Annotated in this window: 444 protein-coding genes, 2 tRNA genes, 15 pseudogenes and 1 riboswitch (2 of these 462 cut by a window edge); of the genes and pseudogenes, 219 read left to right on the top strand and 242 right to left on the bottom strand. The window is 58.1% G+C overall.

The window, feature by feature from the left end; all coding sequences use genetic code 11:
- From BST95_RS06910 to BST95_RS06845, 14 genes and pseudogenes are all read right to left on the bottom strand, one after another.
- On the bottom strand, positions 1 to 934 hold the 5' portion of the coding sequence (locus BST95_RS06910) for a D-alanyl-D-alanine carboxypeptidase family protein (RefSeq protein WP_084198659.1). It extends 227 nt beyond the left edge of the window; 934 of the gene's 1,161 nt are visible here — the first part of the coding sequence; the start codon lies at positions 932 to 934; its stop codon lies off the left edge, out of view.
- A gap of 79 nt (positions 935 to 1,013) precedes the next feature.
- Positions 1,014 to 1,847 (bottom strand): septal ring lytic transglycosylase RlpA family protein, encoded by an 834-nt coding sequence (locus BST95_RS06905; protein WP_205737340.1) that lies wholly within the window; start codon positions 1,845 to 1,847, stop codon positions 1,014 to 1,016.
- Positions 1,844 to 2,836, bottom strand: coding sequence for a lytic murein transglycosylase B (gene mltB / locus BST95_RS06900; protein WP_084201078.1), 993 nt, complete (start codon positions 2,834 to 2,836; stop codon positions 1,844 to 1,846). Before mltB ends, BST95_RS06905 begins: the two co-directional genes overlap by 4 nt.
- A 29-nt stretch (positions 2,837 to 2,865) precedes the next feature.
- A pseudogene (gene rodA / locus BST95_RS06895) lies at positions 2,866 to 4,007 on the bottom strand (rod shape-determining protein RodA).
- Positions 4,007 to 5,863 (bottom strand): penicillin-binding protein 2, encoded by a 1,857-nt coding sequence (gene mrdA / locus BST95_RS06890; RefSeq protein WP_084198658.1) that lies wholly within the window; start codon positions 5,861 to 5,863, stop codon positions 4,007 to 4,009. The pseudogene rodA and the gene mrdA overlap by 1 nt, the downstream one beginning before the upstream one ends.
- A 39-nt stretch (positions 5,864 to 5,902) precedes the next feature.
- Positions 5,903 to 6,373, bottom strand: a complete 471-nt coding sequence (gene rlmH, locus BST95_RS06885; RefSeq protein ID WP_084198657.1) for a 23S rRNA (pseudouridine(1915)-N(3))-methyltransferase RlmH — start codon at positions 6,371 to 6,373, stop codon at positions 5,903 to 5,905.
- Positions 6,373 to 6,714, bottom strand: a complete 342-nt coding sequence (gene rsfS, locus BST95_RS06880; RefSeq protein ID WP_084198656.1) for a ribosome silencing factor — start codon at positions 6,712 to 6,714, stop codon at positions 6,373 to 6,375. The genes rlmH and rsfS overlap by 1 nt, the downstream gene beginning before the upstream one ends.
- A 36-nt stretch (positions 6,715 to 6,750) precedes the next feature.
- Positions 6,751 to 7,407, bottom strand: a complete 657-nt coding sequence (gene nadD / locus BST95_RS06875; RefSeq protein WP_084198655.1) for a nicotinate-nucleotide adenylyltransferase — start codon at positions 7,405 to 7,407, stop codon at positions 6,751 to 6,753.
- Positions 7,404 to 8,660, bottom strand: coding sequence for a glutamate-5-semialdehyde dehydrogenase (locus tag BST95_RS06870; protein ID WP_084201077.1), 1,257 nt, complete (start codon positions 8,658 to 8,660; stop codon positions 7,404 to 7,406). Before BST95_RS06870 ends, nadD begins: the two co-directional genes overlap by 4 nt.
- A 103-nt stretch (positions 8,661 to 8,763) precedes the next feature.
- A complete protein-coding gene (locus BST95_RS19925) occupies positions 8,764 to 9,105 on the bottom strand; it encodes a CUB domain-containing protein (protein ID WP_169843870.1) in 342 nt (113 codons plus the stop codon).
- A gap of 92 nt (positions 9,106 to 9,197) precedes the next feature.
- A complete protein-coding gene (locus BST95_RS06860) occupies positions 9,198 to 10,322 on the bottom strand; it encodes a S8 family serine peptidase (RefSeq protein WP_084198653.1) in 1,125 nt (374 codons plus the stop codon).
- A 192-nt stretch (positions 10,323 to 10,514) separates the two neighbouring features.
- Positions 10,515 to 11,306 carry a phage tail protein gene (locus BST95_RS20080; protein WP_205737339.1) on the bottom strand — a complete coding sequence of 264 codons (792 nt, stop codon included), beginning with the start codon at positions 11,304 to 11,306 and terminating at the stop codon, positions 10,515 to 10,517.
- A gap of 60 nt (positions 11,307 to 11,366) precedes the next feature.
- Positions 11,367 to 11,600, bottom strand: a complete 234-nt coding sequence (locus BST95_RS06850) for a hypothetical protein (protein WP_084198652.1) — start codon at positions 11,598 to 11,600, stop codon at positions 11,367 to 11,369.
- A 242-nt stretch (positions 11,601 to 11,842) separates the two neighbouring features.
- The gene (locus tag BST95_RS06845) at positions 11,843 to 12,445 is read right to left on the bottom strand and encodes a peroxiredoxin (RefSeq protein WP_084198651.1); all 603 of its coding nucleotides are present in this window, start codon (positions 12,443 to 12,445) and stop codon (positions 11,843 to 11,845) included.
- A 296-nt stretch (positions 12,446 to 12,741) separates the two neighbouring features.
- Here BST95_RS06845 and BST95_RS06840 point away from each other — a divergent pair, with 296 nt between their 5' ends.
- Complete coding sequence (locus BST95_RS06840) at positions 12,742 to 12,948, top strand: bacterioferritin-associated ferredoxin (protein ID WP_066055119.1); 207 nt, start codon at positions 12,742 to 12,744, stop codon at positions 12,946 to 12,948.
- A gap of 211 nt (positions 12,949 to 13,159) precedes the next feature.
- On the opposite strand, the gene BST95_RS06835 is transcribed toward BST95_RS06840, so the two are convergent.
- The 4 genes from BST95_RS06835 to grxD form a co-directional block, all read right to left on the bottom strand.
- Positions 13,160 to 13,915: an acyl-CoA desaturase gene (locus BST95_RS06835; RefSeq protein ID WP_268244998.1), complete on the bottom strand. Its 756-nt coding sequence runs from the start codon at positions 13,913 to 13,915 to the stop codon at positions 13,160 to 13,162.
- Between the two features lie 285 nt (positions 13,916 to 14,200).
- The gene (locus BST95_RS06830) at positions 14,201 to 14,839 is read right to left on the bottom strand and encodes a hypothetical protein (RefSeq protein ID WP_146004171.1); all 639 of its coding nucleotides are present in this window, start codon (positions 14,837 to 14,839) and stop codon (positions 14,201 to 14,203) included.
- 90 nt (positions 14,840 to 14,929) lie between these two features.
- A complete protein-coding gene (locus tag BST95_RS06825; RefSeq protein ID WP_157114465.1) occupies positions 14,930 to 16,735 on the bottom strand; it encodes an IS1/IS1595 family N-terminal zinc-binding domain-containing protein in 1,806 nt (601 codons plus the stop codon).
- Between the two features lie 190 nt (positions 16,736 to 16,925).
- A complete protein-coding gene (gene grxD, locus BST95_RS06820) occupies positions 16,926 to 17,255 on the bottom strand; it encodes a Grx4 family monothiol glutaredoxin (protein ID WP_066055122.1) in 330 nt (109 codons plus the stop codon).
- Between the two features lie 218 nt (positions 17,256 to 17,473).
- Between grxD and BST95_RS06815 the strand changes: the two genes are divergently transcribed.
- The 13 genes from BST95_RS06815 to fadA all read left to right on the top strand — a co-directional run bounded on the left by BST95_RS06815 (position 17,474) and on the right by fadA (position 33,634).
- On the top strand, positions 17,474 to 18,637 hold the full coding sequence (locus BST95_RS06815) for an aspartate aminotransferase family protein (protein ID WP_084198647.1): 1,164 nt from the start codon (positions 17,474 to 17,476) through the stop codon (positions 18,635 to 18,637).
- Positions 18,638 to 18,667: 30 nt separating this feature from the next.
- On the top strand, positions 18,668 to 19,582 hold the full coding sequence (gene argF, locus BST95_RS06810; RefSeq protein ID WP_084198646.1) for an ornithine carbamoyltransferase: 915 nt from the start codon (positions 18,668 to 18,670) through the stop codon (positions 19,580 to 19,582).
- 559 nt (positions 19,583 to 20,141) lie between these two features.
- Positions 20,142 to 23,015, top strand: coding sequence for a ribonucleoside-diphosphate reductase subunit alpha (locus BST95_RS06805; RefSeq protein WP_084198645.1), 2,874 nt, complete (start codon positions 20,142 to 20,144; stop codon positions 23,013 to 23,015).
- A gap of 58 nt (positions 23,016 to 23,073) precedes the next feature.
- The gene (locus BST95_RS06800; protein ID WP_084198644.1) at positions 23,074 to 24,345 is read left to right on the top strand and encodes a ribonucleotide-diphosphate reductase subunit beta; all 1,272 of its coding nucleotides are present in this window, start codon (positions 23,074 to 23,076) and stop codon (positions 24,343 to 24,345) included.
- Between the two features lie 113 nt (positions 24,346 to 24,458).
- On the top strand, positions 24,459 to 24,647 hold the full coding sequence (locus BST95_RS06795; protein ID WP_084198643.1) for a hypothetical protein: 189 nt from the start codon (positions 24,459 to 24,461) through the stop codon (positions 24,645 to 24,647).
- Between the two features lie 101 nt (positions 24,648 to 24,748).
- On the top strand, positions 24,749 to 24,943 hold the full coding sequence (locus tag BST95_RS06790; RefSeq protein ID WP_084198642.1) for a hypothetical protein: 195 nt from the start codon (positions 24,749 to 24,751) through the stop codon (positions 24,941 to 24,943).
- 61 nt (positions 24,944 to 25,004) lie between these two features.
- A complete protein-coding gene (locus BST95_RS06785) occupies positions 25,005 to 25,667 on the top strand; it encodes a VOC family protein (protein WP_084198641.1) in 663 nt (220 codons plus the stop codon).
- A gap of 79 nt (positions 25,668 to 25,746) precedes the next feature.
- Positions 25,747 to 26,316 carry a heme-binding beta-barrel domain-containing protein gene (locus BST95_RS06780; RefSeq protein WP_229801935.1) on the top strand — a complete coding sequence of 190 codons (570 nt, stop codon included), beginning with the start codon at positions 25,747 to 25,749 and terminating at the stop codon, positions 26,314 to 26,316.
- Between the two features lie 223 nt (positions 26,317 to 26,539).
- Positions 26,540 to 27,562, top strand: a complete 1,023-nt coding sequence (locus tag BST95_RS06775; protein WP_084198640.1) for a Fe(3+) ABC transporter substrate-binding protein — start codon at positions 26,540 to 26,542, stop codon at positions 27,560 to 27,562.
- Positions 27,553 to 29,205 (top strand): ABC transporter permease, encoded by a 1,653-nt coding sequence (locus tag BST95_RS06770; RefSeq protein WP_084198639.1) that lies wholly within the window; start codon positions 27,553 to 27,555, stop codon positions 29,203 to 29,205. The genes BST95_RS06775 and BST95_RS06770 overlap by 10 nt, the downstream gene beginning before the upstream one ends.
- Positions 29,195 to 30,097, top strand: a complete 903-nt coding sequence (locus tag BST95_RS06765) for an ABC transporter ATP-binding protein (protein WP_084198638.1) — start codon at positions 29,195 to 29,197, stop codon at positions 30,095 to 30,097. Before BST95_RS06770 ends, BST95_RS06765 begins: the two co-directional genes overlap by 11 nt.
- 177 nt (positions 30,098 to 30,274) lie before the next feature.
- A complete protein-coding gene (gene fadB / locus BST95_RS06760) occupies positions 30,275 to 32,422 on the top strand; it encodes a fatty acid oxidation complex subunit alpha FadB (protein WP_084198637.1) in 2,148 nt (715 codons plus the stop codon).
- Positions 32,423 to 32,452: 30 nt separating this feature from the next.
- On the top strand, positions 32,453 to 33,634 hold the full coding sequence (gene fadA, locus BST95_RS06755) for an acetyl-CoA C-acyltransferase FadA (protein WP_066055151.1): 1,182 nt from the start codon (positions 32,453 to 32,455) through the stop codon (positions 33,632 to 33,634).
- Positions 33,635 to 33,681: 47 nt separating this feature from the next.
- Here the strand turns inward: fadA and BST95_RS06750 are convergent, their stop codons facing one another.
- The gene (locus tag BST95_RS06750; RefSeq protein ID WP_084198636.1) at positions 33,682 to 33,999 is read right to left on the bottom strand and encodes a YqcC family protein; all 318 of its coding nucleotides are present in this window, start codon (positions 33,997 to 33,999) and stop codon (positions 33,682 to 33,684) included.
- A 207-nt stretch (positions 34,000 to 34,206) separates the two neighbouring features.
- On the opposite strand from BST95_RS06750, the gene BST95_RS06745 reads away from it, so the two are divergent.
- Positions 34,207 to 34,797: an HdeD family acid-resistance protein gene (locus tag BST95_RS06745; protein ID WP_084198635.1), complete on the top strand. Its 591-nt coding sequence runs from the start codon at positions 34,207 to 34,209 to the stop codon at positions 34,795 to 34,797.
- Here the strand turns inward: BST95_RS06745 and dinG are convergent.
- The 3 genes from dinG to BST95_RS06735 are packed head-to-tail and all read right to left on the bottom strand — an operon-like array spanning position 34,794 to position 38,094.
- Positions 34,794 to 36,749, bottom strand: a complete 1,956-nt coding sequence (dinG, locus tag BST95_RS06740; RefSeq protein ID WP_477190175.1) for an ATP-dependent DNA helicase DinG — start codon at positions 36,747 to 36,749, stop codon at positions 34,794 to 34,796. The genes BST95_RS06745 and dinG overlap by 4 nt on opposite strands.
- Positions 36,746 to 36,919: a hypothetical protein gene (locus BST95_RS21490; RefSeq protein WP_477190174.1), complete on the bottom strand. Its 174-nt coding sequence runs from the start codon at positions 36,917 to 36,919 to the stop codon at positions 36,746 to 36,748. The genes dinG and BST95_RS21490 overlap by 4 nt, the downstream gene beginning before the upstream one ends.
- A complete protein-coding gene (locus tag BST95_RS06735) occupies positions 36,913 to 38,094 on the bottom strand; it encodes a 1-acyl-sn-glycerol-3-phosphate acyltransferase (RefSeq protein WP_084198634.1) in 1,182 nt (393 codons plus the stop codon). The genes BST95_RS21490 and BST95_RS06735 overlap by 7 nt, the downstream gene beginning before the upstream one ends.
- A 138-nt stretch (positions 38,095 to 38,232) precedes the next feature.
- On the opposite strand from BST95_RS06735, the gene BST95_RS06730 reads away from it, so the two are divergent.
- Both BST95_RS06730 and BST95_RS06725 read left to right on the top strand, forming a co-directional pair.
- A complete protein-coding gene (locus tag BST95_RS06730; RefSeq protein ID WP_084198633.1) occupies positions 38,233 to 38,460 on the top strand; it encodes a hypothetical protein in 228 nt (75 codons plus the stop codon).
- A gap of 274 nt (positions 38,461 to 38,734) precedes the next feature.
- Positions 38,735 to 39,007: a hypothetical protein gene (locus tag BST95_RS06725; RefSeq protein ID WP_066055168.1), complete on the top strand. Its 273-nt coding sequence runs from the start codon at positions 38,735 to 38,737 to the stop codon at positions 39,005 to 39,007.
- Between the two features lie 54 nt (positions 39,008 to 39,061).
- On the opposite strand, the gene BST95_RS06720 is transcribed toward BST95_RS06725, so the two are convergent.
- Complete coding sequence (locus BST95_RS06720) at positions 39,062 to 40,066, bottom strand: tyrosine-protein phosphatase (protein WP_084198632.1); 1,005 nt, start codon at positions 40,064 to 40,066, stop codon at positions 39,062 to 39,064.
- Positions 40,067 to 40,102: 36 nt separating this feature from the next.
- Complete coding sequence (locus BST95_RS20900) at positions 40,103 to 40,711, bottom strand: TetR/AcrR family transcriptional regulator (protein WP_084198631.1); 609 nt, start codon at positions 40,709 to 40,711, stop codon at positions 40,103 to 40,105.
- Between the two features lie 103 nt (positions 40,712 to 40,814).
- Here BST95_RS20900 and BST95_RS06710 point away from each other — a divergent pair, with 103 nt between their 5' ends.
- From BST95_RS06710 to BST95_RS06650, 9 genes are all read left to right on the top strand, one after another.
- Positions 40,815 to 41,252 (top strand): diacylglycerol kinase, encoded by a 438-nt coding sequence (locus tag BST95_RS06710; protein ID WP_229801936.1) that lies wholly within the window; start codon positions 40,815 to 40,817, stop codon positions 41,250 to 41,252.
- Positions 41,253 to 41,324: 72 nt separating this feature from the next.
- Entirely contained in the window at positions 41,325 to 41,591 is a 267-nt protein-coding gene (gene rpsT / locus BST95_RS06705) for a 30S ribosomal protein S20 (protein WP_066055177.1), read from the top strand.
- A 123-nt stretch (positions 41,592 to 41,714) separates the two neighbouring features.
- Positions 41,715 to 43,520 (top strand): IS1/IS1595 family N-terminal zinc-binding domain-containing protein, encoded by a 1,806-nt coding sequence (locus BST95_RS06700; RefSeq protein ID WP_157114464.1) that lies wholly within the window; start codon positions 41,715 to 41,717, stop codon positions 43,518 to 43,520.
- 531 nt (positions 43,521 to 44,051) lie between these two features.
- Positions 44,052 to 44,402 carry a hypothetical protein gene (locus BST95_RS06690; RefSeq protein ID WP_084198628.1) on the top strand — a complete coding sequence of 117 codons (351 nt, stop codon included), beginning with the start codon at positions 44,052 to 44,054 and terminating at the stop codon, positions 44,400 to 44,402.
- Positions 44,403 to 44,881: 479 nt separating this feature from the next.
- The gene (locus BST95_RS06680; RefSeq protein WP_146004275.1) at positions 44,882 to 45,526 is read left to right on the top strand and encodes a hypothetical protein; all 645 of its coding nucleotides are present in this window, start codon (positions 44,882 to 44,884) and stop codon (positions 45,524 to 45,526) included.
- A gap of 56 nt (positions 45,527 to 45,582) precedes the next feature.
- A complete protein-coding gene (locus BST95_RS06675) occupies positions 45,583 to 45,897 on the top strand; it encodes a hypothetical protein (protein WP_084198625.1) in 315 nt (104 codons plus the stop codon).
- 886 nt (positions 45,898 to 46,783) lie between these two features.
- A complete protein-coding gene (locus BST95_RS06670; protein ID WP_146004276.1) occupies positions 46,784 to 47,113 on the top strand; it encodes a hypothetical protein in 330 nt (109 codons plus the stop codon).
- A gap of 930 nt (positions 47,114 to 48,043) precedes the next feature.
- On the top strand, positions 48,044 to 48,514 hold the full coding sequence (locus tag BST95_RS06655; protein ID WP_169843869.1) for a metallophosphoesterase: 471 nt from the start codon (positions 48,044 to 48,046) through the stop codon (positions 48,512 to 48,514).
- 303 nt (positions 48,515 to 48,817) lie between these two features.
- Positions 48,818 to 49,573: a metallophosphoesterase gene (locus tag BST95_RS06650; RefSeq protein WP_084198052.1), complete on the top strand. Its 756-nt coding sequence runs from the start codon at positions 48,818 to 48,820 to the stop codon at positions 49,571 to 49,573.
- Positions 49,574 to 49,962: 389 nt separating this feature from the next.
- Here BST95_RS06650 and BST95_RS06645 read toward each other — a convergent pair whose 3' ends face one another.
- On the bottom strand, positions 49,963 to 50,142 hold the full coding sequence (locus BST95_RS06645) for a hypothetical protein (protein WP_084198053.1): 180 nt from the start codon (positions 50,140 to 50,142) through the stop codon (positions 49,963 to 49,965).
- A 193-nt stretch (positions 50,143 to 50,335) separates the two neighbouring features.
- On the opposite strand from BST95_RS06645, the gene BST95_RS06640 reads away from it, so the two are divergent.
- Positions 50,336 to 50,695, top strand: coding sequence for a hypothetical protein (locus BST95_RS06640; RefSeq protein WP_084198054.1), 360 nt, complete (start codon positions 50,336 to 50,338; stop codon positions 50,693 to 50,695).
- Positions 50,696 to 51,010: 315 nt separating this feature from the next.
- Here BST95_RS06640 and BST95_RS06635 read toward each other — a convergent pair whose 3' ends face one another.
- Positions 51,011 to 52,198 carry a ferritin-like domain-containing protein gene (locus BST95_RS06635; protein WP_084198620.1) on the bottom strand — a complete coding sequence of 396 codons (1,188 nt, stop codon included), beginning with the start codon at positions 52,196 to 52,198 and terminating at the stop codon, positions 51,011 to 51,013.
- A gap of 110 nt (positions 52,199 to 52,308) precedes the next feature.
- Here BST95_RS06635 and BST95_RS06630 point away from each other — a divergent pair, with 110 nt between their 5' ends.
- Together BST95_RS06630 and BST95_RS06625 are read left to right on the top strand one after the other, a co-directional pair.
- Positions 52,309 to 53,307 carry an AraC family transcriptional regulator gene (locus BST95_RS06630; protein ID WP_084198619.1) on the top strand — a complete coding sequence of 333 codons (999 nt, stop codon included), beginning with the start codon at positions 52,309 to 52,311 and terminating at the stop codon, positions 53,305 to 53,307.
- On the top strand, positions 53,297 to 54,367 hold the full coding sequence (locus BST95_RS06625) for a patatin-like phospholipase family protein (protein WP_102106382.1): 1,071 nt from the start codon (positions 53,297 to 53,299) through the stop codon (positions 54,365 to 54,367). Before BST95_RS06630 ends, BST95_RS06625 begins: the two co-directional genes overlap by 11 nt.
- On the opposite strand, the gene BST95_RS06620 is transcribed toward BST95_RS06625, so the two are convergent.
- From BST95_RS06620 to BST95_RS06610, 3 genes are read right to left on the bottom strand one after another with little or no spacing between them, the layout of a single operon-like run.
- Complete coding sequence (locus tag BST95_RS06620; protein WP_082850099.1) at positions 54,364 to 54,639, bottom strand: polyhydroxyalkanoic acid system family protein; 276 nt, start codon at positions 54,637 to 54,639, stop codon at positions 54,364 to 54,366. The two genes, BST95_RS06625 and BST95_RS06620, sit on opposite strands and share 4 nt — an antisense overlap.
- A 57-nt stretch (positions 54,640 to 54,696) precedes the next feature.
- The gene (locus tag BST95_RS06615) at positions 54,697 to 56,157 is read right to left on the bottom strand and encodes a hypothetical protein (RefSeq protein ID WP_084198618.1); all 1,461 of its coding nucleotides are present in this window, start codon (positions 56,155 to 56,157) and stop codon (positions 54,697 to 54,699) included.
- Position 56,158: 1 nt separating this feature from the next.
- Positions 56,159 to 57,025 carry an LLM class flavin-dependent oxidoreductase gene (locus BST95_RS06610; protein ID WP_084198617.1) on the bottom strand — a complete coding sequence of 289 codons (867 nt, stop codon included), beginning with the start codon at positions 57,023 to 57,025 and terminating at the stop codon, positions 56,159 to 56,161.
- Between the two features lie 179 nt (positions 57,026 to 57,204).
- Here BST95_RS06610 and hslO point away from each other — a divergent pair, with 179 nt between their 5' ends.
- From hslO to BST95_RS06585, 5 genes are all read left to right on the top strand, one after another.
- Positions 57,205 to 58,086, top strand: a complete 882-nt coding sequence (hslO, locus tag BST95_RS06605; RefSeq protein WP_084198616.1) for an Hsp33 family molecular chaperone HslO — start codon at positions 57,205 to 57,207, stop codon at positions 58,084 to 58,086.
- A 136-nt stretch (positions 58,087 to 58,222) separates the two neighbouring features.
- Positions 58,223 to 59,788, top strand: coding sequence for a phosphoenolpyruvate carboxykinase (locus tag BST95_RS06600; protein ID WP_066055197.1), 1,566 nt, complete (start codon positions 58,223 to 58,225; stop codon positions 59,786 to 59,788).
- A gap of 249 nt (positions 59,789 to 60,037) precedes the next feature.
- Positions 60,038 to 60,589 carry a hypothetical protein gene (locus tag BST95_RS06595; protein ID WP_084198615.1) on the top strand — a complete coding sequence of 184 codons (552 nt, stop codon included), beginning with the start codon at positions 60,038 to 60,040 and terminating at the stop codon, positions 60,587 to 60,589.
- Positions 60,590 to 60,776: 187 nt separating this feature from the next.
- On the top strand, positions 60,777 to 61,265 hold the full coding sequence (locus BST95_RS06590; RefSeq protein ID WP_084198614.1) for a phasin family protein: 489 nt from the start codon (positions 60,777 to 60,779) through the stop codon (positions 61,263 to 61,265).
- 13 nt (positions 61,266 to 61,278) lie between these two features.
- On the top strand, positions 61,279 to 61,935 hold the full coding sequence (locus BST95_RS06585) for a TetR/AcrR family transcriptional regulator (protein WP_084198613.1): 657 nt from the start codon (positions 61,279 to 61,281) through the stop codon (positions 61,933 to 61,935).
- On the opposite strand, the gene BST95_RS06580 is transcribed toward BST95_RS06585, so the two are convergent.
- Positions 61,932 to 62,579: a class I SAM-dependent methyltransferase gene (locus tag BST95_RS06580; protein WP_205737337.1), complete on the bottom strand. Its 648-nt coding sequence runs from the start codon at positions 62,577 to 62,579 to the stop codon at positions 61,932 to 61,934. The two genes, BST95_RS06585 and BST95_RS06580, sit on opposite strands and share 4 nt — an antisense overlap.
- 52 nt (positions 62,580 to 62,631) lie before the next feature.
- Between BST95_RS06580 and BST95_RS06575 the strand changes: the two genes are divergently transcribed.
- Positions 62,632 to 63,111 (top strand): peroxiredoxin, encoded by a 480-nt coding sequence (locus tag BST95_RS06575; RefSeq protein ID WP_066055212.1) that lies wholly within the window; start codon positions 62,632 to 62,634, stop codon positions 63,109 to 63,111.
- 1 nt (position 63,112) lies between these two features.
- On the opposite strand, the gene BST95_RS06570 is transcribed toward BST95_RS06575, so the two are convergent.
- From BST95_RS06570 to BST95_RS06560, 3 genes and pseudogenes are all read right to left on the bottom strand, one after another.
- Entirely contained in the window at positions 63,113 to 63,649 is a 537-nt protein-coding gene (locus tag BST95_RS06570) for an SRPBCC family protein (RefSeq protein WP_169843868.1), read from the bottom strand.
- Complete coding sequence (locus BST95_RS06565) at positions 63,639 to 64,274, bottom strand: paraquat-inducible protein A (protein WP_084198611.1); 636 nt, start codon at positions 64,272 to 64,274, stop codon at positions 63,639 to 63,641. Before BST95_RS06565 ends, BST95_RS06570 begins: the two co-directional genes overlap by 11 nt.
- Positions 64,275 to 64,324: 50 nt before the next feature.
- Positions 64,325 to 65,601, bottom strand: a pseudogene (locus tag BST95_RS06560) (SLC13 family permease); the annotation flags it as partial.
- A 280-nt stretch (positions 65,602 to 65,881) separates the two neighbouring features.
- Between BST95_RS06560 and moaA the strand changes: the two are divergent.
- The 6 genes from moaA to BST95_RS06530 all read left to right on the top strand — a co-directional run bounded on the left by moaA (position 65,882) and on the right by BST95_RS06530 (position 71,561).
- Positions 65,882 to 66,892, top strand: coding sequence for a GTP 3',8-cyclase MoaA (moaA, locus tag BST95_RS06555; RefSeq protein ID WP_084198610.1), 1,011 nt, complete (start codon positions 65,882 to 65,884; stop codon positions 66,890 to 66,892).
- Positions 66,893 to 66,972: 80 nt separating this feature from the next.
- On the top strand, positions 66,973 to 67,911 hold the full coding sequence (locus BST95_RS06550; RefSeq protein ID WP_229801800.1) for an AAA family ATPase: 939 nt from the start codon (positions 66,973 to 66,975) through the stop codon (positions 67,909 to 67,911).
- Between the two features lie 6 nt (positions 67,912 to 67,917).
- On the top strand, positions 67,918 to 69,339 hold the full coding sequence (locus BST95_RS06545) for a vWA domain-containing protein (RefSeq protein ID WP_084198608.1): 1,422 nt from the start codon (positions 67,918 to 67,920) through the stop codon (positions 69,337 to 69,339).
- A 255-nt stretch (positions 69,340 to 69,594) separates the two neighbouring features.
- The gene (locus BST95_RS06540) at positions 69,595 to 70,629 is read left to right on the top strand and encodes a DUF1631 family protein (protein WP_157114462.1); all 1,035 of its coding nucleotides are present in this window, start codon (positions 69,595 to 69,597) and stop codon (positions 70,627 to 70,629) included.
- Complete coding sequence (locus BST95_RS06535) at positions 70,595 to 71,179, top strand: DUF1631 family protein (protein ID WP_157114461.1); 585 nt, start codon at positions 70,595 to 70,597, stop codon at positions 71,177 to 71,179. Before BST95_RS06540 ends, BST95_RS06535 begins: the two co-directional genes overlap by 35 nt.
- A 7-nt stretch (positions 71,180 to 71,186) precedes the next feature.
- Positions 71,187 to 71,561, top strand: coding sequence for a PilZ domain-containing protein (locus tag BST95_RS06530; RefSeq protein WP_084198605.1), 375 nt, complete (start codon positions 71,187 to 71,189; stop codon positions 71,559 to 71,561).
- On the opposite strand, the gene BST95_RS06525 is transcribed toward BST95_RS06530, so the two are convergent.
- Positions 71,558 to 72,970 (bottom strand): PilT/PilU family type 4a pilus ATPase, encoded by a 1,413-nt coding sequence (locus tag BST95_RS06525; protein ID WP_373295106.1) that lies wholly within the window; start codon positions 72,968 to 72,970, stop codon positions 71,558 to 71,560. The two genes, BST95_RS06530 and BST95_RS06525, sit on opposite strands and share 4 nt — an antisense overlap.
- 119 nt (positions 72,971 to 73,089) lie before the next feature.
- On the opposite strand from BST95_RS06525, the gene BST95_RS06520 reads away from it, so the two are divergent.
- The 4 genes from BST95_RS06520 (at position 73,090) to BST95_RS06505 (ending at position 76,997) form a co-directional block, all read left to right on the top strand.
- Positions 73,090 to 74,157, top strand: coding sequence for a phosphotransferase family protein (locus BST95_RS06520; RefSeq protein ID WP_084198604.1), 1,068 nt, complete (start codon positions 73,090 to 73,092; stop codon positions 74,155 to 74,157).
- A gap of 121 nt (positions 74,158 to 74,278) precedes the next feature.
- Positions 74,279 to 75,859 carry a glutamate--cysteine ligase gene (gshA, locus tag BST95_RS06515; protein ID WP_229801798.1) on the top strand — a complete coding sequence of 527 codons (1,581 nt, stop codon included), beginning with the start codon at positions 74,279 to 74,281 and terminating at the stop codon, positions 75,857 to 75,859.
- 4 nt (positions 75,860 to 75,863) lie between these two features.
- Entirely contained in the window at positions 75,864 to 76,460 is a 597-nt protein-coding gene (locus BST95_RS06510) for an acyl carrier protein phosphodiesterase (protein WP_169843867.1), read from the top strand.
- 69 nt (positions 76,461 to 76,529) lie between these two features.
- Positions 76,530 to 76,997, top strand: a complete 468-nt coding sequence (locus tag BST95_RS06505) for an Rsd/AlgQ family anti-sigma factor (RefSeq protein ID WP_169843866.1) — start codon at positions 76,530 to 76,532, stop codon at positions 76,995 to 76,997.
- Positions 76,998 to 77,012: 15 nt separating this feature from the next.
- Here the strand turns inward: BST95_RS06505 and BST95_RS06500 are convergent, their stop codons facing one another.
- Positions 77,013 to 77,762, bottom strand: coding sequence for a BamJ family beta-barrel-assembly machinery protein (locus tag BST95_RS06500; RefSeq protein WP_084198600.1), 750 nt, complete (start codon positions 77,760 to 77,762; stop codon positions 77,013 to 77,015).
- Positions 77,763 to 77,890: 128 nt separating this feature from the next.
- Between BST95_RS06500 and BST95_RS06495 the strand changes: the two genes are divergently transcribed.
- On the top strand, positions 77,891 to 79,783 hold the full coding sequence (locus BST95_RS06495; protein ID WP_084198599.1) for an ABC-F family ATP-binding cassette domain-containing protein: 1,893 nt from the start codon (positions 77,891 to 77,893) through the stop codon (positions 79,781 to 79,783).
- A gap of 31 nt (positions 79,784 to 79,814) precedes the next feature.
- On the opposite strand, the gene BST95_RS06490 is transcribed toward BST95_RS06495, so the two are convergent.
- The 5 genes from BST95_RS06490 to BST95_RS20370 are packed head-to-tail and all read right to left on the bottom strand — an operon-like array spanning position 79,815 to position 83,249.
- Entirely contained in the window at positions 79,815 to 80,195 is a 381-nt protein-coding gene (locus tag BST95_RS06490) for a ribosome small subunit-dependent GTPase A (RefSeq protein ID WP_084198598.1), read from the bottom strand.
- Positions 80,192 to 80,440, bottom strand: a complete 249-nt coding sequence (locus BST95_RS06485; protein ID WP_229801792.1) for a GIY-YIG nuclease family protein — start codon at positions 80,438 to 80,440, stop codon at positions 80,192 to 80,194. Before BST95_RS06485 ends, BST95_RS06490 begins: the two co-directional genes overlap by 4 nt.
- The gene (gene elbB, locus BST95_RS06480) at positions 80,437 to 81,090 is read right to left on the bottom strand and encodes an isoprenoid biosynthesis glyoxalase ElbB (RefSeq protein ID WP_084198597.1); all 654 of its coding nucleotides are present in this window, start codon (positions 81,088 to 81,090) and stop codon (positions 80,437 to 80,439) included. The genes BST95_RS06485 and elbB overlap by 4 nt, the downstream gene beginning before the upstream one ends.
- Before the next feature lie 45 nt (positions 81,091 to 81,135).
- Entirely contained in the window at positions 81,136 to 82,413 is a 1,278-nt protein-coding gene (locus BST95_RS20375) for a dihydrolipoyl dehydrogenase family protein (protein WP_240500270.1), read from the bottom strand.
- Between the two features lie 11 nt (positions 82,414 to 82,424).
- On the bottom strand, positions 82,425 to 83,249 hold the full coding sequence (locus BST95_RS20370; RefSeq protein WP_240500269.1) for a TVP38/TMEM64 family protein: 825 nt from the start codon (positions 83,247 to 83,249) through the stop codon (positions 82,425 to 82,427).
- 172 nt (positions 83,250 to 83,421) lie between these two features.
- Here BST95_RS20370 and trxA point away from each other — a divergent pair, with 172 nt between their 5' ends.
- The 4 genes and pseudogenes from trxA (at position 83,422) to ubiD (ending at position 87,757) form a co-directional block, all read left to right on the top strand.
- The gene (gene trxA, locus BST95_RS06470) at positions 83,422 to 83,748 is read left to right on the top strand and encodes a thioredoxin TrxA (protein ID WP_066055268.1); all 327 of its coding nucleotides are present in this window, start codon (positions 83,422 to 83,424) and stop codon (positions 83,746 to 83,748) included.
- A 6-nt stretch (positions 83,749 to 83,754) separates the two neighbouring features.
- The gene (gene ppk2 / locus BST95_RS06465) at positions 83,755 to 84,654 is read left to right on the top strand and encodes a polyphosphate kinase 2 (protein WP_084198596.1); all 900 of its coding nucleotides are present in this window, start codon (positions 83,755 to 83,757) and stop codon (positions 84,652 to 84,654) included.
- A gap of 179 nt (positions 84,655 to 84,833) precedes the next feature.
- The gene (rho, locus tag BST95_RS06460; RefSeq protein ID WP_084198595.1) at positions 84,834 to 86,102 is read left to right on the top strand and encodes a transcription termination factor Rho; all 1,269 of its coding nucleotides are present in this window, start codon (positions 84,834 to 84,836) and stop codon (positions 86,100 to 86,102) included.
- 174 nt (positions 86,103 to 86,276) lie between these two features.
- Positions 86,277 to 87,757, top strand: a pseudogene (gene ubiD / locus BST95_RS06455) (4-hydroxy-3-polyprenylbenzoate decarboxylase).
- Positions 87,758 to 87,777: 20 nt separating this feature from the next.
- Here ubiD and BST95_RS06450 read toward each other — a convergent pair.
- From BST95_RS06450 to BST95_RS06430, 5 genes and pseudogenes are all read right to left on the bottom strand, one after another.
- Positions 87,778 to 88,974: a molybdopterin molybdotransferase MoeA gene (locus tag BST95_RS06450; protein ID WP_084198594.1), complete on the bottom strand. Its 1,197-nt coding sequence runs from the start codon at positions 88,972 to 88,974 to the stop codon at positions 87,778 to 87,780.
- A complete protein-coding gene (moaB, locus tag BST95_RS06445; RefSeq protein ID WP_084198593.1) occupies positions 88,971 to 89,501 on the bottom strand; it encodes a molybdenum cofactor biosynthesis protein B in 531 nt (176 codons plus the stop codon). Before moaB ends, BST95_RS06450 begins: the two co-directional genes overlap by 4 nt.
- Positions 89,502 to 89,513: 12 nt before the next feature.
- A pseudogene (locus tag BST95_RS06440) lies at positions 89,514 to 90,376 on the bottom strand (SDR family oxidoreductase).
- A 159-nt stretch (positions 90,377 to 90,535) separates the two neighbouring features.
- Positions 90,536 to 91,054, bottom strand: coding sequence for a single-stranded DNA-binding protein (ssb, locus tag BST95_RS06435; protein ID WP_084198591.1), 519 nt, complete (start codon positions 91,052 to 91,054; stop codon positions 90,536 to 90,538).
- Between the two features lie 108 nt (positions 91,055 to 91,162).
- On the bottom strand, positions 91,163 to 92,374 hold the full coding sequence (locus BST95_RS06430; RefSeq protein ID WP_102106377.1) for an MFS transporter: 1,212 nt from the start codon (positions 92,372 to 92,374) through the stop codon (positions 91,163 to 91,165).
- 119 nt (positions 92,375 to 92,493) lie between these two features.
- Between BST95_RS06430 and uvrA the strand changes: the two genes are divergently transcribed.
- A complete protein-coding gene (gene uvrA, locus BST95_RS06425) occupies positions 92,494 to 95,340 on the top strand; it encodes an excinuclease ABC subunit UvrA (protein ID WP_066055293.1) in 2,847 nt (948 codons plus the stop codon).
- A 4-nt stretch (positions 95,341 to 95,344) separates the two neighbouring features.
- Positions 95,345 to 96,076 carry a LytR/AlgR family response regulator transcription factor gene (locus tag BST95_RS06420; RefSeq protein WP_084198589.1) on the top strand — a complete coding sequence of 244 codons (732 nt, stop codon included), beginning with the start codon at positions 95,345 to 95,347 and terminating at the stop codon, positions 96,074 to 96,076.
- A 3-nt stretch (positions 96,077 to 96,079) separates the two neighbouring features.
- Here the strand turns inward: BST95_RS06420 and BST95_RS06415 are convergent, their stop codons facing one another.
- Positions 96,080 to 96,334 carry a DUF6316 family protein gene (locus BST95_RS06415; protein ID WP_084198588.1) on the bottom strand — a complete coding sequence of 85 codons (255 nt, stop codon included), beginning with the start codon at positions 96,332 to 96,334 and terminating at the stop codon, positions 96,080 to 96,082.
- A gap of 169 nt (positions 96,335 to 96,503) precedes the next feature.
- Between BST95_RS06415 and BST95_RS06410 the strand changes: the two genes are divergently transcribed.
- The 8 genes from BST95_RS06410 to BST95_RS06375 all read left to right on the top strand — a co-directional run bounded on the left by BST95_RS06410 (position 96,504) and on the right by BST95_RS06375 (position 105,210).
- The gene (locus BST95_RS06410; protein ID WP_084198587.1) at positions 96,504 to 97,571 is read left to right on the top strand and encodes a sensor histidine kinase; all 1,068 of its coding nucleotides are present in this window, start codon (positions 96,504 to 96,506) and stop codon (positions 97,569 to 97,571) included.
- Positions 97,572 to 97,695: 124 nt separating this feature from the next.
- Complete coding sequence (locus tag BST95_RS06405) at positions 97,696 to 98,292, top strand: GspH/FimT family pseudopilin (protein ID WP_169843864.1); 597 nt, start codon at positions 97,696 to 97,698, stop codon at positions 98,290 to 98,292.
- A 1-nt stretch (position 98,293) separates the two neighbouring features.
- Positions 98,294 to 98,896 (top strand): type IV pilus modification protein PilV, encoded by a 603-nt coding sequence (gene pilV / locus BST95_RS06400; RefSeq protein ID WP_169843863.1) that lies wholly within the window; start codon positions 98,294 to 98,296, stop codon positions 98,894 to 98,896.
- Positions 98,896 to 99,909, top strand: a complete 1,014-nt coding sequence (locus tag BST95_RS06395) for a PilW family protein (RefSeq protein ID WP_084198584.1) — start codon at positions 98,896 to 98,898, stop codon at positions 99,907 to 99,909. The genes pilV and BST95_RS06395 overlap by 1 nt, the downstream gene beginning before the upstream one ends.
- Positions 99,909 to 100,412 carry a pilus assembly PilX family protein gene (locus BST95_RS06390; RefSeq protein ID WP_084198583.1) on the top strand — a complete coding sequence of 168 codons (504 nt, stop codon included), beginning with the start codon at positions 99,909 to 99,911 and terminating at the stop codon, positions 100,410 to 100,412. The genes BST95_RS06395 and BST95_RS06390 overlap by 1 nt, the downstream gene beginning before the upstream one ends.
- A 63-nt stretch (positions 100,413 to 100,475) precedes the next feature.
- Complete coding sequence (locus tag BST95_RS06385; protein WP_169843862.1) at positions 100,476 to 104,435, top strand: pilus assembly protein; 3,960 nt, start codon at positions 100,476 to 100,478, stop codon at positions 104,433 to 104,435.
- 3 nt (positions 104,436 to 104,438) lie between these two features.
- On the top strand, positions 104,439 to 104,885 hold the full coding sequence (locus BST95_RS06380) for a type IV pilin protein (protein ID WP_157114460.1): 447 nt from the start codon (positions 104,439 to 104,441) through the stop codon (positions 104,883 to 104,885).
- 16 nt (positions 104,886 to 104,901) lie between these two features.
- Positions 104,902 to 105,210: a hypothetical protein gene (locus tag BST95_RS06375; RefSeq protein WP_084198581.1), complete on the top strand. Its 309-nt coding sequence runs from the start codon at positions 104,902 to 104,904 to the stop codon at positions 105,208 to 105,210.
- Between the two features lie 85 nt (positions 105,211 to 105,295).
- On the opposite strand, the gene rplQ is transcribed toward BST95_RS06375, so the two are convergent.
- The 30 genes from rplQ to BST95_RS06225 all read right to left on the bottom strand — a co-directional run bounded on the left by rplQ (position 105,296) and on the right by BST95_RS06225 (position 119,956).
- A complete protein-coding gene (rplQ, locus tag BST95_RS06370; RefSeq protein WP_066055320.1) occupies positions 105,296 to 105,682 on the bottom strand; it encodes a 50S ribosomal protein L17 in 387 nt (128 codons plus the stop codon).
- Between the two features lie 61 nt (positions 105,683 to 105,743).
- On the bottom strand, positions 105,744 to 106,748 hold the full coding sequence (locus BST95_RS06365) for a DNA-directed RNA polymerase subunit alpha (RefSeq protein ID WP_066055323.1): 1,005 nt from the start codon (positions 106,746 to 106,748) through the stop codon (positions 105,744 to 105,746).
- Between the two features lie 35 nt (positions 106,749 to 106,783).
- Positions 106,784 to 107,404 (bottom strand): 30S ribosomal protein S4, encoded by a 621-nt coding sequence (rpsD, locus tag BST95_RS06360; protein ID WP_066055326.1) that lies wholly within the window; start codon positions 107,402 to 107,404, stop codon positions 106,784 to 106,786.
- A 24-nt stretch (positions 107,405 to 107,428) separates the two neighbouring features.
- Positions 107,429 to 107,821 (bottom strand): 30S ribosomal protein S11, encoded by a 393-nt coding sequence (rpsK, locus tag BST95_RS06355; RefSeq protein ID WP_066055329.1) that lies wholly within the window; start codon positions 107,819 to 107,821, stop codon positions 107,429 to 107,431.
- Between the two features lie 100 nt (positions 107,822 to 107,921).
- Positions 107,922 to 108,278 carry a 30S ribosomal protein S13 gene (rpsM, locus tag BST95_RS06350; RefSeq protein ID WP_066055332.1) on the bottom strand — a complete coding sequence of 119 codons (357 nt, stop codon included), beginning with the start codon at positions 108,276 to 108,278 and terminating at the stop codon, positions 107,922 to 107,924.
- Between the two features lie 149 nt (positions 108,279 to 108,427).
- Positions 108,428 to 108,544: a 50S ribosomal protein L36 gene (gene rpmJ, locus BST95_RS06345; RefSeq protein ID WP_066055334.1), complete on the bottom strand. Its 117-nt coding sequence runs from the start codon at positions 108,542 to 108,544 to the stop codon at positions 108,428 to 108,430.
- Positions 108,545 to 108,570: 26 nt separating this feature from the next.
- Positions 108,571 to 109,896: a preprotein translocase subunit SecY gene (secY, locus tag BST95_RS06340; RefSeq protein ID WP_066055336.1), complete on the bottom strand. Its 1,326-nt coding sequence runs from the start codon at positions 109,894 to 109,896 to the stop codon at positions 108,571 to 108,573.
- Positions 109,897 to 110,331: a 50S ribosomal protein L15 gene (rplO, locus tag BST95_RS06335; protein ID WP_084201069.1), complete on the bottom strand. Its 435-nt coding sequence runs from the start codon at positions 110,329 to 110,331 to the stop codon at positions 109,897 to 109,899. It abuts the gene before it with no gap.
- A 15-nt stretch (positions 110,332 to 110,346) separates the two neighbouring features.
- Entirely contained in the window at positions 110,347 to 110,529 is a 183-nt protein-coding gene (gene rpmD, locus BST95_RS06330; protein ID WP_066055339.1) for a 50S ribosomal protein L30, read from the bottom strand.
- An 18-nt stretch (positions 110,530 to 110,547) separates the two neighbouring features.
- Positions 110,548 to 111,063, bottom strand: a complete 516-nt coding sequence (gene rpsE, locus BST95_RS06325; RefSeq protein ID WP_066055341.1) for a 30S ribosomal protein S5 — start codon at positions 111,061 to 111,063, stop codon at positions 110,548 to 110,550.
- 12 nt (positions 111,064 to 111,075) lie between these two features.
- A complete protein-coding gene (gene rplR, locus BST95_RS06320) occupies positions 111,076 to 111,426 on the bottom strand; it encodes a 50S ribosomal protein L18 (RefSeq protein WP_066055344.1) in 351 nt (116 codons plus the stop codon).
- 10 nt (positions 111,427 to 111,436) lie between these two features.
- Positions 111,437 to 111,961: a 50S ribosomal protein L6 gene (gene rplF, locus BST95_RS06315; RefSeq protein WP_084198580.1), complete on the bottom strand. Its 525-nt coding sequence runs from the start codon at positions 111,959 to 111,961 to the stop codon at positions 111,437 to 111,439.
- A 32-nt stretch (positions 111,962 to 111,993) separates the two neighbouring features.
- Positions 111,994 to 112,389 carry a 30S ribosomal protein S8 gene (gene rpsH, locus BST95_RS06310; RefSeq protein ID WP_066055349.1) on the bottom strand — a complete coding sequence of 132 codons (396 nt, stop codon included), beginning with the start codon at positions 112,387 to 112,389 and terminating at the stop codon, positions 111,994 to 111,996.
- A 15-nt stretch (positions 112,390 to 112,404) separates the two neighbouring features.
- Positions 112,405 to 112,710, bottom strand: coding sequence for a 30S ribosomal protein S14 (gene rpsN / locus BST95_RS06305; protein ID WP_066055352.1), 306 nt, complete (start codon positions 112,708 to 112,710; stop codon positions 112,405 to 112,407).
- A gap of 12 nt (positions 112,711 to 112,722) precedes the next feature.
- Positions 112,723 to 113,262 carry a 50S ribosomal protein L5 gene (gene rplE / locus BST95_RS06300; RefSeq protein WP_066055355.1) on the bottom strand — a complete coding sequence of 180 codons (540 nt, stop codon included), beginning with the start codon at positions 113,260 to 113,262 and terminating at the stop codon, positions 112,723 to 112,725.
- Between the two features lie 25 nt (positions 113,263 to 113,287).
- Entirely contained in the window at positions 113,288 to 113,599 is a 312-nt protein-coding gene (rplX, locus tag BST95_RS06295; RefSeq protein ID WP_066055358.1) for a 50S ribosomal protein L24, read from the bottom strand.
- Positions 113,600 to 113,620: 21 nt separating this feature from the next.
- On the bottom strand, positions 113,621 to 113,989 hold the full coding sequence (gene rplN, locus BST95_RS06290; protein WP_066055362.1) for a 50S ribosomal protein L14: 369 nt from the start codon (positions 113,987 to 113,989) through the stop codon (positions 113,621 to 113,623).
- Positions 113,990 to 114,041: 52 nt separating this feature from the next.
- A complete protein-coding gene (gene rpsQ / locus BST95_RS06285; RefSeq protein WP_066055365.1) occupies positions 114,042 to 114,308 on the bottom strand; it encodes a 30S ribosomal protein S17 in 267 nt (88 codons plus the stop codon).
- A 2-nt stretch (positions 114,309 to 114,310) separates the two neighbouring features.
- On the bottom strand, positions 114,311 to 114,502 hold the full coding sequence (gene rpmC, locus BST95_RS06280) for a 50S ribosomal protein L29 (protein WP_066055367.1): 192 nt from the start codon (positions 114,500 to 114,502) through the stop codon (positions 114,311 to 114,313).
- A complete protein-coding gene (gene rplP, locus BST95_RS06275; protein ID WP_066055370.1) occupies positions 114,502 to 114,915 on the bottom strand; it encodes a 50S ribosomal protein L16 in 414 nt (137 codons plus the stop codon). Before rplP ends, rpmC begins: the two co-directional genes overlap by 1 nt.
- An 11-nt stretch (positions 114,916 to 114,926) precedes the next feature.
- Positions 114,927 to 115,592 carry a 30S ribosomal protein S3 gene (gene rpsC / locus BST95_RS06270; protein WP_066055372.1) on the bottom strand — a complete coding sequence of 222 codons (666 nt, stop codon included), beginning with the start codon at positions 115,590 to 115,592 and terminating at the stop codon, positions 114,927 to 114,929.
- 12 nt (positions 115,593 to 115,604) lie between these two features.
- The gene (gene rplV, locus BST95_RS06265) at positions 115,605 to 115,943 is read right to left on the bottom strand and encodes a 50S ribosomal protein L22 (protein WP_066055375.1); all 339 of its coding nucleotides are present in this window, start codon (positions 115,941 to 115,943) and stop codon (positions 115,605 to 115,607) included.
- A 24-nt stretch (positions 115,944 to 115,967) separates the two neighbouring features.
- A complete protein-coding gene (gene rpsS / locus BST95_RS06260; RefSeq protein WP_066055377.1) occupies positions 115,968 to 116,243 on the bottom strand; it encodes a 30S ribosomal protein S19 in 276 nt (91 codons plus the stop codon).
- Positions 116,244 to 116,272: 29 nt separating this feature from the next.
- Positions 116,273 to 117,100, bottom strand: a complete 828-nt coding sequence (rplB, locus tag BST95_RS06255) for a 50S ribosomal protein L2 (RefSeq protein ID WP_066055380.1) — start codon at positions 117,098 to 117,100, stop codon at positions 116,273 to 116,275.
- 14 nt (positions 117,101 to 117,114) lie between these two features.
- Complete coding sequence (gene rplW / locus BST95_RS06250) at positions 117,115 to 117,411, bottom strand: 50S ribosomal protein L23 (RefSeq protein WP_066055383.1); 297 nt, start codon at positions 117,409 to 117,411, stop codon at positions 117,115 to 117,117.
- Positions 117,408 to 118,025 carry a 50S ribosomal protein L4 gene (gene rplD, locus BST95_RS06245; RefSeq protein WP_066055386.1) on the bottom strand — a complete coding sequence of 206 codons (618 nt, stop codon included), beginning with the start codon at positions 118,023 to 118,025 and terminating at the stop codon, positions 117,408 to 117,410. Before rplD ends, rplW begins: the two co-directional genes overlap by 4 nt.
- An 18-nt stretch (positions 118,026 to 118,043) precedes the next feature.
- The gene (gene rplC, locus BST95_RS06240; protein ID WP_066055389.1) at positions 118,044 to 118,679 is read right to left on the bottom strand and encodes a 50S ribosomal protein L3; all 636 of its coding nucleotides are present in this window, start codon (positions 118,677 to 118,679) and stop codon (positions 118,044 to 118,046) included.
- 135 nt (positions 118,680 to 118,814) lie between these two features.
- Positions 118,815 to 119,126: a 30S ribosomal protein S10 gene (rpsJ, locus tag BST95_RS06235; RefSeq protein ID WP_066055391.1), complete on the bottom strand. Its 312-nt coding sequence runs from the start codon at positions 119,124 to 119,126 to the stop codon at positions 118,815 to 118,817.
- Positions 119,127 to 119,399: 273 nt separating this feature from the next.
- Positions 119,400 to 119,714 carry a TraR/DksA family transcriptional regulator gene (locus BST95_RS06230; protein ID WP_229801787.1) on the bottom strand — a complete coding sequence of 105 codons (315 nt, stop codon included), beginning with the start codon at positions 119,712 to 119,714 and terminating at the stop codon, positions 119,400 to 119,402.
- Positions 119,715 to 119,716: 2 nt separating this feature from the next.
- A complete protein-coding gene (locus BST95_RS06225; RefSeq protein ID WP_084198579.1) occupies positions 119,717 to 119,956 on the bottom strand; it encodes an HP1242/YdcH family protein in 240 nt (79 codons plus the stop codon).
- Positions 119,957 to 120,154: 198 nt separating this feature from the next.
- On the opposite strand from BST95_RS06225, the gene BST95_RS06220 reads away from it, so the two are divergent.
- Positions 120,155 to 120,520 carry a TM2 domain-containing protein gene (locus tag BST95_RS06220; RefSeq protein ID WP_180962045.1) on the top strand — a complete coding sequence of 122 codons (366 nt, stop codon included), beginning with the start codon at positions 120,155 to 120,157 and terminating at the stop codon, positions 120,518 to 120,520.
- Between the two features lie 32 nt (positions 120,521 to 120,552).
- Here the strand turns inward: BST95_RS06220 and lon are convergent, their stop codons facing one another.
- Positions 120,553 to 122,976, bottom strand: coding sequence for an endopeptidase La (gene lon / locus BST95_RS06215; RefSeq protein WP_084198577.1), 2,424 nt, complete (start codon positions 122,974 to 122,976; stop codon positions 120,553 to 120,555).
- 145 nt (positions 122,977 to 123,121) lie between these two features.
- Between lon and BST95_RS06210 the strand changes: the two genes are divergently transcribed.
- Positions 123,122 to 124,396 carry an aspartate aminotransferase type Ic gene (locus BST95_RS06210; protein ID WP_373295105.1) on the top strand — a complete coding sequence of 425 codons (1,275 nt, stop codon included), beginning with the start codon at positions 123,122 to 123,124 and terminating at the stop codon, positions 124,394 to 124,396.
- Between the two features lie 11 nt (positions 124,397 to 124,407).
- Here the strand turns inward: BST95_RS06210 and BST95_RS06205 are convergent, their stop codons facing one another.
- The 3 genes from BST95_RS06205 to rpsB form a co-directional block, all read right to left on the bottom strand.
- Positions 124,408 to 125,178 (bottom strand): hypothetical protein, encoded by a 771-nt coding sequence (locus BST95_RS06205; RefSeq protein ID WP_229801786.1) that lies wholly within the window; start codon positions 125,176 to 125,178, stop codon positions 124,408 to 124,410.
- Between the two features lie 171 nt (positions 125,179 to 125,349).
- A complete protein-coding gene (gene tsf / locus BST95_RS06200) occupies positions 125,350 to 126,207 on the bottom strand; it encodes a translation elongation factor Ts (protein WP_066055407.1) in 858 nt (285 codons plus the stop codon).
- Between the two features lie 120 nt (positions 126,208 to 126,327).
- A complete protein-coding gene (gene rpsB / locus BST95_RS06195) occupies positions 126,328 to 127,077 on the bottom strand; it encodes a 30S ribosomal protein S2 (protein ID WP_066055410.1) in 750 nt (249 codons plus the stop codon).
- Positions 127,078 to 127,397: 320 nt separating this feature from the next.
- On the opposite strand from rpsB, the gene map reads away from it, so the two are divergent.
- The 5 genes from map to nth are packed head-to-tail and all read left to right on the top strand — an operon-like array spanning position 127,398 to position 132,729.
- Positions 127,398 to 128,168, top strand: coding sequence for a type I methionyl aminopeptidase (gene map, locus BST95_RS06190; protein WP_084198576.1), 771 nt, complete (start codon positions 127,398 to 127,400; stop codon positions 128,166 to 128,168).
- A gap of 8 nt (positions 128,169 to 128,176) precedes the next feature.
- Positions 128,177 to 128,341 (top strand): hypothetical protein, encoded by a 165-nt coding sequence (locus BST95_RS20360; protein ID WP_240500268.1) that lies wholly within the window; start codon positions 128,177 to 128,179, stop codon positions 128,339 to 128,341.
- Positions 128,342 to 128,370: 29 nt separating this feature from the next.
- Positions 128,371 to 130,842 (top strand): [protein-PII] uridylyltransferase, encoded by a 2,472-nt coding sequence (gene glnD, locus BST95_RS06185; RefSeq protein ID WP_240500267.1) that lies wholly within the window; start codon positions 128,371 to 128,373, stop codon positions 130,840 to 130,842.
- Positions 130,843 to 130,876: 34 nt separating this feature from the next.
- Entirely contained in the window at positions 130,877 to 132,067 is a 1,191-nt protein-coding gene (gene dapC / locus BST95_RS06180; protein WP_084198575.1) for a succinyldiaminopimelate transaminase, read from the top strand.
- Between the two features lie 8 nt (positions 132,068 to 132,075).
- Complete coding sequence (gene nth, locus BST95_RS06175) at positions 132,076 to 132,729, top strand: endonuclease III (protein WP_084201065.1); 654 nt, start codon at positions 132,076 to 132,078, stop codon at positions 132,727 to 132,729.
- A 277-nt stretch (positions 132,730 to 133,006) separates the two neighbouring features.
- Here nth and murJ read toward each other — a convergent pair whose 3' ends face one another.
- From murJ to BST95_RS06145, 6 genes and pseudogenes are all read right to left on the bottom strand, one after another.
- Positions 133,007 to 134,590, bottom strand: coding sequence for a murein biosynthesis integral membrane protein MurJ (gene murJ, locus BST95_RS06170; protein WP_084198574.1), 1,584 nt, complete (start codon positions 134,588 to 134,590; stop codon positions 133,007 to 133,009).
- Positions 134,591 to 134,605: 15 nt separating this feature from the next.
- The gene (locus tag BST95_RS06165) at positions 134,606 to 135,220 is read right to left on the bottom strand and encodes an NUDIX domain-containing protein (protein ID WP_066055420.1); all 615 of its coding nucleotides are present in this window, start codon (positions 135,218 to 135,220) and stop codon (positions 134,606 to 134,608) included.
- Positions 135,221 to 136,234, bottom strand: coding sequence for an aspartate carbamoyltransferase (locus BST95_RS06160; RefSeq protein WP_084201064.1), 1,014 nt, complete (start codon positions 136,232 to 136,234; stop codon positions 135,221 to 135,223).
- An 87-nt stretch (positions 136,235 to 136,321) separates the two neighbouring features.
- A complete protein-coding gene (sbcB, locus tag BST95_RS06155; protein ID WP_084198573.1) occupies positions 136,322 to 137,767 on the bottom strand; it encodes an exodeoxyribonuclease I in 1,446 nt (481 codons plus the stop codon).
- Positions 137,760 to 139,282 (bottom strand): annotated as a pseudogene (locus tag BST95_RS06150) (fumarate hydratase). The gene sbcB and the pseudogene BST95_RS06150 overlap by 8 nt, the downstream one beginning before the upstream one ends.
- Positions 139,283 to 139,423: 141 nt before the next feature.
- The gene (locus BST95_RS06145; protein WP_066056196.1) at positions 139,424 to 139,768 is read right to left on the bottom strand and encodes a DUF1820 family protein; all 345 of its coding nucleotides are present in this window, start codon (positions 139,766 to 139,768) and stop codon (positions 139,424 to 139,426) included.
- A 215-nt stretch (positions 139,769 to 139,983) separates the two neighbouring features.
- Between BST95_RS06145 and miaB the strand changes: the two genes are divergently transcribed.
- The 14 genes from miaB to BST95_RS06075 all read left to right on the top strand — a co-directional run bounded on the left by miaB (position 139,984) and on the right by BST95_RS06075 (position 154,100).
- Entirely contained in the window at positions 139,984 to 141,327 is a 1,344-nt protein-coding gene (miaB, locus tag BST95_RS06140; protein ID WP_084198572.1) for a tRNA (N6-isopentenyl adenosine(37)-C2)-methylthiotransferase MiaB, read from the top strand.
- 57 nt (positions 141,328 to 141,384) lie between these two features.
- The gene (locus tag BST95_RS06135) at positions 141,385 to 142,431 is read left to right on the top strand and encodes a PhoH family protein (RefSeq protein WP_084198571.1); all 1,047 of its coding nucleotides are present in this window, start codon (positions 141,385 to 141,387) and stop codon (positions 142,429 to 142,431) included.
- Positions 142,428 to 142,907 carry an rRNA maturation RNase YbeY gene (gene ybeY / locus BST95_RS06130; RefSeq protein WP_084198570.1) on the top strand — a complete coding sequence of 160 codons (480 nt, stop codon included), beginning with the start codon at positions 142,428 to 142,430 and terminating at the stop codon, positions 142,905 to 142,907. Before BST95_RS06135 ends, ybeY begins: the two co-directional genes overlap by 4 nt.
- On the top strand, positions 142,904 to 143,749 hold the full coding sequence (locus tag BST95_RS06125) for an HlyC/CorC family transporter (protein ID WP_084198569.1): 846 nt from the start codon (positions 142,904 to 142,906) through the stop codon (positions 143,747 to 143,749). Before ybeY ends, BST95_RS06125 begins: the two co-directional genes overlap by 4 nt.
- Positions 143,750 to 143,758: 9 nt before the next feature.
- Positions 143,759 to 145,273 carry an apolipoprotein N-acyltransferase gene (lnt, locus tag BST95_RS06120; protein ID WP_084198568.1) on the top strand — a complete coding sequence of 505 codons (1,515 nt, stop codon included), beginning with the start codon at positions 143,759 to 143,761 and terminating at the stop codon, positions 145,271 to 145,273.
- A 123-nt stretch (positions 145,274 to 145,396) separates the two neighbouring features.
- A complete protein-coding gene (gene leuS, locus BST95_RS06115) occupies positions 145,397 to 147,850 on the top strand; it encodes a leucine--tRNA ligase (RefSeq protein WP_084198567.1) in 2,454 nt (817 codons plus the stop codon).
- A gap of 18 nt (positions 147,851 to 147,868) precedes the next feature.
- The gene (locus BST95_RS06110; RefSeq protein ID WP_066055446.1) at positions 147,869 to 148,393 is read left to right on the top strand and encodes an LPS-assembly lipoprotein LptE; all 525 of its coding nucleotides are present in this window, start codon (positions 147,869 to 147,871) and stop codon (positions 148,391 to 148,393) included.
- A 9-nt stretch (positions 148,394 to 148,402) separates the two neighbouring features.
- Positions 148,403 to 149,413, top strand: a complete 1,011-nt coding sequence (gene holA / locus BST95_RS06105) for a DNA polymerase III subunit delta (protein ID WP_084198566.1) — start codon at positions 148,403 to 148,405, stop codon at positions 149,411 to 149,413.
- 153 nt (positions 149,414 to 149,566) lie between these two features.
- Positions 149,567 to 150,304, top strand: coding sequence for a translesion DNA synthesis-associated protein ImuA (gene imuA / locus BST95_RS06100; protein ID WP_066055452.1), 738 nt, complete (start codon positions 149,567 to 149,569; stop codon positions 150,302 to 150,304).
- 141 nt (positions 150,305 to 150,445) lie between these two features.
- Positions 150,446 to 150,883 (top strand): OsmC family protein, encoded by a 438-nt coding sequence (locus BST95_RS06095; protein WP_084198565.1) that lies wholly within the window; start codon positions 150,446 to 150,448, stop codon positions 150,881 to 150,883.
- Positions 150,884 to 150,912: 29 nt separating this feature from the next.
- Positions 150,913 to 151,125 (top strand): DUF2788 domain-containing protein, encoded by a 213-nt coding sequence (locus BST95_RS06090; RefSeq protein WP_066055458.1) that lies wholly within the window; start codon positions 150,913 to 150,915, stop codon positions 151,123 to 151,125.
- On the top strand, positions 151,122 to 151,637 hold the full coding sequence (locus tag BST95_RS06085; RefSeq protein WP_146004236.1) for an O-acetyl-ADP-ribose deacetylase: 516 nt from the start codon (positions 151,122 to 151,124) through the stop codon (positions 151,635 to 151,637). The genes BST95_RS06090 and BST95_RS06085 overlap by 4 nt, the downstream gene beginning before the upstream one ends.
- A gap of 137 nt (positions 151,638 to 151,774) precedes the next feature.
- Positions 151,775 to 153,199 carry a Y-family DNA polymerase gene (locus BST95_RS06080; protein WP_084198564.1) on the top strand — a complete coding sequence of 475 codons (1,425 nt, stop codon included), beginning with the start codon at positions 151,775 to 151,777 and terminating at the stop codon, positions 153,197 to 153,199.
- A gap of 88 nt (positions 153,200 to 153,287) precedes the next feature.
- Positions 153,288 to 154,100 carry a universal stress protein gene (locus BST95_RS06075; RefSeq protein WP_084198563.1) on the top strand — a complete coding sequence of 271 codons (813 nt, stop codon included), beginning with the start codon at positions 153,288 to 153,290 and terminating at the stop codon, positions 154,098 to 154,100.
- Here BST95_RS06075 and BST95_RS06070 read toward each other — a convergent pair.
- The 18 genes from BST95_RS06070 to BST95_RS05985 form a co-directional block, all read right to left on the bottom strand.
- Positions 154,097 to 154,435, bottom strand: a complete 339-nt coding sequence (locus BST95_RS06070) for a zinc ribbon domain-containing protein YjdM (protein WP_084198562.1) — start codon at positions 154,433 to 154,435, stop codon at positions 154,097 to 154,099. The genes BST95_RS06075 and BST95_RS06070 overlap by 4 nt on opposite strands.
- A 6-nt stretch (positions 154,436 to 154,441) precedes the next feature.
- Positions 154,442 to 154,870 (bottom strand): GNAT family acetyltransferase, encoded by a 429-nt coding sequence (locus BST95_RS06065; protein WP_066055470.1) that lies wholly within the window; start codon positions 154,868 to 154,870, stop codon positions 154,442 to 154,444.
- 1 nt (position 154,871) lies between these two features.
- Entirely contained in the window at positions 154,872 to 155,189 is a 318-nt protein-coding gene (locus BST95_RS06060; protein ID WP_205737336.1) for a cupin domain-containing protein, read from the bottom strand.
- Positions 155,186 to 155,521 carry an iron chaperone gene (locus BST95_RS06055; protein ID WP_205737335.1) on the bottom strand — a complete coding sequence of 112 codons (336 nt, stop codon included), beginning with the start codon at positions 155,519 to 155,521 and terminating at the stop codon, positions 155,186 to 155,188. Before BST95_RS06055 ends, BST95_RS06060 begins: the two co-directional genes overlap by 4 nt.
- Complete coding sequence (locus BST95_RS06050) at positions 155,511 to 155,825, bottom strand: putative signal transducing protein (protein WP_066055478.1); 315 nt, start codon at positions 155,823 to 155,825, stop codon at positions 155,511 to 155,513. Before BST95_RS06050 ends, BST95_RS06055 begins: the two co-directional genes overlap by 11 nt.
- Positions 155,803 to 156,108 carry an antibiotic biosynthesis monooxygenase family protein gene (locus BST95_RS06045; protein WP_240500266.1) on the bottom strand — a complete coding sequence of 102 codons (306 nt, stop codon included), beginning with the start codon at positions 156,106 to 156,108 and terminating at the stop codon, positions 155,803 to 155,805. Before BST95_RS06045 ends, BST95_RS06050 begins: the two co-directional genes overlap by 23 nt.
- Positions 156,105 to 156,584: a cupin domain-containing protein gene (locus BST95_RS06040; protein ID WP_084198559.1), complete on the bottom strand. Its 480-nt coding sequence runs from the start codon at positions 156,582 to 156,584 to the stop codon at positions 156,105 to 156,107. The genes BST95_RS06045 and BST95_RS06040 overlap by 4 nt, the downstream gene beginning before the upstream one ends.
- Before the next feature lie 26 nt (positions 156,585 to 156,610).
- Positions 156,611 to 157,048, bottom strand: a complete 438-nt coding sequence (locus BST95_RS06035; protein ID WP_084198558.1) for a PaaI family thioesterase — start codon at positions 157,046 to 157,048, stop codon at positions 156,611 to 156,613.
- Positions 157,038 to 157,703 carry a subclass B1 metallo-beta-lactamase gene (gene bla, locus BST95_RS06030; RefSeq protein WP_084198557.1) on the bottom strand — a complete coding sequence of 222 codons (666 nt, stop codon included), beginning with the start codon at positions 157,701 to 157,703 and terminating at the stop codon, positions 157,038 to 157,040. Before bla ends, BST95_RS06035 begins: the two co-directional genes overlap by 11 nt.
- Positions 157,704 to 157,773: 70 nt before the next feature.
- Entirely contained in the window at positions 157,774 to 158,325 is a 552-nt protein-coding gene (locus BST95_RS06025) for an MOSC domain-containing protein (protein WP_084198556.1), read from the bottom strand.
- Positions 158,315 to 158,584 (bottom strand): YidH family protein, encoded by a 270-nt coding sequence (locus BST95_RS06020; protein WP_084198555.1) that lies wholly within the window; start codon positions 158,582 to 158,584, stop codon positions 158,315 to 158,317. The genes BST95_RS06025 and BST95_RS06020 overlap by 11 nt, the downstream gene beginning before the upstream one ends.
- Positions 158,585 to 158,595: 11 nt before the next feature.
- Positions 158,596 to 159,330: a class I SAM-dependent methyltransferase gene (locus BST95_RS06015; RefSeq protein WP_084198554.1), complete on the bottom strand. Its 735-nt coding sequence runs from the start codon at positions 159,328 to 159,330 to the stop codon at positions 158,596 to 158,598.
- Positions 159,331 to 159,341: 11 nt separating this feature from the next.
- Positions 159,342 to 159,617: a TMEM165/GDT1 family protein gene (locus BST95_RS06010; RefSeq protein ID WP_066055498.1), complete on the bottom strand. Its 276-nt coding sequence runs from the start codon at positions 159,615 to 159,617 to the stop codon at positions 159,342 to 159,344.
- Positions 159,618 to 159,662: 45 nt separating this feature from the next.
- The gene (locus BST95_RS06005; protein ID WP_084198553.1) at positions 159,663 to 160,055 is read right to left on the bottom strand and encodes a VOC family protein; all 393 of its coding nucleotides are present in this window, start codon (positions 160,053 to 160,055) and stop codon (positions 159,663 to 159,665) included.
- 45 nt (positions 160,056 to 160,100) lie between these two features.
- Positions 160,101 to 160,349, bottom strand: coding sequence for a DUF6868 family protein (locus BST95_RS06000; protein WP_084198552.1), 249 nt, complete (start codon positions 160,347 to 160,349; stop codon positions 160,101 to 160,103).
- Positions 160,350 to 160,442: 93 nt separating this feature from the next.
- Positions 160,443 to 160,574, bottom strand: a complete 132-nt coding sequence (locus tag BST95_RS20895) for a hypothetical protein (RefSeq protein WP_268245002.1) — start codon at positions 160,572 to 160,574, stop codon at positions 160,443 to 160,445.
- Positions 160,575 to 160,723: 149 nt separating this feature from the next.
- Entirely contained in the window at positions 160,724 to 160,981 is a 258-nt protein-coding gene (locus BST95_RS05990) for a hypothetical protein (RefSeq protein WP_084198551.1), read from the bottom strand.
- A gap of 176 nt (positions 160,982 to 161,157) precedes the next feature.
- Positions 161,158 to 161,604 (bottom strand): GNAT family N-acetyltransferase, encoded by a 447-nt coding sequence (locus tag BST95_RS05985; protein ID WP_268245006.1) that lies wholly within the window; start codon positions 161,602 to 161,604, stop codon positions 161,158 to 161,160.
- 268 nt (positions 161,605 to 161,872) lie between these two features.
- Between BST95_RS05985 and BST95_RS05980 the strand changes: the two genes are divergently transcribed.
- Positions 161,873 to 162,538 carry a cupin domain-containing protein gene (locus BST95_RS05980; RefSeq protein WP_084198550.1) on the top strand — a complete coding sequence of 222 codons (666 nt, stop codon included), beginning with the start codon at positions 161,873 to 161,875 and terminating at the stop codon, positions 162,536 to 162,538.
- Positions 162,539 to 162,602: 64 nt separating this feature from the next.
- Here BST95_RS05980 and BST95_RS05975 read toward each other — a convergent pair whose 3' ends face one another.
- From BST95_RS05975 to BST95_RS05955, 5 genes are all read right to left on the bottom strand, one after another.
- Complete coding sequence (locus BST95_RS05975) at positions 162,603 to 163,226, bottom strand: MSMEG_1061 family FMN-dependent PPOX-type flavoprotein (protein WP_084198549.1); 624 nt, start codon at positions 163,224 to 163,226, stop codon at positions 162,603 to 162,605.
- Between the two features lie 72 nt (positions 163,227 to 163,298).
- The gene (locus tag BST95_RS05970) at positions 163,299 to 163,625 is read right to left on the bottom strand and encodes a DUF6482 family protein (protein WP_066055515.1); all 327 of its coding nucleotides are present in this window, start codon (positions 163,623 to 163,625) and stop codon (positions 163,299 to 163,301) included.
- A 99-nt stretch (positions 163,626 to 163,724) separates the two neighbouring features.
- The gene (locus BST95_RS05965; RefSeq protein WP_084198548.1) at positions 163,725 to 164,255 is read right to left on the bottom strand and encodes a chorismate mutase; all 531 of its coding nucleotides are present in this window, start codon (positions 164,253 to 164,255) and stop codon (positions 163,725 to 163,727) included.
- Between the two features lie 66 nt (positions 164,256 to 164,321).
- Positions 164,322 to 164,810 carry an AAA family ATPase gene (locus tag BST95_RS05960; RefSeq protein ID WP_084198547.1) on the bottom strand — a complete coding sequence of 163 codons (489 nt, stop codon included), beginning with the start codon at positions 164,808 to 164,810 and terminating at the stop codon, positions 164,322 to 164,324.
- A 69-nt stretch (positions 164,811 to 164,879) separates the two neighbouring features.
- Complete coding sequence (locus BST95_RS05955; protein ID WP_084198546.1) at positions 164,880 to 165,281, bottom strand: ACT domain-containing protein; 402 nt, start codon at positions 165,279 to 165,281, stop codon at positions 164,880 to 164,882.
- A gap of 325 nt (positions 165,282 to 165,606) precedes the next feature.
- On the opposite strand from BST95_RS05955, the pseudogene BST95_RS05950 reads away from it, so the two are divergent.
- Positions 165,607 to 168,692 (top strand): annotated as a pseudogene (locus BST95_RS05950) (error-prone DNA polymerase).
- Between the two features lie 7 nt (positions 168,693 to 168,699).
- Here the strand turns inward: BST95_RS05950 and BST95_RS05945 are convergent.
- From BST95_RS05945 to BST95_RS05935, 3 genes are all read right to left on the bottom strand, one after another.
- The gene (locus BST95_RS05945; protein WP_276205919.1) at positions 168,700 to 169,119 is read right to left on the bottom strand and encodes a NapC/NirT family cytochrome c; all 420 of its coding nucleotides are present in this window, start codon (positions 169,117 to 169,119) and stop codon (positions 168,700 to 168,702) included.
- Between the two features lies 1 nt (position 169,120).
- Positions 169,121 to 169,207 (bottom strand): hypothetical protein, encoded by an 87-nt coding sequence (locus tag BST95_RS20890; RefSeq protein WP_276205932.1) that lies wholly within the window; start codon positions 169,205 to 169,207, stop codon positions 169,121 to 169,123.
- Between the two features lie 251 nt (positions 169,208 to 169,458).
- Positions 169,459 to 169,824, bottom strand: a complete 366-nt coding sequence (locus tag BST95_RS05935; protein ID WP_066055532.1) for a VOC family protein — start codon at positions 169,822 to 169,824, stop codon at positions 169,459 to 169,461.
- Positions 169,825 to 169,929: 105 nt separating this feature from the next.
- On the opposite strand from BST95_RS05935, the gene BST95_RS05930 reads away from it, so the two are divergent.
- Complete coding sequence (locus tag BST95_RS05930) at positions 169,930 to 170,502, top strand: helix-turn-helix domain-containing protein (RefSeq protein WP_169843861.1); 573 nt, start codon at positions 169,930 to 169,932, stop codon at positions 170,500 to 170,502.
- 76 nt (positions 170,503 to 170,578) lie between these two features.
- On the opposite strand, the gene BST95_RS05925 is transcribed toward BST95_RS05930, so the two are convergent.
- The gene (locus BST95_RS05925; protein WP_084198542.1) at positions 170,579 to 171,565 is read right to left on the bottom strand and encodes a CE1 family esterase; all 987 of its coding nucleotides are present in this window, start codon (positions 171,563 to 171,565) and stop codon (positions 170,579 to 170,581) included.
- 3 nt (positions 171,566 to 171,568) lie between these two features.
- A complete protein-coding gene (locus tag BST95_RS05920; protein WP_084198541.1) occupies positions 171,569 to 172,789 on the bottom strand; it encodes an argininosuccinate synthase in 1,221 nt (406 codons plus the stop codon).
- Positions 172,790 to 172,954: 165 nt separating this feature from the next.
- On the opposite strand from BST95_RS05920, the gene pyrC reads away from it, so the two are divergent.
- Both pyrC and rnt read left to right on the top strand, forming a co-directional pair.
- The gene (pyrC, locus tag BST95_RS05915; RefSeq protein ID WP_205737334.1) at positions 172,955 to 173,989 is read left to right on the top strand and encodes a dihydroorotase; all 1,035 of its coding nucleotides are present in this window, start codon (positions 172,955 to 172,957) and stop codon (positions 173,987 to 173,989) included.
- A gap of 5 nt (positions 173,990 to 173,994) precedes the next feature.
- Positions 173,995 to 174,633, top strand: coding sequence for a ribonuclease T (gene rnt, locus BST95_RS05910; protein WP_373295104.1), 639 nt, complete (start codon positions 173,995 to 173,997; stop codon positions 174,631 to 174,633).
- 15 nt (positions 174,634 to 174,648) lie between these two features.
- On the opposite strand, the gene BST95_RS05905 is transcribed toward rnt, so the two are convergent.
- Positions 174,649 to 175,950, bottom strand: a complete 1,302-nt coding sequence (locus BST95_RS05905; RefSeq protein WP_084198538.1) for an energy transducer TonB — start codon at positions 175,948 to 175,950, stop codon at positions 174,649 to 174,651.
- 296 nt (positions 175,951 to 176,246) lie between these two features.
- Between BST95_RS05905 and BST95_RS05900 the strand changes: the two genes are divergently transcribed.
- The 5 genes from BST95_RS05900 to BST95_RS05880 are packed head-to-tail and all read left to right on the top strand — an operon-like array spanning position 176,247 to position 185,249.
- Positions 176,247 to 176,651 carry a response regulator gene (locus tag BST95_RS05900; RefSeq protein ID WP_066055551.1) on the top strand — a complete coding sequence of 135 codons (405 nt, stop codon included), beginning with the start codon at positions 176,247 to 176,249 and terminating at the stop codon, positions 176,649 to 176,651.
- Entirely contained in the window at positions 176,651 to 177,190 is a 540-nt protein-coding gene (locus BST95_RS05895) for a chemotaxis protein CheW (RefSeq protein WP_084198536.1), read from the top strand. Before BST95_RS05900 ends, BST95_RS05895 begins: the two co-directional genes overlap by 1 nt.
- Before the next feature lie 15 nt (positions 177,191 to 177,205).
- Positions 177,206 to 179,326, top strand: a complete 2,121-nt coding sequence (locus tag BST95_RS05890; protein ID WP_084198535.1) for a methyl-accepting chemotaxis protein — start codon at positions 177,206 to 177,208, stop codon at positions 179,324 to 179,326.
- A gap of 59 nt (positions 179,327 to 179,385) precedes the next feature.
- Positions 179,386 to 184,794, top strand: a complete 5,409-nt coding sequence (locus tag BST95_RS05885) for a hybrid sensor histidine kinase/response regulator (protein ID WP_084198534.1) — start codon at positions 179,386 to 179,388, stop codon at positions 184,792 to 184,794.
- A gap of 11 nt (positions 184,795 to 184,805) precedes the next feature.
- Positions 184,806 to 185,249 (top strand): chemotaxis protein CheW, encoded by a 444-nt coding sequence (locus tag BST95_RS05880; protein WP_084198533.1) that lies wholly within the window; start codon positions 184,806 to 184,808, stop codon positions 185,247 to 185,249.
- On the opposite strand, the gene BST95_RS05875 is transcribed toward BST95_RS05880, so the two are convergent.
- From BST95_RS05875 to mpl, 4 genes are all read right to left on the bottom strand, one after another.
- The gene (locus BST95_RS05875; protein WP_066055568.1) at positions 185,246 to 185,680 is read right to left on the bottom strand and encodes a hypothetical protein; all 435 of its coding nucleotides are present in this window, start codon (positions 185,678 to 185,680) and stop codon (positions 185,246 to 185,248) included. The two genes, BST95_RS05880 and BST95_RS05875, sit on opposite strands and share 4 nt — an antisense overlap.
- Positions 185,681 to 185,838: 158 nt before the next feature.
- Entirely contained in the window at positions 185,839 to 186,444 is a 606-nt protein-coding gene (locus BST95_RS05870) for an LON peptidase substrate-binding domain-containing protein (protein ID WP_180962042.1), read from the bottom strand.
- On the bottom strand, positions 186,441 to 189,059 hold the full coding sequence (locus BST95_RS05865; protein ID WP_084198532.1) for an efflux RND transporter permease subunit: 2,619 nt from the start codon (positions 189,057 to 189,059) through the stop codon (positions 186,441 to 186,443). The genes BST95_RS05870 and BST95_RS05865 overlap by 4 nt, the downstream gene beginning before the upstream one ends.
- Positions 189,056 to 190,423 carry a UDP-N-acetylmuramate:L-alanyl-gamma-D-glutamyl-meso-diaminopimelate ligase gene (gene mpl, locus BST95_RS05860; protein WP_084198531.1) on the bottom strand — a complete coding sequence of 456 codons (1,368 nt, stop codon included), beginning with the start codon at positions 190,421 to 190,423 and terminating at the stop codon, positions 189,056 to 189,058. The genes BST95_RS05865 and mpl overlap by 4 nt, the downstream gene beginning before the upstream one ends.
- Positions 190,424 to 190,583: 160 nt before the next feature.
- Here mpl and BST95_RS05855 point away from each other — a divergent pair, with 160 nt between their 5' ends.
- Together BST95_RS05855 and BST95_RS05850 are read left to right on the top strand one after the other, a co-directional pair.
- Positions 190,584 to 191,846 carry a 6-phosphofructokinase gene (locus BST95_RS05855; RefSeq protein ID WP_084198530.1) on the top strand — a complete coding sequence of 421 codons (1,263 nt, stop codon included), beginning with the start codon at positions 190,584 to 190,586 and terminating at the stop codon, positions 191,844 to 191,846.
- A gap of 480 nt (positions 191,847 to 192,326) precedes the next feature.
- Positions 192,327 to 192,977, top strand: a complete 651-nt coding sequence (locus BST95_RS05850; protein ID WP_066055580.1) for an inorganic pyrophosphatase — start codon at positions 192,327 to 192,329, stop codon at positions 192,975 to 192,977.
- A 52-nt stretch (positions 192,978 to 193,029) separates the two neighbouring features.
- Here BST95_RS05850 and BST95_RS05845 read toward each other — a convergent pair whose 3' ends face one another.
- The 3 genes from BST95_RS05845 to BST95_RS05835 are packed head-to-tail and all read right to left on the bottom strand — an operon-like array spanning position 193,030 to position 195,592.
- Complete coding sequence (locus BST95_RS05845) at positions 193,030 to 193,725, bottom strand: M15 family metallopeptidase (RefSeq protein WP_084198529.1); 696 nt, start codon at positions 193,723 to 193,725, stop codon at positions 193,030 to 193,032.
- On the bottom strand, positions 193,722 to 194,420 hold the full coding sequence (sfsA, locus tag BST95_RS05840) for a DNA/RNA nuclease SfsA (RefSeq protein ID WP_084198528.1): 699 nt from the start codon (positions 194,418 to 194,420) through the stop codon (positions 193,722 to 193,724). Before sfsA ends, BST95_RS05845 begins: the two co-directional genes overlap by 4 nt.
- Positions 194,417 to 195,592: a pyridoxal phosphate-dependent aminotransferase gene (locus tag BST95_RS05835; RefSeq protein ID WP_084198527.1), complete on the bottom strand. Its 1,176-nt coding sequence runs from the start codon at positions 195,590 to 195,592 to the stop codon at positions 194,417 to 194,419. Before BST95_RS05835 ends, sfsA begins: the two co-directional genes overlap by 4 nt.
- Before the next feature lie 161 nt (positions 195,593 to 195,753).
- On the opposite strand from BST95_RS05835, the gene dksA reads away from it, so the two are divergent.
- The 10 genes and pseudogenes from dksA to panC form a co-directional block, all read left to right on the top strand.
- Entirely contained in the window at positions 195,754 to 196,212 is a 459-nt protein-coding gene (gene dksA, locus BST95_RS05830; RefSeq protein WP_066055592.1) for an RNA polymerase-binding protein DksA, read from the top strand.
- Positions 196,213 to 196,216: 4 nt separating this feature from the next.
- The gene (gene gluQRS / locus BST95_RS05825; protein ID WP_229801782.1) at positions 196,217 to 197,116 is read left to right on the top strand and encodes a tRNA glutamyl-Q(34) synthetase GluQRS; all 900 of its coding nucleotides are present in this window, start codon (positions 196,217 to 196,219) and stop codon (positions 197,114 to 197,116) included.
- A 79-nt stretch (positions 197,117 to 197,195) separates the two neighbouring features.
- Complete coding sequence (locus BST95_RS19640) at positions 197,196 to 197,372, top strand: hypothetical protein (protein WP_157114459.1); 177 nt, start codon at positions 197,196 to 197,198, stop codon at positions 197,370 to 197,372.
- Positions 197,362 to 200,316, top strand: a complete 2,955-nt coding sequence (locus tag BST95_RS05820) for an ATP-binding protein (protein WP_084198525.1) — start codon at positions 197,362 to 197,364, stop codon at positions 200,314 to 200,316. The genes BST95_RS19640 and BST95_RS05820 overlap by 11 nt, the downstream gene beginning before the upstream one ends.
- Before the next feature lie 89 nt (positions 200,317 to 200,405).
- Complete coding sequence (locus BST95_RS05815; RefSeq protein ID WP_084198524.1) at positions 200,406 to 201,839, top strand: sigma-54-dependent transcriptional regulator; 1,434 nt, start codon at positions 200,406 to 200,408, stop codon at positions 201,837 to 201,839.
- 537 nt (positions 201,840 to 202,376) lie between these two features.
- Positions 202,377 to 203,669 (top strand): polynucleotide adenylyltransferase PcnB, encoded by a 1,293-nt coding sequence (gene pcnB / locus BST95_RS05810; RefSeq protein ID WP_084198523.1) that lies wholly within the window; start codon positions 202,377 to 202,379, stop codon positions 203,667 to 203,669.
- Entirely contained in the window at positions 203,666 to 204,208 is a 543-nt protein-coding gene (folK, locus tag BST95_RS05805) for a 2-amino-4-hydroxy-6-hydroxymethyldihydropteridine diphosphokinase (RefSeq protein WP_084198522.1), read from the top strand. The genes pcnB and folK overlap by 4 nt, the downstream gene beginning before the upstream one ends.
- Positions 204,199 to 204,855, top strand: coding sequence for a deoxynucleoside kinase (locus BST95_RS05800; protein ID WP_066056210.1), 657 nt, complete (start codon positions 204,199 to 204,201; stop codon positions 204,853 to 204,855). Before folK ends, BST95_RS05800 begins: the two co-directional genes overlap by 10 nt.
- A gap of 8 nt (positions 204,856 to 204,863) precedes the next feature.
- A complete protein-coding gene (panB, locus tag BST95_RS05795; RefSeq protein ID WP_084198521.1) occupies positions 204,864 to 205,655 on the top strand; it encodes a 3-methyl-2-oxobutanoate hydroxymethyltransferase in 792 nt (263 codons plus the stop codon).
- Positions 205,656 to 205,906: 251 nt separating this feature from the next.
- Positions 205,907 to 206,679 (top strand): annotated as a pseudogene (gene panC, locus BST95_RS21320) (pantoate--beta-alanine ligase); the annotation flags it as partial.
- A 125-nt stretch (positions 206,680 to 206,804) separates the two neighbouring features.
- On the opposite strand, the gene proB reads toward panC, so the two are convergent.
- The 4 genes from proB to rplU form a co-directional block, all read right to left on the bottom strand.
- Positions 206,805 to 207,926: a glutamate 5-kinase gene (gene proB, locus BST95_RS05785; protein WP_084198520.1), complete on the bottom strand. Its 1,122-nt coding sequence runs from the start codon at positions 207,924 to 207,926 to the stop codon at positions 206,805 to 206,807.
- A complete protein-coding gene (gene cgtA / locus BST95_RS05780) occupies positions 207,927 to 209,135 on the bottom strand; it encodes an Obg family GTPase CgtA (protein WP_084198519.1) in 1,209 nt (402 codons plus the stop codon).
- A gap of 288 nt (positions 209,136 to 209,423) precedes the next feature.
- Complete coding sequence (rpmA, locus tag BST95_RS05775) at positions 209,424 to 209,681, bottom strand: 50S ribosomal protein L27 (RefSeq protein ID WP_066055624.1); 258 nt, start codon at positions 209,679 to 209,681, stop codon at positions 209,424 to 209,426.
- Positions 209,682 to 209,698: 17 nt separating this feature from the next.
- Positions 209,699 to 210,010 (bottom strand): 50S ribosomal protein L21, encoded by a 312-nt coding sequence (rplU, locus tag BST95_RS05770; protein WP_066055627.1) that lies wholly within the window; start codon positions 210,008 to 210,010, stop codon positions 209,699 to 209,701.
- A 281-nt stretch (positions 210,011 to 210,291) separates the two neighbouring features.
- Between rplU and BST95_RS05765 the strand changes: the two genes are divergently transcribed.
- Together BST95_RS05765 and pgi are read left to right on the top strand one after the other, a co-directional pair.
- A complete protein-coding gene (locus BST95_RS05765; RefSeq protein ID WP_084198518.1) occupies positions 210,292 to 211,254 on the top strand; it encodes a polyprenyl synthetase family protein in 963 nt (320 codons plus the stop codon).
- 113 nt (positions 211,255 to 211,367) lie between these two features.
- On the top strand, positions 211,368 to 213,002 hold the full coding sequence (gene pgi / locus BST95_RS05760) for a glucose-6-phosphate isomerase (protein WP_084198517.1): 1,635 nt from the start codon (positions 211,368 to 211,370) through the stop codon (positions 213,000 to 213,002).
- Between the two features lie 625 nt (positions 213,003 to 213,627).
- On the opposite strand, the pseudogene BST95_RS05755 reads toward pgi, so the two are convergent.
- From BST95_RS05755 to BST95_RS05745, 3 genes and pseudogenes are all read right to left on the bottom strand, one after another.
- A pseudogene (locus BST95_RS05755) lies at positions 213,628 to 214,973 on the bottom strand (phosphohexomutase domain-containing protein).
- Positions 214,974 to 214,983: 10 nt separating this feature from the next.
- A pseudogene (galU, locus tag BST95_RS05750) lies at positions 214,984 to 215,813 on the bottom strand (UTP--glucose-1-phosphate uridylyltransferase GalU).
- Positions 215,814 to 215,834: 21 nt separating this feature from the next.
- On the bottom strand, positions 215,835 to 217,244 hold the full coding sequence (locus BST95_RS05745) for a mannose-1-phosphate guanylyltransferase/mannose-6-phosphate isomerase (protein ID WP_084198516.1): 1,410 nt from the start codon (positions 217,242 to 217,244) through the stop codon (positions 215,835 to 215,837).
- A gap of 212 nt (positions 217,245 to 217,456) precedes the next feature.
- Between BST95_RS05745 and fabA the strand changes: the two genes are divergently transcribed.
- Both fabA and fabB read left to right on the top strand, forming a co-directional pair.
- Positions 217,457 to 217,972, top strand: coding sequence for a 3-hydroxyacyl-[acyl-carrier-protein] dehydratase FabA (gene fabA, locus BST95_RS05740; RefSeq protein ID WP_066055645.1), 516 nt, complete (start codon positions 217,457 to 217,459; stop codon positions 217,970 to 217,972).
- 4 nt (positions 217,973 to 217,976) lie between these two features.
- Positions 217,977 to 219,203, top strand: a complete 1,227-nt coding sequence (fabB, locus tag BST95_RS05735) for a beta-ketoacyl-ACP synthase I (RefSeq protein ID WP_084198515.1) — start codon at positions 217,977 to 217,979, stop codon at positions 219,201 to 219,203.
- Here fabB and BST95_RS05730 read toward each other — a convergent pair whose 3' ends face one another.
- The 5 genes from BST95_RS05730 to hemC are packed head-to-tail and all read right to left on the bottom strand — an operon-like array spanning position 219,204 to position 223,334.
- Positions 219,204 to 220,451 (bottom strand): heme biosynthesis HemY N-terminal domain-containing protein, encoded by a 1,248-nt coding sequence (locus BST95_RS05730; RefSeq protein ID WP_102106372.1) that lies wholly within the window; start codon positions 220,449 to 220,451, stop codon positions 219,204 to 219,206. It lies immediately after the preceding gene.
- 3 nt (positions 220,452 to 220,454) lie between these two features.
- On the bottom strand, positions 220,455 to 221,477 hold the full coding sequence (locus tag BST95_RS05725; protein ID WP_169843860.1) for a uroporphyrinogen-III C-methyltransferase: 1,023 nt from the start codon (positions 221,475 to 221,477) through the stop codon (positions 220,455 to 220,457).
- A complete protein-coding gene (locus tag BST95_RS19635; RefSeq protein ID WP_157114458.1) occupies positions 221,474 to 221,644 on the bottom strand; it encodes a hypothetical protein in 171 nt (56 codons plus the stop codon). The genes BST95_RS05725 and BST95_RS19635 overlap by 4 nt, the downstream gene beginning before the upstream one ends.
- A 15-nt stretch (positions 221,645 to 221,659) precedes the next feature.
- Positions 221,660 to 222,418, bottom strand: a complete 759-nt coding sequence (locus tag BST95_RS05720; RefSeq protein WP_084198513.1) for a uroporphyrinogen-III synthase — start codon at positions 222,416 to 222,418, stop codon at positions 221,660 to 221,662.
- Positions 222,408 to 223,334 (bottom strand): hydroxymethylbilane synthase, encoded by a 927-nt coding sequence (gene hemC, locus BST95_RS05715; protein WP_084198512.1) that lies wholly within the window; start codon positions 223,332 to 223,334, stop codon positions 222,408 to 222,410. Before hemC ends, BST95_RS05720 begins: the two co-directional genes overlap by 11 nt.
- A gap of 124 nt (positions 223,335 to 223,458) precedes the next feature.
- Here hemC and argH point away from each other — a divergent pair, with 124 nt between their 5' ends.
- Positions 223,459 to 224,856 (top strand): argininosuccinate lyase, encoded by a 1,398-nt coding sequence (gene argH, locus BST95_RS05710; protein WP_084201060.1) that lies wholly within the window; start codon positions 223,459 to 223,461, stop codon positions 224,854 to 224,856.
- A 104-nt stretch (positions 224,857 to 224,960) separates the two neighbouring features.
- Here the strand turns inward: argH and BST95_RS05705 are convergent, their stop codons facing one another.
- Entirely contained in the window at positions 224,961 to 225,944 is a 984-nt protein-coding gene (locus tag BST95_RS05705) for a DUF3187 family protein (RefSeq protein ID WP_084198511.1), read from the bottom strand.
- Complete coding sequence (gene cyaY / locus BST95_RS05700; RefSeq protein WP_102106395.1) at positions 225,935 to 226,258, bottom strand: iron donor protein CyaY; 324 nt, start codon at positions 226,256 to 226,258, stop codon at positions 225,935 to 225,937. Before cyaY ends, BST95_RS05705 begins: the two co-directional genes overlap by 10 nt.
- 102 nt (positions 226,259 to 226,360) lie before the next feature.
- On the opposite strand from cyaY, the gene lptM reads away from it, so the two are divergent.
- Genes lptM through BST95_RS05670 form a run of 6 tightly spaced genes read left to right on the top strand, consistent with a single transcriptional unit; the run spans position 226,361 to position 230,992 of the window.
- Positions 226,361 to 226,525: an LPS translocon maturation chaperone LptM gene (gene lptM / locus BST95_RS21315; protein ID WP_102106370.1), complete on the top strand. Its 165-nt coding sequence runs from the start codon at positions 226,361 to 226,363 to the stop codon at positions 226,523 to 226,525.
- A gap of 3 nt (positions 226,526 to 226,528) precedes the next feature.
- Positions 226,529 to 227,779: a diaminopimelate decarboxylase gene (gene lysA, locus BST95_RS05690; protein ID WP_084198510.1), complete on the top strand. Its 1,251-nt coding sequence runs from the start codon at positions 226,529 to 226,531 to the stop codon at positions 227,777 to 227,779.
- Between the two features lie 16 nt (positions 227,780 to 227,795).
- Positions 227,796 to 228,626: a diaminopimelate epimerase gene (dapF, locus tag BST95_RS05685; protein WP_084198509.1), complete on the top strand. Its 831-nt coding sequence runs from the start codon at positions 227,796 to 227,798 to the stop codon at positions 228,624 to 228,626.
- A 35-nt stretch (positions 228,627 to 228,661) separates the two neighbouring features.
- Entirely contained in the window at positions 228,662 to 229,363 is a 702-nt protein-coding gene (locus BST95_RS05680) for a DUF484 family protein (RefSeq protein ID WP_084198508.1), read from the top strand.
- 1 nt (position 229,364) lies between these two features.
- Entirely contained in the window at positions 229,365 to 230,282 is a 918-nt protein-coding gene (gene xerC, locus BST95_RS05675; RefSeq protein WP_084198507.1) for a tyrosine recombinase XerC, read from the top strand.
- A complete protein-coding gene (locus BST95_RS05670; RefSeq protein WP_084198506.1) occupies positions 230,279 to 230,992 on the top strand; it encodes an HAD family hydrolase in 714 nt (237 codons plus the stop codon). The genes xerC and BST95_RS05670 overlap by 4 nt, the downstream gene beginning before the upstream one ends.
- Before the next feature lie 6 nt (positions 230,993 to 230,998).
- On the opposite strand, the gene BST95_RS05665 is transcribed toward BST95_RS05670, so the two are convergent.
- The 4 genes from BST95_RS05665 to BST95_RS05650 all read right to left on the bottom strand — a co-directional run bounded on the left by BST95_RS05665 (position 230,999) and on the right by BST95_RS05650 (position 234,068).
- Positions 230,999 to 231,337 (bottom strand): P-II family nitrogen regulator, encoded by a 339-nt coding sequence (locus BST95_RS05665; protein ID WP_084198505.1) that lies wholly within the window; start codon positions 231,335 to 231,337, stop codon positions 230,999 to 231,001.
- Positions 231,338 to 231,645: 308 nt separating this feature from the next.
- Positions 231,646 to 232,914, bottom strand: a complete 1,269-nt coding sequence (locus BST95_RS05660; protein WP_084198504.1) for an ammonium transporter family protein — start codon at positions 232,912 to 232,914, stop codon at positions 231,646 to 231,648.
- A 29-nt stretch (positions 232,915 to 232,943) separates the two neighbouring features.
- Positions 232,944 to 233,282 (bottom strand): P-II family nitrogen regulator, encoded by a 339-nt coding sequence (glnK, locus tag BST95_RS05655; RefSeq protein ID WP_066055687.1) that lies wholly within the window; start codon positions 233,280 to 233,282, stop codon positions 232,944 to 232,946.
- Positions 233,283 to 233,348: 66 nt separating this feature from the next.
- A complete protein-coding gene (locus BST95_RS05650) occupies positions 233,349 to 234,068 on the bottom strand; it encodes a TorF family putative porin (RefSeq protein WP_066055691.1) in 720 nt (239 codons plus the stop codon).
- A 355-nt stretch (positions 234,069 to 234,423) separates the two neighbouring features.
- Between BST95_RS05650 and BST95_RS05645 the strand changes: the two genes are divergently transcribed.
- The 4 genes from BST95_RS05645 (at position 234,424) to BST95_RS05630 (ending at position 239,147) form a co-directional block, all read left to right on the top strand.
- Complete coding sequence (locus BST95_RS05645; protein ID WP_084198503.1) at positions 234,424 to 234,687, top strand: accessory factor UbiK family protein; 264 nt, start codon at positions 234,424 to 234,426, stop codon at positions 234,685 to 234,687.
- Positions 234,688 to 234,731: 44 nt separating this feature from the next.
- Positions 234,732 to 236,222, top strand: a complete 1,491-nt coding sequence (locus BST95_RS05640; RefSeq protein WP_084198502.1) for a YifB family Mg chelatase-like AAA ATPase — start codon at positions 234,732 to 234,734, stop codon at positions 236,220 to 236,222.
- A 132-nt stretch (positions 236,223 to 236,354) separates the two neighbouring features.
- Positions 236,355 to 237,605, top strand: coding sequence for a cytochrome P450 (locus BST95_RS05635; RefSeq protein ID WP_084198501.1), 1,251 nt, complete (start codon positions 236,355 to 236,357; stop codon positions 237,603 to 237,605).
- A gap of 48 nt (positions 237,606 to 237,653) precedes the next feature.
- Positions 237,654 to 239,147, top strand: a complete 1,494-nt coding sequence (locus BST95_RS05630; RefSeq protein WP_084198500.1) for a carboxypeptidase M32 — start codon at positions 237,654 to 237,656, stop codon at positions 239,145 to 239,147.
- 42 nt (positions 239,148 to 239,189) lie between these two features.
- On the opposite strand, the gene BST95_RS05625 is transcribed toward BST95_RS05630, so the two are convergent.
- Together BST95_RS05625 and BST95_RS05620 are read right to left on the bottom strand one after the other, a co-directional pair.
- On the bottom strand, positions 239,190 to 241,346 hold the full coding sequence (locus BST95_RS05625) for a 3-hydroxyacyl-CoA dehydrogenase NAD-binding domain-containing protein (protein ID WP_084198499.1): 2,157 nt from the start codon (positions 241,344 to 241,346) through the stop codon (positions 239,190 to 239,192).
- A gap of 12 nt (positions 241,347 to 241,358) precedes the next feature.
- Positions 241,359 to 242,561 carry an acetyl-CoA C-acetyltransferase gene (locus BST95_RS05620; protein WP_084198498.1) on the bottom strand — a complete coding sequence of 401 codons (1,203 nt, stop codon included), beginning with the start codon at positions 242,559 to 242,561 and terminating at the stop codon, positions 241,359 to 241,361.
- Between the two features lie 272 nt (positions 242,562 to 242,833).
- Here BST95_RS05620 and rep point away from each other — a divergent pair, with 272 nt between their 5' ends.
- Positions 242,834 to 244,831, top strand: a complete 1,998-nt coding sequence (gene rep / locus BST95_RS05615) for a DNA helicase Rep (RefSeq protein WP_084198497.1) — start codon at positions 242,834 to 242,836, stop codon at positions 244,829 to 244,831.
- Here the strand turns inward: rep and BST95_RS05610 are convergent.
- The 6 genes from BST95_RS05610 to BST95_RS05585 form a co-directional block, all read right to left on the bottom strand.
- Positions 244,821 to 245,351, bottom strand: a complete 531-nt coding sequence (locus tag BST95_RS05610; RefSeq protein WP_146004235.1) for a hypothetical protein — start codon at positions 245,349 to 245,351, stop codon at positions 244,821 to 244,823. The genes rep and BST95_RS05610 overlap by 11 nt on opposite strands.
- A 26-nt stretch (positions 245,352 to 245,377) precedes the next feature.
- Positions 245,378 to 245,731, bottom strand: a complete 354-nt coding sequence (locus BST95_RS05605) for a hypothetical protein (RefSeq protein WP_146004234.1) — start codon at positions 245,729 to 245,731, stop codon at positions 245,378 to 245,380.
- Positions 245,732 to 245,760: 29 nt separating this feature from the next.
- Entirely contained in the window at positions 245,761 to 246,219 is a 459-nt protein-coding gene (locus BST95_RS05600) for a hypothetical protein (protein ID WP_084198494.1), read from the bottom strand.
- Between the two features lie 60 nt (positions 246,220 to 246,279).
- Positions 246,280 to 249,405 (bottom strand): efflux RND transporter permease subunit, encoded by a 3,126-nt coding sequence (locus BST95_RS05595; RefSeq protein WP_084198493.1) that lies wholly within the window; start codon positions 249,403 to 249,405, stop codon positions 246,280 to 246,282.
- 13 nt (positions 249,406 to 249,418) lie between these two features.
- Entirely contained in the window at positions 249,419 to 250,561 is a 1,143-nt protein-coding gene (locus tag BST95_RS05590) for an efflux RND transporter periplasmic adaptor subunit (protein WP_169843859.1), read from the bottom strand.
- An 88-nt stretch (positions 250,562 to 250,649) separates the two neighbouring features.
- Positions 250,650 to 251,072, bottom strand: a complete 423-nt coding sequence (locus tag BST95_RS05585) for a c-type cytochrome (RefSeq protein ID WP_229801781.1) — start codon at positions 251,070 to 251,072, stop codon at positions 250,650 to 250,652.
- Positions 251,073 to 251,267: 195 nt separating this feature from the next.
- Here BST95_RS05585 and BST95_RS05580 point away from each other — a divergent pair, with 195 nt between their 5' ends.
- The gene (locus BST95_RS05580; protein ID WP_169843858.1) at positions 251,268 to 251,843 is read left to right on the top strand and encodes a glutathione S-transferase family protein; all 576 of its coding nucleotides are present in this window, start codon (positions 251,268 to 251,270) and stop codon (positions 251,841 to 251,843) included.
- Positions 251,844 to 251,857: 14 nt separating this feature from the next.
- On the opposite strand, the gene BST95_RS05575 is transcribed toward BST95_RS05580, so the two are convergent.
- The 5 genes from BST95_RS05575 to BST95_RS05555 are packed head-to-tail and all read right to left on the bottom strand — an operon-like array spanning position 251,858 to position 257,011.
- Positions 251,858 to 253,105 carry a hypothetical protein gene (locus BST95_RS05575; protein WP_084198490.1) on the bottom strand — a complete coding sequence of 416 codons (1,248 nt, stop codon included), beginning with the start codon at positions 253,103 to 253,105 and terminating at the stop codon, positions 251,858 to 251,860.
- Positions 253,105 to 253,794 carry an ABC transporter ATP-binding protein gene (locus BST95_RS05570; RefSeq protein WP_084198489.1) on the bottom strand — a complete coding sequence of 230 codons (690 nt, stop codon included), beginning with the start codon at positions 253,792 to 253,794 and terminating at the stop codon, positions 253,105 to 253,107. The genes BST95_RS05575 and BST95_RS05570 overlap by 1 nt, the downstream gene beginning before the upstream one ends.
- Before the next feature lie 12 nt (positions 253,795 to 253,806).
- On the bottom strand, positions 253,807 to 255,039 hold the full coding sequence (locus BST95_RS05565) for an ABC transporter permease (RefSeq protein ID WP_229801780.1): 1,233 nt from the start codon (positions 255,037 to 255,039) through the stop codon (positions 253,807 to 253,809).
- Entirely contained in the window at positions 255,039 to 256,268 is a 1,230-nt protein-coding gene (locus BST95_RS05560; RefSeq protein ID WP_084198488.1) for an ABC transporter permease, read from the bottom strand. Before BST95_RS05560 ends, BST95_RS05565 begins: the two co-directional genes overlap by 1 nt.
- A complete protein-coding gene (locus BST95_RS05555; protein WP_066055744.1) occupies positions 256,265 to 257,011 on the bottom strand; it encodes an outer membrane lipoprotein-sorting protein in 747 nt (248 codons plus the stop codon). The genes BST95_RS05560 and BST95_RS05555 overlap by 4 nt, the downstream gene beginning before the upstream one ends.
- 73 nt (positions 257,012 to 257,084) lie before the next feature.
- On the opposite strand from BST95_RS05555, the gene BST95_RS05550 reads away from it, so the two are divergent.
- Complete coding sequence (locus BST95_RS05550) at positions 257,085 to 258,125, top strand: DUF3080 family protein (protein ID WP_229801779.1); 1,041 nt, start codon at positions 257,085 to 257,087, stop codon at positions 258,123 to 258,125.
- Positions 258,126 to 258,192: 67 nt separating this feature from the next.
- Positions 258,193 to 258,798 (top strand): DUF4136 domain-containing protein, encoded by a 606-nt coding sequence (locus BST95_RS05545; RefSeq protein ID WP_066055747.1) that lies wholly within the window; start codon positions 258,193 to 258,195, stop codon positions 258,796 to 258,798.
- Positions 258,799 to 258,843: 45 nt separating this feature from the next.
- Here the strand turns inward: BST95_RS05545 and BST95_RS05540 are convergent, their stop codons facing one another.
- On the bottom strand, positions 258,844 to 260,523 hold the full coding sequence (locus BST95_RS05540; RefSeq protein ID WP_084198487.1) for a glycoside hydrolase family 3 protein: 1,680 nt from the start codon (positions 260,521 to 260,523) through the stop codon (positions 258,844 to 258,846).
- 170 nt (positions 260,524 to 260,693) lie between these two features.
- Between BST95_RS05540 and murA the strand changes: the two genes are divergently transcribed.
- A complete protein-coding gene (gene murA / locus BST95_RS05535) occupies positions 260,694 to 261,959 on the top strand; it encodes a UDP-N-acetylglucosamine 1-carboxyvinyltransferase (protein ID WP_084198486.1) in 1,266 nt (421 codons plus the stop codon).
- 128 nt (positions 261,960 to 262,087) lie between these two features.
- Positions 262,088 to 262,498 carry a hypothetical protein gene (locus tag BST95_RS05530; protein ID WP_146004232.1) on the top strand — a complete coding sequence of 137 codons (411 nt, stop codon included), beginning with the start codon at positions 262,088 to 262,090 and terminating at the stop codon, positions 262,496 to 262,498.
- A gap of 6 nt (positions 262,499 to 262,504) precedes the next feature.
- On the opposite strand, the gene BST95_RS05525 is transcribed toward BST95_RS05530, so the two are convergent.
- Complete coding sequence (locus BST95_RS05525) at positions 262,505 to 263,395, bottom strand: phytanoyl-CoA dioxygenase family protein (RefSeq protein ID WP_084198484.1); 891 nt, start codon at positions 263,393 to 263,395, stop codon at positions 262,505 to 262,507.
- Between the two features lie 99 nt (positions 263,396 to 263,494).
- On the opposite strand from BST95_RS05525, the gene BST95_RS05520 reads away from it, so the two are divergent.
- The 3 genes from BST95_RS05520 to BST95_RS05510 all read left to right on the top strand — a co-directional run bounded on the left by BST95_RS05520 (position 263,495) and on the right by BST95_RS05510 (position 266,270).
- Entirely contained in the window at positions 263,495 to 264,073 is a 579-nt protein-coding gene (locus BST95_RS05520; RefSeq protein WP_084198483.1) for an SOUL family heme-binding protein, read from the top strand.
- A 115-nt stretch (positions 264,074 to 264,188) separates the two neighbouring features.
- Positions 264,189 to 265,562: a Na+/H+ antiporter NhaC family protein gene (locus BST95_RS05515; RefSeq protein ID WP_084198482.1), complete on the top strand. Its 1,374-nt coding sequence runs from the start codon at positions 264,189 to 264,191 to the stop codon at positions 265,560 to 265,562.
- Between the two features lie 42 nt (positions 265,563 to 265,604).
- Complete coding sequence (locus BST95_RS05510; protein ID WP_205737333.1) at positions 265,605 to 266,270, top strand: M15 family metallopeptidase; 666 nt, start codon at positions 265,605 to 265,607, stop codon at positions 266,268 to 266,270.
- A 26-nt stretch (positions 266,271 to 266,296) separates the two neighbouring features.
- Here BST95_RS05510 and BST95_RS05505 read toward each other — a convergent pair whose 3' ends face one another.
- The 3 genes from BST95_RS05505 to BST95_RS05495 form a co-directional block, all read right to left on the bottom strand.
- Entirely contained in the window at positions 266,297 to 266,491 is a 195-nt protein-coding gene (locus BST95_RS05505) for an MFS transporter (RefSeq protein WP_084198481.1), read from the bottom strand.
- A 313-nt stretch (positions 266,492 to 266,804) separates the two neighbouring features.
- Positions 266,805 to 267,347, bottom strand: coding sequence for a nuclear transport factor 2 family protein (locus tag BST95_RS05500; RefSeq protein ID WP_084198480.1), 543 nt, complete (start codon positions 267,345 to 267,347; stop codon positions 266,805 to 266,807).
- A 138-nt stretch (positions 267,348 to 267,485) separates the two neighbouring features.
- Positions 267,486 to 268,157, bottom strand: coding sequence for a type 1 glutamine amidotransferase domain-containing protein (locus BST95_RS05495; protein ID WP_229801778.1), 672 nt, complete (start codon positions 268,155 to 268,157; stop codon positions 267,486 to 267,488).
- Between the two features lie 175 nt (positions 268,158 to 268,332).
- On the opposite strand from BST95_RS05495, the gene BST95_RS05490 reads away from it, so the two are divergent.
- The 4 genes from BST95_RS05490 to BST95_RS05475 all read left to right on the top strand — a co-directional run bounded on the left by BST95_RS05490 (position 268,333) and on the right by BST95_RS05475 (position 273,667).
- The gene (locus BST95_RS05490; protein ID WP_066055768.1) at positions 268,333 to 269,007 is read left to right on the top strand and encodes a response regulator transcription factor; all 675 of its coding nucleotides are present in this window, start codon (positions 268,333 to 268,335) and stop codon (positions 269,005 to 269,007) included.
- A 4-nt stretch (positions 269,008 to 269,011) separates the two neighbouring features.
- The gene (locus tag BST95_RS05485; protein WP_084198478.1) at positions 269,012 to 270,391 is read left to right on the top strand and encodes a sensor histidine kinase; all 1,380 of its coding nucleotides are present in this window, start codon (positions 269,012 to 269,014) and stop codon (positions 270,389 to 270,391) included.
- Between the two features lie 141 nt (positions 270,392 to 270,532).
- The gene (locus BST95_RS05480; protein ID WP_084198477.1) at positions 270,533 to 272,275 is read left to right on the top strand and encodes a DUF1800 domain-containing protein; all 1,743 of its coding nucleotides are present in this window, start codon (positions 270,533 to 270,535) and stop codon (positions 272,273 to 272,275) included.
- A 9-nt stretch (positions 272,276 to 272,284) separates the two neighbouring features.
- Positions 272,285 to 273,667: a DUF1501 domain-containing protein gene (locus BST95_RS05475; protein ID WP_084198476.1), complete on the top strand. Its 1,383-nt coding sequence runs from the start codon at positions 272,285 to 272,287 to the stop codon at positions 273,665 to 273,667.
- 21 nt (positions 273,668 to 273,688) lie between these two features.
- Here the strand turns inward: BST95_RS05475 and BST95_RS05470 are convergent, their stop codons facing one another.
- From BST95_RS05470 to BST95_RS05450, 5 genes are all read right to left on the bottom strand, one after another.
- A complete protein-coding gene (locus BST95_RS05470) occupies positions 273,689 to 274,531 on the bottom strand; it encodes a DUF72 domain-containing protein (RefSeq protein ID WP_084198475.1) in 843 nt (280 codons plus the stop codon).
- Complete coding sequence (locus BST95_RS05465) at positions 274,528 to 274,923, bottom strand: DUF2237 family protein (protein ID WP_084198474.1); 396 nt, start codon at positions 274,921 to 274,923, stop codon at positions 274,528 to 274,530. Before BST95_RS05465 ends, BST95_RS05470 begins: the two co-directional genes overlap by 4 nt.
- 217 nt (positions 274,924 to 275,140) lie before the next feature.
- Complete coding sequence (locus BST95_RS05460; protein WP_229801777.1) at positions 275,141 to 276,625, bottom strand: flavin-containing monooxygenase; 1,485 nt, start codon at positions 276,623 to 276,625, stop codon at positions 275,141 to 275,143.
- The gene (locus tag BST95_RS05455) at positions 276,622 to 276,969 is read right to left on the bottom strand and encodes a hypothetical protein (RefSeq protein WP_084198472.1); all 348 of its coding nucleotides are present in this window, start codon (positions 276,967 to 276,969) and stop codon (positions 276,622 to 276,624) included. Before BST95_RS05455 ends, BST95_RS05460 begins: the two co-directional genes overlap by 4 nt.
- A gap of 92 nt (positions 276,970 to 277,061) precedes the next feature.
- A complete protein-coding gene (locus BST95_RS05450) occupies positions 277,062 to 277,517 on the bottom strand; it encodes a hypothetical protein (protein WP_084198471.1) in 456 nt (151 codons plus the stop codon).
- A 90-nt stretch (positions 277,518 to 277,607) separates the two neighbouring features.
- Here BST95_RS05450 and BST95_RS05445 point away from each other — a divergent pair, with 90 nt between their 5' ends.
- Positions 277,608 to 278,507 (top strand): LysR family transcriptional regulator, encoded by a 900-nt coding sequence (locus BST95_RS05445; protein WP_084198470.1) that lies wholly within the window; start codon positions 277,608 to 277,610, stop codon positions 278,505 to 278,507.
- Between the two features lie 80 nt (positions 278,508 to 278,587).
- Here BST95_RS05445 and BST95_RS05440 read toward each other — a convergent pair whose 3' ends face one another.
- Positions 278,588 to 278,773, bottom strand: a complete 186-nt coding sequence (locus BST95_RS05440) for a hypothetical protein (RefSeq protein ID WP_084198469.1) — start codon at positions 278,771 to 278,773, stop codon at positions 278,588 to 278,590.
- A gap of 190 nt (positions 278,774 to 278,963) precedes the next feature.
- Positions 278,964 to 281,423 carry a TonB-dependent receptor gene (locus tag BST95_RS05435; RefSeq protein WP_084198468.1) on the bottom strand — a complete coding sequence of 820 codons (2,460 nt, stop codon included), beginning with the start codon at positions 281,421 to 281,423 and terminating at the stop codon, positions 278,964 to 278,966.
- Between the two features lie 127 nt (positions 281,424 to 281,550).
- Between BST95_RS05435 and BST95_RS05430 the strand changes: the two genes are divergently transcribed.
- The 5 genes and pseudogenes from BST95_RS05430 to BST95_RS05410 all read left to right on the top strand — a co-directional run bounded on the left by BST95_RS05430 (position 281,551) and on the right by BST95_RS05410 (position 284,439).
- Positions 281,551 to 282,189 (top strand): TetR/AcrR family transcriptional regulator, encoded by a 639-nt coding sequence (locus BST95_RS05430; RefSeq protein ID WP_084198467.1) that lies wholly within the window; start codon positions 281,551 to 281,553, stop codon positions 282,187 to 282,189.
- Entirely contained in the window at positions 282,186 to 283,049 is an 864-nt protein-coding gene (locus tag BST95_RS05425; RefSeq protein ID WP_084198466.1) for a sterol desaturase family protein, read from the top strand. Before BST95_RS05430 ends, BST95_RS05425 begins: the two co-directional genes overlap by 4 nt.
- 121 nt (positions 283,050 to 283,170) lie before the next feature.
- Positions 283,171 to 283,425, top strand: a pseudogene (locus tag BST95_RS21310) (helix-turn-helix domain-containing protein); the annotation flags it as partial.
- Positions 283,418 to 283,855: a hypothetical protein gene (locus BST95_RS05415; RefSeq protein ID WP_084198465.1), complete on the top strand. Its 438-nt coding sequence runs from the start codon at positions 283,418 to 283,420 to the stop codon at positions 283,853 to 283,855. The pseudogene BST95_RS21310 and the gene BST95_RS05415, both read left to right, overlap by 8 nt.
- A gap of 116 nt (positions 283,856 to 283,971) precedes the next feature.
- Positions 283,972 to 284,439, top strand: a complete 468-nt coding sequence (locus BST95_RS05410; RefSeq protein WP_084198464.1) for a hypothetical protein — start codon at positions 283,972 to 283,974, stop codon at positions 284,437 to 284,439.
- A gap of 3 nt (positions 284,440 to 284,442) precedes the next feature.
- Here the strand turns inward: BST95_RS05410 and BST95_RS05405 are convergent, their stop codons facing one another.
- Positions 284,443 to 286,977 (bottom strand): glycosyltransferase, encoded by a 2,535-nt coding sequence (locus tag BST95_RS05405; RefSeq protein ID WP_146004231.1) that lies wholly within the window; start codon positions 286,975 to 286,977, stop codon positions 284,443 to 284,445.
- Between the two features lie 42 nt (positions 286,978 to 287,019).
- Between BST95_RS05405 and BST95_RS05400 the strand changes: the two genes are divergently transcribed.
- Positions 287,020 to 287,625, top strand: a complete 606-nt coding sequence (locus tag BST95_RS05400) for a sulfotransferase family 2 domain-containing protein (RefSeq protein WP_229801775.1) — start codon at positions 287,020 to 287,022, stop codon at positions 287,623 to 287,625.
- Here the strand turns inward: BST95_RS05400 and BST95_RS05395 are convergent.
- The 3 genes from BST95_RS05395 to BST95_RS05390 all read right to left on the bottom strand — a co-directional run bounded on the left by BST95_RS05395 (position 287,611) and on the right by BST95_RS05390 (position 289,121).
- Complete coding sequence (locus BST95_RS05395) at positions 287,611 to 288,276, bottom strand: sulfotransferase family 2 domain-containing protein (RefSeq protein ID WP_084198461.1); 666 nt, start codon at positions 288,274 to 288,276, stop codon at positions 287,611 to 287,613. The genes BST95_RS05400 and BST95_RS05395 overlap by 15 nt on opposite strands.
- Before the next feature lie 165 nt (positions 288,277 to 288,441).
- On the bottom strand, positions 288,442 to 288,612 hold the full coding sequence (locus BST95_RS21305) for a hypothetical protein (protein WP_240500265.1): 171 nt from the start codon (positions 288,610 to 288,612) through the stop codon (positions 288,442 to 288,444).
- An 11-nt stretch (positions 288,613 to 288,623) separates the two neighbouring features.
- Complete coding sequence (locus BST95_RS05390; protein ID WP_240500264.1) at positions 288,624 to 289,121, bottom strand: type 1 glutamine amidotransferase domain-containing protein; 498 nt, start codon at positions 289,119 to 289,121, stop codon at positions 288,624 to 288,626.
- Between the two features lie 148 nt (positions 289,122 to 289,269).
- On the opposite strand from BST95_RS05390, the gene BST95_RS05385 reads away from it, so the two are divergent.
- Together BST95_RS05385 and BST95_RS05380 are read left to right on the top strand one after the other, a co-directional pair.
- Positions 289,270 to 289,346: transfer RNA gene (locus tag BST95_RS05385), tRNA-Arg, on the top strand.
- A 68-nt stretch (positions 289,347 to 289,414) separates the two neighbouring features.
- The gene (locus BST95_RS05380; protein WP_084198460.1) at positions 289,415 to 290,104 is read left to right on the top strand and encodes a hypothetical protein; all 690 of its coding nucleotides are present in this window, start codon (positions 289,415 to 289,417) and stop codon (positions 290,102 to 290,104) included.
- A gap of 1,246 nt (positions 290,105 to 291,350) precedes the next feature.
- On the opposite strand, the gene BST95_RS05370 is transcribed toward BST95_RS05380, so the two are convergent.
- From BST95_RS05370 to BST95_RS05360, 3 genes are read right to left on the bottom strand one after another with little or no spacing between them, the layout of a single operon-like run.
- Complete coding sequence (locus tag BST95_RS05370; RefSeq protein WP_084198458.1) at positions 291,351 to 291,740, bottom strand: DUF3604 domain-containing protein; 390 nt, start codon at positions 291,738 to 291,740, stop codon at positions 291,351 to 291,353.
- A 37-nt stretch (positions 291,741 to 291,777) separates the two neighbouring features.
- Positions 291,778 to 293,343 (bottom strand): DUF1254 domain-containing protein, encoded by a 1,566-nt coding sequence (locus BST95_RS05365; RefSeq protein WP_229801774.1) that lies wholly within the window; start codon positions 293,341 to 293,343, stop codon positions 291,778 to 291,780.
- Positions 293,344 to 293,364: 21 nt separating this feature from the next.
- Positions 293,365 to 294,189 (bottom strand): transporter, encoded by an 825-nt coding sequence (locus tag BST95_RS05360; protein WP_146004230.1) that lies wholly within the window; start codon positions 294,187 to 294,189, stop codon positions 293,365 to 293,367.
- A 992-nt stretch (positions 294,190 to 295,181) separates the two neighbouring features.
- Here BST95_RS05360 and BST95_RS05355 point away from each other — a divergent pair.
- Positions 295,182 to 295,478, top strand: coding sequence for a GNAT family N-acetyltransferase (locus tag BST95_RS05355; RefSeq protein WP_205737332.1), 297 nt, complete (start codon positions 295,182 to 295,184; stop codon positions 295,476 to 295,478).
- Positions 295,479 to 295,675: 197 nt separating this feature from the next.
- Here the strand turns inward: BST95_RS05355 and BST95_RS05350 are convergent, their stop codons facing one another.
- The 3 genes from BST95_RS05350 to BST95_RS05340 form a co-directional block, all read right to left on the bottom strand.
- Positions 295,676 to 296,710, bottom strand: coding sequence for a lipase secretion chaperone (locus tag BST95_RS05350; RefSeq protein WP_169843857.1), 1,035 nt, complete (start codon positions 296,708 to 296,710; stop codon positions 295,676 to 295,678).
- A 73-nt stretch (positions 296,711 to 296,783) separates the two neighbouring features.
- Entirely contained in the window at positions 296,784 to 297,797 is a 1,014-nt protein-coding gene (locus BST95_RS05345; protein WP_229801771.1) for an esterase/lipase family protein, read from the bottom strand.
- A 213-nt stretch (positions 297,798 to 298,010) separates the two neighbouring features.
- Entirely contained in the window at positions 298,011 to 298,295 is a 285-nt protein-coding gene (locus BST95_RS05340; protein WP_102106362.1) for a hypothetical protein, read from the bottom strand.
- Positions 298,296 to 298,421: 126 nt separating this feature from the next.
- Between BST95_RS05340 and BST95_RS05335 the strand changes: the two genes are divergently transcribed.
- From BST95_RS05335 to BST95_RS05320, 4 genes are all read left to right on the top strand, one after another.
- A complete protein-coding gene (locus tag BST95_RS05335) occupies positions 298,422 to 299,225 on the top strand; it encodes a hypothetical protein (protein ID WP_157114456.1) in 804 nt (267 codons plus the stop codon).
- The gene (locus BST95_RS05330; protein WP_157114455.1) at positions 299,129 to 304,726 is read left to right on the top strand and encodes a DUF11 domain-containing protein; all 5,598 of its coding nucleotides are present in this window, start codon (positions 299,129 to 299,131) and stop codon (positions 304,724 to 304,726) included. The genes BST95_RS05335 and BST95_RS05330 overlap by 97 nt, the downstream gene beginning before the upstream one ends.
- Positions 304,672 to 306,378 carry a DUF11 domain-containing protein gene (locus BST95_RS05325; RefSeq protein ID WP_084198452.1) on the top strand — a complete coding sequence of 569 codons (1,707 nt, stop codon included), beginning with the start codon at positions 304,672 to 304,674 and terminating at the stop codon, positions 306,376 to 306,378. The genes BST95_RS05330 and BST95_RS05325 overlap by 55 nt, the downstream gene beginning before the upstream one ends.
- A gap of 225 nt (positions 306,379 to 306,603) precedes the next feature.
- Positions 306,604 to 308,442, top strand: coding sequence for a glycerophosphodiester phosphodiesterase family protein (locus BST95_RS05320; protein WP_084198451.1), 1,839 nt, complete (start codon positions 306,604 to 306,606; stop codon positions 308,440 to 308,442).
- Between the two features lies 1 nt (position 308,443).
- On the opposite strand, the gene BST95_RS05315 is transcribed toward BST95_RS05320, so the two are convergent.
- From BST95_RS05315 to BST95_RS05295, 7 genes and pseudogenes are all read right to left on the bottom strand, one after another.
- On the bottom strand, positions 308,444 to 310,915 hold the full coding sequence (locus BST95_RS05315) for a penicillin acylase family protein (protein ID WP_084198450.1): 2,472 nt from the start codon (positions 310,913 to 310,915) through the stop codon (positions 308,444 to 308,446).
- A gap of 77 nt (positions 310,916 to 310,992) precedes the next feature.
- Positions 310,993 to 311,754, bottom strand: a complete 762-nt coding sequence (locus BST95_RS05310) for an SDR family oxidoreductase (protein ID WP_084198449.1) — start codon at positions 311,752 to 311,754, stop codon at positions 310,993 to 310,995.
- Positions 311,755 to 311,901: 147 nt separating this feature from the next.
- Positions 311,902 to 312,885, bottom strand: coding sequence for an HAD family hydrolase (locus BST95_RS05305; RefSeq protein WP_240500263.1), 984 nt, complete (start codon positions 312,883 to 312,885; stop codon positions 311,902 to 311,904).
- A gap of 194 nt (positions 312,886 to 313,079) precedes the next feature.
- On the bottom strand, positions 313,080 to 313,274 hold the full coding sequence (locus BST95_RS20885; protein ID WP_268245005.1) for a glutamate synthase-related protein: 195 nt from the start codon (positions 313,272 to 313,274) through the stop codon (positions 313,080 to 313,082).
- 44 nt (positions 313,275 to 313,318) lie between these two features.
- On the bottom strand, positions 313,319 to 313,501 hold the full coding sequence (locus tag BST95_RS20880; RefSeq protein ID WP_268245001.1) for a glutamate synthase-related protein: 183 nt from the start codon (positions 313,499 to 313,501) through the stop codon (positions 313,319 to 313,321).
- Between the two features lie 55 nt (positions 313,502 to 313,556).
- Positions 313,557 to 313,667, bottom strand: a pseudogene (locus BST95_RS20875) (hypothetical protein); the annotation flags it as partial.
- Positions 313,668 to 313,727: 60 nt separating this feature from the next.
- On the bottom strand, positions 313,728 to 314,567 hold the full coding sequence (locus BST95_RS05295) for a pirin family protein (protein WP_084198448.1): 840 nt from the start codon (positions 314,565 to 314,567) through the stop codon (positions 313,728 to 313,730).
- A gap of 94 nt (positions 314,568 to 314,661) precedes the next feature.
- Here BST95_RS05295 and BST95_RS05290 point away from each other — a divergent pair, with 94 nt between their 5' ends.
- Positions 314,662 to 315,549, top strand: coding sequence for a LysR family transcriptional regulator (locus tag BST95_RS05290; RefSeq protein WP_084198447.1), 888 nt, complete (start codon positions 314,662 to 314,664; stop codon positions 315,547 to 315,549).
- Positions 315,550 to 315,579: 30 nt separating this feature from the next.
- Here the strand turns inward: BST95_RS05290 and glsA are convergent, their stop codons facing one another.
- Entirely contained in the window at positions 315,580 to 316,602 is a 1,023-nt protein-coding gene (gene glsA / locus BST95_RS05285; protein WP_084198446.1) for a glutaminase A, read from the bottom strand.
- Between the two features lie 22 nt (positions 316,603 to 316,624).
- Positions 316,625 to 318,007: a DcaP family trimeric outer membrane transporter gene (locus BST95_RS05280; RefSeq protein WP_084198445.1), complete on the bottom strand. Its 1,383-nt coding sequence runs from the start codon at positions 318,005 to 318,007 to the stop codon at positions 316,625 to 316,627.
- A 136-nt stretch (positions 318,008 to 318,143) separates the two neighbouring features.
- Here BST95_RS05280 and BST95_RS05275 point away from each other — a divergent pair, with 136 nt between their 5' ends.
- From BST95_RS05275 to BST95_RS21300, 8 genes and pseudogenes are all read left to right on the top strand, one after another.
- On the top strand, positions 318,144 to 319,208 hold the full coding sequence (locus BST95_RS05275; RefSeq protein WP_084201054.1) for a type II asparaginase: 1,065 nt from the start codon (positions 318,144 to 318,146) through the stop codon (positions 319,206 to 319,208).
- Positions 319,209 to 319,301: 93 nt separating this feature from the next.
- Positions 319,302 to 319,405, top strand: a riboswitch (TPP riboswitch).
- Between the two features lie 50 nt (positions 319,406 to 319,455).
- Entirely contained in the window at positions 319,456 to 321,327 is a 1,872-nt protein-coding gene (gene thiC / locus BST95_RS05270) for a phosphomethylpyrimidine synthase ThiC (protein WP_084198444.1), read from the top strand.
- Positions 321,328 to 321,336: 9 nt separating this feature from the next.
- Positions 321,337 to 322,404 (top strand): glycine oxidase ThiO, encoded by a 1,068-nt coding sequence (gene thiO, locus BST95_RS05265; protein ID WP_084198443.1) that lies wholly within the window; start codon positions 321,337 to 321,339, stop codon positions 322,402 to 322,404.
- Positions 322,401 to 322,610 (top strand): sulfur carrier protein ThiS, encoded by a 210-nt coding sequence (gene thiS / locus BST95_RS05260; protein WP_084198442.1) that lies wholly within the window; start codon positions 322,401 to 322,403, stop codon positions 322,608 to 322,610. Before thiO ends, thiS begins: the two co-directional genes overlap by 4 nt.
- 5 nt (positions 322,611 to 322,615) lie before the next feature.
- Positions 322,616 to 323,398 (top strand): thiazole synthase, encoded by a 783-nt coding sequence (locus BST95_RS05255; RefSeq protein ID WP_084198441.1) that lies wholly within the window; start codon positions 322,616 to 322,618, stop codon positions 323,396 to 323,398.
- Complete coding sequence (thiE, locus tag BST95_RS20075; protein ID WP_205737331.1) at positions 323,391 to 324,899, top strand: thiamine phosphate synthase; 1,509 nt, start codon at positions 323,391 to 323,393, stop codon at positions 324,897 to 324,899. The genes BST95_RS05255 and thiE overlap by 8 nt, the downstream gene beginning before the upstream one ends.
- Positions 324,874 to 325,587: pseudogene (locus BST95_RS05245) on the top strand (HesA/MoeB/ThiF family protein); the annotation flags it as partial. The gene thiE and the pseudogene BST95_RS05245, both read left to right, overlap by 26 nt.
- A gap of 71 nt (positions 325,588 to 325,658) precedes the next feature.
- A complete protein-coding gene (locus BST95_RS21300) occupies positions 325,659 to 325,964 on the top strand; it encodes a rhodanese-like domain-containing protein (RefSeq protein WP_420866358.1) in 306 nt (101 codons plus the stop codon).
- A gap of 7 nt (positions 325,965 to 325,971) precedes the next feature.
- Here the strand turns inward: BST95_RS21300 and BST95_RS05240 are convergent, their stop codons facing one another.
- The 3 genes from BST95_RS05240 to BST95_RS05230 all read right to left on the bottom strand — a co-directional run bounded on the left by BST95_RS05240 (position 325,972) and on the right by BST95_RS05230 (position 330,227).
- The gene (locus BST95_RS05240) at positions 325,972 to 327,513 is read right to left on the bottom strand and encodes a phospholipase D family protein (protein ID WP_229801803.1); all 1,542 of its coding nucleotides are present in this window, start codon (positions 327,511 to 327,513) and stop codon (positions 325,972 to 325,974) included.
- A gap of 70 nt (positions 327,514 to 327,583) precedes the next feature.
- The gene (locus BST95_RS05235) at positions 327,584 to 329,617 is read right to left on the bottom strand and encodes a S9 family peptidase (RefSeq protein WP_084198438.1); all 2,034 of its coding nucleotides are present in this window, start codon (positions 329,615 to 329,617) and stop codon (positions 327,584 to 327,586) included.
- Positions 329,618 to 329,690: 73 nt separating this feature from the next.
- A complete protein-coding gene (locus BST95_RS05230; protein WP_205737330.1) occupies positions 329,691 to 330,227 on the bottom strand; it encodes a nuclear transport factor 2 family protein in 537 nt (178 codons plus the stop codon).
- Positions 330,228 to 330,270: 43 nt separating this feature from the next.
- Here BST95_RS05230 and BST95_RS05225 point away from each other — a divergent pair, with 43 nt between their 5' ends.
- Positions 330,271 to 331,836, top strand: coding sequence for a phospholipase D family protein (locus BST95_RS05225; RefSeq protein ID WP_084198436.1), 1,566 nt, complete (start codon positions 330,271 to 330,273; stop codon positions 331,834 to 331,836).
- Between the two features lie 123 nt (positions 331,837 to 331,959).
- Here the strand turns inward: BST95_RS05225 and BST95_RS20870 are convergent, their stop codons facing one another.
- The 8 genes from BST95_RS20870 to BST95_RS05195 all read right to left on the bottom strand — a co-directional run bounded on the left by BST95_RS20870 (position 331,960) and on the right by BST95_RS05195 (position 338,160).
- Complete coding sequence (locus BST95_RS20870; protein WP_268245000.1) at positions 331,960 to 332,091, bottom strand: hypothetical protein; 132 nt, start codon at positions 332,089 to 332,091, stop codon at positions 331,960 to 331,962.
- Positions 332,092 to 332,230: 139 nt separating this feature from the next.
- On the bottom strand, positions 332,231 to 332,359 hold the full coding sequence (locus BST95_RS19630; RefSeq protein ID WP_146004228.1) for an SDR family NAD(P)-dependent oxidoreductase: 129 nt from the start codon (positions 332,357 to 332,359) through the stop codon (positions 332,231 to 332,233).
- 17 nt (positions 332,360 to 332,376) lie between these two features.
- Positions 332,377 to 333,309: a 5'/3'-nucleotidase SurE gene (locus BST95_RS05220; protein WP_084198435.1), complete on the bottom strand. Its 933-nt coding sequence runs from the start codon at positions 333,307 to 333,309 to the stop codon at positions 332,377 to 332,379.
- Positions 333,310 to 333,466: 157 nt separating this feature from the next.
- Entirely contained in the window at positions 333,467 to 334,135 is a 669-nt protein-coding gene (locus BST95_RS05215; protein ID WP_066055894.1) for a TSCPD domain-containing protein, read from the bottom strand.
- Positions 334,136 to 334,161: 26 nt separating this feature from the next.
- Positions 334,162 to 336,312: an adenosylcobalamin-dependent ribonucleoside-diphosphate reductase gene (locus tag BST95_RS05210; protein ID WP_084198434.1), complete on the bottom strand. Its 2,151-nt coding sequence runs from the start codon at positions 336,310 to 336,312 to the stop codon at positions 334,162 to 334,164.
- 174 nt (positions 336,313 to 336,486) lie between these two features.
- On the bottom strand, positions 336,487 to 336,846 hold the full coding sequence (locus tag BST95_RS05205; protein WP_146004227.1) for a hypothetical protein: 360 nt from the start codon (positions 336,844 to 336,846) through the stop codon (positions 336,487 to 336,489).
- Positions 336,847 to 336,954: 108 nt separating this feature from the next.
- Complete coding sequence (locus BST95_RS05200) at positions 336,955 to 337,209, bottom strand: hypothetical protein (protein WP_084198432.1); 255 nt, start codon at positions 337,207 to 337,209, stop codon at positions 336,955 to 336,957.
- A 63-nt stretch (positions 337,210 to 337,272) separates the two neighbouring features.
- The gene (locus BST95_RS05195) at positions 337,273 to 338,160 is read right to left on the bottom strand and encodes a DUF3667 domain-containing protein (protein WP_084198431.1); all 888 of its coding nucleotides are present in this window, start codon (positions 338,158 to 338,160) and stop codon (positions 337,273 to 337,275) included.
- Positions 338,161 to 338,251: 91 nt separating this feature from the next.
- Between BST95_RS05195 and BST95_RS05190 the strand changes: the two genes are divergently transcribed.
- Together BST95_RS05190 and BST95_RS05185 are read left to right on the top strand one after the other, a co-directional pair.
- Positions 338,252 to 339,508 (top strand): valine--pyruvate transaminase, encoded by a 1,257-nt coding sequence (locus tag BST95_RS05190; protein WP_084201052.1) that lies wholly within the window; start codon positions 338,252 to 338,254, stop codon positions 339,506 to 339,508.
- 70 nt (positions 339,509 to 339,578) lie between these two features.
- Positions 339,579 to 341,444 carry an AsmA family protein gene (locus BST95_RS05185; RefSeq protein WP_084198430.1) on the top strand — a complete coding sequence of 622 codons (1,866 nt, stop codon included), beginning with the start codon at positions 339,579 to 339,581 and terminating at the stop codon, positions 341,442 to 341,444.
- A 2-nt stretch (positions 341,445 to 341,446) separates the two neighbouring features.
- Here the strand turns inward: BST95_RS05185 and BST95_RS05180 are convergent, their stop codons facing one another.
- The 4 genes from BST95_RS05180 to BST95_RS05165 all read right to left on the bottom strand — a co-directional run bounded on the left by BST95_RS05180 (position 341,447) and on the right by BST95_RS05165 (position 344,921).
- On the bottom strand, positions 341,447 to 341,821 hold the full coding sequence (locus BST95_RS05180) for a YMGG-like glycine zipper-containing protein (RefSeq protein WP_205737329.1): 375 nt from the start codon (positions 341,819 to 341,821) through the stop codon (positions 341,447 to 341,449).
- A gap of 74 nt (positions 341,822 to 341,895) precedes the next feature.
- Positions 341,896 to 342,789, bottom strand: coding sequence for an isopenicillin N synthase family dioxygenase (locus tag BST95_RS05175; RefSeq protein WP_084198428.1), 894 nt, complete (start codon positions 342,787 to 342,789; stop codon positions 341,896 to 341,898).
- Positions 342,790 to 342,891: 102 nt separating this feature from the next.
- Complete coding sequence (locus BST95_RS05170; protein WP_219722777.1) at positions 342,892 to 343,566, bottom strand: TetR/AcrR family transcriptional regulator; 675 nt, start codon at positions 343,564 to 343,566, stop codon at positions 342,892 to 342,894.
- Positions 343,563 to 344,921, bottom strand: a complete 1,359-nt coding sequence (locus tag BST95_RS05165) for a uracil-xanthine permease family protein (protein WP_084198427.1) — start codon at positions 344,919 to 344,921, stop codon at positions 343,563 to 343,565. Before BST95_RS05165 ends, BST95_RS05170 begins: the two co-directional genes overlap by 4 nt.
- Positions 344,922 to 345,337: 416 nt before the next feature.
- Here BST95_RS05165 and BST95_RS05160 point away from each other — a divergent pair, with 416 nt between their 5' ends.
- The 13 genes from BST95_RS05160 (at position 345,338) to BST95_RS05105 (ending at position 360,544) form a co-directional block, all read left to right on the top strand.
- Complete coding sequence (locus tag BST95_RS05160; RefSeq protein ID WP_084198426.1) at positions 345,338 to 347,890, top strand: TonB-dependent siderophore receptor; 2,553 nt, start codon at positions 345,338 to 345,340, stop codon at positions 347,888 to 347,890.
- Between the two features lie 120 nt (positions 347,891 to 348,010).
- Complete coding sequence (locus BST95_RS05155; protein ID WP_084198425.1) at positions 348,011 to 349,375, top strand: 8-oxoguanine deaminase; 1,365 nt, start codon at positions 348,011 to 348,013, stop codon at positions 349,373 to 349,375.
- Positions 349,376 to 349,398: 23 nt separating this feature from the next.
- A complete protein-coding gene (locus BST95_RS05150; protein ID WP_084198424.1) occupies positions 349,399 to 350,697 on the top strand; it encodes an NCS2 family permease in 1,299 nt (432 codons plus the stop codon).
- 231 nt (positions 350,698 to 350,928) lie between these two features.
- Positions 350,929 to 351,489, top strand: a complete 561-nt coding sequence (locus tag BST95_RS20070; RefSeq protein ID WP_205737328.1) for a 2Fe-2S iron-sulfur cluster-binding protein — start codon at positions 350,929 to 350,931, stop codon at positions 351,487 to 351,489.
- Positions 351,465 to 352,367: an FAD binding domain-containing protein gene (locus BST95_RS20065; protein WP_205737327.1), complete on the top strand. Its 903-nt coding sequence runs from the start codon at positions 351,465 to 351,467 to the stop codon at positions 352,365 to 352,367. The genes BST95_RS20070 and BST95_RS20065 overlap by 25 nt, the downstream gene beginning before the upstream one ends.
- Positions 352,360 to 354,705: a xanthine dehydrogenase molybdopterin binding subunit gene (xdhB, locus tag BST95_RS05140; protein ID WP_084198423.1), complete on the top strand. Its 2,346-nt coding sequence runs from the start codon at positions 352,360 to 352,362 to the stop codon at positions 354,703 to 354,705. Before BST95_RS20065 ends, xdhB begins: the two co-directional genes overlap by 8 nt.
- Positions 354,702 to 355,568 carry a xanthine dehydrogenase accessory protein XdhC gene (gene xdhC, locus BST95_RS05135; RefSeq protein ID WP_084198422.1) on the top strand — a complete coding sequence of 289 codons (867 nt, stop codon included), beginning with the start codon at positions 354,702 to 354,704 and terminating at the stop codon, positions 355,566 to 355,568. The genes xdhB and xdhC overlap by 4 nt, the downstream gene beginning before the upstream one ends.
- Positions 355,569 to 355,663: 95 nt before the next feature.
- Positions 355,664 to 356,683 carry an allantoicase gene (alc, locus tag BST95_RS05130; protein WP_084198421.1) on the top strand — a complete coding sequence of 340 codons (1,020 nt, stop codon included), beginning with the start codon at positions 355,664 to 355,666 and terminating at the stop codon, positions 356,681 to 356,683.
- Positions 356,680 to 357,180 carry a 2-oxo-4-hydroxy-4-carboxy-5-ureidoimidazoline decarboxylase gene (gene uraD, locus BST95_RS05125; RefSeq protein ID WP_066055948.1) on the top strand — a complete coding sequence of 167 codons (501 nt, stop codon included), beginning with the start codon at positions 356,680 to 356,682 and terminating at the stop codon, positions 357,178 to 357,180. The genes alc and uraD overlap by 4 nt, the downstream gene beginning before the upstream one ends.
- Positions 357,177 to 357,518: a hydroxyisourate hydrolase gene (uraH, locus tag BST95_RS05120; RefSeq protein WP_066055950.1), complete on the top strand. Its 342-nt coding sequence runs from the start codon at positions 357,177 to 357,179 to the stop codon at positions 357,516 to 357,518. The genes uraD and uraH overlap by 4 nt, the downstream gene beginning before the upstream one ends.
- The gene (locus BST95_RS05115) at positions 357,518 to 358,027 is read left to right on the top strand and encodes an ureidoglycolate lyase (RefSeq protein ID WP_084198420.1); all 510 of its coding nucleotides are present in this window, start codon (positions 357,518 to 357,520) and stop codon (positions 358,025 to 358,027) included. Before uraH ends, BST95_RS05115 begins: the two co-directional genes overlap by 1 nt.
- Complete coding sequence (guaD, locus tag BST95_RS05110) at positions 358,024 to 359,340, top strand: guanine deaminase (protein ID WP_066055956.1); 1,317 nt, start codon at positions 358,024 to 358,026, stop codon at positions 359,338 to 359,340. The genes BST95_RS05115 and guaD overlap by 4 nt, the downstream gene beginning before the upstream one ends.
- 1 nt (position 359,341) lies before the next feature.
- Entirely contained in the window at positions 359,342 to 360,544 is a 1,203-nt protein-coding gene (locus BST95_RS05105; protein ID WP_084198419.1) for a urate hydroxylase PuuD, read from the top strand.
- 11 nt (positions 360,545 to 360,555) lie between these two features.
- Here BST95_RS05105 and BST95_RS05100 read toward each other — a convergent pair whose 3' ends face one another.
- Positions 360,556 to 361,128, bottom strand: coding sequence for a phosphoribosyltransferase (locus tag BST95_RS05100; protein WP_066055961.1), 573 nt, complete (start codon positions 361,126 to 361,128; stop codon positions 360,556 to 360,558).
- Positions 361,129 to 361,194: 66 nt separating this feature from the next.
- On the opposite strand from BST95_RS05100, the gene BST95_RS05095 reads away from it, so the two are divergent.
- The 11 genes from BST95_RS05095 to puuE are packed head-to-tail and all read left to right on the top strand — an operon-like array spanning position 361,195 to position 367,967.
- Positions 361,195 to 361,776 carry a phosphoribosyltransferase gene (locus BST95_RS05095; RefSeq protein ID WP_229801769.1) on the top strand — a complete coding sequence of 194 codons (582 nt, stop codon included), beginning with the start codon at positions 361,195 to 361,197 and terminating at the stop codon, positions 361,774 to 361,776.
- Positions 361,773 to 362,003: a hypothetical protein gene (locus tag BST95_RS05090; RefSeq protein ID WP_084198418.1), complete on the top strand. Its 231-nt coding sequence runs from the start codon at positions 361,773 to 361,775 to the stop codon at positions 362,001 to 362,003. The genes BST95_RS05095 and BST95_RS05090 overlap by 4 nt, the downstream gene beginning before the upstream one ends.
- A complete protein-coding gene (locus tag BST95_RS19625) occupies positions 362,000 to 362,254 on the top strand; it encodes an urease accessory UreD/UreH family protein (RefSeq protein WP_157114454.1) in 255 nt (84 codons plus the stop codon). Before BST95_RS05090 ends, BST95_RS19625 begins: the two co-directional genes overlap by 4 nt.
- Positions 362,230 to 362,865, top strand: a complete 636-nt coding sequence (locus BST95_RS05085) for an urease accessory protein UreD (RefSeq protein WP_240500262.1) — start codon at positions 362,230 to 362,232, stop codon at positions 362,863 to 362,865. Before BST95_RS19625 ends, BST95_RS05085 begins: the two co-directional genes overlap by 25 nt.
- A gap of 19 nt (positions 362,866 to 362,884) precedes the next feature.
- On the top strand, positions 362,885 to 363,187 hold the full coding sequence (locus BST95_RS05080) for an urease subunit gamma (RefSeq protein ID WP_066055977.1): 303 nt from the start codon (positions 362,885 to 362,887) through the stop codon (positions 363,185 to 363,187).
- A 10-nt stretch (positions 363,188 to 363,197) separates the two neighbouring features.
- On the top strand, positions 363,198 to 363,524 hold the full coding sequence (locus BST95_RS05075) for an urease subunit beta (protein ID WP_084201051.1): 327 nt from the start codon (positions 363,198 to 363,200) through the stop codon (positions 363,522 to 363,524).
- Entirely contained in the window at positions 363,521 to 365,224 is a 1,704-nt protein-coding gene (gene ureC, locus BST95_RS05070) for an urease subunit alpha (protein ID WP_084198416.1), read from the top strand. Before BST95_RS05075 ends, ureC begins: the two co-directional genes overlap by 4 nt.
- Before the next feature lie 7 nt (positions 365,225 to 365,231).
- Positions 365,232 to 365,681, top strand: coding sequence for an urease accessory protein UreE (ureE, locus tag BST95_RS05065; RefSeq protein WP_066055986.1), 450 nt, complete (start codon positions 365,232 to 365,234; stop codon positions 365,679 to 365,681).
- The gene (locus BST95_RS05060; RefSeq protein ID WP_084198415.1) at positions 365,665 to 366,336 is read left to right on the top strand and encodes an urease accessory protein UreF; all 672 of its coding nucleotides are present in this window, start codon (positions 365,665 to 365,667) and stop codon (positions 366,334 to 366,336) included. The genes ureE and BST95_RS05060 overlap by 17 nt, the downstream gene beginning before the upstream one ends.
- Before the next feature lie 11 nt (positions 366,337 to 366,347).
- On the top strand, positions 366,348 to 366,995 hold the full coding sequence (ureG, locus tag BST95_RS05055) for an urease accessory protein UreG (RefSeq protein ID WP_084198414.1): 648 nt from the start codon (positions 366,348 to 366,350) through the stop codon (positions 366,993 to 366,995).
- Positions 366,996 to 367,052: 57 nt separating this feature from the next.
- Positions 367,053 to 367,967, top strand: coding sequence for an allantoinase PuuE (gene puuE, locus BST95_RS05050; protein ID WP_084198413.1), 915 nt, complete (start codon positions 367,053 to 367,055; stop codon positions 367,965 to 367,967).
- Positions 367,968 to 367,998: 31 nt separating this feature from the next.
- On the opposite strand, the gene BST95_RS05045 is transcribed toward puuE, so the two are convergent.
- A complete protein-coding gene (locus BST95_RS05045; protein ID WP_084198412.1) occupies positions 367,999 to 369,873 on the bottom strand; it encodes an N-acyl-D-amino-acid deacylase family protein in 1,875 nt (624 codons plus the stop codon).
- Positions 369,874 to 369,963: 90 nt separating this feature from the next.
- On the opposite strand from BST95_RS05045, the gene BST95_RS05040 reads away from it, so the two are divergent.
- Complete coding sequence (locus BST95_RS05040; RefSeq protein WP_084198411.1) at positions 369,964 to 371,433, top strand: protein adenylyltransferase SelO; 1,470 nt, start codon at positions 369,964 to 369,966, stop codon at positions 371,431 to 371,433.
- An 80-nt stretch (positions 371,434 to 371,513) separates the two neighbouring features.
- On the top strand, positions 371,514 to 371,852 hold the full coding sequence (locus BST95_RS05035) for a YegP family protein (RefSeq protein ID WP_205737326.1): 339 nt from the start codon (positions 371,514 to 371,516) through the stop codon (positions 371,850 to 371,852).
- Between the two features lie 3 nt (positions 371,853 to 371,855).
- Here BST95_RS05035 and BST95_RS05030 read toward each other — a convergent pair whose 3' ends face one another.
- Complete coding sequence (locus BST95_RS05030; RefSeq protein ID WP_084198409.1) at positions 371,856 to 372,077, bottom strand: hypothetical protein; 222 nt, start codon at positions 372,075 to 372,077, stop codon at positions 371,856 to 371,858.
- A 186-nt stretch (positions 372,078 to 372,263) separates the two neighbouring features.
- Here BST95_RS05030 and BST95_RS05025 point away from each other — a divergent pair, with 186 nt between their 5' ends.
- Entirely contained in the window at positions 372,264 to 373,901 is a 1,638-nt protein-coding gene (locus BST95_RS05025; RefSeq protein ID WP_084198408.1) for a tRNA-dihydrouridine synthase, read from the top strand.
- Here BST95_RS05025 and BST95_RS05020 read toward each other — a convergent pair.
- Positions 373,898 to 374,248, bottom strand: coding sequence for a rhodanese-like domain-containing protein (locus tag BST95_RS05020; RefSeq protein ID WP_084198407.1), 351 nt, complete (start codon positions 374,246 to 374,248; stop codon positions 373,898 to 373,900). The two genes, BST95_RS05025 and BST95_RS05020, sit on opposite strands and share 4 nt — an antisense overlap.
- Before the next feature lie 182 nt (positions 374,249 to 374,430).
- On the opposite strand from BST95_RS05020, the gene nhaA reads away from it, so the two are divergent.
- The 3 genes from nhaA (at position 374,431) to BST95_RS05005 (ending at position 378,499) form a co-directional block, all read left to right on the top strand.
- Positions 374,431 to 375,780, top strand: a complete 1,350-nt coding sequence (nhaA, locus tag BST95_RS05015) for a Na+/H+ antiporter NhaA (protein WP_084198406.1) — start codon at positions 374,431 to 374,433, stop codon at positions 375,778 to 375,780.
- 68 nt (positions 375,781 to 375,848) lie between these two features.
- Positions 375,849 to 376,340 carry a (2Fe-2S)-binding protein gene (locus BST95_RS05010; protein WP_276205918.1) on the top strand — a complete coding sequence of 164 codons (492 nt, stop codon included), beginning with the start codon at positions 375,849 to 375,851 and terminating at the stop codon, positions 376,338 to 376,340.
- Positions 376,337 to 378,499, top strand: a complete 2,163-nt coding sequence (locus BST95_RS05005) for a xanthine dehydrogenase family protein molybdopterin-binding subunit (RefSeq protein WP_084198405.1) — start codon at positions 376,337 to 376,339, stop codon at positions 378,497 to 378,499. The genes BST95_RS05010 and BST95_RS05005 overlap by 4 nt, the downstream gene beginning before the upstream one ends.
- On the opposite strand, the gene BST95_RS05000 is transcribed toward BST95_RS05005, so the two are convergent.
- The 5 genes from BST95_RS05000 to BST95_RS04980 all read right to left on the bottom strand — a co-directional run bounded on the left by BST95_RS05000 (position 378,496) and on the right by BST95_RS04980 (position 385,055).
- A complete protein-coding gene (locus BST95_RS05000; protein ID WP_084198404.1) occupies positions 378,496 to 378,936 on the bottom strand; it encodes a nuclear transport factor 2 family protein in 441 nt (146 codons plus the stop codon). The genes BST95_RS05005 and BST95_RS05000 overlap by 4 nt on opposite strands.
- 11 nt (positions 378,937 to 378,947) lie before the next feature.
- Positions 378,948 to 380,498 carry an alanine/glycine:cation symporter family protein gene (locus BST95_RS04995; RefSeq protein WP_084198403.1) on the bottom strand — a complete coding sequence of 517 codons (1,551 nt, stop codon included), beginning with the start codon at positions 380,496 to 380,498 and terminating at the stop codon, positions 378,948 to 378,950.
- Positions 380,499 to 380,503: 5 nt separating this feature from the next.
- Positions 380,504 to 382,180 (bottom strand): M28 family peptidase, encoded by a 1,677-nt coding sequence (locus BST95_RS04990; protein ID WP_084198402.1) that lies wholly within the window; start codon positions 382,178 to 382,180, stop codon positions 380,504 to 380,506.
- Between the two features lie 108 nt (positions 382,181 to 382,288).
- Entirely contained in the window at positions 382,289 to 383,995 is a 1,707-nt protein-coding gene (locus BST95_RS04985; protein WP_229801766.1) for an amidohydrolase, read from the bottom strand.
- A 43-nt stretch (positions 383,996 to 384,038) separates the two neighbouring features.
- Entirely contained in the window at positions 384,039 to 385,055 is a 1,017-nt protein-coding gene (locus BST95_RS04980) for an aldo/keto reductase (protein WP_084198401.1), read from the bottom strand.
- 97 nt (positions 385,056 to 385,152) lie between these two features.
- On the opposite strand from BST95_RS04980, the gene BST95_RS04975 reads away from it, so the two are divergent.
- On the top strand, positions 385,153 to 386,241 hold the full coding sequence (locus BST95_RS04975; protein ID WP_084198400.1) for an alpha/beta hydrolase: 1,089 nt from the start codon (positions 385,153 to 385,155) through the stop codon (positions 386,239 to 386,241).
- A 30-nt stretch (positions 386,242 to 386,271) separates the two neighbouring features.
- Here the strand turns inward: BST95_RS04975 and BST95_RS04970 are convergent, their stop codons facing one another.
- Positions 386,272 to 387,117: a class I SAM-dependent methyltransferase gene (locus tag BST95_RS04970; protein WP_084198399.1), complete on the bottom strand. Its 846-nt coding sequence runs from the start codon at positions 387,115 to 387,117 to the stop codon at positions 386,272 to 386,274.
- Positions 387,118 to 387,308: 191 nt separating this feature from the next.
- On the opposite strand from BST95_RS04970, the gene BST95_RS04965 reads away from it, so the two are divergent.
- Positions 387,309 to 388,205 (top strand): enoyl-CoA hydratase-related protein, encoded by an 897-nt coding sequence (locus BST95_RS04965; RefSeq protein WP_084198398.1) that lies wholly within the window; start codon positions 387,309 to 387,311, stop codon positions 388,203 to 388,205.
- A 33-nt stretch (positions 388,206 to 388,238) separates the two neighbouring features.
- Here the strand turns inward: BST95_RS04965 and BST95_RS04960 are convergent, their stop codons facing one another.
- Genes BST95_RS04960 through BST95_RS04950 form a run of 3 tightly spaced genes read right to left on the bottom strand, consistent with a single transcriptional unit; the run spans position 388,239 to position 392,210 of the window.
- Positions 388,239 to 389,813: an arylsulfatase gene (locus BST95_RS04960; protein WP_084198397.1), complete on the bottom strand. Its 1,575-nt coding sequence runs from the start codon at positions 389,811 to 389,813 to the stop codon at positions 388,239 to 388,241.
- 28 nt (positions 389,814 to 389,841) lie between these two features.
- Positions 389,842 to 390,999 (bottom strand): acyl-CoA dehydrogenase family protein, encoded by a 1,158-nt coding sequence (locus BST95_RS04955; protein ID WP_084198396.1) that lies wholly within the window; start codon positions 390,997 to 390,999, stop codon positions 389,842 to 389,844.
- A gap of 11 nt (positions 391,000 to 391,010) precedes the next feature.
- On the bottom strand, positions 391,011 to 392,210 hold the full coding sequence (locus tag BST95_RS04950) for an iron-containing alcohol dehydrogenase (protein ID WP_084198395.1): 1,200 nt from the start codon (positions 392,208 to 392,210) through the stop codon (positions 391,011 to 391,013).
- Positions 392,211 to 392,359: 149 nt separating this feature from the next.
- On the opposite strand from BST95_RS04950, the gene BST95_RS04945 reads away from it, so the two are divergent.
- Positions 392,360 to 393,370: an AraC family transcriptional regulator gene (locus BST95_RS04945; protein WP_084198394.1), complete on the top strand. Its 1,011-nt coding sequence runs from the start codon at positions 392,360 to 392,362 to the stop codon at positions 393,368 to 393,370.
- On the opposite strand, the gene BST95_RS04940 is transcribed toward BST95_RS04945, so the two are convergent.
- Positions 393,367 to 394,107, bottom strand: a complete 741-nt coding sequence (locus BST95_RS04940; RefSeq protein ID WP_146004226.1) for an enoyl-CoA hydratase/isomerase family protein — start codon at positions 394,105 to 394,107, stop codon at positions 393,367 to 393,369. The genes BST95_RS04945 and BST95_RS04940 overlap by 4 nt on opposite strands.
- A gap of 16 nt (positions 394,108 to 394,123) precedes the next feature.
- The gene (locus tag BST95_RS04935; protein ID WP_084198392.1) at positions 394,124 to 395,296 is read right to left on the bottom strand and encodes an acyl-CoA dehydrogenase family protein; all 1,173 of its coding nucleotides are present in this window, start codon (positions 395,294 to 395,296) and stop codon (positions 394,124 to 394,126) included.
- 207 nt (positions 395,297 to 395,503) lie between these two features.
- On the opposite strand from BST95_RS04935, the gene BST95_RS04930 reads away from it, so the two are divergent.
- On the top strand, positions 395,504 to 397,009 hold the full coding sequence (locus tag BST95_RS04930; protein ID WP_084198391.1) for a hypothetical protein: 1,506 nt from the start codon (positions 395,504 to 395,506) through the stop codon (positions 397,007 to 397,009).
- Between the two features lie 93 nt (positions 397,010 to 397,102).
- Positions 397,103 to 398,779: an AMP-binding protein gene (locus tag BST95_RS04925; protein WP_102106354.1), complete on the top strand. Its 1,677-nt coding sequence runs from the start codon at positions 397,103 to 397,105 to the stop codon at positions 398,777 to 398,779.
- Between the two features lie 52 nt (positions 398,780 to 398,831).
- On the opposite strand, the gene BST95_RS04920 is transcribed toward BST95_RS04925, so the two are convergent.
- Positions 398,832 to 399,110, bottom strand: a complete 279-nt coding sequence (locus BST95_RS04920) for a DUF3604 domain-containing protein (protein ID WP_084198390.1) — start codon at positions 399,108 to 399,110, stop codon at positions 398,832 to 398,834.
- Positions 399,111 to 399,401: 291 nt separating this feature from the next.
- Positions 399,402 to 399,478: transfer RNA gene (locus tag BST95_RS04915), tRNA-Val, on the bottom strand.
- Between the two features lie 74 nt (positions 399,479 to 399,552).
- Between BST95_RS04915 and BST95_RS04910 the strand changes: the two genes are divergently transcribed.
- Genes BST95_RS04910 through BST95_RS04895 form a run of 4 tightly spaced genes read left to right on the top strand, consistent with a single transcriptional unit; the run spans position 399,553 to position 403,804 of the window.
- The gene (locus BST95_RS04910; RefSeq protein WP_084198389.1) at positions 399,553 to 400,434 is read left to right on the top strand and encodes a fructosamine kinase family protein; all 882 of its coding nucleotides are present in this window, start codon (positions 399,553 to 399,555) and stop codon (positions 400,432 to 400,434) included.
- A gap of 12 nt (positions 400,435 to 400,446) precedes the next feature.
- Entirely contained in the window at positions 400,447 to 401,463 is a 1,017-nt protein-coding gene (locus BST95_RS04905) for a TIGR03617 family F420-dependent LLM class oxidoreductase (RefSeq protein ID WP_157114453.1), read from the top strand.
- Positions 401,464 to 401,485: 22 nt separating this feature from the next.
- On the top strand, positions 401,486 to 402,667 hold the full coding sequence (locus BST95_RS04900) for an acyl-CoA dehydrogenase family protein (RefSeq protein WP_084198388.1): 1,182 nt from the start codon (positions 401,486 to 401,488) through the stop codon (positions 402,665 to 402,667).
- Positions 402,668 to 402,676: 9 nt separating this feature from the next.
- A complete protein-coding gene (locus BST95_RS04895; protein ID WP_084198387.1) occupies positions 402,677 to 403,804 on the top strand; it encodes an acyl-CoA dehydrogenase family protein in 1,128 nt (375 codons plus the stop codon).
- Here the strand turns inward: BST95_RS04895 and BST95_RS04890 are convergent.
- From BST95_RS04890 to BST95_RS04870, 5 genes are all read right to left on the bottom strand, one after another.
- The gene (locus tag BST95_RS04890) at positions 403,801 to 405,504 is read right to left on the bottom strand and encodes a hypothetical protein (RefSeq protein ID WP_084198386.1); all 1,704 of its coding nucleotides are present in this window, start codon (positions 405,502 to 405,504) and stop codon (positions 403,801 to 403,803) included. The two genes, BST95_RS04895 and BST95_RS04890, sit on opposite strands and share 4 nt — an antisense overlap.
- Positions 405,497 to 406,429 (bottom strand): glycosyltransferase family 2 protein, encoded by a 933-nt coding sequence (locus BST95_RS04885; RefSeq protein ID WP_102106353.1) that lies wholly within the window; start codon positions 406,427 to 406,429, stop codon positions 405,497 to 405,499. The genes BST95_RS04890 and BST95_RS04885 overlap by 8 nt, the downstream gene beginning before the upstream one ends.
- Positions 406,430 to 406,470: 41 nt before the next feature.
- On the bottom strand, positions 406,471 to 408,153 hold the full coding sequence (locus BST95_RS04880; RefSeq protein ID WP_084198384.1) for a class-II aminoacyl-tRNA synthetase family protein: 1,683 nt from the start codon (positions 408,151 to 408,153) through the stop codon (positions 406,471 to 406,473).
- A gap of 78 nt (positions 408,154 to 408,231) precedes the next feature.
- Positions 408,232 to 409,227, bottom strand: coding sequence for an SDR family oxidoreductase (locus tag BST95_RS04875; protein WP_084198383.1), 996 nt, complete (start codon positions 409,225 to 409,227; stop codon positions 408,232 to 408,234).
- A 93-nt stretch (positions 409,228 to 409,320) separates the two neighbouring features.
- Complete coding sequence (locus tag BST95_RS04870; RefSeq protein ID WP_146004225.1) at positions 409,321 to 410,379, bottom strand: glycosyltransferase family 9 protein; 1,059 nt, start codon at positions 410,377 to 410,379, stop codon at positions 409,321 to 409,323.
- Positions 410,380 to 410,613: 234 nt separating this feature from the next.
- Here BST95_RS04870 and BST95_RS04865 point away from each other — a divergent pair, with 234 nt between their 5' ends.
- The 6 genes from BST95_RS04865 (at position 410,614) to BST95_RS04840 (ending at position 418,403) form a co-directional block, all read left to right on the top strand.
- On the top strand, positions 410,614 to 411,468 hold the full coding sequence (locus BST95_RS04865; RefSeq protein ID WP_066056080.1) for a class I SAM-dependent methyltransferase: 855 nt from the start codon (positions 410,614 to 410,616) through the stop codon (positions 411,466 to 411,468).
- 392 nt (positions 411,469 to 411,860) lie between these two features.
- The gene (locus BST95_RS04860) at positions 411,861 to 413,438 is read left to right on the top strand and encodes an HAD-IB family hydrolase (RefSeq protein ID WP_084198381.1); all 1,578 of its coding nucleotides are present in this window, start codon (positions 411,861 to 411,863) and stop codon (positions 413,436 to 413,438) included.
- Between the two features lie 5 nt (positions 413,439 to 413,443).
- Complete coding sequence (locus BST95_RS04855; RefSeq protein WP_084198380.1) at positions 413,444 to 415,771, top strand: glycerol-3-phosphate 1-O-acyltransferase; 2,328 nt, start codon at positions 413,444 to 413,446, stop codon at positions 415,769 to 415,771.
- A 10-nt stretch (positions 415,772 to 415,781) separates the two neighbouring features.
- Positions 415,782 to 416,786 carry an NAD(P)H-dependent glycerol-3-phosphate dehydrogenase gene (locus BST95_RS04850; protein ID WP_084198379.1) on the top strand — a complete coding sequence of 335 codons (1,005 nt, stop codon included), beginning with the start codon at positions 415,782 to 415,784 and terminating at the stop codon, positions 416,784 to 416,786.
- A gap of 73 nt (positions 416,787 to 416,859) precedes the next feature.
- Entirely contained in the window at positions 416,860 to 417,699 is an 840-nt protein-coding gene (gene pbpG, locus BST95_RS04845) for a D-alanyl-D-alanine endopeptidase (protein ID WP_084201046.1), read from the top strand.
- Entirely contained in the window at positions 417,699 to 418,403 is a 705-nt protein-coding gene (locus tag BST95_RS04840) for a hypothetical protein (protein WP_146004224.1), read from the top strand. Before pbpG ends, BST95_RS04840 begins: the two co-directional genes overlap by 1 nt.
- Before the next feature lie 55 nt (positions 418,404 to 418,458).
- On the opposite strand, the gene BST95_RS04835 is transcribed toward BST95_RS04840, so the two are convergent.
- Complete coding sequence (locus BST95_RS04835) at positions 418,459 to 419,271, bottom strand: DUF481 domain-containing protein (RefSeq protein ID WP_146004223.1); 813 nt, start codon at positions 419,269 to 419,271, stop codon at positions 418,459 to 418,461.
- A 370-nt stretch (positions 419,272 to 419,641) separates the two neighbouring features.
- On the opposite strand from BST95_RS04835, the gene BST95_RS04825 reads away from it, so the two are divergent.
- Both BST95_RS04825 and BST95_RS04820 read left to right on the top strand, forming a co-directional pair.
- Positions 419,642 to 420,838: a TAXI family TRAP transporter solute-binding subunit gene (locus BST95_RS04825; RefSeq protein ID WP_084198375.1), complete on the top strand. Its 1,197-nt coding sequence runs from the start codon at positions 419,642 to 419,644 to the stop codon at positions 420,836 to 420,838.
- Between the two features lie 28 nt (positions 420,839 to 420,866).
- Positions 420,867 to 424,145, top strand: coding sequence for a mechanosensitive ion channel domain-containing protein (locus BST95_RS04820; RefSeq protein WP_084198374.1), 3,279 nt, complete (start codon positions 420,867 to 420,869; stop codon positions 424,143 to 424,145).
- Between the two features lie 49 nt (positions 424,146 to 424,194).
- On the opposite strand, the gene BST95_RS04815 is transcribed toward BST95_RS04820, so the two are convergent.
- From BST95_RS04815 to BST95_RS04805, 3 genes are read right to left on the bottom strand one after another with little or no spacing between them, the layout of a single operon-like run.
- Complete coding sequence (locus BST95_RS04815; protein WP_066056104.1) at positions 424,195 to 425,379, bottom strand: cation:proton antiporter; 1,185 nt, start codon at positions 425,377 to 425,379, stop codon at positions 424,195 to 424,197.
- A 15-nt stretch (positions 425,380 to 425,394) separates the two neighbouring features.
- A complete protein-coding gene (locus tag BST95_RS04810; protein WP_084198373.1) occupies positions 425,395 to 426,387 on the bottom strand; it encodes an efflux RND transporter periplasmic adaptor subunit in 993 nt (330 codons plus the stop codon).
- Positions 426,384 to 426,668 carry a DUF3302 domain-containing protein gene (locus BST95_RS04805; RefSeq protein ID WP_084198372.1) on the bottom strand — a complete coding sequence of 95 codons (285 nt, stop codon included), beginning with the start codon at positions 426,666 to 426,668 and terminating at the stop codon, positions 426,384 to 426,386. Before BST95_RS04805 ends, BST95_RS04810 begins: the two co-directional genes overlap by 4 nt.
- A gap of 436 nt (positions 426,669 to 427,104) precedes the next feature.
- Between BST95_RS04805 and BST95_RS04800 the strand changes: the two genes are divergently transcribed.
- The 5 genes from BST95_RS04800 to BST95_RS04775 all read left to right on the top strand — a co-directional run bounded on the left by BST95_RS04800 (position 427,105) and on the right by BST95_RS04775 (position 432,496).
- Complete coding sequence (locus tag BST95_RS04800) at positions 427,105 to 427,884, top strand: aldo/keto reductase (RefSeq protein ID WP_169843856.1); 780 nt, start codon at positions 427,105 to 427,107, stop codon at positions 427,882 to 427,884.
- Positions 427,884 to 429,209 (top strand): NTP/NDP exchange transporter, encoded by a 1,326-nt coding sequence (locus tag BST95_RS04795; RefSeq protein WP_169843855.1) that lies wholly within the window; start codon positions 427,884 to 427,886, stop codon positions 429,207 to 429,209. The genes BST95_RS04800 and BST95_RS04795 overlap by 1 nt, the downstream gene beginning before the upstream one ends.
- A 302-nt stretch (positions 429,210 to 429,511) precedes the next feature.
- Positions 429,512 to 430,039 carry a type 1 glutamine amidotransferase family protein gene (locus tag BST95_RS04785; protein WP_084198371.1) on the top strand — a complete coding sequence of 176 codons (528 nt, stop codon included), beginning with the start codon at positions 429,512 to 429,514 and terminating at the stop codon, positions 430,037 to 430,039.
- Between the two features lie 55 nt (positions 430,040 to 430,094).
- Positions 430,095 to 431,186, top strand: coding sequence for a Rieske 2Fe-2S domain-containing protein (locus BST95_RS04780; protein WP_084198370.1), 1,092 nt, complete (start codon positions 430,095 to 430,097; stop codon positions 431,184 to 431,186).
- 497 nt (positions 431,187 to 431,683) lie between these two features.
- Positions 431,684 to 432,496, top strand: coding sequence for a M48 family metallopeptidase (locus BST95_RS04775; protein ID WP_084198369.1), 813 nt, complete (start codon positions 431,684 to 431,686; stop codon positions 432,494 to 432,496).
- A gap of 38 nt (positions 432,497 to 432,534) precedes the next feature.
- Here the strand turns inward: BST95_RS04775 and BST95_RS04770 are convergent, their stop codons facing one another.
- From BST95_RS04770 to BST95_RS04745, 7 genes and pseudogenes are all read right to left on the bottom strand, one after another.
- Positions 432,535 to 434,268 (bottom strand): DUF885 domain-containing protein, encoded by a 1,734-nt coding sequence (locus tag BST95_RS04770; RefSeq protein ID WP_084198368.1) that lies wholly within the window; start codon positions 434,266 to 434,268, stop codon positions 432,535 to 432,537.
- Positions 434,269 to 434,377: 109 nt separating this feature from the next.
- Entirely contained in the window at positions 434,378 to 436,039 is a 1,662-nt protein-coding gene (paaN, locus tag BST95_RS04765) for a phenylacetic acid degradation protein PaaN (protein ID WP_084198367.1), read from the bottom strand.
- A gap of 11 nt (positions 436,040 to 436,050) precedes the next feature.
- Complete coding sequence (locus BST95_RS04760; RefSeq protein WP_084198366.1) at positions 436,051 to 437,523, bottom strand: carotenoid oxygenase family protein; 1,473 nt, start codon at positions 437,521 to 437,523, stop codon at positions 436,051 to 436,053.
- A gap of 94 nt (positions 437,524 to 437,617) precedes the next feature.
- Positions 437,618 to 438,817, bottom strand: a complete 1,200-nt coding sequence (locus BST95_RS04755) for an acetyl-CoA C-acyltransferase (RefSeq protein ID WP_084198365.1) — start codon at positions 438,815 to 438,817, stop codon at positions 437,618 to 437,620.
- Entirely contained in the window at positions 438,814 to 440,052 is a 1,239-nt protein-coding gene (locus BST95_RS04750; RefSeq protein ID WP_084198364.1) for an acetyl-CoA acetyltransferase, read from the bottom strand. Before BST95_RS04750 ends, BST95_RS04755 begins: the two co-directional genes overlap by 4 nt.
- On the bottom strand, positions 440,049 to 440,336 hold the full coding sequence (locus BST95_RS20340) for an AMP-binding enzyme (protein ID WP_240500290.1): 288 nt from the start codon (positions 440,334 to 440,336) through the stop codon (positions 440,049 to 440,051). The genes BST95_RS04750 and BST95_RS20340 overlap by 4 nt, the downstream gene beginning before the upstream one ends.
- Before the next feature lie 189 nt (positions 440,337 to 440,525).
- A pseudogene (locus tag BST95_RS04745) lies at positions 440,526 to 441,487 on the bottom strand (class I adenylate-forming enzyme family protein); the annotation flags it as partial.
- Between the two features lie 255 nt (positions 441,488 to 441,742).
- Here BST95_RS04745 and BST95_RS04740 point away from each other — a divergent pair.
- Positions 441,743 to 442,699, top strand: a complete 957-nt coding sequence (locus BST95_RS04740; protein WP_084198363.1) for an LLM class F420-dependent oxidoreductase — start codon at positions 441,743 to 441,745, stop codon at positions 442,697 to 442,699.
- Positions 442,700 to 442,788: 89 nt separating this feature from the next.
- Positions 442,789 to 443,904, top strand: a complete 1,116-nt coding sequence (ald, locus tag BST95_RS04735) for an alanine dehydrogenase (protein WP_066054002.1) — start codon at positions 442,789 to 442,791, stop codon at positions 443,902 to 443,904.
- Positions 443,905 to 443,937: 33 nt separating this feature from the next.
- Here ald and BST95_RS04730 read toward each other — a convergent pair.
- Together BST95_RS04730 and BST95_RS04725 are read right to left on the bottom strand one after the other, a co-directional pair.
- Positions 443,938 to 445,027: pseudogene (locus BST95_RS04730) on the bottom strand (CaiB/BaiF CoA transferase family protein).
- Positions 445,028 to 445,095: 68 nt separating this feature from the next.
- The gene (locus tag BST95_RS04725) at positions 445,096 to 446,277 is read right to left on the bottom strand and encodes an acyl-CoA dehydrogenase (protein WP_084198362.1); all 1,182 of its coding nucleotides are present in this window, start codon (positions 446,275 to 446,277) and stop codon (positions 445,096 to 445,098) included.
- A gap of 190 nt (positions 446,278 to 446,467) precedes the next feature.
- On the opposite strand from BST95_RS04725, the gene BST95_RS04720 reads away from it, so the two are divergent.
- From BST95_RS04720 to BST95_RS04705, 5 genes are all read left to right on the top strand, one after another.
- Positions 446,468 to 447,334, top strand: coding sequence for a LysR family transcriptional regulator (locus BST95_RS04720; RefSeq protein ID WP_084198361.1), 867 nt, complete (start codon positions 446,468 to 446,470; stop codon positions 447,332 to 447,334).
- Positions 447,335 to 447,363: 29 nt separating this feature from the next.
- Positions 447,364 to 448,212, top strand: coding sequence for a response regulator transcription factor (locus tag BST95_RS04715; protein ID WP_084198360.1), 849 nt, complete (start codon positions 447,364 to 447,366; stop codon positions 448,210 to 448,212).
- Positions 448,209 to 449,345, top strand: a complete 1,137-nt coding sequence (locus BST95_RS04710) for a tetratricopeptide repeat protein (protein ID WP_276205916.1) — start codon at positions 448,209 to 448,211, stop codon at positions 449,343 to 449,345. The genes BST95_RS04715 and BST95_RS04710 overlap by 4 nt, the downstream gene beginning before the upstream one ends.
- Complete coding sequence (locus tag BST95_RS20865) at positions 449,327 to 449,803, top strand: sulfotransferase family protein (RefSeq protein WP_276205931.1); 477 nt, start codon at positions 449,327 to 449,329, stop codon at positions 449,801 to 449,803. The genes BST95_RS04710 and BST95_RS20865 overlap by 19 nt, the downstream gene beginning before the upstream one ends.
- A 146-nt stretch (positions 449,804 to 449,949) precedes the next feature.
- On the top strand, positions 449,950 to 452,316 hold the full coding sequence (locus tag BST95_RS04705) for a TonB-dependent receptor (protein WP_229801760.1): 2,367 nt from the start codon (positions 449,950 to 449,952) through the stop codon (positions 452,314 to 452,316).
- A gap of 335 nt (positions 452,317 to 452,651) precedes the next feature.
- On the opposite strand, the gene BST95_RS04700 is transcribed toward BST95_RS04705, so the two are convergent.
- Positions 452,652 to 454,001: a glutamine synthetase family protein gene (locus BST95_RS04700; protein ID WP_084198358.1), complete on the bottom strand. Its 1,350-nt coding sequence runs from the start codon at positions 453,999 to 454,001 to the stop codon at positions 452,652 to 452,654.
- A gap of 165 nt (positions 454,002 to 454,166) precedes the next feature.
- Here BST95_RS04700 and BST95_RS21295 point away from each other — a divergent pair.
- Both BST95_RS21295 and BST95_RS04690 read left to right on the top strand, forming a co-directional pair.
- A pseudogene (locus BST95_RS21295) lies at positions 454,167 to 455,530 on the top strand (aminotransferase).
- 100 nt (positions 455,531 to 455,630) lie between these two features.
- Positions 455,631 to 457,004, top strand: coding sequence for an APC family permease (locus tag BST95_RS04690; protein WP_084198357.1), 1,374 nt, complete (start codon positions 455,631 to 455,633; stop codon positions 457,002 to 457,004).
- Between the two features lie 50 nt (positions 457,005 to 457,054).
- Here the strand turns inward: BST95_RS04690 and BST95_RS04685 are convergent, their stop codons facing one another.
- Together BST95_RS04685 and BST95_RS04680 are read right to left on the bottom strand one after the other, a co-directional pair.
- Positions 457,055 to 457,384, bottom strand: coding sequence for a hypothetical protein (locus BST95_RS04685; RefSeq protein WP_229801759.1), 330 nt, complete (start codon positions 457,382 to 457,384; stop codon positions 457,055 to 457,057).
- A gap of 48 nt (positions 457,385 to 457,432) precedes the next feature.
- The gene (locus BST95_RS04680; RefSeq protein WP_084198356.1) at positions 457,433 to 458,317 is read right to left on the bottom strand and encodes a LysR substrate-binding domain-containing protein; all 885 of its coding nucleotides are present in this window, start codon (positions 458,315 to 458,317) and stop codon (positions 457,433 to 457,435) included.
- 132 nt (positions 458,318 to 458,449) lie between these two features.
- On the opposite strand from BST95_RS04680, the gene BST95_RS04675 reads away from it, so the two are divergent.
- Positions 458,450 to 459,223 (top strand): ferredoxin--NADP reductase, encoded by a 774-nt coding sequence (locus BST95_RS04675; protein ID WP_084198355.1) that lies wholly within the window; start codon positions 458,450 to 458,452, stop codon positions 459,221 to 459,223.
- Between the two features lie 19 nt (positions 459,224 to 459,242).
- Here BST95_RS04675 and BST95_RS19620 read toward each other — a convergent pair whose 3' ends face one another.
- The 5 genes from BST95_RS19620 to BST95_RS04655 form a co-directional block, all read right to left on the bottom strand.
- Positions 459,243 to 459,401: a hypothetical protein gene (locus BST95_RS19620; protein ID WP_156507662.1), complete on the bottom strand. Its 159-nt coding sequence runs from the start codon at positions 459,399 to 459,401 to the stop codon at positions 459,243 to 459,245.
- A 138-nt stretch (positions 459,402 to 459,539) separates the two neighbouring features.
- Positions 459,540 to 460,010 (bottom strand): bacterioferritin, encoded by a 471-nt coding sequence (gene bfr, locus BST95_RS04670; RefSeq protein ID WP_084198354.1) that lies wholly within the window; start codon positions 460,008 to 460,010, stop codon positions 459,540 to 459,542.
- Between the two features lie 13 nt (positions 460,011 to 460,023).
- Positions 460,024 to 460,497 carry a bacterioferritin gene (gene bfr / locus BST95_RS04665; RefSeq protein ID WP_084198353.1) on the bottom strand — a complete coding sequence of 158 codons (474 nt, stop codon included), beginning with the start codon at positions 460,495 to 460,497 and terminating at the stop codon, positions 460,024 to 460,026.
- Between the two features lie 151 nt (positions 460,498 to 460,648).
- On the bottom strand, positions 460,649 to 461,194 hold the full coding sequence (locus BST95_RS04660; RefSeq protein WP_084198352.1) for a lipid-binding SYLF domain-containing protein: 546 nt from the start codon (positions 461,192 to 461,194) through the stop codon (positions 460,649 to 460,651).
- Positions 461,191 to 461,373, bottom strand: partial view of a MipA/OmpV family protein gene (locus BST95_RS04655; RefSeq protein ID WP_084198351.1) — the end only. 1,230 nt of this gene lie beyond the right edge of the window; 183 of the gene's 1,413 nt are visible here — the last part of the coding sequence; its start codon lies off the right edge, out of view; its stop codon occupies positions 461,191 to 461,193. The genes BST95_RS04660 and BST95_RS04655 overlap by 4 nt, the downstream gene beginning before the upstream one ends.

The raw sequence follows: 461,373 nt of genomic DNA, 5'->3' as shown, positions 1-461,373 counted from the left end.
AGGTCACCACCGCCTCATCGAGAATACCGACCGGGACATAGTCTTCCTGGCCCTTCCATATACGCGGCTGGTCGAGTTCCTGCCCGGATTCGAACAGTGTGGTGGTCTCAAAGAAGCGGAAGCCATAGTTGAGCAAAGAGCGGGTTTCGTTCTTACGTGAACGCGGGCTGGAAGCACCCATCACCACAGAAATAAGGCGCATACCGCGTCGCTCGGCGGACGCCACCAGGCAGTACCCTGCTTCCTTGGTGTAGCCGGTTTTCATACCGTCAACGGTGGGATCCTCTCCCAGCAGAGAATTGCGGTTGTACTGCTTGATGTCGTTGTAGGTGAACTCGCGCTCTTTGTAGATCGCATACTGCTCGGGATACTCCTTGATCATGGCGTTTGCCAGGGTGGCCAGGTCGCGCGCCGTGGTCAGGTGCTCCGGATGAGGCAGACCGTGCGTATTCACATAGAAGGTGTCCACCATACCCAGCCTTTCAGCGTGGCTGTTCATCATCTGGGCGAACACTTCCTCGCTGCCCGCCAGGTGCTCGGCGACCGCCACCGTGGAGTCGTTGCCGCTGGAAATGATAATGCCGCGTTGCAGGTCGCCGATGGACACGTCCTTGCCTGGCTCGATCCACATCAGCGAGGAACCGGCGAAGCGCGGGTTTTGTGACCACGCGTTTTCACTGATCGCCACCATATCGGTCTCTGCGACATTACCCTCGGCGATTTCAGCAGCGAGCACATAGCTGGTCATCATCTTGGTCAGGCTGGCCGGGGGCAGTGGCAGGTCAGCATTATGCTCGGCCAGCACCTCACCACTGTCGGCATCGACGAGCAGCCAGGCCTTGGCGGCAATTTGCGGCGGGGCCGGGATAATCGTGGCGGCCTGCGCAGCAAAACTGAAAAAAGCCAGAAACAGGACCTGAGAGAGTCGCATCATAGTGATTGAACCGTGGGAATGAGTGTTGCTATGCGGGCATGGTAACGCATGCGTCGGGCCAGCGGAAGAAAGCGGGCCCTCAGGGCAGCGGCTGGCCTTCGGCGTAACCGCCATCACGCAGCTGTTGCTGCACCAGGGCCAGATCAGCACTACTGTCGACCGGCCCGATCCGCACCCGGTACAGTGTTCTGCCACCGGCTTCCACCGGGGCGATAAACACCGGCGCCTGAACAAACCCCTGCAGTTCGCTCTGTAATTGCCGCGCCGACGCCTCGACGCCAAAGGCCCCCATCTGCAGGAAGCGATAGTGGGTGCCAGGGGCGCCGCGATGATCATCGGTGCCGGTAACGCTGACAACTTCAACTTCCACGGGAGCTGTACCCTGCTCCATATAGCCGAGCTTGACTGCGGCGGCATAGGACAGGTCGATCAGCCGATCACCGTGGAAGGGGCCTCGGTCGTTTACCCTGACGACGACACTGCGCCCGTTATTCAGATTGGTGACTCGCGCATAGCTCGGCAACGGTAGGGTTTTGTGCGCCGCTGTGGGGGCGTAGAGGTCGAAAATTTCACCATTGGATGTCTTGTGGCCATGGAACTTACTGCCGTACCAGGACGCCGTGCCCCGCTCCCGGTAGCCCTGGTAGTCCTCGATAATCGTGTAGGTGACGCCATTGACGGTGTAAGGGCTCTTGTTACCGGCAGCCAGAATCGGGTCTGCGCGAGGGACCGCATCCTGGACATCGTCGGGACCGATATGTCGAAGCGGCGCCGCATCCTGCTGCTGGCTATAGCGCGTGGCCTGATAGCGGTCGCTGGCACTGGGCTCGTATGTCGTACGTGAGTCATTGCCCGAGCAGGCCTGAAGTAAAGCTGCGGTCATCAACGCCGCAGCGAGTGGGACCAGCCTCATTCGCGCATGCCAGAGCCTATGGCCATGCTCAGCTGATACACCGCCATAGCGTACATCGCACTGTGGTTGTAGCGCGTAATCACGTAGAAGTTCTCCAGGCCCAACCAGTACTCGAGGCTGGCCGGCTGCTCGAATTCAATGGCAATCGCCATGGCCTTGTCATCGTTCTGGGGCTTGAACTCAAAGCCCGCCGCGGCAAACTCTGAGAGCGTGTAGCGCGGTTTGAGCTTGCGGCCCCGGCTGAGCATCTCTTCGGGCACTTCGGCCGGAGGTTCGGCAGACAACACCACCTTCTGGCCCGGCTGCCATCCGTGCTCCACGAAATAATTAGCCACAGAACCGATCGCATCGGTTTTGTTTTCCCAGATATCTGCCTTGCCGTCGCCATCGAAGTCGATGGCGTAGTTGCGATAGCTGCTGGGCATGAATTGACCATAGCCCATGGCGCCGGCGTATGAGCCGACCGGGGTCAGCGGATCCATGCCCTGGTCGCGGGTCAGAATAAGGTAGTGCTTGAGCTCACTGGTGAAAAACTCCGAGCGCCTGGGGTAGTCAAATGCTAGCGTCGACAATGCATCGATAACCCGATAGCTGCCGCGAATTTTCCCGTACAGGGTTTCCACGCCAATGATGGCGACGATGATTTCAGCAGGTACGCCGGTCTCCGCCTCGGCGCGTTTCAGGGCCTCGCGATTGTCGCGGTAAAACTGCTGGCCGTCGCGAATACGCTGATCATTGAGGAATATCTTGCGGTACTCGTGCCAGGCTTTGATCTTCTCTGCCGGCCGGTTCATGGCATTGATAATGCTCTCCTGGCGCTCGGCGTCACTCATAATCGCCACCAGGGCGTCGCGATCAAACCCCTCCTCTTCGACCAGCTGATCAATGACCGCCAGGGCTGCGGGATTGTCACCGTAATGGGGTTGTGCCAGCGCGAGCGGCGCAACCATTAGGGCCGCCGCCAGGGCGCTTTTCAGGAGGGTATGCATAATCATGTTCTCACTTATTAGTACGCGGGCTAGCGGGTCACCAGTTTTCGTTCGGTACTCACCGCCATCAGGATACCGAAACCGGCCATCAGGGTAACTACCGAGGTGCCTCCGGCACTCACCAGGGGCAACGGCACCCCACTACCGGCAGCAACCCAGCCACCATGCCCATGTTGACAAAGATGTATACGAAGAAGGTCAGGGTCAGGCTGCCCGCCATCATCCGGCCGAAACTGGTCTGGGCATTCACCCCAATCCAGAAACCGCGCAACAAAATCAGTACGTAAATCGCCAGCAGCACGGCGACACCGCGAAGGCCGTGCTCTTCGGCCAGCACAGCGATAATAAAGTCGGTGTGACTCTCGGGCAGGAAATCGAGTTGCGACTGAGTGCCTTCGAGCCAGCCCTTTCCGGTCCAGCCACCGGAGCCAATGGCGGTTTTGGACTGAATAATATTCCAGCCGGCTCCGAGCTTGTCGCTCTCCGGGTTCAGCAGCGTGAGAATGCGCTGTTTCTGATAATCCTTGAGCACAAACATCCAGGCGGGCCAGGCTGACGCCAGGGCAAGCACCACCGCCCCGAAAATATAACGCCAGCCAATCCCGGCGACGAACAATACGAACAGGCCCGAGGAGGCAATCAGTAACGAGGTCCCCAGATCCGGCTGCTGCAGGATTAACAGGAACGGGATGGCCACCAGCACCAGCGCCACCAGAATATCCCTGAAGCGCGGCGGCAGCGGGCGATCAGCCAGGTACCAGGCCACCGCCATGGGCACCACCAGCTTCATCACCTCCGAGGGCTGAAAGCGGAAACCGCCAATCTGCAGCCAGCGCTGCGCCCCTTTGGCGCCCACCCCGAAAAACATCACCCCCACCAACATGGCTACACCGCCGAGATACAGCCAGGGCGCCCAACGCGTATAGCGCTGCAGGCTGAACTGCGCGCCGACAATCATGATGACATAGGCCACCGCAAAATAGCGGCCCTGGCGAATCACCGCCCCCATGCTCTGCCCTGAGGCGCTGTAAAGCACGAACAGCCCGTAGCCAGTCAGAATCAGCAGCAGCACCAACAGCGGCAGATCGATATGAAAGCGGGCAAAGGCGCTGGGCCGGCGCGCGAGATCGGCGCTGCCGTGGTGGGGCATCTGGCGGACGTAATCGCCCATCAGGCCGGGTCCTCGAAATCAGTGCTGCCAAACAGCCAGGTATCAATCACCTTGCGAGCAATCGGCGAGGCGGCGGAGCTGCCGCCGCCATTCTCGACAATAATCGCCACGGCAATGGTCGGCGCTTCGGCGGGCGCAAAGGCAATGAACAGGCCATGATGGCGATGCCGCTCATCCACTTCATCTTCGTTGTACACGGCGCCCTGGGCGATCCCGATCACCTGGGCTGTGCCGGTCTTGCCGGCCATCTGGTAGCGAATACCCTCGGCGAGGGCCTTGGCAGTGCCCTTCTTGCCATGCACCACCTCGAGCATGCCGTCGTATACCGCCGCCCAGTTGTCCTCGCTGGCCTGCATGGGCGCAAGTTCCGTGGCCGCCTGGGGCTCGCCGTTAATCGACTGCAGGAAGCGGGGAATACGGCGCTCGCCCTTACTGGCCACCACGGCCGTGGCCACTGCCAGCTGCATCGGTGTGGCCAGCATGTAACCCTGGCCAATACTGGCACTAATGGTCTCACCCGGATACCACGGCTGGCCGAGCGCATCGCGTTTCCAGCGCCGAGACGGCAACACGCCCTTGCGCTCATTGGTGGTATCAACACCGGTACGATCGCCCAACCCATAGGGCGCCAGGTACTCGTACATGGTATCGATGGTGAGCCTGCGCCCCAGGTCATAGAAATACGTGTCGCAGGACTCCGCGATCGCCATCTTCAGATCGACCTCCGGCGCATGGCCGGTGCCGCGAATCCGCAGAATCCAGTCGCGGTAGCGATGCCGATCACCGGGCAGGCTATACCAGCCAGGATCGGGCACTGTGGTCTCGGGCGTCACCAGCCCTGACTCCAGTCCGGCCATGCCCATCATGGGCTTGATCGTAGACCCCGGGGGATATTGTCCCTGCACGGCGCGATTGAACAGCGGGACGTCGGGTGAGTCGCGCAACGCGCTGTAGTTCTTGCTGCTAATACCGTTGACGAACAGGTTGGTGTCATAACCGGGTGTGGAGACCAGCGCGAGAATGCCGCCGGTTTTCGGATCCATGGCCACCACCGCCCCGCGGCGATCGCCCAGGGCGTCAAAAGCCGCCTGCTGTAATCGGATATCCAGGTGCAACTTGATATCCGCACCCGGCTTGGGTGAATTGCGCTCCAGAACTCTCAGCACTCTGCCGTGGGCATTGGTTTCCACGTTCTGGTAACCCACGTCACCGTGCAGCATTTCTTCATAGTATTTTTCGATACCCACCTTGCCGACGTGATCGGTGCCGGCATAGTCGCTCTCGTCCAGCTCCAGGGCCTCGCGCTCGTTGATGCGCCCCACATAGCCGAGCGCGTGGGAGAACAACTCACCATGGGGGTAATGACGCAACAGCTGGGCCTCTACGACCACCCCGGGGAGCCGGTAACGATTGACCGCCAGGGCCGCCTGCTCTTCCTCGGTGAGCCGGAAACGCAGGGCCACGGGTTCATAGGGACGGCGCCGCTTGAGACGGGTCTGGAAACGTTCAAATTCGCTGTCACTAATGGGCACCAGCTCGCCCAGTACCGAGAGCGTATCCTCCAGGTCACCCACCCGCTCCTTGATGACCGACAGGGTGAAGCTGGGGCGGTTGTCCGCCAGCAGAATGCCGTTGCGGTCGTAGATCAGGCCTCTTTTGGGCGGCAGTGGCTGCAGCTGAACCCGATTGCGGTCCGACTGGGTGACATATTGTTGGTAATCGGTGATCTGGAGACTGTAGTAGCGTGCAAAAATGACGCCCAGCATACCCAGCACCACGATTATCGCGGCCACCGTTCTCGCGCTGTAAATGCGGGACTCCCGGTGAGGATCCTTCAGGGCGATGGGCTGGGGCATGAAACAGCGTGGCCTGGAACGTACTTTGGTGAGTGGCTATTACTCGCGATGATACGGGTGATTGACGGTAATTGTCCAAGCCCGATACAACTGCTCGGCTAATAAAATTCTCACCAGCGGATGTGGCAGGGTCAGATCCGACAGTGACCAGCGCCGCTCGGCCCGCTCGAGACAGGCCTGGGAGAGCCCATCGGGCCCACCGATAAGCAAGCTGTAGTTCACGCCAGACATCTGCCAGTTAGACAACTGCTCTGCGAGTTGCTCTGTGGACAGGCTCTTGCCCCGCACATCCAGGGCAATCACCCGATCACCCGCGGGAATGGCCTTGAGAATCTGCTCGGCTTCCTTGTCGCGCAACTTGGCAGCACTGGTCCCCTTGCCGCGCTGGGCCAGGGGCAGCTCCTTCCATTCCACCTTGAGTTCGCGCGGCATGCGCTTGCTGTATTCCTCAACCCCCTGGCTGACCCAGGCGGGCATCTTGGTGCCGATCGTGATGATGCTGATGCGCATCAGTCGGCTTCAGGCTTGGGCTGCTCAGCCCACAGACGCTCCAAATCATAAAAATCACGAGTGGCGGGCAACATAACGTGTACGACCACATCACCAAAGTCCACCAACACCCATTCGCCGGCATCTTCGCCTTCCACACCCAGGGCGCGCTCGCCCTGCTTCTTCGCTTCCAGACAGACATTGTCTGCCAGCGACTTCACGTGGCGGTTGGAGGTGCCACTGGCGATCACCAGATAATCCATAACATCGGTGAGCCCGGTCACATCCATGGTCACCGTATTGACGGCTTTGAGGTCATCGAGGGCTTCGATGACGATTTCTTTCAGTTGCTCAGCTTGCATTGCGCAATTGGCTGTTCATAGTGTTGCCATTCCTGTTCATAGATAAAGTTGTCTCTCCTGAATATAGTCCAATACCGGCTCGGGGAGCAGATATCGCGGCGAGTGTCCGCCAGCCAACAGCGAGCGGATTTCCGTCGAGGAGATGGCCAATGGGCGTAGCTCTTCGATCAGCACACCCCCACAGGCTTGTTCGTTTAGTGCCGCGGCACTATCCAGCTGATGGGTGGCAAGCCATTGCGCCACCTCACCCTCGCGGGGAAATTCCCAGCCCGGCCGTGCCAGCACGACCACGTGGGCCACATCCAGCAGTTCACGCCAGCGGTGCCAGGTGTTGATGCGTTGCACCGCATCGGCCCCCAGCACCATGCTCAGGCTGTGGCCTTCGCCAAGCTCGCCGCGCAAGCCCACCAGGCTGTCGTAGGTATAAGAGAGCCCTTCCCGGTCCAGCTCACGCCGGTCACAGCGCAACCGCTGTTCACCGGCAACGGCCAGCTCAACCATGGCCAGGCGGTCCTGGGCACTACAACTGGGTGCTTCCCGGTGCGGCGGGACTGCACAGGGCATTAGCCGCAAATGATCCAGCCCCAGCCGCTCCACCAGTTCCAGCGCAGAACGCAGGTGGCCGTAATGAATCGGACTAAACGTGCCGCCAAAGACACCGACAGCGGTCAGATGGCGGGGATCAGCACTCAAGTGCGAACCTGACCCTCGCCCATCACCACATATTTCTGGGAGGTGAGCCCCTCCAGCCCTACCGGACCGCGGGCATGAAGCTTATCGGTAGAAATGCCGATCTCGGCACCCAAGCCATATTCAAAGCCATCCGCAAAGCGGGTGGAGGCATTGACCATCACCGAGCTGGAATCCACCTCTCGCAGGAAGCGCATGGCCCGGCCGTGATCGGTCGTGACAATACTCTCAGTGTGCTGCGAGCTGTACTGGTCGATGTGCGCCATGGCCTGTTCCATGTCGTCGACCACCCGCACCGCCAGAATCGGCCCCAGGTACTCGGCGTACCAGTCTTCCTCGGTCGCCGCATTGGCACTGTCAACAATCGCTCGCGTGCGCTCACACCCACGCAGCTCCACGCCAGCCTGACCGTAGGCAGCCGCCAGGCGTGGCAGTATGGCCTGCGCCTCTGCGGCGTGTACCAGCAGCGTCTCCATGGTGTTGCAGGTGCCGTAACGCTGGGTTTTGGCATTGACGACAATCGCCTCCGCCATATCCAGGTCGGCGCCGGCATCGATATAAACGTGGCACACACCATCGAGATGCTTGATCACGGGCACCTTGGCATCGTTGCTAATGCGCTCGATCAGCCCTTTGCCACCGCGCGGCACAATCACGTCCACATATTCAGGCATGGCAATCAGACGGCCCACGGCAGCGCGATCTGCGGTTTCCACCACCTGCACAGCCGCCGCCGGCAAACCGGCCTGCTCCAGTCCCGCGGCCAGGCAACGGGCAATGGCCAGGTTGGAGGCAATCGCCTCGGAGCCACCGCGCAAAATAGTGGCATTGCCAGACTTGAGGCACAGACTGGCGGCCTCGACGGTCACGTTCGGGCGCGACTCATAAATAATGCCAATCACACCGAGCGGCACGCGCATGCGCCCCACTTTGATGCCACTGGGCATGGTATTCATATCGGAGATGGCACCCACGGGATCGGGCAGCGACGCTACCTGCACCAGCCCTTCGAGCATGGTGTCGATACGCGCAGGCGTGAGTTCCAGGCGATCCATCAACGGACCGTCCAGACCATTGGCAGCGCCACGCTCGAGGTCCTCGGCATTGGCTTTGGCGAGCTCCGGTCGTGCGGCATCCAGCAAATCACGCGCGGCCAGCAAGGCGTTATTGCGCGCGGCGGTACTGGAAGCAGCCACTTGGCGCGCTGCGGCGCGGGCCTGGCTGCCTAACTGCTGCATGTACTGCTCTACATTCATCTCGGTCATTTCTGGTCGTAAAAATGGCCCGCAATTATACCTGACCTTTTGCCGATCTCCAGCGCTTGGAAGGAACGAACCCATTGGCCGGAGTGAGCAGGGCCTACTGCCTGGCGGCAGGAATCGCCGAAGCCTCCAGCTTGAAACCGCTGTTTTCATTTTGCGCGTCACTGGCGAACCAAAGTAATACCGAACTGCCTTCTACCAGTATATTGTGGGGCAATTGTTGGCCAGATATACGCATTAGCAGATTCCTCTGCTGAGTGCCCTCGCCGCGAAAAAGGTACAGCGAGTCCACGTTCAGTTCGGTATCGAGCTCGAGAAACTTCAACATCACATGCTCTCCAGCACCTGGCACAAAGTGCCACTTACAATCGCTGTTGAAGGCGTAATTCTCAGCGCCACTGCCATCCTCGATAACAATACCCGGAGAGTCTGCGCTCAACGGTACTTTTGTGGTTCCCGTACAGAAACGCGTGGATTGATCAATGTTCCTTGTTGCATACGGCAATTGAAAGTCGAATGCCTTATTTGATTTCACCTCCAGCTCAATGCTGATGGCAGCGTGCTCGGTCTTGATTTCATAGGGAAGCGCTGAAAGCTGCCCCGCCAAATCGTATCTCCTGAATGGCTGTCGACGATACTCAGCGCAGAACCTTTGGGCTCTCCCTGAACGAATGGCGTGAGGGTGAGGCCCGCGTAGTCCCTTTGAGGCGATATCGTCCAGTGGCGTATTTTAGCTCCCGCACCGCGCCTGTTTGCGTAGCCAATCGCCCCTTCAGGTGATTCGAGCCTGTCAAACGCGTACCACCCCCTGGTCTTGGCGCAGTTGATCGCAGCCTGACTGTCGAGCGCACCCGCGCCGAGAAGGCCCGGATAGTTTGGGTTTCTGGAATCCAGCGGTGAGGCCGTTGCTTTAAGGCACAACTGGATCTGTCGGTTACTCAATGATGGGTTGGTGTACTTCATCAAAGCTACCGTCGCTGTCACCAGCGCGGTAGCGTTGGAAACTCCATCGATATCCCCGGGGGAATTTTCAGCTAACAGAGCTTCAGGGTAGCCGGCCGAGGGAGCGGCAATATCCACTTCATCTCCATAGTTGCTGCGATAGAGGTGTCCGTTTGAATCTATACCGGCGACCGCAAAAACCGCCGGGTGTGAGGCCGGAAAAGCTGGATCCGACTGGGGGAAATTGCCCACAGCACCGACTACAAAGATATCCTCAGTTCTGGCCTGGACCAGGGCGTCCCTGGCCTCTCGGCTTGCAATGCCACCACTCCAGCTAAGGTTGACGACGTCAGGCTTATAGCTCACGGCCGTTTCTAGACCCAGATAACCATCCGCCATATTCAGGTTTGTAGCTGTATCAGCGATAGACTTGATAAACAGTAGTTTAATCGGGTAATCGTCCATCTCCCCGAAGTGGGCCCGAATCCTCTGGGCAATGTGCGCAGCCATATAGGTGCCATGAGGATAATCCGCCAGTCGCTGTACTGGAGGCCGGACATCTTCATCCTGATCAGAGATATCCCAACCTATAACATCATCTACCCGACCGTTGTGATCATCATCGAGTCCGTTATTGGGTACCTCCAGGGTATTGCTCCATAGCATGCCCCGAAACAAGTCCAGGTCCGTCACCAGTGCATCATCGACAATCACTAACAACAGGCCTGCTTCGAGGCTCCGCTGCAGTGGAAATAGACACCACCATGCCAACAATTATAAGCATGAGTACCGAAGCAGTACTGACAAACGAGTGCGGGCTGAAAACGTTGAGCATTTGAAGACGTAGGCGGTGATGACAGTCTCGATGAGACGAGTATGCCGCTATTTACAGCAGAATCACTGAACTTATAAGGCTTCTCTGACTAGCTCTGAGCCCAATTTTACCCCCAACTGCCGAGAGGTAAGACCAGCCCCCGCACCCTCACCCACCACGGTACGACCGCGCATATCGGGTAATCCAAAAGCTGTTCTACCGTCGCCACCGTAAGTGGTGCCGTAAAGTGCAAACAGCGCGCCGTATGAGGCGATGGACAAGAGCTGACCATCACAGGCAGCGTATCCACGTGGGTCAAAGTTATACCCGTGGAAGAAGATCCCGCCTATAAAAACTTCGTTGCCAAAGGAGCGGCTGGGAAATAGACCCTGCAAGGCGACAGAGCAGCTCAGCACCAGGGAGGGCTGCATATTATCAAGGGAGGGAAGAGCGGTTGAAGGAATCGAAGTAAAACGTATGGTTTTTACGTCTGGATTGCCTGGATCAAGCGATGCTATCTCCAGACCGACATCCGCCACCAGAGTAATGCCCGCGGGACCTTGCGGACCTGCGGCGCCCTGAGGACCGGGAGGGCCCGCTGGGCCAGCAGGACCTTGGGCACCGGCGGGTCCTTCTGGGCCGGCTGGCAACGCGTTGATGGCATCACTCAGTGACTGAAAATTCTCATTAACCTGATCAGCGTCTGCGACGGTGCCATTGCTAAAAGTGTTAGGAACACTTACACCGGAAGCATAAGTCGTACTCGTCAGGCCTACAGAGGAGATTGCGAGGGATTTCACAAGGCTACTCATTATTGCTAGCGAATATCGTCTGCCGGCTTGGACAGTTGAGCTTATTTCCTTCAAGGATAAGTGAATTCTCATGTGGGTTCCTGTGTTTATAGCGATTGTAGGGAAGTGAACATGATATTAGTGATTTATCAGCTAGCGCTTTTTCCGCTTTCCAACCAACCGATAGAGCAGCGGTAGCGCCGCAACGATAACAATGAGGGCGATAACGCCCTCTTCAGGTAGTGAGGGGATAGCTTGTGCTTCAGTCGCAGAACCCACACCCCAGGCACTGGCACCCCACGTGCCGGCGCCCCAGATCAGCCCCTCCTGAGCACTGGCCTGAAGAGTCGACGATAAAAATACGACGAACAACGATACTCGCTTCATTTATTTTTCCTATAGCAAGAAAAGCACTGAGGCGGTTGAGTTATGCATAGAACTCGAGAGCGCAGCACCATCGGCCCAATACGGCTCCCCTAAACTCACAAGCATCAGTTAGTGTCGACGATAGTCAAACTATCAACTTCATGTCTAGCATTTCATGGGTTCCACCCATTCTCGTAAAAACAAAACGACACAAAAAAGCCCGGGACATGCCCGGGCTTTTTTGTCTGAGGGTGTAAGCGAACTTACAGCTCTTCGGAGTTCTCAGACAGGTAGGCAGCAACGCCATCGGGAGAGGCGTCCATACCCTTGTCGCCTTTGCTCCAGCCAGCCGGGCACACTTCACCGTGCTCTTCGTGGAACTGCAGTGCTTCAACCAGACGAATCAGTTCGTCGACGTTACGGCCCAGAGGCAGGTCGTTCACCAGCTGGGAGCGGACAGTGCCTTCCTTGTCGATCAGGAATGCGCCACGGAAGGCAACACCGCCCTCGGCTTCAACGTCGTAGGCACGGCAGATGTCGTGACGAACGTCGGCAGCCATGGTGTAGGTGACCGCGCCAATACCACCGGCGTTGATGTCGGTGTTACGCCATGCGTTGTGGGTGAACTGTGAGTCGATGGACACAGCAACCACTTCAACGCCCAGCTCGCGGAATTTCTCCATGCGGTGTTCCAGAGCGATCAGCTCAGAGGGGCATACAAAGGTGAAGTCCAGGGGGTAGAAGAATACCAGGCCGTACTTGCCAGCCATGGCCTCGGAACGCTTGTAGGAATCAACGATCTCGCCATTGCCCAGAACCGCGGCTACATCAAAATCAGGTGCAGGTTTGCCAACTAGTACGCCCATTTGCTCTTACTCCAATATTGGGGGTCACAGATAACGCGAGGCTCTGCCTCGCAGGTCGGGTGTGAATAATACACAGGCTGAGGGGCGGCGCAATTTGATTATACGCATCAGACATATAGAAAATAACTATTGCCAACGTCCACCCCATTGTTAAACCCTTGTTCTTACTGGGGTATTCGCCGGATGCTGCGGCTGACTGGCGATAGAGGCGAGAATGTTGTTGACAATCATTCTCGTTATTATTAACGTAAGCATCATCTTAGCCACACCAAGCCAGTACGAGTTAATTCAGCACCATGTACGTCTGCCTCTGTAAAGGAATCACCGACACCCAGATCCGCGCTGCGGTTCAAGACGGCGCCAGTTCACTGCGTGAAGTCAATCGCAACCTCGGCGTAGCCAGCCAGTGCGGCAAGTGCGGCATCATGGCCAAGGAGATCGTCCAGGAATCACTGAACGACCTGGCAGAACGCGAAGAGCAGCTGTTCTACGCCGTGAGCTGAAAACAGCAACACCAGATAGCAAAAAGCCCGGGCATTGCCCTAGGCATTAAATATCTCTGGATATGGCGTGCCTAAGCTTAGTCGGACAAACAAGGCCCAGCATCGGAAATGATGCTGGGCCTTTTTTATATCATGAAATAATTTATAGGCAAAGAATCTAGCTGTATCACCGGCAGCTTTGGGGCCAAAAGCGGACACGGACCATCATCGCCTATTTGATGAAATCTACGAGTAAAAGATCTTCCCGCGACTTCTCTCCTCTTGGTAAACCAATGTTCCAAACGAGCCCGAGAGATTTGAGTAGTCTAATGACTTCCCATCCGGGGTCATATTCATTTGGCTGCAAGCCGATTCTCGCCGATTCAGGAAAAGCGTGGTGATTGTTGTGCCAGCATTCACCAAACGTGATCAATCCATAACCAGTCAGATTAGAAGCTTGCACCCCAGCATCGGGCACCAGGTAATTTCCCGGTCCTGGATTATGTGTAAGGTAGGTGACTATCCAGTGTCCAGATACGCTGACGAAGACCCGGCCGAAAACGCCCCAGACCACCCATGGCCAACCGCCCACAAGAAAAAGTAATAGGGCAACTGGCACTTGCTGTAAGATCCAGGTGCTCTCAAGAAACTGGTACCACCTGTCCTCTAAAATCTCTGCCTCTATTTGGATCTCGGGAGTGTTCTGGAATTCAAACCTGCAATTTAGTTGCCAAAGTGCGTCCAGCCAAAGCGGGCTGCGATGAGAGAAGAATGGATGACAATGAGGCATCCGTTGTGCCCAGTCGCGAGTATCATGAATTAGAACTAGACCGATAGGGCCGGCCATCCCAACCAGCACGCCCAAGTAAACCAGCAATCTCTCAAGCCACTTAGGACAATCAAATGAGCGGTGTATGAGCTTTCGATGCATTCCAACTGAATGTCCAATGAGAAGGGTGGCATAAGTCGAAACAAGAAAGACAAGCACTGCCCCATACGTGGTAGCTAATGGAGCGGCCACTAGAAACGAAACCAAACAAGAATTAATCCAGAGTGACTTCAAAGGCGACCAAACTATCCTCCCCCTTACCGGATCGCCCGAGTCATCAGTTATTCGAAAAACTTCAGGTCTCACAGTGTCATTAATCCCGATCTTTCTATGGGCCTTAAATGCAACGCTAACTGCATCTGACGTTCGTTAGTGGTCGATATCCGTTCTTTCGCAGATCAAACTTTCGAATGGCAGCTATGGGGCCAGGAGCTGCCGTTCTAACTACTCCACACCATCTTGGGGAAGTGTATCAATCATCGCAGGCGTTACTCGATGAACTGGAAGGCCAGCAATGCTGGGATTCATCTTCTCGGCCGTTGCTCGATCTCGATCCCACAAGTCTTCGATGGTTACGTTTTCATTAGATAGTGGTTCTCCTGTTAGAAGAATCTCACCAAGGTAGTTTATTGCGCCGCCTTTAATTTCGACTTCCATCAGAATATCGGTTTCTGCGTTACTGCTGTAGCTGTAAACATAGACTGGACCAGCAGGCACGAGCGAATCGTACCCTCTACCTCTTCGACCAATCAGGTAGTATTTCCCTTCTTTAAGCTCAAACATGTGCAGGAAACCATATTTTCCTGTCCCCATATCTCCCGTTGCCCCGGCTAAGCGAACATCTTCGGCCTTCAAAAATTCGTCAGAGACAAGCCCATGAACAGGATCAATGTGCGCCACTTCATAACTTACAAACGGCAAATTATCGAATAGGCTGGTATCAACACGCCCGTGTGTCGTGATAACAATAGCCACATCTTCAGGCAGAGTACCTTGTGAGCTGAGTACAGGTGTGTTGACAGTCGTAGCACATCCAACAAGCAGGCTAAGTGCAGCAAGAATAAAGGGAAGAAGTGGTTTCACGGGTGTTTTTTCTCTGAATTGACTGAGGGGAGCGGATGTCAGCTTTGTGGACGAAAGCGGACATTGACATGATACTCCCATTCTTGTTTGTCATGGCAATAAAATCTTGCGCAGATCAACCGGCCCATCAGCCAATCCAATTTTCATCGCTGGTGTTTCCCTCTTATTATTATTGTTGATCGGGGAGTAGTTGAAGTAGGTTCGCAGAATTTCCAGCAACTGTACTGGTCGATAGGGATTATATGGAGACTTCCCATACCACTTTCTACCTGCACCTGCTGGGGATGAAATTGGTCGTTCCAGCATTGATGATCGTCTTCTTGCAAACTGCATGAAGTTGTCCACCTTGAGCATCGAACAATGCGCGGCGACTCTAGCTTTCTCGTGTATGTCTTCATCCTCCATTGACGTCATGTGAGAAAACCTTTTCTGCACCTCTCCCCGGGTAGGCACTGGATAAAGCGCCCATCGATCCTTCCACTTTCCTTCTCCTCGAAGGTGGGCGTTCATCGTCTGTTCCACAAGATACCAAGTGGCCTCGAGCTCAGTTACTCGGCCAAGCTGCCCCTGAGCTGATCTTATTGCACGACGGCCAATTCGTGTCGCTTCTTCCCTCTCATCTCTAGTGGCGCCATCTTTAATTGCCACATAGAAGAGATCACTGTCCCCATTTCGTACCATATCGCCAAAGGAAGACATGTAGGCGGCTCGTATCCCAGACTCCTGTTCAGTAAAGAAGTGGACCTTTTCAGACTCACTCAGCAGAGAGCGAATGATCTGAAAGTGTGCGTACAGGACATAGTCTTCCCTGAACTGCATGCCTTTGCGGGGCAGCATGCTCTCAAGTGACAACTGATCACTTGGGAGTTCGACATCGTCCCTCTGATCAGCATCTTCATATCTTGCCCGTAACCTTTGCAGGGCGTCCGGAGAATATGCCTCAAGAGGTGACCGAGCGTTTGTATCATGTGATTGATAGTCATCATCCAGCCAATATTGAGAATATCTACGCAATGCCATTGTGTAGTCTTGATCACCCCGCTTCCATGACTCGATATGAATAAAGTCTCGATCAGCGCGGGGGTCATAGGATAGATGGATTGGGAAGACGTAACCGCTACTACAGTCGGCACTAATCGTTGAACGAAATGCTATGTTACGTTTGTCTTCTCGCTTGTCCCAGTTGATCAAATAGGCTTGTCGATCAGTACAAAGAAATAGTTCCTCATGGCGACCAGATCGTTGCTTGAAATTGGCTTCCCGTTCTCTGTTAAAGCGAAGGCAGGCTTTGTACGCCCGCTCCATATTGTGATAAATGACGGGAGGGGATAATTCTGTAGTCTCTTGAATGCGATTAATCTCAAGACCATTCAATAGGTGGAGAATTGATTCCACATATTTGTGGGATTTCCGCCCATGAGTTGCAGGGTAGCGGGCTCGCTGCACAACGAAAGTTTTGCCACAGCCTTTGCACTTCCATCGCTGAGAGCCTGTTTCTGTACGGCCCCGCTTTACATACGCACCAGTGCTGCCATTCAAGCCGACCTTAGAGATATTGTTGCTGCACTCAATATTTGGGCAGTAGTGATTGTCAGGCGACCATGATAGTGAATGTATAGTTTCGACAATTGCCTGATTGTTTTTTAGGGGAATAGATTCATTGCAGGATTTGCAGATAATGACCCTTGCCGACTTTGCTGAACCCGCTCCGGTTAGCTCGAAATTCTCACGAACCGGGCGTTTGCTCCCACTTACGCGATAGTTAGGATCAGATCTTGAGTTTTCTGCTGGTACACCAAAGTTCTTGCACCTGGGATTCTTGCAGGAGTTTACCTGTATGCCATCGTATTCAGGCGGGATTCTGTCCCTTTTCTGATCAGATTTGTGATCGGGCATTAAAAAACTCACTCCTGATAGGATTGCTTCCCTATAGGAGTGAGTTTAGGTACACATTTCTGTTATATCCAGAAACATTTAATGCCTAGGGCATTGCCCGGGCTTTTTTTGTGCCGAAGTCCTTCGCACAGACCATTCACGCCAGTGTCACATGGCTGAATAAGCCTCGGCGGCTAAGGTCGAAGCCAGATTACTCCGCCGGCTGCGCCGCTGCAGTTTCCTTGACCAGGGTCTGCAGTTCGCCTGATTCAAACATCTCGGTAACGATATCGCAGCCGCCGATCAGCTCACCACCTACCCACAGCTGCGGAAACGTCGGCCAGTTGGCGTACTTGGGCAGTTCGGCGCGCACCTCAGGGTTGGACAGCACGTCAACGTAAGCAAAGCGCTCACCGCACTGCATCAACGCCTGCACAGTGCGCGCAGAGAAACCACACTGGGGCTGGTTCGGGGAGCCCTTCATGTAAAGCAGAATGGGGTTGTTGCCGATCTGTTCTTTGATAGTTTCGATAGTATCCATGTCAAATCCTGTAGCTGGGGTCGGTGGGGCCGACGATATCAAGGCCGCGCATTCTACCCTATTCCACGCTCAAAATATCCACGCGCTTTGCGGGTGATTTACAAGCGCAGTGACGGCGTCTATAGTGCTCGGTCCCCAAGGCAGCCCAAGCTGCCTTTTTTGTTTGGGCCACCGCATGAAATGGGGACGGGGTCCGCGAATTACAAGGAGAGCACACCATGTCGGCGTTGATGCCCACTTATGCCAGGTTACCAGTCACTTTCAGTCACGGAGAGGGTGTTTATCTCTTCGACACTGAAGGGCGACGATACCTGGACGGCATCTCCGGTATTGCGGTCAACGGCCTGGGTCACAATCACCCGGGCGTGACGGCCGCCATCCAGGATCAGGCCGGCAAACTGGTCCACACATCCAACCTCTATGGGGTCGGACCACAGGAGGCACTGGCAGAGCGGCTGACAGAGATCTCCGGCATGGAGCGCTGCTTCTTTGGCAACTCAGGCGCCGAGGCCAATGAGGCGGCGATCAAGATAGCCCGCCTGCACGGCCACAACCGCGATGTGGAAAAGCCCACCATCATCGTACTGGAAGGCGCCTTTCACGGCCGCACCCTGGCCACACTGAGCGCCACCGGTAACCGCCAGATCCAGGCCGGCTTCGAGCCTTTGGTCAGCGGCTTTGTGCGCGCTCCGCGCAATGACCTTGAGGCCATTCGCCAGATCGCGGCCAACAACCCAGATGTGGTGGCGTTTCTAGCTGAGCCGATTCAGGGCGAAGGCGGCGTCAACCCTCTGGACGAGGACTATTTGCGCGGCGTGCGCGAAATCTGCGACGCCCAGGGCTGGCTGATGATGCTCGACGAAGTGCAGACAGGTAACGGCCGCACCGGCACCTGGTTTGCCTATCAGGGTATGGGGTTCATCCCGGATGTCGTGACCACGGCCAAGGGCCTGGGTAACGGCGTCCCCATTGGCGCCTGCCTGGCCCGCGGTGAGGCGGCAAACACATTCGGTCCGGGCCACCACGGTTCCACCTACGGCGGCAATCCGCTGGTATGCGCTGCAGCCCTGGCGGTGGTTGAAGCCGTTAACGGCGAAGACATTCTCACCAACGTCGAGCGCATGAGCGCCCTCATTCGCGACACGATTAGCGCCGATCCGGCAGCGGCACCGCGTATCAAGGACATCCGTGGACGCGGCCTTATGCTGGGCTTCCAACTCGACCGCGACTGCCCGGAGCTGGTGAAGGCAGCGCTCGATGCTGGCCTGCTGATCAACGTCACTGCCGGCAATACCGTGCGCCTGCTACCCCCCCTGATCATCAGCGAAGACGAAGCGCGCGAGCTGGCCCAGGGCGTCGCCAATCTGATCGCCGGCCTGTAGCCAACACCGCGAATTTTTAAGGAAAGAACTATGGCTTCAACACAGCACTTCCTGACCCTTCTGGATTTCAGCCCTGCGGAATTGAACACCATCATTGCCCGGGCGTCCGAGATGAAACAGGCCCACCGCAACGGCGAGGACCAACGCGCCTTCCCCGGCCACGTCCTGGGCATGATTTTCGCCAAGTCATCCACACGCACTCGCGTCTCTTTCGAGGCGGGCATGGCCCAGCTCGGCGGACACGCGATGTTCCTGTCGCCCACCGACACCCAGTTGGGGCGCGGCGAACCCATTGAAGACTCCGGGCGCGTCATCTCATCGATGGTCGACATCGTCATGATCCGCACCTTCGGCCACGACATTGTCGAGACCTTTGCCGCCAACTCATCGGTGCCTGTTATCAATGCCCTGACAGATGACTTCCACCCCTGCCAGCTGTTGGCGGACATCCAAACATACGTTGAACACCGCGGCAGCATTGCGGGCAAAACCGTGACCTGGGTGGGCGACGGCAACAACATGGCCCAGAGCTATATAAACGCCGCGCGCCAATTCGATTTCGAACTGCGCCTGGCCTGCCCCGAGGGCTATGACCCGCGCAGCGACCTGCTCGAGGCCAACAGTGACCGCGTACGCCTGGTTCGCGATCCCAAGGCCGCCGCCGAAGGCGCCGACCTGGTGGTGACGGACGTATGGGCCTCCATGGGCCAGGAAGAAGAGCAAAAGCAGCGCGAAGCTGCCTTTGCCGGCTACCAGGTCAATGCCGAGCTGATGTCGCGTGCCGCCAGTGACGCGCTCTACATGCACTGCCTGCCCGCACACCGCGGCGAAGAAATCAGCGCTGAGCTGATGGACGCAGCGGATACTGTCATCTGGGACGAGGCGGAAAACCGCCTGCACGCGCAGAAAGCGCTCATGGAAACCCTGCTACTGGCAAATCGCTAAGCCCCCCGCACGGGCCCTGCCCCACAGGGCCCGCTGCTTAATAACAAATCTGTATATTCCTGCCTGTTTATAGAAGAAAAAAATTCATCACCCGCTGCATTGGCCGCCAGCCCCCCATCGGCTTGGGTTTTAGCGTTAGCACTCACCCACCTGGCCATCTATCAACAAGTTGTCCACAGCATAAACCCAGGCTGATGCCTTGCAATAGCGGACACTGCGCACTATCTTGTACTCATTCCAGCGAGACACCCCAATATATGGGATAACCGGTGACCAAAAAACAAACAAAAAGTATCGGGATGTAACTGAATTGTTACCCTTTTGCACAGTTTGGAGCCACCGCTACACACCGCTGAACAGAATTAGGAGATCGCAACCGTGCTCACCCACTGACCGGGGTAGGCATATCCAGCGGCTGCGAAACATGTAGGGGAACTTCCCGCCACCCGACCGGGGGCCGTCTCAACAGGCCCTCCCAGGGCGGCCACCCCCCATATCCGAAACGCTGTACCTGACATCAGAACTATAAGGCGCAAGCCACTCAAGGAATCGGAGAGATATGCAGACAGAGACCAATCCCAGCGGCACCAGCACCGGCGCTACTCCCACCGACCAGGACACCCCCGTCAGCGGCGGCATCGCGGCGACAGCGCCCGGCCAGCTGCGCGTCATCAAGCGCAATGGCACGGTGGTTCCCTTCGAGGGCAGTAAAATTGCCGTTGCGATCACCAAGGCCTTCCTCGCAGTGGAAGGCGGCACTGCTGCGGCGTCCAGTCGCATTCACGAAACCGTCGCCAAGCTGACCGATCAGGTCGCCGCGACATTCAAACGGCGCATGCCCTCCGGCGGCACCATTCATATCGAAGACATCCAGGACCAGGTAGAACTGTCGCTGATGCGCGCCGGCGAGCACAAGATCGCCCGCGACTATGTAATCTACCGCGAAGAGCAGGCCCGCAAGCGCGCGGCCAAGGCATCCCTGTCCCAGGAAACACAGGAAGCGGCCAATGCCATCAGCGTGGTACAGGCCGACGGCAGCCGCATCCCTCTGGACCTCGATCGCCTGCATACAATTGTCAGCGAAGCCTGTGAGGGCCTGAGCGATGTCAGCGAAGCGGACATCCTTGATGAGGCGCTGAAAAACTTGTACGACGGTGTGACTGCCGACGAACTATCGACATCGCTGGTGATTACCGCCCGGACCATGATCGAGCAGGACCCGAACTACAGCTATGTGGCCGCCCGCCTGCTCGAAGACAGCCTGCGCGCGGAAGCACTGGCCTTTATGGGGCTCGCCGACAGCGCCACCCACGCAGACATGGCGCGCCTGTATCCGGCAGCGCTGCCTGCGTATATCGCAAAGGGTGTAGAGCTCGAGTTACTTGCCCCGAACCTGCTCGACTTTGATCTCGAGCTATTGGGCCAGGCCATTCTGCCCGAGCGTGATAAACAGTTTACTTATCTCGGTCTGCAGACACTGTACGACCGCTACTTTATTCACAGCGACGAAGTACGCTTCGAATTGCCACAGGTATTCTTCATGCGCGTGGCCATGGGCCTGGCGACCGAAGAAGCGGACAAGAACGCTCGCGCTATCGAGTTCTACGAGCTGCTGTCATCCTTTGACTACATGAGCTCCACCCCGACCCTGTTCAACGCGGGTACGCTGCGCCCGCAGCTGTCGTCCTGCTACCTGACCACGGTGCCGGATGACCTGCACGGCATTTATGGCGCCATCCAGGACAACGCCATGCTGTCCAAATTTGCCGGCGGCCTGGGTAACGACTGGACTCCGGTGCGCTCACTGGGTGCCTACATCAAGGGCACCAATGGCAAGAGCCAGGGCATTGTGCCCTTCCTCAAGGTGGTGAATGACACCGCAGTGGCAGTAAACCAGGGCGGCAAGCGCAAGGGCGCAGTGTGCGCCTACCTTGAAACCTGGCACATGGACATTGAGGAATTCGTCGAGCTGCGCAAGAACACCGGCGACGATCGCCGCCGCACCCACGACATGAATACCGCCAACTGGATTCCTGACCTGTTTATGAAGCGGGTGTTCAACGACGAGGACTGGACCCTGTTCTCACCCAGCGATGTACCCGACCTGCACGACCTGTACGGCAAGGCCTTCGAAGAGCGCTACTCCCAGTACGAAGCCATGGCCGCCGCGGGCGAGATCAAACTGCACAAGACCGTCAAAGCCGAGAACCTGTGGCGCAAGATGCTGGGCATGCTGTTTGAAACAGGCCACCCGTGGATGACTTTCAAGGATCCCTGCAACATCCGCTCGCCACAGCAACATGTGGGCGTGGTGCACTCATCCAACCTGTGCACCGAGATCACCCTCAACACCAACGCCGACGAGATCGCCGTGTGCAACCTCGGAAGCGTTAACCTGCCCCAGCATATTGGCGACAACGGCCTCGACCAGGCCAAGCTGCGCAAGACCATTCGCACCGCCGTGCGCATGCTCGATAACGTCATCGACATCAACTACTACTCGGTAGATACGGCGCGTAATTCCAATATGAAACACCGCCCAGTGGGCATGGGTGTTATGGGTTTCCAGGATGCCCTGTACAAGCAGCACCTCGCCTATGGCTCGGAGCAGGCCGTGGAATTTGCCGACCGCTCTATGGAAGCGATCAGCTACTACGCCATTGAGGCGTCCAGTGAACTGGCAGCCGAGCGCGGCACCTACTCTTCCTACGAGGGCTCACTATGGAGCCAGGGTATTTTCCCCATCGACTCCCTCGACAAGCTGGTGGAAGAGCGTGGCGAGCAATATATCCAGGTGAATCGTGACCAGACTCTGGACTGGCCCACACTGCGCGCCCTGGTGGCGCAGAACGGCATGCGCAACTCCAATGTCATGGCAATTGCACCCACCGCGACCATTGCCAACATCACCGGTGTCTCCCAGTCCATCGAACCCACTTATCAAAACCTGTACGTGAAATCGAACCTGTCAGGTGAGTTCACCGTGGTTAACCCCTATCTGGTCAACGACCTGAAAGCCCGGGGTCTGTGGGATGGAGTGATGGTCAACGACCTCAAGTACTACGACGGTTCCGTACAGGCCATCGACCGCATTCCGGCAGACCTGAAGGCAATTTACTCAACCGCCTTTGAAGTGGACCCACGCTGGCTGGTTGACTCTGCCTCCCGTCGCCAGAAGTGGATTGACCAGGCCCAGTCACTCAACCTGTACATCAATAACGCCAACGGTAAGAAGCTGGATATCACCTATCGCATGGCCTGGTATTCCGGTCTCAAAACGACTTACTACCTGCGTTCGCTGGCGGCCACCGGCACCGAGAAATCCACAATTGATACCGGGGCACTGAACGCGGTGTCCAATGAAGCGGCAGCACCGGCACCTGTACCGGCAGCCTGCTCACTGGATGACCCGGACTGCGAGGCCTGCCAGTAAGCAGGTCGGCAGCGTGATACAGACAACAACAGAAACCAAAGCCAGGGGACAACAATAGATGCTGAGTTGGGATGACTACCACAAAGACGAAACTGTACCACAGCCTGTCAAAGAGCAGACGGCGACGCAGCCGGCGGCCGAGACTGCGGCCCCCAAACCACTGGTAGCCGAAATGGAAATGCCACCCGGGGCGGTGGCAGCACCGAAGCGCGAGGAACCCAAGGCGGCGCCGGCCGATCCCGTGGCACGCGCAGCTGAGGCGGTGGCCAATATCGATGTGGCACCTGGTCTGGAAGAGCTGGAAATGGGCGCCTCCCGTGTTTCCGTGGACGAAAAAGCCATGATTAACTGCCGCGCTGATCTCAATCAGTTGGTGCCCTTCAAGTACGACTGGGCCTGGCAGAAATACCTGGATGGCTGCGCCAATCACTGGATGCCCCAGGAAATTAACATGACGGCGGATGTCGCCACCTGGAAGAGTGCCGATGGCCTCACCGAGGATGAGCGCCGCATCGTGATGCGCTCACTGGGCTACTTCTCAACCGCAGACTCGCTGGTGGCCAACAATCTGGTGCTGGCCATTTATCGCCTGATCACCAACCCCGAATGCCGCCAGTACCTGCTGCGCCAGGCCTTTGAGGAAGCCATTCACACTCACGCCTACCAGTACTGTATTGAGTCACTGGGTATGGACGAAGGTGAAATCTTCAATATGTATCGCGAGGTTCCGTCCGTTGCCGCCAAGGCCTCCTGGAGCCTGAGCCACACGCACAGCCTTAGCGATCCAACATTTACTACCGGCACCCTGGATACTGATCAGGAATTACTGCGCAACCTGATTGGCTTCTATGCGGTAACTGAAGGCATCTTCTTCTACTGTGGCTTTACCCAGATTCTGTCCATGGGCCGCCGCAATAAGATGACCGGCGTCGCCGAGCAGTTCCAGTACATCCTGCGCGACGAATCCATGCACCTGAACTTCGGCATTGATGTGATTAACCAGATCAAGCTGGAGAACCCACAGTTGTGGAGCGAGTCTTTCCAGGACGAAGTCGTACAGATGATTCTCGAGGGCACCGAAATCGAAATTCAATACGCCCGCGATACCATGCCGCGCGGCGTACTGGGCATGAACGCAGCGATTATGGAGGAGTACCTCCACTTCATCGCCAACCGGCGCCTGTCGCAGCTCGGCCTGCCCGAGCAGTTTGTCGGCGCCCAGAATCCGTTCCCCTGGATGAGCGAAATTATGGACTTGCGCAAGGAGAAGAATTTCTTCGAGACACGAGTGATCGAATATCAGACCGGCGGCGCGCTAAGCTGGGATTAATCCCGGCTGATATTGGCGAGTTACCGATGAACCAAGCCCAGCCGGCTGCCCCTGTTGTACCTGGGGCGGCTGGATGGCACCAACAGTGGTACGGCGAAAAGCGAGGACTTTCCATGTCAGATAACGACAGGCCAACGGAAACCGAGACCATACTGATGGCACTGGACCAGATCAGCCAGACCATCGACGTGATGACCAGCGTGGTGAACAGGTTGCGCAACTACGTCCATCAGCAGGAGGCTGCCGCAGAGCAGTCCCAGGAACTCGCGGCTGATATGCAAGGCGACCGTATTATCCACTGAGCGCGCTGTCGTCTGAAGCCATGTGCATGGCGCCCAGCGCCATTCGCCAATAGCGCTCGCTCCCTCAGACTGTCACTGTGAGCAAAAACAGGAGTGCAGTCATGAAACCCGAGAAGAAACACCACGCCGACGAGGCCGTGCTGATTGCCCTGGAGCAAATCGGCAAAACCCTGCAGCTGATGGAGAGTCTGTTCCAACACCTGGAACAGCACGTCCACTCGCGCCTGAGCGAAGAACAGGAAGCAGAACAAATCCGCCTGGATTTCGATATCCCTTCCGAGCGCACAGTGCACTAACCCTTGGCAGCGGCAGTCATCCGCGTATCATCCCTGCTGTTGATATTGCCTGGAGACTGCCGTGTTCGCCGCTTTTGACCGAGCCTACCTCGATATACCCTCACCTGACACCGCCCTTAACGAATACACATCACTGCTAGGCATTGCCCCACAGGGGAACTGCCTGTCACTGGCCAATCTCGACATTTGCCTGAGAGAGACTGCGGGCGAACCCGGCATTGCCGGGCTCAACCTGCTGGATGACGACCTGGCGGTAGGTACCGAGCAGGCGCTGGATACAGCCGCCCTGTCTATAGCCATGGCGGCGTCTCATCACCGTGACCCCGAGTATCGCCAGATCAACTCTGCCACCGGCATCTACGCCGTCGATCATCTGGTCCTGCAAACACGCGATGCCGATGCCTGTATCGCACTCTTTGGCGAGCAACTGGGTCTGCGCCTGGCGCTGGACCAGGAAGTCCCCGAATGGGGCGGCCGCATGCTGTTCTTCCGGCACGGCAAAATGACCCTGGAGGTCATACAGAACCTGAAAGAGCCCCCGGTGCACGATTTCTTCTGGGGCATTACCTACCTGTGTCACGACATTGATCAGACCATCGCCGCGCTAGACGAGCGCACAGTGGCACACTCACCAATACGCTCCGGTCGCAAACCGGGCACGCGGGTCGCCACGATCAAGAGTCACACGCTGGGCATCCCGACCCTGATTATCGGACCGGCCTGAAGTGCCGCCCAGACCCGGCAACTCGACACGACTGTACTAAGCTTGAAAACACGAAAGACGTCCAGATAAGGAGACACCATTGAGCACTATTATTGACGGCGTAGATTATGGCCCGCTACACCAACTGATCGGCACCTGGTGGGGTGACCGCGGTTTGGACGTGGCACCGGAACCCGATGGCGAAGACAAACACGCCTATTACGACCAGATCGTATTCACGCCTGCGGGCGCAGCAGAGAACGCCGAGGAACAAAACCTCGTGTGCGTGAAGTACCACCAGGTGGTGCGCAAGCGTAACAAGGGCACGATTTTCCACGACCAGATCGGCCACTGGATGTACGAACCCGGCAGCGGCATGATCATGCACTCCCTGACTATTCCCCGGGCGGTTTGCGTACTGGCGGGCGGCGAGCTGCAGCAGGCGGGAGAAGAGACCATTTTTGACGTGACAGCAACCCAGGGCAGCGAAACCTTCGGCGTTGTGCAATCACCGTTTATGCTCGAGAAGGCAAAGACTACGGCATTCAAGATGACCATGAAGGTCAGCGGCGACGAGCTGGTCTACGAGGAAATCACTTCCCTGGATATTTACGGCCGCCAGTTCGAACACACTGACGGCGCCACGTTACACCGTATCGTCTACGACTGACGCCCTCCCCCTGCCTGTCCGACGCGAGAGTCGGGCAGGGAGCACCCCTGCTTTTCGATATCGAGAATCATTCCTGTTTACTAGCCCACAAGTCATCCAGTAAACTCGCATGCAATCGCCCCACCGAGCCCTGGCTCAGCGCCGCTGTGCTATCGCCGGCGCCCGAGGGCGACAACCATAAACTGGCGGCCACCCTATTCGCCGCGACCACTGGATGGAAACTATGAATGTGTACAGCAACACCCGCCGCCTGCTGGCCGGGGCCCTACTCTTTGCCGTCAGCGCCACCACGCTTGCCGATGTCAACGTCTACTCGGCGCGCAAGGAAGCGCTGATCAAGCCGCTGCTGGACCAGTTCAGCGAATCCAGCGGCATTAAGGTCAATCTCGTTACCGGCAAGGGTGACGCGCTACTGACCCGCCTCAAGAACGAGGGGCGCAATACACCGGCGGATGTGCTGATCACTACCGATGCGGGCAGGCTTTACCGCGCCGAGGAGGCTGGTGTTCTGCAAGCCATCAGCTCCGAAAATCTCGATGCCGCTATTCCCGAGCACCTGCGCAGTGATGATGGTTACTGGTATGGCCTGTCGGTGCGCGCCCGCGCCATCGTCTACGCCAAAGATCGCGTCCAGCCCTCCGAGCTGAGCACCTACGAAGCACTGGCCACCCCCGAATGGAAGGGCCGTGTGTGTATCCGCTCCTCCGGCAACATTTACAACCAGTCACTGGTCGCAGGCATGCTCGCCACCCAGGGCGCAGACAAAACTGCCGCCTGGCTGGAAAACTTCGTCCCCAACTTTGCCCGCCCACCCCAGGGCGGTGATCGCGATCAGATCGCAGCCGTCGCCGCCGGTCAGTGTGATGTCGCTGTCGTGAACAGCTATTACTTCGGCGGTATGATTAACGGCTCTGATACCGCCCAGCGCGAGGCAGCCGCCAAGGTGGCGATTTTCTGGCCCAACCAGAACGACCGCGGCACACACATCAATGTCAGTGGTGCCGGTGTGACCGCCGCCAGCGACAACGTGGCACAGGCGATAGCCCTGATTGAGTTTTTGACGACAGAAGACAGCCAGTCCTGGTATGCACAAACCAACAATGAATTCCCCGCTCGCGAAGGTGTGCAAGCCAGTGAACTGCTGGAATCCTGGGGTGAGTTCAAAGCCGACCAGGTGGATGTGACCGAACTCGGTGAGCGCAATGCCACAGCAGTCATGGCCATGGATCGCGCTGGTTGGAAATAAGTCCGCCCAAATCACACCTCACCGGCGCCGTTGTCGGCTGGCGCCTGGTGCTGGTGAGCCTGGCACTGGTGCTGTCGCTGCCGGTGCTGGTCATTGTTGCCAGCCTCGCGCAACCCTATAGCGATGTCTGGCAACATCTGCGCGACACCGTACTCAGCGACTATGTCAGCAATTCCTTTCTACTCATGGCCGGCGTGGGACTGGGCACCTTCGTACTCGGGGTGTCTGGCGCCTGGTTAACGGCCATGTGCGAATTCCCCGGTCGACGCTTCTTCAATTGGGCACTGCTGCTACCCATGGCCATGCCGGCCTACATCATCGCCTACACCTATACCGGCATGCTGGATTTCGCCGGCCCGGTCCAGACAGCACTGCGCGACGTTTTTGGCTGGCGCTATGGCGACTACTGGTTCCCCGAAATTCGCTCTTTGGGCGGCGCCATCTGCATGCTGTCGCTGGTACTTTACCCTTACGTTTACCTGATGACCCGGGTCGCCTTCCGCGAACAGTCCACAGCCGTTCTGGAAGCGAGCCGCAGCCTCGGCAGGGGCCCCTGGGGAACCCTGTTCACCGTTGCCCTGCCGTTGGCCAGGCCGGCAATTGCGGCGGGCATAAGCCTGGCCCTGATGGAAACCCTGGCTGATTTCGGCACGGTGGATTATTTCGGTGTCAGCGCGTTCACCACCGGCATTTTTCGCACCTGGTACGGGCTGGGCGAACTCACTACCGCGGCCCAGTTGGCGTCCTTTCTGTTGCTGTTTGTGTTCGCGCTGTTTGCCCTCGAGCGCTTGTCGCGTTCACGACTGCGCTACCACCAGCGGACAGCACAACGTGCCCCCAGGCGTATTGTGCTCACCGGTTGGCGCGGCGTGGGCTGCACGGTTTTTGCCGCATCAGTAGTGGTGCTGGGATTTGCCCTGCCGGCAGGGCGTCTGCTGGGCTGGGTCGTCAACACCTGGCGCGACACTCTGGACAGCAAGTTCCTAAGCCTCGCGTTGAGCAGTGTGGCCGTGGCAGTTGCTGCCAGTTTGTTATGCCTGATCACGGCGTTGGTGCTGGGGTACGGCAAGCGCCGCTTTCCCGGCCCGGTGGAAACTGTCGCCGTGCGCACCGCCGCCATTGGCTACGCCGTTCCAGGCACGGTAATCGCCGTTGGTGTGATGATCCCGCTGGCCTGGTTCGATAATCGCCTCGACACGTTTATGCGCGCCACCTTCGATATCTCAACCGGGCTACTGTTCAGCGGCACACTGGCGGCTCTAATGTTTGCCTACGTGGTGCGCTTCCTCTCCGTGTCGCTGCAGAGCGTGGAATCCGGCCTCAGCCGGATCAGCCCCAGCCTGGATGAATCAGCCCGTTCCCTGGGCCACAATGGCGCCGGCGTACTGCGCCGGGTGCATTTGCCGGTGTTGCGTGGCAGCATGCTGGCCGCGCTATTGTTGGTATTTGTAGACGTCATGAAAGAGCTGCCAGCCACCTTGATTCTGCGCCCCTTTAACTTCAACACCCTGGCGGTGCGCACCTACGAACTGGCCTCCGACGAGCGCCTTGCCGATGCGGCCACCCCCGCACTGGCGATTGTCCTGCTAGGCTTACTACCCGTTATCCTGCTCAATCGAGGAATGCAACGCGATGGCGACTGAACAACTCCAGATTGACGCCGTCGATGTGCACTACGGCCAGTTTCAGGCCGTGAAAGGGGCCTCTCTCACGCTGGCCCGAGGTGAGCTTGGCTGTTTGCTGGGGGCATCAGGCTGCGGCAAAACCTCACTGCTTCGAGCCATCGCTGGATTTGAGCCTGTCAGTGCCGGCTCGGTTGTGCTCCACCAGCGCCAAATCAGTTCCGCGCAGGCCACGACCCTGCCGGAGCACCGCCAGGTCGGCATGGTCTTCCAGGATTTTGCACTGTTCCCCCACCTGAGCGTGCGCCGCAACGTCGGCTTCGGCCTGACCGGGCTGGACCGCAAGGCGCAAGCGGCGCGGGTTCAGGAACTGCTCGAACTGGTAGAGATGGGTGACTTTGCCCGCGCCTATCCCCATGAACTCTCCGGGGGCCAACAGCAACGTGTCGCCCTGGCCCGCGCGCTCGCCCCTGCTCCGGAGCTGTTACTACTCGACGAACCATTCTCCAGCCTGGATACCGAGCTGCGCGAACAATTGGCCGGCCAAGTACGGCGCCTGTTGAAACAGACCGGCACCACAGCACTCATGGTGACCCACGATCGGCGCGAGGCCTTTGCCATGGCCGATAGAATTGCGGTGATGGAGCAGGGCCACATCGTTCAATACGACACGCCACTAAATCTGTTCCGCGCGCCCGCGACGCCATTTGTCGCGAACGCCATTACCCGCGGCGCCCTGCTGCCGCTGGAAATCGTGAACCGCACCGATGGCCGCGATCATATTCTCTATGAACTGGCACTGAGTGCAGATCAACGCGTTCCCTGCCGCACCGGTCCGGACATCGATCTGGCGGTGGGCGAGCTGCTCAGCGTTCATATCGACCTCGATAACGCCGTGGCCTTCAGCCCCTGAGCCGGGGCTTTACCCGGGCAATGTAATCGCTGTAAACTTCATCTCCCGAACCGGTGGCCCCTGTGCCAGTCGCCCCACTTATGTCGGGCATCGACTACACTTATGGCCCCTTCACACGGCAGCGGCTACACTCCCTGCCCCGAATAACATCCCACCAACCTGAGACAGGACACTGACATGATCTACCAGAGTGACCAGCTCACGATTAAACGCCTCGAGGGCGACATCGCCGAGCTGAACTTCGACCTGCAGGGCGAATCCGTCAACAAATTCGACCAGGCCACCGTGGCCAGCCTGACCGCCGGCCTCGATGCCCTGGAAGCGGAAAGCGGCATCAAAGGCCTGCTCGTGACTTCCGGCAAGCCGGTCTTCATCGTCGGCGCCGACATTACTGAATTCGTTCAGCTGTTCGGCTCCAGCAAAGAAGAGATCAAACCGTTTACCGGGATTAACAACGCCAACTTCAACCGCCTCGCTGCCCTGCCCTACCCCTCAGCTGTGGCCATTAATGGCTTCGCCATGGGCGGTGGTCTGGAAATCTGCCTGGCCTGTGACTTCCGCATCATGAGCACTGCGGCCAAGGTCGGCCTGCCGGAAACCAAGCTGGGCATTCTGCCAGGCTGGGGCGGTACCGTGCGCCTGCCGCGCATCATCGGTGTCGACGAGGCTGTTATGTGGATGGCCACCGGTGCCGACAAGCGCCCCGACGCCGCGCTCAAAGCAGGGGCCGTAGACGCAGTCGCTGCACCTGAACAGCTGCGTGAGGTGGCGCTGACTACCCTGAATAACGCCATCGAAGGCGGCCTGGACTACAAGGGCCGCCGCGCCCAGAAGCACGGCCCACTGCCCCTGAATGACATCGAAGCCATGATGAGTTTCTTCACCATCAAGTCCATGGTGGGCCAGCAGGCGGGCAAGAACTACCCCGCGCCGCTGAAAGTGGTCGACGTCATCGAACAGGCCCGCAGCATGAGCCTGGAAGACGCGCTGGACGTAGAGGCGGAAGGCTTTGCCGAACTGGCGACCACCCCGGTCGCCGCTGCGCTGGTCGGTGTATTCCTGAATGACCAGCTGCTGGGCAAAGTAGCCAAGGGTTGGGAGAAGCAAGCCGACAAAAAGATCGAGAACGCCGCCGTACTGGGCGCGGGCATCATGGGTGGCGGCATCGCCTACCAGAGTGCCCTGAAAGGTACCCCGATCAAGATGAAGGACATCAATCAGGACGGCCTCGACCTGGGCCTGTCTGAAGCTAACAAACTGCTGGCCAAGCGCGTGGCCAAAGGCCGCATGACCGCGGACACGATGGGCGACATCCTCAACAGCATCGACCCCACCCTGACTTACGCAGGCTTTGATGGCGTAGACATCGTGGTTGAAGCGGTTGTCGAGAACGAAAAAGTCAAAGGCATTGTGCTGGCCGAAACCGAGAAGGAAATCGACAAAGACGCCGTGCTCGCGTCCAACACGTCGACCATTTCCATTACTCGCCTGGCAGAAAACCTGGAGCGTCCGGAAAACTTCTGTGGCATGCACTTCTTCAACCCCGTTCACGCCATGCCCCTGGTAGAGGTGATTCGCGGTGAGAAGACCTCCGACAACGCGATCGCCCGCACCGTGGCTTACGCCAACAAGATGGGTAAAAAAGCGGTTGTGGTGAACGACTGCCCAGGATTCCTGGTCAATCGCGTGCTGTTCCCCTACTTCGGCGGCTTCAATGCGCTGCTGCGTGACGGCGCCGACTTCCAGGCCATCGACAAGGTCATGGAACGCTGGGGCTGGCCCATGGGCCCGGCCTACCTGATGGATGTCGTTGGCATCGACACTGGTGTTCATGCAGCCAATGTAATGGCAGAAGGTTTCCCCGACCGCATGCAGCCCGACTTCAAGAGCGCCACCGAGGTACTGTTCGAGAACGACCGCTACGGCCAGAAGAATGGCAAGGGCATGTACGAATACGTCACCGATAAACGCGGCAAGCCGAAGAAAGTGGTCAACGAAGAAGTCTACGACCTGATCGCGCCGGTGTGCGGCGAGCGCGCTGAATTCGACAAGGACGACATCATCATGCGCATGATGCTGCCCATGGCCATCGAAATGGCCCGCTGTGTGGAAGAAGGCATTGTCGGCACGCCCTCTGAGGCCGATCTGGCACTGCTCTACGGCGTAGGTTTCCCGCCCTTCCGCGGCGGCATCTTCCGCTGGATGGACACTGTTGGCATGCAGGCAATTGCCGATGCTTCCGCGAAGTTCGCTCACCTGGGCAAAGCCTACGAGCTGACCGACAACATGAAAGACATGCTGGCTAACGGCAAGACCTACTACTGAGTTAGGCGCGAGAATTAAAGGAGAAATACTGTGAGTTTGAATCCGAAAGACGCAGTGATTGTAGATTACGCCCGCTCAGCCATGGGGCGTTCCAAGAACGGTTGCTTCCGCAACGTACGTGCAGACGATCTGTCGGCCGCGGTCATTAACGGCATGCTGGCCCGCCACGAGGGACTGGACCCCGCCGAGATCGACGACCTGATCTGGGGCAGCGTAATCCAGCGCGGCGAACAGGGCATGAACCTGGCGCGTTTTGTGGCCCTGAATGCAGGTCTGCCACACACCGTTCCCGGCCAGACCGTCAATCGTCTGTGTGGCTCTTCCATGAGCGCACTGCATACCGCAGCGGCCAATGTCATGGCCGGTATCGGCGATGTCTACCTGGTCGGTGGTGTCGAGCATCTGGGCCACCTGCCCATGATGGACCCCGCCAACGTCGATCCCAATCCGCGCATGGGCCGCTCTGTGGCCAAGGCGGCGGGCATGATGGGTATGACCGCTGAGATGCTGGCGATCATGCACGGCATCAGCCGCGAAGATCAGGACAAGCTGGGCCTGCGTTCGCACCAGCTGGCCCATAAGGCCACCGTAGAAGGCAAGTTTGATCGCGAAATCATCGCCATCGATGGCCACGATGAAAACGGCGCTCTGGTCTCGGTCACCGCTGACGAAACCATTCGCCCGGAGACCACCCTGGAAGGTCTGGCGCAGCTCAAGCCCAGCTTCAACCCACAGGGCGGTACCGTCACTCCCGGCCAGTCTTCGCAGATCTCCGATGGCGCTTCCGCCATGCTGGTCATGTCTGCGGAGAAAGCCCAGGCGCTGGGCCTGAAGCCGATCGCCAAGATCCGCGCTATGACCCTCGCCGGTGTCGACCCCTCCATCATGGGTTACGGCCCTGTGCCCTCTACCCAGAAAGCGCTCAAGCAACTGGGCCTGACCATCGACGATATCGATATGGTTGAGCTCAACGAAGCCTTTGCCGCCCAGGCTCTGCCTGTACTGAAAGACCTCGACCTGCTCGACAAGATGGACGAGAAAGTGAACGTTCACGGCGGCGCCATTGCCCTGGGCCACCCCTTCGGTTGCTCCGGTACCCGCATCACTGGCTCGCTGCTGAATGTGATGGAAGACCGGGACCTGACCCTGGGTATCTCCACCATGTGTATCGGCCTCGGCCAGGGTATTACCACCGTGGTTGAACGCGTCTAACGCTGTTTCAGTGACAACGAAAAAGGCCCGCATTTGCGGGCCTTTTTTTATGCGTCACAAATAAGTTGATCAACCCGCTGTAGCGCAGCGATCAGCTCGTCGATTGACAGCTCCGTACCGCGAAAGAATTCCTCTGCCATGGGGGCAATACTGCATTTATCAGGTAGCGGCGACTGTGCTTCGAGCATGCCGTAAATCGTTGGAATAAAAATAAACTGCAGCCACTGCGGCAATGTCAGCGTATCGACACAGAACGGTTCCGTAGAAGCCAGTGCCTCTGAAGACGGGGGAATCTTGTCCCACAACCCAAGCTGCCTGAGATTGGCTTCGATATCGATCAGAACTTCAGCAATGTCAGTGTGCATGTGGTCTCTCATTGTCATCAGGGCAGCATTCTACACACATGCCCCTCGGTTCGTCCCGGGCCGCACACACGGTCATGCGATATTGGCGCTCCCTGTCACCCTTGTGGCGCCCACAGCCATGCTTGCAAGCCGAAGCTCCCCCTAGACTGGACGCACTCGTTGAGCCCCTATCGACGAGAGTTCTTTTTTACCCTGGGAAGTGAGCACATGCACTCTGCAGCAACCGGAAAATCCGCCTTTGACGCTATTGGCCGCCAGTGGGCCTGGACCATGGGCATGGGTGTGACACTGATGATTCTAGGCATGCTAGGCCTGGGCATGAGTGTCACCGCGACCATGTCCGGAATAATGCTGCTGGGAGCACTGCTGTGCATGGCAGGCGCAGCCCAATTTACAGAGCTGTTCCAATCCGAGGGCTGGAAAATACGGGTCTGGAACGTGGTAGTGGCGTTTCTCTACGTCTATATCGGCGTTATCACGATGCTTAACCCGGCGCTGTCCTCTGCCGGCCTGATACTGTTGATCGCGGCTGCCTTAATCGTCATCGGCGGGCTGCGTATTGCCGCCGCGGTGCAATTGAGAGGTGCGCGCAGCTGGGGCTGGGGCGTATTCGGCGGTGGCTTGACGATTATGTCGGGGACAGTGATTGCTACCCAGTGGCCTGTTCAGGGCCTGAATGTCATCGGTACCCTGATTGCACTGGAAATGATGATCGCTGGCTGGACCGGTGTCATCATCGCCCTGAGTGCACGCCAGGCAACTGCGCCGGCTGATGCATTGAGCACTGAGGCCGACTAGCCCAGTTCGCGACGAAAAGGCGGCAGGGAATCCAGAATTGCCTGACCGTAGCGGCGGGTTCTAACCCGCCGGTCCAGCAGGGTGACCCGGCCGGTATCGGTTTCGGTGCGCAGTAACCGCCCGGCCGCCTGCACCAAACGCAGAGCTGCATCCGGCACACTGATTTCCATAAAGGGGTTTTTACCCTGGGCTTCCATCCACTCCGCCAGGGCCGCCTCCAACGGGCTGTCCGGTACCGCAAAGGGTATCTTAGCAATCACCACATGTCGGCAGTAGTCGCCGGGCAGGTCGACCCCCTCCGCAAAGCTCGCTAAGCCAAAAATGACACTGCCAAACCCGCCGTCAATCTCTTCCCGGTGACGCCTGAGAATCTCCTGCTTGGAGTAGTCACCCTGCATCAGGATTCGATCGCCGAGCAGGCCTGTCACCCCGGCGTGCACGTCGAGCATCTGGCGCCGGGATGAGAACAACACCAGCGACCCTTCGTTCAGGTCCAACAGCTGTGGCAGCATGTCGATAATGGCCTCGGTGTGAGCCTGGGCATCACCCGGGTCGCAATCCATGGCCGGCACGCTGAACACCGCGTTGCCGTAATCAAAGGGGCTCATGACCTGCTTGTAGCGCCCCTCGCGCGGCGCACCGGAGTGGAGAATAAAACGTTCAAAGGAGTTGAGTGCGGTAATTGTTGCCGAGGTAATGACGACACCCGAGGCGCGCGACCAGAGGTTGTCGCTCAATATGTCTGAGGCCAACACCGGACTGCAGCGCAGATCAAAGGCGTACTGGCCACCACTGGTCACCATGGTAACCCAGCGGGCGACCGGCGGCTGACTGGGCTGGCTGCCCTCGGCGAAGGCGCGCCACAGTGCCAACACACCCTCGGCCCGGCCCAGCATGCCACCAAGATTAATATGCCAGGTTTCCAACTCCGACTGATCCATACCTGAAAAATCGTCCTCGAGGGCGTCTTCGAGCACCTTCTCTATACGCCCCAGCACTCCTACAAAGCGGTCGAAACGCTCCGCCAGTGACACTGACAGTTGACGCAATTCCTCGGGCACCACCCCGTGATCAAAGCGCACCTGCGGATCCTCGCGGCTGGCCTCGGGATCGACATCCTCGAACAACTGGGCCACCTGTTGCTCCGCGCCCTGCAGTCCCAGCACCATCTCGTCCACATCCGCCGGCAATGCGTTCAGCAGGCGCTCGAGATTATCCAGCGGGGCCAGTACCGGCGCCGCCTGGGCGAAGGCCTTCTTGCAGTCCTGCAGCCAGCTCATCGTGGTATGCAGCCGGCAGAAGCTCGCAAAATGCGAAAGTGCCTTATCCGGCAGGTGATGCCCTTCGTCAAAGACATAAATACAATCGTCAGGGTCGGGCAAAATCGCGCCGCCACCCAGGGCCAGATCCGACAGAGCGAGGTCGTGGTTAGTAACGATTATGTCGGCATTCTGCAGCTGCTCCCGGGCCTTGAAGAAACTGCACTGGGAAATATTCGGACAGCGTCGCCCGGTGCACTGGGCGTGGTCCGTCGTTACTCCCCACCAGACTTCCTCAGCAATGGTATCCGGCCAATTGTCCCGGTCGCCATCCCACTGGCCGCGTCCGAGTGCGTCGATCATGGCGCTATAGACTGGCATAGCATCGGCGCTGGCTGGTGACGCCATTTCATCCGGGTACAGCGCCAACATGCCGGTTTCGCCCTGCCCTTCTATCAATTGGCGGTCAAGCTTGGATAGGCAGACATAGCGGCGGCGCCCCTTGGCCAGGGCAAAGCTGAAGGCGAGACCGCTGTGATGGCGAATATCCGGCAAGTCCTTATTGATGAACTGTTCCTGCAGGGCGATGGTGGCGGTGGCGACGACCAACCGCTTGCCCCGGGCTTGTGCCATGGGAATCGCAGAGACTGCATAAGCAATGGTTTTGCCGGTACCGGTACCGGCTTCGATCACGCAGACCGCCGGCTCAGTAGAAGGCGCTTCGCCGGGGCAGGAATCCTGCCCAGGGCATTGGCGATTTCGGCGATCATCTGGCGCTGGCCCCAGCGCGGGGTGAGCTGTTTACTGTCCATCAGCGCCGTGTAAGCGACGCGGATATCGTCCTTGAGCTGGTCGGTCAGCAAGGGTATTGAATGGGCTCAGCCTGTTGCTGCTCCACCAGGTCCAGTTTGTTCATGACCACATTGGCGTAGATCGCCAGGGCAAAGGGACGGTGCGCCTCGGGCATGGCATTAATCCGGGCCTCAAACTCCGCGCGGGTACAGTCGCCGTCTTCGGAATAAAAGTCCTCGGGAATTGCCGGGGCGAATTCGCCGTACAACATTTCGTAGGCATAGCGATTGGTGGGATGCAAACAGTACAGGTCGAAGACCTGGCGATCGATTTCCTGGGCAACATGATCGGCGTCTTCAAACTGTGAACCCAGAGGGGTGCCGAAGGACACGTGCACCCGGCCTTTCTGGCCGGCAATGCCCTGGCCGATGGAGGCGACATCTTCCTGCTCGCCTTTTTCATAACTGCCATGCTCGGACAACTGGTGGAGTTCATTGGCCTTGAGCGCATCGCAAGGGTCCAGCTCATAGGATATCGCCACAGGCACGATACCCAGACCGGCAATGTGCTCACCGAAGCTCTGGTTGGCCTTGTCGCGGCTCATGCTCAGCATTTTAATCACCGCCGGTTCGGTGCGGTCGTGGCCGTCTTTGGCCCGCCCCTCACGCTGCGCCAGCCACACAGGGTTACCGTCGGCCCGGATGGAGTGGCGGATGTAGTTGGCCAGATTGCGCGACGCAGCCAGCAGTTCGCGCGGGCCACCGAGGTTGCGCTTGACGATAAAGCTTTTGTTCAAGCGCATCAGGTCGGATACCCAGGGCTTGGTCAGTAAATTGTCACCAATGGCGATGCGCACCGTCTGGTGCCCGCCCTGGTGCAGCGCGTAGTTGGTAAACGCCGGGTCCATGGCAATATCGCGGTGATTACTGATGAACAGGTAGGCGCGCGAGGGATCCAGGTTCTCCAGGCCGGACACCGTGAAACCGCCGGTGGTTTCAGCAATCATCTGCTCCACGTGAGTCTTGATCACCATCTGCATGTCGTGGATGTCCGCCACGCCCTTGAGCTGCTTTTTCAGCGCCATGCGCACCAGTGGACGGCGCAGTATTGCGGGCAGACTCGCCGCAAATCCACCGGCGCGCTCGCCAAGCAGATCGAGCAATTCGGGCTCTTTCAGCAGCCCTGCAAGTACGTCGGCAACTTCGTCGTCCTGGTAGGGGCGAATCTCTGCAAAGGGATCAGACAAAACCGGCTCCTCAGCCTGAAAAATAGCCGTAGACAATAACTAAAATTACCGCATGAGTCATGCTCGGGACTGACTTAAATACACCTTTCTGCTAACCTGCCGCGCGTATAGCAATAACTAACCCTTTGTGGAGGAAATATGGACGCGGCAACCGCCTCACTGACCACCCTCGGCGTAGCATCCCTGCTGGTGAGCTACATTCTGATGATGATTGCTTCCTGGAAGGAAGATTACGCCTGGGGCCTGTGCACCCTGTTCCTGCCACCGCTCTCCTACCTCTACGGGCTGGCCCGTCTCGACAAGGCTGGCGACGCCTGGCTGGTCGCTGTACTGGGCATGGTCCTGATCTGGTTCGGCCTCGGCTAGGCCCACCCTGTTACTTTCGGGAAGCATTAACGATACGTAATGTTTCCCGAAAAAACGCATCATAAGTAATATTTATGTCAATAAAATCAAAGATATAACCCAAAATTGCCTGAACAGCAGCCAATCCGCGTTACCTCAATACCCAAAAAATTACCTTTTAGTAACACTCCAATTCGACCCCCTGGGCGTATAATCCGAACACTTGCGACGGGTTCGTATTGTGCATAGCACCACCCATTCCAGGTTCCATAGTGAAATATTGAGGTTATCAACGATGAAATTCATCAAAGTCGCGGCATTTGCCGCCCTGGCAGCTGCTTCTGCCAGCAGCTTCGCTGCAAAACCCACCAGCATTGTTTTCGACGCCAACAACGAGACTGCTGACGGCACTACGTTCGCCAGTTACTACGTGAAGTGCTCCAACGGCAAGAAGAAAGAACTGACTGCCTGGGACGGCCGCAAGAAGTGGTGTGTCGGCGATGCAGCCAGCGAAACTTGCGAGAAAAAGCAGATCAAGGCCGCCAAGAAAGCCTGTAAAGCTGCCTGATCAGCGTTCTGCTTTCCTGAAACGGGCCCTTCTGGGCCCGTTTTCATTTCTACCTCAGAGTAAATAGCGCCGCCGCAGTTCGGCGATCTCAGAGCTCCCCACGCCCAGCGCACTCAGCAGATAATGCTCCACTGAGTCATATTGCTCATCAATGCTGGCCAGCGCCATGGCCAGATAGTCCTCGTGCACCTCCAGCATGGGCCGCACCGCAGCCGCCTCCATGTGCTCCATGTCATACTTGGCTTGCAGACGGGCGATCTCACGATCCGGCAGGAAGAACCGTGAGGTCAGCATATAGTCGCGCATCACCACCTCTCTGGGGACATCGAGTGCCAGCAACATCATCGCCGCGGCGAACCCAGTCCGGTCCTTCCCTGCGGCGCAGTGCACCAGGAATCTTGCCTCATCGATAGCGAGAATCTCCCGGAACATGCGGGCATAGGTTTCCTGCTGCCCCTCGACAAAATCGCGGTTGATCTCGCGCATGAACTCGAACATCGCATCCCGGCCAAATGCCAGCTGACCATCGCCGCGCTGCTGCGCCTCTTCGATAAACCGCGAGTTACTGCCGGGTACAATCGGCAGACTGGCGATTTTCGGAGCCCGCTCTGGAGGCAGCCGGCTGGGATCACTGGCTTGCTCTTCTTCACGCCGGAAGTCACACACCAGATCAAGCTCAAGGGTGGCCAGCAGATCAATATCACGGTCAGTCAGGGCAGATAGCTGTCCCGAGCGGTACAGGTAGCCCCACTTCACCTGGCGCCCGTCGCCGGTGCGATAACCGCCGAAATCCCGGAAGTTGGGCGTACCTTCCATACCTAGCTTGCGCTCAGTCGCCAAAACTTCGTTGCCATGCTCATCGCGCAGGCGGAAAAAATGGCGGCGACCATGGGGCAGGCCAGAAACACGGGCCCGCTGCTGCGAGTGGACATCTATGTCGTGGGGCACTTCGGCCAGCGGCTCAATCATCACCGCGGCATCCGTGGATTCGGTGTCCCACTCCAGGTGGTAGTCGCCGTCGGCATCGCGCCAGACATGCACTGCATCGGGTATCAACATATTGCTACAACTCTTAATAAGGGGAATGTGCCTGCGCTAGTGATCGCGATAGGCAAATACAGCTTTCAGCAAGGTGCGCACCAGGGTTAACTGATTGTCCAGCGCCGCTTCACTGAACGGGTCCTGACCCAGCAAATCCCGGTACATCGGCGCCATAGTGACATAGGACATCACCAGATTGTTAAACCCCATCACCGCCCAGGGCTGCAGGCCCAGATGGTGCAACTGGCCAAACTGGTCGCCGACGTCTGGGCGAGCGTCCATGGGCTGAAACATCGGGCGGAACAATCGCTCGATGATTTCATTGGTGTGAGGGCCTCCGGAGAGTGCCGCATGCTGGAGCAGGCGGGCCAGATTGGGGTTGGCGTGGTGCTGGCGAACAATCATCTCCAACCACTGCATGACCCGCTCCTGGTCCGGCACCTCCTGGGACTCCAGTGCGGCCAGGGGTTGGCTGAATTCCGTAATCAGCCGCTCCAGCACCGCCTGATACAGCGCTTCTTTGTTGCGGAAATGGTTATACAGACTGGGCGACCGGATACCTACGCGGTCCGCCACGTCGCCCAGCGATGTGGCCCGATAGCCCTTTTCGGCAAACAGGTCTTCGGCCGCGTCCAGAATACGCTCTGCGGTCGTGGGGGGCACTTGTGGGGGGCTGCTTCAATTGACATGGCGGCGATGTATACTCGGCTTGTCCGGCGCTCAGATAACAACTAATAGCCATTAGTATACTCATAGGACCGAACGGATGACACAGCAGCCACCCCAGCAACCTGCCAACGGCTCCGAGAAAAGCACTGACGGTATGATGTCCAAGCCCGGGCGCAAGGGCTTTGCGCGGCTGATAGCGGCCACTCGCTACTCCTGGCGGGGCTTTAAAGCCGCCTGGCTGAACGAGGAGGCCTTCCGTATCGAGGCCTCTCTGGCGCTCGCATTCATCCCCCTGGCTTTTGTCCTGGGCCAGAACATCGCCCACCAGATCGCCCTCATTATCACCTGTGGCCTGGTCATTCTGGCCGAGGTCATCAACACGGCCATCGAGTCGATTGTCGATCGCATAGGCCCCGAACACGATCCACTGTCGGGCCAGGCCAAGGACCTCGGCTCCGCCGCTGTTTTTGTGACCTTGAGCCTGTTTTTATTCGTCTGGTTGATGAGTACTTGGCATTATTTCCGGGGGGGCTGAATCCGGTTGACAAGCGCCACCCTAATGTGAATAATCGCGCCTCTTGAATTTTGACCCCCAGAGGACATCAAAGTGGCCAATTCTCCACAAGCTAAGAAGCGCGCTCGCCAGGCAGAAAAGCGTCGCGTCCACAACGCCAGCCTGCGCTCGCTGGTTCGCACCAACATCAAGAAGGTTATCGCCGCTATCGACACTGGCGACGCTGACCAGGCCAAGGCTGCTTACGCCGCGGCTGTGCCCGTGATCGACCGCATGGCCGACAAGGGCATTATCCACAAGAACAAGGCCGCTCGTCACAAGAGCCGTCTGAATGCGCAGGTGAAAGCACTGTCTGCGTAATTCTTGCGAGTTACAAAAAAGCCGGCCCTTGGGCCTAGGCATTAAATATTTCTGGATATAGCAGAAATGTGTACCTAAACTCACTCCTATAGGGAAGCAATCCTATCAGGAGTGAGTTTTTTAATGCCCGATCACAAATCTGATCAGAAAAGGGACAGAATCCCGCCTGAATACGATGGCATACAGGTAAACTCCTGCAAGAATCCCAGGTGCAAGAACTTTGGTGTACCAGCAGAAAACTCAAGATCTGATCCTAACTATCGCGTAAGTGGGAGCAAACGCCCGGTTCGTGAGAATTTCGAGCTAACCGGAGCAGGTTCAGCAAAGTCGGCAAGGGTCATTATCTGCAAATCCTGCAATGAATCTATTCCCCTAAAAAACAATCAGGCAATTGTCGAAACTATACATTCACTATCATGGTCGCCTGACAATCACTACTGCCCAAATATTGAGTGCAGCAACAATATCTCTAAGGTCGGCTTGAATGGCAGCACTGGTGCGTATGTAAAGCGGGGCCGTACAGAAACAGGCTCTCAGCGATGGAAGTGCAAAGGCTGTGGCAAAACTTTCGTTGTGCAGCGAGCCCGCTACCCTGCAACTCATGGGCGGAAATCCCACAAATATGTGGAATCAATTCTCCACCTATTGAATGGTCTTGAGATTAATCGCATTCAAGAGACTACAGAATTATCCCCTCCCGTCATTTATCACAATATGGAGCGGGCGTACAAAGCCTGCCTTCGCTTTAACAGAGAACGGGAAGCCAATTTCAAGCAACGATCTGGTCGCCATGAGGAACTATTTCTTTGTACTGATCGACAAGCCTATTTGATCAACTGGGACAAGCGAAAAGACAAACGTAACATAGCATTTCGTTCAACGATTAGTGCCGACTGTAGTAGCGGTTACGTCTTCCCAATCCATCTATCCTATGACCCCCGCGCTGATCGAGACTTTATTCATATCGAGTCATGGAAGCGGGGTGATCAAGACTACACAATGGCATTGCGTAGATATTCTCAATATTGGCTGGATGATGACTATCAATCACATGATACAAACGCTCGGTCACCTCTTGAGGCATATTCTCCGGACGCCCTGCAAAGGTTACGGGCAAGATATGAAGATGCTGATCAGAGGGACGATGTCGAACTCCCAAGTGATCAGTTGTCACTTGAGAGCATGCTGCCCCGCAAAGGCATGCAGTTCAGGGAAGACTATGTCCTGTACGCACACTTTCAGATCATTCGCTCTCTGCTGAGTGAGTCTGAAAAGGTCCACTTCTTTACTGAACAGGAGTCTGGGATACGAGCCGCCTACATGTCTTCCTTTGGCGATATGGTACGAAATGGGGACAGTGATCTCTTCTATGTGGCAATTAAAGATGGCGCCACTAGAGATGAGAGGGAAGAAGCGACACGAATTGGCCGTCGTGCAATAAGATCAGCTCAGAGGCAGCTTGGCCGAGTAACTGAGCTCGAGGCCACTTGGTATCTTGTGGAACAGACGATGAACGCCCACCTTCGAGGAGAAGGAAAGTGGAAGGATCGATGGGCGCTTTATCCAGTGCCTACCCGGGGAGAGGTGCAGAAAAGGTTTTCTCACATGACGTCAATGGAGGATGAAGACATACACGAGAAAGCTAGAGTCGCCGCGCATTGTTCGATGCTCAAGGTGGACAACTTCATGCAGTTTGCAAGAAGACGATCATCAATGCTGGAACGACCAATTTCATCCCCAGCAGGTGCAGGTAGAAAGTGGTATGGGAAGTCTCCATATAATCCCTATCGACCAGTACAGTTGCTGGAAATTCTGCGAACCTACTTCAACTACTCCCCGATCAACAATAATAAGAAGAGGGAAACACCAGCGATGAAAATTGGATTGGCTGATGGGCCGGTTGATCTGCGCAAGATTTTATTGCCATGACCAACAAGAATGGGAGTATCATGTCAATGTCCGCTTTCGTCCACAAAGCTGCCGCTCGCACTAGCCAAGGAAACTCGAAATTGCGCTGTACATATCATGGATAGTCTATCGGTTCCGCCAGTTATGAATGACGCATGGCACGTCATGCTCACTCTGTTCATACCCATGTTTGGATATCGATTCGCGCCAACAGAAATATATTTGAGCATTCCAATAACTGGGCTGACCTTAGCGATTGCCTTCTACATCGCAACTACCAAGGTTCTGCATGAATACACAGCCGCAAAAAATGTCTTTGGCAAAGCTGGATACGTCTTATTGGCAGTGTTCACAATTGGACTCACTCGGTGGATATGGACACAGAACTCAATGGAGGCACCTTGGGTAGGAATCGTGTTTACAGTATTAATGTTGGGTGCAATCCACCTTTACCTGTCGATTCTGGGTTTGTTCGGTGTTGTACGACCAGAGCAGGATTGATGACAGCTCTTGGCCCCATAGCCGCCTCGGGTAAGATATGGTCAACTTCTAATGGGTAAATACGTCTTTATCGCCGCGCTCGTCATAATTGCGTCCTATTTTCGACACAAGTTCAACGCTATTGAAATGCCTTGGCGTGAAAGAATGCTAAGGGGTGCGGTAGCAGGATTTGCTGTTGGTATTGTTTTAGTGACTTTTGTATATGGGCAGCAGGTGGCCGTCGCTCGCGAAGAAGTCGACGTTGCCCGGCTTGGATGGACATTTTTGCTCGCTATTTGCGTGGGCGCTATCTCGCTTTTACGAGGGGGTCCATTAGATAGTCCTGAATCATTCGACTTTGATGATCCCGAGAATGTTACTCCTGGTGAGCGTGTTCGAAAGGCTCGCCAACACAAAGAGTAGACGTCCGCTTTTGGCCCCAAAGCCGACATGGTGCTGCCCGCATTTGTCATCAATCGAACCCAGTGAAAATCATGCCTGCCTGCAACGACCCTCGCTTGAAACTTGCCTTGAAATACGTAGCTCTTGAAAGTCCAGAGTGGGCCAATGCAGGAGGGCACTTCCTGTATATCTCTGATGCTGGGGACTATAGCTCTGACCAGAACTATAGGTCTGTTGAAGAATGGGCTGAATCTGAGCCACTACGAACTCGGCCACCTGTGATGCTAATCCATGGCTATGCCGCTCCTCACCAAATTGTAGTATCTACGATCACCTCCATACGGGAGCTAGGGTTTGAGAAATTAGGAATCAAGCAGATTGATGATTACGATCAACGGCAATGACAGTAGTCCGCTTTTGGCCCCATACCCGTATTCCGATGATTTTGAATGACGCCCGAGAACGAAACGCAACGTACTTAGACGCTTTGGACTGAGCTATTGAATAATTTGTATCCGGTCGTCATGGTTCTTACTTCGTTTTTGCTTCTATCGTGTGGAGACCAGGCCTCTGATGATTACCTCCACGTCAAAGTGGATGAGGTGAACACAGATGATTTTGACCTGTCCCTTCAAAGCTGGGCGTATTACTGGGAAGGCGGTGGAGGAACCTATAGGGTTGGTTACGTTGGCAGCCCATTGAAAGCAGGCGCTAGGCTCATATCGCGCTTCTCTACACAGTCGGGTTTAGATTCTGAAAAAATTAGTTGGTATCAGGAGAACAGCTCGCTTATGTGTTGTGATGCGCCTTGGAGCAAGGATGCATTCTTCAAGTTGAGATTCGGAGAAGCCGCTTACACTGAACTCTCAGAAGCGATTCTCCATACACTTTCGACTCATGAGTATCTTTCCAAATATTCTCGGTATCTTCGTGGCGTTGATTTGGCAAATGAGAAGATAACAATTACATACCGAGCAACCACACCGGAATCGATGCGAGCCGAATTGAACGCACTGATACTCTCCACAGGTAGTCATGAGTCTCTTGTGAAACTAGCAATTAACGATAAGTGGGAAACAATGGGCGAGTTGTATGAGTGGACTGAGCATTTAACATCCAAGCTAGTATTGTCGTACGACGGGTGAGCGGCAGCTCCTGGCCCCAAAGCTGCCCTCGGCAATAGACTAACCTTCTGGAATTCATGATTTCTGCTGTCGTTGACGTTCTCTTGTTTTGCATCATCGCCTATGGTCTTTTTCAATGGTGCCTGGTCTTCTATCACATGGTTGCTCTCACTAAGCATTACAAAGACGATATTGATCCATGGAGCTGGCGTACAGGCTTCAATCCATTCAATGGGTTAGTCTTATTCGGTTGGCTGAAGCCAGAAGGGAGGATACATGCGAAGAAGTGCTGGTTTGCGATTGGAAAATTCGTTCTTATAGTTAGTGTTCCTTTGCTGTTAGCCCTACTCTTGAGAGCATTGACCGGTATTGATCTGTTGGAAATGGCGTAATTCTAATGCCCGCTCTTGGCCCCTTAGCTGCCCCTCTAGTTGATATGAATTTCCCATCTACATTTAGTAAGCACATTCACTTGGCTATAGAAAATCGGCATGAAGAAGTGCTGCGGTAGATTTTTAGCTCCCGAAATTCGCTATAGAGCTAGCCTCCTAGATTCACTAGGACTTTGTGTTTTACTGGGGTTTTTCTTGAGTATAGCGGGGCTAGCAGCTTGGGTGGCTTCAGCGACACTTGTTTCTAGTTTTGTTGATGGAAGTATAAATGACAGAGGCTTGTTTGGTCGGAGAGTGCTACCCGGCGGACTGATGGTTTTAGTGTTTCTATACTACTTTTTACCTAAGTTCATAAATGCATCGAGCTATCTAGTGAATTACAAGCTCAACATCACTTCCTCATGTAAGCATTGTGGCAAGGAGTATACACTTGCAGACTACCCTAAGTCGGTCGATCCTTTTTGAGGATTTTTGCAGCTTGAGTGCGCAGCGTAGAGGCGCCTAACGCCCCCAAGGGAGATCTTAATTGAGTCGCACAGTTCTTGAACTATGTTGGGCAATAACATGGAGGTGGACACTCGTGAGTTTTGTGCTCCTACTTCCCATGTTCTACTTGCGAGCAATTCCGCATTCACTAGAGATATCCGAGCTATATAGTTGGGTGGAAATACTTCTTACATTCGTCGGGTTTTATTTGACGATGTTCTGGCTGCTCAAGAAAGGGTACGGGCGAAATCAAATTTTCGTCAGTGATAAGTCGGCGTAATGCGCTATTTTGATCGGCTGAGACAAACGTCAGCTCTTGGCCCCAGAGCTGCCGTTCAAGATTTGAGCTAATTCCTGAGGAAACAGACTCAGCCCATACACCTTTGCTCTCGAAGTTACTGTGAACTCCTTATCCATCAAAAATCCGAAGATATTCTTTTTCCTAGTGCCATTTGTGGCAATTGTCGCCTTTTTGGCTAACGCAGATCGTGCGTCACCGCTCGACTTTCAAGCTGAAGGTAAAGTGTGGATTATGAGTTGGGAGGGCAAAAATCATGGGATGCCGCTGCTATTAATCAAAGAGTATGGCGAATCTGGCACTACCAAAAAGTTAGAAAGCCATGACTTGCTCCTGAAGCCCGACCAAATTAGCGAGGGCGATGATTTTTACAAAGAGAAGGGCTCCAAAAACTGTATTATCAACAAAGTTGAAGTCCAATGTATCAAATAGTGCCCCTTAGATTAGGGTCAGCTATTGGCCCCACAGTTGTCTACTAGACCTAATTAAGTGAGTTTTTACGAAAAATTCGTGCTCTGGAGAGAAAATCATCCTCTCGTGCTGCCATTCACGATGCTTGGCGTATTACTTTTGATTGGGCTTATGTGGGTTTTTACGAACGAATCACGCGCCTCTTATTCGGATTATAAAGGGACAGTCTGTTGCCTATCTGACTCATATTTCGTGGAGGATGGGCAAGCTTCGCCGCTTAGGATGATGTATGTAGACCTGGATAACGGCCAGCGCGTGGAAGTTCCGATTCGATATCGGCAGTTCTTCGTGCACTACGAGCAGCACGGCAGGATCTTGGTTCGTCGGTCTGCCAAGAAAGAAGGCTCGCATCCACGCTATATGGCCGTCAGGTACTTGGATGCAGATAATCGGTAATGCGAGGGTCCGGTTTTGGCCCCTAAGCTGACATTCTAATTGAACAGGGCTTCAATGGATTCTATATCCCTGCACACGCAGCCAAGTGATCTCGCCTACTACCAATGATACTAGCTGCATTGATTCTTCATATGACCAGTTTCGTGTGGATGTATGAGATATACACTAAGTATTGGCGCGAAGCTGTCGGAGAAAGCGCGGGCATTGGTGAGGGGGCCTCACTCCATTTTTACGCGCCAAAGTGGCTCATGATCGGATACATAGCTATTTTGCTAGGCAGTATTTCTTTTGTCATACCGTTCAACGCTCAGGCATACGGTTCTACAGTCTTAAGAGCAAGTTATATATCGGTGACCTCCTGGCTATTACTGACGATTCTCTATGTGCAACTATTCGCCTAGATAACCATGCATTGATTTCATGGTTTTAGTATACAGTATGTAAACCCCTATATTTATGGGCTTAGATAGTCATCGTAAATTACTAAATGGAGATTTGGATATTAAGATTGGGCTAGTCCCTGATCTGCACACAGAGTTTTTCGACGACCTGACAGATGAGGAGCTTCGTTCTTGGTTTCCTGATGTCGATGTGGTCGTTCTGGCTGGCGACTGCGCAAAGGGAGATTCCCTGTACGATATCAGTGGGCGGGTTACCACTCTTACTGATAGCGAGGTGGTTGTGGTGGCTGGCAATCACGAGTTTTATCATCCCGATATATATGCTCAGAACAAGCGCTATAGAGAGCTCTTTCAAGGCCATCCTCGCCTACACTATACCGAGAAAGATCGGGTTGATATCGCGAGAGTGACATTCCTTGGCACAACACTATGGAGCAATTTTGACGCTCAAGGCAGCGCAGAGTACCTTTCTCTCAGGGCAGTTAGCGGCTCAGCTAAACGATTTCTGGCTTACTCGGATTCGAGGGTCAGAGCTTACGCCCATGGCAATGAGAGGGCTTTTTGAAGATGCTCATAGATGGCTTGATCGAGAGCTTGCCTCGGCAGGAGATCGTACAGTGGTCATTACACACTGGCCTCCCTCAGTGCATGCGATTCACAGGCGCATCCAGCGTGATCTCTTGACTCCGTACTTTGTTGGATCATGCGACGATCTGATAACAAAGTACCATCCTCCGCTATGGCTGTACGGCCACAACCACTACAGTGACGTCCTGATGATTGGCAGCACTAGGCTCGTGTCTAATCAAATAGGATATCCGAGCGAGGGTGGTGGCTGTGGCTTTAATTCACGCCTGGTAATCGAGATATGAAGGTAGGACTCGTCTCAGATCTACATCTAGAGACTCACGAAGATATTGTGACTGATAGCAACCTTCTGGAGATGCTCCCAAGTGGGGCAGACGTGATCGTGCTGGCCGGCGACTGCACGACTGGCAATGAGCTGCCTGCACTTGTAAAGCGCGTGAGAGAGCTCGCAGGAGCCCAGGTGGTGGCGATAGCTGGCAATCACGAAGCGTACTATCAAGACTTGCTCGAGCTCTATCCGTATCTCAGATCTGAGATAACGGCAGATGGCATGCACTTCCTGGAGCAAGATTCTGTGATCATCGATGGTGTTACCTTCGTGGGTGCGACGATGTGGACTGACTTCGAAAGCGATGGACCGGACGGCACGGCCGTCGCGCCACTGATAAGTGATTTCTACAAGGTCCGCCTAGGAAGCGACAAGCCCATCACGCCGCAAGACATGATCGACCTACATACCGAATCCTGGGAATGGCTCGACAGGGCCCTCTATGAAGCCTCAGGTCCCGTCGTCGTCGTGAGCCACTTCTGTCCCACCACAAGACACAATCTCGGCGAGAGAGAGCCTGCCCGGCCATACTACATCTTCGAGGGCGAGGAGCTGATAGAAGCGTATCAACCAGACCTATGGGTCTTCGGTCACACCCATAACGATGAAGATGCGCAGATGGGAAAAACGCGGGTTATCTCAAATCCGAGGGGATATCATGGGCGAGAAGTACCGGGTTTCAGGAAAAACCTTGTGATCGAAATCTAACCCTTTCACCGAAAGCTCAGTTTGCTTTTGTGAAAGCGCAGTATGCTTATCGGCATTGCACAGTATGCTTATCAAGCGAAACTGTACAAATAATGACCTGAATTGGTGTGTGTCAGGCCATGTTTGATCAAAAAACATACGAAAAGGTTTGATCGATCCAAGATTACTTTAGATTAACGGACCTTTTGAGGCGCAAAGGTTTCCTCTTGAGGAAGAAAAACTAAACTTTGGGAATTTAGGAAGCGCAAAGCCCGACTAGCGGAAGCTTTTAGAGATGACAAGAACGATGGCTGCATTGACGTATGGCGAGGCTGATGATTCATCTTTGAGTGGCAGTCTCCAACTAATTCCGCTGGCACTCGAAACCGGACCGTTATATGGCCTGGGCGTTATCCATGCTCCCGCTTATCCCAGCGCCTGCGTGCCTCATGGAGCGCGGCGGCCCAGTATTTATCACCGGTCTTAAAGTCAATGCGATGTGGGTCCTTCCCGCTGCGCACCTGGCCCATGATTTCCTTAAGTGCCGCTTTATAGTGATCTGTTGACCGGAAATTCTTGGCTATGGTCATTAAGACTCCAAATCCATTTCAGTTCGCGATTTACGATATCAAATTGTCTCTTGCTAGGCGAAAGCGGACGTTGAGGGGCTGAATCGGCCCAGGAAAGCAGAAAGGTCCGCTATCACCTCAGAGGGGAAATTGATTGCGATTAGCCCAATGTCCGCTTTTGGCCCCAGAGTAGAATTTAGACGGTGAAATCAGGATGGCCAAGTCTTCTGTCGCACTAGTTGTTGGTTTATTGATCGGTGGCGCGGTAACGTATTACTCATCATTAGAGAGGGACGTGCAGTATCGGATCCAATTGCTCCATCATCAGCTCGATTTTCTAGGTGCTCAGAATCTCTTGCTTGCTGAGTTTGCGGGATCTTGCGAGACTGATGACTTCGAACTCTTTATGAGAGTGCAGACCCACGAACTCGAGAATTTCAGAATTGGCTTTACCCAGTTAAAGAAGAATATATTGGTAGATTCAGATCGAATCGAGCGAGACATTTCCAACCATTACCAGACGCTGTCCAACAACCTAGCTGTTAATCAGAAAACTATTGAGCAGTGTAATTGAGAATCCGTTGGGCGCGAAAATCAGTGTCCGCTTTTGGTCCCAAAGCTGCCGGTGATACAGCTAGATTCTTTGCCTATAAATTATTTCATGATATAAAAAAGGCCCAGCATCATTTCCGATGCTGGGCCTTTTTTGTCCGACTAAGCTTAGGCACGCCATATCCAGAGATATTTAATGCCTAGCCCTTGGGCCGGCTTTTTTTTTGCTCTACTATAATTGTGGACAGACCACGTTTTTTTGCCCTGAACTGGGGCATGGTCACGCTCTTGTAAAAAACGTGGTCTGTCCCCAATTAGTGACTTGCCCCCCCTTTAGCTAGGCGGCGGTCTCGGCCTCGTGTGAGGCGTGCTCGTCCTTAAACTGCTCCACCATACTCTGCTCATAGGCCTGGGCTTCGCCGGTGTCCAGCGGGCGTTCCAGTGACGCCCAGTCAATGTCGCCATCGGTGGCCAGGTTCTCGTACTCGAGAATACCCAGCTCCTCGAACTTGGGCCGAATCTCGTCAGTGAGCAATCCGATTCGCGCCAGGTTGGGCACCACGCGCTGGAACAGCAGGTTGCGGAATGTCGACATGACAAAACCATCCAGCACCCGGCGGCGCGCGTCTTCCACATCCCAGCCAAAGTGAGCGAATACATCGGTCATGATGAGGCGCTCACGGCTGATGACACAGGCCTCATAGGCGAACTGGGCGCGCTCATTGCGCTCCTCCTCGGACAGGGTCTTAACGAACTCCTCCAGATAGTTCACGCCGAAGGTGACGTGGCGGGCCTCATCGCGTACTACCAGGTAGACCACGTCCTTGAGCACCGGATCCGGCGTGGTTTCCCGGGTGGTGTTAAAGGCCGACAGGGCCAGGCCTTCGATGACAATCTGCATGCCGATGAACTTCATGTCCCAGCGCTCATCGGTGAGAATCTTGTCGATGATGCTCTTCAGGTGCGTATTAATTGGGTACATCATGCCCAGGCGCTGCTGCAGGTACTTATTAAACACCTCGACGTGGCGGGCCTCATCGAAGGTTTGAGAACCCGCGTACAGCTTGGCATTCAATGTCGGGGCACAGGAGCACAGCTGGGAGGCCACCAACAGCGCACCCTGCTCGCCGTGCAGGAACTGCGACAGGCTCCAGGCGCTGGTGTGCAGCCAGAACTCTTCTTTCTGCTCATCTGACAGCGCCATATAGGGCGGATAGTCGGTGAGATTCATCAGATCTGCCTGCTGGGCAGCATCAAATTCCGGCCAGGGGCGATCCCAGTCAATATCGATCTCGGGATCCCAATTCAGCTGCTTGCCCAGATCGTAGAGTTTCTTGATCCGATCGTCCTGCACGGTGTAATTCCAGTTGTAGGCACCGGTCAGGGGAGTCTGGAAAATCTCGGCAATATGCTCGACGTCTGCTGAGGTCAGCACTTCTTCCATATCCGGCGTGATATCCGGATTATCGGCACCGGCAAAGGTCTGAATTTTGCGTGGCGCATTGTCGGTCCATTTTATCTGCATTTGGAATCACCCTCGTTATCGTTAAACTCGCGACCAAATATCGATCAAAGTCCCCATTCCAACAAGGTGAAGTATTGTCAAATTGAGGTCATATATGGCCAAATAGGGCCATGCCCAAACACACAACACCCGCCCAATACGCTCTCATCCTCATCGACATGGTCGAGGACAGCACGGGCGAACGCCAGCGATTACTCCACGGGACCAGCATGGCTGAGGGCGACTTCGCCAGCATCGGTGCCCGGGTGGAAGACCGTGATTTCATCACCTTGGCCAATAACGCCCTTGCACTCACCGGCGATCCGGCGCTAGGGCTGCGCCTGGGCATGAGCCTCAACCTCGGGGCTCACGCCATTCTGGGGCAGGCCTTTATGACCTGCCGCGATCTGGGCGAAGCCGTCAACCTGTTCCTCAAATACCACCATCTGCTCTCCTCGAACCTCAGCCTGGCCTACTCGGTCAACGAGGGCTGGTGCTCACTGGTCAGCGTGGACCGCCCCCAGGACCTGCCAGAACAGTTCTCTTACGAGATGCTGTTTGCCGCGATGCTCAATACGCTGCGCGGCCTGATCAACGACCCGCAGATGCAGGCAGAGGTGGACTTCCCGTACCCGGAACCTGCCCACGCCGAGCATTACTATCGGGTATTTGGCGACGGCGTGCGCTTCAATTGCGCGCAGCCCGCCCTGCGCTTTCGGACCCAACTACTGAACCGACCACTACCCGCTTCCAACCCGGCACTGCGCAATCTCTACGAGCAGGAGTGCGCCCGCCTGCTGGCGGATCTAGAGGGTGAGGAATCGATTGAGGAACAAACCCTGCGGCTACTGCGCAAGCTGGAAGGCCAATATCCACAAATGCCCCAGGTAGCGCACATGCTGAACCTCAGCCCGCGCACCTATCGGCGGCGCCTGCAGCAGGAACAGCAGTCGTACCAGACCCTGCTGGATCAGGTTCGAGCCGAGCACGCCACCCACTACCTGCGCAATTCCCGCCTGCCGATGTCAACCATTGCCTACATGGTCGGGTTTAACGATTCTTCCAATTTTCGCCGCGCCTATGCCAAGTGGACCGGACGCGCACCGGGCGAGGTAAGACGTGGCGAGTAAAGCCCTGGCTGTACACATGGGCGCCGAAGCGGCGGCGCAGATTGAACAGCAGAGCTGGACACCCGAGCTCTTTTCCCTGCTGCTGGGTGCTTCGGGTGGTCCCAAGTGTTTTATTCTGAGCCAACTGGATAAGTTTCTGTTCAGCGATTTCCTGCAGCACACCGATCGGCCACTGAGCACGTTGGGCTCCTCGATAGGTTCCTGGCGCCACGCCTGCCTGGCCCAGGACGACCCTGCTGCTGCGGTGGATCGCATGATTCACCACTACACCTACCAGCGCTACCAATCCGCCAAACCCGGGCCGGCAGAAATCAGCGCCGGCAGCCTGGAAATCCTTGAGGCGGTGTTGGGTGATAATGGCGCCAGTGCCATTGCAGAGCACCCGCGTATTCGCAGCCACATTGTCACCGCCCGCGGCCGAGGTGCCACCGGCAGCCGCTCCGGCGCGCTGCTGGCTACCGGCATGGGTGCTGCAGCACTGGGCAATACTGTCAGTCGCCAGCTGTTGCGCCACGCCTTCCAGCGCGTGGTCTTTCACAGCGGGGCCAGCCCTGCAGCCGGTTTCACGTTCTCGGATTTTGACACCCAATACACCGCGCTGGAGGCCGCCAACGTCGCACCGGCACTGCACGCCAGTGGCTCCATTCCATTCGTGCTGACAGGTGAACGAGACATTACCGGCGCTCCACCGGGGCAGTACTGGGATGGCGGCATCATCGACTACCACTTCGACCTCGATCAATACTGTGGCGACGGGTTGATTCTCTACCCCCACTTCAGTGCCAGCGTGGTGCCCGGCTGGTTCGACAAGTTCCTGCCCTGGCGCAAAGCGCCCCTGGAGAAATCCAGGCGGCTGGTCTTACTTTGCCCGGACGAGACGTTTGTGGCAGGACTGCCACACGGCAAAATACCCGATCGTTCGGACTTCAAGAACTTCAGCGAGGAGAAGCGCATCACGTACTGGCAGGCGTGCGTCGAAGCCGCACGGGCCATGGCAGAGGAATTTGCTGAATTGGTTCAGGGCAGCGACCCCCTGGCAGGGGTGCGCGTTTATCGCTAGCTGACGTGCTCGTCGAGGTAGCGCTGCACTTCCTTGCGCAGCGTGGATTCAAACATGGAGGTGAGCAGCCCCAGTTTGACCGACACATCGATCAAGTCGTCGTGAAATGACAGCTGGCCATCGACGCCCGCGCCTTTAATACGGACCTGGTCGCCATCCCATCGCGAGCGCACGCCGTGCTCACGAGCGAGGCTTTCGACCAACCCCTCAGCGGCAGCGCGTACGTCTTCCTTGGGCATGGTATAAGGTTTGGTTATGCGGAAACCGGCCATTGATCACCTCGTTTTCGTCCCAGTATAGATCAACCGCCTAAACGGGGCATCCGTTACCTAGGCCCGAAACTGGCCATGCTCCAGAGTATAAGTCAGGCCGACATTTTCCTTGGCCTCCAGCACGGCAATCAATTGCGCGTCTTCGGTATAGGCAACGGTGCGTTTGCCACCCGGCAGATCAAATACAGCAATACCGCGCCAGGGGTCGCTCCCCTGATAAAGCACCGTGTATCCCGCCACGCTGCCCTCTCCACTGGCGTCTGCCACCAGTTCACGGATATCAGAGGCGGCGCGCACGGCATCGGTAACATCATCGAAGCCCCAGGCCTGCTCGCCGGGCGTGGCAGACCACAACGCCACCCCCTGCTTGGTCAGCATGCCGCTCACCGTTGTCACCAAGCCAATTTCATCAGGCTGCTCGCGCAACAACTGCGCCATGCGCACCGTCGCCTGGTAAACAAAATTATTCAGTGGTCCACCGCCAAATGGCATGGCGCCCGTGACGCTGAGATCACCTTCACCGGACATGCCAAACTCGTGGAGTTGGGAACGCACAGCCATGGGAAAGCAGGAATACAGTTCGCGCAGCTCAATATCGTCGAAGTTCACCCCGGAGCGCTGTGCCGCCGCCTCACCCGCCAGGTGCAAGCCAGGACTGCCGCCCAGGTCACCGCGACTGGCCACCACCGACATAAAGTTTGCCTCGGCAAAGGCCCGCGGGAAGATCCACTGCGAACGCGGAATACCCAGCGCTTCTGCCCGGGCAACACTGCACAGGATGAGGCCCGCGGCCTGATCGACATTCCACTGGCTATTGTGCAGCTTGCTGTAAGGAAAGCCGAGCATCCGATTGGCCGGGCTTGGCTGCGCAATGTCGTCGGCGGCGACCGGCGTCTCGCTCCAGGCATCGGGGTTACTTGCCGCAATTTCACTGAAGCGCTGGTACATGTCTCCCATTTGAGCGCGGTGTTCATCGGGAGTCAGCCCCTGCTTGAAGCGCAGGGCGCTGTCCATGATTGCGTAGTAACCCACCGGCATGCCAAGTCCGGCGGCCGACTCCACCTCCGACCAGATCTCTGAATCGGGCTCGAGTACCACATCCGGTGTCGCCTGTTGCGCCGTTTCACTGACCTCGGCACCGGCCTTGGCGGCACACAGGGCGCGATATTTGGCTTCGCCACCGGTGACCATTGCCACCGAGATTTCGCCGCTGGCAATGCGCTGGCAGGCACGCGTGATCAGGGTTTGCTGTGATACACCTATTTTTGCCAACACCGTGGTGGCCCGGTCTACCCCCAACCCTTGGGCCAGCAAACGCCCGGGGTCGGTATATCCCCAAATCCCCTCGGTAACAGCAATTTCATCGACCTCGGTCAACAACGCGTTACCGCCAGCGTCTGCTGCAGCATCGCGCAGGGCGCGCTCCATCAGCGCTATGGCTTCATCAGCTTTCTCGTAATCAGCTTCTTTCTGCTGAACGGCAGCTACGCCAACCAGTACCGGGGTATTTGGATTCATCTCAGTCCTTAATAAACGTGGATGCGTACCATTGCAGCATGGCAATTTTCTCGTCGAGCGTCTTGTCGGGCTCCATCTCATAGACGTTGCGGAAACCGATGACGACATCGGTCACCCCAATCGATTCGAGGCGCGCGATGCCTTCGTCGGTAAAGGCATCCTGCCCGGTGGTATAGAACCGGAAGGGCTTGTCTGCGGTGCCGTACTCCTCGCGCAACTGGTTGATGCGGCGGATGTAGGACTCCACCTGTTCAGTATCGGCCCCGGCACACATCCAGCCGTCGCCGACGCGCGCTGCCCGCTTCAGCGCGACCTCTGCGTGTCCGCCAATCATCAGCGGCGTCGGGGTGCCCGTCACGGGGCACATTTTATTGGCTGGCATCTGAATCATCTCACCGTCATAGCCGAAGAACTCACCGCTCTCCAGGCCACGCAGGATATCGATTTGCTCATCGAAACGCTTACCGCGCTTTTCCCAGAGCACATCGCACACCGCAAAGTCCTCTTCCCAGGGGCTGATGCCAATACCAAAATCAAAACGGTTACCTGACAGTGCCTGGATGCTCTGTACCTGCTTGGCCACCGGCGCAACCTGGCGCACTGCAAGCTTGTAGACAAACGTCGCAAAGCGGATGCGCTCGGTCACCGCTGCCATACCGGCTACAGCAATCAATGATTCCAAAAAGGGCACGCTCTCCAGGAATTCCCGCGAACCATCCTTGTTGTAAGGGTACTTGGAGCTGGCCTCTTGCGGATAACAGATACTGTCGGGTATCACGATACCGTCATAGCCTACTGCTTCTGCAGCCTGCGCCATGGGGAAGTAGTGATCGGGGTCGCACATGCCTACCTGAAGGCTGAATCTCATGGTATTACTCCTGTGATTAATTCGCTGCGCCCTACTCTATCCCGGTTGCGGTTAGCGGTCAGTGACGCCTTGAAATTTCCGGGCTTCGGCCTCAAATACTGAACCCAACCCCCGCTACCTGTTTACGCCCCAGGCCAGGTTTCGGGTTCACTTATCGCCAGAGCGACTAAACTAGACCCATGAACGACAAAACCCTGCCAAGCCGGGACCGCGCCCAGCGCTTCCTGTTCGAAGAAACCGATATCCGCGGAGAAATCGTCCAATTGGACGCCACTTACCGCGACATTCTGGCCATTCATCAGTACCCGCCGGGGGTCAGCAGCCTGCTCGGTGAATTCATGGCCGCAGCGGTATTACTGGCCACGACACTGAAGTTTGAAGGCAAGCTCATCCTCCAGGCGCGTTCAGAGCGGCAGATTCCGCTGCTGATGGTGGAGTGCGATAGCCAGCTGCAGGTACGCGGGATTGCCCGCGGCGCCCAGGAAGCCACCGCCGACAATTTCGAACAGTTGCTCGGAGAGGGCCAGCTCGCAATTACCATCGACCCGTTCTCCGGCCAGCGTTACCAGGGCATCGTACCCCTGCAGCACTCTCTGGCAGCCAGCCTCGAGAATTATTTTGAGCAATCGGAGCAGTTGGGCACCCAATTCTGGCTCAGCGCCAGCGAAGACAGCGCAGCGGGCATGCTGCTGCAGCAGTTGCCCGCCCAACTGGTCACCGACGCGGCGGAACGCCGAGCCCACTGGGAGCACGCGACCACGCTGGCCAACACCTTGAAAGACGAGGAATTACTGACCCTGGCAGCCCCGGAAATCGCCCATCGCCTCTACCACGAAGACCCGCTGCGATTGTTCGAGCCGCTGCCAGTCACTTTCCACTGCAGCTGCTCCCGCGAGCGCACCCTGAATGCCCTGGCAAGCATTCAAACCGCGGAAATTGAATCCCTGCTGGAGGAGCTTGGCACCATTACCATGGATTGCGAATTCTGCAACCAGCAATATAAATTCGTTCGGGAGGATCTGGACGGTTTTCTTGGGGATAGCGACCCTGTCGTACATTGATCTTCTTTATGGCGACAATCAGCTATTTCATACCGTCTGGATTTCGCAAATGGGGACGATTCTGACATAATTAGCGCCCCAAAATAGCCGCAACGAAGGCCGAAACACTGATTTCGGCCCGTAAACAGGATACACAATGACCGCCACAACCGAGACTCCGCAAGAGTTCACCGACCTTGCGCCAGCCCTGCTGATTGAACAAGCGCTTCAGCGCGGCGAAGGCACCCTCACCGACACCGGCGCCCTGCTGGTCACCACCGGCAAACGCACTGGCCGCTCTCCGGCTGACCGCTTCACCGTACGTGAGCCCAGCACCGAGGAAAGCATCGACTGGGGGAGCGTTAACCGCCCCTTCGACGCCGACAGATTCGACGCTCTATGGGACCGCGTTGAAGCCTACCTCGCCGAGCGCGACCGCTTCGTCTCCCACCTCCATGTGGGTGCCCACGACGACCACTACATCCCGGTAAAAGTCACCACCGAGACCGCCTGGCAGAATCTGTTCGGCCGCAATATGTTTATCCGTCCTGAAGCAGGCAGCTACAACGCTGGCCGCAAAGAGGAGTGGAGCATTCTTAATGTCGCCAGCTTCGTCTGTGAGCCCGAGCGCGACGGCACCAATTCCGATGGCGTTGTCATCGTCAATTTCGCCCAGCGCAAAGTCCTGCTGGCAGGCATGCGCTACGCAGGCGAAATGAAGAAGTCCATGTTCGCGGTGCAGAACTTCCTGCTGCCCGAAAAAGACGTCATGCCCATGCACTGCTCCGCCAATGTCAGCGAAGACGGCGACACCACGCTGTTCTTCGGCCTGTCCGGCACAGGTAAAACCACCCTGTCTGCCGACCCTGACATGTACCTGATCGGCGACGACGAGCACGGCTGGGCCAAAGGCTCTGTCTTCAACTTGGAAGGCGGCTGCTACGCCAAGACCATCAATCTGTCACAGAAGAACGAGCCGATCATCTGGGATGCGATCCGCTTTGGCGCCATCGTCGAGAACGTAGTCGTCGACGGTGGACGTCACGCCGATTACGATGACACCTCCCTGACCGAAAACGGCCGCTGCTGCTATCCGCTGGAACACGTGGAAAAGCGCACTGACACCAACGCCGGCGGCGAACCTAAGTGCGTCATCTTCCTGACCTGTGACGTCTCTGGCGTACTGCCTCCTGTATCGATCCTGTCCAAGGAAGCAGCTGCATACCACTTCCTGAGTGGCTACACCGCTCGCGTGGGCTCTACCGAGCTGGGTGCTGAAGCGGGTATCAACCCGACCTTCTCCACCTGTTTCGGTGCGCCCTTCATGCCTCGTCCGGCCGGCGACTACGCCGAGCTGCTGATGAAACGTGTGGAAGATTTCGATTCACAGGTCTACCTCGTAAACACTGGCTGGACCGGTGGCTCAGGCGCACCCGGCGGCAGCGGTTCACGCTTCCCAATCCCGGTCACCCGCGCTGTTGTACACGCCTGCCAGAGCGGCGCTCTGCTGGGCGCTGACACCACTCACATCGACACCCTTAACCTGGATTTCCCCAAGGAAATTCCTGGCGTCGATGCTAAGTACGTCGACCCGAAAGCGTCCTGGGGCGACGATGCAGCCTACGAAGAACAGGCTGCCAAGCTGGCCGGCCTGTTCAGCGAGAACATCAAGAACTTTGATGTCTCCGATGCAATTATCGCCGCGGGCCCCACAGCTAGCTAAGCGAGAATTCACAACCATCGTTGAAAGGCCCGCACTTGCGGGCCTTTTTATTTTTAGCCAATTGAGCTCCGATTCAAAGAGCAAGTGCCTGGGCAGGAAAGGCCTCCCGACGATTTCGCAGACCGCTACCTGCCCCTACCCCTCAGCCGGTGCCTGAACCCCGATTAGTATGTTTATTCTAATTTTTCGCCGTAACCTGTGATTGTTTAGGCGGATAATCCGCCCATACCACTATGAAGGAGTGACACCATGGCTGAACAGATCACCATCGAAGATGCAGTTGAAACTGTAAAGACCGCTGCCAAGAAAGCTGCCCCCAAGCGCAAGGCTCCCGCCAAGCGTAAAGCGACCGCTAAAAAGGCACCTGCCAAGAAGAAGCCTGCAGTAAAGCGCAAGCCTGCTGCCAAAAAGCCTGCTGCCAAGAAAGCAGCGGCCAAGAAGTCTGCACCGAAGAAGGCCACTCCCGATTTTGCAGCGCGCGCCAAAGAATCTGGCCGCAACGCATTCCTGGCTAGCCTGGGCTTCTACGGCAAGGCTTTCGATCAGGTTCAAGAGCAGTTCGACAACCTGCAGAAGCAGCTGGAAGAGCGTCGCAAGAATGCAGAAAAGACCTACAAAGAGCTGGTAAAGCGCGGTGAGAAGGTCGAGAAGGAAGCCAAGAAAGCAGCCAGCGACATTGAGCTGCCCAAGTTTGAGCTGGAAAGCCTGACCGATCGCAAGAAGCTGGACGCTCAGCTGGACAAAGCCAAAGCGCGTTTCGAAGAACTGAAAGAAACCGTTAACTTCAAATCCGCTGCCTGATTTCAGGTAGCGGTTCCATCCAGGACCACTCATCCCTGGTCTTCCAGGGTGTTTTTTCGGGGCTGCAATTGCAGCCCTTTTTTTATGCCTGATTCCTGGCCTTTTCCACCCCGTGCGCTCGAAGAGAAAAACCATCGCCACGAGGGTATACTTGGCGACCCAACCTCTCTATTGCGGGACACAAGCCATGAGCGATGACAAAAGCAAAGTGACCGACAAGGCGGGTGAAATCGCCAAAAACATCTGGCTGGCCGGCGTAGGCGCCTACGGCAAGGCCGTGGACGAAGCCCAGGACAGCCTGAAGAAGGCCACCCCTACCCCGCCCAAACTGTTCCGCGATCTGGTCAAGGCCGGTGCGGAACTCGAAGAGGAGGCCCGCGAAGCCCGGGCCAACGCCCGTAGCTCTGTGGAGGAGCGTATTGCCAGGGTCCGCGACAACTTTGCCATGGCCCGCCCCGCAAAGGCCGAGGATATCGAAGACCTGCATCGCAAAGTCGATCAGCTCAGCCGCAAAGTCGACGCCTTAACCAAGCTGGTCAAGGCCCAGGCCGAGCCGGCCAAAAAAGCGCCGGCAAGAAAGAAAAAGGCAGCGGCCAAAAAGCCCGCCGCAAAGAAAGCGCCGGCCAAGAAGACAGCCGCGCGCAAGAAAGCACCTGCCAGGCGCAGCAAAGGTTGATCTTTCTTCGTAGATGAAAACCCGCGATCGCATCCTGCACACCAGCCTGAAGCTATTTAACGAAGAGGGAGAAGAGCACACCACCACGATTGATATCGCCAACGAAATGGATATCAGTCCGGGCAATCTCTATTACCACTTCAAAGGCAAAGATGAACTCATCGCGGAGCTGTTCAACCAGTACGAGCTGGCCCTCTCGAGCACGCTCACAGCACCCATTGAAAGCCCACTGAGCGCTGGCCAGGGCAACATCGAGGACAACTGGTACTACCTGTATGTGGTGATGGAGGAGATGTACCAATACCGTTTCCTGTACCACAATCTCGACAATCTACTGCAGCGTTATCAAGACATCCGACGTCGCTTCAAGCGACTCATTCAGCTAAAAAGAGCCGCCCTCTACGCGATTTGCCAGGCACTTATCGAGGAATCGGTCATCGAGGCGAGCGAGCAACAGGTACTGGGACTGGTGGACAACATGACCCTCAACCTGACGTTCTGGTTCAGCTATGACAGCCTGCTCCAGGAGGGCCGGGAGCCTGCCATCACCATCCATCAGGGCGTGCTGCAGTTGCTCACCATGGTTGCCCCTTATCTGGGCAACGACCAGTTGGGCTTTTATCGCGACTGTGAGGCCATCTACCACACGATGTTGGAGCAGGAAGCCTAGCGCCGCTTCTCCAGCAGAATGACGTCGTCACCCTGAAATTCCAGACTGGCGTCGCACCGGGCAGCCCACCACTGCCAGGTGGTAACACTGAAAAAAGCGACGTGGGTGGGGTCATTCTTGTAATGCCACCCGGCAAAGGCATCGACATCGCGTACCAGCTTGGTCATCACCCCCAGCACCCCTCCTGGGCGCAGACACTGCCATAATCGGGCCAACTCATCCCCCGGGACGGCAAGATGCTCCACCACTTCAGTCGCACAGATGAAGTCATACTGTTCGCTGAATACACTCTGGTCAGGGTAGTAGTAGAGATCATAGAGGCTCATGCTGTGCCCGGCTTCGCTGAGAATGGCGGCTAGTGCCGGCCCGGGACCACAGCCAAAATCCAAGCCATTAGATGATACTGCCAGACGCTGCAGCAATGGATCGGCAAGGCGTGCCAAAAAACGTCGGTAGCCCGGATCATCGACAGCGTTTTCGTGCAGGTCATACTCCGCTTTCTCTGCGCTGGCGTCGAGGTGATACTGCAGTGGCACAAACACCAGTTCACAGGTATTGCACTGCAGATAGTCGCGGCGCCGATCGCGGTAATAGTCACGCGGCGCAGCATCGCCACAGAGCGGGCAATGCATCTGGGCCTTCATCTGCTATATTCCCTCTGCAACATTGCAAACACCCCATTACCAGGAGTTATAAATGACCGTTCAAACAGGTGACAAAATCCCCGCCGGCACACTGAAAACCATGGGCGCCGAAGGGCCCCAGGATCTCAGCACCGACGACATCTTTGCCGGCAAGAAGGTGCTGATGTTCGCCGTACCCGGTGCCTTCACTCCAGGCTGCACACTCACCCACCTCCCCGGCTACGTGGTCAACGCCGACAAAATCAAAGCGGCCGGCATCGACACTATTGCCTGCATGGCCGTCAACGACGTATTCGTTATGGACGCCTGGGGCAAGTCTCAAAATGCTGAGCACCTGCTGATGCTGGCCGACGGCATGGGGGAGTTCACTGCCGCCCTGGGCCTGGAACTTGATGGCAGCGCGTTCGGCCTGGGCACCCGCAGCCAGCGTTTTGCCCTGATAGCTGAAGACGGCGTCATCACTCACCTGAACGTCGAACCGGGTCCCGGTGTCGATGTCAGCAGCGCCGAAACCATGCTGGCACTGCTGTAAATCAATCGTCCGCGGGCGCCGTGCTCACGGTGCCCGCGAGCCGTTTGCGATCGGCATCCGTGGCCAGCTCACCCGTCTCATAGTAGTGCTTCATACCTGCGGCAACTTGCACGAGCTGCTTCTCCATGGGGGACTTGATGAGGTTCGCGCCCAGCCAGCGACCCACACCGCCCAGAGGCATTAGAAACTGTAGCGCTAGATTGACTCGGGTCTGCTCAGGCCCTTCCTCACTGAGCGCATAGACAAAGCGGGCATCGCGAAACGGCGGCATGGGCTTGCTGCCCTTGTGCAGACGAATCACAAAGCCACTCCCCTCATTCCATTCAATAATGGTTTCTTCGAGATAGGTTTTGCCGCTGTATACACGGCGGTGTGCACCCAGGCCACTGCTTTGGGCAGAGACAATTTCGGTAGCTGTGAGGCGAGGCACATAGTAGTGGGCCGCCGAAAAGTCCTCGAGTCGGGCCCAGGCCGCACTCAGCGGCACGTCAATAACCGTGGTCACCAAAGCTTGTTGCAGTGGAGCATCAGGCTGCATGCGTCGCCTCCTCCAAATCAGCATTTCTGACCAGGGCACCTGCGGCAATAGAGAACAGGCAATAACCGACAAAGAACCAGAATCCCGATTCCAGTTTCGCGTCCATGGTCAACAGATCACCCATCTCGCCCGACGCGCTGCCGGCCATATAGGCAACCAGTAATCCCAGCACAAAGACGTCCGCCATCGACCATTTGGACAGCGTCGCATTCAGCCACAACAGCGGCCCGCGCCACTCTGCACGGGGCAGGACCAGGGCGCCCGCCTGCAGGCACAACTTGAATACGGGAATGACCACACTGAACAGGACAATCAGCAGGGCGACAGCGAGATTACCCGTGGCGGCGAGCTCCTCCACCGTACTCCAGATCGAGCGAGTTGTCGCATAGGCCTGGAGCTGGCCCTCAATGCGATCGAAACCAAGAAAGCTGGAAAACATGGCCAGCATCTGGCGCGATTGGGGGTCGGCGTCCTCGCCGGCAATCAGATCTATGCCCAGTTCAGCAATCATGGACTTCTCGATCGTCCCGGTGAGCGTCAGCACGGGCTGAGTGACGCCTGGATATAACAGGGCGATGGAGATGACGATGGCGGCCAGCGCCAACAGGCGACGAGAGAGTGGCATGTATTTGTCCTGAGCGTTATCTAAGCGCGCATCATACCGCAATGCGCCTAAGTGAGCCGCAGGTAGCAGACAGTAGTTATGACCACCGCGCCGAGCAGGTTCAGGGCAAACCCTTCCCGCGCCATACGGGCGGTGGTGATCATCCCACTGCCGAACACCACCGAGTTGGGCGCCGTAGCCACCGGTAACATAAATGCGCAACTGGCGCTCATAGCCGCCGGCACCATCATGATTTCCGGCGCCAGGCCAACCCCCACCGCGCCCGCGGCAAGCACCGGCATCAACAGCGTCGTGCTCGCGGTGTTCGAGGTTGTCTCGGTCATAAAAGTCACGACCAGCGCGATCAACAGTATCAGCAGGAACAGCGGAATCGCGTGCACATCGCTGAACAACCCACCCATCAGCTCGCTGAGGCCAGAATTCACAAAGCCCTTGGCCAGACAGATACCCCCGCCAAACAACAGCAACACACCCCAGGGGATTCTGACCGCGCGCTCCCAGGTAAGCAGCGCACCGCCCTTGCCGTTGGGCACAATAAACATGGCCACCACCGCCAATAGGGCCACAGAGGCGTCATTGGCCTGCGGCAGATCCAACCAGGTACGCCAACCGCCAAAGGGCTCGCTGCGGGTAATCCAGGCCAGCGCAGTCAGACCAAACACCAGCAACACGCGCTTTTCTTCCGTGCGCCAGCGACCAACCTCAGGAAGATTCACCTGTAATTCACCGCGCAGATTGCGGGTGAGATACAGAGCCATGAGCGGCACCATCAGCAGCACCACCGGCACCCCCAGCTCATCCAGGTCGTAAAGCTGATAGGGTCGCCACCCGTCTCTTCGTAGACCTGCATAAAAATCAGGTTGGGCGGGGTACCAATAGGGGTGCCAATACCGCCGACACTGGCCGCATAGGCAACGCCGAGCAACAACGGCACGGACAGTTTGTCCTTGTCCGGTGCCGCGTCCAGGACGGCCAGCACCACCGGCAACAACATGAGCGTCGTCGCCGTATTCGAAATCCACATGCTGAGCAACGCGGCAGCGGCCATAAACCCAAGCACCAGTCGAGTGCCACTGTCAGCACCGACCAGCGTGACCATACCGAGCGCAATACGCCGATGAGCCCCGGCATGCTCCATCGCCTGGGAGAGCAGGAATCCGCCCAGCAGCAGCAGAATAATCGGCGAGCCATAGGATTGACCGACCTCCGCTGGCGTCAGTACCCCCAACAGCGGCAGTACGGCCAGTGGCAACAGCGAAGTGACGGGTATAGGAATGGGCTCAAACACCCACCAGGCGATACACAGGATCGCCACAAAACTGACCACAGCAATATCGCGATCATAGCCCGCTGCGTTCAACGACAGCGCCGCTACCAGCGCCACCAGAGGCCCTACCCAGAGCGCCCAGTTACGCATGTTGAATTCCCCGCCCATGCTCAGCCGATGGCCGCATGTCTGTCCCCATAGTGTCTTATACTGTGTGGCTGGTGACGCCAGATCTTCACGTCCTAGCAGGCCCAAACCTCTGTCTGCGCCTATCCTGTCGTAACCGCTTTGCACTGTAAAGCGCTGGCTCACCCCAACCAAAGTCCCTACACTGGAGGCCATGGAAAATTCGACCCCCAGCCGCCTGATAGACACCTTTGGCCGCAGCGTAGACTACGTGAGACTGTCGGTGACCGACCGCTGTGACTTCCGCTGTGTGTACTGCATGGCAGAGGACATGACCTTTGCCCCCAAGTCCGAAGTCCTCAATCTGGAGGAGCTGCACAGTATTGCCAAGGCGATGACCGACATGGGGGTGCGCAAAATTCGGCTCACCGGCGGTGAACCGCTAATCCGTCCCAATATCATGTCGCTCATCGAGCGGCTGGGTGCACTGGAAGGCCTCGATGAACTGGCACTGACAACCAATGGTTCGCAGTTACAGCGGCTGGCCCCTGCCTTGAAATCGGCCGGGGTAAAGCGGATTAACATCAGCCTGGACAGTCTCAGCCCGCGTAAATTTCGCCATCTCACCCGCCACGGCAACCTCGACCAGGTCATTGCCGGCATTGATGCGGCCGTTGCCACGGGATTCGACGGAATTAAGCTGAACGCGGTTATCCTCAAGGGCCGCAATGAAGATGAAGTGCTGGACCTGGTCGCATTCGCCCGTGAGCGCGACATTGATATAGCCTTTATTGAAGAGATGCCCCTGGGCCGCATTGTCGAGCACGATCGCGAACTCACACTCTGTAGCAGCGATGAGATCCGGCAACAGATTGAGGCGCACTATGCGCTGACCTCGCTGGGCGATCCAACCGGTACAGAAGGGCCTGCCCGTTACTACCAGCTTGGCGACAGCCCCAGCCGGGTGGGCTTCATCTCGCCGCACAGTAATAATTTTTGCCACCTGTGTAATCGGGTTCGCGTCACCGTTGAGGGGCGCCTGTTACTCTGCCTGGGCAACGAATACTCGGTCGATCTGCGCGAAGTACTGCGAGCGGATCACTACAAGGCTGACCACCTCAAGCGGGCTATTGTTGACGCCATGGCGCTCAAACCAGAGAAGCACCACTTCGACAACGCAGGCGAACCGCAGATACTGCGTTTTATGAATGTCACCGGCGGCTGACCGCAGCGCCCCACGAGCACAACTACCGAGTCGGCCACTGCCTCGCTACAATGGCCGACCGCAACCAGGAATCGACAAGCGTGCACACTCAAGACTTCCCCCAACTTGCCTCCGTAGAAAAAATACAGGAGGGCTTTGAATCCTTCGGCTATATCTGTTCCGACAAAATCGCCACAGCCGTATTCCTGGCCTTCCAGCTGCGCAAACCTATTCTGGTCGAAGGCCCGCCCGGCGTCGGCAAGACCGAGCTCGCCAAGACCACCGCGCAGTTGCTGGAAACACCACTCATCCGGCTGCAGTGCTACGAGGGCCTGGATGAAGCGAAAGCCTTGTACGAATGGAAGTATGGCAAGCAACTGCTGTACACGCAGGTTCTCAAAGAAAAACTGGGCGACCTTCTCCAGGGTGCTCAGGGGCTGGCGGAATCTGTAGAACGTCTGCACCAATTCGGCGACATCTTTTACTCGGAAGAATTTCTCGAGCCCCGTCCGCTACTCAAAGCCATGCAGCAAGAGCGCGGGGCCATCCTGCTTATCGATGAGGTGGACAAATCCGACTACGAATTTGAATCATTACTGCTGGAAATACTGTCCGATTACCAGATATCCATTCCGGAAATCGGCACCGTCAAGGCGCGCACCTCGCCCATGGTGTTCCTGACCAGTAACAACACGCGGGACATCTCTGACGCCCTGAAACGACGCTGCCTGCACCTGTACATTCCCTTTCCTACCGTCGAACTCGAAGAGCGTATTGTGCGCAGCCGGGTACCCGATGTGGAGGAACACCTGCGTCACCAGCTCGTAGAGTTTGTCCACTCTCTACGCCAGCTCGACCTCAAGAAGATTCCCGCTATTTCCGAAACTATCGACTGGGCCCGCAGTCTGCTGCTACTGCACGCCGATCAATTGGAAGAAGAGTTGGTGCGCGCCACGCTTAACGTACTGCTCAAATTCGAAGACGACATAGAATCCACCGACGGCGAGCTGGGTAAACTGGTGCGCGAGGCCAGGGAGTAGTCCCAGATGCCGGCCAATCTGGTTAACTTCATCCAGGTGCTGCGCAGCCACGATGTCAGGGTATCGCCGGCCGAAACTCTGGATGCCATGCATGTCGCCACCACGCTGGGTTACCGTGATCGCGTGCGTCTGCGCGATGGTCTTGGTATGGCACTGGCCAAAACCCCGGCGGAAGAAACCGTCTTCAACCGCTGCTTTGACTCCTACTTTAACCGCGGACTGGCCGACTTCAGTCTCGACCCCGAGGACAACCCGGGCGAAGAGCAGGCAGAAGCCGGTGAACAGGAGCCCGGCGATGCTGCCGAGGCAGATCCATCGACCTCTGACGCCGCGGCACTGGAGGCAGCTGCGCTAAACAATCCCGAGCTCGCAGCGGTGATGAACTCAGACTTGATGCAGGCGCTGCTCAATAACGATCGCAACGTCCTGACCATGGCCATGACCCAGGCGGGTGAAGGGGCAGGTCTGCAACAAATTCAGATGTTTACACAAAAGGGCCAGTACACCCGCAAGATGCTGGACGCCATGGGCGAGCAGCAGCTGCGCGGCGCAATTATCGAACTTGAGCGCGCCGCTGACCCGGCGCTTGCCAGCCTGCAACGCTATCGGGACCTGTTGCGCGAACAGGTGCGCGACTTTGTGGACCGCGAATACCTGCTGCATGCAGAAGGTCGTAACCAGCAGTTCATGGAAGACGTCCTCAGCAAAACCCGCCTGAGCAATATCGAACACAGCTACCTGCATCGAGTACACGAGCTGGTGCGCAAAATGGCCCGCAAACTGGCGGCCAGACACGCGCGCAAACGGCGACAGTACCGCCGCGGTCATCTGGACATGCCACGCACTATGCGCAGGGGCATCGCCAACGATGGAGTCATGTTCAACACCTACTGGCGCCAGGTAAAACGCGAGAAACCACAACTTCTCGCCATTTGCGACGTCAGTGGTTCCGTGGCGGCGTATGCCAAGTTTCTGCTGTTATTCCTGTATAGCCTGCAGGATGTGCTGCCCAAGGTGCGCAGCTTTGCCTTCTCAGGGCAGCTGGGAGAAGTCAGTGATTTGTTTGATGAGCACCCCGTGGAAAAAGCCATCGAGATCGTGAACTGGAAATACGGTGGCGCCACCGACTACGGCAAGAGCCTAGAAGATTTTGCCCGGCTGGCCCTGGATGACATCAACAACAACACCACGGTGCTTATTCTCGGCGACGCTCGCAACAACAATGGCGACCCCCGGATCGATATCATGCGATCTGTGTATCAGCGCGCCAAGCAGGTCATCTGGTTAAACCCTGAGTCACGTCGCGCCTGGGGAACTGGAGATTCCGAGATGTTTCGCTACTTAAGTGCTTGTCATTTCTCGGCCGAGTGCAATAATCTCAAGCAATTGGAACGTGTCGTAGACCAGCTGCTTAAGAGCACCCGATAACGCTATGGCTTTCATCTGCAAGGAGTGCAGCTTCCGCGGAGTGAGAAGTGGTCACGGGGGCCAGTGCCCTGCCTGCGGTTCTTTCAATATCCAGAAGCAACAACCACGCACCAAGACACAGAAGCCGCGACCTCGTTGGCGAGTGTATTTGCTCGTGGTGCTGTGGGCCGTTTTACTGGTCATGATTGCCGGGAAGCTAGTCAACTGAAACTGAGCGAGAACAAGATACCGCTGCAAGTGTCGCTGCAAAAGGCCGTGACCCGTAGTTTTGCTGTACCCGAACCGCCGGGCCAGAGCGCCCCCGCGCTGGAGTGGGATGAATTGCTTGGCTACCTGCGCGCCATAGACGACTTCAATCTGCCTCCGCTGGATGCCCTGCTGGCACAAACCGACGTTGTCGGCGACCCGGCCATGCCCAAACCGGCAGAGTGTGCCGTACTGCGCTGGATTGAGCGCGTGTTCCAGGAGTGGGAGCAGTCTTTCCCACTGGAATGGGAGCTAACCCACAAGCTGCGCGCTTTCAAACCGGCAGTGGCAATGGCCTCCCTCAGTGAAGAAACGTTTTTCCGCCCCGGACAGCACCCGCTGCACCAGATGCTGGACGCGATCCACAGTGCCGCGATTGGCTGGCAGGGCGACCTGGGGCGCATAGGTCAACCCGTCACCAACCTGATCGACAAGGCCATTGCCGACGTGCGCGGCTGCCTTGACCAGGGCGGCGACATGGCGGCCATTGCCAGCCAGATTGTCGCGGAAGCGCAGCGCATGCGTGCCCGCGCCGAAAAACTAACCGAGCGCACCATCGCTGCAGAGCACGGCCGCTTGCGCGCTGCCATGGCCAAGACCATTGCCGCCGACCTGATTAACGGACAGCTACTGAAATACACTGCGCCCAGCGAGCTGAACGCGTTTATCAGGGGACCCTGGTACGACAGCGCCCAGCTCACCTACCTGAAATTTGGCGACCAGTCTCAACAGTGGCGCGATTTCGAGGCCACCACAGGCCAGCTCCTGCTTGCCATGCATCCGCTGGCCCCGCCGGGGACGATGCCCGCGAGGAACGGCTTCGACTGGCACGCATTCTGCCCGCAGAACTGCGTCGACTACTGCTCAGCATTCAGCATGAGGACGATCTACTGCAGCGCGAAATGGCAGCCTACGAGTACCTGCTGCAGCGCGTCGCCCAGGATCGTCCCCGGAACTTTCCCACCTACTGACAGTAGACTCGGGCCAGCCCGCCGCAGCCATTCCCAAAATGACAGCGGGCGTCGCAGTCGGCCAATGGTATGAGGTCTGCAGTGACACGGATGTATTCCGCCTCAGATTGGCCATGATCGAAAGTGGCGAAGGACTCCTATGTAATCTCAGTGGTGCAAAAGCACTGTCTATGCCCATGGCTGACTTCAACGCCAAGGTGGGCTCAGGCGACGCCCAGCCACTGGCAACCGGTGCCGCCTTCAGTCGCGCGGTAGCCGCCGCTGCCGGCATTGACTCGGACGCCGCCCTGGACCGCCTCCTGAACCCTGACGCCGCTCCGACCCCAAGCGAGACCGATACCTCCACTACCACCACTAACAGCGGTGTCCCCGATCTCCCCATCGGCACATGGCTTGGCTTTCACGACACCGATACGCCGCTCCTGGCCAAGCTGGCACTCCACGACAAGGTGCGGGGCATACTCATCTTTGTAAATCGCCAGGGCATTGAATTGCGCCGGCTTGAGGAGCGCGAATACCTGGCGCTCATTGAGGCCGGCCAGATTGATATCCTGGAAGCCAGAAACAACTTCCGCGAGCAAGTTGAAAGAACGCGCGCGCAATTGCAGCAAGGTCAGGGGTGAGTGAGCTATGGGCTGGACTGAACGAAAGCATCAACGCCTGCCCATGCAGAGCAGAGTGTTTATCGAACTCGAGGCAGCGCCAGTTGGCAGCGACGAAGATGCCACCATTGCCATATGTAAAACCCTGAATGTGTCCAGTGGCGGCCTGATGGTGGCACTGCAGCAAGAGGTCCCGGTAGAAGCCTTTCTCCAAATTGGCGTCGAACCACCCCCAAGCGCGACCGGCAGCGACGCATTCTACCTGCTGGGGCAAGTTCGCTGGTGCAAACCAAGCGACGACCCCGACTACCCCTGGCTGGCGGGTTTCTCTTTACAGCAGGCGGAAAAGTCAGACATTCAGAGCTGGATAAGCCTGATTACCGCCATGGAACCGGATCACTAGAACAGTCTCCCCGGCCCCCGGTTATCTGCTTCGGCGTCTTCCGGTTCACTGGTGACACTGCGGGTCACCGCCACCTCCTCCATTGAGGTTGACGTTTCAAACACCGGCGGTGGCTTTGCCTCGCCCGTTGATGCAGGGGCAGGCGGGGGTATGAGTGGCTCTTCCAGCGATGGCTCAATCACCAGATCTGTCCCGGCAAACGACTCCGTCTCAAACACCAACTCCTCGCCGCCGTCGTTGGCGTCGGCAGCAACATCCAGGCTCAATGACTGGGCCTCTTGCTGAACAGTGCCAAGCGGTCCACCGGGCAGGGGTGCCCTACCCTCTTCCTGGACAAATTTGATTTTCAATCGCAGATTATTCGGTGAATCAGCGTTGCGCAGCGCTTCTTCTTCAGTAATTCGGCCCTGCTGGTAGAGCTCCAGCAATGCGGCATCAAACGTCTTCATGCCAACGTTGGCTGACTTTTCCATCGCCTCTTTGAGGCTCTCCAGCTCGCCGCGTAAAATCAGGTCAGCGACCAGTGGCGTACCCAGCAGGACTTCAACCGCTGCGCAACGACCTCCCTCTACCGTGGGAATCAGGCGCTGCGACACAAAGGCCTGCAGGTTAAGAGACAGGTCCAGCAGCAACTGGGAACGACGCTCTTCAGGGAAAAAGTTGATAATGCGCTCCAGTGCCTGGTTGGCATTATTCGCATGCAGCGTAGACAGACAGAGGTGCCCGGTCTCGGCAAATGCTATAGCGTGCTCCATTGTCTCGCGATCGCGGATTTCTCCTATCAGGATGACATCCGGGGCCTGGCGCAGGGTATTCTTCAGGGCATTGTGCCAGGAGCGCGTATCCACCCCCACCTCGCGCTGGTTTACCAGGCTCTTTTTATGGGTGTGCACAAACTCCACGGGATCTTCGATGGTGACAATATGGCCCGCGCTATTGGCATTGCGGTAATCGATGAGCGCGGCCAGCGATGTGGATTTCCCCGAACCCGTCGCGCCCACAAACAGCACCAGGCCACGCTTGCGCATCACAACCTCAGGAAGAATCGCCGGCAGCCCCAGGTCCTGCCACTGGGGGATATCGGCAACAATATTCCTACACACCATGGCCACTTCATTGCGTTGCACAAATATATTCACCCGGAACCGGCCAAAGCCCGGGATCGACGTCGCCAGGTTCATCTCCAGCTCGCGCTCGAACTCTTCACGCTGAGTGGCGTCCATCACCTCGTAGGCGATGTCCTTGATTTCACCCGGCTGCAGAATGCCGCTGGCAATCGGCCGCAACTGGCCTTCAAATTTTCCACAGGGAGGCGCCCCGGTACTCAGATAGAGATCGGATCCATTCTCCTGGGAAAGGATTTTGAGCCACTCGACAATTCGCATTTCAATCCCTGATTGCGCACTCACTGCCATTACTCTAGCAGTTTGCCCGCCCGCCTCCTACCGTCCCATAGGGGGTAGTTGGCGAGGATCGCTGCCTGGGATTAGACTATACAAGCGTATAGTTAATAACGGGAAGACACTCAATGGACAGCGAACGCCCCACGCCACTGGTGGACGACATCGGCGGCACCCGTCGCAAACTGGAAGCCTGGTTCAGTGAACGCCGCGGCACCGACATTACGATTGGCGACCTGAACATCCCCGAAGGCACCGGCATGTCCAACGTAACCCTGTTGTTCGATATTGAGTGGCAAGAACACGGCGAGCGGCACACCATGGCCTGTGTCGGTCGCCTGCAGCCCGAAATTGAACGCCCGGTGTTTCCCGACTACGACCTCACGTTGCAGTATCAGGTGATGGAAAGCGTTGGCAGGCTCAGTGATGTGCCCGTACCGACACTACTAGGCCTGGAGACCGACCTCACTGTACTGGGCGTACAATTCTACGTCATGGCCCACACACCGGGACGTATTCCGCCCGACATGCCACCCTACAATATGGACGGCTGGCTCATGCACGAAGCCAACCAAGAGCAGCGCCAAACCGCGTGGTTCGCCGCCGTCGACGCCATGGCAAAATTCCACCAACTCGACTATCAAGCGTTGGGCTTCGAACACCTTGGCCAGCCAGGCGTGACCCCAATGCAGCAACAGTTAACGTACTGGCAGAACTACCACGACTGGGGCCTGGAGGGGGCACAACATGAGATTGGCCAGCGGGCGCTCAATTGGCTGCAGGCGAATCAGCCCGCGCAGGAACCCACGGTGCTGTGCTGGGGCGATGCGCGCATTGGCAACGTCATTTTCACTGAGTCCCTGGACGGCGTTGCGGCCCTGCTCGACTGGGAAATGGCCGTACTCGGCAACCCTGTGCAGGACATCGCCTGGTACAACTTCCTCGATGCCGCCTTCGCCGAAGGGCTGGGATTGCCGCGGCTGGAGGGACTGCCATCCTACGAGGAAACCGTCAGACGCTGGGAGCAGGCATCGGGCTTCAGTGCTGAACACTACGACTACTACCTGATTTTCGCCGGCGCCCGTTTTGCGCTTATCCTCTCGCGTATCATGCTGGCGACCGGTCAGGATGGCGAGGTCCAGGGCAACTTTGTCTGCCAGCTACTGGCGCGCCATCTCGACCAAATCGGCGCCTGAGCCGAGAAAGCAGCCTTGCGCGGGGTTCTGTACTACCCTGGCAATGAGGGCTAGAATTGGCCCACTCGAAGATCGGCGCCACCCGATAGCACCGCTCTCTTCCCCGCACAAGGAGTTCCCGTTGTCCTCATTTTTGCAAGCGCAAGTCACTCAACTGGCGCAACCCGAGCGCAAGCAGCTACTCGGCCAGATCGGCAGGGGCATTGAGAAGGAAAGCCTGAGAGTCAGCACCTCCGGCAAGCTCTCCCAACAACCCCATCCGCAGGCACTGGGCTCGGCGCTGACCCACGGCTCGATTACCACCGACTACTCGGAAGCACTCCTGGAATTTATTACGCCAGTTAGTGCAGATATCGATCAGAGCCTTGCGCAACTGTCGGACATCCACGCCTTTACCTACCGCAATATCGACGAGGAGTTGCTCTGGTCGACGTCCATGCCTTGCGTGGTTGGCGGTGACGACAGCATTCCGGTCGCCCGCTATGGCAGCTCCAACGTCGCCCAGATGAAAACAGCCTATCGCTATGGGCTGGGGCATCGCTACGGTCGGGCCATGCAGACCATTGCCGGTATCCACTACAACTTTTCCATGCCCCATCGCTACTGGGAGCTGGAATGGGAAGCCACGGGCAGCCCCGGCAAGCTCAAGCATTTCATTACCGAGCGCTATCTTGATCTGATACGAAATTTTCGTCGCCACGCCTGGCTATTGGTGTACCTGTACGGTGCATCACCAGCCCTTTGCCCCAGCTTCCTGCAAGGGCGCGAGCACACCCTCGAGAAAAGCGACGACGGCAACAGCCTGTATCTGCCCTATGCCACGTCGCTGCGCATGGGCGATCTCGGCTACACCAGCAACGCCCAGTCCGGCCTCAGTATTTGCTACAACTCGCTCGACAACTACGTCGAAACGCTGCGCACGGCCATTACCACTCCGCATGCGGAGTACGCCGACATTGCCCACGGTGAGAACGGCGACTATCAGCAGCTGAATGACAGCCTGCTGCAGATCGAGAACGAATTCTACAGCCCCATCCGCCCCAAGCGTGTGGCCAACTCGGGAGAAACGCCCCTGTCAGCGCTGCGCCGTGGGGGCATCCAGTACATCGAAGTGCGATGCGTCGACGTTAGCCCCTTCGCACCTCTGGGCCTGGACGCTGAACAAATCCGCTTCATGGATATTTTCCTGTTGCACTGCCTGCTGGCCCCCAGCGATGCCTGCAATGAGAATGTCCAGAGAATACAGACGGCGAACCTCACTGCCGTCGTCAATCGCGGCCGTGACCCTGAACTCATGCTCGAGTGTGATGACGGCCCCCGCGCCCTCAGTGACTGGGCCCAGGCCCTGCTGGAAGAGATGCAGCCAATTGCTGCCCTGCTCGACGACGTCCACGAGACCGTCGACTACAGCGAGTCCATGGCCACCCAACAGGCTAAGGTCGAGGACCCTGAGCTCACCCCGTCGGCACGGGTGCTGCGGGAGATGCGCGAGAAGAACCTGCCCTTCTTCCGTCTCGCCATGGCGTACAGTCAACATTGGGCCCAGTACTTCCGGGAGCTGGAACTGGACGAAGATGCAGTGGCGCGCCTGCAGCAGGAGGCCGACGCTTCCCTGGTTCGCCAGGCGGAGATTGAGGCGACTGACGACATCAGCTTCGAACAGTACCTGCGCAACTTCTACGCCCAGTACCAACTCCTGTAGCGCCTTGAATCACCTGGCGCACTTCCACCTCGCCTGGCCTGACCGGGCGCTCGTGGTCGGCGGCCTGGAAGGGGATTACCTCAAAGGGCCATTGCCGGATGACATTGATGCAGGGCTACGCCGCGGCGTTCGCCTGCATCGCCTTGTCGACGCCTATACGGATCATCACCCCACGCTTGCGGCGCTGCGCGCAAAGTTTCCGCCGGAGTTGCGTCGCTTTGCCGGAATTCTCACGGATCTTGCCTTCGACCACTACCTGACAAGACACTGGGAGACATACTCAGACTTAAGGCTCGAGGACTTCACCCAAATGACTTACCTGAGCCTGCAGGAGCACCGCTCACTGCTCAGCCCGCCAGCCCGGCGCATGGCACAGCGCATGCAGGACTACGACATTCTGAGCGCCTATGGCGACTGGCATGCAGTACCGGCCAGCGCCAGCCGCGTTGGTGAAAGGCTGCGTCGCGGCAATCCGCTGACGGCCACCGCCCCGGCCCTGGAAAAGCTCAGACCCGAGCTCGAATCTGCCTTTCTGGACTTCTACCCCAAGCTACTGGCCTATGCCGGCCAACAGCGCAGCGATTTAGCCGCCGACAACTGACCCACCTCACCGTAGTCACAGCCCCGTGGCTGTGGCAGACTTTCACTGAACATGCAAAGGATAAGTGCCATGCCCAATGCCAGCCCGGACCCCCAAGTACAATTTGCCGCAGTGGAGGAACTCCTCACCCGATGGCTGAAAGAACGCCGCGAAGTCCTGGGCAAATACACAGAGATCGCGGTCGCGATCGATGGCGTACTTGGCCCCGATGGTGTCGCCACCCGCCAGGCAGCGCTTTGCCAGATTCTGGTGGACTACGTGTCCGTCGGGCACTTCGAAGTCTTTCACGAATTGCTGGCCGAGGCCGAAAGCTTTGGCGATGGCACCAGCTCACTGGCTCAGAATGTTATGCCGGCCATTGCTGACACCACTGAGGTGATCATGGCCTACGATGAAAAATATGGGGAGGGTGTGGGTACGGAGAAGAAGCTGAAGCGCGACCTCTCCGCCCTGGGTGAAGCACTGGAAGCGCGCTTCGCCCTGGAAGACCAGCTCATTGCCGGCCTACACAACAGCCACCGGCGTCAGGCAGGCTGACGCCGGAACAACCGTTTACTCCGCAGCCGCCTGGCTGGGAATAGAGATCAGCTCAACTTCAAATACCAGCGCTGCGTTGGGACCAATCATCTGGCCTGCACCACCTGCGCCATAGCCAAGCTCTGGCGGAATGTACAGCTTGTACTTGGAGCCAACAGGCATCAACTGCAGGGCCTCAGTCCAGCCGGCAATGACCTGGCCAACACCAAAGGTTACCGTCTCGCCACGCTTGTGTGAGGAATCGAACTCAGTGCCATCCACCAGAGTACCGGTGTAGTGCACTTCAACGGTGTCCTCAGCACCAGGCATCTCGCCTTCGCCGGCTTCAATCACTTCGTACTGCAGACCAGACTCTGTCACTACCACGCCTTCACGGGCCTTGTTTTCGTCAAGGAAAGCGACCGCTGCAGCCAGGTTGGCGTCAGCCAGTGACGCCTGGGCAGCCTGCTGCTCGGCCATCATTTTTTCCTGGAAAGCCTGCATTTCGGCGGCGATTTCTTCTTCGCTCATGCGACCTTCAGCACCGCTAATACCGTCGCGGAAGCCCGCAACAAACGCATCGACATCCAGGGGCATAGCGTCCATGGACATGCGCTTACCCAGGCCAAAGGCCATGCCGTAGCTCAGGCGGGACTCAGCACCTTCGAGGGTGACTTCCGCAGCGGGCGCAGCTGCAGCGGCACCTTCGACGGCGGGTTCTTGTTGATTACACGCTTGCAGGCTGACCACGCCGGCCAGCGCAAGAGGCAGTGCATACTTCTTCATAGAATCATTCCGTTATTTATTGAAAAACCGCGATCGCGATGGCGGAACACTATACTACCCGCCCCCAGCCAGTACCAGCCCCTGTGGGCTGGCAGGTAAGCGGGCACCCGCGTAGAATTCGCGGCCTTATGATCATCCTCAAAGACATCGAATTACGCCGGGGTAGCAAACTGCTCCTCGGTGACGCCTGTGCGACTATCCAGCCTGGCCAGCGCCTGGCATTAATCGGCGCCAATGGCAGCGGCAAATCCAGCTTGTTCGCCATGTTGCTGGGTAAATTGCACCAGGACCAGGGCGACATTGAAGGCCTGTCCACTCTTCGCCTGGCTCATATGGCTCAGGAGGTGCACGCTACCGACCTGCCCGCCGGCGAATACGTCTGGCGCGGCGACCAACAATTGGCCGACCTGCTCGACCGCCTGGCAGCCTGCGAGGCACGCGAGGACTACACCGCAGCGGCCCGTATCCACAGCGAACTTGAGGCTATGGACGGCTACAGTGCGGAGCGTCACACGCGGCTGCTGCTGCAAGGGCTGGGCTTTGCTGACGAGGCCTATGAGCGCCCGGTCAGCGACTTTTCCGGCGGCTGGCGTATTCGGCTGAATCTCGCCCGCGCACTGATGACACCTTCAGACCTGCTATTGCTCGACGAACCAACCAACCATCTGGATCTCGACGCCACTATCTGGCTACAGCAGTGGCTGCAGCAGTATCCGGGCACCCTGCTGATGATTTCTCACGACCGCGATTTCATCGACGCCACCTGCGAACGCATTCTGCATATCGAGCAACAACAGTTGCAGAGCTACAAGGGCAATTACTCGCAGTTCGAGGCCCAGCGCGCAGAGCGACTGGCCAATCAACAGGCCATCTTCGAGAAACAGCAGCGCCGGATTGCCGAAATTGATGCGTTTGTCGCCCGTTTCCGCTACAAGGCGACCAAGGCCAAGCAGGCCCAGAGCCGACTCAAGGAACTGGAGCGCATGCAAACAGTCGCCCCGGCCCACGCGGACTCACCCTTTGACTTCAGCTTCCCGGTGCCCGACAAGTTCAGCGATCCCCTATTGCGGCTGGACGAGGCCAGCCTGGGCTACGGTGACACGCGCATTCTCAACCAGGTCGAGCTGCAATTGCGCCCGGGTAGCCGCTACGGCCTGCTGGGACGCAACGGCGCGGGTAAATCCACTCTGCTCAAATCGCTGGTCGGCGAGCTTCCGCTGCTCGCGGGTGAGCGCAGCGCGGGCGAACACCTGCGCATTGGCTACTTCGATCAGCAGCAGCTCGAGGCCCTCGACATGGAGGCCAGCCCCACCCAGCATATCCAGCGACTCAGCCCGGACGTGCGCGAGCAGGAGATTCTCAACTTTCTCGGCGGTTTCAATTTCCGCGGCGACGCTGCCACCAGTACCGTCGCTCCTTTCTCCGGAGGCGAAAAAGCCCGTCTGGCGCTGGCCATGGTCGTGTGGCAGAAACCCAACCTGCTGGTGCTCGACGAACCCACCAACCACCTGGACCTGGAGATGCGCCACGCTATGGAAGTAGCGCTGCAGGCCTACGAGGGTGCGCTGGTTCTGGTGAGCCACGACCGCCACATGCTGCGCAACACCGTGGAAGAACTGCTGCTGGTTCACGACGGCTGTGTAGAGGAATACCGGGACGATCTGGAAGGCTACGAGAAGTGGATTCTCAAGCAGCTGCGAGAAGACAAACCCGCAACCCAGGCCAGTAGCGCCAATGAGCCTAGCGCCAAAGAGAAGCGCCAGCAGGCCGCCGCCCAGCGAGAGCGACTGCGGCCTCTCAAAAAGCGACTCGACACGGTGGAGAAGGACATGGCCCGGGTTGAACGCGAACTCGAATCGATCCAGCAAAAGCTCGCGGATACCAGTCTGTATGAGGTGGCGCGCAAAAACGATTTGGCTGCACTACTGGCGCAGGAGGCCGATCTGAAACCACAGGCTGAGGCACTGGAGATGGAATGGCTGGAGCTACAGGAAGAACTGGAGCAACTTGAAGCCAGCTGAGCTCGCCTGGAGGCTGGTCTGGCGCGGCGATTCAGCTATCGCGCCCTTTCAATTTTCCCGCCTCGCTCTGGGTGCGCTTATAGTCTTTGCCCAGCGCGGTATCGACATTGGCAGCGATTAATTGACTGCGCATTTCGGTGCCCGCCGCCCGGCGCTGAAACAGGGTTTTTCTGTCCAACAGACGCACAAAACGCTGCTCGGCATCCAGCAGCACCCAATCTCCGACCACCATCTTTGGCATATCCTTGTGCAGCGGCACGGTCAGTTGGAGATCCTCGGTGGCCACCTGCATCTCGCTGCGGTGAAAGGCGACTACCCGTGCAGGTACTGCATCCTCCCACTCATCGAGGCTCAATTGCTGTTGAAAGCAGGGCTGCCAGCCCAAACCTGCCAGAGTATCCTGCCCATTCATTGTGCTATGAGCCTCAGTTTTTCCTCCCGGGAAAGCTGTTTGATCGCCGCTTCGCGCTGTGACGCAGCGCTCCGATCAACCGCTTCGGCTGACCACACTAATCGCACCGGCCTGCGTCCCCGGGTATATTTCGGCCCGCCAGCAAGCTCACCATTGTGTTGTCGCAGGCGCCGCTCCAGGTCGCGGGCAATGCCGGTATACAGCGTGCCGTCACTACAGGCGAGAATGTAAACCTGCCAGCTCAAGCCAGGGCGAGCACTTCTTTGACACAATCAGCGATGCCGGCATACGCCTCCGACACCTGGCCGGCCAGCATATAGGCCGGCGTCGTTACCATTTTCTTGGCGGCATCAACACGAGCCTCTGTGACCGGACAATCCAGATGCACGCCGCCCATCGCCGCAATCGCCGCCGCGGTATCGGCATCATTACCAATGGTGCACTCAGTGCCTGCACCGCAAATAGCCGCCGCCATGACCGGCGCAATGCAGATCAGCCCGATCGGCTTGTCAGCCTGGTGAAATCCCCGCGCAACGGCCAAAAAATCCTCCTGAACTGACATCTGCGCGCCTTCCACCGCAAAGTCACACAGGTTCTTGGCAGCACCAAACCCGCCCGGAACCACCAGCGCATCGTAGTCAGTCACATTCAGTTCGGTCAGCGGTTTGATATTGCCACGGGCAATGCGTGCCGCCTCCACCAACACATTGCGTGTCACTCCCTCCACCACTTCACCGGTGAGGTGATTAATCACATGCAACTGCTCGCGGTCGGGCGCGAAACACTGGTAGCTCGCGCCCTGCTGCTCCAGACTGAGCAGGGTCAACACTGCCTCGTTAATCTCGGCGCCGTCGTACACGCCACAGCCGGCGAGAATAACCGCTACATTTGCCATTGTTGTTTCTCCAATAGTTACCGCTCAAAAACCTTACTTTAGCAGCTAAGCACCGCGATTAAAGCGGTGATAGCGCTCCACGATATCGAGCAGTTTCTCCGGCTTGCGCGCCTTGCGCCACTCACCGGCGAGGAATTTGTTGCCCTCGGACAGCGTGGGATAAATATGAATAGTGCCGAGAATTTTGTTGAGTCCCAGGCCGTGTTTCATCGCCAGCACAAACTCGTTGATCAATTCAGCCGCATGATAGCCAACGATAGTGGCACCCAGAATACGGTCACTGCCCGGCTTGGTCAGCACTTTCACAAAGCCTTTTGCCTCGCCGTCGGCGATGGCGCGGTCGAGATCATCCAGATCGTAGCGGCTGACCTCGTAGGCAATACCCTGAGCCTGAGCATCGGCCTCATTCAGGCCCACCCGGGCAACCTCGGGGTCGATAAACGTCGCCCAGGGCACCACCGAGTAGTCGACCCGGAATTTGCGAAAGCGCCCAAACAACGCATTGACCGAGGCATACCAGGCCTGGTGGCTGGCCATATGGGTAAACAGGTAGGGGCCCGCAACATCGCCCGCAGCATAAATGGAGGGCACTCGAGTGCGCAGAAAGTCATCCACATCAAGATGACCGGCCGGATTCAGCTCAACGCCAAGCGCTTCGAGACCCAGGCCCTCGACATTGGGACTGCGGCCCACCGCCAGCAATACGGCATCGAAGGCGATGCTCTCGCCGCCTTCGAGCCGGCACACGCCTGGCGCAAACGCCTCGGGCTGTTTGCCCAGGTGAAGTGAAATACCCTCTGCGGTGAACGCAGCTTCGACCACGTCAGAGACCTCGCTGTCCTCGCGCGGCAGCAGGCGAGAGCCGCGGGTGGCGATACTCACTGATGCGCCGAGGCGGGCAAAGGCCTGAGCCAACTCACAGCCGATGGGGCCACCGCCCAGCACCAGCAGGCGTTCGGGCAACTGTTCCAGCTCCCAGACGGTATCTGAGGTCAGGTACCCCACGTCCTCAAGCCCGGGAATATCCGGCACCCGGGGCCTGCCACCGGTGGCGACGACAATGTTTCGCGCGGCAATGCGGTCGCCGTTCACCTCCACTTCCCACGGAGATACAAGCTGGGCCTCGCCCTGAACACAGTCGACACCAAGACCGGTGAAACGCTCTACCGAGTCGTGTGGTTCGATAGTCGCTATCACCGAGCGCACTCGGCTCATGACGTCTGCAAAGCGCACCTGAACGTCCATCGGCACCAGACCAAACTCGCTGGCGCGCTGGGCGTAATGGGCCATGCGCGCCGAGCGAATCAGCGCTTTGCTGGGCACGCACCCGGTGTTCAGACAATCGCCCCCATGCGGTCGCGCTCGACCAGGGTCACCTTCGCCCGCACAGTAGCAGCAATCAGGGCCGAGACGAGCCCCGCGGACCCGGCGCCAATCACCACCATATTGGTATCGAACGACTTCGGTTTATCCCACTTGGCAAGCGCCCGGCGATTCTGCAGTGCATTGAGCGTCCGCCGCGCGAGCAGTGGGAACACGCCCAACAGGGCAAAGGAAATCAGCAGCGGCGCAGACACAATGCCGGCCAGCGAATCCAGTTGCCCCAACTGGGTTCCCGCGTTCACGTAGACCGCCGTGGCCGGCAACATGCCCAGCTGCGATACCCAGTAATAACGCCAGGTGCCAATGGGTAGTAAGCCCATGGCAAGATTGATCACGAAAAACGGAAACAGCGGCACCAGGCGCAGGCCAAACAGGTAGAAGGCACCGTCTTTGGCAAACCCCTCATTCACCGGCCGTAACTGCTGCCCAAAGCGCTGCTGCACCCAGTCGCGCAGTAGCGTACGGGAGATCAGGAAGGCAATGGTGGCACCGATGCTGCTGCCAAAAGACACCAGCACCAAGGCGTACCAGAAGCCGAACAGCGCGCCGCCCGCCAGGGTCATGACCGCAGCCCCGGGTATCGACAAGCCCGTCACGGCCACATAGAGGCCGAAGTATAGGGCGCCCGCGAGGAGCGGATTGGCCGCGTACCAGCTCCGCAGTTCACCCATTTTGCCCTGCACCCAGGACAGCTGCAGGTACTGCCCCAGATCCAGGCCGAACCAGGCTATGAATGCCGCGACAATAATGCCCAGCAACAGTTGTTTTTTATTCAAGACGCCCCCATAAAGATCGCAAGAGTATAGCCAGCTGTGTTTATAACATAGGGCAATTAGAGCATTACGAAAAACTCTGGATGCGCTGCTTGTGCCGCTACGGGTGGCTGGCTATGATGACCGACGTCAAAACTACGCGGGGCCAGGCCTCGCAGATCAACCGGAGAACACAATGTCAGACCAGATCGTACACGTTACCGACGCATCATTTGATGCCGAAGTCCTCAATTCCGATATCCCCGTGCTGGTGGATTTCTGGGCCGAATGGTGCGGTCCCTGCAAAATGATTGCGCCCGTGCTGGACGAAATCGCGGCCGAGTACGAAGGCAAGCTGAAGATTGCCAAAGTGGACGTGGACGCCAACCCGGAAATTCCGCCCAAGTTCGGCATCCGCGGCATCCCCACGCTGATCGTCTTCAAAGGCGGTAACGCTGAAGCCACCAAAGTGGGTGCCCTGTCCAAGTCACAGCTCACCGAGTTCATCCAGGAAGTGGTATAGCCCGGGATGACCTCTCGCACGGCGCCTTCATCCAGACCCGCGCGCCGTGCGATCAATCCCCAGGCCATAGCGCGCGACGCGCTGCACCCCGGCCTCGCTGAGCAGATGCTCAGCAGCAAAGACATCATCGCCCACTTTGCCAGCGACCAGCACCCCTACGCTGACCGACTCCGCAAGAAGGCCTACGAATCGCATCTCCAGTTGCTGCAGATCGAATTGCTCAAGGCGCAGCGCTGGGCCATCGCCACAGAGCAGAAAATCGTTATCCTGTTTGAGGGCCGCGATGCCGCCGGCAAAGGTGGCACCATCAAGCGCTTTGTCGAGCATCTCAATCCGCGTCACACCCACGTGGTCGCCCTGAACAAGCCCACCCCCGAGGAACAGGGCCAGTGGTATTTCCAGCGCTACATCCGCCACTTTCCCAGCAACGGTCATATCGCGCTGTTTGATCGCAGCTGGTACAACCGCGCCGGGGTCGAGCGGGTAATGGATTTTTGCACTCAGGAGCAGTATCAGGAATTTATGCTGCAGGCGCCTGCACTGGAACTCATGATGGTTCGCAGCGACATCCACCTGTTCAAGTTCTGGCTGACCGTTGGCCAGGAAGAGCAGCAAGCGCGGTTCAATAAACGTCGCCAGGATCCGCTGAAGCAGTGGAAGCTGTCTCCTATCGACGAGGCGGCCCAAAGCCGCTGGGATGACTATACCCAGGCAAAAGAAGATATGTTTTTTTATACCGATACGGCCCACGCGCCCTGGACGATTGTGAAATCCTCAGACAAAAAACGCGCCCGCATCGCCTGCCTGCAACACTTTCTGAGCTCACTGGAATACCCGGAAAAGCGTGACGATTTGCTCCATATGGACCCGCTTATCGTCGGTCAGAGCGAATACGCCATCGGCTAAAAAACGATCTAAAATAGCTATAGACGCCCTTACCGACCCGTGCTACATTTTGGTCTGTCGCACACTTCTGTGCAGCAATAAAAACTCTGCTACTCAACTTTTTAGCTTCACCCGGCCGGCAGCAGCCGCGCGCATGTATCTAATTCTTTTTCCTTTCACGCCTCTATTGCATCGCATTTATGAATCTTACTGATCTGAAGAACAAACCCACCCAGGAACTCATCGATATTGCCAAGGAGATGGGCATTGAAAACATGGCCCGCTCACGGAAGCAGGACATCATCTTTGCCATTCTCAAGCGACACGCCAAAAGCGGTGAAGATATCTACGGTGACGGTGTATTGGAAATTCTCCAGGACGGCTTCGGCTTCCTGCGCAGCGCTGACAGCTCTTACCTGGCTGGCCCCGACGACATTTATGTCTCGCCGAGCCAGATCCGCCGCTTCAACTTGCGCACCGGCGACACCATTTCCGGCAAGATTCGCCCGCCGAAAGATTCCGAGCGCTACTTCGCATTGCTCAAGGTTGGCGAGGTTAACTTCAGTAAACCTGAACAATCCAAGAACAAGATCCTGTTCGAAAACCTGACGCCGCTGTTCCCGGATGAGCGCCTGACTCTTGAAAAGGGCAACGGCAGCTCCGAGGACCTCACCGGCCGCATCATCGACCTGGTGGCCCCGATTGGTAAAGGCCAGCGTGGCCTGTTAGTAGCACCGCCCAAGGCCGGTAAAACCATCATGATGCAGAACATCGCCCAGGCGATTATCAGCAACAACCCTGAGTGCTACATCATCGTACTGCTGATCGACGAGCGTCCCGAAGAAGTGACAGAGATGCAGCGCTCTGTCGGTGCCCGCGGTGCCGAGGTCGTTGCGTCGACCTTCGATGAGCCACCCTCGCGCCACGTGCAGGTGGCGGATATGGTTATCGAAAAGGCCAAGCGCCTGGTGGAGCACAAGCGTGACGTTGTGATCCTGCTCGACTCCATCACCCGTCTGGCACGTGCGTACAACACGGTTATCCCCTCGTCCGGCAAGGTACTTACCGGTGGTGTAGACGCCCACGCTCTGGAACGCCCCAAGCGCTTCTTTGGCGCCGCGCGGAACATCGAGGAAGGCGGCAGCCTGTCCATCATCGCTACCGCCCTGATCAATACCGGCTCCAAAATGGACGAGGTGATTTACGAGGAGTTCAAGGGCACCGGTAACATGGAACTGCATCTGGATCGCAAGGTGGCTGAAAAGCGCGTGTATCCCGCAATCAACATCCGCTCTTCCGGCACTCGCCGCGAAGAACTGCTGACCGGCGATGAAGAACTGCAGCGCATGTGGATCCTGCGCAAGCTGCTGCACGGCATGGAAGATCTGCCCGCGGTGGAATTCCTGATCGACAAGCTCAAGGACACCAAGACCAACGACGAGTTCTTCCTGTCCATGAAGCGCAAGTGACGTTGCCCTCGGCAATGTCATCCCTGCGAAGGCAGGGATCCAGGGGTTCTGCAGTCATAGATCATCTCGAACCAGACAATTAATCAAAGAGCCGGTTCAATTCCCGATGAATACTTGTTCTTTGTCCAAAAGGCCAGTGAATTCCCGCCTGCGCGGGAATGACGGGGAGCAGAAATGAAATACAAAGACCTCCGCGACTTTATTGCCGAGCTTGAACAGCGCGGCGAGCTGGTGCGCATTACCGCGGAGGTCGACCCTAATCTTGAGATGACGGAAATCGCCGACCGCACCCTGCGGGCCGGCGGTCCGGCGCTGCTGTTCGAAAATCCCAAGGGGTTCGACACACCGGTGCTGGCCAACCTGTTCGGCACCGAGCAGCGGGTGGCACTGGGCATGGGTGGAGAGAATGTCACCGCCCTGCGCGAGATCGGGGAGCTACTGGCCTATCTACGCCAACCGGACCCCCCAAAGGCTTTCGCGACCTGGCCGACAAGGCCCCGGTACTCAAAAAAGTCCTCAACATGGGCCCGAAGATGGTCCGCAACCCACCCTGCCAGTATCACGCCAAGCAGGGCGACGAAGTCGATCTGTATCAACTGCCGATCCAGACCTGCTGGCCCGGCGATGCGGGCCCGCTGGTCACCTGGCCGCTGGTGATTACCCGCGGTCCCGATAAGGAACGCCAGAATCTCGGCATTTACCGCATGCAGTTGATCGGCAAAAACAAGCTGATCATGCGCTGGCTCTCGCACCGCGGTGGCGCTCTGGACTATCGCGAATGGCAATTGAAGCACCCGGGCAAACGCTACCCTGTGGCGATTGCCCTGGGCGCAGATCCGGCCACGACGCTGGGAGCGGTAACGCCTATTCCTGACCCGGTGTCTGAGTACGCTTTCGCCGGCCTGCTGCGGGGTTCCAAAACCGAGCTAGCAGAGTGCTTCACACCACTATGCAGGGAACACGGCCTGCAGGTACCCGCCAGCGCAGAGTACATACTCGAAGGCTATCTGGAACCCGGAGAAGAGGCCGACGAGGGCCCCTTTGGCGATCACACCGGCTACTATAACGAAGTCGAGCGCTTCCCGGTATTTACCGTTGAGGCGATTACGCACCGCGAAGATCCCATATACCACAGTACCTACACTGGCAGACCGCCCGATGAACCGGCCGTACTCGGCGTCGCCCTGAACGAAGTCTTCGTGCCGCTGCTGCAGAAGCAGTTTCCCGAGATCGTGGACTTCTACCTGCCGCCCGAGGGCTGCTCCTATCGGATGGCCGTCGTCACCATGCGCAAGGAATATCCCGGCCACGCCAAACGGATCATGCTCGGCGTGTGGTCATTCCTGCGCCAGTTCATGTACACCAAGTTTGTCATCGTCACCGATGAAGACGTGAATGCCCGCGACTGGAAAGACGTGATCTGGGCCATGACCACGCGCATGGACCCGCAGCGCGACAGCGTATTCATCGAGAACACCCCCATCGACTATCTGGATTTCGCGTCACCTGTGGCTGGCCTTGGCTCCAAGGTGGGCTTTGATGCGACCAACAAGTGGCCAGGAGAAACCGACCGCGAATGGGGTGAGCCGATTGCCATGGACCAGGCCGTAAAAGACCGGGTCGACGAGCTATGGGACGAGCTGGGCATCTCCTGACCGCCCCAGCTCGACAGACCTCACAAATCCAACAACAAGACCTCGACCTCATCACCAGGGGCAACCGTTGTCCCCACAGGAATGACCGCCAGGGCATTGCTGTAACTGACAGAACTCAACACGCCTGAACTCTGGTTGGAGAGGCGCTTTGCAACCAGGCCAGTGCTGTCTCGCTCGACAATCACCCGCAGGTAATCCTGCCTGCTACCGGCACGCTTGACGGCAAAGTCGGCCCGCGCCACCAGCGAGGGTGCGGGCGCTTCCGCCAGGCCCTGCATACGCTGCAGAAAAGGTCTTGCCACCAGTTGAAAGGTGACAAATACCGATGTGGGGTTGCCGGGCAGCCCAATAAACGGCGTGTCACCGATGCGGCCAAAGGCCAGGGGCTTGCCGGGCTTAATGGCGAGTTTCCACAGCGACAGTGCACCAAGGCGCTCTACCTGTCCTTTCACGTGGTCTTCTTCGCCAACGGAAACGCCGCCAGAGGTGATAACCACATCGGCGCGCTGTGCCGCAGCCTCCAGGGCATCTCCGGTAGCCTCAGGGGTATCCGCCACCATGCCACCGTCGACAAACTCCATACCCAGCGAACGCACCAGGCCCGCCAACGTATAGCGATTGGAATTGTAGAGCTGACCCGGAGCGAGTTCGCCCTGCCCAGGCTCAACCAGCTCATCGCCCGTCGACAGCACGGTCACGCGCAGCGGCCGGTACACCGCCACCTGCGCACGCCCGACCGAGGCCAGCAGGCCAAGGTCCTGCGGCCTGAGACGGCGGCCGCGCACCAACACGGTTGCGCCGCGGGCAATATCCTGGCCGCGAGGGCGGACATTGGCCCCCGCCTCGAGGGGATGATGAATACGCAGCTGGCCTTCTTCCTCAGTACAGTTTTCCTGCATGGCCACAGCATCAGCGCCGGGAGGGATCTCAGCACCGGTAAATATTCTGGCTGCCGTACCCGGCTCAAGTTGTTCACCTACCTGACCCGCCGCGATACGCTGCGCGACCGGCAATAATTGTCCCGCATCAGCAGCGCGCAGGGCATAACCGTCCATGGCAGAGTTGTCATTGAGCGGCACATCTATCGGCGAAGCGACATCTTCCGCCAGGGTCAGCCCCAGGGCATCCATAACGCAGACATACTGAGGTTCGGGCGGCACAGGTGCCTGGCTGACTACCTGGGCCAGCGCATCAGCCAGCGGAGTCAGGCCGCTCAAGCGTGCTGGCTCCTGACGCGCAATACACCGACAAAATTACAGGGGCGGTAAGTCGAATCGAGTTGGTCGCGGATCAGGCCGCCCCAGGCAGTGCGACAGGCACCGGTGGAGCCCGGCATACAGAAGATCACCGTGTTATTGGCCAGGCCCGCGAGTGCCCGAGACTGGACTGTGGAGGAACCGATTTCCTCATAAGACAGGGCGCGAAACACTTCGCCAAATCCGTCGATGGACTTATCGAACAGCGGCGCAACCGCTTCCGGAGTCGAATCACGCCCTGAAAAGCCGGTACCGCCGGTCACCAGCACCGCCTCAATCGCATCATCGGCAATCCAGGCCGAGAGTACCGCTCGAATCTGGTAAATATCGTCGATCACTATCTGCTTGTCCCGCAGCGCGTGGCCGGCGTCGCCCAATGCCTCCACCAGAAATTGTCCGGAGGTGTCATTTTCATCGGTACGGGTGTCCGAAACTGTCAGCACAGCCACACCCAGGGACTGGGGGCTGTCGTCGGTGGCCTTGGCCATGGAGAGAACTCCTTATGCTTGCTGTTCGTAGTATTGCTTGACCATATCGCCGATCGTATTGCGCCAGGGCAACTGCTTGATCGCGAAGGTATTGCGGATTTTGCTGCACTCCAGAGAGCGGTTGAGACTGGGAGCATCTTCCGACAATTGCTGCAGTTCCACCGGCTCAGGGCTGACGTCGCTAAACTGCGTAGCCGCGGCCAGCACGGATTCGGCGAATTCGTAGTAGGTCGCCGTCTCGGAGCTGCAGTAGTGGAAAAAGCCCCACAGTTCAGCCCCCTGCTGAGCTGGTCGATAATCGCCGAGACCACCCGGGCGCCGTCATCCGAAGACACCGGGCAACCGCGCAGGTTGTTATCCAGCACCAGCTGCTTGCCGCGGCGCATATCGCCCAGCATCTGCGTCACCAGGTTGGGTCCATCACTGGCGAAGACCGGCCCCAGCCGCAGAATAAGGTGACGGTCACAATTCTCTCGCACGACCTGTTCAGCGGCAGCCAGTAACGGACCCACCCCCTCCTCGCTATCGGGAATATCGTCTTCGTTGTACATGCGGTCGAGCTTCCCGGAGAACACCCGGGCACTGGACACAAACAAATGGGCGGCGCCATCACGCTGACAGCACTTTGCCACCCAGTGACTGCGTTTCAGATCGAGATCGCCAATCTCCTGACCACTGTCAGCCACCGCTTCAATGCGAATATCCACTACCAATTCTGCATCAACGCGGCGAATAGCCTTCTTGGCCTGGCGCTCACTTTTCCAACGCGATGCCGCCCACGTCACACTGGTGACCTCGTGCCGCCCCTTGTCAGCGAGAAATTCGCCGAGGGCACGCCCCAGCGGGCTGTCAGAACCGAGAAGAAGAACGCGCAAAATGTAACAACTGTCGTGAGTATGGATGCCAGAAAGGTAACATATTTGCCGGCCAGTGGGCGTCGCGGCCGGTAAATTCGGAAAAAGTACCGGTGGGAGCCCCCAAAACCCAGAAAGGCCGCTAAATGCGGCCTTTCAAGGGAGCGAAACACGGTTTCGTCAGAACGGAATATCGTCGTCGAAATCGCCGAAATCCTGAGGGGCAGGTTGTGCCGCGGAAGCCGGCGCGCTCTGCGGCACTGCCGCGGCGCCACCGGATTGTCCTTGCGGTGCCTGGCTGAAGCCACTGTCACCGCCGTAACCACCCTGTTGACCACCGCCAGCACCGCGGGGGTCGAGCATCTGCATTTCGTTGACGAGGATTTCGGTGGTGTAACGGTCCTGGCCGGACTGATCCTGCCATTTCCTGGTTTGCAGAGAACCCTCCACATACACCTTGGAGCCCTTTTTCAGGTACTCACCGGCAATTTGGCCCAGGCGATAGTTGCCCCGATCGCGGAACACGACCCGGTGCCACTCGGTGCGCTCTTTCTGTTCGCCGGTCTGGCGATCCTTCCAGGTCTCACTGGTAGCGATGCTGGCGTTGGTCACTGCCCCACCGTCCGGGAAGAAGCGGGTCTCCGGGTCGTTACCCAGATTGCCGACGATGATCACTTTATTGACTCCGCGTGACGCCATGGAGGTTCCTCTCAATACTGGTAATAAGATTATTTTTGCGAACGCAGGACTATAACAATCCCCTGCCGTGAAAGCGACCGCCGCCTGTCATCAAAAGGCGGCGTGCGCCTAGTCTCTCGCGGGCGCAGAAGCCGCCAGGTTCACGCTCGCGAACCCGGGCAGTGACAGCAGCCACCAAAGCCCGCCCAGCGCCACGCAGGCGGCAAACAAGGCCGACTGGCCACCGGTTTGCAGCAGCCAGCCACCGGCCGCGCCACCGGCAAAAGCACCGAGAAACTGGCAGGTGGAGAACACGCCCAACGCGGTTCCCTTGCCGCCGGGGAATACAGCCTTGCTCACCAGAGATGGCAGCGTGGCTTCGAGGTAGTTGAAGCCGATGAAAAACACCCACAGGCCAAGGTAGATCGCGAGCGGAGCTGGGGTGCTCGCCATCAGGCCCAGTGCGCCTACCACCAGCGTAATTGCCACCAGAAAGACCTCGCGGAGCCTACCCTTGCGCTCGGCGAGTATCATCAATGGCACCATACCCAGCAGCGACAGGGCGAGAGCCGGTAGATACACCTGCCAATGACTGTCTCGCCCCAGACCCGCCACATCACGGAGCAGCTGGGGCACCACCAGAAAGCAGGCCATCAAGACGAAATGCAGGCAGAACACCCCAAAATTCAGCCGCAGCAGATGGGTATTGGCCAGGCTGCGTGCCAACAAGGCGCCGCGCAGGCCAACCTCATCGTGCTGCATGCCCCGCGGCGGCGTGGGTACCAGTGCTACCACAATCAAGATACCGCCAAGCGCCAGTACCGCGGTGAACCAGAACACCAGCGACAAACCACCGGCCGTGGCCAGTACAGGCCCCAGGATCAGCGCCAGCGCGAACGACATGCCAATACTCATCCCTATCACCGCCATAGCCTTGGTGCGCTGCTCATTGCGGGTCAGATCTGCGGCCAGAGCCATGACAGTGCTGGCAATGGCACCGGCTCCCTGGAGCGCGCGCCCGGCGATAATGCCGTAAATATCATCGGCCATCGCGGCCAGACCGCTGCCCAGGGCAAACACCAGCAGGCCACCGATAATCACCGGTTTGCGACCAATGCGGTCGGATAACCAGCCCAGGGGGATCTGCAACAGCGCCTGACTCAAGCCATATATACCCAGTGCCAGGCCAATGGCAGTGGGCGACACTCCCTCCAACCCCTCGGCATAGAGCGCAAGCAGTGGCAGGACCATAAAGAGGCCGAGCATACGGAAACTGTAAAGCAGCGCCAGGGAGCTGACGGTGCGCCGCTCCTGTTGGCTCATGGGGTGTTCAGTGATCATGGGTTAGTGGCCAAAATACAGAGCTCAATAATAACAGTTCCCAACTACTCTTTGCATGCCCAGTACCGGTAGCAGTACACTGATCCGTTTCGGTTTCACAGCGGTATCAAGGCCCAGACATGGACACTATTCACGTTCGCGGCGCACGCACGCACAACCTCAAGAACATTGACCTGGACATCCCCCGCGACAAGCTGGTGGTGATTACGGGTCTGTCCGGCTCGGGCAAGTCATCACTGGCCTTCGATACTCTGTACGCGGAAGGGCAGCGACGTTACGTGGAAAGCCTGTCCACCTATGCCAGGCAGTTCCTGTCAATGATGGAAAAGCCCGATATGGACCACATCGAAGGCCTGTCGCCAGCGATTTCGATCGAGCAGAAGTCGACCTCGCACAACCCAAGGTCCACCGTGGGCACCATCACCGAGATCTATGATTACCTGCGTCTGCTGTTTGCACGGGTGGGAGAGCCCCGCTGCCCTGAGCACGGGCTCAGCCTGCAGGCGCAGACGGTGAGCCAAATGGTGGACAGCGTGCTGGCACTGCCAGAGGGCAGTAAACTGATGCTGCTGGCGCCCGTTGTCCGCGACCGCAAGGGTGAGCATCTGCACGTTTTTGAAGAACTTCGCGCATCGGGCTTTGTGCGCGCGCGCATCGACGGCATCGTCACCGACCTGGACGACGTGCCAGAGCTGGAGAAGAATAAGAAGCACCGCATTGAGGTGGTGGTAGACCGATTCAAGGTCCGCGCTGACCTAGGCCTGCGCCTGGCCGAGTCCTTCGAGACCGCACTCGGCCTCACTGACGGCCTGGCCTCCGTCTCGTGGATGGACGGCGAAGGCGACGATATCGCCTTTTCGGCTCGCTTTGCCTGCCCCACCTGTGGCCATAGCATCGACGAGTTGGAACCACGCCTGTTCTCATTCAACAACCCAGCAGGGGCCTGCCCGAGCTGTGACGGCCTGGGTGTCAAACAGTACTTCGACCCCGAGCGTATTGTCCTGCACCCCGAGGCGAGCCTCGCCGAGGGCGCAATTCGCGGCTGGGACCGGCGTAACGTCTACTACTTCCACATGCTCACGTCGCTGGCTGAGCACTACGGATTTGACATCGATGCGCCATTTGAATCACTGAGCAAGAAACATCGCCAGGTAATCCTGCACGGGTCGGGCAAGACTGAGATCGCCTTCGCTTATGTGAACGATCGCGGCGACGTGTTCAAGCGCACCCATCCCTTCGAGGGCATTATCCCCAACATGGAGCGGCGCTATCGCGACACCGATTCGAACTCTGTGCGCGAGGACCTGGCCAAGTTCCTGACCACAGCCCCCTGCCCCGACTGTGGCGGCACGCGCCTACGCGAGGATGCCCGCCACGTATTCGTGGATGAGCGAAATTTGCCGGCCATTACCGATATGTCTGTGGGTGAAGCTGAGGACTACTTCAATGCACTGGAACTGGAGGGTCGCGAAGGCGAAATTGCCGACAAGATTCTAAAGGAGTTACGCGCCCGATATCGCTTCCTGGTCGACGTAGGCCTCAACTACCTGACCCTGAACCGTAGCGCAGAGACGCTGTCAGGCGGCGAAGCCCAGCGTATCCGTCTGGCGTCACAGATTGGCGCCGGGCTTGTCGGCGTCATGTATATCCTCGACGAACCCTCTATTGGCCTACACCAGCGCGACAACGAACGCCTGCTCAACACCCTGACGCACCTGCGTGACCTCGGCAACACCGTGCTGGTGGTCGAGCACGATGAGGACGCGATTCGCACCGCCGACCACATTATCGATATTGGCCCCGGCGCCGGTGTGCACGGTGGGCAGGTAGTCGCGGAAGGCCCGATGAAAGCCATTGTGGCCAATAAAGCGTCCCTCACCGGTGACTACCTCTCCGGGCGACGCAAAATTGAGGTACCGAAAAAGCGGACCGAAGCAGACCCGAAGAAACAACTGGTCCTGTCCGGTGCGCGCGGCAACAACCTGCAGGACGTCACTCTGGAGGTGCCGGTGGGATTGCTCACCTGTGTCACCGGCGTCTCAGGTTCAGGGAAATCCACGCTGATTAACAGCACGCTCTACCCACTGGCGGCCACCGAGCTCAACGGCGCCACGACCCTTACCCCGGCGGCCTACAACAGTATCGAGGGCATGGACCATATCGATAAATGTATCGACATCGACCAGAGCCCGATCGGCCGCACACCGCGCTCCAACCCGGCCACGTATACCGGCATTTTCACGCCCGTGCGCGAGCTGTTCGCCGGCACCCAGGAAGCGCGCTCACGCGGCTACAAGCCGGGACGTTTCAGTTTCAACGTGAAAGGTGGACGCTGCGAGGCCTGTCAGGGCGACGGCGTGACCAAGGTGGAGATGCACTTCCTGCCGGACATCTATGTACCCTGCGACGTGTGCAAGGGGAAACGCTACAACCGTGAGACCCTGGAAATCCGCTACAAGGGCAAGAACATCAACGAAGTGCTCGAGATGACCGTGGAAGACGCGCTGGAGTTTTTTGAAGCCGTGCCCGCCATCAACCGCAAGCTACAGACACTAATGGATGTTGGCCTGTCCTATATTCGCCTGGGCCAGGCGGCGACCACGCTTTCCGGCGGTGAAGCCCAGCGAGTCAAGCTATCCCGCGAGCTCTCCAAGCGCGACACAGGCAAAACCCTGTATATTCTTGATGAACCCACTACCGGCCTGCACTTCGAGGACATCAAGCAATTGCTGGAGGTGCTTCACCGCCTGCGTGACCACGGCAACACCATGGTCATCATTGAACACAACCTTGACGTGATTAAAACCGCCGACTGGATTATCGACCTCGGCCCCGAGGGTGGCTCCGGCGGCGGCCAGATTATCGCCACTGGTACGCCCGAAGAGGTCGCCAAGACCAAGGGCTCCTTCACCGGCCAGTTCCTCGCCCCCATGCTCAAACCCAAACGGGGCAAAAAGGCCGCCTGAAGCCATGAAAATCTTGGTCGTCGACGACGAGCCCCTGGCGCGCGAGCGGTTACTGAGACTGGTGGCGCGCCTACGCCCCGACGCAGACTGCCTGGAGGCCAGTGACGGGGAGGCCGCACTGCAACTGGCCAGGCAACACCTGCCCGAACTGATTTTGCTCGACATTCGCATGCCCGGACTGGGCGGTATCGAGGTTGCTGCGGCACTGGCAGAACTGGAAGCCCCGCCAGCTATCGTGTTCTGCACCGCCTACGACGAATACGCACTACAGGCCTTCCAGCAGCAGGCCGTGGCCTACCTGCTAAAACCGGTGCGCGAGGCCGACCTGGAAAAAGCGCTGCTAACCGCAGGCAAGGTCAACCGCCTGCAACTGGCGGAGCTGAATAGCCTTGGCAGCGGCGATATCGAGCTGATTTCCAGCCAGACTCACCGGGGTGTCGCCACCCTGCCACTCAAGGATATTCGCTGTTTCGTCGCGGAGCACAAATACGTAACCGCGCACACACCCGCTTCACAGCTGGTGCTTCAACAGAGCCTGCGGGATCTTGAAGAGAGTTACGGTGACCGCTTTTTACGCGTCCACCGCAATACACTGGTAGCAACTGCCCATATTCAACGCCTGGAAAAAAGCGATGAAGGCAGCTGGTGCGTGGTACTGGGTGGCATGGACGACAAACCGATTATCAGCCGCCGCCATTTGAGTGAAGTCAAAGCGAGAGTGGCGAACCCCGAGTAGGGTTTACTTGGGCTTCAGCGACCAGTCACTGTGCCCCGGTGCGGCCGCGTGGTCATCCGTGGCACCATCGCCGAGAATCCCCGAATTAGCGACTTTGATATAGGCCTCAAGGCGGGCCTGAGCCTGCATTCGGTCGCCAAAAGGTCCCTCCATCGTACCCTCGCGGGTCGCGAAAAACCACTGTCCATTGTGCTCGAAAAAGCGATCTGAGCGAAAAAAGCTCTTCTCTTCCTGGTCGCTTTTGCGTCGTTCTGTCATGGCCGTTTGTCTGTCGCTGAGAGAGTCAGTGAATACACCTCAAACTGTAGCACAAGCACCCGCTAACCCCCGGTCAAAAAACGTGACCCAGCGCACGTTTTGAACCGCACTGGACGACTGGAGCAAGCCCGGTCATGATGATGCCAAACCCCCGAACGAAGGAATTGGCATGTCCGCAGGCCTGCCCTCGCAAACAGACCCCACTGGCAGTGACGCCAGCGAGGGCGGCGCACTCTTTATTCCCAATCTGTGCAGCCCCCATGCGGTGCTGTTTATGGTACTGCTCACCGAGCTCATTGTGATGGTCCATGTACTGGCGAGCAGCAGCCTGCGGGGCTTCGACTGGCCCCTGCTGGCCGGCGGTTCAATGCTGGCGCAGTGGATTGTACTGCTCAGCGGTGCCTTGCTGTGCTGGCTGCGTGAACCCCTCTCCGGCTTCTCGCTCCCCATAGCCACCATCCTGTGCCTGATCATCATCAGTCTGGTCACTGCGTTGAGCAGCTATCTCGGCCAGACCCTGCTGGCGCCGCTGACAGAGGTGCCCCAGCAGGTCAGCTGGATTGTGCGCAACGTGGTCATCGCCAACGTGCTAGGCGGTATCGTGTTGCGGTACTTCTCCCTGCAACAGCAATTACAGATCCAACAACGCGCCGAGTTGCAGGCCCGCCTGGACTCGCTGCGCGCCAGAATCCACCCGCATTTCCTGTTCAATACACTGAACAGCATTGCCAGCCTCATCGAAACCCGCCCAGAGCGGGCCGAACAGGCTGTGGAGGACCTGGCCGAGCTGTTTCGGGCAAGCCTCAAGGACAGCAACAACCGCACGACCGTGGCAGACGAGTTGCATCTGGTCGACCTCTATCTGGCGATTGAAAAGCTGCGCCTGGGGGACAGACTGGCGGTAACCCGGGACGTACAGCCTGACTGCCTCCCGGTCGCCATGCCTTCCCTGCTGCTGCAACCGCTGGTGGAAAATGCGGTATATCACGGCGTGGCGGCGATTCCAGCGGGCGGCGAGATAGTCATACGCATCTGGCGCGAAGAACACTGTCTTCACGCCCGCATTGAAAACCCTACCCCTGCTAAAGCCCCCCCTTCTGAGGGAAATCAGGTGGGCCTGGCCAATGTGGAGCTGCGCCTGAAGGCCATGTTCGGCGCCAGCGCCACCCTGGTCGCCAGCCACGCCGCCGGAAGGTTTATTGTCGAACTCCGCTATCCCGACCAAAAAAGTGATTAAAATCACATTTTTCCTTTGATTCCCGCCGCTTATCGCGGTTTCTTACCGTTTATCAATAAGCATATTGCTTGTCCCAAGTGAGTTTCTAAACTACGTATGGGGATGAGTACTTTTGGAGTGCAAATTGCTCGAAACAACGAAACAAAAAAATTCGCTCACCGGCTCACTGCAGCAAGGGTTTACCCTCGTGGAGCTGATGGTGGTGATCACCGTTCTGCTGGTGTTACTCGTGGTCGCGGTGCCTGGACTATCCAGCCTGATTCGCAACAATCAGATGGTCACTGACACCTATGCACTGAGAGCCACTTTGAATAACGCTCGCTCAGAGGCAATCACGCGTCGCGCGCGTGTCGTTGTATGCCCAACGACCGATGGCAGCGCCTGTGTTTCATCCTCTGATTGGAGTACCGGCTACATGACGTTCGTGGATACTGATCAAAACACCGTTCCGGACCCCAATGACCCAGCTGAAGAACTCATTCAGTGGGAGCCTCGCAGTCGCGCCATGGAAGTGCTCTTTGATAGTGTATCGGGCGCTCAGACCGTGGCCTTCAGCTCGCGCGGCATTGCACTCGGTTCGGAAGGCACCTTCCTGTTCTGCGATGAACGCGGCGCAGCCGAAGCACGCGGTCTGCAGCTTACTCCTGTCGGCTCGGTCAGGTCTGCAATTGGCGCTGAGGTATCTGCCGCCGCCGCCAATTTCTCCAGTGAGTGCCCCTGACATGAACACCACAACAAAACAGCAGGGAATGACCCTGATTGAAGCACTGATCGCTGCAGTGATTTTGGCCATCGGCATTCTCGGTATCGTTAGCCTATTAGGCGTATCGAAGGTGGCTCAACACGACACCGTGCAGCGAACTCGCGCTGTGTCACTGGCCGATGATTTGCTGGAACGCATCCGTCGCAACCCTGAGGGCGTTGCCGAATACACAGCTCACAACCCGCTGAACGGCTCGAGCGGTCCGGCCATGGTCACCAACTGTGCCACCACAAGTTGCACAGCTGAAGATCTCGCAAAATTCGATCTGGACAATTGGGAAAGTCTCCTTGCAGGCTCAGCCGTCACCGCCCCCGATCCGAACGGCGATGCCAGCAGCACCGCAGTGCTGCGTGACGTTGCTGCCTGCGTGAACTTCACCGCGGACACGGGTAAGACCAACACCGGGATTATCGACATTGTCATCCAGTGGCGCGGCATTAGTGAAACCTTTGACGCAGCCACCGGCGACACGATTTGCGGCACGGATTTTGCCAACGAGGATAAACCCTACCGGCGGCAAGTCGTGATCAGCAGCTTCATCTTTGACGAGGGCGATATGTAATGAAAATTCGGCAAAGACACTATGCAAGAACAACACATCACGGCGGCTTTTCACTCATTGAGTTTATGGTGGCAATGGTGCTCGGCATCATCGTCATCGCGGGCGCTGTATCAGTCTATCTGGCATCCACTCGCTCACTCACAGAGGTCGACCAGGTAGCGGGCATCTCCGAGAACGGCCAGTTTGCACTTCAACTGATCAGCTATTCCGCCAAACATGTGGGATTCTTCGGTGGGGTTTATCACGAGGATATTGTTAAGGACGGTTCTCTAAACACATCAATCACCAACGACTGCACCGGTGATGCGGCTGCCTACAACACCGGCGAATCGCTGATGGCGATGACCGTAGGCGCAGACAATCTAGCGTACGGCTGCATTACCGACGCACGGGAAAACACCGACGTGCTCGTGATCAAGAACGTCATCCCAGCTCCCATCGCCGCTGACCCGAATGACAGCACGGGCAACACCTTCCCGTCAGGTGAGATCGACGTTAAGACCACCTATCTGGTGGCCAACTCCGAAGCGGGCATGCTGGTTGATGGCGCCGACTCAATGCCGTCCATCGGCACCGGGACGTCATACGCCCTGGCCAACGCCTGGCCCTACAACGTCGAGGTTTACTATATCCGCGATTCGGCCATTCCGACATTAAGCCGGATGGTGCTGACCTGGGATGGTTCGGGAATGGCCATGCAACGCCAGGACCTGGTACAGGGCGTTGAAGACATGCGCTTTTTGTTTGGCTTTGACACTGGCGTGGATGGCACCGCCGATGCGGTCGCCGCTGACCCTAACGACGTGGGGAGCAGCGGCTGGGACCAGGCAACGTCAATGCAAGCCTACATCCTGATGCGCGCGGAAAACGACGACTACGACTACACCAACGAGAAGACCTACACGCTCGGGGATCGCACCGTTACCCCAAATGACACGTTCCGCCGCGTTCTATTACATGCCGATATCACCCTGCGTAATCCCAGAATCGTGCTCCGCGGAGGTGCTTCCTAATGCTGAAGAGCTATAAACATCAATCGGGCATCGCACTCGCGACAGCGCTGCTGTTCCTGCTGGTGGTGACCATCATCGCAGTCACCGCCGCCAACAACAGTGCGCTGGGCTTAAAGATGTCCACCAATATGCAGGACTCCTACAAGTCCTTTCAGGCGGCCGAGGCAGGCATTTACGGGACTATGGCGCTGGCAGGCACAGCCCAGGATCCCTTTAACCGGCAACCGATAGTCAACGACCCGTTCACAGGCTTAAGTGGCGCCCACCCGCTCAGGAATGTCGCCGACGACCCCAACAACCCCGACGCGAGCAATGTTGACGTCGACGTGATACTCATCGGTATTGATCGCACTTGCCCCAGACCACCAGGTGGCAGAGGCGGCAGCAGCGTTGGTGTTTTTGATTGCGACTACTACCACATTCAGTCCGAACACAGGCTGCCGGGCCGTGCCCGCACGCAGGTTGAGCTCGGCGTCGTCAAAACTGTGATTGGCAGTGGCTGATCCATGCGCATATTTCACTTTCAGAAAGGTCAGCACCTCAGCAATCCACCGGAGGATAGCTCAATGAACACTGAGAAACTCACCACCCTCGGGCACTGGGCCCGCGGCGCCGCCCTGGCGCTGCTCGCAGCCAGCCTGGGCACAAGTGCCGACGACACAGAGATTTACAAATCTGAGTTTGACGCCTCCTCCGGCGCCCGCCCCAAGGTCCTTATTGTTTTCGATGACTCGGGCAGTATGGCCACTCAGGTCACTGAGGAGCGCCCACCCTATGACCCCACCGAGTCCTATGACGGCGGCGCCCCGGATGGACGCGTCTACTGGGCACGACGCAATGATGACGGCACGGTCACCGCGCCGGCGCCCGACAGCAGCCAATACTTTTCAGCCAGTGCCAACCGCTGTGATGCCTCATACACCCCACTGACCAACAACGGCCGCTTTACCCCGGAACGCGCACTGCGCTGGGTTGATTCATCGATTGAAGAGGGCCAGTGCGAGTATGTGTGCCCGGATGGTCAGACCTATCGCAACCCCCCTGGCCCCAACAACGCCGGTTGTTATACCTATGAGACCGGTACGGTACCGCTGAATGTATTGGTCTGGGTCCAGGATGACTCCGGCAATGACTGCCCTGGTTCTTTGTACTATGTGGACCCAGAAGGCCCCAACAATGACGCCTGCTATCAGGAGGTAGTCAGCAGCAACAGCACTTCCGGATGGGTCTACCGTGACAATGACAGCGGAAACGACTGTAGCGGAGGGCTCACCTATCTCGATATCGAGATTCCCGGCCCCGATAATGACTACGACGCTTGTTTCGAATGGGTGAGCGGCCCGGCCTATAGCGATGGCTGGGTATTCCAGGGCGATCGGGTTCAGGTGTGTGAAGACGACACCCTCATTCCCGGCACATGGGAAGACCTGAGCGAAAGTTCCTCCTCACGCAATACCACCCATGTTGAGTGCCGCGACGACCTTACTGGAGAGACGCCCAATCCCAGCAACGGCAGCGGCCAGGCAGACGGCTTCCCTCAGGACAACGTCGCCACCGGCAATGAGTACGGTCCGGACATCGATAATTCCATCGACTGGGGCAGCGAGGCGCTGACCTTCTTCACGTCGCACTACATCGACTACCTAAACGATGACAGCCTCATTGTTACCCGGTCGCGCCTGGAGATTGCCCAGGATGTCATCGGCACCATGATCGAAACCAATACCAGCATTGATTTCGGCCTGATGGAATTCAACCGCAACGCGCAAAACAGTGTGGGTGACGAGGATGTCTACGATGGCGGCCGCATCATTCAGGGCATTGTAAGCGACATGAACACAACCCAACGTGAAAACATGGTAACGCTGGTGGAAAGTATTCAGGCATCGGGCAGTACCCCGCTTTGCGAATCGTTCTATGAGGCCTATCGCTACATTGCGGGTAAGGATGTGCTGTGGGGCAACGACGCTGCCCCGACCAGTAGCTATTCCACCTCCGACATCGCCCCCAAGGATACCGCGGCGGAATCTGGCGGCACCTATATCCAGCCCAACTCCAGCTGTGCCTACACCTACATCATTCTGATGACAGACGGTGAACCGCAGAACGACAGCTCGGCCAACTCGTATATCAAGACCCTGACTGGCGCTACCAGTTGCGGTTCCTATCCGTTCTCGAACCAGGGCAACCGCGAGAGCTGTATGCCGGAACTGGCCGAGTACATGGCCAAAACCGACCTGGACAATGACTCAACCAACGGCGACCAGTACGGCATTACGTACACGATTGGTTTTGCCACCAATCAGCAGCTGCTGGAAGACACCGCGGACAAGGGCAAGGGCGATTACTACACTGCCACCAACTCCCAGGAACTCGCCGACGCGTTCCAGGGCGCCCTAGTGGGCATTCTCTCTCGAGAAACCACCTTCACCTCACCGGCGGTAGCGGTTGATACCTTCACCCGCACACGCAGCCGGGACGAGGTGTTCTACGCGATGTTTGAACCCAGTTTGACGGTCGACTGGATCGGCAATATCAAGAAGCTCAAGGTCAAAATTGACGGTGATTCCGCCGTCATCGTCCAGGCCGACGGCACCACGCCGGCCATCGATTCAGCCTCTGGCGACATCCTCGAGACCGCAACCACCTTCTGGAGCACTAGTGCAGACGGTGGCCGGGTCGGCGAAGGTGGCGTAGGCGCGCTGCTCGCCGCCCGAGATCCGGCGACACGCAATGTGTTGACCAATACCGGCAACGCCGGTGCTCTGCAGGCCTTCAATTCAACCAATATCAACGCCACCAGTATGGGCACAATAGACGACCTGGCACTGTGGAACCTGTTCGGGGCATCAACCAGTGACGCTTTCAACAAGCAGCTGAACTGGGCGCTGGGCTACGATACCTATGACGAGGACGATGAACCCAGCACCACGGTCAGAAGCTGGATCATGGGCGATATTCTCCACAGCCAGCCTCTGGTGGTGAACTACGGTGCACGCACCAATGCCTTTACCAATGACAACCCGGATATGCGGATCATCTCGGGCACCAACCACGGCTTCGTGCACATGTTCGGTAACGGCGACGGCCAGGAAGACTGGGCCTTCTTCCCGAAAGAACTGGCCGAGATTCTGCCAGTGCGACGCCGCGACCAATCGTCCAACGACAACGTGTACGGCATGGACCTAACCCCCGTCTCGTACACTTTCGATAGCAACAGCGATGGTACGCTCAAGTCGAGCGATGGCGACAAAGTATGGGTTTTCCTTGGCATGCGCCGGGGCGGCGAATCCTACTACGCGCTGGATATCTCGACTCCGGATACACCTTCGTTCCTGTGGCGCATCGGTTCGGATATGACGGCCTTTGCCGAGCTTGGCCAGACCTGGTCGGAACCAGTGGTAACCCAGATCCCGGGGCATGTGGATGCAAACGGTGTTCCCAAGCCTGCCCTCATTTTCGGTGCAGGTTACGACACCAACAAGGATCTGACCGGGCTTGGCACTGCCGACTCCCAGGGTCGTGGCGTGTTTATCGTCGATGCCGCCACTGGCTCCTTGATCTACAGCTTCACGCCCGGTGCAAACAGCGCCACCAATCTTCAGGAAACCGGCCTGACTCACTCAGTACCCGGTCAGGTGAAAGCATTCGACAGCAACGCCGACGGTCTGACCGACCGGATCTACTTCGGTGACACCGGTGGCAACATATGGCGCATTGATCTGGCGGGGAACGCCATTCCCGACGCCAGTAACAAGCCATGGCGCATTGTTCAGTTCGCGGCACTCAATGGCAATGATGAAGACAACGACAGACGCTTCTTCAATGCACCTGATGTTGTTCGCATCCGCGAAGAAGGCATCGCCATCGATGCAGTTATTATCGGATCTGGTGACCGAACCAACCCGATTGCGCTAGATGTTCAAAATCGCCTGTACATGCTAAGGGACGAGGCCATCGGCATTTACAGCACGAACCGCCCGAGCGACGCTACATGCTCTGGTGGAAGTGCCCCCGATGACTTCCGTTGCGTGCTGCCGCTGCGTGAAAACCTCCTGTATGACATCACGGCTGATCTCATTAACACGGGGGACGAAACTGAGCAGGCTACTGCGCAAGGCGCGCTTGACGCAGCCAGCGGCTGGATGATGGGTCTCGAAGCGCCAGGCGAAAAGAGCCTCGCAGAAACGCTCACTATTAACGGGCGTGTCTTTGCAAGTACATTTACCCCGTCAAATATAGTGAGCGACATCAATATCTGTGAACCTCAGGCGGGTACTGGTCAGATGTATGTTATCGACCTCTATACCGGTGATCGGGATACCATCATTCTCGGTTCGATCATTCCCGACGCGCCATCGCTGCACTTCTCCGAAGATGGCTCGATCCGCGTACTACTGCCCCCTGGTGCACCCCCGAACAGTCTAGACGAGCCTGGCACGGTCGATTGCACCAGCGGCGTCTGCGACCTGGGCGAGAGCCTGCGTCCACCCTACGGCAACTACTGGTACCAGGAGGACTACTAATAAATGGATATGCCAACACAGAAACGCCGGGCAGAGCAGGGTTTCACCCTTATCGAAGTCATGATTGTGGTGGTGATTGTCGGCATCCTGCTGGCAGTCGCCCTACCCTCTTATCAAGAGGCGCTGCAGAAAGGTCGAAGGGCTGACGGCAAAGCTTTCCTGACGGAAGCCGCTAACCGCCAGGAACAATACATGCTCGACAGAAGCACATACACGACAACACTAAGCGAACTGGGCCTGGGAACACAGTCTGATGAAGGGCATTACACGGTGACTGCCTCTGCGTGCGCAAGTGGCGATTTGACCCGTTGTTATGTCCTCACTGCCACACCAACTGGGACTTCTCCCCAAGATGGCGATGAAGATTGTTTCACCTTCTCACTCGATTCATCAGGCAGCAAGCGGGCATTGAAGAAAGATGGCACCGCCGCAACTGCCCTTTGTTGGTAAGCATAGGAGATTCACCATGCAAGTATCCAAGCTGACTGCACTGGCACTGGGATTACTATTAGTCCAGAGCGCCTCTCACGCACAGGAGCGCGTATACCCAAAGCACAGTGTCGACTGTCAGGTCATCACTGAAAAAGGCACACGAGGCCTTGTCACGCTTCAGGCGAACTCACTTGATATTGCCGAAGCGAACGCTGCAGGGCAGATCGCCCGCACCATGACCGGCACACGTGAAGCTGCTGTCGATGTTACCGAGTGTGTCATGGATGGCCAGTCCTTCAGCGACAGCAGCTTCGAGTCCTGGCGAAAGTCACTTCCACGTTAAGCCTATTTAAATGAGGCACAAAAAAGCCGGGCATAGCCCGGCTTTTTTATTGTCTGTCAGACTGACGCTGACAACGGCCGAGGAATCAATCCTCGTCGTCGTAAGCCTCAACCTGGGGGCGATCCACCAGCTCAACGTAGGCCATGGGAGCCTTGTCGCCAGCGCGGTAGCCGCACTTCAGGATGCGAATGTACCCGCCGGGACGAGACTCGTAGCGCGGGCCCAGCTCATTGAAGAGCTTGCCGACGGTCGCCTTGTCGCGGGTGCGGTCGAAAGCCAGGCGGCGGTTAGCCACGCTGTCTTCCTTGGCCAGGGTGATCAGCGGCTCAGCATAGCTGCGCAGCTCTTTCGCCTTGGGCAGGGTGGTTTTGATCAGCTCGTGCTCCACCAGTGAGTTGGTCATGTTACGGAACATGGCCTTGCGGTGGGAGGAGTTGCGATTCAGTTGACGTCCACTGTGACGATGACGCATTTTTCCAATCTCTCTATTAAGGTGCTATCTCAGCACACTGCTATTCAGTTGACCGGGGAGCTTAAACGCTCAGTACCCGGTCGTCGTTTTTCAGGCTGGCGGGCGGCCAGTTGTCCAGGCGCATACCCAGGGACAGACCACGTGAAGCCAGTACATCCTTGATCTCGGTGAGCGACTTCTTACCCAGGTTCGGGGTTTTCAGCAGCTCAACCTCAGTGCGCTGCACCAGGTCGCCGATGTAGTAAATGTTTTCTGCCTTGAGACAGTTGGCGGAGCGAACGGTCAGTTCCAGATCGTCCACAGGGCGCAGCAGAATAGGATCTACTTCGTCCTCTTCCTCAACAGACTCAGACTCAGATTCGCTCTCCAGGTCAACAAACACGGCCAGCTGTTGCTGCAGGATGGTCGCGGCGCGACGGATCGCCTCTTCCGGGTCGATAGTGCCGTTGGTCTCCAGGTCCAGAATCAGCTTGTCCAGGTCGGTGCGCTGCTCTACACGAGCCGCGTCAACCACGTAGGACACGCGATGTACTGGCGAGAAGGTGGCGTCCAGCTGCAGGCGACCAATCGAGCGGGTCTCCTCTTCCGGATTCTCACGAGAATCGGCGGGAGAGTAGCCGCGGCCACGGGCCACAGTCAGCTTCATGTTGATTTCGCTGTCGCCATTCAGGTGGCAGATCACGTGATCCGGGTTGCGGATCTCGATGTCGTGGTCCACCTGGATGTCGCCGGCAGTTACTGCACCCGGGCCTTTCTTGGTCAGGGTCAGCTCTGCTTCATCCTTGCCGTTCATCACCAGGGCAACGCCCTTGAGGTTCAGCAGGATTTCGATAACGTCTTCGTTAACACCTTCGATTGCACTGTACTCGTGCAATACGCCGTCGATCTCCACCTCGGTGATTGCACAACCGGGCATGGAAGACAGCAGGATACGGCGCAGGGCGTTACCCAGAGTGTGGCCAAAGCCGCGCTCCAGGGGTTCCAGGGTTACCTGGGCGCGAGTAGCGTTCTTTTCATCAACGTTGATTACTCGCGGGGTCAAAAATTCAGTCACTGCACTCTGCATACGGGGCACCTTTGTAGGTTAATTCCTAACGTGGATTACTTGGAGTAAAGCTCGACGATCAGGTTTTCGTTGATCTCGCTGGAGAGATCTGCACGATCGGGTACAGACTTGAAAGTACCTTCCAGCTTGTCAGAGTTAACTTCGATCCACTCGGGTTCGCCGCGCTGGGCAGCCAGGGCCAGGGCAGACTGGACGCGCAGCTGCTTCTTGGCCTTTTCACGCAGGGACACAACATCACCTGCTTTTACCTGGTAGGAAGCAATGTTCACTACCTGGCCGTTTACCAGGATCGCTTTGTGCGCTACCAGCTGGCGCGCTTCAGAGCGGGTAGAGCCGAAGCCCATGCGGTAAACAACATTATCCAAACGAGATTCCAGCAGCTGCAGCAGGTTTTCGCCGGTGGCGCCTTTCAGGCGGGCGGCTTCCTTGTAGTAGTTGCGGAATTGCTTTTCCAGAACACCGTAGATACGACGTACTTTCTGCTTTTCACGCAGCTGTACACCGTAGTCAGACAGGCGGCCGCGACGGGCGCCGTGCTGGCCGGGCTGGGTTTCTGCTTTACACTTGCTTTCGAGTGCGCGCACACCGCTTTTCAGGAACAGGTCAGTTCCTTCACGACGGGAGAGCTTGCACTTGGGTCCAATATATCGAGCCATGTCTAGTTCTTCCTCTGAGCGCTGTTATACGCGACGTTTCTTGGGCGGACGGCAGCCGTTGTGGGGGATCGGTGTAACATCGGTGATGTTGCTGATCTTGTAACCACAGGCATTCAGTGCACGTACGGCAGACTCACGACCAGGGCCGGGGCCTTTAACTTGCACGTCCAGATTCTTCAGACCGTATTCCTTGGCCGCTTCACCGGCGCGCTCAGCTGCAACCTGGGCAGCGAACGGGGTGCTTTTGCGAGAACCACGGAAACCGGAGCCACCAGCGGTAGCCCAGCTCAGGGTGTTGCCCTGACGGTCAGTGATAGTGATGATGGTGTTGTTGAAGGACGCGTGTACGTGCGCGATACCGTCGACAACAGTCTTGGTGATTTTCTTACGAGTGCCTTTGGCACCTGGCTTCGCCATGTCGTTTTCCTACTTTAATATCAACACTGCACTCGGTGCAGCTACACTAAAAAGGATTCGCTGTGAGTGGGCCGAGGCCCGAACCCGTTAGGGTCGCTCCTTACTTGCGAATCGGCTTACGCGGGCCCTTACGGGTACGCGCATTGGTCTTGGTGCGTTGCCCGCGCAGCGGCAGGCTGCGACGGTGACGCAGGCCGCGGTTGCAGCCCAGGTCCATCAAACGCTTGATGTTCATGGAGACTTCCCGACGCAGGTCACCCTCGACGGTCATCTCAGCTACTTTGCCACGCAGTGCATCCATGTCTTCCTCGGACAGATCGCCGATCTTGGCGTTCTCTGCAACACCAGTAGCGGCGCACAGTTCCTTGGCAGTGGTGCGACCTACACCGTAGATGTAAGTCAGTGAGATAACAGCGTGCTTGTTATCAGGTATGTTGACACCGGCAATACGAGCCATCCAACTTTCTCCAATTACTCTCTTTTTCGCTTAACTGCGGTTTACGCAAACCACTGATTTTCTTCGGTTTTCCGAAAATCAGCCAGTGGAGCGCGCGAAAGGCGCAGCATTCTAGCGATATCGTTACTAAAAATCAACTACGCCGGGAATTAACCCTGGCGCTGCTTGTGACGCGGATCGGTGTTGCAGATTACCCGCACCACACCGTTGCGGCGCACAACCTTACAGTTGCGGCAGATCTTCTTTACTGATGCACGTACTTTCATCGTTACTTCTCCGTATCATCCGGCGCTTAGCGAACGCGACCGGAACTACCAATATTTTTCAGGTTGGCCTTTTTCATCACCGAATCGTACTGGTGAGACATCAGGTGACTCTGCACCTGGGCCATAAAGTCCATTACAACGACAACCACAATCAACAGTGAGGTGCCGCCAAGGTAGAACGGCACGTTGGCTGTTACTACCAGGAACTGAGGAATCAGACACACAATGGCGATATACGCCGAGCCAAATACCGTCAGTCGAGTCAGCACGCCGTCAATGTAATTGGCGGTCTGCTGACCGGGGCGAATACCAGGTACGAATGCACCGGACCGCTTCAGGTTGTCAGCTACTTCTGACGGGTTAAACATCAACGCCGTATAGAAGAAGCAGAAGAACACAATAAACACCGTGAACAACAAAATGTTCAGCGGCTGGCCGGGGCCAATCGCCACGGCAAGGTCTTGCAGCCAGTCTGCGCCATCACCCGAGCCAAACCACTGGGCAATAGACGCCGGGAACAGCAGGATGCTGCTGGCGAAAATAGCCGGGATAACACCCGCCATGTTCACCTTCAGGGGCAGATGCGAGCTCTGCGCCTGGTACATCTTGCGGCCTTGCTGGCGCTTGGCGTAGTTCACCGTGATGCGACGCTGGCCACGCTCGATGAAGATAATCGCAAAGATCATCACAATCGCGAATGCCAGAATGCCCAGCAGCAGCAGAATGTTCAGCTCGCCCTGGCGCGCTTGCTCCAGAGACTGGCCGATCGCCGCGGGCAGGCCCGCTACGATACCGGCGAAGATCAACAGTGAGATACCGTTACCTACGCCCTTTTCTGTAATCTGCTCACCGAGCCACATCATGAAGACTGCGCCGGTTACCAGAGAAGTGATTGCGATCACATAGAACAACATCGATGTGTCGTAGCTCATTCCCTGATTGGCCATACCCACGGTCATACCAGTGGCCTGGATAATAGCCAGCACTACTGTCAGGTAGCGCGTGTACTGGCTGATTTTACGGCGGCCAGACTCGCCTTCTTTCTTCAGCTGCTCCAGTTGGGGCGTGACTGCCGCCATCAATTGCATAATGATCGATGCAGAGATGTAAGGCATGATGCCCAGCGCCAGGATCGACATACGTTCCAGGGCGCCACCGGAGAACATGTTGGCCAGACCAAGGATGGTTCCCTGGTTCTGGTTGAACAGTGCCTGCAGCTGGTTGGGGTCAATTCCCGGAACGGGAATATGAGTCCCGATCCGATAAACGATAATTGCCAGTAAGACAAAACGAAGGCGAGCAAAAAGCTCGCCCATGCCTGCCTTATTTACTGAGGGCGCCTGTCCCGCCATTTAGTCCTCGATCTTTCCGCCAGCTTTTTCGATAGCTTCGCGGGCACCTTTGGTGACCGCAAGGCCTTTGACCGTAACGGCCTTGCTCAGTTCACCTGACAGGAAAACACGAGCGCGGGTTACGTTCTGCTTGACCAGGTCGGCAGCCTTCAGGGCTTCCAGATCGATCACTTCAGCTTCTACTGCATTCAGCTCACCCAGACGGATCTGCGCAGTAGTGCGCGCGATGCGTGAGGTGAAACCGTACTTGGGCAGGCGCTTCTGCAGGGGCATCTGGCCACCCTCGAAACCGGGGCGAACACTGCCGCCGGAACGAGACTTCTGACCTTTGTGACCACGGCCGGCAGTTTTGCCGTAACCGGAGCCAATGCCGCGGCCAACGCGCTTGCTGTCTTTCCGAGCACCCGGGGCGGGGCTCAGGGTATTCAGTCGCATTACTTCTGACATGATTTAGTCCTCAACCCGTACCAGGTAGTTAACTTTGTTGATCATGCCGCGAACGGAAGGAGTGTCTTCCACTTCTACGGTATGACCAATACGACGCAGGCCGAGGCCAGCAACGCACGCCTTGTGGTTCTTCAGGCGACCGTTGGTGCTCTTAACCTGGGTAACTTTGATCATTGCTTTTGCCATGACGAATCAACCCAATACTTAGTTCAAAATTTCTTCGACAGACTTGCCGCGCTTGGCAGCAACGTCTTCGGGAGCAGCCATATCACGCAGGCCATTAAAGGTTGCGCGAACCACGTTCACCGGATTGGTGGAGCCGTAGGCCTTGGCCAGTACGTTGTGTACACCCGCGATTTCCAGCACGGCGCGCATCGCACCACCGGCGATAACACCGGTACCTTCAGATGCAGGCTGCATGTAAACCTTGGAAGCGCCGTGGGTGGCGGTTACAGGGTACTGGATAGTGCCGTTGTTCAGCTCTACCTGGATCATGTTGCGACGGGCAGCTTCCATTGCTTTCTGGATCGCAACAGGCACTTCGCGCGCCTTGCCACGGCCGAAGCCAACTTTGCCGTTGCCATCGCCTACTACAGTCAGTGCGGTGAAACCGAAGATACGGCCACCTTTAACTACTTTAGCTACGCGGTTGACCTGTACCAGCTTCTCCTGGAGATCGCCTTCGGTCTGCTGCTGCTTTTTCTGGTCGTTAAAAGCCATTTACTCGTACCCTTAGAATTCCAGTCCACTTTCACGTGCGGCGTCGGCGAGAGCCTTGACGCGGCCGTGATACTTGTAACCTGCGCGATCGAAGGCAACCTGCTCGATGCCTGCAGCCTTGGCACGCTCTGCAACCAGCTTGCCTACGGCGGCAGCGGCGTCAGTATTGCCAGTGGCGTTCTTACGCAGTTCAGCGTCCAGGGTAGAAGCGCTGGCCAGTACCTTGTCACCTTCCGGTGCAATCACCTGGGCATAGATATGCCGAGGAGTACGGTGCACGCTCAGGCGGTTAACACCCAGGGTACGCATACGGGCGCGAGCGCGACGTGCGCGACGCAACCTTGAATCATTCTTTGCACTCATCTCAACTTACCTACTTTTTCTTGGCTTCTTTACGACGGACATACTCGTCGGCGTAGCGAATACCTTTACCCTTGTAAGGCTCCGGCGGACGGTAGCTGCGGATCTCGGCAGCTGCCTGGCCTACGGCCTGCTTGTCGATGCCCTTGACCACGATCTCGGTCTGGCTGGGAGTTTCCGCAGAAACGCCTTCGGGCAGTTGATAATCTACAGGGTGGGACAGGCCCACGGTCAGGTTGACTGACTTGCCGGAAGCTTTGGCACGGTAACCAACACCGTTGAGTACCAGCTTCTTCTCCCAGCCTTCGCTGACGCCCTTGACCATGTTGTTTACCAGCGCGCGAGTAGTGCCAGCCATAGCTTTGTTCTTCTCGTCGTAGGCAATGGTCAAGACGTTGTCATCCTGAGATACCTGTACACCTTCGACCAGTGAAATGGCCAGGGTACCTTTACTGCCCTTAACGGAGAGGTCGCGACCATCGATCTTGACCTCTACGCCGCTCGGCAGTGATACCGGATTATTTGCGACTCTAGACATTGTGAATGCTCTTTAAATCTAACGTTAATAAATCAGAATACTGTGCACAGCACTTCACCGCCGACACCGGCAGCGCGCGCAGCGCGATCAGTCATCACACCCTTGGAGGTGGACACGATTGCAACGCCCAGGCCACCGCGAACGGAGGGCATTTCATCCTTGCCTGCGTAGTTGCGCAGACCGGGACGGCTGATGCGATCGATTTCAGCGATAACAGGCTTGCCCTGGTAGTACTTCAGCTCAATGGCCAGGCGGGGCTTGCCGGAATCGTTGGTTGCGTTGAAGTCAGCGATGTAACCCTCTTCCTTCAGCACGTTTGCAACAGCAGCCTTCAGCTTGGAACCGGGCATTTCTACACCAGTCTTGCCAGCCATCTGGGCGTTGCGAATACGGGTCAGCATATCTGACAGCGGATCTTGCATGCTCATTTCAATATCTCTCCGTTACCAGCTGGCTTTAACCAGGCCAGGCACATCACCGCGCATCGCTGCTTCACGCAGCTTGTTACGGCTCAGGCCAAACTTACGATATACCGCGTGGGGACGGCCGGTGAGCTGGCAGCGACGCTGCTGGCGAACCGGGCTGGCGTCACGGGGCAGCTTCTGCAGGGCGATCTGGGCGTCCCACTTCTCTTCGTCAGAGGCGTTCACATCAGCGATGATCGCTTTCAGAGTGGCGCGCTTCTGAGCGTACTTAGCTACCAGACGTGCACGCTTGTTTTCACGCGCAATCATAGATTTCTTAGCCATGAATAAAGCCTCTTAACCTTTCAGGGGGAAGTTGAAAGCACGCAGCAGAGCGCGGCCTTCATCGTCCGTACGAGCAGTGGTAGTGATAGTGATATCCATGCCGCGCAGGGCATCTACCTTGTCGTAATCAATTTCAGGGAAGATGATCTGTTCAGTCACACCCATTGCGAAATTACCGCGGCCGTCAAACGACTTCGGGCTGATGCCACGGAAGTCACGGATACGGGGAATCGCGATGCTGATCAGACGATCCAGGAACTCATACATACGCTCAGAGCGCAGAGTTACCTTACAACCGATGGGCCAACCTTCACGAACTTTAAAGCCCGCGATTGATTTACGCGCCTTGGTCACTACTGCTTTCTGACCGGAGATCTTCTCCATGTCAGCAACAGCGGCTTCCAGAACCTTCTTGTCGCCCAGTGCTTCACCAACACCCATGTTCAGGGTGATCTTGGTGATGCGGGGAACTTCCATCACGTTATCCAGACCCAGCTCTTCTTTCAGCTGAGCTGCGATCTCGTTCTTGTACTTGTCTTGCAAAGTTGCCATTTCTATTACCTGTTAACCCTTGCGCTTAGCTGATCGCTTCGCCGCTGGATTTAAAGATACGAGTCTTGGTGTCGCCTTCGACCTTGAAGCCAACACGATCAGCCTTGCCGGTCGCAGGGTTGAAGATCGCCACGTTAGAAACCTGGATGGGCGCTTCTTTTTCCACGATACCGCCGGCAACTCCCGCCTGGGGGTTGGGCTTGGTGTGCTTCTTAATCATGTTGATACCAGCGACAATCAGCTTGTCGTTATCCAGTACCTTGCGAACCTTGCCGCGCTTACCCTTGTCCTTGCCGGCCAGGATAATCACTTCGTCATCGCGCTTGATCTTCAACATTTCTCTTTCCTCTCCTCGGCCTTAAATTACTTCAGGGGCCAGGGAAATAATCTTCATGAACTTTTCGCCGCGCAGTTCGCGAGTTACCGGGCCGAAGATACGGGTACCGATAGGCGCTTCCTGGGTGTTCAGCAGTACTGCGGCGTTATCGTCAAACTTGATCAGGGAGCCATCGTTGCGACGAACACCTTTCTTGGTGCGTACAACTACAGCAGTCATTACCTGACCCTTCTTGACCTTACCGCGGGGGATAGCTTCCTTAACGGTAACCTTGATCAGGTCGCCGACGCGCGCGTAACGACGCTTGGAACCACCCAGCACCTTGATGCACATCACACGACGTGCGCCGCTGTTGTCTGCGACTTCCAAATACGACTGTGTCTGAATCATCTCTTACTCCAAACTGCGGCTTCCGCCGCAAAATCTCTACCCTGTGCCGGGATTAAACCGCGGCGGCGCTCTCTACTACTTCTACCAGCTTCCAGGTCTTGCTCTTGGAAATCGGGCGAGACTCGGCAACAGTTACTGTGTCACCGATGCCGCACTGGTTGTTTTCATCGTGCGCATGGATTTTGGACGAACGAGTGATGTACTTGCCGTATACCGGGTGCTTAACCCGACGCTCGACCAGTACAACAATGGTCTTGTCCATCTTGTTGCTGACAACTCGACCAGTTGCCGTCCGTGTACGTTTTTCTGCAGCTGACATACTTAGTTACCTGCCTTCTGTGTAAGTACAGTCTTAACGCGTGCGATGTCGCGCTGGTTCTGCTTGAGCAGGTGAGTCTGCCCCAGCTGACCAGTGGACGACTGCATACGCAGTTTGAACTGCTCTTCACGCAGGTCGAGCAGCTGCTTGTTCAGGTCCTCTACGGACTTTTCACGCAATTCGCTAGCTTTCATCACATCACCGACCGTTTAACAAATGTTGTGGCAACCGGAATCTTGGCAGCAGCCAGCTCGAACGCTTCACGCGCCAGCTCTTCAGATACGCCCTGCACTTCGTAAAGTACTTTGCCGGGCTGAACCTGGGCTACCCAGTATTCAACGTTACCTTTACCTTTACCCTGACGTACTTCCAGAGGCTTACCTGTAATAGGCTTGTCCGGGAAGACACGAATCCAGATTTTACCGCCACGCTTAATGTGACGAGTCATGGCACGACGAGCCGCTTCGATCTGACGCGCAGTAATGCGGCCGCGACCTGTCGCTTTCAAACCGTATTCGCCAAAGCTCACTTTGCTGCCGCGATGGGCCAGGCCGCGGTTACGACCCTTCTGAGTTTTGCGAAATTTTGTACGCTTTGGTTGAAGCATCTGCGTAACCCTTAATTAGTTGCTGACTTCTTCTCAGCGGCTTCTTCGCCACCGATCACTTCGCCTTTAAAGATCCAAACCTTCACACCGATGATGCCGTAGGTAGTGGAGGCTTCGTAGGTTGCGTAGTCGATATCGGCACGCAGAGTGTGCAGAGGCACACGACCTTCGCGGTACCATTCAGTACGCGCGATTTCTGCACCGCCCAGACGACCACCGACCTGGATCTTGATACCTTCGGCGCCCTGACGCATGGCGTTCTGTACGACGCGCTTCATAGCGCGACGGAACATAACGCGACGCTCCAGCTGCTGGGCTACGTTCTGAGCTACCAGCTTGGCGTCCAGATCCGGCTTGCGAATCTCTTCGATGTTGATGTGCACGGGCACACCCATCTTCTTGGTGAGTTCCTTGCGCAGAGCGTCGACATCTTCACCCTTCTTACCAATCACGATACCGGGACGGGCAGTGTGGATGGTAATGCGAGCAGTCTGTGCGGGGCGCTCGATAACAACACGGCTCACGGAAGCGTGCTCCAGTGCCTTCTCGATGTACTCACGCACCTCCAGATCAGTAATCAACTGCTTGGAGTAGTTCTTGCTGTCGGCGTACCAGATAGAGTTATGGTCTTTAACAATACCCAGGCGGATACCGACGGGATGTACTTTCTGACCCATGTCTTGGTCTCCTTAGCCTTCGCCGTCTGCAACTTTCACAGTAATGTGACAGCTACGCTTCAAAATTCGGTCTGCGCGGCCCTTAGCACGGGGACGCAGGCGCTTCATAGTCATACCTTCGTCAACGAAGACAGTAGAGACTTTCAGTTCGTCTACATCTGCACCTTCGTTGTTTTCAGCATTGGCGATCGCAGAGTCAAGAACCTTCTTGACAATGTGAGCTGCCTTTTTATTGCTGAATTCCAGCAGGTTAAGCGCTTCTTCCACAGGCTTGCCGCGGACCTGGTCAGCGACCAGACGGGCTTTCTGCGCAGAAATTCGCGCGCCTTTCAGTCTTGCTGCAACTTCCATTTCCTAAACCTCGTTACGCGGCGCTTAGCGCTTCGCCTTCTTGTCTACGATATGGCCCTTGAAGGTACGAGTTACTGCGAACTCGCCCAGCTTGTGGCCAACCATGTCTTCGTTAATCAGTACAGGTACGTGCTGACGGCCGTTGTGTACGGCGATAGTCAGACCAACCATGTCCGGAGAAACCATTGAACGGCGCGACCAGGTCTTGATCGGACGACGATCGTTGCTTTCAAGCGCAGTTTCTACCTTCTTCATCAGGTGCAGGTCGATAAAAGGACCTTTTTTAAGTGAACGCGGCACAATCTCTTCCTCTAATCTCTAGTCAACCGTTACTTCTTACCGCGACGACGCACGATAAGCTTGTCGGTACGCTTGTTCTTACGAGTCTTGTAACCCTTGGTAGGCGTACCCCAGGGGCTGACCGGATGACGGCCACCGGAGGTGCGGCCTTCACCACCACCATGGGGGTGATCAACCGGGTTCATCGCAACACCGCGAACAGTCGGGCGAACACCGCGCCAGCGAGCGGCACCAGCTTTACCCAGTTTGCGCAGGCTGTGCTCTGAGTTGGACACTTCACCCAGGGTAGCGCGACAGTCAGCCAGTACCTTGCGCATCTCGCCGGAGCGCAGACGCAGGGTGGCGTATTGACCTTCGCGGGCAACCAGCTGAACGGAAGCACCAGCGGAGCGAGCCATTTGAGCACCCTTACCGGGCTTCAGCTCAATCGCGTGCACAACAGAACCCACAGGGATGTTGCGCAGCGGCAGACAGTTACCTGTCTTGATCGGAGCAGCGGAACCGGACTGCAGAACGTCACCCGCTTTCACACCCTTAGGGGCAATGATATAGCGACGCTCACCGTCGGCGAACAACAGCAGCGCAATGTGCGCAGTGCGGTTCGGATCGTATTCCAGGCGCTCTACCTTGGCGGGGATACCGTCCTTGGTGCGCTTGAAATCGATGATACGGTAGTGCTGCTTGTGACCACCGCCAACGTGGCGAGTGGTGATACGACCGTTGTTGTTACGACCACCGTTGCGGCTCTGCTTTTCCAGCAGGGGCTTGTGCGGTGCTCCTTTGTGCAGATCCTCACTGACAACGCGGACGACGTGACGACGACCGGGTGAAGTGGGCTTACTCTTCAAAACTGCCATTGTGATCCGACTCCTTACTCAACAGTCGCAAAGTCGATGTCTTGACCCTGCTCCAGTCGTACATATGCTTTTTTCCAGGTCGGCTTGGTGCTATAACCGAAACGGTTACGCTTAACCTTACCCTTCACCTTCAGGGTGGAGACCTTGTCGACCTTAACCTTGAACAGCTGCTCAACAGACTTCTTGATCTCTGCCTTGGTTGCATCAACGGCAACCTTGAAAACAAACTGGTTGTTTTCGTCAGCTACGATGGCGGCCTTCTCGGAAACGTGCGGGCCTACCAGCACTTGGAATACGCGCTCCTGGTTCATCCCAGCATCTCCTCAAACTTCTTGACCGCGTCAACAGTGACGATCACTTTGTCGTGAGCGATCAGGCTGACAGGGTCGACACCGTCTACGTCGCGAACGTCAACCTTGTGCAGGTTGCGAGACGCCAGGTAGAGGTTCTCACCAACTTCAGTGGACACGATCAACGCGTTATCCACACCGTACTCGCCCAGCTGCTGAACCAGCATTTTGGTCTTGGGCTGCTCCAGATCCATGCTCTCTACAACAACCAGGCGATCCTGGCGAGCGAGCTCGGACATAATGGTGCGCAGCGCTGCACGATACATTTTACGATTCACTTTCTGAGAGTGATCCTGCGGCTGAGCCGCGAAGGTCACACCACCGGAGCGCCAGATCGGAGAACGGATAGTTCCCGCACGAGCGCGACCGGTACCCTTTTGACGCCAAGGCTTCTTGCCACCGCCGGAAACCGCTGAGCGGTTCTTCTGGGCACGAGTGCCCTGGCGTGCGCCTGCCAGAAAGGCAGTTACAACCTGGTGAACCAGGTCTTCGTTGTACTCTTTAGCAAAGGCAACATCGGAGACAGACAACTTGCCTGCATCACTGTTACCCGGCTTAACTACATTCAGTTCCACGTTAGAGCCCCCCTAACCTTATGCCTTGATGGTGGGGCGCACTACGACGTCACCACCGGGGGCACCAGGTACGGCACCCTTAATGAGCAGCAAATTGCGCTCGGCATCAACACGGACGATTTCCAGACCCTGGGTAGTTACCTGCTCGGCACCCATGTGGCCCGCCATCTTCTTGCCCTTGAAAACACGGCCGGGTGTTTGACACTGACCGATAGAACCAGGAGCGCGGTGTGAAATAGAGTTACCGTGCGTGGCGTCCTGCATGGCGAAATTCCAGCGCTTAACACCGCCCTGGAAACCTTTACCCTTGGACTTACCAGTAACGTCCACGATCTGGCCCGCTTCAAAACGCTCAACAGTCAGCTCAGAGCCAACTTCAGGCGCTTCGTCTGCTTCTTCCAGACGGAACTCCGACAGGCTTGCGCCTGCTTCGACACCCGCTTTCGCGAAGTGTCCCGCTTCGGATTTACTCACTTTAGAGGCCTTGCGGCTGCCCGCAGTGACCTGAATTGCACGATACCCATCGGTATCGAGCTCTTTGATTTGAGTAACGCGGTTTGGAGAAACCTCCACTACGGTTACTGGAATGGATGCGCCGTCTTCGGTAAAAACACGAGTCATACCGGACTTACGGCCGACTAAGCCAATAGCCATTTTGCTAACCTCTCAGTGTACGGGGCTACATACCCTCTATGGCCGCTTAAATTGGAACCTGTTCCCAACTTAAGCAATTACACACCCGGGACAGTTATTTGCCTGCCCCGAGCAGGTCTTGCTTACGATTTGTCGTTAGCCAAGACTGATCTGTACTTCTACACCTGCTGCCAGGTCTAGTTTCATCAGGGCGTCTACAGTTTTTTCTGTAGGCTCCACGATGTCCAACAGACGCTTGTGCGTACGAATTTCGTACTGGTCACGTGCGTCCTTGTTTACGTGCGGGGAAACCAGCACGGTGTACTTTTCCTTCCGGGTAGGAAGGGGGATAGGACCTTTGACCTGGGCACCGGTACGGCGCGCAGTTTCCACAATTTCCTGAGTCGACGTGTCGATCAGCTTGTGGTCAAAAGCCTTGAGACGGATACGAATACGTTGATTCTGCACCTGACCTAACTCCAATCAAATAAAAAACCAGAGGCCCGCAAAGGGACCCCCCGAAAAAGGAAGGCGAATTCTAAGGACCAGCCCCGGCAGTGTCAAGGCGGGTTTGGGATTATTTTAGGGGGAATTCGAGAAGGGGGACTTTTACCATTTCCCGGGCCCCAGAAAGGCCACTACCGGCCACCACCAGCGCCTTCGAGTCGCGGATCATGCATGAAAAACGAGGCTCAAGCCCCCTTTATTCCATACAGCTATAAAAACCACCCACATAAGTGCTTAGTCAGCACAACCCACACACCGCGTGGCCTCAGGGATTGCCCGCAGGCGCACCTCCGCGATGTTTTCGCCGCAGTGCTCGCACTCGCCGTAGGTACCAGCTTCAATCTTGTCCAGCGCCATCCGGATATCGCGCAGGGATTGACGGGTTTCGTTGCCAATGGGGTCCACCACCTCGTCGTTCTCACGTTCCTGGGCCTGCTCCGCGGAGTCACCTGAGTATTCGTGCGTGACGTCAGCCTTAATGCTGGCCAGGCGCCGCTGCATGGTCGCCAGGCGTTGCTCCAGTTCGGCGCGAAGCGTTTCGTTCGCCACGGTCAGGCCGCCGTGAGCATGCGGTAGAGCTCATCCTTGAGGTGCAAACGCCGGATCTTGGCCTCCTCCTCGGTGCGGGTCGCTACCGGGGTCACTTCATCTTCCATCTTTTTGATACTGGTAATCAGCTCGTGGCACTCATCGAACAGGCGCCGAAAATGGGCATCATTCATCTTGAGTTCGTGGATGCGGTCATGCAGTTCAGGAAATTCGTGGTGCAGATCGCGGTGCTCAACAGACATTCGAGGTCCTCTGGGGTGACCTACAGGGTTGCTTACCAGCGTACCGCTTTACCGGCGCGGGGCCATGAACCAGATCATTATAGTCACTCTGACGCGGGCGCCAGCCTCTTGACGCGGCCCACCAGAGCCAACACCATGGCAATACACACTTGCGGGAGCAGCGACTTGGAACGCCAGGAAGGTACGCATTCGGTCTTTATGGGATATTTGCTATGGATCTTCGGATTCATTGGGGCCCACAGGTTTTACTACGGCAGGCAGATATCGGGCGTTATCTGGTTTTTCACCCTGGGCCTGTTCTTTATCGGCTGGATTATCGATCTACTGCTTATCCCGGGCATGTCCCGCGATGCGGATCGCCGGTTTGTCCCCGGGCCCAAGGATTATGACCTGACCTGGATTCTGCTCACGTTCCTGGGCATCTTCGGTATCCACCGCATGTACATGGGCAAGTGGATTACCGGTGTCATCTACCTGTGCACCGGTGGCTTCTTCCTGCTCGGCGTACTGTGGGACTTCCTGACGCTCAACGAGCAACTCTCGGACGCAAACAACCAGTACTGATCCGGTTACGGCGCGGCCTCAGGCCGCGCTGATCAATGCAGCGACTTATCCTTGCGGTGCTCATGGAACACGAACTCAAACACCTCGCGATAATTGCGCGCAAAGTGCACATTGATACCTTCACGCAGGTACTCGGGCAGCTCCTCAAAATCGCGCCGGTTGGCATGGGGTAGAATCAACTCCATGATTTTGCTGCGTCGGGCGGCGATCACCTTTTCACGAATCCCCCCAACGGGCAGCACCTGGCCGGTCAACGTCAGCTCGCCTGTCATGGCCAGAGGGCGCTTGATACGCTCCTTGCGGGCCAATGAGACCAGCGCCGTCGCCATCGTAATGCCGGCACTGGGACCATCCTTGGGCGTGGCCCCCTCCGGGACATGCAGATGCACCATCGACATATCAAAGAAGTCGCGATCGCAACCATAGTCTTTCAAATGGGCAATCACATAGCTGTAGGCGATTTCCGCGGATTCACGCATGGTCTCGCCCAGACGCCCGGTTAATTTGAAGCCGCGGTTCAAGGTATGGATTTGCGATGACTCAATGGCCAGGGTCGCGCCGCCCATGGCGGTCCAGGCCAGGCCTGTGGCAACACCAAGGCCTCGCACAGGCTTGTCCGGCATGAAATGCGGCTTGCCCAACAGGTCGTCGATATCCTTTTTGCCAACCCGCAGCTTTTCCTCGCCCGTGTCGAGCATGCGCACAATCGACTTGCGCATAATCCGTGACAGCTGCTTTTCCAAGTTGCGCACGCCGGCCTCGCGACAGTAGGAATCAATCACATACTTGAGCCCGGCATCGTTGATCTTGAGCTGATCCTCGCCCAGTCCGTGACGCTCCAACTGCCGCGGCCACAGATGGTTGCGCGCAATTGCCAGCTTTTCTTCGGCCACATAACCGGACAGGCGGGTCACCTCCATCCGGTCGAGCAAAGGCCCGGGGATAGTATCCAGCTGATTTGCCGTACATATAAACAACACCTTGGACAGATCCACCCGCAGGTCGAGGTAGTGATCGAGAAACTCGCTGTTTTGCTCCGGGTCCAGCACCTCAAGCAAAGCCGACGCCGGATCACCCTGATAGGAAGCCCCGATCTTGTCGATCTCATCGAGCATGATAACGGGGTTAGATACCTTCACCTCTTTCAGGGCCTGCACGAATTTACCGGGCATGGCGCCGACATAGGTGCGCCGGTGGCCTTTAATCTCGGCCTCGTCACGCATGCCGCCCAGACTGAAACGATAAAACTCGCGCCCCAAGGCATCTGCCACAGAGCGGCCGATACTGGTCTTGCCTACTCCGGGTGGCCCGACCAGCAACATGATGGAGCCGGCGATTTCACCCTTGAATGAGCCTACCGCCAAGAATTCGAGAATGCGCTCTTTTACATCTTCCAGGCCATCGTGATGCTCCGCCAGCACACCGCGGGCGTGTTTGAGATCGAGATTGTCCTCGGAGTGCACACCCCAGGGCACGGAAGTGGCCCAGTCCAGGTAATTGCGCGTCACGCCGTACTCGGGTGAACCGGTCTCCAGCACCGAGAGCTTTTGCAGCTCGTCATCGATACGCTTTGCCACCACCTCAGGCAGCTCCAGCCCGGCAATACGCTCCTCAAACATGTCGGCATCGGAGGTGCGATCGTCCTTCGAGATACCCAGCTCTTTCTGGATGATCTTTAACTGCTCACGCAGAAAGAACTCCCGCTGCTGATCGCTGACCTTGTCATTTACCTGACTGGTGATCTGCCCCTGCAACTCCGCTACCTCGCGCTCCTTGCGCAACAGCGTGAGGACCTTCTCCATGCGTGACCGCAATGGCAAGGTATCCAATATTTCCTGGAGCTGCTCGCCCGAAGCCGTGGTCAGGGCAGCCGAGAAATCGGCCAGCAAGCTGGGCTGGTTGGGGCTGAAGTTGGACAGGTACTGCTTCAATTCCTCGCTGTACAAGGGGTTGAGAGGCAGCAGTTCCTTAATGGCCTTGATCAACGCCATGGCGTAGGCCTTGATCTCGTCCGAGTCTTTTTCACCCTGGCTGCGTGGATACTCTACCTGCACCAGGAAGGGCGGCTTGTCATTCAACCAGCGAACAATTCGAAAACGCCGCAGGCCCTGGGCCATAAACTGGCCGGGCTGGTCCGCCCCACCCGGGGGACGATGCAGGCGCACCGCGCAGCCGATTTCCGGGAAACGACGAATATCAATCTCGCCGTTCTCGCCCGGCGGCACATAGGACAGCCCGATCAAACGCGTGCCGGAATCGGCCACCGCTTTAAGCGTGGTCGCCCACTCCTGCGGGTTCATGCCAACCGGCTGCACCTGCCCAGGAAAAAACGGACGATTCGGCACCGGCATCAGGTACAGGGTATCCGGGAGCACGTCGTCGGCTACCGCCGGTGCACCGGCGGCCTGTTCCGGTTCCAGTACTTCGGGTTCCAGCGCTTCTTCGTGCTCGTTCATGCTTATCCTCAAGGCAATGTCTGTGACACAGATATGCGGGCACCAGTGCTGAATTCAAGCTTGTGACATTGGTCACCTGTTCGCGCAGGCGCACCGCGGCTATACTCCCCTGCCCTGAATTCTAGACCACCACAAGGAAGCCACCGTGCATATCGAGCAAATGTCGGCCGACCAATTACGCGCCCAACTCGACACCCTGGAAGCACAGTACCGGGCCCTGGCAGAGCGCCAGTTATCACTGGACCTGACCCGTGGCAAACCCGGCACCGAGCAGGTGTCACTGTCCGACGCCCTCGACGGTATTCTCGAAGGCGACTATCGCGCCAGCAACGGCACCGACGTGCGCAACTATGGCGGCCTCGATGGCCTGCCAGAGGCCAAGGCATTGTTCAGCAAGGTGATGGGTGTGCCTGAGTCAGACATTGTGATCGGCGGTAACTCGTCACTGACCCTGATGTACAGCGTGATCGACTTCGCCCTCAATGTCGGCCTGCGCGGTGCTGAATCGGCCTGGGGGAACTCTGATGAACTGAAATTCCTGTGCCCGGTGCCCGGCTACGATCGTCACTTCGCCATCTGCGAACATCTCGGCATTGAAATGATCCCGGTGGCGATGGATGCAAACGGCCCGGATATGGACGAAGTCGAACGCCTGGTTAGCTCCGATCCTGCCATTAAAGGCATCTGGTGCGTGCCGCGCTTCTCCAACCCCACTGGCTGTGTATACAGCGAAGAGACAGTGGAGCGCCTGGCCAGGCTGGGCACTATCGCCAGCGATGACTTTATCGTGATGTATGACAACGCTTACGCAGTGCACACCATCGACGCGGATGCCCCCGAGCTTGCCAATATCAGGGACTACAGCGTCAAGCATGGCACTGAGTCGAGCGTGTTCCAGTTCGGGTCTACCTCCAAGGTCACCTTTGCCGGCGCGGGCGTAGCCTTCCTGTCCAGTAGTCCGGCCAACCTCGCGGCCTTCAAGCAACACCTGGGGTTTCAGAGCATCGGTCCGGACAAGGTCAACCAGCTGCGCCACGTTAAACTGTTGCAGTCACCGGCCGGCATCGCGGCCCATATGGAAAAGCACGCCGCACTACTGCGGCCTAGATTCGCCGCCGTACTGGCAACGCTGGAAAATGAACTGGGCGACACAGGCATGGGCGAGTGGCTGTCGCCACAGGGCGGTTACTTTATTTCCTTCAATACCCGTCCGGGACTGGCCCAAACCGTGGTGAAACTTGCGGCGGATATTGGCGTGGCGCTCACCCCTGCCGGTGCCACCTACCCCTACGGAAACGACCCCGAGGACAGCAATATCCGCCTGGCGCCCAGCTACCCCTCACTGAAGGACGTGCAGGCAACGGCGGAGGCCTTTGTGATCTGCGTGAAACTCGCCAGCATTCGTCAGGCGCTGGCCTGACCGCGGCGCCATCAAGGCGCCGCCTGTAGAATTCGCACCGAGCTCTCAAGTTCTGCGATAGACGCGTTCACCTGGCGCCGGAACGCGTCGGTGGAGCGCACCGCTTCCTCGTTGGCCTTCACCAGGCGATTGAGCTTGGCCATATCCAGATTGATGCGATTCAGAGTATCGGCCACCCGCTCGACTTCCGCCTGATTGGTCTTGGCGCTGTTCATCAAGCGGCTCAGGTCACCCGACACACTCTTAAGCTTGGCGAGGTCGGCCGCTGCACTGTTCACCTTTGACGACGTCGAGGAAATCGACTTTTCGTTCGCCGCAATCTGGGTGCCCTGCTTCTTGGTCGTCGCCTCCAGCTTACCCAGGCGCTCCTTGGACTTTTTCCACACATTGTCCCAGAGTTTGCGAACCTCTGAATCCAGTTCGCGCAGCTTGGCCGCCTGCACCGCCGCGTTCTGGCTCATGCCCTCGTCCGTATCAGACAGGCGAGCCTCCAAATCGGCAATACGCGTTTCGTGCCCCTGCAGGGCGTACTCGCTCTGCCGGAGCTGCTCCTGCAATTGCCAGGCCCAGGCACAGGCCACGGCCGCAACCACCAGCGCCACAACGGCAACCAGCTTGCCGAACACGCCACCGCCAGACGACGCTTTGGCTGGCGGGCGACTGCCACCGCCCGAGCCTCCGGGCTTGCCGCGCGTGGCGCCCGGCGTGGGGCGGACCATGGTGTGTTCGTTATCGCGCGATGGCACAATAGAGGGAATGTGGTCGATATCGTCTCTGGACATTGGGAATTACTAACACGTCGGTCTTTGCTGGAATTATACATAGGACCTGTTCGAGCAACAGGAATTCCATGCAATTGGCCCCGACTTTTAGTCGAATCAGGGCCAGAAAAAGAAAAAGGGAGCCGAAGCTCCCTTTCCCATCCACGCGGTGGATATCTGCGTGATTGCGCCTTAGCCGTTGAGCTGGGCCGCAACCTCATCAGCGAAGTCAACTTTCTCGACTTCAATGCCTTCGCCCACTTCGAAGCGGACAAATGAAGCCACTTCTGCGCCAGCGGCAGAAACCAGCTTGCCAACGGTTACGTCGGGATCTTTAACGAACGCCTGCTCCAGCAGAGAGTTCTCGGCCAGGAACTTCTTCACACGACCGCCAATCATCTTCTCGATAATCTCGGCGGGCTTGCCGGATTCAGCGGCCTGTGCGGTGTAGATTTCCTTCTCCTTGGCGACAACCTCTTCGGGCATATCCGCGGGGGATACAACCTGGGGGTTAACCGCTGCAACGTGCATAGCCACATCTTTGGCCAGATCCTGGTCGCCGCCCTTGAGCTCAACCAGTACCGCGATGCGGTTGTTGCCGTGTACGTAGGCACCAACTACACCGGCGTCAGCGTTAACCAGCTCAATGCGGCGTACACCGATGTTCTCACCGATTTTCTGTACCAGCGCTTCACGTGCTGCTTCCAGGTCGCCGTCCATCAGGGCGGCAACGTCAGTCTGCTTGGCAGCGAAAGCCGCATCGGCAACGCTGTTTACGAAAGCCAGGAAGTTATCGTCGCGAGCAACGAAGTCGGTTTCAGAGTTAACTTCAACCAGCATGCCGTAGCTGCCGTCTTCAGCCAGACGAGTCACAACAACGCCGTCGGCGGCGGTGCGGCCAGCTTTCTTGGCAGCTTTCATGCCGCTGGACTTACGCAGTTCTTCAATTGCCTTGTCGACGTCGCCGTCGGCAGCGGCCAGTGCCTTCTTGCACTCGAGCAGGCCCAGGCCTGTACGATCACGCAGTTCTTTAACCAGTTTTGCTGACATTGATTGTCCTCCTATGCAATCCCGGGTGATTGGATCTGAAAATAAAAACCCCGGCAGCGATGCGCCGGGGGAGATTCTAGGTGCCCGGCGTTACAGTTTCTGCAGCGCCGGGGCTTGAACTTACTCGGCGGCTTCTTCAGCAGCGGCTTCTTCGACGAACTCATCCTTGGTAGGAATCGCTTCGCCAGATTCAGCCTTGCCAGCCAGGCACGCATCAGCCACGGCAGTGACGTACAGCTTGATCGCACGGATCGCGTCGTCGTTACCGGGGATAACGTAGTCAACACCGTCAGGGTTGGAGTTGGTGTCGACGATGCCGATCACGGGGATACCCAGCTTGTTGGCTTCAGTGATCGCGATGCGCTCGTGATCAACGTCAACGACAAACAGCGCGTCGGGCAGACCGCCCATTTCCTTGATACCACCGATGGAGCGCTCAAGCTTCTCCATGTCGCGGGTGCGCATCAGGGCTTCTTTCTTGGTCAGGCGATCGAAAGTGCCGTCGGCCTGCTGGGCTTCCAGGTCACGCAGACGCTTGATGGACGCGCGAATGGTTTTGTAGTTGGTGAGCATGCCGCCCAGCCAGCGGTGGCTGACGTAGGGCTGGCCGGCGCGTTCCGCCTGCTCTTTGATGATTTTGCCGGCGGCGCGCTTGGTGCCAACGAACAGAATCTTATTCTTGTTACCCGCGAGGCCTTTCACCAGGTTCAACGCTTCGTTGAACGCAGGAACGGTGTGCTCGAGGTTGATGATGTGGATCTTGTTGCGGGCACCGAAGATGTACTGGTCCATTTTGGGGTTCCAGTAGCGGGTCTGGTGACCGAAGTGGGCGCCTGCCTGCAGCAGGTCGCGCATGCTTACTTGCGACATAATAAATACCTTGTATTTGGGTTAGTCCTCCACATATCCCCGATTCCAAACCGCAGGCCAAGCCGTTGGCACCCTGGAACAGGTGTCGATATGTGTGTGTCAATTAGTGCCCGATCCCCTCTGGGCGACCAAAAATCAGCCACGCCAGGGCAACGAGGCGCGCTTTATACCACAGAGCGATGGGTGGATAAAGCGCTAAATCATCGCAAATTCACGCCGCGTTACCTTTTGCCACCCTGATTCATGTAGAATGTGCCTCCTCCGGCCCTCGCCAAGCGCAGGCCGGACCCATATTTCTTATATATTTCAATAGGTTGCAAATGGCAGTAAGTATCAAGACTGCGGACGAGCTGGAAAAGATGCGCGCCGCCGGCGCCCTGGCCGCCGAAGTACTGGAGATGATCCAACCCCACGTACAAGTGGGCGTCACCACCGGTGACCTGGATCGCATCTGTCACGACTATATTATCGCCGCAGGAGCGATACCAGCGCCCCTGAATTACCACGGCTTCCCGAAGTCGATCTGCACGTCGGTGAATGACGTGGTGTGTCACGGCATTCCGTCGGACAACAAGAAGCTCAAGAACGGCGATATCGTTAACATCGATGTCACCGTGATTAAAGATGAGTACCACGGCGACACCAGTATTATGGTGGAAGTCGGCGACGTCGCTCCCCATGCAACCCGCCTGATCCAGATTACTCAGGAATGCCTGTACAAAGCTCTGGATATTGTCCGCCCCGGCACCACACTGGGCGATATCGGCGCCATCATCCAGGCCCACGCTGAGAAAAACTATTACTCAGTGGTGCGCGAGTACTGCGGCCACGGCATCGGCAAGGTATTCCACGAAGATCCACAGGTACTGCATTATGGCCGCAAAGGTGCTGGCCTCACGCTCGAAGAAGGCATGACCTTTACCATAGAGCCCATGGTTAACGCAGGTAAACGTCACACTCGCCTGAACCAGAAAGATGGCTGGACCGTAACCACCAAGGACGGCCGCCTGTCGGCACAGTGGGAACACACCATTGGCGTCACCGCAGACGGCTGCGAAATCTTTACCCGTCGCAGTAACGAGACTTTCTAAGGAATCCAGTGCCCTCATCCCTCGCCCCTCTGCCCACAGAACTATTTGACTCCACCGCTCTGCGCGACCGCCTGGGCGGCACCGATGCCATCGCCGCCTGCAAAGGCGCCATTGTTCAGGCCACAGAATACCTGCACCAGCAATTTCGCGAAGGCGCCCCGTTGAATCACTGATCCGCCAACGCGCCGCTTTCGTCGACGCTTTGCTGGGCCAGCTGTGGGAGCAAAACATCGGCGCGGACAGCGAGCACTGTCTGGTGGCTGTGGGCGGCTACGGGCGCGGCGAACTTCACCCCTGCTCTGACATCGACATTCTGTTACTGCTGGATGAGAACGCTGGCGACGCTGAGGCAAAGCTGGAGGGTTTCCTGACCCTGCTGTGGGACATCGGCCTGGACATCGGTCACAGCGTGCGCACGGTAGCGCAGTGTATTGAGAATGCCGCCGGCGATATCACCATCCTCACCAACCTGATGGAGGCAAGGGTGATTCGCGGGCCTCAGCGGCTGATGGAGGAAGTCCAACAGGGCACCTCAACCGAGAAGATGTGGCCAAGCCCGGCATTCTTCCGCGCCAAGGTCGAAGAGCAACGCAATCGCCACACCAAGTTTGCCGACACCGAATACAACCTCGAACCCAATGTGAAGTCCTCACCAGGCGGCCTCCGCGACATGCAGATTATTGGCTGGATTGCCGAGCGCCACTTTGGGGTGGAGTCGCTGGATCGCCTTACCGCCGCCGAGTTCCTCGAGCCGGTAGAGGCCCAAATCCTGCGCGATGGCCGCGATTTCATGTGGCGAGTGCGCTACGCCCTACACATGATTACCGGTCGCGAGGAAGATCGTCTGCTGTTCGACCATCAGCGCGAGCTGGCCCAGATGTGGGGTTTCGAAGATGGCGAGAAGCTCGCCGTCGAACAGTTCATGCAGGTTTACTACCGCTGGGCCCAGGCCCTGGGCATGCTCAACGAGGTTCTTATCCAGAACTTCGACCAAGACATACTCACGGCAGAAGGCGACCACAACATTCTCGAGCTGAACGGCCGCTTCCAGATGCGCAACGGTTATATCGAGGCGCGCAACGACAACGTGTTCTCGATCGACCCCTCGGCGATACTCGAGGTGTTCCTGCTCAGCGCACGCAACGATGCGATAAACGGTATTGCCGCGCCCACGATCCGCCAGCTGCGCAGATCACTCGACCTCATCGACGACAGTTTCCGCGCCAGTGAAATCAACCAGAAGATGTTCATGGACCTGCTGCGCTCGCCCTACAAGCTGACCCGCCAGCTCAAACGCATGGTTCGCTACGGCGTTATGGGGCGCTATATTCCCGAATTCGGCCAGATTATCGGCCAGATGCAGCACGACCTGTTCCACACCTACACCGTGGATGCACATACCCTGGAAGTGATTGAAAACATGCGTCGCTTCCAGATTCCCGAGTTCGCCGAGCGCTTCCCCGTGACCAGCCGGGTGACCGCGCGTCTGCCCAAGATCGAACTGCTATACCTCGCAGGCCTGTTCCACGACATCGGCAAGGGCCGCGGCGGCGACCATTCAGAACTCGGCGCGGTAGACGCCCAGGCGTTCTGCGAACTGCACAAACTGAGCAAGCGCGACACCAACCTGGTCGTATGGCTGGTGGAAAACCACCTGACCATGTCTGCCGTCTCCCAGCGTCGCGACATTTCCGATCCCGACGTCATCCAGCAGTTCGCTAGGCATGTGGGCGACCAGCATCGCCTGGACTACCTGTTTGCTCTGACAGTAGCCGACATTAATGGCACCAACCCAACTCTCTGGAACGCCTGGCGCGGCAGCCTGCTCCGTCAGCTGTACACCGAGACCAAGCGTGCCCTGCGGCGCGGCCTGGAAAATCCCATCGACAAGCAGGTGTGGGTTGACGAAACCCGCGACGCAGCCATCGACACACTCGAGTACCGCGGCTTCACCATCGAGGAAATTGAAGACGTGTGGAAAGAGCGCGGCGAAGACTACTTCCTGCGCGAGAAAGCCGAGGACATTGCCTGGCACACCGAAGCCATTGCCGGTCACCATGACAAAAGCAAGCCGCTGGTGCTGGCCCGCAGCAGTCTCGATTCCAATGTCGCCAATACCACCCAGATCTTTATTCACGCCCGCTCTTCCGCTGCCCTGTTTTCGCGTATTTGTGCTCAGCTGGAACAGCTGGATCTGTCGATTCACGATGCGCGCATTTACAACGCCAACGACGGCATGACACTGGACACGTTCTTCGTGCTCGGATCTGACGGCCAGGCGATCGCCGAGGACCAGGCGCGAATCAACGACATCCGCGAAGCTCTCTCCCACGCCCTGAGCCAGGACGCGAGCGCCCAGGTAGTGAATCGCCGCACGCCGCGGGCCAAGAAATCATTCTCCATCCCCACCGAAACCAGCATGTCCGTGGATGAGGTAAAAAATTACTCGGTACTGGAGATTGCCACCCCCGATCGCCCCGGCCTACTCGCTCGTATTGGTAAGATTTTTGTCGACTTCGACATCGATTTACAGGCCGCCAAGATTCAAACCCTCGGTGAACGGGTAGAAGACGTGTTCTTTATTACTGACGCTGACCAGCAGCCCATTACCGACCCGGAGCGCTGTGAGGCATTACAGCGGGCCATTCGAGAAGAGCTGAACGAAACAGCCTGAGCATTCCCCCACTGAATTTTCACGACGGTACACGATGAACCCCGACCTGCAACGCCTGCAACCCTATCCCTTCGAGAAGCTGCGGGCGCTGTTCGCCGATCTCGAAGCACCGGCTGACACCAATCCCATTGCCCTGTCTATCGGCGAGCCCAAACACCCCTCGCCCGCATTCGTACTGCAGGCCGTCGCTGACAATCTCGACAAACTCGCCAGCTACCCCCTGACCCGGGGCAGCGACGCTCTGCGTGAAGCCATTGGCGATTGGCTGCAGCGCCGTTTCAAGCTGCAGGGCATCGACGCAGAGCGCCATATTCTGCCGGTGAACGGCACTCGCGAAGCCCTGTTTGCCTTCGCCCAGACAATCGTCGATCGCGACAAAGCACCCCTGGTGCTAAGCCCCAATCCCTTTTACCAGATTTACGAGGGCGCGGCCCTACTTGCCGGCGCAACCCCCGTCTTCCTGGATTGCGGCCCCGACACCGGCTACCTGCCCGACTTTGCCGCCGTCACCGAAGACCAATGGCAGCAATGCCAACTGCTCTACATCTGCAGCCCCGGCAACCCCACCGGCGCAGTCATGTCACTGACGCAATTACAGGACCTGATCAAGCTCGCCAGCGAACACGACTTTGTGATCGCCTCTGACGAATGCTATTCCGAGATCTACGGCGACGAATCCAACCCGCCCGCCGGCTTACTGCAGGCCTGTGCCGCCATGGGCGATGGCAGCTACCGCAACTGCGTGGTGTTCCACAGCTTGTCCAAACGCTCCAACCTGCCCGGCCTGCGCTCCGGCTTCGTGGCCGGCGACGCCGACATCATCGGCAAGTTTCTGCAGTACCGCACCTATCACGGCTGCGCCATGCCTGCCCATCACCAGATTGCAAGCATCGCCGCCTGGAATGACGAGCAACACGTCATCGAAAACCGCGCCCGCTACCGCGCCAAGTTCGACGCCGTACTGGACATTCTCGGCGACAAATTGAACGTGACTCGCCCCGACGCCGGCTTTTACCTGTGGCCCGAAACACCGATTGGCGAAACAGAGTTCGCCCGTGGCCTGTTCGCCCAGCAGCACGTTACCGTGCTCCCCGGCAGCTTCCTCGCCAGAGAAGTGGACGGCCACAACCCCGGCGCCAACCGCATACGCATGGCCCTGGTCGCCGAAATGGCCCAGTGTGTAGAAGCCGCCGAGCGCATCGCGGCGTACCTGGAGACCCTATAATGGCCAATATGCTCAAGTCCGATCGCGTCGCCTACATACTCAAGCGACTACAGGAGCTCTACCCGGAAACGCCCGTCCCGCTGGACCACAAGGACCCATACACCCTGCTGGTCGCGGTGCTTCTCAGCGCCCAGTGCACCGACGAGCGCGTCAACCAGATTACGCCTGAGCTATTCGCCCTGGCCGACAACGCCCACGACATGGCCCCCCAGGACGTAGGCGAAATCCAGGACATCATCCGCCCCTGCGGCCTGTCGCCACAGAAGTCCAAGGCGATTAAGCGCCTCTCGGAAATTCTGGTGGAAGAGTACGATGGCGAAGTGCCCCAGGACATGGAGGCACTCGAAAAACTCCCCGGCGTAGGCCACAAAACTGCCTCGGTTGTGATGTCCCAGGCCTTCGGCGTGCCCGCCTTTCCCGTGGACACCCACATTCACCGCCTGGCCCAGCGCTGGGGCCTGACCTCAGGCAAGAGCGTGGTCCAGACCGAGCGCGACCTGAAGCGCCTGTTTCCCGAGGAATACTGGAACAAACTCCACCTGCAGATCATCTTCTACGGCCGCGAGTACTGCACCGCCCGCGGCTGCGACGGCCGTGTCTGCGAGATCTGCACCACCTGCTACCCCGATAGAAAACATCCCAAGAAAACACTCAAGGCGTGACGACCTACCGTCCCGCCTGCAACACAGGCGCCAGTCTCAACAACGATACTCTTTAGTCTGCTCGATAAAGGTTCAGAGGCGGGACACCCCTCTCAGAATCGTCGGGAGCCAGGGATGGCGGACGCCGAAACGACCCATGGACGGGCTTGCAGTGGTTCTGAGAGGGGTTTCTCGTCTCTGGACCGCCAACCAGAGAACGACCAAAACCGCACAGCAGTGGGCTTGAAGTGGTTCCGAGCAGATTATCCCGTCTCTGAACCGACACCCAGAGAGCGATCTAAACCGCCCCCGGCGCCCGCAAATGCCGCAACCGAGTCCCGAGCACAAAATGCACCGCTAGATACGCCACTACACCAGCACCACAAACCATGCCCATCTGCAGCGCCCGCTCCCGCCACCCCCAGGCCAACCACTGCTCCGTCGGCGCCGCCAGCAACATCACCGCCGCCGACATCGCCACGGTCGCCGCGATCAGACGGCCCGCATACATGCCCCAGCCCGGCTGGAACACAAACACACCGTCACGGCGCAGACCGCGCAGAAGCAGCCCCGCATTCAGCCAGGCCGAACAGGAGGTGGCCAGCGCCAGCCCCACGTGGCCAATATTGAGGTACCACAACAAGGGCAGCACAAAGGCCAGGTTCATCACCATGTTGGCCGCCATCGCAATAATGCCGATTTTGACCGGGGTAGCCGTGTCCTGACGGGCGTAAAAACCCGGCGCCAGAATCTTGATCAACATAAAGGCGATCAGGCCCAGGCTGTAGGCCCGCAGTGACAGCGAGGCCATATGGATATCGCCTGGGGTGAGTTCTCCGTACTGGAACAGAGTCACCAGAATCGGCTCCGCCAGCAGAATCAGGGCCACCGCCGCCGGCATGCCGATGAGCAGTACCGAGCGGGTCGCCCAGTCCAGGGTCACCGCGAATTCCTGCTCCCGCGCTGCGGCGCGATGAGCCGACAGGTTGGGTAAAATCACCGTGGCAATGGCGATGCCAAACACACCTAGCGGCAGTTCCGCCAACCGGTCCGAGTAGTACAACCAGGAGACACTGCCCGTGGGCAGAAACGAGGCCAATACCGTATCCAACAGGAGGTTGATCTGGCTGACAGAGACACCAAACAGCGCCGGCACCATCAACTTCATGATGCGCCGAACGCCTTCGTGCTGGGTATCCACCACCGGGCGCGGCACCAGATCGAGCCGGTATAGTGATGGCAGCTGGAACAACAGTTGTATTACGCCCGCGAAGAACACGCCCCAGGCCAGCGCAAACACCGGTTCAGCAAACCAGGGCGACGCTACCACGGCGGCGAAGATCAGCGACAGGTTGAGAAACACCGGGGTGAACGCAGGCACCGCAAAGCGCCCGTAACTATTGAGAATGGCGCCGCAAAACCCCGTCATCGATATCAGCAACAGATACGGGAAGGTAATCCGGATCATGTCACTGGTAAGTTGGTATTTGTAGGGCTGGCTGACAAATCCCGGGGCAAACAGCGCCGCCACCAGTGGTGCCGCCAGCACAGCCAGCGCCGTAACCAGCAGCAGCGTGCCTCCGAGCACCCCCGCCACCCGATTGATCAGTTCCTTGACCGCCTGGTGGGCACCCTGTTCCTTATAGTCCGCCAGCACCGGTACAAAGGCCTGTGAGAACGCCCCCTCGGCAAACAGGCGGCGCAGGAAATTGGGGATTTTAAAGGCCACGAAAAAGGCATCGGCATTGGCGCTGGCACCCACAAAAGCCGCCACCACGATATCCCGCACCAGACCCAACACGCGCGACATCATGGTCATCGCGCCGACCAGCGCAGAAGAGCGCAATAGACCCGGGCGTTTTTTAGTGGTGGCCTCGCTCATAGTGTCCGCGGGCGGCTAGGCCCAGCGCTCCCGCAGCGATTCGATGTGATTGCGCAACCACAGCAGGGCAATAAGCGTGTGGCCATTGGGCATGGCATTGCGATCGAGCAGGTCAAAGGCTTCGGCGACCGGCACCGAGTGCACCAGAATATCCTCACCCTCTTCCGGCAGGCCGTGCACCCCGCCGACCGCTGCGGTGGTCATGCGACCGCAGAACAGGCGCACCTCCTCCGTGCAGGCTCCGGCGCTGGGCAGCACCGTGGCAATCGGCTCGAGCAGGCTCAGCTCACAACCAGCCTCTTCCATGGCCTCGCGGTGTGCGACTTCCGCATCCGCCTCGCCAGGTTCGACAATGCCGGCAATGAGTTCCAGCATCCAAGGGCTGTTGGCGCCGCGCATGGCGCCCGGACGGAATTGTTCGATGAGGACAACGGAGTCGGTGACAGGATCGTAGGGCAACACACCCACCGCGTCGCCGCGCTCAAAAATCTCTCGTACCTGCGGTTCCACCCAGCCACCGCCAAAGGCGCGGTATTGCAAGGTCACCCGGCGCACCTGGAAATAGCCCTGGAAAGCCGTTTCCTCAGCCAGTATGCGAACGTCGTCGGCCCCGAAGGTCAGCTCGGGCATTTAAAAGCGGCCCGCGGTATACCAGGTCACATCGCTGGCGTGGGCATCGACCTGGTCAACCACATCCAGCACCAGGGCAAACAGGGCCATGCGCACCAGCACCCCGTTGTCGGTCTGGCGGAAGATCGCCAGGTTCGGGTTGTCGTTGAGGTCATCGTCCAGCTCCCGGGCCATTTCACGGGAGTCCCGGGGCAGCGGGTGCATGATGACTGTATTCGGTTCGCAGTTGGCGGTGTACACGCTCTGGTTGAGGCGGAAGCGACCACGGTACAGGTCGGCCTCTTCCTGGGTGCTGAAGCGCTCTTCCTGGATGCGGGTGGAATAGACGATGTCGACCGCAGCAATACTCGACTCCAGCTGATCCGATTCCAGCACGTCCACACCGGCACTGCGCATGCGCTCGACGATCTCGCCGGGCATACCCAGTTCCTGGGGCGACACCAGAGTCACATGCACGTTGTCGAACAGGCACAGCAGCTTGCACAGGGAATGCACCGTACGCCCGAAGCGCAGGTCGCCGACCATGGCGATGCGCAGGTTATCGATGCCCCGACCGCGACCAGCCATTTCGCTTTTAATCGTGTACAGGTCAAGCAGCGCCTGGCTGGGGTGCTCGTTGGCACCGTCGCCGCCGTTCAGCACCGGCACCCGGCTCGCCGCGGCAAACTCCGCCACAGAACCTTCCGCCGGATGGCGCATGACGATGACATCCGAGTAACCGCTGAGCACCCGGGCCGTGTCGTAGAGGGATTCGCCCTTGGCCAGCGCGGAGGATTCAAACCCCGTGGTTTCGCGCACCTCGCCACCGAGCAGGTTAAAGGCACTGCCAAAGCTGACCCGGGTACGGGTACTGGGTTCGAAGAACATGTTGCCGAGAATGGCGCCGTCGAGCACTTTGGTGCGCCTGCGGCGATGGGCATAGGGCTCCATCATGTCAGCGACCGAGAATACGCGCTCGACATCGGCGCGCTCGAATTGCTGGATCGACAGTATGTTGCTTCCGGCGAATTCCACCATTCCCCTCCCAGGAGACCCAAACTATTGGCCGGAATTATAAGTGGTGGGCGCGGTTCAAGTCGCGCTACTTTTCACAGGATTGGCTCAGGCCAACAGGCTGTCGCTGTACTCCAGCAGTTGCTCCATCAACTCACACTGGGGCAAGGTCAGCTCACCGGACTCAACCAGAGCCTCAATGGTCTCCTGGTATTGCTCCATACAAATACTGGCGCCCGCCTCGGGCTCGGTGAGACGTGAGAAGCGATACTCTTCCCAGTGAGCGCGCTCATCGGGGCTGAGTGATTCAGGGTAATTGCGGGCCCGGTAGCGGAACAACATGTCCGGCAGGCGGGCGTCTTCGAAGGGAAAACTGGTGCCGGCGAGGTCTTCAGGGCTGCTGTTGCGAATCTGATCCATAAGGCGCTTGTCGGCCTCGCCGAAAAAGCCGCCGCTATAGAGCATGCGATCCGGGTCGGTGATTTCATCAAACACCCGGCCGCTGTAAACACCCTGTAGATTACTGGTGAAACCACGCGGATTAGCGGCCTGCATTTCGCGCAGTGCAGCGAGGTGGGCGCGACAGCGAGCGCCGTCAATGCCCAGCCGCTGCGCCGTGGCAGGGTCCGCCATTTTGGCCGTCACCAGAATCGGGCACTTGTTCAGGTGCACCGATTTTAACCCGGAGCGCTCAACACCCTCAGGCAACTCATCTTTGCGCGCAAACAGCAGCGCAGCAATTTCTTCTGAATTCTGGCGCAGGGCAGCAGGGTCGGCCATCAGGTCAAAACAAATCACTTCGTTCTTGTTACTCGGGTGCATGGCCAGCGGCACAATCAGGGCAATATTGTGCCGCTCAGCGCCGAACATACCAGAGACATGCAGCACCGGTTTCATGGCTTCCATTTGCAACAGGGCACCCGCCGATCGCTTGTCGCGATTCTGCATCACATAGTCAAACAGGCGCGGCTGCTTTTCCTTGATGAGACGGGCCATGGCAATGGTGGCATGCACATCCGACAGGGCGTCGTGTGCGTCTTCGTGGGCAATCCCATTAGCGGCAGTCAGATCTTCCAGACGGAAGCTGGGCAGGCCATCCTCGCGGGTCGGCCAATTAATGCCCTCGGGGCGCAACGCGTAACAGGCGCGCACCATATCGATAATGTCCCAGCGGGAATTGCCGTTCTGCCATTCCCGGGCATAGGGGTCGTAAAAATTACGGTACAGCGTGTAACGCGAAACCTCGTCGTCGAAGCGAATGCTGTTGTAACCCACACCACAGGTGCCTGGCTGGGCGAGCTCCTCGTGAATCAGGCGAATAAACTCCGCCTCGGGCATGCCTTCCGCCAGCGCTTGTTGCGGGGTAATTCCGGTGACCAGACAGGCCTGCGGGTGAGGGAGAAAGTCGTTGGCGGGCCGGCTGAAAATCACCAGCGGCTCGCCAATGGGGTTGAGGTCGGCGTCGGTGCGCAGCCCGGCAAACTGCACCGGACGATCGCGGGAAGGGTCCGCGCCGAAAGTCTCGTAGTCGTGCCAGTAAAAGGTGTTAGACAACCTCGATGGCCTCTTCCTCGATCTTTGCCTGCCAGATCTTGGGGCCTACCTCGTGGACTGACGTACCTTCCATGTCGACTGCGACACTCACCGGCATATCCTTCACTTCAAACTCGTAGATAGCTTCCATACCCAATTCCGGGAAGGCAACCACTTTGGCAGAGGTAATCGCCTTGGAGACCAGATAGGCGGCACCGCCGACTGCCATCAGGTAGACGGCCTTGTGCTTCTTGATAGCCTCAACACCAGCGGGGCCGCGCTCGGCCTTGCCGATCATGCCCAGCAGGCCGGTGTGCTCGAGCACAAAGTCAGTGAACTTATCCATGCGGGTGGAGGTGGTGGGGCCGGCGGGGCCTACAACCTCATCGCGCACCGGGTCTACAGGGCCCACGTAGTAGATAAAGCGGCCCTTGAGGTCTACCTCAGAAGGCAGGCCTTCACCGGACTCAATCAGTTCCTTCATCTTCTTGTGAGCTGCATCGCGGCCGGTGAGCATCTTGCCCGACAGCAGCAGAACGTCGCCCGGCTTCCACTGGCTGGCGTCTTCCCGGGTAATCGTGTCCAGGTTGACCTTGTGAACGTTGTCGCCGGTTTCCTGGGAAACAATCGGCCAGTCGTCGAGGCTGGGCGGTGTTTGCAGGGCCGGCCCGAGCCATCCAGCTCAAAGTGCGCGTGACGGGTGGCCGCACAGTTGGGAATCATGCACACAGGCAGTGACGCCGCGTGTGTCGGGTAGTCGTTGATCTTGACGTCCATAACCGTGGTCAGGCCGCCCAGGCCCTGGGCACCAATACCCAGCTTGTTCACCTTCTCCATGATTTCCAGGCGCAGCTCTTCGGCACGGTTGGAAGGCCCGCGCTCGCGCAGTTCATGAATATCAATCGGCTCCATCAGCGCTTCCTTGGCCATAACTGCGGCCTTTTCAGCGGTGCCGCCAATACCAATGCCCAGCATGCCGGGCGGGCACCAGCCGGCGCCCATCGTGGGTACGGTCTTCACCACCCAGTCGACGATGGAATCGGAGGGGTTGAGCATGGCCATCTTGGACTTGTTCTCAGAACCGCCACCCTTGGCAGCCACTTGCACATCAACCGTGTCGCCTTCGACAACTTCCATGTGGATGACGGCAGGGGTGTTGTCCTTGGTGTTCTTCCGGGCACCGGCCGGGTCCTCGAGAATAGAGGCGCGCAGCACGTTATCGGGATTCAGGTAGGCGCGACGCACGCCTTCGTTGACCATATCCGCCACAGACATCTGGGCATCCCACTGCACGTTCATACCAATCTTCAGGAAGACCGTGACAATACCGGTGTCCTGACAAATGGGGCGCTTGCCCTCGGCACACATGCGTGAATTGATCAGGATCTGGGCCATGGCATCTTTGGCGGCCGGGTTCTGTTCTTTCTGCCACGCCTCGTAGACACCGTCGATGAAGTCTTTCGGGTGGTAGTAAGAGATGAACTGCAGCGCATCGGCGACGCTGTCGATGAAATCGTCCTGACGAATCACGGTCATGGCGGGGTCCTTGGGTGTGGAGTGTGTATCGAGCGGTCGCCATTGTACACCTATACACCGGGCTAGAAAGCCCTGCCACGGGCTACCGCGCCAATAGCGGGGCGCTATTGAACCAGGCTCACCATACTGGGTGCAGCAAGTTTATTCGTCTGAGATCTGGGGCGGTCCGGAACCGGCAAAGGGGAAGCTCGCCACATTGCCGCCTTCGGCAGGTTTGACGTCCGATACCTTGACCGCGCCTTCCTTGTCGACCTCGTCAATACGCAGGATAGCCTGCATGGGAATGTAGCTGCGGGTCACGCCGGCAAACTCGTTTTTGAGCTTTTCTTCAGACGGGTCAACCACGATCTGGGAGCGCTCGCCAAACACAAACTCTTCAACCTCGATAAAGCCCCACATATCGCTCTGGTAAATCTGCCGGGCAAACACTTCGTAGACCTGGGTGCCGTTCTGGAAGATGACTTTGTAAACGGGTTGAGCTGGCATGCTTTTCTCGTGGTGAAACGGGTTGATGATACCCCCTGCGGCGGGCCATGGCCGGGCCATATTTGCAGGGGGCGGCAATATTACCACCATGGCGACGAATTACCAGCCTGCAGCCCCCGTCAGTACTAGGTTTCGGGGACATCCCTCTGTATAATCCGCTGCCCTTTTTGCGATCGAATAGACCCGCGGCGGCGCGCCGCAGGAACCGAGGAACTGTGAACAAGAAACTGTACATCAAGACCCACGGCTGTCAGATGAACGAGTACGACTCCGCGCGTATGCGTGACCTGCTCGAGGAAAGCCATGACCTGGTGCCCACAGACAACCCTGAGGAGGCCGACGTGCTCCTTCTAAATACTTGTTCTATAAGGGAAAAGGCTCAGGAGAAGGTGTTCCACCAGCTGGGCCGCTGGAAACACCTGAAGCAGAAAAACCCGGACCTTATAATCGGCGTCGGCGGCTGCGTGGCCAGCCAGGAAGGCGAGGAAATCGGCAAGCGCGCCCCCTATGTGGACCTGGTGTTCGGCCCCCAGACCCTGCACCGCCTGCCGGACATGATGGACCAGCGCGAGGCAGAACAAGGCCCCGGCGGCACCCTGGTGGTAGACGTCAGCTTCCCGGAAATTGAGAAATTCGACCGCCTGCCCGAGCCCAAGGTGGATGGCCCCACCGCGTTTGTCTCCATCATGGAAGGCTGCTCCAAGTACTGCACCTTCTGCGTGGTGCCCTATACCCGCGGCGAAGAGGTGTCGCGCCCGCTGGACGATGTGATCGCTGAAATCGCCCACCTCGCCGGCGAGGGAGTCCGCGAGGTCAACCTGCTCGGCCAGAACGTGAACGCCTACCGCGGCGAGAGCCATGAGGGCGACATTGTCGATTTCGCCGAGTTGCTGCACTACGTGGCAAAGATTCCCGGTATCGAGCGTATTCGCTACACCACCTCTCACCCGGTCGAATTCTCAGATGCCCTGATTGAGGCCTATGCGGACATTCCACAGCTGGTCGATCACCTGCACCTGCCGGTACAAAGCGGCTCGGACAAGATCCTCAACGCCATGAAGCGCGGCCACACGGCCCTGGAATACAAGTCCAAGATCCGCCGCCTGCGCAAAATCCGCCCGAACATCAGCATCTCCTCGGACTTTATTATCGGTTTCCCGGGCGAATCCGAGGCCGATTTCGCCGATACCATGAAGCTGATCGAAGACATCGGCTTCGATGTGTCCTTCAGCTTTGTTTACAGCGCCCGCCCGGGCACCCCGGCCTCTGACTTACCGGACGATACCTCGGAAGATGTGAAGAAGCAGCGCCTGCAAATTCTCCAGAACCGGATTAACCAGCATGCCCAGGAAATCAGCCGTCGCATGGTCGGCACTACCCAGCGCATTCTGGTCACCGGCGTATCGAAAAAAGACCCGGGGCAGCTCCAGGGGCGTACTGAGAACAATCGCGCCGTTAACTTCAGCTGCACTGACCACAGCCTGATTGGCGAATTCGCCGACGTAGAGGTGTTTGAGGCCCTGCCCAACTCCCTGCGTGGCGTGCTCGTGGCGAGTTGACGCCGCGCCAATCCTGTATATCCTTTAACCAATCGATGACAGCCCCGCAGTGGGCCAATGACGAACTTGAACAGCGAAACCCTAGCACCTGACCCGGCACCCCAGCCGGTGACGCAACTAAGCCTCACCCTCGAACCCAATGACGCCCGTCATCTGGCCATGCTCTGCGGCCAGCTGGACGGCCACCTGCGCCAGATCGAACAGCGCCTGGGCATCCGCATTGGCAATCGCGGCAACCAGTTCCAGCTGTCCGGCCCGTCGGTCAATGTGGCCGCAGCCCGTGAGCTGCTCATTCACCTGTACGCCGAGGTCTGTCAGGGCGTGGGCCTGAGCCCTGAGTCCCTGCACCTGCAGCTGCAACAGGCCGGCCTCGAAAGCCTGGCCGAGGCGGCCCAGAGCGACGAGCCGGTGGAGGCAATTCAGGTCATTCGCACCAAGCGTGCCTCCATTAAGCCCCGCGGCAAAAACCAGCAGGGCTATGTGCGCACCATTAAGCAGAGCGATATCAACTTCGGCATTGGTCCCGCCGGCACCGGCAAGACCTACCTGGCGGTAGCCTGTGCCGTCGAGGCGCTGCTGGAAGAGCGTGTACGCCGCATCCTGCTGGTACGCCCGGCGGTTGAGGCCGGTGAAAAGCTGGGTTTCCTGCCCGGTGACCTGTCCCAGAAGATTGATCCGTACCTGCGCCCGCTCTACGACGCACTGTACGAAATGCTCGGTTTTGAGACCGTTAACAAGTACATCGAACGCAACATCATCGAAGTGGCGCCGCTGGCCTTTATGCGCGGCCGCACCCTGAACAATGCATTTATCATTCTCGATGAAGCCCAGAACACCACCCGCGAACAAATGAAGATGTTTCTGACACGGATCGGATTTGGCTCCACCGCTGTCATCACTGGCGACGCCACCCAGATCGACCTGCCCCGGGGCGCACAGTCGGGCCTGACCCATGCCAGCAATATTCTCGATGGTGTCGAGGGCATTGGCTTTACCTATTTCGCCAACAAAGATGTAGTACGCCACCCGCTGGTACAGCGCATTGTCCAGGCCTATGACTCGCACGAGGACAAGGCCAAGCCCATGGATTCCAACCAGCTGTGAACCTGGAGATCGACATTCAGCGCGAGACCAGTGATCCCGCGCCTGATGAGGACGACATAAGACGCTGGATTCAGGCAGCGCTGGCCACTCAGCGCAAAACTGATACAGAAGTTAGCGTGCGGCTCGTCGACGAAGACGAGATGGCTGAGCTCAATCACACCTGGCGCGGCAAGTCCGGCCCCACCAACGTTTTGTCATTCCCCAGCGACTTGCCTCCCGAACTGGAACTGCCGCTGCTGGGCGATATCGTGGTGTGCACCCAGGTCGTGATCCGCGAAGCATCCGAACAACACAAGACCCTGGAGGCGCACTGGGCCCACATGCTGGTTCACGGCACCCTGCACCTGCTCGGTTACGACCATATCGAAGACGAGGAAGCCCAGGCCATGGAGGTACTGGAAACCCGCATCCTCACTGAACTCAACTACCCCTGCCCCTATCGGGGCGACCAGCTCGAGGAGCACCAGAGCGCATGAGCACCGATCCATCCAGCCCCGATCATGGCGAGAAATCCTGGCTGGAGAAAATAGGCCAACTGTTCTCCGGCGAGCCAAGTACCCGCAAGGATCTGGAAGCCATACTCGCCGTGGCAGCCGAGAATGAGGTCATCGACGAGGACGCGCGCAGCATCATGGAAGGGGCCATGCAGGTCAGCGACATGCAGGCCCGCGACATTATGATTCCGCGCGCCCAGATGGTGTTGATCAAAGCCGAATCCACCCTGGAAGAAATCCTGCCGCAGATTACCCGCTCGGCACACTCACGTTACCCGGTGATCGGCGAAAGCCCCGATGACATTCTCGGCATTCTGCTGGCCAAGGATTTGCTGCCCATGGTGTTGAGTAAAGACCACAGTGACTTCCGGCTGGAAAACCTGCTGCGCCCCACCGTGGTCGTCCCCGAGAGCAAGCGCCTCAATGTTTTATTGCGGGAGTTCCGCGAAAATCGTAACCACATGGCCATCGTCATCGACGAATATGGCGGCGTCGCCGGCCTGGTAACGATCGAGGACGTACTCGAAGAGATTGTCGGTGAAATTGAAGACGAAACCGACGCCCTAGCGGATCGCTTCATCCGCAAGATCAGTGACGATGACTACTTCATCAAGGCCCTCACCCCGATCGAGGACTTCAACGAACACTTCGGCACCGGTTTCAGCGATGAAGAGTTCGATACCATAGGCGGGCTGGTCATTCAGGCTCTGGGCCATATGCCCACCCGCAATGAAGTGGCGGTTATCGACAACTTTGAGTTCCAGGTGATTAACGCCGACCAACGCAAAATCCACAGCCTGCGCATGCGGCCAGGCAAGAGCTGACACCGCCACATGCGCAGCGAGAAGCCCGGCCTGCACCCCCTGATCGTGCTCCTGCTGAGCCCACTGGCAGGCGCGCTGATCACCCTGTCACTGGCGCCCTACAATATATGGCCGGCGGGCATTCTCAGCTGCGCCCTGTTCGCCTACCTGCTGAGCACCTGCAACCCACCGCGCGGCTTCTGGCGCGGCTGGCTGTTCGGACTGGGCCTATTCGGCACCGGGGCTTCCTGGGTGTATGTCAGCATCCACGAACACGGCAATGCCAGCGTGCCCCTGGCACTGGTGCTGACGGGCTTGTTCTGCGCCGGCCTGGCGCTACTGCACGGCACGTTCGCCTGGCTTTATATCCGCTTTATACGCCCCCTGCCCGGCGGTATGCTTATCGGGTTTCCGGTGCTGTGGGTGCTGTTCGAATGGCTGCGCAGCTGGTTTCTCACCGGCTTCCCCTGGCTTTACCTGGGCTACGCCCATGTCGATACCGCCATCGCCGGCTGGGCGCCGATTCTCGGCATTTACGGCCTGTCGATGATTTGCGCCCTGACCGGCAGCTGCCTGTTTCTGGCCTGGCGCAGCCGCCAGGCCATTGCGCTTGTCACCTACGCCGTCATTGTCGCCACCCTGTGGATCGGCGGCGGCGTACTCAAGCCCATCCAATGGGTAGCGCGCGCCAGCGAAGAACCGCTCTCGGTCGCAATTTACCAGCCCAATATCCCGCAGCAGAACAAATGGAATCGCGAGTACTACCTGCCCATTCTGCACCAGATGCGCGGCGCCACCATGCCCCTGCTCGGCCACGATATTATCGTGTGGCCCGAGGCCGCCATCCCCAATCTATACGAGCGCGCGCGACCGTTTCTCGATCCCATCGCCGCCCGGGCACGCAAGGCCGATACCACGTTAATTACCGGCATACCGAACCGTCCCGAAGGCGACGAACGCTACTACAACAGCATTACCGCCCTGGGCCAGGGCCAGGGCAGCTACTTCAAGCAACGGCTAGTGCCCTTTGGCGAATATGTGCCGCTGGAGGACTACCTGCGCGGTGTGATCGAATTCTTTAATCTGCCCATGTCGTTCCAGAGCCGCGGCCCGGCCGATCAGCCACCGCTGGCAGCGGGTACCTTTCGGGTATCGCCCTCGATCTGCTACGAAGTGGTCTACCCGGACCTGGTGGCCGCCGGCGCCCGCGAGGCCGACCTGCTGATTACCATTAGCAACGACAGCTGGTTCGGAGATTCCATCGGCCCGCTGCAGCACCTGCAAATGGCGCAGATGCGCGCCCTGGAAAATGGCCGCTATATGATTCGGGGCACCAATAACGGTGTCTCCGCCCTGATCGATCACCGCGGCCAGGTCATTGCCGAGTCCGAGCAGTTCGTGGAAACCGTGCTGACCGGCGAGGTCCAGGCCATGCTGGGCAAGACGCCTTTCGCCAGTTTTGGTTCGGTGCCGATTCTGTCGGCCTGCGCCATCAGCCTGGCGCTGATGATCCTCATGTACCTGGGATTCTGGCGAGAGCCCTGATCCCGGCATCGTCTCGGCGCCAGCCGCCGAAGGCCTGCCTGCAGGCCAGCAGATTCACACTCCTACAGCGCCCTGAATACTGGTAGAATTCGCCCTCTTTTTTTACCGGAATCAAGCAAGGCAATGGAGCAGCAATACAAGCCCGACATCCTGGAGCGCGAAGCCCAGGCCCACTGGCTGGCGAACAACAGTTTCGCGGCGATTAAGGATGAGCGCGAGAAGTACTACTGTCTCGCCATGTTCCCCTATCCCAGTGGCAAGCTACACATGGGACATGTGCGCAATTACACCATCGCCGATGTGATCGCCCGCTATCAGCGCATGCTGGGTAAAAACGTGCTGCAGCCCATGGGCTGGGACGCATTTGGCCTACCTGCAGAAAATGCAGCCATTGCCAATAATGTCGCCCCCGCCAGCTGGACCGTACAGAATATCGATCACATGCGCTCCCAACTGCGTCAGCTGGGCTTCGCCTACGATTGGGACCGCGAAATCGCCACCTGCAAGCCAGAGTACTATCGCTGGGAGCAATGGTTCTTTACCCGTCTTTATGAAAAGGGACTGGTTTACAAGAAAATGGCGACCGTAAACTGGGACCCGGTAGATCAAACGGTTCTTGCCAACGAGCAGGTCATCGAAGGCCGTGGCTGGCGTTCCGGCGCGCTGATCGAACGCCGTGAGATTCCTCAGTGGTTTATCCGCATTACCGCCTACGCTGAAGAATTGCTTGCGGGGCTGGACAATCTCGATGGCTGGCCAGAAGCCGTGCGCACCATGCAGCGCAACTGGATTGGCAAAAGTCGTGGCGTGGAACTGGCCTTTGGGCTGGATAGCCCAGTGGCGGACCTCGACCGCATCGAGGTGTATACCACCCGGCCCGACACCCTTTACGGTGTCACTTACGTAAGCCTGGCTGCGGAGCACCCAATCAGCCTTGCGCTGGCCGCAGACAACCCGGCACTGGCCAGCTTTATCGGCGAATGCAAGCGCAGTTCAGTCGCTGAAGCGGACATGGCTCAGGCCGAGAAACTCGGCATGGACACCGGCCTGCGCGCTCGCCACCCCCTCACCGGTGAAGAAGTACCTGTGTGGGTCGCAAACTACGTGCTCATGGACTATGGCTCAGGTGCGGTAATGGCTGTGCCGGCCCACGATGAGCGTGACTGGGAATTCGCCCAGAAATACCAATTGCCGGTGAAAACCGTTATATGCGACACCGAGGGCCAACCAGCGGACACCAGTGCGGCTGCCTACACCGAGCACGGTGCCTTGACTGCCTCTGGTGAATTCGACGGCAGCAGTTTCGATGCGGCCTTCGAAGGTATTGCCGCCCGACTGGAAGCCTCGGGCATGGGCAAGATCACAACCCAGTTCCGACTGCGTGATTGGGGCGTTTCGCGCCAGCGCTACTGGGGCACACCCATTCCCATGCTCAATCTCGACGACGGCAGCGACATTCCCATTCCGTCAGACCGCCTGCCCTCGCTGCTGCCTGAAGATGTTGTTATGGACGGTGTTGCCTCACCGATTAAAGCGGACCCTGAATGGCGTAAATTCACCCTGGACGGTGCTGACTGCGTACGGGAAACCGATACGTTCGACACCTTTGTGCAATCCTCTTGGTACTACGCCCGTTTCACATGCCCCGATTACACGGACGGCATGCTCGACAGCGACGAGGCCAACTACTGGCTACCTGTGGATCAATATGTCGGTGGCATCGAACATGCGATCCTTCACCTGCTTTATGCCCGCTTTTTCCACAAGCTAATGCGCGACGAAGGTCTTGTGAACTCCGACGAACCCTTCACTCGCCTGCTCACCCAGGGCATGGTGCTGAAGGACGGCGCCAAAATGTCCAAATCCAAGGGCAATACTGTTGACCCCCAAGCCCTGATCGATCAATACGGTGCGGATACTGTACGCCTGTTCTCGATGTTTGCAGCCCCGCCAGAGCAATCCCTGGAGTGGGCCGACTCTGGTGTTGAAGGCGCTCACCGGTTCCTCAAGCGTCTGTGGAAACTGGTTAACGGCCACGTAGCCGCAGGTCCGGCCCCGGCACTGGATACCAGCGCCCTGACCGAACAGCAGAAAAATGCCCGCCGCAAAGCGCACGAGACCATTGCCAAGGTCAGCGACGACTACGGCCGCCGCCAGACCTTTAACACCGCCATCGCCGCGGTCATGGAGTTGTGCAACGAGCTGGGCAAACTGGACGACAGCGACCAGAGCCGCGCGGTACTGGACGAAGCGTTGCGCGCCATCGTGCTAATGCTCAACCCCATCACGCCGCACATCTGCCACGAGTTATGGCCGGCGCTCGGCGGCACAGGCGACGTGCTCAATGCGCCCTGGCCCAGTGTCGACGAAGACGCACTCACCCGCGACAGCATTGAAATGGTGGTTCAGGTGAACGGCAAGGTCCGCGCCAAGATGAACATTGCCGCCAATGCCGACAAGGATGCTGCCGAAGCGGCGGCCCTGGCTCAGGACAATGTGCAGCGTTTCCTGGAAGGCGTGACCGTGCGCAAGGTGATTGTAGTACCGGGCAAATTGGTTAATATTGTTGCCAACTGATTAAGGCCGGAACCCATTATGCAGCGGCGCCTCGCCACCCTTGTTATCGCTCTTTGCGCCACAGCCATGGTATCCGGCTGTGGCTTCCACCTGCGCGGCAGCGGCGGCGCCAGTGTTCCAGAGGAATGGCGCTCGCTGTTTCTGGTCACCAGTAATCCCAACAGCGAATTCAGTCGCGAGGTGAAGCTGCGCTTCGCCAATGCCGGCATTGAATGGGCCGACGACCGCGCCGACGCCAACTATCTGCTGGTACTCGGACCGGAGCGTTTCAGCCAGCGAAACCTGTCACTGGATGCCGACACCCGAGCGGCGGAATTCGAACTGACCATGCGTTCGACATTCTCGATCAACAACGCCAGAGGCAAGGGCGTCATGCCCGACACCACCGGCACGGTGATCAAGCAGATGGAAAACGACCCCCAGAACGTCGTGGGCAAGGCCGAGGAGATCCGCATCCTCAAGGCGGAGATGCGCAGTGAACTGTCGCAGCAGATTCTGCGCCGCATCGCCTTCTTCGCCGCCAGCCAGACGCCCGAGGCCTGACACCTCGCGATGCGCCTGTACCCCGAGAAACTCGCCGGCCATCTCAAGCAGCAACTTCTCCCCGTTTACCTGATTAGTGGCGACGAGCCTCTGCTGGTACAGGAGTGCTGTGATTTGGTGCGCAAGGCCGCACGCGACGCCGGCTGCACCGACCGCGAAATTATCGATGTGGTGCCGCGCTTCAAGTGGGATGAAATTCTGCACAGTGCGTCCAGCATGTCACTGTTCGCCGAGCGCAAACTGGTGGAAATACGCATGCCCTCGGGCAAGCCCGGCGCCGATGGCAGCAAGGCCCTGTGCGAGTATCTCGATATGGCTGCCGGCAGCGACGACATCCTGCTGATTGTGTCCGGCAAGATCGATAAGCAGTCCACCAATAGCAAATGGTACAAGGCCCTGGACAAGGCCGCCGCCACGGTGCAGATCTGGCCCATTGAAGCCCGTGACCTGCCGCGCTGGTTGCAGCAACGCTGCAGCGCCGCCGGCCTCAGCATCGATAACGACGCTCTGCAGTTGCTGTGTGAGCAGGTGGAGGGCAATCTGCTGGCAGCGGTACAAGAAGTGGAGAAACTCAAGTTGCTGGCCAGCGATGGCCAGATCAACGCCGAGACCATTACCGCCTCGGTGTCCAATAACGCCCGCTACAACCTGTTTGATATGACCGACCATGCCCTCAAGGGCAATGCCGGCACCAGCCTGAAAATGCTCCACGGCCTGCGCGGCGAAGGCACCGAGCCGGCCGTAGCCCTGTGGGCTCTGCTCCGGGAAGTACGCACCCTGCACCAGGCCCGCCAGCAGGTCGATGCGGGGCAGTCACCCCAGCAGGTACTGGGCGGTTTGCGGGTGTGGAAAAACCGCATGCCCCTCATGCAGGGTGCACTGTCACGGCACAACAGCGTGACACTTACCGCATTGCTTGAACAGGCATCGGCCGTCGATGGCACCATCAAGGGCTTTGCCGCCGGCAAACCCTGGGACCAACTGGAAAACCTCGTTCTGCAGCTCGCCGCGAGCCGCTAACCCCCACCTGTCGCCTTTCAGGGCACGTCTCATTTTTGCCAACTAATACCCCTGCCCAGGGCCTTGCACTCTGCCTGCCACTCAACTACTGTTTATACATACAGTGTACAAACATACAGTAAACACAAAGCAGAACAACAAGAGAGGCCCGACATGAACCAGGCTCTGCAGCAAGTCATCAATCGCAACGACACCTGGCGCGGCAACTTCACCGCCCTGTCCGCCGATGGCGATCGCCACTGGCATGCCGGTAACAACCGGAACGACAACACCCTGGGCACCGGTTACAGCACCCTCGACAAAGAGTTGCGCGATGGCGGCTGGTCGCTGGGAAACACTGTGGAAGTGCTCAGTGATGGCTGTGGCATGGGCGCCATGGGCCTGTTTCTGCCTGCCATGGAAACCCTGAGCGCCGAGGGCCGCTGGCAGGTCTTCATCGCCCCACCTTTTACGCCCTACGCGCCGCTGCTCAAGGCCCGCGGTATTAACACCGAGCAAATCCTGCTGGTGCACCCGAAAAGCCGCGAAGATTTGCTGTGGGCCACCGAACAGGCCCTGCGCAGCAGCACCAGCAGCGCCGTGTTCAGCTGGTTGGGTGCCCACGAATACAGCTACGGTGAACTGCGTAAATTACAGCTGGCCGCCGCCGACAGCGACAGCCTGGCCGTGTTATTCCGCCCCCACAGTGCCGCCCGTAACCATGCGCCGGCAGGCCTGCGTCTGCAAATACGTGAATACCGTAAGGTACATATTCTCAAGCAGCGCGGCGGCAACCAGTATCTCGATGTAGCCCTGCCACCGGCCGAGGATATCCCGGAACAACCCCAGCTGTGGGAAGTACCCACCTGGCAGGACAGCCCCCAGCAGCAGCCGGCGTTCTCCTTCGCATAGTGCCACCTGCCGGCCTGGACAGACCCGGCCTGGCCAGGCCCGGCCGGGCGGGTAAGTTCACAATGGTTGCGTCATCACCATCAGCCGTGGCACCAAGAGTGCTACACTGCCTGCCGCCATACATAATAAGGAGCAGGCAGCATGCAAGATTTCCCCCACCACTATCACGTCAACGCCACCGCCCAGGTGACTGGTAATGTCGCTATCAATAGCGGCGCTATGCCACCGCTGGCCTCCGCACCACCGGCGGAATTCGGCGGCCCTGGCGACCAGTGGTCGCCAGAACATTTACTCATGGCCTCGGTGGCGGACTGCTTTGCACTCACCTTCCGAGCCATTGCCGCCGCCTCCAAGCTGGAATGGAGCGACCTGGCCGCCGACGCCGAGGGCGTGCTTGACCGGGTAGAGCGGGTCACCCAATTTACCGCAATTGCCGTCAAGGCCACGCTGACCGTGCCCGCCGGTGTCGACGAGGCCAAGGCCCAGCGCATACTGCACAAGGCCGAAGATGCCTGCCTGATCACCAACTCACTCAGTGCCGACACCCATCTGGAAACTGCTATAATCGCCGCCTCCTGAACAGGGCCGCACCGGCCCGGGAGTAGCATGTGGATGAGTGGCTGACAGAGTACGGCGTCACCATCGGGGTGTCCGCCCTTATTCTCTTTATGATGTTCATTGTGTGGGACCTGGCCAAGCGCAGTAACGCGGGCAGGTTCGGCACCATCATTCTGTATATTGGCCTGGCCATGGGTATGTTCGGCTTTGCCATCAAGTTTGTGATTTCCTACCTGCTGGAAAATGCCGGAGGCGTTGGGTGACTGTGCACCTGGCTTTGGGTGATATTACCCGGGCCGAAGTGGATGCTGTGGTGAATGCGGCCAATGAGGGCATGCTCGGTGGCGGGGGTGTCGACGGCGCCATCCACAGGGCCGCAGGCCCTGCCCTGCTCCAGGCCTGTCGCGATGTCCCCGCCACCAATGGCGTCCGCTGCCCCACCGGTGAAGCCCGCATTACCGATGCCGGGGCACTCACCGCACGCTATGTCATCCACACGGTGGGGCCGGTTTACGCCAGCGCCACCAACCCACCAGCCCTGCTGAGCGCAGCGTATCGCAACAGCTACCAGCTCGCCCTGCAACACGATTGCCACTCCCTGGCCGTACCGGCGATCTCCTGTGGGGTGTACGGCTACCCGCTGGAAGAAGCGGCAGCCATCGCCGTGGCGGTAAGCACCGATGCCGCCTTTGCTGACCTGGACATTCATTTCTACCTCTTCAGCCAGCCGGTATACGACGCCTGGCGCTCAGCCCTGGCCCACCATCAGGGCTAGCTGACCTGCCTGCCCGAGCGACAGGTCGCAGACCTGTCCGTGGACAACAATGCCCTCTTGATTAATACTGTATATATGTACAGTATTAATCAAATTAACATGGCCGAGCTATCCCCCATCGTTTGGCAACGCCAGTTATGAGCCTGTGGTTGTGCCTGCGCTTTCACCTGCTGCCCCTGAAATGCCTTGAGCGCACAGAGGAGCGCGCCGTGGTGGTACTGGAGAAACAACGCGTGCTCCGGGCCAATGATTGTGCCGCAGCCGCGGGGGTGCGCGAAGGCATGAAACCGGCCACCGTGCGAGCCCTGGTCGGTGATGACCCACTCCAGCTACTGGAGCGCGATACAGCCGCTGAGGCCCGCTGCCTGCAGCAACTGTGTTGCTGGGCCTATAGCATCACCCCCAGCCTGCACAGCTGGCACGGCGACTGCCTGCAACTTGAAATCGGCAGCTGCCTGGCGCTGTACCGCGGCCTGCCACCCCTGCTGGAAGAGGTGCGACGCGGTTTGGCCAGCCGGGGATTCAGCGCCTGCTTCGCTCTCGCACCCACTCCCAAGGCAGCCTGGTTGCTCTCCTTTGCCGATGAAGCCGACGCTCTGGCGGCAGAGACACCCCTGGAGCAACGCCTGGCCAGCCTGCCCCTGACCCTGTTGCAGGAGCACACCGGCCCGGTGGATTCCCTGCGACGGGCCGGCCTGCACACTCTGGGCGACATACTCGCCCTCCCTCAGGCAGCCCTCGGCAGACGCTGCGGTAAAGCCTTCATAACATTCCTGCAACAGGTACTGGGCAAACAGGAAGAACTGCACCCGGATTACCAGCCTCCCTCGCGCTTCGACGACGAGTACTGGTTTGGTTACGAGGTAAAAGCCAATGACGAACTGCAGCCGGCCATGCAGTTACTGCTGCAATCGCTGTGCAAGTTCCTGCGCAATACCCAGCTGCAAACCGCAGAAATCTGCTGGCAGCTGATCGGCATTGATCACTCCCTGCGCAAGCTTCAGGTGCGCAGCACCAGCAGTCACAGCGACTGGAAAAGCTGGTTCAGCCTGACCCTGATTCACTTGGACCGACTGGAACTGCAAACCGGCGTGGAGGGCATTGCCCTGGAGTGCAGCGAATTACGCACCGGCGACCTGGACAACCTCGATTTGTTTAACCCGCGCAAACAGAAAGAACCCCTGGCCAGCCTGCTTGACCGCTTGCGCAGCCGCCTCGGGCTACAGGCCGTGGAACAGGTCGGCTGCCGCGATGAACACCTGCCTGAACACGCCCTGCACACCTGCAGTGAACGCCCTGCTGGCGGCAACGCCGGTGCCACCAGCCTGCAGCGACCGTTCTGGCTAATGCCCCAGCCACAAGAGCTCGAGCGCCGCCAGAACGCCCTGCACTGGCAGGGCAGACTGGAACTGATTTACGGCCCGGAACGTATCGAGGATAACTGGTGGCAGCAGCCTGTAAGTCGCGACTACTACATTGCCCGCGGGCATCACGGCGAACACTACTGGGTGTTTCGCGATCGCCTGGCGCGGGCCTGGTTTATGCACGGTATCTTCGCCTGAACGTGTCCGGCCGCGGCAATTAGAGGGTGCCAATTCACGTCGATTGCGCCAAAATGGCGCCAACACCGTGCACAGAGGCAATTACACGATGGACTTAAACCGGTTTCTGGTCGTCTACGACCCCACCGGGGAAGAGCAACCCGCGCTGGAGCGTGCAGCGGCCATCGCCGCTGAAATCGACGCCAGCCTGCACCTGTTCGCCTGCATCCACGGCGACAAGGCAGGCATTGAGCGCGACACGGAGGAAGCACAGCAACAAATGGCTGCCCTGCAGGCCACGCTCGACACACACCTGGCTCCCATTGCCGCTGCCGGCACCGCCACCAGCAGCGAAGTGGAATGGGGCAAAGACTGGTACCACGCCGTGGTTAACGCAGCCGCACGCATCAATGCTGACATGGTGTTCAAATCATCCTTCAAGCACTCGACCAGCCACAGACTGCTGACATCAACCTCAGACTGGACGCTGATCCGGGAGTGCATGAGCCCGGTATTGCTGGTGAAGAAAGCCACGCCGCCACCGGTGCCCCGCATCCTCGCCGGTATCGATATCAATGTGCGCACCGAGAGCTACGAAAAACTGAATGAGCACATTCTCGACCTGAGCCTCCGTCTGGTCGCCAGCGACATGGCCGAAGTACACGTGGTAAATGCCTTTCCCGACTTTCGCCTGAAGCCGGATCGGAGGAAACTGATGGAAGTCGCCGGCGTCGACAGCGAGCACGTTCACATCAAGCTGGGTGAGCCGGACAAGGTCATTGTCGATGTAGCCAGAAGTATCGATGCGAGTATGGTCATCGTCGGCAACTCACACCGCTCGGGCATTGCTGCACTGATGAACGGCAATACCGCCGAGAAGATCCTCGACAAGCTCGACTGCAACGTGCTGGCGATGCCCTAGGCTTTTTTCACAAACTGCGACTTCAGCTTCATGGCGCCAATGCCGTCGATCTTGCAGTCGATATCATGATCGCCATCTACAAGCCGGATATTCTTTACCTTGGTGCCTACTTTGACCACCGAGGACGAGCCTTTCACTTTGAGATCCTTGATCACGGCAACCGTGTCGCCGTCAGTCAGGGGATTGCCGTTGGCGTCCTTGATGACCCTGGCGTCGTTCTCTTCGGCCGCTGCCACCTGCGGCCACTCGTGGGCACACTCTGGACACACGAACTGGTCGCGGTCTTCGTAGGTATAGGTAGAGCCGCACGCGGGGCAAGGGGGTAGTCCACTCATACTAGATCACTCTGCCGATTTGTCGGGAATCAGGCGTTTGCCGAGGCTGACCACCTCATCTTCGCCATAGCCCATGGCATGATAAAAGGCGAGCACCGCCTCGTTGGTGCGCCGCACCTGGAGGTTAAGTTTGGGGCAACCGCGCTCGAGTAGCAGTGCCTCTATCTGGCGCATTAACACCACACCGTAGCCCTTGCGCCGGTGCTCGTTGCTCACCGCAAGGTAATTCACCCAACCGCGATGACCTTCGTAGCCGCCCATAACTGAGGCGACAATCTGACCGTCAATCTCACCCACCAGAAACAGCTCACGACCAACCTGCAGCTTGCGGGCAATATCCCGCTGCGGATTGTTCTGCGGCGCCAGCAGGCCACAATCCCGCCACAGCTCAATCACCGCCGCTTCGTCAGCCTCTGCAAATTGTCGAATATCCATATCAGTAGTGTATCGCCAACCACACGGTGTCTTCATCCGGTATTGTCCAGTCCACACGATGGCGTTCGTGTGCAGTCAGCAGGAGATAATCCCCTGGCACCAAGGTGACGGAGGGCTTGTCAGGATAGGCAATCACGGCCTTACCCTTGAGCAGGGCGACCCACTCGTGGGTGTCCTGGTCGTACCATTCGTCCGCTGGGGAACAGTGGCCTCGACTGACAATGCGTTCGATCTTAAGGCCCTCCTGCTCAACCAGCACGCTGAACAGTTCCTCGGGGAGAGACGCGGGGATATCGCCGAACAGATTATTCAATGTCACTGCTCCATAGCCGAGCGCACCACCTGCTTGAGATCGTCCAGGGCAATATCGTCACGATCGCGAAAGTTGAGACGGCCCTTGCCACCTTTGACGCCTGGGTGCAGCTCGCGAAAGGCTGCAAGATGCTCTGCAGAACAGGCATACAGGGAAACATAGTGCTTCTGACTGCCCACTGAGACCCAACCATCGCCCTGACTGAACGCCGGCATCCGGTATTTCAAATCAAGCAACGCATCTGGATACAGGGCCGCAATCATATCGATCAGACCGGTGATGCGTGCTCGCCGGTTGTCGGGCAATGCCTGCAAATAAGCGTTCACTTCAGGTGTCACTGGCCGGGGCCTCCGCCTGACAGTTCCAACAAAATTCGAAGGCAGGGTCATTCTCTTCCCGACACTGAGGGCAGAGCCATGGGGTAGCATCGACGGGACTCAGGGCCTGCTCGACAATATACTGCGCGCGCTCAAAGTCGCGCTCTTCGACCCACAGCTCGGGCCAGGCATCAAACACCGGTACTTCGCCTGTCGCACTGGAGACATGCTCATTGCGCAAGTCGCTGGCAATACCCTGGGCTTCAAGGAGATTGCGGATATTCCCGACATAGAAGCGATTTTCACTGGTATAGACTTTTTTCATACCTGCGCACGACCTCCACAACTTCAACGGAGTAACTGCTGTACCAGCGTGCGGCACCCGCTGCCTGGGCACGCTGATGCATGGCGTCCTGCTTCCATGCCAGAATATCCGCTTCACTTTTCCAGTAAGAGATCGCCACCTCGCTATCACCTTCTGTCCAGGCCTTGAACTCGACGCAACCGAACTCACTCAGGGCGCGCTGGCGTAGCGTCTCAGCGGTATCGACATATTCCTGATCCAACGCCTTGATGGTCGCCCTGAAAATCACCGCGAACACATTCACGCTCCCTCATAATAGTCGACCTGGCTGTCCTCATGGGCAATAAAGGACTTCCAGGAACCATCCGGCTGCTGCGCGTAAGCCGCGTACTTGCCAGAGTCAGGGTAGTAACACATTGCCGGATCCGCATGCATACTCAGGGCGAGGTATCGCAGCGGCCCATCCGAGGTATTGATAATCTGGTGCGCTGTGCCATCACCCGGCGGAGTAAACAATACGTCCCCCGGCCCGATCGCATGCTCACCGTCGTCATAGCGCATGGTCCGACTGCCCTCGACAACGATGAACAACTCTTCCTCGCCATAATGCAGGTGAAACGGCCAGCCACGTTCGCCCGGCGCCAGTTCAACAATACCGCAGCCCATTCGCTGCATCCCCAGCAGTTCGCCCAAGCGCGCCGCTGACGCAGAAAAGCCCTCGCCATTGCCCACCTTCTTCAGGGCTATGGTATTGAAATTCGCCCGGGGTAAATCGCTCATCGATCCTCTCCTGTTAGCGGCAGCGCTTAGCCTGCATAACCGGCCATATCAGCCAACTTCATTTTACTGCGCACGAAAATGCCGTTACCGCGCCCGACTTCTCGTCCCTCTGAATCATAGACCACCGCCTCCGCGATAAACTGGCTGCGGTTGTAGTTCACCACCTTGCCAACCGCACGCATATTGCCGGGTGACATGGGTCTCGTCGTATAAGTGGTAAACGACGTTGTCAGGACAAACACCTCCGGCTCGAGAGAATTGGCGGCGAAGAAAGCGGCATCGTCGAGCATCTTGAAATACACGGAGCCGTGCACGCCACCCGCGGCGTGGCAGTGCTGTAGACCCGCTTCAATAATAATTTCCGCTTCGCCTTCGCTTACGGTCATCACCGGATGATAAAAGTCGTTAACCGGTGCTGTGGCGTAAAGGCTCTCCAGCGCGCGGTAATGGTCACTATTCGTCATCTACTATCTCTCTATTGACGGCCTCTGCAAGATCGGCCGTATGCATCAATAATTCCGGGCCGCCGACATCGCCGTGCCCCGGCACAACGAACTGCGCGTCCTCAAACCTGTCCAATACCCGCAGGGCAGAATCGCCCCACTCAGACATCACCGCATCGCGGGTATTGCCCATGCTCTGGGTCTGCATAGCACGCACCAGACAACCTCCCATCAAGACTTTCGCTTGGGGCAGCCACACCACAATATTGTCCGCCGTGTGACCACCACCGGGGTACCAGGCGTAGGCCTGCTCACTCCACAGCCACTGCCCCTCTCCAGAAAATGTGTGTTTGGCCAGCGCGTCGCCCTGCGAGGCCAACAACTCGTTAGTCTGCGCAGAGGCCCAGGTGTCTACACCCTGTGCGTTTAACCAGGCGATGCCCGAGGCGCGGTCATCGTGATAATGCGTGGAGATGCTGGCCTTCAACGTCCAGCCCTGATCCGCTATCCACTGCGCCAGCTTCCTGGTATCGGCCACCTGCCAAGGGGTATCGATAATATAAGCACTCGCATCATGAACCAGCACTAGGCCATTGGAGGGGTAATAACCGATGTTCGGCAGCCTGCCATAAGAGACGTGACGATATATTCCCGGGGCGATTGCGCTGACTTCCATAACGCCATCGTCGCGCCCAGCCTTAACTAACAGAGGCGACAAAAAAAGCAGTAGCGCCAATAGTATGCGTTTAGCGTTTGCCAATGCGATCGCCTATATGCACCCAGCCGGGCTGCACTACCTTTGCGTTAATGCCGCGCAGATTCAGCGCCTTACCCGCCTCAGAATTAACAAAGGCCACCGCATCGCGACCAAAACGCTGTTGGAACTTGGCGCAGCCCAGGTGGGGTTCTGCCGTCACTTCAATGACGGCTTCGCCAAGAGTGAGCTGGGTTCCCGAAGGCAGGTTTTCGTCACTCAGGTTGAAGTCCACATAAAACTGGTCACCGGCCAGCGGCCAGCGCGCCGGGTCCGGTTCGATGGCGGCCAGGGCACGCATATTCATAAGGTTCAATTGCATATCCGGATGGGCGGCCTTGTTGCGCTTGCCCCTCGCCTTCCAGTTGTCGCCCACCAGGCCCAACTCGAGGCTTAGCTCACCCGCATCCAGCTCGCGTCGCTCGCCCACCGCCGGACGGCAGACAATCAACTCAACACTTCCCTCATCACGCGGCGCCGCCGCAATATGTGCGAGTTGCTCATCTAGCTCTGCCAGTGCCCGGAACCGAATTTCACTCGTCATGATCACTCTCCTTGATCTTGTCCTGCATCAAGGATGCGCGCACCGCATAAAAGCGATAAATACCCATCACAAAAACACACACGCCGAAAATCAACAGCAACCAGGCCATCACCACATGGGTGTGCTGCTCCGGAAAGAACTGGAATAACACTGCAGCGCCGGCAATCAACGACAGTGCCGTACGCACATACGCCAAGAACGTCCGCTCATTGGCCAATCGCGTGCGCTCCAGCGCCAAAGAATCACGTATGGTTTCCATAGATTGCCTCCCTACAGCCGGGCTACCAACAACCGGTAACCCGCGTCGATATGCTCCCGTGACATCAGGGCTTTATTCTGCCGCGCCCATGCGCCCGAAGCCAGATCCGCACGCAACTTCTCCAGCCCCGAGGCGGTATCCGGGTAACGCGAGAACGAAGATATAGACTGCTGCACATCGGCATCCAGGTAGGCCTCGGGGCGACACCAATAGGCTGCCAGAAAACCATCCATACAATCAGCGGGAATCATTAAGGGCGCCACTTCAACCTCCTTAAAATGGGCACCGATCTGCGTCATAGAGGGGAACACGCCACAGTCCTGCTCATAGAATGCAGGGAAATAATCACGCGTAAGCCAGAAAGGCTGGGCCTCCGGATCCCAGGTGAGCACCACAAAAGCATCACGGGCCACACGGCAGATTTCCCGCAGCCCTGCATCCACATCCTGCCAGTGATGCATCGACAATACCGTCATTACGTGGCTGAAGCTGTTATCAGTAAATGGCAACCGCTCTGCCGCCCCCTGTACTACAGGCGCAGCGCCAGATGAGCGCTGCGAGATCATCTCGAAGGATGGCTCGAGCGCAACCAGCGGCAGGTGTCGAGGTTCATAGGAGCCTGTACCGGCGCCGATATTGAGCACACTGGTAGCGTCGCCCAGGCGTGCGACCAGCTGGGATTCAATGCGCGGATCTGGCACTCTGCGCCGGCTGTACCCTTTCCCTATCCGGTCGTAAATTGCCATCGCCCCGCCCCTCAGTGGGCGTGATAGAGCGTGTAAACACCAATGCCAATAAAGCCGATACCTGCGGCGTAGTGCAGGTACTTTTCATTGATGTATTCAGCGAGCAGCGCGCCTGCCAGCACGCCAAGCGCTGAGGCAACAATAAGTGCTGCAGAGGCTGCGAAAAACACCGTGTACTTGCTCACCTCTTTGTCGGTGGCAAATAACATCGTCGCCAGCTGCGTCTTATCACCCAGCTCTGCGATAAAAACCGCCGCGAAGACAGTTAGGAAAACTTTCCAGTCCATAGGCGCTCTTCCAATCCTCGGTGCTTAGCCTGCTACCGGTTAACGTCAGGCAGGCTGATGGAATTCGATGACGTTGTTATCCGGATCGCGGATGAAGAAAAAATATGCGCCTTCAAAACGCACTTCTTCAGTAATGGTAATACCCATATCACGCACCCTGGCCGCAACAGCCTGGCCATCAGTCACTTCCAATGCAATGTGGGTATAACCCGGATATTTCACCGGCTCCTCCATTAACACATTGCCCTGAGGAGCATCGGCGGCGGCATTGAGAATCAGGTTGAAGTTCACCCCACTGGGGTGCTCGATAATCGCTACCGGCTCAGGCCCCACCGGTCCGACAATAAACTCAAACCCCAGTTGTTCGTAGAATGTCCGTGACACCTGCATATCTCGCACCCGCAGGCCAACATGATTAATTCCGGTAATCTCTTTCATTGAGTCAGTCACCCCCCAGATTGGCGAATTTGATACTGCGCATACTCAGCCCTGCATCAGCCTGAGCGCGACATAGGGCACAAGATTAAGCATGATAAACGCCAGCTTGAAGTTGGCGAGAAACGTGAAGTACATCTCGTCAAGTTTTTCCGCAGGCACGCTGGCCATTCTCGAGTGCAACGTCTTTACCGGCTCTCCGCAGATCAGCAGCACAATAGCGCTGAACAGATACAGGCCGATACTGATCACGGTACACCAACCTACAAATGTCGTTAGTGTTGTCAGATCTTCCATCTCTTTCCTCTCAGGTTTTACGCATTGAGCTCACATGGAGGCCGATGCAATCGAGTTTTTGCCAAGCGCAGCCCTGGCAGACAGTGGTGGTGCCTATGGTTCCGGGTCATTGACGCTGCCGGCCTTCTCCTGGCCTTCGCGACGGGCGATTTTTTGCTGTAGTAGCGCCAACTGCCGTGCCTGGTGTTTACGCTCACCACGGCGAACGGCCCACCACAACGCCATAACACACGCGAGCCCGACTATGGCGCCCAGTATCATACGAAGCCCCGCTGCAACATTGATCTAGCGGGGCTCCCACAGTTCGATCGGGTTGCCCTCAGGGTCATACAGCCTGGCGAAACGCCCGTTCGGGTACTCCTCGGGATCCACTGTCACCTCAATGCCGGCCGAGCTGAGCTGAGCTGAGCAACCATTTTATAATGGTAGCCTGTATCAAAGCTTACCGAAGGGCGGGCCGTTTTAATTTCCCGATAAGATGAACCGGCGGCAATGCCGTATTCATCTATCGCTTTCCTTGTGTAGATCATGTCGAGAAGATCCCGCCTCTCGTCCTGCGCCTTGAACATCGCGATGAGATCGCCACCCTTCGACACCCTGTAACCACCGTGGTGGGCCCATCCTGCTGCCATGCGATTTCTTCCACCTGATATCCGGGAAATGCCGCGGTCAGGATATCAACACTGATCAACATATCCTGCTGCAGTGCCAGCTCACCCATGCGCCACTCACTCAATGCGATTCTGGAGTCGCCGTGCATACAGGCGCCCAGCAAAAGCGTGACCTGCAGTAAGACAACTTTCATCTGCTATAGCCTCATCACATGGGGTCGGACGAACAAGCCCACGATACGCCCAAACAAGTGCCGGTACATGGCCTCGATTTCCTCCTCACAAATAGCTCCGCCGCGAACCAGCATCTCCAGTTTCTCGGCCGGCTCCTTGACCAGGAAGCCAGAGGCGGCAAAGCCGTTCCTCGTATAGAACGCCTTCCGCCGCACTCGCTGACTATAGTTTTCCGTGCTCTCATCGAGCACTTCAATATTCAACGCAAGCCTCTTGCCCGGGTGTAATTCAGCCAGATGGCTCAGAACCTGGCCCCCGTATCCAGATGAACGACAGTGCTCAGCTATCGCCAGGAACTGGATAAACACAATATCTCGATAGTCATTGGCATACATCAGGCCAATCCACTGCGCATCGTCATAGATTGCGTAGAATCCTGGCTTACCATGCCGTAGTTTGAATTTTAGCAGCCAGGTGGGTATTCGCTCCGCGCCGGCAAAGGCTTGCTTTTACAGCGAAATAATGGACAGCTAATGGGGATCTTGCCTGGAAGCTGGCCGAAATTCGATACTCATCACAGATATCCCTGGGTAGTCTGGATACTGACACTACCACACTCTGTGAACATGCCATGGATATTGAACTCACCTGTTACCGGCGTGACAGCCGAAGCGTGGCGTTGACGCGGTATGCGAAACCAGCAGACACTAGACCAATCACTCTGCGCGGCACCCAACCATGACCACATTGATCAACGCCGATTTTGAACAACGCGTTGTTGTTCTCCCCGAAGATTATCGGTGGGTGGATTCACCCATGCCCGGCGTCGAGCGCATGATGCTCGACCGCGTTGGCGACGAAGTTGCCCGCGCGACATCGATTGTGCGTTACGCGCCCAACAGCAGTTTCTCCCCTCACACGCATGGTGGCGGTGAAGAGTTTATCGTTCTCGAAGGTGTTTTCTCCGACGAGCATCAGGATTACGCCCAAGGCAGTTATGTGCGCAATCCCATTGGCACATCACATACCCCCAGCATCGGCGATGAGGGGGCCACGATCTTCGTCAAGCTCCAACAGTTTGATGCCGGCGACACCGAGCAGAAGGCCATCGATACCCGCACCGAAGCCTGGCGGCCGGGGTTGGTAGAGGGTCTCTCGGTAATGCCCTTGCATGAGTACGAAGGCGAACATGTGGCGCTGGTGAAATGGGCGCCACACACCCAGTTCCAGCCCCATCAACACTGGGGCGGGGAAGAAATCCTGGTATTGGTGGGAACATTTCATGACGAGTACGGCAGCTATCCAAAAGGATCTTGGCTGCGCAGCCCACACCTGAGTAAACACACACCTTTTACGAAGGAAGATGGCGCGCTGATCTATGTAAAGGTAGGCCATTTAAGCTAATGGCGCACCACGCAGCCGGCTTAAAACCAGGTGCTGGCGCTAACTTCAAGAGCCAACAAGCAGTCTAATACAGCTCATTCTTGTAGTTCTTCTCAATCTCTTCTTCGAGAACCTTCTCCAACTGTGCATCGCCACCCATGGCAGCGCTGATCTGACGCACCATCAGCGATTCTCCCCGCTCGCCCCATTTCTCGGGTTTCCACAGGTTTGAACGAATCATCGCCTTGCCGCAGTGGAAGAAACACTCCTCCACCTCCACATAGGTGTACATCAGCGCCGGCTTGTTGTTTACCTGGAACTGCTCGAGCATGTCGGGGTCTTTACGCAACGTGGCAGTGCCTTTTACGCGCAAGGTCTCGCGCATACCGGGCACCACGAATATCAGACCGATACGATTGTCTCTGAGGATATTACGAAAGCCGAAGGTCAGTTTATTGCCGGGCCGCTCCGGAATAATCAGGTTGCCCTTGTCGTCAATCCAGGTAAAGCCTGCCGGGTCGCCCTTGGGTGAAATATCTGCCCTGCCCTGCGCATCGATAGTAGACACGAACGCCAGTGGCGAGGAGGCCACAAACTTCCGCATAGGATCATCAAGCGCCGAGACAACTTTGGCCTTCACAATATCTAGGGGCGCACCGATAAGTGCTTCCAGCTTGGCCTCGTAGTCGATGAGGTGCTCGTCGCTCATGATTCACCTTGTTTCTAAAACCCGTGGTGTTCAAGCCGCCTCTATATTGCCAACAACAGTAACACGCAGGCGCTAATGATCTCGCCTGGATGTGGGATCGACATAAGCAGGCGCGCCCAGCGGCACCTCCATGCGATTGCTCGCTTGTTTGGAGGGGGCACCGATCATTTCATCGTATGCGCTCTCCTGGCGTAGCACGACCTCGTTAATCCCAAGGTGCCCGAAACACTCGCGCAGACTGGTGAGATTACGGCTGCGCAGGCACTGCTTGTTGTCCTTCCAGACCACGTGCTCTTCATCATCGATAACCACAACAGCCTGGTAAAGCGCCTGCTCCAGAGAGCATATCACCAGTTTCTGGATGTCATGGTGCACTAGTTCGCTATGTAATATCTTCATACTTCCTACTCGATGAATCAGTGTGCTTGCGCAGTATTTCCGTCTCAAAGTGACGGTCAGACGTTATGATTTGCCGCAACTCAATATCGCCAGACTCACTCACAAAGGCTCTACTTCTTTCAAGGCTTCAAACAAGCGCTGCTTCTCTGCAGCGGTGACATATCTGACCGTGATTATCGCCTCAAACTCGGTGAAAGGAACCTGATCAAACGAACCATGCCGCGTCAGATAGTCAGAAATCCGCGACACAATCTCGTCACCAAGTCGGAGTAACTCCGGCCGAATTACGTCATTAAGGTCCACAGGCTCTTTAGGGACTGGCTCGGAGAGCAGGTCTGCGCGATATCTGAACTGAATCGCCTTGGCGATACCGATCTGCACCCGGAAGAAGCTCTCTATGGACTGTGGATTCAGTCCTCTCTCAAAAGCTGCACGTTTGGATTGCTCAATCACCACCTCTTCTCGCTGCACATTTTCAATAGGCAGATAATTCACCGCCTTGAACAAGGCGACGTCTTCCATATAGTGAAGACGCTCATTAATCGACTCGAACAGGTTACGCGGGAGCTCATCGGCACTTGCATGCAGTGGCAGCAACAGTGAAAAGACAATAATAGATAGGAGCTTCATATCAAATTACATACTCCACACAGCCAACAGGGGCGCCATCGACGGATGCGGCACTCGACACCAGTGCTACAGCGTGTCGCCATTGCTGGTCACCACTCGCTTTGTACCCGTGAATTCCTCATAGAGAGCCTTGTGAGCTGCAGCCGAAAAGGTATCTGTTCGATCCGAGTACTGGGAGATCCATTCGATGAGCATGTCGAGATTCTCGTCCTGCGCTTCTTTGGACGGATACTTGTGTGGCTCCCAGGGGCGGCTACGGGCATTCTCTACACAGTCATTCACCGGGAGGTTCATATAAATCATTTCACTGGCCTCCGGCACCGCCATCTCCAGCAAATCTGAATAACAGCCCTCAATCACCCACCCAGGGTTCGCACCGATAAAATCGACGATCTTGTCCTGCGACGCCGCCAGCGGCATTCGCTCTGGCGGCATTGTGGGCAGCCAAGCCAATGTATCCAGATCAAGGTGTGCAAGACCGTGGTCTTTACTGAGCCTGCTGGCCAGGGTTGATTTACCTGAGCCTGAATTTCCGAAAATAAGGATTCTTTGCACTAACCTCGCTCCTTTGTGTCGCCTCGCCTGAGGCATGACCAGCGATCGACGACAGCGTCGCGCTGATACTCACGCACCGGACAACTCCCCAAGTGCGGCCATCGCAGGGACGGCGTCTCCGGCCGGTATAAAGATATGGTCATGGTAGTACCCGGCAACCACATTGGCACTCAGACCGTGCTCGGCCAACTTGCTCGAAAATGCGGCGGTAAGACCTACTGCCTCAAGGCTGGAATGCACACGCAAACTGATATGGCGAAACACCGCGTCGTAATCAAGTTTGGCACGCTCTGCGCTGGCCCTGGGAACAACCAGGGTCAGTCCCTCTGACTCATGCATTGCCGCGATGGGCTGTAACGCTACATGATCACCGTAGTGAGCGTTCTCGAACGTGCAAAACACATACTCCTCGTCCGACAGTTCGGGGGACATTGCCGCAATCAGTTTTGCCAGATGGGTTTCGCCAGACATGTTTTTTCTCCTGCTCAATACCCTATTCCGAACTATCCGCATAGCCATCGCGGCGGATAAAACCGTCGGGGTCGACAGCTCGAAAATGAAAACACCGGCTCCAACCCTTGCCAATGCCTAACGATAAAACTCCACATAAAACTTCACCGGCCCCAGTGGTTTTATATGGTGCCGAATCATGGGCTCGACGGCATCACACTTAGAGACTATACAATGCGATCATCATTGTGCACCTTCAGGGTTCCACGACAGTGCGCCATGAATCCTTTGAATCGATGAACCGTCAAGATTGACGAACCCTCAATACTGTATAAATATACAGTATATGTCAATCTACGCTGAACTCCACTGCCTGTCCTGTTACAGCTTCCTGCGCGGCGCCTCGCACCCCCACGAGCTGGTGGCCCGGGCGGCGCAGTTGGGCTATGCGGCGATTGCTATTACCGATGAATGCTCGCTCGCGGGAATAGTGAAGGCTCACGTCGCCGCCAAGGAAGCGGGCATTCAACTGATTGTGGGCAGTGAATTCCGGCTTGAGGAGGGCTTCCGGGTTGTAGCACTGGCACCCAGCCGGGCGGCATATGCAGAGCTTTCCGGGCTCATCAGCACAGCCCGTCGGCGCAGTCCCAAGGGCGAATACCAGGCGTCGCTGCGGGATGTGATTTTTCACCTCAAGCGCTGCTTGTTGATCTGGCTACCAGAGGGTAACACCACCGAGAACCAGGCCTGGGGCAAGCAACTGGCCCGCTTGTGCCGGGATAGAGTGTGGCTGGGAGTCAGCCACCTGCTGGGTAATAACGAAGCAGTCAGGCAGCATGCCTTACTGGATTTGGCTCTGGCACTGAAGATACCACCGGTGGCCTGTGGCGATGTGCGCATGCACGAGGCGGCGCGCAAGCCACTGCACGATGTGTTCACCGCCCTGCACCACAATACCAGTATTGCCCAGTTGGGCATGCGCCGGTTGGGCAACAGCCAGCAGCACCTGCGCTCAGCGAATAAAATCGCCCCCTCTACCACCCCCAACTACTACTGGAAACACTGGAGATCGCCCGTCGCTGTCAGTTCAGCCTGGAAGAGCTGCGCTACGAGTATCCCGAAGAGGTGGTGCCGGAAGGTCACAGCGCCAACAGCTATCTGCGCGCGCTCGTGGCTGAGGGCAGCGAGCAGCGCTGGCCCGGCGGCGTACCCGCAGCCGTAGCCGAGCGCATCGACAAGGAACTGGCAATCATTGAAGAGCTGTCTTACGAGTATTACTTTCTCACCGTCTACGACATTGTTCGCTTTGCCCGCGACCGGGGCATTTTGTGCCAGGGCCGGGGCTCAGCCGCCAATTCGGTGGTGTGCTACTGCCTTGGCATTACCGAGATCTCGCCGGAGCAGATATCGCTGCTGTTTGAGCGTTTTATTTCCAAAGAGCGGGATGAGCCCCCGGATATCGATGTGGACTTCGAACACGAGCGCCGCGAGGAAGTCATTCAGTACATTTACAATAAGTACACTCGCAAGCGCGCCGCCCTGGCGGCCACCCTGATCACCTACCGGGCCCGCAGCGCCGTACGCGATGTAGGTAAGGCGCTGGGGCTGGACCCGGCTTTCGTCGATGACCTGGCGCGCTCTATGGCCTGGTGGGATCGCACCGGCGATCTCAAGCAGCGCTTTGAGGAGCAGGGCGTGGCGGAGCACAGCCGCCAGGCAGAGTTGTTTTACTCCCTGGTGCAGCAGATTCTCGGCTTCCCGCGCCACCTGTCCCAGCACGTGGGCGGCTTTGTAATTACCCGCAGCCCGATTTCCACACTGGTGCCGGTGGAGAATGCCAGCATGGTCGATCGCACCGTTATCCAATGGGACAAACAAGATATCGAAGCCCTGGGCCTGCTCAAGGTGGATGTGCTCGCCCTGGGTATGCTCTCTGCCATTCGCAAAAGCCTGCAAATGGTGCATCGCTACAACCCGGCCATTGGCCAGGTCAGCGATATTCCCAAGGAAGACAAGGCCACGTACCAGATGCTGCAGCAGGCCGACACTATCGGCGTTTTCCAGATCGAATCCCGCGCCCAGATGTCCATGTTACCGCGGCTCAAACCATCCTGTTTCTACGACCTGGTAATAGAAATTGCGATTGTGCGGCCGGGCCCGATCCAGGGTGACATGGTACATCCCTACCTGCGCCGCAAGCAGGGACTGGAACCGGTAACCTATCCCTCCGAGGCGATCAAGGAGGTACTGAAGAGCACCCTGGGCGTGCCGATTTTCCAGGAGCAGGTCATTAAGCTGGCCATGGTGGCGGCGGGCTTCTCCGGCGGCGAGGCAGACCAGCTGCGCCGGGCCATTGCCAACTGGGGGCGCGACAGCCGCCTGGGTGAATTCGAGCAAAAACTCACCCGGGGCATGATTGAGCGCGGCTACGATGCAGACTTCGCCCGCCGCCTGTTCAATCAGATCAAGGGTTTTGCCGGCTACGGCTTTCCCGAATCGCACTCGGCCAGCTTTGCGCTATTGGCCTATGTCTCGGCGTGGCTCAAGCGCCACCACCCGGCGGCATTTTTTGCCGGCCTGCTGAACAGCCAACCGATGGGATTTTACTCCCCCTCACAATTGGTGCAGGACGCCCGCCGTCACGGTGTACTCGTGCTGCCTATCGACGTGAACCAGAGCCTGTGGGACCACGAACTCCTCGACGAGCCCAGGCGCCCGGTGAGACTGGGTCTGCGGCTGGTGAAAGGCCTGAGCCGCGAGGGAGCCCAGCGTCTGGTCGAGGCCCGTCAGCAGGCGCCTTTCAGGCAGGTGAGCGATCTGCGCCGCCGGGCACAACTACATAAGCGCGACATGGAGGCACTGGCCGACGCCGACGCCCTGCAGTCATTGAGCGGCCACCGCCACCAGAGCCAGTGGCAGATTATGGCGCTGGAGGAATCGCGGCCGCTGCTGCACGACGAGGCGTTTCAGAGTGCCCGCTACTTCAACGACGATGTGCAGCTGTCGGCACCGGCGGTAGCCGAAGAAATGTTATCGGATTACCGGGCTACCGGGCTCACCCTGCGCGCCCACCCCATGAGCCTGCTGCGCGAACGGCCGCCCTTTAATCGCTGCAAGCGCCATGTCGATCTGGCCGCAGTGGGCAATAAACGGTTTGTGCGTATTGCCGGGCTCGTCACCTGTCGGCAACGACCGGGCAGCGCCTCGGGCGTGTTGTTTCTCACACTGGAAGATGAAACCGGCAACAGTAATATCGTGGTGTGGCAGCGGACTCAGGAGAACTTCCGCCAGGCGCTGATGTCAGGGCAGTTACTGTTAGTCACCGGCATTGTAGAAACCGTGGACAACGTCATCCACGTGATTGCCGGGAAGCTCGAGGATTACACGCACGCGCTGGACAAGCTACGGCTCAAATCCCGCAACTTCCACTAGGGCTGGATTAATCCCAGCCCTCTACGCAGGCCATGTCAGGCAATTGGTGAGCAATACCCTTGTGACAATCGATACAGGTTTTCTCGCCACTGGCCAGTACCGTGGAATGCTGCTGCGCAGCACGCTGGCTCTGCCAGGTGAAGTCCATGTACTCGAAATCGTGACAGTTACGGCACTCCAGCGAGTCATTCGCCTTGAGCCGTGCCCATTCGTGCTCAGCAAGTTCGCGACGCTTGGCCAGAAACTTCTCGCGGGTGTCGATGGTGCTGAAGATCTTGCCCCACACTTCCTTGGAGGCCTGCATCTTGCGAGCGATTTTGTACGTCCAATCGTGGGGTACGTGGCAGTCCGAGCACAGCGCCCGCACGCCAGAGCGATTGGTGAAGTGAATGGTGGACTGCAGCTCCTGGTAGACGTTGTCATTCATCTCATGGCAACCAGTACAAAACGCCTCGGAGTTGGTGAACTCCATAGCCACCGACGATGGCTATCGTCAGAGCAGGTGCGAGAAACACCACCAGCAGCAAAAACGAACGCCACTCGGTTCTTTTATCTACTTCAGACACTTAGCATCTTTATCTGGAGATTTTTTATTTTTAGATGTGTATAGAAGCGATTTCGGTACTGACCAGTGACGTGCCTCAACGTAAAGGCATCAACATCGCGGCATTTCGCGTCGAAGCAAGAATACCGTGCCTACCCCAAAATCTCGGTGGGTGGCCGGCACGAATGCCGGCCTTTAGGACGCTTGGGATAGAAGACCGGGCTAGTATTGGACCAGCTCTACTTCATTGCCGTCCGGGTCAAAGAAATACAGGCGCTGGCCTGGCTCATAGGGTTCGACTTCATTGGGTTCCACGCCCAGATCGCCCAGGCGAGCTCGAAACTCATCGAGGCTATCCACCTCAAAACCCAGGTGGTTAAAGCCCACCTCGCCATAGCCGGCCGGCGCTCGCCCGCTGGCATCCGCCTCAAACAGCGACAAATAGGTGTCATCCAGCCCCACATGTGCTGCCCGGTTGCCCGAGCTGTTAGTACCCTCCCAGCGGATCCTGGCGCCGAATAGCTTCTGATAAAAAGCGACACTGGCGTTCACGTTACTTACGGTGATATTGGCATGTTCAATTCGCATGATGCTTCCTCCTATTGTGCGTCAGCGACAGGTAAAGCCTAACCAATCTAGACATTATTTCGTCATTTAGGCTAATATATTGCCACAACGCCAATGGAGTCATCGATGAGCGAGCTGGAGAACGTCTCGGCCTATCTCGCCGACAATATTATTGCCTTGCGCAAGCGCAGCGAACTGAGTCAGGACAAGCTAGCAGCCAAAGCCGGCATACCGCGATCTACGCTGACGAACATGGAATCCGGTGGCGGCAACCCGTCGCTCACCAACCTCTGCAAACTCGCCGCTGCCCTCGGCGTGAGCATCGAGGAATTGTTATCCCGACCGCGCAATGAATGCAGCCTGCTCAAAGCTGACCAGGTCCCCATCAAAATGCGCAGCGGCGGCAAGGTGGCCGTACACAAACTTATGCCCGACAAGGTCAGGGGTATTGAGATCGACCGCATCCACCTCGCCCAGGGCAGTTCCATGGCTGGCAAGCCACACCTGCAGGGCACCAAGGAGTATCTCGTGACGTTAACGGGATGTGTGGGTGTGTCGGTCGGCGGCCAGAACTGGGAAGTGGACGCGGGTGATGTGCTGGCCTTCCCCGGCGACCAGAAACACGGCTACCGCAACCTGCACCGGGGCCCCAGCGAAGCCCTCAGCATTGTCCTCCCTCTCCCCTACCCCACACCGTGAAGCATTCAGACACCCCTGGGGTCAGGTCTTAAATTTCTCAGACATTTAAGCCCTGACCCCAGAGTTGTCTGAGAAATTAGAGACCTGACCCCAGGGTGTTGGAGAAAAAGTTCCAGATGAGTTCGGCGCCGTCGGCCTGGTGGCTGGTGGGCCCCAGGGCACGCATGCCGGTGAAAACGGGGTGGGGAAACTGGTGGCCGGCGCCCTGCATACCGATAAGTGCGACGGAAGGCCGGTTGCTGCTCTCCCAGGCCAGGCGTTCGAGGCGCGTCGCGTCGTCCTGCTGGGTGACGGGCAACGTCTCGCGCTCGCCCTCGGTGGTGTAACCGGCAAGGTCCGCCCAGTAACGGGCGCTCGCCTCGGCCGAAAGCACTTCGCCGCGACTGGTGTCGCCGAAAAGGTTAACTACACCGCCCTCATAGGGATTAATGCTGTCGGCCGTACCATTGACTATCAGCATGGGGACAGCGACATCCGCCATCTCACAGGCGTTATTACCGGGGGCGGGCATATTGGCCACCATGGGTGCCGCAGCCGCAATCAGGTCAGGGGCTTCCATCGCCAAGCGATAGGCCATCTGCCCACCATTAGAGAAACCTGCGACAAACACGCGGTTCCGATCAATGCCCAATCGTTCCGCCAGTTCACTTACGAGTGCGCGCACGAAGCCCACATCGTCGATATTGAGCTGGTTCGCCGCGTAGCTGGCGTTAGCCCGGCAATCGTTCCAGTGCTGGTCAATGCCATCAGGGTAGGCAACCACAAAGCCTTCCCGGGCCGCCACCACATCGAAGCTGTAGAAGGTGCTCGCACGGGCGACATTACCGTCAGACAAGGAACCGTGCAGTACGATCACCAGGGGTGCATTGGCACCGGCGGTCTCAGGCACAAAGGCCTGCCACTGGCGTTGTAAGCCGCTGTGATCGATAGCCCCGGCCACCACCTCGCCGGGCAACGGCGGCGGTTCAATCTCGTCCCAGCGCAGATACCAGGACGCGGTCAGGGCCAGGCCGGCGATTACCAGCACCAGCCCCAGGGCGAGCCATTTCAGGAACAGTTTCATGCCTTACAGCAGATCCCGGCCTTTGTTAGCGGCAATGCGCATCCGCAGCGCGTTGAGCTTGATAAAGCCCTCGGCGTCTTTCTGGTCATAGGCACCAGCGTCATCCTCGAAGGTGGCAATGCTCTCATCGAACAGGCTGTCTTCCGACTTGCGGCCAGCAACAATAACGTTGCCCTTATACAGCTTCAGCTTCACGGTGCCGTTGACCACCTCCTGGGACTCGTCGATCGCCGCCTGCAGCATCTTGCGCTCGGGGCTCCACCAGTAACCGTTGTAGACCAGCTTGGCGTAACGCGGCATCAGCTCGTCTTTCATATGCGTGACTTCGCGGTCCAGGGTAATGGACTCAATCGCGCGGTGCGCCTTGAGCAGAATGGTGCCCCCGGGCGTCTCGTAGCATCCGCGGGACTTCATGCCCACGTAGCGGTTCTCCACGATGTCATCGCGGCCAATACCGTTGGCGCCGCCCACCTTGTTCAGGTGTTCAAGTACCGTCGCCGGTGACATGGCTTCGCCGTCGATCGCCACAACATCACCTTTTTCAAAGGTCAACTCAATGTAGGTGGGCGCATCCGGGGCCGCCTCCGGGCTGACGCTCCAGCGCCACATATCTTCCTCAGGCTCGGCCCAAGGGTCTTCCAGCAGATCGCCCTCGTAGGAGATGTGCAGCAGGTTGGCGTCCATAGAGTACGGAGATTTTTTCTTGGAGTTGGCAAAATCCACGGGGATGTCGCGCTCGGCGCAGTAGTTCATAAGGGATTCACGGGAACCCAGCTCCCATTCGCGCCAGGGCGCAATCACCTGGATACCCGGTTTCAGCGCGTAAGCACCCAGCTCGAAGCGCACTTGGTCGTTGCCCTTACCGGTGGCGCCGTGAGAAATCGCATCGGCGCCGGTTTCGTTGGCAATTTCGATCAGGCGCTTGGCGATCAAGGGACGGGCAATAGAGGTGCCCAGCAGATACTCACCTTCGTAAACGGTGTTGGCACGGAACATGGGGAACACGAAGTCACGCACGAACTCTTCGCGCAGATCGTCAATGTAGATTTCCTTGACGCCCATGGCCTCCGCCTTGGCGCGGGCAGGTTCCACCTCTTCACCCTGGCCGATATCGGCGGTAAAGGTGACCACTTCGCAGCTGTAGGTATCCTGCAACCAGCGCACGATGACCGAGGTATCGAGGCCGCCGGAATAGGCCAGTACGACTTTTTTCACGTCTGACATGGTTCGCTCCGTTCAATATTACGCAAAAGGCCGCGTATTCTACGCGATGCAGGTACTAAATTCACCGGTTCTGGCAGCCACGGCCCGGCATAGTATGGCCCGCCATAAAGAATTCACCCCGTTTGTGGTAGCATGCCGACTTTCCCCAGACCCGGCAGAACTCCAGTGAACGAAATTACGATCACCCGCCCCGACGATTGGCATGTACATCTGCGCGACGGCGATGCACTGGCGCAAACCTGCGCCGATATGGCCCGTTATTTCGGCCGCGCTATCGTCATGCCCAACCTGACGCCACCGGTGACCACCGTGGCCCTGGCCGCGGCCTATCGAGAGCGTATTCTGGCGGCGATGAGCGCCCTGCCGCGCCAGTTCGAACCCCTGCTGACGCTGTACCTCACCGACCAGACCGACGCGGCCGAGATTCAGCTGGCAGCAGCATCTGACTATGTCCACGCCGTGAAGCTCTACCCCGCCGGCGCCACCACCAATTCCGAGGCTGGCGTGGCCCAACTCGATGGGCTGTATCCGGTGCTCGCGGCAATGGAGGAGTCCGACCTGCCGCTGCTTATTCACGGCGAAGTCACGGACCACGATATCGACATCTTCGATCGCGAGAAGACCTTCATTGATCGCCACCTCATTCCTATTGCCGAACGCTTCCCGGGCCTGCGCATTGTGTTTGAACACATCACCACCCGCGACGCGGTCGAGTTTGTACGCGATGCCGGCAGCAATGTGGCCGCCACCATCACCGCCCACCACCTGATGTTTAACCGCAACGACATGCTGGTCGGCGGTATTCGCCCCCACTATTACTGCCTGCCCATTCTCAAGCGCAGCACACACCAGCACGCGCTGATTGAAGCGGCCACGTCGGGCAACTCGAAGTTTTTTCTGGGCACAGACTCCGCCCCCCATGCGCGTCACGCCAAAGAGAGCAGCTGCGGCTGCGCCGGTGTTTACACAGCGCATGCGGCAATCGAGTTCTACGCCTCGGTGTTCGAAGAGTGCAATGCTCTGGACAAGTTGGAGGGCTTTGCCAGCCACTTCGGGCCAGACTTTTATCGCCTGCCGCGCAACACCGATACCATTACCCTGCGCAAGCAGGCCTGGGACGTGCCTGCCGAGATTCCACTGGGCAATGACCATCTCAAGCCCCTGTCGGCGGGCGAATCCATGCACTGGCTGGTTGCCTGAGCGCCGTGGAAGATTTCCAACATCGCATTGCCGATCGCTTCCGCGGTTTCCTCCCCGTGGTTATCGACGTAGAGACAGGCGGCTTTAACGCCGGCACCGACGCCATTCTGGAGATTGCAGCGACCCTGGTTCGCATGGACCACAGCGGCATGATGGACGTACATCGCACCCTCGAATTTCATGTCAAACCGTTCGAGGGGGCCAATATTGAACAGGCCGCGCTGGATTTCACCGGCATCGACCCCTACCACCCGTTCCGGGAGGCGGTCGACGAGGCCGAGGCACTGGGTGACATCTTCCGCGCGGTGCGCAAGGAAATTCGCGAACAGGGCTGTAACCGGGCCATTCTGGTAGGCCATAACGCCCATTTTGACGCCGGTTTTATTAACGCGGCCGTGGAGCGCTGCGATCTCAAGCGCAACCCTTTTCACCCGTTCTCGTTTTTTGACACCGCCACACTGTCGGGGCTGGCCTACGGCCAAACGGTGCTCGCCAAGGCCTGCGCCGAGGCCGGCATTGCCTTTGACAACAGCGCAGCTCACTCAGCGGCCTATGACGCTGAGAGAACTGCAGAGCTGTTTTGTGATGTGGTTAACCGCTGGAAGGAGTCCGGCGGCTGGCTACCTGATTTCGGTCAGGAATGATTCGCCGGCTGCGCTTTACTGCAGCCGGAAATTCACGGGAATCATCAGCACGTAGTTCTCACCATCGTCTGACAGGAATTCTTCCTGAGCCACCGCACTCAGGGGCGGGAAGGGTGCTCCTTCCTCTACGGCGGCAATCGCAGCGCGGTCGAGCAGTCCGTGACCAGAAGTCTCCAGCACCTCAACCCCCAGCAGCTTACCCTCGAGACTGATCTCGGCGAGCATTTCAACTTTGCCTTCCAGTTCGCGGTTGACCGCGCGACGAGGATAGCGAACCTCACGGAACACCATACCCAGCACCTGTGCCAGGTACTCATTCAGCTGACGCTGGTACTCGCGGTCGTCCATTTCAGCCAGTGCGGAGGCGCGATCGTCCGTGGCCGGCGCAGCGGGCTCGAGCTCAGGCTCGAGCTCAGGCTCTGGTTCCAACTGCGCCACCACAGGCTCAGAAGACGGCGGCAATTCGGGTAGCGGCTCGGGCTGAGGCTCAGGTTCGGGTGCTGAAGCCACCTGCACGGGCTCTGGCGTCGCAGCAGCGGCCGTAGCGGCGGCGGCAGCGGCTGCCGCAGCAGCGGCCCCGGCATCTACTTCAGGCTCGGGCTCGGGTTCAGGCGCGGCGGCAACCTCAGGTTCCGGCTCGGACTCTGGTGTAGGGGCCGGTTCGGGCGCAGCTGCCACCTGTTGAGGCTCTTCAGCCGCGTCGTTGCCCCAGGCGGCCACAGTATCAACCCGCTCATTAAGAGGGATCAGGCTCTCAAACCGGGTCATGATGCCATCGTCGAGGCTACGCGAGCTCAGCGGCTCACGCAGCAGTGCAGAGGCGGATGAACCCAGCCAACCCTGGATCAGGAACGCAAAGGTTTCAGCGCCATCGACATCGAACAGGCGCGTGCCGTCGAGGTTGAATACAGTATTACCCCGCTCCGTCAGGCCAATTTCAAACTGATCGCCCATCAGCAGCGATCCTTTCATGGTGCGCTTGAGTTCACCCAGTGCATCTACCACGGCATCCGGGGCTCGCTCGCCGGACCCCAGCTCCGCCTGCAACAGCAGGGTGCCGGAAAATCCTCGGGCACTGATCCGGCGCGTGGTAATCCGGTACTCCATGATTATCGGGCCCTGCAGGGCACTCAAATCGGGAACCGGCTGACCGTCAGCCGTGCGCAAACCCGCGACATATATATCTCGGGCAGTGTCGGTGTATACCGCCAGTCCAGCCAGATCGAGGCGTCCCTGCGCCTGCGGCTGGGCCACGACGGACACCAGAATAGTGAAAACGGCCAGGTTGCGGAAACCTGCCCACATGGAATTAAGCATTATTATGCCCCTGCGTCCTGAATAGTTCTTTTATAGGCTCATAACAAAGGTGCTATACCCCGCCCTCAGTCTCAAGCGAAATACTGCAGAAATGTTAATCAATTCGCGTTTTTCCAGGCCACTGCAAGTTAATTGCAGACTACTGCAGCTTACTTGCAAAACGCGGAACTCGATCACAAAAACAACACTTTTTAGTTTGCACTGCCTCAATGGCCCCCAATACTCGAAAGTGTTCGAACACAGAAACGTCCCGGCGGCCGACAGGCCCCACCGGATTGACAGGAGAAATAACAACCATGTCTCAGGAACAGAATAGCCAGAAGCGACGGGTACTTCTTGTCGACGATGACAAGATCATCAGGCTCAAGGCAACCAAGATGCTGGAACAGTGTGGCTGCGAAGTATCCACGGCGGAGAACGGCTGGGATGCCGTCACCCAACTGGATGACTGTAAGCCAGACCTGATCCTGCTCGATATCACCATGGAGCCGCTGGACGGCTTCAAGACCCTGACCCTTATCCGGGCCAGTAAGGGCGACTTCAAAGATACGCCCGTGGTCATGTTGAGCTCCCACGACGACGTTTTCACCATGGGCAAATCCAAGGACCGCGGTTGCTCCGCCTATCTTGAGAAGCCCCTGGATATGGAAGCGCTGAAAGCCGTCCTCAAGGAGTTCCTCTCCATCCAGGTGGCCGTATAATGAGCACGGACGCCTTCCAGACCCTGCGCGTACTATCGCAGCAAGTCATCGACTTTGCCGAGCCAGTGCCCGCCACGCAGGAACTCATCCAGAACTGGCACGGGGCGGCCTTTGACGTGCTCGGCACCCGCTGTGTAATCAGCGCCGACGAGACCCGCATGATCGTGGATCTGGGTGACACTATTCCCCTGCCCGGCGTCAAACACTGGGTGCGTGGCCTGGCCAACGTCGGAGGTCGTGTTGTGGCCATCTCCGATCTGACTTCATTCCTCTCCGGCGGCGCCAAGACCTCCGGGGGCAAGCAGGCTCTTATCGTCAACGGTCGCGGTATCCACACCGGCCTGATGATTGAGCAAAGTTATGGCGGCGTAAGGCTCTCCACCGAGCAGTTACGCACAGATATCCAGGTAGCAGATGAGCTACAGCCTTATATCAGCGGTGTTTTCAGCACCAACGACGGGGATTACGCCCTGTTCGATACCTCAAAATTACTAATAGACGCCAACTTCACTGAAGCCAGCGTCATAACATCTAGCTAGGGCAGGAGAACAACCATGAGTTCTATAATTCTAAAACAAAAGGGAGCCACTGACTCAGTGCTGTTGCTCGCCGGTGCGGCATTGGTAGCCACCGTCGCCGGCCTGGGTATCAACATGTACCAGATGTCAGCCGGCGCCGAACAGGACGACCAATACCGCAGCATTGCCTCTGACCTGCGCGTACTGACTCAGGACATTAACGTGGAATCCCGTGAGGCCTTTAGTGGCCTGACTCCCGCGTTTGACGAACTGGCATTCTCCCGCAGCCAGTTCCCGGGCCAGCTGGACGCACTCCAGAATGGCACCGAGGAACTCGAGGCACCGGGTGAATCCATGGCGCCTTACACCAATCGCATTGCCGAGCAGTGGGCGACCGTAGGCGCAGATGTAGACGCGATCCTGGACGCCAAGGACCGGATTCTATTTGTTCGTGAGATCTCCACCAACCTGAACGCCAACATCAAGACGATTCAGGCCCAGTATAAGGATCTGGTGGACATTCTCGGTGACAGCAACGTGTCCAACGAGACCCTGCTGGCCGCCCAGGAGCAGCTGTTCCTGATTGAACGTATCGGCCGAAACATTGACCGGATCCTTGCCGGCGGCGACGACGCTGCCAGTGCTGCTGAGGAATTCAAGCAGGATGCGTTGTCATTCCAGCGCACCATGGAAGGCCTGCGTGACGGCGACCGCGCCCGCGGTATCGACCGCCTGAGTGGCGCCGACGCCCTGGACGTGCTGAATGAAGCAGAAACGCTGTACGCTCAGGTCTCTGGCTCAGTAAACGACATTTATGACTCGCACCAGGAGCTGATCCGCGCGGCCCAGGCAGCAGCATCTATTACTGCCACCACGCCTGAACTGAGCGTATCGGTGGGTAACGCCATGGTTCACGTTGACCAGCTGGCGGAGAACCGCACCTGGTCCGGCACCACGGCAATCTTCCTGGTACTGGTAGGCATTGGTCTACTGGCGGCCATCGGCATTCGTTTCAACGGCTCACGCGCCCAAGAGCGTCAGCAGCAGGAGCAGGCCCATGCCATGGAAGCCGAGGTACAGCAGAAGGTACGTGAGATTGAGCCGCTGGCCGAGGGCAACCTCAGCCGTGACCTCACCGTAACCAAGGGTATTACCCAGCCGATTGCGGTGGCTGTAAACCAGCTGCTCGACTGGATGCGCTCGGTGGTAACTTCGGTGAACAACTCTTCTGAGCAGGTACGTGAGGCGGTAGAAGAATCCTCCCAGGCATCCGGCGACGTAAAAGTGTCCCTGGGTGAAGTGGGTAGCATCGTGGCAGACACGGCCTCCACCTCGGTGGAACTGCGTGAAATCTCCAGCCACATGTCCGAGCTGGCGGAAACTACCTCGAAAGCATCTGAAGAGGCGGTAACCGCGGCACGTGAGGGTGACGTTGGTATTGAAACCCTGATGGTGTCGGTAGAAGACATTCGCGAATCGCAGCAGACCGTTGCTAAAACCTCCAAGCGTCTGGGTGACGACATCGAGATCGTAGCCGACCTGCTGTTCCGTATTCGTGAGGTTGCGAACGCGATTTCTACTCTGGCGATGAACACTCGTATTGAGGCTGCGTCGCAGTCCGGTGAGGGTGGTCAGCGATTCGCGGGTATTGCCGACGAAACCGGTAAGCTGGCTAACCAGACCAACGAAATTGTACAGGAAGCTGACCGCGCGATTCGCTCGGTATCTAACCGTATGGCGGAATCTAACCGCAACATGGAAGGTGCCACGCAGTCGCTGGTGAAACTGACTGGTATTGCCGGTGACGTACGTAACCGTTTCGGTCACATTCTGTCCATGTCCGAGAACGCCCGGAACTACATGGTAGAGATGAGCGGCCAGATCGTTCAGTCCGGTGAGTCCTCAAGCCGAGTGACTGAATCAGTATCTGACATTCTGGAAAAAACCCTGCAAACACAGCGTGCTGCGGACCGAATGGACTCCGCTACCAATGAGTTGCGTGAACTGTTCGACCGCCTGGCGGAAGACACCGCGCGATTCAAGCTCGCTGAAGAGGCTGCCGCCAAGGGCCCTCGCGCTGACGTGGTAACCAACGTCGCCGATGCCACTGGCAAGAAAACAGTCGAAATGGGCGACCTGGCCAAGAAAGCAAGCTAGGCAACGCCCGAACAGAATCAGGGATTTAAGCTGGACAATAAGGTAAACGGACAACAGCTATGACTCAATTTGTAGACTTTGTCGCACTGGGGTGGGTTGAGAAAAACCTGCGGGACGAAATGGAAGCGGCGCGTACCTGCCTGCATCGCTTCCAACGCGAGCCCGACACCACAGAGCACCTGCTGGAAGCAGAGCGCAACATCCACATGGCCGCGGGCGCACTGCGCCTGTGCGCTCTGGAACCCGCCGCCCTCCTCGCGGAGGAAATTGAACGGGTTCTCGGTGAACTGCGTGAAGGCAACATCGCAGGTGACAAGCGCAAGCTGGCCATGACCGAGCTGGTCGCTGCCATCGAGGCACTGCCCGCTTATCTGGCGAGTGTTCGCGCCAAGCGCGAGGTGACTCCGGGCAGTATCGCCTCGGTAGTGAATGACCTGCGCGCTCTGGATCACCGTCCCAGCCTCCCTGAATCGCTGTTCTTCAATCCTCCGCTGCCGGACAGCGCGGGTATTAACCGCGATGTACCGGTAGCCCTCGAAGAAGAAATCAAAGCCATGGCCAAGCAGGCCATGAAATCCATGCACCAACACACCGAAGCGGCAACCAAGAGCAGCAAGGAAGCGCTGGCGCAGTTGCGCACTACCGGCGGACTGGCCTGTCATGCACTGGCCGGCACAGCCCTGGAACCCTACTTCCGCTGCTTCACCGCCTATGTTGAAGCCCTGGGTAAGGGAACAGCACAAACAGACGAAGTTACCGCACAGCTCTTCCAGCACTGTTTCGACACTCTGCGCCTGCTGGAAGAAAAGGGCTATGAAGCCCTCGATCGCGCCGGCGCTGCCGCCAACATCAAGAAGATGTTGTATTACATCGGCAAGCAAAAGCGCCCTGCGAAAGAGCACAAGGCCCTGTTAAAAACCTTCAGAATTGAAGACGTGGATCGCTACACCGCGGCCACCGAAGATCACATGATCCAGGAAGACGACCTCCTGGACGCGCTGCAACAGACCCAGCAGCAGCTGGTGGAAGTCATGGGCTTCCTCGCCGGCGAGAACAAGAACATCTGCAACGCCAACACCACGCTGACGGCAAAAACACTGCCCAGCCTGCAGCAGGTGGGCCTGCAGTTGCACGTGGTCGGTCTGCCCGAGCAGGCCTCCATTATCAATGAACAGTTTAAAGTCCTGCGCAGCTACGCCGAACAGGACCAGCCCGCCGATCCCGCCAACCTGATTGATTTCGGTGGCGCCCTGAGCAATGTTCGCGACATTATCGAATACAAGCTCAAGCACGGCCTGTCAGCAGAGGGCGACGCCGCCACGCTGGACCTGGAAGCAGCCATTACCGAACAGGTCACACGCTGCTTGCGCGGCATGAAAGACAAGATCAACCGCGAGTTCGCCCGCCGCGACCTCATCGTGCTGACCAATACCGCGCCGGAAGATCTCGATATCTCCATCGGCGGCCTGCGTCCGCTGTTCCGGGCTGCTCGCCAGCTCGGCGAAACCGATTTGCTCGACGCTGTAGAGCTCTGGGAACAAAACGGCTTCCCGACAGGCGTCACCCTGCTCACCATTGGCACAAAACTGCTCGATCAGTTTGGCAGCGACGACTTTGTCGCCAGCGCCCGCTCCGAGCTCGACCAAGTATTGTCGGTACTTGGCATGCTCGAAGCCAAGGAACAGGAAAACGAGGTACTGGCACGCTGTGCGGCCTACCTGGAGCGCGCGGTTGAGATGGGCGGCCTGATCAATGACGATTCCATGCAGTGCTTTGCCTCCAGCATTGCCGCGCTGGAACAGTACATGGAATCTCGCCTGGTTGACCCCAAAGGCAACCCCGCCGAACATCTGCGTCGCGCTGAATCACTGTCGAAAGAGCTCGAATCCTATACCTCGCTTCGCGAGAACATGCAGAACCCCGAAGGCAATGTGCTCGAATTCACCAGCAAGCCTGCGGTTGAATCCGAGATGCTCGACGGCATTGACGATGCCAGCATCGTCGACCTGATCGGCGGTGAAGTGGAAAGCGAAGATCCGGATGCCCTGGCAGAAGAGTTGCTGTCCATGGAACTGGAAGAGACCGAGGCGCCTGCTGCTGCAGTCAGCGCCGGTGGTGCAGCCTCCTGGCGCGATGGCATGGCCTACTGGGCCGAAGCTGCTATCAGCCGCGATCCGGAGCCCCTCAAAGACGGTCCCGAGGGTGAGATCGACCAGGAACTGCGCGAATGCTTCGTTGAGGAATGTGGCGAGTATGTGAACCGCCTCGACGCTGCGATACCCAATTTCACGGCTGACCCCACCGACAAGGGCGCCATTGGCGACCTGCGCGTGGTGTTCCACACCATGAAAGGCAGCGCCAAAACCATCGAACTGCACGCCTACGGCGAATTCATGCACGACATGGAGATTATCTTTAACTCCCTGCGCGATGGTTATATCCAAGGCACCGCCGAGATCGCTGAATTTGTCAGCGTCGTCGCCGCCAAGCTCAACACCTACTCTGAGCTGATTGCACAACGCATTCCGCTGCAGGAAGAAGACTTTGCGATTCCGCATGCGATTGCCGCGGCTATCTCCGACAAGTCATTTACCGACGAGTTCACGGTTGAACTGCCCGCCACAGGCACAGCAGTTGCCGAGGAACAACCCGCCGAGGCGGCCGCAATCGAGCAACCCGCCGAAGAGGTTGTCGTGGAAGAAGTGGCCCTGCCCTACGCCCCCGAGCAGTGGGCAAGCGCGCCGGCTCCGCAACTGCTGGCGGCCATTGGCACGCTGCTGGAAGTGGCCGAGGCGAACGAGAATCGTGCGGTTATCGAGCAGTCGCAACAGCTGGCAGAAGCTGCAGTGCCCGCGCTGATCGAACTGCGCGACGCGGCCGACCTAACCCTGAGCACCGACAACGTGGCCTACCTGTTTGGCCTGCCCCGCCTCGAGCACATCGCCAGTGGCGCCGTGTACGGGCTGGTAGAGTCTGCCGACGGTCAGAGCCGCATCGAGTTGTCAGCGGCAGCCAGCGACAGCCTGTACGGCTACCTCGACCAGATCAACGACACTGAAGCGCTGATCCCCGTCCACAATGCGGCGCTTGCCCTGCTCTGCAAGCTGCTGGAGCTGGTGGCACCCGAAGAAGAGGATGTGGCGCCCGCAGCGCCCGTCCAGCAAGCGCCCGATAATGTGGTGGTGCTGCGCAAGCAGGCCATCGAACAATCCGTGGAAGAGGAAGAGATCGACACCGAACTGCTCGACCTCTTTATCGAAACCCTGGACGAGTACACCGAGTCCATCGATTCAGCCCTGACGGCCCTGGCCGCCGGTGAACCCGACGCCCTGCGTGACCTCAAGAACACCCTGCACACCGTGAAGGGCGCGGCCAACTCCATTGGCCTGACCACCATGGGCAGCATGGTCCACGATTTTGAGACCCAACTCGGCGATCTGGAGTTCAAAGGCGATATCAACTCCAAGGAATCCCGCGCCACTATTGAGAACCTGGCCAGCGAATTCCACGATGCGACGCGCTTTGTTCGCGTCAACAAGACCGATTGGAATCCCAGTCTGGCCAGCGGCGATGCCAGCGAAGAAGAGCTGGAGCAAGCGGCTATCGAACAGGCCGCGGATCGCGGCGACAGCGAGGAGCGCCGTGCCGACACACTACGCGTCGATACCCCGCGCATCGACAAGCTGCTGGATATGGGTCTGGAGATCAGCATGAGCAACGTGCGGACCCGCCAGGCGCTGGACGCCGCGGGTGCCGACCGCAGCGAAGTGCAGAATCTGTCACGCCGCGTACTGGCACTGGTAGACCAGCTGTCGCTGCAGCTGGACACCGAGATCCAGGCGAAAACCGAGCTCACAGAAAGCGAACAGTTCGACCCGCTGGAGATGGACCGCCTTACAGAAAAGCAGGGACTCGCCGCTATTCTGCGCGAGGCAGCCTACGACCTGCAGGAAGAATCCCGCGAACTGGGCATGCACCTGGACGATGCTCTGCGTGAAGCCCAGAGCTCTGGCCGCCTGCTGCAGACTAATCAGTCCGAGCTGCGCCAGCTGCGTCTGGTTGAATTCTCCCGCCTCGGCCCCGGCCTGCGCCGCCTGGTACACCAGGTCAGCCGCCAGCTGGGCAAGCAGATCGACTTTGTATTCGACTGCGGCAAGGGCGGCCTCGATATCCGCGTCTTCGAACAGATCCGCGTGGCCCTGGAACACATGCTGCGCAACGCTATTGACCACGGTATCGGCACTCCTGACGAGCGCCAGGGCCAGGGCAAGGTGGAGCACGGCAACGTCAAGCTGAGCATTTCCCGCTCCGGCTCTGAGTTCCTTATCCGCCTGGTAGACGACGGCAACGGTATCGACCCGGATGCGCTGATCAAGAAAGCTGTCGGCCTGGGCCTGATTAACAAGAACGACAAGATTTCCGATGCAGAGGCACTGCGCCTGATCTTCCGCTCAGGTTTCACCACCGCCAAGCAGGTCACCGATGTGTCTGGTCGCGGTGTGGGCATGGACGCGGTTTACCAGTCCATCAGCCAGGCTGGCGGCACCATCGACATTCAATCCAAGCCCGGCTTCTACACCCAGTTCGACGTGCGCATTCCCGCCAGCATCATGGTGAACGAAGCGCTGCTGGCAACGGTCGGCGAAGAAGAAATTGCGATCCCGCTGACGTCACTGAAAGGCTCCGAATTCCACCGCCGCGAAGATGTACACAAGGTGGCCAGCGAGACCGACGGTCGTATTTCCTTCCGTGGCGAGCAGTACGAGGTACGCTACCTGGGCGCGGTGCGTGGCACCCTGCCTACACCCACGCTGGAGAACATGCCCGACTTCGTGCCGGTGCTCTACGCACAGCACAATCGCCGTCGCGTGGCGTTCTTCGCCGACGGTCTGAGCACTGCGGAGGACATGGTGATTCGGACGCTCGGTGTGCAGTACACTGGCGTACCTGGCATCGCGGGCGGTGCGGTGAAGTCCGATGGTCAGCCGGTACTTGCTCTGGACCTGAACGAATTCATCCTCCAGGTTGAACACGCCGATGCCATGGCGGATTCCACTGCCACCGAACAGGAAACCAGCACCCTGGTGCTGTGTGTGGACGACTCGGTCATGATGCGCCGCACTTACGAGAAGCGTCTTGCCAGCCTGGGTTACACCGTCGTTACGGCGGTAGACGGTGCCGACGCGCTCGACTACCTGTCGCAGGCCACCCAGATCCCGGACTTTATCTTCACCGACCTGGAAATGCCGAACATGAATGGCTTCGACTTCATCGCCAACCTGCGTCGCGCCCCCGACCTGGCCCACATCCCGTGTGTGATGGTGTCGTCGCGAGACGCTGACAAGCACCGCGCTGAAGCGGAACGCGTAGGCGCCAACGGCTTCCTGGCCAAGGGTGCCAACACCGCCGAAGGTATGCAGGCGGTGATTAACCGCCACCTGCAACAAGACGCCGCAATGGTCAGCTGAGGAATTAGAGAATGTCTGAATACGTAAACGAAACTCTGGATCTGGCCGCCCTGCCCCTGGCAGACGGCCGTCAGGTCCTGCTGCCTCTGCTGACACTTGCGGAAGTACAGCAGGTCAAATTCGAAGCGGGTGATGCTGCAGATCTGGGTACGTTGAAGTGGCGTGGCCACGATATTGAGGTCGTGTCTTTGGAAGCTTTTTGCGGTCTTGATGCTGCCCCTCGCGAACAACACACCACGGTGGGTATCTTCCGCGCCAACAAAGATTCGAAGCAGCCGTTCCAGGCCCTGGCGTTCTGCGGGCTGGCTGCGCATATGAATGTCAGCGCTGAACAGGTAGAGACCGAGGCGTTACCCGAAGGAGGCAACTTTGCCTCGGCGGCGACAATTAATGGTGAAACTTACCTGATTCCCAGCCTGGAAGCGCTGGGCTACAAAGAAGGAACCGTACACTAACCGGCGGCGCTGAATCCCGGTCCGTCGGTGGGTTGCCAGAGATGTTGCTCATCAGCAGCGCCGGTTTTCTCACCGAGCTCCTGGATGTAGGCAAAACGATTGGGATACAGTTTGCGCATCATTTCGACAACCTTGGGCAAATCCAGTACCCCGGTTTCGATGACGAAATAACGCTTGGCATTGCGGTCGTGGTTGAACACCACACCGTCCTGATCACGCAGGCGATTTTTAACATAGTGCAGGGTGCGTTCGCTGCAGTCAGCAGCTTCGCACAGTAAATCCGGGTCATCCGAGTGCACCATGTGCAGCGCCACGAGCACCAGGTATTTACGGTGCGGGCTCTTGGCAGGCACCGGCTCAAGGCTGGGTGCGTGCAACTCATGGTATGTGACCGGATTGTCAGATGATGTTTTTTTGTTCTGTCTGGTCATAGCTGTCAGCGGGTCTGTTTTGTCAGATTCTCCCTACCCTTTTCATACGTCAAACGGTTCCACGGGTCTACTAACATATATTTGCGCACAAAATGTGCAAGCCTTGGAATCAAAATTTCTGCACTTTTCTGGATTATTTGCCCTAAAGTGCTCAAAACTCAGCCTTCTCCGCTGATCTCATTGAGAGTTCGGTCGAGTTCGCTCATCAGCAGCTCCACCTGATCGTAACCCAACATCTGGTATTTCAAATGCTCTTCCAGGGGCAGAAGTTGTGCCAAGGTCCAACCCACCGACCATGCGTCGCAAAAATCCGGCGACAGGGCCAGTTTCTGCACATGCGGGTGGGCCTCCAGGCTCTGCAAGACATCCACCATGGATTGCCACTGGGCATCCATCGGCGCCGGACCCGGGTCTGGCCGCAACGTGACTTCGCCGACAACCAAGTCGTTTTCCCGCACCTGGGTCGCATGTAGATCAAAGCGCTCCTCGCCCTCGATCGTAATGCCGAGCAGGCCATTGGGCAGTTGATCCCAATCGACGATGCGCGCACTGCAGCCCCAGTCACCCAGCGCCGTCGAGGCCTGCCCTCGTTGCGCGACCTCTGAGCCCTGCCGTATCCAGACAAGGCCAAAGGGCTCACCGGACTTCATGCTGTCTCGCACCAGGTCCAGATAACGCTGCTCGAAGATTTGCAGCTGCATGCGGCCGCCGGGAAACAGCACGGCAGAAAGGGGAAACAAGGGCATGCTGACAGCGACACTCATTGTTGCGCTCCTTCGGGCCCCAGCGGCTTAAAGAGAATAATCAGCTGCGGTAGCAGTAACAGCGCACCCAGCACTGCCGCCACCATGGCCAGCACCGTAAGCACGCCGAAGTAAATACTCGGCGTGAAGTTCGACAGCGTTAACGTACTGAAGCCGATCACGATCGTCAGCGTGGTGTAGTACAGGGCCCGCCCAATACTGCTATGGCAGCGGTGCATAGTGGCCCGGTAATTGCGATCGAGCGGGAATTCCCGGGTGTAGCGATGCACATAGTGAATGCAGTTATCCACGCCAATCCCCACCACAATCGCCGCAATCGTAATGGTCATAATATCCAGGGGAATACCCGCTAGTCCCATCACCCCCAGCACCAGTCCGGCGGCCAGGATATTGGGGGCCAATGCCAGCAACGCAAGCGACAGAGAGCGGAACAACACCAGGAACATCACCAGAATGGCGAGGAAAACAGCGCCCAGTGTCAGAATCTGCGAGCGGAACAGGCTTTGCAGCACGTTGTTATAGAGCACCAGCATACCGGTGAACTCCAACTGCTCCTCGGCAAATCCCATCTCGTTGGTGAGGTGATACTGGACATCGTTGAGGAACTGGTCGCGTCGCAGCGACGGGCTGGTCTCCATGACACGTACAGTCAAGCGAGCCTGGTCGTGTTCGGTGGAGAAGTAGGGATCAACCATCATCCCCTTGATGTCATCCGGCAGGCTCTTCTGAACGAGCGCGAGCTCAACGCTGCCAATGTCATCACCCAGCAGATTCTTGACCACGGCAAACACAGTGGATAGCGACAACACCTTGCCGGTTTCGGGCAGCGAATCTACGTAGGCGTGCACTGCATCGAGCTCGCGCATGCCCTGCAGGCTAAACCAGTAACTGGGCTGGAAGTCGCTGTCGCCCGCGGGGCTGGCAAAGTCGTCAAAGCCGCCGTCAAACTCATCGCCCCATTCATCGCCCCACTCATCGTCAAGGCCGTCTTCGGCCAACTCAGGCGCTGCAAAGGATTCCTCTTCCTCGAGGAACGGGTCGTCTTCGGCCACCGGGACCGGGTCGGCAACGGCAACAGGTTCCAGGCCGGGCAGCGCGCCGAGATCAGGCGCACTGATCAGAATATCCAGCGGAATGGTGCCGCCAAGCTTCGAATCGAGCAGCTCCATCCCCTGATAAATCTCAGTGGACTCGTGGAAGTAATCGATAAAGCGGTTCTCGACCTCCAGCCTGCGAATACCGACCACAACTGCCACCACAACGACCAGCGTGACCGCGATAATCGTGGCGCCGTGGCGATCCGTCAGCTTGGCAAAAAAGGCTGTCAGCGTCGGGTCATTGCCGTGATGACTGTGCGACTTACCCCGGGGCCACACCAGCATCAGGCAAGGCACCAGAATAAATGCCAGCAACAGCGCGACACCAATACCCACGGTCATCATCCAGCCGAAATCAATCACCGGCTGAATCCCGGACACCACCAGCGATACAAACGCCACCACCGTGGTCAGACCGGTATAAAAGCAAGGGACGGCCATCAGCCGCACCGTATTGGCCACCCGCTCATACAAATCCCCTTCGGGGTCGAGTGCGTGAAGCTCGCGGTAGCGGACAATCAGGTGGATACAAATCGCCAGGGTAATTGTCAGCAGCACCGCGACAAAATTGGATGAAATCACCGTCATGCGCCAATCGAGGGCACCCAGCAGGCCGAGCATAACCACCACCGTGGAAGAGCAGGTGACCAGTGGAATCACCACCCAGCGCGGGCTGCGGAAAATCACCGCCAGCACCACCAGCATAATGCCGAGAATGGCTCCGCCAAACGTGACCAGGTCGCTGCGCACAAAACTCACCATGTCCGAGGCGATCATCGGCACGCCGCCCACAAACAGCGTCGCGTACTGCTCGTAGTCAGCTGCAATACCGCGCACCGACTGCACCAGTGCGCCGCTGGCCTCCAGGCCCTTGGCGGTATGTGCCTTAAACGCCCGCTCCACGGTGGCAAGCTCAGCTTGCTCTGCACTGCCAAGGCCTTCTTTGGCCTCCTTGAAACGCAGTGCGTCACGCTGCGCCAGCAATTCGAAATAGGTATCGTCGCGGCGCAGATTGATCTGCACCGCCGTCAGCGTACCGTCGCGGCTGGCCAGCAGGTCCGCGTAAATAGGACTGGTCGTCAGCTCCCGCAACACCAGGTCGATATCAATGTCAGGATCCGTCAGGCTGGGCAAAGGGTCCGGCGAAGTAATATCGGACAACGCCACCGGCGGGCTTTCCAGCAGGGGGACATCCCATACCGTGACCACCGAAGACACTCCCGGCAACTGCCGTAGCTCGTCGGCCATGGCGCGCAATGGCTCCAACGATGCCGGCGCCAGCAGCGGTCCATCCGGCTGCCAGGTAATGAGCAAAAAATCCTCGGATGCATAGCGTGCTCCCGTTTCACGGAACAATTCCAACGACGGGTCACCCTGCAACATGAGCGAATCGGCAGAGGCATCGAGCTTGATTTTGGGTATCTGGCTCGCGGCGCTCGCCACCAGCACAGCCACCAGCATCAGCCACAGCCAGGGCCGCCCCAATACAACCCGGTTATAGGTTTGCGCGAGACTCATGCCTTTGCCTCCAGTGCCGCCAGCAGTTTGCCGTGAATACCGCCAAACCCGCCGTTGCTCATCACCACCACGCTGTCACCCGGCTCGCTCTGTGCTGTTACCTGTTGTACCAATTCGTCGATATCCCTGCTCAGACTGGCGTGGCCACAAGCGTCGACCACGTCCTGCATGTCCCAATTTACGTTCGCGCCCTGATACCAGTAGACCCGGTCGGCATCAGCCGTGCTCGGCGCCAGCCGTTCCCGGTGCTCACCCATACGCATGGTATTGGAGCGCGGCTCGATCAACGCCAACAACCGGCCGCCATTATGACGCGCCCGCATGCCTGCCAGCGTCGTCGCAATCGCCGTGGGGTGATGTGCGAAATCGTCATACACCGCAACACCGGCGGCCGTACCCAGATGCTCGAGCCTACGCTTAATGCCGCGAAACTCACCCAATGCCTGGGCGGCGACGGGCGGCACCACGCCAACATGTTCAGCTGCGGCCATGGCAGCCAGTGCATTTTCTACGTTGTGGTTGCCACAGTGAGACCACCGCACCTCCACATCCTCGGCGCGGGGGCTACTCACCCGGAAAGCAGAACCGTCGGCGGCCAGCAGCTGCGCAGACCAGTCGCCGTCATCACCCGCGGCAAAGCTCACCCGCGGCGTCCAGCACCCCATATCCAGTGTTGTGGCCACCGCGCCACTGTGCGCCGGATGCACAATCCGCCCCAGGGCGGGGACGCAGCGCACCACATGGTGAAACTGGCGCTGAATCGCCGCCAGATTGGGGAAGATATCGGCGTGATCAAACTCAAGATTATTGATAATCAGGGTGCGCGGCCGGTAGTGAACAAACTTGGAGCGCTTGTCGAAAAAGGCGGTGTCGTACTCATCGGCTTCCACGACAAAAAAATCGGTGTCACCGAGACGTGCCGAGAGCCCGAAATCCGCAGGGACACCGCCAATCAGAAAGCCCGGGGCCATGCCCGCATATTCCAGAATCCACGCCAGCATGCTGCTGGTACTGGTTTTTCCGTGCGTACCCGACGCCGCCAGCACCCATCGGCCCTGCAACAAGTTCTCCGCCAGCCACTGCGGCCCCGAAGTATAGGCCAGTCCCTGATCGAGCATGTACTCTACTGCGGGATTACCCCGGGTCATGGCATTGCCCACGACGACGCAATCGGGCGCAGGCTGCAGATGCTCTGGGTGATAACCCTCCATCAGGGTAATACCCGCTGCTTCCAGCTGCGTGCTCATTGGTGGATAGACGTTGGCATCCGAGCCAGTGACCTCGAAGCCCAGCTCCCGGGCCAGCAGTGCGATACCACCCATAAAAGTACCGCAGATTCCCAGGATATGAATGTGGCCTTTCAAAAAAGCTTCTCCTTGATTAAGGGCGTCATGGTATCACGCCGCATACCTGGCGTTGATCCAATTCCCTGGCGGACGTGTCAGAACGCCACTATTTGCCGTATCATTAGCGCACCGACAAAACCCGCTGGCGCTGGCTGCGCCACCAAAAGGGACACCGCACATGCCAAAGAAAAACGCCTTCTACGCCCAGTCGGGCGGGGTGACTGCTGTCATCAATGCCTCCGCCTGTGGCGTCATTGAAACAGCCCGCAAACACAAATCCGATATCGGCAAAGTCTACGCCGGCCGCAACGGCATTATCGGCGCCCTACGTGAAGAACTGATCGACACGAGCAAGGAAAGTTCCGCAGCCATCCGCGGCCTGCTCACCACACCCTCGGGCGCGTTCGGCTCCTGCCGCCACAAAATGAAGAGCATTGAAGAGAATCGCGCCGAGTACGAGCGCCTGATCGAGGTCTTCAAAGCGCACAACATCGGCTACTTTTTCTACAACGGCGGCGGCGACTCCGCTGACACCTGCCTGAAGGTGTCGCAGCTGAGTGAATCCATGGGCTATCCCATACAGGCGATTCACGTACCGAAAACTATCGACAACGACCTGCCGCTTACGGACAACTGCCCAGGCTTTGGCTCTGTTGCCAAGTACATTGCCATCTCCACCCGCGAAGCTGCCCTGGATGTCGCCTCTATGTGCGAGACATCCACCAAGGTCTTTATTCTGGAAGTCATGGGCCGCCACGCGGGCTGGATTGCCGCCGCCGGTGGCCTGGCCGCCGAACAGGAGGGCGATGCACCTCATATCATTCTGTTCCCGGAAGTGGCCTTTAACCGTGAGAAATTCCTGGCCAAGGTCAAACGCACGGTGAAGAAGCACGGCTTCTGCGTGATCGTGGCCTCCGAGGGTGCCCAATACAAAGACGGCACCTTCCTCGCCGAATCGGGCCTCAAGGACGCCTTCGGCCACAGCCAGCTGGGTGGCCTGGCCCCCAACCTCGCGCAAATGATCAAGGACGAGCTGGGCTACAAGTATCACTGGGCGGTCGCCGACTACCTGCAGCGCGCCGCACGTCACATCGCCTCCCAGACTGACGTCGACCAGGCCTACGCGGTGGGTGAAGCCGCCGTTGAGATGGCCTTGGCGGGCAAGAACGCGGTCATGCCTGCGATCGTCCGCGGCAAGGGCAAGCGCTATCGCTGGTCCATCGTCGAGGCACCGTTGGCAGACGTGGCCAATGTCGAGAAAATGATGCCGCGCAACTACATCACCCGCGATGGCTTCAACATCACGGACGAGGCCCGGGCCTATCTTGAGCCGCTGATTCAGGGTGAGGCTTATCCTGACTACAAGCGCGGCATGCCGAAGTATGTTCGCTTGAAGAATGTGATGGTGCCCAAGAAGTTGCGGAAGTCGTTTAAGGTTTAGCTGGGTTCTCTGCCCGGCGGCCCGGGAACAGGTAAGGCATCCCCGGGACCGCCTAAAGCGCCATCCATGGCAGGCTTGCGGCTCCGCCATCCATGGCTCCGCACATCCCGGGAACACCTTACCTGCCCCCGGACCTCTGCACTTGCTCACGCAACAACTCGAACCATAGGCGTCAGCGCATGTTTCCTGGCAGCCTTATGCACGACATCAAACTGATGTCGCGAGCAATAAGAGGTACAGAGCTTCCGCACAGCCTTACGAAACCGTCGGGAGCCATGGATGGCGGACGCCGGAGCGCGCCATGGATGGCCTTGCAGCGATTTCGTAAGGCCGTGCGGAAGTTCTGTGCCGGATAGCCTTCATCAAATCCAAATCGCCCCCCAAACCCAAAAATTCAACCCAAGTAGAGCGGATTTTGCTGATCAATCCCTGTACAATGCGCGCCGTCCTAGTGAAGCAACCCATTTGAAGGAAACGATTATGTACAGCAATCGCGATTTTAACCGCTGGCGCCGCCACCCCTGGCACGGCCTGCACATCAAGGCTGATGAAGCCCCTGAAGATATCTTCCAGGTGTACATCGAAATGACCGCTGACGACGTGGTCAAGTATGAACTGGACAAGGCATCCGGCTTCCTGATGGTTGACCGCCCCCAGCGCACCACTTCCAGCCCCCCCGCGCTGTACGGTTTCCTGCCCCGCACTCACTGTGCCGAGGAAGTAGCAGCTCTGTGCCCCGATGCCGACGAAGCTGACGGCGATCCGCTGGACGTTTGCGTATTCTCCGAGCGCCACATCACCCGTGCCGACATCATCCTGAACGCCCGTGTTATCGGCGGCATCCAGATGATCGACGGTGGCGAAGCCGACGATAAGATTATCGCGGTACTGGAAGGCGACAACATCTGGGGCGACGTTCACGATATCGCTGACCTGCCCAAGATCAAGGTAGAGCGTCTGCAGCACTATTTCTCCACCTACAAGCTGGTGCCCGGGAAGGATGTGAACATCAAGGTGGACCACGTCTACGGTCGCGACGAAGCCCTCAAGGTGATCGCTGCTGCTGAGAAAGACTACTGGAACCACTATGGCCACCTGCACGAAGCGGCCAAGGAAAAAGAGAACGGCTAAGTTCTCAGCGCCCGGCGCCTTGCGCGCCGGGCATTCTCCCCCCTCGCTCGCTTTACGCGGGACACCACCCTTCAGGCACCTGCACGTAGCGGTTAAAAATCTGCTCCAGATCTGCTTCGATTTCGGCGCGCAAGCCCAGCTCAATACCTTCCCAGCTCTGGTGCAACAACTGCGGCGTCAATGCCCCTTCACAGCCCGTGGCCAGCGGTGCGTAGCTAAGATGCCAGCGCTCGGGCGCAACACCTCCACGATCTTCACCGTAGGGCCGGTAGAAGCCATGCGATTGCCTCTGGGCCATACGCTCATCCAGCCAGCAGTGGAGCGGATCGAACATGCCACCCGGGGCAACCTCCTCTGGACTTAACTGCAGGCGATAACCCTCGGGCAGTGCGGCTGCGTCAAACACATCCAGATCAGTGCCCCAGTGATGGCGTGACGCACCCGGTAGCGCTGAAAAGCGCAGAATGGCGTGGAGCCGCTCGACAGGGGTCATGGCATCGGCATCAAGGAGGTTGCCCGCATCATCGTGCAGGCTTCGCTCACCCGCCGCCTTGCCATTGAAGATAGCTAATTGACGCACAAAGGAGCGGAAGCAACTGGCGGGGGCGAGGTCGAAGCCGGCCTCCCTGGCATCCGCCTGCAACCGGGCAAACGCGGCTGCCGCGGCAGGACTCAGCCGCGCCGGGGTGTCCGCCGCTACCAGATGGGATTCTTCGCGGCCCGTGAGCTGAGACAGCAAGAGCGTCATTGGGGATCCACGCTAAACGTGAGCGACCTGCTAAGGGCCATTTGTTGCGGCGAGACGGAAGCGCCCCAGGCCATGACCTCCACACCGGCATCGATAACCTCAGCCAGCGTGTCCCGGTAGCGCGGGTCGATCTCACCGGCGGCACTCACATGGTCGATGCCCTCGTGCAGGGCACAGAAAAACATCACCGCGCGGGTGCCCGGGCCCAGCACGTCGCGCAGTTCCTGCAGGTGCTTGCGGCCGCGGTCGCTGACCGCGTCCGGGAACAAACCCTGGCCACGCGCCGAGCACAATGTCACGGACTTTACCTCCACATAGACCTTGCCAGTGTCACCCTCAAGCAAGAGGTCAGCGCGACTGCCGTTGCCGTATTTCACCTCAGTGCGAATTTCCGGGTAGTCTGTAAAACCCGGGATAAGACCGCTGGTAAAGGCCTCCTTTACCAGGGCATTGGCGCGCACCGAGTGGATACAGGCCATACCGGCGCCCGTTTCCACCAGTTCCCAGGTGTGCGGATATTTGCGGGTTTTCGAATCCGACCGGCTCAGCCACACCCGCCAGCCCGGCTCGGCGCAACCGGTCATGGCACCGGTATTGGGGCAATGGACGGTAATCACTTTACCGCTGTCGAGCTCCACATCGGCCAGGAAGCGCTTGTACCGCTTGATCAAGGTGCCTTCGATCAGGTCACTCACCGCAACACCCCAGCGAGGCGCTCCACCGCCAGCTCCAGCCGGTCCATTGACGCGGTATAGCAGAAGCGCAGGTGTTCTGCGGCGCGATGGTGGCCGAAGTCCAGACCTGGGGTCAGCGCCACACCGTGCTCTTCCAGCATTTGCAGGCAAAACGCCTGGCTGTTATCGGTAAACCTGGAGGCATCGGCATAAATGTAGAATGCACCTTCAGGCTTGCAGGGCACGTCAAAGCCGAGCGTCTGTACTGCGGGATAGAGAAAGTCACGTCGCTGCCGGAAAATATCCCGGCGCTCGTCCAGCAGTTCACGCGTTGCCGGCTCAAAACCGGCCAGTGCCGCATACTGAGCCATGGTCGACATGGAGATAAACAGGTTTTGGGCCAGCTTCTCCATCTCCTCTACCGCCGCCTCCGGCGCCACTAGCCAGCCGAGGCGCCAGCCCGTCATACCGAAATACTTGGAGAAACTGTTGATGACGAATGCGTCATCATCGACCTCGAGCACGCTCGGCGTGGCCGCGTCATAGCCCAGGCCGTGATAAATCTCGTCGACCACCAGGTAGCCTTTGCGCTGCCGCACTGCGGCGGCGACAGCCGCCAGCTCCTCGCGCGACAGCGCAGTGCCGGTGGGGTTGGCCGGTGAGGCCAGCATGGCGCCAATGGTATTAGCTTGCCAGTGATCGCCCATCAGTTCAGGTGTCATCTGATAGCGGGTGCTGGCGTCAACAGGCACCAACTGCCCCTGCCCCTCGACCAGGCGCAAGAAGTGACGATTGCAGGGATAACCCGGGTCAGCCATGAGCATGCCGTCACCGGGATTCATCAGCAGCGAGGCAATCAGCAGCAAGGCACCGGAGGCTCCCGGGGTGATCATGATTCGGCGGGGCGAAATATCCAGGCCATATTCTGTCTGATAAAACGTCGACAGCGCCTCGCGCAACGCCGGCAGCCCGGCTGCTTCGGAGTAATAGGTGGCGCCGTCGGCAAGCGCCTTGCGCCCCGCCTCAACAATCGGCGCCACGGTGGCGAAATCCGGTTCGCCGGCGGCAAGGTGCACAATATCGCGCCCCTGGGCTTCCAGCTCCCGGGCCCGCGTCAGCACTTCCACCACCCTGAATGGCTCTATTTCCTGCAGGCGCCGGGCGAAGCCACCGGGCCTTGATTTATTCTGCATACATCCCCCGCTTATCAAGGAGCCATTCTAGCAACAGACTAAAAAGCTGGCACGCAGTCAATGAATCTGGTAGTTTCTCCGCCCTTGGCCTGATCGGGATTTCCCAATCGGCCATTCTGTGAGTATTGTGTCGTCAATGTTTTTAGTTATGGAAGACAACCATGCCTAGAGCAGCAGCTAAAAAGCCCGCCAAAAAAGCAGCCTCCGTCGAGTTCAAGAACTTCGTGCCTTATAAGCCCAAGCGCGGCGAAGAGTACATGAACGAGAAGCAGTGCGAGCATTTCAAAGCCATCCTCTTGAACTGGAAAGCCGAGTTGATGGAAGAAGTGGATCGTACCGTGACTCACATGAAAGATGAGGCCGCCAACTTCCCCGATCCGGCAGATCGCGCTACCCAGGAAGAAGAGTTCAGCCTGGAGCTGCGCACTCGCGACCGCGAGCGCAAGCTGATCAAAAAGATCGATTCCACCATCGAGCGTATCGAGCAGGAAGACTACGGTTTCTGTGATACCTGCGGTATTGAGATCGGCATCAAGCGGCTTGAAGCCCGCCCTACTGCCAACCTCTGCATTGACTGCAAAACACTCGATGAAATCAAGGAGAAGCAGGAGCTGGGCTAAGGCCTTGCCCCACTCTCCCACTGCGTATCGGGGGCGCTTCGCCCCCTCACCGACCGGCCCGCTTCATCTGGGCTCTCTGATTGCCGCTCTTGCAAGTTATCTGGATGCCCGCGCCAGCGATGGTACCTGGCTGGTGCGCATGGAAGATCTCGACCCTCCCCGGGAGCAACCGGGCGCAGCGGACAGTATCTTGCGCAGCCTTGAAGCCCACGGCCTGACCTGGGACGAAAGCGTGCTCTGGCAAAGCCAGCGCCACGAAGCCTATACCGCGGCGCTGGCAGAACTAGAGCGTAAACAACTGCTGTTCAGCTGCGACTGCACGCGAGCAACGCTCGGCCCTGGCGGCGCCTGCCGTGGACGCTGCCTGCCCCGCCAGGAACAACTCAAACCGACCTGCGCACGGCGTGTTCGCGTGCCGGAGAGCACCGTCATCCAGTTTCAAGATGCCTATCAGGGCCCTCAACAGGACGCCCTGGGCAGCGCGCTGCCCGATTTCACCCTGCAGCGCAAAGATTCGCTCTACGCCTACCAATTAGCCGTGGTTGTCGACGATGGTTTCCAGGCTATTAGCCATATTGTTCGGGGCTCAGATCTGCTCGACTCAACTCCACGGCAATACTATTTGCAGCGCTGCCTGGACCTGCCCCAACCGGCGTATGGCCACCTGCCCGTGATTACCAACGAACTGGGGCAGAAATACAGCAAACAGAATCACGCGCCTGCCCTTGATGGCGACCGGGCCGCACACAACCTGCGCCAGGCACTGGCATTTCTGCACCAGAGTGCACCGCCGGCAGACGCAGGCTCGCCACGAGAGATTCTCGACTACGCCTGTCAGCACTGGCAGCCGGGCGCGATTCCCGGGGTAATGGACCTACCCGCCGCACAACTGCCGACGGCCTGAGCTTTACCGACCTGCCCCGCCCGCGTAGTATCGCCCGGGTAACCCCCCAGGCTCTCAACCACAGGGACACCGCCGCACCATGTACATCCAACGCACTCTGCTGCTGGCTATTGCTGTCCTGTTGGTGTGCTTCCCTTTTATTACCGACTGGCTAACCAGCGATTTCAGCGCATGGCTGCGCCCGTACCTGGTGTGGAGTGCCATCGTGTTGGTCGCCTGGCTGGCCCAGCGACCGAGGCAGGGTGATGACCTTTAGCCTCACTGAAATACTGGTTCTGGTAGCGTGCTACCTGTCGCTGCTATTTGCCATTGCGCACCTGGCAGAGCGGCAGATTATTCCCCGCGCCGTCACTCATCATCCGCTCACCTACGTGCTATCACTCGGTGTGTTTGCCGGCGTCATGAGCAGCAACGTGGTGATCGAAGTGGCCTATCGTTACGGCTACAACTTCCTGCTGTATTACTGCGGCGCGGGCCTGGTCTTTCTGCTGGGCACCCTGATACTCGTACCTATTCTGCGCCTGTCGCGGGTTTATCAACTCGCGTCTCTGGCCGACATGCTGGTTTTCCGCTTCCGCAGCTCGCGGGTGGGCGCCGCGATTACCATCACGATGAGCCTGGCCATGCTGCCGCTGTTGGCCCTGCAAATTCAGGTGGTCAGCGACAGTGTGCACTATTTATCAGGCTTCGGTGCTGGCGAAGCTCATTCCGGTTTTCCGCAGATCTCGGTGGCGCTCATGGTGTGCATTGTGATTACCCTGTTTGCGATCCTGTTCGGCACCGGGCACGCCTCATCCCGGCGCCGCAATACCGGCCTGGTAACCGCGATGGCGTTCGAGTCACTGGTCAAGTTACTGGCCCTGCTGGGCGTTATGTTCGCGGTGATTTATCAGCTGTTCAGCGGTCCTGACGATCTCGCCCAATGGCTGCGGGAATACCCGCCTGTTCGCCAGCAACTCACGACCCAGCTGAGCTTTGAAAACGCCCACACCCTGCTCTTGGTATTTTTTGCCGGCGCAGTGTGCATGCCCCACATATTCCACATGATGTTTGCCGAGAACACCGAGAGCAAGCACCTGTACACGGCCTCCTGGGGTGTCCCGCTGTACCTGATGTGCCTGAGCCTGCCGGTTTTACCGCTGGCCTGGGGTGGCATGATGCTGGAACACCCCATACCCATGGCCTACTCCGGGATTGCCATCGGCCAGTATCTAAACCTGCCCAATGTATCGATCATGGCCTTTATCGCTACCTTGTCGGCGGCCACCGCGACGATTGTGGTGACCACCCTGGCGCTGGCCAATATGTGCCTCAACCACCTGATCCTGCCCTATGGCCTGCTCAAGTTAGCTGAAGAAGCCGATATCTATCGGCCGCTGCGACATATCCGCAGAGTATTCATCGTCGTGCTTATCCTGGCGGGTTACGGGTTTTACCTGGGGCTCGACGACAGCCAGAACCTGACCGCCCTGGCACTGGTGGCCTTTTCCGGTACGCTGCAATTTTTGCCTGGCATCATTGCCACACCGCACTGGCCAAGGGCTAATCGCCGCGGCCTGCTGGCCGGGCTCGCCGGCGGCCTGGGCGTGTGGCTGGCACTGATTATGATGCCCGCCATTCTTGGCGACCCCCAAATCCTCGACGCCCTGTTTCCCTCCATGGCCGCAGACAGAGTCAGCATGTGGGCCATGGTCACCATCCTGTCACTGGGCTTTAACGTGGCATTGTTTGCAGCGGTATCACTGCTTACCGAACCGACCGCTGATGAGCGTATTGCGGCGGAAATCTGCGCGATGGATGAGCTGGCCCGCCCCACTCGACAGATCCTGCCACTGGCGTCTGCCGCCGGATTCAGTGAGCAACTGGCGCCGGTGCTGGGCGAAAAGGCGGCAGCCGACGAGGTGCAACGCGCCCTGGCAGAACTCCATTTTGAGGAGGACGAGAACCGTCCCTACGCCTTGCGTCGGCTGCGCCGGCGTATTGAAGCAAACCTCTCCGGGTTGCTGGGCCCCTCCGTGGCCCACACTATTATCGAGCAGGCCATCCCATTCGTGGACAGCGGCACCGAAGATATCAACCTGATCGAACGCAACCTGGATTCAGGTCAGGTCCAGTTCACCGGCCTCGCCGCCGATCTGGATAAACTGCGACGGCGCTACCGGGAGACACTGGACAAGCTGCCCATCGGGGTGTGCTCTATCGGCACTGACGGTGAAATGCTGATGTGGAACGCGGCCATGGAAGACCTGACAGAGGTCACTGCCGACGATGTACAGGGCTCGCTACTGACAACCCTGCCCGATCCCTGGCAGGCGCTGCTGGCCGACTTCCAACGCAGCGAGGACGATACTGTGCTCAGTGCCGAAATCACCACCGACCCCACCGACCCGCGCTGGGTTAGCCTGCACAAAACCAGCGCCGCCGGTGGCGACACCGTTATTCTGGTGGAGGACATTACCGCCTACGAACGCCTCGAGGCAGAACTGTTACACAACGAGCGGCTGGCGTCGATCGGTCGCCTGGCCGCCGGGGTCGCCCACGAGATCGGCAATCCGGTCACAGGTATCGCATGCCTGGCCCAGAATCTGGAATATGCGGACGATCCCGAAGAGATAGCCCTCACCGCCCAGGATATTCTCAAGCAGACCGACCGGGTCACTAAAATCGTGGAGTCGCTGGTCAACTTTTCCCACGCAGGCTCGAGCAACGAATCCATTGAGCTGGGTCCCTGCAATCTCGCCGACTGTATCGATGAGGCCATCCACCTGCTGTCGCTGGACCGGGATGCCCGCCAGGTGCGCTACACCAACCACTGCGACCGGGAGCTGGTGGTGCTGGGCGACAGCCAGCGCCTGCTGCAGGTGTTCGTCAATCTGATTGGCAATGCGCGGGATGCCTGTGACGATGAGGGGCACATTCAGGTACAGGCCTATACCCGCGGCGAACACATCCTCGTGGATGTCGACGACAACGGCAGCGGGATCCCAGCAGAGCTGCAAAACCAGGTGTTCGACCCCTTCTTCACCACCAAGGATCCCGGCGCCGGCACCGGCCTGGGACTTGCCCTCGTATACAGCATCATGGACGACCTGGGCGGCTCTGTGCAGCTCACCAGCCCCCTCCAGGAGGGCCCTCATCCCGGCACTCGCTTTACGCTCAAGCTTGCTACCAGCAGTTACGGTAGCCAGTTCGATATGTAACTCTCGCCCACACTTTAACCCCCCACAAGCTGGCAACTTGGCCGCGCTAGGAGTATGTTGTGTCAGTTGTACACAACAGGTAACAACCCATGCAGCAAATTCTCGTTGTTGAAGACGAAAGTGTTATTCGTACTGCCTTGCGCCGCTTGCTCGAACGGAGCAACTACGAGGTCAGTGAGGCCGGCTCGGTCCAACAGGCCGAGGCAGAGTTCAACTTTGAGGATTTTGACCTAATTATCAGCGACTTACGCCTGCCCGGCGCACCCGGCACCGACCTTATCAAGAAGGCCGGCGATGTGCCCGTGCTGATTATGACCAGCTATGCCAGCCTGCGCTCCGCAGTGGACTCCATGCGTATGGGCGCAGTCGACTATATCGCCAAGCCCTTTGATCACGCCGATATGATCAGCGCCGTGGAGCGAATTATTGCCGATCATCCCACCGCACGCGCTGAGCGGGAGAAAGAGAGCCAGCGCCGGGCGAGCAACGCCGCTGGCATCACTGGCATTATTGGCAACTGCCCCGCTATGCTCACCCTGTTCGAGCATATCGAGCGTTTCGCACCCACTGAATCGACCGTGCTGGTACTGGGCGAGACCGGCACAGGCAAGGAACTGGTGGCTCGCAGCGTCCATCAGCGCAGCAGCCGAGCCGAGAAAACGCTGATCTCGGTGAACTGTGCCGCCATCCCCGACACGCTGATCGAATCCGAGCTGTTTGGCTACGAGAAGGGTGCGTTTACCGGGGCGAACACCAGTCGCATGGGTCTCATCGAAGCCGCTGATGGCGGCACCCTGTTCCTCGATGAAATTGGCGAACTGCCCATGGAGGCACAGGCCCGCTTGCTGCGCTTTATTCAGGAAGGCGAGATCCGCCGAATCGGCTCTGTGCACTCACGCAAAGTCAACGTGCGCCTGATTTGCGCCACCCACCGCAACCTGCAGCAGCTTTCCGCCGAGGGCCAATTCCGCCAGGACCTTTACTACCGAATTAATGTCCTGCGCCTGTCACTGCCCCCACTGCGCGAGCGCGGCAAGGATATTCTCCATCTGGCCGAGAGTATGGTGCAGTCGCAGGTACAAAAGCTGGGCCGACCGGCCATGCAGCTCGCTCCCAAGGCCATTCAGGCTATAACCACCTACCAGTGGCCAGGCAACGTCCGCGAGCTTGAGCATGCCATCGAGCGCGCTGTCGTCCTCAGTAGTGGCACCGAAATCGACAACGAAAGCCTGGGTATCGATCTGGAGCTGGTGAACATCAATCGCATTCGCGGCCAGGAGGGCATTGCTGCCACCCCTGCTCCCCGCACCAGATCAGCCAGCGAACCCCAGGAAGACCTCTCCCTGGAAGACTACTTCCAGCGCTTCGTCCTGGAGCACCAGGACTCGATGAGCGAGACCGAGCTGGCACAGAAGCTCGGGGTCAGTCGAAAGTGTCTCTGGGAGCGTCGCCAGCGCTTTGGCATCCCCAGAAGCAAGGCGGGTAACACCCCTCGACGCAGAAAAACCGCCGCTCAGTCCTGAAACGTAACGTTACCCTACCCCTATGTGGTTACGAATGCCGGGGTATTAAGGTAACAAACACGGATGAAAGGGGTATCATAGCCTTCACTAAAAAAAACTAAGTCATTGTTTTTAAACATTATTTCAAAAGCTGGCACAGCAACTGCAGTTTAAGGCGCGCATCACCAATAAAAATAACAGATGCGTTAATAACAATAATACTTATCACTATGGACCTGGATGGGGAAGAACTTCTTCCCCTTCAATTTCATAACAATAAAATCCCACAGGTAGGGTTTGGCTAGCGATATTGTCGGCCTTTGCCTTGGTTGTAACTTTTTACAGTTATGAGCGATTGGGCATTTAACAAAACCATGTTTTGATAAGTGTCTATAAAAATAACAGCACCTTAGAAATAATAATAACTCTCGATGTGAGACCTGGATGGGGAAAACTCTGTTTTCCCCATTATTCATTTCCCCTTTTGAAAACCGACCAACAGCAACCTTGTGATAGACTGCGCGCCAGTTACCACCCCCTGATACAGGCAGAATTGGCTTGAACGTAATCCCCAGGGATCAACACTGTATTTCCCGCAAGCACATCAGCGACAGCGCACTGAAGGTCATGTCGCGCCTGCGCGGCCAGGGCCACCAGGCCTATCTGGTCGGCGGCGCCGTGCGCGATCTGCTACTTGGCGGCCACCCCAAAGACTTCGACATTGCCACCGACGCCACCCCAGAGGAAGTGCACCAGTTGTTTCGCAACTCGCGCATCATCGGCCGTCGCTTCCGTATCGTCCACGTGCGCTTCGGACGCGAGATCATCGAGGTCACCACGTTCCGCGGCCACCACGACAACGGCGAAGCAGACGCCCGAGCCAACAGCGGCAACCACTCGCGACAGTCCGCCAGCGGCATGCTGCTGCGAGACAACGTCTACGGCACCCTGGAAGAAGATGCAGTGCGTCGCGACCTCACGGTCAACGCGCTTTACTATGATGCCGGTACGTTCGAGGTTTACGATCACGTACACGGCTTGGAAGACCTGGAAAAGCGCCATATCTGCATTATTGGCGATCCGCAGGTGCGCTTTCGGGAAGACCCGGTACGCATGCTGAGGGCTGTTCGCTTCGCCGCCAAACTCGACTTTGGTATCGACAGCGACACCGCAGCCGCCATCCCCGAATGCGCCCACCTGCTGCGAGACATTCCCGCCGCCCGCCTGTTTGATGAGTTTCTCAAATTGTTCCTGTCCGGCTACGCGGCGGCCACCCTGGAACAACTGCTACGCCACGACCTGCTCCAGTTCCTGTTTCCGGAAACGAGCGAGCTTTTGCTGGAGGATGAGCACTACCTCGCCCTCGTACGAGCCGCCATGGCCAATACTGACGAGCGCATCGCCCAGGACAAACCGGTTACCCCCGCCTTCCTGCTCGCCGCGCTGCTGTGGCCCGTGGCCAGTCGCCTGGCCAGCCAACTTGAGGCCCGGGGCGAGCCGCCCATGCCTGCCATGCACAGCGCAGCCCAGCAAACCATTGCCGAAGCGGTTCAATTCGTATCGATTCCGCGCCGCTTCAGCCAGCCCATGCGCGAGATCTGGGAATTTCAGCTGCGTCTCAAAAAGCGCCAGGGGAAAAAGGCGGCGGAGCTGGTGGAGCATCGCCGATTCCGGGCCGCCTACGATTTCCTGCTGCTGCGCGAACAGGCCGGGGAGGAAACCGATGGCCTCGGTGAGTTCTGGACCCAGTACCAACACCTGGCACCGCAAGACCGGCACCGACAGCCAGAACGCGACGGGCCGCGTCGCCGCCGACGCCCGCGCCGTCGGCGCAGCAACAAGAGCGAATGATTCGCACCTATATCGCCCTGGGCAGTAATCTGGCCCAGCCCCTGACCCAATTGCGCCAGGCCGTCATGGCTCTGGCCAAACTTCCTGACAGTCAGTTGATCGCCAGTTCGCTCGCCTACCGCAGCAAAGCCGTGGGCCCCGGCGAGCAACCGGACTATCTGAATGCCGTCGTCCGTATCGATACAACCCTCACCCCCATCGCACTTCTGGACGCGCTACAGGCCATTGAAAACCAGCAGGGGCGCCTGCGTACCGAGCGCTGGGGGGCGCGGACCCTCGATCTAGATATGCTGCTCTATGGCGAGCAAACGATCGACGAACAGCGTCTGCAGGTCCCTCACCCGCGCATGACAGAGCGCGACTTCGTGCTGCAACCACTGGCCGACATCGCGCCACCAAAAATGATGCTGCCGGACGGCCGCGAACTTGATACATTACTAGGCCGATGTCCCAGGGGTGAACTGGTTCGCACAGAACTGACTATCGCCCCGGACAATGCAGGCCCAGATTCGGAGACCCGGCCATCAAGATCGACCTGAAGGGGCGCAACCCGCCCGCCTACATCGCCGTCGAGGGCCCTATTGGGGTCGGCAAGACCACGCTAACCAAACGCCTGGCAGCCACGTTCAACTACCAGACCTTGCTCGAGGAGGCGGAGCAGAACCCGTTTCTTGAGAAGTTTTATCGCAATCGCCAGCAGGCCGCCCTCGCCACCCAACTATTCTTTCTGTTCCAGCGGGCACAAAAACTCCAGGACCTGCGCCAGGCTGACATCTTCGAGCCCGTTCGAGTGGCGGACTTCCTGATCGAGAAAGACCCACTGTTTGCACGTATCAATCTGGACAGAGAAGAGTTCCAGCTCTATGAAAAGGTGTATCAGCAACTGACCATCGATGCCCCTAAACCCGATCTGGTCATTTATCTGCAGGCGTCCACTGACGTGCTGCAATCGCGAATTGATCAGCGTGGAATCCCCGCCGAACAGGCCATCGATAGGGATTATCTGGAGCGTCTGAACGAAGTGTACAGTGAGTTCTTTCTATATTACGATGGCGCCCCCCTGCTAATCGTGAATGCCAGTGAGATCGACCTGGCCAACGGCGAGCGGGACTATGGACACCTGGTGGACTACATGCTGGATATCCGCAGTGGCCGCCATTATTTCAACCCAACATTTTTTGGATAGTCTGCGCCATGGCCAAGGTAACCACCAGCACCCTGGACAAGATGAAAGCCGCCGGCGAGAAGTTCGTCTGCATCACCGCCTACGACGCCACCTTTGCGCGACTTGTTAGCGAGGCCGGCGCTGAAACTATTCTCGTGGGTGATTCCCTCGGCATGGTCCTGCAAGGACACGACAGCACCATCCCGGTCACTGTCGATGACATGGCCTATCACACCGAGTGCGTGTGCCGCGCCCAGCCAGATTCACTGGTAATCGCCGACATGCCTTTCATGAGCTACACCACCCCCGAGCAGACGATGGCCAACGCCACAGCCCTCATGCAGGCGGGCGCGCAAATGGTCAAAATGGAGGGCGGCACTTGGCTGTCGGACAGTATCAGTATGCTGGTGGAGCGCGGTATTCCAGTCTGTGCCCACCTCGGCCTCACCCCCCAGTCTGTCAACCAGTTTGGCGGTTTCAAGGTTCAGGGCCGCACCCCCAAGGAAGCCAAGTCGATTCTTGCTGACGCGGTAGAGATTCAGGACGCCGGCGCCAGCCTGCTGGTGCTGGAGTGTATTCCCTCCCACCTGGCGACAGACATCAGCGAAAAGCTCGATATTCCAGTCATTGGCATTGGCGCTGGCGCTGGCACTGACGCCCAGGTATTGGTGATGCACGACCTGCTTGGCCTGTCCGAACACACGGCGCGCTTCGTGGAAAACTTCATGGACGGACAAACCACCATCCAGGGCGCCCTGCAAGCCTTTGTGCAGGCGGTAAAAGCCGGCCAATACCCTCGCGAAGAGCACAGCTACAGCTGATTTACTGCACCGTTTTGGTGCACAAAAACCCACCTCGCTTTCGATTTTTTGTGATCCATATACCCATTTGTTACAAAAGAACGCTTCCTAAAGTAACAAACGGCGTGAATTTTTCATAAATCCCCATTGCCCACACTTGGGGCATGGGGCATACTTGCCTGCCCTCAAAAGCTGCACAAGCTTTAGGGGAATTCAGTGAGTGTTATTTGCTGGTTTAGCATCACCACCCACCGCGTGGTAGAGGGTTAGATATGCGAACTTACAACAATGCCGCCCAACTGCAGGCTGCGCTCGGGAAACTGCGCCGCGAAGGCCAGACCATTGCCTTTGTGCCCACCATGGGCAATCTGCATGAGGGTCACCTCGATCTGGTCCGCAAAGCGCGGACGCTCTGCGACATTGTCGTCGTCAGCATTTTCGTCAATCCTCTCCAATTTGGCGCCAACGAAGATCTGGATGCCTACCCCCGCACCATGGCCGCCGACAAAGAAAAGCTGTTCAGCGAAGGCGCCCAGGTTTTGTACGCCCCGGCGTGGAAGACATTTACCCCGAGGGCATGGCCGCCCAGACCGTCGTCCAGGTGCCCGATCTCGGTGACACACTCTGCGGAAGCAGTCGCCCGGGCCACTTCGACGGCGTAACCACGGTGGTCAACAAGCTGTTCAACATCGTCCAGCCGGACGTGGCGGCTTTTGGCGAGAAAGATTTCCAGCAGCTGTCGATTGTTCGCAAGATGGTTCGCGACCTGTGTATGCCGGTGAAGGTTGTCGGCGTTCCGACGCGCCGCGACGAGGATGGCCTTGCCATGAGCTCGCGCAATGGTTACCTGACCGGCGTCGAGCGCGAGATCGCACCGCTACTGCACGAGACTCTGAACAATTGCCGCGAAGCCATTGCCTGCGGTTTCGATAATTTCCTGCAACTGGAATCCCACGCCCGTATGAAGCTGCTGCAGGCCGGGTTTGAGCCGGATTATTTTGCCATTCGCGATGCCCGCACCCTGCGCGCAGTCACTGAATACAGTGAAGAGATAGCCATTCTGGCCGCGGCCCGACTGGGCAGCACTCGCCTGATCGACAACGTGCGTCTGTCACTCAACCCCGCCGAAGACTGGGGCATGCTGGCGGACGGCTAAGTCGTCTCACCGATTCAGTTAATCACCAGATTATCCCGGTGCACGAGCTCCTCGCCACCGGTGTAGCCCAGAATTCCCTCGATCTCGCTGGACGCAGAACCCATGATCTGGCGGGTTTCAACAGCACTGTAATTCACCAGCCCACGGGCAATTTCCCGGTTTTCACTGTCGCGACAGGACACCATGTCGCCGCGCTGGAAATCACCCTGCACGCCGCGCACGCCCACAGGCAAAAGGCTGCGGCCTGACTCGCGCAGTACCCGCACAGCGCCATCATCCAGCGCCAGACTGCCGCGCACCTGAACCATTGAGGCCAGCCATTGTTTGCGCGCATTCTGCGGCTGCTTCCCGGTCCGCAACCAGGTTCCGATATTATCGCCAGCAGTCACCCGCGCAATCACATCCTCAACGCGGCCGCCGGCAATCACGGTTTCCGTACCGGACCGCGCAGCGACGCGCGCGGCCCGCAGCTTGGTCACCATACCGCCACGGCCCAGTGCACCGCCTTCCCCGGCCATGGCATCCAGCTCCGGCGCATTGACGTCGCTGCTCTGTACCAACTCCGCTGCGGGGTTCTGCCGAGGGTCTTCGCGGTACAAGCCCTGCTGATCAGTCAGCAACAACAGCGCATCGGCGTCGATCAGGTTGGCCACCAGTGCACCCAGCGTATCGTTGTCGCCAAAGCGAATTTCGTCAGTCACCACGGTGTCGTTCTCATTCACCACGGGCACTACGCCAAGGCCAAGCAGGGTTTTAAGCGTGCCACGAGCATTCAGGTAGCGATCGCGCGCAATGATATCGTCGTGCCCCAGCAACACCTGGGCGGAGATAATGTCATGTTCAGCGAAGGCGTTCTCATAGGCCTGTACCAGTACCGATTGCCCGGCAGCGGCGGCGGCCTGCAACTCGTGCAGCAGCTGTGGGCGGGCACTCATTCCCAGGCGCACAATGCCGGCAGCCACGGCGCCGCTGGACACCAGCACCACTTCGCAGCCGCTGGCCCGCAACTGTGCCAGCTGCGCCACAAGCGTGCGGATCATGTTCTCGTCGAGGCCGCGGCCGTCGTCCGTCAGCAGCGCACTGCCGACCTTGACGACCCAGCGACGGCTGGCGCTTATCTCGGCTCTATTCGTCATTCAGGGTACGTACTCAACATCCACGTCATAGTCATCTTCGTCCCAATCGTCGCCATCCTCGGCATTGGCATCGGCATCGGCATCAGGTCCGCGGCGGCGCTGACTGCGCAGCTCTTCAATGCGCTGGCGCGCCTCGTCCTGCATGCGGTGCTGCAACTCCACATCCGCCAGCGCCAGCTCGGGGTCAGCCGCCTCGCGCTCACGCAGCTCTTCCAGGTAGGCCATGAGGTCGCCACACAGGCGGTCGGTACCCTCGCTCTTGATCGCTGAGATCTCGTAAACAGGGCCCTGCCAGTCCAGTGCCTCAAGCACTTTGGCTTTGCGTTCGGCGAACGTCTCGGCATCTACCAGGTCGGTCTTGTTGAGCACCAACCACCGCTCGCGCTCGGCCAGTGTCGGACTGAAGCGTCCGAGCTCACCGGCAATCGCCAGTGCAGCATCTGCCGGTTCCACGCCGTCATAGGGCGCCATATCTACGATGTGCAGCAGAATTCGGTTGCGGGTCAGGTGCTTAAGGAAGCGGATACCAAGCCCGGCACCTTCCGAGGCACCCTCAATCAGACCGGGGATATCGGCCACCACAAAACTGCGATGAGCCTCGACTTTAACGACGCCGAGGTTGGGCACCAGAGTGGTGAAGGGGTAATCAGCCACTTTGGGCTTGGCGGAGGACACCGCGCGAATAAAGGTGGACTTGCCGGCATTAGGGAGGCCGAGCAGGCCCACATCCGCCAACACTTTCAGCTCGAGTTTCAGCGAGCGGATCTCACCGTCGCTGCCGGGCGTCGTCTGCCGCGGTGCGCGGTTGGTACTGGATTTGAAACGGGTATTTCCCAGGCCGTGGTAACCACCCTGGGCCACCTTCAGCTGCTGACCATCCGCCTGGATGTCACCGAGAATCTCACCGGTATCTTCGTCCAGCACCGTCGTGCCCACGGGCACTTTGAGCACGAGGTCATCGCCGCTCTTGCCGGTGCAGTTACGGCCCTGGCCGGCCTGGCCGGGCTCTGCCTTGTAAGTGCGAACAAAACGGTAGTCGACCATGGTGTTGAGGTTGTTATCCCCCTCCAGGATCACGCTCCCGCCGTCCCCGCCATCGCCCCCATCGGGGCCGCCTTTGGCGATGTACTTCTCACGGCGAAAACTCAGGGCACCATTGCCGCCCTTGCCTGCATGTACTGTGATGTTCGCTTCGTCTACAAACTTCATCTTGGTTGCTCCGGTGCGCTAGTTCCGTGCGCCCCGGCAAAGATTGGTTTACCGCTGGACCCGCCGTGAACCCGTCCATGGAGGCTTATAATCGGCATCCCTGCTTCATACAGTCCATCGGTAAACCAGTCTCTGCCGCGTCGCTCGAGTGCGGCAAAAGCAGCAGGATAGCGTAGTTTCTTGCTGCTCACCGCACAGTCACTGAAGGTGCGCTCATTACTTCTTTGAAAGATAAAAAAAAGCCCCGTCATTTGACGAGGCTTTTTGGTGCATATCGCGTCAGTGCGATCAGGCGCTCACCACCTGAACGAACTTGCGGTTCTTTGGACCGCGGGTAACAAACTCTACTTTGCCGTTTTGCAGGGCAAACAGAGTGTGATCCTTGCCCATGCCTACGTTTTCACCGGCGTGGAACTTGGTGCCACGTTGACGCACGAGAATGTTGCCTGCCAGGACTTCCTGACCGCCGTAGCGCTTGACGCCAAGGCGTTTACTCTCGGAATCGCGTCCGTTACGGGTACTACCACCAGCTTTTTTATGAGCCATTCTTCAAACCCTCCTGTTTACGCCGAAATACCAGTGATTTTCACTTCGGTGAACCACTGGCGGTGGCCAGTTTCTTTCCGATGGTGCTTACGACGGTTGAACTTAACAATTTTCACTTTCTTATGGCGACCGTGGGCAACCACTTCAGCGGTGACCTTGGCGCCGTCTACGACGGGGGTGCCAATTTTGACGTCTTCGCCTGCGCCGGCCAGCAGAACCTTGTCGAACTCGACAGTTTCGCCAGTGGCGGCTTCAATTTTTTCCAGCTTGAGGGTTTCGCCCTCAACTACGCGGTGCTGCTTACCACCGGCTTCGATTACTGCGTACATATTGCACTCCGTTTAATTAGCCTGCTCGCATTTGGAAAAAACCCTTATAAATCAAGGGGGCAGAGCCAGGCACAAACAGTTGGTTAAAGCATCTGCGGCAACCCATAGGGTGCAGCAGGAGTCAGAGGGCGGCGATTTTACTGAAAACCACCCACCCTCGCAAGGGTTAATTATTGGCTAAAAACAATAGCTTGCGCTGGCCGGGACCTCTGCCGCCGTGCGCTTGACAGGGGTGGGGCTGGCCCTAGCATGCCCGGGCCATTTCTTGTTGCTTCATCTATATGCAAAACATACGCGCCGCCGTGGCCTCTGAGTTCGAGCAGGTCAACCAACTGATTGTTGAACAGCTCCACTCGGACGTGGGCATGGTCGAGAATATCGGCCACTACATTGTCGACGCCGGCGGCAAGCGCCTGCGCCCACTGCTGGTGCTGTTGAGTGCAGCGGCCTTGGGTCCTTGCCAGCAGGACCACATTAAATTTGCCGCGGTGATCGAATTCATTCACACCGCCACCCTGCTCCACGACGATGTGGTCGATATCTCCAGCCTGCGCCGCGGCCGGCCCACCGCCAACGCGGAGTTTGGTAACGCACCATCTGTTCTGGTAGGCGACTTCCTCTATACCCGGGCGTTCCAGCTCATGGTAGAGCTGGCGGACATGGACATTCTGCGGCAGATGGCTGATACCACCAACACTATCGCTGAGGGCGAAGTACTGCAACTGGTCAGGGCCGGCGATGCAAATACGACCGAAGCCCAGTATCTGGAGGTCATCACTCGTAAAACCGCCATCCTGTTTGCTGCAGGCTGTTACGGTGCGGCAGTACTTAGCGGCTGTGACGACGACCGGCGGCAGGCCATGCACGATTTCGGTCTGAACCTCGGCATTGCCTTCCAGATGATCGACGACGTGCTCGACTACGAAGGGGACCCGGCCACCATGGGTAAAAATGTCGGCGACGATCTCACTGAAGGTAAACCGACGCTGCCCCTCATCTACACCCTGGAGCACGGGACCGCAGAAGAGCAGACCCTGGTGCGCAAGGCGATTTCCGAAAAGACGGCCGAGGATATCGACCAGGTGCTGGCTGCCGTACAGCGCTGCGGCGCGCTTGACTACACCCGCTCGGAAGCCAAGCGCTATCACGACATGGCATTGGCTAACCTCGAAGAGCTGCAAGACAATGCGGCGCGCACTGCGCTGGCAGCGGTAACGGCGCTCTCAATCGACCGGGATCACTGATTTAGATTGCGTCCGCGGGCGCCTGTTTTTATACTCAAGGCCCCATCGCAGCATTCCTACAACCACAAAGCTGCCTACAACCACTCGCCGCACTAACAACAAGGACGACGGCAATGGCTGCTACCCTTCTTTCGCAACTTCCCAGCTTTGGGAAGCTCTCTGATATGGCGCTGGCGATGAGCGACAGCTCAGTCAACGACTTATTCACAACCGACCCTGAGCGCGCCTCGCGATACATCCTGGATGCTGCGGGCATCACGCTCGACTACAGCAAGCACCTGCTCGATGACACCGCCCTCGCGGCGCTCTACACCCTGGCTCGCGAGGCGGATCTGGAGCACGCAGCCACGGCCCTGCTCGATGGCACTGAGGTCAACAACACCGAGGCGCGACCGGCACTGCACAGCCTGCTGCGCGCGACCAGCGCACCCGGCCTGGAAGACAAACTGGCACAAGTACAACGCAGCCGAGCCACCATGCGCGACTGGGCCGAGCGCCTCAACAACAGCCAGCACCTGGGCTTCAGTGGCGCCGTCATTACCGACGTGGTCAACATTGGCATCGGAGGCTCTGATCTCGGGCCGCGCCTCGTCACCGAAGCACTGCGCCCCTTCCAGGGCGACGTGGCCTGCCACTACGTGGCCAACGTGGACCCGGCCGATTTACAAAACACCCTGCGGGACCTGAACCCGGACACCACCCTGTTTATTGTCTGCTCCAAGTCCTTCCGCACCGAGGAAACTCTGACCAACAGCCTGGTGGCCCGCGAGTGGATGCTCAACGCCGGCGCCAGCGAGGCCGACCTGGCCATGCATTTCCTGGCCATTACCACCAACCTCGAGGCCGCAACCGAGTTCGGCATTGACGCCGACAATTGCCTGCCCATGTGGGACTGGGTCGGTGGCCGCTACTCGGTGTGGTCAGCCGTCGGCCTGTCCTGCGCCATCGCCGTGGGTTGGGACAACTTTGAACAGTTCCTGGCAGGCGCTGCCGCCATGGACCAGCACTTCGCCGAGGCACCGCTGGAGCAGAATCTACCCGTACTGCTCAGCCTGCTGGAGGTGTGGTACTGCAATTTCTTTGGCGCCGGCAATCACGTCGTCCTGCCCTACGACAACGCGCTACAGCGCTTCCCGGACTTTCTCCAGCAACTCACCATGGAGAGTAACGGCAAAGGCGTGAGCAAATCTGGCCAGCCTGTGGACCACGCCACGGGGCCGGTGCTGTGGGGCTCAGCGGGCACCATGGGCCAGCACTCTTTCCACCAGCTACTCCACCAGGGCACCGAACTGTGCCCGACCGATTTCATCCTGCCGCTGACCACCCACACGGGCATGACCGAGCAACACCGCCGCCTGGTCGCCAATTGCCTGGCCCAGAGCCGCACCATGATGGTGGGCCGCTCGCTGCAGGAGGCGCACGCGTCACTGGTCGAGCGTGGTGTCGACCCAGCGCGAGCGGAGGAACTGGCACCTCACCTGGCTATGCAGGGCAACCGACCGAACTCCGTAATCACAATGGAAGCCCTCACACCAACGACCCTGGGCGCCCTTATTGCCCTGTACGAGCACCGCACGTATTGCAGCGGCGTCATGTGGGGCATCAACTCCTTTGACCAATGGGGTGTCGAGCTGGGCAAGGAAATCGGTGTCCAGATTCTCCGCATCATGGCGGGCGAGAGCACCAACGCTGCGATGGATCCTGCCACCGACCGCTTGATTGCTGCCTGGCAGAAAGCGCAGGACTAGGCCATTTCCGGCTATCCGCCCTGCCGACGGGCGATAGCGTTTCCTCGCGGCCGTATGTTTGCACCAGCAGCTACGGCCGCAGGGCAACTCGGCGTGGGATTGCTTTGCAATCCTCAGGCACGCCTCAAACACTCCCTGCGGAAAGCCCTTCGCTGCTTCTGCAAAACATAAGCACGGCCTGATGGCTCGAAAACCCTATCGCCCGCCGGCATGGCTCCGATCAAGCTAAACGCCAAGCAGGCTTGCGTGTAAAAGACGGCGCGTTATTTGCTCAGAGAACAGACCAGAGCAACGTCACTGGGTAGAGGTGGACGGAACCATCAGGCCACGCTTTTTGCGCAGCGGGAGGCAGCGCAGGGCTTTTCGTGGTGGGTGTTTGAGGAGTGTTTTGGAATTGCGCTGCAATTCCTACTCCGAGTTACGCCGCGACCGGAGCTGCCGGAACTGCCGGAGCGGAGCTTTGTGGCCGTTCCGCCCGCCTCTATCCAGTGACGTTACGACTAGCGTGCAAGCATCCCAAACCCGGCAGCGGTGCTCTGTTCCGGCTGCTGAATAGACTCAGGTCATACCTACTACCAAATATGGGGCGGAAAACGGTAATGAGCACTGCGGCTAGCCTTAACCCCTAGCCCTCGATCAAAGCAAGCAGCTCAGCAGTCTTGGACTCCATCAGTGCAACATCGCCCCGCGACTCAACGTTGAGCCGCACGACAGGCTCAGTGTTGGACATCCGCAGATTAAAGCGCCAGCTGCCGCAATCGACGCTCACGCCATCGGTGTGATCAACCTCACCCTGATCGCCATAGGTGGCTTCCGCTGTGGCCAGCACCGCCTTGGCATCGTCGACTGATCGGTTGATCTCGCCGGAACAGGGGTAGGCCGCCATGCGCTCCGACACCATGGTGCTCAGGGGCTTACCCGTGGTGCTGATCAGGTCGGTGACCAGCAGCCAGGGAATCATGCCACTGTCGCAGTAGGCGAAGTCACGGAAGTAGTGGTGGGCACTCATCTCGCCGCCGTAGGCCGCGTTCTCGGAGCGCATTCGCTCCTTGATGAAGGCGTGGCCGCACTTGGTCAGCACCGGCTGGCCGCCAGACGCCAACACCTGATCTACCGTGTTCCAGGTCAGGCGTGGGTCGTGAACGATCTTGGCGCCGGGCTCAAGCTTCAGGAAGGCCTCGGCGAGCAGGCCGACCACGTAGTAGCCCTCGATAAATTCGCTGTTTTCATCGTAAAAAAAGCAGCGATCAAAATCGCCGTCCCAGCCAATACCCAGGTCGGCGCCGTGCTCCTTGACCGCGGCGATTGTGGCGGCGCGGTTTTCGGGCAACAACGGGTTGGGAATGCCATTAGGGAAATTGCCATCGGGCTCATGATGCAGCTTGATGAACTCAAACGGTAAATGCGGCTCGAGCAGGTCGACAACCCGGCCTGCGCCGCCATTGCCTGCATCCACCACAATTTTCAGGGGCTTGAGCTTGCTCACATCAACATATGACAGCAGGTGCTCGACATAAGCGCCGGCCGTGTCCAGCGGCTGCAGCTGACCGCGCTCCGCCGCCGCTGTGAAATCATTCTGCTCCGCCAACGCCTTGATCTCTCCCAGGCCGCTGTCTGCAGAGATCGGCTTGGACTCCTCGCGCACAAACTTGATGCCGTTGTAGTCCTTGGGATTGTGGCTGGCGGTCACCACGATGCCCCGTCCATATTGGCATGGGAGGTAGCGAAGTAGATTTCCTCGGTGCCGCACATGCCGATGTCGTAAACATCGACACCCTGTTCCATGAGCCCCTCGCTGAGCGCCGCCTTAATAGCTTCGCTGGACAGGCGGATATCGTGACCGACCACAACGCGCTTGGGCTTGATGACCTCTGCGTAGGCCCGACCAATGCGGCGAGCGATATCTTCGTTGAGTTGATCGGGCACCCGACCACGAACATCGTAGGCCTTGAAACAGGTAATTTCGCTCACAACGCTGGCCTCAGTCCTTGCCGTAGTAGTTTTCGTAAACGTGATTGGTCGCTTCGACAAACCCGGGCACGGAGCCGCAGTCAAAGCGCTGGCCTTTGAACTTGTAGGCCATGACCAGGCCACGCTTGGCCTGGGTCTGCAAGGCATCGGTCAGCTGAATCTCACCGTTGGCTCCGGGGGCGTTTCCTCGAGAATCTCAAAGATATCCGGAGTGAGGATATAGCGACCGATAATCGCCAGATTGGAAGGAGCGTCTTCCTGGGCCGGCTTTTCCACCATGTCGTCGACCCGGTAAATGCTGTCGCGCAGATTTTCACCCTTGATCACGCCATACTTATGCACCTCGTCCATGGGCACTTCCTGGATGGCGACGATGGAACAGCGGAACTGGTGGTAGAGCTCGGCCATTTGCGAAAGTACGCCCATGCCCTCGGCATTGAGGCACAAATCGTCTGACAACAGGACGCCGAAAGGCTCATTTCCCACCAGCGAGCGGCCGGTAAGAATCGCGTGTCCCAGGCCCTTCATCTCGCGCTGGCGGACCATGGTAAACACGCCCTTATCGAGCACCGAGCGAATACTCCCCAGATAGGCCTCTTTACCGGTGCCGGATATCTGGTGTTCGAGCTCATAGCTGATATCGAAATGGTCGGTAATGGCGCGCTTGCCGCGACCGGTGACGAACGCACAGGTCGTCATGTTGGCCTCTATGGCTTCCTCAACCCCATACTGCACCAACGGCTTGTTCACGATGGGCAGCATTTCCTTGGGCATGCTCTTTGTCGCGGGCAAAAACCGGGTGCCGTACCCTGCCACGGGAAAGAGACACTTCTTGATCATCCTGATTCTCCTTGAAAAGACCTAATCACTGCGGCCGTATTGATCGTCAAATCTTACAATATCATCCTCACCCAGATAGGTGCCGGTCTGCACTTCAATCAGTTCGAGCGGAATGCGCCCGGGGTTGGCGAGGCGATGCTTGTGGCCGAGCGGGATGTAAGTCGACTCATCCTCGCCCAGCATGAAAACTTTATCTTCGCAGGTGACTTCCGCCGTGCCACTGACCACTATCCAGTGCTCGGCACGGTGGTGGTGCAATTGCAGTGACAGACGCTCACCGGGGTTCACCGTAATGCGCTTCACCTGAAAACGATCCGAGACGATCAGGCTTTCATAGCAACCCCAGGGGCGGTATACGCACTGGTGCAGGCTGTGCTCGGGGCGCCCTTCTGTCTTGAGTCGAGCGACAATGTTCTTAACATCCTGGACCTTGTCGCGCTCAGCCACCAGCACGGCATCGGCGGTCTCCACCACAACCAGGTTTTCTACGCCGGTGGCTGCCACCAGACGCGATTCACTGCGGAAGTAGCTGTTATCGCAGTTATCGATCATCACATCGCCCTGCACCACATTGCCACGCTCGTCGCCGGGGTGGACGTCCCACAGTGCCGACCAGGCGCCGACATCGCTCCAACCACAGTCCAGCGACACCACGCCACCCAGGCGGGTATTTTCCATCACCGCGTAATCAATGCTGTCGCTTGGGCAGGCCGCGAAAGCTTCCGCATCTGGCCGCACAAAATCCATGTCTGTCGCCGCGCTGGCCATGGCCTGCTCACAGGCGGTGCGCATGGCGGGATTGTGCTCACCCAGTTCAGCGAGATAAGCATCGGCGCGGAGCAGGAACATACCGCTGTTCCACAGGTAGCTGCCACTCTCGACGTAGGTTTTCGCGGTATCCAGGTCAGGCTTTTCGACAAAACGCTCGAGGTCGTATAGCTCATCACCCAGGGCGTCGCCACACTTGATATAACCGTAGCCGGTCTCGGGGCTGGCGGGTACCACACCAAAGGTCATCAGCCGCCCTTGCTGGGCCAGAGGAATAGCATGCGACACTGCCGCAGAGAAGGCAGCCACGTCCTGTATCACGTGGTCAGCAGGCAAGACCAGCAACAGCGCCTCAGGGTCATCCTGCACCGCACGCAGGGCAGCCAGGGCCACCGCCGGTGCCGTATTGCGGCCCGCGGGCTCGAGAATCAGCGCGCTAGCCCGCAAATCCACCTGGCGCAACTGCTCGGCCACCATGAAGCGGTGATCTTCATTACACACCACCAGGGGGGCGGTCGCCTCCAGGCCTGAGGTGCGCCGCAGAGTCTCCTGCAGCATGGACAGTTCACCAGCCAGGGGCTGGAACTGCTTGGGATGGGCCTCGCGCGACACGGGCCACAACCGGCTGCCCACGCCGCCGGACAGAAGAACGGGAGTCAACATGTTCAATCCTTGAAGTGAAACTTGGAAATCGACCTGCCTGCAGAAATAATGAAACCTCTGCGAGAGCACCACTATTCAAACATAGTAACCAAAGCAGTCCCTGCAAGCCACTCCCGACAGTCGCCTAGGCTGGACTTGTGGCCCGCAACTATTAGAATGGGCACGCTTCCCAGCCCGCAACGGGCGACGGACCTAATTAGCCTGGAAACAACATGACTGGAAAAAGCGCGTACGCCAAGGACGAATTGGTAGCCTGCGGCCACGGAGAGCTCTTTGGCGAAGGCAATGCCCGGTTGCCGGTGGACAATATGCTGATGCTTGACCGCATCACCCATATCAGCTCCGAGGGCGGCGAGTTCGACAAGGGCGAGATTGTCGCCGAGCTCGACATCAATCCGAACCTGTGGTTTTTCGACTGCCACTTCCCGTCCGACCCGGTAATGCCGGGCTGCCTGGGCCTTGATGCCATGTGGCAGCTGGTCGGCTTTTTCCTGGGCTGGCGCGGCAATCCGGGCCGCGGCCGCGCTCTGGGCTGTGGCGAAGTGAAGTTTACCGGCCAAATTCTCCCGACCGCCAGCAAAGTGGTCTATAACATCAACATGAAGCGCGTCATCGAACGCAAACTGGTGATGGGTATCGCCGACGGCAGTGTTTCCGTAGACGGCCGTGAAATTTATACAGCAAGCGACCTGCGGGTCGGCCTTTTCCAATCCACGGAGTCTTTCTAAAGCAATGACTAGACGCGTTGTAGTTACCGGCCTGGGCATTGTGTCTTGCCTGGGCAATGATGCCGAGACAGTTGCGCAGGCACTGTACGAGGGCAAATCGGGCATTAGCACTCGCCAGGAACATATCGACATGGGCATGCGCTCCCATGTCGCCGGCTCCCCGGACATCGACATCAAATCCCTGATCGACCGCAAGCAGCTGCGGTTTATGGGCGATGCCGCCTCATATGCCTACATCTCCATGCAGCAGGCCATTGAAGACGCTGGCTTAACTGAAGAGCAGGTATCCAACGTGCGCACCGGCATTATCGCCGGCTCCGGCGGCGCCTCCTCTGCCAGCCAGACTGAAGCTGCGGATATTTTGCGTGAGCGCGGCTTGCGCCGGGTGGGCCCATACCGGGTCACCCAGACCATGGGCAGCACCGTGTCAGCCTGTCTGGCCACCCCCTTTAAGATCAAGGGCGTGAACTACTCCATTTCCTCGGCCTGCTCCACGAGTGCGCACTGCATCGGCAACGCCATGGAGCAAATCCAGCTCAACAAGCAGGACATCGTATTTGCCGGCGGCGGTGAGGAACTGCACTGGACCCTGAGCAGCCTGTTTGATGCCATGGGCGCGCTCTCCACCAAATACAACGAAACCCCCGAGCGCGCCTCGCGCGCCTACGATGCGGACCGCGACGGCTTTGTAATTGCCGGCGGTGGCGGCATGCTGGTTCTGGAAGAGCTGGATCACGCCCTGGCGCGGGGTGCAAAAATTTACGCAGAAGTAGTCGGCTATGGCGCCACCTCGGATGGCTACGACATGGTCGCCCCCTCTGGCGAGGGCGCTGTACGCTGCATGCAACAGGCGCTGTCCACTGTCGAGGGCAACGTGGATTACATCAACGCCCATGGCACGTCTACGCCAGCGGGCGACATCCAGGAACTCAAAGCCGTCAAAGAGGCCTACGCCGACATGGACAGCATCCCGGTGGTCGGCTCTACGAAGTCGCTGTCAGGGCACTCCCTCGGCGCCGCCGGCGTGCAGGAGGCAATTTATACCCTGCTCATGCAACAGCGTGGATTTATCGCCGCTTCGGCCAACATCGAAAACCTGGATCCGGAAGCGGAAGGTCTGCCCATTGCCACCGAACGCCACGACAACGTGGACCTGGTGCGCGTGATGTCGAACAGCTTCGGCTTTGGTGGCACCAACGCCTCACTGGTCTTCCAGAAATACCCGCTCTAATCAGGCCTGACGCCGTGCCGGAGGCTGAGTTGCCTCTGGCATGGGCAACTCCGGTAGGGTCCCGCCCTGACTGATTTGCAAACCTTCGCGATGATAGGCAGCAGCCACTTTTGGCTCGCCGAGTGCGAGCAATAACCTCCCCAATTCCGCACAGACTTCCGCTGAGCGCTCCAGGCGATAACTGCTTTCCAAGTAATCGCGCGCCTTGCCCCAGAGCTTTTCCCTGGCACTGAGACGACCCAGGCACAGCAGCAGCTGCGCATCCTGCGGGTGACTGGCCAACCAGCTCTCGGCCTGGGCCAGTTGACGGGCGGGCTGCTCCAGGCCCAGATAGCCATAGTGGCGGACCAGGCTGGGCTGCCAGTTTTGCTTCAGTGCGCGCACAATCACCTTGTCCGCAGCGGCCTCGTGACCACCGGCGACCAACATTGCCACGTAGCGGTTGAGAATTTCCGGATCCTGTTTAAGTGCAGAAGGGACCTTCTGCCACACCCGGCGCAATTGATCGCCGCTGTCTTCGCCGGCCGCCTGTGCGGCCAACAGCGCGATATACACTTCGCGCTCGAGTGTATTCAGCGCTGCCTCATCCAGCACCTTGTACTTGCGCAACTCCGGCAGCAATTCCAACAATTGCCCCCAGTCCTTGAGGCCGTAATAGGCGCGGTGCAACAAGTCCAGCACGTAGGGATGGCGGCTCGCGTTGCGGCGGGCGCGCACCAGGGTAGCCAGGGCCTGCTCATACTGCCCAGCATGCAGCTTCATCTCGGCCTGGGTCAGCTCGACCGCTATGCCCGCTTCGGCCTCGGCCTCTTCTGCGGCGCCGAGATACTCACGCATCTGGTCGGGCTCGTTTAGTCGGTAGCTGGCGCGGGCAGCCATCAGGTAATTGATCAGCGGGGCTTCGCTATTTTTGGCGCCACGCAGCAACTGCCTGCGGGCACGCTGCCAGTTGCCCTCGATGAAACTGATCATGCCGCGGGTGGTCAAGCGAGAAGAGGCGCGCGAACGGCGGCCTCCCAACCAGCTGGCGAGGGAGTTCTGTCCGCCCACCACCCGGCGGAGCAAGCGCAACAACAAATAAATGGCCAGGGTGAAAAAGGCGAGAATCACCAGGCCTACCCACAGGCTGGTTTCTACTGTGTAGTTGCCGTAGGCCACCAACACATAACCGGGATCAGTCTCGATAACGGCGACAATACCGACACCGAGCAGTAGGGCGATCAGGGCGAGCAGAAAGAGTTTGCGCATGACTTAGCCCGCCTCTCCCTGCCCGATAGCTTCCTTCATGGCCTTATCCAGTGCTTTCAGGGAGCGGGTCAGATCGGGCATGGTCACCTGTACCGTGCGCTGCTCGAGCTGGCGAATCTCTCGCGCCATCGCCTTCGCGGCCGCCTCATCAGAATCGTAGAACTGCTCTACCCAGTGCAGCGAACGCTGCAGGCTCTCGGTGTACAGCGTCTGGTTACCTGACAAAAGGGCCACCTGGGCCTGCTCCAGCAACATTCTCAGGTTCTGGCGTACCAGCCCTTCCCACTGCGGATCCATCAATGCCCGCATGGGTACGTCCCGACGTCGGATCACGACATAGTCCGACAGTTTCTGTGCCGCTTCCTCATAGCCGCGGGCCAGGCGGCTCTGCCAGCCCTCAGTGGGCTCGGCCTCGGGCTGCGCCTCGGTTTCCTGCATCTGGAAGATCACCAGCGAATCAGCCTGTTCTATCAGGGCCGACAGGCTCAGGTAGATTCCCTCCACATCCACCTTGGGCACGGCCCGCAGTGCTGCCTGTTCCGAGGCAACGGCGGCCCGCACATCGTAGAGCGTGGGATCGTTCAATTCATCCAGAATGCTATCGGCACTGCCCAGCAAGGCCTGGGCAGACACGACATCACGGGCCATGATGAGCCGCTGGCTGGCCAGCCGCAACAGGTACTGGGCCTCCGCTCTCAGCCAGGCGTCATGATCGTTGGCGCTAAAGGATGCCAGGCGCTCCTGCTGGTCGCGGATCTGGGCACGAAGCTGGTCCAGCTGGGCATTTTGCTGGCTGATAGCATCGCTGGATTGCTTGGATTTGCGATCTATTTGCTGGCGCAGCTTGCGTTCGAGACCATCCAGGTCGACCTCCGGAGGAGCCAGCTCAGTGCCGAGTGATTCAATGCGCTGCACCAGCGCGGCCTCACGCTGCATGCCCTGCTGCACGGTCCAGCCTGCTGCTGCAGCCAGCACCAACACCAGTACCAGCGCCAACCAGGCGACGAGCGAAGAGCCTTTCTTCACCACCGGCGCAGGGGCGTTGCAGAAGCCGCGCTCTTCTCTACCAGCGGACTGCCCTGTTTCCCGGGCGTATCACCCTGCTCGGAAGCGGCAGCTTCATCCTTGCCGGTATCAGCCGGGGCGACTTCATCTGCCTTGTTCCCGGTCGTGCTGTTGTTCTCGTCACTCACTCAATGATCTCCGGATTACCGCCCTTGCAGGGCTGCCATCATGGCCTCATCTGAGGCATTGGCCGCCGTATCAATTTGCGTAAAACCCGCCTCGCGCGCCAGCTTCTCCACTCGCAGAGAAGGCACCACAAGGCGTACATCCCTAAACTTAGTGGTTTCTTCCCCGCTAAGCAATGTCAGCATATTCTGCAGACCTTCGCCGCTGGAAATCAGCACGGTCTCTATCCCGCCCTCGCTGATTGTCCGTGCCAGAGCACCCTGCTCCAGTGGCGGACATGCGCGCGAGTAGCAGGCCAGCTCGTCGACCCGCGCGCCGCGCGCCGTCAGTTCACTCTGCAGGAGTTCGCGACCGCCCTGCCCTTTCACAATCAACACCCGCTGGTCGACGACCTGCTGCAACGCTGGCACCGCCAGCAGACCTTCGCTGTTCATTTGCGCACCTGGCTCTGTGGCGACGAGGCCGCGCTCGGCCAACAGCCGAGCCGTGGTTCCCCCGATGGCATACCAGTTAATCCCAGTGGGCAACTGGGGCCAGTAGTCATCGATAATAGAGAGTCCGTAGCGCACGGCGTTGCCACTGATAAAAATCACATGGGCGTAGAGGTCGAGGTCCAGTACCCGCTGCCGCAGCGATGGTGCGAGCTCAGCCAGCGGCGCCAATGCCAGCAGCGGCTGATGGCTGGCACTATAGCCCGCCTGTTCAAGTCGCGCGAGTAGGCTGTCCGCCTGGCCAGCAGGACGTGTGACAAGAACGCGCCCGCATTCAGTCACCATAGACCTCGGCGAGAATCTGGCCCGCACCCTGGGCCAATAAATCCCGGGCAACCGTCTGTCCCAGTGCTTCAGCCTGGTCAGCAGGCGCCTGTGCCTCTGCACGGAGAATCTCGCTACCGTCGGGCTTGCCCACGAGACCGCGCAACCAGAGCTGGTCATCCCGATAAACGCTGTAACAGGCTATGGGCACCTGGCAGCCGCCCTGCAGCGCCAGGTTCATGGCCCGCTCGGCGGTGACTCGATGCGCCGTTGGCGCATGGTGTAACGGCTGCAATAGCGCCAGCGTATCGCTGTCGTCAGTGCGCAATTCAATGCCTACGGCTCCCTGCCCACCGGCGGGAAGTGAATCTTCGACACTGATGGTGGCGGCAATACGATCCTGAAAGCCCAGGCGAATCAAGCCGGCACTGGCGAGAATAATCGCATCGTATTCTCCGTCATCAAGTTTGCGCAGCCGGGTATTGACGTTACCTCGCAGAAACTTCACCTCCAGATCGGGACGCCGGGCACGCAGCTGACACTCGCGTCGTAAACTGGAGGTACCCACGACACTGCCGGCAGGAAGATCCTCCAGACGATGGTAGGTATTGCTCACGAATGCGTCAGTGGGGTCTTCCCGCTCACAAATGACACCCAGCCCAAGCCCTGGGGGAAACTCCATGGGAACGTCCTTCATGGAGTGCACAGCAATGTCGGCACTGCCGTCGAGTAACGCCGTTTCCAGCTCTTTCACAAACAGTCCTTTACCGCCGACTTTAGCCAGAGGCACATCGAGCAGCTGGTCGCCGCGTGAGGTCATCCCCAGCAGTTCCACATCAAGCCCTGAATGCGCGGCCTGCAGGGCACTGCGAACATATTCGGCCTGCCACAGGGCGAGAGGGCTCTCACGGGTGGCTATGGTCAATTTGCGGGACATGGGTATTCCTTGGTGCTGGAAGCGGGCGTTAAATTGTGCCGCGCATGATAACACTGTCGCGGCTGCGAAGCTGGTATACTTCGCGGCCCTTACCACTGGCAGCGGCAACAGGACAGGACAGGCCATGAGCAACGACAAGGACACCAGCAAACTCTGGGGTGGACGTTTCAGCGAACCTACCGACAGCTTCGTACAACGCTATACGGCCTCGGTCACGTTCGATCAACGTATGGCTGCCGAAGACATCGCGGGATCGCGTGCCCACGCCAGCATGCTCGCCAGCGTTGGCGTTCTGAGTGCAGAAGAACTCCAGCAGATCCAGGACGGCCTGGATCAGGTAGCTGCAGAAATCGAAGCGGGCGAATTCCAGTGGTCGATTGAACTGGAAGACGTGCACATGAACATTGAGGCACGCCTGACAGAGCTGATTGGCATTACCGGCAAAAAACTGCACACGGGCCGCTCGCGCAATGACCAGGTCGCAACCGATATCCGCCTGTACCTGCGCGGCGCCATTGACCGCATTGCCGAGGAGCTGACCCGCGTGCAGCGCGGCACGATTGGCCTGGCCGCGGATAACACTGCGACCATCATGCCAGGGTTCACCCACCTGCAAACGGCCCAACCGGTGTCCTTCGGCCACCACCTGCTGGCCTGGAACGAGATGTTGGAACGCGACTACGGCCGCCTTATGGACTGCCGGGCACGCATGAACCAGTCACCGCTGGGAGCCGCCGCACTCGCGGGCACGACCTACCCGATCGACCGCGCCCAGACGGCGGCCAGCCTGGGCTTTGACAAACCCACAGAAAACTCGCTGGACTCGGTCTCGGATCGCGATTTCGCCATCGAGTTCTGCTCATTCGCCTCACTGCTGATGACGCATTTGTCGCGCATGTCTGAGGAACTGGTCATCTGGACCTCAGCGCAATTCAATTTTATCGAGCTGCCGGATCGCTTCTGCACGGGCTCATCGATCATGCCCCAGAAGAAAAACCCGGACGTACCGGAACTGGTGCGCGGCAAAGTGGGCCGAGTTAATGGCCACCTGATTTCCCTGCTCACGCTGATGAAGAGCCAGCCGCTGGCCTACAACAAGGACAACCAGGAAGACAAGGAACCGCTGTTCGACACTATCGACACGGTACTGGATTCCCTGCGCGCTTTTGCCGACATGGTGCCTGCGATCAAGCCGCGTGAAGTGAATATGCGCGAAGCAGCCCGCTCGGGCTTCTCAACTGCCACTGATCTGGCGGACTACCTGGTAGGCCTGGGACTGCCCTTCCGCGACGCTCACGAGGTGGTGGGCAAGGCGGTGGCCCACGGCGTTGAGTCGGGGCTGGATCTGGCGGAGATGGACCTGGCGACACTGCAGGGCTTCTGTGCAGACATCGGCGAGGATGTGTTCGATGTGCTGACGCTGGAAGGCTCAATTGGGGCGCGGGATCACCTCGGTGGCACGGCGCCAGCGCAGGTAGCTGCGGCTGCGGTGCGCGCAAACGCATTGCTGGATCAGCGATAACGGCTTCACCCGCTGCCCCTTCGCGGCGGTTTCAGCTCTGCCTCACTGCCGCATGGCTTGCTCCCGCGGCTGCGGCCGCGGAGCTCCACGTAAACAAAGAAACGCTAGTTAACCCGGTACCGCAGGCTGGCCTGGAAAGTAACATCGGGGGCGGTTTCCACCTGCACGTCTTCCACGACGGAAAAATCGACGGCCCAAGCCGGCGCGAAGCGCCAGCGGACGCCGGCGGTGAGCATAATGGCCTCGTCGCCTAGCGAGGTGATCTCGCTGTTCATGGGCGCGGCGTGGGCGTCGAGCTGACCGATGAGTGACCAGCGCGGATTAAGCACCCAGTCCATGGTGAGGCCAACAAACCATAAATCCTGCTCCTGGGCCTTGCCCAAGAGATCAGATTCGCCGGCGTACAGGTAACCTGCCTGGCCATGCCAGCGCAGCGGGACGTCATTGTTGCGATGATCGCCTGAGAAGCGCACTACCAGATAGCCATCGTCTTCGCCGCTGCCGAGGAAATCGTCCTCGTCACCGGTGGCGAACTTGTAGCCGGCGGCCACACTGGCGGCAAAAATATCGTCGCGGGCAAACTGCCAGCTCAGGGTCAGCGTGCTGTCGCCGACGCCGGAGGCATCGTCGAGCAACACAAACCGGGCATCGGGGCCGGCATAGCTGAAATCCAGTAAATCGCGTTCAACCCGGGAACGACCTCCGTCGGACATGCCCCAGAAGTCGTGCCAGCCGTCGATAGTGGCATCGAGAAAGCCGCCGGAGTGGTCCAGCCAGGGTACTTCCAGTTGTAGATCCCAGTTGTCGGCCAGGGCGTAGCGGAACTCCAGCGCCATGCGCAGGGTTTCGCCATCGAGGTTGACCTGCTCGTCACCGCGAAACTCGGCCACGTAATTGTTGGCGATACTGGTGTGCAGGTTGATATCGAGCGCACCGGCGGGGCCAGTACCGGCAAAACGCTGACTGGGTAGGCCGAACAGGCCACTGACCGGGCTCAGGTTTTTGGCGTACAGCGGCTCGTTGCCCTGCCCTGCCGCAGGCAGGCTGGCGAGTAGGAGGCAGGTACCGGCAAACCGTTTTACTGCCACTGGAACTCCAGGCCGGCCTGTTCGCGCATTTGTTCAATCACGAACGGGCGGAACAGCTGGCCGTCGCGGGTGTTGCGCCAATCACCGGCTTCGGCGTCGTATTCAAAGTGAAAACCGCCAGAGCGGGCCGCCAGCCATAGCTGCCGTACGGGTGGCTGCCGGCTGAAGACCATGGTGGTGCCATTTTCGAAATCCACAGTGAGAACGCCGCCACCGGTCTCGTAGTCCAGATCGCTATCGATCTCGTCGAGGGCCAACTCTACTGCTTCAAAGGTGGCGTCAACGCGCTCACCAAACTCGCTCTCTGATATCACGATCAATCCAATGCGATGAGTGTGGACGCCCATAATAAGCGCTGCTCGCACCGCTTACTACCGGCAGGTATAATCGCCGCTTTTGCATTTTGGGGAAGCACCATGCGATTGTTAGCTGCACTGGGCCTGATAGCCGCGCTCGCGGGCTGTGGCCAGACAGGGCCACTGTACCTGCCGGGCGAAGCACCTCCCCGGGCTTCACAGCCCGCGCCTGAAGCGCCGCCTGCAGAACCTGCCGACGCCACTCCCACCGAACCGACGGAATAAACCATGGATCAATTCACCTATCGCGATGATCAACTCTACGCTGAGGACATGCAGGTTGCCGCCATCGCGGAGCGATTTGGCACCCCCTGCTACATATACTCCCGCGCTGCCCTGGAGGCGCGCTTCAAGGAATACCAGGATGCCCTGGCAGGTGCCGATCACCTCATTTGTTACGCGGTAAAAGCAAATTCCAACCTGGCAGTACTGGATGTGCTGGGGCGCATGGGCGCGGGATTCGACATTGTTTCCGGCGGAGAGATGGAGCGTGTGATTGCGGCCGGTGGCGATCCGGCGAAGATTGTTTTTTCCGGGGTGGGTAAAACCCCCGCAGAGATGGCGCGCGCCCTCGATCTGGACATCGCGTGTTTCAACCTCGAATCCGCCCAGGAGCTGGAAGTTCTGGCAGAGGTTGCGGCGGACAAAAACACGGTCGCCCGCGTATCCGTGCGGGTTAACCCCGATGTCGATGCCCAGACGCACCCCTATATTTCGACGGGCCTGCGCGAAAACAAGTTTGGCGTGAATACTGACGAGGCCATGGCGGTTTACCGTCGCGCCGCTGAACTGCCCGCCATCGAGGTTGTGGGTATCGACTGCCATATTGGCTCGCAGCTCACCCAGATCAGCCCGTTCATCGACGCCCTCAAGCGCCTGCTGGCGCTGGTCGATCAACTGGCAGCCGAAGGTATTACCCTACATCACCTGGACCTGGGTGGCGGCCTCGGCGTCTGCTACAAGGATGAACAACCGCCCTCGGTGGCCGAGTACATTGGCGCCGTGCGCGCTGAACTGGGCGACCGGCCACTGCAGCTGGTCTTCGAACCGGGCCGCTCCATTGCCGCCAATGCGGGCCTGCTGGTGACCCGGGTGAACTACCTGAAAACCACCGAGGCCCACCACTTTGCCCTGGTGGACGCCGCCATGAACGACATGATCCGGCCGGCGCTCTACCAGGCCTGGCTGGATATTCGCCAGGTGGACCGCGGCGCACAGGGCCAGACAGCCCAGTGGGATGTGGTCGGGCCCGTGTGCGAAACCGGAGATTTTCTCGGCAAAGAGCGGGAATTGACCCTGGCCCCAGGGGATCTGCTGGCCCTGTCGGGCGCAGGTGCCTACGGGTTTACCATGAGCTCCAACTACAACACGCGCCCGCGGGCGGCCGAGATCATGATCGATGGCGACCAGGCACACGTCGTGCGCGCCCGCGAGGTGTTCGAGGACATGGTGCGCGGCGAGTGTCGCCTGCCGGAGTAAACGCTACACTAGCCCTATGATTTTGAAGTTCACCAAAATGCACGGCGCGGGCAATGACTTTGTCGTCATCGACCTGATCAGCCAGCGTTGCAAACTCCGGTCCCGGGACTTTCGCAAGATCGCCGACCGGCGCTTTGGCGTGGGCTGCGACCAGATTCTGCTGGTGGAGCCTCCCGGCAGCCCCAATGTGGATTTTCGCTACCGCATTTTCAACGCCGATGGCGGCGAGGTAGAGCAATGTGGCAACGGCGCCCGCTGCTTTGCCCGCTTTGTACGCGACAAAAAGCTGACCGCCAAGAAGGTGATTAGCGTGGAAACCGCCAGCGGCGTCATTACCCTGCGCGTCCGCGATCAGCATCAGGTTGAGGTGGACATGGGCGCGCCCGAGTGGATACCCGCGCGCATTCCCTTCAATGCCCCAGCGGAGCAGGACAGCTACCAGATCGAGGCCGCTGGCCAATCGCTGGAAATCGGCGCGGTCTCCATGGGCAACCCCCACGCGGTGACCCGGGTCGACGACGTCGACGCCCTGGACCTGGACAGTCTGGGTCCACAGGTCGAAAACCACGGCGATTTTCCTGAGCGCGTGAACGCCGGCTTTATGCAGGTCATCAGCGAGCGTGAAATTCGTCTGCGCGTGTTTGAACGCGGTGTAGGCGAAACCCTGGCCTGCGGCACCGGCGCCTGCGCCGCCGTGGTATACGGCCTCAAGCGCGGCTGGCTGCGGGATTCCGTGACAGTTCAGCTGCCCGGGGGTAAGCTGTCCATATCCTGGCCCGGGGACGGCCACGGAGTGATTATGACCGGACCCACCGCGGTGGTGTTCGAGGGAACAATAAAAGTCTGAGGGGCATACGCCCCCAGCAGCAGGGGAGCGACACTATGTCAGCAGGAAACGAGCCAGCCCAGGCGGCCACAGCCGAGTTGGACCTGAGCGACGAGCAGGTCAGGGAGTACCTCAAGGAAAACGGCGATTTCCTCCAGCGCAACCCGGATATGCTCGATCATCTGCATATTTCCCACGCGTCCGGCTCAGCGGTATCGCTGGTCGAAAAACAGGTAAGCGTACTGCGCGAGCGCAACATGGAAATGCGCCACCGCCTCAACACCCTCACCGCCAATGCGCGCGACAACGACAAGCTTTACGACCAGACCCGTGCGCTGGTGCTGTCACTGCTCGACGCCAGAAACCGGGAGCAGCTTTATCAGCATTTCATGCAATCTATGGCGGAACACTTCAAAGTCGAACACGCCAGCATGATTCTCTTTGGCGAGCCGGGCAGCGCCGGCGAATGCCGTATCGAGAGCCTGGAGTCAGCCAAAATCGAAATCGGCAGCCTGTTGCGCGGCAACAAGCCCGTTTGCGGTGTCTTGCGCAAGGAAGAACTCAACTACCTGTTCCCGAATGCCGGCGAAGTGGGCTCGGCGGCCCTCATGCCACTGGTCAAGAACGGTGAAATCGGCCTGCTGGCGGTGGGCAGCTCCGATGCCGGCAAATACAGCAGCAGCATGGGCACCCTGTTCCTGTCGCATATTGCCGAAGTCATTGTGCGCCTGCTGCCCAAGTTAGACACGGCGGATTGATGTGAACGAGGCCCTGGCCCGATCCTGCGAGCGGTTTATCGACTACCTGCGGGACGTACGCCAGCTCTCAACTCACACCCTCACCAACTACCAACGCGACCTGCAATCGCTGCAGGCCTGGGCCAGCAATAATCAACGCGCCAGCGCAGCCGAGCTGAACGAGGCGGATATCCGCGCCTGGATCAGCCTGCTGCATCGCCGCGGCCTGGCCGGCAGTAGTATCCAGCGCAGCCTGTCGGCAGCCCGTTCTTTTTTCAACTTTCTCGGCAGAGAGAACGGCCACCCCCGCAACCCGGCGGCCAGCGTGCAGGCACCGCGCAAGCCGCGCAAACTGCCCAAGACACTCGACGCCGACCAGGTCGGGCGCTACCTGGAATTCGACGACAACAACCCCACCAGCGTGCGCGATCGCGCAATGGCTGAGCTGTTCTACTCCTCGGGTCTGCGCCTGGCGGAGCTGGCAGCCATTGATGTAGACGACTTTGACCGCGACTCACGCCTGCTCACCGTGACCGGCAAGGGCAGCAAAACCCGCACGGTGCCGGTAGGCTCTACTGCACTCGAGGCGATTGACGCCTGGCTGGCAGCGCGACCACCGGCCATGGCCGGTGACGATGATGGCGCGCTCTTTACCAGCAACCGCGGCAAACGCATCAGCGAACGCAATATTCAGGCGCGTCTAAAACTGCAGGGCCGCAAGGCCGGCATGCATCAGGACGTGCACCCGCATATGCTGCGCCACTCGTTCGCCAGCCACATGCTGGAATCCTCCGGCGACCTGCGCGCCGTCCAGGAGCTGCTCGGGCACGCCAATATCTCCACCACCCAGATTTACACACACCTGGATTTCCAGCATCTGTCCAAGGTGTACGATGCCGCCCACCCCCGAGCCAAGCGGCGCAAACAGGACAAAACATGAGTATCAAGGTCATTACCTTCGATCTGGACAATACCCTCTGGGACGTCGAGCCTGCCCTGATTCGGGCCGAGCAGGCCCAGCGCGCCTGGCTGCTGGAACACCGCCCCGGCACCATCGAGCGCTATGATCACGAGGCTTTATGGGCGTTTAAAAAAGATCTCTGGAAGCGCCACCCCGAACTGATTCACAACGTGACTGCCATGCGCATGCAGATGCTGCGGGAGCTACAGCAGGCAGCTGGGTACGACGAGCGGCAGGCGGAGGCGGGCGCCGAGGCGGGCTTCGCGGCATTCCTGAATGAGCGACACCGAGTCGAACTGTATGAACAGGCCCTCGATGTTCTGCAGGCACTGGCGCGGGATTATCGTATTGGCGCATTGACCAATGGCAACGCCGACATCTACAAAACCGACGCCGGGGAATACTTTGATTTTGCTTTTCTGGCGGAGGAATTTGGCTCAGCCAAACCCGCGCCGGATATGTTTCAGGCCGCGATGGCGCGCTCAGGTGCCCGCGCCGATGAAATTGTCCATGTGGGGGACAACCCCGATCACGATGTGCGCGGAGCTTTGGAGGTGGGGATGTATACCGTGTGGATGAACCTCCGCGACACGCCCTGGCCCGACGGGCCAAGAGCACACGAAGAAGTTACTTCACTGGGAGAACTACCCGCAGCGATTGCGCGGATAGCGGCCGCTAATTCCAGCTAATCCGGGCTAGATAGCGTCTTCGCCGGTCTCGCCGGTACGAATCCGAATCACCTGCTCGAGAGGCGAAACAAAGATCTTGCCGTCGCCGATTTTGCCGCTGTTGGCGGCCGAAATAATCGCCTCGATGGCCTTTTCAACATCGCTGTCGGCCACCGCAATCTCAAGCTTCACCTTGGGCAGGAAATCCACCACGTACTCGGCTCCGCGATACAGCTCGGTGTGCCCCTTCTGCCGGCCAAAGCCCTTCACCTCGGTCACTGTGACACCCTGGACACCGATCTGTGACAACGCCATACGCACGTCATCCAGTTTGAAAGGCTTGATAATGGCTGAGACCAGTTTCATGCAGCGACTCCTTGGTTGCGAGCGGATAACTATAGGAGCTATTGGCGGGCATGTAAATTGAGAGGGGGATGGTTAGGGATGCGCCTTCCTGGCTGCTGCGGAGCTGGGACGAGTTGGGCTTTCATTCCCAGCCACGTCCGATCACCATCCATGGCTCCCATGAGCTATGAAGGGTTAGGTGTTTATTCCCAACCACGTCCGCCCGCCATCCATGGCTCCTGCGGACGTACATTACATCCTTGTAAATAAAAAAAGGGGGCCAAAAGGCCCCCCAAGTACACGCATTATACAATGCGCCCGCAAGATGGTTATGACTTGGTAAATTCCGGGTAGGCTTCCACACCACATTCGTGGATGTCGACACCGTCGTACTCTTCTTCTTCAGTGACACGGATGCCCATGATCATTTTCAGTACGAACCAGGTGATGAAGCTTGCTGCGAATACCCAGATAAAGATGACCAGGGTACCTACCAGCTGACCCATGAAGGTCGCGTCGGAATCGGACAGCAGTACCGCGAAGATGCCCCAGATACCCACAACACCGTGTACGGAGATGGCACCAACAGGATCGTCGAGCTTCAGCTTGTCCAGAGTCACGATGGAGAACACTACAATGATGCCGCCAATCGCGCCGATAATGGTCGCCAGCAGGGGCGAGGGATCAGCAGGTTCAGCAGTAATCGCCACCAGACCAGCCAGCGCACCGTTAAGAGCCATGGTCAGGTCAGCCTTGCCGAACATGATTCGCGCAACAATCAGGGCGGCGATCAGGCCACCGGCAGCGGCGGCGTTAGTGTTCAGGAAAACGTTAGCAACTTCGTTGGCAACACCGATGCCACCCAGTTTCAGGGTAGAGCCACCGTTGAAGCCGAACCAGCCCATCCACAGGATGAAGGTACCGAGGGTCGCCAGCGGCAGGTTGGCACCGGGAATGGCGTTAACCTGGCCTTCGGGGCCGTACTTGCCTTTACGTGCGCCCAGCAGGAGTACACCAGCCAGGGCTGCAGCAGCACCTGCCATGTGAACAATACCGGAGCCCGCGTAGTCGGAGTAGCTCAGTTCGCCGATGAAGGGAACAGCCTTGCCACCCCAGGTCCAGCCGCCTTCGATCGGGTAGATGAAGCCAGTCATGACAACCGCAAAAGCCAGGAAGGCCCACAGCTTCATACGCTCGGCCACAGCACCGGACACGATAGACATACAGGTTGCAACAAATACCACCTGGAAGAAGAAGTCAGAAGCACCGGCATATTCACCCATATCGGCGAAGCCAGCTTCCTTCGAGGCCTCCAGTACAGCAGCGACAGCCGCGTCATCCATACCAGCAACAGTAGTTACTTCCGACAGGAAGATGCCACCGTCGTACATGAAGTGGTACCCGCAAACCAGGTACATGGTGGATGCCACTGCGAACAGGGCAACGTTTTTGAGAAGAATCTCAGTTGTGTTCTTGGAACGGACCAGACCAGCTTCGAGCATTGCGAAGCCTGCTGCCATCCACATAACCAGTGCGCCACAGACAAGGAAGTAGAACGTGTCCATTGCGTACTGTAGTTCGAAAATATTGTTTTCCATGGGAATACTCTCTACGGACAGTAAAAGGGTTAGATGGCTTCTTCGCCGGTTTCGCCCGTACGAATACGGATAACCTGCTCAAGCGGTGATACAAAGACTTTACCGTCGCCAATCTTGCCGGTATTGGCTGCCTTGGTAATGGCTTCAATGGTCTGGTCGACTACGCTGTCGGCAACGGCCACTTCGATCTTCACCTTCGGCAGAAAGTCGACAACGTACTCCGCGCCACGGTACAACTCAGTGTGCCCCTTCTGGCGGCCAAAACCTTTTACTTCAGTCACGGTGATGCCCTGCACGCCGATTTCTGACAATGCTTCGCGCACGTCGTCCAGCTTAAAGGGCTTCACAATAGCCGTGATTAGTTTCATGTTTCTCTCCTGGAGTTCTTAAATGGCGCCCACTGGGGGCGCCATGGGATAAGCCTTCAAACGTGCTTACATGCTCTTGGAAACGGTGAATACAACAGTGTCTTCGCCCCAATCGGTGTCGAACACGTCTTCTTCATCCAGAGTGGTGCCCACGTAGGCGATGGACCAGTCAACGGCCAGCCAGGAAGTGCTCAGGGCAACAGAGTAATCGGTGTAGGAATCTTCGCTGGTTGCCAGGAAGCCACCATCTTCTTCAAGATCGTTGAAGCCAACGTGGAAGTCCAGGGAGAAGTTCTCACCCAGGCCCAGGCTGTAGTCAGCGTAGTAGTAGAAGAAAGTATCGGTCTCGCCGTAGTAGTCGTCAGAGTACGCCATGCCCACGGTGAAATCGTAGAATGAGAAGGAACCGTAGAGCTCCTGGTAGTCGCCCTCGGCGCCATCATCTCCGGGGTAATCGTAGTACAGGTAGCCAACGTCAATGGCGGAGTTCTCGCCAATGTCCATGCCCCAGCCCACGTAGTAGTCCAGTTCCAGAGAGCCGTCGAAGCCGTCATTGGAATCGAAGTCTACGGACGAACCCCAGGTACCAACGTAGATGCCGTTATCGAACGCCAGGTCGAAACCACCCTGCAGGGCGATGCTTTCGTCGGACTGGGAAATACCGCGGAAGCGGTAGTCGCTGGTCAGGGCTACATTGGCGCTGATTTCAGCCGCTTGTACTGTAGTTGCAGTCGCGCCAGCCAGCAGCGAGGCGGCAACGGCAGCGGGAAGTACTTTTTTCAACATGTTCCAAATCTCCAAAAATCGTTTTGAGTGTCAGATTGGTATTGCTTCGTCTAATTTCGGGCACGTTGTGCGCGCTATACAAATCCACCCGAGTAATTGCAGATGGTGTGCCAAAGTCTTTATTAGTTATTAATATCAATTACTTAACACTAAAACGACGCTCCTGCAGCAGTATTCCTGCGCAAAGAAGGCACCGCGCGTGCACCAATGTTGTCACTCGCACCATCTTGGTGCACCAAAATGACGCACACTGGAAAGCGCATCAGAATTCGCCACCCGTGGACGCTTCTGATCTGGGTATACCCCGGGAAATCCTCTAGAATCTGCAGCCAAGGCACAGCGAAAAGGCAGGCACATGGCGATCAAACCCCCTCCTCCCCCCTGGGACGTCCTCCAACAGGTCGGCGACATGGTGGGCCAGTCCGGCCTGCGCGATGAGGTCGACAAAGGCGTCAAGACGCTGGCACAGGGAGCGTTGAATAGACTGGATGTCGTGAGCCGGGAAGAGTTTGATGTGCAGGCGGAGATTCTCAGACGCACTCGCGAAAGGGTAGCGGAACTCGAATCCGAACTCGCCCAACTGACCACCGAACTGGAAGCCCTGTCCGAGGGCCCCTGAGGCCTTTTCACCTATCTGAATAGCCCCGCGCTCAAGGATGAGCCATGGAACTATCAATTGTTCACAGCCGCGCCCTGGTGGGGCTCTCGGCGCCACCTGTTCGGGTTGAAACTCATCTCTCCAACGGGCTGCCTGCGTTTCACATCGTCGGCATGCCCGAGACCGCTGTCCGTGAGAGCAAAGACCGGGTTCGCTCGGCTATTCTCAACTCCCACTTCGAATTCCCTGATCGCCGCATTACCGTCAATCTCGCCCCGGCCGACCTGCCCAAGGAAGGCGGGCGCTTCGATCTGCCTATTGCACTGGGTATTCTGGTGGCCTCCGGGCAGCTGCCGGGGGACAAGCTGGATCACTGCGAATGTCTTGGAGAACTGGCACTGGACGGCGGCTTACAACCGGTCACGGGCATTGTTTGCGCCGCGCTTGCCGCGAGCGCATGCAACCGGCCCCTGATAGTACCGCTGAGCTGCGCAGCCACTGCCAGCGTCGTCGATGACATCGCCCTCCTCGGTGCACCTGACCTGCTCACGCTATGCGCACACCTCAATGACAGTGAACCACTGCCCACCTTTGCTACAAGCCCCGCCCAGCCCACGGCCAACAACACGCCCGACCTTGCCGAAGTAACGGGTCAGGAAGGCGCCCGACGTGCCCTGGAAATCGCCGCCAGTGGCGGTCACAACCTGCTGTTAACAGGGCCACCCGGCACCGGCAAGACCCTGCTCGCCAGTCGTATGCCGGGGATTCTGCCACCACCGGATCCACAGGAAGCGCTGGTCATTCTGGCGCTGCGCGACTTCTGTGGCTTAGCAAAGCCCGGTGAATCTGCACAGCGACCCTTCCGATCACCACACCACAGTGCCAGCGCTGCAGCGCTTATTGGTGGCGGCGGCAATCCACAGCCCGGTGAGGTGTCGCTCGCACACGGCGGTGTGCTGTTTCTCGACGAGCTGCCGGAGTTCTCCCGCCACAGCCTGGATATGCTGCGCGAGCCGATGGAGTCCGGGCAGGTGACTCTCGCCCGGGCCAGACACCGGGTCAGCTATCCCTCCAGCTTTCAATTGGTGGCGGCCATGAATCCCTGCCCCTGTGGCTACCTCGGCGACCCGGAGCACCCCTGCTGCTGCTCGCCAGAGCAGATTCAGCGCTATGCGGGGCGTATTTCCGGCCCGCTGCTGGACCGCATCGACTTACATGTCCCGGTCACACGCCTCCCACCCGCGCAATTATTGCGCCGCGGCGGCCGCGGTGAATCGTCAGCGACCATCCGCCAACGGGTGAGCGCATGCAGAGCTCGGCAACTGCACCGTCAGCACTGCGTCAATGCCCGCCTCAGTAATGACCAGTTACTTGAAATCAGCCAGCTACATGAGGGCCCACGCGCGCTACTGGAAGCGGCAGCGGGCCAGCTCAAGCTGTCCGGGCGCGGGCTGCATCGTACATTGCGTGTGGCGCTGACCCTTGCGGACATGGAAGGCTCCTCGCATATTCAGGAGGCCCATATAGCAGAAGCGCTGGCCTATCGGGCCGCCTGACCGCCCCTCCCAGTCCAATAGATAAGACCAACCCCGCTTTACCTGTCAGGGTCGCTATGCCACAATTTCCTACAAACTAATAGTCATTAGTTTGGCTACTCTTTTTACAACTGCCCTGCGGGAGACATCGCCATGAGCCAGTGCCCCTTTTCCAATCTGCTCGACCCCGACACCTATAAAGATGGTATGCCATACCAGATGCTGAGCGACATCCGCAAGGCAGGCCCAGTGGTAAAAATGGAAGACCCGCTGACGGGCATTCCCTACTGGGTTGTCACCCGTATCAAGGACCTCGACGAGGTGTCCAAGCAACCGGCGCTGTTCTCCTCCGAAAAACGCGGCGCCTTTCCCATGGAGATGGAAGAGGCTTCACTGGAAATGCAGAAGAACACCATCATTAACATGGACCCGCCCCGGCACCAGAAGGTGCGCCGGATCGTGCGCAATGCATTTACCCCAAAGCGAGTAGATTCTTACGAACCCATGTTTCGCCAGCATGCCAAGAGCATTGTCGACGCAGTCGCCAGTCGCGGCGAATGCGAGTTTGTCGAGGAGGTCGCTGCAGAACTGCCGCTGATCGCTATTCTGGATTTGCTGGGTGTGCCCAAGGAAGACCGCAAACAGTTCTTCGACTGGACCAACACCATGATTTTCGCGGATGACCCGGATATGGCCACCTCGGAAGAGGATGCCCAGATCGCCGCCATGGAGGCCATTGGCTATGCCATGCAACTGGTGGAGAAACACCGCCAGGAGCCGATGGACAACATCACCGGCGCGCTGCTGGACGCTGAACTCCAAGGCGAGCCGGTCAGCGAGGAGATGTTCGCCTGGATGTTTATCCTGATTCTGGTGGGCGGCAACGAGTCAACACGCACCGTGATTGCCCAGGGTATGCGCCTGCTAATGGAAAACCCCAATCAGCTGCAATACCTGGTGGATAACCCCGACAAGATTAGCAACGCCGTCGAGGAAATTCTGCGCTACAACACGGCCTTTATCTCCATGCGCCGCACCGCGACCGAAGACTGCGAACTCGCCGGCCAGCAGATCAAGGCCGGCGACAAGATTATTCTCCATTACCATGCTGCCAACCACGACGAAGATGTGTTTGGGGACAATGCCACAGAATTCGACATTACTCGCGCCGAGCGCATGCCTGACCTGTACAACCAGCTGCGCTCCTTTGGCATTGGCCAGCACTTTTGCATTGGCACCCACCTGGCACGCCTGGAACTGAACGTTATGTTCGAGGAAATTATCCCGCGCCTGCGCAACCCGAAGTTTGCCGAAGAACCCCAGTTTGTGCGCTCATTCTTCGTCAACGCCATGAAGGAAATGCGCATCAGCTTCGACGCAGAAGCCGGCGCCGACGCAGCCTGAACACTGTGCCTGTGCTATTCTCCCCGGCTAATTCCGGGGAACAGCACCATGAACGCCTACCAGAAACTCGAAGCCACCCACAAGCGCCTGTCGGCCCTGCGCAATGCCGAGGGCATTCTGTTCTGGGATCACGAGACAATGATGCCATCGGGCGCAGCCGAGGCCCGCGCCGAGGTCGAAGCCGAACTCAGTGTCATGCAGCACGAGATCCAGACTGACCCTGCCACGGCCGATGCCATCGCCGAAGCCGAACAGCAACGCGAGCAACTGGACCCGTGGCAGCAAGCCAATCTGCGCGAAATCAAACGCCTCTACCGCCACGCCAATGCAGTACCGGCAGATCTGGTGGAAAAAATGGTCCACGCCCGTCACGAGGCCACCATGGTATGGCGTGAGGCACGCCCGGCGAATGACTTCAAACGCCTCGCCCCCAAACTGAAAGCCCTGTTCGATCTCAAACGCGAAGAGGCAGGGATTAAGGCAGAGCTGTTCGGCATTACCCCCTACGAAGCGCTGCTCGATCAGTACGACCCTGGCCGTCGCGAAGTGCAGATCGATGCCATCTTCGATGATCTGGCAGGGTTCTTACCCAACTTCCTGCAGCAGGTGCTGGAGAAACAGGCTCAGGGACCAGCCATCCTGCAGCCGCAGGGGCCTTTCGCCCTGGACAAGCAGGAGGCACTGAGCCGGGCCGTCATGGAAGTTCTGGATTTCCCCTTCGATCGCGGCCGGCTGGATGTGGCAGCGCATCCCTTCTCTGGCGGCGCCGACGGCGACAATCGAATCACCACTCGCTACGAGGAGTCCGACTTTACCGCCAGTCTCATGGCCGTAGTGCACGAGGTGGGCCACGCCCTGTACGAAGATGGCCGGCCCAAAGACTGGCTCAGCCAGCCAGTAGGAAACAGCCGGGACATGACCCTGCACGAGAGCCAGTCACTGTTACTGGAGATGCAGGCGGGGCGTTCAGAGGCGTTTATTCGCCACCTGGCGCCGATTATCCGCGACACCCTCGGTGGCAGCGGCCCGGCCTGGGAGGCCGACAACCTGGTACGCCTACAGCACAAGGTTGCGCCCGGGTTGATCCGGGTCTATGCCGACGAGGTGACCTATCCGCTGCATGTGATACTGCGCTACAAGCTGGAGAAGGCTATTGTCGCGGACGACATCACCATCGACGACCTGCCCGGCGCGTGGAACGAGATGATGCAGCGCTATCTGGGTATTACCCCACCCAGCGATACGGATGGCGTCATGCAGGATGTGCACTGGCCCGAAGGCCTGTTCGGCTACTTCCCCACTTATTCACTGGGAGCAATGGCCGCTGCACAGATATTTGCCGCTGCCAATCGCGCTGTACCGGAAATCATGCCGGGGCTGGCTGAAGGTAACCTCAAGCCGCTATACGGCTGGCTGGACACCCATATTCGCTCTCAGGGCTGCCTGTACCTGCCCGACGAACTGATCGAACGGGCCACGGGTGAGCCGCTGGGTACGGCGGCCTACAAGGCCGCCGTCACGGCAAGATATCTCAACAATTGAGGGATCGCCAGCGCCCGCCAATACGGGCGCCGGGTCAGGACATCAGCCAAACGTTCTGCCGTCAGCTGCCATATCCAGCAGCAACTGTGGCGGCTCGAAGGCCTCACCGTAGGCTGCCGCCAACTCCTTTGCCCGATCGGCAAACGCCTGCACGCCGTAGGCGTTCACACATTGGTACACACCGCCGGTGTGCGGCGGAAAACCAATGCCCATAATGGAGCCGATATTGCCGTCACCGACACTGGTGAGCACACCCTCTTCCATAATGCGGATGGCCTCCAGCACTTGGGAGAACAGCAGGCGGTCTTTCACGTCCTGATAGGGCACGTCCTTATAGCCATCTTTGGCGAACAATGCCTTCAGGCCCGCCCAGGTAGCCACCTTCTTGCCGTTATCGTCGTAGTCGTAGAAACCGGCGCCCTTGGCCTGGCCGACACGCTCAGCCTCTTCCACCATGATCCGAATCACTTCAGATTCGGCCGAGGGCTCCACCTGTTCACCGCGGGCTTCGGCATCGACGCGCTGCTGATTGGCCGCGTGATAAGCGGTCTCCAGTGAGATCGTGTCGAGGGTCTCCAGCGGCCCCATGGGTGAGCCATTGAAGGCTGCGCCATTTTCGATCAGCGCCGGGTTCACCCCTTCAGCCAACATGCGCTGGCCCTGGGTAATGGTCTGGCCGATGACCCGGGTGGTAAAGAAGCCGGGAGCGTCCTTGACCACAATCGGCTTCTTGCCCATTTTTTGCGCCAGATCAAAGGCCCAGGCCAGGCATTCATCTGAGGTTTGCTCGCCGGTAATGATTTCCACCAGGGGCATGCGCTCCGCCGGGGAGAAGAAGTGCATGCCGATGAAGTTCTGCGGGCGCACTGAAGCTTGCGCCAGTTCAGTAATGGGCAGCGCCGAGGTATTGGAAGCAAACACTGCCTGCTCACCCAGTACCGCCTCGGTCTCGCGGGTAACCGCAGCCTTCACATCGCGATTCTCAAACACCGCTTCAATGACCAGGTCACAATCTGCCAGGTCAGCAACATCCGCCGTCGGCTGAATGCGCCCCAGAATCTCTTCTGCCTGCTGCTCGTCGATTCGCCGACTTTTCTCGCAGGCACTGGCAGCGTAGGCCTTACCCTTGTCCGCGTTTTCCTGAGTCAGGTCCTTGAGGACCACATTCATCCCTACCTTGGCCGCATTGAACGCAATACCTGCGCCCATCACACCCGCCCCGAGAATGCCGAGTTTTTTCACCTCGGTCTTGGCAATACCCTCGGGCCGTGACGCGCCGGCATCCAGCGCGTTCATCTGTATAAAGAATGTAGTCATCATGTTGCGCGATACCTGATCGAGCAGCAGGCGCTGGAAATAGCGCGCCTCAATCTTGTGCGCGGTGGCATAGTCCACCCGGGCGGTATCAATCACCGCGGCAATAATCACCTGCGGTGCTGTCATATTGCCCTTGGTCTGGTTCATGACATTCACCGGGCCGAAGTACGTCAGACCCTGGGTGGCCTCATCCTGCGGGCCTCCGCCCGGAATACTGTAGCCGGGCTGCTCCCAGGGCTGCCTAGCGTCCGGGTTGGCCTTAATCCAGGCTTTGGCCTGCGCGGCCATGGCCTCTTCATCGGCCGCCAACTCGTGAATCAGGCCTTTTTCAAGTGCCTTCGCTGCCACCAGCTGCTTGCCCTGCGAAATCAGGCCCAGCGCTTCCTGCATACCAAGCATGCGCGTCATACGGACAATGCCGCCGGCACCGGGCAACAGGCCCAGCATGGCCTCGGGCAGGCCGACTTTCACTTTCGGGGAATCCATTGCAATGCGGTAATGGCAAGCCAGCGCAATCTCATAACCACCACCCAGTGCCGGGCCATTAATACCCACGGCTACCGGTACGCCCAGGCGCTCAATACGGGCCAGTGGCTCCTTGGCATCGAGCAGTCCCCGGTGCATTTCTTCCCGCTCTTCCTGAGACGGATTGAGGTCCATCTCCAGCATCATGGTAATGTCGCCGCCAGCAAAGAACTGACCGGGCTTACCGGAGCGAATATACAGGCCCTTAAGCTCATCACCCATGGCTTCCAGTTCGTCCAGTGCTTTGGGCATGGCCTCTGCGTATTCTTCACCCATAACATTCACCGACTTGCCCTCCTGATCAAAAATCAGGTCAACAATGCCATCGGCGTCTTTTTCCAGTCGGATATAACTCATCTCTACAACTCCTTAAACACGCTCGATGATAGTGGCAATGCCGATACCGCCACCGGCACACAGGGTGACCAGGCCGGTGTTCAAATCGCGACGCTCCAGCTCATCCAGCAGCGTTCCCAGCACAATGGCACCGGTGGCGCCAATGGGATGCCCCATGGCAATCGCGCCGCCGTTCACGTTGATCTTGTCATCGGCTACGCCCATGAGTCGCTGATAGCGCAACACCACCGAAGCAAACGCCTCATTGAGCTCGAACAGGTCGATATCGTCGACGGTCATTCCCGCCATCTTCAACGCTTTCTCTGAGGCAGGTGCCGGACCGGCCAGCATAATGGTGGGTTCACTGCCGGTAACGGCCATCGCCTTGATGCGCGCCCGCGGCTTCAGGCCCTGGTCGTCCCCTGCCTGCTTGTTGCCGAGCAGCACCAGCGAGGCGCCATCGACGACACCGGAGGAGTTGCCCGGGGTATGTACGCAGTTAATTTTCTCTACCTGCGGATACTTAAACTTGAGGAAATCGCCATGGCCGAAATCGTTAAACATGGCAAAAGACGGATTGAGACGGGCCAGGCTGTCCATGTCCGTGGGACGGATGAGTTCATCGCGATCGAGCACAGTGACGCCATTGAGGTCCTTGACCGGCACAATTGATTTGTCGAAATAGCCATTGTCACGGGCATGGCCAGCGCGGCGCTGTGACTCACAGGCATAGCGGTCGACGTCCTCACGGCTGAAGCCGTCCAGGTGCGCCATCAGGTCAGCGCCGAGGCCCTGGGATATGCCATAGCTCTGCATGGCCACCCAGGCATCGCCTGCGGCCGCACCGGATGCACCGATGCCAAGGCGGGACATACTCTCAACACCGCCGGCAACGCCCATAGACTCCATGCCGGACATGATTTTCATGGCGATGTTGTTCACTGCATCGAGGCCACCGGCACAGTAGCGGTGCAGTTGGGCACCGACGGTAATATCATTCCAGCTGGAATACACCAATGCAGTTTTGGCAATATTCTGCCCTTGCTCGTTGACCGGTTCACCGGTGGCACAGATGAAATCCTCCACCTGGGTGGTATCCAGGTTGTGGCGGGATTTCATCTCCTCCAGCAGGTTGGTCACCAGGTCAATGGGCTTGACCTCGTAGAGGCCGCCACCTGGCTTGCCCTTGCCACGGGGCGTGCGAATAGCGTCGTAAATAAAAGCGTCTTGGGTCATGTGTGGGTCCGTTGCGACATCAAACTGAGGCGCTCAACATACCCCAAGACAGAGACGCCACAAGCGCTCCAGAGGAATTAGGAAGCGGCGTTTATCCATTTAAACTACCGGCCGCCGGCGACTGTACCATTCGGCCAGAAGCGTATGACATTTTCTGCCACGGCAACGATCTGGCGCGAGCTCCGTCTCGCCACCTGGACTATAAGTCGCCGGTAATTTCGCCACAATCTGGTAGACTCTGCGGCTTGTTCGATTTTCAGTTATAAGATTCAGTGACCCAGTTAAATCCCCGTCAGCGCGAGGCTGTCCGCTACATCGACGGCCCGCTGTTGGTGCTCGCCGGTGCCGGCTCCGGCAAAACCAGCGTAATCACCCAGAAAATTGCCTATCTCGTGCAGACCTGTGGCTATCGCGCCAACCGGATTGCCGCCGTGACATTTACCAATAAGGCGGCCCGGGAAATGAAGGAGCGGGTTGGCAAACTGCTGGGCAATAATGGCGAGGGGCTTACCGTGAGCACCTTTCATCAGTTGGGCCTGAAGATCATTCGTCACGAGCGCAAATACCTGAGCCTCAAAACCGGCTTTTCAATCTTCGACGGCCAGGACACCCAGGCCCTGATCAAGGACCTGCTGATTCAGGAGCACGGTTCAGACGGCGACCAGGCCCAGACGATTGCCAACCAGATATCCAACTGGAAAAACGACCGCCTGCTGCCAGAACAGGCAGTGGCCAAAGCCAAGTCGCCGGCGGAGATTTTGTGCGCCCAGGCTTATCTGCGCTACCAGCGCGCGCTTAAGGCCTACAATGCCCTGGACTTTGATGATCTTATCCTGCTGCCCACGGTACTGTTCGAGGAGCACCCCGCGGTGCTGGAGAAATGGCAGAACCAGATTCACTACCTGCTGGTGGACGAATACCAGGACACCAACTCCAGCCAGTACCTGCTGGTAAAACAACTGGTAGGGCTGCGCGGAGGACTCACCGTGGTAGGCGACGACGACCAGTCCATCTACGCCTGGCGCGGCGCCAAACCGGAAAACCTGGCCATGCTTCAGGAGGATTTCCCCGCCCTGAAGCTGGTGAAACTGGAACAAAACTACCGTTCCACCTCCCGTATTCTCAAAGCCGCCAATACGCTTATCGCCAACAACCCGCACGTCTTCGACAAGGCACTGTGGAGTGAGCTGGGCTACGGCGACCCACTGCGCGTTATCCGCTGCAGCGATGAAAACCACGAGGCCGAGCAGGTGGTGGCCGAGATAATCGACCACAAGCTGCGCAAGAAAACCCGCTTTGGTGATTACGCCATTCTCTACCGCGGCAATCATCAGGCCCGCCTGATGGAAATTGCCCTGCAGCAACAGCAAGTGCCCTATCACATGTCCGGCGGCACCAGCTTCTTCAGTCGCAACGAGGTCAAGGACATCATGGCCTACCTGCGCCTGCTGGTGAACGAGGATGACGACAATGCCTTTCTGCGTATTGCCAACGTGCCGCGCCGCAAGCTCGGCGCCTCCACTCTGGAAGCATTAGGCAATGTCGCCAATGCGCGCCAGTGCAGTTTAAGCCAGGCCTGCGGCCGGGCCGATAGCGGCGATATACCCGAGGCCGGCCTGAATCGGTTGCGGGAATTCCGTACCTGGGTAGACAGCTTCCGCCGCCGCGTAGAGACCGGTGACGGCATTGCCGCCGTGCGCGAAATGATTCGCGACATGCGCTACGAGGACCACCTCGTGCAACTAAGCTCCAGCGAGGATGTGGCGCAGCGGCGCATGAGCAACGTACACTTCCTGGTGGACTCACTGCACAAGGTGATGAGCGACGAAGAGGTGGGCCTGAACGAGGCGATCTCACGGTTGATTCTGCGCGACCTCATGGAACAACAGGAAGAGGAAGACGCGAGCCCGGACAACGTGCAGATGATGACCATGCACGCATCCAAGGGTCTGGAATTCCCCCACGTTTTTATCATCGGCATGGAAGAAAACCTGCTGCCACACCGCTCCAGCGTCGAAGACGGCAATGTCGAGGAAGAGCGCCGGCTCGCCTATGTGGGTATTACCCGGGCGCGAGAGACGCTGGCCATGACCATGGCCCGCACCCGTCGCCAGTTTGGCGAAACTATTAACTGTGAACCCAGCCGCTTCCTGGATGAACTACCGGCGGGCGATCTGACCTGGCAGGGCGGTGAGGATGAAGAGGAAGGGGCGAATGAGCAGCGCGGCCAGGAAACCCTGGCCGGGCTGATGAGCATGTTTACTCAATAACGCGGAAGTAGGGATCCAGCGGCGGGCAGGCCTCGCTGTCGACGGCGATAGTGAACTTATAAAGGGCACCATTTTCCAACCTTGGCGCGTCGGTCAAAATCGGTACGTCCGTGCGCATTGCACCCGCAATATCCTCCGCAGGTACAAGTGACACTGGGCCCTGAAATGGGTCAAACCACACCGAGTATTCGACGTCCGCAGGGGCCCATTTGCCGTTGGCATTTTTTGCATAGGCCTGCCAGGCACCATACTGGTTGGGCAGCTTGGTATCGAGTTCGGTCACCAGATCTTTAATTCTGAACGGGCAATACACTGTTTTACCCGTATCATCCTTGCGCTCACGAAAAGCTACAATGTTGTAAGACACATTGTTGATTTCCACCGTACGCATTGTATCGAAAACCTCCTGACTCACACCCGCTTCGGCGCCCTCCTTGGATACACCCATTGCTGAGCAAGATACGAGCAGCGCAGCAGCCGACAGCATCCCTGACAATTGTATAGGTCCAACTCTTTTCATATTTATCTCCATTTGGATTTAGCGCGTCATTCCCCCTGCGCCATTAACGCCCCAAAACGAGGCAGTTCTTTAAGCCCTGTCAAATTCGCATCTGCCAGCGCCAGATTCATTGGATAACGGTCATCCAGCGCAGACGCCAGTGACTGCATGACAATATCGAACTCACCCAGCGACGACAATGCCGTCGCCGTGGAGTACTTAACATAGACGTCATTGGGCGCAATTGCCTGCGCCCGCTCAATGAAAGTGTGAGCCAACGGTGCATTGCCCAGGGCTGCATGGTAGTGAGCCATTAAGGCCAGCGTCTGGGCATTGTTCTCGTTGATCGCCAGATGCCTTTCCGCCAGCTTGAGTGCATTTTCATACATGGGTCCGGCCATATCATTACTCGGAAGCGTAGCGATAGGCATCAACGAGGTTGCCCCAGTTCCTCATCTTCGCTGAGATTGACGAAGGGCATAACCGCGATCGAGGCATCGGCGATGGTGGGATCGATAGACGAGGTGTCCGGCGGATTGGCGAGGCGGCCCACATAGAGATAGCCCACCAGGCCACAGAGAATCAGGACTACCGTCAGCTCGATAATTCGGGCCGACGAGAAAGGCATTTCAGCGCTCGCTTCGCCCTCCGCCATATGGGCACCCTGGCCTTCAGGCGTCAATTCGAACAACCACGACAGAATAAGGGCAAGCGGGAAACCGAGGGCGGCGATAACCAGAACCGCGGTGACGGTCCAATCCGGCAGGCCCACCACGGGGAAAATAATGTCCGACACCAGCAAGAAAGCCCATGCGCCGGCACAATAGACCGCCGCAGTACGGTAAACCTTTCTGCTTTTCAGCTCACTGACAAACTGCCGTAACTCCATGTCGACGCACAGCCAGGGGGGAACAATCCCTAAGTGTGTGACATTTTACGGATCTGGCAATCACTGGCGGCCAATGGTCTTGAGCCGCTCGCGAGTGCCCTGCACCATGGCATAGAACGCCGGCACGAAGTAAACACCCAGCACCATGGTAGCCAGCATGCCGCCGAACACGGTCATACCCAGGGCGCGCTGCCCTGCGGCACCCGCCCCGGAGGCCAGCACCAGTGGCAGAATGCCCAGTACAAATGAGATACCCGTCATGCAGACGGCACGAAAGCGCAGTTTGGCCGCATCCCTGGCCGCCACCAGAATTTCCTCACCATCCTGCTCGCGCTTCTGGCGCGCAAACTCCACCATCAGAATGGCGGTTTTGGCGCACATACCAATCAACAACACGATCCCGATCTGGGCATACATATTGAGAGCGATGCCACTGAGTATAAGCGAGGTAATGGCGCCGCCAATAGCGATGGGCACCACCAGCAGAATCGCCGCCGGTATTGACCAGCTCTCATACTGGGCCACCAGGAACAGGTACACGAAGATCAGCGCCAGCAAGTAGGCGTATATCGCCGCACTTCCCGCTTTACGCTCCTGATAAGACATACCGGTCCAATCGATATTGTAACCGGCTGGCAGAGTTTCCCGCGCGAGCTTCTCCATAGCCGCCATTGCCTGACCGGTGCTGTAACCGGGTGCGGCACTGGCTTGTACAGTGGCGGAACGGAACAGGTTGTAGCGGCTGGAGATATCCGGCCCGAGAATGGGTCGGGTGGTAACCAGTGTGCTCAGAGGGACCATTTCGCCAGCGCCGGATTTCACATAGAAACGATCGAGGTCAGACAGATCCGAGCGGTAGGTGGATTCGGCCTGCATAATCACCCGGTAGGTCTGGCCGAACTTGTTGAAATCATTGATATACAGGGACCCCATCTGCGCCTGCAGCGTCGCAAAGATCTCATCCAGGCTTACACCGAGATTCTTCGCCTTGACCCGGTCCACATCAACAAAATACTGGGGCACATTGGCGCGATACGTACTGAAGACACTTTGCAGCGCCGGTGTATGGTTGGCCTCAACGATCAGGTGGTTGAGCGCTGACGCCAGTTCCTGGGAACTGCGCGACAGTGTGTCCTGCAACACCACCTCCAGGCCGCCAGAGGCACCCATGCCGGGCACGGATGGCGGTGTGAGCGCAAACACCTGTGCCTCAGGCACCATCTGGAAGCCCTGCGCGTTAATGGTCTGTGCCACACCAAAAGAGCTGGACGTAAAGTCTTCGCGCTCCTCCCAGGGCTTGAGGCCAACGAACAGGGTTCCGCCATTACTGCTCATGGCACCGGACAGGAGACTGAAACCGGAAACCGCCGTCACCGTCTCGACTGCGGGGTTTTTGGAAATCAGACCACTGAGCTTATCCATCACCTCTTTGGTTCTGAGCAGTGACGAACCGTCGGGCAGTTGCACACTGACCATCATGGAGCCCTTGTCCTCATCGGGCACAAAGCCGGTGGGGGTTGTCATGAATCCGAACACTACCGCCGCGGTTAGCCCCATGAACACCATGGCCGTCATGCGCAGACGCCCCAGCAACCAACCCACGCCCCTGTCGTAGCTGTTGGTGAGGCGGCCAAAACCGCCCAGGAAACGCTGGTACCACGCCGCCTGGGCCCGTTCGCCGGACTTTAGCAAAAGACTGCACAACGCAGGGCTCAGGGTGAGCGCGTTCACAGAAGAGAACAGCACGGCCACACAAATGGTCACCGCAAACTGCTGGTACATCACGCCGGTAATACCGGGCAACATGGCTACTGGCACAAACACCGCGAGCAGTACCAATGTCGTAGCCACAATAGCGCTGCCCACCTCGTGCATGGTGATTTTGGCGGCGTCAGTCGGTGACATCGTCGGGTCTTCCCGCAGGTGGCGGTCGCAGTTCTCGATCACCAGAATCGCGTCGTCCACCACAATACCAATCGCCAGAATCAGGCCGAACAGTGTCACCGTGTTAATGGTCATCCCGGTGGCCAGCAGAATGGCAAAGGTCGCGACCAGCGATACGGGTATCGCCACTGCCGGTACCAGGGTGGCCCGGAACGATCCAAGGAAAATAAATGTTACCAGGATGACCAGGCCCACGGCTTCAAACAGCGAGCTCACCACCTGGCTTACCGCGGTGCTGACGTAGCGCGTGGTGTCATAGGGCATCAGGTAATCCATGCCCTCAGGAAAGTCTTTCGACATCTGCTCCAGCAGCGCATCCACCTCAGCGCCCACCTCCAGCGCATTGGCGTCGGCCAACTGGTATATGGCCAGGTTCACCGCCGGCACACCGTTGGTCTCGCCGTAAAAGTTGTAGGCGGACTGCCCGAGCTCAACCCGGGCGATGTCCTTGAGGAAAATCGCAGAGCCATCAGCTGTGGCTCGCAGCACAATATTTTCAAACTCTTCGACTTCCTGCAGGCGCCCCTTGGTCTGCAGGGTAAACTCTGACTGCAGCGGCCCTTCAAAAGGCGGAGCGCCGATCTTACCGGCGGCCACCTGTACATTCTGTTCGTGCAGTGCCGCGTATACCTCATTCACCGACAGCTCATAAATCGCCATCTTGTCCGGGTTCAGCCACAGGCGCATGGCGTAGTCGGCCTCGCCAAGAATCGTTGCTTCGGATACACCGGGAAGACGTGCCAGGGCACTTTGCAAATTGATCTTCACGTAGTTGGACACAAACTTGTAATCCAACTTGCCACCGGGCGCGGTAAAGCTGACCAGCTTGAGCATGTCCGGCGAACGCTCGGAAATATTCAGCCCCATGGCGGTCACTTCCGCCGGCAGTGAAGGCTCTGCCAACTTCACCCGGTTCTGCACGCGCACCAGCGCCATATCCGGATCTGAGCCTACCTCAAAGGTGACCGTCAACGCATAGCTACCATCGTTGGCGCTCTTGGAAGACATGTAAATCATGTCCTCAACGCCATTCACGGCATCTTCGATGGGAGTACCCACGGTTGTTTCGACAATTTCAGCTGAGGCACCGGGATACACGCCACTGACCATGATGCTGGGCGGGGAAATCGCCGGGTACTCGTTCACAGGCAAGGCATAAATAGATAAGCCACCCGCCAGGGTGAGCACAATAGCGATGACGATTGCGAACTTGGGCCGATCAATAAAGAAGGCGCTAAACATAAAAGGCCCTCGCTTACGCTGCTGCCGGTGCTGTTGTCGGCGCATCGGCGGCCAGCGGCATCGGTGTCGCCTTCACCGTCATCCCCGGGCGCACCAACTGCAGACCGCGCACAATGATCACATCGCCCTCAACCAGCCCTTCCAACACGAGCACGTTGGTATCCAGGCGGAAGCCGAGCTCGACATTGCGGCGCACGACCTCGCTTTCAGCGTTGACCATCATCACAAAGGCGCCCTGTTGATCCGCCTGCACCGCCGCCTGGGGGATGAACAGCCCCTCCAGAAGTTCGGTTTCATGGAGGATGACCCGCACGTACTGACCGGGCACTAGCAGCGAGCCAGGATTGGGAATCAGAGCCCGCGCTTCCAGTGTGCCGGTGGTCTGATCCACCCGGTTGGCGAAGTAGTCAATACGTCCCACTTCCGGATAGACCAGGCCGTTGGTCAGCTCCAGGGTTACTTCCACAGACCGGAGCTTCTCGACATCCAGCTCTTCGGCAAAGCGCTGCTTCATGGCCGCCACGTAAGTCGACTCACTCACCCGGAACAAGGCCTCGATCGGGTCGATGCTGACCAATGTGGTCAAGTTGCCGGTGCTGGGCCCGACCAGATCACCCACGCTGACAATACTGCGACCGATGCGGCCCGAGATCGGTGCGCGAATCGTGGTGTACCCGAGATTGACTTCGGCGCTGGTCACCTCGGCCTGGGCGGATTCGAACTGGGCGTCAGCATCGAGTTTTTTTGCGGTCAGATCATCCATCTCGGACTGGGAAATCGAACCCGAAGGAATGAGGCCCATGCCGCGCTTATAGTTGCGCTCGGCATTGGCCTGATTGGCCACGGCGGCCGCCAGGCCGGCCTGTGCACGGGCCAGGGCAGCGTCGTACTCGGAGGCGTCCAGGGTATAGAGAATGGCCCCCGCCTCCACAATTTCACCCTCGCGGAAGTCCCGACTATGCACATAGCCGCCCACCTTGGCCTGTATCGCCACATCATCAATGGCCTGCAAGCGGCCGACGAACTCCTGTTCGGGCTGATAGGGTTCCAGAACTACCTTGTCGGTAATCACCTCTATCATGGGCGGCGGCGGAGCCTCTTCGGAACAGCCGACAGCCAGGGATAATGTGAGCACAGCAAACAGGGGGCGCAGCATAGACTTAACTCCGGAGAACAGACCTACAAATGTAGCAAAAAAAAAGGCCGCGGTGCTGATGCACCGCGGCCTTTCGAGATTCGATAAATTACTGGCTGCCGGCGACCATGTAGTCAACCGCAGCATTGATCTCCTCGTCAGAGCAGTTCATGCAACCACCCTTGGCAATCATGCCAGTGCCTGGAACACCGTTAATGCCGCTGGCGTACAGCGCATCATTACCCTTGGCAATACGATCCGCCCAGGCTGCAACATCGCCCAGTACCGGCGCGCCACCGGCGCCAGTGCCGTGACAGGCCATACAGGCAGAGTTGTATACATCTTCACCAGAGCGAGGGCCACTGGATGCAGCCACAGCCGCGCCACCGCATTCGCTGTCGCCCTGCAGGCAGACTTCACCAATCGGCTTGATGCGATCTTCAATCGCAGTGCGCTGCTCCGCGGTGGGTTCAGCGGTGGCACCCAGTGCCAGAATCATGGCCGCCAGGCCAAGGGCGTAACGAATAATCACAATAGGGTCCTCTGTCAGTCCGGCGCGCATTATAGCCACTATTGGGGTGTGGGGAAAACTCACCTCAAGGGGAATATTGGCAGAAGGCCCGATTGCCCCTACCATGACCCACCCCTGTCCAGAACAATACTGCTAAGGATTCGACCCAATGAAACTCTATACCTACGACCCGGCCCCAACCCCCAGCGCCTGGCCTTGTTCCTGAAGTACAAGGGCGTTGAGATCGAAACCCAGCAGATTGACCTGATGACCCAGGAGCAGCTGGGCGAAGCCTATACCTCCATTGTCCCGGAGCGCACCGTTCCCGCCCTGGTGCTGGACGACGGCACCCTGCTCACCGAGGTGATTGGCCAGTGCATTTACCTGGAGTCTCTGTATCCGGAGAAACCCTTGCTGGGCACCAATGCGCAGGAGCGCGCCCAGGTCATCAGCTGGGATCACAAGCTGTTTATGAGCATGTTTCTGGGGGTTGCCGAGGTACTGCGCAACACCAGCAAAGGCTTTGTCGACCGCGCCATACCCGGCCCACTGAACCTGCCCCAGATTCCCGAACTGGAGGCGCGTGGCCGAAGCCGTCTGGAATTCGGCTGGCAGGACATGAACCGGCAGCTGGAAGGCAAAACCTGGCTGGCCGGCGACAGCTTCTCCCTGGCGGACATCGACATGGCCGTCATTCACGGCTTCTCAGGGTGGGTTAAAGCCCAACCGGGTGAAGAACTTGAGACAGTGCATGCCTACCTGGCGCGGGTAAACGCCGAATTGGGGCTGTAACCGCCCCTACCTGCTCAGAAATAACGCGCCACCTGCACGAATACCGTCGGGCCGGTGGCCAGCGTCATGCCCTCGGGGCTGCCTTCGATTCCCCCAAACTCGGTACCTGTCGGCCCCAGGGACACATTCAACGCACTGAGCACCTGCCAATCCTGGGCAAAGTTCCACTGGACACTCACCTGCGCTAGGGCCGACTGATCTCCCAGGTTAAAAAACAATACCGGCGTCACGTTCAGTAGCGGCGTAACCTCCATCATCAGCGAACTCGCCAGGTAATGGCGGCCCAAGGTATATAGCTCGCCGCGCGCCAGACGAGCCACGAGATCCTCTGCTGCAGCGATTTTCTCCGCCGAATAGTCCTGCTCCCGCAGGCCAAAGCCGTTGAAGAAGTACTCCGCAACCCCGCTGACATTGGTGTCGCCCCAGACCCAGGAGTAAGACCAGTTCACGACCAGGCTAGTTACCCACTCCGGATCCGTTTCGCTGACCATCACATCGCCGCGTACCACTGAGTCGCCAACATTGATCACCCCACCGACCCCGACAATCGCTTCATCGTAGTGCTGGGCGAGCAGCAGGTCGTACTCCCGATCCAGTCCAAATCCGTGGTATTTGACGGCAGTAGAGCTCACCTCGGCGCTCACATCGCCCGCTGCATCCCGGCGCTGTACGTTAACCGCCTGCCAGTCATTCCCCGAATCCTGCAGGTACTGGCCGTAAATCATGTCGTCACCCACTTTATATTCAGTGTCCACGGCGGCGGGATCAAAGGGGTTGAAGAAGTCCATGGGGTTATAAATCACGCCGTTTCCCCAGCTCACCGCCTGTCGCCCAAAACGCACCACGGTTTTATCGCCACGATAGGCCACATTCAGCCGATCCAGACGATGCAGCAATACGTGCTCGTCACCACTATTGATTTCCGAGGTGAGATCCCACCAGCGACGATCGTCATCGACCACAATTCGCTGCGGGACAAACTGGTTATCCAGCGCGCCACCGCCGCCAATGCTCTCGCCGTGGCGGCCCAGGAGCTGATAGTCCGCCTGTGCCTGCCAGGCGCCGGCATCGACACTGAACTTGAAGCGCACATCCATGGCCTGGTCCTGCGTTACGGCGCCAAGCTCCTCGCGGAAAACACTGTCATCAGGATAACTGGAGGTCAGCCAGACGCCTTTGACATGACCGCCGTCAAATAGTGGTAACTCTGCGATGGCGGTACCACTGAGTGCGAATAGCGCTAACCCTACGGCACGGCGCATCAATCAACCTGCGGCTCGTCGCTGACCACCTGACCATCGCGCAGCTTCACCAGCCGCCGCGCGTAGGCCATTACCCGGGTGTCGTGGGTAGACACCACAAAGGTAATATCCTGGTCCCGATTGAGCGCAACGAACAGCTCCATTAGCTGGGACGCACTGTGGCTGTCCAGATTTGCAGTGGGTTCATCGGCGAGCACCAATTCAGGCTCACTGGCGATGGCGCGAGCCACCGCCACACGCTGCTGCTGACCGCCAGACAGCTCGGCAGGCAGACGCTCCTCCATACCTGCCAGCCCCACCTCAGCCAGCACCGCATCCACCCGCGTGCGCCGCTCCTGGGCGGGAACGCCCTGCACCTCCATCACAAATTCGACATTTTCCCGGGCCGAAAGCACGGGCACCAGGTTATAGGCCTGAAAGACAAAGCCGATGCTGTTGAGACGCATATCTGCCAGCTCGCCCTTGGACATGGCATCCAGACGCCGACCGCCCACAGAGACCTCGCCGCTGTCCGGGGTATCCAGCCCTCCGATCGCATTGAGCAGCGTGGTTTTCCCTGAACCCGAGGGGCCGGACAGACACACGAATTCACCGGCATCAATATTCAGGCTCACCTGGTCCAGGCCGGTAATCTCCTGATCACCCTGGCGAAAGATCCGGCACAAATCCCGGCATACAACGGTGCTCATAACTGCTTTCCCTCAGGTTTTGTTCAGCGCCCGCACGGGGTCGAGTCGCGACGCCCGCCACGCCGGTAACAGGCTGGCCACAAGGCCGAGAATGACCACGATGGCCGTCGACATCCACATATCCGAGGTCTGCAGTGCGGGATACAACGTCGTGCCCATGCCCATCATTTCCATGCCCTCGGCGACCATCGAAATATCGATACCGCTCTCCAGCGGCTTGATTGTCAGCCACGCCAGTAAATTTCCCGCCCCCAGACCCAGCACCAGCAGAAACAGGCTCTCCAGCAAGAACTGCAACATGATGAGCGTCGGCCGCACACCCAGCGCCTGCTGCAGACCGATTTCGCGGGTGCGCTCAAACACCGCCATCACCAGGGTATTTACCAGGCCAAAGGACAGCGCGACAAAAATCACCACCATGAAGATCAGGGTAAATCCGTCCTGCACACCGAGCATGCTGTCCAGAAAGGGCTGGAGTTGCATCCATGACAACACCTCCAGGTCATCGCCCGCTGCCTGCTGCAACGCCGGCAGCCAGGCGGACACGCGCCGGTAGTCGCCGGCCGTTACCGCCACTTCCGAGACCTGATCCCCCACGGCAAGCATTTCCTGCAACACGTTGCGCCCGGCATACACCAGTTGATCCTCGGTGCCCTCCAGGCGCGCCCGATAAATACCGACAATCCGCGTACCTCGATCGGCGACATTGTTCTCAGGGTCTTGGGACATGATGACCACACGCTTGCCCAGGTCCGTATCCAGGCGCCTGGCCAGGGAGGCACCGATCACCAGGCCGCGATCTTCAGGGCCATTCAGGAAGCGGCCCTCAACAATCTCATCTGGCAGCGCGCCGACGCCCGCCTCGGTTACGGGGTCTACCCCCAGCAGCGTAACGCCGCGACTCTCGCGTTCACTGGCAATCACCGCCGGTACCCGCACGCGTGCAGACCAGGCGGAGATCGGTGCCTCGCCAAGGGCCTCATACAAAGTGCCGGCGGGCATTGGCATGGAGTTCACCACACTGGGATCGGCGCGGTATTGGGGATGGTGTATTTGCGCCTCACCCGGCAGGTTGTGCAATCCGTTAAGCAATACCTGATCTGTCATCCCGCGCATCAGCGCCGACATAAACACCATCGCCCAGACACCGGTGCCAATCGCGAGCAACATGATCAGCGTGCGCCGATGGTTGCGCCACAAATTGCGCCAGGCCAGACGTGCAGTCACATTCAGCGAGCCCGCCACTACACCGCTCTCATCGCCTGCACAGGCTCAAGCTTATACAGTCGCAACGACGGGTAAATTGCGGCCAGCATGGTAAACAGGAACACGGTGGAAGGCCCCCACATCAGAGCCACAAAACTGACCTCGGGGTAAAAGCGGCTGTCCATATTGAACTCCGCGGCCATCTCTTCCATGCCGGGATAACTGAACCCCGCATGCGATAACCACAGCACCACCAAGCCACCGAACAGCAGCCCCAATAACAAGCCCAGCAATGACAGGAGAAACGTCTCGATCGTCACCAGCTTTGCCAACCGACCGGGCCCCATCCCCAGCGCGAGCATGACTCCAAATTCACGGGTGCGTTCCAGCACCGACATCAACTGCGTGTTCAGCACGCTGAATGCCACCAGCACGATGAACACCGCATACATCACCCAGCCACTGGCCAGGTCGGAACGAATGGCCTGCCGCAAGCCGGGCTGCAGTGCATCCCAATCCAGTGCCACCAGATTTTGTCCCTCGGGCAGCAGGGCCGCGACACGTTGCATCGCCCCCTCTACCAGTGCCAGGTCCGGCATCCGCACAACCACCGTGTGGCCGTGGTCACCCATGCTGAAAGTCTCCTGAAACCAGGCCAGCGGCACATGGGCTATGCCGCGATCGATTTCATCCATGCCGGTATGCACAATGCCGACCACCGTAGCCAGGCCGGCGGCGAAGGAACCGTCCCTGCCACTCCCCAGGAATGTGAGCTCATCGCCTAGGCCAACTTTAAGGTTCTTGGCGAGCACGGCGCCAATCACAATGGCATCGCGATCGTCAGCTGCGAGATAGCGTCCCTCGGACACCAGCCCCGGCAGGCTAGAAACACCGGGCTCCCTGTCGGGTTGCACCCCCGCCAGCAATACCCCGAAAGAACGATCTTCACTGGAGGCCAGGGCGAATGCCTGACCACGGGCCGCCACTGTATCTAAACCGAGCTCACTCGCCACGCTGGCAGCCAGCGCCTCCACGGCGGGCACCGAGTCGCGCATTCGCTGATTCTCAAGGTAATCTTTCTGCTGCACCTGCACGTGCCCTGTGACCATCGCCAGGCTGTTGTTAATCATCATGTCGTAGGTGCCCAGCTGCAGCGAGATCATGAATATCAATAAGGTATTGCAAAACACCATGGCGGCGACCGTCAGCCAGGTGCGGCGACGATGCCGCCACAGGTTTCGCCAGGCCAGGCGCCAGTTAACGTTCACTGCCGGGGATTTCTCAAATTGGAGAGGGTAAACAAGTTACCGGGAAGTTCGATGTCGAAATCCACCGCGTCGGTACGGACCTCTGTCCATTCCTCCGGCGCATCCTCGCGCGACATTCGCAGACGCGTCGCCGTCGTGCGCCCGCCCAGCTCGCGTATCTCGTGGGCCTTCAGGGTTTTTACCAGCACGCCGTCCTGGTCCCAGAACTGCTGCTCGATAAGCACCCAATCCTCGCGCACACTTAGCACTTCCTTGCCCCACACTACGGCTGCCTCTTCGTGGGGAGTGGATTCGATCACCCAGAGTGTCTGGCCGTCATGCTCACCGGTTTCGACCAGGGTGTGGTCGTACTCATCAATAATGGCCGTATCCTTGCTGATATCCTTGTTGGAGAAATCAGAGCCCATCCAGTTCTGGCTCATCATCGACGAGGGCACCTTAATGACGCGATTAATCCGCGGAGTATAGGTCCACATGTTGCCATCCACAGACAAGGTGCCATTGCCGGCATCTTTCTTGGGGTCGGTTACCCGCACCAGAGTTTTCTTGTCACCCTCACTCCAGCCGCGCATGGTCATACTGCGTTCCCAGTCAGGGCGATGAATCACCATGGTCATTTCCGAGTAAGACGTCTGGCCGCGATAATGGTCCATGGCCTTGCGAATAATATCCCGGGCCGCCAAATCATCGCTGGCAACCGCCTGGCCGCCAACGAGCAGCACCAGCAGTGCAAACCATTTCATGCGCAATACTCTTCCAGATAGCATTGGCACAGTATAGACAAGGGCCGGAATCGCTGACCACAATTGCCCTGGAATGCGTTATAAAAGCGCCATGCGTTTCTGGTTCTTCATACTGCTGCTCCCACTGGTCACTGCCTGCGACAGGCCTGACCAGCACACCGCCTACGCCCAATACCTGGCGCGCCTGCAGAATACACTCGACCAGCGGATCGACCCGCCAACACCGACCACCGGTGTGCCGCGCCGTCCGCGGCCCGGGCAATTGCGCCTGGCAGTGCCGGCTGATGACCTGGATGTTCTGGACTTTATGGAATTGCGTGGCTGTGCGCTGCAAGAAACGATTGGCAAGCGCAACAGTATTCTGGGGCGCCACGCGCGAGACTCACAGCGCCTGCTCCTGGAGCTGGAATTTTTGCGGCTCGCCCCACCCTGCATGGACAAGCTGATGAGTGATGGACAGCAGACGCTGGCGGCGCAGTTGCAGCGCAACGTGACGACTAAGCGGGAGCAATTGCCCGCCCGAATTTTCAATGCCACATTGGCCAATGACGAGTTCGGTTCATTCTGGCGCGTGAGTGAAGTCAATCCGAGCTACCCGGAGAATACATCGTCGGTGCCGGTTACCGCCCTGGCGAGCATCAACGCCCTGGCTCGGCAGTGGCTGGCTGGCGACTACCGGGTCGACAACCGCGAATTTGAATTATTGCTGTATGACGTATCCACCGGCGACGGCGCCTCGCTGTGGCTGGCGCTGGACCAGCAGGCAGGCTGGCTGGAGGGTGCAGACCAGGTGCTGCGACAACGGGCAGCCAACGGTCCGCTGTGCCAGGGCAGAATCAGGCCAGCGGCTGCGGATGTGCTGCCAACCGTGGTCAGAAAGTTTTTTATCCAGGGAATCCAGCCCCGCGCAGCCATGCTGGGCAGGCGTTATCACGACCTCATGCCCCCGCTGCAAGCACTGGAGGCGCAACTGCAAGCGGTGCTGCCGACAGACTATCGACACTGGCAGCAGGCTCGGGATCGCGATCTGCTAGCCTATAGTGAGGCGCCAGCACGCCACGTTCAGAATCTGCAAAACCTGCTCAAACCCTGCGGCGGCATTAACGGGAACTGACAGCGGTGTCGCCGGTCAAAGTTTCCGTTACACTAGATGGCAATCACCATATCCGCTGGAGAACACCATGACTCGCTGGAAGCGCATTTCCGCCACCTTCATCACCCTGAGTATCGCCTTGTTACTCGGCGCCTGTACCACAGCGCCCGAGCCGGTGTTCGACTTCAAGCATGACTACGATTTCAGCGGTGTGCGCAATATCGCTTTCTATAAGGGCTCCGGTGAAGTCAGTGGCGACAACCCGCTGCAACTGAGCGACTTCCAGAAGGAGCGTATTGACGATGCCCTGGCCCGCGCACTGCAGACAAAGGGCTTCAATGTAGTAGACGACGCAAACCAGGCCGACATGCTGATGAGTTGGCACCTCGGCACCCATGAAAAAACCGACGTGCGCACCTACGAAACGCCTGCCACCATGAGCATGGGCTATGGGTACTACGGCGGTTATAACCGCTACAGCATGTACAACTGCTGGAACTGCACTAACACCGAAGTACGCGTCAGCAACTATACCGAGGGTACGTTTATCATCGATATGATCGACCCTAACCTGCAAAAGAGTGTATGGCGCTCGGTAACTCAGTCCAAGCTCAAGGGCAAGAAACACGAGGATGAACCAGGCGAGATTGATGAGGCAGCCCAGCGCGTCCTCGCCCAGTTCCCACCGCTGTAAACCGCTGACTCATCCAGGCGCCGCGACCGCGGCGCCCGCATCTACCTACAGCGTCACGGGCAATGTACCCGGCGCTACAGCTTCACCCGCCAACACCTTTGCCAGCGCCACATAAGCAGGCCCCGGCGCACCCCCAAATCCCTCTGCCGCACCTCCATAGGTAGCCAGTATGCTGTCGGCACAACCGAAAAACTCGGCGGCCCTGTAGGGCGAGTACAGCATGGCGACAATACGCTGCTTGTCCTGTGCCCCGGCCAGCAAGGCTTTAACAACGGTGGCCGACTGCAGGTCTGGTAGGTTTGGCAAATCTTCAGCACCGCCGGCGACGACCGCGCTGATGGCAGGTTCGCTCACACCCACCACATAGGCATCGCAGGCGGCTAGTTGGCGGCGCTCGGCATCGAGGTCGAAGTTCTCAAGCGACTGCCAGCTGATCGCCAGATCGGGATTCGCCGCCTGTAGCGCTGCCGCCAGGGCGCGGGCCGTTGAATCACCCGGCAGCAGCAGATGAACGGCGCCTACCTCAGGCCCTAGCACGCCATCACCCTGCAATAGGGTGATACTGCTCGCCGCAATGCGCTGTTCGAGTTTGCGGTGTGAGGCACTGCCGATTACGGCCGGCTCCGCGCTGTGTGGAGCAATCGGATAGGCATGGCGCAGGGCCAGTACACGCTCAGCGGACTCGCGCAGCTCGCGCTCGTCCAACTCACCGCTACGGACTGCGGCTGCGATGTCATCCACGAGGGTGAACATGGCCGCAAGGCTTTGCGCATCGCGCAACAACATTGGCATCAGCGCAATATCAACCCCTGCCCGGAAAGCTTCCAGCACCGCCGCCTGTGGCGTCAGTATGGCGCTGATAGCGCGCATATCCATCGCATCGGTAATCACCACCCCGGCAAAACCCAGCTTATACCGCAACACATCGGTGAGAATGGTCCGGGACAGGGTGGCTGGGCGCACAATATCGGTGCCGAGCAACACGCTGTTGTCCAGCGCCGGATACTGAATGTGCGCTGTCATCACCATGGCAGGGGTAGTGGTGTCGATGACGCTGGCAAAGGGCGCTAGATCCATAGCCTGTGCCTGTGCGCACGTTCGGTCGACCCGCGGCAGGCCGGTGTGACTGTCCTGACTGGTATCGCCGTGCCCGGGAAAGTGCTTGAGCGATGCGGCAACCCCAACCGACTGAATGCCCGCAGTCACCGCGGCTCCCAGTTCCGCTACCAGTGCCGGATCATCACTAAACGCCCGCACGTGAATCACGGGATTGGCAGGGTTGCTGTTCACGTCCAGGCTCGGGACAAAATTACAGTTAATACCCAGCGCCCGAAGCTCTTCGCCCTGGGCGACGGCCATGTCTCTAGCAAGGGAGATACGGTCGCCCTCGGGACAGGCGGCAAGCGCCATATTGCCGCTAAAACTGGTGCACTGCCCCCGGGGCAGACGCGTCACTCGACCGCCCTCCTGATCGATGCCAATCAGGAGCTCGGGCGAGATACAGGCTCGCAACTCATCGGTAAGCTCGCGCACCTGGGATGTGGATGCGAGGTTCTCGCGGAACACAATCACCCCGCCAGGCTGCAAACGAGCAAGGCCGTCGGCCAGCGCCGCCGGCAGGTTGAGCACTGGCTGCGCGCCGTCGCCACTGTCATACAGGCGGATATCCACCATCAACTTGAGTGCGACACACTGCTCAATGGAGATATTGGCGGTTGCGGTCATAGGCTGGGGCTATCCGAGGGGGAAAATGGGGCCACCATAACCCCTCAACCGGAGGGGGTAAACCCGCGCCGCCAAGGTTCACTCTTTCCCGCCATATTGGTACCCTAGCCGCCTCTGCAGGAGCACAGCCTCGCAGCCAGTTTCATGACCCTTCCCCACGGAGCACTCATTTGGATTCAATTATTGTCAAAGGCGGTCGCCGCCTTGAAGGCACAGTCTCAACCAGCGGCTCAAAGAATGCGGCCCTGCCGATTCTGTTTGCATCGCTGCTGGCCGACGGTCGCCACGAATTCGACAACGTGCCCTACCTCAAGGATATTGAATCCACCGAGCAGCTGCTGAACTCCCTGGGCGCCAACTGCCACCGCGAGGGCGACAAGTTTATTGTGGAGGTTCGCTCCGACGGCGATCACGTCGCCGATTACGATATGGTGCGCAAGATGCGAGCGGGCATTTTGTGCCTGGGCCCCCTGCTGGCCCGCTACGGTGAGGCCAGGGTGAGCCTGCCCGGGGGCTGCGCTATTGGCTCGCGCCCGATTGACCTGCACATTGAAACCATGCGCCGCCTGGGGGCGGACATCACCAGCGACGGCGGCTACGTTATCGCCCGGGCCCAGCGCCTGGAGGGCGGCCGCATTCTGTTTGAGAAGGTCACCGTCGGCGGTACTGAGAATGCGTTGATGGCCGCCAGCCTGGCGAGCGGCACCACCGTCATCGAAAATGCTGCCAAGGAGCCTGAAGTGGTGGATCTGGCCAACTGCCTGATCGGCATGGGCGCAAAGATCACTGGCGTCGGTACCAGTGTCATCACGGTTGAAGGCGTGGAAACGCTAAAGCCCGCCAGACATCGGATTATTCCCGACCGAATTGAAGCGGGCACGCTGCTGCTGGCCGGCGCCATTACCGGTGGCACGGTCACCGTCAACCAGTGCGTACCCGAGCACCTGCAATCACTGATCGACAAATTGCGCGACGCCGACTTCCGTATCGACGTGGAAGGCGATGCCATCACCGTGAAAGCCGCCGAGAACTGTCGCGCCGTCGACATTTCGACAGCGCCCTATCCCGGCTTCCCCACCGATTTGCAGGCCCAGCTGATGGCGCTGATGACCCAGGCCAAGGGCACATCGGTGGTCACCGAGGGCATTTTTGAGAATCGCTTTATGCACGTTCAGGAGCTGGTGCGCCTGGGTGCAGACATTACCCCCATGACCCAGGTGGCCGTGGTGCGCGGCGAGCGCGGCGGCCTCAGCGGCGCCCAGGTGATGGCCACCGATCTGCGGGCCAGTGCCTGCCTGGTGCTGGCGGGCCTGGTCGCCGAAGGCGAAACCGAGGTCAGCCGTATCTATCACCTCGATCGCGGCTATGAACACCTCGAAAATAAGCTGGCCAGCCTCGGGGCCGATATCCGCCGCGTTACCAAGGAACCCCAGTAAGCAATTGATATTTAAAAGCTTTAGCTGAAATCAGGTTTTAATCTGGGCGATTATCCGCCGCACCATCTAGTCTCCATGGCGACACAGGTTCATCGGGGCACCCCGCCCGGCCACGAGGAGGCTGGCTGATGATGAGAAGGATTTGCCTGCTGTTGTTCGTCTGCGCGTTGAGCGCTTGCAAAGTGGTTGTCGTGGCGCTCGATCACGGCGCGGTTGCCTCCGGCGACCTGACATTTTTCTGCCTGCCCGGAGAACGTTGCGAAATCGACTTCCCAGACTTCACGACGGACATGCGCCTACAGGTGATCGCTGAGCCAGGCTATATGTTCGAGCGCTGGAGCGACGCTCACAGTCATTTATGCTCAGGTTTCACCGACCCCGTCTGTCGCCTGAACACCAACAACCTCGATCCGCAAAACCCCGACCACGTCGCCATGCTCGACAGCGAGCACGTGTTCTATGTGGGCGCGGTGATGGAGGTAGACCCCGATGGCCCTGACCCATCCATCATTCTGTTCGACGGCCAGGTATTCGACTGATAACACCTAGCCGTGGATGTCCAGCTTGCGTTTGGGGTGCATGCCTTCAACCATGCCCATAAACGGTGGATGAATCGAGTACCCCAGCATGCTGCGAAGGGTTTCAGACACATTCGCCGCCGTTTCGCGAGACACCGACAAGAAGTAGTTCTCCTGAGTGCGCACCCAGGGCTCACAATACTGGGCGGTGATTGCGAGGCGGCTCTGAGCCGAATAGTTTGCGCCGCCCCCGTGCCAGAGATTGCCCAGAAACAGAATGGCGGAGCCGGCGGGCATAATTGCCTTGACGCAAATGTCGTCGTCTCCGGGAAGCCGCTCTTCTCCCCAGGCATGACTGCCTGGAATCGCGACTGTAGCGCCATTGTTGTCAGTAAAGTCATCTAGCGCAAACACCGTGGCCGCAGACAAGGCCGGGCGCGGCCGAGGCCAGGGGTAAAAGCCGTCATCGATGTGCAGCGGCTGTGCCGGGGAGCCATCGAGGATATTAACCACCTGCGCCTGGGACAGCAGATAGTTGGGCATTAGCAATCGATCGAGATGCGCGAGAATATGCGGGTGTTCAATAAACCGATCCGCGGCACGCAGTTTCTCGGGCACACCATAAATGCGCTGGGTACGCTCGCCCTCGAAAGAATTACGGCCCATCTTGTCAAGGTAAGGGGCAGAAGTATCGCGCAGTAACTGCAGCTCATCGGCACTGACCAGGCCGTGCAGGATAATGTAGCCGTCGTGCATTAACTGGTCGTGTTCACGTTGAATCTGGTCCGGGTCAAGACCTGCAGCTTGCTCGCGCTTAGTGATACCGTGGGTGCGCGCAAGATCTGAACCCAGGTACTCACCGATGGACTCAATTTGCCTGAAACGCGGATCGTCGCGCCCACTATCTTGTGTACTCATACACCTAACTCACTCGTTGCCAACTGACCAGGGCCACTAATCTACCACTACCGCTGGTGCGTACACACTGATGAATATAAGCACAGAGGTGACACGTGGATGATGTTGCGAGCGCTCTTATTGTGCGTGGCCATATTACTCATACCCAATATGGCTAAAGCACTGGAAGAACCCCACTGGGATTTGCTGGACACGCTCGGTGACGTCGAGCTGCGGCGCTATGCCCCCAGCATCGAGGCGCGCACGCCACTACGCAGCGGTCGTGAGAGCAGCGGCGGCTTTCAGCGACTGGCGGGCTACATTTTTGGTGGTAACGACGAGGGAGCGAAGATTGCCATGACCGCCCCGGTTGGCGAGACCCTGTCGGGCGACAATCCGGTCATGAGTTTCACCATGCCCGGAGCCTATAGCATGGACGATCTTCCGACCCCAGAGAACGGCAGTGTGACTTTGCACGAGACCCCGGAACGACTGGTGGCAGCAGTGACCTTCTCCGGGTGGGCCACCAGCAGCAAAATTAACCGCTATCGTCGCACCCTGCTGACCACACTGAGCGAGAACGGCATCAGCCTGCGGGGCGAGCCCACCCTGAATCAGTACAACCCACCCTGGACCCCACCGTTCTTGCGGCGCAATGAGATCGTCGTCGAAATCGAGGCGGCCACCTCTACGGACTGAACCGGACAGGCCTGCGCCTGTCCGCTAGCCCCCCATACTTGCAACCTCACAGGCACCAATGTTTTTATGGCCAGCAGTAGCTGCCATGTACACCATTGCTGAATGAGAACGCACCATGTACGAACCCGGATGGACATCACTCCTTCCTCCCCTGCTGGCCATTGGCCTGGCCCTCTGGTCGCGCCAGGTCTATCTGGCCCTGGCAGGTGGCATATGGCTGGGAGCCACGCTGCTGGCGGGCGGCAACCCGCTCTCCGGGCTGGCGGATGCTATCGAGAGTATTATCGCGGTGCTTGGCAATGCCGGGGACGCCAGAGTCATTGCCTTTACGCTGCTCATAGGCGCCCTCATTGCCACCATTGAGGCCAGCGGTGGCGTGCGTGGTTTTATTGGCTGGCTGGAATCCAGACGCTGGGGTAACAGCGGCAAGCGAGCCCAGTGGCTGGCGTTTTTCAGCGGCATTGTCATCTTCATCGAATCCAATATCACCGTACTGGTGGCAGGCACCGTGGCCCGGCCGCTGATTGATCGCTACCGTGTCGCCCGGGAAAAACTCGCCTACATCATCGATTCAACCTCAGCGCCCATTTGTATTCTGATTCCGCTCAATGCCTGGGGCGCTTTCAATCTCAGCCTGCTGGGCAACCTGGATGTAGACAATCCACTGGGCGTATTCGCCGAGTCCATCAGCATGAATTTCTATGCCTGGTTTGCCGTGGGACTCACCGCACTGGTCATCGCCTTTAACTGGAATATTGGCCCCATGCGTGAAGCGGAGGCACGGGCTGCCTCCCAGGATCCAGTGTCAGAGAGCGACAAAGAAACCGAGGGCGGCAAGGCCATCAATATGGTACTGCCGCTGATCGTGCTGATTACCACCATGCCGCTCGGACTTTGGATTACCGGTGAGGGCAACCTCGCCCAGGGTTCCGGCTCCACCTCAGTGCTGTGGGCGGTACTGGCAGCGCTAGCCTGCACCTGGCTGCTGGTGCTGGGCCAACGGCAGATGAACGTTTCTCAGCTCATGGATATTTTCCTGGAGGGTGCGGGTAGGTTGTTGCCGATGGCCATCATTCTGTTGCTGGCCCTGGCGCTGGGCGACACCGCCAAGGCACTCGGCACCGGCCCCTGGGTCGCCTCGCAAATTCCACAGGATCTGGCCGCCAGCCTGTTGCTACCTGCGGTATTCCTGAGCTCGGCATTTATCGCCTTCTCCGTGGGATCCAGCTGGGGTACGTTTGCCATCATGATTCCCATTGCCATTCCGGCCGGCATGGCCCTGGGGCTGCCACCGGCACCGTTTCTTGCGGCGGTGCTGTCCGGGGGCATTTTTGGTGATCACTCCTCACCCATCAGCGATACCACCGTGATCTCCTCGCTGGCCTCAGGATCTGACCACATCGCCCACGTGCGCACCCAATTACCCTATGCCCTGCTCGCCGGCGGCTGTGCCACCGCCGCCTTTGCAATGCTGGGCATGTCGATCTAGCGATTTCGCACTGAATACAGCCACAGTACAGGAGCACCCAACATGCCCATGCGTTTCCTGATGACTCTGCTGCTGCTCGGCGCCAGCGTTAAAACTATCGCTGATGAGGTGCTGGTCAATCTCATTGATTACGCACCGGATATCAAAACTGAGATTCGCTACCATGGCTCTGACAATTTCGTCGGCCGGCGTGTCGATGGCTATGAAGCTCCCCAATGCCTGCTCACCCTGCCCAGCGCTCAGGCGTTAGCGGCAGCGCAGCAGGAATTGTTGAGTTTTGGTCTGTCATTGCGCGTGTACGACTGTTACAGGCCACAACGGGCCGTCGACCACTTTATGCGCTGGACTCGCGACACCAGCGACACCCTGCAGAAGGCGCGTTACTATCCGACCCTCGCGAAGTCAGAGCTTGTGCCAAAAGGCTATATAGCAGAACAATCTGGTCACTCGCGCGGCAGCACCGTCGATCTCACGCTCGTAGAAACGGCCAGCGGGCAGGCACTGGATATGGGCACCGAATGGGACTACTTCGGCCCCCTTTCAAACACCCAGAACGACACCATCAGACCTAAGGCGCGAGCGAATCGCCTGTTGCTACGCAGCGTTATGGAACGCCATGGCTTCAGCAACTATCCCGCCGAATGGTGGCACTTCACGCTGAAAAACGAGCCCTACCCCGAGACCTACTTTGACGAGCCCGTCCGCTAAACAACACAACTGACGAGAGCGCGCGGCTACCGCCAGATGCTCTCGATCTCTTCCAGCGACTTGCCCTTGGTTTCCGGTAAATACCGGAAACTGAAAATCGCGATCACGGCGATAAACGCCATAAAAATAAAGTACGGCAGACTGCCATGCCAGGATGCGCCGGCATTGACCTCACTGTCGACGACAAAGAGAAAAGCCTGTGCGTCGACGACGCCAAGCACCTCCTCAGGGACAGCGACTGGCAGGATCGCACTTTCACCGACTTGATGACCGTCGCCGGCTTTAACAGCAAGGCCTCCTTTACTACCTTATTTAAAAATTGCGTAGTAATGACGCCAAGCCAGTATCGGCACACTCAGGGCTGATCTGAGGCCCTCGAGCCGCCCGACCTGGCAGGCAATAGAGAAACGCTACCGCTAGCCATGCATTTTGCTGTTGGCAGTGATGCTAATACTGACCACCGTGATCTTTGTTATCGACCCCGATGCGTTGAGGGTTTAGACCCCACGCCATGCCGCTCAACAGCTCAACGCCTCAGACAGCGCTGCCATCGGCCGCAAACACATCGGGCAAATGCCTCCAGGCAGGTGGTAGATGCGTATGCCAATCCGGCTTGGCGGGCGGCATGTTGAACTCAGCCGGCGGCCGCCAGGCCATCGCCTTGAGCGTCTCACCGATATACGTCATGTTAAGATAGTCGTGGCTGTAGCAGAACAGACCGTCCCCAGCGTAGTAGAGTATGGACAGCCCGGGCACGATCCACTGACTGCCGTCGGGCTTCTCCCCGAGCACCTGGTCCCAGTGACTGACGAGACGGTGGCCCTCGGTCATGGTCCATCGCTCAGGCGTCGACCAGCCATAACCGGTCAGACCGGCCATCGAGGCGACAAAAAAATTGCGGATTGTTTCGCGCCCTTCCTGCCTGCCCCAGGCCGGGTCCAGATAGACCGCGTCCTCGGTAAAAAAGTCAGCCAGCGTCTCCCAACCGGCTTCGCCCTCGTCGATGCGATCACGCTGGGCCACGAAACGGTGATATGTTTCGAGCGCTTCTCGCTCAACCTGTTGTTTTTCTGTCATCTCGATCTCCTTTATTATTATGACCCATTAATGCTAGTGCACTGCTGGCGCTACGCCATACCTATCGAGATGTGGCACACCATTGGTTTATCCGGTAATACCAGCATGGCGTTGAGCAATGCACTCCACCGAGGGAAATTACTCGCCGGCGCCAATTGCGTCGATCAAAGCGTCCGCCACCGGTGCCGATGACGCGGGGTTCTGCCCAGTTATCAGCAAACCATCAACCACTACGTGAGGCTCCCAGTCGGCCGCTGCACTGAAATTTCCTCCCAACTCATGCAGCCGGTCTTCCAGCAAGAACGGCACCACATCGGTCAAGCCAACAGCCGCTTCCTCACTGTTGGTAAAGCCAGTTACACGACGTCCCTTGACCATAGGCTCACCTTCCACGGTCGCCCTGATAAGCACCGCGGGCGCATGACACACCGCGGCAACGGGCTTGCCCTGCGCCAGGGCATTCTCGATCAGTGCAATGGAGTCGACATCTTCCGTGAGGTCCCAGAGTGGCCCGTGCCCGCCGGGATAGAAAAAGGCATCGAAGTCGGCGACGTCAAGCTCTGCAAGCACACGCGAGCCAGCAAGCACCGCTTGCGCCGCCGTATCTGCAGTGAATCGTTGTGCCGCGTCGGTCTGGGCGTCGGGGGCGTCGCTCTTGGGGGCCAGCGGCGGCTGACCGCCGGCGGGTGAGGCGATAGTCAATTCGACACCGGCGTCGAGCATCCGGTAATAAGGGGCCGCAAACTCCTCCAGCCAAAATCCAGTTTTCTCACCTGTATCACCCAGTTTATCGTGTGAAGTCAGTACCATGAGGACATTAATAAGTTTTCGCCCGTCGCAGAATTTAAATTTGATACAAGCAATTGAGGCGCTGGACAGATTCTTCCGCTCACTGTAGAGCTGAAAACATGCCCGCTTTACATATTTGTATATTCACGCTGCGCCAATATCACCTACCATAGGAGTGACATGACTAGGAGACATTGTGAATATCCTGCTGATTGAGGACGACCTGGACACTGCTGAATTCGTCACTCGCGGTCTGCGCGAGCAGGGCTACGCAGTTCAACACGAGAGCGACAGCCCTTCGGGCGTGTTGGCCTCAGCATCTGGCGACTTTGATGTCATCGTGTTCGATCGGCTACTTCCAGGCATGGATGGCATTGACGCTGTACGCATTTTGCGGGGTAGCAAGCTGGATACGCCCATACTCATGTTGACCGCTCTATCGGGTATCGATGACCGTGTGGCAGGACTAGAAGCTGGCGCTGACGACTATATGGTCAAACCCTTCGCCTTTTCGGAATTACTCGCCCGGGTCAGGGCTCTGGCCCGGCGCAAGCCCCTGCTCAAAGATGAGATTGAGCTCCAAGCGGGAGACCTGGCCTTGAATCGGGCATCGCGCACTGTCCAACGCGCAGGCCAAACTATTGAGCTTCTGCCGCGTGAATTTCAAATCTTGGAGCTTTTTCTCATGCACCCGGGCCAAGTTATCACCCGCACTATGCTACTGGATCGCGTTTGGGGTTATACCTTTGACCCAAAGACTTCGCTCGTGCAAACCCACGTCAGTCGCCTGCGTACAAAAATCGACAAACCGTTCACCACCGAGCTGATTAAAACCGTGCGTGGCTCTGGATACATGCTGAAGGCGGATTGAGCCAGTGTTCAGATCTTCGGTCTTTCGCCTGACACTATTAGCATCACTTGGCTTTTTCCTGGTGGTGATACTGCTGGGTGGTTTTCTGGGTGCCCTTAACCTGAAGGACATAGAGGCCCGCGAGCAGGAAGAACTGCTCGACCACCACGAGTGGCTTACCGAGTTGCTCGCGGAAGACGGCCTCGATGCCCTGGCGAATGAACTAGGCGAAGAAAACGAGCCCTGGCTTCAACCCGATGAGGAGGCTTTCTGGATCTTAGAAGACGGAGACTTCGCCGCCCTGATTAGTGGCATCGATGGAACGCCGCTGCTGGGCCTACCATTTCTGAAAGATGCACCCACAGGCCTGTCCGAGCGACTTTTTTACTTTGAGGATTTGGATGAGGCACTGGAGACGCGGGTCTATCGCGGGGACGCGGTCCGTGATCACGTGATCACCGTGGCCCGCAATCGAAGCTGGGATTATTTCGTCCTCAAGGATACGCTGAACGCAGGTCTATTCTTCCTCATCATTATCAGCATTCCACTATCACTGGTGATAGGCTATGCGTTGAGCAAGCGGGTTCACAGGCGCTTGGATGACCTCGCCATCGCAGTGGAGCAGATAGGCATGGGTAACTCTGATCAACGCGCATCTGTGAGCAAACACAATGACGAATTTGACACGCTTGCGACTCAGGTCAACTCCATGCTGGATCGGCTCGAGGCGATGCATCGCAATATCGAATCCGTCTCGATAGGCGTAGCCCATGACATTAAGACACCTCTGTCGCGCATTTCCAACCGTCTGCAGCTTATGCACCAAGATTTGGCAGACCCGGTGGCACTGGAGGCGCACCTGACCAGTGCCGAGCAGCAAGTACAGACTGTATTGCAGGTATTCAGTAACTTACTCCGGCTGAGTGAAATCGAGTCAGCTGACCGTGGCAAACGCTTCAGCGAGGTTGAGCTTTCCACTCTGGTCGAAGATGTCGTTGAAAGTTACCAACCAGTGTTCGTCGACGCCGGCCGCAGGCTCGAGCCGGCGATCCTGCCCGATCTAAGGATTGAAGGTGACACCAACATGCTGACACAAATGCTCACCAACCTTCTGGAGAACAGCATTGAACATGGGAATCCCGGAGGAAAAACCTGGGTTCGTCTTCAGAGTTCTAAAAGCGGCGTTCTACTCCAGGTGGGCGACGACGGCCCCGGCATTCCCCCGGAGCATCACTCACAGATTTTCGAACGATTCTATCGCGCAGACGCGAGCCGCTCGGAACCGGGGAACGGCTTGGGCCTTGCCATCGTTCGCTCTGTCTCTCAGCTGCACGGTGCCGACATCACACTACTACAAGGCCAGAAAGGCACGGTGTTTGACTGTATCTTTCCCACCAATCCATAGGGCGCCGGACTGCAAGGCGCGATCGGCATAAACTTATACAGATATGTATAAATTCACGCTCCTCTTTGTAATCCCACAGGGACCGAGGACGGCATAAACTAGGGCCAGCCCAACATCGATTGCCTATGCAGGAGATTCAGGATGCCCGGTTGGAAAACGCTAATTATTCTCTGCGGAACCACTGCTCTCGCGTCTTTACCGCCCGTACAGGCCGCGGACGACGCTTTCGTAACACCGAAAACGACCGCTCGATTTTTAGCGCAGGCCACTTTTGGTCCCAGACCAGACGAGATCAGCCGCCTGGCCCAGACCAGTGCCTCAGCTTGGTTCCTCGACCAACTGCAAGAGCCGCCCAACTATCTTATGCCGTTTCTACTCGAGTATCGTCAGAACACTCCTGAAGCCGAGGAGGAAGTTGTTCTGCTGGAGAACGAGGCCGCCACGTTCGGTTTCTGGCGCAACGCCATTGTCGGTCGGGACCAATTGCGACAACGCATGGCATTTGCCCTGTCTGAGCTACTTGTGGTTTCCAACAGCGGTGGCGGACTCCTCACGGACATTCCCGATGCCGTCGTTTACTACCAGGACCTGCTGATTGAGCACGCTTTCGGCAATTACCGTGATCTGCTGGAGGCAGTGACTTATGCACCCGCGATGGGACACTACCTGACCTACATGGGCAATGAGAAGGGGGACCTGGAAACCGGTCGCGTCCCCGACGAGAACTACGCCCGCGAAATCATGCAGCTCTTCACAATTGGACTGCTCGAGCTGAATGCGGATGGCACGCCGCGCACGGATACTGAAGGCCAGCCTCTCGAAACCTACAACAACGAGGATGTCACCGGGCTCGCGCGCGTATTCACCGGGCTTAATATCGATAAACGTTACTTTGACGGCGATGACGTTGAAGACGCTGATGGCATCGCATTCGCCGTACCGATGGTGATCTACCCAGACAGTCACTCAGATCGTCCGAAGCAGTTTCTGGGCACCCGCATCGCAGCTAATACGCCGGGCAAGCAGAGCATCGATGCTGCATTAGACCACCTTTTCGCCCATCCTAACGTAGCACCTTTCGTCGGTCGCCAGTTAATACAGCGGTTTGTGACCAGTCATCCTACTAGGGGCTATACAAAACGCGTGGCCAGTACTTTCGAGCGCGGCCGGTACACATTACCTGACGGCACACGGGTGGGTACTGGTCGGCGAGGCGACCTGACAGCAACTCTGGCAGCTATACTGTTTGATCACCAGGCGCGCAATCCCAACGGCCGAGTCACGGGGAAGGTACGCGAACCGATTCTGCGTATGACCCATTGGGCCAGAGCCTTTAGGGCCAAACAGGTAACGCCCGAATACTCCTGGGCCCTGTGGGACACCAGCGAGGCTACCGCGCTCGGTCAGCACCCCTACAGGGCACCCTCGGTATTCAACTTTTTTCGCCCCGGATACGTGGCACCGGGCACACTGACGGGCAGCCGCAACCTGACGGCGCCTGAGCTACAAATTGTGAACGCCAGTTCAGTACCCGGCTATGCCAACTTCATGACGCCCTTCATCTTTAACGAGGCCCGCGAGACGGATGTAGAAGAGTTGCAAGAAGAGTATGACGAAGAAGGGCTGCCGCTCAATGCAGAACTCGCCCTCACCAGTTTCGAACCAAACTACAGCAGAGAAATCCAGCTGGCGAACAACAGCAACGCTCTCCTCAATCGCCTTGACATCATTCTCACCCACGGCCAGCTGTCGGGAGTTACTCGAGCGCAGATAAAACGCGTCCTTGCAGAGATTCCTCCAGAGGATAATGAACTGCGCGAACTGCGCGTGATGTTCGCGGTAATGATGATTATGACCTCCCCCGACTACCTTGTAATTCGCTAGGAGAACGCCATGCCAGTTTCTCGAAGAAAATTCCTGAACCTCAGCGCTGGCTCGATCGCTGGCGCGTCCTTAGGCGGTATATCGACTGCACTATCTGGAATCCAGGCCCAGGCAGGGAATACCAGTGGCTACAAAGCGATGGTCTGTGTATTCCTGTTTGGCGGTATGGACAATCACGACACCATCATCCCCTACGACCAGGGCAGCTACCAGCGCTGGGCGAACATTCGCTCCTCACTCATCAGAGCACAGGGCGCCAGCCGCGCACGCGACAACCTGCTTCAGCTTTCAAATGAAAAAAAACTCGGCTTCGGCAGCCGGAAATTCGCATTGCCTCCGGAACTGGCAGGGCTGCATCGGCTCTATGAAACTGGCAATGCCGCTATTATCGGCAACGTCGGCCCACTGTTGACGCGCACTGATCGCAGCAGTTTCACCAACGAACTTGTCCCACTTCCTTCACGCCTCTTCTCCCATAACGATCAGCAGGCAACCTGGATGGCGGGCGCACCAGAGGGTGCCCAATTTGGCTGGGGTGGCCTATTCGCAGATGCAATGCAACAGTCGGGTGCCAACCTTGGCGCGGCCTTCAGCACCGTGACCACCGGCGGTAGTGCGCTTTTCATCACCGGCCGTGAGACGGCTCCCTACCAAGTAGGCGAAGAAGGTGCCTCCCAGCCGTGGGTTCTAGAGTACACCGAAGAAAAGCTTCGAGACGAACTACGCAGACACTTTCGCGCAGAACGCTATAACCGCGGCAATTTCCTGCGCAGCGACATGGCCAGTAAAGTTCACGCCTCGTTCGATGCCAATGAGCTTTACAACATCGCCACTCAGAAAATCGACGCATCGACTGAAACGCCTTTCCCGTCCACACCGCTTGGTCAGCAGCTGCGATCGGTGGCTAGAACCATCGCCGCCAGAGCACATTTGGGCGTGCACAGACAGATTTTCACGGTCGCCATGGGCGGCTTTGACACACATTCTGGCCAGGCTCAGGATCTGCCTGCGCTACAGACAGCTCTAGGTGACGCGATCGAGGCATTTTATGGGGCCATCGATGGTATGGGACTGGCCAACGACGTGACCCTTTTCACCGCATCCGACTTTGGCCGCACACTAGCGATCAACGGTGATGGCACCGACCACGGCTGGGGTGCGCATCACTTCGTTGTCGGCGGCGCAGTCAAAGGGAAGCAGATTTTTGGGGACATTCCTGAAGCGGAATTTGATCACGATCAGGACGCCGGCGGTGGCCGCCTGATTCCCACTCAGTCCGTAGAGCAGTTTGCAGCTCCTCTGGGACGCTGGTTCGGACTGGGCGAGAACGACCTCGCCAACGCGTTGCCCAGGCTTAGCAATTTTGGAGAAGGAGTGCAGTTTTTGAGTTGATTCGGGGCACTATAGCTCGGCTCAGAACAAGCTGCTCTGTTGTGGCATTGGCCAGGCAGGAAGACCGGGAAGATCAGCTACTTTCCCTCGTAAAGCGTCGTGGAAGGTCGCTGCGAATTCAGGGCAGTGCTGGTTATTGGGACAGTGCATCATGAAGTACACCGTGAACCCTGCGGAAAGGTAATCCGAGCAACGCTGCAACCACTCATCGACATATGGGGTGTTCAGATTCTGATCAGGATGCAGGACCACCCTCGCGTAAACTAGGCCGTTGTAAACTGTGTCTAATAGCGGCACGTCTGGCTTTTTATGGCGCGCGGCTAAGACCTCGGGGTGCCGTATGTCTTCATTATAGATTGGCCTACTGTCGAACATCACTCGACCAGCGCCGGTTCGCTCTAACAGAGGCTCCAGCAGCTGTGGACAATAGAAGAATTCCGGGTGGCGCACCTCCAGCACATACCGAAAGTCGGCCGGCAAGGCCACGAACAATCTTTCGAGCACGGCCAGCTCCATCGGGCCCAGCGTGGCAGGACATTGCACTAGGAAAGGTCCGAGATGATCACCTAAAGGCTCCAGCACACGAAGAAATGTGCTCAGTGCAATCCAGTCTGGCCTGCGCTCATGGGTGACGGAGCGCGGCAGCTTGAAGCTGAAGCGAAAGTCCGACCCCGCAACTGCCTGCTGCCAACGGGCAACGCTGGCCTCATCCGGCACCCGGTAAAAGGTGGTATTCCCCTCAACAGTATTGAAGACACTGGCATAGTGCGCCAGGGAACTTCCTCCCTCAGGAAAGTAGCTGCCAGACCAACCGGGAAACGCCCAAGCCGGCAAGCCAAGAAAATAGCCCAGCTTTGCCTTCAATGGCTACCCGCGATCGCGTAACGTTGGAGGACCTCGATTGACACAACCTGCAGGGCGCTGGCATCGCAGGCCTCCAGAATCACTTTTGGGGCCGTGCCCGCCTCGTGCGCCTCACGCCAGCGCAGGGCACATAGGCACCAGCGATCACCCGGCTGCAGGCCAGGGAAGTCGAACTCAGGCCGCGGAGTGGACAAGTCGTTGCCACGCTGCCTGGTAAATGCCAGGAACGCCGCTGTCATCTCAGCACAAATAACGTGCCGCCCCCTGTCATGCTTGTCCGTGCGGCAAAAACCATCGCGATAGAAACCTGTTCTGGGTGCGTGACAGCACGCGACTAGTGGCTTACCCAGCACGTTCTTACGCGTACCAGGCTCGGGCTGGCTATCTGTCATGGGTTGTCGTCCGGCAGACTAAATGTACTTAATATACGCTAGCCTCAGGATCACAGATGAACGTATTTAAGCCGCGCCACCGGGAAAATATCCGTGATATAGCGAATTTGTGGCCTCATAGACAGACCTCCAGCGAAAAATTCGGCAGCGAGCACACTCCGGCGACGTGACGCTGTTTATCCTGGCGAGAGAATGTGTAAGCGTTGCTCTGCCAGCCTTAGCTTGTTTCGCAGTCATTCAGGCGAAACGCTGCAAAGCGCCTGCGCATGGCACAAGTAGTCCATGGCCAGTTACTACTGTTTCGGCCATTGCTATCCATAAAGTAACTGGAACAGCCGCCGCTATTCCATACTGTGCCTTGAAGCGCCTGTTGTAACTCTACGTTGTAGTCCCTGTTTTTCTCGGCACAAACTTGCAGCTTCACCACCTGCCGGCGCCTTGCCTGCGTCAACGTGCGAATGATCAGTTTAAGCTGCGCCTCAATAATCACGAACGCCGAGGAGAACGTATAGAGATTCGGACCAAAGGTAAGAAAAAGGTTTGGACAATCCTCGGCGAGGGTGCCGAGATAAACATTAGGACTTCCAGCCCACTGCTGCGCCAGCGTCTCACCGCCAGCACATACAATTAGCTCTGCGATCGGCGGGTTGGCCACCTCGAATCCAGTCGCGAATATGATGACATCGACCTCATGGGTCGAGCCGTCCGCGGCGACCAGTTGACCATCTTCGATATGGCTGACGCCGTCGGTTACCGTGACATTGTCGGAAGCCAGTGCCGGATACCAGGTGTTGGACTGCAAGATGCGCTTGCAACCTATCGTATAGTCGGGCGTCAGCTTTGCGAGCAGTGAGCTATCGTTGATTGCTCTTTCCATGTTGCGGATACCCGCCGACTGCAATCGTCGGGTAAAAGTCGACCATTTCAGGCCGCTGTTAAGCAGCTCAAACTGGAGATAGAGCGCCTTTCTTAGCAATCGCTGCAAAAAGGGGAAGCGCTCAAATCGGCGTTGCCACGCGGGCGATATACGCACATCCAGCTTGGGCAGCACCCACGGCGGAGTTCGCTGAAATAGCGTCACGTGCTGCGCCTGTTTGCGAACTACCGGAAGGAACTGTATAGCTGATGCTCCGCTGCCAATAACCGCAACACGCTTGTTGGAAAAATCGTAACTTTTAGGCCATTGCGCAGAATGGAAACGATCACCGCTGAATGTCTCCATTCCCGTGATTGTGGGCGTTACGGGCACGTGCATCGGGCCGGTGGCGGCAATGAAGTAACGGCAGCGGTACCTGCCCGTGGCGGTGTCGAGGAGCCACTCATTTCTGGCGGAATCCCAGCGCGCCTCATACAACTCGCTGTGAAAGCGTATAGAGTTATGCAGACCGTATCGGCCTACCATATCTTTCGCGTATTGTTGAATTTCTACCTGGCGCGCATAAAAATGCGACCAGTTAGCCTTAGGCGCAAAGGAGAAAGAGTATAGGCTCGAAGGTATATCACAGGCGCAATCCGGGTAAGTATTTTCGCGCCACACGCCGCCTATGTCTGCTGTCTTCTCGAGAATAACGAAGTCAAAGTTGGCTTCCTTCAGCTTGATTGCGGCACCAATACCTGCAAAGCCTGCGCCAACGACGATCACCTCCACAAAACTTGCCTCGTCGCTATCGCAAGCATTTGCTTGGGACTCTACATCACTCACGGCTTGAAGAACCCCAACTTCCATTTATCCATAAAGGGCCTGTGAAAAAATCGATAGAGAACGCTAGTTTCTTCGGCCTCGCTTTTGCGCCAGCCGTAAACCGCGGGCCGCTCTGTCGATATCACCAGCTTCTTCCACAGCAACCAATCATAAAGCGCGATAAAATTCTGAAAGTTTTTCCCCGAGTTGCTGCTGCGACTATGATGATGGTGGTGCTGATTCGGAAATACAAACACATGGCAAAGGGCATACATGGTTTTCGAAATCAGCGGACTTCTGTGCTTCAGTAAGGTCATGTCATAGGTCAGGTTGGCATGATTATGAATGCCCCACAGACTCTTCATCGAGGTGCCCCAAATCCAGACCTCCCACAGCCCGAGGTATAGGCAGAACGTACCGAACCAGTAGTTGGGTAACGAGAACGGCCACCCCCAGCTTACAACAATGGTCTGAGAAGCCCCGATCTGCCCTTTACCATCGGGGCCGCCGTTAGTGTGATGCAGCCGGTGAGCCCCTTGTACCAGCGCTGTATCACTGCAAGCCACTTGTTTTTCGCGCGTTTCGCGTGGGCAAAGTAGTGTACAGAGCCGTGCAGCAGCTCATCGATAAGAATAAAGGCAACAATCAAAGGCACCAAATAAGCGTCCTGCCAGTGCCCGTAATTACCCTCCAGACCTGGCATCAATGTACGGTATGTGAAGTATGAGCACACAATCAGCATTGGCCGCTCAACGAACTGCAGCCAGGCAAACGAGATACCGAAGATTTGCCAGTCCTTGAGGGTTTTGCGGCCATCGCGGTAGCGGCCGCGCAGCCCCTCATAGATGATATAAAACCCGAACAACCCCAGTGTTATGTAGGTGAACTGGTCGTTAACGCTGCCTGACTCCATCACAACCTTTACCTCGCCGTTTCGACCTTGGCAGTCTAGGGTACGCTCATATATATTAATAATTAATATTTGTTATTAACTGGTATAAACATGCGTAATATCAGAACGTTCGACCTTAACCTGCTCAAAGTATTCCTCGCGGTATACGAGACGGGTAGCATATCCCGGGCTGCCGAATCGCTGCATATGACGCAGCCTGCCGTGAGCCTTGCGCTTAAGCGACTGCAACAGTCCATCAACAAAACCTTGTTCGTGCGTGCGCCCAGGGGGATGACGCCAACACACTGCGCAGAAGAGCTTTTTGAGCCCTTGCAACACGCGCTAGACATCGTCGAATCGGCGCTGGAAAATTCACAAGCATTCGATGCAGCCGCTTCAAACCGCATCTTCAAATTGGCCTTCGGGCGCTATGGTGAGCTAGACCTGCTGCCCAGAATCCTCAGCCTGCTCAGCAGTGCCGGTAGTAGTATCGGGATTCAATCGGTGCTTGACCAGAGCCAGACCGGCCTTGAGCTTGTAGCCTCTGGCGCCATTGATGGGTGTTTTGACTTTGTTAAGCCAGAATTGCCGCAGGTGGAGTACGCCATTTTTGGACAGGAAGCCTTGGCAGTGATCGCCCGTAAGGGCCATCCGCGAATCCGGGGCTCGATCACTAAAAAAGCGTACTTTGCTGAACGTCACGTTGTAATGACATTCGGCGAGGAGCGGAGAGCCATCCTGGAAGACTTCATGTCCACGCGCGGCGGCACCCGGAACATAATGACGGCAGTGCATCAGTACCTTGCCGTGCCTCCCGTCGTGATGAAGTCAGATGCCATTGCCATCGTGCCTCAACGCATGGCCCAGTTCGAAGGCTTCGCGCCCAGCCTCCAAATACTGCCGGTGCCGTTTCATATACGGCCCTTAACGATCTACCTGATGTGGCACAGCTCTCGCAGTAATGATTTGGGGTGGCAGTGGTTGCGTGGCCGTATACTCGATCTGGATTGATTGCGGAAGAGTTTATGGGTCGATGCCTGCGATAACCTGCGCCACGTGTTTGTGCTATGGCCGCCTGCCAACGCCCGATATCACTCAGAGGACACTGACCTCTCGGCTACGCGGTCGCGTTCCATGACCACCACCCAGCTGTAGATCTGCATCCCCACATCGGACAAGTATCGATCCATCAGGCAGGCGTATCTGGAATCGTACCCTGCGCCGGGCGTGTGATAGATTTTCAACTCGCAAAGAAGCTCCGCATGATCTGTCAGCACGGTAACGTCTAGGAGACTGTCGATCTGTATTTTCCGTGTACCAAAACGGTCTTTGCCGACGCACTGGATATACAGTACACCGCCCTGAGCGAAGCGATAGGCCTAGTCTGGCGTCGCCTCGAGTGCCCTGGCTCTGGCATCGGTGCGCACAGGAGCCGCCTCAGAACTTTCTGCCCCCCGCCAATAGCACTCAGTCAAACCAGTAGTTGAATTGTAGCGCCACGGTCTGCGGACGTTCGTAAAAGCCGGCGTATGAAGGTGCATAAAACGGGTTACCGCCGGACAGGGTGACCTCTGAAATATAGCTTGTGATATCTTCATCCGTCAGGTTGCGGCCGATCAGCAAGATCGACCAGCGATCCGACTCGAGACCCAGCTGCGCGTTAACCCGAGTATAGGCATCCTGCTGCAATGGTTCATAAAGGGTCACCTCGACAAACTGCTCGTCGACGTAGCTCACGTCTAAGCCGGCGTACAAAGAGTATCCAGATGCAATCATTCTGGTATAGGCCAGACCCAGGCTACCCGACCACTCGGGCGTAAATATATTGCGCCTGCCCTGGTAGTCACACTGCCTGACGCCCGTCTCAATAAACTCGGGCCTGGAGCAGGAACCCTCATACTCCTTAAATTCGAAGTCAAGATAGGCCATCGAGAGGGTGGCCGACAGTCCTTCGGATAGCTGGACCCGGCCATCCAGTTCAACGCCCTGCGTCACGGCCTTGGGCGCATTGCCAACAAAAAAGCCGGCTTCACCATCAAACTGACTGACCTGTAGATCACGATAATCGGTGTAGAAGGCTGCAGCGTTAAGCTCTGCACGGTTGTCAAAAAGCCTGGTTTTCGCACCCAGCTCGTAAGTCACCACGGTTTCATTGTCGTAGAAGAAATCACCCTCGCGATTGCCACGGGCATCAAAACCGCCAGATTTGTAGCCGCTGGCGACAGAGCCGTAGACCATAGCGCTGTCACTGGCGTCCCATTCGAGAACCAAGCTGGGCGTGAACGCGTCTTCACTGTTCGTCTGATCCAGGTTGTGAGTGGAAAAGAAGCCCTTGGGGTACTCCGGACCCAGCGCCTGGGTGGCACTGAGCTCACCGAGCGTTTGCAGGTCGATCCCCAGCAGCTGATTGACAACAATCGACTGTTCGATATCAAAGTCGTCTGTCGCCGTATTCCGGCTATCGATAACACGCGATGCCGTCTTCTCCTCGTAGGTATAACGGGCGCCAATTGTCATACGCACGTGGGCCGACAGGTGCCAAGTGGCCTGTGCGAATACGGCGAAAATCTCACTCTCTGAGTCGTATGCACGCCCAGTCTGTGAATTAGCACCCAAACCAATCGCTGTGAGCTCTGCACCAGCCGGGCCAAGGCTGTTACCCAGCACGCCCAGAGCGGTCAACACATTGTTATCGTCAACCAGACTAAAACTGTCAAAAGCAAGGTCCGAATATTGATAGAACGCACCACCTATCCAGTCGAAAGCACCACCGACGGGCGAGGTAAAGCGCAGTTCCTGACTGAACTGCTGGTAGTCTTCACTCTGTGTGATCGACAGGACATCAAGCCCCAACTGATCGCAATCACACAGCTCGTCGGTGTCGTATTCGAGCCACGCCGTTACGCCGGTCACATCGATAGCGCCGAGTTTACCCTCCAGCCGCAGCGTGATATTGGTCGCAGCGATTTCCGATGACTCCTCGACGTTCGTGGACCGCCTGAAGTTGAATACGCCGTCCTCGGAACCGACGTCCTCGCCCGTCAGTTCTCCTAGCAGCTCGCCGATTTCGGGATAAGTCAAACCGGAAAACAGAAAGGATAAAGGCCCTGTGCCAGACGGCATGTTCAGAAATACCTCACTGGGGGTGCCATTGGCCTCAATCGCAGCGTGCTCAGCTTTCAACGTGGAGGTGATAGCGTCGTTGAAATCCCAGCGCAGTTTTCCACGAATGGAGAACTCGTCCCGTCCCGGCTCTTGATTGCCTGAGGTCAAGTTATCGTAGTAACCGGCGTCCGAATACGATCGGACCGCGAGGCGTCCAGCCAATGCGCCGGTGAGTGGTCCCGATAGGACTCCAGTATAGAGCTGCTGATTGTAATCATGCTCGTACTCGGCAGAGACACGGCCTTCAAAGGCTTCTGTGGGCTCCGCGGTAGTAATTGATAGTGCTCCGCCGATGCTGTTTTTTCCAAACAGCACATTCTGCGGGCCGCGCAAGACCTCTACACGCTCAAAATCCATGAACGGCATGCGGGCCAGAGGCGCCCTCCCAAGCGCAACATCGTCGGCGTACTGGACTACCGATTGTTCAAAACTTTGATTGACGCCGGAGCCGATACCCCGGATCAACAGCACCGGCCCCAGCGCGGTATCCGCCTTTTGAAAATTCGGCACATAGGCAGATAGGTCAGCAAAGTCTAGAATGCCGGCACGCTCTAGTTTTTCACCGCTGACCGCCGAGACGGAAATAGGCACATCCTGCAGAGATTGCGCACGTTTTTGAGCCGTGACCAGCACTTCCTCCAGCATCTGTGCCTGCCCGGTAAGCGGCAGCAAAGCCCACACCGCGATCGTCGCAGCTCGCATCAGAACCGAACCTCGTGGAGAGCCCATTGCTGCATCGAGCCAATTGATGCTGTACCTCATACCGCCCTCTATTCTGTTATTTGCAGTACCTCCGCAGCCGGGCTTGACTGTTGCACGGCGGCTTGCGGAAGGTTGTATGCGGCGCGCGAGTGTAAAAAGGTTGACTTAAGATAACAAGGAAAATATTATGTTTTTCATATTTTCCACAAGTAACACCGACACAACAGCAACCATGGCAACAGACACCGCGATCACTGCCCGGGACGACGCCCTACGCGCACGTGTTCTGTCGGTATTTGAGCAACACGCCCGGACGGTCGGGCCACGCAATGTCGTTATTAGCGAGTTGGTCAGGGAAGTGGGCATTAGCAGCAGGACGCTATATCGATTGTTCGACAGCAAAGCGCATATCGTCACCGCACTCATCGACTCCTGGGCCGACATATGGTTCTCCAGACGTGAGCGGGGATTGAAAGAGGGCTTGCAGCCTAAACAGAGGATCGAGCTTCTCATCACCCAGTGGATGGATCATATCGGCCGTTTCTCCGCTGAGTTCTGGCTGCAGTTGGAGCGCGATTTCCCCGAGGCCCATGCCGTCTATGTAGAGCACTACCAGCTTTTCATGGCACATTCACGCCGCAGTCTGCTCGATACCATCAGGCAGGACCTCAACGCTGACCTTGCCCTGTCGACTTTGATGGTAATGATGAGACACGCTAGCGAGCAAAACGTCTTTGAGCGCTGTGACATGACCCGCCGCAGCGCTCTGCACACGGTCATTGACCTGTGGGCTACCGGGGCACTGAAAAAGGAATACCTGTCATGACCAGCGCAGACGTCTACGCCATAGGCGCGCCCATTGTGGTGCTGATGATCGCTGCAGAGGTCGCTTTCACCTCCGCGCGCGGCTTGGCCCACTACGACCGGAGCGACGTACTCGGCACGCTCGGTCTGCTAGGGGGCAACATACTCATCAACGGCATCACACAGAGCACTATCATCGGTCTGTATTTTTACCTCTATCAGTTCCGCCTGTTCGATATTGCCCTTGAGGTGCCGCTGTGGATGCAGTGGATCGTCATATTCTTCGCCATCGATCTCACGTTCTACTGGTATCACAGAGCATCCCACCGGGTGCGGTTTCTGTGGGCCGTGCATATGAATCACCACTGCAGCCAGCACATGAACTTCAGTGTCGCTTTCCGTCAGGCTTGGTTCGGTCCGCTCAGCAAGGTACCCTTCTTCATAGCACTGCCGCTGCTGGGCTTCGACCCAAGTATCACAGCCGTCGCCGGTGTTATCGCAACGCTCTGGGGCGTAGTGGGACACACACAGGTCATCGGCCGCCTGCCAAGACCGTTTGAGTTTCTGTTCAATACGCCGTCCGCGCACAGAGTGCACCACGGTAGTAACCCCGAGTATATCGACAAGAACTACGGCAACATTTTCATGCTCTGGGACCATCTATTCGGCACTTATGCCAAGGAAGAATCACCGGTGCGCTACGGCCTGATCAAGAACATTGACAGCAACAATCCGATAAAGCTCACATTTTATGTGTGGCAGCAAATAGCGCGTGATCTGCTGCAGTCCCGTTCAGGTCACGAGCGCTGGATGAGCGTGTTCGGCCCTCCTGAATGGCAGCGAAGCGATGACGCTGGACACACTGTCGCACAGCATCACTGACGCATCCCAACGCCCCGCAATACAGAGTGATCTGCTCCATGACGACTTCACTGCATCACCTGTCCGCCAACTCGCCACTGCAAGACATTCTGCAGGTATTACAGGATGACGGCGCGTTGAAGAGGCCAAGCGCCTCCTCAGGGACAGCGACTGGCGGGATCGCACGGTTACCGACGAGATAACTGCCGCGGGCTTTAATAGCAAGGCCACCTTTAATAGCTTTTTCAAGAAATGCGTGGGGATGACACCCAGCCAGTATCGGCACGGCCACAGTAATCTTTTTGGGAAAACGTCCCATTTCCATAGACGCATAAGGCCAATACCTATATATTTTGCGCGACGTTTTTACAATCTGAATGAAGATCGCCATGGATGACAATAAGAAGAAGGGCCAAAAGGCGCACTCTGACGACAAGCCGTCCGCAGGACAGGACAGCCGCCGCGACTTTGTTCGCAAAGCACTGACCGCCAGCGGCTTCATCGTTGCAGCCGGCGCTATTAATAGCGGACTGGTACCCAAGGCTTACGCCCAGGTCACCACAACGACGACAACGACCACAACCACCGTACAACCGACCACAACGGGGAGCCCAACCACAACCGGTGGCCCAACGACTACAGCGCCCCCCCCACAACCACCGCTGCGCCCCTTCCTGTCCCGGCCATTGGTGCTGTGGGTATCACCGGATTGGCAACAGGTCTCGCCCTGGCAGCAGCTATCGCCGACAAGAAGCGCAACGACAAGGACGAAGCGTAATCCAAGTAACGCCTGTGCTGAACACCCGCACCGCTGCCCAGAACTTTGATTATTAACCACGAACACCGGTTTGTTTATCTCGCGGTACCTCGAACCGCATCCACCGCGATCTCACACTCTCTCCAGAGAGCGTTTCCAGGTTCTGTGAATATGGGACAACATCGTATGAATATCCCCGTCGAATGCACTAAAGGGGATTACACGATCATCGCGGGCGTGCGCAACCCTTATCAACGCATGGCAAGCCACTACTTGCACCGCCGTGACAGCCACCCACGCTCCGTATGGCACTGGACCTTCCATGAATATATTGCGCAGCTGGAGAAGCATTGCCTGCACTGGTGGGGCCTCGCAGACGATCCTCCGGCCTGCTCCTGGCTAAGAGACATAGAAGTCAGCCACTTGCTGCGCTACGAGTCACTTGAGCAACAATGGAATGAGCTGAGCCTGTGGCAACGCGTGGGCTTTATACCGCGATTGCTTCACCGTAACGCCAACTCGGCCAATCGGAACAGCTGGCACGCTTTGTATACGAGGGAACTGGCAGACAGGGTTTTCCATTTGCAACGAGAAGACTTCGAACAACATGGCTATCATCAGGACTCCTGGCGGCGCAATTATGCTGTAGATTGAGCTTCAAGCGCTCATAGAACCAGGCATATCCGTCAATTGACGGGTAGCAACTGCAACCTCAGCGAGCGCAGCAGCCAAATCGCTCAATCCTGCACTGCCTACGACCATATTTTCCAATCCCTCTGTGGATCCAGCCAGCACAACCTGAGGCATGCCGTCAGCCACCTGGCAAAGTGCATCCTGGGCGTCTGCTAACTGCACTTCAGCCAGCTGTTTTACATCCTGTATTACCAAACAGTGACGGCAGGGGCTATTCGCCAATTGCAGAAGATAACTCGACAGCCACTGCAAGCGCCCTGCAGCGTCCAATTCATTGCCTGCAAACGGCCGCACTACCACCTTGTCTATCCCCAGACTCGCCAATAGTGCCGGTACGTCTTGCCCCTCTCCAGGCAAATAGACGATGGCATCGAAATCAAATAGAGGCCCTTCCATCTCTTCTTGCAACGCGGCAAACAGAGCATCGACATGGGCACTCCCCAGCAGCTCACTGAAATGTGCGTGACCTGACGACACATCCAGCCCCAACTCAGTCCAGCCAATCACATAGTTCCGGATCCGATCGTGCCAATCGTTCACGTAGGGCACCCCTAGCGGACGATTGAAACGGTGCAACCAACGAAGAAAAGGCACGCAGAGCGAACGCCCTCCTGCCTGACGAAACTTTTCCTGAATATAACCCTCTTCCGCACCAAACCCTCGGAATCTGGGATTAAAGCCCCGCCAGGCATCCCGACGGAACGCGAGCAAGCCGCACCCCTGCATCTCTATATCAAATGGCTCGGCGTCAATGCTCTCGCCGCGCGGGTCGGTATCCCAGGTACCGTACATGCCGCCACTCCACCCTGGCTTAAAGTGCGTGGAAAGACTCTTGAGATCGTCATACACCAACGGACCCTGCAGCAAATCATTACAGTCAGGGCGCGAATCCAGATAATCAATTAAACGCCGAATCGCACCGGGGGCAAGGAATACATGACAATCCATTATCATCACATACTCTGCGTTCGCCTCGCGAACGATATAGTCCTTGCATACCGTTCCAACTGCCTCCGGCTGCGGTATGTATCGATAATGCGGGACATCCTCCTCCATTGATTTCAGCGCCGCGGCGCAAGGGCTGGTGGGATTGTTATCCAGCACGACGAACTGGACTTCATCAAGCACCTCCGGGTGAAACATGCGCACTGCCTGAATCGAGAAGTACACGCCGTCATAATCGTCAAAGGTCGCCATGCCTATACACAGTTTGCGCCGCTCTCCAATGGGAGTAGCCGCTGGTATCTCCGCAGGCTCATAGTGGAGACTGACACCAGCTGCACTGGAAGTATCACCGGGAAGAGCTTCCGGATGGGCTGCCTGTTGATCCAGAACATCCTCTCTCAGCTGCGACAACTCATCGAGAAACGCACAGCGTTGACCGTACTTATGTAATTGCGCTTCGACCGTTTCGATCGCCAGCGAGTGATAGTTGAGCGCTGACGCTATCCTGATAAATTCCACATACCGACCTTCTGACCACAAGCTCGGCTCGAAGTAATAGCATGGCTCAGTCTCTGGCAAATCAATCGCCGCGACGGCCAGATCAAAAGCAGCCTGCAACTGGCCTTCCTGACGCAATCGTCGCGCCATCCAAACCAGTGGCTCCACCCTCCCTGAGTCTTGTTCATAGGCTGTGTGGTATGCACCAATCACTCGGGTCAAATGGTGATCAGCTCGATCAGCCGCTCGAGCGAGCTGATATTTCGCATACCACTGATGTGCCGACTCAATGGCATAGTCTCCGGCGCGACGATACTGTTCCATGGCCTGAACCCAACTCCCTCTGGAATATAAAGTATCGGCCAGCGGGAACAACAGACCAATATCCGTGGGAGCCTCTAGCAGCGCCTGCTCAAAATAGAGACCATCTCGCTCAAGCCGCAACGCATCGCGCCAGCGCACACCATCACAGTGATGACAAATTCGCAACGAGTCGAGCCAAACAGCCTCCTCCAGACCAACAGCAGTCTCAGCCAATGCGCCACGGAAGACGTAGTGCGCATCGTTTCGTACCAACCGCGGCTGCAGATAACTAGCGCCAACGGCTTCAACGGCCAGCTGAAACGCCGGCGCTACTCGCAGTTGGTCAATGGTAGAGGACACCTTGAGCGTCTCGTCTGCGTCCAGCCAGAGCACGAAATCAGCCAAGCCCTTACTGGCATCCACCAACTGATTGCGAACATGCGCAAAGTCAGTGAATGGCAAATGGAGCAGCTCACCTTTAATGCCTTCGAGTGCCCGCTCAACACGCTCGCAGGTATCATCATCACTACCGGTGTCAGCGATCAACCAGCGATCGATATAAGGTTTTACGGAATCCAAGCAGCGCTCAATAACAGCGCTCTCATTCCTGACCATCATGACCAGGCAGAGAGAATGTCCAGCAATCACAATCGTTATTCCAGTCTTGTAGCGTGAAGGCAAAAGAGGAAGTATAGGGAGATTGATCACGAATACCAATCGCCCCCGAATTGGAGCCGCTGCATGCTTTGCCATAAACACAATTGTGTCTTCGTACACATACCCAAGACAGCAGGTATGAGTGTTGAACAGTGGTTTCTGGATAGACTGGGCCTGCAAGAGGAAGACCGCCCAAAGCTGCTGCTCTACCCCAATGACGACCCCGAGAAGGGCCCGCCCAGAATGGCGCACTTGCTGGCACACCAATACGTAGACTGCGGCCACATAAGTGCTGATTTGTTCGAGAACTACTTCCGTTTCAGTATTGTGCGCAACCCCTATAAGAGACTGATATCGATGTACCACTACTTACCTCAGTCTCGGGCAACCAGTTTCGATGACTTTGTATTTAACCGCTTCTTCCGACATCTGTGGCGCAACATGTACTGGTTTGTACGGCCCCAAGTAGAGTATCTACATGACAAAAATGGCAATATGCTGGTCAATCGGGTAATTCGCTTCGAGCAGCTAAACGAAGATTTCTCTGCCGTTGCCAAACAACTGCAGCTGCCGGACACACCGCTTCCTAAAGTAAACGTGTCCAGAGATCACCGACCCAAAGAGTACCGCAGCCTGGCCGATTACTACCGCAGAGATGAAACAAGGCGCTGGGTGGAACATCTCTACGCCGACGACCTCGCGTATTTCAAATACGATTTTCCGGCAGAACTAGAGGGGAAATGAATAACCCAGCAACCGAATCTCGCGCTCACAGAGTTTCTGAATCATGAGCTTCTCGCTAAGCGACAAATCATCCACACGGCTGCTTTTGGGGCGATGACTGCCCTTCGCCAGCGGTAGCTGAAGCGGCCCGGGAAGCCCAAGACGAGGGGCAAGCTGCGTTATTTCAGCACCGAGGTTCTCGTAGCGCAGCAGTTGGTCCACGAGGACCTCTCCATCCTGGGTATAGAGCTCGTAACCTAGTTTGATTAGCTTATTAGCCTCCGTTGAAACCAATACGTCTGTGGCACTAGGGCGATGCTCCGACGGGTAACGCCAATGATAAAAAGAGAGAAATCGATCCCAGGGGTTTCGTACGACGCAAAATTTGAAATACTCACACCACACTTTCTCCCCGAGAAATTTACGCGCATGTTTAGCACCGCTGTGATTTGCAAGCGGCGCTACCGCACCCAGTGCTAATTCTCCCAGCGGTTCACGATAATGCCGCGGCCCCTGATAACCCAGGGCTTGCCGCGTGGCCTCGTCTTTCTTGCTGAGAGGCGTGACAATGTCGCCGTCATCGCAGTATTGAGACAGTGCAATTTCCAGACTGGTCCCGGCCGCCTTGGACGTCTTAATAAAAATAAACTTATACCGATGCGAAACGATCATATTGCCTGTGTGCTGTCAATTCTGTGGCGACAAATTCATCATATGCTATAGATTTCAGTCTGTCTCAACAGCACAGCAGAATACACTGCAATTGGGTCAAATTCGGGTTTACCCCAAGACTGAGCAAATGACTTGTACTGCAAGCAGAGGCCAGCGCGAGAATAATTAGCCAGCCTGCAGCGCCGCGAGCAATGCATCAGCCACCGGCTCCGACGACGCCGGGTTCTGGCCGGTGATAAGCAGGCCGTCCGTCACCGCATAGGGATGCCAATCGGCCACAGCACTGAACTCGCCGCCGAGCGCCTGTAATCGGTCCTCCAGCAGGAACGGCACCACCTCGGTGAGACCTACCGCGGCCTCCTCGCTGTTGGTGAAGCCCGTGACTTTGCGGCCTTTGACCAGTGGCCCCCGTTAATGTGAGTATTCACCAACACCGCGGGAGCATGGCAGACAGCGGCTACGGGTTTCTGCTGCCCCATGAAGCTTTCAATCAGGGCAATGGAATCAGCACTCTCGGCCAGGTCCCAGAGCGGGCCGTGGCCGCCGGGGTAGAACACCCCGTCAAAATTTGAAGCGTCCATCTCTGCGAGCAAGTGAGTGCTTGCCAGCACAGCCTGTGCCGCCGGATCGGTATTAAACCGCTCGGTGGCCTCGGTCTGGGCCTCAGGTGCGCTACTCTTGGGGTCCAGCGGCGGCTGCCCTCCCGCTGGCGAGGCCAGGGTGAGCTCCATCCCCGCATCCAGCAGCCGGTAGTAAGGCGCGGCGAATTCCTCCAGCCAGAAGCCGGTTTTCTCGCCGGTATCACCGAGTTGATCATGTGAGGTCAGGACCATAAGTACGCGCATTGGGAAGCTCTCCAGAATAATCAGTGCACAATATACGTCTATATGACGCGGGGCAGATTCACCCCCAGCGTAGACCACTACACGGCCTGATCACCCACGAATAGGCGCTGGACTCGCCACCGCGCTAAAGGTACCATTCGCCTCCGTTCCGCCCGTAGCTCAGCTGGATAGAGCGCTGCCCTCCGGAGGCAGAGGTCAGAGGTTCGAATCCTCTCGGGCGGGCCAATCTACAAAGCTTTATCTGATAATCACGCACTATCGGGTCACCCAGCCTCACTTCGAATGGAGCCAGTATGCAAAGAAAATGGATGTCATTACTTTCGCTGACTGTGTCTTTCAACGTCATGGCGGATTTTGACGAGTATGAAGATCGCGCAGCTTTTCTGGCGGCCGCAGGTCATACAATTCAGGAGGACTTCAATTCGGTAGTGACTAATACGGATTTCTTCCCGGATCCGGTCAGGCTGCCTAGTGGGCTGACGCTGGTTGCCGACGGGGAAAATAATTTCATCGATGCCTCCATCAAAGATGATGAGACAGACGTCAATGGGACCACCAGCGTCGCTTTTTTTACCGGCCAGTTAAATATGGACACAAATGCCCGCATTCTGCTGCCAGAACCGATCACTGCTTTCGGTGCGCAATTCGCAGCTTTGCAAGATAGCGGGGAACGAACCCGTTTTCAGTTGCGCTTGGGAGATGTTGTGGTAGCAACCCTAACGCCACCCACAGGCGGAAGCGACGGTTTTTCGAATAGGTTTTATGGTTTTGTGGCTGACGCAGGAGAGACCTTTGACTCGATCTGGTTAGTGCGCCTGGAGAACGATGCCTTCGCAATGGATGACGTAGCATTTTCCGGTAAGCCTGCTCCCGTCCCAGTTTTATCGGCACCGTTTGCCTTGCTACTGGTAGGCATACTGGCTGCGGTCGGTCAGCGTCGGATCGGTCAATTAGAAAAATTGGACGAGGGGTGTCTTGACTAAAGTAGGCGAAGCTATCCCATCGCATATCGTGAACTGATACTAAATTCGATCCGTCTCACGGATTGATGTACAGATAGTCGTACAGGGCCACCGCACAAAACGAAAAGCGCTTCGAGGGCAGAGGTCAGAGCTCTGAACCCTATCAGGCGGGCCGTTTTAGAAAGCTTTCCCCAGTATGTTCCCACCAACCTAAATACCAATGGATACTGGCGCTAGCGATTGTCCGCTATTGGCCCCTAAGCGGACATTCTGGTGCCAGTGAGCGGCACCAAGCAGGAATACTGCCCTTTCGAATGAATTCGCTCAACGTGGCTTTCAAGCCATTGAATCATCCCTCTATCATGATCTAGATTTCGCCTTTTCCTTTGAATCAAAATGTGAATCGGCCTCGGGGTCGGCCAATAATCAAGCACTGGCTTAAATACCAGTCGGACCAGATTCAGACCAAACCTAGAACACGCATGCCTCCATAGAGCCCAATGAAAACCGCTCCTCTAGCTACACTTGGTACGTGGCCAAAAGCCTCTCCCTGGCAAGTAAGCTACGGCCCTTGCAGTAGGATCTGATTCTCTTGGTGCTAGAGTTTTCTGGAGTGCGTTTGGTTTGCCATTACAGTGCACAGGATGTTCAAGAGGCTGAAAGAATACGTCGACTGTCCCGAGGGTCCAGTCGACACAATCACCTAAGGTAAATACCCCGAACAGTTCGTGAATACTTCCCGCGCATTAAAACTAATGCAAGATAGGTGTCCTTGTTCTCCCTAACAATCAACTCCCTAGCGATACCGCAACGCCTTTATAAGACATAGATCAATCTCGTCTGTCCTCAACACGCTCGGTTGTACGTGCCTCGGTACGAGCTTCCACTCGTGTATCTGAGCGATTTGTCGAGCAAGCGGTAAGAAACGTGGAGCTAAGAATAGCGACAGAGGCTAACAGGCATATGGTTTTCATAGTTCTTCATCCTTTCAAGGTTTTGCTGCGTTTTAGTGGAGCGGACCAAATGCCGCACCTTAAATTCGACCAAAATACAGTAGTGACTTTCATGGAGAGCCTGGCGATACTCGAATCTGCCCTACACAGCTCTCGTGCTCTGCAAAGTACGAACGACAACCAGTTTAAGTTCCATCGGTTGTTAATGCCCTTTGGACATCCTACACTTTCCCAACTTCTCGCGGTGGTTGTGCATCCTTCCGACAGATTCGACGCCCTGCATTCAGCAAATGAAGTGAATCTCCGCAAATAATTTAGCGGCGACATCTGCAGTCATGAGTATCGATGGCGATCGCTTTTCCAAGCCCAACTGAAGCGACCCATTGGCCGATGTGAACGAGGCCACTCGCTTTGATCAAACCGAGTACAATGCCCATCATCTCAGCTCGGTTCGGCAGTGCATAGTACTGCTGCCTCTGCAACTTCACCTTGCTATCAGTGTGATGCGTCACTGCATCACCAAGGGCAACATCGTGATCAACCTCCGCCCCCAACGACTGGTTGCCAATGCCAAAGGCATCAATGGACCAATTCGAGTGACCGTGTGTCGTACCAAACAGCAACTGATCCTGATCAGGTGTTGCCGCATCAAGCGATGCAGAAGCGGCACACAGCATACAAAGTACAACCTTCAATCGATTCATCTTGATGCTCCAGTAGTTGTGACCGCTTCACGGGGTTCTAGTGATCATGCGAATCGCCGAATCCATCTCCGATGAGTTCGAAGTCGCCGGGGCGCCATTCCCTGTCAAACCAGGCATCTAGCGGTCCATACAACCTAAAGATGGCCCACCATCCCTTGCCGGGCACCGTCTGTATCCAATTGGCGGCTTTTCCGTCCGGTGCCGTTGGGCCAAAGTAAAGTTCGATTGACCCATCTTTATCGACAATCAAACTATCGCGTTTGTTGTTTTTACTTGGGAAGGGCTGGCCTGTCTGAAGTTCGCTTCTCGTCTGAGGGTCATACACCACCATTGACCAGAAATCCTTTGCTGGAACATTCGGCGGGATGCGGATACGGTAGAATTTACTGCCGTCTAGATAATTACCCGACTGATCAGAAGCGGCGACCGCGTACTGCGATCCGGCACCGACCATCTTCATCACCATAGCGGGTGTGTTCAACGTGTATCCGTAGAAAAACGCTGTGCGTGCATCGAGATTGCGCCCACCATCACCGCCTGCAATCAGCCATTGATAATCGCCCCCAATAAAAGCGGAGTACCACCGACGATCGTCATACAAATATGCCGTTTTATCTCGTGGCTGCAGTAGCAACGCACGAGCAGTCGCATTGCCAATGGCAATACCGTCGCGCAACAACCGCTGCATGCGCGCGTCTGGCTCAAACGGTTTACCTTTTTGTATACCTATGCTCGCCAGTTGACCACGTAGTTCAGGGTCCAGGAATCCGACTGGTTCTCTTTGAATAACATCATTAATTTCGTCAAAAAAACTCGAGTCGTTGGCGTGCACCGTATTGAATGGAATTTTCGACCCACTGATAAATTTCATCTCAGGCGGATTATCTTTTTTATTCAAGGGATATATTTTCAAAGCTTCCTTGACGGACCGTACCGCTGCGTCTGTTTTTCCATCAACAAGAAAGCCTCGCAGAACCATCAGATTTATTGCGGAGGGCGAAGTTGCTGTGAAGTAGCCTTTCGGAATATCCCCTTCATAGTCGTGAGGCAAAATTAGGTATTTACCCCCCTTTCCACGATCAGGTCCGGGTGCGCCCATATCCGTCACGAAACGAAAATACGCGTCATTGACGGTACTAGGACCGCTACCCGGAGGGATTTCGACGACAACAGGGCCATCGCGACTCAGATCAAAAATTACGACGGAATACACCGTATCTGTATTCCCCGTCAAAAATAGTGGGTTGGAGTCGAGTAGCTGATCGAACATCATCACTTGGTTTGGTTTCGTCACACCAAGACCTTCGAGACCGCGACGTATACCTTCAAGTGAGGCTGCAGGGACCATATTCAGAAAAACATCGGTGGCTCTAATCGTATCGAGGTTGTCATAGAGTTTCCGGACAGTTTCATCATCCGGCATACCATCAAAGAAACGGAGCTCTCCAATCGAAGTGTCAACAGCATCCTCTGTAAGAATCGATTTAGGAATGGTTTGATTAAATCCTGGCGTTGGTTCAGCTGCCGTCCCGAGCATCGCTACTAATAGACATAGCGCCAGTACCGCTACCTGTTTTGTTTCTAATATTTTCAGCATTTTCATCGAAGTGTCGTCCTGTCAGTGTCAGCCCTTTGGTATAACGACTTGCAGCTGGAAACGGAGTCGCCATCCCTCGGGTCCATTATCAGGCGACGTTGCCCAATAACCAGCGCCCGCCACCCAGTTAATGGGGACACCACCAACGGGCAGAATCTTAGCCACACTCAAGTTAATCGGGATCGTCCACTCTGTAGCTTTCCAATCGTAGGTGCTCTCAGATGTCAAAGTGTATGTAAACGCACTGCTCGTCGTGTAAGAAACGAACGGCTGAACAAAACTTGCGCTAGTAGGAACCTTCGGGTTGCTCTCAAGATCCCAGATGTGGTTACCCAGTGCGCCCATCGTCCAAGGGCCTGCCACCTTCAGTACAATCCCGGTTGCACCACCGGCCCAGGTATCTGTCGAAACGTCTGACCAAGTTGGTATACGCAGTATCGGACCAACACCCCAAGTCACTTTGTCAGGCGTAGTCTTTGAATACCAAGCATTGAACAGAATATCGCCAAAACCGGATTGAGATGTACCAGGGATCACGTCTTTCTGATCGATATATGGAACGATGGTGCGTGTAACCAAGCTGGCTTCGTCGCCCAGAGAAAATGGAATTACTGGCTGAAAATTAATGGTCTTCCTGGTGCCTTTGTCATTAGGCCCTAGATTGTCGTCAAGATTTATTTGCAAAGGCAATGACGTGATTGCTGCAATCGGATTCGCGAGTTTTTGAGCCAAGTCTTCATCAGCTAAAGCAGTTTGCCCAGTCGCAGTCAGGCAGCACATACAAAAAGTGCTGAAAGAAAATGACGCGATAGGGTGGTGCGTATGTAAATTGTGCGGGAAGAATTTTCGCATTTTGCGTTCCTCGCTTGTGTCGTTCTACTCTCGAGCCGTTCTGCATGAACTATGCCAAGTGTAGACTGTATTTCTGAAAGGCGCGCTCAATAGGTTTATTTTTCCTGTATTCTAGCCATGCAGCCTGGTAGAAAGCCCATCTTACATAGACTGAGACAAGATCTACCCGGCGCGTCCGTCGCAGTCCTTCGATCTGCGAAAATAATCTACCCCTGATGCGACTAGACAATCGACACATGCATTGGGAACACGCCAATGCTTGCTGGCTCAAAGGATTATGATTAATTGACTTTGCTTGGTAGAAATATGCTCATACGCCGTAAGCGGCTTGTGAAACTTTTAATATCTTCTGAGCAGGCTTAAATGGCTAAACTTTGATTACTCCTGCAAATCCCTGGAAATCAATGTTGAGCAACAGAGACGAGGTACCTCTGCCACGCCCGGCAAGTGCGCTCTGTACCGCCAAGCCAGTTATTCCTACAGCGCGAATCTTTCACGGTCCATGGAACCCCTGACGGCTGAGCTACTTGCTATAACTGATTTGAGTCGCAACGAACAATGCAAATTGCGAAAAGCCTGAGTGAGGCTGAAGAAATTTTCCCACACTGTAAGTTGTCAGGGGATGCCAGATATAATCAGCACTAAATTTCAGACAACTTTAGGCTGTTCCGGGTGTCACCCTAAAAGGCATCCAATGCCTGTAGCTAAACCGTCGGCAAGCCTCACTCCTGCACCGGCCAATGCCCCGAGGATTGTTTCATCAGCAGCTCAAAAAACTCATCTACAAACGTTTCAAAAAGCAATTCGCCTATTATATGAGTGCAGAAAGAAATCTCGCTCTTATTGCCTAGAAAAGTAGCCATTGCGGAAGTGTGAGCATGAACTGCGATTCCCAGATTTACTTGATGTGCACGTCTTTGGGCAGACAGTGATGGCTTCGAATTCCCTCGGTAAGACCGCCTTAGTAGACAGTTTTAGTTTAAGAAAAATCCATGATACTTCGCGAAGCCACCCACAACGACTTACCTTTACTACGCAGATTCGAGCAGGGCGTTGTCGAAGCTGAGCGACCCTTCAAAAGCAGGATTAGAGCCGAGGGTGCTCACTACTACGATCTCGAGGGTCTCATGGCCAGCGAGGATACTTACCTGCTAGTGGCCGAACTGGACGATGATATCGTGGCTAGCGGCTATGCCCGAATTGATGCACCCAAACCGGCTTTCGTTCACACCGAGCATTTCTACCTGGGGTTCATGTACGTGTCGTCAGAGCAACGCGGTAAGGTTTGAATGGCGCCATCATGGAGCGATTGATGGGGTGGAGTACCGAGCGCGGCATTAATGATTCTTACCTGGAGGTATACTCAGAAAACTCAGCAGCGATTCGCGCCCATGAAAACTGGGCTTTGTCACCCACAAGGTAGAGATGAAGCTGCATACGCCTTGAGCGCTTGGAGGAAGCCCGCACGCACAAGGCGCGATGCACCTCAGCCGCCTCTATCAATGGCCCGAATTCTGACAAGCTCATAGCTCTGAAAGTGTCGGCGCCGTATTTCTTCAACAAGATGCGCCCTCTCTTCCTCTGGGTAGCCTTCTACCGCAGACAATTCCTGCCTGTATTCATCGACACGCCGCTGCCAATCCAGGCGCTCAGCGTCGAGTGCAGCCATACGACTGGCAGCGTCGACTCCTACAACTTGCCGACGGGCCTCGAAAATAGCTTCTGGGGATTGACCCGAATCGCTCAGGTTTGCGGATATTTCACGTATTTCAATAAGAGCTGACGACATTCGGCTTCCAATGGTACCGGCATGTAGCGCTTGTTCGTTCAAATACGCAAGCGCTTCCGAGCGCTGCTGCGGTGTCAAAGTTGCATCGGTGTTAATTCGCCACTTTTCGAGCATAAGGTCATCGTAGGCGTCCTCCCTGATAAACATCGCCTCTGCTACGCCAGCGGGCAGAAAGTCTAATCTGGACTCACGAATTTCTCTTTTCAGTGCTGCGATGCTCTCCCTGTCGCCGGACATGCCACCTTTAATGTTTGCGTCATTAATAATAGCGCCGATGTTATTGCGATACTTTATGTATCCTTCGAGAATATCTATCGCAAGTGTGTAGTTATCCACACTCAACTCACCGCGAAGGTAATGCTGAATACGCGCAATGATGATCTCAAGGGGCTCCTCGCCAATTGCGACAAGGTAGTGTTCGAAGAGGTCCCTTAAACGCCAATCGACTATCAAAGACCCGCTATCATCGGTCTGTAAAAGCACGGGCGCACCGATACCTGAGAGTGATGCTGGTACCTGATCGAAATACTCTTCAGGCAGGAGCCTGTCGGGCTGACCTGAACTTTGAACAATATTCTCTATGGCCTCGATCGGAAGTACCGCTTCGGGTAGATCCCGATCGTTCAACGCTGTGCCGCCACTTACAGTTACTGCATCAAATTTGCCGAAATATAAATAGCCTACGCAGCCTGCCATCACTATTAATGCAGGGACAATTAGGGGCAGCTTCATATCGGACACTCTCAATTGACCGCTTGGCTCACAGGGCACCTCAAGGGTGCCCCGAAGCTTTGCCGTTTGACATTCAGAGTCCGGCAGCCTTGAGACGTGCTGCATGGGCTTTGTAAAGTGGGAGCGGCGATGTAGTGAACAGCCCCCTCAACCCGAACAGGCCATTCGTCTGGTCGAGGTGGTTCATCGTGTAATCATCGCGAATATTATCACCGAGATGCATTGAGCAGCGCTCCACCAAGCCGTCATTTTCTGCGCCGTGTACGATGCTTGTTATTGCAAGCACCGCATCTATGGGATCCAGAGCATTGGAGTTAGTAATTGCATTGTATGTGCCGCCCCACGAATAGTAGCGAACACCATTTACCTCGTGCGCGCCATCGTTAACAGAGTAATCCTTCACCCACTGAGGCCACCACCATCGACCCACATTCACCCAGGGTGTCTCTTCACACGCACCAAAACGCAATCCCTGAGGATAGGTGACGTTGAAGGCTGCCGCCCCCGCCGAATCTAGCGAGGCGAGAGCCGCCATCGCGTTTTGCTTCTGCTGTGGGTCTCCAGATAATGCGCCAATCAGGCCACCCAGCGCATTCGCAATGCCGCTGACCGCGGGGCTTAGGGGAGAGCCATTAATCAGATCCGCCACATCGCTTCCATAATGAGGACTGCCGATAGAGGTGACAGATGCCACAAGGTCAGGGCGCACTGCCGCCACATAACGTGAAGTTGGCCCCCCTTGGGAATGCCCTATCAAGTTAACTTTTCGAGCTCCGGTCAGTGCCAGTACATCCTGTACATAGCTCAACAGTTGCTCACCGCGAACTTCGTTGCTCTCGAAAGCGGTGACCTGCGCCGTGAATACCTGGTTTGCCCCGACACTAGAGAGCGCATTCTCGACACCAAAAAAGTAGTCCACGAACAGCAACGTATCGAAACCTGATAAGCCATGCACCAGAACAATGGGATACTGGACAGCACCCGAGTTATCGCTCCTGGCAACCGTGGCACCTGACATCATCACCACAGCCAGCAGCGTAACTAAAACCACTTTTAGACCTGCTAGACCACTCTTGATTTTTTTCATTATGAAACCCCGTCTTGTTAATTTATTGTTGACAGTGTTAACACTATGGAAAGTAGACCATAAACTGAGGCTGTGCAAGCGACGGCCAGGCAAACACGAAAGAAACCAGAGTCCCCCATGAGCCGATCACAGCCACAGTGCAGGGATCATGATCGCTATTCGTTATTTACTAATCGTCATGGCCTCGCCGATTCTTGCGGCTCAACCGCATACTTACAGAACGGCATACGCACCCATCCCTAGCGTGAATACAGCCCACGCTGGTACGCATAGTGCGGCGAGGAGGGGCCGAGCAACTGGGAGGGTGCTCAGGGGGAACCAGGGGTCAAAGTCCTCCCACCAGAAATCCTGGTCGGCGAACGCATTCTCAAAGGGGCTGCCACCGGATGTCAGGGCTTCCCAGGACTCGTTGGAAACCTGATTGCCGCGACTGCCGAGTTCGGCGAGCAAATCCCAGTCTGCCAGCAGGACACAGAGGCAGTTCGCTGGCCCAGCCATCACCTCACATACCCCTGAAAAGCATGGCACGCCAAGCATTCAGGGGCTCAAATGCGCGCTGCCTTTAACTTTGAGCGCGTGTCGGATATAAAGATGGTTGAACATCAAGCACTCAGAGGTTAATCCTTGCCTTACCCGGTAATTCGCACCTACAGAACAGGCTTGTATATCGCCCTTGTGGCGACCGCCGCTGCCATCGCCCAGGCTCAAACGCCGCAGATCACCGTCACCGGTCTGCCCGCTGAACCGCTGATCGGTGAGACCTTCTGCAGCACCGTCAGTTTTACCAACGGCGCAGCCATCACCGGTTACGGCCCATACCTGATCAGCACAGTCGACGCCGGGGTCTCCCGTATCTCGATCGACTTCGTCGACATCGAGCCTGTCCTTGAGTCCATCGGTACTTTCGACTCCAGTGGCGCCCTGATCGATCCCATTTCAGGAACTACGATTAACGGCAATGAGGGTGGCACTGCACTCGATGCCCTCTACCCCATCGGCGCAGTGGAGCAGGGAACTCCTCCACTCGACATTGAATTCTGCGGCGTTGTCGACGTGGGCACCGAACCCAACGTGCCGCTGGACGTGGCATTCATTCCTGGTTTCGAATTCGGCGATACCGCCACGGGCGATAATGGCGCGATTCTCGGGTCGTCATTTACATCTACGGTCACGCCCCGACTCGCACGAGTTACCAAAACCAACAGCGCTCCCGAAAATGAGCGTCCCCCGGGACCCAGCCATGAGTTCACCTACCGCTACGTGTTTAACATCTCCGATGGCGTCACCCTGGACGACGTGGTGCTCGAAGACATGCTGCCGCCGGAAGTTCAGTGGACGGGCGCACCGATTACGGTCAACGCACCCCTCGGCGCGGGCTGCAACACTGCCAGCCTGCCCACATTCCCCCGACACCGGGTGGCACGCTAATCGTTGAATGTGATGCGGTAACGGGCAGCACGTCGACAGACGATCTCACCGTGGTGGTGCCGGTTTATATCACCGACATCCTCGACGAATCCTTTGACGACAGCCAGCTTCTGACCAACACCGTCACGGCGGATTACAGCTACGAGAGCGATACGTTTGACGACACCGATGAGTCCAACGTGCTGGCCTTGCATGCGGCGGTCCAGAAAAACGTCAGGGGCGGGGACACACCCGGCGATACGCTCACTTACACCATTAACTTCCAGCTGACCGACTATCCGGACGATGCTCCCAATGCCGGTGCCAACAGCTTTATCATCACCGACGTGATGCCCGACGGGCTAGAGTATGTCGACACTCTGGACCTGGTGATTAACGGCACGTCCTATCCTATAACCGCGGATGTGATCTACGACCCTGCGACAGGCATCACCCTGCTGAGCTGGGACATTGCCGCAGCAGTGAACAACGTCGATACACTGCTACCGAATGCCGCTGAAGGCAGCCTGACCTACGAGGCGGAGATCCTCACCGAGTACGTCGACCCACCCGGCCCCGTGCAGGCAGGCGACAGATTTACCAACAGCATCACCCTTGGCTACAGCCTGACCGAGGGCGGCAGCGGTGGAGATGACTCAGACAGTAGTAACGAGATTATTCTCAACGACACCAACAAGGAACTCACAGACCCGCCTCCCGGCTCCTTTGATACCGTCATGCCCGGCACCCCTGTGACCTTTACCCTGACCAACGTCATCCCTGCAGGCTCGAGTTCGAATGTCACTATCAAGGACTTCCTGCCCGCCCCTGTATTCGATGTCACCCAAGCACCGCAACCTGTAATCAACGTCATCCAGGGTCCCGCGGTCAGCCCGGTCATCAGCGGCGCGGATAACTCCATAACGCTCAACTACGGCGACATCGTCTCTGACACTCCCACGACGATTGAAGTGGATCTGATTGCCACCGTGACAACCGATCCGTTTGCCGACGAGCTGTTTCTCACTAACCTGATGCAAACCGGCTATGAAACCACCGATGGTCGCGTGATCACTGAACAGAACGTAGCTGGCATCACGGTGGGCGCACCCGAGCTCACGCTGACCAAGGGCGTAGCATCCATCGACAACCCCAATGCCACCATCGACCCGGATCCGGCTGATTCACCGGCAGACTCTAATGGTGCCAACGCCGATGCCGGCGACACGGTCAACTTCGAAATCACCGTAGAAAACCTCGGTACCCAGTCCGCATTCAACGTCACAGTGCTAGATCCGGATGTGGCTGGCCTACAATGCCAGCAAGGTTCCATTGCGGTCGTCGACGGCAACGGCGACACGCTGGGCTTCAGCGGCGATCTAGAGAGCGGCCTCCAACTCGACGACCCGCTGGCCCCGAACGATGGCAACCCCTCCGAGGGCGGCCCACCCTACGCCACCGATACAGCCATAATCAACGTCGACTGCGTGCTGACCGACGATGTCTACCCGCGCCAGGTGATCACCAATACCGCGTCGGTGACCTGGACCTCCACGGCCGACCCGGCCGACAACCCGTTCACACCTATTGAGGATGATGCCCGAGTGACGATAGCGGAACCGCTGATCACCAAGACCGTGATCGCATCAGAGCCCGGCTACTCAGGCGACATCTTCAAACTCCACATCGGCGAGATCGCCACCTATCGCGTTGAAATCACCGTGCCCGAGGGTGTCTCGCCCAACGTCCGGTTCGAGGATGTGCTCGACGCCGGCATGGTACATCTTGAAACCACCAGCATTGTATTCCCTCCCGGCGTCACCAGCAGCCTGGGTAACGCGGTTGTTATCCAAGCTAACGAAGGCATCATCCCGGCGAACAACGACACCTCCCTCGAGGGTGTTGATCGCTGGAAAATCTTCGGCCCGGGCCGAGGTGACGACGGCTTCGGCGATATTACCAACGCCAATGACGACAACGATGTGGCCGAAGTTATCGTCATCGAATATCGCGCTCGTGCAACTAACACGGTCTTGAACGTCAATAGCACCGCACTGCGCAACCGCGCGCGCTGGTACTGGAATCCGAGCGATATTGATCGTCAGAACGTACAGGCCAAGGCTGACCGAATTGTAATAGTCGAGCCAGCCTTTCGCATAACCAAGACTTTCACCCCAGAGCTTGGGGACAATACAACCCCGCCGATGGTGACGATTGAATTCGAACACGCCGGCGCATCGACTGCCGATGCCTTCGACCTGACGCTTATCGACCTTCTTCCCATAGACATGGCCATCCTTAACAATGAGGCCGGTGTTTCTGTCGTCGGCACCTGCAACCCACCCGAAAGTATTGTTGTGCTGAATGGCTTCTCAGATGAACTGATCATGGAGTGGGATCAGTTCGAAATCGGCGATGGCAAGTGTACTATCACCTTCCAAACCGAATTCCTGATTCCACAGGTACCGGCGGGGGTGCAGTTCCAGAACTGTGCAGTACTCTTCTGGGAGAGCCTCTCTGACTTTAACCAGCCTCTGCAAAATGCGCCAAACTCCACCATCGCAGTTGAGCGCACCGGCGATACTGATGATCCTGGCGGCGATGCCAACACCTACAATATTGAGGCCTGCGATATATTCCAGATCTTTGACGTGGGAATCGTCAAGACCGTGGAGAGTTCCACCCAAAGCCATACTGACAACAATCTCGGTACACCTGCCGGCACCGAAGCGCTGGCGATCGGTGAAATCGTGGTGTTTAACCTGGTCACTACCCTGCCGCTGGCACCGACTCTGGATCTTAAGGTCCGGGACCTGCTTCCGCGCACCGAGATGGTGCTCGAATTAATCGACATTGAGCACATTGCCCTGGGCGCAGATTTGAGCCCCACGATCTTCCCGCCCACCAAGACCATCACCGATTCCAACGGCGATGGCATTAATGATCGGGGCGAGTTGGACTATGGTTCAGTGGGCCACATCATCAACCCGCCAGATATTGATGATGACGATCGTATCCTGGTGCAAGTGACCGCCAAGGTCCTGGACCGTCCGGCCAACGCGAACGAGAGAACTGACATCAATTCTGCCATCGTCGAATTCCTCCCCGACACGGTCGCGACGGACGACTATCCATTGGAACTCGTAGAGGCGACCCTGGAACTCGACAAGTTTGGAAGCACATCATCAGTCGAAGCAGGCGACCCTGTGGACTTCCGCCTCGTAGTCAGACACGCCAGCGGCTCGCGGACTGATGCCCAGAATGTCGTCCTGGAAGATATCATCCCGGCTGAGTTTGACCTGGTGGGCGGCTCGGTAGAACTAGGTGATGTCTGCTCTGTACAACCCGACGCCCCCCCTGCAGTAATCGGCGCCACAATCAGCGTCGAATGGACTGACTTCCCCCTCGGTGCAACCTGCGAGATCGATTTTTCCGTCACCGTTAGCTTGGCGGCGGTTTCTGGCCAACAGATTGTTAATGAGAGTGAAGTTTCCTGGACCAGCCTGAACCGGAGTGAACAGACCGACCTCGATGATGAACGCAGCTATACATTGAAGGACACATGGACTGTCGTTGTCAGCGTGCCAGGTCTCGAAAAATCAATGATCAGCACCAGTGTCCTCGATACGCCTTTCAAGCTTGAAGTGCCTGTGCACAAGCTGACCATCGGTGAAGAAGCAACGTTTACCCTCACAACCTCCTTCCCGGATGGGACTACGCTGCAAGCCCGTATTGAAGATGTGCTGCCCACCAACGATGTGGCTCTGGAGTTTGTCAGTTCTGAGGTCGTCTCCATTGGCGCAGACCTGACCATCCTTGGAGGGCCCTCTGTGGGCGATCCGGCCGCGGCCTGTACTCCGCCAGCAGACGAGTGCCTTAACTGGATTCTCGGCACTGTGGTTAACGCACCGGACCTGCGCGATGAACCCGACGAGGCCGACCAGGTTGTAGTCGAGCTGGTGGCCATCGTGCTAGACGATCCGCTGAACTCCGGTGCACCCGGACAGGACAAGAACCTGATCAACACTGGAAACACCTACACCTCGGAAACCATACTCACATCAACCGTGCAGTTTGACCTCGTGGAGCCTCAGCTTCGCATACAAAAACTTACATCCAATGGCGGCATCGAGAAAACCACTGTGGCCGGCATGGAAGAAGAGTTCACCCTGATCATCCAGCACCGCGCCGAGTCAACCGCAAACGCACGCAGTATCCAAGTGCTAGATACACTGAATCCGAACATGGAGTGGATAGACGACTCAACGGTGGAGACCACCTGCCTGGGCCTGAGTATCGATGCTTCACCGACACCGGGCACCTCGGGAGACGTGGCGTTTTCTTTCCAAAGACTAACGCTGGTACAGGACCAGTGCGAAATCAAATTTACCGTCAAGATGGCCGACGACCTTCCCATTCAGGGCATTTTCAGAAACGAGGCTGTTCTGAACTGGGAGTCTGCACCTGGATCACCCGAGTCGCGCCAATACGACGACACTGCCTTCGCCATTCTGATTTCCCTCGAGGAAGCAGAGATCAGCAAGCGGGTCTTTGCCACTTCGGTGTCGGATAGCGAATCCGATGCCGGGGACCCGAAAATTGTCGATGTACTGATCGGCGAACAGATCGAGTACACCCTGAACCTGCGCTTCCCAGAAGGTACCACCAGAGATGTGGTGCTGACAGATACCTTCCAAATGGATGGCGCTGGCGAACTTGAGTTACTCGGCGGTGAACTGTTCTTTATCGGCGATAGTATTACGGCGACGCCGCAGGACCCGGTAATCATCGGCAACACCATCTCGGTGGATATCGGTGACGTGGAGAACTCTGCGGATATGATGACGGGGCTCGACGACACCGTCATCATTCGGCTGCAGATGCGTGCCACCGACGTCGGGGTCAACGTCGCGGGCGATACCCTGCTAAACGAGACCGAACTGAGATACACCGGACTCGCTGGCATCACCCTAACGGAGAGCTCCGAGGCCGAGATCGAGATTATTGAGCCCGAGCTCACCCACGTCAAAACCTTCACGGCTCTGAACGAAGCCGTAGCCACAATACAGTTGGATATCAGCAATTCTGGCAATGGCCCAGCCTACGACCTGAGCATCACCGATGAGTTCGACGAGGCCATCTGGTTGCCCGGCAGTCTGCAGGAAGTGACCATACCCGATGGCTTCACGATAACAGAGTCCTCCAGTGGCGGCATCACCACGGTGACTATTGCGGCAGAGGTCCTAAGCACCGCACCCCCGCCCAACCAGGTACTGTCTCCCGGGGAATCGGCGACGATTGTCTTCAGCATGACTCTGCAGAACAATGGCAACCCCGGACCAACACGCATACCCAATACCGCCACACTCAAAGGCAGCTCACTGCCTGGCGATGACGACGCAGAACGGATCTACACCGAAGACGCATCCGACGAGTTGCTGTTACCCGCGCTGGATCTGCTTAAAATATGGGCGGGCCGTTCAATCCCGCAGTGCCCGGCGATACGCTCACCTACACGCTAACGCTGCAAAACACCGGGGACGCACCCGCAACCAACATTGTCATTACCGACAAGCCTGATACCAAAGGCATCTTCCAGGTGGGGAGCGTAGTGGCACCAGGCGGCACCATTGTCCGCGGCAACACCGCGGGCGACACTGACGTCGAAGTGGCCTTCTCCAGCGTGGGCGCCGGCGCAGAGGTGACGGTGATCTACACCATACAGGTGCCACTGCCCTACCCTGCGGGAACGGCACCCGGTGACGTGGGCGAGGAACAACTGGTGAATCAAGCCCTGGTCACCTCTGAGGAGCTGCCTGACATTCTTTCGGATGACCCGGCAACACCCGACGAAGACGACCAGACCGTCGCACCTATAGTAGCCGACCCAATCATGAGTGTCAGCAAAACAGACGGCGTCGATCGCGCCAATCCGGGTGACACACTGACCTATACCATTACTTATGGCAACGTTGGTGACCAGGACGCAACCGGCGTACGCCTTACTGAGGTGGTGCCACTGTTCACGACCTTCGAAGCGGCGCTGTCGGACCCGGGCTGGGCCTGCAACGACGTTATCGGCGGCAGCACCTGTATCTTCGATATCGACACTCTTGCAGGTGGCGCTTCCGGCACAGCCCTGTTTGTGGTCACCATCAACAATACGGTGCCCCCCACCGTGTTCGAGATCGTCAACGATGTCATGGTGGAAGAAGACGGGCTGGAGTTTGGGCCCGTGCCCTCTGACCCGTCAACGGATACCGACAGGGACATTGACTACCTTAGTGCGCAGCCCAATATCGTAGTCGCCAAGAATGACGGCGGCATCTCGGTCATCCCGGGCCAGGGTTACCGCTACGGTATTGTCTACGGCAACGTGGGCGACCAAGACGCCAGCGGTGTAGTGCTGTCGGAAGTCGTACCCGATTACACGGTGTTCAGCAGCAGCCTGAGCACACCGGGCTGGGTATGCGCGGCCAACACGCCCGGATCCGCCTGTACTCTGGATATCGGCATCCTGAACGCCCGCTCCGGCTCTCGGGCCGACTTTGGCCTGATCACAGACTTTCCTGCCGCGGCCGGCGTCAACCTCATCACCAACACCGCTGTGCTGACTGACGACGGCTCCAGCCAGGTGGGCCCACTGGAAGTGGAGTCCAGTGATATCACCCCGGTAATCGCCAACCCGGATATGGAAGTCACCAAGACATCGGATTCGCCTCTCCCGAGAGAGGGCGACGTCATTGTCTACGACATCAATTACCGCCAGGTAGGTAACCAGGACGCCACCGGCGTGGTAGTTCGCGAAGTAGTTCCCCCAGGCACAACTTACCTGGCTGCTGAAAGCGACGCCTGGAGCTGTGCCGATGGCGATCCGGGCGGCACCCTTTGCGTACTGCCCATCGGTGATTTCGGTGCGGGTGCCAGTGGCACTGCGAAGTTCGCCGTTACCCGAGTCACGGACGAAGTCGACGGCCAGATCGTAAATATCGTCGAGACCAACGACGACGGCAGCAACGGTGTCGACCCGACGCCGTCCAACAACATCGATATCTTGATCATCGAGTTCTTCGACGGGCGCGGCATCCCGGTCATGCCAAAGCTGCTCCTGGCCTCCATGTTGCTCGGCCTGCTGGCTATCGCCGCCAGGTATTCCAGAAGACGCCGGATATGATCCATCTCGCATAAGAAAGGCCACCTGTCGGCTGGCCTTTTTTGAGTCGGGGCGCTTCATCGGACCCACAGACTTGGAGCAAGCGAGCAGCATCAGCTCGGGTAGCTCGATGTACTCATGGACCGCACCCACGAGCGGGTACGCCAGGCCGCAAAATAACCTCCGCTGCGATTGCCCGGTGCTCGACTACACTGTGGGAAAGCAATAATCAGGGGAACAGGCTTTATGCGCCCAGCCATACTGCTGTCTCATCTGCGTGCCTGTTGGCAGCCATTACTCATCACCCACCTGCTGTACACACTGCTGGCCATAGCAGTACTTGCGCCGCTGTTCGGTCTGATGCTGAAACTGGCGCTAATGGCAGCAGGTACCACGGCAGCAGTGGATCAGGACATTGCGCGCCTGTTGCTCTCCCCGACGGGGTTTATCGGCGCCGTTTTCCTCGTCTCCGTGGCCCTGGTTTTCGTTGGGTTGGAGTTGGGCGCGCTGCTACTCATCGCACGCTCCAGCCGCTCCGGTGACGTCATTGCCCCTACCGAGGCGATTCGGTTCAGCTTGTCCCGAGCCAGCCAACTGCTGGGGCTGACCATCCGGCTGACGTTAAGGGTGCTGCTCATCCTGTTGCCCTACCTGGTGGTGGTTGCAGGACTCGTATTCGCATTGCTCACTGATCACGACATCAACTACTACCTGGCAAAGCGACCGCCCGTCTTTACAGGGACCGTGGCCGCGGCACTGGTACTCGCTGTGCCACTGCTCTGGGTGCTGTGTCTGCGCCTCTGGCACTGGAGCCTGGTGTTGCCCATTGTGCTGCTGGATGGTGTCGAACCCGCGGCAGCATTCGAACTCAGCAAGCAGCGGGTGATGGCTTATCCGGCACAGGTGCGCAGCGCATTGCTCCACTGGCTGCTGGTAGTGATCGGGCTCTCTGCCCTGCCGCTACTGGTACTCACTCTGGGCATGGAAATCATTTTAGGTACCGGGCTGACCTCACTGGCCACACTCGCCCTGGCTCTGGGTCTGCTGGGCGCTCTATGGTCCGCACTTAATGTCCTGATCACTGCGCTGAATTTTGGCGGCTTCGCCGCGGTCATCAATGACCTGCACGACATCACTGGCGGCAACGCAGCCGACGTGCCTTCGCCATCGACTGGGGACACCCGACGCTCTTCACTGGGGGCGCTGGGTATTACCACGGTTATCTGTGTATTAGCGGTAGGCGCACTGGCGCTAATGCTGCACCAGGTCGATTTCAGGGACGACGTGGCCATTATCGCTCACCGCGGCGCGGCCGGTTCTGCGCCAGAAAACACACTGGCCTCTATTCAGCAGGCGATTGCAGATGGCACCGACTGGGTGGAAATCGACGTACAGGAAAGTCGTGACGGACAGGTCGTGGTGGTTCACGATTCCGACTTTATGAAACTAGCCGGCGACCCGATTAAAGTCTGGGAGGGCGACCTGGCGAGGCTCCGCAACATCGACGTGGGCAGTTGGTACGATCCCGCCTTTGCCAGCGAGCGCATCCCTACGCTCGCCCAAGTCCTGACGGTTATCGCCGCCTCTTCCGCGAACCTGGTGATTGAGCTGAAGTATTACGGGCACGATCAACAGCTGGAACAACGCGTGGTCGACCTCGTGGAAGCTGCCGACATGGCTGAGCGTGTGGCCATCATGTCACTCAAGCTCGACGGCGTGCATAAGCTTAAAGCACTGCGTCCGGACTGGACGGGCGGCCTGCTGGCAGCCACAGCCATTGGCGACATTACCCGTCTGAGCGCCGACTTCCTGGCGATTAACCAGGGACTGGTGAGCCCGGCCTTTATTCGTCGGGCCCACAAGGCGGGCAAGCAGGTATTCGTGTGGACAGTGAACGACCCGATTTCGTTGAGCCACTGGATGTCCATGGGTGTCGATGGAGTGATTACTGACGAGCCAGCGCTGGCCCGCCAGGTATTAAACGAAAGAGCCGAGCTGAGCCCCGCCGGCCGCCTGGTGATCAGTGCGGCCCTGTTCTTCGGAAAGCCCGAGACGCTTAAGCGCTACCGGGACAATTCGCCCTGAGCTACTCGCTGATCGTTTGCGGCTCACCCAGGCTCGCAGCAGCAACATCGTCCTCGCAAAAAGGCATGCGTACCCATTCCTTGCGGGAGTAGAGTTCACTCTGGTCAGCGTAATGCGGTGACGCAGGGTTGATTGACTGCGATGTCGTGATAATGGCATCCGCCACCGGGCAATCACTCTCGTCGAAGGTCACGGTCTGCACGTAGGAATTGCCCGACCGGATGTTGCGGTACCCGCCCTCGTCCAATCCTGCGCTGATTGCGCCAAATACACCGGCGCTGCCGCTACCGCCGTGAATGCCGATGTCCACACCGTTTTTCGGCAACACCTGAACCTCACCCCAGGGCGCATCCAGTGCCACCCCGGCGCCCTGCAACGCTTCCACCGCACTGATCAGCGCGGCGATAACACGCTCGCCATTGGCGGGAACGGAGAGATCGATGTCCGTGGGCGTAGTCAGCGGGCTTGCAGGATCAAAGTCCACCAACCAGAACGTCTCGTCGCTGAAGGCGTTGCCAAAAGCGCTGCCACCTGCCGTCAACGCTTTCCAGAACTCTGTGAAAACCTGCATACCGCGGCTATCGAGGTTGGCCCGCCGATCCCAATCAGCCAATACGCCACAGGCAGACGCAGCGAGATCGTTATCCGCAGACAGTGTTTCACACACACTCAGCACATCGTCCAACACCAGCTCCGCACCCCACACGCGATTGTCGTACATGAGTTGCTGGAGACTAGTCAGGGTAAAACCAGGGCTGGCATCGAAGCCGTCCGTGCCGGCCAGACGCTCAGCCACCATGGCGTGATTGATCTGGGTGCGAAGGTTTTGCTGTTGGCCCTCATGCCCCACAAAACCCATGGTGGTGGGAAAGCCTTCCAGCGGCATCATGGGGTTGCTCAGCCAATAACTGTCGTTGCTGTTGGCCGCGTAATCTGCGGTAAAGAAGCTGGGCAGACTGCTCGCGCCAAAGACACCGGAGCCCTCCGGCGCATCGGCGTCCTCACCCCACTGGCATTCACTGCGATTGCCATCGAGCGCGACAATCGCGTTATTGGTCAGCGCCCGCACCACGGTATTCACCCCTGTGACACAGTCCTGCATTTTGGCCTCGGTCACGTTGGGAATCGAGGATACCTCGCCATAAAACGCGTCTCCGTTACGGTCCGCCGCCAGGGTGTGGAACAGTGGGTTACCGATAACCCCAAGGGCGTCATACAGCTCGGCCACAGTCGTTGACTGACCAATATCCACCCACATTTCAATGCCGCGCAGATTGTCGAGATTGGCATCGCGCACCGCGTACACCGTGCCACGCGCTGTGGGCCAACCGTCAAACAGGGCTGCAAACGCCGGGTCAATCGCAGCGGCAGTGGAGGCCAAGTTAACAATAAGCCCGTACTCCCAGTGGTAAAAGGTGTGCTCGCGCTCACTCATGCTGCCGTCGGCTTCGCGCACCGCAATGGTAACCGTCTCGGGCACGATGTCCTTGAACTCGCCATCCACTTCATACTGCAGCGGGTTGTCGGGATTGAGCGTTAATTCGAACAGGGTAAAACGGTTCGCGACGCTCACTGTATGCGTCCAGGCGACATCCTTGTTGAAGCCAATCGCAATCTTGGGGAAGCCCTTAAGTGCCGCCCCCATAGCGTCGTACTCACCGGGAATGGTCAGGTGCACCTGGTACCAGGAGCCCACGCCGTACCAGGGCTGGTGCGGATTACCCAGCAGCATGCCCGCTCCGGTCTGGGTGGCGTCACGACCCAGGGCAATTGCATTACTACCGACATCCTCACTGGCAAATGCTGCGCGCAGCTCGTCGAGACTGACAGGTTCGGCAGGTGCCGCTGCGGGCGCGGTGTCGGATGGACCCGTGGCAGCGAGAATCGCATCCCGCACAATGCCCTGGTCGGTACTGCCCTGCAGCTGAATACGGCGGAAGTACTTCCATAAATCGATGGCGGTAATTTCACGCACCCAATCCTGGCTACGACAATTCGGATCCGTTTCCGGCAGATTGTCGACACCGGTCTCGCGCAGATAACGGTTGTAACCCGCAGCGTAGCCCTCAACCAACTCGAGAATGTGCTCGGGCTGCTGGGAGAGATAGCGCTCTTCGAGCTGGCCGTCAGCGTTGTTATTTACCAGCGAAAAGATGAAGTCGGTGCCTTCACTGCCGCCCGCTTCACCGAAAAATTCCAGGGACTGACCGCTGGCGCGGATAATCTCGGTAATCAGCATGCAGTAGTTATCTTCGGCAAAGGCGTAACCATGCCCGTAGCCCAGCCCACCCCAGGTCTCGGCCACGATATGCGGCACGCCGTATTCGGTGCGGGTGATACTCGCCTCGAAGGTGGGCGCCTCAACAGGCGGCTCTGGTGGCGGTGCAGGGGGGGTACTGCTGCGATCACTGCTACTACAAGCCGCAAGGGCGACGGTAACCACGAAGGCCGTGGCCAGCTTTGGGAATGACATATGACGTGTTCCGTTAGTTGTTATCCTTGTTAATACGGACCTTAATACAGCACCAGTTCACCGGTCCAGCGCCAGGCCTAGGCGCGCATCAAATATCTCGCCATAGCGTGCCGCAATGGGTTGGGCAGAAGTTTGTCGAGCCAGTAGTACACAGACATTGCCATGCCCATGGGGAAGGATGTGCCGCGACCTTCTGCGGCCTTCTGGATCCAGCGAGCCACATCTTCCGGGCCATAGTTAACTGGCGCACGCTGGGGAATGGTGCTGTCTACTGCGCGCCCCATGGCCGTGTTGATGACCGGCGGTTTTACGCAGGTCACGTGAATATCATGCGCACGCCATTCCAGGTCCAGTGCTTCAGTCAAACCGTCGACGTAGAACTTGCTGGCACTGTATACCGCCAGCGAAGGCATACCATGGATACTGGAGGCGGAGCACAGGTTTACCACAGTGGCGTCAGCAGTTTTCGCCAACAGTGGAAACGCACATTGAAGCACGTGGGTTGCCCCGCGCACGTTAACGTCCACTATCAGGTCATGGGCTGTTGCCGCGATGTCGGTGAACGCCCCTGCGGACAGCACTCCAGCATTGTTGACCAGTAGATCGAGCTGCCCACCGCTGTAGCTGGAAAAGTCCGCCACCATGGCCTCGATCGAAGCCAGATCGGTAACATCGCAGTGCCCACCACAGGCCTGGGGAAATTCATCGCTTGAGAGTAACTCCTCGATCGCCGCAGTGTTCAGGTCGTAAAGACCGACCATCCACCCCTGCGCCGCATAGCGCCTTGCCGTGGCAAGACCAATGCCCTGGGCAGCGCCGGTCACCAGTACCGTTTTCATGGCCCACTCCTCTGGGTTGCTATGGACGCTACCCTAGTCGGTCTGCGACAGCAGGCCAATATGGCTAGCGGTCAGAAACTTATGCGGAGAGGACATCTGCCGTATGGACTCACTCCGGCCCTGCGAAGACTTCCCGCCAGTCAGACTTCATATCGACAATGACCCACCCACGATCCGGCCCTCGTCCAGGGCGCGGTCGAGCTTGCCGATATGGGAATCGCGGTCATAGGCCCACGCGCGCTCGGCGTCAGTATGATGCACGATCACACCGAGACTTGGCCCGGGCCGTGCGGTAACCCACTCCAGCATCTGGAAGTCGCCATCGGAATTACCCACAGCCATAATGGGCCGGCGACCGATATGGGTATGAATGCCGACGGGCTTGCCTTCCTTGTCGTCGATGAAGTTCATCTCCGGTGCCCGTACCAATGTGGGCACTCCATCAAGCACTTCGTAACGGGTTTTCACACTGGAGCCGACGACCTGCTCCGGGGGAATGCCGTAAACTGCTTCCGTCCAGGGTCGCATGAAATCGATTCCGCCGCCGGACACGATGTAGGTGGTAAAACCGTTGGCGCGCAGATAATCGAGCAACTCAAGCATCGGCTGATACACCATTTCCGTGTACTTGTAGCCTGTCTTCGGATGCCGCGCCGTGGCCAGCCAGTCATTCACGGCGGCTGCAAATTCATCGGTGCTGACATTGGCATGCGTCTCCATCACCAACTCAACAATGGCAGGCATACCTCCGGCCAGGGCTGCGGCGACGTCGCCCTTGAGTAGCGAGGCAAACGGCTCCCGGGTTTTCCACTCGGGATGATCGGCCGCCATGGCCTCCACGCGATGAATCGCAAACATGAGCTGGAAGTACATGGGCTGCTCCGCCCACAGCGTTCCATCGTTATCGAATACCGCAATGCGCTCCGATGGTGACACATAGGCAGACGAACTTGTGTCACTGACCTCGGTCACAAAGCGCACGATGGCGTCGCGAGTGGCGCCATCGCGCCAGGAAGACAGTGGCTCTGCCGCATTGCTCGCGACAGAGAATACCATACCCACCACTACGAGGCCGACACTGAGCAGGCGGACCACCTGCTTGTGTAGCCCACCGGTTTTACATCTAGTCATCGCAGCTAAACATCCTCTGTGAGTCACCCGCTGTTAGCATTCAGCATAGTAGAACTCCCAGAGCCGTCAAAACTCGCCATATCCTACATATGCAATACCACAGAGACGCGCCATGCTCTCCTGCCAGGTCCCAAGATCGTCTCTGGAGAAGTCCGCTAGATTGTCATGACCACAGGCGCGCGCCATGACCTGCATCAACTCCACGCTGGCCTGCATGTATTTCGCAAGACGCTGGGCCCTTCAGCGACATCCAGACGGGCGCGCAGCTCGGGTTTCTGCGTGGCTATGCCGGCCGGGCAATTGTTGCTGTTACACATGCGCGCACCAACACATCCAATCGCCTGCATGGCGCTATTGGCCAGGGCCACCCCATCCGCGCCCAGAGCCATGGCCTTGACGAAATCCATATGGGTGCGCAATCCGCCGGTGACAATCAGGGTACCCCTCCGGATGCGCCCTGGGCATCCAGATAACGCCGCGCCCTGGCCAGGGCAGGAATCGCAGGCACACTGATATGGTCGAGGAACAACAGCGGCGCAGCGCCGGTGCCGCCGCCACGACCATCGAGAATGATGTAGTCGGCGTCCGCATTTAGCGCGAACTGAACATCGCTCAATGTGATTAGCACTCAGCTTGAAGCCCACCGGGATGCCGCCACTGATCTCGCGCACGCGATCGGCAAACCGGCCGAAGTCTGCCGGTGTCTGCAGGTCGGAGAAGGTCAGCGGGGAAATGGCAGGCTGGCCCGCCTCGATACCGCGCACCTGGGCGATCTTGCCAATATTCTTGGCGCCCGGAAGATGCCCGTCGGTCCCGGTCTTGGCCCCTTGCCCACCCTTGAATCAGGGGAACTGGCCAGACTGGTAATCGCGCAGGGTCTGCTCGATTTCGTCGGGTGTATTCATTACAAATGGGCCATAGTTTGCGACCGGCTCACCAAGCGGGGCTCCTCGCAGCAGCAGTACCTGAGTACCCTCGACGCCAGCGTGCAAAGTCATGACACGACCGGCACTGGTGACGGCCATTTGCTGGGCATGCACCTCGCGCGCATTCACAATCATGCTTCCAGCATAAACATAGGCCAACAAGTTCTCCTCATCAGGCACCTGCAGCGTCAGTTCAACCTCTGGGTCAAGGCTCATATCCAATACACCAGCGTGACCGGCCAACTCTGCCAGCGGCCCGGTCACATCGGCGTCAGCCAGATGCCACTGGCCGGCAATGGCGGTGGCACTGGTGCCCTCGCCGCGCCATTCAACCAGTTCATTTGCAGGCACATCGCGATAGTTGGGCGCCGACATCTTTTGCGCAGCGGGCAAATTCACCCAGAGTTGAAAGCCATGCAGACCGTTGGTATCCACAGTCGGCATTTCCGAGTGAATAACGCCACGGCCGGCGGACATCCACTGGGCGCCACCGCCGCGAATCTCGCCGCGATTGCCCAGGCTGTCCTCATGAGAGATGCCTCCCCGCTTCAGGTAGGTGAGCGTTTGCATACCCCGGTGCGGGTGCGGTGGGAAACCTCCGGCAAAATCCTCACGTTGCTCTGAGCGCAATTCATCAATCATGAGAATGGGGTCCATGCCAGCATGGCGCATGCCAGAGATGCGTTGGATGGCGACCCCATCGCCATCCCGGCTGGGGTGTGCGGTGCGTACTTCGGTAATCTGTCGTTGTGTCATATCGACCTCCTCAATCTCTTGAACAGGATCTTATGGTCGTATTTGACGAAATGAAAACGCATAATAACGACATTAATATTCTATAAATACGAATATGAGCAAAACGACTCTCGAACAATGGCGCATGCTGAAAGCGGTCGTCGAACACGGTGGCTTCGCTCATGCGGCAGAGGCTGTGCATAAGAGCCAGTCCAGCATTAATCACGCCGTGCATAAGCTGCAGGACCAACTCGGCATAGCACTGCTGGAAGTAACAGGCCGCAAGGCCCATCTCACCGAAGCCGGGGCACTCTTGTTGCGCCGGGCTGAGCGGCTGCTGGAACAATCCGAGCAATTGGAAGACATTGCCACTGGCCTCGCCGCGGGCACCGAAGCAGAGCTTCGCCTGGCTATCGACGAAGTGTTCCCGCAGTGTTTTCTGGCTGACGCACTGCAGGCGTTTTCCAATCAATTCCCGAACACCCGCATTCAATTGTTCGAAACGGTGCTCTCTGGCGGGGCTGAGAAGCTAGTGGCGGGCGAAGTCGATATTCTCATCGCCGGATCAGCACCGCAGGGATTCATGGGTAACCCCCTCCTCCGCGCGGAATTCATCGCGGTGGCCAGCGCCGAGCACCCCCTCCACCGTTTACAACGTGAACTCTCCCTGGACGACTTGCGCCAGCACCGCCAGATCGTCATTCGCGACTCAGCCCTGCACGACAGTAGAGACTCTGGATGGCTCGGTGCAGAGCAACGCTGGACGGTTTCCCATGTCGCCACCTCCGCGGACATGGTCAGCCGCGGCATGGGCTACGCCTGGCTGCCCAGCACACGCGTTGCCGAGGGGCTGGAGTCAGGAATACTGAGAGAATTGCCGTTGGGCAAAGCCAGTCGACGCTATGCAGAGTTGAATCTGATTCACGCTGATCAGGAAACAGCTGGGCCCGCTGCGCGGGCCCTGGAAAAACTGCTGGCACAGACTTGTGCCGGAATGCGTTAGGGCCAGGAACCTACCTGACCCAACTCGAGATTACTCGCCGGTATTCGGGCCATACAGCCCAACACCCAGTTCGCCGGCAATGTGATTGATGGCCTTCAAGCCTCTCACACTATTACCTGCCTCATTCAAAGGCGGTGAGAACGTGGCAATGGCAAACTTGCCTGGCACCACAGCAACAATACCGCCGCCCACACCGGTCTTGGCCGGCAGACCGGAGCGATACATCCACTCACCAGACTCGTCATAGAACCCGGCGGTTGCCATGATAGCCAGCAACTCGGGAACATCTTCCTTGTCCAGAAGCTTCTTGTTGGTGATGGGGTTAACGCCTTCATTGGCCAGCGTTGCACCCATGATGCCTAGATCACGCGTGTTAATACCGATGGAGCACTGGCGCGTGTAAACACGCAGTGACTCTTCAGGATCAGCGTACAGGCGACCGTAGTTATAGAGCAGGTTGGCAATGGCGCGGTTACCCCACACCTCACTCATTTCCGACTCGTACACTTCCTCCAGCACCTGCAGGTCGCGGGCGGCGAATGCCTGAATATTGTTGTAGACCTTGTTCCAGCGATCTTCTTCGGAATCGGCCTCCACCATACTCACTGCGGCGATGGCACCGGCGTTAACCAGTGGGTTAACCGAGCGAGCGGGGTACAGCTCCAGAGCCATTTTCGAGTTAAACGGCAGACCTGTTGGCTCTACACCGATTTTTTTACGGATCGCCGCTGGCCCCTGTTCGGCCATGATCAGCGACGCTGTAAACGGCTTGGATACAGACTGAATGGAAAACTCGTATTGTTGCTCACCCGCGGCGTATACCTTGCCATCGCGGGTGACCAGGGCTATGCCGAACATGTCGCTGGGCACTTTGGCCAGAATGGGAATGTAATCCGCATTCGCGCCATCCTTGACGCCTTTGAACTTTGCGTAGGCCTCGTCGACGACCTTTTGATACTGCTCGGGCGTAATTGCCCCTGCCAGTGCCTGGCCTGCAAATAATAACCCGGCGGTAACTATCGCTAGGCTCTTCAGTGTGTTCTTCAACAACATATCTCTTATCTCTCAAATAGAATTAGCGGGGAAAGTTAACTTTCAGTGACATTTGTACACGCAGGTCATCGACGCTGACACCATCGACCTCTTCGCGCTCACCCCAGATCAGCTCACCGCCCACCAGTACACCATCGGTAGGATAGTGCAGCAGGTTGATCTGGGCTATCTGGCCGGTCTCGAATTCATCGAATGCCTGGCCGTCAGTGGTGTCAAGGCGCGTCGTGCTCCAACCCACCGAGGTGGACCAACGCTCGTTCCAGTAATGATCGTAGTAGGCAACGATACCCAGCAGCGGCACTACTTCAGCGCGATTGTCAGCGAGCTCTGCGTTCTTGGGCGCAATATCGATACCACCGTCGTTCATGTAGTTACCAATACCCTCGCCGTACACAACCTGTAACTTCAGGCGATCGAGGTCATTGATCTTGACCACAGAGCTGGCGTTAAGACCCCAGCCAAACTCACTGTCGGTATCGCCAGTGTCTGTGCGTTCAAAGCCCAGCTTGCGGGCGATACCCGCCAGTTGCCAGTGGCCCCAGTCATTGTTGCTGCGATAACGTGCAACGAGGTCAGGTACATCATTCTTGGCCTGAAAAACATCGCCAATTAACGAGTCACAATTAGGGTCACTGGTGCAATCATCGCGGAATTTGCCCACGGTGAGAGCCGTACTGGGGTCTTCCAGTGAAACCGCAAATTCATTGTCACCCATCGGGAAGGTGTAACGCGCCTGCTTGTTGCGGTAGAACACCATGCCGGTTGGGCCCCAGTAATCGATGGTATTCGGGAAAACATCCGCGTCCATGAAGTTAGACCAGTACTGGCCCATGCCGAAGTTTTTCCAGGTGCCCCAGGCGTGACGCAGTCGCGGTGTTGTCTGTCCGGCGTCGCCGCCGGTACCAAACAGCTCCCATTCGAACAGCGCGGTGACTTTACCGGCATCGGTATCCCAATCGCCTTTAAAGCCTAGGCGGCTTTGGCGCACTGAAAATATAAATTCGCCGTCTTCACCGTACAAGCCTTCGGTTGTGGGGATGGTGCTCACTCGCAAGGTGTCATTCCAATCCGGATCTACCCGATTGAAGTCATAAATCGCGTCCGCCATCACAAAGCCGTAGATATCAAAGCCAAGGACGGTTTCTGCGTCCAGTTCTTTGGGCGCCGACGCCACAGCCACAGGCTCGTGCAAATCTTCCACTGGCACCGTCACCGCATCGGCCGATACACCCGCTGCTTTGAGGCGCTGCAGTTCAGCCTGCATTTGCTGCAACATCTGTTGCTGCTGCTGCAACTGCTCCTCGAGTATTCTGATGCGCTCAGCGTCTGACTGCGCCATCGCGGTAGGCGCTGCTGCAAGTGCTGTGACAGCCGCCGCCAGAATCCAATCCCGGTTTAATTCCATACTATGTCAGTCCCACTCCTAGGTGATCATCAAAATAAAAGTAGCAGGTATTCGCCAATTTCCAAGTGAGCAACTGGGCAAACAGCAGGTACATATACTAATGTTGGAGCAACCTGAAATGACGGAGACCAATTACATGAAACACTCTCGCCTGCTCGTACTGGCCCTACTGGCCCTAGTGGCCGCGGTATCTAGCTCGCTGCCAGCCTACGCCGCCCCGGACATCACCATACTCGCCACGGGCGGTACTATCGCCGGGTCTGCGGAAACCCAGACTCAGGCTGGCTATACATCCGGACAAGTCGGTGTGGAGACATTGCTCGCAGCAGTGCCACAGCTAAAGGAGCTGGCCGATGTCAGCGGTGAGCAGGTGGTCAATGTCGGCAGCCAGGATATGAGCGATGCCATCTGGCTCGATCTGGCATCGCGCATCAATACACTCCTGGCGACCAAGAAAACCGAGGGCATTGTCATCACGCACGGCACCGATACTATCGAGGAGACTGCCTATTTTCTCAACCTGGTGGTCGACAGTGACAAGCCCGTGGTCATGACCGCCGCCATGCGCCCCTCTACGGCACTGTCTGCTGATGGGCCGCTGAACATTTACAACGCCGTTGCAGTAGCAGCGGATATCCGAGCCAGCGGCCGCGGCGTACTCGTGGTGGCCAACGACGATATTCACAGCGCCCGGGCGGTCACCAAAACCAATACCACGGACGTACAGACCTTTGTGTCCCCAGAGCGCGGACTTATCGGCACCACCCTGTACGGCAAGAACACCTTCTTCCGCACCCCTTACCGCGCCCACACCAGCGGCAGCGACTTCTCCCTGAAAGGGGTGAAGGCCCTGCCTCGGGTCGACATTATTTATATGCACGCCAACTTTTCCGCTGACATCATCGACGCAGCGGTCGCCAATGGTGCCAAGGGCCTGGTGATCGCCGGTGTAGGCAATGGCAATATGACTACCGAGGCCCAGGCCGCCGTGGCCCGCGCCACGGGCGCCGGTGTGGCAGTAGTGCGCTCCTCGCGCGTGGTCAGTGGTGCCACCGGGCGCAATGTCGAGACCGACGACGATAAGCTGGGCACAGTTGCCTCCGGCGAGCTGAATCCGGCCAAGGCGCGCGTGCTGCTCAAGCTGGCCCTGCTGACCACCAAAGACGCCAGCGATATTCAGGCGATGTTCGACAAATACTAAGCCACGCCCCCGTGCCCGGCTGCCGAGCACTGTGAGCGGCGCATTCCGTTTGTGTTTTCGCCGCTCCCTACCTACAATCGTTTCTTCAAGTTTTGCGTCTTGTCGGGGTGCCGTCTTCGGATGGCTGAGATGGAAGCTCCAAACCCGCTGCACCTGAACAGGTTAAAACCTGCGTAGGGAACAAGAAGTATCCAACCTCGCACCGCGACGGGCCGCATGTCATTCAACTCCACCGGAGCGACTGCACATGCCCAAATCCAGCCAATACGCCCAGAAACTCGCTGAATCCGCCAGCGTTGACGAGCTTTCGACCCAACCCCTGCCCAACTCCACCAAGATTTATATCGAGGGCAGCCGCCCGGGTGTGAAGGTGGCCATGCGAGAGGTCAGCCTGTCACCTACTCACCTGCAGGATGGCTCTCTGGAAGAGAACCAGCCGGTGCGCATTTACGACACCTCAGGGCCCTATACTGATCCCGCCATCGACATCGACGTGCGCCAGGGCCTGGCCCCCATGCGCGGCACCTGGATCGAAGAGCGCGCTGACTCTGTGGAGCTGGACCGGTTCACCTCCGACTACACCCGTCTGCGCGACGCCAACATCACCCTGGAAAACCTGCGCTTCGAACATGTGCGCAAGCCCCGCCGCGCACTGCCGGGTAACAATGTCACCCAGTTGCACTACGCCCGGCAGGGCATCATCACGCCGGAGATGGAATACATCGCCATCCGCGAAAACCTGGCGCTGTCGGAAGCGGCTATGGAAGAAGCCAGCCGCGATCAGCACCCCGGCCAGAACTTTGGTGCCAACACCCCCAAATTCATCACACCTGAATTTGTCCGCTCGGAAGTCGCTGCGGGCCGCGCCGTGATCCCCGCCAATATCAATCACCCGGAATCCGAACCGATGATTATCGGCCGCAACTTCCTGGTGAAGATTAACGCTAATATCGGCAACAGCGCGGTGACCTCGTCGATCGAGGAAGAAGTTGAAAAAATGGTGTGGTCAACCCGCTGGGGCGGTGACACTGTGATGGACTTGTCCACCGGCGACAACATCCACGAAACCCGCGAGTGGATTGTGCGTAACTCGCCGGTGCCTATTGGTACTGTGCCGATTTACCAGGCCCTGGAAAAAGTGAACGGTGTTGCCGAGGATCTCACCTGGGAAATTTTCCGCGACACCCTGATTGAGCAGGCCGAACAGGGCGTGGACTACTTCACCATTCATGCCGGCGTACTGCTGCGCTATGTCCCCATGACCGCCAAGCGCGTTACCGGCATTGTGTCCCGTGGTGGTTCCATTATGGCCAAGTGGTGCCTGGCCCATCATGAGGAGAACTTCCTATACACCCACTTCGAAGATATCTGCGAGATCATGAAGGCCTACGACGTGACCTTCTCCCTGGGCGATGGCTTGCGCCCCGGTTGTGTGGCCGACGCCAACGACGAGGCCCAGTTCTCTGAGCTACGCACCCTGGGCGAGCTCACCAAGATTGCCTGGGAACACGACGTACAGGTATTCATCGAAGGCCCCGGCCATGTGCCCATGCACATGGTGAAAGAGAACATGGATGAGCAGCTCAAGCACTGTCACGAGGCGCCCTTCTATACCCTCGGCCCGCTGGTGACAGATATCTCGCCGGGCTACGACCACTTTGCATCGGGCATTGGCGCCGCGATGATTGGCTGGTATGGCTGTGCCATGCTCTGCTACGTAACACCCAAAGAGCACCTGGGCCTGCCCAACCGGGACGATGTAAAGGAAGGCATCATCACCTACAAGATTGCCGCCCACGCAGCCGACCTGGCCAAGGGCCACCCAGCCAGCCAGATTCGCGACAACGCCCTGTCGAAAGCGCGTTTCGAGTTCCGCTGGGAAGACCAGTTCAACCTGAGCCTGGATCCAGACCGTGCCCGGGAATTCCACGACGAAACCCTGCCCAAGGAATCAGCCAAGGTCGCCCACTTCTGTTCCATGTGCGGACCAAAATTCTGCTCCATGAAAATCACCCAGGAAGTGCGTGACTATGCGGCCAAACAGGAGGCGGAAAAGGGCATGGAAGAAATGTCCGAAAAGTTCCGCTCCGAAGGCAGCGAGATCTACCACGAGGTCTGAACCAGGCTCATGACCCAAGCACGCACCACAGTGGGCATAGCCGGCGCCGGCATTATGGGCCGGCTGCTGGCATTGCGACTGCAACATGCCGGATATCAGGTCACGCTGTTCGATCGCGACCCGATAGAGTGCGGGTCGGCGGCGGCCTACACCGCCGCCGGCATGCTCGCGCCATACACGGAACTGGAGTCCGCCGAAAGTCTGATCTACGAACTGGGCCAGCGCAGTCTGAGCCTCTGGCCCGACATCGTGGCTCAGCTGGATGCCCCAGAGGTTTTTCATAGCGGTGGATCACTGGCGGTCGCCCATGGGCAAGATGCAGCAGACCTGGAACACTTCAATCAGTTACTGGCACGCAAGCTCCCCGGCGAGCCTGGCATTGCGTTTCTGGACCGGCAAGGTCTGGCCGAACTGGAACCGGAACTGGCGCCACAGTTTGGCAACGCCACATTCCTGGCAGCCGAGAGCTGGGTGTATACAGACACACTCATGGCAGCCCTCGCCGACACCCTGCAAGCCAACGGCGCCCTGTGGCATAGCCAATGCGAGGTCAGTGAACTCCAAGCCAAACTTATCGTCAGCGCCAATGGCCGGCACCACTTTGACTGGGTGGCGGACTGCCGCGGCCTGGGCGCCGCTGAGGATTTGCCCGGGCTGCGCGGTGTGCGCGGCGAAGTCATAGAGGTCTATGCCCCCGAGGTGAGCATCTCGCGCATGGTTAGGCTGATGCACCCGCGCTATCGCCTGTACCTGGTACCACGCGCGAATCATCACTACCTGCTCGGCGCCACCCAGATCGAAAGCGACGACACCAGTGAGATCAGTGTGCGCTCGGCGCTGGAACTTTTGTCGGCGCTGTATGCCATTCATCCGGCCTTTGCCGAGGCGAGAATTGTCGCGACCCGCACCAACTGCCGCCCCGCGCTGCTGGACAACCAGCCCCTCGTTCGGCTGGAAGAAGGTGTTCTGCAAGTCAACGGCCTGTACCGCCATGGGTACTTGCTGGCACCAGCTATGGCCGAACGCGCCCAACAGCTGCTGGACGCCACCCAATCATCGGTAAAACAAGCAATATGAGTACGATTCAGATACAGATTAATGGCGAAGCACGCCAGGTCAGCGGCCCGCAGCCCCTCAGCGAGCTCCTGGCGCAGCTGCCCGACCTGCCCGCCAACTTTGCCGTAGCAGTCAACGAGAACTTTGTACCTCGCCCCGCCTATCCCGACACCACCATCGAAGCCGGAGACCAGCTCGAGTTGCTGGTTCCCATGCAAGGGGGCTGAACCGTATGTGGAATCTCGCTGACCAACAGATCGAGAGCCGCCTGTTCATCGGCTCTGCCATGTATCCCTCGCCAAAGATTATGGCCGACGCCATTCGCGCTTCACGCGCAGATGTTGTCACCGTCTCCCTGCGGCGTCAGGCCCAGCAGGCCAGTGCCCAGAACATTTTCTGGGAAACCATTAAAGAAACCGGCCTGCACGTGCTGCCCAACACCGCCGGCTGCCACTCAGTCAAGGAAGCGGTGACCACCTCGCAAATGGCGCGTGAGCTGTTTGACACCAACTGGATAAAGCTGGAAGTCATCGGTGATGAATACAGCCTGCAGCCGGACCCTTTCGCACTGCTGGAAGCCACCCGCGAGTTGATTGCCCAGGGCTTTGAGGTGTTCCCGTACTGCACCGATGACCTGGTGCTGTGCGAAAAGCTCGTAGACGCAGGTTGCCGCATACTGATGCCCTGGGGCGCTCCGATTGGCACCGGCAAGGGGCTCATCAACCCCTACGCGCTTAAGCAGCTGCGCCAGCGTATGCCCGATATCACGCTGGTGGTTGACGCGGGAATTGGTGCCCCCTCCCACGCGGCCCAGGCCATGGAGCTGGGCTATGACGCGGTACTGCTCAATACGGCGATTGCACGCTCACCCGACCCGGTGACCATGGCGCGAGGCTTTGGGGCCGCCGTCGAAGCCGGTCGCTGTGCCTATGAAGCGGGCATCATGCCGGAGAAAGACCTGGCCCAGCCCAGTACCCCCACGCTGGGCACGCCCTTCTGGCAGCAAAATGGCTGAGCTGTACCAGGTTACCACCCACGCCTACCACCCCGTCACTGATCGTCCCACGGTGCTGTGCATTGGCGGCGTGGACTCGGCTGGCCTGGCGGGGCTGCACATGGACGCACGCAGTTGCGAGGCACTGGACATTCATGCCGCCGCGGCGGTCACCGCCACCACAGCGCAGAATAACGACGGGCTGTTCGCCGTGAATCCGGTAAATGCCGACGTACTCGAATCGCAGATCGATGCGGCGATGGCCCTGTCGCCCCGCGTAATTAAAATCGGCATGCTCGCCAGTGCTGAGCAGATCGAGATGCTCGGGCACAAGCTGCCGCAGCTGGGGCTGCCGGTCGTACTGGACACCGTTCTTGCGACATCCAGTGAGGGCGCCGAGGCAGACCTTACGGGCCGAGCCAAGACGCTGGCGAAACTACTTCCACTGGCCACAGTTGTAACACCAAATCTGCCTGAAGCTGGCGCTCTCACCGCCGCGGGCAACAACCCCGATCAGGCCGCAGCGGCGCTGCGTGAGGCTGGCGCGACATGGGTTGTGGTCAAAGGCGGGCACAGCGATGCCGACCCGATTGTCGATACCTGTGTCGGGCCGGATCATCATTTCCAGCTCGCCCAGCCCCGGCTGGACACGCCCCATCTGCGAGGAACCGGCTGCGCCCTTGCGAGCTTGATCGCGGCGGCGATGGCCCGCGGCTACGAGGTCCGCGATGCGCTGGTGATCGCCCGCATGGCGCTGCATCAGGCCATCGAACGCGCAGGTCCCGTCAATGGTCAACGAGGCTGCCCAAGGCCAATGGGATTCCCCAACGGAAACTGGCCGGGCTATCGGGACGATAAGCTTCCCTCAGCCCTGAACTTCCCTTCCTGTGTCAGCGAAGAGCAGCCCCAGCTTGGTCTGTATCCCATTGTCGATCGCGCCGTCTGGCTACAGCAACTTTTGCCCCTGGGCGTGACCACCATTCAACTGCGCATCAAAGACCTGCACGGCGATGCCTTGTCGGATGAAATTGCCGAAGCCGTGCGCATCGCCCGCGACCATCACTGTCGCCTGTTTATCAACGATTACTGGCAGCTAGCCGTTGAACACCAGGCCTACGGCGTTCACCTGGGCCAGGAGGACCTGGAAAGCGCCGACCTGAAGGCTATTGCTGCGGCCGGCCTGCGCCTGGGTGTGAGCAATCACTGCCACTACGAACTCGCCCGGGGATTGGCGCTGCGCCCCTCCTATATCGCCGTGGGCCCCACCTATGCCACCCAGACCAAGGACATGCCCTGGGTACCCCACGGGCTGGACGGACTGCAATACTGGACCGAGGCCCTGGCGGACTTTCCACTGGTCGCCATCGCCGGCATCAAGGATCACAACATTGGCCAGGTGTCCGCCACCGGTGTTTCGGGCGTTGCCATGATTACCGCAATCACCGATGCAGACGACCCGGAATCCGTCACCCGCGACCTGATGGCGCGGATGGCCAATGGTGTACATGCCAGCCATGGATGAACGCCAGCGCTACCAGCGCCACCTGCAATTGCAGGGCTTCGGCGAAGCCGGACAGCAGGCACTGGGGGCGAGCCATATCTGTATTGTTGGGCTTGGCGGACTCGGCTGCCCGGCGAGTCTGTACCTGGCGGCCGCCGGCGTAGGCAGACTGACCCTCGTCGACGGCGACACCGTCAGCCTCTCCAACCTGCAGCGTCAGGTGCTGTTTCGCGAAGCGGATATCGACCGCAACAAGGCCGCTGCCGCTGCGGAGCAGTTGGCACAGCGCAACAGCGGCATCGCAATCCATGCCGTGGATTCCTTTCTCGACATTGCGCTGGCGGAACAGTTATTCAGCGATGTCGACCTGGTGCTGGACTGTACGGACAACTTCCACACCCGCTACCTGATTAACGATATCTGCCACGCGCTGGCCAAACCCTGGGTATATGCCAGTGTCCTCGGCTTCTCCGGGCAGCTGGCCCTGTTCACCCCAGGGGAGGCCTGCTTCCGCTGCCTGTTCCCAGAGCTCAGTGAGGCCCCCGACTGCAACCAGGCAGGTGTAATCGGGGCGGTCCCCGGTGTCATGGGCACCCTGCAGGCGCTGGAAGCTATCAAATTCCTAGGCCCTGAAAACACACCCACCGATAACAGCCTGGTGAGCGTCGACGGCGCCGGACTCAAGTTGCGCCAGTTCAAGCTTAGCCCTGACCCCGGTTGCGTACTCTGCAGCGGCCGCCAGACCTATCGCGACAGAACCGCTGACTACCAGCCCCGGGAATTGATACGAGCATTGAGGAAGTCGCTGCCGCGGCTTTCAGGCAATTCCTTGAAGAGCATCACCCGCTGCTTATTGACGTCCGCTCTTATGAGGAACACATTGCGGGCAATCTGGGTGGAGACCACATACCGCTGGCAGAACTCGCTGAGGCAGCAGATGATTTGCTGGAGAGCGGCAAACCGGTATTGGTGTATTGCCAATCTGGCATTCGCAGCCGCTCTGCGGTGGCGATGCTGCGCCAACATGGACTGACCAAGGCCATGTCGTTGGCGGGCGGCTATACCGGCCAGTCAACCGCTGATTGACCGTACCTCAGAGCTGATCTTCGATCGGCAGCAAACCGTAGAATCCGGCTTGAAATCGCCGCCACCAGCCGGCCTGGGGTTCCTTGTAAACCACCTCTTGAACCCCCTCGTGATCGTAGGTCCAGCGCAGCTTGTCGTCATCATCGAGCTCGACCCGCCAACTGATGCGGCTGAGTTCATCCTCGAGCTGCAGGGTGAATCCACTCCCGGCTTCGCTGGACTCAATGAAAATCCCCATCTCGGTATTGATCAGGATAGATCGCGGATCAAAGTTCAATGAGCCAATGAAAATACTGTCTCGATCAATGGCCGTCGCCTTGGAATGCAGGGTCAGCTTGCCGGGCTGATACCCCCATTCATTAGGGCCATCGACGGCATCGACCTTAATTTCGTAGATCTCCACTCCCATTTCCAACAACTTGCGCCGGTAGTACTTGTAAGCACCATGAACAGGCACATGGTTCGTGGAGGCGAGCGAGTTGGTGACCAACTTGACCGTGACTCCCCGCGCCAACAGATCCTCTACGAGTTTCATGCCGTAGTCCTGGGGGATGTAATACGGCGTGACGATGAATAGCTCATCAGAGGCCTCGCGGAAGCGGCGCCCCAGCTCGAGGGCCAACACCGCCTGGTCGCGATCCCCCACCTTGGTTAACAGCTTGTCAGGGGTGTCCGTATAAAGGGCGGCTTCAGCAACCACCGGGTTTAGTTCGCCACTGTTCAGACGCTGCAACAGCCGACTGTCCAGGGCGCCCTCGTAGAGCGCTTTCGCCTCCTCATGCACTTCTCGCAAGGCACCCGAGCGCCATTCGTCCAGCTCGTTCTGAGATACATCAATCCCAAACGCCTCGATGGGTACCGCCAGCTCACTGTTCCAGAACACGTCGAATCCCTGCTGCACCTGCTCAACGATGTCACCAATCATCAGCACTTCGTAGTCATCAAAACGTGTGTCCTGATCGATCTCGAAGTATTCCTCGCCGATATTGCGCCCGCCGACAATACTGAAGGCACCATCCACCGTGAACGACTTGTTATGCATACGCCGGTTCGCGCGCTCAAACTGCGTGAGGTAGCCGAGATACTTGAAGGTCTGGCGGGGCAGCGGGTTGAATAGGCGCACCTCGACGTTGGGATGGGCAGCGATCACTGAAAAGGCGTGGTCCACACCCGGCGAGAAGATGTCGTCCACCAGCAACCGCACCCGAACACCCCGGTCAGCGGCCAGCAGCAGTTCATTGACGAACAGGACGCCCGCCCGGTCCTTTTTGAGAATGAAATACTGCGCATCGACCGTTTCTTCGGCCAGCTCGAACAGGCGCAGGCGGGCGCCGAGGGCATCCACGCCCGATGCCATACCGACAAAACCACCCTTGTCGCCGTGGGTTGCCTTCCAGCGCTCCCCGGCCGTGCCCAGTACCGTGGCGTCCGAACCCGGCACATAGGTCGTGGTTGAGCGGGGGTAGTCATAGGGCACCGACGCACACGCTGTTAGCAATATCGCGACAACCGCCAGTAAGATAGTGTGGGTCACCAACGCCAGGCGCATATTCTTCACAGCCAACTCCTGCTTTTGTTATGTGCCTAGCCTAACAGCACTGTCTTACCCTAAGCGAGACCTAGCGCCGTTCAGCGGCCTCCAGAGCCTCGGCCAGCCCGGGCACTCCCTCGACACCTTCGAGTACCTGCAGGCTGGATCCCTGGAGATCATCGCCAATCGGTTGGTGTCGCCCCCCCAGGCACTGACTCAGAAAACCATCGGCCAGTGCGTAAAAGGAGATGGTATTTTCTGGCTTCTGGAAGCCATGCCCCTCATCGGGATACAAGGCATAGGTCACCGGAATGTTGCTCGCCTGCATGGCCTCGACGATCTGATCTGACTCAGCCTGCTTGACCCTGGGATCATTGGCGCCCTGCCCGATCAGCAGAGGGCGACGGATCTGATCCACCCGGTTCACCGGGGAGCGATCCTTGAGCAAAGCCAGGCCTTCCTCGGTATCCGGATCACCGAGCGCGTTAATCAGGGACCGGACGAAGGAAGTCCAGTACGGCGGGATTGAAGCAATCAGCGTTTCAAGATTGGAGGGACCGACCACATCGACACCACAAGCGAACAGCTCCGGGGTGAAGGTCAGTCCTACCAGCGTGGCATAACCACCATAGCTGGTGCCCATGATGGCAACACTGTCGGGGTCGGCGACGCCAGCATCTACAGCCCAGGCTACCGCATCTACCAGGTCATTGTGCATGTTGGCCGCCCACTGCTTGTCGCCAGCATTGATGAACGCTTTGCCAAACCCAGAAGACCCCCGGTAATTCACTTGCAATACGGCATAGCCGCGATTGGCGAGGAATTGCACCTCACCGGAGTAACCGGCCATATCCCGGGCCCAGGGGCCGCCATGAACCAACAACACCATCGGGCCCGGCTGACTAGGCATCCCCTCTGCATCCACCTGAACTCCGCGTGGTACGGTCAGGTACGACACCAGGTCGAGGCCGTCGCGGGAGGGAATGGTCACATTGTGCGCAGGAGACAGCGGCAACCCCTCTAGATCCGGGTTGGTCACAAACATGGTATCCAGGGCTCGGGTAGACCGGTCATATACCGCATATACCGGCGAACCATCGGCCCGGGACTGATAGATGATCCAGCGACTGGCATCGAGCGTCGTCGCCAGTATTTCCGCATCGCCTATGGCCTGTTCTGCCAGCGCAGCGAAATCCGCTTCGAAGGCAGGATCAAGCGCTGTCCACTTGAGCTCATGCACACGCACACCGACTGCCACGGGTTTGTGGGTCCGCGGATCCATCAGCACGGAGCCGATATCAGCCTGGTCGGAGTGTGCGATCGGGCGAGTCTTACCCGTGGCAAAATCAACACGGACCAGCGCCGCCTTGTCCCGATTGCGGCTGTCCAGCATGTAGATGTGCTTGTTGTCGGCATCAAAACCCAGCACCGAGCTGGTGCGGTAATCTTCCACCGGTATATCGAGTACCGGCAACCATTCATCGCCCGAACGCCTCAGTACGGTCGCGCCACCCTCGTCAGTGGGCGCCAGAGCGCCGCGCACTTCAAGATTATTGTCAACCAACAGGCTGATAAAGCCCTCGTTCTCTGCCAGCAACGTGCGCTCGGCGGACGCCAGGTCAACAAGGTAGGCATCGTGCCAGCGGGGGTCGCGGTCGTTCATGCCGATGACGATTTTGCCTGGATGACGCTCGCTCTGGCCAAGGTTAACCGCTCGCACACCGTCATAGGGGGTCAGGTCGGCCATTTCACCAGTTCCCACGTTCACCCGGTACATATGCCAGTTTTCGTCGCCGTCGCGATCCTGTATATACAGCAGATGCACACTGTCCAGGGCCCAGAAATGACTGGGCACCCCTCGTCCAGTATCGCGCGTGACAGGTTTGGCGGCCTCGAAATCCCCCACGGGGGCCACCCAGATATTCATGACACCGTCCAGCGGTGCGCGGAAGCTCATCAGCGTCCCGTCTGGGCTGAGGCGGCCCTGAAACCGACTGGGATTACCGAACAGTTGAGAGCGCTCGATCAGCGCCACTTGCTCCTCTGCGGGAGGGGTCGCACAGCCGCCCACTACCAGAGGTAATAAACACACAATGCCCAGGATTCTCATTCTGATACTCATTGATTCAATTCCCTTGGTTTTCGTTATTCGTATTTCATTATTGGACCAGCATAGTACAACCTGCTGACGACATTCAGCCCATCAAGGTGCGCGCAGCAGTTTGCAACTGCAGGCTTCCCGGCTCATACAACAAATGTAGCGCTGTGCGATACTCGGTGCGCGATCGTGCAATTTTCCAGAGGCCATCTACACGTCGGTACTCATCGTGATACAACGCGGAAATCATGGTCACTGTCTGGTCGTTGGTATTGATATTACGGTAGTTCAATGACCACACGCCGGTGGCACGCTCGGCATCGACAATAGCGATCTCCGGGTTGGCGCAGTGATGCATATCCAGCACATAATCATGGCAGCCCCGAGGGATGAAAATGCCATCGACAAACTCATCCCGGTTCGCACAATGACCAAAATAAGACATATCAATAATGACTTCGCCCTCGGCAAAGCAGTCACGGACCGCCCCCGGGTCCTGACGATCACAGGCATTCAGGTAACGAGCCTTCAACTGGCGAATCTCTTCCATGGCCGACAATCGCCCAAGTTCAGTTTCCAGCGCCTGTAATCGCTGCTCAACATCCATATGAATGTCCTTCTTCGTGTTATTCACAGCTATACTTTCATAAAACTCCGGTCGCAGGAATGATCCACGAATGAAAGCCACAGAAAGCGCACCCTCCCATAACCCCACGCGCCTTATCACTGCCTGTCTGGTCCTGTTCCTCAGCGCCTGCGCCAGCCTGCCCGACGACGTTCAGCGCACGGCCAGTTACGCCATTGCCGATATCGACGGCACTCGGCTGCACAGCGACCTACAGGACGTCATCGATGCCAACCCGGATAAATCAGGCTTCTATACCTTAATGGCCGGCGAGGACGCCTTCATCACCCGCTGGGCGCTGATCCAACAGGCAGACCGCACTCTCGATATGCAGTACTACATCTGGCATCAGGACCTCACAGGAAGCCTGATGATGCACCAGCTGGCAGAAGCCGCTCGCCGTGGCGTGCGCGTGAGGCTGCTGCTGGACGATCTGGATACAGCGGGCAAAGACCCAACATTGCGGGTTCTGGACGCCATGGATAACCTCGAAATACGCGTGTTCAACCCATTCGCCAACCGGGACAACCGGCTCGATGACATGCTCACCGACACCGCGCGTATCAACCACCGGATGCACAACAAAACCCTCACCGCCGATGGGATTGCGACCATTTTTGGCGGGCGCAATATCGGCGACGAATATTTCGCAGCAGACAGCGAATTGTTTTTCAGCGACATGGACGCCCTGGCTGTGGGCCCTATTGCCGCAGAGGTAGGCAGCCAGTTTGACCTGTACTGGAACAGCGGCCACGCCTACCCCATCGGCGAATTTTACGACGACCTGCCCACCGAACAGGACATCGAGTACTACCACATCCGCGCAGACGCCCAACTGGAGCTGGCCAGACGCACACCGTATGCAGCGGCGGTAAAACAGATGAAGCTTGCCCAGACGCGCCACTTCGCCGAACTCAATTACAACTGGTCGGATTGGGTGCTCGCTTACGACCTGCCGGAGAAAGCCGATGGTGGTAAGCCCGACCGCGACGTGCTGCTGGCACCCAAGCTCAAGGAGGGACTGGACGCAGCCGAGGAAGATCTGCTGATCATCTCACCCTACTTTATTCCCGGCGAGGAATTCACCGACTATCTCATACAGCGCGTGGCCGACGGAGTCAGGGTTCGTATTCTCACCAATTCCCTGTTGTCCAACGACGTCCCGGCTGTGCATGCTGGTTACATCCGCTACAGGCAGGACCTGGTTGAAGGTGGGGTCGAACTCTACGAACTGCGGGCCGATCTCGGCGCACGGGAGGATGCGGGCAGCGACGCCGTTGAATCAGAGAAAAGCAGCCTGCACGCCAAGTTCATGGTGTTCGATGAGAGGTGGCTGTGGGTGGGTTCGTATAACATCGATGGCCGCTCAACCATTTATAATACCGAGTTGGGGGCCTACTTCGTCAGCGCCGAGGTTGCGGCCGGCCAATCGAAGAACTTTGATGAGCAAATCATCAAGTACGCCTTCAGGGTTGAACTCGATGACGACGGCAACCTGCAATGGGTGACTCGCCGTGATGGCGTCGAAGAAGTACTAGATGAAGAACCGGATACGACCTGGCTACAGCGGGTCACCACGGGCACCCTCAAACTGATCGTGCCTGAAAAACTGTTTTGAGCAGGTGCCAGGCTGCCTACAGCCTGGCCTTGGGACCACCTACCTTTGACATCATCCGGATAAGCCGGCTGCGACTCAGCAATCGGGGCAGCTGTGCCATCATGCGATTGGTGCGGCCGGTAATCACGATGGCGCCGCGAGCGCTTGCAGCGCTTCATCCACCACCTCATGCGGTGACTGCACCATCGCATCGGGCATCGAGGAGAAATCAGATTCGCCCTCGGTTGCCGCGGCAATGAACTCCGTCTCTGTCATACATGGGCACAGCGCCATGACGTACACACCTCGTGCACGCTGCTGATCCCAGCTCCGCGCCAACCGCGGCCAGATGGGCCGCGTCAGCCAGGTCAGCTGCCATGTAAGTATGGCCCTCACCCGCCAGACTGGCGACCAGCTACTTGAGCCGGTCTTCACGCCGGGCCACGACACACACCGCATATCCCGCATCAGCCAGGCGCGACGCAAAGGTCCAGCCGACGCCAGAGCTTGCACCCGTTACCATGGCTTGTTGTGTGTGAGTCATGACCGCCGCCCTGTGCCTTAGTAGTCGTAGGTATTGAGGTAGTTTTTCAATCCCTGGGCGCCACCGTCATAGCTGCCGCGAATCGGCACCACAGTGATATAACCCTGGGAGAAGTAAACAGAATCCGCCTCATCAATGTCTTCAAAGTCACTGAAATCAATGGTACCGAGAATACCGCCCTCGGCAGTTTCACCTACTTCCAGTTCAGCACAGCTGGTGCTGCAGCCCCACTCAAGCCCGATCGCACGACCGCCCAGCAAGGGCTGCAGGCCCTGGCGCGCAGTCATCACCCCCATGGGCGTACCGGCAGGATAGTTAATGTTCAATGCACGCAGATTCGGAATCAAGGCGTCGTCACCGTTGACATAGGCGGGCCGCTCCAGCAGGTGATTCAGGTAGCTCAGAGTGAATTCAGCCACCTCAATGCAGGTCGACTCCTCCAGTGGCAGCTCCTCGTCGCAGTGCTCATCGGCACTGATAGCAATCGCCGGCACACTCTGCCCATTAAGATAGGAGATCGAGGCAATCGCCGCACCAACGGTACCGGAGAAAGTCGTTGCGCCGGCGACATTGGCGCCGTCGTTAATCCCGGAGATAAGCAGGTCAGGCGCCTGGCCACCGGTCATCTCGGTGAGAATCTGCATACCGACAATGCCAGAGGTGGCAGGTTCAGCTCCAGTCTCACCACCCGCAACGGCCACGGAATACTGGTTTTCAGCCTCCTTGGTGATTTCCAGACCACCAATATTAAAGCCTGCGGCGCTGCCGCTTTGGCCATCGAGGGGGCCGGACAATACCACCGTGTGGCCGGCTTCAGTCAGCACCTGATACATGGCCTGGATACCCGGTGTAGACCAGCCATCGTCATTGGTGAGCACAATGTTCAGTGCGGATGCATTGAGGGAGCCCAGCGCCAAACCAGCGCCGAGAAGAAGTGATTTAAGTTTCATGCTATGTCTCCTGCTGTTCGAATTTTTATCTCAGCGGGTCGACAGTAGCACAAAGAAATTGACCCCTGTGCGCTTGAGCAGACAAGGGGCAAAGAGGGTTTGCAATGATATACCCCGACTGGACGGGGCGTGGCAGACAGCGAGGCTCAGGTGCGGCTTAACCGCACTTGGAATCGCCACAGTTGAGGCAGGTCATGCAGCCATCCATCAGGATGACAGCCTTCACACTGCACTTTTTGCACAGCTCAGCACTGGCGGGAAACTCGGTGTTGGCACCGTCGTCGCCGGTCTTGGCTTCGTATTCAGCTTTCTTCTCATCAAGAATTTTTTTCTGGTGATCGCTGAGACCGGGTGCTTCCAGCAGGCCGATATTCTGCAGGTGGTCTTCAATCGCCCAGCCGATTTCAGCGACCAGCGACGGCATAAAACGTCCGCCCGATTTGAAGTATCCGCCCTGCGGATCGAACACCGCCTTCAGCTCTTCTACCAGGAAGGTGCAGTCGCCGCCCTTGCGGAAAACTGCCGAGAGGACCCGGGTCAGGGCCACAATCCACTGGAAGTGATCCATGTTCTTGGAATTAATGAACACCTCGAAGGGGCGACGCAATTCGTGGTCTGTCCCCGGATTGAGGATGATGTCATTAATGGTCAGGTACAGGGCGTGATCAGACAGCGGGGTCTTGATCTTGTAAGTCGCGCCTTCGAGCTGTTCGGGGCGCGACACTTTTTCGTGCATCTGCACGATATTGCTTTCGACTTCCTGTTGCTTGTCTTCTTCGGACTTCACCTGGAAGCCGACGATTTTTTTGTCTATTTTCTTGCTCATGGTCTATTTACCTTCAAACGGCGCGCTTAGAACTTGCCGTAGTATCCTTCCTTCAGTGCATCGAACAGGTTGGCAGCAGTGTGCGTTTCGCCGTCGTATTCGATTTCCTCATTACCCTTGAACTCCACGATCGAGCCGTCTTCCAGCGTAAACTGGTAGTTGGTGTTCTCCAGATCTTCCTCTTTTACTAGTACGCCCTGGAAGGCCTCCGGGTTGAAGCGGAAGGTCGTGCACCCTTTCAGGCCCTGCTCTGCCGCGTACAGATAGGTGTCCTTGAACTGCCCGTAGGCAAAATCCGTGGGCACGTTAATCGTCTTGGAAATAGAGGAATCCACCCACTTCTGAGCCGCGGCCTGCACGTCTACGTGCTGGGTGGGCGTAATGTCGTCTGCCGCAATAAAGTACTCCGGCAGTTTTTTGGTCTCGTCGTCGGTAAATGGCATGGCGTCGCCATTGACCAACTCGCGGTAGGCCAGCAGCTCGTAGGAGAAGACGTCGACCTTTTCCTTGGACTTCTTGCCCTCACGAATCACATTACGGCTGTAGTGGTGGGCAAAGCTGGGCTCGATACCGTTGCTGGCGTTATTGGCCAGCGACAGTGAGATTGTGCCGGTGGGCGCAATGGAACTGTGGTGAGTGAAGCGCGCACCCTCAGCAATAATGGAATCCACCAATTCCGGTTCTTCCAGTGCCAGGGCCTGCATGTAGCGGCTGTACTTGGCGTGCAATACCTTGCCCGCAACCTTGTCGCCTACCTTAATGCCGTCGGCAGCCATTTCCGGACGCCGGCGCAGCATATCGCCAGTGACTTCAAACTCCTGCTCCATGATGGGCGCAGCGCCTTTCTCACGTGCCAGGTCCAGCGCGACCTTCCAGCCAGAGACTGCCATTTCCTTGCTCACCTGCTCGGTAAACTCCAGGGAATCGGCTTCACCGTACTTCATGCGCAGCATGGCCATGGTGGAACCAAGACCCAGGAAGCCCATGCCGTGACGGCGCTTGCTGGTAATCTCACGGCGCTGCTCTTCCAGTGGCAGGCCGTTGATTTCCACGACGTTGTCGAGCATCCGGGTGAACACGGCGACTACTTCGCGGTATTCCTCCCAGTCGAACCAGGCGCTTTCTGTAAACGGCTCGCGTACAAAGCGCGTCAGGTTAACCGAGCCCAGCAAACAGCTGCCGTAGGGCGGCAGAGGCTGTTCACCACAGGGGTTGGTAGCGCGCACGTTCTCGCAGAACCAGTTGTTGTTCTTCTCATTCACTTCATCGATGAGAATAAAGCCCGGCTCGGCGTAGTCGTAAGTGGACGACATAATGGCGTTCCACAGCTTCAGCGCCCGGATGCGCTGGTACACGCGGCAGGCCACCTGGCCGGTGTCGTCAGTGACATAGCCCTCGGTGACCGGGAAAGAACGCCAGACAATCTCCGCGTCTTCCTGGCTTTGCAGGCTGTCGTACTCGGCCTGGGTAACGGGGAAGGACAGGGCCCACTCGCTATCATCACGCACGGCTTGAACAAAGTCTTCGGTAATCAACAAAGAGAGGTTGAACTGGCGCAGGCGACCGTCCTCACGCTTGGCCTTCACGAAATCGAATACATCGGGGTGATGTACGTCAAAGGTCGCCATCTGCGCACCGCGACGACCGCCAGCGGAGGACACGGTGAAGCACATCTTGTCAAAGATATCCATAAAGGACATGGGGCCGGAAGTATACGCTCCAGCACCCGACACGAATGCGCCCTTGGGGCGCAGAGTGGAAAATTCATAGCCAATGCCACAACCCGCTTTCAGGGTGAGGCCGGCTTCCATGTTTTTCTGCAGAATGCCTTCCATGGAATCGGGTACCGTTCCAGAGACCGTGCAGTTAATAGTGGAAGTGGCAGGCTTGTGTTCCTGGGCACCCGCATTGGACACAATGCGCCCCGCCGGGATCGCGCCGCGCTGCAGTGCCCAGACGAAACGCTGCTCCCACTCCTGGCGTCCGGCCTCGTCCTCAACGTCTGCCAGCGCCCGGGCAACCCGGGTATAGGTCGCGTCGATATCACTGTCAACGGTGTTACCCTGTGCGTCTTTGAGTCGGTATTTTTTGTCCCAGATATCCAGAGATGCGCCCTGGAGCTCGATGTTGCTGGTGGTGCTGCGGATGTTTTTGCCTTGCTTGGCTACTGATTCCATGATGCCCCTTGTACGTCAGAAAATTGCAATCGAATTGCGATTGCGAAGCTTGTAGTTAGAAGTTGCAACGATACCCACATATCGGTGCACTCACAATAGTCCCCACAACATATTGTGAAAAAACCCCTTGGCGATCAATGATTAACCAGTGCAATTTCTGCACAGGACCGCAATTTAAGTGCCCGCCGCAAGCCCCCAACGATCGCTGAAGGCATAGTGCAGGCGCCAGTGCAAATAAGTAAAAGAGCCGCTCCACTCGCCGACGTTGGCACTCATCCAACCCAGAGTTGCAAATGTTGAGAGCTTGTCACTAAAGGCATAGAACGCGGAACCCCGGATATTGGGCAGTGGGGCCAATAACTCACCACTGGAGCTGCTACCACGCATCTCGTTGTCTCCCACAAAAACACGCCCATCGACACTGACATCCGTGTCAAAGGCATGCACACCAAATCCCAGCGAGAGCTCGGCCTGGTCGGTGGTGGAGAAGTTGTACGATAAAGTAGATACCCACCCCGAGCTAGGAGTCCACATCTATACCCGCGGGAAACTCGACGCCGCCGAAGTTGATATCGTGGGCCAGTCTTAAATCGCCCTCACTCTGAAAGGTCTGGGTGGCAGCTATCAGGCGCCACTTGTGATTCAGCCGATGGCGCCACTCGGCATAGTACGAGGTATATTCTGTATCAAGCCCCAGCTGGCCGAGCTCGATTCCTGCTCTGGCAGCGGGTCGACCGTCGCGCGAATCGTGGCGTCGGCCTCCTGCCAGACCGTCCCCAACACCAGGACATTTTTCTGTTCGAGGTAGGGGTGTTTAGCGGTGGTTTCGCTGTCGGCAACAACCGATGGGGCAACGAGGGCCAGCCCCAGTAGCACGGTGGACGCGAGGCGGAGCATTGGATTTCCTTGGGATAATGAGATGGCTGAGTATTAAGACAAGCACCCTGATTGTCGCCCGAACTACAACATGGCGAGGGCAATAAGTGCCACTCCGGCGAATGCCTGAACCAGCAGCACCAGATAGGCGCTGTAAATAAAGAGGCTCTTGGCTATTGCTCCCTTCACGCTGGAGTCATAACAGGTGCGCAAGGCCAGAGGGAGGTAGGCCACCAACCAGAGCGCCAGCCAGCCGCCGATTTCAATACCACCATAACCGATTAGCTGATCAACCAAATAGAGCAGATAGACAAAGCTGTGGTAGTGGAGGGCAAACACCAGGTGCTGCAAGTAGTGAAACGGCGAGAACAGATAGGCCAGCAGCATCAGGAAGGCAAACAAAGGCAACAGAATGAACATCATCTGCGGCAGGAAGCTCACCATATCTTCAATGAATTCGCTGGGATCGTCGTTCAGTTGCCGGGCATTGCCTTCCAGCCTCGCCTGCAGGTCTTGCATCCACTGCGGGCTCTGTTCATCGGCAATGCCGATGCTCACCTCCGGTTCGGCGCCGTCCTCGCCAACAAACGCATCGGCCACATCATTGGGGTCAAAGGCGACTACTTCGCCGCTTTCGTCCACCACCTCCACGCCATTCCCTGACTCCAGAGCATTGGAGGCATCGATAGCCATAACCAGGAACACAATGAAGCTGAACACAAGATACAGCCGCAGCGGTGGCAAATAGCGCGCTCGCCTGCCGGCGATAAACTCAGCGGTCAGGTACCCCGGTCGGAACAACAAAGACACCAGAGTGCGCCAGAAGCGGGAGTCCACGTCGGACACATCGCCGACAATTTCACCCGCCAGATCCATAAAGCGGCGATCTGCCCGGCCTTCGCGCTGGCCGCAATTGCTGCAGTACTCCCCGTCTACCTGATGGCCACAGTTGCGACAGCGCTGCTGCTCCAAGGTATTGGTCCTTATCCCTGTAAAAGAGTGAGCATATACAGCTATGGGGACTGGGGCTACTATGACTCTCAGTTACCAGCGGTTAACGAATGTGAAACTGTCAGCCTTTGGAAAAAAATTTGCCGGTGAGTCCGGCATCGTCGAGCTCATGGATGACCTCGGGTCAGCCCTGAACGAAAACCCCGACATGATTTTCATGGGCGGCGGCAATCCCGGACGCCTGTTGCAGGTAGAGGCCGTATTCCAGCAACGCCTGGAAGACATCATGTCGGACCCGGCCCAACGTCACAGCCTGTTCGGCATTTACCAGTCACCCCAGGGCGATCGCGAGTTCCGCCAGCAGATGGCTGCCTATCTCAACAAGCAGTTCGGCTGGGCACTGGGGGAACAGAACATCGCCGTCAGCAACGGCAGCCAGGCGGCCTTTTTTGTGCTGTTCAACATGCTGGCCGGCAGTATGCCCGACGGCAACCAGCGCACCATCCACCTGCCCCTGGCTCCGGAATACATCGGCTATGCTGATGCAGGCCTCAGCCAGAACTTCTTTTCCGCCACTCGCCCCAGCATCGATCTACTCGAAGATAATCTGTTCAAGTATCGTGTTGATTTCTCGAGCCTTAGCCCTGGCCCAGAGGCAGGCGCTCTGTGCGTGTCGCGGCCAACCAACCCCACCGGCAATGTATTGACCGACGAGGAAATCGCCCACCTGGACGAGATCGCCGCGGGTTGTAATATTCCACTGATTATCGACGGCGCTTACGGCCTGCCCTTCCCCAACATTCTGTTCGCCGACGCCCGGCCCCACTGGAACGACAATACGATTCTGGCCTTGAGCTTGTCCAAACTTGGCCTGCCCGGAGTGCGAACTGGCATTGTCGTCGCCCGCGAGGATATTGTGCAGGCGTTCACCAACGCCAACACCATAGTCAGCCTGGCCTGCGGCACCCTCGGGCCGGCCCTGGCGAAACAACTCTTTGCCAGCGGGGAAATCGATTCCATCTCCAATCAGCTGATACGCCCGTTCTACAAGGAGCGCGCATCAGCAACCGTAGCCTGGTTCCGCCAGGCACTCGGTGACCTGCCCTTCCATATACACAAACCCGAGGGCGCTATTTTTCTGTGGCTCTGGTTTGAAGATCTGCCTGTGACCAGCCAGGTGCTCTACGAACGGCTTAAGCAACGCGGGGTGCTTATCGTCCCTGGACAAAACTTCTTCGTCGGCATCGACGACGAATGGCCACACCAGAACGAATGTATCCGCGTGTCTTATGCGCAGGATGCCGACGTGGTGCGCCGGGGCATCCACATCATCGCCGAGGAAGTCAGACAGGCTTATTCGGAAGCTTAATACGCAGCGCCGCCGAACCTGTTCTATTATTCTGGGTCCAAGCTGTAACAACCTTTCCTGAGGCTCCTCAATGTCACGTGTACTGTTATTCCTGATCGCTATTCCTCTCATACTGATATTGGCCGCGGCCATTCTGATCCCGATCATTCTCGACAAGGACCAGGTGCTCAGCATTGCCTCACAGAAGATCGAGGAACAAACCGGCGCCAGGCTCAGCGTGGGCGGCGAGGTGGATCTCAGCATCTTTCCCACCCTCGGCGTGAAGTTGGGACAAGTCGCCCTCGACATGCCCGGCGAAGAGGAGACCAGCCTGGCGGCGCGAGAACTGGAAATCGGTGTGCAGTTCGTGCCACTGCTGGCCAATGAGGTGGTCGTAGATACGGTGTATCTGGATGGTGTGGTCGTCAAGACAGTGAGCGCCCCGGCTCCGGCACCCGTCGACACCAGCAAGTACAGCCGCGAGGAGCTGGAAGAGTATTATGCCAAGCGCACGCGCGCCAAAGAAGAAGCCGGTCAGGTAGCCAGCACCCAGTCAACTATTGCCGTGCCCCTGGCACTCAATGTTGCCAGTCTGGTGGTGACGGACTCCCGCTTGGAAACAACAGAGGCTGGCGGTGAAACCAGCGTGCTGGAAATCGTCGAACTGCGCGCCACCGACCTGAACCTCGACAACCGCCCCATCCCGCTATCGGCCACACTGCGCATGCCGGGCGACACCCCCATGACCGTCACCGCGAAAGGCGATATCGCCGTCGACCAGACCACCCAGATCGCCACCCTGACAGATATGGCCATTTCCGTGGAAGGCGCGCTGGCGGAGACCGTCGAACTGACTACATCGGGCAGCGTTGAGATCAACAACGAGATCGCCGACCTCACGCTCGATATGAGCATTGCTGACACCCGTGCCAACGGCAAGGTGCGCTACGCAAGCTTTGAAAGCCCGCAGATTGACGCCAAACTGAGTTTGAATGAATTCACCCCGGCGTTGCTGGCGCTAGCCGGCACCGATGCCGCTGCGGCAGAACAGACCAGCACCGACGAGCCCGGCGATACGGCGATACCGGTTGAAGCCATTCGCGCCATGGATACCCGAGCCGCCCTCACCATCGACCGGGTGGAGTGGGACCCTCACGTGGTGACCAATCTCAAAGCCAAGTTGCGTGTCATGAAAGGCATGGCCTACCTGTCCTCCGTTACCGGTGAGGTTCACGGTGGCAAACTGGACATGAAAGCCAGCCTCAATGCCAAGAACCCGGTGGCCCGAGTGAACACCGAAGGCAAGCTCACCCAAATCGATATTGCCCAGGTGCTTGAATCGGTGGAATCCCAACCGATTGCCACCGGCAAGGTCGACCTGAACTGGAAGCTTAACGGTCAGGGCAATGTCAGCTCTGCCGTTACCAACACCCTCAAGGGCCCCATTAACCTCACCGCGTCGGACACAGTACTCAAGGATATGAGCGTGGAACAAATGATGTGCGACGCCATTGCCCTGGTGAATCAGGAGAGCCTCACCGCCACCTTCCCGACAGACACCCCGGTCGATACATTGTCGATCAAGATTCAAATGGCCAAGGGCCAGGCCAATCTTAAACCACTCAAGGCCGAGCTCAGTGAAATTTCCCTGAACGGCACCGGCTACTTCGCCCTGGAAACCATGAGTTTCGACGCAACCTTCAAGGCGCGGGTCAAACCGGGCCTGGAGAAAATCGACCCGGCCTGTCGGGTGAATGAACGAATTACCTCTGTGAAATGGCCGGTCAACTGCGCCGGTGATATCACCGGTGAGCCCGGCAACTGGTGTTCCGTAGACACCGGCGAAATCATCGCAGACCTCGCCGAGAACGAACTCAAACGCAAAGCCGCCAAAGAGGTGGAAGACCGCTTTGGCGAGGACGCCGGCAAACTATTGAAAGGGCTATTGGGTAACTAGGCCTAGTTGAGGACTTTATAACCCCGGCCCCGCAGGCATTGCTTAACCACCTGCACTTCCTCGCGGGAGCCCTCGCTGGCACCGCGAGCCGCGCCACTGACGGCGCCTGCACCGGCGCCGCGCTGGGCATCGCGACTGTTTCCCACAGCAGCACCGATCAGGCCACCCACGACCGCACCCGAGGCGGCGCCGCGGGCCGTCTTCTCGCCCGTTTTCACTTCGGATGAATAGCCCTGGCACTCGGCCAGATCCTGCTGGTACTTTGCCGGGTCCACACCCTTGCGGTCGACAATAATATCATCGGTCGTGGTACAGGCCGTCAGTCCTGCCACAACCATCAACGCCAGGCACTTGTTCATCTCATCGCTCCGACTCATGTATTCAGTCAGCGTAACATCTGCCGGCCGCCAGTCTGTAAAAACTTGTAAAGTACGCTCGAAGCTCAGCTGAGTCAGTTGTGACTGCGCTGCAACTTCTGGCGAATATGTTCGCCCGCCGTAATGGGCGGATAGGTAACGCCTTCCGACTCATCAACACACTGGGGCAGCACTTCAATCAACGTCTGGGAATCAGGATCGACAAAGAACGCCACCGAATAGCGGTCCTGGGTGCTGGTCATGGGCTTTACGCGGTGCTCGGTAGAACGAAAATGGCCATTGGTCCAACGATGCATCAAGTCACCGGTATTGATCACCACCGACCCGGGAATGCTTGGCACCGGAATCCACTGCCCATTCCCGTCTCGCACTTCCAGCCCACCGACACCGCTTTGGAATAATAGAGTGAGAATGCCGTAGTCCGTGTGAGCCCCGGCACCGAGTTGCTCACCCCCATCGGCCACCTGCTGTTCCCTGGGATAGAACAGCAGTCGCAATGCGACGTTCTCCCCTCCCACCGTGGCACTGAAAAAGTCTTCAGGCAGTTCAAAGACCCGGGCCATGAGCCGCATAATCCGAGTGGCGGCGCCCAGGCACTCATTATAGAAGTTCTGCGCTGTGCTACGGAACGCTTCAGAGGGCCAACGATCTTCCCCCAGGTCACTGCCAGGCGCGAGACGCAGAGTAAAGGTTTCCTTCAGGTCCCCTGGCTTACCTGGCTCCAGGCTCTCCATGCCCACGCCCTGATAGCCAAAATTTTCGCTGACATTGCGATATAGATATTGATGTTTGTAATCTGTATCGCGCTCAAAGAACTGGCTGCTGACCCGAAAGATCGCATCAATGATTTCAGTGGGTATGCCAATGTTAGTGACCGTCATGAACCCCACTTCCCCCATGGCATACGCCAACTGTGCGGCTAGTTCCTCGTCGCTCCCAGATGAAAAATCGATGAGCGGAATTTCCACTATTAATACCCCGGGTTTTTTCCCAGAAACGCTGACTAAAATGAAATCACAGGCGACATCGGCAGGGACGGCCTGAACAAGGCGTTGAAGCTGCCAACCGAGTTAGTCAGTCGGATGAATACCTACCCCTTTGAGGATGACACTGACAAGAGTCTGCGCCGCGGCATCAAACTCCCAGTCACCCAACGATTTAACTCCCAGCGCGGCGCCAATCTGTGCCTCGAAATCAGCGTAATGCTGGGTTGAGCTCCAGATCAGAAACATCAGGTGAGCGGGGTCTATGGAGTCCATCTTGCCCTGCTCGGCCCACTCCTGGAACACCTTCACCTTGCGCTCAAACCAGGGCCTGTAGCCGCGCTCAAAGTAAGTCTCCAGACGAGGCGCACCGGACAGTATCTCCTTGGCAAAAATGCGTGAGTCCAAGGGATAGCGTCGTGAAAACATCAATTTGCGTTGTATATACTCTGTCAGCGCCGCGGCCGGCTCATCGGTTGGTTCAAGATCGTTCAGTGCATCGTCCCATAAATCCACAATGCCACTGAGTATGTCACCGTATAGCGCCAGCTTGCTGTCAAAGTAATAGTGAATATTCGGGCGCGGCAGGCCTGCGCGCTTTGCGATGGAATCAATTGTCGCGCCATCATATCCTTTAAGCGCGAACTCCTCCTTGGCGGCATTGACAATCAACTCTTCATTCTTACGTCTGATTCGGCCGGTGGATTTCCGCCCTTCGTGAGACGGCAGCTCCAACACCATCTCCGCCGGAGACTTTTTCATACTTCTACCTCAATAACTGCGCCGACATTTTCTGGAATGATCAAGCTAAGTGTAATTGCTGTCAGGCCCGCAGTGGCCGCCGCGGAACTGAAAATATTCTGAAACAGGAGTGGTGTCTGGGCAAATACCTCAGGCACCAGCGCAAGACCCAGCCCCAGGCCAAACGACACCGCAATAATAATCACCTTGCGCCTATCCAGCTCTTCGGTGGCCAAGATTTTAATACCGGCAACAGCCACGGTACCGAACATCACCAGCGTTGCTCCACCGAGCACCGGTTTGGGAATACTTAACAGGAAATCGCCTACTCCTTGAAACAAGCCCAATACCACCAGAATCCCCGCGACATACATGCCCACATAACGGCTGGCGATGCCGGTGAGCTGGATGACACCGGTATTCTGACTGAACGTGGTATTGGGAAAGCTATTCAGCACCGCAGCAATCATCGAGTTCACACCATCGCCCAGAACCCCGTTGCGAATTCTGCGGATATACCCTTCACCCTCAATAGGCTGGTTCGAGATAACGCAGTTGGCCGTCAGGTCGCCGGTGGTCTCCACTGAGCTAATAATGTAAATCACCGCCAGCGGAATAAATGCTGCCAGCTCAAAACTGAAGCCATATTTGAACGGCTGTGGCACGGCGATTTCGGCTGACATGCCCAGATCTTGCAGGGCCAGTTCACCCAGTACCAGCGCTGCGACCAGGCCGGCCAGTAACCCCAGAATAACCGACGATAATCGCACCCAGTTATTACTGGAGGCGTTGAGTGCAACAATAACGATAATCACGAAGAAGCCCAGGCCAAGGTTGATCGGTGCGCCAAAGTCCTCAGCATTGGCGCCACCGGCAAGATCGGTCATTCCCACCTTGATAAGGCTGATACCAATACTCGTAATAACAATACCGGTCACCAGTGGCGTTACTATACGCCTCAGGTAGGGGATGATCTGGCTCAGGCCAATCTGGATAAATGCGCCCACAAAACACATGCCGGTAATCAGCGCCAGAATATCAGCGCTACTACCACCCCGGTCCTTCACCATGAAGCCCGCACTCAGAATCGCCCCTAGAAAAGCGAAACTGGTGCCTTGAATACACAACATACCTGCGCCGATTCCCAGCGGTCGATAGGCCTGAATAAACGTGCCGATGCCCGAGGCCAGCAACGCCATGCTGATAAGGTAAGGCACTTCCTCCTGCAGCCCGAGAATATTGCCGATAATCAGGGTGGGAGTCACAACGCCCACGAACGAGGCCAATAAATGCTGCAACGCGGCAAAGCTCGCCTCCGGCACCGGCGGTTTGTCGTCCAGGCGATAAATGAGTTCCGAGGAGAGTGGAGCTGTCATGGGTAGCGCATTCCTGATTATTCTGAGTGTATCGGGGTTCATTGCCCGGTGTTAGCCTGAACACAACGCAGGATATATGCCAGAACCGCGTATGCCGCTCCACGCCTGACGTCCCGCGATCATAGGCACACCAAACCTGACTATATCGTCAAGAAATGCACTATTAAAGTGCGTGAGCGCACCAAAATCAATCACACCTCCGGATCACGATCCCGCTAGCATCGCCCTAGATCCATGCCACGCATGGCCGAACGATGCATAATTACAGTAGTTACTCTCGAGATTTAAGCGGCAAATTATTTTCCTGACAGCTTCGTCAAAAAAGTGGCACGGACATTGCTTTACTCCCCAGCGATAGATCAGCACCGATTTAACACACTGCTCATTTAAGCGTTAAACATTGCAAGGGGACCCCTATGTCAACAGAGAAAAAAGTACTCATGAAGCCGCTCGCTTCAGCTGTCATGCTGGCGCTGGGAGGACTGACACTCTCGGGAGGCGCAATAGCCCAGGAAGAGACACAACTCGAAGAAGTGGTCGTCACCGCCAAAGGCGACTACTTCAGCATTCTTCCCGACCAGCCTACTGACAGTGCCTTCGGCCTGAATATGTCGCTAGTGGATACACCGCGTTCCGTTTCGGAGGTACGTGAAGACCTGATTTCCAAATTTGCACTGCGCAGCGTAGATGACCTGGTGCGCCTCACCCCGGGAGCATTCACGAGCTCCTTCTTCGGGATTAAGGGTGCTATGGATATCCGCGGTGAACCGGCAGACAACTACTTTCGTGGCTTTCGTCGGGTAGCGAATCCCGGGGCGTTCAATACTATTGTGCGGGGCGCTGAAAGACTGGAAATCCTCCGCGGTCCGGTATCCCCCCTTTACGGGACGGGCAGTGTGGGCGGCCAGCTGAACTATATTCCCAAGTCGGCTAAGGTAGAGGGTAACAAGTACATCAGTGGCCCCGGCGGTTCGATCGGCGTCACGCTTGGGTCTTACGACCAGCAAATCATTACCGGCGAGTTCGCTATGCCCTTCACCCTGGGTGACAGCGAAGGTGGCTTCCAGCTGTTTGTGGAGGTAGAAGACTCCGAATCCTACTTTGAGCTGTACGAACCCAGCAGCGAATTGGTACAGGCCGCTTTCGACATCGACATTTCCGACGCTACCAAGTTGGAATTCGGTGTTCAGTACCAAGAAACAGATAGCATCCAGGTGCCGGGCTGGACACGCGTGACACAGGAACTGATCGACGACGGCACTTACATCACGGGCGCCGCGCCGTTCCGCAACGTCAATGGCGGCATTGATCTGCGCCCCAATGAATCCGGATTTATCTCCAGCGCTGCCGGCATCGGTATTAACGATTCGTTTTCCGGTGTCGGCACGTTCTGTGTGCCCGACCTGGGATTCAATCAAGCGACCTACAACGGCGTCGCACTCACTTGCTTTGGCGGCAATGACACGCCCTGGGTATCACCACTGACCAATCCCGGTGTGGGATCCATTGACCACGACGACACCTTTATTGATCCAGAAGACTATGCCGACACCACTGCCATCACCGCGTACTTCGATGTAACCCACGAATTCGACAACGAGATGGTATGGAAGAACCAGTTCTTCTACGACTATCTGGATCATACCAAGTACCAGAGTTGGGGCTTTACCGCACTTTATCCGGACGCAAAAATCTACGAATTCCGCTCCAGCCTGAACTTCACGTGGGAGACCGGCAACCTGACGTTCGATAATGTCGTTGGCGCCAACTTCCGCCGCGAAGACCTGGAAAAGAATCATGCGTTCTTCGACGAAACATTCGACTTCCGTGACATGACGGTAGGTGCCACCCCCGATGACCGTATTGCACCAGCAGTGGAAGATCCGTTTGTCGGCGTCACGTTTGAAACCGACGAGAACGGCAACAATACGGGCATCGCATCCGGCGACCCCGGCCGTAACTACAACGAGAGTCAGATCTCGGTGGTGGACAATCTCGGCTTCTTCTTCCTGTCAAATATCAGCTATGGCAACCTGAACCTCCTGCTCGGTGCTCGCTACGACGAGTTCGACATCGAGTCGGAGGAAGTGGCAGTCACGCTGCTCCAAAACCCCTTCTCCGACCTAGGCAAAGTGACTGACAGCGACGATTCCACCAGCTTCAACGCCAGTCTGTCGTACAACTTCGAATCTGGCTTTGTACCATATATCACCTACGCCGAAGCCGCCTCGCTGAGCGCCAACCAACTAGGCGGCATTATCCCGTCATCGGTAGATGCCGGCTTGTGGCTGCAGGACTCAGAGCTTACCGAGATCGGGGTGAAGTTCTCTGGCCTGGATGATCGGGTTTACGCGGCTCTAACCTATTATGATCAGGAGAAAGTCGAGCGGGCAGGCCAGACCAATGCCATCGTCAGCGTGTTCTCAGAAGGTTATGAATTGGAGGTACGTGGCGTCGTCACAGACAACCTGTCATTAATCGCCACAGCAACCCACACCGACACCACTGAAATCGGCAACACCTTTGTTGTCATCAACGGCGCGGAGTTCGCTGCTCAGAATGGGCTGGAAGCCTGGGAGGTATACGGTGGCCGTATTTCCGGTGACCGGGATACCTTCACCGGCGCAGGCACCGAACTTGATCGCGGCGGACTGCCAGACAACATCGTCAGCGTCGCAGCCTCTTGGAACCAGGAACTGTTCTCTGGCGACCTCACGGCGTCATTGGGTTTCACCTGGGTAGACGACACCTACACCGACGCGCTGCAGGCCATTAAGCTCCCCGACTACACCGTCTGGACGGGCTCCGTGGGTTACGTATACGACCGCTTCAGCGCATTGCTGCAGGTCAATAACCTGACCGACGAAGAATACTATACTTCGGCCGACCTGTTTGACTCTGTGGTAGTTAAACCGTCGGAGGGCCGCACCGTTTCAGTCACTCTCAGCTATGCGTTGGGTGACTTCTGACGCCGACAAGTTCCAAATCTTTGGGCGCCGAATGGCGCCCTTTTTTCACCGGTAAGTCAATGACCATCACTTTGCCAACCGCAATTCATGTGCGACTATGACGATTTTTCAGGATCAAGTATGCTCGGCGCAAACAGCATCTGGATAAAACAACCCCTGGCTTGTTTCACAGCAGGCACGGACAATGCCGACGGCGGCGTGGTTATCCGCGACGGACGTATCGTCGAGCTACTTTCAGTCAATGAACAGCCAAGCGAACCGGTCGATGAGGTCTTTGACGCTCGCGAACACGTCCTCCTGCCCGGCCTAATCAACACCCATCATCACTTCTACCAGACACTGACCAGAGCGCTGCCCTGCGCATTGGATAAAGAGCTGTTTGACTGGCTGAAGAGTCTGTACCCAGTATGGGCTGGCCTGACCCCGGATATGCTTTATAGCGGCACCCAGATTGCACTGGCTGAGCTATTGCTGTCAGGCTGCACCACTGCTGCAGACCACCACTATCTATTCCCGACCGGCATGGAAGAGGCCATCGACATCCAGGTGGAAGCGCGAGAAAAAATCGGTTCGCGAGTCACGCTAACCCGCGGATCAATGTCGCTAGGTGAAGACGATGGCGGCCTTCCACCGCAAACGACTGTTCAGGACGAGCAGGTCATTCTGCGCGACTCGGAAAGGCTGGTTAACCGCTATCACGAGCGTGGCGACGGAGCGTTTGTACAGATCGCGCTCGCGCCCTGTTCGCCGTTCTCTGTCAGCGAAGAACTGATGCGAGACTCCGCAGCATTGGCCAACGAACTCGACATTCAATTGCACACACATCTGGCGGAGACTCTCGACGAGGAGGCTTTCTGTATGGAGCGTTTCGGTTGTCGCACCGTCGACTACCTGGAACGTGTTGGCTGGCTACAACCGCGCACCTGGCTGGCCCATGGCATCCATTTCAACGACGCTGAAATTCAGCGTCTGGGTGCTGCAGGTGTCGGGGTTGCCCACTGCCCAGGCTCTAACATGATGCTCGCCTCGGGAATATGTCGCAATCTGGAACTCGAGGCGGCAGGCGTCAACATTGGCCTGGCGGTCGACGGTTCAGCCTCCAACGACAGCAGCAATATGATCGTAGAGGCGCGTATGGCCATGTATATTCAGCGCTTGCGCTACGGCTCTGCAGCGGTCAGTCACCGCGATGCATTACGCTGGGCCACCAGTGGCTCTGCAGCTGTCCTGGGACGTGAGGATATTGGGCAGATTGCCGTGGGCAAGCAGGCCGACCTCGCGTTATTCCGACGCGACGACATCTCATTTGCAGGCAGTCATGACCCCCTCGCCGCGCTGCTGTTGTGTAACGCTCAGCGAGCTGACCGAGTCATGATCGGCGGCCACTGGCGCGTGATCGACGGTGCCATTCCCGGCCTGGATCTGCCTCGACTCATTGCCAGACAACACGAACAAGCTGCCGCGCTCGTCGCGCGACTGCACTGAATACAAGAAACGCGGACCCCTTCATGAATGCACTCCTTGAACGACTGTTCAGGCTTGGTGAACACAACACGCGAGTAACAACCGAGATCACCGCCGGCCTCACTACCTTTATCACCATGGCCTATATCATTTTCGTCAATCCACAGATGATGGCTTCAGCCGGCATGGACCAGGGGGCTAGTTTTGCTGCGACCTGTCTGGCAGCCGCTATCGCCTGTATCGTCATGGGCCTTTACGCCAACTGGCCCGTCGGGCTGGCCCCCGGGATGGGACTTAACGCCTTCTTCACCTACACAATTGTCGGTGAGATGGGCTATAGCTGGCAGGTAGCCCTCGGCGCAGTATTCATTGCCGGCATCCTGTTTTTCATCATGAGTGTTACCCGCCTGCGGGCCTGGATACTGGAGAGCATTCCCATGGATCTGCGCATTGCCATGGGCGCAGGTGTTGGCCTGTTCATTGGTTTCATCGGCCTGCGCAGCGGCGGTCTCGTGGTGGACAATCCCGCCACGCTGCTCTCGCTGGGTGACTTCACTCAGCCGGAGACCCTGCTGGCCGGCATCGGTTTTATACTGATAGCCGCTCTCTCAGTTCGCCAGGTGCCTGGCGCGATTATGATCGGCATATTAACGGTGACGCTGCTGGGACTGGCCACTGGATTGGTGACCTACAGCGGATTCATCGCCCCCCCACCGGATATGAGCCCCTTACTGTTCGAGCTGGATATCCTCGGCGCACTCGATATAGCCATGGTCAGCGTGATTATCGCCATCCTGTTCGTCAATCTGTTCGATACATCGGGAACACTGATGGGCGTCGCAACCCGCGCCGGTCTCGTCAATGACCAGGGCGAAATCAAGAACATTGACCGCGCACTCAAGGCCGACAGCGGCGCCAGCGTGGCAGGCGCCTTTCTTGGCTGTGCGCCGGTGACCAGCTACGTCGAGAGCGCAGCAGGCGTGGCCGCGGGCGGTCGCACTGGCCTCACGGCGATCACGGTAGGCGCGCTATTCCTGCTGGCAATGTTCTTCGCACCCCTGGCAGGTATGGTCCCAGCCTTTGCCACCGCCGGCGCGCTCGTGTATGTAGCGCTACTAATGCTTTCGGGCCTCAAGGGCCTGAACTGGGACGACGCCACCGAGCTTTTACCTGCACTACTCACCACAATCATGATTCCGCTGTCATTCTCAATTGCCAATGGCATTGCCGTAGGCTTTATTACTTATGTGGCAGTAAAGGTCATTGTTGGCAGAACCGACGAGGTCAGCTTCGGCGCCTGGTTCCTGGCAGCTATATTTCTGGCCAAATTCGCCTTCGTCTAGGGGCTACGCGCCTTGCTCAGGCGCTAAAAGAGCGCAGCGTCGCACCGGATTGGGGCACACTGTCGGTATCAAAGCTGACACTTATGTCAGAAAAATGTGGCCTGCGGTTAAATTGTGCCCTGAACCGAGCCAATCTTTACGCATATGGCCCATAGTGGCTGACAACTGTCAGGCGGGCACGAAATTTGCTACTATTCCTGACACTTGTGTTAACTTTTTACAGAGCCTCTCGTGATTACATTTTTACTCAATTCGATCGAGCATCGAATTGACGACATAGACCCCAACACCACCGTGCTGGACTACCTGCGTGACCACCTGGGTCGCACCGGCACCAAGGAGGGCTGCGCCTCTGGCGATTGCGGTGCATGCACCGTTGTGGTCGCGCGAGTATCGGCGGATAATCAACTGCAGTACCGCAGCATCAACGCCTGCATTACGCCGATTGGCAGCCTCCACGGCCAGCAGCTGCTCACTGTCGAGGACCTGGCAGCAGATGGCGATCTTCACCCTGCGCAAGAGGCCATGGTGGAGTGCCATGGATCACAGTGCGGCTTCTGTACGCCTGGCTTCGTCATGTCGCTATACGCCCATTATCAGAACCACGCGCAACCGGATCGGCAGGAAATTCTCGAATCCCTTGGCGGCAACCTGTGCCGCTGCACCGGCTACCGCCCCATCTTGGATGCTGCTGTGGCTATGTACGATCCGGCTCTCGAGGCAACGCCTGACCAGCCCCCCACAATGTCAGAGGGACACTCGCGGCAATGGCGCAAGTCCCTGCGGACCTAAAGGGAGACAATCATCGCTATTTCGCCCCACAATCGTCGGCTGAACTGGCAGCGCTCTACCTACAGCACCCCGATGCCCGACTGGTGGCAGGTGCCACGGACCTCAGCCTGGAGTTGACCCAATCACTGGCAACGATCACCACGCTCATTCATACCGGGCGCGCCACGGACCTGACCGACATACAAGAGACTTCGAACCACCTCGACATTGGCGCAGCGGTCACTTACAGCGACAGTGCACCCCTGTTGCTGCATCAGTGGCCAGAGTTGCACGAATTACTGGAGCGACTTGGCTCCAAACAGATTCGCAATCAGGGCACCATTGGCGGCAACATCGGCAACGCCTCGCCGATTGGCGACATGCCGCCTGTGCTGCTGGCGCTGAATGCCAGCGTAATCCTGCGCTGTGGGAAGCAACGCAGGTCAGTGCCGCTCGATACCTTTTTTGTCGGCTATCGACGGACTGTGCTAGGCAAAGGCGAATTCATTGAGCGCATTCATGTGCCGCGGCGACACGCAAGCACTCTGTTTCGCGCCTACAAGATCAGTAAGCGTATCGACGACGATATTTCTACGGTGTGTGGAGCATTTGCCCTGGACATGGACGGCGACCGCGTGACCAGCGCGCGTATTGCCTACGGCGGCATGGCAGAGATACCCCGGCGTGCGCACTACTGCGAAGACGCGCTGCGTGACAAGCCATTAACGGAAGCGACCATAAATGCTGCTGTGGCAGCGCTGGCGGAAGATTTCTGCCCAATCTCCGATTTTCGCGCCAGCGCAGACTACCGTATGCAGGTTGCTGGCAACCTGCTGCGACGGCTGCAACTTTCGCACAACCTGCCGGCCCAGCAACTACAGGTAACCCACTATGCGTAGGCTGCCACAGGCCCGCAACTCCCGCGCTGCCGCCGGGCTCGCGGGCCATCCGCTGCGCCACGAAAGCGCCGTAGGTCACGTAACCGGTCAGGCCAGCTATGTGGACGATCGCCGTGGCCCCGCAGACACACTCTATGCCTATCCAGGTCTGTCGAGCATTGCCCGCGGCAACATCAGCAGCATGGACCTGAGCGCCGTGCAATGCGCTCCGGGCGTAGTCGATGTCATCACCTCAAATGATATTCCCGGCCACCGTGATATCGGTGCGGTATTCCCCGGCGATCCATTATTGGCCGATGGTGAAGTCCTGTTCTATGGCCAGGTACTATTCGTCGTGGTCGCTAACAGTCAGCTTGCAGCACGCCGGGCAGCGCGACTGGCACAAGTGGAATACGCCCCCATCGACAGCCACCTCGATGTCGAGGAGGCTCTGGCGGAGGCATATTTCGTTCGCCCCACCCACCGCCAGAGCAGAGGCGACCTTGACCGTGCCCAAGCTGCTGCCGACAAACAACTGACTGGCGAGTTTCATAGTGGCGGCCAGGAACAAATGTACCTCGAGGGCCAGGCAGCCATGGCGGTGCCCCAGGATGATGGCGGCATGCTGGTATACGCCTCCACCCAACACCCCTCCGAAGGACAGAAGCTGGTTGCCGAAGTACTGAATCTGCCAATGAGCAAAGTCACGGTAGACGTGCGCCGCATGGGAGGAGCGTTTGGTGGCAAGGAGACCAATGCCAACCAGTGGTCGTGCATCGCCGCACTAGCGGCACACCGTAGCGGGCGCTCCGTGAAACTTCGACTTGCCCGGGCTGACGACTTCGCCGCCACCGGCAAACGTCATCCGTTCTTCAGCCGCTATCAGGTAGCGTTCGACAATGACGGCACGATCAAAGGCCTGGATCTGGAACTGGCAGGCAACTGCGGCATGTCGCCCGACCTTTCTGACGCCATTGTCGACCGGGCAATGTTTCACGCGGACAACTGCTATTTCCTGCCAGCAGCCGATATCCGCGGCCACCGGGTGCGCACCGATACCGTATCGCACACCGCGTTTCGTGGCTTTGGCGGCCCCCAGGGCATGCTCGCCATGGAAAACATCATTGAGCAAGTGGCCACGGCCACCGGCCTGGACCCGTTGGATGTTCGCAAGCGCAATTTTTATAGCGCCGAAGACGGCCGTGACACCACGCACTACGGGCAAAAAATTGAACAGCACATCATAGGACCACTGGTCGAGCGACTTGAAAACACCGCCAATTATCGGGCGCGCCGCCAGGAAATCAGCGCGTTTAATGCGCAAAGCCCAGTACTCAAGCGAGGTCTGGCACTCACTCCTGTCAAATTCGGGATCTCGTTTACCGTCCAGCATCTCAACCAGGCGGGTGCGCTACTCCATGTATACACCGATGGCAGCATCCAGCTGAATCATGGCGGCACAGAAATGGGACAGGGCCTGTACACCAAGGTCGCGCAAATTGTCGCCAGCGAACTGCAGGTGGATATGTCGCGGATCACCTGCACCTCGACCCGTACCGACAAAGTACCCAACACGTCGCCCACGGCCGCCTCTTCGGGCAGCGACCTCAATGGCATGGCGGCGCGTGACGCTGCCCGCAAAATCAAGTCGCGCCTGACGACATTCGCTGCCGGACATTTCGGTGTCAGCGAAAGTGAAGTCGTATTCGAACAGGGCGAGGTCAAAGCAGGTCAGGAGTCGATAAGTTTCGCCGACCTGGCGCAACTGGCTTACCTGCAGCGCATATCGCTATCTGCAACCGGTTTTTACAAGACTCCCAAGATTCACTACAACCGTGACATGGCTAACGGCCGTCCGTTTTTTTACTATGCGTATGGCGCAGCCGTGTCCGAGGTCGTCGTGGACACATTAACCGGCGAGTACCGTTTACTGCAGGCCGATATCTGCCAGGACGTTGGGCAGTCACTTAACCCCGCTCTGGACATCGGCCAGATTGAAGGTGGCTTCATCCAGGGTATGGGCTGGCTGACGTCAGAGGAACTGATCTGGGGCGAAGACGGACGGTTACAAACGGCAGGCCCGGCCAGCTACAAAATTCCTGCGATAAGCGACACGCCCGCGACCCTCAATGTAGAGCTGCTACCTGACAGCCCAAATACTGAAGCCACCATTTTTCACTCCAAGGCCGTAGGCGAGCCACCGCTGATGCTCGGCATTTCCGTCTGGGCAGCGATTAGGGACGCGATTGGCAGTCTCGCAGATCACCGGGCGTCGCCTGCGCTCAACGCGCCTGCCACACCAGAACGCGTGCTGCTGGCCTGTGCAGACATGCAGAAATTCATGGAGCGTCAGACATGACCCGACTTAATACCCACACCCATTGGGCGGATGCAGCGCAGGCACTGCAAGCGCGCGGAGATGCCTATGTCATTGTGACCGTACTTGGCACCAAAGGGTCTACACCGCGCGCAACGACCACCAAAATGGTGATCAGCAAGGACGATCGGTTCGGCACTATCGGTGGCGGCCACCTGGAACATCGCGCCAGCCACATCGCAGCTGAAATGATTGGCAGCGACGATCAGCGCATCGAATATTTTCCCCTGGGCCCATCGCTAGGTCAGTGCTGCGGTGGCAGTGCCAGCCTGCTGTTTGAAAGCTTTGCCGGAGCCAAACTGAATATTGCTCTGTTTGGCGCAGGGCACGTAGGCCGCACCCTCGCCCCCCTGCTGAAACAAATGCCCTGTCGTCTGCACTGGTTTGACAGTCGTGAAGACTTCGAAGACGCCCACGACGAGTACACGCCTATTCACTGCAGCGAAGACCCCACAGACGCTGTCAAGGCGCTGCCAGCTGGTACCTGGTTTATCATCATGACCCACAACCACCAGCAGGATTACGCCATTCTGCGGGCCGCTCTACAACGCGGAGACGCCGGCTATATCGGGATGATCGGCTCGACTACAAAATGGCGCCGTTTTTGTATGCGCCTGGAGCACGAGGATATAACAGCCGACGCCTATGCAGGTGTGCACTGTCCAATAGGCCTGCAACAGGTACCAGGTAAGGAACCAGTGGAAGTTGCCGTTTCAGTAGCGGCACAGATTATTCAGCGATACCACCAGCACAACCTGCACTCGCAGGTGAAAGGCGTGGATAGACGCAGCCTGAAAGCGCTGGGAGTAACACTCCAGCACAACGTACTGGCGCAGGACGACTAACGCGTTCGCTCTGCTCAGAGAAAACCGCAATTGGCGCGAGCACTACCTGAACCTTCACACAGGTGGGCTCCAGCCACGAGAGTAATGGAAACAACATGAGACCTGAGGACTTTCAAAGAGACTTCACCGACCTGGTAAGCGAGCGCGTGGGCGGCAAAGCCCTTGCATGCTCCGACCAATGGTTCGCCGAGTGCACAAACCTGGTCAAGCACGAGGAACCTATTTTCAAAAAGGGGCACTTTATCGCTACCGGTCAATGGATGGACGGCTGGGAATCCCGCCGCTCCTTTGGCCGGCGCGCGCGAGCGAAATCGGATCTTGATCACGATTGGTGTGTGCTGCGACTGGGTATCGCAGGCGAACTGCATGGCATTGATATCGAAACCACCCACTTCACAGGTAATGCCCCGCTGTTCGCAGCGGTCGAGGGTGCCTGGGCGATCGGTGCCCTCGATGAAGACGCCGAGTGGTTCGAACTACTGCCCAAGTCGCCCACAGAGGCTGACAGCCACAATGTATTTGCAATCCACGAGCAGCGCCCCTGCACTCACATACGCCTGAAAATTTATCCCGACGGAGGCGTAGCACGCCTGCGCACCTGGGGCAGACCACTGCCTCGCCGGGAACACTATGTGCCGGGTGAAATACTGGATCTAGCCAGCGTGGTCCTCGGCGGTCATGTACAGCAGTGCAGCGACATGTTCTACAGCTCGCCAAACAATTTACTCATGCCTTACGTCGGCACAAACATGGGCGACGGGTGGGAGACCAAACGACGCCGGGATGAAGACAACGACTGGTGCATTGTGCAACTGGGCCTCAAGGGCACCATCCGCAAGGTACTGATTGACACCGCCCATTACCTCGGTAATTACCCCGACCACTTCAGCCTTGAAGCCGCCTCGATCAACGAGCACTACACCGACAGCAACACAGAGTGGGTAAAAGTAATCGATAAAACGCCGCTCCAGGCGGACCTCATCCACCTGTTCATCGACGAAATTCTGGTACGACCGCAGCAACAGTTCACCCACGTGCGGCTCAATATCTTCCCCGATGGCGGCATAAGCCGACTGCGCATTATCGGCGAACCTGACTGGACAGATGCATCATGAGCCTACACGCCTTGAACAACGCCTCCAGGGAAGATGCAGAGCATCTACTGAGACAATGCTGTACCAGCGAAGCCTGGATTGCTGGCGTGCTTGCCGCGCGTCCATTCGCAAGCCCGGCAGAATTGATTGCAACGGTCGACAGGGTCTGGGGACAGCTGGCGGAAGAGGACTATCTACAGGCGTTTGACGGCCATCCCAAGATCGGCGACGTAAATTCACTCAAGGCCAAATACGCCAACACTAAAGCGCTTGCCGCAGGTGAGCAGGCATCCGTGGCGCAAGCTAATGATGATGTAATCGCTGCGCTCGCCGAGGGCAATCGCGACTACGAGCATAAGTTCGGATTTATTTTCATCGTTTGTGCCACCGGCAAAAGCGCCAGCGAAATGCTCAACCTGTTGCAGGCCCGCTTGCCCAACCCCCGCGAACAGGAGCTGGCGAATGCCGCCGAAGAACAGCGCAAGATCTTCCATCTGCGCCTGGAGAAACTGCTATGAGCCAGATCACCACCCATATTCTCGACACCGCCAGGGGCTGCCCGGCTGCCGAAGTGGCCATTACGCTGTGCCGCCAGGAACAAAACACCTGGGTAATCATGGGCGAAGGAATCACCAACGAGGACGGCCGCGTTGCCGACCTCTGTCCACAGGACCTTGTTTTACCTGCAGGCACCTACCGGATGCACTTCGCAACAGCCGCTTATTTCCAACGCCATGGACAAACCGTGTTTTACCCCTGGGCAGAGGTGGTCTTTAACATCGAGGAAGATGGCGCTCACTACCACATACCGCTGCTGCTATCAGGCTTTGGTTACTCCACCTATAGAGGCAGCTAATGCAAACATTAAGCCTAACTGCGAAGACCCTGACACGCGATGCATTTTCGCCCTACGGTGACGTCATCGAAATCAGCGAGGACAACGAGCAGTTCCCAATCAACTACGGCCGTACCCAGCGCCATCACGCGCTGGCGACGGTGCAACTGCAAGAAGCCAACGATAGTGCCATCATCAGCGTGTTCTGCAGCCGGCCAATAGTCCTGCCATTTCGCGCCGAAGTCATGGAGCGCCACCCGAAAGGCAGCCAGGCATTCATGCCACTCGGATCAAGCCCCTACCTGGTTGCTGTGGCGCCAGCGGGAGAATTCAATCCCGAATCCGTGGAACTGTTCCTGGCTCGCCCCGATCAGGGAGTGAATTATCACCAGGGAACCTGGCATCACTACAGCCTCGCGCTGGATACACCAAGTAACTTTCTCGTCATCGATAGACAGGGATCGGGGGAGAACTGCGATGAAGTCGAGTTGTCGCCGCCGCTCGAGTTCCGTCTGGAGGCGCCCGCATGACCAGCCACGCCTACCGTGCCCGAGTATTGCACTTTCTCCACGATCCCGACCTGGTACCCATCGAAGATAGCTACGAATATATTGAAGATGGCCTGCTAGTCATCGAAGATGGCAGAGTCGCGGCACTCGGTAGTGCTCAGCAGCTCCTACCCGAACTAGGCAGCGAGGCCACAATTACCGACTACCGCGACAAGCTGATCTGTCCGGGTTTTATCGACACCCACATCCACTACCCCCAGAAGGAAATGATTGCTTCCTACGGCGAACAATTGCTTCAGTGGCTGGAAACATACACGTTCCCCACAGAAACCCAGTTTGCCGACGAGGACTACGCCGCAGCCGTCGCGGAGCGATTTCTCGATGAATTACTGCGCCACGGGACCACAACGGCTCAAGTATTCGGCACTGTCCACGCACAGTCAGTAGATGCGTTCTTTGCCGCGGCTGAGCAACGCGACCTGCGCATGATCTGCGGCAAAGTACTCATGGACCGCAATGCTCCCGAGGAACTGCGCGACACACCGGAAGAGGGATACGCCGACAGCAAGCGCCTGATAGAGACCTGGCACGGACGCGGCCGGCTTCGCTATGCCGTGACGCCGCGCTTTGCACCCACTTCCTCGCCAGAGCAACTGGCCCTGGCTGGCAAACTCTTAACGGAACATCCGGGCGTGCATATGCACACGCATCTTTCGGAAAATCTCGCCGAAGTTGCCTGGGTCAAGGAGCTGTTCCCTGAAGCGAAGCACTACCTCGACAGCTACGACCGCGCCGGACTGCTTGGAGAGCGCAGTACCTTCGCACACTGCATCCACCTGGAAAACGATGAGTGGCAGCGCCTGGCTGATACAAACTCAGCGATTGCTTTTTGCCCTGCCTCAAATCTCTTTCTTGGCAGTGGCTTGTTCAAGCTGCAACGAGCGGTACACGAAGGCGTCAAAGTGGGACTGGGAACAGACGTGGGCGCAGGAAATACATTCTCGATCCTGGAGACAATGGCCGACGCGTACAAAACCCAGCAGCTGGATGGCAACCGCATGACGCCCTTCAAGGCCTTTTATCTGGCCACGCTGGGAGGCGCCCACAGCATCGATTGTCACCAACACATTGGCAACTTCGCTGTGGGCAAAGAGGCCGACTTCGTGGTGCTGGATCCCGCTGCAACACCACTGATGGAGTATCGCAGCGAGCGCTGCGACTCTCTCCTGGAACTGCTTTTCGTACTTGCCATGCTCGGCGATGATCGCAGTATTCTGGCAACTTACGCCGCTGGCGCTTGTGTGCACCAGCGGGACAACTCGGAAACTACTTGATATGGAAGCCTATGTCCTCGACTGGTTGCAGCTGATTTTCCGTTGGCTGCACGTGATTACCGGTGTAGCCTGGATCGGAGCCTCGTTCTACTTTGTCTGGCTGGACAATCACCTGCAAGACCCGCCGCGCTGGAAAAGCGACAAAGGCATCAAAGGTGACTTGTGGGCCATTCACGGCGGCGGAATTTACGAGGTCGCCAAATACGAGCTCGCACCCGAGAAAATGCCCGAAACCCTGCACTGGTTTAAGTGGGAGGCCTACAGCACCTGGCTGACTGGCATGGTGTTGATGATCCTGGTGTTCTATGTGGGCGCGGATGCGTACCTCATTGATCGCAGGGTGGCAGAACTCAGCCAGTTTCAGGCCATAGCCACCGGCCTGGGATTTATTGTGGGCGGCTGGGTACTTTACGAAACGCTGTGTGCGACACCACTGGCCCGCAATGGCTACCTGCTGGGTCTGGTCCTTATCGGACTCGCTGTAGTCAGTGCCTACGCGCTGACTCATTTGTTCAGCGGCCGGGGAGCCTATATTCATATGGGAGCAATGATTGGCACGATTATGGCCGGCAACGTATTCAGGGTCATCATGCCTTCGCAGCGCGCGCTCGTGGCAGCCATTGAGGCTGGCGATGCACCGGATCCAAGCTGGGGACAGAAAGCCAAGTTAAGATCGACGCACAACAACTATCTCACGCTACCGTTGTTGTTCATCATGATCAGCAACCACTACCCAATGACCTATGCCCATGAGCACAACTGGCTCATATTGCTGGCGATTATCGCAATCACCGCCTTCGCGCGGCACTACTTTAACCTCCGCCACAAAGGGATTAACAAACCCATTATTCTGGTTATCTCACTGCTCGCCACCGCCACACTGGCCTGGGCAGTCATGCCCAAGCCAGCGCCGGTCAGCGATTCGGCTGACACGGTCTCTCAGGTAAACGCTCCGACTGCGCAGAAGATCCTGACTAAACACTGTGTGAGCTGCCACTCTGCGCAACCTACCGACGAGACATTTACCACCGCACCCATGGGTGTCATGCTGGACACCGTTGACCAGATGCAGCAATGGGCACCCCGGATCAAGGCGCGTACTGTGGACTCCATGGACATGCCTTTCTTGAACAAGACCGGCATGACGCCGGCAGAACGAGCAACTCTGGGTGCGTGGATTGATGCCGGCGCGCCGGCTAACTGAAGATGCCCGCCTCAGTCGTCGCGAATATGTTGGCCCAGAATGTCGTAAAGGACAGGTCGGTGTTCACGGATTTCCTCTCGGGTAAGGCCCTCGAGGGAATGAGGGTACTTGAGCCAGGCTTCAGTCTCGTGCAGGTAGTAATCCGGCACGCGCTCAACTTCGCTACGGGTGGGTTTGTAGTAAGGCACAGCCACGCGAATTTCCCTCGGCGTATTAAGCCGGGCCTTTTCCTGCAGATGGCGAATCACGGCATCGATCGTATGCCCGGTGTCGAACACATCATCGACAATCAACAAACGATCATCGTGGGTAATGTACTTGATCAGGTAGTTCATACCGTGAATGCGGATGCTTGCGGAACGTCCGTCGATCTCTGCCGCGTAAGACGATGTGCGAATAGCGATGTGATCGGTCTCAATGCCGGAATAGGCCAGCATTTCCTGCACGGCTATGCCGACCGGCGTCCCGCCCCGCCAGATGGCGATAATAAACGAAGGGCGAAATCCATCGGCGACAATATCTGCGCCAAGGCGGAAAGAGTCTTCCAGCAATTGCTGGGCAGAGAGATAGGTTTTCTCGATCATGACCTGTCGACTGGGTCTACACTATGACGAGTATAGAGCGCACACGTACGAATGTCTGGAGATATTGTGTCCCTGCAGTCTGAGAAACGATTTATCGAAGAGGAAGAACTGCTCAACGACGCCTTCCGTCTGGCAGTGAACATCTACGAAAGCGGCTTTCGGCCCAATTTCATTGTCGGTATCTGGCGAGGCGGGTCGACGGTTGGCATCTACGTCCAAGAGTGCCTTCAATACCTGGGCGTCATGACCGACCACATCGCCATCCGCACCTCTTATCGCGGTATGGACAGCTATCTGGAAAAAGTGCAGTCGCCGGAAACAATTCGTGTGCATGGCCTCCAGTATCTCTACGAGCAGCTCAACCGGGATGACCGCCTGCTACTCGTCGATGACGTCTTCAGCAGCGGCCACAACATTGAGGCGGTATTGCAACGCCTGCAAGCCAAGTGCAAGCGCAACTATCCCGAGGACGTGCGGATTGCTGTGCCTTTTTACCGCCCAGACAAAAACCGAACAGGACGTATCCCCGATTACTTTCTGCATGAAACATCAGACTGGCTGGTACTGCCCTACGAGCTGCAGGGCCTGACCGATGACGAGATCACTCACCATAAACCCTGGGTAAAGCCCATTTTGGAGAACCTATGAATAAGTCCCTTTCTCTCGCGATCGCCACCACCTTTGCCAGCGGCAGCGTATTCGCCCACAACGGCACCCACCCGGATGGCATACTGACTAATCTCGCCCACTTATGGACCCACCTCGACCACTGGGGTCCCGCAATGGCGGTACTGGCCGGGCTGGCGATACTGGCACCGGCTGCAGGCCGGGCCGTATCTACCCGCCTCACCGCTAAGGACAAGCAGTCGCGTTGAACACGATCGTCGCACCGGACCTGGTGGATGAATCTGCCTGGCACGCCTCCCTAGAACTCAGCCTCGCACAGCGCGAAGCACAGACGCGCCTGTATCGCTGCAGGCACAAAGGGCCACTGTATGTACAAAAGGCCTTTTACCCCGAGGGTGATTCGCTGGCGCACCTGTATCTGCTACACCCCCCGGGGGCGTTGTTTCAGGCGACCATCTCACCATTAATGTCGACATGGAGAACGCCGCCAGGGCGCTGATTACCACGCCCGGAGCTGCACGCATTTACCGGGCGCGAGATTTCAACCCAGTGCAAAAGCAGGACGTCCGACTCAAGCTCGCCCCTGGCTGCAGCCTAGAATGGTTTCCGCTTGAGACCATTATTTATAACGGCGCCTGTGTGCAACTGGACACCCAGATAGAGCTCGAGGGAGACAGCCATTTTGTGGGCTGGGAAATCAGTTGTTTTGGTCTCCCTGCTTCGAATCAGCCGTTTTCCCAGGGCAGTTTCCTGCAGCGCTATCGCGTCTTTCACGATGGCGTTCCGGTGTTTGTCGAAGGGCTGCACATTACTGAAGAGAACCTGACAAACCAACTCCAGGGCAGCGCGACGCTGCGTGGTAAGACCAGCTGCGGCCTGTTTCTTGCAGGCCCTTTGAGCGAACCACTGACAGAAGAAGAGATGGATCAATTACGCAACGCTACTCACACACCTCAGGCCGACCTGTCTCAGGTGGGTAGCTTTGTCGTTGGCCGCTACCTGGGCGACAGCGCCGAGCAGGCACGCAAGGCATTCACAGGCTGGTGGCATGCACTACGCCCTCGGCTACTGGGCAGGCCCTCTTGCCAACCACGTATCTGGTTAACCTGAACAACTGACGGAAGACGACATGGAATTGCTCCCCAGAGAGAAAGATAAGTTACTGGTATTCACTGCGGCACTACTGGCAGAAAGACGATTGGCGCGTGGACTGAAGCTGAATTACCCGGAGGCAGTCGCACTGCTAACCCTGGAGATTATGGAAGGGGCACGCGACGGCAAAACGGTGGCAGAACTCATGAGTTACGGCAGGGAAATTCTCACCGCCGACCAGGTAATGCCCGGCGTGGCTGACCTGATTCACGAAGTACAAGTAGAGGCGACCTTTCCCGACGGCACCAAGCTGGTCACTGTTCACAACCCCATAAACTGAGGATATGGCCATGAAGCCAGGAGAAATACTCGCCGCAGAAGGCGATCTGCAACTCAACGTGGGGCGCACCACCGTCACCCTCTTTGTCAAAAATAGCGGCGACCGCCCGATACAAGTGGGCTCCCACTACCACTTCTATGAAGTCAATCCGTCACTGGAATTCGACCGGGAAGCCGCCCGTGGTTTCCGCCTGAATATCGTATCCGGCACCGCGGTTCGTTTTGAGCCAGGCCAGGACCGCGAGGTGGAACTGGTCGCCTATGCGGGGAAACGCGAGGTCTATGGTTTCCGCGGTGAGGTGATGGGACCACTGGACAGCGAGGAGGCGGACGCATGACTACCATCGACAGAAAATCCTATGCCGCCATGTTCGGCCCCACGACCGGAGACCGTATCAGGCTCGGCGATACTGCGCTGCTGATCGAAGTGGAGAAGGACTACACAGTTTACGGCGACGAAGTAAAGTTTGGCGGAGGCAAGGTCATTCGTGACGGCATGGGCCAGGGCCAACTAACCAGCTCAGAAGTGGCAGATACCGTCATTACCAACGCCCTGATACTCGATCACTGGGGAATCGTCAAAGCGGATGTCGGCATTAAAACAGGACGCATATGCGGCATTGGCAAAGCGGGCAACCCGGATATTCAGGACAACGTCACGATCGTTATCGGCCCCGGCACCGAAGTCATCGCCGGCGAAGGACAGATTCTTACTGCGGGAGGGGTCGATGCGCATATTCACTTTATCTGCCCACAGCAGATCGAAGAGGCGCTGATGTCGGGTGTGACTACCATGATTGGCGGAGGCACTGGACCTGCAACCGGCACCAATGCTACAACCTGCACACCCGGGCCATGGAACATTGGCAAGATGCTTCAGGCCACCGATGATCTGCCCATGAACTTCGGATTCCTGGGCAAGGGCAATGCCAGCCAGGCACTGCCGCTGGAAGAACAACTCGCTGCGGGTGCCTGCGGTTTAAAACTCCACGAGGACTGGGGCACCACGCCTGCTACCATCGACACCTGCCTTGGCGTGGCAGAGCGGTTCGACGTACAGGTGGCCATTCATACCGACACCTTGAATGAGTCCGGTTTTGTCGGCGATACTCTGGCTGCGTTCAAGGGTCGCGCGATTCACACCTACCATACTGAAGGTGCCGGAGGCGGACACGCGCCTGATATCATTCGCGCCTGCGCCGAATCCAACGTACTGCCGTCGTCGACCAACCCGACCCGGCCCTATACACGCAATACCGTAGATGAGCATCTCGATATGCTCATGGTATGCCATCATCTGGACACCTCTATTCCGGAAGATGTTGCTTTCGCTGACTCGCGAATTCGCAAAGAGACGATTGCCGCCGAGGACATATTTCATGACCTGGGCGCATTCAGCATGATTGCGTCGGACTCCCAGGCGATGGGCCGGGTCGGCGAGGTGGTGACACGCACCTGGCAAACCGCCCACAAAATGAAAGTACAGCGCGGCGCTCTGGCCGAGGACAACGAGCGTCACGACAACTTCCGCGCACGACGCTATGTCGCCAAGTACACGATTAACCCCGCGATTACGCACGGCATAGATCACGAAGTCGGCTCAATTGAGGAGGGCAAGCTGGCCGATCTGGTACTGTGGAAACCGGCGTTTTTCGGCGTCAAACCTTCGATGATTATAAAGGGCGGCTTTATTGCTGCGGCTCCCATGGGAGACCCCAATGCATCGATTCCCACACCGCAGCCAGTCCACTATCGACCCATGTTTGGTGCCCACGCCGGCGCGGCGCGGCATACCTCGGTCACTTTCTGCTCGCGAGCAGCCGTCGAAGCAGCCATTGCTGAGACCCTCGGCGTGCGCCGTAAAATGGTGGCCTGCCGCAATACCCGATCCATTAGCAAAGCCAATATGCTGCTCAACACATGGCAGCCCACGGTGACCGTCGACCCACAAACCTATGAGGTGAGGGCCGATGGCGAACTACTTACCTGCGAGCCAGCGGATGTACTGCCGCTCGCCCAGTTGTACAACCTGTTCTGAGGTAGGAATGCTCGAAGTTTACGAACGCCAGACCGCGGCTGCGGCTGACAACATCCACGCCCAGGTGGTACTCGATCACCTGCAGCGCGAACGAGGACGCTTCAAGGCTGAGTCCAGCAACGGCGAAGAGGTCCGTATTTTCCTGGAGCGCGGCCAAACCCTGCAGGTTGGAGAGATCCTGAAAACCCGATGTGGCAAATTCTTACAGGTGGACGGCGCCAGGGAAGCGGTGCTGGAAGCCAGTACCGACGACGCGTTGCTGTTCAGCCGCGCCTGCTATCACCTGGGCAATCGTCATACCAAGGTACAGATCGGCGCCGGCTGGCTGCGTATTTCCCCGGACCATGTGCTGGAAGAAATGCTCAGCGAACTGGGCCTGGCAACGGTTAGCACCCAGGCGGTATTCGTTCCCGAATCCGGTGCCTACGCTCGGGGGGGACATGGCCATCACCACTGACAGCGCGCTGTTGCGACTGCTGCAGCTCTCCAGCCCAGCCCTGCCGGTAGGGGGCTATGCGTTCTCGCAGGGTATGGAGTATGCCGTCGATGCCGGCTGGCTTACTGACCGCGACAGCACCGCTGACTGGTTGCGCCAACAACTGGCATTCTCGCTGGGGCGGGTTGATCTGCCACTACTGCTGCGACAGCACCGGGCCAGCCTGTCCGGCGACATCCATACTCTAAACTACAACAATGCGCTGGCGCTGGCCTGCCGCGAAACTGCAGAATTACGCCTCACTGACACAGCAATGGGGCAGGCACTGGCGCGCCTGCTGGGCGACCTTGATATGCCACTGCCCGCGATCGACGGCGAGCAAAGTTTTGTAACTATTTTCGCCTGCGCCGCTGCGCACTGGGGTATCGACGAAGACAGTACATGTCGAGGTTACCTGTGGTCCTGGCTGGAAAACCAAGCCGCGGCCGCGACCAAACTGGTGCCACTTGGACAAACGGCCGCCCAGCAATTGATCAGCCTGCTGCAGGCCGATCTGGAAGCCTGCCTGAGCGCAGCCAAACAACTTGAAGATATAGATATTGGCGGGTCACTGCCGGCACTGGCATTGGCCAGCTGCCGTCACGAGTCTCAGTACTCCCGCCTGTTCCGTTCCTGAAGGAGAGATACATGACTGTAAAACAAACTTTGCGAGTTGGTGTCGGCGGCCCTGTAGGCTCCGGTAAGACAGCCCTGCTGCGCGCGCTCTGCAGCCACCTGCGCGACGTCTATGACATCGCAGTAGTCACCAACGACATTTATACCAAGGAAGATGCCAAGTTCCTCACAGAGCACGAGGCATTGGAAGCGGATCGAATCATCGGCGTAGAGACCGGGGGCTGCCCGCACACTGCCATTCGTGAAGATGCCTCCATGAACCTCGCTGCGATCGACGAACTTCAAAAGCGCCACGGCGAATTGGACATAGTGTTTGTAGAGAGTGGCGGCGACAACCTGAGTGCAACGTTCAGCCCGGAATTGTCTGATCTCACACTGTACGTGATTGACGTATCTGCGGGCGACAAAATACCCCGCAAGGGAGGCCCAGGTATTACCCGCTCCGACCTGCTCATTATCAATAAGACCGACCTCGCTCCTATCGTCGGTGCCTCACTGCAAGTCATGGATCGCGACGCCACTAAAATGCGCGGCGATCGCCCCTTCGTCTTTTCCAATCTGAAGCAAGAGGAAGGTTTAAAGGACATCATTGATTTTATTGTCGATGCAGGCATGTTGCCGCCACTGGAAAGCCGGCCCGACGCGACTGTCGGCCAATAATGCCAACCTGACTCATGCCAGCCAGACGCTGGCATGAGTTGACCGGAAAGAACGACCATGTCGAACCAGCACTACCCAAGAAACCTGATTGGCTACGGCGAAACCACGCCGCAAGCCAACTGGCCAAATCAGTCCCGTATCGCCATACAGTTTGTCATCAATTACGAAGAGGGCGGCGAAAACTGCATTCTTCACGGCGACCCGACCTCCGAGAAGTTCCTATCGGAAATCATCGGAGCCGATGCCCGCCAGGGCACCCGCCATATGAGTATGGAGTCGATCTACGAATACGGGTCACGCGTCGGTGTGTGGCGGCTGCTGCGGCTGTTCAGAGAGCGCGAGGTACCGGTCACCGTATTCGGTGTCGCCTCTGCCATGCAGCGTCACCCCGAGGTTGTCGAGGCCATGCTGCGCGATGGTCATGAGATCTGCTCTCACGGCCTGCGCTGGATCGATTACCAGTACGTGGAGGAGGACGTCGAGCGACAGCACATGCAACAGGCCATCGAAATTCACAAAAGACTCACAGGCAAGCGACCGCTGGGCTGGTATACCGGCCGCACCAGCCCGCAGACGCGCAAATTGGTCATGGAAGATGGCGGGTTTGTCTATGACGCCGATGACTACAGTGACGATCTGCCTTTCTGGTATACCGATGCGGACAAGCACCAATTAATCGTGCCCTATACCCTGGATGCCAACGATATGCGCTTTGCCACACCACAGGGTTTTAATAGCGGTGACCAGTTCTTCAGCTACCTCAAGGACAGTTTCGACACCCTCTATGCCGAAGGCGTCGACGCGCCCAAAATGATGTCTATCGGCCTGCATTGTCGCCTGGTCGGGCGCCCAGGGCGCTTCGCGGCTCTCAAGCGTTTTGTCGAATACGCTCAGTCTCACAGCCAGGTCTGGTTTGCCCGCCGTATTGAGATTGCACGTCACTGGCAGACAGAGCACCCATTCCCGGACTGATACCCCGCACCGACTGACGCGCGGCCGGGTGTTAGGCCGCGCGCAGTGCCCGGCCCAGCGGCTTACTGCCCAGGGCCTCGGTCACCGCACCGTCGCACCAGACCTGTTCACCATTAATGAACGTGTGGGTGACCACCCCATCGGAGCGACTCAGCATCTGGTTGTGCTCGAACAGCTCCCGATAGGCGAGAATCCGGTTTTCGTTGTCATCCCAGTTAGCCAAGGCTTCCGGGTCGATTATCACCAGGTCGGCCTGGGCACCCAGTTCCAGCTTGCCCACATCCTCCAGGCCGAAGAACGCCGCCGGCTCACTGGTGAGACGCTTGACCATGGTGGCCACGGTTTCCATCGACTGGTTGTAGGCCAGCTTCAACGAACTCAGATTGGAATCGAAGAAGGCCATGTTGGTGATATGCGCGCCGGAATCGTTGAAACCGGGCATGGCATTTTTGTGCAACAGGAAATCCAGCGTGGCGCGTTTGCCCTGATTGCCAATGTCCACCCAGAAACGGAAGCCCTTGTCATACTCACGCAGCAAGGCAAGCATGAAATCGGCGTCATCGGCCATCGTGCGCGGGAACCTGTCAAAGGCCTCGCGTTCTGCATCCGATCGAGCCTGGTCCGACTGGCCGCGCTGGTAGCGCTGCACACGATTATAGACATCCTGCAGGCTCTCGCCTTCCCACTCGGACACCGGCGCCCCGTCAAAGATCATCATCCGCAACTCACGGGGCACCAGGTTGTCAGGCATACCCAGCTTGGTCTTCAGCCCGGCCAGGCCCTTGCCAACGCGGCCGTGCAACCAGTCGCTGCGGAACCGCTCCACCCAGGCGGGGTCGTTGAGCAGCGCCATGCGCCCTTCAACATCATCGTATTCTTTGGCGATGAGTTCGGCAGTTGAATCCAGTTCTTCAAACAGTGGGCTGACAATACCGTCGGACCAGACCCGGAAGTTGGTTCCCAATGCCTGAAAATGCATATTGCCCTTGAACAACTTGCTGTTCATCAGTGCGGCAAAACCCAGAAAACCCCGGTGTACCTTGGGCGCGAGCACAAACTCCATCACCGACAGTGCCGACGTCTTCAACGTTTTGCCGAACAGGCGGCCGCTGGTGAGTGCGAAATACAGGAATGCCTTGGCGCGGTTTTCAATAATGGGCGTGGTCTGCCAGACACGATTGCGGTTACGCACCACCCGCAGCAGACGCTTCAGCTCACCGAAACTGGCAAACTGGGTTGGAATGCGTTTGTCCGTGTGCGGTGAGTTCGCCAGATAATGGAAGGGCAGGCCATCGGTGGACATGCCCAGGTAGCCCTGGTCCATCGCCGTGTCCAGCAGGCTCTCCATCCGCACCAGTTCGGCCTCGGTAGGTTCACGGCTAATGCTGGCTTCCAGACCCATGACCTCAATGCGCAGCATGGAGTGCGGAATGAAAATGCCGATGTTAGGCCCCAGGGGCATATCATCGAAATGATCCATGTATTCGCCGGTGGAATCCCAGGTGACCGCCTCGGCAGCCTTGCGCAACACTGACTTGGGGATGTTCTCCACACGAGTGAAACAATCCACGATCGGATCCTGGTCACCCACCCGCTGACTCCCGAATGCCGTACCCAGGCTACAGTTCCCCACCAGCACGGTGGTCGTTCCGTGGCGCACGACTTCAGGCAGCCCGGGTTCGAGGTCGACCTCGAGGTCCAGGTGAGTATGAATATCCAGCAGCCCCGGTGTCACCCACTTACCAGTGGCGTCAATAACCTCGTCGGCCATGGACCGCGGCAAGAACATACCCATGGCGGCAATCTTGCCGCGCTTGATGGCAATGTCCATCTCTCTTGGCTTATCGCCGCTGCCATCGAAAACAGTGGCATTCTGGATAAGGGTGTCCCAGGTCTTTCTGGACATAAACTAACTCCGGCTCCCATGAGCGCTTTAGGCTATCATTCCGAACCTGACGTATATAGCAGATAGCACTACCACAGGACAATTCCTATCATGGGTTCGATCCCGTTTGACAACAGCTACGCCCGCCTGCCCGACCTCTTTTATACGCGCCAGGCGCCCACACCAGTTCGCGTACCTGGGCCGATTGCCGTAAACAGGCCACTCGCAGAATACCTGGGTATCGACCCTGACTGGCTCGCATCCCCCGAGGGAACTGACGTTATCGCGGGTAATACGGTACCTGAGCTCGCCGAGCCGTTGGCAGCGGTCTACGCGGGACACCAGTTCGGGAGTTACAACCCGCAGCTCGGCGACGGTCGCGCCGTGCTGCTGGGCGAGGTTGTCACTGTAGATGGACAACGTTTCGACATCCAGCTGAAAGGCTCGGGCCCCACGCCCTATTCCCGCGGCGGCGATGGGCGCTCACCTATGGGGCCGGTGATTCGCGAGTATCTGCTGAGCGAAGCATTCCATGCCCTGGGCATACCCTCCACCCGCGCCCTGGCGGCCGTCAGCACCGGCGAGGACGTGTCCAGAGAATACCCTCTGCCGGGGGCTGTCATGGCCCGGGTCGCTTCCAGCCATATCCGTATTGGCACCTTCCAGTTCTTCGCGGCACGCGGCGAACAGGAAGCCCTGCAGACTCTCAGCGAGTACGCGCTGCAGCGCCATTATCCCGACCAGGCAGATGCGCCCAACCAGCCACTGGCGCTACTCAACAGCGTCATCTCGGCACAGGCCGAATTGGTAGCCCAGTGGATGTGCCTGGGCTTTATTCACGGCGTCATGAACACCGACAATATGCTGATTGGCGGCGAAACCGTGGACTTCGGGCCCTGCGCATTCATGGATGAATTCAGCGCTGGCAAGGTGTTCTCTTCCATTGACCAGCACGGCCGCTACGCCTACGCCAATCAGCCGGCCATCGCACACTGGAATCTGGCGACCCTGGCCCAGGCACTATTGCCGCTACTCCACGAATCACAGGAAGAGGCCGTCCCCCTGGCACAGGCAGCGGTAGACAGCTTTCCGGGGCAGTATCAGCTGGCCCATCATCAAGGCATGGCCAATAAGTTCGGCCTGGCCGAGATTACCGAGCCAGACAACAAGCTCATCGAAGACTTTTTCGCGTTGCTCGAAGCTGAGAAGTGCGACTTCACCCTGGCCTTCAGGCGCCTCTATGAACTGGCGCGCGATGAGGGAAGCGACATTGACCCATGGTTTGAGTTCACACCGGCCTTCGAGCTCTGGCTGGCCCAGTGGCGCAGACGGCTCACCAACGACCCACTCACCCCAGAGACCCGGGCGGAGCGAATGCGACTGGCCAATCCCGTATTTATTCCCCGCAATCACCGGGTGGAAGAAGCCATTCGTGCCGCCGAGGATGAGCAGGACTTCCGCGCGTTTCACGCCCTGGGGGCGTGTCTGGAAGATCCTTACACATGGCGGGAAGACTGCGCGCACTATGCGGTGCCACCCATGCCCCAGGAAATCGTACAGCGGACATTCTGCGGCACCTGACTGGCGAAACTCCGGCCACAGACTAAGCTGAAACAGCCGGGCAGCCACCGGGGCCGCCCACCATTCCGAGGAGTTTTATGATGGCCGGATACTATGAACTTAAACTCGCCAAAAACGGCGAATTCTTCTTTAACCTTGTGGCCGGGAATGGCCAGAACATCCTCAAGAGTGAGATGTACAGCAGCAGGGGCGCTGCCGAGAACGGTATTGCCTCAGTACAGAAAAATTGCAGCGACGCCGATCGCTATGAATGCAAGGCATCAGGGGACGACAAGCATTACTTTGTCCTGAAAGCCGCCAATCACCAGGTGATCGGCCAGAGCCAGATGTACACGTCGGAATCCGGCTGCGACAACGGCGTTGAGTCGGTCAAAACCAACGGCACCTCAACAGATATTCGCGACCTGACGAAAGGCTGAGCACTAGGCCCGCCAGACGCGCTTATCCATAGTACCGAACATCTTGGACAACTCCACCCGCTCCGGGTCGACCCGAATCACGCAGTAGTTCGGGTCACTCGGACCCTCGGGCCAGAATTGGTACAAATCGTAATCCATCACGCCCGACACCCGCGCCAGCACGAGGCAGCTTTCGGCCACGCGTATGACGTTGCGACGCTTTAGTTCTTCAAGCAGTGATGCCACTCCGTAGCCACCTCATCTGGTTGCGATCAGGGTTTTCCGTACCACTTTTTACCGCTCGAACGAGCTCATATTAAAGTGGGCTGTAAGCCAGTGAGACGTACAGCGGCGAAATATCTGCGCGAGGCCTTGAATCCCTCTATAATTCGACCCATCTAGCGACCCACACCACACGATTGAGAACAGCCCGTGAGCATTGAATTCTTCGGCAAAACCTTGTCAGGCCCATTTACCGTGCCCTCCGGTATCGTTACCACTGCTGCGCCAATCATGCAGTATTTCTTCGACAACATCCCCGAAGTGGGCGTGATCACCACCAAAAGTATTGGACCCGAGCCGAGATTGGGCTACCGCGAGCCGGTGCTGAGCCAATATGCGCCGGGCTGCTTCGTGAACGCCGTGGGCCTCACCAATGCCGGGCCGGCCGCCTCGGCCGAATCATTGGCGAAGCTGAATGTGCCGGAAGACCGCTTCCTGCTGACCTCGATCTTCGGCGGCAGCGTCGAGGAATTTGTCGAGGTGGCGAAGATCCTGGCACCGGTCTCCGACGGCCTGGAACTGAACCTCTCCTGCCCCCACGCCAAGGGTTACGGCATGGCCATGGGCCAGGACCCAGAGATGGTGAAGGCGATTGTCAGCGCGGTGAAGGCTGCAGTGGATATTCCGGTGGTCGCCAAACTGACCCCCAACACCCCCGATATCGGCGCCATAGCCAAGGCAGCCGAGGCCGGCGGCGCCGACGGCCTGTGTGCCATTAACACGGTAGGGCCCGGCTATACCTCGGCCCACGGCCACCCGGTGCTATCCAATGGTGCCGGCGGCATGTCCGGTAAGGGCGCACTGCCCATTGCCCTGAAATGCGTGCGCGAGATCCGCGCCGTCACCGACCTGCCCATTATTGGCTGCGGCGGTATCTCCAGTGCAGACGATGTCCGCGCATTCCAACAGGCAGGGGCAGACGTTATCGGCGTGGGCTCAGCCCTGGTCGGACTGACTACTCAAGAGATCGACGACTACTTCAAGGCGGTCACTGCGGACCTGGAAAGCGGCAACAACCGCGCCGAGACTCATATTCGCTACGACGTGGACATGAACTTCAAGCCCGTCACCCTGATGAAGAATGAGAAGGTCTGTGACGACATCACCATCATGACCTTCGATCGCAAAATCAACGTTCAGGCCGGTGAGTTCGTATTCCTGTGGGTACCGGGCATCGGCGAAAAGCCCTTCTCGGCGCTCACTGACGACCCGTTCTCGCTGGTCATCATCGATGTGGGCGAATTCACCCACGCCATGCTCGACCTCGACATTGGCACCGAATGCTATGTGCGCGGCCCCCACGGCATTCCCGTGGATCCCGCGGAAGACCAGAAAATCATGGCTGTTGCCGGCGGTACTGGCCTTGCCGCCGTGTACCAGATCGCCCGGGATTTCGGCAACGCCGAGGTATTTGCCGGGGCGCGCACCGCCGAGCGCCTGTACTTCCTCGAGGAGTGCAAGCAGATTGCCGATGTGCATGTCGCTACCGATGACGGTAGCGCCGGCTTCCAGGGCGTGGTCACCGAGTTGCTGCGCGAGCGCCTGCAGGAAATGTCCGCCGAAGAACGCGACAAACTGGTGTTTTACAACTGCGGCCCCGAGCCCATGGTATTGGCGGCCATCGCGGTGCAGAAGGAATTCTGTCGAGACGACCAGATATTCAGCGCCATCGATTACCTGACCAAATGCGGCGTGGGTATTTGCGGTGCCTGCGCAGCGCCAGACGGCCGCCGCCTGTGCGTCGATGGCCCGTTCCTGGTCGAGGGTGCGCCCGCGCTGGCCAGCTAGTCTGCCATGGCGGCGCACACCGCATCGATCGGGCAGGTAATCACCGTCGCATTGCGGTAGCCCATGGTTTCCAACTGCCGGGCCGCCAAAGTGGCGCGGCCACCGGTCGCACAGTGCAGATACAGCGGGTGCTGTGCGTCGGGCGCGATATCGGTGATTTTCATCTCCAGTACACCCCTGGGGATATTAACGGAGCCAGCGACAGCCTGGGCGCTCACCTCGCCGGGTTCACGCACATCCACCACCGTGCCATGCTTCGCTGCGCACTCCACCCTGGCGGCGGCCGCGTCCAGGCAACGCAGCCCCGCACGGGCTTCCTGGACGAGTTCAAGTACCGTTTTCAACATCGGCTAACTCCTTTATCTCCATCTGACACTGCACCATTGTAGGCCCCGCGGCACCTCGGTGGTTTGTCGAAGATCAAGGAAAGTGCGCCCTGCGGCGGCCTGAGTCAAGCTATACCCGGGAAGGCTTCGGCGCTAAGATACACCGCCGTACCTGCAGTACCCAAAGATCTCGGAGCACCGCTATGGCCAAAGGCGTCTATCACGCCCCCTGGGAAAAATCTTTCGACAGCATCCTCACGCCGCTGGAAGAGTTTATCCATCGCCAGACCACCTCGGGCATTCTGCTGATGATTTGCGCCGTTGTTGCGCTGTTCATTGCCAACAGTCCCCTCCACTACAGCTATGAACACTTCCTGCACAAGGAACTGGCCATCAGTCTGGGGGAAAAGTCCTTCTCGTTGTCCATTCACCACTGGATTAACGAAGCGCTAATGGCGATGTTCTTCTTCATCATGGGCCTGGAACTCAAGCGGGAATTGCTGGTGGGTGAACTGTCGTCCCCCAGCCAGGCGATGCTGCCCATCAGTGCCGCGATTGGCGGCATGCTCATCCCCGCCCTGGGCTATTTTGTATTCAACACGTCCGGGCCCGATGCCAAGGGCTGGGGTATTCCCATGGCCACCGACATCGCCTTCGCCATCGGTGCCCTGAGCCTGTTGGGGCCGCGTATACCCAAGACCCTGATCACCTTTTTGATCGCCCTGGCCATTGTCGATGACCTGGGCGCGGTCGCAGTGATTGCACTGTTCTATACCGATAGCCTGGATACCATGGCCCTGTTTTATGCGGGCATGTTTACCTTCGTGCTGCTATCGTTCAACCTGGGTGGTGTCCGTCGCCCGCTGCCCTATGCCGCCGTGGGCATTCTGCTGTGGACAGCCATGCTCGCCAGCGGTATTCACGCCACGATTGCAGGCATTGTCGTGGCCTTCGTGATCCCGATACGCCCCAAATTCGAAGCCGAGACCTTTATCGACCGAGTCAAGGACAGCACTGTTGCCATGCAGAAGTCTGTGGCAGAAAACCCCGACATTATTCACAACAACCGGTTCCGCTCGCTGGTAATCGCCATGGGCGACGGGGTCCAGCTGGTACAGGCACCGGCGCAGCGCCTCGAGCACTCCCTGCACTTGCCGGTTGCCTACCTGGTGATTCCGATCTTTGCGCTGGCCAATGCCGGCATTCCCATCGAGTTTGCCGAGTTTGGCAGCGCCGTCAGCAGCCCGATCACCCTCGGGGTGCTGTGCGGCTTGCTGCTCGGCAAGCCCCTGGGCATCGCCGGATTCACCTGGATTGCCATAAAACTTGGCTGGGCCAAGCTGCCCGACGAGCTCAATATGAAGCACATCACCGGCGTAGGCTTACTGGGCGGCATTGGCTTTACCATGTCGATTTTTATTGCAGACCTGGGTTTCGCCGGCAAGCCGGAAGAGTTGCTCGCCGCCAAGACCGGTATTCTGCTGGCCTCGGCGATTGCCGGTTTTGCCGGCTACTTCCTGTTGCGTGCCACCACCAAAAAGCCACAAAACTAACCAATTGTTAATCCCGGCTTAAGCAACAATCCGTAACATACCCGTAGCGATACAAACGGAGTTTCACTGTGGAGACACAAACCATTACCTTCGTCCTCAACGGCAGCGAAGTGCAGATCGACATTGAGCCAGATACCCCGCTGCTTTGGGTGCTGCGCGATGAGCTCAACTTTACCGGCACCAAGTTCGGTTGCGGCATGGGCCTGTGTGGCGCCTGCACCGTGCACCTGGAGGGAGCAGCCGTACGCAGCTGCTCCCTGCCCATCAGCCTGGCCGAAGGCAAGGCCATTACCACCATTGAAGGGCTGGCGACCAAGGGCGATCACCCCCTGCAGCAAGCCTGGGTAGCAGAGAATGTGCCGCAGTGCGGCTACTGCCAGTCCGGCCAGATCATGTCCGCGGCCTCACTGCTGGCCAGCAATCCCGACCCCAGTGACGCGGAAATCGACAGCGCCATGTCCGGCAATATCTGTCGCTGCGGCACCTATGGCCGCATCCGCAATGCTATTAAGCGCGCCGCATCCGCCGTCCAGAACTGGGAACCGGAGGTGAACGCATGAGCCTGAGCAGACGAGACTTTCTGCGCAACGTCTCCGTCATTGGCGGAGGGCTGACCCTCGGTTTTCACTTGCAGGGCTGCGCCAGCGCCCTGGGCGACGACACCGAACTTGCACCCGATGCCTTTCTGAAAATCACCCCCGGGGGCGACATCATCGTCCAGGTGCATAAGACAGAGATGGGCCAGGGCACCGTCACTGGCATGCTCAGTCTGATTGCTGAAGAGCTTGAGGTCGCTCCGGACCAGATCCGCTACGAAATGGCCCATGTGGACGACGCCTTCCGCGATCCTGAATACTATCTGCAAATTACCGGTGGCAGTAACGCCATCCGCGTTCTCTATGAACCCCTGCGCCAGACCGGCGCCACTGCCATGGCCATGCTGATGGCCGCAGCCGTGGATCGCAGTGGCCACCCCGAGCAGGAACTCCACGCTGGTGACGGCGTCATCGCTACCGCCGACGGCAGTATCAGTTACAGCTACGGTGAGCTGGCCAGTGCCGCAGCGGCATTACCCGTACCCCGCAAGGTCGCCCTCAAAAGCGCGTCCCGGTTCAACGTGATTGGCCAACAGAACCAGCGCCTGGACAACCAGCCAAAGGTGGAAGGCAGTGCCAACTTCGGTATCGACGCCGGCCCCGCCGATGCACTGGTTGCCGTGGTGGTCCGTCCCCCGATTGCTCACGGCCCCGTGACCAGCTTCGACGCTTCCGAGGCCCGCAAACTCAATGGGGTGAAGCACATTGTCCAGATCGACAGCGGTGTCGCTGTCGTCGCCACTAACTACTGGCGGGCGCGCAAGGCGGCAGAGAAAGTCACGATCCAGTGGCAGCAGAGCGAGTCACCGCTGGTCGACAGTGCATCCATTGAGCAGGTGCTATCCGAGGCTCTGGATGGCGACGACTTTGCCACTGTTCGCGATGATGGCAAGCCCCCGGCATCCGGGGCGGCAGACCAGATCGAGGTGGAATACTCGGCGCCGTTCCTGGCCCACGCCACCATGGAGCCAATGAATGCCACGGTGGCCATTAACGGCGACAGCGCTGATGTGTGGGTGGGCGTGCAGGCACCTGACCTCGCCCGCAGCTTTGCCAGCAAGGCGCTGGGCATCGACGACGACAAGATCACCGTACACAACCAATTCCTCGGCGGCGGCTTCGGCCGCCGGGCCATCCCGGACAATGTGTTTGAGGCCGCCCAGATTGCACGCGCAGTGGGTGAGCCCGTGCGTCTGGTGTGGAGCCGTGAGGACGACACTCGCCACGACTACTTCCGCCCGCCCATGAAAACCCGATTCCGGGCCCGCCTGGGCAGCAACGGCGAGGTCCTCAGCTGGGAAAACTGGCTGGCAGGCCCCAGCCTGATGCAGCACAATGTGCAGAATATGTCGGTGGGTATTCTGCCGAGCTGGATTCCCGATTTCCTGATCGACTTCGGGGCCGATATGGCCGCGAAGAAAGATGGTTCAGCCACTGAGGGCCTGAAGGACATCCCCTATGCCTTTGATCACATCTACATGGGCTATCGCAATGTCGAAACGCCGGTTCGGCTTGGCGCCTGGCGCTCCGTCGGCCACAGCCACAATGGTTTCTTTGCCGAGAGTTTTGTTGATGAGTTGGCAGTGGCCGTTGGCGAAGACCCGATTGCATTCCGCCGCAGACATCTGCCTGCGGACAGTCGCCATCGCCAGGCTCTGGACGCCGTCGAGAAGCTCAGTAACTGGGGCAATGCGCCGCTTGGGCATTATCAGGGCGTCGCCGTACACGAGTCGTTCCACTCTGTGGTAGCCGAGGTCGTTGAAATCTCTATTGCCAACGGCAAGCCCAGACTCGAGAAGGGTTACGTTGCGGTCCACTGTGGCCGGGCCGTCAACCCGGACATCGTTCGCCAGCAAATGGAGGGCGGCATGTTGTTTGGCCTGTCCGCGGCGCTCTATGGCGAGGTGACCTTCAAGGACGGTGCCGCGGTACAGGGTAATTTCCACGACTATCCGACGCTACGCATGAGCGAAGCGCCGGAAATTGCCGTCACAATTGTCGAATCCGACGCACCACCCACTGGTGTGGGCGAACCCGGCACACCGCCTGCACCGGCAGCATTGGGCAACGCGATTTACGCGGCCACAGGGCAGCGTCTGCGGGATCTGCCTTTCCGGCTCTAAGTTTCTGGCAGGGCCACCAGCAAATGCTGGCTTAGGTCGCCGGCGAGGCGCATCAACACCTGGCGGCGGGTGAAATACCAGCCGTCAGCATCGCAGGCAAAGGTATCGTGATAGCGGCCAGCGATAATCGGCTGCAGCGGCAGGTTATCGGTCGCCTGCAGCACCGTAAAGTAGGAACGCGCGCTCGCCGTCTGCCCTGACACTTCGATGATAACATTGGTGGTGACATGGTGTGATCGAGGTGTGCCTTCCGGGTAAAGCCGGGTGAAGCCACGATAGATTTCACCAATGGCCTCGGCACCTTCACCCAGCACATTGCCATCCTGGTCGACATATTGCGCCCGGGCAAACAACGCGGCCAGGGTATCGAATTGGCCTTCATCAATGAGCTCGGCATAGCGATACACCAAATTCTCAATCTCGCGTTCGGGGGCCATCGCGTGGTTCCTCAGTCTGTATTGCCCAGCGCGCCGTCGCGCCGGTAGTTACGGATTTCTCCGCTCCTCACCTTGGCCATGAATTCACTCACCTCCCGCTTCACCTCCGGGGCAAACAGGTACAGGCCGAGAATATTCGGCACGGAAATCAGGAATACCATGGCGTCGGCAAAGTCCAGCACCGCGCTCAACTGAATCATGCAGCCAATGGCAAGGAATGAGCAGAAGATCAGTTTGAAGATATTCTCACTGAGAGGGTGCTCGCCGAACAAATAAGTCCATGCCTTCAGGCCGTAGTACGACCAGGCCACTGCCGTAGAAAAGGCAAACAACAACGCCGCCACGGCCAGCGGATAAGGCGCCCAGTCGATATGGTGCTCAAACGCCGCCGAGGTCAGGGCAATACCTTCCAGCCCCTGGTCCATCAAGCCCGCCGGATAGGCCGTCACCACAATCACCAGAGAACTCAGCGTACAGATCACCACGGTATCGATGAAGGGCTCGAGCAACGAGACCAGCCCTTCTGAGGCCGGGTGATCAGTCTGCACCGCGGAGTGGGCGATGGAGGCGGACCCCAGCCCCGCTTCGTTCGAAAACAGCGCGCGCTGAAAACCGACAATCATGGCGCCAATCATGCCGCCAGTGGCGCTCTCCAGGGTGAACGCACTACTGACGATCAGGTTCACCGCCGCGGGCAAGTGCTCGATGCTCATCAGGATAATCGCCAGTGCAGAGCACATATAGAGCACAGCCATAAACGGGACAATCCTGCCCGCCACCGCGGCGATCGAGCGGATACCGCCGATAATGACGGCGCCCACCAACAGGGCAATCGCCAGCCCGAACAACCAGCCCTTGTCAGCAAAAAAGCTCGCTTCACCTCCGGTGATGCTTACAAACTGTACGTAAGCCTGGTTGGACTGGAACATATTGCCGATCCCCAGGCAGCCAATCACCAGTGACAGGGCATAGAATCTGCCCAGCCCCTTACCCATGCCCGGACGACCGCGGCTGCTCAGCCAGTGTTCCAGGTAATACATGGGGCCACCGGAGACCGACCCGTCCGGATTGTGCTTGCGGTATTTCACCCCGAGAGTGCACTCCACCAGTTTGGTCGACATGGACAGAAGGCCCGCCACAATCAACCAGAAGGCAGCGCCGGGGCCGCCGATAACAATGGCCACCGCGACACCGCCGATGTTGCCCACGCCGACGGTACCGGAGACCGCCGTGGCGACGGCCTGGAAGTGGGAAATTTCGCCGCGGGCTTTAGGGTCGTGGTAATCGCCTCTCACCAGGCGCAGCGCAAGCCCGAAACCGCGGACATTGATAAAGCCCATGTAGAGGGTGAAAAATGTCGCCGCCACCGCAAGCCACAACACAATCCAGGGAATTTCGACGCCAAACACATCGACTCTGGCAAACACAAAGGCTGACAACAGCGCTGCGGCTGGCGCCATGACGGATTCAACCGCAGTGTCGATACCCGCCATTGCCGAAGGGGACACAGCCCCCATGAAAGCCGCGACAACCGCGGCGGTACTACGCTGTTTGTCAGTCATCCAATTCACTGTTCTCTGGAAAATTTTTCGCCAAAAAAGTCACCCTCATGCCAGCGAGGTGGTTTCTTATCTTTGGCAATTTCGAGGCCAATACGCACGTTGGCGCGCGCAAAGCGCAGCGCGGACGGCCAGTCCACCGGGCGTGAGAGGTCGTCGCTGGGCCGGTGGTAGTGGGTTTTCAAATGCCCCTGAAACAAGGCGCCACCATTAATGTCTGGGTCGGTTGAGGTAAACCCCGGAACCAGGAATACCGCGGGCACGCCCTGGCGAACAAAGGAGTATTGATCGCTGCGGATAAAAAGCACTTCTTCGGGAATGGGGTCAGGGGTCAACGCAAACCCTTCGGCCTCAACCGCACGTGCAATAGGTACATCCAGAGTGGAGTGCTGGGCACCGAAGGCGATGATGTCGGCCAGTGGATAGAGCAGCAAAGGCATGTCCAGGTTGATATTGGCGATCATTCCCTCGGCGGGCACCGTTGGGTACTGGGCAAAATAATCCGACCCCAATAGCCCGCGCTCTTCACCTGTTACCGCGACCAGCAAAATGGATCGCGCCGGTGCCCGCGGCATCGCCTTGAACGCACGGGCCGCCTCAATCATCAGCGCGACACCCATGGCATTGTCGTAAAAGCCGTTATAGATAGCGTCACCATCGACAGGTGTGCCAACCCCAATATGATCGAGGTGCGCGGTATAGACGATATACTCGTCGGCCAACTCAGGATCAGAGCCGCGAATCACACCCACCACATTGGGGCTGGTTATATCAGTGTGCTCGCTCTTCTGGGTCAGCGTCATTTCCACACCCAGTGGCTGGGACGCCGGCCGGCCCGCTTCTGCGGCATCCAGTGCCTGTTCAAAGCTGATCGGCGACGGTGCAAAAATATCCGGGGCCACAGCCTCATTCACCAGGGCGCTACCTTCCAACTGATGATGGTGGTCGGCCACCTCGCCCTGCAAGTTCTTCCAGGACATGCCGGCGGTCACACCGGCATTGAGTGTCACCACGTCCCAACTCCGGCGCTGCTGATCACTACGTGAGCGCATGTAGATGTAGCCCACTGCGCCACGCTCTACCATGAGGTCGCGTTTGGTGCGCCCGGAGGAATAATAGGCCCGCTCATTGTGCGGAAAACTGGCGGGGGCACCGCCGAAAATAGCCACGATCTTGCCTTTAACATTCACTCCGTCGTAATCGGAATAACCCAGCTCAGGCGCGTGCACGCCGAAGCCTGCGTAGACCACTTCCGCACGCACGGTAGTTTCGTCGCGCACCTGATCACCGCCCATCGTAAAATCGTCTTTCCATCGCAGCCCGGCATCGCCACGATCGGTATGTACGGTGATAGCAGCGCCGTCGACATCAATTTGTCGGCGCAGTAGGGGCACATCCTGAAACCAGCCACCAAACAATCCGGCGGGTTCCACACCCACGGCAGCCAGTTGCTCGGCCACGTACTTGGCCGCGGCATCATAGCCGGGCTCACCACTCATACGCCCCTGGAGCTCGTCGCTTGCCAGGTAGTTCAGGTGCTTTTCGAGGTTGCCACGCTCAATCGAGTCCAAAGCCTTGGTAATGCTGGCTTCTTCCGCGGCAGCTTCGATAGGTTCAGCCCATTCAGCGGCGGCGACGGGTAGCGCCAACAGGCACAGCAGCGCCACTGAGTATCGAATGGTCATAGTGCTTCATCCTTGTCGAGTCTTATTATTCTCCGACGCTCCGCATCGGCCTCAAGCAGTCTAGCAAAGTCTGGCACTGGACAGGGCAGCCAGATGCAGGAATGTCGACTAGCGCTCAAACACGGTTAATCCGCCGACGACCGTACGCAACACCTGAATATCTGCAATCGCCGCGGGATCTGTCAGAGGATCGCCATCGAGGACGACCAGATCAGCGTATTTACCCGGCTCTATCGAACCCAGTTCATCATCACGGAATATCTGGTAGGCCGCGTTAATCGTGATAGCGCGCAATGCCTCCATCGCGGGAATACGCTGCCTTTCACCGATCACTTCGCCGCCGGTGGAAATACGATTCACCGTCGCCCAGAGCATCCGCATAGGCTCCATCGGCACCACCGGCGAATCCAGATGCGTGGAGAACATGAGGTCACGCTCCAGAGCTGACTGGCTTGGGCTCATGCGCCGGGCGCGCTCGGGCCCCATGAAAATATCACGGTGACGATCACCCCAGTAGTAGGTATGTGCAGAAAAAAAACTGGGCGTAATGCCCAGGCGTTTCATCTCATCCAACTGGTCATCCCGCGCCATTTGCGAGTGAATCAGAATAAGGCGCGGGTCAGCGACAGGATTGGCCTGCTGGGCCAGATCAAAGGCGTGGATGACGTCATCAATCGCCGCATCACCATTAGCGTGAATAGCCATCTGCATACCCGTGGCATGCACCCGGCCAACGATCTCTACCAGCTCCGCACGTGGAAAAATCGGATAGCCACGATAGTCTGCATCGCCACGGAAAGGCGTGTGGTAGGGGTCAGCGAGATAACCGGTAAAGCCCTGGATACTCCCGTCCGAAACGATCTTCATGGTCTGTCCGCGAAAGTACGGCGTTTCGTAGGGCGTTAAATCGAACTCACCCGTGAGCACGTCTTCGCCCAGGAGTTTCCAGAACGGCCACACTTCCAGTCGGAAGGGCACCAGCCCCAGCTTGCTCGCCCAGGCCAGGCCCTGATACATGGGCCCCATTGCACCGCCGCTCTGGCCCGTGGTCACGCCCTGACTCACATAGTCGTGCACCGCGGTATTAAACATGGCAATGAGATTGCCCGGAGTCATGGTGTCAGCGGCCGTGCCCACCTGGATTTCCTGGGCCACCGTCTCTTCCAGCAGACCTGTGGGCTCGCCACTGGCGGGGTCCTTCACAATTACCCCACCTTCGGGGTTCGGGGTACTGGCATCAATAGCCGACACTTCCAAAGCCAGGCTGTTGGCCACCCCCATATGACCCGACACATGCGTGATGAAGATGGGGTGCTCCGTCGACACCGCATCCAGTTCCTGCCTGGTGGGATGGCGCTTCTCAGCCAACAGGGTGTCGTCATAACCCATGGCCGACACCCACTTGCCCGGTGCTGTCTGATCAACAAAGGGCTGCAGCGCCGCCTGTATATCGGCGATCTCCTCTATCGAGCCAATCGGCGGACTGTTCAGATCCGCCATAATGGCGCGCGCCCCGGTGCCGGGAAAATGACCGTGAGCATCGATAATCCCCGGCATCATGACCTTGCCACCGAGATCAATCACCTGGGCGCCATCCCGATACGCTGCAATCGCGGCCTCGTCGCCCACCGCAACAATCCGGTCGCGCTCCACAGCAACCGCGCTGGCAATGCTGTTGCTAGCATCCATGGTCAGAATCTTGCCGTTGATAAACACCTGTCGCTCCGGCGGCGCGGCGCGGCCCAACATCAGGGCGGCAGTAACACCGAGGATGACCACCACGGCCAACAGCACCAGCAACAACTTCTTCAACAAAACATATTCTCCCGATTAACCACTAAACACCGGCCGCGAGGGCTCAGCCCATCGGATATTTGAGCTCCCGGCTCACGGCATTGATTGCGGCCATGGTTTCCGCGCTGAGCGTGACGTCAGCCGCCGCCAGAATGTCAGGCATCTGATCCATACTGGTCGCTCCTACGATCGTCGACGCGACAAAATCGTGCTGCTTGCTCCAGGCCACCGCCATGGTAACCGGTGACAGGCCTGCATCTGCGGCAATCGCAGTAAATCGCTTGGTAGAGGCTTCGGCGATCGGATTAATAAACCGGGCAGCCATTCTCTTTTGCCGCTCTCCGGCGGTGAGGTAGTTGGTGAAGCGTGCACCTGCCGGGGTCGCCCCGTCATTGTATTTGCCCGACAACACGCCGCCCGCCAAAGGTGAGTAAGGCAACAGGCTCACCTCTTCCTGCCGACACACCTGGGCCAACTCATCTTCAAAGCGCCGCTGGTTGAGGCTGAAATTGTTCTGGATCGTCTCATAGCGAGGCAGACCGTGCTTGTCCGCCGCCCACAGGCTCTTGGTCAGCCCCCAACTGGTTTCATTGGAGCAACCCAATACCCGCACCTTGCCCGAATCCACCAGCTCCTCGAGGGCTCGCAGGGTTTCTTCATAGTAATAATCATGATCGGGCCAGTGGGTCTGGTAGAGATCTACATAGTCGGTATCGAGACGCCGCAGGCTGCCCTCGATGGCGCGTACAATGTGGTGGCGATCGAGGCCGGTTTTCCCCGAGCGCACCGGCGGTGTAATCCAGCCGTGACCGGGACCCGCCACCTTGGTGGCGAGAATGATGGAATCGCGCGGCTTGGTTTTCAGCCAGCGGCCCACGATCTCCTCCGTCACGCCCATATAGCGTTCCTCAGGAGGGACCGGATACACCTCTGCCGTGTCGTAAAAATCGATGCCGATGTCGTACGCGGCATCCATAATGGCAAATGAGGTTTTCTCATCCGCCTGGTTACCAAAAGTCATGGTTCCCATGCAGATATCGGAGACGACAATGCCACTGCGGCCGAGGCGATTTCTTTCCATTTTTGTGATTCCGTCCAGATTTTCAGGCTGATTAAAATGTAAACAATGAGTACATTTTGCTACTGTCGCGATTCAAAATAACTTTTGGAAGTGACACATGCAATTGCTCCGTGTTCTAGCCCCGGTATTACTGGGTGCTACCCTCGTTGCCTGTAGCGACAGCTCTGATTCGAGCCGCCCCAGCAGCCCCGCTCAGGTGCCCCGGCCAACCCTGGACCTGACCTTCACAACGGCGCCAATCGACCTGCCGAACATCTCTGCCAAGTTTTCCGCCGACGTGCCCTACGGCGATGATGAGCGCAACCTTTTCGATATCTACCTGCCGGAATGCGATGACCCGACACCCTTGGTCATCTACATCCACGGCGGCGGCTTTACCGGCGGCGACAAATCCAGCGCCCATAACAACTTCGCCGATGACGTACGGGCCTTCCTGCAGGAGTGCGTGGCCTATGCCACCATCAACTACACCCTGCTCACGGTACCCGAAGAGGGCGGTGACATTGTCGCAGCCGCTGAGCAAGGCGGTGTACTCACCTCCCTGCAGGACACAGCCCAGGCGCTGCAATTTATGCGCTACTACTACGAGAGCCTGAACCTGGATGTTGACAATGTCGCACTGTACGGCGTATCCGCCGGTGCCGGCGCCAGCCTGTGGCTGGGCACCCGCGACGACCTTGCGGACCCGGATAACGCGGATGAAATCCTGCGTGAATCAACCCGTGTCAGCGCCGTCGGCGCCCTGGTCACTCAGTCCACCTATGACATTATCGATTGGGGAGATGTGCTCTTGCCGCTCACGGCACCCCTCGAGGACATCCTGGGCAGCACCGACATTCTGACCCTCGTCAACACGCTGGGCCAGACCAACTACCTGCTGACCTTCCTCGGTGTTCCCAGCGTCGAGGCGCTGGAAGACCAGGCCACCCTGGACTACCGCGCAGAAGTGGACATGCTGGAACTCATGGACGCTGGTGATGCGCCCATTTACGTGGAAAACTTCACGACCTCACTGGAAAACCCTGTGGACCTGTTCCTACATCACGCTTTGCATGGCATTGCGATCAAGGAGCGTGCTGACGAGGTGGGCCTGGAAAGCGTGGGCTATTCCCGCGACCCTGCCTGGCCACTGGAAGACCCATCCGGCGAAGAGCTGGTCCCCTTCCTGCTGCGTCACATTCGCTAAGCACCGCGCGGCGCAGCGCCCGCTGCGCCGCTAGCGCTGCCTGAAGGCCTGCATCTTCAGGCAGCAATCCAGATCCTTTTCCGGAAAATCCTCACGCTGCGGCAGATGTTCCACGTACTCACAGCTCTTCAGGTGTGCCTCGAATAGCTCGGGCAGAAAGGCCGCCCCCAGATAGGGCGCATTCAGGCACGCGAGTATTTCGGCCCCCGGAGCCAGCATCGGTGCCAGCTGCTGCAGCAGGCGCGCATAATCCTTGTCGGCCTCAAAGCTGCGCTTCTGGCGCGAGGGCGGGTCAGAGATCACCAGATCGTAAGGCCCCAGATCTTCCAGGTTGCGGGTAGAGCGAAAGACATCAGGCGGCAGCCCGTTGAGTGCATGATTGCGTTGCCCGGTAGCCAGCGCGGACTTGGCCATATCGATATTGATCACCTCTGCCGCCCCACCCTGCAGCGCTACCACCGAGAACGAGCAGGTATAAGAAAACAGGTTAAGCACGCGCTTTCCCTGGGCACGTTCACGCAGCCACTGCCGCCCGGGACGTACGTCGAGGAAGAATCCAACATTCTGGTTAGCCGAGAAATTCCGTTCGTAGCGCGCCCCAGCCTCACGGGCGAAACAGACTTCAGGCAGTGCACCATAGATCACCTCCTGGCTTGCTGTACCGCGCCCACGACGCTGCAGGGATACACATTGCACCCTGCTTTCATGTTCGCCGAAAGCGGCCAACGCCGCAGCAATTGAAGCCACCAGATCATCGTCGACATCACCGTAGACAACGGCCCACACCACCGGTTCGAACCAGTCCACATTGAGAAAAGACAAGCCCTCATAGCACAGGCCACGGCCGTGAAACAGGCGCGCGGCGTCCTCGGGCAAGGGCCGGTCAGCACATCCAGTAGCGGGCTTAACATAGGGTTTCTCGCACCATCAAAACGCGCAGCATACACCACACACTGACGCCTGGTGCGCCTCATTCGCCGCCGTCCCGAGCAGGGTTAGTACAAATTGCTGTATCCCTTCCGCCCCTTGCGGGGCGTACAATCAATGCCACTATTGAGGAGATCACAATGACCAACGAAGCGAACCCCTACGCAGAGGGACAAGCAGCGCAAGGCCGCTACGGTGAAAATGGCTATGAAGTAGTACTGATCGATGAGCCTTCGCCTGGCGTGAGGCGTATCGCCCTCAATCGGCCTGACAAGCGCAACGCGCTGAACCACCAGCTTCGCGGTGAGCTCCTGCATGCACTGGAGGCCGGCGATGCAGACCCGAAAGTGAAAGTGATGATTGTGCGCGGCTCCGGCAAATGTTTCTCAGCTGGCTATGACCTGGGCGGCGGCAACGTCGGCCAGGCCTACCCCTTCCACACCGCGGGCGGCGACAGCCAGTGGCCGCGCCACGTGGTAGAGAGCTGGATGCGCATCTGGGACTTGTCCAAGCCAGTCATTGCCGAGGTTCACGGCTACTGCCTGGCGGGTGGCAGCGAACTGGCCACCGGTTGCGACGTGGTCTATGCGGCCGACGACGCCCAGATTGGCTACCCCGCGGTGCGCTTCGGCGTGCCCGATATGCAGTTTCACCCGTGGCTACTGGGTATGCGCAAGGGCATGGAGATGCTGCTTACCGGCGACTCCGTCAGCGGCACCGAAGCCGTACAGTACGGCTGGGCCACGCGCAGTTTCCCGGCGGAGGAACTCGAGGCCGCCACGCTTGCCCAGGCGGAACGCATCGCCGCCATTCCGGCGGATATCCTCGCCCTCAACAAACGCGCCGTGCACCGCCAGATGGAAGCCATGGGCCTGCGTGCCGGCCTGCGCCAGGGCACCGAGATCTGTACGCTGGCAACCCACCAGCAGAGCTTCAAGGATTTCATAGCCGCCACCCAGGGCGGAGGCAAGCTCACCGAAGCGCTGTCACAGCGCGACGGTGAATTCGGGGATTATCGCGAGGATAGAGGGGACTAACCCTGCCCCGAAGGGCAGGGGTCTGGAAGAGGATTACTGCCCGGGGCGGGCACCTGCACCTTGCTGCTGCATGGCGCGCACGTGCATCATTTGCTGCATCTGATCAATCATCTTGTCGATGCTGAAGCTCGCCGTGGGCTGACGCGGCGGATATTCGCGGAAGGTCATCAGCCACTTGCCGACTTCCTGCTGCACCGGCACAAACAGCCACAGCTGATCACCGAAGAAGCGCGTATACAGGCCGGAGTCCAGCGAGGTTTCATAGGGGTCTGAACGCAGGTGAACCATCCGCGGGAAGTTCAGTGCCTCACGCTGACCCGCCCAGCCCTGCATGGACCAGCCGAAGTGAATCTTCCAGTCATTCCAGCGCATGGCATTAAAGTTGGCGTTGTCGTCAAAGTAGTACAGCGTGGTGCGCTTACCGGGGCCTTTGCCCGCCAGCAGTTCCGTCTGGTCGTAACCGTCCAGGTGCACGCGGTAGGTCATGTCACCCGCGCGGTGGCCCTTGAGCAGTTTCTCTTTCACACCGGGCTCACCCGCCGCACTCAAGAGTGTGGGCATCCAGTCCAGGTGCGAGAAGATGTCGTTGATCACCGTGCCTGGCTCTACCACCCCAGGCCAGCGAATCATGGCGGGAACGCGGAAGCCACCCTCCCAGGTCGAGCCTTTTTCACCACGAAACGGCTCGACGCCGGCATCCGGGTAGGTGCTGGTCTGCGAGCCATTGTCGGTGGAGTAAACCACAATCGTGTTGTCGGCGATGCCGAGCTCGTCGATTTTGTCCAGCAGCAGGCCCACGTGGTAATCGTGCTCCATCAAGCCATCGGCATACAAACCGTAACCAGATGCGCCATCCCACTTGGGCGCCAGGCGGGTCCACACGTGCATGCGGGTCGCGTTAAACCAAACAAAGAACGGCTTGTCGTCTTTGTGGGCCTTGTCGATAAACTTGAGCGCTGCGTCGGTAAATTCCTGATCCACCATTTCCATGCGCTTGCGGGTCAGCGGGCCAGTGTCTTCGATCTTGCCGTCCGCATAAGAGCGAATTACACCGCGAGGTGCGAAGCGCTTATGGAAGGCAGGATCTTTCGGGTAGAAATACGTTTCCGGCTCTTCCTCGGCATTGAGGTGGTAGAGGTTACCGAAGAACTCATCGAAGCCATGATTGGTCGGCAGGAACTCGTCCTTGTCGCCCAGATGATTCTTACCGAACTGGCCCGTCACATAACCGTGGGGCTTGAGCAGCTCGGCGATAGTGGGATCTTCCGCCTGCAGGCCGATATCAGCGCCAGGCATACCGACTTTCAGCAATCCAGTGCGCAGCGGGTGCTGGCCGGTGATGAAGGCAGAGCGGCCCGCGGTACAGCTTTGCTCGCCGTAATAGTCAGTGAACATCGCACCTTCGTTAGCAATTCGGTCGATGTTGGGCGTGCTGCCACCCAGCATGCCGCGGTGATAGGCACTGAGGTTGGACCAGCCAATATCGTCGCCCCAGATCACCAGGATGTTGGGCTTGTCTGCGGCCTGACTAACGGCAGCGCCAAAGGACACTGCCAGTGTTGCGGCCACCGCGCAGGCCCGGCGTAAGGTATGTAATAGGTTCTTCATTGTGATTACCTGTGATTGCGTGGCCCTCTCAGAGCGACCTGGCGATCAGCTCTTTCATAATTTCGTTGGTGCCGCCATAGATTTTCTGCACCCGACTGTCAGCGTACATTCGTGCGATGGGATATTCCCACATATAGCCGTAGCCTCCGTGTAATTGCAGGCACTCGTCTACAATGTCGCACTGCTTCTGGGTACACCACCACTTGGCCATCGACGCCTCTTCCGCGCTGAGCTCGCCATTAATGTGCTTGGCAATGCACTGATCGACGAAACTGCGGGCAATAGTGGCTTCGGTTTTGCACTCCGCCAACTTGAAGCGCGTGTTCTGGAAGTCGAACACACTTTTGCCAAACGCCGCTCGGTCACGGGTGTATTCCAAGGTGGTCTCAACGGCCATTTCGGCGATCGTCGCACCGGCACAGGCAATACCTAGTCGCTCCTGAGGCAGCTGCATCATTAACTGAATAAAGCCCTGGCCCTCAGGGTCGCCCAACAGATTGGCGGTGGGCACACGGACGTTATTGAAAAACAATTCAGATGTATCGGCATCTTTCAAACCCACTTTATCCAGGTTGCGGCCTCGCGCGAAGCCGTCGAGCCCCTCGGTCTCCACCACGATCAGCGACGTGCCCTTGGCGCCTGCGGCGGGGTCGGTTTTAGCCACAACAATAATAAGCTCGGCGTGCTGGCCGTTGCTGATAAAGGTCTTGGCGCCATTGATAATGTACTCGTCACCCTCGCGCACTGCTGTGGTTTTTACACCCTGCAAATCGGACCCTGCGCCCGGCTCCGTCATGGCAATGGCACCCACGAGCTCTCCGGCGGCCATAGCCGGCAGCCACTTATGCTTCTGGTCTTCGGTGCCGTAGTCGAGAATGTAGTGCGCCACAATCTGACTGTGGACCGTGTTGCCGCCACCCACGGACGCCGCCGCTCCACCGCGTATCATGGCGTCGTAAATAACGGCCTCGTGGGTGTAGTCACCGCCAGCACCACCGTATTCCACCGGAATACTGGCGCACAGCAGCCCGGCCGCGCCGGTGGTACGCCAGGCATCGCGATCGCACATACCCTGGGCTTCCCAGCGCTCGCGATTCGGCCCCAGCTCCTGCTCGGTAAATTTGAGCGCACTATCGTGCAGCATGCGCAGCTCTTCGTTCATCCAAATCGAGTTCAAGATCGTCATCAGTCCGTTCCTTAAACAGCTATCTTGTCCAATATAGTCTTCAGCTCCGCCCGGGATACCCAGTGTGGCACCGGGTACAGCCGGCACTCCGCCATGCTGTCATTAGCCACTGCGGGAATATCGGAGGTGGGAAAAGATTCCAGGCGGGTCGCAAGACCCAATTGCGCCAGCAGGTCGCGAGTCGCCTGTACGAAGGCGCTGGCGCGCTCATGATCAGTCTGACTGGACCTGCCCACACCGATGACGGCCGCAAGCTCCGCCAGCGCCTCGGGGCTGTGTTCAACATAGCAGTCGAGCACATGGGGCAGCACAATCGCGTTAGCCACACCGTGGGGTGTGCCATACAAGCCGCCTAACTGATGGGCAATCGCATGTACCATGCCCACACTGGCGTGATTAATCGCCTGGCCGGCATAGTAGGAGGCCAGCGATACCGCTTCGCGCGACTGCACATCCTGGCCGTTACGATAGACCCGGGGCAAATGGTCAAACAGCAGACGGGTCGCAGTGCCGGACAGGCGCCGAACTTCATCGTTCGACCAGCGGCCAATATAGGTTTCGATGGCGTGCGTCAGGGCGTCGGCGCCAGTGGCGGCCGTCACACCCTGCGGCATACCGGTGAGTAGCAGCGGGTCGAGCGCTACGCCCAGTGGGATTAATTTCATGTCCGCCAGAAAGCCCTTGCGATGGGTCTCTGCATCGGAGATGACTGCGGCAAAAGTGGCCTCGGAACCCGTGCCAGACGTTGTAGGAATGGCATACAACGGCGCCAGCGCCTGGCGGATCTTGAGAATACCCACCAGCGACTGCACCGGACCATTGGTCGCGCTGGCGGCAATACCCTTGGCAGCATCAATGGACGAGCCTCCACCTAAAGCCAGGATCGAGTCGCAGCGCTGAGTGCGATAGTAGGCAAGCCCCTCCTCGACGATCGCTGTGGTCGGGTCAGGCAGCACGCCGCAATAAACAAACAGCTCTCCGCCCGCCTCTTCAACCGACTTACGGATATTTTCTGCCATACCGAGGTCTACCAGAATCTGGTCGGTTACCAGCAGGATACGCTGGTGCCCCATGGCCACCATGTGACGCGCCAGCTGTCCTGAGCTGCCGGCGCCGGCAAACAACGTCTGGGTGGGAACACTGAGAAACTTTTGCACAACGCCAAGCAGGCCAACTATGCATTTGTGCAACAGCCAGTTGATGAATCGCATCCGTGGGGGTCTCCGATATTTCGCTGATCAGCGCGTATTCTCGGACAGCTGTCGACAGGTTTTAATGGCTTGAAACACGTACTTTTATAGCCCAAACTGTCAATCTCGCCGAAACGCGCTAAGCGTTTGTTTTATAAGGCTTTAACTGAATGGAAATATCGACAGTACCCGCTGTATTTGTCCGCGCACTGCTGCACGGCGCCACCTTGAAGGGCTGTGACATCGAGGCTGCGCTGGAGCAATTGGACATCTCAAGGGAGGTGGTTGACGGCGCACGGGCGCGCATTCCGGCCGCCCAGTATTCAGCCCTGGTCGATCTGATTTCCGCCGAGCTCAACGATGAATACTGTGGACTGGTGGAACAACCCTCCAGGCCGGGCACATTCGCACTGATTTGCTACGCCTGTATTCACGCGCCTACGCTGGGCGCCTTTATCGAGCGCGCCACGCCCTTCCATTCGGTCACTACGGATTGCAGTGTGACATCAGTAGAGGTCGTCGACGGCATTGCCCACTATGTGTTTGCCCCTCTGGGCGACGATTCCGAACCACAGCGGCTGCTGGTCCTGTCCTTCCTGGCGATTATCCATCGCCTGGCGAGCTGGCTGATCGGTCAGAATATTCCGCTTGAGAGTGCCAGTTTTGCACACCCGAGGCCGGAGCACGCTGCGGCATACAACCTGCTGTACCGTGCGCCGATTCATTTCAGCCGCAACCGCAATTGCATTAGTTTCAGTGCCAACTATCTCGATGCTCCCATCGTCCGCAGCGAGGCCGATCTTGAAGCGTTCCTGAAAATTCCCGGCGCTCAACTCATGGCGAGCCCGGATGAGCGCAACAGCCACGTGGCCAAGGTCACTCAACTGATCAAGCCCAGCGTCGCTGATGAATTTCCCGACTTCGAATGGGTGGCGTCCCAGCTACACTCCACCACCGGCACACTGCGCCGACGGCTGCGCGAGGAAGGCACCTCGTATCAACAGCTCAAGGACGACCTGCGCAGGGATACCGCGATTTACAACCTTAACCGAGGTGTCATGAGCATTGAGGAGGTGGCCGAGAGCATTGGTTTCTCTGAGCCGACCTCGTTCTTCCGCGCGTTCAAGCGCTGGACAGGCGTGACGCCGCGGGCGTATACGGCCCGCGAGAAAAAATCTTAGGACTTACTGGTGAATGCCGCCACCCTTGCCTGCATATCGCTACAGACGCCGGGGCTGTTGGTGTATTCGTAATCCAGACCTTCATGCAGGCGCAAGCCGTCAGTCGCTTCAATGATGCTCTTGCACACATGATGGCTATGGCGTGAATTCTTCGCCACAGCCAACGCATAGTCACGCGTTTGCGAGGCTAGTTCGCCGGCTGCAAACACCCGATCGACCAACCCGATCCGCAGCGCCTCCTCGGCGCCAACGCGTCGAGCACTGAACATCATGTCTTTGGCACGGGCGGCGCCAACACGGCGCGGCAGGCGCTGCGTCATTCCCCATACCGGGCTAAGCCCCCACTGACTGTGGGTATCTGCCAGCACTGTTGCCTCATCGACAAAGATCAGGTCGCAGGCCAGCGCAAGCTCGAGAGCGCCCGTGAAACAGTATTTATGCACCTGGGCAATGGTCGGCACTGACAAGCTGGCCAGCGCCTCCAGAACCGTTGCCTCGTATTGAGAGTGCTCCGTCTCTCCCCCCGCTTCGATATCGCGCAAATCGTGCCCGGAAGAAAAGGCCTTGCCTTCTCCACACAGAATGACACAGGCCACATCATCGCGCTTACCCAGATCGGCAATCGCGGTCTCCAGCTCCATGAACAACGCATGGTTCAGCGCATTCATGGACTCCGGACGATTGAGCGTCAATGTCGCGATGCAGCTCTCTATCCCTACCTTCAAATTTTCACTCACTATCTTTTACCGTTTTTTATAGTTGGTATTGGCGCGCGGCCAGATCGCGCATGATTTCTTCCGAGCCGCCACCGATGGCATTGACCCGCACTTCACGGTAAATACGCTCAACCCTGTTGCCGCGCATGTAACCAATGCCACCCAGAATCTGCATGGCCTCGCGGGCACAGAATTCCATGGTCTGGCTACACTGAACCTTGAGCAGGGCAATATCTCCAAACACCGCGCGGCCGGCGATAATCTCCCGGGTGCAGTGATTAATCATGGCCTGACAAGCGTTGATCTGCTGTTTCATCTCAGCGATTTTATGGCGAATGACCTGGTGATCGGCCAGACGCTTGCCGAAGGTTTTGCGTTCCTGCGCCCAGGCCACAGCCTCTTCCAGGCACACCCGCGCACTCGCCTCCATCATGACACACATACCCATGCGCTCACCGTTGAAGTTATTCGCGATTACGAGAAAGCCATGCCCTTCTTCTGCCAGCAGATTAACCGCGGGAACTTTGACATTGTCGAAGTAAATAGTGGCCGTGTCTGAACACCACCAGCCCTGCTTCTTATCCAGCGGCGTGCGGCTCACGCCCTCGGCATCGGCAGGGATGACAAGCACCGACACGCCACCCATACCGTCTCCACCGGTGCGAACCCCGGTTGTGAACCAGTTGGCGCCCATACCACCAGAGATAAAGGTCTTGCTGCCATTGACGATGTAGTAATCGCCTTCGCGACGCGCTGTGGTTTGCAGGTTCGCAACGTCCGAGCCTCCCGAGGGCTCAGTAATTGCCAGGGCAATGCGCTTCTCTCCGGCGAGAATCAGCGGAATGACTTCTGCCTTCAGCGCCTCACTGCCAAAGGCGACGACCGGCGGCAAGCCGATACCGTGGGACAACAATGTACTCGGCAGACCACCCAGACTGGTCCGCGACAACTCTTCACTCACGATATTGCGGTGCCAGAGATCGATGCCCTCTTCGGTGCCTCCGTATTCAGCCGGGTAACCGAGGCCCAACAGGCCAAACGCTGCCGCCTTGCCCCACAGCTCAGCTGGCAGGAAGCCCTGTTCGTCCCAGGTATCCACATTGGGCACAATCTCCTTATCAATAAAGCGGCGCAACTGCTCGCGCCATGCATCGTGCTCCTCATTCAGATCCGGGTTGTGCATGCGTGCGCTATCGAAATCCAGCGACATCTTGTTCTCCATGAAAGGCGGCGTGACCGCCGCAAGTTTTCTGACACTTTCATGGTCAACCCGCACCGGTCTATGAACAATATCCGCAGCAACCAAAAAGCCTGCCCGCGGCAATCAAAATGTCGCCGTGCGCCGCCGTTAGCTTGACAGTTTGCGTACACAAACGCAGATTCGTTGCCTGCCAATATTCGATGCGAGAACCAAGCTATGCCGTCAAATCCGAATGCACCCGTCATTGTTGCCTGCGCTCAGCACACGTGGCGCGAGCCAGATGCCGAGCGCACCCCCCTGAACGCCCTGGAATCGATTAGCCTGCAGGTACTGGCCAATGCCAACTGCGATGCTCTGGCGGACAGTGTGGATGCCATCGCCACGGTGCGTTTCATCATGGATACCGACCCCAACCTCGCGCCACTACTTCCCCGCAACCCGGGTCGGATCATCGCCGAACGCGTCGGCCTGGATAACCCCCAGTGTTTTCAAACCGGCATAGGTGGCAACACACCCCAGTTTCTCGTCAACCACTTTGCTAATCGCCTTGCGCAAGGCCAGTTCAAGGCAGTCCTGGTTAACGGTGCGGAATTTATTCACAATTTTTTCAGTGCCATGCGCAGCGGCGCAGACATTAGCAGCTGGATGGGTGAGCCCTGCGAGGCGCCGACGATGGTTGGCCCCGAAGACAAGGATGGACTGAACAGCATCGAGCAGGCTCACGGTCTGTACGAACCGATTAACACCTACCCGCTGTTTGAGTCCGCGCTGCGGCACAGCAACAACGGCCAGTCACTATCTGCCGAATTGTGCGCGAGCATGGCCGCTGTAGCGGCCGACAACCCGTACGCCTGGCGTCAGGAATGCCTCAGTGCCGACGCGATTGCCACGCCCGACAAGGGCAACCGCTATATAGGCTATCCCTATACCAAAGCTATGAATGCACTGCTGGCGGTAGACATGGCAGCCGCCATTATCATGACCACCGCAGGACACGCTACTGAACTGGGCATTCCCGAATCACAGTGCATCTACCTGTGCAGCGGCACAGATATCAACGAGGTATGGCATGTCAGTGAGCGACCGGACCTGAAACGCGCCCCGGCCATTGGCAAGGCGGTGAACGCCAGTCTCACCGCGGCAGACATGACGCTTGAAGACATCGACCACTTTGATCTCTACAGCTGTTTTCCCTGCGCCGTAGAGATCGCTTGCAACGAGATTGGCCTTGATCCTCTGGATAACCGCGGCGTTACCGTGACCGGCGGGCTACCTTTCTTCGGCGGACCGGGCAATAACTACTCTCTGCACGCCATTGCCCAGATGGCAGATCAATTGGGCAAGACTGGCGGCAACGGCCTGGTCACAGCCAATGGCCTGTACCTGACCAAACATTCAGTGGGCATCTATTCCAGCGAGCCACCCACCCAGCCCTGGCAACCTATTGATGCGGAAAGCCTGCAGGCTGAGGTAGACGAGAGCCCTCGCTGCTCGCTGGCGGCCAACCCCGAGGGGACCGCTACCGTAGAGGCCTATACCGTCGCTTACGACAAAACAGGCCCCCAACGCGGGTTCATCGTTGCTACCAACCCTAGCGGCGAAAGAATCCTGGCGAATGTCGAAGCGAATAGCAGCACCCTGGCCCGGATGCTGGAGGGTGACATTATCGGCAAAGCCGGACAAGTCACCGCGACGGAGGCCGGTAACGAGTTCGCGCTCTGAGGAGCCAGTTTATTTGATCGCCCGGGCCACTCCCCGCGCTGCAGGCCATGCCTAATATGAACACCCTAATCACAATCCGGGGAAGCTACAGCCATGACCAGCGTTTTGCCAGAGATCCAGCGGGGACCACTACAAGCCTTTTACGCTCGCGAGCGGGAGAACGCCGACGACATCGGCTTCGTGCAACCCGGCCCCGAGGATGAGGTCGAGTCGCTGACCTGGCGTGACGTGGGCCAGCAGGCCAGGCGGATTGCCAGCTACCTGCAGGCTCAAGAGCTTGCCCCGGGCAGCCGCGTGGCACTCATGTCCAGCAACTGCTGCCATTGGATTATTGCCGACCTGGCGATCTGGATGGCGGGCCACATCTCTGTACCGCTCTACCCGATTCTCGCCGCAGATACGGTTCGCAAGGTGCTTGAACACAGCGAAGCTGAGATCATGTTCGTGGGCAAACTGCAGGACTGGGAGACCATTCGCGCCGGCATCCCGGAACAGGTGTCTCTGATCAGCCTGCCACTGGCTTCGACTGAGATTGCAGAAGGGACGACTCGCTGGGGCGACATCCTGCGCGAACAGTTACCAATGCCCGGCGAACCGGCTCAACCACTGGAAGCACTCGCAACGATTATTTACACCTCCGGCACCACAGGCATGCCCAAAGGCGTGATGCACTCATTCGCAAACCTGGCGACAGTGGGCCAACTGACCGGAGATCTGTACGACACCCGCGAACAAGACCGCATGCTTTCCTATCTGCCCCTGGCCCACGTGGCCGAGCGCGCCGCAGTAGAAATCAATCAGTTATACAACGGTTTCCGGGTTTACTTCACCCATTCACTGGACACGTTTGCCGACGACCTGCGCCGGGCTCGACCCACCCTATTTTTCGCCGTACCGAGAATCTGGAGCAAGCTGCAGCAGCGGGTGCTGGAACAGGTCCCGGAGAAAAAACTTGAGCGGCTTCTGCGGTTACCGATTGTCGCCGGCATTGTTCGCCGCAAACTTACCGGTGCACTGGGCATGGACAAGCTACGCATCGCCATCAGCGGCGCTGCTCCTCTGTCGACATCGCTGATGCGCTGGTACAGCAATCTCGGCATCGACATTCTCGAGGGCTACGCGATGAGCGAGAACTTCGCTTACTCGCACTCCACCCAGTCGGGCCAGGCCCGTATCGGCTATGTGGGCAATGCCAACCCCCATGTGATTTGCAAACTCTCTGCCGAGGGCGAAATTCTGGTGAAGTCGCCGACCAATATGCTCGGCTATTACAAAGAACCCGAGCTCAGCGCTCAAACCATCGACAGCGAAGGCTACCTTCACACTGGCGACAAGGGCGAAATCAGTGCCGACGGACACCTGAAAATCACCGGTCGTATCAAGGATATTTTCAAAACCAGCAAGGGCAAGTACGTCGCCCCTGCGCCAATAGAAGACAAGTTGCAGCGGCACACCGCCCTGGAGCTTGTGTGTGTCACGGGCGCCAACCTGCCACAGCCCATTGCGCTGGTAACTTTGGCCGAGGATGCCAGCCATGATCATGCGACGCTGCAACGTGAGCTGGAATCGCTACTGGCAGAAACCAACGCCTCTTTGGACAAACACGAAAACCTGTCACAAATCATCGTGTTTCCAACGCCCTGGACGGTGGAGAGCAACATCGTGACACCGACCTTGAAGATCAAGCGCCCCGAGGTAGACAAGGCCTACATGCCCCGGGTGCCCTATTGGCAATCACAGCCACAACGCGTGATTTTCGCCGACCACTAAAACAGATTCGCAACGCAAGGAAATAACAATGAGCGTCATGCCCTGAACTATGTCACGAACGAGCCTCGCCTCTGCGCTCGCCGCCACCTTGGGTTTCGACTCTCTCTCTTAGGACACGCTGGTATCTGTCTAGCAACTCATGTTGGACGAAGTTATCGTCACCGCCCCACAATAGTTTGGGGACGCCGGCGCACTCAGCGTGGTCAGTCACGGCTAGGAAATCTAGCGGCGTCTCCAGCTTCACCTTGGCACGCGTATCGTCGGCGATCACCGCCATGCCCCCGGCAAAACGATAGGCAGTATCCGGCGTGAATGTGGTGTTCTTGTTCATATAGGCGCCGGGGGGAGAGATTGGTATGCAGGTGGGTGTCGCCCCACAGCAGGACTTTGTCGTCGGCCAGGGCAGAGGCGGCCACGGCGGTAGCCAGAATGCGCTTGCGAATGCTTTGGGTGCGCACAATCACTGCCTCTTGATTGAACCAGAGGACGGGTGGTACTCAAAAGATAGCTAAAGTTCATGAAATTGCGCGGATAAAGAGGCGGTTATAGATACGAGCCGATGCGCTGATGGCATGACATTCAAGGCAAAAAAAGCCCCGGCGAATGCCGGGGCTTTTGGTATTGGTAGGACTACCCAGATTCGAACTGGGGACCTCTACCATGTCAAGGTAGCGCTCTAACCAACTGAGCTATAGTCCTGAAGAGGGCGGGCATTATAAGCATCTCGCCCGCAGAGCTCAACACCCAATATCAGGCGGCAAAGCGGGGGAAAATTGCGCGACTGGGAAGGGATTTCGGCAGCGATTTCGGCGGCCACAGGGCCGCCATTTGTCACCAGACACAGCCGGGCTGTGGGGGGCGGCTGTATCAACGAGGCGGCGTGTCTTGAAGGTGACGGGGCCCGCTACTTTGTGAAGTTTAACCAGCGCGACAGGCTACCCATGTTTGAGGCTGAGGCAGCCGGGCTGGCAGCATTGTCGGATAGCGGCACCATCCGGGCACCCCGCCCTGTCGCCACCGGGGTCGACGGCAAACGCGCGTGGCTGGCCATGGAGTACATAGAACTCGGGCCAATCTCACCACAGTCCAGCGCTGCCTTGGGCCGGCAACTTGCGGCCATGCATCGCTGTTCTGCCACCTTCTTCGGCTGGAGCCGAGACAACACCATTGGAGCCACTCCACAACTGAATATGCAAACCGATAGCTGGATCGAGTTCTACCGCGAGCAGCGCCTCCACTACCAATTGCGGCTCGCCCAGGAAAACGGTGCCCCGGCTCGACTCTACGACAACGGCCAGCGCCTGATGGAGGTATTATCGGTCTTCTTCGGCAGCTATAACCCGGTGCCATCGCTACTGCACGGTGATCTCTGGGGAGGCAACGCCGCCGCCGATCAATCGGGACGACCCGTCCTATTTGACCCTGCTGTCTATTACGGTGACCGGGAAGCAGATCTCGCCATGACCGAGCTGTTTGGCGGCTTTGATGATCGCTTTTACCAGTCCTACCGCGATACCTGGGACATTGATCCGGGTTACAGCACGCGTAAAGTCTTATACAACCTTTACCACGTGCTCAATCACTACAACCTGTTTGGCGGCGCCTACGCCGGACAGGCCGAGGACATGGTAGCGAGACTACTGGCGCACATTTAAGGACAAGCTGTCGTGAAAGTGTCCGGCATGCTGGGATCTGACCTGGCCATGGCCCCTCTTGCCGCTGCGGAACTGGAAAACCGTGGTTACGACGCGCTGTTCACTGCCGAAATCAACAACGACCCATTCCTGCCATTACTGATGGCAGCTGAGCACAGCCAGGCCATCCGCCTGACGACCTCTATCGCAGTTGCCTTTGCCCGTAACCCCATGACCGTTGCGCAGCAGGTCTGGGACATTAACCAGTTTTCCGGTGGTCGCGTCAGTGTGGGACTCGGCTCGCAGATCAAGCCGCACATCACCCGCCGCTTCAGTATGCCGTGGTCGCGCCCGGCTGCGCGCATGGGTGAATTCGTGCGGGCTATGAAGGCCATCTGGCACAGCTGGCAGACCGGCGAGAAGCTCGCCTTCGAGGGCGAGTTCTACAACCACACCCTGATGACACCCATGTTCACGCCACCCAATAACGGCTGCGAGGCGCCGCGGGTCAATGTGGCTGCAGTGGGTCCGCTGATGACAGAGACTGCCGCGGGGGTAGCCGACGGCATGATCGCCCACGGCTTCACCACCCCAAAATACCTACGCGAGGTCACCCTGCCTGCCGTCGAGCGCGGCCTGGAAACGTCTGGCCGCGAGCGCAGCGACTTTGAGATCAACTGCCCGGCCATGGTGGTCTGCGGCACTGACGAGGCCTCGTTCAAACAGAATTTGCAGGCAGTGAAGGCCCAGCTCGGCTTCTATGCTTCAACACCCGCCTATCGTCCGGTGCTGGAACTGCACGGCTGGGGCGATCTCCAGACAGAGGCTAACGCCCTGACGCGCCAGGGCCGCTGGGACGAACTTGGCAACCTGATCGACGGCGACATTCTGGACAATTTTGCTCTGGTCTGTGAGGACCTGGCGCAAATGCCAACGGCATTCAAGAGCCGCTTCGGCACATTGATCGACAACTGGCAATGCACCTTCGAAAGTGGGGATGCTGAAACGCAGCGCCAGTTACTCACTGCCATACGCAACACGGAAAACTGAACCCAATGGTTGGGGAGAACCAATGAATATTGAACTCACCGCAGCGCAGAAGGCACTGCAAACGGAAGTTCGCGAGTACATGAAAACTGTCATGACGCCAGAGCTTCTCGAAGAAATGAAAGACGACGATCTCAAGGAAGGCGGCGGACCGGAATTTCGCAAACAATACGCGCGTATGGGGGCTGATGGCTGGATCGGACTGTCATGGCCCAAGGATCTGGGCGGCAAAGAGCTGTCTCACATCGAACAGTACATATTCACCGACGAAGTGATTCGCTCGGGTTTCGCCTACCCCTTTCTCACCACCGAGGCTGTCGCCCCAGTCCTTGCGAAGAACGCTAACGACGAGGTTCGGGAAGAAGTCGTTGGCGGTGTAAAGCGCGGCGAAGTGACTATTGCCATCGGCTACTCAGAGCCAAACGCCGGTACCGATCTCGCCAGCCTGCGCACCAAAGCGGAACGCGATGGCGATGACTGGGTAATCAACGGCCAGAAAATGTGGACCAGCCTGGCCAACTACGCGGACTACGTGTGGCTTGCAGCCCGCACCGACCCGGACCCGGACAAGAAGCACAAGGGCCTGACAATGTTCCTGGTGCCTACCGACACCCCCGGATACTCCTGCACCCCGGTTCGGACCCTCGGCGCGCGTACAAATGCCACTTACTACGAGGACGTGCGCATATCCGACAAATACCGCGTGGGAGAGATCAATGGCGGCTGGAAACTGATCACCAGCCAGCTCAACGTCGAGCGCCTGTCGTTGTTCACGCACGGTCAGGTTCACTCACTCTATGAGAGCGTTGCAGAATGGGCCGCAGAAACCAAGGCGCCCAGCGGCGGCAAGGTGATCGAACAGTCCTGGGTGCAGCATAATCTCGCCCGGGTGAAGGTCGGTCTGGAGGCACTAAAAATCATGTGCTGGAACCAAGCATGGATGATGGACCAGGGCCCGCTCGATATGGCCAAGGCGTCCACGGCCAAGGTCTATGGCAGTGAGTTCTTTGTGGAACTCTATCGCCTCCTGCTGGAGTGCATGGGTGGCGCAGGGAGCATTGCGGCACATTCACCAGGCGCCATTTTGCAAGGCAAACTCGAATTCCGTTGGCGGGTGGGCTCCATCCTCACCTTTGGCGGCGGCACCAATGAAGTACAGCGAGACATTATCGCCATGGCGGGGCTGTGGATGCCCCGCACGCGCTAGGAGAACACTATGGATTTCACCATTGCAGAAGAACTCGCCAGCGTCCAACAACTGGCACAACAGATTCTCAACGACTTCAGTGACGTAGAACAACTGAAGGCATTCGACGGCGAACATGTGCGGTTTGACAGCAAGCTCTGGGAAGCACTCGCCGAGGCGGGCTTGTTGGGGCTGGACATCCCCGAACCGCAAGGTGGTACTGACCTGGGTTTCTTTGCGCTTACCGCGCTGTGCGAAGAAGTCGGCAGAACAGCCGCACCGGCGCCTGTGGTGCCGGTTCTGGTCAGCGCCGCAGGTACACTCCGACGCTTTGGCAGCGATGCACTCAAGGAGCAGTGGCTGTCGGCGATTGCCGGAGGCAGTATCGTGACAGCGGCGCTGGAAGAATACGGCAACGAGGATCCCGCCACTCCCGCCACCAGTGCCAAGGCGACCGAGGGCGGCTATGCCGTCAGCGGCACCAAGATTTGTGTAAGCCTGGCCGATCAGGCCCAGCGCATCCTGCTGTCCGCCAACTGTGACGGACAACTCATCGTGGCCCTGATAGACCCCAAGGCCGCCGGAGTGACACTTTCACCACAGCTAGTGACAGCCAATGAATTACGGCACGAAATAGCATTGGACAACGTCCAGGTGCCCGCCGAAGACATCGTCGCCACGGGCGCTACAGCTGTCGACGCGATGAACTGGGCGACCCAGGCAACCCGCACTGCACTGTGTGCATCCATGCTTGGGTTGTGCGACAAGATGATGCGCATCACCGGTTCCTACACCAGCGAACGTGAGCAATTCGGTCGCGCCATTGCAACCTTCCAGTCGGTGAGCCATCGGGTCGCCGATTGCTACATCGACATCGAGTGCTTGCGCCTGGTCACCCAGCAGGCAGCATCGCTGATCGATCAGGGAAGGCCCGCAGAAGAAGCTGTGACCATCGCCAAGATCTGGTGCGGCGATGTCGCTCACCGGGTTAGCCAGGCTTCACAGCACTGCCATGGTGGCACGGGTGTCGACCGCGATTACCCGCTGTTCCGCTACTGCCTGCAGGCGCGCCAGATCGAGTTGAGCATGGGCAACAGCGCTCAGTTGACCGGCCAGTTGGGCGAAGAGATTGCCCGCGAGTTTCTGGCCGCAAGCTAGCGTAGGTAGCGCGTAGGGAAATAGCTCAGGCAATCCCAGTACACCGCCTGAGCCGCATCCAGACGGCCCTGTCGGCGCAGCATATCCAGCTGTAGCTGACAGGCGCCGCGCTGCCAGGGGAGTGTTTCCCGAACCTGGTTGGCCATCGCCAGCGCCTCGTCCGGGCGCCCCTCCCCTGCGGCGAGAACACCTTGCGTGAGCAAGTGCAGTGGCGACGCCGGCGGGGCGACAACTTCCACCGGTAAATCCACACCTTCACGCACCGCCAGCCAGGAAACCGAATCCTGGTAGATCGCGCGCCAGCGCCCGGTTGCCACGAGCTGGCGATACTTCTCGGCACCGCCGCTGCGGCCTATCGGCCACAGGAAATAATCCGCACCAGATTCCTCTACCAGCGTAATCCAGGCGGGCTCCGCGCGCTGCACGGCGAGATAGGCGTAGTAGTCACCGGCGGTGTACAGCGTATCCGCGCGACCGTCGATAAACACGCTCAACTGGCCATCACTGCGTAAATGCAGATAACCACCCCAGTTGTACAATGCAAATACGTTGCCGCTTAAATTATTGGCCAACATGAAGTCGACCGTATCTGTGGGGTAGGAGTATTCAGCCGTGAGGTAGTGGAAGTTAGGCGCCGCCTGCAAATTGAAGGGCAGCATTCGCATCAGCGCTATCAACAGAAATGCCGCCGCGAAGCCCACCTGCAGAACGCGATGACGAATCGACGACAATGCGAGCGCAAGCAGCGGAGTCAGTAACAAGGCTAGCGACATACCGAACAGGGGGATAAACCGACGGCTAGTCAACGCCATGGCAAGGCTCAATGCACACAGCGCCAGCGCTGCCCAGGGCACGCCGGTGCGCTCGCGTACGACAGGCACGGCATAGAAAACAGCAAAGGCCGGCAGCCACATGGCGTAGAAAAACAGCGGCGCCTGAATCCCACCTGGACGGAACGGGGAATGCCATTCGGCTAACTCTCGAAACGGTGAAGTCTGATCAAAGGCGTACACCAGCGGATACAGAAATGTCTTTATCCCTGAAGGATTCAGCGCCGCCGCGGCCACACACACCAAGCCCGTCACCACCGCCACTGCAAAGCGCTGCCAGCTGAAATCACGCCAGGGAAAGATGAGGATCGCCAGGGCCATCAGGCCGAAGAAGAAGCCGCCGTGCAGATTTACCCAGACCAGAAACAGCAGTGCCAGCCACAGGCGGGAGGGAGATCGCTCAAGGGCAAGCCACAGCAACACGGCAAAGCCGAGCAAGGTATATAGGTGCGGCCTTATATCCACGAAGGGCTCCGCTAATGCGGCCGCCATGGCCGCGCCCAGGAAGGCCGCCAGACCATTGCCGCCCTGACGCCATAACACCCGCTGCAGCATCAGGAAGGTGGCGATCACTACCAACCACTTCCAGAACACCAGCGACGGCAGACCGAACAGCTGCACCCAGCTATAGAACAGAATGTCAGCCAGCCACTCGTGGTTTAGCCAGTCATCGCCACGGGCGGTGAACGACCAGTCATCCACCATCCACAGGCTCCCTGTCTGGAGTAGCTCCCGGCCTGCGGCAATATGCCACCACAGGTCGGAGCCGGCCATCTCGGTATAGCCAAAGGATAGAAACAGCACTGCACCGGCGCAATACAGGAGAATGCGCGCTACTGCGAGTTCGGTTCGATCGCGCGGGTCAGTCACGAGGCGGGTGATACTCCCGGGTGAGATAAAGCACGCGCCCCTTGCTCTCGGTATAGGTGCGCGCCAGATATTCGCCGATCACCCCGAGGCACATAAGCTGCACCCCACCGAGAAACAACACAATCACGATGAGCGACGGGTAACCGGGCACCGGGTTTCCCCAGATCAGCGTCTTAACCAGCATATACAGGCCATACATAAACGACAGGCTGGAAACCAACATGCCCAGATAGGTGGCGACCTTGAGGGGTAATGTGGAGAAGGAGGTTATCCCCTCCATCGCGAAGTTCCACAGCCGCCAATAGCTCCACTTGCTGCTGCCAGAGGCGCGCGCCTCGCGCACATAGGGCACAGCCGCCTGGGAAAAGCCGATCCAGGCGTACAGCCCTTTCATGTAACGGTGTCTTTCGGGTAGTGCATTGAGGGCGTCCACGGCACGGCGGCTCAGCAACCGGAAATCACCGACGTCCTGCGGAATCTCAACCTCGCTCAGCGCATTGAGAACGCGATAGTAAACGGCAGCCGTGGCACGCTTGAGTCTGGAATCGCCACGCCGCTCGGTACGCTGCCCATACACCACGTCGTATCCGGCACGCCATTGCTCCACAAACGTGGCGATCAACTCGGGGGGATCCTGCAGGTCGGCATCAATCAGTATTACCGCGTCGCCTTCGGCGTGATCAAGCCCGGCGCTAATCGCCACTTCCTTGCCAAAATTGCGGCTCAACACCAGCAGCCCGACGTTGTCATGCTCGTGCGCCAGCTCACGCAGCCGAACCGCGCAGGGCTCGTCACTACCGTCGTCGACATAGAGCACCCGACAGTCCAGATCCAGTCCGGCTAACGCTGCCGTCAGACGTGCGTGGAAAGCGTCGAGAACTTCCGCCTCGTTATAGACCGGCACTACCGCCGTCAGGGTTTGCAAGACAATGCTCCGCTCTTTATATGGCGGTCACAGTAGCATGCTCACTTGCGAATTCGGAATACTTTAAGATCACCGACAAACAACTGCACATTGCCGTACAGGGCGCGATGGAAAAGCAATTCCGGCATAAAGTGTTGCAGGTCATAGGCAACGTCCGGCACCAGCAGCGGATGCTCACCAGCGAGGGCACTGCGATAAAACGCCGCATATTCAGGCGTAGTTTTCACCAGGCGCTCAGGCACATTTACCCGCGGGCCGTTTAACTCGTTGGCAAACGCGGTGTCATACCAGTTCTCGCTGAGAATTAAGTAGTCTGCCCGGCGCAGCACAGTGCCCTCACCCGCGGCGTATTCGGGGCGGAACAACGCATAGCGCCCAGGCGGCGGATTGACGTAATAGCTGCTGAACACCTGAGCGTCCTGATGCGCCGCATTCCAGGGACGCAAAGCCTTGCGCGGGTCATTGTGATAATCACTGACCATATCCCACGCCAGCGCGGCGGGCCAGGCGAAGAACAACATCAGAAACCAGCGCCGCTGCCCCCACGGCGTAGCGTGCAAACCCAGTGCCGCGAGCAGGGCCACAGCAGGCAGAAGAGGCAGGTAATGCCGGTAGTAAGTCACCGGGGCAAGGAACGCCATAAACAAGCCGAAGCCAAGCATTGGCAACGCGCACACCCACAGTCGGCGATCTTCAGCCAATCTGGAAAACTCGGCGATACCGCGAGGCACAAACACCAGCGCTGGCAAGCCAATCGCCACCAGCAACCACATGGGAATATTGAACAGATTGCGCAGCCACTTGTGCTCACCAATCGCGGCATAACCAGAGCCGAATTTGCCGGCGACGCCCCCTTGGGTATAGGTGGCCACAAGGTCTATCTGCAGCACCGCCCAACAAAGGAACGGCAACGCAAGCCAGCAAGCCGCCATGGGCAAAGGCACATTGCGCCAGGGCACTAGAGCGAGATAGATCACCAGCAACGGTAACAAGCCCCAGGCGGGCCAGGCAGGATTGGCCATCGCCGCAACCAGCACAGAAGCAGCCAGAACCACCAGAACAATACGTGCACCACTAAAACCAAGGCGTATATACCGCCATCCGTCGTAGGGGATCAGGGCCAGCCAGGCCAACAGGGCAAAGACCCAGTATTTAGCCCATACCGCAGCAACACAGGCCAGCACCGCCAGCCCGTAGGCAAGCGCCGAACGGCGCCGAAGCGCCCAGGCCAGAACGGCCAGAAAGCTATAAATAAAGAACGTGGACGCAGCATCTACCGTACCACTTTGAGCCTGACTGATATGAAAGCCAGAGAGGGCCAACAGGGCAGCGGCCGACAGGGCGACCGCTGGATTACCCGGCACCAATTGCATAGCCAGCAACGCCAGCACCACAACCGAGGCGGCGCCAAGCAACGCCGAGTAACTGCGCGCCACCAGAATGTGAAGGGGGGAGTGGCAATAGCGCTTTGCCACGGCGGCACTGTCCACGGCTCCGTCAGGCGGTACCGCACCGCTGGCGCTTGCCAGCGCAATCGTCTGGTAACCGATGAAAGGCGAGTAACTAAAGCCCTCCAGTGCCGCGCGGCAGGAGCCGCCTTCATCGAAGTTGATCAATGTAAAACTGCCCGAGCCGTCCCAATCCCAGCCCAGGGTTTGTGCGCTGTAGAGCCGAGGCAACAGTGCCACAATAAAAAGCAGTGCCAGAGGCACAAACAGACGCATGAATACGGCCCACCCGGGTGGTCAGTGATATACCGGCCAGTATCCGGTGGCAGGCCGCAGAAAGAAAGCGCTCAGCGCCTAAACATAGCCATTGGCGCGAAACCACTCGACGGAATCGCGCACCGCTGTTTCAATCGGAGTCTGCGGCAGGCCCAACTCCTCGATGGCTTTGGTGGGGTTCACATAACCGTGCTGCAGGACATAGCGGGTGTTTTTCACCGTGGTCATCGGGGCCTTACCCGTAATAGATGACCAGATCTCGGCCAGCCGGGCAACGCGCAGCATCACCTTGCCTGAGACTTCGGTGGTTGCCACATTGTCGACGCCTGCAATGCGCCCGATCAGTTGCAAAAAATCCTGGTTACACATATTCCCTTCACGGTTGGCGAGAATATACGACTCACCAATGCGCCCTTTCTCCATCGCCAGAACGTGACCCGCAGCCACATCACGCACATCGACCGGACACACACCGCCATCCCAGTAATTTTTCATCTTGCCCTGCAGGGTGCGGATAATCATGGTGCCGGTAGGCGTTGGCATGCGATCACCCGGACCAAATGGCAGGCCGGGCATCACCATGGTCACTGGCAGGCCTTCGCTGACCATACCCTTGACCAACTGGTGGCTCAGGTATTTTGACAGGATGTAGTCGCTGGCCCAGGGCCATGAATTGAAGGGCGTGTTCTCGTCGGCAATTGCCCCGTGTCCGGGAATACCGATGGCGGCAACGCTGCTGGTATACACCACCTTTTCGACGCCCGCGGCCAGTGCCGCGCGCATCAATGATTCGGTCCCGTTGACGTTGATCTTGTAATGGAGATCCGGATCTTTGGTCCAGATGGCGAACAACGCCGCCAGGTGGAAGACCTTTTCCACCCCCTGCACGGCACGCTGGAGGGAATCGGGATCAAGCAAGTTACCTTCGACAAACTCGACATCAAAGCCATTGAGGGGCGAGCGATCCTCGCCTGGCATAACCATGGCACGGACCTCGTGGCCACGCTCCAGACACAGCCGGGTCACGTGATTGCCAATAAACCCGGTCGCGCCGGTGATCAGAACTTTTGCCATCGTGAATATCTCTTATTAGGGCTTAAACAGACATCCACTATAGCCCTACCGACAACGCTAGAGCATGACCCCAGCGGCCAGCAAACCCTGCGTCTAGAGAACAGTATTCAACTGGGCCTCGCAGGCGGCCAGCACGTCTTCCACCGCAATCGTTGGTACCTGAATGCGATCGCTCGATCGGGAGGCGCCGCCAGCAGTGCGCCCATCGAATCCCAGACCAATTTCCAGGCGGTGGGATATCGCGCTCCAGCGCGGGTCATTAGTGCCAAACACCGTGACCTGCGGCGTCTCGAAAGCGGTGGCGTACTGGCGCAGATCGCCCTCGACACCCAGCAGGAGATCGGCGTCTGCCATCAGCGACTTCAGCTCACCAATACTGAGACAGGGGGCACTTAACAGGCAGGCAGGAGCGTTCATGGCATCAGCCATCGCTGAGGCGAGAGACTCATCACCCGCCTCAGGCGCGATCACGATTGCCACATCAAAGCGCGCCGCCAGTTGATCGGCCACCACCGCGAAGTACTCAGCCGACCCGTGCTCACCACCGGGCGACACGACCACCAGAGGCTGGTGAGGTTTGACACCGGCCTGGGCGAGCCGGGCATCGACTGCCGCATCGGCGTGGTCAACCAGAAACAGTTCTACGCGATCTCCCGGATGGGGCATACCAAGCGCCTCGGCCAGAACGCCGTAGTAGTCGCACAAAGGCATGGGCTGGAAACCGCCCCTGATACGATTCGGGGCAGCGATCTTGTCGGTGAGCAGCAAGCCGCGACCATCCCGGGCGAACCCGACCCGTCGGCGGGCACCGGCCTGGTAACAAAGCCAGGCGCTGCGAAAAGAGTTAGGGAGCGGAACCGCTAGATCAAAGTCACAGCCACGCAGGGTATGAATCAGCTCGCGCTGGGCCGCTCTTGCCTCGGCAGTTTTGGTTCGCGGTGCCCAGAAATGAACACGATTAATCCACGGGCTACCCTCTAGTACCGGCAGCAATCGCCGATGCATCAGCAGGTGAATCTCAGCCTGGGAGAAGTGGGCAAAGAGGCTGCGGATGAAAGGCGTTGCCATTACCACGTCGCTTGCCCAGGTCGGCAGCACCAGCAGAATTCGCCGGGGTTGAGAATCGAGCCGAGAAACTGACAAAGCGTTCAAGCGGGGTTTTCCTGTTGCAAGGCATGCGCCGAGAATGGATGCGCAGTATATATTCCGGCTGAAATCCCCGCTACACTGGCTCGATAAAGCGCTAACAATATATAGCCTTAGGGACTGAGCTACCGGCGCACACTGTCAGGAGAGACACCCGCCTACGCTCAGATTGCCTGCATTTGTCATCCATCGCCCAGCGCCCGGCTCCCTGCGAGCGGGCCCCTACTTAGAGGAACCCACATGCGTTTCGTAAAAACCTGCATCGCCGTTGCAGCCTTGTCGATTGCCGGCACCACGACCACCCTGGCCAGCGACATCGATCCTGCCCTGACTGCTGTTGTGGAAGCCCGCAGCGAAGCCGATCGCGCACGCGATGGTGCACGCCACCCTGCCGAGACGATCAGCTTTTTCCAGATTGCACCGGGCATGATCGTGGCCGAGGCGCTGCCTGGCAGCGGTTGGTATACCAAGATCCTGGCGGGGTATCTGGGTGCAGAAGGCACCATCTATGGTGTCGACTATGTCGCCCGTATGTGGCCCATGTTCAGCTTTGCGACTGAGGAATGGGTCAAAAAGCGCATCGCCGCCGTCAATGATTTTGACAACAAGGTTGCAGGGTTCACTGATAACGGCATCAACGCCAAGGGGATTACCTTCAACTCCCTGCCCGAGGATGCCATCGGCACGGTCGATCGATTCCTGTTCGTGCGCGCACTGCACAACCTCAACCGGTTTGAAGCCAAGGCGGGTACCCGCACCCAGGCCCTGGCGAGTGTTCGCGCCATGCTGGCCGATGACGGCATGGTGGGAGTAGTCCAGCACCGCCTGCCCGAGAGTGCCCCAGCTGAAGGCGCCGATGGCAGCCGCGGTTACCTAAAGCAGTCTGACGTGATCAGCATGTTCGAGGAAGCGGGCTTTGAACTGGTGGCCTCCAGCGAAATCAACGCCAATCCCAAGGACAAGCCAGGTGCCGAAGATGTGGTCTGGCGCCTACCCCCCAGCCTGCGTGGCAGCAAAGACAACCCCGAGCAGCGGGCGGCCATGGAAGCCATTGGTGAATCAGACCGCATGACCCTGCTGTTCAAGAAGAAATAACCAAAGGTTATAAACAGGAATAAAAAAATATCATGGCGTTATTTCTTGCCCTCTGATTTCAGGTTCTTATACTCACCCCGTAACTTGCTGAAACGTACTCACGCATGGGGTGAGTGCGCTTCGCGAAGGTAAGTTACCTTAGGGGGACGCTGATGGGCGTTTGTCAGAGACAACCATCAAGGCCAGAGGGACCTGATCCGGTAGCGGGCCGGAAAGACCTACAAAGGCAACAAGTTAAAGCATTGCCCCTCACACAAGCCCTGGCGCACGGACTGCGCCGGGGCTTTTTTTCGCCTCCTTATCCGGGCCTGAGTCACGCTTGCGATCACACGCCGATACATTGCGCATGTAATTACGCTATTCTTCACGCTTAACCATTGCAGAGTTGTTCCATGGCAAATATCGATCAACTTCTCGAGGACATCGAGAAGTCTCCCTCCGGCCCGCAAATTTTTGCTATTTTCGACTTCGACGGGACCATCATCTCCGGTTTCTCGGCCACTGTTTTTATCCGTGAGCAGGTCCGCAGGGGCGACCTGTCACCGCGCGAATTTGTCGAGCTGATGTCAGCCATGACCAGTTTCGGCATGGGCTCACTGGGCTTCTCCGGCATGATGGCCATCAACGCCCAGTTCATGCGCGGCATCGATGAAGACACCTATTACGAGGTCGGCGAGAAGCTGTACAACAAACAGATTGCCCGCAAAGTTTACCCGGAATCCCGCGCCCTCATTGATGCACATATCGCCAAGGGCCACACGGTATCGATTATTTCCTCGGCCACCCCGTACCAGGTGGAGCCCGCCGCCCGCGACCTCGATATCGAGCATGTGATGTGCACGCACTTGGAAGTGGCCAACGGTAAATTTACCGGTAGCGTGGTCAGCCCTACCTGCTTCGGTCAGGGCAAGGTCGATGCCGCCGAGGACCTCGCGGCAGAGGTCAATGGCGATCTCGATCAGAGCTTCTTTTACTCGGACAGCACCGACGACATTCTGTTGCTCGAGCGCGTGGGCCACCCACGCCCTCTCAACCCCAGCGACAAACTGGAGCGCATTGCCCAGAAGAAACATTGGCCCGTCGCCCACTTCGGCAGCCGTGGCCGCCCCAGCCTTACCCAGTTTGTGCGTTCGGTTGCCGCCACCAGCAGCCTGGTCACCAGTTTTGCTGCAGGGCTACCGATCTACGCCCTCACCGGCTCGCGGCGCGCCTCAAACAACTTCTCGTTTTCGCTGTTTGCCGACACAGCCTCAGCGCTGATCGGCCTGGACCTCAACGTCAAAGGCGAAGAACACCTGTGGTCACACCGGCCCGCGGTATTTGTGTTCAATCACCAGAGTAAAGCGGATGTCGTCATTTGCGCCCGCCTGCTGCGTCGGGATATTGCCGGGATCGGCAAAAAAGAGATCAAGTCTGAGCAGCCTATTATTGGCAAAGTGATGGAAATGGGCGGTGTGGTCTTCATCGACCGCAGCAATGCCAACAGTGCTATCGAGTCGATGGAACCTCTCGTCGAGGCCATGCAGGTGGAAGGAAAATCTGTGGTGCTGGCCCCAGAGGGCACCCGCACCGTGTCGCCTAAACTGGCCCCCTTCAAGAAAGGCGCCTTCCATATCGCCATGCAGGCCGGCGTGCCGATGATCCCGATTGTGATCCGCAACGCCGGTGACGTAGCACCCAAAGGCGATTTCGTGTTCCGCCCGGCCACCGTCGATGTCGAGGTATTGCCGCCGGTGGACACCAGCAAGTGGACACTCGACTCGATCGACGATCATGTCAGGGATGTGCGCAATATGTTTGCCCGGGCACTGGGTCAGGCCGAAGAGCCCGCCCCGAAGAAAACCGCCACCAAGAAGCGTAAAGTCCCCGCGAAGAAAAAGGCGGCCGCGAAAAAGCCCGCCGCTAAAAAGAAGGCGGCCCCAAAATCCAGGGCCAAGCCTAAATCGAAAGCCAAGCAGCAGGAGAAGTAAACCGCGTGACCCTGGAACAGTTCTACGACAATAAAAGTCCCTGGCCAGATCGCAACAACCAGAAAGTCCTGTTTATTCTCGATGCGCGCAATAGCCTCGACGAGGAGATACTGCGCAAGTGGATCGAGGTACACAGCGATGCGTCGGCCGCCTTCGATGCACCCCAGGTCGTGATCGATCTCAAGGACGAACGCACCGGCTTCGACAGCGGCCAGTTAGTCATGTCGCTGGCACTGCCGGCAGACACCATTATTGCCCCGCTGCGCGTCAACTGGTCATCTGACGACAACCGCGGCCGACTCCGCTATCTGGTTTTCGGCGACCCGCGCAAGCCGTCGCCACGCAAAGGCCGCAAAGTGCTCGAGGAGCACCCGGAGCGCGTCAATCTGCTCGCCGGCGCGCCAGACACCATGGCCAACCTGCAGGCACGCTTCCAGAATCAGCAGGGCACAGACCAGACAGTCTCCCAGGAAGAATTTGCCAACTTTGTAGCTCGCCAGGCGGCGGTGGTCCTCGACCTCGAGGAGCGCAAGCTGAAAGGTGGTCGCTACAAGATGCCCCGCCACGTGGCCGCGGCACTAATGGCGAGTGCCGAGTACAACGCAGAGCTCGATGCACTGGCCGAAGCCACGGGCAAGTCGAAAGACGCGCTCATGAAAGAAGCAGCCGGTTACATGGAGGAGATGGTGTCCACGCCCAGTTCCTTCTGGATCGACTTCTATGCCCGCTTTAACAACTTCTGCCTGGGTCTGGGCTACGAAGAAGACATTGTCTACGACCAGGCGGCGCTTGAGAAAACACGCACCGTCGTACGCAACCACCCCTCCATTTTGTTGTGGACGCACAAGACGTATCTCGACGGCATGGTCGTACCCAAGGTCATGTACGACAACGATTTCCCCATGCCGCATATGTTTGGCGGGGCGAATCTCAATTTCCCCATTCTCGGCCACCTGCTGCACCGCGCCGGCGCTATTTTCATCAAGCGCAGCTTTCAGGACAACGAGCTTTACAAAATCACTCTGCGCCACTACATCGGCTACCTGATGGAAAAGCGCTTCCCGATGAACTGGTCCTTCGAGGGTACCCGCTCACGCATGGGTAAACTCATGCCGCCGCGCTACGGCCTGCTGAAGTATGTGATGGAGGCCTGTTATTACACCGGGGCAGAAAACATCCATATCATCCCCGTCTCGATCAGCTACGACATTATTCGCGATGTCGAGGAATACGCCACAGAGCAGACCGGCCGCGGTAAGGGCGCTGAATCCCTGAAGTGGTTTGTCGGCTATGTACGCAGCCTCGCCCGCCCCATGGGCAAGGTTTACATGGATATCGGCGAACCGGTCGTACTCAACAAGGCGCCCAACCCCGATGACCGCCTGGCGTTATCCAAGATCGCCTTCGAGGTGGCGGTGGAAGCCAATCAGGTCACCCCGATTACCCTGCCCTCGCTGGTCACCATGAGCCTGCTGGGTGCCGCGCCCAAGGCGCTCACCGAGGCGGAACTGGTGGCGGACCTCGAAGCCCTGCTGGCCTGGGCAGAGAGCCGCCAGCTGCGCATCTCACCGGATTTCGACCGTGCATTCGGTGATCACCTTGAAGGCCCACTGGGCATTATGATCGACGAGAACATCGTCACCCGCTATGACGAAGGCCCGGAGGTCGTCTACGGCATTGGTCTGGAGCAGCATCCAGTCGCCAGCTACTACCGCAATACTGTCATTCATTTCTTCGTCAACAAGGCGATTATCGAACTGGCCCTGGTCAAAGCCACCGAAATGCCCGAGAGCTGGGCGCTGGAGGTGTTCTGGCGCGAGGTAGACCGGATGCGCGACCTGTTCAAGTTCGAGTTCTTCTACGCACCGACCGAAGAATTCCACCAGCAGATTCGCGACGAGATGTCGCTTTACAGCGAAGACTGGGAGACCCTCGTCGGCCAGGGTGCCGCCGGGTTTGGCGCGCTACTCCAGAACATGACGCCGCTGGTCGCCCACGTCACCCTGCTGACCTATACCGAAGCCTACTCAGTGGTCGCCGCCATGCTGGCGCGCAAGGAGGCGTATGATTCACTGGAAGAGGCAGAGTGTATTGCCGATGCACTTACGTATGGCCGCCAGGTGTATCTACAGCGGCGCATTTCCAGCGAATCGTCTATCGGCAAGCTGTTGTTCAAGAATGCCTATAAAATGCTGCAAAGCCGCCAGCTGACCGAGGGCGGCGCAGACGACCTCAAGGAAAAACGCCTGGAAGTCGCACGCGAGCTGCGCGAAATGATCAGGCGCATCGATGTCATCAGGGCGATTGGTGTCGCCAATAGCGGGTCTGTGTAAGGAGCACTGCATGAAACAATTGAAGGTCGCCGTTCTCGGCGGTGGTTCCTGGGGCACCACCGTGGCCTCGCTGGTAGCCCGCAACACCGACGTGACAATCTGGGCGCGCGACGAAGGCACTGTCACCGAGATCAACGAACAGCACAGGAATAGCAAATACCTGCCGGGCGCCAAACTTCATGACAACCTCAAAGCCACCGGTGATATTGGCGCGGCGGTCGCCGGTGCCGATGTGATTGTCATGGGCATACCCTCACAGAATTTCCGCACCGTGCTTCAGGAAGTAAGGACTCACATTCGTGCCTGGGTGCCTGTGATCAGCCTGACCAAGGGCCTCGAGCGCGGCACCCAGCTGCGCATGACGGAAATCATCCAACAGGAATTGCCGGGGCACCCGGTGGGCGTGCTGACCGGCCCCAACCTCGCCCGGGAGATTATGGCCGGGCAAGCAGCGGCCAGCGTCATTGCCATGGAAGATGAAATCATCGTCAAGGAACTTCAGGAAGTCTTCAAGAGCGGTCTGTTCCGGGTCTATACCAATACCGATGTGATCGGCTGCGAACTGGGTGGCGTCCTCAAGAACATTATTGCTATTGCCGTGGGCATGGGCGACGGCCAGGGCGCCGGCGATAACACCCGGGCAGCACTGATTACCCGCGGCCTGTCAGAAATCACCCGCCTGGGCACCGCCATGGGCGGCCGCGCAGAAACCTTTGCGGGCCTAGCGGGCATGGGCGACATGATTGCCACCTGCACCAGCGCCCAGAGCCGCAACCGCCACGTGGGCATTGAGCTGGGCAAGGGGCGCAGCATGGAAGAGATCATCGAGGAAATGACCATGGTGGCCGAAGGCGCGAAGAGTGCGCCGGCGGTCATGGCCCTAGCGGCCCAACATGGCGTGGAGATGCCTATTGCCCAGGATGTTTCGCGGGTGCTGGCCGGCGATGCCACCGCCAGCCGGGCCTTCCGGGGCCTGCTACGGGTGGAAGCAGGGGCCGAGTCAGAGCCCGGCTGATGCTGGTGATTTAGCCCTCGCTGGGGCAAAATGGTCGAAAACTATTATTAACCCCATGCGGGACGTGAAGACCATGCGAATTGCCAGAAACCTCTGCACGGGGCTGGCCATCTGGGCCTGTGCAACGACATCCGCACTAGCGGGCACCTCGAAATTTACCGACTTACCGGGCAACCCGGGGCTGAAATCCGCCTCGGCGATTGTGCTGGATGACAAGGGCAACCTGATCTACGGCAAGGACGTAGACACCGTTCGCCCCATTGCTTCCATCACCAAGATGATGACGGCCATTGTCATTCTCGACTCGGGCGTCTCCCTGGATAAAAAAATCACCATTACCAAGGACGATCGCGATCTGATCCGACTGACCGGCTCGCGCCTGGAATACGGCGCCAGCCTGACCCGCCGCGAAATGCTCCTGCTGGCACTGATGTCATCGGAGAACCGAGCTGCCACCGCACTGGGCAGAACCTACCCCGGTGGCATGGATAACTTCCTCGCCGACATGAATCGCAAAGCCCGCGAGTTAGGCATGCACAACAGCCACTTTGCAGACCCCGCCGGCCTCAGGTCAGAGAACGTATCCACCGCCAGCGACCTGGCCAAAATGATTGAAGCCGCCGAGGACTACCCGCTGATTACCGAGGCCAGTACCACAACCCGCAAAGATGTATACCCGTATCGCGGTCGCGGCCACCTCACCTATGGCAATACCAACCGCCTGCTGAAAAACGCCAGCTGGGATATCGAGCTGTCCAAAACCGGCTATATCAACGAAGCCGGGCGCTGCCTCGTCATGCAGGCCAATATCGAAGGCGAGGATGTCTCTATCGTGCTGCTCAACTCCTTCGGCAAACTCACCCCCTTTGGTGACTCCAACCGACTACGCAAATGGATGCTGGCGAACAGCTGATGAAATCTCTACTCCCCCTTACCCTGTGCTCGGCAATGCTCGGGCTGACGTCCCTGGCGACCCATGCCGATCAGGAAACTGAATACGCACCTCTCTACCAGGGCTTTATCGGTAACCTGCAACTGGATGACCAGAGCGCAAGCTGGGACAAGCTGGGCGGCGAGATCGCCGATGTGGAATTCCCCTCATCCATGCTCGGCGGCGGCCTCGAAGCCGAATACGCCTGGGGGGGCAGTGACACCTGGCGCTGGGGCATTAATCCGGGCGGCAGCATTTCCTGGAAAAGCAGCGACACCCGTGTCTCAGGCGTTATCGGCGGCGACAATGGCGCCGTCATTCGCTTTGATCTGGACAACGGTCTGTTCCTGGGTGAAATGCACCTGGGCGCCTATGTACGCGGCGGCCTGGCGCCCAAACTGGCAGCCTATGCCGGCGCCGGCCCCATGCTGATGTATGGCAAGCTGGAGTTGGAAGACGAGGAAGTGGCGGCGCCCAGCGGCACCATCGTGGTTAACGGCTCGGAAGCCTCCGACTGGGATGTGGGTTACTACGCGCGCGCCGGCCTCGACTATCGCTATGCCAAGGGCAAGCACCTAGGCTTTGGCGTGCGCTACATGTCAGCGGAACTGGACTTCTCCGACACCGTCGGGGCCATCGATATTGAAGGTCCGCAGTTTGTGCTGACCTTTACCACCAAGATGTAGCCGTCGAGCGCCTCTTCATGTGCAGCGTGACAGCCGCGCTGCTCCTACAGCGCCGCTACCAGTAATAACCCAACCGCAGGGCATAGGTTTCATCCATGCGTTCAACGCCCTCCACTGATCCTGAATCGTACTCCAGAAGAATCTCCGCGGCGGCCTCGAACCCCAGTAGCAATGGGAAAGAGAGGCCAAAAGACGTGTTGATGACCATGTCCGACGTTTCCGACAGATTCCACACTCCCAGCTGATCCATATACAGGCTGGAATCACCACCCAGAAAATCACTGCTGAGCTCCAGATTCCAGGTGGCACCGGGATACTCCTGAACACGGGCGTTGATAAAGTCTTCACTGACATAGGACAGGCCGCTTTCGGCAGACAGCTTAAACCTCGGCCGGATGAGAAAGTCGCGACCGATGTAGGGTCCGGTAAAATAACGCAAATTGAGGTCTGCAAACTGATCTTCCTCCGCGTACATGTGCCGGCCCCAGTAATTGCGGCTGCCAAATGCCTCCCCATCCGGCGGATCAAAATAGGAATCGTACTTGCCGATAATGTTCCAGTTGTCCGCATTCTTATTGTCGTTGGCTTCGTCAAGCTCACCCCTGAGCTTGAGGATGTAGCGATCATCCTGGCACTGCCACACAGTGTTCATCGCGTAATCCAATTCGTAAGAATGGCTATTACCCCGCTCAATCGAAAACGCAAAACTGATATCCACCGTCCACTTATAGCCCTCGCCCAACTCCCAGGGTTCAGGATTGACCACACGCAAGGTCTCTAGAGGGAGAGGCAGTTGCTCACCGGGCACTAGCAGCTCGTGCCCCTCGATGTGTAGCGGCAAATCTTCGATAACCGATGCATCAGCCATCTGCACAAAAACCGTACCGCCAGTAGTTATCGAGGCTATATGCTCAACGGCAATTTCCAGCGTGCCGGCAACTCCGTTGCAAACTGTACAGCTCCATCACGCATATCTGTGAGCTCACCAACGAAGCGCGAGCCATTATTCAAAACCACCTCATCGGTAGCAGGCGATACATCTGCACTCTCTGATGACATAGCCGAGTGCGACATGCACAGGCAGACTGGCAGCCAGGCCAGGCGCAAAAGACGCAGAAAAAACATGAGTAGCCTCCTTTGAGCTTCCCACTTTGCGCTCTATCAGCATAGAACACTGAGCTTGGCCATGGCGCCGACACTGCGTTTCGCTAAACAAGCCTTTGGCCTACACTTAGCGAATGACTTATCGCGCCCTCTTGCTGCTAGCCACGCTTTTGCTGATCAGCTGTGACACCACCGTGGGCTCTGCCCGCATACTCATCGCCGAATACCGTCAATTCGATTCAGACGCGGTCCACGCCATCTTCGAAGACCAATCAAAACTGACGCTTATTCCGGCGGAGGCGCCGCCGGGAACATCGTCGGTGGACGCGCTCACCTCTGACCTTGCCGATCTCGCACTCCTCGAAAACAGTACGCCCTTTGTTGAAGGCTTACGCACGGTGCTACCCGTATTCGAAAGTGTCCTGCATATACTCGCCCGGGATGACCTCGAGCCTGAAGACCTGGGCAACCCACTCAACGGGGCAGATTTCTATGTTGCCAATCGCTCCGCTGCCGGCATCCGCTTTATCGAACTGGTCACCCATCGCATGGGGCTGACACCAGACCAGTACACGATCAGCGAAGCCTTTGACCCCGGCACCACAGACATCATCGTGTACTTCGGCCCCATCGACCCCAGCAACACCCCCTGGGCCACACCCGGCTACTCACTGGTATCGCTGGATAATGAACTAAACCCGCAGGGCAAGTTCTACAAAGAAGGTATCGGCTACACTGCACCAAACATGAAGCCCAAAACCATACCGGCGCTAACCTATGATCTGCCAGGCAACGAAACCGACATTGCCACAGTCGCCGTCGACACCCTGCTCATCGCCCGCAAGGATGTCTCTGAGGCCAGCATCTACGAACTGACGCGCACGTTTCTGGAGCAGAAACCACGCTTCACCGCCATTGCACCTCACTTGTTTGCCGGCATCAACGAATCCTTCGACCCCCTGGACCTCAGTTTTCCGCTGCACCGCGGGGCTCGCGCCTACTTTGAGCGAGACAACCCTGGATTTATCGAAAGGTACGCCGAAACTATCAACATGCTGGTATATGTATCGTTCCTGCTGATCTCAGCATCTCTGGCGTTTGCACGTTGGCGCGAGCGAACGAAGAAAGATCGGATTGACGTATTCTATACTCGAATCATGGATATTCGGCAGGACGCCTCCAGATCGGTCACGGAACGCCTCGGCGAACTGGACACACTGGAACAGGAGGCGTTTGATTTACTGGTCAAGGAACGCCTGTCTGCCAATGAAAGCTTTCGTATTTTCACAGACCTGCTAGCCACAGCCAGGTCAGAACTCAACCGGGACTGACAGGTGGCCCGGACACAGGAGTAACGGGATGACACGCTTGCAATGGAGCTTTGCACACCTGGTATTTCTGTGCCTGTTGGCCATCAGTGTCAATGCGCAGCAAACCAGCGAGCCAGCGCCAATCACTCAGGACAAACTCACCGCGTTAATCGATCAGGTAAATCTGGACACTGCGCTGGGCGATGAGGCCAAAACCCAGTTCACCACCCAGCTAGAGGCCGCCCAGCAACAGCTCCGAGACGCACAGAGCAATACCGAGCAGGCCGAGCAACTCAATGCTTTGGCCAAGTCCGCCCCCGAAGAGGCCGAGCGCCTCAAGCGCGCCTTGGATGCGTTACGCAGTGAAGCAACTGACTCGGATAGCCTGGTGCCAGCTGATGCGACGCTCGAACAACTGGAAAGCGAAGTTACGCTGTTAGAGGCCAGCCGCAGCAGCCTCGCCCAGCGTCGCGACGAGTTGCGCACGGAACTGGACGAGTGGCCGCAGCAACGCGAGAACATTCAGAACCGCCTCACGGAACTCAAGGGCCTGCTGACCCAGAACGCCGCAGCACCCAACATGACCGGTGATACGCTGGAAGAGCGCGTAAAAAACGCGCTGCGTAGCGCTCGCGACCAGGCGTTGCATGCGGAACAACACAGGTTACAAGTTGACCTGCTGACGCGCCCGGCCCGCATGGAGATCGGGTCCGCGGAATCAGCGAAAGTGTCATACGACCTCGAAGTCGCAGACCAGGAACTGGCTGCCTTGCGCACTGCCGCAGAGAGTGCCCGCAGTAAAGCCGCTGAAGAAGAGGTGGTGACCACCACCGAGCTGGAAGAACAGATCAGCAGCCTGGCGCCGCAGCTGCGCGAATTTGCCGCACACAATCGCGTGCTCGCTGAGCGAGCTCGCGAGCACGCTCTCGATAACGATGAGGCGGTCTCCAAGGGGGACGCGATCAAGCGTCAGCTGGAGAGCATGGAATCAGATTACTCGCTCATGAAACGTCGGCTGGATGTGGCCGGGCGCAAGGAGATTCTCGGTCGGGTCATGATCCAGATGCTCGAGAGCCTACCCAACATAGACAGTATTCGACGTCAGGTGCGCAACAACAATGACCGGGTGGCTAATTTGTCACTCTACTACATCGACTATGACGAAGAGTTGCGCAAAATTATCGGCAGTCGCGACTACAACTCCGAGATTCTCGCGACACTATCGCCAGACGATACCGAGAGTCGCGAACTCGTCATTCAAATGATCGATCAGCGCCGTCAGTTGGTTGAGAGTAATCTCAACTCGCTGCGCGATCTCATCCAGAACCTGCTCAACAACAACGAGTCTGCCAGCAACCTCATTCTGGTCGCCAATGATTTTCAACGCTTTCTGGTTGGCAACCTGATGTGGGTGCGCAACTTTAATTTCATCGGTGCAGGCGCCCTGATCAACCAGATGGCTAGCGTTTCGTCAGTAGACGATTGGCTTAATCTCCCAGGCGTGCTTCTGCGCGGCTATCAGATTCACGACTGGGGGTCGGTATTACTCGCGCTACTGTTCGCCGTCATTGCCCTGCACAGGCCCCTTAAATCGATATACAACGGCCGTCTGGCTCAACCGGCGCTGCTCAACGCAGAAACCCTGAGCAACATTCTCCTTTGCCTTTGCCTCGTCGCTCTGCTGGTGCTGCCGATACCGCTCGCCGTCTACATCGCCAGCGCGTTCCTCTATCAGCTCCCACAAACCAGTTCATTGTATGAGGCGCTCGCGCCTGCCCTGCAGTTCGTGGCGGTCGGGCTGTATGCCCTGTTACTGGTGAAGGAACTGCTCAGCCCCATGGGCATTGGCCGGCGCTTCCTGAAATGGGACGCGCGTATGCTGGAAGTGTTACGCAAAGAACTGCGCTGGTCTGGCCCCCTGATTCTTATTGCCCTGCTGGTCGAAACCATTATGCTGAAACTGGATTCGGCATCCAGCGGCGGCCCACTGGGGGCCACCTCAACGGCGGCCGTAGCCACTACGATTATTACCATCAGTTTACGGCTGCTTCGCGACCCTCTTTTTCACGACAACCGCAACCTGCGCGTCTTCCTGCGCCTCATGATACTGCTGCCCGCCATCACCCTCGGCATGCTCACCCTGGGATTGTTGTTTGCCGCCAAGATCTACCTGGACGCCATCATCCTCAGCATCGTGCTGGTCTTCGCAGTCAAAATCTTCAACGATATTTTCGAGCGCGCACTGCTCATCCTCCGTGCGCGCCTGGAGCGCAAAGCCAAGGAAGAGCTGCGCGCCAGGGAAGAGGACGGTGATGAAACCGACCTGGAAATCGACGACCTGGTGGATGTGGAATCGCTGTCAGAAGCACACGACAAGCTGCTAATGCTGATCCGATTCGTCGCGCTGGGCACTGGCCTGTGGATTATCTGGTCTCCGAGTTTGCCGGGCTCCATCCTGCTCGACTCCGTGGGACTCTGGCAAGTGGATGATCCCGCTGATCCAACGGGCGCCCTGCGCACCGTCACTCTGATGGATCTCGTGGTAGGCATCTTCATTCTGGTGGTGACCGCACTGGTCGCCAAGCACCTTCCGTCGTTAGTCACCTTATTCCTGCTGGAGTGGGTCGACGTTAGCGCCAGCGCGCGTTACGCCAGCAGCATTATTATGCAATACACCGTTGTTGCCATCGGCGTCTCAATGTTCCTCGCGACGGTGGGCTGGGACTGGTCGCAATTGCAGTGGCTGGTGGCCGCCCTGGGTGTAGGTATTGGCTTTGGCCTGCAGGAAATTGTTGCCAACTTTATCAGCGGCCTGATTGTACTTTTCGAACGGCCCGTGAGGGTAGGCGACATTATCAGTGTTGGCGGCGCCGAAGGTACGGTGAAGAGCATTAACGCTCGAGCCACAGTTTTGCAGACCTTCGAAGGCAAGGAACATCTTATTCCCAACAAGGAACTGATCACCACGCCGGTAATTAACTGGTCGTTGTCGGAATCCAATGTAAGGGTGGTGATTCCCGTCGGTGTAGCCTATGGAACGGATGTTCGCAAAGCCATGGACTTGATGCTGGAAGCCGCTCGCGAGGTACCGCTGGTACAAACTGAGCCAGAGCCCACTGCCACCTTTGAGGACTTCGGCGACAATTCGCTGCTGCTCTGGTTGCGCTGCTACGTGCCGGAAGAACGTCCACGCGCCTGGACCGAGCTGCGCACTATCATTAATGACAAGTTCAACGCAGCGGGTATTGTCATTTCCTTCCCGCAGCGGGATGTTCATCTGGACACCTTGAAACCGCTCGAAATTCGCCTCGCCAAGGAAACCTCATAGATCAGCGGACCATAACTGCGCATACAGCGCCAGCAGTTCGCTGGCTTCGTCAGGACTTGGTAAATCTATGCGCCAATGGAGCAGCGCTTAAACCGTGCAGAATCACGCTGAGGAATATCGTGCAGGCGATGATCACTGCTATGTCATCGCCCTCTTTGACCTGCTCGTGAAGAATAATTATCGCGAAGACGATACTAGCCAGCCCACGGGGCCCAAACCAGGCCATGAATAAAGCGTGCTTCATACTCACGCCACTGCCGATGAGAGACACCAGCGCAGGCACCATACGTACAAAGGTCAGGCAGCAAAGTGCATAGGCCACCACGTCCCAACTGAGCCGCTGGGAGACGATAGGTACAACCGCAGCACCAAACAGGAACCAGGTGGTCAACCCCAGGACTTCGCCTATTCCCTCAGCATCCACCACCATGTGATGCACTCGCTGGCGTGCCAGATGCCCAAACAGCAATCCGCCAGAGAAAGCGGCGATGTAGCCACTACCGTGCAGCGACTGAGTCAGAGCGAAGCACAGTAACGCCAACATAACCGTGGGCACCCGCTTCCAGAGACTGTTGATGAACCCACGTGCTTTCGCAAGGGCAATCAACTGAAAACCCAGGCCTGCCACGGTCAGCCCTACCAGCAGGCCGATGCCAATTTCCTGGGCTGTTAGCGCAAGCGCTATCATGCCTGGCTCATCGCCATGATGTGATTGGCTGAGGGCAATGAACACCAGCAGGATGGGCACGCACAGCCCATCATTGAGACCGCTCTCGACATTCAGGGTGGAGCGGATATACGTGGGAACACGGGGATCAGAGACGACCGATTTGCCCAGGGCTGCATCCGTCGCGGCCAGCGCTGTCGCCATAATGGCCAGCTGCCAGAGATCAAATGCCGGCAGTAGCACAATACCCACGGCCACACCCAACAAGATGGAGCCGGGAATACCAATGGCCAACATACGCACAGGCAACTGGGCGTGATCGCGCAACGATGCCCGATCCGAGTGAGCACCATCGGCAAACAGCAACAGCGCCAGCGTAATGTCCGCCAGCACGCGCAGTACATCAGGGGTAATCTGCGGCGACACCCAACCTGCACCCGCCTCACCCAGCAACATTCCCGCAAGCAGAAACAGAATGGGACCGGTAAACATAGACCGTTCAGCCCGCTTCGCGACAAGGCTGAACAGAAAAACCAGGAGGCAAATGACGGCCAGAAGTGAGTACATTCTGAACCTATGACCTCAGGGAGAGGTCAGGTATCCCAGCCAGGCTTTCATCCGTACGGCCACTTTACTGACGACGTGGACCGGTTTACCCGCAGATGTATAGATAGCTACTGCACCACCGGCGCCCTGAGCTAATTGCTGCGCAAACTCTTTGTCATCCAAGTCCACCAGAACGGCCCAACGATCATTTGCCGGGGCCCCAGTCAACGTTGGCAGCTGACTTGACGCCGCGAACTGCGAACCGCTGCTGGCACCGACTATGCGCTCAACCGTACCCGAGAACGTGCGCCCGGGGACATTGGTAAATACCACGTCAGCAGCGTCACCCACCGCTATTCTGCGTACCGCACTCTGACTGAAACTGGCCAATACCATGCTCGATTCTGTCGACACATACGCCATCGGTGATGCCAGCGGTATGGTTGTCACCACCCCGCCAGGGCGCAACTGGAGATTCACAACGTAGCCATCATAGGGGGCCGTGACGGTCGTTTCACCCAACTGCCAGCGCGCATTATCCAATTGCGCCTCAGCGCTTTGAATGGCGGCATCGGCAATATCCCGGTTCGCCGTCCAGGTATCGACATCGATCTGGGCGGCGGACTGCACCTGCAGCAACTTCTCCGCACGCTCCACATTAACCTGAGCGAGGCGCCTCTCCGCCTGGTGACGGGCTACTTGCGCTTCCAATTGGCGAACATTGATCTCAAATGGCTCCGGATCGATCTGAAACAACACCTCTCCGCGCTTCAGCGGCGTATTGGGCTGGACCGGCACTTCAACGACCTCGCCGCGCACATTGGGCACGATCGGAATAATAAACCTGAACATACGCGCATCGGAGCTTATCGGCGCAAAGGTGTACCACATGAAGACAATACTGGCGATCAACACCACCCCCACACCGGCGAATGCTGCGATGTTGCCGATGGTTTTTTTGAGGATACCCAGCTTGTTAAATATCAGGATGTAGAGCAACGCATAGCAAATGGATATAAAAGCAATCATGCGGCCGGCTCCTTCTGCTCCATCTGACGCTCCAGTTCCGCCACGCGTTGTTCAAGCTCGGCCGTGGCAAATACCGGTTTGGTCTTTGCCCAGACCAACGCGATAAACCAGCCCAGTCCAAGCGTAAGCAAACCGATCCACGCCAATACCGAAATGGCGTCGGCCTGGGGATGATTGACCGCCCGCGCCATATTCCCCGGGATATTGCCAATGGTTACCACCAGCCATATAGCCGTGGCCACAAGCACACCCAGCACAATCAGTGCGAAAATTTCCAGCATGTATCACTCCAACAATAGGGGCTCCAAAGCCCCGCATAACAAACAATGATCAATCGCTTTTAAGCAGTATAGTAGTGGTGCCTTCCATTACACCTTTTTTACGTCGCCAGGATTCTGCGAGCAGGCAGTGAACTTTCTTTCGGTGCCGGTGGTCAGAGTCCAGGACATTTTCCCCGTCAACACAGACAACCACTACGGCCTGGCATAAAACCATGCCCTGGTGTGCCCAGGGCAGTCGCTTGACCGTCGCCTGGGGGGCTGGAACACTGTCTCTATATCCGCAAGGAACCCAACGCATGATCACTCGCAGAAACGCAGTCAAATTTGGAGCCTCACTGGCGGCCATGGCGGCGCTGCCTTTCCCGGTCTCCGGCGCGGCCCCGCCACTATTGTTCGCCCTATTCCCAGCACAGGAGAGACCATACCCGTCATCGGTATGGGCACCTCGCGCACTTTCGACGCAGGCGCAGATGAGGCCACCGTAGCTCGCCTCGCCAAAGTCATGGAAGCTTTCTTCGCCGGAGGCGGCACGGTCATCGATTCGTCGCCCATGTACGGCCAGGCCGAATCCCGGGTTGGCGACGTACTGCGAAGCATGAGCGCCTCGCCTTCGGTATTCGCCGCAACCAAGGTGTGGACCGAGGGCCGCGATGAAGGTATCGCTCAGATGGACTTGTCTGCAAAACGCATGGCGGTGGAGAATTTCGACCTGATCGCCGTCCACAACCTGGTCGATTGGCAGACCCAACTGGCCACGCTCAAACAGTGGAAGGATGAGGGCAAGGTTCGCTATATCGGCATTACCACCTCGCACGGCCGCGACCACGAACCTCTGCTGGAGATCATGCGCAAGGAACCGCTGGATTTTGTCCAGTTCACCTACAATATCGGCAACCGCACCGCTGAAGACGCTCTGCTGCCACTGGCCCAGGACCGCGGTATCGCCACCATGATTAATCGCCCCTATCAGCGCGGCTCGCTGTTCAAGCGATCCAGCAACCAGGCGCTGCCCGAGGTCGCCAAAGATCTCGACTGCACCAGCTGGGGCCAGTTCTACCTGAAGTTCATCATTGGCCATCCGGCGGTGACCAGCCTGATTCCAGCCACGTCCAAGGCACACCACATGGCGGACAATATGGGTGCCAATGTCGGCCCGGTGCCGGACGCCAAACAGCGTGAGGAAATGTTGCGCGTATTCCAGGCGCTATCCGCCTGATGGCCGCTAACGAGAGCGCGCTGCAGCGACTGCTGGCCCGCGCCTGCGACATCCGCCCCGAAGAGGTTCGCGCCACGCTGGCGTCATTCTCATTGGTACTGGTACTTATGGCGTCGTACTACGTGCTGCGCCCGGTTCGAGATGCCATGGCCAGCGACTGGACCGATGCCGAAGTGAGTTGGCTGTGGACGTTTACGTTCTTTTTCAGCGCCGCGGCAGTCTCACTCTACGGTGCTGCTGTAGCCCGTTTCTCGGTCAAAAAGCTGGTTCCCGGCGTGTATGCCTTCTTCGGCCTGACGTTTGCACTGTTCTATGTCGGCACCCAAATTGCCGAGGACCGCACCCTGGTCGATAAGAGTTTTTATGTCTGGGTCAGCCTGTTTGCGCTGTTCCACATCTCGGTGTTCTGGAGCTTTATGTCCGACACCTTCAGCCAGCCGCAGTCGAAACGGCTATTTGCCTTTATTGGTGCAGGCGCCAGCGTTGGCGCGATCGGCGGTCCTGCGTTTGCCTCGCTGCTGGCCGGCACCAGTAGCACGGACGCCATGCTGCTGATATCAACCGTGGTGATTCTCGCGGCACTGCCTCTGGTCATCTGGGTGCAACACCTGAAGTCGACCGAACTACACAATCAGACTGTGCACGCTAGTAGTACAGATTTCGAATACGTGGGCGGCAACCCCTTTGCGGGCTTCGCTGAGTTTGTGAAGAACCCCTATCTGCTCGGCATCGGGGTGTTCATTCTGCTGTATACATCGATCAGTTCCTTTGTCTATTTCGAGCTGAAGAACCTGATGGTGGACTACACCCGCGAGGAGCGCGCCCAGATCTGGGCTCAGGTGGATCTGCTGGTCAACGCCCTGACCCTGATCATCGGGATGTTTGTCACAGGGCGTATCGCTACCCGCATGGGGCTGCCGTTCACACTTGCCTCGGTCCCCATGCTGATCTGTGTCGGCATGCTGTTGCTTATGGCGGCTCCGTCGGTGGCAGCGGTGATTGCCATTCAGGTGGTCAGGCGTGTGGGTAATTACGCCGTCTCAAGGCCTGCCCGGGAGATGCTGTTTACCGCGGTGGATCGCGAGACCCGGTTCAAGGCCAAACCGGTCATCGATATAGTGGTGTACCGGGGTGGGGATATGCTTAACGCCTGGGCGTTCACGCTACTCACCCAGGGGCTGGGTCTCAGCCTGGGCGCAGCAGCCGGCGTTGGCGCTGGCATTGCCCTGCTGTGGGCGGGCACCGGCGTAGCGCTGGGGCGCAGTTTTGAGCGCCGCGAGGAGGCCGCCGGGCTTAGCGCGCCATCGTCCACTCAATCGCATTGAGTACCAGGTTGCGGGCATTATCATTCTGCCAGTTCTTGTGAAAGTGTCCGCCCATATAACCAAAGCCGCGGCCGCCGCCGGGCGCTCATAGCCCCAGGCCACCACCTGGGGCACACCGTCCGCAACCAGCTTGCGCACAGCATCGTTGCCGCTGCGGGGGCCATTGCGGCGCTTCATGGTTGATTCAGGTGCGATCGCACTGAGAATATCGACAACGGCTTCATCGCGAAAACGCATATTGAGGTACCATTCATCCAGCATCGAGAACCGCACGATACCGGCGGTCTCCGGAGGCCGCCGCCATGACCAATCTGATCGACCAGACCGTCAGCGCCGGCCTGCCCGCATTACTGGTGCACTGCGCCATGCACAGCTGGTGGGATACGTTTAAGAAGGGCAAGCCGATTCCCGGCAACACTCTGGGGAAAGCGAGGGCCAATAAACGCCTCCTCGAACAGTGGCAACAGGATCATCCTGACAGCAGCCTACCTGCATGGGGTGAATTCACCGGTATTGCCAGCACCAAGCACGGACCCAAGAAACCGATCACCCTCGTACCCGTCGCCGATGCGCCGCTACAACTGAACATCCCGGAGGGTTACACCACCGAGAAAACGGATTTATACAACAGTCACTACGTCACACCCGAAGTCACCCCGCTGTTGCGCGGACTGCAGCGCAAGGACGATGAGGTCGTCATGTGGGAAGCCCCTCAAGGCAAGGGGACGGTGATTGGTTTAACTTTGGGACACAATGACGATGAATGGGATGATCCGGTCTTTCGGGGACTGCTCAAATCGGCAATAGACTACCTGCTTGAACCGCAGTAAACAGTCGCCGCAGCTATAATTCAGCCTCAATAAGTCTACAAGGAGGTGCAGAATTATGGCAACTGCAGCTGAATACGGTCTCGGCCCCAACGAATTCCCCCGCGGGTGGTTTGTCGTCGCCGAAAGCTCCGAACTGGATAAGGGCCCCATGGCAGTGCGCTTCTGGGGTCGCGACCTGGCACTCTACCGCGGCGAAAGCGGCAAGCCGGTGATGCTCGACGCTTACTGCGCGCACATGGGCACCCACCTGACCGGCGCCACCAGCTCGATGATCGTCAAAAACGGAGAACAGATCGAGGGCGACTCGATCCGCTGCCCCTATCACGGCTGGCGTTATAACGATAAGGGCGATGTCGACGATATCCCCTATCACGACGGCCCGTGCCCCAAATCAGCCTCCATTCGCTCCTACCCAGTGGTCGACAGCCTGGGCGCCGTCATGGCCTGGTTTGATCCCGATGGCGGCGAGCCCGAGTACGATGCGCCGACACTGGCAGAAGTGGACGACCCGCAGTGGGTCATGGGCCCGCTGGACCACCTGGGTGAGTTGGATATCCATCCTCAGGAGGTTCTCGACAACATGGCCGATATGGCGCACCTGGGCCCTACCCACGGCGCACCCAGCCAGTACTTCGAGAACGAGTTCCGCGACCATATCTACATCCAGCGCCAGGGTGGCCCGATGCAGGCCTATGGTGGCGCGTTCCTGTTCACCACCACCTGGTATACCGGCCCCGGCATCCTGCGCTCCAAGCAGGTCTGGGACGATAGTGAAATCTACGAGCTGATCTTCAACACGCCGGTCGATGACGGCCGCATCAAGGCCTGGCACGGCGTTATCTACAAGAGCGCCCATGCCGAGGCCACCGCCGAGGATGTGGAAATCCAGAAGGGTTACCAGGCCGGTGCATTGGAGGCGTTTGCCGCAGACTTCAACGTATGGGCAACCAAACGTCCCGCGCTGAAAATCATGCAGCTGAAGACCGACGGACCCTTCAAGCATGGCCGCAAGTGGTATTCGCAGTTCTATGCCAAACAGGAATCCGTCGCAGCGATTCGCGAGGAGCTCAACGGCAAGGTGGGTACCCAGGGTATGCGCAGCGCCGAAGAAGCCGGTCACGCTATCGACGGCGGCCTGGCGATTTAAGCCGGCACTAAGCGAGTAAAAAAAGGGGAGCCATTGGCTCTCCTTTTATTGAGCAGGCTAATCACCAACCTCGTTCAGAAACGAACGGTGTCAGCACTCACGCTACCCGTGTGCTCGGCATTTTCTGACCCGAAAACCACATGTAGCGCTGTTCGCCCTTCACCCGGGCATCTAACAAGGTGTTATCCCATATACTGAAAAAGCGCTCGCTAATCCCTCACGGAAAAAGGCCAATCATCTTCTCTTAGCCAGACTGCGCTGGGACGAATACACCGCCGAGGGGGTCGATTCTGTCCCAGAAGGCAGTGATTGCGCGCTCAAGTAAATGCTGGGCCAGCAGGCCTACGAGCGTGCTCTGGAACGACTGCAGGCAGAATTAGACCGCTGACCTGAACCTCCCTCACGCGGAATATGTCATAGTATGTAGTGGCCGATGCGGCGGCGCTCAACGGCGTCCGTCGATAAGGGCTTGTTATTACTAACCGCTTGAGAATGTCATGAAGAAACTACTGCTCGCCACCCTGGCCCTGTCACTGCTCGCCGGCTGCGCCACCAGCCCCACAGGACGCTCTCAGCTGATGCTAATCTCACCCGAGTCAGCCATAGTCGAATCGAAGAAAGCCTACCTGACCACGGTTAACCAGCTCGATCAGCAGAACAAGCTCGTCGACGACCCGAAAGTGATGGATCGAGTGGCCACGATAACGGGCAGGCTGGTTTATGTGGCCAAGCAGCAATACCCGAATACCAGCAACTGGGAGTGGAGTGTTGCCATTATTGACGATCCCAAGACAGTGAACGCCTGGTGCATGGCAGGCGGGCGTATGGCGGTGTACACCGGCTTGCTGGATAAACTGAAGCTCACCGATGATGAATTCGCCCAGGTCATGGGCCACGAAATTTCCCACGCCCTGGCCAATCACACGGCCGAGCGCATGTCGCGTGCCATGGCTACCACCCTGGGTGTGGTTGCCGTCGGCGTTGCCTCCGACCATCACGGTGCAGCCATGCTGGGCGCCGCTGCAGCGGCCAAGGTTGCGCTCGAACTACCCAACTCACGCACCGCGGAATCCGAGGCGGATGCCATTGGTATGCGCCTGGCAACACAGGCGGGTTACGAGCCGGACGCGGCCGTTACACTGTGGCAAAAGATGGGCAAAGCCGGCGGTTCAGCACCGCCGGAATTTCTCAGCACTCACCCGGCGCCGGGCAATCGCCAGGCGGCCCTGCAGGCAATGATTCCGGAGATGCGTCAGTTGAATCCCAGCGGCACCATGGCGCCGGTAGCGCCGGTCCAAATCGTCCGCTAGGCCAGCCATACACTGAGTGTATCGCTGACCACACCAGGTCAGTTCTCGATGAACTTCTCGCGAACAGCCGCTTGCAACATCTCCGGTGGGAGCAGACCCTGGCGGAGAATGAAGTCGTGGAATTCACGCTGGTTAAAGGCATCGCCCTGCGCCAGCTCCACCTCGGTGCGCAGCGCGCTCAGACCCATATATCCCCAGTAGTAGGAGGTTGCCTGACCCGGCGCCCGGAACGAGTAGCGATCCGCTTCTGAGCTGGCCATGGCCTTGGACATCGCCAGTTGCTCGATCAGGAAATCGCGGGCGTCATCGCGGCTGATCTGGCCGGTGTTCACCATGGGGTCAAGGAACATCCGCGCGGCGCGCATGATACGGGTATAGAGGTTGAACAGCTGGCCTTCCAGCGGAAGGTACTCCTGCATAATCGACTCCGCATACAGCCCCCAGCCCTCAACATTGGCACTGTTAAAGGCGTAGCTGGCGCGAGCCAGGGAAGTGCCGTCCTCGACCAGGCGGGCGAACTGCAGCTCGTGGCCGGGGCGCGCTTCGTGTACCACCAGCGCCCAGGTCATGGCGTCGTGGCTGAAGTCATCCATACGCGCGTCTTCACCGAGCGCCGGATTGGAGGTAACCAGCACGAATTCGCCGTACTGTCCGGTGTTGTTCACCAGTTGCGGTGGGCTCATGTGCGACGCGGGGCTAGCCGCCGACTCCGCCGGGGTCGCTACCCGGATATTGGCGGGACGCTCGGGCAGCGTGACGATGTCCTCGCGACGGATAATGTCTTCCACAATCGCCAGGCGCTCCTGGTAACGAGGCAGCACCACGTCGTCGGCGAGCTGGTCCTGCTTCATGCGCTTCATTACGGCGACAAGATCTTTGTCCTTCCAGCCATTCTGTTCGGCAATCCGCCAGGCAATGGCCTTCATCTCACTGCGCAGCAACTGGTAGCTGTACTGGGCACGGGCAATCAGTTCTTCGGGCTCGGCATCGACACCGAAGTTACGCAGGCTGTCGGCATACAGGGCCGGCGGCAACAAGTTGCTGTCCCGCGCGTGCTTGCGCAGATCGGTGTCCACCCACTTCATGTACGCGTTGAGCTGTTCAGCGAGGATGTCGTAGTCCGCTTCCCATCCCTCGAGGCCAGATCCCTCAAACAGGCTGCGGATACCCGCAATGATGCCCTCGGCACTGCTCAGGTGGTTATCGATTTCGCCCACCCAGGGGCCAGCGACGCCGTCTACGCCAAAGCGTGCCTCAGCGCTGGCTATGGCCTGCTCGGTCGCAGGCGCAAAACCCGGGGCGGTACCGTTGTACTTTTTCAGGCGTACCAGTGCTGCAGGATATCGGTCCGGATCGACACGCTTGTCGAGTAGCGACCGGAATACCCCAAACAGGTCCGAAGGCAGATCCGCATAGGGCACCGCATACTGGTGACTCAACTCCGAAGTCGTGTTCTCACGCTCAAGTGCATCGATCAGGATCTGCAGATCCTGGCGCAGCTTGCGATGCTCTTCCTTTTCAAGGCGTGCCTGCAGTTCAGTGACAAACTCACGGTTGGTTGCCAGGCTAGCCTGACGAGCTGCCTCGCTATAGCTGCTCACCTGTGTGTCGAATTCGGCAATGCCGTAGAAGCTCATCAGCTCGGGCTGGTGCTGGCCCTGGGCCATCATGACCTCGGTGGTAATGGCATCGCTGCGCTCGATCCAGTCGGCCTTTACGCCGAGTGCGACCAGCGCCAGGGCGAAGCCAAGCACGTTCATCATTTTTTTCATTGGGAGATTCCTTCGGATAGAAAACGAGCGGATGCTATCAGTTTGGGGCCCGGATATCAGGCTCCGGCGGTGAAATGCCCGTCAGGTGCGACAAGCCGCTGCCAAAGACTTACATCCGCTTGCTTTGCACGATGCGGAAGCGACTCGCCACAAACGCCAGATCCGCCAGACAGGCATTGCCGGCAGGATTCAGTCCCGACACATGGTAGTCAGAATAGGCCGCCGCAAAGTTGATGGGCATGCCGATCAGATTACAGGCCACCGAGGCACCGGCGTTGTGATAGGCCATCTCGGCGCGATCCAGGAACGCCTCATCGAGTGAATACACATGCGAGGTTATCGCGCCGCGCTCACGGGCGTTAGTGGTGGCGTCACGCAGGCAGGCCTCGGCATCGGCACCTTTAATTACAAACGACACCGGACCAAAAATCTCATCCCGGTAAATATCGCGGGCCGCCTCAGTGACCTCCAGCATCAGCGGTGATGCCGTGCGCGCCCCCGGGAAGTCCGCATAGTCGAGCGGGCCGGAATCACGCAGCAGCTGACCGTGGTCAGCGGCAAGACCTCGATAGCGTTCAATCGTCGCGAGTATGGCCTCGTCCACCAGCGTGCCACACAACACCTGGGGGTTGTGCAAATGCTTGTCCACCGCCGCCACCAATGCGGCGGCAACCTCGTCAAAACTCGCGTGGCCATCGCCGACCCGGATACCACCCGCCGGCACGTGAATATTCTGTACGCTGGTGCACATCTGGGCGGAGGCCTGGCACAGGGAGTGCGCAATGGCGCCGGCCATGGCCTCCAGGTTCTCACAGGACTCGATCACCACTGAGTTACAGCCTGCGGTTTCGGTGTATACCAGCTTGTCACTGCAGTGCTGCTCAATCCATTCACCAAAGGCCGGGCTGCCGGTAAAATCGACAATGGCTGTCATCGGGTGTTCGAGCAATGCCATGGTCGCGGGCGCATCGCGGGTGTCCGCCACCATGCTGACGAGATTCGGGTCAAAACCCTCCTCTTCCAGCACCTGGCGTGCCACGGTGGTCAGCAGCGCCACGGGCAAAATGGCTGCCGGATGAGGCTTGAGCACCACTGGATTGCCAGTGGCCAGGCTCGCACACAGGGCGGGATAGCCATTCCAGAGCGGAAATGTCGCGCAACAGATAACGACGCCCACGCCGCGGGGCATCAGCCGATATTTTTTGTCCAGACGGGCGGCACCGCTTTTGCCAAACTGACGCTCCCATTGGGCCGTGGCAGGGACATCGGCCATGGCCTTGGCCGCATAGGCCAGCGCTTCCAGCCCCCGGTCCAGGGCATTGGCACCGGACCCGGCAAACGCCATGATGTAACTCTGACCCGAGGTGTGCATGGTTGCGTGGGCGTTTTCAAACAGTTGGCCCGCGCAGCGGTCGAGAATCTCCAGACAGATACCCAGGCGTGTCTCCGGGTTGGCGTCCCGCCAGGCAGGCATTGCGACAGCAATAGCCTCGTAGAGTGTGTCTATGTCAGTTTTCGGATAGGTAATGTCCAGAGGCTCTCCGGTGTAGGGAGACACTTCCGCCCCGGTGCGGCCTACTTCACCGGGCTGGTTCAGTGGGTAGTCACTCCCGAGCATGGCTTCAAAATTTTCCTTCCCCGCCACCGGCGGCTTGGCACCCCAGATTTTGCTGCTGGGACTCTCGGGATAGGCCGTCCAGGAGTAGCGTTTGTTACAGGCGTCGATCGCCTTATACAACGTAGGGCGGTGCCTGGCCATCAGTGCCGTCATCGAATCCCCTCCTACGCGGCCCAGCTCGCGACCTGGGAAGCCTTCATCCAGCAGGCGTGGAAGCCCGGCGGAATGCGCTGGGGCAACTTCACTCGGGCCACCGGTCCTTTGCTGATATCCAGGGCATCAAATACCTGCAGCTCCTGCACCTCAGTGCGCGCATTCCAGCAGAAGCTCACGACATAGCCGTGGTCTTCACTGCGAGGATTATCTGCCGGCGCAAACCAGGGCTCGCTGTACCAGCAGTCGGCGTGACCGTCAGTCCACTCACCGGCGCTCTCTCCTGTCACGGTGTTCATCTTGCGAATGCCAGTCCAGCGCAGCTGTTTGGGATCGTGATCTACCAGGTAGGCCCATTCGGTATAGCGCCCGGTTTCGGCACTGTTATACGAGGGGAATTCCACATTGTGGTCGGCATTCAGGCAGGTCTCACTTGTCTCGCCTGTTTTCACATTCATGCGGTAACACCACAGGCGCGCATCCATCTCCAGGCTGGCGATCATGCGCGCGGTGCGCTCTTCATCAATGCTGCCATCCTCTTTGCGGGCAGGCATGTAGCGACAGGCTACCATCACGACTTCATCACCCTCCTCCCAGCAATTGACCACGTGGTAGAGGAAGCAGGAGGAAAACTCGAACCACTGAATCGTGTCTGCGGCACCGAAACGCGGAATCACACCAAAGCGAATGGGCAGCGAGGAATCGAAGCGAATTTTGTGTCGACCCGCCTTCAGCGCTTCTTCATCGTGATAAACCGGTACGTCGTGCAGGATCGAATAGTTCTCACTCACACCCATGTCGTGCATCAGGCGATCACCGGGCAGTTCGACGGGCACATGATGCAACAGCTTGCCCTCGGCACTAACCACGCCGTAGCTCATGTGGGGTTTGCTGGTGAAGTAATCAAAGAACATCATGTCGCCAGTGTGTTCATCGACCTTGCAGTGCGCAGACATACCCATACCCGGGCCACTGACGTATTCCGGCGCAGCCCGCAGGGTTTCCAGGGTCAGTGGATCGACAACATGGGGAATACCGGCGAGATACCAACTCACTACTGCATTGCCGGCGTGACCAATCACATCCGTGTTGGCCGCATCGCTCATGGGCTTGTCTTCACTCGCCTTATGGGAGTTCATCACGCCCCAGAACAGCTCTTCGCCGGCGGCCTCATTCTGGTTCCAACCCTCGGTGCGAATCCACTTGTTGCGATAGCTGAATGTGCCGTTGCGAAACACGCCGGAGTGGATCATGCCCTGCCCATCAAAATAGTGGTGCACACCCTTGGGCTTGAATTGCTGGTTGGGGCCATTGCGCAGATACACCCCGTTGAGATCGCTGGGGATTTCGCCCTCGACCGGCAGATCAGTAAGCTCCAGCTCGTAGTCGATAGGGGCAAATGCGTCGGTTAAGTGCGGCCCGTGCTCGCGACCAAAAGGCGCCTGGGGGTCGGCAAACCGGCTGTCGTGTTGTGCTGAAGACATGCTCTTCTCTCCGACTTGCAATGCAAGTCTTTTTATACAATCTATGTTAATTATAGGGCACTGGTTCGCTTACGCAAGAGGCCTGGCATCCGCCTTAGCGCTCGATCAGCAGCGCACTACCGGAGCCGCCGGCACCACTGGCTGACACAATCCCGCGCTTGAGGTCACGCCGCTCCAACTCATCCAGCAGCACGCCGGCCATAATGGCGCCCGTGGCCCCCATCGGGTGCCCCAGGGCAATAACCCCGCCATTCACATTCAATTTATCGTCATCGATACCCAGGTCCTGGCGACACTTCACCACCGTGGCGGCAAAAGCTTCGTGAACTTCGAACAAATCCACATCATCAGCCGACAATCCCTGCTGTTGCATGAGCTTCTGCGCCGAGCTGACGCATCCCGACAACACTTGCAGTGGATCATCATCACAGCTCGCGCCAGCAACCAGTCGGGCGCGCGGCGCTATGCCGAGCTTTTCGCCCAGCGCTGCCGTACCGAGCACCACCACCGTGGCCGCATCAGCCATGGCCGGGGAATTACCAGCGGTATGGATGTGTTGAATCTCTGTCAGGTCCGGGTGGGCCGCAAGCTGATAGGCATCGACACCCTTGGCACCAATACCGGCAAAGGCTGCGGGCAGTTTTGCCAACCCCTCAGTGGTGGCACTGGCGCGGATACACTCATCCTCACTGACGGTCATGCCCTTGTCGGGATTCTCCACCGGAACAATGGATTTAAAATAGCCTTCGCGCTGTGCGTGCGCCGCTCGCTGCTGGCTTTGCACCGCGATGGCGTCCGCCTCTTCGCGGCTTACATCGTGCAATGTGGCAATCAGGTCGGCGCCGGAACCCATCATCAGCAACTGGCACTGGGCCGCAAAGGCAGGATCTTTAAAGGCCCGCGCTTCGTCGGACAACATCGGAATGCGTGACATCATCTCCACGCCACCGGCAACAATCACCTCTTCCTGGCCCGAGGCTACCTTGAGCATGCCGAGGTTCATCGCATCGATACTCGAGGAGCAGAACCGATTCACGGTCAGCCCGCCGACAGAACTCGGCCAACCAGCGTACAGCGCCGAGGTTTTGGCGATGTTGGCCGCCTGCTCACGGTGCTGGGTGACACAGCCGAGGATAATTTCCCCGACATCAGCCGGGTCCAGCCCGGTTCGCTCGGTCAGGCTGTTATAAAGGCTTGCCAGCAACGCCTGGGGCGTAAGGTCTGCCAGGCCACCGCTGTCCTTCGCCTTGGTGCGCGGCGAACGAATCGCCTCGTAGATAAATACGTCTCTCAAGATCCAACCCCTACAACAAAACTCGCGCAGGTGGTGGTACTGCCACCCACGTTAAATGTGATCATATTTTCGGCCCGCGGCATCTGATAGGGACCGGCCCTGCCGGTGACCTGCCGCGCGCAGTCGAGGACCATACGAATGCCCGTGGCGCCAACCGGGTGTCCCAGGCCGATCAACCCGCCGCTGGCATTGATCGGAAAGTCACCGTCCAGGGTAATGCGCCCCTCTTCGACCGCTTTCCAGCTTTCGCCCGGCGCCGTCAGGCCGGCGTGGTCGATAGCCATGTACTCGGTCATGCTGAAGCAGTCGTGAGTCTCCAGGCCATCGAGCTCTGCAACGGCCGCAAAACCGGCGCGCTGAGCTGCCTCAGCAAGACACTGTGCGGCATGCGGGAACACCAGCGGGGCATCGGCACTCAACTCGAGTTTGCGCGACAACAGAATCGGCGCAGAGCGGTGACCCCAGCCTTTGATTCGCGGAATATCCTGTAGCTGCAGGCCGAGCTTGTCGGCGTGCTGGCGAGCCGCGCGCTCGCTGGCCAGAATGACACAGGCAGCGCCATCAGTAATCTGGCCGCAATCCTGTTTACGCACCCGGCCTTCGATGACGGGATTGAGCGTATCGTCACAAGTGAATGCACCCTCGGGGAAATCCCATTCGCGGGTCTGGGCTCGAGGGTTGAGCCTGCCGTTGGCAAAGTTGATTTCGGCAATTCGATTCAGGTGATCGGCATTGATGCCATAGCGATGATCATATTCCTCGGTGAGCCGATCAAACATGTGCGGCCAGGGGAAGTCACATTCCTCCGGTGTCGCCTCATGCCCCTTCCATGCCGCGGCACCGAGGTATTCCGCACCGGTCTTGCCGTCGGTGTTGCGCATCAGTTCCAGGCCAAGGGCACAGGCCACATCATAGTGACCGGCCTCGATATCGCGCATGGCCGACATAATCGCAATCGAGCCCGATGCACAGGCTGCCTCATGCCGCGAGGTGGGCAGAGCGGCGAGCTCCGGATACACCTGTCCAAAAAAACCGCCAAGCAAACCCTGGCCTGTGAACAGCTCACCCACGAAGTTGCCCACGTGGCCCACTTCAATCTGGCCCGGCTCAATCGCGGCGTTGGCCACCGCTTCCTGCAGGCTCTCCGAGAACATATCGTAAATGTCTTTGCCTTCGCGCGCCCAGTTACGGGCGAAGTCGGTCTGGCTACCGCCGAGAATATAGATGTCTGTCATGAGATAGATTCCTGCAAACTGAAACGTTGTACCTTACCCAGCGGGTTGCGCGGCAATTGCTCGAGCATCTGCAACCGCTCAGGTAGTTTGAATTTGGCAAAACCCTGCTCCAGCAGGTACGCCTGCAGGGCTTCCAGAGTGGGGGCTTCGGCATCTGCCTGGAGCACTAGGCAGGCGCAGATTTTTTCGCCCAGGCGCTCATCCGGATAAGCGCACACGGCTGCCTCGGCCACCGCGGGGTGATGCTCCAAAGCCACATCGAGCTCCACTGGCGAAATCTTCATGCCACCGCGATTAATAATGTCCTTGCAGCGGCCGGCAATTCGATAGAACTGACCGTCGCCGCAAACTTCTACCAGGTCGCCAGTGCGGAAAAAGCCCTGATCGTCGAATACATCGGCATTGTCATGATGAAAATAGCCGTCAAAGACCGTGGCACCGCGGATCAGTAATTCACCTCGCTCACCCTGGGCAGTGATTTCCTCACCACTGCCCGGGTCTACCACCCGCGTTTCGATTAACGCGTCCGCACCCGGGCGTCGGAACATACTCGCGCGCACCTCCGGGTCCGCCGCGTCCTCGGGCGTTGAGAACAGGGAGATGCCCTCGTTGGAGCCATAGAAGTTAACAATCTGCTTGCCGTAGTCGCGCTCAAAGGTGGCGATCATGGAGGGTGCCAACGGCGCCGATCCCGAGCCAATGCGACGCAGTGCACTAAAATCAAACTGTTGCCACATGGCAGGTGCTTTTGCCAGCTGATTCAGCAGGGGGGCGGCGCGATAGTGAAGGTAATGCGCTCGTCCTGCATTTGCGCAAGGAACAGGCCGGGGTCCAGGGGATGGTGAAGCACCACTGCCGCCCCCAGAATCGCCGCTGGAAACAAAAACCCACCCAGGGCCGCCATATTTACCAGGGGAAACGGATTGAGCATGACATCGTCGGCCTGCATCGACCCCGCAGCGATACTGGTGCGACCGGTGGCAATCCACATATTGTGCGAACGGGGTACCCCTTTGGGCGTACCGGTTGTGCCTGACGTCCAGCAGATGCTCAGCGTGCGATTGGCATCCGGAGCCGGTCCAGCAAAAGCATCAACAGGCGTTGCATCAAGATGCAGGTCGCGGCCAAATTCCAGTACCGGCATCGCCGGCAGTGCGGACCGCGCCATGTCTGCCAGCGCAACATCCCGCACCCGCTCGATGCTGATGAATGCCCGTGCCTGCAAAGCGCCAGTCAGCATTTGCAGCTCATGGGCCGCATACTGCACAGGCACGGGGCTCACCACCGCGCCCATTTTGGCCACCGCGTAGTAAACCACCACCAGCTCAACAATATTGGGCAGCTGCACGACGACCGTATCGCCCTCGCCAATACCGGCGGCTGTGAGTTGATGGGCCAGGGCATCGCTAGCGGCGGCCAACTCTGACCAGGTCATCTGCACGGGCAGATGACCGGTGAGCGCCTCACGGTTGGGTTGATCCCTTACCGCCAGGCGGGTGCCGCGATCACTGGCGTGCTCAGCCAGCAGCCCCTGCAGGGTTTGCTCGCCCCACAAACCGGCGGCGGTCAGCGTATTGATGCGTTGTTCAGCGGTGGTATTCATGCAGTCGCAGCCGTGCAGCCAATTGCTTTTATAAAAGAACCAATCCTAAGCTATAATCGCCCTGCCATCCACTACGGACAGAGAACCATGCAAATCAGTGTAGTCACTCCCTACTGGCAGGACCGCGATCCGGCGGAGAATCTCGCCCTGGCACAGCTGACTGATCGCCTGGGTTACCCGGAGCTGTGGATGGGAGAGATGGCGACCTACGATGCCTTCGCCTTTGCCACAGCCGTCGGCCTGAACACCCAGCAGATCCAACTGGCGGTGGGTCCCCTGGCAGTATCGGTGCGCACCCCCATGACCATTGCCATGGGCGCAGCCTCGGTGGCGGACCTCACTGGTCGCGCCACGAGCATCGCCCTCGGCGCCTCCAGCGTGGTCGTTGTCGAAGAATGGCATGGCCGCGACCGGGAGCGCACTGCGACGCACATGGATGAAACTGCGCAAATCGTCCGCAGCCTGCTAGATGGCGAAAAGGCGCAGCTTGAAGGCGAACTGGCGCGCTGCCAGGGCTATCGCCTGCGCCTCAATGCCCCCGGCTCAGCGCTAACCATCGCCGCGTTCTCGCCCGCCGCGGTGCGCACCGCGGCCCGCCGGGCAGACCGCATGTTATTGAACATGGTCACCCCCGCCAGCCTCGCTGCATTGCGCGATCAACTGCAGGCTGCTGCCAATGCCGCAGGAAGAGAGACGCCGCGCGTGGCGGTGTGGCTGCCCACGGCGGTCGACCCCTCACGGGAGTCCATCGACCAGCTGAAACGCGGCATCGTCGGCTACCTGGCAGCGCCCGGTTATGGCGAGATGATGGCGGCGGCTGGCTTTGAGGAACTGGTCGCATTCGCCCGTACTCGCCCTCACCCACGGGAACTGTTGGCCGCAATGCCCGATGCGCTGATCGCTGCGGTCGGCCTGCTGGGGTCTGAGTCGGAGGTGGCCGCGCAACTGGAGGACTACAAGGCTGCGGGGGCAGACGAAGTCTGCATTGTTCCGGCGACCGCTGGCGACGACCTTGGAAAACGTACGCTGAGCGCCCTGAAATAGGCGGATTTCTACCCCTCTAGAGGTACTCGCACAGGGCATGACTTTGACTAAGATGGCGGCGTGAAAACCCCAAGCCGAGGATAAGCACAATGCTGGTAGGTGTACCCAAAGAAATCAAAACCCTGGAGTTCCGTGTAGGCCTGACAACAGGCTCTGTGGAAGAGCTTGTCCACCACGGTCACCAGGTCATTGTAGAAACTAACGCCGGTGTCGGCATCGGCCTCACCGATGACATGTACCGGGCCGCCGGTGCGGAAATTGTCGCCACCGCCGCCGAAATTTTCGAGCGCGCCGACATGGTGGTCAAGGTCAAGGAACCCCAGCCCGACGAGTGCCGCATGCTGCGCGAGGGACAGGTATTGTTTACCTATCTGCACCTGGCACCTGACCCGGAGCAAACGCGCCTGCTGAAGGAATCCGGCTGCATTGCCATCGCCTATGAAACCGTAACCGACGACGATGGCACGCTGCCGCTGCTGTCACCCATGAGCGAAGTCGCAGGCCGTATGTCGATTCAAGCCGGCGCTCACGCTCTGGAAAAGCACAAGGGTGGCTCCGGCATGCTGCTAGGCGGCGTACCCGGTGTAGAGGCTGCCAAGGTGGTGGTGATCGGCGGCGGCGTCGTAGGCACCAATGCCATCCGCATGGCGATGGGCATGGAAGCACACGTTACCGTCCTCGACCGCTCCCTGAAACGTCTAAAAGAGCTGGACTTCCAGTTCGGCACTATGCTCAACACCATTTATTCCACCCGTGAATCCCTGTGGAAGCACGTGACCAATGCCGACCTGGTGATCGGCGCCGTTCTGGTACCCGGCGCGGCAGCGCCCAAGCTGGTCACCCGCGAGATGCTCAAGGAAATGCGTGATGGCTCGGTGGTGGTCGACGTGGCCATTGACCAGGGCGGCTGCTTCGAAACCAGCCGGGCGACCACTCACGAGCATCCAACCTATGTCGAGGAAGGCGTGGTCCACTATTGCGTGGCCAACATGCCCGGCGGTGTCGCGCGCACCTCTACCTTTGCCCTCAACAACGCCACGCTGCCATTCACCCTGGCACTGGCGGACAAAGGCTACAAGCAGGCACTGCTCGACGATGAACACCTGCGCAACGGACTCAACGTGCATTGCGGCGATATCACCTATGCGGCCGTTGCTGAGGTCCTGGGTTACAACTGCGTGCCTGCCGAGCAGGTCTTGCAGTAAGCCTTACTCGATAGGAGCGACCGCCGGTCGCTCCTAAATCACCTCGTCGGTGTGCTCACCGAGCTGCGGTGGAGGTCGCCGATACTCCACCGGCGTACGTGACAGCTTGATGGGGTTCCCCGCCAGCTGCAGATCTGGATTGAGAGGGTGCGACAGATTCACCTGCATATCGCGCGCCTGGATCTGCGGCTCGGCAAACACCTCAGCCACCGTATTAATCGGACCGGCGGGCACCCCGCCTGCTCCAGCAGCGCAATCCACTCATCCTTGCCCCGCTCAAGCATACGCGCCTGCAACAACGGCACCAGCGCATCCCGATTCGCAACGCGCTGACTGTTGGTGCTGAATCGCGCGTCATCGGCCAGCTCGGGCACACCCAGCACCTCCACATAGCGCCGGAACTGACCGTCATTGCCCACGGCCACAATCAAATGGCCATCACTGGCAACAAAGCTCTGATAAGGGACGATGTTTGGATGAGCATTACCCAGGCGGGTGGGGTTCATGCCCCCGACAAGGTAGTTGGTCGCCTGGTTGGCGAGGGTGGCCGCCGTCACATCCAGCAGGGCCAGGTCTACATGCTGGCCCAAACCTGAATGCTCCCGCTCTGCCAGCGCTGCCTGGATGCCGATAACTGCATACAGGCCGGTCATGATATCAGTGAGTGCCACTCCCACTTTCTGCGGGCCGGCACCAGGCTTACCGTCGCGCTCACCGGTCACACTCATTAGCCCACCCATGGCCTGCACCAGGAAGTCGTACCCGGGCCGATTGGCAAGCGGGCCCGTCTGGCCGAAGCCGGTAATCGAGCAGTACACCAGGCGCGGATTGATCGCACTCAGTGAGGCGTAATCCAACCCGTACTTTGCGGCGCCGCCGACTTTAAAATTCTCGATAAGCACATCGCTCTGGGCAGCCAGCTCACGCAGCTGGGCCTGCCCTCAGGCGCTTTCATATCAATGCAGACCGAGCGCTTGTTGCGATTGGCACACAGGTAATAGGCCGCCTCGGCGGTGGCCTCACCGTGTTCGTCGGCCATATAAGGCGGCCCCCAGCGACGGGTGTCGTCACCTCCGGCGGGGTTCTCAACCTTGATCACATCGGCACCGAGGTCACCCAGCATCTGACTGGCCCAGGGGCCGGCCAGAATACGCGACAGGTCCAGCACCCGGATGTGGGACAGCGCGCCCATCAGAAGGCAGGAATATCGGTCTGGGTACGACCCAGGATCAGCGCGTGCACATCGTGGGTACCTTCGTAGGTATTGACCACTTCGAGGTTTACCATGTGCCGCATGATCGGGTACTCATCGGAGATCCCATTGCCACCGAGCATGTCGCGAGCCGTGCGTGCAATATCAAGCGCCTTGCCACAGGAGTTGCGCTTGATCAGCGAAATCAATTCCGGGGCGATCTCGCCCGCATCCATTAACTGGCCCGCCCGCAAGCACCCCTGCAGGGCGAGCGAAATTTCGGTCTGCATATCGGCCAGCTTAAGCTGTACCAACTGCTTTGACGCCAGGGGCACACCGAACTGCTTGCGATCCAGGGTGTACTCGCGCGCCGCATGCCAGCACGTCTCGGCGGCACCTATCGCACCCCAGGCAATACCGTAACGCGCGTTGTTCAGGCAGCCAAAGGGACCCTTCAAACCCTCAACGCCAGGCAGCAGGTTTTCCTCGGGCACAAACACCTCGTCCATGACGATCTCACCGGTCACGGAAGCGCGCAGGGCCAGTTTGCCCTCGATCTTGGGTGCCGACAGGCCTTCCATCCCTTTCTCAAGGACAAAGCCGCGAATTTTGCCGTCGTCCGTTTTCGCCCACACCACGAATACGTCCGCGAAGGGGCTGTTGGTAATCCACATTTTGGCGCCGCTTAGGGAGTAACCGCCCTCTACAGAGCGTGCGCGAGTCACCATGGAACCCGGGTCCGAACCGTGGTCCGGCTCGGTTAAACCAAAACAGCCCACCCATTCACCGGTCGCCAGCTTGGGCAGGTATTTCTCGCGCTGGGCTTCGTTGCCGTAGGCCCAGATGGGATACATCACCAGCGACGACTGGACACTCATCATGGAGCGGTAGCCGGAATCCACGCGCTCAACCTCGCGGGCCACCAGACCATAGGAGATGTAGTCGACACCGGGGCAGCCGTAGCCGTCAATCGTCGACCCGAGCAGACCCAACTCGCCCATCTCGTTAAAGATGGCCCGGTCTGTATGCTCCGCTCGAAACGCCTCGCGTACACGCGGGGCGAGCTTGTCCTGGGCGTACTGGCGCGCGCTCTGCTGCACCATACGCTGCTCGTCAGTGAGTTGATGTTCCAGCAGAAAGGGATCTTCCCAGTTCAGTTTTTGCCACTTTTTTCCCGCCATTATCCTGCTCCGCGATCGAGTGAAGGCGGGCAAAGTAGCAAAAGCCAAACTATTTATAAAATATATGTTTTATATCTTTTTAATATATGTAGTATATATTCCAGTAGCGACGAGCCGCGCCCTGATGTGACATGACCACACCAGGGCGCGGTTCGTCGTTGCAACCAACCACCTCCCGGAGGGTGAGCGCTTGGATTTACGCAAGCTGGAAATCTTTTCCTCGGTGGCCCGCAACCAGTCATTCAGCGCGGCGGCCGAAGCACTGCACATGGCCCAACCGGCGGTGAGCATTGCCGTGCGCAAGCTGGAAGAATCCCTAGACCTGACCCTTATCGATCGCAGTGGCCGGCGCATAGCGCTGACCGCCGAGGGCGCCAAGCTGCTGTCCCAGGCCGAAGCCGTGCTGGAACAGGTAGAGGCGATTGAACAGTCCGCTGGGGCCATGCGCGGCCTGCTGGAAGGCGAGCTAAGTATTGCCTGCCCCTCGATGCTGGCGACCTACTTCCTGCCCGAACTCCTTTCCGGCTTTCTGGGTGAACACCCGGGCCTCACCGCCTCAGTGACCCAGGCCGGCACTACCCAAATCGAATCCATGTTGCTGGAAGGACAGATTGAAATCGGCGTAACCTCCGCCGACACCGATGCCGACCTCGACCTGTTACCGCTGATTAACGAACAGATGGTGGTGTGCGTGGCCGACGACCATCACTGGGCCCGGCGTCGCTACATCAGTGTGGAAGAGTTACACCACACTCCGATGGTGGTTTACGAGAGCGGCTACTTCATTCGCCAGCAATTAGACCTGTTGTGCCAAGAGGCGAGTGTCACGCCCGATCTGCGCATGCAGAGCAATTTCCTGCCACTGCTGGTCAGCATGGTGAAACAGAATCTGGGCACCACCGTTGGGCTGCGTACCATGGCCGCCAAGGAGCCGGGGATAGTCGGCATTCCCCTGTCTCCCCGCGTCAAAGTCCCCATGGCCCTGGCAAGACGCCGTGGCCGACAGATCTCCCGTGCCAATCAAGCCTTTTTGGATTGGGCCGCAATCAAGTTATGATGGGGCGCTAGCAAAAACAGCGAGACCCCATGCCCGTACTCCCCACTTTCAGCCATCACGTCGCCGACCTGATTCGATGCGCCGGCAGCGCCGATTTTCCAGCCTCATTGATCGCCATGCTGCGCGATATGGTGCCGGTAGACGACGCCACCGTTATCGCCTATCCCGGCATGGATATGCCGGTTATCGAATATTTCGAGGAACCCAACCAGAGCGGCAGCTCCACCCTGGATCGGTTCGTAAAGGGCGCCTTCCTGCTGGATCCGTTTTATCTCACGGCGACTCGCGACAACCGTCATGGGGTGTTTCGCCTGCGCGATCTGTCTCCCACTGGGTTTCGCGACAGCGACTATTACAAGACCTGGTATCGCGACAGTAATTTCGTCGACGAGTGTGGCTTCATTGTGCCGGTCGGCGAGCGCGGCTTCGTCAACATCGCCCTGGGGAAAACCGCCAGCCGCGCCACGTTCACCAAGCGTGAGCTGAGCACGCTGGAGGCGATATATCCCTCAGTTGAGGCGCTCTGCCAGCAACACTGGACACTGACCAGCAGCGACAAGACCGGCGACAACCTGCGCGCCAAGCTGCACAGCGCGCTGGAGTCGTTCGGCTCAAGCCTGCTCACCGAGCGCGAGACCCAGGTAATTAATCTGGTCTTGCACGGCCACTCCACCAAGACCGTGGCCGACAAACTATCGATCTCCATGGAAACCGTGAAACTGCACCGCAAGCACGCCTACGCCAAGCTGGAGATCTCCTCCCAGGCGGAGCTGTTCTACCTGTTCCTGGACTCGCTGATGAGCGCCCAGGACTATGAAAGCGGCGACACTCTGGTGGCTTATATGGCCCCACCCCCCAAACGCGGAGATGCACGTTGAGCAAGCCCGACCCCGCCCAACTGGCACAACTGCAGGAATTACTGAAGACGGGATTCAAGGCACTCTCACTAGGCGACTTCAGCCGCGCGGGTGAGTGCTGCCAGCAGATATTTGCCATCAAGCCCGACCTGCCCCAGGGCCACTTCCTGGTCGGCCTGCTGGGGCTGGAGTCACGCGATCGCAAAACCGCATTCAACGCGTTTCAGTCCACGGTTAAGCTCGACCCTGATCACGCCGCGGCGTGGGCCCAGCTGGCCAAACTGTATATGACCGAAGGCCAGGTTAACCGCGCAGATGCTGCCTTGCGAGAGACACTGCGCATACGGCCTACAGACCCCATGGTACTCGACCTGGTCGGCACCACGTTGACCCAGATGGGCGAGCACGGCGCCGCCCAGGCGTTTTTCGCCCGGGCCAATCAGGCCCAGCCTAACTTCCCGCCATTTATGCAAAACCTCGCCAATAATCTGGTCTATCACGGCGACACCGACGACTCGGACCGCATCTTCGAGGACATCATCCGCCTGCAGCCCGACAGCCCGCAGGCGCACTGGGCCCTATCGAGTTCGCGCAAGGCAGATTCTGACAAGCATGTCGAGGACATGCGCCAGTGTATTGCCGGCCGCGGTAACGACCCACGAGCCAACGCATTCTATTACTACGCCATCGGCAAAGAACTGGAAGACCTGCAGCGCTGGCCAGAGGCCTTTGACGCCTTTGCCGCCGGCGCTGCCGCCCGCCGGGCGACCGTGGAGTTTGATGAGCAGGCCGAACAACAGATGTTCGACTGCCTGATGGCTACCTACACCCACGAGTGGCTAGCAGCAGGCCCCGCAGGCAACCCCGACGCTTCACCTATTTTCGTCCTGGGCCAACCGCGCACCGGCACAACGCTCATCGAACGAATCATCACCAGCCATTCGCAGGTACATTCGGCGGGCGAGCTACAACACTTCGGCCTGGCACTGCGCCGTCTGGCAGATTACCGCAACCCAAAGCGATTCACTGCAGAGCTGTTCGAGGCCGCGGCACAGCTGGAGCCGGCTGCGCTGGGCAAGCTCTATTTGCAGAGCTCGGCCAAGATGCGGGGCGACACCCCCGGTTTGTCGACAAGCTGCCGCAGAACTACCTGATGATTCCGCTCATTCTCAAGGCCCTGCCCAATGCCAGGATCGTCCATCTGGTGCGCGACCCCATGGACGCCTGCTTTGCCAGCTTCAAACAGCTGTTTGCCGATGCCTACCTGCACTCTTACGAACAGCGCGAGATGGCCCGTCATCACGCCCGCTACCGCAAGCTCATGGCCTGCTGGCGCGAACGCTTTCCCGGCCGCTTCCTGGATATCAGCTACGAAGACACGGCCCGCGATCTGGAGCCCAATGCCAGGGCGCTTATCGAATTTCTCGGCCTGCCCTGGGAGGACGCCTGCCTGCAGTTCCACGAGCAGACCGGTGCCGTCACCACCGCCAGCGCGGTGCAGGTTCGTGAGCCCGCTCACACCCGCTCCATCGGCCGCTGGCGACGCTACGAAGCGCAACTTGCCCCAATGCAGGATGAATTAGCCAGAGCGAATGTAAGCAGCATCAACTAACCTTTTTTCTACCCTATAGGGGTATATTATTGGCTGGGCACATTGGCTAGCTTACAACAACAAAAATAGACAGGTGGCTAACACCACTTGTCAATCTGTACATAGCCCGGAAGGACAACAATTCAACATCCACGCGTGGGGATATCATGACTCGCACAAAATCTCTCAAGGCAAGCAGCAACGCCGTACGCACCGGCAGGAATACTATGGCGAAAGCCGTATCCGCCGCCGTATTTGCTTCTGCCATCAGCACACCCGTCTTCTCCCAGACTCTGGAAGAAATCATCGTCACCGCCACCAAGCGCAGTGAGTCGGTTCAGGACGTACCCCTGGCCATCACAGCCCTGTCAGGCGAATTCATGGAAGACGTTAACCTGTCTGACGTAAAAGATCTGGTGACCTTTACGCCCGGCGTCACAGGTAACAGCCAGGACAGCTTCATTGACGCCATTTCCATTCGCGGTATCCGCACCCAGGACTTTGGTGTTGGTCTCGACCCCTCCTCAGCATTCTTCAAGAATGACCTGTATGAGGGGCGCAACGGCTCAGCCGTAACCAGCCTGTACGACCTGGACCGTGCCGAAGTGTTGCGCGGACCACAGGGCTTCCTGTTTGGCCGTAACTCTATCGGCGGCGCGTTCAGCGTACACACCCGCCGCGCCGAAATTGACAGCTCCGACGGCTTCGTCAACGTCGACCTGGGCGAGCGCGACCGTGCCGCGATTGACGCAGCAATTAACATTCCCGTCAGCGACAGCTTCGCCATGCGCTTTGCCGGCCTGTACACCCAGGAAGACGGCTTTGTTAAGAACTTCTTCCCCTCTGAAGACCTGATCGAGCACGAGAACAAAGCGCTGCGCTGGTCCACAACATTCGAACACGACCGCCTGGGCATCTACACCATGGTGGAGTATGAAGAGCGCGAGCAGTCCGGCTCCGTTTACCGCGCCGTTACCGAAGGTGAAGTCTGGGAAACCCTGGAAGCTGCACTCGGCCCCATTCCGGTACGTGGCTCTGACGAAGATGTGGATGTTGACCGCTCCGGCGGCGATAACGACGACGCCGACATCCTGACTCTGGGTGTGCGTATTGACTACGACTTTGACTTCGCGACCCTGACGTCCAACACCGGCTACAAGGATCACGACTACTTCTACAACGAAGACTACGACGGCACGCCGCTGAACATGGAGACCTACCGCCAGGACCAGGAAGGCGAGTACTTCCAGCAGGAACTGCGCCTGACCTCCAACAGCGAAGGCCCGCTGTCATGGTACGCCGGTGTCTCCTACTACAAGGAAGAGTTGGAAACCGACTACCGCTTTGCCGGTGAAGAGGACGTGTTCTGTCAGTACTACGGCTACTACTACAACTCCGGTATGACCTTCTCCGGCTGTGAGGACCTCTACGCCTACTACGGCAGCGAGTTCACCCCCTCTGCCAACGGACTGCTGGAAGAAACCGCCACCATCAAGGGCAAGTATGAAGGCTGGGGCGCCTACCTGAACCTCGCATACTTCATCACCGAAAATTTCCAGATCGAAGGTGGCCTGCGCTGGACCGACGACGAAAAAGAATTCACCACTTTTGTACCAACCCCTGTGAGTGAACTCGGCCCCTACTGGGCGTTCGGCTACTCCACTGCCGAATCCCTCACCGCCAAGGAATCCTGGGACGATGTAACACCACGAGTGATCGCCACGTGGACACCCACTGACACCGCGCTACTATTTGCCAGCTACACCGCCGGCTACAAGTCGGGCGGCTTCGGCACCTTCTCCCTGGCCAACAACCCCGATGGCGACATCGCCATTGGTAATGTTGACATTGTCCGCGCCGACGGCTTCCTGCCAGACCCGGTTGACCCCGAAGAAGTCCACTCCTACGAGATCGGCTACAAGGACAGCTTCTTTGACGACAACATGAACTTCGACATCGTCGCGTTCTACTACGAATACACTGATTTCCAGGTCACCGTGGGCACCGGTAGTGGCGCCACCCTGATCGAGAATGCCGGTGAAGTGGAATCCTACGGCGTGGAGAGCTCACTGACGGCCGGCATCGGCGACTACCTGACAGCCTACGCAACCATCGGCTACTTCGACTCCGAGGCTAACAAGCTGGAAGACGTATGCGGCCTGGAAGATCCGCTGGGCTGCGAAGGCACTCACCTGTTCTGGGCCCCCGAGTGGTCTGGCTCATTCGTGCTGCACGGCGCCTTCCCCATGAATTCCGGTGCCATCACCGGCGCGTTCGAATTCACATTCGAGTCTGAGCGCGGCGGCGGCTGGGAAGAGCTGGATGAAACCATGATCGACTCCTACGAAGAGATGTCGGTTCGCGTCGGCTGGGAATCCGACAACAACTGGTTCGTGGAAGCCTACGTGGAGAACATCACCGATGAGTTCACCTGGGATGGCATGAACAACCTCGGCGGCAAGGAACCGCATGCGTTCTTCGGCCCGCGTCGACCCCGCACCGCCGGTGTGCGTCTGGGCATGGCCTGGGACTAATCACCCACCGCGTGGGATAAGGCGCCTTCGGGCGCCTTTTTTGTTGGGTCTGCGGAAAAAACGCTCCAGAAAAACGGAAGGCCTGGCTGGCTAGTCGGCAATATGCTTGGAGAAGAATTCAAGCACGCACGAAGGAGGGGGTTCTGTGGCAGTGGAATCAAACACCGCCATAAAGCTGGCAAGCAACACCAAGAGGCAAAACAGCCCGTATTTCATACTCGTCCCTGAGTGGTCGTCAATGTTCGCGGCACAGTGTAGCAGCGGGCTACCCGTGCTCGACAGAGCTATTAGGTACTGCTTGTTAGTGTTAAGCCGTTTTTGCGAGCTGGTTCACACTAGAGATTGGCGTCGTACTCCAGCGGAGTGACATGCGAGTCGTACTCGTCCAGCTCCTGCTGCTTGAGAATGGTGTACACCTTGCGGAACTCAGCTCCCAGATACTCCTCGATATGCGCTGAGGTCTCGAAACGCGCGAGGGCGTCAGGCAGGTAGCGCGGCAGACTGGGGGGCAGTTGCTCGTACGCATTGCCTTCCAATGGTTCGGGCGGCGTGAGCTTGTGCTCGATACCGCGCAACATACCCGCGAGAATGGCTGCGAATACCAGATAGGGATTGGCATCGGCCCCGGACACCCGGTGTTCAATACGCGTTGCAGCAGGCGCGTCGGCGGGCACACGCACCGAGACGGTGCGATTCTCGTAACCCCAGCTCGGCGCCAGAGGCGCGTGGCTGCCACGGCGAAAGCGGCGATAGGAATTCAGGCTGGGCGCAAACATGAGCATGCTTTCCGCCATGGTGTCGAGGCAGCCGGCAATCGCCTGGCGCAGCATCTCGGTGCCCTGACCGGTGCCGTCATCAAACACATTATTGCCATCGGCATCGAGCAGTGAACAATGAACGTGCATGCCGTTGCCCGCCAGATTACCAAAGGGCTTGGCCATAAACGTCGCCACATAGCCGTGCTTGCGGGCCACACCGCGAATCACCCGCTGCAACATGGCGGCCTGATCTGCAGCCTCCAGCGCATCGGCCCGGTGGTAGAGATTGATTTCGTACTGGGAGGGTGCCGCTTCCTTGATCAGGGTATCGACTGGGAGGCCCTGGGCGGTACAGGCGTCACGCACTTCGTGCATCAGCACGGACATATCTTCCATGGTATCGATGCCATAAGTCTGGCCGGCGCCGAGTGCCCCGCCCACGCGATCCTGCTGGCTGTGCACCGGGCGGCCGATCTCGTCGCGCTCCGCCTTGAGCAAATGAAACTCCATCTCCGAGGCAAGCACTGGCGTCAGCCCCAATTTGCCAAAGCGCTCTTGCAAGCCCTCCAGCAGATAGCGAGGATCGTATCGGCATTTGCTGCCATCCACCTCACGCATCGACATCAATACCTGACCGGTGGGTCGTTCCAGCCAGGGGGCAGCGACCAGAGTGCGCAACTCGGGCGCACAGTAGCCGTCGCCATCGCCGGTATTGAACACCCACTCCTCGGCATCGCGACCCCAGACATCGAACGCCAAAGTGGACAGCGGAATCTTGAGCCCGCCAGCCATTACCTTGGGCAACTTGTCACGGGTGACCCACTTGCCCCGCAGACCACCACAGAGGTCCAGCAACATAACTTCGAAAACTTCGATGTCCGGGTGCTGTTCAAGAAAAGTCTGTACGGCGCTGTCGTTGTCTGTCATCTGTTATCTCTGTGGGCCAAGGCAAAACACCACCTTTGGGGTAAGGTCGGTGTCGGGTGCTTATGCCAGACTATTTAACAATGATGCGTAAAACCCCGCTATACCACTTCTGGGTAGAGCAAGCGCCCGCGTAATGCCCGGCGCACATTCAGGGAGAGATGAGCCATGAACATGCAAGCCAATACCGGTAACCTGAAGCAGTTGGACCAGTCCCACCACCTGCACCCCTTCACGGATTTCAAGGACTATGCCACTAACGGTGGTCGGGTAATGTCCCGCGCCGAGCACATTTACATTTATACAGCGGAAGGCCACAAGATGCTGGATGGCATGTCTGGCCTGTGGTGTTGCAACCTGGGCTACAGCCAGCGGTCCATCGTGGATGCAGTCACCGAGCAGCTGGGACAACTGCCCTACTACAACAACTTCTTCCAGTGCTCCAACCAGCCTGCCATCGAGCTGGCCAAGGCGCTGGTGGATATTACCCCCGAACGCTTCAATCATGTGTTCTTCACCAATTCGGGCTCTGAGGCCAACGACACTAATCTGCGCCTGGTAAGCCGCTACTACCAGTGCCAGGGTCGCCCCGAGAAAAAACTGATCATCAGCCGCAAGAACGCCTACCACGGTTCGACTATTGCCGCGGCCTGCCTGGGTGGCATGGGGCCGATGCACGAGCAGACCAATGGCATCGACTATGTACATCACATCGAGCAGCCGCACTGGTTCGAGGTGGGCCCGGATGAAGACCCCAACGAATTCGGTCTGCGAGTGGCTCGCCAATTGGAAGAAAAAATCGACGAGCTGGGTGAAGAAAACGTTGCCGCGTTTATCGCCGAGCCAGTACAGGGTGCAGGTGGTGTTATCATTCCCCCGATTCCTACTGGCCCGAAGTTCAGCGTATCTGCAACGAGCGCGACATTCTGCTCATTGCCGATGAGGTGATCTGTGGCTTTGGTCGTACCGGCCAGTGGTGGGGTTCCGAGACCTACGGCATCGAGCCAGACCTCATGACCTTTGCCAAAGCCGTGACCAATGGCTTTCAGCCTTTGGGCGGCGTCATGGTCGCTGACAAGGTTGCCGACGTACTGCTGGCCCACGAAGGCGAGTTTGCCCACGGCCTGACCTACTCCGGTCACCCCGCTGCCGCAGCCGCCGGCCTGGCAACGCTCAACATTCTTAAGGAAGGCAATGTAATTGCCGACGCCGCTGCCAATATTGCGCCGCACTTCCAGCGCCGCCTGCAGGAATTGGCCGATCACAAGATCGTGGGCCAGGTGCGTGGCCGCGGCATGTTTGCCGCTGTCGAACTGGTGAAAGACAAATCTTCCCGCGAGCCACTGGCGGCCGAATCTGCGGGCGCACTGTTCTGCCGCAATACGGCCAACGAACTCGGCCTGATGGTCCGCCAGACCGGCAATGCCATGATTATGGCGCCGCCGTTGATCTGCTCCACCAGTGAGATCGACTCACTGATCGACATGCTGGGCCAGGCCCTGGATGTCACCGCCAAACACTACGGCATTTAATCTACAGTCCATATGCCCGGCCTCATAAGCCGGGCTTTTTTTTGTGTAAAATTGAGAGTACCGCGACGCCTGCTCGCTTATCCGGGGAATAACAACAACCATGTCGGACACGGCCACCCATACCAAAACTCTAAAACTGCGCGATATGGTGCTGTTTACCGTGTCTGCGATTCTTCTCGCAGACACCCTGGCCGCGGCGGCATCGGTAGGCGCATCCAGTGTTTCCTGGTGGCTGATTCTCGGCGTGCTGTTTTTCGTGCCCTTTGCCATGATCTGCGCCGAGATGGGCTGCGCCTACCCTGAGCAGGGCGGTATTTACGCCTGGATTCGCGACGCCTTTGGCGGGCGCTGGGCCTCCCGGGCCACCTGGTGTTACTGGGTGAACACGGCGGTGTGGATTCCGGCGATCTACATCTTGTTCGCGGGCGTCTATGCCCAGATGTTTGCACCGGATCTGAGCATGGCCTGGCAGATTGGCATGGGCATTGTGCTCACCTGGATAGCCGTGGCCATGAATGTGGTCACCCTGGACCTGGGCAAGTGGGTGCCGAACATCGGCGCCATCATCAAGGTCGCTATATTCGTCGCCATTATCGTCGGTGCCGGCTTCCATATTCTCGACTCGGGCATGGCCAACCCACTGACCTTTGAAACCATGAAACCGGACTGGAGCAGCAGCGCCCAGTATATTCCCGCCATTATCTACGGCATGCTGGGCTTTGAATTGGTCAGTGCCGGCAGCGACGAAATGAAAGACCCGGCACGCGACGTTCCCCGCGCTATTTTCATTTCCGGCACCATCATTATCGCTCTGTACATTCTCGGCACCATCGCGGTGCTTGCAGCCATCCCGGCGGGTGAGATCAATCTCGTGGAAGGACTCATTGATACGCTCGACCTGTTCTTCGGCGGTAGCGCCCTCGGCAGCGCTCTGGTGCTGGGTTTGGGTATTGGTGCACTCTTCACCTTCTTCTCCAACGGAGTGACCTGGGCCATGGGCTGTAACCGCGCAGCAGCCGAGGCGGCCCAGGAAGGTGAGCTGCCCCGTGTACTCGGCATTGAAGATGCCAAACGCGGCACACCGATCGGCGCCGCTGTACTGATGGGCCTCGTAAGCACGCTGTGCCTAGTGCTGTATGGCTTCATGTCCGGCAGCAACGAGGATTTGTTCTGGTCACTGTTTGCCTTCTCTGCGGTGATTTTCCTGCTGCCTTACCAGGGCATGATGCTGGCGTTTTTGAAAATGCGCAGGGTCGATGCAGATCACCCCCGCCCTTATCGGGTACCCGGTGGCTCCGGCGCAGCTAGGCTCGCCGCCGGGCTGTGTATTGTGGTACTGGCCATCTCGATTTTCCTGTTCCTGTACACACCCGGTGCCGGTTTCGACTGGGCAGTGGTCGGCGGTGTTATTGTGACCTTGATCATCGGTGAAACTGTCATCCGGTTTGCAACCAAACATCGCGGGACTGCCTAGCACCTCCCCGCTGACGGGAAAGAGACCGCGTTCTGGGCGTTTGCAACCCGTTAACGCTCGGAGTCGCGCTTCCAGGGATCCTTTGCCGCATCTACGCTTTCGGAGGCGTCGGCGGCAATCCGCTCAAGCGTTTCAATCGCCTCGTCCATGGTGTGGTGACCCTGGTCCTTGTACTCGTCGAATAGATTGATGAAACGATCAGAGCGCCTGCCCACCAGCATGAGCTGCACGTACAGACTGTTCTCCAGACTCGGCTTGCGCACCGCGTCGATCAGAAATACCACGATACTGAGTGGGCTCATCAACAGATCGCGCAGCGCATCGGCGCCCAGCTTCAACTGGAACACCACCAGATGGCGTAGCGCTCGCGAAAACGTCACCTGCGTCGGGGCTTTCTTCGGTCCTTTAAAAAACACATTAACCTCGCATTAATCGCTGTATTGCTCACACAGGGCCAGCCATTGCTGTAGAGCGGCTCCGTGAAATTTGTCTCGGTGAATAATCAGATTGAGCTGACGGCGAAAATCGCGCTGTGGCACATGCACGGGCACCAGCGAACCTCGCTTGAACGCTTCCTGCAAACTAATCCGCGACAAGCATCCTAAACCCAGGCCCGCCTCAACTGCACGTTTTATGGCCTCAGTGTGCTGCAGCTCGATACTGATCTCCAGGTCAGGCAGTAAGCCGTGCATCGCTCGGTCAAATGTTTGCCGCGTACCCGAACCAGGTTCGCGCACAATCCACTTCTGCTCGCGCAATTGCGCATCACTGACTCTGCGCTTGCCGGCCAGTGGATGTCCCGGCGCAGCAAATACCTGCAGCTCATCTTCGCGCCAGTGCCGCGTCTGCAGGCGCGGATGATTCACCTCGCCTTCAATCATGCCGATATCCAGCTCGAAGTCAGCCACCATGGCCGCAATCTCGCTGGTGTTGGCGACATGCAGTGAAAGATCGGCGCCGGCGTGTCGCTCACGGAAATCAGCAATCATCGGAACGGTCAGGTAGTTTCCAACCGTCAGCGTTGCGCCGAGGCGCAAGCTTCCCGGTATCTCTGCGCCCGCCAGCGCCGCTTCCAATGACTGAGCCTGAGCGAGCAGCTTTTCTGCCTGTGGCCGAATTTCTCTGCCCAGTTCACTCAGCTGTAGCCGCTTGCCCACGCGGTCAAACAACTGCACATCGAACTGCTGCTCCAGCTCCTTAAGCGAACCACTGGCCGCTGACTGAGACATCGCCAGCGTATCCGCCGCGCGGCTGATATTTTCCAGGCGGGCCGTGGCGAGAAAGACCTGCAATTGGCGAAGGGTGTATTTCATATCTATAAAACCGATAACTTACATCGATTATATCTGTTTCACGAATATATTGTTAAGCCGTATCGTGATGCTCATTCAGACACAACGGGGCGGGCAAGTGCCGCTACCGCGACTATTCCAAGGAGACTAACAATGGCATCACTGCTGAGAGAACAGGTTACCGAAGTTCACCACTGGACCGATCGCCTGTTCAGCTTCAAGACAACCCGCGACCAGGGCTTTCGCTTCAAGAATGGCCACTTCACCATGATTGGCCTGGAGCACGAAGGTCGCCCCCTGCTGCGGGCCTACAGCTTGGCCAGTGCCAATTACGAGGACGAGCTGGAATTCTTCAGCATCAAGGTACCCGACGGCCCGCTGACCTCCAAACTGCAAAATATCCAGCCGGGCGACGAACTGCTGGTCAACAGCAAGGCCACCGGCACCCTGGAAACCGACAACCTGCTGCCGGGCAAAAACCTTTACCTGATTGCCACGGGCACCGGGCTAGCGCCCTTTCTGAGCATCATCCGAGACCCGGAAATCTACGAAGCCTATGACAAGGTGATTCTCACCCACGGCTGCCGGGAGGTGGAGGAACTAGCCTATCAGGAACTGATTACCCAGCACCTGCCGGAGCATGAGTACCTGGGCGAGGATGTACGCAGCAAGCTGATTTACTACCCCACAGTGACCCGAGAAAAATACGTCAACAACGGCCGCCTGACCGATTTGCTGAAAATCGGCAAGCTGGAGGGTGACATCGGCCTGCCGCGGGTGAACCCTGAGGACGATCGATTCATGATTTGCGGCAGCCCAAGCATGCTCAAGGAACTGTGTGCCTGGCTGGACGAGCGGGGCTTTCGTGAAACCCGCAATGGCGAGATCGGCGAGTACGTAATTGAGCGCGCGTTCGTCGAAAGCTGATCGGGAATCCGGGGCGGCGCTATCTGCGCCGCTTCAAGCTCTCCTTGATCGCAACACGCGTTGCCTCATCTGAAGCACGATTCAGGCAGCGAAAGTCGCTTGCCACTATCGCGCCCTCGCGCAAGAGGCGCGACAACAGCGTCGCGGACAGGGCCAGTTCGACATCGTCGTCCTTCATAGCACAGCACCTCCAAAATCTACTGCGCCGAGATCTCGGCTCAGTTCGCGGCACCTTCCGCTAAAACCGCCTGAATACCCAACCACAAAAAAGGCCGCCCTCGGGCGGCCCTTCTAAAGGCATTGCGCTACAGAGGACCTATTCCATCTGCGACTGCAGGTAATTCTGCAGCCCAACCTTTTCGATCAGGCCAAGTTGCTTCTCGAGCCACCAGGTGTGATCCACCTCGGTGTCTTCCAGCAGTTTCTCCAGAATTGTGCGGGTCTCGTAATCCTGCACTTCCTCACATAGCTTGATCGCGGTTTTCAGCGCAGCACCCACGCCGAACTCAACATCGAGATCGCTCTGCAACATGGCCGGCACGTCCTTACCGACATTGATCGGCTCGCGCGTCACCATGTCAGGCGTCCCTTCGAGGAACAGGATGCGCTCTATCAGGGCCTTGGCATGAGACTTCTCGTCGTCGAACTCATGCGAAATCCGCTCGTAGAGTTTGCTCAGACCCCAGTCGTCGTACATCTGCGAGTGAATGAAATACTGGTCCATGGCGGCCAGTTCGAACGAGAGCAGTTTGTTCAGCTCTACAATGACTTTATCGTTGCCTTGCATGATTCAATCTCCCTCAGTCGTCCGACATTTTTGCTTGCAGGTAATTCTGGATACCTGAGTTTTCAATCAGGTATTGCTGTGCTTCGATCCAGTCGACGTGCCCTTCCTCATAGCCGAGGATGTCTTCCAGCACGTCGCGGCTGACGTAGTCCTGGCTGTCTTCACAGAAAGCGATGGCTTCGCGCAGCAACGTGAGCTGCTCCATCTGGAAATCCATATCGCACTTGAGCATCTCCTCGGTGTGCTCGCCAATCCGAATCTTTTCCAGGTGCTGCAGGTTGGGCAGGCCCTCGAGAAACAGAATGCGCTCAATGAGATCATCCGCCTGCTTCATATCCTTGATGGATTTTTTGTAGGCCTTCTCATTCAGCTCCTCCAGGCCCCAGTTGCGAAACATGCGGGCGTGCAGGAAATACTGGTTGATGGACGTCAGCTCCAGGGTAAGCACCCTGTTGAGGTAAGCGATGACCTCGGCATTGCCTTTCATAGTGATCTCCAGATAACAAAATGCCGACTCAAGAGCCGGCGGTTACGTTTGATGGAGAAAGTGTAGACCCGAATGACGGATACGTCAATTTTTCCTTATAAATCAATCACTTGAGATTGACAATAAGAAAGATTCGCATTGCTTTTACGCTTTATGGCGTCGCTGCGTCCGACGACAGCGGAAAGTAATCGTAGCGCTGGGTGCCCACACTGGCCTCCAGTAACAAACCGCCCCTTACCTCGACAAACATAGCCACGTCCGGGTTGTATCCCGGTGTCACTGCCCTGCCCCAGGTGGCGGCAGCCGCATTGGCCTGGCCGGTAAACTCAAACCGGCCCCGTTTGAACTCATTCAACACGTCGGCGGTGCGAAAGAACAGAATCTTGCGATCAGACTGCACGCCAAGGTTTGGGCCAACAAAGGCCTCAACCATAAGCGCTCTCCCGGTCAACTCGCCGCCCTCGAACAACCAGCCATTGCCAAAGGCGCCGCCGAATCCGCTGCCGGCTCGCCAGTTGCCGGGAAACACAGCGTAGGCCACTGCCTCGTCAAAAAACCGCGTCAGCTCTTCACGGGATTGAAAGGCTGTAATCGCCGCCTCGGTAGCGGCGGCGCGCTCCTCGTCGTAGACCATCGGCTGCGTAACGCATCCAGACAGGGCCAGGGCCAGTAACCACATGCGCAAAATCAATGTCATCGCTTGCACTCCAGGTGGCCGGTAAGTACGTCCGATCCGCCATCAACATTGCCGAGGATATCCACCCTGGCGAAAATACCCGAGCGATGCACAATCGTGAGGCCGCTGTAACAGTCGCGCCACCAGCCGCGATCGCCAAACAAATTGCGCAACGGGAAATCCAGGGTCGCCTCGAGATA

Source organism: Halioglobus japonicus (genome assembly GCF_001983995.1).
In the GTDB taxonomy this organism is placed as follows: Bacteria; Pseudomonadota; Gammaproteobacteria; order Pseudomonadales; family Halieaceae; genus Halioglobus; species Halioglobus japonicus.
This window is presented reverse-complemented; position numbering and strand designations above follow the sequence as displayed.

Excerpts from the sequence above, each read along its gene's own strand:
- BST95_RS06905 (WP_205737340.1), bottom strand. The coding sequence starts at position 1,847 with ATGAGGCTGGTCCCACTCGCTGCGGCGTTGATGACCGCAGCTTTACTT.
- mltB (WP_084201078.1), bottom strand. The coding sequence starts at position 2,836 with ATGCATACCCTCCTGAAAAGCGCCCTGGCGGCGGCCCTAATGGTTGCG.
- mrdA (WP_084198658.1), bottom strand. The coding sequence starts at position 5,863 with ATGCCCCAGCCCATCGCCCTGAAGGATCCTCACCGGGAGTCCCGCATT.
- rlmH (WP_084198657.1), bottom strand. The coding sequence starts at position 6,373 with ATGCGCATCAGCATCATCACGATCGGCACCAAGATGCCCGCCTGGGTC.
- rsfS (WP_084198656.1), bottom strand. The coding sequence starts at position 6,714 with ATGCAAGCTGAGCAACTGAAAGAAATCGTCATCGAAGCCCTCGATGAC.
- BST95_RS06870 (WP_084201077.1), bottom strand. The coding sequence starts at position 8,660 with ATGAATGTAGAGCAGTACATGCAGCAGTTAGGCAGCCAGGCCCGCGCC.
- BST95_RS20080 (WP_205737339.1), bottom strand. The coding sequence starts at position 11,306 with ATGAGAATTCACTTATCCTTGAAGGAAATAAGCTCAACTGTCCAAGCC.
- BST95_RS06850 (WP_084198652.1), bottom strand. The coding sequence starts at position 11,600 with ATGAAGCGAGTATCGTTGTTCGTCGTATTTTTATCGTCGACTCTTCAG.
- BST95_RS06845 (WP_084198651.1), bottom strand. The coding sequence starts at position 12,445 with ATGGGCGTACTAGTTGGCAAACCTGCACCTGATTTTGATGTAGCCGCG.
- BST95_RS06840 (WP_066055119.1), top strand. The coding sequence starts at position 12,742 with ATGTACGTCTGCCTCTGTAAAGGAATCACCGACACCCAGATCCGCGCT.
- BST95_RS06825 (WP_157114465.1), bottom strand. The coding sequence starts at position 16,735 with ATGCCCGATCACAAATCTGATCAGAAAAGGGACAGAATCCCGCCTGAA.
- grxD (WP_066055122.1), bottom strand. The coding sequence starts at position 17,255 with ATGGATACTATCGAAACTATCAAAGAACAGATCGGCAACAACCCCATT.
- BST95_RS06815 (WP_084198647.1), top strand. The coding sequence starts at position 17,474 with ATGTCGGCGTTGATGCCCACTTATGCCAGGTTACCAGTCACTTTCAGT.
- argF (WP_084198646.1), top strand. The coding sequence starts at position 18,668 with ATGGCTTCAACACAGCACTTCCTGACCCTTCTGGATTTCAGCCCTGCG.
- BST95_RS06805 (WP_084198645.1), top strand. The coding sequence starts at position 20,142 with ATGCAGACAGAGACCAATCCCAGCGGCACCAGCACCGGCGCTACTCCC.
- BST95_RS06800 (WP_084198644.1), top strand. The coding sequence starts at position 23,074 with ATGCTGAGTTGGGATGACTACCACAAAGACGAAACTGTACCACAGCCT.
- BST95_RS06795 (WP_084198643.1), top strand. The coding sequence starts at position 24,459 with ATGTCAGATAACGACAGGCCAACGGAAACCGAGACCATACTGATGGCA.
- BST95_RS06790 (WP_084198642.1), top strand. The coding sequence starts at position 24,749 with ATGAAACCCGAGAAGAAACACCACGCCGACGAGGCCGTGCTGATTGCC.
- BST95_RS06775 (WP_084198640.1), top strand. The coding sequence starts at position 26,540 with ATGAATGTGTACAGCAACACCCGCCGCCTGCTGGCCGGGGCCCTACTC.
- BST95_RS06765 (WP_084198638.1), top strand. The coding sequence starts at position 29,195 with ATGGCGACTGAACAACTCCAGATTGACGCCGTCGATGTGCACTACGGC.
- fadB (WP_084198637.1), top strand. The coding sequence starts at position 30,275 with ATGATCTACCAGAGTGACCAGCTCACGATTAAACGCCTCGAGGGCGAC.
- BST95_RS06750 (WP_084198636.1), bottom strand. The coding sequence starts at position 33,999 with ATGCACACTGACATTGCTGAAGTTCTGATCGATATCGAAGCCAATCTC.
- BST95_RS06745 (WP_084198635.1), top strand. The coding sequence starts at position 34,207 with ATGCACTCTGCAGCAACCGGAAAATCCGCCTTTGACGCTATTGGCCGC.
- BST95_RS06730 (WP_084198633.1), top strand. The coding sequence starts at position 38,233 with ATGGACGCGGCAACCGCCTCACTGACCACCCTCGGCGTAGCATCCCTG.
- BST95_RS06725 (WP_066055168.1), top strand. The coding sequence starts at position 38,735 with ATGAAATTCATCAAAGTCGCGGCATTTGCCGCCCTGGCAGCTGCTTCT.
- BST95_RS06720 (WP_084198632.1), bottom strand. The coding sequence starts at position 40,066 with ATGTTGATACCCGATGCAGTGCATGTCTGGCGCGATGCCGACGGCGAC.
- BST95_RS06710 (WP_229801936.1), top strand. The coding sequence starts at position 40,815 with ATGACACAGCAGCCACCCCAGCAACCTGCCAACGGCTCCGAGAAAAGC.
- BST95_RS06700 (WP_157114464.1), top strand. The coding sequence starts at position 41,715 with ATGCCCGATCACAAATCTGATCAGAAAAGGGACAGAATCCCGCCTGAA.
- BST95_RS06690 (WP_084198628.1), top strand. The coding sequence starts at position 44,052 with ATGGGTAAATACGTCTTTATCGCCGCGCTCGTCATAATTGCGTCCTAT.
- BST95_RS06675 (WP_084198625.1), top strand. The coding sequence starts at position 45,583 with ATGATTTCTGCTGTCGTTGACGTTCTCTTGTTTTGCATCATCGCCTAT.
- BST95_RS06650 (WP_084198052.1), top strand. The coding sequence starts at position 48,818 with ATGAAGGTAGGACTCGTCTCAGATCTACATCTAGAGACTCACGAAGAT.
- BST95_RS06645 (WP_084198053.1), bottom strand. The coding sequence starts at position 50,142 with ATGACCATAGCCAAGAATTTCCGGTCAACAGATCACTATAAAGCGGCA.
- BST95_RS06640 (WP_084198054.1), top strand. The coding sequence starts at position 50,336 with ATGGCCAAGTCTTCTGTCGCACTAGTTGTTGGTTTATTGATCGGTGGC.
- BST95_RS06635 (WP_084198620.1), bottom strand. The coding sequence starts at position 52,198 with ATGCAGATAAAATGGACCGACAATGCGCCACGCAAAATTCAGACCTTT.
- BST95_RS06630 (WP_084198619.1), top strand. The coding sequence starts at position 52,309 with ATGCCCAAACACACAACACCCGCCCAATACGCTCTCATCCTCATCGAC.
- BST95_RS06620 (WP_082850099.1), bottom strand. The coding sequence starts at position 54,639 with ATGGCCGGTTTCCGCATAACCAAACCTTATACCATGCCCAAGGAAGAC.
- BST95_RS06615 (WP_084198618.1), bottom strand. The coding sequence starts at position 56,157 with ATGAATCCAAATACCCCGGTACTGGTTGGCGTAGCTGCCGTTCAGCAG.
- BST95_RS06610 (WP_084198617.1), bottom strand. The coding sequence starts at position 57,025 with ATGAGATTCAGCCTTCAGGTAGGCATGTGCGACCCCGATCACTACTTC.
- hslO (WP_084198616.1), top strand. The coding sequence starts at position 57,205 with ATGAACGACAAAACCCTGCCAAGCCGGGACCGCGCCCAGCGCTTCCTG.
- BST95_RS06600 (WP_066055197.1), top strand. The coding sequence starts at position 58,223 with ATGACCGCCACAACCGAGACTCCGCAAGAGTTCACCGACCTTGCGCCA.
- BST95_RS06595 (WP_084198615.1), top strand. The coding sequence starts at position 60,038 with ATGGCTGAACAGATCACCATCGAAGATGCAGTTGAAACTGTAAAGACC.
- BST95_RS06590 (WP_084198614.1), top strand. The coding sequence starts at position 60,777 with ATGAGCGATGACAAAAGCAAAGTGACCGACAAGGCGGGTGAAATCGCC.
- BST95_RS06585 (WP_084198613.1), top strand. The coding sequence starts at position 61,279 with ATGAAAACCCGCGATCGCATCCTGCACACCAGCCTGAAGCTATTTAAC.
- BST95_RS06580 (WP_205737337.1), bottom strand. The coding sequence starts at position 62,579 with ATGAAGGCCCAGATGCATTGCCCGCTCTGTGGCGATGCTGCGCCGCGT.
- BST95_RS06575 (WP_066055212.1), top strand. The coding sequence starts at position 62,632 with ATGACCGTTCAAACAGGTGACAAAATCCCCGCCGGCACACTGAAAACC.
- BST95_RS06570 (WP_169843868.1), bottom strand. The coding sequence starts at position 63,649 with ATGCAGCCTGATGCTCCACTGCAACAAGCTTTGGTGACCACGGTTATT.
- BST95_RS06565 (WP_084198611.1), bottom strand. The coding sequence starts at position 64,274 with ATGCCACTCTCTCGTCGCCTGTTGGCGCTGGCCGCCATCGTCATCTCC.
- moaA (WP_084198610.1), top strand. The coding sequence starts at position 65,882 with ATGGAAAATTCGACCCCCAGCCGCCTGATAGACACCTTTGGCCGCAGC.
- BST95_RS06545 (WP_084198608.1), top strand. The coding sequence starts at position 67,918 with ATGCCGGCCAATCTGGTTAACTTCATCCAGGTGCTGCGCAGCCACGAT.
- BST95_RS06535 (WP_157114461.1), top strand. The coding sequence starts at position 70,595 with ATGACAGCGGGCGTCGCAGTCGGCCAATGGTATGAGGTCTGCAGTGAC.
- BST95_RS06530 (WP_084198605.1), top strand. The coding sequence starts at position 71,187 with ATGGGCTGGACTGAACGAAAGCATCAACGCCTGCCCATGCAGAGCAGA.
- BST95_RS06520 (WP_084198604.1), top strand. The coding sequence starts at position 73,090 with ATGGACAGCGAACGCCCCACGCCACTGGTGGACGACATCGGCGGCACC.
- BST95_RS06505 (WP_169843866.1), top strand. The coding sequence starts at position 76,530 with ATGCCCAATGCCAGCCCGGACCCCCAAGTACAATTTGCCGCAGTGGAG.
- BST95_RS06500 (WP_084198600.1), bottom strand. The coding sequence starts at position 77,762 with ATGAAGAAGTATGCACTGCCTCTTGCGCTGGCCGGCGTGGTCAGCCTG.
- BST95_RS06495 (WP_084198599.1), top strand. The coding sequence starts at position 77,891 with ATGATCATCCTCAAAGACATCGAATTACGCCGGGGTAGCAAACTGCTC.
- BST95_RS06490 (WP_084198598.1), bottom strand. The coding sequence starts at position 80,195 with ATGAATGGGCAGGATACTCTGGCAGGTTTGGGCTGGCAGCCCTGCTTT.
- elbB (WP_084198597.1), bottom strand. The coding sequence starts at position 81,090 with ATGGCAAATGTAGCGGTTATTCTCGCCGGCTGTGGCGTGTACGACGGC.
- trxA (WP_066055268.1), top strand. The coding sequence starts at position 83,422 with ATGTCAGACCAGATCGTACACGTTACCGACGCATCATTTGATGCCGAA.
- ppk2 (WP_084198596.1), top strand. The coding sequence starts at position 83,755 with ATGACCTCTCGCACGGCGCCTTCATCCAGACCCGCGCGCCGTGCGATC.
- rho (WP_084198595.1), top strand. The coding sequence starts at position 84,834 with ATGAATCTTACTGATCTGAAGAACAAACCCACCCAGGAACTCATCGAT.
- moaB (WP_084198593.1), bottom strand. The coding sequence starts at position 89,501 with ATGGCCAAGGCCACCGACGACAGCCCCCAGTCCCTGGGTGTGGCTGTG.
- ssb (WP_084198591.1), bottom strand. The coding sequence starts at position 91,054 with ATGGCGTCACGCGGAGTCAATAAAGTGATCATCGTCGGCAATCTGGGT.
- BST95_RS06430 (WP_102106377.1), bottom strand. The coding sequence starts at position 92,374 with ATGATCACTGAACACCCCATGAGCCAACAGGAGCGGCGCACCGTCAGC.
- uvrA (WP_066055293.1), top strand. The coding sequence starts at position 92,494 with ATGGACACTATTCACGTTCGCGGCGCACGCACGCACAACCTCAAGAAC.
- BST95_RS06420 (WP_084198589.1), top strand. The coding sequence starts at position 95,345 with ATGAAAATCTTGGTCGTCGACGACGAGCCCCTGGCGCGCGAGCGGTTA.
- BST95_RS06415 (WP_084198588.1), bottom strand. The coding sequence starts at position 96,334 with ATGACAGAACGACGCAAAAGCGACCAGGAAGAGAAGAGCTTTTTTCGC.
- BST95_RS06410 (WP_084198587.1), top strand. The coding sequence starts at position 96,504 with ATGTCCGCAGGCCTGCCCTCGCAAACAGACCCCACTGGCAGTGACGCC.
- pilV (WP_169843863.1), top strand. The coding sequence starts at position 98,294 with ATGAACACCACAACAAAACAGCAGGGAATGACCCTGATTGAAGCACTG.
- BST95_RS06395 (WP_084198584.1), top strand. The coding sequence starts at position 98,896 with ATGAAAATTCGGCAAAGACACTATGCAAGAACAACACATCACGGCGGC.
- BST95_RS06390 (WP_084198583.1), top strand. The coding sequence starts at position 99,909 with ATGCTGAAGAGCTATAAACATCAATCGGGCATCGCACTCGCGACAGCG.
- BST95_RS06385 (WP_169843862.1), top strand. The coding sequence starts at position 100,476 with ATGAACACTGAGAAACTCACCACCCTCGGGCACTGGGCCCGCGGCGCC.
- BST95_RS06380 (WP_157114460.1), top strand. The coding sequence starts at position 104,439 with ATGGATATGCCAACACAGAAACGCCGGGCAGAGCAGGGTTTCACCCTT.
- BST95_RS06375 (WP_084198581.1), top strand. The coding sequence starts at position 104,902 with ATGCAAGTATCCAAGCTGACTGCACTGGCACTGGGATTACTATTAGTC.
- rplQ (WP_066055320.1), bottom strand. The coding sequence starts at position 105,682 with ATGCGTCATCGTCACAGTGGACGTCAACTGAATCGCAACTCCTCCCAC.
- BST95_RS06365 (WP_066055323.1), bottom strand. The coding sequence starts at position 106,748 with ATGCAGAGTGCAGTGACTGAATTTTTGACCCCGCGAGTAATCAACGTT.
- rpsD (WP_066055326.1), bottom strand. The coding sequence starts at position 107,404 with ATGGCTCGATATATTGGACCCAAGTGCAAGCTCTCCCGTCGTGAAGGA.
- rpsK (WP_066055329.1), bottom strand. The coding sequence starts at position 107,821 with ATGGCGAAGCCAGGTGCCAAAGGCACTCGTAAGAAAATCACCAAGACT.
- rpsM (WP_066055332.1), bottom strand. The coding sequence starts at position 108,278 with ATGGCTCGTATTGCCGGTGTCAACATACCTGATAACAAGCACGCTGTT.
- rpmJ (WP_066055334.1), bottom strand. The coding sequence starts at position 108,544 with ATGAAAGTACGTGCATCAGTAAAGAAGATCTGCCGCAACTGTAAGGTT.
- secY (WP_066055336.1), bottom strand. The coding sequence starts at position 109,896 with ATGGCGGGACAGGCGCCCTCAGTAAATAAGGCAGGCATGGGCGAGCTT.
- rplO (WP_084201069.1), bottom strand. The coding sequence starts at position 110,331 with ATGCGACTGAATACCCTGAGCCCCGCCCCGGGTGCTCGGAAAGACAGC.
- rpmD (WP_066055339.1), bottom strand. The coding sequence starts at position 110,529 with ATGGCAAAAGCAATGATCAAAGTTACCCAGGTTAAGAGCACCAACGGT.
- rpsE (WP_066055341.1), bottom strand. The coding sequence starts at position 111,063 with ATGGCTTTTAACGACCAGAAAAAGCAGCAGCAGACCGAAGGCGATCTC.
- rplR (WP_066055344.1), bottom strand. The coding sequence starts at position 111,426 with ATGAGTGCAAAGAATGATTCAAGGTTGCGTCGCGCACGTCGCGCTCGC.
- rplF (WP_084198580.1), bottom strand. The coding sequence starts at position 111,961 with ATGTCTAGAGTCGCAAATAATCCGGTATCACTGCCGAGCGGCGTAGAG.
- rpsH (WP_066055349.1), bottom strand. The coding sequence starts at position 112,389 with ATGAGCATGCAAGATCCGCTGTCAGATATGCTGACCCGTATTCGCAAC.
- rpsN (WP_066055352.1), bottom strand. The coding sequence starts at position 112,710 with ATGGCTAAGAAATCTATGATTGCGCGTGAAAACAAGCGTGCACGTCTG.
- rplE (WP_066055355.1), bottom strand. The coding sequence starts at position 113,262 with ATGGCAACTTTGCAAGACAAGTACAAGAACGAGATCGCAGCTCAGCTG.
- rplX (WP_066055358.1), bottom strand. The coding sequence starts at position 113,599 with ATGTTGAAGATCAAGCGCGATGACGAAGTGATTATCCTGGCCGGCAAG.
- rplN (WP_066055362.1), bottom strand. The coding sequence starts at position 113,989 with ATGATTCAGACACAGTCGTATTTGGAAGTCGCAGACAACAGCGGCGCA.
- rpsQ (WP_066055365.1), bottom strand. The coding sequence starts at position 114,308 with ATGTCAGCTGCAGAAAAACGTACACGGACGGCAACTGGTCGAGTTGTC.
- rpmC (WP_066055367.1), bottom strand. The coding sequence starts at position 114,502 with ATGAAAGCTAGCGAATTGCGTGAAAAGTCCGTAGAGGACCTGAACAAG.
- rplP (WP_066055370.1), bottom strand. The coding sequence starts at position 114,915 with ATGCTTCAACCAAAGCGTACAAAATTTCGCAAAACTCAGAAGGGTCGT.
- rpsC (WP_066055372.1), bottom strand. The coding sequence starts at position 115,592 with ATGGGTCAGAAAGTACATCCCGTCGGTATCCGCCTGGGTATTGTTAAA.
- rplV (WP_066055375.1), bottom strand. The coding sequence starts at position 115,943 with ATGGAAGTTGCAGCAAGACTGAAAGGCGCGCGAATTTCTGCGCAGAAA.
- rplB (WP_066055380.1), bottom strand. The coding sequence starts at position 117,100 with ATGGCAGTTTTGAAGAGTAAGCCCACTTCACCCGGTCGTCGTCACGTC.
- rplW (WP_066055383.1), bottom strand. The coding sequence starts at position 117,411 with ATGAACCAGGAGCGCGTATTCCAAGTGCTGGTAGGCCCGCACGTTTCC.
- rplC (WP_066055389.1), bottom strand. The coding sequence starts at position 118,679 with ATGGCTATTGGCTTAGTCGGCCGTAAGTCCGGTATGACTCGTGTTTTT.
- BST95_RS06225 (WP_084198579.1), bottom strand. The coding sequence starts at position 119,956 with ATGTCTGTTGAGCACCGCGATCTGCACCACGAATTTCCTGAACTGCAT.
- BST95_RS06220 (WP_180962045.1), top strand. The coding sequence starts at position 120,155 with ATGGGATATTTGCTATGGATCTTCGGATTCATTGGGGCCCACAGGTTT.
- lon (WP_084198577.1), bottom strand. The coding sequence starts at position 122,976 with ATGAACGAGCACGAAGAAGCGCTGGAACCCGAAGTACTGGAACCGGAA.
- BST95_RS06205 (WP_229801786.1), bottom strand. The coding sequence starts at position 125,178 with ATGTCCAGAGACGATATCGACCACATTCCCTCTATTGTGCCATCGCGC.
- tsf (WP_066055407.1), bottom strand. The coding sequence starts at position 126,207 with ATGTCAGCAAAACTGGTTAAAGAACTGCGTGATCGTACAGGCCTGGGC.
- rpsB (WP_066055410.1), bottom strand. The coding sequence starts at position 127,077 with ATGTCGCAAGTAAGCATGCGCGACCTGCTGCAGGCAGGCGCCCACTTC.
- map (WP_084198576.1), top strand. The coding sequence starts at position 127,398 with ATGGCAGTAAGTATCAAGACTGCGGACGAGCTGGAAAAGATGCGCGCC.
- dapC (WP_084198575.1), top strand. The coding sequence starts at position 130,877 with ATGAACCCCGACCTGCAACGCCTGCAACCCTATCCCTTCGAGAAGCTG.
- nth (WP_084201065.1), top strand. The coding sequence starts at position 132,076 with ATGCTCAAGTCCGATCGCGTCGCCTACATACTCAAGCGACTACAGGAG.
- murJ (WP_084198574.1), bottom strand. The coding sequence starts at position 134,590 with ATGAGCGAGGCCACCACTAAAAAACGCCCGGGTCTATTGCGCTCTTCT.
- BST95_RS06165 (WP_066055420.1), bottom strand. The coding sequence starts at position 135,220 with ATGCCCGAGCTGACCTTCGGGGCCGACGACGTTCGCATACTGGCTGAG.
- BST95_RS06145 (WP_066056196.1), bottom strand. The coding sequence starts at position 139,768 with ATGCCAGCTCAACCCGTTTACAAAGTCATCTTCCAGAACGGCACCCAG.
- BST95_RS06135 (WP_084198571.1), top strand. The coding sequence starts at position 141,385 with ATGACGAACTTGAACAGCGAAACCCTAGCACCTGACCCGGCACCCCAG.
- BST95_RS06125 (WP_084198569.1), top strand. The coding sequence starts at position 142,904 with ATGAGCACCGATCCATCCAGCCCCGATCATGGCGAGAAATCCTGGCTG.
- lnt (WP_084198568.1), top strand. The coding sequence starts at position 143,759 with ATGCGCAGCGAGAAGCCCGGCCTGCACCCCCTGATCGTGCTCCTGCTG.
- leuS (WP_084198567.1), top strand. The coding sequence starts at position 145,397 with ATGGAGCAGCAATACAAGCCCGACATCCTGGAGCGCGAAGCCCAGGCC.
- BST95_RS06110 (WP_066055446.1), top strand. The coding sequence starts at position 147,869 with ATGCAGCGGCGCCTCGCCACCCTTGTTATCGCTCTTTGCGCCACAGCC.
- holA (WP_084198566.1), top strand. The coding sequence starts at position 148,403 with ATGCGCCTGTACCCCGAGAAACTCGCCGGCCATCTCAAGCAGCAACTT.
- imuA (WP_066055452.1), top strand. The coding sequence starts at position 149,567 with ATGAACCAGGCTCTGCAGCAAGTCATCAATCGCAACGACACCTGGCGC.
- BST95_RS06095 (WP_084198565.1), top strand. The coding sequence starts at position 150,446 with ATGCAAGATTTCCCCCACCACTATCACGTCAACGCCACCGCCCAGGTG.
- BST95_RS06080 (WP_084198564.1), top strand. The coding sequence starts at position 151,775 with ATGAGCCTGTGGTTGTGCCTGCGCTTTCACCTGCTGCCCCTGAAATGC.
- BST95_RS06075 (WP_084198563.1), top strand. The coding sequence starts at position 153,288 with ATGGACTTAAACCGGTTTCTGGTCGTCTACGACCCCACCGGGGAAGAG.
- BST95_RS06070 (WP_084198562.1), bottom strand. The coding sequence starts at position 154,435 with ATGAGTGGACTACCCCCTTGCCCCGCGTGCGGCTCTACCTATACCTAC.
- BST95_RS06065 (WP_066055470.1), bottom strand. The coding sequence starts at position 154,870 with ATGGATATTCGACAATTTGCAGAGGCTGACGAAGCGGCGGTGATTGAG.
- BST95_RS06050 (WP_066055478.1), bottom strand. The coding sequence starts at position 155,825 with ATGAAAAAAGTCTATACCAGTGAAAATCGCTTCTATGTCGGGAATATC.
- BST95_RS06040 (WP_084198559.1), bottom strand. The coding sequence starts at position 156,584 with ATGAGCGATTTACCCCGGGCGAATTTCAATACCATAGCCCTGAAGAAG.
- BST95_RS06035 (WP_084198558.1), bottom strand. The coding sequence starts at position 157,048 with ATGACGAATAGTGACCATTACCGCGCGCTGGAGAGCCTTTACGCCACA.
- bla (WP_084198557.1), bottom strand. The coding sequence starts at position 157,703 with ATGGAAGTCAGCGCAATCGCCCCGGGAATATATCGTCACGTCTCTTAT.
- BST95_RS06025 (WP_084198556.1), bottom strand. The coding sequence starts at position 158,325 with ATGACGAGTGAAATTCGGTTCCGGGCACTGGCAGAGCTAGATGAGCAA.
- BST95_RS06020 (WP_084198555.1), bottom strand. The coding sequence starts at position 158,584 with ATGGAAACCATACGTGATTCTTTGGCGCTGGAGCGCACGCGATTGGCC.
- BST95_RS06015 (WP_084198554.1), bottom strand. The coding sequence starts at position 159,330 with ATGGCAATTTACGACCGGATAGGGAAAGGGTACAGCCGGCGCAGAGTG.
- BST95_RS06010 (WP_066055498.1), bottom strand. The coding sequence starts at position 159,617 with ATGGACTGGAAAGTTTTCCTAACTGTCTTCGCGGCGGTTTTTATCGCA.
- BST95_RS06005 (WP_084198553.1), bottom strand. The coding sequence starts at position 160,055 with ATGAAAGAGATTACCGGAATTAATCATGTTGGCCTGCGGGTGCGAGAT.
- BST95_RS06000 (WP_084198552.1), bottom strand. The coding sequence starts at position 160,349 with ATGGAAGATCTGACAACACTAACGACATTTGTAGGTTGGTGTACCGTG.
- BST95_RS20895 (WP_268245002.1), bottom strand. The coding sequence starts at position 160,574 with ATGGCGTTGTGGTGGGCCGTTCGCCGTGGTGAGCGTAAACACCAGGCA.
- BST95_RS05990 (WP_084198551.1), bottom strand. The coding sequence starts at position 160,981 with ATGGCAGCAGGATGGGCCCACCACGGTGGTTACAGGGTGTCGAAGGGT.
- BST95_RS05980 (WP_084198550.1), top strand. The coding sequence starts at position 161,873 with ATGACCACATTGATCAACGCCGATTTTGAACAACGCGTTGTTGTTCTC.
- BST95_RS05975 (WP_084198549.1), bottom strand. The coding sequence starts at position 163,226 with ATGAGCGACGAGCACCTCATCGACTACGAGGCCAAGCTGGAAGCACTT.
- BST95_RS05970 (WP_066055515.1), bottom strand. The coding sequence starts at position 163,625 with ATGAAGATATTACATAGCGAACTAGTGCACCATGACATCCAGAAACTG.
- BST95_RS05965 (WP_084198548.1), bottom strand. The coding sequence starts at position 164,255 with ATGAAGCTCCTATCTATTATTGTCTTTTCACTGTTGCTGCCACTGCAT.
- BST95_RS05955 (WP_084198546.1), bottom strand. The coding sequence starts at position 165,281 with ATGTCTGGCGAAACCCATCTGGCAAAACTGATTGCGGCAATGTCCCCC.
- BST95_RS05945 (WP_276205919.1), bottom strand. The coding sequence starts at position 169,119 with ATGAATGACAACGTCTACCAGGAGCTGCAGTCCACCATTCACTTCACC.
- BST95_RS05935 (WP_066055532.1), bottom strand. The coding sequence starts at position 169,824 with ATGCGAATTGAACATGCCAATATCACCGTAAGTAACGTGAACGCCAGT.
- BST95_RS05930 (WP_169843861.1), top strand. The coding sequence starts at position 169,930 with ATGAGCGAGCTGGAGAACGTCTCGGCCTATCTCGCCGACAATATTATT.
- BST95_RS05925 (WP_084198542.1), bottom strand. The coding sequence starts at position 171,565 with ATGAAACTGTTCCTGAAATGGCTCGCCCTGGGGCTGGTGCTGGTAATC.
- BST95_RS05920 (WP_084198541.1), bottom strand. The coding sequence starts at position 172,789 with ATGTCAGACGTGAAAAAAGTCGTACTGGCCTATTCCGGCGGCCTCGAT.
- BST95_RS05905 (WP_084198538.1), bottom strand. The coding sequence starts at position 175,950 with ATGCTTAATTCCATGTGGGCAGGTTTCCGCAACCTGGCCGTTTTCACT.
- BST95_RS05900 (WP_066055551.1), top strand. The coding sequence starts at position 176,247 with ATGTCTCAGGAACAGAATAGCCAGAAGCGACGGGTACTTCTTGTCGAC.
- BST95_RS05895 (WP_084198536.1), top strand. The coding sequence starts at position 176,651 with ATGAGCACGGACGCCTTCCAGACCCTGCGCGTACTATCGCAGCAAGTC.
- BST95_RS05890 (WP_084198535.1), top strand. The coding sequence starts at position 177,206 with ATGAGTTCTATAATTCTAAAACAAAAGGGAGCCACTGACTCAGTGCTG.
- BST95_RS05885 (WP_084198534.1), top strand. The coding sequence starts at position 179,386 with ATGACTCAATTTGTAGACTTTGTCGCACTGGGGTGGGTTGAGAAAAAC.
- BST95_RS05880 (WP_084198533.1), top strand. The coding sequence starts at position 184,806 with ATGTCTGAATACGTAAACGAAACTCTGGATCTGGCCGCCCTGCCCCTG.
- BST95_RS05875 (WP_066055568.1), bottom strand. The coding sequence starts at position 185,680 with ATGACCAGACAGAACAAAAAAACATCATCTGACAATCCGGTCACATAC.
- BST95_RS05870 (WP_180962042.1), bottom strand. The coding sequence starts at position 186,444 with ATGAGTGTCGCTGTCAGCATGCCCTTGTTTCCCCTTTCTGCCGTGCTG.
- BST95_RS05865 (WP_084198532.1), bottom strand. The coding sequence starts at position 189,059 with ATGAGTCTCGCGCAAACCTATAACCGGGTTGTATTGGGGCGGCCCTGG.
- BST95_RS05855 (WP_084198530.1), top strand. The coding sequence starts at position 190,584 with ATGCCAAAGAAAAACGCCTTCTACGCCCAGTCGGGCGGGGTGACTGCT.
- BST95_RS05850 (WP_066055580.1), top strand. The coding sequence starts at position 192,327 with ATGTACAGCAATCGCGATTTTAACCGCTGGCGCCGCCACCCCTGGCAC.
- BST95_RS05845 (WP_084198529.1), bottom strand. The coding sequence starts at position 193,725 with ATGACGCTCTTGCTGTCTCAGCTCACGGGCCGCGAAGAATCCCATCTG.
- BST95_RS05835 (WP_084198527.1), bottom strand. The coding sequence starts at position 195,592 with ATGCAGAATAAATCAAGGCCCGGTGGCTTCGCCCGGCGCCTGCAGGAA.
- dksA (WP_066055592.1), top strand. The coding sequence starts at position 195,754 with ATGCCTAGAGCAGCAGCTAAAAAGCCCGCCAAAAAAGCAGCCTCCGTC.
- BST95_RS19640 (WP_157114459.1), top strand. The coding sequence starts at position 197,196 with ATGTACATCCAACGCACTCTGCTGCTGGCTATTGCTGTCCTGTTGGTG.
- BST95_RS05820 (WP_084198525.1), top strand. The coding sequence starts at position 197,362 with ATGACCTTTAGCCTCACTGAAATACTGGTTCTGGTAGCGTGCTACCTG.
- BST95_RS05815 (WP_084198524.1), top strand. The coding sequence starts at position 200,406 with ATGCAGCAAATTCTCGTTGTTGAAGACGAAAGTGTTATTCGTACTGCC.
- folK (WP_084198522.1), top strand. The coding sequence starts at position 203,666 with ATGATTCGCACCTATATCGCCCTGGGCAGTAATCTGGCCCAGCCCCTG.
- panB (WP_084198521.1), top strand. The coding sequence starts at position 204,864 with ATGGCCAAGGTAACCACCAGCACCCTGGACAAGATGAAAGCCGCCGGC.
- proB (WP_084198520.1), bottom strand. The coding sequence starts at position 207,926 with ATGACGAATAGAGCCGAGATAAGCGCCAGCCGTCGCTGGGTCGTCAAG.
- cgtA (WP_084198519.1), bottom strand. The coding sequence starts at position 209,135 with ATGAAGTTTGTAGACGAAGCGAACATCACAGTACATGCAGGCAAGGGC.
- rpmA (WP_066055624.1), bottom strand. The coding sequence starts at position 209,681 with ATGGCTCATAAAAAAGCTGGTGGTAGTACCCGTAACGGACGCGATTCC.
- rplU (WP_066055627.1), bottom strand. The coding sequence starts at position 210,010 with ATGTACGCAGTAATCGAAGCCGGTGGTAAGCAGCACCGCGTAGTTGAG.
- BST95_RS05765 (WP_084198518.1), top strand. The coding sequence starts at position 210,292 with ATGCAAAACATACGCGCCGCCGTGGCCTCTGAGTTCGAGCAGGTCAAC.
- pgi (WP_084198517.1), top strand. The coding sequence starts at position 211,368 with ATGGCTGCTACCCTTCTTTCGCAACTTCCCAGCTTTGGGAAGCTCTCT.
- BST95_RS05745 (WP_084198516.1), bottom strand. The coding sequence starts at position 217,244 with ATGTTGACTCCCGTTCTTCTGTCCGGCGGCGTGGGCAGCCGGTTGTGG.
- fabA (WP_066055645.1), top strand. The coding sequence starts at position 217,457 with ATGACTGGAAAAAGCGCGTACGCCAAGGACGAATTGGTAGCCTGCGGC.
- fabB (WP_084198515.1), top strand. The coding sequence starts at position 217,977 with ATGACTAGACGCGTTGTAGTTACCGGCCTGGGCATTGTGTCTTGCCTG.
- BST95_RS05730 (WP_102106372.1), bottom strand. The coding sequence starts at position 220,451 with ATGCGCAAACTCTTTCTGCTCGCCCTGATCGCCCTACTGCTCGGTGTC.
- BST95_RS05720 (WP_084198513.1), bottom strand. The coding sequence starts at position 222,418 with ATGGTGACTGAATGCGGGCGCGTTCTTGTCACACGTCCTGCTGGCCAG.
- hemC (WP_084198512.1), bottom strand. The coding sequence starts at position 223,334 with ATGTCCCGCAAATTGACCATAGCCACCCGTGAGAGCCCTCTCGCCCTG.
- argH (WP_084201060.1), top strand. The coding sequence starts at position 223,459 with ATGAGCAACGACAAGGACACCAGCAAACTCTGGGGTGGACGTTTCAGC.
- lptM (WP_102106370.1), top strand. The coding sequence starts at position 226,361 with ATGCGATTGTTAGCTGCACTGGGCCTGATAGCCGCGCTCGCGGGCTGT.
- lysA (WP_084198510.1), top strand. The coding sequence starts at position 226,529 with ATGGATCAATTCACCTATCGCGATGATCAACTCTACGCTGAGGACATG.
- dapF (WP_084198509.1), top strand. The coding sequence starts at position 227,796 with ATGATTTTGAAGTTCACCAAAATGCACGGCGCGGGCAATGACTTTGTC.
- BST95_RS05680 (WP_084198508.1), top strand. The coding sequence starts at position 228,662 with ATGTCAGCAGGAAACGAGCCAGCCCAGGCGGCCACAGCCGAGTTGGAC.
- BST95_RS05670 (WP_084198506.1), top strand. The coding sequence starts at position 230,279 with ATGAGTATCAAGGTCATTACCTTCGATCTGGACAATACCCTCTGGGAC.
- BST95_RS05665 (WP_084198505.1), bottom strand. The coding sequence starts at position 231,337 with ATGAAACTGGTCTCAGCCATTATCAAGCCTTTCAAACTGGATGACGTG.
- BST95_RS05660 (WP_084198504.1), bottom strand. The coding sequence starts at position 232,914 with ATGGAAAACAATATTTTCGAACTACAGTACGCAATGGACACGTTCTAC.
- glnK (WP_066055687.1), bottom strand. The coding sequence starts at position 233,282 with ATGAAACTAATCACGGCTATTGTGAAGCCCTTTAAGCTGGACGACGTG.
- BST95_RS05650 (WP_066055691.1), bottom strand. The coding sequence starts at position 234,068 with ATGTTGAAAAAAGTACTTCCCGCTGCCGTTGCCGCCTCGCTGCTGGCT.
- BST95_RS05645 (WP_084198503.1), top strand. The coding sequence starts at position 234,424 with ATGGCGATCAAACCCCCTCCTCCCCCCTGGGACGTCCTCCAACAGGTC.
- BST95_RS05640 (WP_084198502.1), top strand. The coding sequence starts at position 234,732 with ATGGAACTATCAATTGTTCACAGCCGCGCCCTGGTGGGGCTCTCGGCG.
- BST95_RS05635 (WP_084198501.1), top strand. The coding sequence starts at position 236,355 with ATGAGCCAGTGCCCCTTTTCCAATCTGCTCGACCCCGACACCTATAAA.
- BST95_RS05630 (WP_084198500.1), top strand. The coding sequence starts at position 237,654 with ATGAACGCCTACCAGAAACTCGAAGCCACCCACAAGCGCCTGTCGGCC.
- BST95_RS05625 (WP_084198499.1), bottom strand. The coding sequence starts at position 241,346 with ATGAGTTATATCCGACTGGAAAAAGACGCCGATGGCATTGTTGACCTG.
- BST95_RS05620 (WP_084198498.1), bottom strand. The coding sequence starts at position 242,561 with ATGACCCAAGACGCTTTTATTTACGACGCTATTCGCACGCCCCGTGGC.
- BST95_RS05610 (WP_146004235.1), bottom strand. The coding sequence starts at position 245,351 with ATGAAAAGAGTTGGACCTATACAATTGTCAGGGATGCTGTCGGCTGCT.
- BST95_RS05605 (WP_146004234.1), bottom strand. The coding sequence starts at position 245,731 with ATGGCCGGACCCATGTATGAAAATGCACTCAAGCTGGCGGAAAGGCAT.
- BST95_RS05600 (WP_084198494.1), bottom strand. The coding sequence starts at position 246,219 with ATGGAGTTACGGCAGTTTGTCAGTGAGCTGAAAAGCAGAAAGGTTTAC.
- BST95_RS05595 (WP_084198493.1), bottom strand. The coding sequence starts at position 249,405 with ATGTTTAGCGCCTTCTTTATTGATCGGCCCAAGTTCGCAATCGTCATC.
- BST95_RS05590 (WP_169843859.1), bottom strand. The coding sequence starts at position 250,561 with ATGCTGCGCCCCCTGTTTGCTGTGCTCACATTATCCCTGGCTGTCGGC.
- BST95_RS05575 (WP_084198490.1), bottom strand. The coding sequence starts at position 253,105 with ATGCGCCGTGCCGTAGGGTTAGCGCTATTCGCACTCAGTGGTACCGCC.
- BST95_RS05570 (WP_084198489.1), bottom strand. The coding sequence starts at position 253,794 with ATGAGCACCGTTGTATGCCGGGATTTGTGCCGGATCTTTCGCCAGGGT.
- BST95_RS05555 (WP_066055744.1), bottom strand. The coding sequence starts at position 257,011 with ATGAAATGGTTTGCACTGCTGGTGCTGCTCGTTGGCGGCCAGGCGGTT.
- BST95_RS05550 (WP_229801779.1), top strand. The coding sequence starts at position 257,085 with ATGCGTTATAAAAGCGCCATGCGTTTCTGGTTCTTCATACTGCTGCTC.
- BST95_RS05545 (WP_066055747.1), top strand. The coding sequence starts at position 258,193 with ATGACTCGCTGGAAGCGCATTTCCGCCACCTTCATCACCCTGAGTATC.
- BST95_RS05540 (WP_084198487.1), bottom strand. The coding sequence starts at position 260,523 with ATGACCGCAACCGCCAATATCTCCATTGAGCAGTGTGTCGCACTCAAG.
- BST95_RS05530 (WP_146004232.1), top strand. The coding sequence starts at position 262,088 with ATGATGAGAAGGATTTGCCTGCTGTTGTTCGTCTGCGCGTTGAGCGCT.
- BST95_RS05525 (WP_084198484.1), bottom strand. The coding sequence starts at position 263,395 with ATGAGTACACAAGATAGTGGGCGCGACGATCCGCGTTTCAGGCAAATT.
- BST95_RS05520 (WP_084198483.1), top strand. The coding sequence starts at position 263,495 with ATGATGTTGCGAGCGCTCTTATTGTGCGTGGCCATATTACTCATACCC.
- BST95_RS05515 (WP_084198482.1), top strand. The coding sequence starts at position 264,189 with ATGTACGAACCCGGATGGACATCACTCCTTCCTCCCCTGCTGGCCATT.
- BST95_RS05510 (WP_205737333.1), top strand. The coding sequence starts at position 265,605 with ATGCCCATGCGTTTCCTGATGACTCTGCTGCTGCTCGGCGCCAGCGTT.
- BST95_RS05500 (WP_084198480.1), bottom strand. The coding sequence starts at position 267,347 with ATGACAGAAAAACAACAGGTTGAGCGAGAAGCGCTCGAAACATATCAC.
- BST95_RS05495 (WP_229801778.1), bottom strand. The coding sequence starts at position 268,157 with ATGGTACTGACTTCACACGATAAACTGGGTGATACAGGTGAGAAAACT.
- BST95_RS05480 (WP_084198477.1), top strand. The coding sequence starts at position 270,533 with ATGCCCGGTTGGAAAACGCTAATTATTCTCTGCGGAACCACTGCTCTC.
- BST95_RS05475 (WP_084198476.1), top strand. The coding sequence starts at position 272,285 with ATGCCAGTTTCTCGAAGAAAATTCCTGAACCTCAGCGCTGGCTCGATC.
- BST95_RS05465 (WP_084198474.1), bottom strand. The coding sequence starts at position 274,923 with ATGACAGATAGCCAGCCCGAGCCTGGTACGCGTAAGAACGTGCTGGGT.
- BST95_RS05455 (WP_084198472.1), bottom strand. The coding sequence starts at position 276,969 with ATGAAGAGTCTGTGGGGCATTCATAATCATGCCAACCTGACCTATGAC.
- BST95_RS05450 (WP_084198471.1), bottom strand. The coding sequence starts at position 277,517 with ATGGAGTCAGGCAGCGTTAACGACCAGTTCACCTACATAACACTGGGG.
- BST95_RS05445 (WP_084198470.1), top strand. The coding sequence starts at position 277,608 with ATGCGTAATATCAGAACGTTCGACCTTAACCTGCTCAAAGTATTCCTC.
- BST95_RS05435 (WP_084198468.1), bottom strand. The coding sequence starts at position 281,423 with ATGAGGTACAGCATCAATTGGCTCGATGCAGCAATGGGCTCTCCACGA.
- BST95_RS05430 (WP_084198467.1), top strand. The coding sequence starts at position 281,551 with ATGTTTTTCATATTTTCCACAAGTAACACCGACACAACAGCAACCATG.
- BST95_RS05425 (WP_084198466.1), top strand. The coding sequence starts at position 282,186 with ATGACCAGCGCAGACGTCTACGCCATAGGCGCGCCCATTGTGGTGCTG.
- BST95_RS05415 (WP_084198465.1), top strand. The coding sequence starts at position 283,418 with ATGGATGACAATAAGAAGAAGGGCCAAAAGGCGCACTCTGACGACAAG.
- BST95_RS05410 (WP_084198464.1), top strand. The coding sequence starts at position 283,972 with ATGAATATCCCCGTCGAATGCACTAAAGGGGATTACACGATCATCGCG.
- BST95_RS05405 (WP_146004231.1), bottom strand. The coding sequence starts at position 286,977 with ATGGCAAAGCATGCAGCGGCTCCAATTCGGGGGCGATTGGTATTCGTG.
- BST95_RS05400 (WP_229801775.1), top strand. The coding sequence starts at position 287,020 with ATGAGTGTTGAACAGTGGTTTCTGGATAGACTGGGCCTGCAAGAGGAA.
- BST95_RS05395 (WP_084198461.1), bottom strand. The coding sequence starts at position 288,276 with ATGATCGTTTCGCATCGGTATAAGTTTATTTTTATTAAGACGTCCAAG.
- BST95_RS05390 (WP_240500264.1), bottom strand. The coding sequence starts at position 289,121 with ATGCGCGTACTTATGGTCCTGACCTCACATGATCAACTCGGTGATACC.
- BST95_RS05380 (WP_084198460.1), top strand. The coding sequence starts at position 289,415 with ATGCAAAGAAAATGGATGTCATTACTTTCGCTGACTGTGTCTTTCAAC.
- BST95_RS05370 (WP_084198458.1), bottom strand. The coding sequence starts at position 291,740 with ATGAATCGATTGAAGGTTGTACTTTGTATGCTGTGTGCCGCTTCTGCA.
- BST95_RS05365 (WP_229801774.1), bottom strand. The coding sequence starts at position 293,343 with ATGAAAATGCTGAAAATATTAGAAACAAAACAGGTAGCGGTACTGGCG.
- BST95_RS05360 (WP_146004230.1), bottom strand. The coding sequence starts at position 294,189 with ATGCGAAAATTCTTCCCGCACAATTTACATACGCACCACCCTATCGCG.
- BST95_RS05355 (WP_205737332.1), top strand. The coding sequence starts at position 295,182 with ATGATACTTCGCGAAGCCACCCACAACGACTTACCTTTACTACGCAGA.
- BST95_RS05350 (WP_169843857.1), bottom strand. The coding sequence starts at position 296,710 with ATGAAGCTGCCCCTAATTGTCCCTGCATTAATAGTGATGGCAGGCTGC.
- BST95_RS05345 (WP_229801771.1), bottom strand. The coding sequence starts at position 297,797 with ATGAAAAAAATCAAGAGTGGTCTAGCAGGTCTAAAAGTGGTTTTAGTT.
- BST95_RS05340 (WP_102106362.1), bottom strand. The coding sequence starts at position 298,295 with ATGGCTGGGCCAGCGAACTGCCTCTGTGTCCTGCTGGCAGACTGGGAT.
- BST95_RS05325 (WP_084198452.1), top strand. The coding sequence starts at position 304,672 with ATGGGCGGGCCGTTCAATCCCGCAGTGCCCGGCGATACGCTCACCTAC.
- BST95_RS05320 (WP_084198451.1), top strand. The coding sequence starts at position 306,604 with ATGCGCCCAGCCATACTGCTGTCTCATCTGCGTGCCTGTTGGCAGCCA.
- BST95_RS05315 (WP_084198450.1), bottom strand. The coding sequence starts at position 310,915 with ATGTCATTCCCAAAGCTGGCCACGGCCTTCGTGGTTACCGTCGCCCTT.
- BST95_RS05310 (WP_084198449.1), bottom strand. The coding sequence starts at position 311,754 with ATGAAAACGGTACTGGTGACCGGCGCTGCCCAGGGCATTGGTCTTGCC.
- BST95_RS05305 (WP_240500263.1), bottom strand. The coding sequence starts at position 312,885 with ATGACTAGATGTAAAACCGGTGGGCTACACAAGCAGGTGGTCCGCCTG.
- BST95_RS20885 (WP_268245005.1), bottom strand. The coding sequence starts at position 313,274 with ATGGCTCTGGGCGCGGATGGGGTGGCCCTGGCCAATAGCGCCATGCAG.
- BST95_RS05295 (WP_084198448.1), bottom strand. The coding sequence starts at position 314,567 with ATGACACAACGACAGATTACCGAAGTACGCACCGCACACCCCAGCCGG.
- BST95_RS05290 (WP_084198447.1), top strand. The coding sequence starts at position 314,662 with ATGAGCAAAACGACTCTCGAACAATGGCGCATGCTGAAAGCGGTCGTC.
- glsA (WP_084198446.1), bottom strand. The coding sequence starts at position 316,602 with ATGTTGTTGAAGAACACACTGAAGAGCCTAGCGATAGTTACCGCCGGG.
- BST95_RS05280 (WP_084198445.1), bottom strand. The coding sequence starts at position 318,007 with ATGGAATTAAACCGGGATTGGATTCTGGCGGCGGCTGTCACAGCACTT.
- BST95_RS05275 (WP_084201054.1), top strand. The coding sequence starts at position 318,144 with ATGAAACACTCTCGCCTGCTCGTACTGGCCCTACTGGCCCTAGTGGCC.
- thiC (WP_084198444.1), top strand. The coding sequence starts at position 319,456 with ATGCCCAAATCCAGCCAATACGCCCAGAAACTCGCTGAATCCGCCAGC.
- thiO (WP_084198443.1), top strand. The coding sequence starts at position 321,337 with ATGACCCAAGCACGCACCACAGTGGGCATAGCCGGCGCCGGCATTATG.
- thiS (WP_084198442.1), top strand. The coding sequence starts at position 322,401 with ATGAGTACGATTCAGATACAGATTAATGGCGAAGCACGCCAGGTCAGC.
- BST95_RS05255 (WP_084198441.1), top strand. The coding sequence starts at position 322,616 with ATGTGGAATCTCGCTGACCAACAGATCGAGAGCCGCCTGTTCATCGGC.
- thiE (WP_205737331.1), top strand. The coding sequence starts at position 323,391 with ATGGCTGAGCTGTACCAGGTTACCACCCACGCCTACCACCCCGTCACT.
- BST95_RS05240 (WP_229801803.1), bottom strand. The coding sequence starts at position 327,513 with ATGCGCCTGGCGTTGGTGACCCACACTATCTTACTGGCGGTTGTCGCG.
- BST95_RS05235 (WP_084198438.1), bottom strand. The coding sequence starts at position 329,617 with ATGAGTATCAGAATGAGAATCCTGGGCATTGTGTGTTTATTACCTCTG.
- BST95_RS05225 (WP_084198436.1), top strand. The coding sequence starts at position 330,271 with ATGAAAGCCACAGAAAGCGCACCCTCCCATAACCCCACGCGCCTTATC.
- BST95_RS20870 (WP_268245000.1), bottom strand. The coding sequence starts at position 332,091 with ATGACAGAGACGGAGTTCATTGCCGCGGCAACCGAGGGCGAATCTGAT.
- BST95_RS19630 (WP_146004228.1), bottom strand. The coding sequence starts at position 332,359 with ATGACTCACACACAACAAGCCATGGTAACGGGTGCAAGCTCTGGCGTC.
- BST95_RS05220 (WP_084198435.1), bottom strand. The coding sequence starts at position 333,309 with ATGAAACTTAAATCACTTCTTCTCGGCGCTGGTTTGGCGCTGGGCTCC.
- BST95_RS05215 (WP_066055894.1), bottom strand. The coding sequence starts at position 334,135 with ATGAGCAAGAAAATAGACAAAAAAATCGTCGGCTTCCAGGTGAAGTCC.
- BST95_RS05210 (WP_084198434.1), bottom strand. The coding sequence starts at position 336,312 with ATGGAATCAGTAGCCAAGCAAGGCAAAAACATCCGCAGCACCACCAGC.
- BST95_RS05205 (WP_146004227.1), bottom strand. The coding sequence starts at position 336,846 with ATGTGGACTCCTAGCTCGGGGTGGGTATCTACTTTATCGTACAACTTC.
- BST95_RS05200 (WP_084198432.1), bottom strand. The coding sequence starts at position 337,209 with ATGCTCCGCCTCGCGTCCACCGTGCTACTGGGGCTGGCCCTCGTTGCC.
- BST95_RS05185 (WP_084198430.1), top strand. The coding sequence starts at position 339,579 with ATGTCACGTGTACTGTTATTCCTGATCGCTATTCCTCTCATACTGATA.
- BST95_RS05180 (WP_205737329.1), bottom strand. The coding sequence starts at position 341,821 with ATGAGTCGGAGCGATGAGATGAACAAGTGCCTGGCGTTGATGGTTGTG.
- BST95_RS05170 (WP_219722777.1), bottom strand. The coding sequence starts at position 343,566 with ATGAAAAAGTCTCCGGCGGAGATGGTGTTGGAGCTGCCGTCTCACGAA.
- BST95_RS05165 (WP_084198427.1), bottom strand. The coding sequence starts at position 344,921 with ATGACAGCTCCACTCTCCTCGGAACTCATTTATCGCCTGGACGACAAA.
- BST95_RS05160 (WP_084198426.1), top strand. The coding sequence starts at position 345,338 with ATGTCAACAGAGAAAAAAGTACTCATGAAGCCGCTCGCTTCAGCTGTC.
- BST95_RS05155 (WP_084198425.1), top strand. The coding sequence starts at position 348,011 with ATGCTCGGCGCAAACAGCATCTGGATAAAACAACCCCTGGCTTGTTTC.
- BST95_RS05150 (WP_084198424.1), top strand. The coding sequence starts at position 349,399 with ATGAATGCACTCCTTGAACGACTGTTCAGGCTTGGTGAACACAACACG.
- BST95_RS20065 (WP_205737327.1), top strand. The coding sequence starts at position 351,465 with ATGGCGCAAGTCCCTGCGGACCTAAAGGGAGACAATCATCGCTATTTC.
- xdhB (WP_084198423.1), top strand. The coding sequence starts at position 352,360 with ATGCGTAGGCTGCCACAGGCCCGCAACTCCCGCGCTGCCGCCGGGCTC.
- xdhC (WP_084198422.1), top strand. The coding sequence starts at position 354,702 with ATGACCCGACTTAATACCCACACCCATTGGGCGGATGCAGCGCAGGCA.
- alc (WP_084198421.1), top strand. The coding sequence starts at position 355,664 with ATGAGACCTGAGGACTTTCAAAGAGACTTCACCGACCTGGTAAGCGAG.
- uraD (WP_066055948.1), top strand. The coding sequence starts at position 356,680 with ATGAGCCTACACGCCTTGAACAACGCCTCCAGGGAAGATGCAGAGCAT.
- uraH (WP_066055950.1), top strand. The coding sequence starts at position 357,177 with ATGAGCCAGATCACCACCCATATTCTCGACACCGCCAGGGGCTGCCCG.
- BST95_RS05115 (WP_084198420.1), top strand. The coding sequence starts at position 357,518 with ATGCAAACATTAAGCCTAACTGCGAAGACCCTGACACGCGATGCATTT.
- guaD (WP_066055956.1), top strand. The coding sequence starts at position 358,024 with ATGACCAGCCACGCCTACCGTGCCCGAGTATTGCACTTTCTCCACGAT.
- BST95_RS05105 (WP_084198419.1), top strand. The coding sequence starts at position 359,342 with ATGGAAGCCTATGTCCTCGACTGGTTGCAGCTGATTTTCCGTTGGCTG.
- BST95_RS05100 (WP_066055961.1), bottom strand. The coding sequence starts at position 361,128 with ATGATCGAGAAAACCTATCTCTCTGCCCAGCAATTGCTGGAAGACTCT.
- BST95_RS05090 (WP_084198418.1), top strand. The coding sequence starts at position 361,773 with ATGAATAAGTCCCTTTCTCTCGCGATCGCCACCACCTTTGCCAGCGGC.
- BST95_RS05085 (WP_240500262.1), top strand. The coding sequence starts at position 362,230 with ATGGAGAACGCCGCCAGGGCGCTGATTACCACGCCCGGAGCTGCACGC.
- BST95_RS05080 (WP_066055977.1), top strand. The coding sequence starts at position 362,885 with ATGGAATTGCTCCCCAGAGAGAAAGATAAGTTACTGGTATTCACTGCG.
- BST95_RS05075 (WP_084201051.1), top strand. The coding sequence starts at position 363,198 with ATGAAGCCAGGAGAAATACTCGCCGCAGAAGGCGATCTGCAACTCAAC.
- ureC (WP_084198416.1), top strand. The coding sequence starts at position 363,521 with ATGACTACCATCGACAGAAAATCCTATGCCGCCATGTTCGGCCCCACG.
- ureE (WP_066055986.1), top strand. The coding sequence starts at position 365,232 with ATGCTCGAAGTTTACGAACGCCAGACCGCGGCTGCGGCTGACAACATC.
- BST95_RS05060 (WP_084198415.1), top strand. The coding sequence starts at position 365,665 with ATGGCCATCACCACTGACAGCGCGCTGTTGCGACTGCTGCAGCTCTCC.
- ureG (WP_084198414.1), top strand. The coding sequence starts at position 366,348 with ATGACTGTAAAACAAACTTTGCGAGTTGGTGTCGGCGGCCCTGTAGGC.
- puuE (WP_084198413.1), top strand. The coding sequence starts at position 367,053 with ATGTCGAACCAGCACTACCCAAGAAACCTGATTGGCTACGGCGAAACC.
- BST95_RS05045 (WP_084198412.1), bottom strand. The coding sequence starts at position 369,873 with ATGTCCAGAAAGACCTGGGACACCCTTATCCAGAATGCCACTGTTTTC.
- BST95_RS05040 (WP_084198411.1), top strand. The coding sequence starts at position 369,964 with ATGGGTTCGATCCCGTTTGACAACAGCTACGCCCGCCTGCCCGACCTC.
- BST95_RS05035 (WP_205737326.1), top strand. The coding sequence starts at position 371,514 with ATGGCCGGATACTATGAACTTAAACTCGCCAAAAACGGCGAATTCTTC.
- BST95_RS05020 (WP_084198407.1), bottom strand. The coding sequence starts at position 374,248 with ATGTTGAAAACGGTACTTGAACTCGTCCAGGAAGCCCGTGCGGGGCTG.
- nhaA (WP_084198406.1), top strand. The coding sequence starts at position 374,431 with ATGGCCAAAGGCGTCTATCACGCCCCCTGGGAAAAATCTTTCGACAGC.
- BST95_RS05005 (WP_084198405.1), top strand. The coding sequence starts at position 376,337 with ATGAGCCTGAGCAGACGAGACTTTCTGCGCAACGTCTCCGTCATTGGC.
- BST95_RS05000 (WP_084198404.1), bottom strand. The coding sequence starts at position 378,936 with ATGGCCCCCGAACGCGAGATTGAGAATTTGGTGTATCGCTATGCCGAG.
- BST95_RS04995 (WP_084198403.1), bottom strand. The coding sequence starts at position 380,498 with ATGACTGACAAACAGCGTAGTACCGCCGCGGTTGTCGCGGCTTTCATG.
- BST95_RS04990 (WP_084198402.1), bottom strand. The coding sequence starts at position 382,180 with ATGACCATTCGATACTCAGTGGCGCTGCTGTGCCTGTTGGCGCTACCC.
- BST95_RS04980 (WP_084198401.1), bottom strand. The coding sequence starts at position 385,055 with ATGGAAAGAAATCGCCTCGGCCGCAGTGGCATTGTCGTCTCCGATATC.
- BST95_RS04975 (WP_084198400.1), top strand. The coding sequence starts at position 385,153 with ATGCAATTGCTCCGTGTTCTAGCCCCGGTATTACTGGGTGCTACCCTC.
- BST95_RS04965 (WP_084198398.1), top strand. The coding sequence starts at position 387,309 with ATGACCAACGAAGCGAACCCCTACGCAGAGGGACAAGCAGCGCAAGGC.
- BST95_RS04960 (WP_084198397.1), bottom strand. The coding sequence starts at position 389,813 with ATGAAGAACCTATTACATACCTTACGCCGGGCCTGCGCGGTGGCCGCA.
- BST95_RS04955 (WP_084198396.1), bottom strand. The coding sequence starts at position 390,999 with ATGACGATCTTGAACTCGATTTGGATGAACGAAGAGCTGCGCATGCTG.
- BST95_RS04950 (WP_084198395.1), bottom strand. The coding sequence starts at position 392,210 with ATGCGATTCATCAACTGGCTGTTGCACAAATGCATAGTTGGCCTGCTT.
- BST95_RS04945 (WP_084198394.1), top strand. The coding sequence starts at position 392,360 with ATGGAAATATCGACAGTACCCGCTGTATTTGTCCGCGCACTGCTGCAC.
- BST95_RS04935 (WP_084198392.1), bottom strand. The coding sequence starts at position 395,296 with ATGTCGCTGGATTTCGATAGCGCACGCATGCACAACCCGGATCTGAAT.
- BST95_RS04930 (WP_084198391.1), top strand. The coding sequence starts at position 395,504 with ATGCCGTCAAATCCGAATGCACCCGTCATTGTTGCCTGCGCTCAGCAC.
- BST95_RS04925 (WP_102106354.1), top strand. The coding sequence starts at position 397,103 with ATGACCAGCGTTTTGCCAGAGATCCAGCGGGGACCACTACAAGCCTTT.
- BST95_RS04920 (WP_084198390.1), bottom strand. The coding sequence starts at position 399,110 with ATGAACAAGAACACCACATTCACGCCGGATACTGCCTATCGTTTTGCC.
- BST95_RS04900 (WP_084198388.1), top strand. The coding sequence starts at position 401,486 with ATGAATATTGAACTCACCGCAGCGCAGAAGGCACTGCAAACGGAAGTT.
- BST95_RS04895 (WP_084198387.1), top strand. The coding sequence starts at position 402,677 with ATGGATTTCACCATTGCAGAAGAACTCGCCAGCGTCCAACAACTGGCA.
- BST95_RS04880 (WP_084198384.1), bottom strand. The coding sequence starts at position 408,153 with ATGCGTCTGTTTGTGCCTCTGGCACTGCTTTTTATTGTGGCACTGTTG.
- BST95_RS04875 (WP_084198383.1), bottom strand. The coding sequence starts at position 409,227 with ATGGCAAAAGTTCTGATCACCGGCGCGACCGGGTTTATTGGCAATCAC.
- BST95_RS04865 (WP_066056080.1), top strand. The coding sequence starts at position 410,614 with ATGCGTTTCGTAAAAACCTGCATCGCCGTTGCAGCCTTGTCGATTGCC.
- BST95_RS04860 (WP_084198381.1), top strand. The coding sequence starts at position 411,861 with ATGGCAAATATCGATCAACTTCTCGAGGACATCGAGAAGTCTCCCTCC.
- BST95_RS04850 (WP_084198379.1), top strand. The coding sequence starts at position 415,782 with ATGAAACAATTGAAGGTCGCCGTTCTCGGCGGTGGTTCCTGGGGCACC.
- pbpG (WP_084201046.1), top strand. The coding sequence starts at position 416,860 with ATGCGAATTGCCAGAAACCTCTGCACGGGGCTGGCCATCTGGGCCTGT.
- BST95_RS04840 (WP_146004224.1), top strand. The coding sequence starts at position 417,699 with ATGAAATCTCTACTCCCCCTTACCCTGTGCTCGGCAATGCTCGGGCTG.
- BST95_RS04835 (WP_146004223.1), bottom strand. The coding sequence starts at position 419,271 with ATGGCTGATGCATCGGTTATCGAAGATTTGCCGCTACACATCGAGGGG.
- BST95_RS04825 (WP_084198375.1), top strand. The coding sequence starts at position 419,642 with ATGACTTATCGCGCCCTCTTGCTGCTAGCCACGCTTTTGCTGATCAGC.
- BST95_RS04820 (WP_084198374.1), top strand. The coding sequence starts at position 420,867 with ATGACACGCTTGCAATGGAGCTTTGCACACCTGGTATTTCTGTGCCTG.
- BST95_RS04815 (WP_066056104.1), bottom strand. The coding sequence starts at position 425,379 with ATGTACTCACTTCTGGCCGTCATTTGCCTCCTGGTTTTTCTGTTCAGC.
- BST95_RS04810 (WP_084198373.1), bottom strand. The coding sequence starts at position 426,387 with ATGATTGCTTTTATATCCATTTGCTATGCGTTGCTCTACATCCTGATA.
- BST95_RS04805 (WP_084198372.1), bottom strand. The coding sequence starts at position 426,668 with ATGCTGGAAATTTTCGCACTGATTGTGCTGGGTGTGCTTGTGGCCACG.
- BST95_RS04800 (WP_169843856.1), top strand. The coding sequence starts at position 427,105 with ATGGGCACCTCGCGCACTTTCGACGCAGGCGCAGATGAGGCCACCGTA.
- BST95_RS04795 (WP_169843855.1), top strand. The coding sequence starts at position 427,884 with ATGGCCGCTAACGAGAGCGCGCTGCAGCGACTGCTGGCCCGCGCCTGC.
- BST95_RS04785 (WP_084198371.1), top strand. The coding sequence starts at position 429,512 with ATGACCAATCTGATCGACCAGACCGTCAGCGCCGGCCTGCCCGCATTA.
- BST95_RS04780 (WP_084198370.1), top strand. The coding sequence starts at position 430,095 with ATGGCAACTGCAGCTGAATACGGTCTCGGCCCCAACGAATTCCCCCGC.
- BST95_RS04775 (WP_084198369.1), top strand. The coding sequence starts at position 431,684 with ATGAAGAAACTACTGCTCGCCACCCTGGCCCTGTCACTGCTCGCCGGC.
- BST95_RS04770 (WP_084198368.1), bottom strand. The coding sequence starts at position 434,268 with ATGAAAAAAATGATGAACGTGCTTGGCTTCGCCCTGGCGCTGGTCGCA.
- paaN (WP_084198367.1), bottom strand. The coding sequence starts at position 436,039 with ATGACGGCACTGATGGCCAGGCACCGCCCTACGTTGTATAAGGCGATC.
- BST95_RS04760 (WP_084198366.1), bottom strand. The coding sequence starts at position 437,523 with ATGTCTTCAGCACAACACGACAGCCGGTTTGCCGACCCCCAGGCGCCT.
- BST95_RS04750 (WP_084198364.1), bottom strand. The coding sequence starts at position 440,052 with ATGACAGACATCTATATTCTCGGCGGTAGCCAGACCGACTTCGCCCGT.
- BST95_RS20340 (WP_240500290.1), bottom strand. The coding sequence starts at position 440,336 with ATGAAGATTTCGCCAGTGGAGCTCGATGTGGCTTTGGAGCATCACCCC.
- BST95_RS04740 (WP_084198363.1), top strand. The coding sequence starts at position 441,743 with ATGCAAATCAGTGTAGTCACTCCCTACTGGCAGGACCGCGATCCGGCG.
- ald (WP_066054002.1), top strand. The coding sequence starts at position 442,789 with ATGCTGGTAGGTGTACCCAAAGAAATCAAAACCCTGGAGTTCCGTGTA.
- BST95_RS04725 (WP_084198362.1), bottom strand. The coding sequence starts at position 446,277 with ATGGCGGGAAAAAAGTGGCAAAAACTGAACTGGGAAGATCCCTTTCTG.
- BST95_RS04715 (WP_084198360.1), top strand. The coding sequence starts at position 447,364 with ATGCCCGTACTCCCCACTTTCAGCCATCACGTCGCCGACCTGATTCGA.
- BST95_RS04705 (WP_229801760.1), top strand. The coding sequence starts at position 449,950 with ATGACTCGCACAAAATCTCTCAAGGCAAGCAGCAACGCCGTACGCACC.
- BST95_RS04700 (WP_084198358.1), bottom strand. The coding sequence starts at position 454,001 with ATGACAGACAACGACAGCGCCGTACAGACTTTTCTTGAACAGCACCCG.
- BST95_RS04690 (WP_084198357.1), top strand. The coding sequence starts at position 455,631 with ATGTCGGACACGGCCACCCATACCAAAACTCTAAAACTGCGCGATATG.
- BST95_RS04680 (WP_084198356.1), bottom strand. The coding sequence starts at position 458,317 with ATGAAATACACCCTTCGCCAATTGCAGGTCTTTCTCGCCACGGCCCGC.
- BST95_RS04675 (WP_084198355.1), top strand. The coding sequence starts at position 458,450 with ATGGCATCACTGCTGAGAGAACAGGTTACCGAAGTTCACCACTGGACC.
- BST95_RS19620 (WP_156507662.1), bottom strand. The coding sequence starts at position 459,401 with ATGAAGGACGACGATGTCGAACTGGCCCTGTCCGCGACGCTGTTGTCG.
- bfr (WP_084198354.1), bottom strand. The coding sequence starts at position 460,010 with ATGCAAGGCAACGATAAAGTCATTGTAGAGCTGAACAAACTGCTCTCG.
- bfr (WP_084198353.1), bottom strand. The coding sequence starts at position 460,497 with ATGAAAGGCAATGCCGAGGTCATCGCTTACCTCAACAGGGTGCTTACC.
- BST95_RS04660 (WP_084198352.1), bottom strand. The coding sequence starts at position 461,194 with ATGACATTGATTTTGCGCATGTGGTTACTGGCCCTGGCCCTGTCTGGA.